Below are 461373 nucleotides of genomic sequence, written 5' to 3'. Positions count from 1 at the left end.
GGTCTGCCTGGCGATACAGAAGCTAAGAATTATAGCATGTGTTACAGAGATTATATTAAAAATGTAGCCTCCAGCAGGATATACGCAACCTGGCCAAAGGAAGCAATTTATGCTAATATTTTGGTTATTCTATCTTTTACGTTAAATCGGTTTTATACGGGCTGGTATAAAAATCAGGGCTATGATTTTACCATTACATCATCAACCGCTTATGATCAGCTCTGGATTCATGGAAGAAATATTGATACCAATATCAGCCTGGCAGTAGATTATATTTTTAATTATTACTTATCCCTGCCGGATATTACACAGCCTGTGCTGACACAAGCCTGTGCCGGAGATAGCTCTGACTGCCCGGGTATGCTTTCCCTTTGGGGTTCGAAAGACCTGGGTGACTTGTCCTATGAGGCTCTTGATATTCTTCGTTATTATTACGGTGAGCTTATCTATATCAATTATACATATAACGTAGAAAACTCTGTCACCTGGCCTGGTATCAATTTAACGGAGGGTAGTATCTCAGATGATGTAAAGAATATTCAAAATCAACTAAATATCCTTTCCAAGGCCTATTCTGAAATCCCAGTAAGCATTCCAGATGGTATATACACTCCGTCAACTGCTGATGCCGTCCGCGCGTTTCAGCGAATATTTGACCTTCCCGTAACAGGCATTGTGGATGTAGTCACCTGGTACAAAATTTCTTGTGCCTATGCCAGACTGACCAATGCCAGCGGTCTGTGCGGACCGGATGGCAGTATTTGATACAGATTATGACGTATCTCTTAATTGCTGATATAAAGAAGATTATAACCTAAAAAATGATTTGCATTTCCAATTAATCTGGAAATGCAAATCATGACAAGGTTGACTTTACAACAAGTGGAATCTGTTTCCTGCGTTTATGAAAGCTTTGCCCATGGGCAGCTCTTCTAATTCCTCTTTGGTAAAACACTTAAAAATCAGGATAAAGAAAAAGTAAATCACTACGCCGGCCAATATAGCTGCAACTACACCTATCAGATTACTTTTTACCAGCAGATAAACCGCCCGGTAGCTTCCCCCTGCGGCAATACCCATAATAATTGAAGCCAGACAAGGAAAGACAAAACTTTTTCTTACTTCCTGCTTAAAAGACATGGTGTTTGATAAGGCGCGGTAATTCAGCACACAAACCATTAGGGGCAGAGTGATGTTACCAAAGATAAGTGAATAGATTCCAAGGTTTGTCCACAAAAGCAGAATTGTTACCAGTAAACTATGCACACCCAGGGACATGGCTGAGTGGATAAGGACAACCTTCATCTTATTAATTCCCTGTAATATACCTCCGGTAATTGTTGAATAAGCATAAAAAATTACGGCAGAGGAGCCTGATATCAATAACCCGGAAGCCAGTCCCAAATAAGTATGTAAACCGGGAAACAGTAAGGTCATGACAGGTTTAGCCAAGACCGCCAGCCCCACAGCAGAAGGAAAAGCAATTACCATATTAAATTTTATTAAAGTGCCCGACTTTTCCTTAATTTCACGATTCTGTCCTTTGTTAAAAGCAGCAATCATACTTGGTATTGCAGAAGATGCCATTGCTGAGGCAACTGCCACCGGAACATTGATTAAAAGATTATATTGGTTTAGATAAACTCCCAATGCATCCGCAGTGTTTTCAGCAAAGCCTTTGTAAAAGTTAATATTATCATAAATAAAATTATCAAATAAATTGCCGATTTGATAGATCGACTGGCTTACTGCTATAGGTAAAACAGTAAAAACCAAAAGCTTTACTACAGTCCCCTTAGTTATGTCAGCCGCATGCCGGTCTCTTTTAACCTGTCTTCTAAATACCGGACTGTAGATAACAAATAGAAACAGCAGCAAAAGCAGAGCTGCCAAGGACCCCAATACTGTTCCGAGGACTCCTCCCGCTGCTCCGTATGCAGAAATCAGCAGAGAAGCGCTATGGTTATTCATAAATATATAAATAGCTCCAATACTAACAAAGGCATTCACGATTTGCTCTAGTAACTGGGATACCGCCGTAGGCAGCATGGTATTTTTACCTTGAAAAAATCCCCGCAGGACTCCCAATACAGACATAACCACCATAGCCGGAGCAAGGATTTGAAGTGGTTTAGAAAGCCCTGCCCTATGGAACTTAACTTCAAAAAAGTCTGCTCCAAAGTACAGCAAGGAACCTGCTGTAAGACCAATGATGAAAGCACAAATCAATATGGTTTTCAATATTATGTATGTATTTTTATATTCTTTTCTGGCTGAATATTGGGAAATTAGTTTTGATACCGCCAGCGGAAAACTATAGGAAGACAGTGTAAGTACCATATTATAGATAGTAAAAGCACTGGCGTATAAAGCGCTTCCCTCCGCTCCCAGCATATTAGTCATTGGGATTCGGTATGCCAGTCCGATGATTCTTGACATAATGCCGGCTGCTGCTAATATACTGCCCTGTACCAGAATACTATTTTTATTGTTCTTTGTCATTATTGTTCCTCATATCAATTTTTCTTCCCTCGTTTTAAGTCTGATAATCAATTCAGACTCTTATATTTTAGCAGCTCAGACTAATGGAGTTACAAAAAATACTTCCTTAAAAGGTACTTAAAATCTATTATAGTAAACTTATGATAATCTATCAATGACAAAGTTGAAAAATGTAACAACAAGAAAATAACTTGAATAATAGCTTATAAATTCTTTATACAACAGCGTAATGACAGGCTCTTCTACTTAATTAAGAATTCCGTGAGCTTTGAAAACTGGGTACAGACGGTTCTTTTCCGATTACCGCAGACAGGATCAGAAGAATTACTCCTGCCGACTGCATTCTATTTAACGTTAAAGTTCCCGCAAGGAGTACCGGTAGAAGTGAGGTAACTGGCAAAAGATTTAAGTACATGGAGGCGGTACTTATGGATATCGCCTTGCTTCCTTTTAGGTATAACAGATAGGGTAATATAGTCGACAATATCACAACTGCCGCTAATTCAAGGATACAGCTTACAGTAAGGGGTTTCAGTATTTTGTAAGATGGGATAAATAATAAGGTAAGGAGTGCAGCACCTATAAATTCATAAGCAAGAACCGCACTGTCCTCTCCTATGTTCCACTTTATTTTCAGATGCCCATAAAAAAGCCAGCTTATATTAGCTCCAATCACCAGTAACGCAGAGGGAACACTCCAGGCAAAATTCCCTTCTATGGCAAAAAATAGAATGCCTGACATAGATACCCACCCTGCAAATATCTGTAATTTGCCAGGTCTTCTGTTTACAATGAAACGGTCGAACAAAACTGCCAGAACCGGTAGTACTCCACCCATAATGGATACGAAGGTGATCGAAGAAAAAGAAAGGGCATATACCATTAAGATGTAATAGCCAAAGGCTCCTAACCCTCCGGTCAACAGATACCTAAACTGAAAGGCTGGGGCTTTACTACCACTGCTGTCAGGTTTTTTAAAGACCCTCTGTCCTTTTAACAGAATCAGGATAAGCAATCCTGCTGATAAAAAACGTAATAGGATCAGTAAAGCCGGGGTAAATACGAGTAGCAGGTTGTCAATTAAATATTGGGATATTCCCCATAGAAATACGCTAAGTAATACATATACATGGCTTTTCATACTTTCTCCAGCCGGTTTTCACGGTATATTTGGAATTAATTCCTAAAGAAACAGTAGTATCCTGGTTTGTATGTAATTTTATTGTAGGGAACGAACCCTCATGCCACAAAAAACTTTGTGAGCTGCTTCTAACAGAATACTGCTTTTATCTTTAAGAAATTTTTCCTTTGTGGATTGTCGTGACCGGTTATGTTTAGTTGTATTTATGGTTATATTAATATTTGTTATTTATTTTCTTTTTATATCATTATATTCATCTTATATAAATCCTTTTATAAATCCTTATTCAATTCCTTTTATAAATCCTTTTATGGTTCCTTATTCAATTCCTTTTATGATTCCCTTTATGATTTCCTTTATTATTTCTTATCCAATTCCTTTTATGATTCCTTTTATAATTTCATTACTTTGATAATATCATATATATTATCTACAGCAGGTTTATTTCGTTTTACGAATTCTCCGTAATCATTATATTCTGTTTTAATTCCAATAAACTGTGTCCTGGCATTATCTGCAAATTCCATATCTGTTACACTATCCCCCACTATTAACACTTCTTCTGATTTAAGCTTACATATCTGGCAAAATTGAATTGCCATGTCCGGAGAGGGTTTCGGGTTCGCATCTTCTTCATTACAGCCAATATAGTCAAAATAGTCAATTATCCCTGATTTTCTAAGACCATTGTGGGTAGATTCTTTGGTATCGGCTGTAGCTACTCCAAGAGTATAACCTTTTTCCTTTAGATAGTTAAGCAGTTCTTTTACGCCCTTAAGCGCCGTTATTACAAGATTTTCTTCCCCTGCTTTTTCCTCAAATAACTCCATTAATTCTTTATATGTAATTAGATTAGAATCTCTATTAATAACTTCGCACCATAAATCGGCTATCTGAGTGGTAGACAGATACTGAATCATACTTTCTTTATCAAACTTGTCTTTTTGAAAACCGGATATCCGTTTTAATTCGTCTAACGTTTCCTTTGATAAATAGTAATGTACTTTAAGCGCTTTTAGCACATTTCCGATAATACCGTGCCAAAGCTTTAGAAATTCCAGTAAGGTACCATCTTTATCAAATAATATTCCTTTTATCATATGACTCTCCAAACTCATCCCGTAATTGTTTAAACTTCTCATTCCCTGACTGTACCAGTTGATTATAGACTGGATTTACATATGCAATTACCTGTCCCTCGGGATCTATAATTCCAAATCGTAACCACCAGGGTTCACCGGTATTTTTCATTGTGTATTCTGCATTCTCCCCTTTTTTTGTTAATCGGAGTTCTTTCACAATTTCTCCGTTTCGTATGAAGCAGCCTTTCAGGGGTTTCTTAATATTGTTAATCTGTATCTTCCAGGTTATCTCCTCCACCTCAGGCGGTATTTGATCTCCGGGCAGATACTTTCCTTCATTGATTACGATATCAAGAGTTACATAGCGGGCGGTATAACAATGACCTTTTTGCACGCCTTCCAGCACGTTTTGAACCGATAAGCCCTTACAGTATACATAGGTTGCCGGGTCTCCATATATGGATGGCTCTAATGCTCCTTCATTAAACTCATCTATTTTAAGATGACTGTCACTTCCTCCGATACCATAGATACAGTACCCTTTGTTCCATAAAAAGTCAAGAAAAGAAACTGCTTTATCATTGGCAGCCGGAGCTGTTTTGTAAGTAGGGTCACAGATAACCTCTAAGGTATTTAATTTGGATAAATCAAAATCCTCATAGGTAAAATGCCACGGCTCCATAAACATATGGTTCAGGGAAAGATTACAATCTGGTGTAAAGTAAGACAGCGCAAGTTCTAAGAACTCTTCGTAATTTTGGGCTTTCGGCAGAAGTTCATAAAGGGCAGCTATCTTTTTTACACCATGAATATTAATATGCCCCACCGGCAGTGTTAATTCAAAGGAGGGAACAGCGAGGCAGGGCAGGGAGGGCAGACCAAATGCCATACAGTTATGCTCCGTCATAGCCATAAAATCCATTCCCTGTTTTATTAAGATCTCAGAGGCTTCCGATATGGAATTGTGCCCATCTGAGAAAATCGTATGACCATGAAAATCTCCTTTGTAATACCGGTGGGTGACTTCTTTCACTGCTGTAAATGAATATTCACTCTGGGTAAGCGCAGACTGGCAGCACCAGTCTTCATAGGTTTTGTCGGTATTTATTTCGATTTCAATTTGTATGGTGTCCTCTTCTTTTTCTGGATCATAAAAGGGGACGATAAGGACTCTATAGATCCCTGATTGCAATTTATGATAAAGTCCATTTAAGGTACATACTTTTTCTGATATGTATATGTCGTTAAAAAAATCATGAAACCCCGAATTAATAATTCCGCATAACTGTTGTGCCGGATTATAAAAAAGAAACATAGCTCCAAGGTTTTTCTGCGTCTTAGCCTGTATCCAGATACTGTGCAGCGGTGCTGCAATCTCAAAACTTGTCATTTCGATTCTATTTTTGATTACTATTTCTTGTATCATCATGATTACCCCCTTATTCATTCCTATTGATCCACCGTATCATAAGCGAATCCAAGCTGCTGCAAAAGATAGTCATAACAAATATGCTCTGTTAGTCTAATTACTTTCTGCAACAGCCCTGATTCAATTCTATTGTAAGTAAGATCCTTTCTACTACAATGATAAACTTGTTAATTGCAATGTAATACTTGCTAAATTGCTTGTGATACTGCTAATTGCTTGTGATACTGCTAATTGCCTGTGATACTGCTAATTGCCTGTGATACTGCTAATTGCCTGTAATAGTGCTATTGCCTGTAATACTGCTATTGCCTGTAATACTGCTATTGCCTGTAATACTGCTATTGCATGATAATATACTTATACAATACCTGGGCAATCCACTTCTTAATCACTTCGTGCTGACTGCCGTACTAATTTATTTATTCACTTTATCAAGTTCCGCTTGTGCTTTTTTTGCAGCCGCATCCAAAGCTTCTTTTGCCGGAACATTTTCAATCTGTATCTTATCTACCGCTTCCGTTAAGGCTTTTAAGATTGCTCCGCCGGTGGGATCTACGAATTCCGGTACGGCATATTGATCAATCTGTTTTAGTGCAACATCTGCATCGGGATTGGATTTTAAATAATCCTGATATTCCGGTAAATCAAGAACTGATTTACGTACCGCTACATATCCGGTACCCATAGAGAATTTAGCTGTGTTGGCAGTATTTGTCGCATAGGTAACGAAATCAGCTGCACCTTTCTTCTGATCTTCACTCAGATTTTTTCCCTTCGGGATAAAATACATTAAGCTGCTAAAATAAGGCGCTGGCGCGTTATCTTTCCAACCGGGCTGTATTGCTACAGCAAAATCGTTCTTGTAACCTTCTCCCACGGCTTTTTTAACCGCCTCCAAAGCAATTGCATAGTCTCCCGGTGAACCGGTATATCCCAGCGCTTTACCATATACCCAGTCGTCCATGGTTTTGTACCAGTATTCCCAGCCTTGACCGCCGGAATAGATTTTCATGGATTTGTCCTCATGAATCCAGCTTCTAAACTGATCCAGTACTTCAACCCAGGCTGGATCGTTGATTAACACGGTTTTACCATCCTCGGAAATAAACTTGCCTCCTGCACTGGATACGGCATCCATCATATTACCGGAACCCCACATAGGTTCCCATACGTATTGTATACTGTCTTTACCAGTGCTAATGCCTACAATTTTATCTTTCATGGTCTGTAAGGACTGCCAGGAGCTTAAGTTCTCTTTTTGATAACCAGCTTCTTTTAAAACTGCGGCGTTATAATATAAAACCTGAGAAGTGCCGTAAGCCGGGGCAAATACCATTTTACCGTCTCTGGTGGCGGCATTCATAAATCCGCCGACAATATCTGATTTGTCATAACCAGCCGGCATAAAATCTTCAAAATTCTCTACTAAACCTTTTTTGTAAAAAGTATCGGCTGAACCACCTGCTACAAGTGCCGGTGTAGAACCGGCGGCATAAGCCGCCTGGAGCTTCTGGTCTATTTCCGAATAACTGCCAACGGTAACTGGCTTGATTACATATTTATTCTGTGATGCGTTGTAATCATTAATAATACTGATTAATGTATCTCCAAGGGTTCCTCCAAGGGCATGCCAGAATTCGATTTCAACAGGTGCCCCAGTACTATCTGTAAGAGTGCTGTCGGCTGTGGCACTGTCAGTAGCCGACGTTTCTGCTGATGTCTCTTTAGTGGTTTGGCTTTCTGTTTGGGTTTGAGTTGCAGTACTGCCTCCATTACTTTCTGTCGCCGAATCCTTCTTCCCGCCACAGCCAGTAAGAGCCGTCATAATGAGTACAGCGGCAATGAATAGGCTGATTCCTCTTTTCTTCATTTCATTTCCTCCTTTTTTTCACACATTTCTACTGGTATAGTTGCCCTTTTTCTGTGCGATAAATATTATCAATAACAATAAGTAACTTGCTTGACCATTTGTTATGGCCGTTCTGCGTCGATCCCGGCGCACTGGATTTACGGCTAAAACTTCACTCCGCTGTCCTGGGAAATGGCAGCCATAAGCCATTTTTGTGCTACAATCAGGAGTATGACCACCGGTAGTATCGTAATGGTACTTGCAAGCATGATCTGTGACCAGTTCATTCCATAAGCTCCATCTTGTATGAAAAATTGTCTTAAGCCTTGAGATATAAGGTATTTCTCCTGGCTTTTCAGCATAATACTTGGCCACATATAACTGTTATACAGCTGTATGAAGGTAATCAACCCGACTGACCAGAATGCTGATTTATTCAAAGGCAGTATTACATGGCGTAATATTAACCTGTGATTCGCACCGTCGATTTTGGCAGCTTCTACAAAATCCATACTGGTTTTCATAAAGGACTGTCTGAAATAAAATACTGCAAATACATTGGCCAGATAAGAAAATATAAGACCGGATAATTTGTCCAGCAGCTGCAGCTTAGCCAGGATTACATAGGCAGGAACATAGGTTACCGCCCCTGGCAGCATATAGGTTATTAATACAATTGCAAAAATCCGGTCCATGTTTTTGCTCTTTAGAAATACAACTGCATAGGCAAACATTCCGCTTACCAGTAATATTAAGACGGTACCGACTGCACCTACAAAAAAACTGTTTCCAAGGTATCCGTACAGATTAACCGCTTTTAAATTGGCTGCCAGCTCAGTCAAATTAATATGTTTCGGAAATAACTGATAAGGCGTCTGCCAAATCTCATTATTTGACTTAAAGGCACCAAAAAGCATCCATAGAAACGGAAATACAAATAAAAAGGAAATCATGCATAAAAATATATACTTTATCCCAAGGGATATCTTCTTTTTCATATCTGAGCTATCACACCTCTCTTCCTATATTGATTGCCTGTTACGTAATTTATTGCTTACTATGTCTTATAATTGCTTAGACTATTTTTTTGCAGTAATGTTTTTTATTGTTTGTACTGTTTTACATGAAGCGGTGCTTACTGTTTTATTTGTTGTAATACTTACATTGTTTGTACTACTTTACTTGAAGCAATGCTTTTTTTGTTTGTACTGTTTTACTTGAAGCAATGGTTGTTATTGTTTGTACTGTTTTACTAGAGCTATACTTTTTATTCATTGAGATTACTTTATTCATAATGCACCCATTTGCTGCTGATTTTATTACTAGCTAACGACAATACAATTATCAGGATAAGAATTATCATTGCAACCGCATTCGCCGGACCCATCTGGAAATTCTCAAAGGATTTTTTATAATACAAATATAAAAGGGTTGTCGTACTGCCTCCCGGCCCACCCTGGGTCATAATCTGAATCTGGTCATATACCTGAATTGCCTGAATCAGGTTGACGACAAATAAGAAGAAGGTTGTAGGTGATATAAAGGGCAGGGTAATATAATGTAACTTTTTAAAATAGCCTGCACCGTCAATTTCTGCTGCTTCATAAATACTTTTTGGAACCTGGGATAAGGCACCGATATAAAAGAGAAAGGTCCACCCCACCGATTTCCATATGGTAAATATAATAACGGATAACATGGCTGTATCACTGCTTTGCAGCCACTGCAGAGAATCAATCCCCATTAGATTAAGGAAATGATTCGCAAATCCCCGTTCCGGCTCATAGATCCAGGACCATACCATTGAAACTGCTACTGCTGGGGTTATCCAGGGACTGAATATGATACTTCGTAAAAACTTACTTCCAAGGAACTCTTTTTCAAAGAAAAGAGACAATATAAACCCAAAGGCTATGGTTGGGACAATGGTGCCAAAGGCAAAAGCAAAAGTATTCATCAGTGCTTTTGTGAAATCTAAATCACCAAAGGTATTCTGATAATTATCAAGACCCACAAAATTCATACTGGGAGATATGTAATCCCAATCGGTAAAACTAATAGCAAACGCTATGATTAAAGGTAAAATCCAAAAAAGCACCAGAGGTATCAGAAATGGCAGACTGAATCCAATTCTGGCAGCTGTATTTTTTTTCATAATCCTGCTCCTTTCTTCCATGTGCTCTTATCTTAGCACATAAAACAAAAAAATAGCATAAAAACAATGTAAAGAATTAGTTAATTCTTCTTTAAATTTGTTTTTATGCTTATTTTTTTGGTTTTATATTACATAAACCAATTTTTATGTAATTGCATCCGATAGATAAGAACTGATTTAAAAGCCAATATAATCACCTTAACATGAGAGTTAATAAGTAGTTTATAAATGGCTTTCATATATAGATTCTTTGATATTTCCCTTTGGTTTTTCCTTCCTTGTTCTTTAATTAGTAACTATACCGTATAATACGGTATATGCTTCTGTTTAAACAGATTCATCCAATTTTCTTTTAACGGAAGATTGGTTATGAAGCAGTCAATATCTTCCAATCCGATAACCTTATAGGTAGCCCGTAAATCAAATTTGCTGCTATCCGCTAATAAAATCTTATTACGGGTATTCTTTAGAACCGATTTAATGGTGGCATAAGCCTGATAATCCACATTACTTCCGCCCTGAACGGAATCCAGGGCATCCACTGAAAATATCAGATGATCATAAGTAAGCTCCGGAACGGTCTGTTCTAAAAAAGTTCCGTAAGTCATCATAATATTGGCCTCCACCTCGCCACCTATGAATATAAACCGGTGTCCCTGCTCTTTAAAACTGGTTTCATGGCCGTCTAAAATGTAACAGATTAAAAATCCTATAGAGTTCGTAACTATGGTAAGCCCACGCTTCTGGTTTAAGTAATTAAGCAGATAAATTACCGTAGAGCCGGAATCAATATAGATACAATCACCATCAGAGATAAAATCCATGGCTCTGTAACATAACTTCTTCTTTTCCTCCATATGAATTACCTGACGTTCATGGAAGAAGTAATGTTTGTTATACTTTTTATTATCTTGTTTTGAAAGACCTCCATGAGTCCTTATAAGACCCTGTTCTTTGGCCAAAAAGTCAAAATCGCCCCGGATTGTTTCCATGGTAACTCCAAACCGTTTAGCCATATCGATAACAGACACTTCATCTTCGCTTTGTATCAATTTTAAAATTTCAAGTCTTCGTTTATCAACTTTTGTGCTCATATATTTTCCTCAATTATCTGCAATAGTCATTGTTAATGGTTTCCCTGCCTTTACCTTCTCATATCATATCCACTTTGTCAATATTACTTTAACTTATGGTTTTACTTTACTTTAACTTATGGTCTTACTTTAAACATTACTAGGATTCACAGTTTTATAGGTATAGGATACTCAAATCAACACGGGGTATTACCCCTATTGATTACTGTTTGTTATTTATCCATAATCAGTTTAATATTAGTGGTAAAAGCTTTCACATTATGATATAGTATCAGTAAATATCTCTTAGAAGTAATTTAGTTTAAGTATATCAGAAATTATTTTATTCAAATATAAATTTTTCTAAGATTTTGCAAGGGTTTTGCAAGAATATTGTAAAAGCTTTTACTGTGATAAGGTAAACTATAGCACGAAGGGAATATATATAGAATAAATTCTATGAATTTATTAATTCAGATTAAAATATAAAGAAAAGAGGATAAGATGAACGTTCAAGGAATATTTATCGGTATCGTTACCTTTTTAATTATAGGTGCCTTCCATCCGGTGGTAATTAAATGTGAATACTACTTCGGTAAAAAGGTATGGCCTGCCTTTCTTTTTGCTGGTATTGGAGGCATTATATTATCACTCCTTATTAATTCTCTGATTCTTTCTTGTATTGCTGGTGTTTTTGGTTTTTCATCTTTGTGGGCAATACATGAAATTATTGAGCAGGAGGAACGGGTGAAAAAAGGATGGTTTCCCAAGAATCCCAAAAAGGAAAAAGAAGATAATATTACCAATAAGGCAGAAGTTTCGTAATACACCTCTGCCTTATTTTTTATTTTTCTGTCACTTTAGTATTTGATGCATATCTGTTTTTTAACTACTCTTTCACACCACCAATGGTAAGTCCAGTAACAAAATAACGCTGTAAGAACGGATATAATGCTACAATTGGCAGGCAGGTTAAGATCGTAGCCGCCGAACGCACAGATTTGGTGGTAACCTGAGCACTGTTAACCGAACTGGTAATAGCGGAGGTATTGGCATCTCCGCTTAACTGGCTTACGGAGGATAATAATTTCATCAATTCATATTGCAGCGTAGTCAGATTATCTGCCATACGGTTGTAAAGCATTGTGTCAAACCAGGAATTCCATTGTCCCACTGCAATAAATAGAGCTACTGTAGCAAACACCGGCTTACAAAGTGGAACGATTATCTTGGTAAAAACCTTAAAGTAACCGGCTCCATCCATCATTGCCGATTCCTCCAGACTGTCAGGCAAGCCGTTCATGTAGGTACGTATGACAAGCATATTAAAAGCGCTTACCATACCTGGAACGATATATACCCAGAAACTGTTCATAAAACCTAAGGTCCGAAGCAGTAAAAAGCTTGGAATCAAGCCTCCGTTCACGTACATAGTAAGTACGAACAGCATCGAGATCGGTTTCGAGAACACAAAATTCTTACGGCTTAAAACAAAGGATATCAAAGCGGTGACAGATAGCTGCAGGACCGTACCCACTATGGTTCTAAGAACTGAAATATAGAGTCCGGTGGTGATACTATTCTTATGAATTACGGTACTGTAATTGTTTAAGGACCACTTCCGCGGCCATATATAAATTCCCCCCCGCATGGCATCCAGAGCATCATTAAAGGATACGGCAAGCGTATTTAAAATCGGATATATTGTAATGATTACAAATACCGTAAGTATCAAGCCTATGATGCCTGAGTATAGGATGCTGCTGAATTTCAACTTTTTTTTATGTTTATTCCTATAGATTGTATTCGATTTCCCCATTCTGTTGTCCCCCTTAGAAAAGTCGTTCTTCACCGGCTGCCTTTGCCGCTGAATTCGCGATGAATATCAGGACGATACTAACAAGGCTCCTGAATATACCGGCAGCAGTACCAAGTGAATAGTCAGCCTGGCTTATACCGAATTTAAGTACATAAATATCGATAGTCTGGGAGACACTCTGCACCAGTCCGTTGGTAAGTAAATATTGTATTTCAAAACCTGCATTCAATACATTTCCAATGTTAATTAGCAGCAGGATAAAAATCGTGGGTTTGATACCTGGCATAGTAATATGCCACATTTTCCGCAGCCTGCCTGCGCCGTCTATGGACGCAGCTTCATATAAATCAGGATTAATTGCTGTGATTGCCGCCAGATAAATAATGCTGTTCCATCCCGTTTCCTTCCATACATTACCCAGTCCTACAATCCACCAGAACAAACTCTTATAGGTAAAGAAGTTAATGGGTGCTTTCAGGATATGTAAGTTAACTAACAGGTCATTCACAATACCATGATCAATGGAAAGAGCATCCTGTAAGATACCGCATACAATAATCCATGATAAAAAGTGAGGCAGATAGGATATGGTCTGGACAAATTTCTTAGGTCCTTTATGTACTACTTCATTCAATATAAGTGCAAATCCGATTGCAAATACAAAACTTAACACTAGGTTGATTACACCCATTGCCAGGGTGTTGCGGATGACTCTGATAAAATCCGGATTGTCTACAAATAAAAACTTAAATTTATCTAATCCTACAAATTTCGAACCAAAAAAGCCTAACTTCGGCTTGTATTGCTGAAATGCCATAACCCAACCGATTAGGGGTACATAGGAAAATAAAAGAACATATACTACGAATGGAACCGATAAAAGAATCAGTTCTCTTTGTTTTATAATCTGCTTCCAGGTTATTTTGACCTTAACATCCTTTACCCTTTCCGCTTTAATATGTTTTACTCCAGCCATTGATATTACCATACTTTCTTTTTGTAGTAAAACAGGCGACCACAGATTCCTGCAGCCGCCTGTCTGCAATTTATGTTTTTTGTATAAATAATAAATGTGTCTTATTTAGCCGGTCTTACATCTTTTCCCTGTACCAACTCAATTCTATGATATACTGCTTCCTGTACTTCTGTAAGGAAGTCTTCCGGCTTACAGCCTTTATAAGCTTTCATGTAATCAGCCCACGCAGTATCAAAATTATCGGCAATTACGACCTGGGGAAGATATTGTTTCTTTGTTTCCTCCATCTTAGTCCACGCAAGTCCTCCCGGTGTTTCCGTAGTCATTTCTCCTACAAAGGAATAAATCGGATACCAGGGTTCCTCCATACCATCTATTACATTATTATCTAACATGTCTACATAAGTCTTTGCGCCATAAGCTTTTAAGCATTCCTGAACCTCAGGTTTTAAGCTGTCAAAGAATTCAGATGGCTGGGTATCTGGTGTCATGGCATTCTTTCCATCCGGATTCATACCCGAATAGTTCGGGAAGTAACCATAACTGCATATATGTGAGGCTTTGTATTCGGATTTAACTGCATTATCTCTCATTTCCTGAGTTCTATAGAATAAACCGTCATCTCCTACTAAGTAATCCTTTCCTTCCACACCCCAGGAACGAAGGGTAATGATTTCGGGACTTAATAAGTCGTTTACAAACTGTAAAGCACCTTCTACATCCTTGCAGCTTTTTGTAATACTCAAGCCACCGGAAAGTACCGTAGCTTCATTGGAGACATAGTACTTTTCTTTCATACCAGGTTCAATGGTAATTCCAAGAGGAACATAAGTACAGCCTTCTAAGTTCTGGGCTTTGATGGAGTCTTCCGCTGTTTGGAAATCCCATCTTTGCTCTACCATACTAAGTACACGTCCGGAAGAGATTTTTTCTAAGAACTGATCATGGTTCATAGTCATGAACTCAGGATCTACTATGCCTTTTTTATATTCTTCATTTAACTTCTTAAAGTATCTTTGTGCGGTAGGCGTTACATTGTAATCGGAAACCAAAAAGGTAGTAGGATCTACGATACAACGTCCGTTATTTGGCCATCCGTCTAAGAACTGCGGAGGATTCTCAAGGCAGAAATAAAACCAGTCATAAGCTAAGATTTCAAAAGGAATGACAGGGTTTCCATCTGCCATGGTAGGATTAGCAGCATAATAATCCTCTAACAATTTAAATAACTGATCTAACGATTCAATCTTTGGATAATTAGCCCATTTCAACACTCTGGTCTGTACCCAGAAAGCTTCTCCGCCCTGATAGGTATCCATCGGTTTTTCATTAATATTACCAAACTGAGGTATAGAATAGATATGTCCGTCTTCCTGCTTTAAGGAGTTCCATTGTATATCACTCCAGAAGTTTTTAATATTCGGATATTTATCCAGATACTCATCAATAGGTACCAGTGCATCTGCATCCTGTAACTGTGGTGTCCAGTCAATAAAATCCGGATATTCATCACTTGCAATCAACATGCCGACTGCTTCTTCTGCAGTCTGTCCGGTTAACCAGGTTTCTTTGCATTTTGCACCGATTTTATCGGCAATTATCTGTTTTACTTCGTTATCATCGTTTAGTTCAATACCTTGTCTGTCAAAGAATGCTGTAAATTCTTTAATTTCCTTCGATGATGAATTACTGCCTGAGTTCGTATCCCCATTTGTTGTTCCATTTGATTTTGCTACATTCGATGAAGTGTCCTTTGATGGATTTTTACCGCAGCCTGTAAATAATATTGACACCATGGCAATACACATAAGTGCGGCAATTACTCTCTTTTTCATTAAATTCCTCCCAAAAGTTTTTTCGTCTGCTTCATAGACAGTCAGTTGAAAAATTTATATACAACTGCACTTAACCAGGAAGCCCATACCTTATTTGACGATACTTTATTTTATCACATTTACACAATATACTCTTCATACAAATTATATAAAAAACCATTACAAAGTATATATGCATAATTTGTAATGGTTTTTTTTGTTTTTTTTATTCATATTTTAATTGGATGGATTTATTATTCTACCGTGCATCGCCTTTTTTACTATAAATCAATTCTTTATAAATGTTCACTTATATTATATTCAAGAGGTATTTTAATTGTAATGCAGGTGCCTGCCTCTTGTTCACTCTCTATTATGATTCTTGTCATACTGCCGCAATATTTTTTTAATCTGATGCAGGCATTTAACATTCCAAGAGAGGAGGACTTTTGCAGATCGTCAATATTAGCTTCATTTAAAGTTTTTTCAAGGTCTATAACCTTATCTTCCTCCATCCCCACACCGGTATCCTCTATCTCAATCATTAAGAAATCCTCTTCCTTTTTAACCGTCAGAAAGATGGTTCCGGAATGACCTTCTCTGTTAAGTCCGTGGACACAGGAATTCTCGGCAAAGGTGACCAGGACCAGACTTGGTATCTTTAGGTTACCGCAGCCTTCTCCGATACGGATTTTATAGTTAAAATTATCTCCGTAACGATATTTCTGTAAATCCAGATAGTCCTGTACAAATCCGATTTCCTGCTGAATAGTAATTAAATCCGCACCCCATTCGGCGCTTTTTCTCATTAATTTTGCCAGACTTTCTATCATTTGAGAAGTTTCCTGTTCTCCTTTTATCACACTGCGCATACGTATGCTTTCCAGCACATTAAACATAAAATGAGGATTAATCTGGCTATATAAGGCCAGCAATTCCGCCTGCTGCCTGGCAAGACGGAGTTCCTGCTGTTCCAGTTTACTTTTATACTCATATTCAATGAGATGTTTCATTCTCGTGACCATCAAATTATAATTATCCAGTAATTCTCTGACTTCATCCTTACCTTCACTCTCTGTGATCAATTCAAATTCTTCCCCTTTTACCTTCTTCATATATCTTCCAAGCAATAGGATTCTCTTTGAAATGGAATCACTGAATAAAGAAAGCATAATCGCCGGTATGAAGGCATCAGCCAGAAACAAAACTGCTATCAGCAGCAGATTTTTCTTAATCATAGACAAATAATTGGATTTATATCCACTTACATATACATCAAAATCAAATCCATAGGCAGTAAAATTTTTATGAATCTGAATATCCTTCCCTGGAATCTCTGATTTACCTAGGAAATCATTTTTTGTGATTTTGTCCTTGTCCGAGTTGGTAAATATAATATTATCCCCATTGCAGACATATACCACCGTATTAAAAGCTGAATCTTTAATGGCTTCTTTCATCATATTGTAATTTAAATCAAGCTTTACGATTTTCTCATTTTTACTCATTTCTATGTAATTTAGTTTTCGTACCACGGATATGGTACGGTTTCTTTGGTTAATATCTACGGATTCCTTATAGTAAGGATATATGAATAAGTCTTTGTTTGACTGTACAAACTTGTTATACCATTCATTTTCCTTTATTGTATCAAGTCTGTAATATCTTCCACCGTTTAGCATGGTAGGGTTATCTGAATATAATGTTATATCACTGATTAGACGTCTGGAATTTGCATAAAACACATAATTATCAAATACCTTATTATATTCCTGCAGGAATTTGCCATTGGTGGTGTAACGGGTATCCAAAAATTTATATATAGAATTACTGGCATAGATGTCCACTGTCAAAAACACCGCATTCTCAAAGAAGGAGGACATATCACTGGCTATGGAGTCAGCAATATTATTGATCGTTTCTACGCTTTCGTCATGGGAAGCCTTAAGCGCATTGCCTACGATAAAGGTATTTGTAACCAATACGGGAACCAAAACACAGAATACATATAAAAAAATGGTTTTTACCCTTATATTCCGGTTATTGATATGCCTTAAAATCTTATCGTATAAAGCCCGGATATACTTTTTTATGTTCTTTGGAATCGGATAGTCTGACTTTTTGCCATTCATGATATACTCTCCTCTTTTCCACCTTTTACCCTCATTTTAATCTGTTGCTGCAATGGAATTACCTTTATTATAACATATAAAACGTTAAAAATCACAACGGGTAAAACCAGTTACTGAATAAAAAACAGTATTAAAATTAGGGGGAATAATGATCCCCGAAAAGGAAAGTATATTTTTGAGGTAAGCGATGAATAGGCTCTTTCCAGTGATAGTTGGATTATACCATCCGGTTTTAACGCGCTCTCGTCTGCCGATTAATCCAATCTTTATCAAGATATTTCGGATAAGATTGATCATCGTTTTAACGGTTATAACACAAGAAAATAAAGCCTTATGCATAAAACAGAAGGCTTTATTATTTGGTAATGTCAGCTGGGAAGTTAAATAATTAATAAATTCGGTATCTTCCCGCAAGCATAAGCAACGAGAAAAAGTATAAACAGTTATCGTAATACCTGCGTTCCCCTGTCCGAAGGGGGGTATTATAAAAGTCCGACACCCACTGCATTTGATATTTTCCTTTTGCGGCTAAGGATGCTGCTGCATTGGTAGCAAGAATTGCAACAGGATGTAATGCAGGTTCAGAAAGAGCCGTTCCATCCAGAAGATAATTATGGTAGTTTAATAACTTTGTATTCTCACTAAAAAAAGTCTGTAACCGGTCTGCAATCTCACTCAGGGAATCATCCTCCCCAAACCAGGCGGCATCCAATCCGATATTCATAGCTACACGGTACGCATCGGAATAAAACTGCCCTTTATGATGTAATTGCTTTGGTGTACCGTCATATTCGGCATATTCCGGTGCCATTCCAGTCACTGGATGAGCTGTTCTTATAAGGTAATCCCGGCTGGACTTAGCCGCCCCTTGAAAGAACTCCCTGTCTTCTGAATCTGCCCTTAATGCAAATAGTTCATAAAAATGCGGTAGATGATAGGAGGGGTCAGAAAAATTCGCCTCCGGTACAAATTTTATGTAATGGTTTTCAGGCTCCCACATAGGACAGCCATCTTTCACATACTCTTTCTGATGCAGGGCATGCTTTAATATATCAATTGCCTGTCTGCTGTAATCAAAGGGTTCCACACCGTCTCCCCAACGGGTACTTGCAAAAAATAACGCCAGGGCATAATATTCTTCACCATCCGGTGCCGGTCCCTCGGCATTTTTCTTTCCCTCCGTAGAAACAGACCAGGCAAAATATCCTTGATATTTGCCGGTACTCTGATACATATAGGTTTTGGAAAACAACCATAAACGGTCAAATATATCCTTTTTGTCCATCTGAACCGCCATCATCATTCCATAGCTCATACCTTCCGTTCTTGCATCATTGTTGCCGGTATCTAACATATACCCCATATCCTCCCCTTTTTCAAAATATATCTTTTCTTCCGGGTCATGGAACATGGTGTAAAAAGTCTTTTCTATCCTCTGGTCAATCTCCTCCTTCGTGATTCCGATTTTTTCAAACAAATTTGGATAAACTCCTGTGTAAAATCCACCTTTTTGCATTGTTTTCTCCTTAAGTTGATATTTTATGTCTATCTATTTTTTAATACTCCCATGTGTATGTAATTCATCATTATAACGTGTAACTTACGCTATCTTGCAAGATTTCTTTTTCGGAATCTGGAGGGCGTCATACCATAGATATCTTCAAACTTATTGATGAAGTACTCTATATTTTTATAGCCCACATCTCCGGCAATCTCATATATTTTCTTGTTCGTCCTAAGCATAGTTTCCGCGGCTTTACGCATACGTACATTATTCAGATAATCTTTAAAACAGCAGCCGTAATTCTTTTTAAAGATCTGACCCAGATAGGCACTGTTAATATAATATTTTTCCCCTAAAGACTTAAGGCTCAGATTTTGCGCATAGTTATTCTCAATTTCAGCTTCAATCTGGTTTATAGTCCCTTTTGTATTATTTTGGCGAAGCTGAACCAGATAATCGGTGTAATCTTCTATAAAACGCATAAACTTATATTCATTGCCTTTTATCTTATCAGAGGAAAATACCGCATCTTTCATATAATGTAAGATTTCATCCTGATTTATATTGGCATCCAGCTCATACGCAAGTCCTAAGAGGCGGTACAATAAATATTGGATATTAAGACCAATGGCTTCGGATTCTATATGGGGATCCAGCATCCGGCTGTATATGAGCTTGACAGAAGTACGGATTTTTACCGTATCATTAATTTCTATGGAGTGGATTAAATCCTCTAACTCCTTCCTTAGATAATCCGGTTGCAGATTCTTAACTGTCTTATTGTTACTGGCCATAGGTGCGGCATCATTCTCACTCTTACTGGAGAATCGGAAAAACCGCATCATACTGGCCTCTCTGTAGGAGTCAGAAATGGCTTCGATGCTATCTACTTTACTGCCAGAACATGCCGCTATGGTATACCCAATACGTTCTGTTAATTCCATTACCAGCCAGACAGTCCAGTCTTTACTGGACATGTTTCTATCCTTGGCAAAATAATCACTATATATAATCCCAATGTCATAACATTCCGTACTTTTTGTAACATCAAAAATAATATGATCCGCCCTGTCCTTAAGCAATAAAGCGGCATAATGATACAGTTTTCTCTGCTCTTCCCTTCTTTTTTCATCAGATAAAACCAGAAACCTTTCATCTCTTAAGGAAATCTCTAAGTGGAGGTAGGATACTTTATCCGTAAGCTTGAGTTTTTGTTTCACATAACTTAAATTGACATCATCATATTTTCCCCATATCAGCGCCATTATATTACGGTCAAGATACGCCTTTTCATAAACCTTATTGTCCTTATTCCTTCCAGCTTCTCTTCGGCATTCCTCCATAATCCTGCGCAGGGCTGCTAACAGCTCATCTTTTTGGATTGGTTTTAGGATGTAATCACAGCAGCCATACTGCATCCCGGTTTTCGCATACTGAAAATCATAATATCCACTTAAAAAAACAAATCTTGCATTGCTGATTTTTTTGTTCCTGACATAAGAAAGGAATTCGATTCCATCCATCTCCGGCATCTTAATATCTGAAATAATCAAATCATATTCCTCTTCCACCATCAACTGCAAAGCATTCCTGCCATTAGAGGCTTCTCCTGCAATACGGTATCCCTCTGCCTCCCAGTCAATCAAAGCCGCCAGTCCTTTCCTGATAAAAGGTTCATCATCTACCAACAAAATATTTAATAACGAATCATTAACCAGCATAATGTCTCTCCTTCCCTAAAAGCACATTAAAGTTTATTTCCGTTCTTATATTTTCGATGATATTACATGCTGTACATCATATCTGTTTTAATTTTATTATATAAACTTGTGATATCGGAAACAATGTTATATAATTGTAAATAATTGATATATAATTTTATCCAATAAAAAAGGAGGCATTGCAGATGTATATTCATTATATCGCCCTGGACAGCATACACGACAGTAACTTTGTAATTGAAAGACCCACCGGAAGAATTGATTTTTTATTTCTTTACGTTAAAACCCCTTGTACTTTTGTTTCAAATGACTGTGTTTACAATGTTACCTGTCCCTCAGTAATACTAATAGACAGCAATACTCCTCACAGATATTTTCCAACGGGTGAACAATATACAGATGACTATCTGCATTTTGCACCGGATAATCGTGAAAAATTTTTAAGTGAATTGACCTTTCCTTTAAACATTCCATTCAAGATTTCGAATGATAGTTTTATCCATGATATTTTAAAGTTAATCGATAAAGAATTTAATCCAGAAAACAAAAATTCCAGCAAGGTTTACACCTTATTAATCGAACTTCTGATGATAAAAACCGGCGAAGAATTCGATCTGTATCAGAAACAGACCATCAATATTCCCCATTACGAGGAATTGCTGGCTGTCAGACGACAGATTGTTAATTCTCCTGAAAAAAACTGGAAAATAGAAGACCTTGCACAGCAGGCACACCTATCCCATGCCTATTTTCAGGTAATGTACAAAAGAGCCTTTGGTATTACCTGCATTAACGATGTTATTAATGTAAAAATTGCTCAGGCAAAAATTCTTTTAACTTCTACCGAACTTTCGGTAAAAGAAGTCGCTCTGGAACTCGGTTATAATGAAGTATATCATTTTATCCGGCAATTTAAGAAATCCACCGGAACCACTCCCGGCGCTTTTCGAAGAAAATAAGGTTTAGTTTTGCTATGGGTTAAAAAGGGCTGCGGCAAACGATATCCCATAGAACAAATTTTTGACAGGATAGTTTGCCGCAGCTTAGTCTTACATTTTTCTTACCTTGGTATTATGAAGTACTTTAATTCTTTATTGTGAAAAAGCGGCATTGGCAATTCCCGGTTTCAGAAGCCGGCTTTCAAATTTATAACATCTGCTCCGCCTTCCACATGTCAGCATATTTTCCATTTAAACGTAATAATTTTTCATGTGTCCCCTCTTCCTTTACTTTCCCATTAGCAATAACAACAATTTTATCTGCATTTTTTACAATTGACATAGTATGAGCTATCATAACCACTGTTTTTTTCTTTTTTAAAAGATTTTTTATTGCTAGTTTTACAGCTAACTCATTTTCTACATCTAAATTTGCTGTAGCCTCATCCAACAACAGAATTGGGGCATCTTTTAAAATTGCTCTTGCAATGGAAAGTCTCTGTCTTTCTCCGCCAGATAGCTGATTTCCATTTTCCCCCACATTTGTCTCATATCCCATAGGTAGTTTTTTTATAAATTCCTCGCAATTAGCCTCCTTACACGCAAGCTCAATTTCGATATCGTCAGCCTGTGGTCTGGCATATCGAATATTATTACGAATGGTATCATTAAACAAAAACACCTCCTGTTCTACCGTGGAAATCTGTGACAGAACTTGTTCGGTTCCTTTGTCCATAATTGAATATCCGCCAATCCTGACCTCACCGGCATCTGGTTCGTAATATTTTGCTATCAAGTTCAAGATTGTAGATTTTCCAGAGCCCGATTCTCCTACGATGGCAGTTAATTTTTGATTTTCTATACAAAGATTCAAATTTTTACAAATGCTCTGTCCTGGTTCGTAGGAAAAATCTACATGTTCTAAGACAATATCATGCTTTTTCGGTTGGAAATCTGAATTCATCTGATTTTCTTCAGGCATCTGAATTACTGCATTGATTTTATTCTTCGCAATCATTAAATTTTTGTAACTTGTCATATCTACAAAAATACTTCCCAACAATTTAGTAAAGAATAATGGTAACAGGCAAATCATAACAAAGGAAACTGTGTCTAGTCTTCCCTGGTTCCATTGATTTCCTGCCACAATGATTTCGATTGGCAGTGAACTTCCTATCAGAATACTATACATTACTCCATCCGGTATAATCTTAGATTCATAAATGAAGCTGATATCACTGAATTTCTTCATAGAGCTCATAACGGATTTGTTTTTTCTCCCCCCAATTCCGTATGCTCGAAAGGTTTGTATCCCAGTAATGTATTCAACCATACTGCTAACATTTTCAACGCAGATTTCATTCTTCTTCCTCCCATACTTTTTCACAGCTCGAAAGGACAACGCAATTGCCGGAATGAACATAAGCAAAGCTAAGAGTAAAATCAATCCGGAGGGTACATACAATGTAGACACAAATACAATCAGCATAATCACTAAGGTCAGATTTTTTATAACATCACCTACTTTATGTGTCAAAATCTGTTCATAACTATTTATATTTTCAGTTGCTGCATTAATATACTCACCTGTCTGGGATTTCTGGAATCTTGAAAGGGGAATTCTTTTTAATTTGTCACCAAGGAATAATCGTATCTCCCTGCTAACCTTTGCTCCCCCCAATTGACCTTGAACATATGAAAAACTGTAAATTAAGAGTCTTAGAATAAAAATAGCTCCAATGCCTCCTGTTATTACCATGATTTTTTCCATCTCCATCTGCCTTGTCAAAAGAATCCTAAAGATATAGAACATTACCATAAAATTACTTCCAGATAAGAGTCCTTCTAAAATGACACATAGAATAGATAGATAAAGCTTATTATTCCATTTCACACTAAATCTCCTTCCAGCTGATAAGTCATAGTTCTGGATTTATGATAACTTTCCCAGGCTGCTTTATAATAAGTGCTTTCGTTTAACACTTCTTCATGACTTCCAATACAGCTAACTGTATGATTTTCTATAATTGCAATACGGTCGCATATTTTTAATGCGCTAAGACGGTGTGCCACAATAATAACTGTTTTTCCTTCACAAAGATTCTTAATTGCTTTGTCTATTTCAACCTGATTCTCTGGATCTGCTGCTGAAGTGGCTTCATCCAGGATCAAGATTGGAGCATTTTTTAAGATTGCTCTTGCTATTGCTATTCTCTGCTTTTCTCCTCCTGAAAATCGTGTTCCATAACTTCCGACCTTTGTGTCATAGCCCTCTGGAAGTGTCATAATAAAAGAATCTATCTGGGCTTTTTTTGCGGCTTCCCTTACCTCTGCAAGGGTTGCCTCTGTGCCCATTCGTATGTTATCAAAAACACTGTCTCTGGTTAAGAATGTCTTCTGAAATACGATAGACACCTTCTTTAAAAGTTCTTCATAATTTAATTTCCGTACATCCGTTCCGCCAATTGTAACACTCCCTTTATCTACATCATAAAATCTGGCTATCAGTTGAATGACTGTACTTTTTCCCGCACCGGATTTACCTACCAGTGCCAATTTCTCTCCATGGCGGATGAAAAGATTGCAATTTTTAAGCACTTCCTGTTCTTTATTTGATGAATAGTTAAAACTTACATCTTTTAGACAGATATCATGTTTTACAGGAAAATTGCAGCCTCCTTCATATATAGGAATTTCCAGAATATCTTTTGTTTTTTCCACAGCATGTAAGACCTTTGCAAAGTTTGAACCAAGTTCTTGCAGAGGTCTTAACTCGGTTAAATATAAAGATCCGATAAAAACAAACAAGAGTAAGACATTCAATGATATGGAGTTGTGTAAAATGAAATATCCTCCAATTGGGACCATAAAAAGTAATCCGCACTCAGTAATAACGATATAAGCAGCATAGGATGGTCCCATTTTTCTTGATATTCTATTCCATATGGTATTTTCTTCCTCTATGGCATTTTTATATTTCTGAAAAGAACTGCTTCCCATACGAAAAGCCTTTATGACTTTCATGCCGCTAATATATTCAATGATGACTGAATTTAAGTTCACCAATGATTGGTTTGCAGCCTCAAGCATATTCGACATACCCGAAAACATGGATACCATAACCGCAATAGCTAAAACAAGTGGAATCAAAGAGAGGAGTGCCATCGTAAGATTAACAGAGCATAGATATAAAAAGACTGCAATTGGACCGCACATATAATAAATAAAATCAGGTAGATGATGTGCTAAAAACAACTCCAATTTCTCAATATCTTCATTTAATACTGTTTTAATGCTTCCGGTATGATACTCACTCAAGACCCCAAGCGGAACTTTTGCCATATGCTCCACAATCATGCTTCGAACCTTATAAAGTGTACGATAGGCTCCTTTATGTGAAAGAATACCTGCACATCCAAATAATACAAACCGAAGTAAAATCGCGCTAAAAATCAATATACTGTTATTTATTAAAACTTTATTCGTGCAGGTATTTTCATAAATCGCTGTTATGATATGATACACTCCATAATAGGGAATCATAGTACACAGTCCACTGATCAATGAACAAAATACGGATAAGTACAAATAATATTTATCCCTGCCAGCCCATTGCAGGAGTAGCCCTATGGAGCTTTCTTTTTTCTTCATTTTTACACCCATTGCATATCGCAAGTTTACTTGCGATACTACCACAAATATAACTGGTTGAAAGAATCATAATGTGGCATCCTTTCTACTCTTTTATTTTCTTTCAACCTTTACACCCATTGCATATCGCAAGTTTACTTGCGATACTGCCACAAATATAACTGGTTGAAAGAATCATAATGTGGCATCCTTTCTACTCTTTTATTTTCTTTCAATCTTTTATTCCTTTCTACTTTTTACAAAATTCATTATAAATATTCCATTATTTTCTGCTGCTACTGTTAATTAAAAATAGCCCTTTTGTAATGCTAGGCTGCAAAAAATTTACTAATGTTGTTAAGACTTATGTAATTTTATGAGCCACCTAATTGAAACAACCGATTACAAGTTTGAGAAATCAATTCAGAGTCATGTGTTACTACCAATATAATTTTATCCGCTTTCGCTAAGTCTTTTATTAATTCAGATACAACTCTCATGCTTTCCAGATCCAGACCACTGCTAGGTTCATCAAATACCAGAACCTCTTTATCACAAATCATGCTTACAGCAACTGCTATCCGTTGTTTTTGACCTCCCGATAACGTATTTGGATGTTCGTCCTTTAATTGATACAATCCTAATTCTTTTAAAGTTTTTTCAACCTTATCAAGGTCTGGATTTTTTATTCCAAAATGGGTTTCATGTTCCACACTATCTGCAAATAGTTGATAATTCACATCTTGCATGACCATATATGCCCTTTTGATTAATTTCTTCTCACTTTGGGCTGCCCCATTCCAAATTACCGCTCCTTCCAGCGGCTTTTGTAAACCGCAGATTGTCCTTAAAAAAGTGGATTTTCCGACTCCATTATGGCCAGTTACTGCAATAATATCTCCTTTTGCAGCCGTCAAATTAATGTGGGAATGCACCACTTTTTTTCCATAACCAATTGATAAATCTCTAACTTCCAATACCGTTTTCTTTTTTTCTTTTACTTCTGTACAAATTTGAGGTTCTTTATATAAAAAGGATCTAAGCCCCAGAAGCTCTCGCTCATAATCTGATAATTTTAAAAACTCAGATTGTGTCCATTTATATTTGATTTCTCCGTGTTCCATGTAATAAATCTCATCTGCCAAATTTGTTAAATAGTACAATCTATGCTCTGCAATCACAACGGTCTTACCTTGCTTTTTGATGATTTGAATGTATTCTGCTAAATCGGAAATGGAATTCGTATCCAGGTTCGAAGATGGCTCATCCAAAATATAGATATCAGGATTCGTGGCATAAACAGAAGCAAACGCTATTTTTTGTTTTTCTCCTCCTGATAAGGAAAAGATACTACGATTTAAGAGATTTGTAACCTTTAAATCTTCTGCGGTCTGCTTTACTCTATTTATTATCTTACTACGTTCTATTCCCCGGTTTTCCAGACCAAAAGCAATCTCTCCATCTGTATCTGTATTAAAAAACTGTGTTTTAGGATTTTGAAACACTGAGCCTGTAGTTCGTGCGATTTCATAAAGTTTCTTTGCGAAAAGATCCTCCCCGTCCACAACTATATTTCCCTTTAGTTCCCCTTTAAAAAACTCGGGGATCAAACCATTTATCAATCTGGTAATTGTGGTTTTTCCGCATCCACTCTGTCCGGTTAATACCACGCATTGTCCAGCAGATATGGATAAATTAATATTTTTAACACCCCCATCAACCGTCCCTTCATATGCGAAGCTGATATCACTTAATTGAATTTTCTCCATCTTTTAACCTCTCTGAATGCTTTTATATTTCCTTCTATTCATTATTATTAAATCAGTAATAGAGTTTAATAAAGTTTATTGTAGTCGTGCTATAATTCCGAATATAAAATATGTAGTAAATATAACCATCACGATAAAGTCTTTCACCGTGAATTTGATTTCGATAAGACTAGTCTTTACATTCGTACTTTCAATTCCACGGGTTACCGCAGCTATTGATAATTCATCTGCCGTGTTAGATGCAGCCATCATAAGCGGTACATACAGGCATTCTATTACTACGAATGGACGGGTACATATATTTTTTATAGATGGCGATATTCCCCGCATTCTCATGGCATCCTTTATATACTTCCAATCTTCTTTAACAACAGGAAGGTACCGCATCATGACGGCAAAGGGAATTACAAAGTGATCTGGCATATTTATTTCATAAAGTGCTGCCATAAACTCGCCAGTTTTTGTTGTCTTTATCATAAGACACGCCATTAAGCCACAAGGATATACCTTATTTACTAACCCAAAGAACGCGGCAAATATAGCCTGCCAGGTTCCTGTCATCTGTAAAACAGAAAACAGTGAGATGCCATAAATTAAACCATAGAGCGCGATTCCAAAGAATGCACTTGGCAGTTGACCTAAAAGCAGGGCAAGCCCAGCAATCATACAAACTAAAATAAATTCATAACGAAACGATGGTGTAAACATTGTACAAAGAACACTTGCAAAAAGTACAAACAATTTCGTTCTAGGATCAAATCGAAGCCAACTCATGCTGTAATTCCAGCCTTTTTAAATTGCTTTCTAAGTAGTTTACTTCCAATCCATGCACTGATTCCAGCTACAAGAACCGTGCCAATCAGAATAACTGCAAGCATCCAATTTTTCGCAGCCCCATTCATAGCATCTATGTAGCTTGAAGATGTTCCACCTTTTACCATATAATTACTCCAGCCGTTTTTGTCTAAAAAATAAGAGATATAGCTTCCTGTAGCACCTAAACTAACACAAATAAAAGCTATCATGTTAAGCAGTTTATTTTTATATTTCCCACTTCCTGCTATCAAGTCGCCAATAATTCCACCAATTACATAACCTAAATCCATCGCCCAATGCATTCCGGTTGCAAACCAGATCACGCCGCAAAGAATCCCAGAAATTGTAACAACGCCACGCTTTGGTACCTTTGCTATTAAAAGCATCATAACAGGTCCTCCAAGCAAGGCAGCACCAAGGGGCATATAAAATGTAAGAACCGGATTAGGCGCAAATATGATTCCACCAACAAGCATGGTCACAAATAGAATTGCAGTGAAAACGCCTATAGTTATCAAATCTTTTACTCCTAACTGTTTCTGATTACCTCTCGCCTGACTGATCATAATCTTCCTCCTTTTTTCTTAATTTCTTGACGCAGCAAGAAATTGTGTTATGATATAGGTTAGTTGAACCTAACCACAAGATACAAACTATCATATCTATTTTACTATTTCAATATCGGTCGGTTAGTTATGGCTAATTGAGGTATTATTTCGTCCAATCAAGGTATCTAATAAGGAGGATTTGTATGAGAGAGAATATAGAACATCTTTACGAAAATATTTTAATAGACCGGGGCTTTATGCCCGTAAATCCAAATGGAAATTTTAATTCCTGCGGTCAGACGTATGAACTCTCAAAAGAATTAGGAGAAGGATTTTATTGGATTTATTCCGTATCCAATTTATATGATATAAAAATACATGATTTCTCATTTTACCAGGATTACTTACTTGAATGCCAACTGCCAGAATGTATGAGTATTTCTTATTATCAGTCAATCGCTGGACATGAATTGAATCCCTATCGCAGAATCAATGCAAACTGTATCAAAACGTTTATAGGCGGGGAAAAAACTTATAAAGCTCTAATGCACAAAAGGATACCGATTCGGTCAGTAGGAATAGAAATTCTTCCTGCTTATTACACACATTACTTAAAAGAAAAATATCCTGACGATTATTCAGACCCTTACGATGCCTTTATTTCTATTGATGAAACCTATCATTTTCCTGAAATGTTATTACTGCTTAATCAAGTGGCTGAGTATAGAGGAACTGGAATCAGTGCAAAAATGTTTTATGAAGCCAAAGTAAATGAAGCTGTTTCTTTGGTTATGGAACATTCTTACAAACATAGTAAAGAGTATCGTCATGTTTCTGATACGGATGAAAAACAGATTTATTGTGTTTCCTCCTACATTAAAGATCATGCTGCTTATCCATTAACCTTAGATCAGCTTTCTAAAATTGCATGTATGGGGCAGACAAAATTGAAAAAGATTTTTAAAATCATTTATGGTTGTACTATTACAGAATTTATTCAGCAAACACGAATGGAAAACGCTGAATTTATGCTTTCGCATACAGATTTGCCGATTGCACAAATTGGTGAAACAATAGGATATACGAATCCTAGCAGATTTGCAGAATTGTTTAAAAGAAATGTGGGTGTTCTTCCTGGTGAATATCGTAAGATGATGAAGGTTTGAGGGTAAAACCCATCCAAAGAAACGCCTAAAACAACATAAGCGTTTGTATTCATATATGTATTGCTTTGCTTTTTTTGTATCGTACCCATAATGATAGGACTTCCAGATAAGCCAGAAAAATAGCTTTCCTTGTTCAGTGTTTATTATGTATAAATACAGACAGTCCAAATATTTTCTTCAATCTTCTTTACCTTTTTACAAGGAGAGGTTCGGAAATTCGTGACTTTAATCATGATAGGAGAACCTCATCACATTTTGATCAGCATTAGGGGCTTTTATCATTCCTTCCTTATATGGTATAAACAGTTTAGATTTTTTGTTGCCATAGGATTCTTTAGCTTTTCAGCTATAAGGAAACAATTGATTGCTTCTTCATGCTTCTCCAAAAGCCTAAGGGCAATCCCTTTATTATTCCAAGCCTCTGCATTTTGACTATTGATATCGATCGCTTTGTCATAACAACGGACTGCCTCCGTATAATCACCTGCTTTTTTGAATGCAAGCCCTTTATTCGTCCATGCATCATCATATTGCTCCTGAATCTCAATCGCTTTATCATACCACCGGATTGCATCCTCGTATTCTTCCAGGTCACTTAGTATATTTCCCTTTACATACATCATATTGGCATTTTCCGGCTCTAATCTAAGTGCAGTTTCAATATCTTCCAACGCCTCTTCGTATTCTCCCAGCTCATCACAGAAACTTGCTTTATTCAGCCAGGCAGAGGAATTTTCAGAATTCACTTCTATTGCTTTTGTCGCATAATATATAGCTTCTGAAGTTCTACCCAACTGACTCAAAGAAAAGGCCAGATTGTTCCATGCATAATCAAGTTCAGGAGACAGGGACAGTGCCTTCTTATAAAAAAAAATGGCATTTTCATGCATTCCTAAATCACTTAGCACCAGCCCCTTATAGTATAAGGCAATATCTTTCTCCGGCATAACCTTAAGAATACATTCAAAGCAATCCAATGCCTCTTGGCTTTTTTTTAATTCACATAATGCAACCCCTTTGTAATAAAGTGCCTCCAAGTCGTCCGGATTTTCGTTGAGTCTTTCCAGGGCTTCCTTTAAAATTTCATCCCATGATTTGTCAAGTTCCATCCTCTTCTTCCCCCTATTACTACTTTTAATTAGACGGATTAACAACTTTAATGTTATTAATCCGAAGACCTACTGCCTCTTCGTTCAACCGTTCAAATAATTCTTTAAAGTTATCCAATACATGCGGCACCGTATGGTATGGAAACATAACCTCAGTTGTATTTCTAGTCAGAGTATTTCCCCAATACTGCCTATTCAGATACTCCAAGGGAAAATATACCTCATCATTTATCCCATGATTTATAAGAACCATATCACTCAACTCTACAAGCGGGCAATAGGGATAGTTATTGTGTAAATAAGTCAGAAACGAAGTAATTTCCAAAAAACAATATGGTTCTTTAAGCCTTAGCTGCTGAGATTGGTAGAAGACTCTAAACATGATATCATCACTGCTCTCCATATAGCTGCACTTTGAAACAATTTCTTCTGCTATATCCATCGGTGTTGGCCACCCAAGAGCCTGACACAGTTCCTGCGTATATCTTACATAATCCTCTTCTAAACTGGTTATGGGTTTTATCCGTGTCATGGGCTCCCATACGCAATGAAACCGGTATCCAGGATCAAATTCGGTAATGGAAGGATACTCCTCTCTTAGCATAGATAAATAGGGAATACACGGAGGTGAAATTACGATATCGCAGATAGCCAGAAAGGTTAAAAGAAATTCTGTGCTATTCTTTGCAGGAATATTCTGTGCTGCAAATACCAGGGTGAAATAATAATCATTATTTTTTGCACTAAAAGACAAGCCCCGAAGATAATCCAGTGATAACTCCTCTTTTATAAGGAAAAATTCTGCAGCTTTGCTGTAGCTCTCGAGAATTCCCTTTGTGGTGAACATATTCACGACCTTTATTTTCATACCCTGGGATTCCATATAGAGTATCCGGCTTTTATTTTCCGAAGAACTATCAATTGTCTTATACCTCTTATATGGGAATCCTCCGAAAATTCCTTTTAGATATGCTTGCAACTGCTTATCAATAGCAGCATATTTCTTGCTGATAAACAGCCCAATAAAATCAGGTCTGATTTGATTCATGATTTCACAGTCTGCCAGGTATTTCTCTGGACTATCGTTGACGTAAGAATTCAACAAATAAAGATCAATCCATTCAAACAACCATTTGTTAATCAGATTATCGTTCCGTAACCTGGAATCAGTCTGTATAACATCTATAACTGATCGATCAGCTCCATCAATATTTTTATAATGATAGAGTATATGCTTTACCATGTTGATAACCAGAACTTCTTTATACCGTTCCAGCATTTGAAAATAGAAACCATAGGTGGAATAAGCTCTTTGAAAATAATGAAAGTATTCATGGATAATTACTTTTAAACAATCATCTACTGCTCCTTTTTCCTTGTATTGCTTTAGGGAATTTAAGTAGCTGCTGGAGTCAAAAGAAAATTTTATTTTGCAGGCAAAAATATCAAAATAATTGCTGCCATTCTGATGTTCTTTTTCATGAAATAGCCTGACTGCCTCATATAGATTCATGTCATTCATCGCCGTTTACCCATTATCCTTATCGTGAGGATATCTGCCATCAGACAAACTAATGGGAGTTATTCCGCTGATATTACTACCTCCATTCTCGTTTACCGTTTTAAATTCAAGTTTGATTTTTTGAACATAGCTGCTTTCATCTTTCGATGACATATCTCCTTTTGCAGATAAAATTGATAACAGCTTAATATCAAAGCCTACACCGGCAGTATCATTTTGAACAAAGACACAATTTGCTTCAAGGGTTAATTTGTCTGTAACAAATAGTCTCGGTAAACCGCTTTTCCGTCTTTCTTCTTCACTTTCCATCAGTTCCTTCTGAATGATTTTTATTGCTTCACCTAATGAAATACTATCGTCTAATATTTTATCAAACATCCGACCTCTACCTCCTTAATTATAAATTCAATGATAACACAATATACCATATTATGTAAATTTAATTTTCAAATTGGAACCGGAACAATGGTTCAATCTTTATTAATGGTTAATATAAATAAAATTACAAATATTGACATTTCAATAAGGATAGCCTATTATAATTTACATAATAATCCAATTATGTATAATGGTATAAAAAATTAAAAAGGAGATTGTATAATATGGTAAATATGAGAGTAAGAACTGTAAGAACACTATTAGTAACTATCTTGGTTTTAGTTTGTATGGTTTCATCAGTTTTATCAGTTTCTGCAGCTTTTGTGCCCTCACAGGCTGTACCGTTCGCAAACATGTCAAATGGTGGAAATAAATATATTTATTCGGATAATCCAGAAATGTTATGGGATGGTACTGGTACTCAAGGAAATGGATGGGTTAACAATTTTAATGGAAGGTCAGGAGCATATACAACTGAAGAAACCTTAGCAGTCAATACATTATATGATGCTTATTTTTATCATATTAATAAGACAACAAGCAAAAATATAAAAGTAGGCGTGTATATATATGCTACTACGGCAGGAACTGTTACTACACTTAATAAATCAGTGGCAAATACTGGAACATCATCATTTCCTGATTATGAGATGTGCGCAAATGTTGAGACTGGATACCAAAAGAGTACTAACTATACTACTCAGTCATTAGCTGCTGGTACTGGTACATTTATTGCCAGTGATCAAATAGGACCATTAACCTTAGTTAATGGCCATGTTATGTTTAAAGTTTCATCGAGTATGAAATGCAGAATAGTATTTTATGATGCATCAGTTACGACTATTAATCCTAACACTCTTGGAAAAGCAATTCCTATGTCAACTGGAACAACTGCGACCTTTGTCGGTGATGTTAAATATGCAGATTATAATTATAATTCAGTTTCAACAAATGGCAGTCATGGATTTTATTTAGCTACAGCAGGGTCAGATATGTCATTTAATACGGGAGAATATGAAACTGGTTCTAATGCCATAAACAGTAATAATCAATTAATGGGAAATTATGGTAGAGTTTATAATATGGTATTAAGTAACTGTGCCGGTAAAACTTTAAGAATTACGCCTGATTGGGGTACAATTTGGAATTCTTCAAGTGGGACTTGGCTGGTTCGTGAAGCTTTAGCTTATTGTCCGGGTGGATCAACTAGTTCTTGGACATATAAGAAAATACATAGTATATACAATAAAAGAGAAACTGGGCAAACAACTCCAACTAGTTATACAGGAACAGAGCTCACTTATATTGATGTTGTTGTTCCAGCAGGTAATAATAGTTATAATTTTAAATTTATTCTTCCAGGTTCAAATTTCGGAAATGTTTATTTTAAATTTATTAATTAGTAGATTACCAACCTTAATAAATAGTTAAACTACATATTGGATTATTCTAATTAAAAATCCTCATTGATTATGAACTGTTTTCCGTCAAGTAGACAATTAAAAAAATATAAATCTTTTCTGCCAGTAGGTAATACCTACTGGCAGTTTTTATGCTATTTCAAAGGTACTTCTTAAAGTTCATAAGGCGTAACTTGATAAACATAATAATTATATCAATCCAGGCTTTTATGAATAAGCAATCCTAAATTCTTTTACATATACACAACTATCTGACTCTGCTCCATTTGATGTAGCATAAACACCAATGGTATTACCAACAAAACCGCCGGCAACCTCTGTACTCATTTCATGGATATCCACATCTTCTAATATGGTGGTTTCTCCCTCCGTTCCCAGCAGAAGGAAATCCGCCTTCTGCCCATGGCCTTTAATCATAAATCTAAGTACCAAGGAATCCGGTGTCTTTGTATCCCATAACATATTAGTATTAATATATTGCTCTCCTAATATCTGATCGATTCCTTTTATAACTTTTACAACCTGTAATACCGGCTGCTCTACCGTTTCTCTGACTTCTTTTTTAGCACGGAATAGTATATGATATTCATTACTTTGAAGAATTACCAGACCAGCTTCTTCCCCTTCTTTTAATTCCCCGAGCAAAATGGTAAGTTTAGCTTCGTACTGATAATCTAGCTGTCTGAGTCCTAAATAAGCCGGACAGGCCAGCTCTTTTAAGGTTTGAGGAAGACAGGAAAGTTTTAATTCTCCCTCTTGATAGTGCCAAAATTCCTTTCTGGTATTTCTTAGTTTAACGATATCAAAGGTGTTCTCTCCGGTTAAATCAAGGGTCTGTACCCATTTATCCGTCTTCTCGCTGCCGTCAAAGGGCAGTTCCACCTCCTCCTCTAATTTACCTACTCCTGGATTAACTACTGGCCAACCATCTTCCCAGACAACTTTAGCCAGAAAGGTTTCCCTTCCAAGCCCTACATAACCTTCGCATCTTCTGCTGGCTAGCATTACCATATACCAGTTTCCTGCTGTATCATCCACCAGGTCAGCATGCCCTACATAGATTACAGGATAATCTTTGCCCAGATGCCTGTGGGTTAAGATTGGATTGTTAGGATTATTCTCATAAGGTCCCCATATATTCCTGCTTCTCGCAGTGGTCACCGCATGGTTTGGTCCAGTACCGCCTTCTGCAATCATCAGGTAATAATAGTCGTCCTTCTTGTACAGATGCGGTCCTTCCGGCCAGATAACATCCTTTAAGGCTCCCTTCCATATAGCCTGACTCTTACCGGTAAATTTCATAGAGCTAAGATCCAGCTCCTGCACCCAGATTTCCCAGTCTCCGTTATATCTGACTCCCTCTGGATTGGGTCTTGTCCCTACGTAATAACAGGTGCCGTCGGTATCAAAGAAAAGACTTGGGTCAATCCCCTGTGCTTCTTCTCCAAGATAATAAGGCTCCGACCAGGGACCACTGGGATCTTTTGCAGTAACTATAAAATTACCTCCCGCGGAAACATTGGTGGTAATCATATAGAAAACACCATCCCAGTACCTGATAACCGGCGCAAAGATTCCCTGAGAATGCTGGCACCCCTCCAGGGGAAGCTGTGAATTTCTATCAAGCACATTACCAATCTGCTGCCAGTGCGCCAAATCCTTGCTGTGCCAGACCGGAACTCCCGGAAAATAGGCAAAGGTTGAATTTACAATATAGAAATCTTCTCCCACCCTGCATATAGAAGGGTCCGGGTAAAACCCCGGGAGTATTGGATTTTTTACTTTTATCATTTCTTTATTCCTCTCTTATTAATATTTATTTTGTGGTATAGCGTTGATATTTTATAACCGTTCGTTTTCCTACGTCGGATATTTTCCTGAAATCCCAAATACCTTCAATTTAATTACTATTCTTTAAATACTGAATCCCTTCGACTTAATTACTATAGCGATGTAAGTTTACATTTAACTTAACTGACTACTCCTTACTATCATATACAAAATTCTCAAAATCCGCCCTTCCTCCGATTTCCTTGGTAGCATAATGGAATAATCCCACACGGCAGCCGGTAAAATGGTCCAACCTGAAATATAATCTGTGTTTTATACCAAGGCTGTTCCATTGCCCCTTATCCTGGTAATAAAATTCTGCTGTGTCTGCTCCGTCCGTAAAATCAGCCTGGACTTTTAACGTCACCTTATTATCTAAAAAAGGAATTCGTTCAAATTCTCTTCCTGGTTTTTTATCTCCTCCCTCTTCTCCCCAGATACTCTCCTCTGGATTCCGTTCTTTTGCAATCATGACCAGATAGTACTTACCCTCTTCCCTGGTAAGACCGATAAGCCCATAGCACCCCTGTAAAGCACAGATTCCGGCAAAATCCCCATTCTTTAGTCCGCTGCCGTCAACCGTGACCGACATCTCGCAGGCTGGACCTGTCATACGCTGAGTTAAGGTATTTACGGCAAGTCCCACATTAGGACTTAATTGACCGGTACGAAGGCGCAGGGCGCCAGGTCTTTCTGTTACCGACCAGAGGTCATGGTTTGGGGTATGATTCCATTCCCATACCTTTTTTAAGGATACTTCTCCCTTATCATCTGGTTTGTAAAAAAAATCATCACTCTCTGTAAGGGGTTTATATACATGAGCTGCACGGGTACTTTTTACCTCTATCTGCTTTGGTATCTCTCCATCAATCCCAAAGACGGGAAAATCATTTTCCCAATGCATCGGCACTAATACCGGAATACGACCAATGGCACCATGATCCTGAAATAACATGGCATACCAATCTCCGTCAGGGGTATCCACAATTCCTCCCTGGGCCACTCCGGCATTATGGTATCCCATATCATCATCCAGAATATCCCTTCCGGTAAACTCTCCCTCCAGGGAATCGGATACAAAACAAGCTTCCACTCTCCGACCGGTACCATTCGACAACCAGTGAATAAAGAACAGGTAATATTTCCCATTAATCTTATACAGGTGGCTTCCCTCATAACCCAGTCTAATATCCTCACTGTCCTTTACAACCATTCGGTGCAGACCATTCCTTTTAGGTCCTGTTAAATCTTCATCTAGTTCTGTTAAGTAGATTTCTTTATTGCCATATACAAGGTAAACCCTGTCATCCTCATCAAATAAAAGAGAGCAGTCATGGTAGAAGCCGCTGATATTCTGCTTTCTCCAGGGACCGGTAATATCCTCTGCCTGATAAAGATAGGTTTTTCGGGTATCATTGGCTACAAAGCATACGTAAAAGGTGCCTTTATGATAGCGGAGAGAGGCTGCCCACATTCCTTTGCCATAAATACTTAAGTTATCTTCAAGTTTCTGTCCGGGGGTGTTATCTAATTCCTCAAATACATGGGTAATGATTTCCCAGTGTATTAAGTCAAACGAGCGAAGGATGACTCCTCCTGGCATAAAATGCATGGTTGTACTAATCATATAATAGGTGTCTTTTACTCTGATTACATCCGGATCCGGAAAATCAGAAAAGATTATGGGGTTTTTATTCATATGCATGTAAATCCTTCCTTCTTTTATATTTGTTTTTAATTCTCGATCTTGGCTTACAGCCTCTTTTCTCTTTATACCTTCTTTTATCTATTGATTTTCAATCTTTCTATATCTTATATGGCTTCCTATATCTATAGCTTCCTATATCGGCTTATATCTTTTGATATTTATTCAACTTATGACTGTTCATTCAAGTTAATCATAATTCAGTTATACTAATTATAGTAACTTGTTATTTATGCTTCAATGATACATCCTAGCAAATAGTTGACCTATCGTAGGATTCTAATTATTTTACAAAAATACTGTCTTTGAAATTTTCCCAATCCAGCAAACCAATCGGCTTTAAACTTCTGCTTCCTATGGCGCTTATCCATATCCATGCATTTATATATAATAAAATGCAATAATCCACTCCATAAAAACCAAATGAGGCTGTTGCAAATTAAAGTATGTCAACCTGGGCATAGAATAGGGATTATATTTTACAAATATTTCGTTCCAAATTCCCGCGATTATGCGGCTCCATTCTCTTTCGTGCAGCCATTCGCGCATACTTTCCAAAAAATATTTGTTAAATATAATCCCTATTCTCTCCCAGGCAATTTACTCTTTGATTTGCAACAGCCCCGTATGGTACTAAATAAGCCCCCAGTATAAAATGAGGGCTTATTCAAAAATTTAACTATTAACTAATCATTCTAATTAGCAGGTAAAGGTATCAGACCTATCTATTATTCCAGAGGAGTAGTAACCTCACTTAAATCCACATTGGTATCAGCAGCTGCACTTTTCGGGGCGGCATTAAACTTCCACCAGTTTAAGTTAAAGAGATAGCCGCTTCCGCCTGTAAATTTAAAGTACAGGTCATGGACACCGGTAACTTTGCTTACCGCAGCAGATTTTAAAGTCCAGTTCTGCCAGCCGCCGGTACCAGAAACCGCACAGGTTCCAAGTAGGGTACCGTTTAAACTGTCAAGACGGATTTCTATGTTTCCGCCGCTTGTATCGGAGGCTACTCTTGCATCAAAGGAGCTTGCACCACTTCCAAAGTCAACACCTTTTACTTTAATCCAGTCACCATTTTCAATATAACCTACATTTCGTCCCCCCTCGTTGCAGGCTTCTGTCTGAATACCACTTTCCTGAGCCATGGTTTCAGCTTCATTATTTACATAGGGATTAACATTTTTTAACTGTGTCAAACCTGCTGTAGTTGGTGTAACCTGCTGTATGGTACCATCAGAATTGTAATTCATCTTATCGATACACATGTTTCTCTGATAAACCCTTACGTCGGAAGCAAGACCGTTCGAAGCTGCAAGTGCCCGGTTGTGATAAGCAACATACCAGTTTCCGTTAAAGGAAAATATGGACTGGTGATTATTATTGGAATCATTCTGGGGTGGATTGGGAAGTATTGTGCCTTTATACGTAAATCCAGCGGTAGGGCTGTTACTTACCATATAATCGATTTTTGCAGCTCCCTGGGAAAAATCTGTGGAATAGGAAAAATAGTATTTTCCGTTATATTTGTGCATATAGGATGCTTCAAAGAAGCGAGGCGCCGTCATCTTTATGGCGGAACCATTAATACTTACCATATCGCTGTTTAACTTGATAACTCTAATATTTCCCTCCCCATTACCGCCAAAGTACAGATATGCCTGACCATCATCATCAACAAAGGCACAAGGGTCAAAGCACCAGAAACCGGAAGGCGGATTCACACCAGGCGTACTGCCGTTAACCAGCGGACCGCTTCTGGTATCCTTAAACGGACCGGTAGGGCTATCACTTACTGCTACTCCGATACCGTTTCCACCATTTCCGTAATACATATAAAACTTATTATTCCGGTAAACAACGGAAGGTGCCCAGGACAAAGTGGCCCAGCTTGAATCAGCTTTGGCTGTGAATACTTCGCCGTGGTCAGTCCAGTTTTTCAAATCATCGGAAGAGATACAGGTAATATCATTAATAATATAACCTGCTCCGGATTGATATACATCATGGGAACCATATAAATAAACCCGTCCATTATACACCAGTGCACTTGGATCCGCAGCATAACGCTGATAGAAAATAGGATAATCCGCAAATGCAGTTGTCTGACCAAAGAAAGATGTAAGCAGGACAAGTATTGCCAGTATTGTAAATACCTTCATCTTTTTAAACATATATACTCCTTTTCTATTCGGACCAATTATTATAAACCCCCAATTGGTCCGAATCCCATCATTATATAATTTTTATATCCTGAAACAAAGTGTTAGTTTACTGATTAGTCTCGTCTACGCAGATTAAGCAGTAATAACCTTCCTCTCCTACAGGGACGCAGCAAAAGCAAACCATTTTATGTAATAGGATATCATATCAATTACAGCGTAATACATTCTGTATAACCCCAGGCTGTGAATAACTGCCATAAATTTCTGCCGCTGCGGGCAGCCTGTCCATCTCTTAAGGCCGATTGCAGCAGGATTCTTTAAACTATTTTGACCTTTGCTTTGGCTTTTTCAGTATTTTTATCCTTTAATGAACCGTATACCCAGCATCTGTATATGCCTTAAGAACACTGTTGTAAGAGGCTTTCGGAGTATTCAGGCTGCTGAATAATAAAGGCTTATTAGAAGATCTCCAGGAAACACTGTCATATAAGCCCCACCAGGTGATACCGGTAATATTGCCTCCGGCCTTTTTCACAGAAAAGATAGCGGAAAACAAATCATAAACATAACTTGCCTGTGCGGAATCCGAAGAATTACCAACATCAAGTTCTGTAATCTGAACCTCTAAACCGGTATTAACAAATTTCTGTAAGGCCGCTTTATAAGAGGTCACAGAAGGATAGGAAGTAGACAGGTGGGACTGCATACCGATACCGGTGCAAAGCTTCGTTCCGGAATTAATGAAATTAACCAATGCTATCATGTTATCTGTTACTTCATATTCATTATAATCATTGTAAAATAGGGCTACGGAATCCGTTAAACCAAAGTAGCTAAGCGTATCATGTGCATATTGGAAAGCATTTTTTACATAGGAAGGAGTTGTTCCCAGGTTTGAACCATAGATAGAAGACCAGCCGGAAGGACCTGCATGAAGATATTCATTCACGACATCCCAGGCATAGACTACACTGCCATAATTCCCAGTATATACATGATTCATAAAGCTCTTTATATAGAGTTCCATTCTGGCATTCATCACTGCCTGACTAACATAGGAACCGCTTGAACTGTAACCGGTTCTAAAAAACCAGTCCGGAGTCTGACCATGCCAAACTAAGGTATGGGCACGAAGTTTTAATCCGTTATTATAGCAAATCTGCAGAACAGAATCCACTGTACCAAAATTAAGTGAGGGCACAGTACTTTCGGTGTAACCGGAAGGAATATAGTATCCACTATTCTGAGCCTGGCTAACAGAAATTAACTTTGGTGAAGAACCCAGTATGGAATCTGGTTTCATCTCATTTTCCATGGTGATGCTGTTATATTGGGTCTTCATTGTAGTAAGGGTCTGGGTATCTCTTAACTGGTTTGAATTAACTGCTACACCGGAATGGGATAACTCTACTCCATAAGTGCTTAATAAGGTGCCAGTAACAGGCGTACTGTCAGTCATGGTAAAGGTAACTCTGTTAACCACTGCTGAATAGCTGTTTGTATCCTGGGCCATAATACCAATGCTGTTAACCATAGCAGTGGTGTTTGGCGCAAAACTAACATCAGAAGTACCGGCCTTAAAATTGTAATTAACCGCAGCCTGGCTGCCAGCCGTATCATAGAGTTTAAAGGCTGTCTGTCCGTTAGGACTGGATGCGTTAAAGGTTACGCTTGTGCATTTTGACATGTCCAGGGTCTCCGGCAGATTAAATTTAATCTCTCTGTACTGCCCGGAAAAGTTAATCGTAGCCGATCCATTGCTGATCGAATAAGTTGCTCCCCAAGCCGATTGATAAGTCATTGTGTTAAAATTATAAGTTTTTGTGGTTGCTGCATGAGCCATAGAGGAAGGAATTGCTGCTGTAAGAACCATAAGAAGTGCTAAGGTAAAGCCTAGAAATTTTTTTTGTTTGTCATTCCATTTTTGTAACATAATAACCTCCTTAATAATTTATTAAACAAGCAGACCCCGCATATCTGCCATGTTTCTAAATAATACTTGGAATCGCTCCCTAACTTCATTCCATATTCCTTCGAGCAATTCAGGTGGTCTTATATATTATCTGGATAACGTTCTATTCAATTAGATTCTACATAATAGTAAGTAATGTTAGCTTAATATTGCTATTCTTATTATCAATTAACCTTATTGCAGTTTTATTATTTATTAGCAGCTTTTTTTAAGCTATTATTAGTCTTATTAAATAAAATACAATTATTATTAGTTATTTAGTTAATTCAATCAGTTTTGTATACACATTTAGTTGGTTTACCTCCATTATATAGTTAATAAATAGTTTGGACAATGCAAAATAATTGTAAATTATTGACACATTATATCATTTATTTCTACTATTTCTACAAGTTACCAATGTACTTTATCTATTATTAAACCAGATAAGAATAACATTAAAAAACCTCTTTATAGTTACAAATTCAAAACTTATCTTAAAAATATGCTTAATAAAATGTCTCCACAATGACTGAAGAACAGTTAAATTGACCTATCCTTTGATTATTTACTTATAAAAATCAAAGGATAGTTGTATTCAAGTTTTAACCCTTTACTGCTCCGCTTGTTAATCCGCTGATTAGATACTTTTGCATAAATAGGAATATTAATACTACCGGAATAATAGTAACGACTGCAAAGGCCGTTAAGTAGCTCCATTTTGTTCCATACTGCCCCATAAAATTAAATATACCAGAGGTAATCGGTCTTCTAATCTGGTCTTGTATAAATGTCATACCATAAGCTAAATCACCCCAGGCATATAAAAATGAAAATATGGCACATACGATTATGCCTGGATAGGCTATAGGTACAAGAATACGAAGAAATGCTGTAAACCTGTTACAACCATCTATGTAAGAAGCTTCCTCTATATCCTTTGGTATGGAAGCAAAGTAGTTTTTTAATATCAGTACGGAAAAAGGAATTCCTATGGTTGCGTCAGCGAGTATAGCAGATAACGGTTTATTTATTAAATCCATGTTTCGGAACATGATAAACATCGGTGTTAAAATTACAGAAACCGGAAGCATCTGGGTAATTAAAAAACCCAAAACACATAGCTCCATACCCTTAAACCGGTATCTGGCCAAACCATAGGAGGCTGGTACGGAAAGTATAACCGCAATTATCATACAGCTAAGAGATATAAACATACTGTTTCCAAAGGAGCGGAACATATTAAAATCTCCGCTTTTCAGCTGCGATGCATAAGATAAAAGATTTAATTTCTTTGGAAAAAGTGTCGGAGGAATCTGAAAGATTTCCTGCTCTGTCTTTAAAGAGGTTACTATAATCCAGTAAACCGGAAATAGTAATATCACTAACAGCAATAAAGAAATCACACAAAAGAATATATTTTTTCTGCCATAGATTTTATTCGTATCCTCCATTAGATTTCCTCCTTCCGATTGGTTACTCTTAAATATAACAAGCTAACAAGAAACAACATTACAAACAATATATTGGCCACTGAGGCCCCCTGACTATATTTAAACAAACCAAAGGATAATTTGTAGGAATAGGTAGAAAGTAAATGTGTGGAATTAACCGGTCCGCCATTGGTCATAACATAAACTAAATCAAATACCTTAAAGGTATAGATAAAGCCCAGGATCAGTACGGATTCAATGGTAGGCTTTAATAGAGGCAGTGTTATACGAAATAAAGTCTGCCGTTTATTCGCCCCGTCAATAGACGCGCTTTCTTTTAGTTCTACCGGTATCAACGTTAGACCGGAGGACAGTAAAATCATATTAAAGGGTATTCCAATCCATATATTCGTAAAGATAAGGGAAGCCATGGCGGTCTTAGGTGAAATAAGCCAGTCAATGGGTCTGCTGATTATATGTAATTGCTGTAGTACCTGATTTATGATACCTACGTTGGAACTGAACATAAATTTAAACATAAGTGCAGTTACAGTTATTGGTATCATCCAGGGAATCATTAATAATCCCCTGACTGGTTTGGATAAACTGAACTTTTTCTCAAAAAATAAAGCCAGGGCAAACCCGAACAGGAACTGAAAAATCAGTGATAGAATTGTAAAAAGAAAGGTGTTATATACAGAAGTTCTTAAAACAGTATCCTGCAGCAATAATTTATAATTATCCAGTCCGATAAAGGGCTTCACAGCCTTATTTATCGTCATGACCGTAACATCCTGAAGACTTAATATAATATTACTTATGATTGGATAGCCAACAAAGAATAACATATAGAGCATGGCTGGCAATATATATAAGATTCCGGCATTATCATATCGAAAAAACTTTTTTATTCGTCTCATGCAGACCTCCCAGGTATTAACTTATGCTCCGCTAACAGACAGGCGTCCACGAAAAATCGTGTACTTTCACTTTTTACCAATCTCAACTCCATGGTACTTTGTGTTACTGCCACAAATAAGCAGAATGAAAGAATCTATACTAAAATCTTGATTCGAGTGTCAAAAGTCTCACCGTCTGCATTTTATGAATACCGGTGTAATATTTATGATAGTAACTATTACGCTGGTATTCATTCAAAATGCGAATTCGATCCTTTGACACTCGAATCAATCCTATTGTTTTAAAATCCCATCTATTGTGGTTTGCGCTTTCTCGGCAGCGTCCGCTGGGGTACTGGTTTCGGTTATTACCTCATTAAAAGCCAGGGAAATTGCATCTGATATCTCAGGCCAGCTTGCATGTGGTCCTCTTGCCTTAGCATACTGCATTTCTTTAATGAAATGCTGCATAACGGCATCCCCTTCATACTGGGTCTGGGCCACATCTTTTCTGGAAGCAATATATCCAAATCCATCTATGTAGCTTTTTACTTCATCTTTACTGGTTACATATTTAATAAACTCTAAGGATGCTTCTGCATTTTCATTTTTAATAATTGCAAAGTTCTCACCGCCAAGACCGGACACATCTTCCTTATCTTTTGGTATCATGGCTACATTCCAGTGCAGGTCCGGGGCCTGGCTGCGCATAGTTGGTACTTGCCAGGTTCCATTAATCATCATGGCCAGATTCCCGGAGATGAACTGATTCATGGTATCCCCCTGTGTCCAGTTTATGGCCTCTTTAATCATGGAACCGTTTTTTACCAGGTCACCGATAAAGGTCAGTGCTTTTATCCCTGCTTCGTTATTAATTTCATAGGAGGTTGTTCCGGCTGACCACATCCAGGGAAGGAAATTAAAAGTACCCTCTTCATTCTGCAAGGCACTAAAGGCAAAACCGCTTACCTTATCTGTGGTTGTTTTTTTAGCCACTTCGGCTAATTCCTCCCAGGTGGCAGGAACTTCACAACCGGCAGCCTTTAACATATCTTCATTATAAAATAATGCAAGACAATTACTTCCAAAGGGAACCCCATACAATTTACCATCTACAGTACAGGAACTAATCGGACCGTCATAGTATTGGCTTACATCTATTTTTCCTGTTATATCTTCAAATATTCCCATAGCTGCATATGCCGCATGGTCAGGGTTATCAATAATTACGATATCCGGAAGTTCTGAGGCTGTAGCACCGATGGACAACTGCTTTTTAAAATCTGCAAAGGGTACATATTTTGCCTCAACTGTAACAGTTTCCTGTGTGCCATTGTATTTCTTTAGAATTCCATCCAATAACTGCTGATGGGATTCATTCTCCCAATAGTACCAGATGACAATATTCTTTTTTTCTCCGGCACTTTTAGCAGCTGTTTCACTGTCTTTGTTATCCGTACCGTTCTCTGCGGCTATATTAGCCGTATCCTTTGTATCCTTTGTTCCCTTACAGCCGGCAAGTAAACTCACTGCCAATACGAATAAAAGCAGAACCGATAATAACTTTTTCATAAATTCCTCCTCAATATGTTTTAAAGCCTGCTGCAATAAGTGGTTCATAAGCTTATAACAGCCGCTCTTCTTAATTTGTAAGGTAATTATATAATATGGATATTTAAGCAGAAACAGAAAAAACCTGTAAAAGGATGAATTTCCTAATATCAAAATCAGACAGTAAAATCCCGGTTCAGGTTGTGAAAGGAAAGACTTATCCTCCTAAGCCTTAAGTCAGACATAAAAAGTCCAGGTTATTTGTACATTTTTCTATATTCCGTGGGAAGAAACCCGGTTGCCTCCTTAAAGACCTGACTGAAATATTTAGGGTCTCCATAACCGGATTTATCAGCTACCTCATATAATTTTAAATGAGTACCAATTAACAATTCTTTGGCTTTTTTTATGCGGAAGTTTTTTATGTAGGAACTAAAGTTAATACCCATTTCCTTATGAAACTGTGTTCCAAGATATTCAGGTGTAAGATTTAACTTAGCCGCGATTTCATCCAGGGTAATCCCCTGGTTATAGAATTCATGGACCAGACTTTTTGCTCTTTGGATGGTAAAACTAATTGCATCCTTTGCTGATTCTTTTTCAGTGAATTGGCTTATAAAATGTATCAGGGTTTCTTCCAGTTCATTTAAGGTAATTGCAGCCATAAGCCTTTTCAGATATTCCTGCTGTTCAAAATTCTCGTATTTTCCATAATCTATTTCTTTTGATACATTAATCATGGACCATAAGAAACGGACAAAACATTCCTTAATTTCTTTGGGTGAATATATATTCCCTTTTCTGAAATGATTGCAGAAATCCTTTCTAGATAGTTCTAATTTTTTATTGTCAAGTGTACAAAGTGCAGTCCGCATCCGGTTCTCAATCTCAATGGGATAGGATAAAGGAAGGGTCTGAATCTTATTTACTTTTGGATAAGTTACCATAATATCATCGCCTAACACAATATTCCAATCCATATTTTTTTGCAGTATCTGATAATTACTTCGCAGTTCATTTATACCTTTAAAACGAATCCACCCAAAACAGGCTTCCAGGGTTTTATCCCTTTTTATATGAAGCAATACTCTATTCTGAAACCATCTCTCCAATTCCTGCTCCTCTGTGCAGGAATAGATAATGCACACAACTGCATTGTTTGGAGCTACTTTTAAAAGACTATATTTTAGTGCTTTTTCTTTTAGTATTGTTTGGAATTCTCTTATGATTTTTTTATGGTTTTCTTCATAGTGATTGCCAAGGTAAGCCATGATTAGTATAAAGCTGCTATTTTCATCCAGATTATAACTATCTTTTAAATACTTAACCGTCTTACTATCTGCCGTGATTCCCCCTAATAACAGACTGTAAAAAATTGTGTTCTGCGTTCTGATTTCTTCCGGGTTCCTTGTATCTTTGTCTTCCTGGGTCAGTTGTATTTCTATAGTATTAAGGGCCTGAGTCAGTTCATTGACTGATATTGGCTTTAAAAGATACTCATTTACCCCTAATTTAATAGCCTGCTTTGCATAATCAAAATCAGAGTATGCGCTAAGGACAATTACCTTTACCGGAATGTTTCTTTCTTTTAATTTATGAAGCATCTCAAGTCCGTCCATTTCATTCATTTTGATATCTGTTATTACTAAATCCGGTCTTGTCTGCTCAATCAGTTCCAAACCCCTTAACCCGTTTTCTGCCGCACCTGCAATAATATGTTCCCTGTTATTTTTTTTAATTAAATTAATAATTCCCTCACGGATCCTAATCTCATCTTCAACTATTACCACTCTCATTGTTATTCCCCCCGATTCCTATAACTTTTGGAATGTTTATAATAATACTTGTACCCTCACCTGATTTGCTTATGAATTTGACTAATCCAGCCGCTCCATAATACATTCTTATTCTGCCGATTGCATTGCTGATGCCAATATGACTGTTAACCTCCTCACTGCCATCGGTACCCTTATTAATCTGCTTAACCACTTTTTCCGACATCCCCTTTCCATTATCCGTTATCATAATACGAATGGTATCCGACTCCTCACTTATCATAATTTCCAGTATATGATTTTCTTTCCTTCCATCAAAGCCATGCAAGATAGCATTTTCCACAAAGGGCTGTAATAACAGCTTATGTATAAAAAATTCCTGCACATTAGGCTCTACCTGTAATAAGAACTGAAAAGAATCCTTAAACCTGGTCTGCTGTAAAAACACATACTGTTTTAGCCAATCAACTTCCTTTCTTATTTCAACGACACCATTACTCTTATCAACTCCATACCGTAATATCTTTGCCAGAGAGTTGATTGCATTACTGATTTCATATTGCTCTTTATCAATAGCCAGCCAGTTAATGGTATCCAGGGTATTATAGATAAAATGAGGATTTATCTGGGCTTCTAAGGCAGTAATTTCTGCCTGACGCTGCCCCTTAATGGCTGCCTTTTCTTTTTCTATGGATTCTCCTAATTCTGTAATCATATGGTTAAATTGGTCGGCAATAATTTCTACCTCCACAGGCATATGGTTTCCGGCTTTAACCTGAGTAGTTAACTTTCCATTCTCCACTGCCTTCATTGCTTTTACAATCTGCCCTATGGAACTAGTTAAATGATTTGTTACAAATATTATTATAATAATCAGCAGGAATACCGAAAGAACAATTACCATAATGATAAGCTTTTGCTGGTTGGTCATCTGACCGATTATATTACTTTGATCGGAAATATTGATAATACTCCATTTCCTGGATTCATCATAAATACGGTAAACTTTCATAAACCTTCCTGTTAAAAATCCATTTGTTCTTACAAAGTTCTTATACTCCTGGTTCTGTTGGTCCTCTATCGTGGTATCAATAATTTTATTTCCCACTCTTTTGCTATCTTTAAAGGATACCAAATATCCGTTATTGTCCGTGATCAGGGTTAAATTATTGAGGTCTTCTCCATTATTTATCCCCTGGTTCCGGCTGCAGATCTCGTTTAATAATTGTTCATCTATACTTAAAATAATAATGCCATTTTTCTTATTTATCTTCTTATAATCTACAATACGGTGAGCCATATGAAACAAATAATATGACTGGGAGTTAAATTCTGCCGCGTATTTTGTAGACAGGAAATCCGTCTGATTCATAGCACTGACCGTATCATACAGTTCCATCGAGGTCACTCCATAATTCTCCATCCACTTTATATTCGTGGTGGAAGTAGCCAGTTTATCATAAAATACGATATCACCCCGATCTGTAATAACCGTGATACACTGTATGTAGGGTTTTACATTGGCTATCCCCCTAAGGGTTCTTCTTAACTGATTACGGCTTACCGCAACATCCTCCCTTTTTACAATCTTATCCACCAGCTCCACGATATAATCATCGGTATACATCTGATATAACAAGTCTTCATAAGAAGACAGGACTACATCATAGTAGTTTTTTGTCTGGGACAGATTTGTCACATTCAGTTCATCTACATTATTCTGAACGATGGTTGTTATATTGTAGTAAGAGAATAAATTAATTGCCACAATCGGTATAATTGATATCATGCAAAATGAGACAATTAATTGATATTTAAAGCTTCTTTTTCTTCTGATCTTCCTCATCTTTTCCTTTTGTCTTACGTTACTGTAAGACGCCCCCATCCAGGATTTTTGGCTTTTTATTATCACGATTTACTACGTTTATTTATTTATGCTTTTTTCCTCTTTTATTATTTGTGCTTTCACTTAGCTTTTAAATTACACTATTTACTGTTTTTACTATTTGTGTTTATAGTTAGCCTTCATGATCTAAATTGTATTACTAGTTTAATAAATTTTTCGTTTACTTGTTCTACACAATTTACGTTATTTGTCTGAATCTTATCGCCTTACCTATCTTATCTATCTTATCTTTATCTCTTAGCATATCTCTGAACACCATATATCCTTTACTACTATCATAAAATAATTGGTTATTTTTGTCTATTATTTTAAATTTTTTACATCCGTTGACGAGGTACAAAAACAGGACCTTTCAGATGAATTCCGAAAGGCCCTGAGGTTTAAGTACAGCCTATTATGCTAAGACTGCCAGTAGCTAATTAATTTCAATATAATCAAGTTCTGCATATCCCGTTCCTCCGGAGAAACCTGGACTTCCCTTTGCCAAACGGATAATATTAATGCCTGCTTTTAGATTTACACTTACATTCACACTTCCAAACTGTCCCCATCCCGCCGTTGCCGGATAATTAACTGTGGACCAGGAACCATTATTATAAGCTAATCCCTGGGTTGCAGTAGAGCCTGTCCCGTTGGCATATCTTATTGTCATGGTATAGGTCTTAGTAGTTGGTACATTCACAGTAAAATCTACAAAACTATATCTTGGCATAGTGGTATCATTATAATCGATCTGGGCTACATACCTGCCCTCTGAAGCATTAGAGCCGGAGCTAATATTAGCTTCTGTTATAGCCGCCTTTTCTGCCTCATAGCGTACCTGGGTATTACTGATTCCAGGGGTAATATAGATGCGGTAACCATCGGTTCCATTGCAGCCGGTTACCGGAACTGTTATCTGACCATTAGTAACCGGATAATTGCCTGCCGTCACCGTAAGCGGACCGGCGGATACGGTATCCTTACTCGTCCAGCTTACTTTCTCGACTTTTACGGTGGCGTTAGCACCAATAAAGGAGGGAATATTTCGAAATACTACATTAACTGACCCGTCATTAATTCCGCCAAACAATAAGGAAACATACTTAGCGCTATCATCCACGCAGGCAAACCCGTCTACCTGATCACTGTTGTCATTAGGCGGAGTTACACTGACCATGTTTCCGCTCATATCACCATACCATTTGTAAAACCACCAGCCTGCTCCTTTTTGAGTATTGCTGGCTAAAAGACTTCCCAGTCTGCCCGGTGCCCCTGTCCACCACCAGGTAATACAGGCGGAGTCTACTTTGTATCTTTCAAATTTAGCAATAAACCGGGCTGACGGTCCGGGAGCCCCTTCCTTTGCATGGTCCGTATCGCAGTATTCATTAATACTAATGGGTATAGCAGCAATACCAAGGGAGGTTTCAAGCGCCCTGTAATCTCTTAGATTAGAGGCGGTACTTGTGTTTGAAGACAGTTCATGCCAGCAGATAATATCCGGCAGGCAGTTATTAGCCTTACAATAGGTTAAAAAGCTTGACATTCTGGAATGATTATAATAGGAATAGGATGGTCCTATTATTTTTGCCCCAGGATCAGCCGCTCTTATTGCCGAAAAGGTCTGTGACCACATGTTTTCAAAACTTCCATTTGAAGATTTCCAGGTACCATCCGGTTCATTCCAGATTTCATAACCATAAAAATTACTGTATCCGGAAGCCTTTTTATCCGCAATGACTGACCGAACGGAATTTAACCAGTTTGTCATTCCAGAAAAATTATAAGGCCAGCCCGGAAAGATATCTGCCAGCCGTATCATTACCTTTCCGGTAGTACCACTTAGCCTGCCGGCAACCGGAATGGCTGCTCCGATAGGCTGCTGATACCCAGAACCGGCTCTTGCCGGATTTGTAAATACACCTGGCTTTAAAGGTGCCACCAATGCTGATATGTTAGCCGGTATGGTTTCCGTAATGCCATATAAGGAACCACTGGCACAATGGGTAACCGGTCTTAAGGTTGTCCCAAGGTCTACGCTAAGTGTCGAGGCTGCTGCTGCATTCGTATAGGGGAACATACTGACTAACATAATGATACCTAATAAAAAAACTGCCGCTCGTTTCATATATAACCTCCTCATAATATTATTATATCGTTTCCATTCGTTATTTATTTGAACTGTTTTCATATGCCGGCGTTATAAAAACAGACTCAAATCGATACTTATCAGGATGTCTGTAATACTATTATAGAGGATAATAAAATCTGAAAGGGTTAAAAAAACTAAAAAAGGTCGAATAAACTAACTGGACAAAGAAAATTATATATTTATTTTTAAGCAATTCGTATATATGGTCGGTAGTTGTTCCGGCAGTTTAACGGTTAATATGCCATAATTTTGTGCAAATTCCACCGGACCATGACCTAACAAGTCCACAGAAGTGACTTTTTCCTCGGGCTTTAGTGTTTTAATAACTGCTACACGGTTTTCTGATGCCTCTAAAATAAATGCATATAAAATTCCTTTCTTAGCGGTAAACCGGTAGTCAGAAGAATTCCACTGGGTTTTCTCTTCCTTAAAGCCCTCAATCAAAACTCTGGTATCCCCTTCTCCAAATACCCGGAACGGTCTGGTATCATAAACTGCTTCTCCACAGATTTCAAACCATTTTCCTAACTCCTTAAGAATAAATCTGGCTTCCTCATCAATAGTTCCATCTGGTCGCTGCAGTACATTTAACAGCATTGTGCCGTTCTTTGATATGATGTCAACCAGCATTTCAATAATCTGCTCCGGTCTTTTATAGGTTTGCTTTGCGTCATAGAACCAATTGCCGATACAGGTATCCGTCTGCCACGGTTTCTCCTGGATTTTATCTAACTGGCTTTTCTCAATATCTAAAACGCCTACCCGGTAGATTTCTTCTGCTCTGTTTTTCTGGTTGTATACCGCCTGGTTTTTACCATGAAGGTTCATGGAATCATTATACAGATAAACCACTGCCTCAAGTCCCGGCTGATAACCTTCCTCTTCAAAGGGCAGCCCGCTGTCAGAGTAAAGAAGATCCGGATGGTACAAATCTGTCAGCTCTTTCATGGTATCCAGCCAGTACTTCTGAAACTTTTTATTGCCAGTAAGCCATTGTGCCATCTTACCCTCAGACAGAATATGTTCCTGATTTGCATGATAAAAATCCTCATGTTCTTTCTTATTGCCGTCATAAGGTATACCTTTTTTCGGACCGTAGGTATCTGCTCCTTTGTTGGTATGCCACCAGGAAAAAGATGCTCCCAGATGCTCCGTCAGTCCAAAGGGCATATGATACTTATCAGCTGCCGCTTTCCACATGCCGCAGATATCTTTACCTGGTCCTATATTAACAGAATTATACCGGTTCACTTTAGAGGCATAATTAAAATAATTATCGTGATGCATCGCCTGAGCTACAAAATACCTGGCTCCTGCTTTGTAATACAAGTCCATAAGACCCTCCGGGTCAAACTTCTCGGCTTGAAAGAGCTTACAGATATCCAGATAGCCGAATTCTGAGGGATGTCCGTAGTGTCTTACATGATAGTTATACTGTTCACTTCCTTGTATGTACATATTTCTTGCATACCAGTCACCGCACATAGGTACACTCTGGGGACCCCAATGACTCCAGATACCAAATTTCACATTCCGGAACCAGTCCGGGCATTCATAATTTTTCAGTGATTCAAAAGATGCTTCAAATTTTTCAGGCATAATAACCCTCCTATAGGTAGTTTATGTCTTTATTATATCAGCCTGGATTTCAATATGAATGGAGAAAGTTCATAAATATGTGGACAATATTATGTTGTTATATTACACTATTCTTATAGAGTAATTGTAAAAAAATTGTACTTTGAAGATTTTTGATACTGGAAGACTGCCTTCTTCCTTATTGCTTGAGATGCCACAGAAGTAGTTTGAAAAAAACTTTCAAACTTGTATTTGTTTGCAGCTAAGAAGAAAAGCCTTTTCAAACGGTAAAAAGGAGGATTTTTTGTTTTGCATCTTATTTCCACTAACTCGGCAGAAGGAGGATATATGAATTCAGATTATTCTACCTATTTTCAGCAATTTAACCCAAGTCTTTTAGTTGCCAGCCTGAATGTGGTGGCACCTAACTGGGGAGAAACCGAGTGTCGATATGATTATCACAAGTTCTATTACTTTCAGGCTGGAGAAGCTACCCTTACCATTAATCAAACCATCTTTCATCCTAAAAAAGGTGAACTCTATCTGATTCCGGCAGGTGTGACTCACAGTTATTGCCATAATCCAGACCAACCGGTATATAAATACTGGTGCCATTTTTCCATAAGTCCTTCCGAGGTCTGGCATTTCCGGTATCATCCTGATACCTTGTTCTGCTGTCCTGATCCAGATTGTATGATACCTTTATTCGAAGAACTGATTAAGACTTATCAGAGCAATTCTCGTCTGGCTTCCATGAAGATACTATATCTGCTGACTAAATTATGTTATGAGTTCTTTCGTATGGTAGATTTCACTCTGCTTTTAGGCGAATCCAAAAGCAGTTTTTATTCCATTGTTAATACTTATATCAAGGAACATATTACTGAAAAAATCCTGCTTTGTGAACTGGCTGACCTGACCCATTTGCAGAAGAATTATTTTATATCCAGATTTAAAAAGGAGTTTGGCAGTACTCCCATTGATTATATTAATGCTCTGCGGTTGGAAGGCGTTGCAAGATATCTGGGCACACAGCCTGCCGCTGGAATCAGCGAAGCTGCCCTGCAGTTTGGATTTGAAGATTACCGGTATTTTATCCGTCTATTTAAACAAAGATATGGTATTACCCCCTCCTCCTTCCGAAAGAGTATTGAGGGTCCCAGAAACTGACTCGTCCCAGTATCCCCAGGAGCTATAGCAAATGCAATGAATAACTTATCCGGGAGATATTCAATTTACTATCAATAAAGTAAAAAAGTTCAGGCTGGGCATTTGCCCAGCCTGGTTTGCTATGCTTATAAACACAAAAGATATTCTTGTAAAGTATCCACTGCTTTCCTTTGCAGGTTTATATATTACTGCCGTATTATACGAGTTACTTTACAATTACCTTTAAGCTTACTTCTGTTAACTCTGGATTTAAATCCCTTTCGGCTACCACATCAAACTGCGGAACTCCTGCATGGTTCATGTGTACCCGGTGCATGGCACTGCATCTGGTTCCGAATTTGACAATTTCCTCTTCTCCGTGATACATAATCATAATTGTTCCGTCATAGTCCCTGAAAAAGGAATTGTGTCCGGGACCATATACTCCTCCTGCGGTATAATAAGACAATACCGGGGTACTGGCTTTCTTCCAGGCATTAATGTCCAAATAATCACCGCCCCGGGGGATGCTAAGAAGTCCCAAGGCATAAGTATATCCACAAGCTGCCCCGCCGGAATACGTAATATAAACCGCATCTTCCGTGATAAGGGGATAAGGTCCTTCATTATTAATGGTTCCCTGAACATTTTCCCAGCCAAGTAAAGGTCTGGTAAGTAATACCGGTTCACTAGTCAGTGTGGTAGGATCTGCTTCCTCTACTGTAGCAATATAAAGCATAGAGCCGGTATCTAAGGGAGTTCCAATTCCTTTGCGGTAAGACCAAACTACACAGGAAACACCATCAGCTTTAAAATAGGTCATATCCAGCGTAATACCATCGGTAGTCAGATAAGTCCCGTCGGCTCTTTTTACACGTACAGGCTCATTCCAATCAGCAGCCTTTAAGAGGTTTCCGCCTTTCTTTAACTTCATCATATGGCACTGGGGTCCCCACACACTGCCGCCGACTGCAAAAAGAATATATAATTCCTCACCAATCACATGAAACTCAGGAGCCCAAAAAGTCTGGATAAAGCCTTTCTCTTCATCTAAATCCAAAATAACTGCTTCAGTAAACCCTGGTGCAAACAAATCGCTGACCTTGTCTGCTTCTCTGAGATAGATGCCGATATTATCTTTGTTATCATTGGTAGCAATATAATAATACTTATTATTCCAAGGAAGAATAACCGGATCTGCATATCCCTTTGCCAATGGAAACGGGTAAACCTGCTGAATAACTTTCCCCCCTACCGTATACGTACCTGGTACCGAAAAATCAACCTGGTCAAAATCCCATTGCACTTTTTTATCATGGGTCGAGCCATCCGAATAAACTGCGGTTGCCTTCACCTCCTCAAGCTGTTCTTTTGAAGCTGCCGTCACACGGTCTGGAACACGGATTTCCTTGTGGTATAACGGTGTCCAGTATTCTTTGAACTTGTTCCCTGCCTCCTCGTCAATGGTTAAAATATTGCCTGGAACCATATCTGACATGGGTACCTGGGGCCTGTGAAAGCCATACTCCTTTTCCGGAACAGAAGGTGTTACTCTACCGGATTCTGTCAGGCTATTAAGACTATTTACGTAAGCATCACCCTCCTCAGACAACCAGTGTATATCATATCGTTTTTCTTTCTCATTATACTCACAGACTGCTTCCCTGACAAAAGTATCCTCCTTCAGTTCAATCAACCCCTGGTACTGAAACGTAATTAAATCCTCTGAGGTCCAAAGCAGGATACACCCTTTGCTTTCTTCATCCACTCCGCCCTCTTTGTTTATCCTGACGGCAGCAATACCAAAATCCCCCTCCGCTGTACGGAATAAATACGGATTTTTAAGTCCCTTTTCCTGGATAACATTATCCTTATCCACCGTAGCCTGTGCAAATAAAATACCATAATTGCGGTTTAACGGCAAAAATTCACCATTTTTACTGCTATAGGCAAAATGGATACTGTTACTTAAAGATTCCGTATATTCATCCTGTGGTTTTCTCGTATAAATCAGTATTTTACTTTGAAATTCGTCTCTGTACATTGCATTCCCTCTCCTGGATTATTAATCAATTATATTGTAAAGCTACTAATTATCAATATAACCAAAAACCAGAAAAAAATCTTTATATATATTCTCATAAACTAATACAATCTTGACAAACTCTCAAAGATCGTCTGATTACCCACACCAAATCCATGAGCAAAAATAACACCAAAGACTTAGGCAGTATCCTGGTATGCTTGTAATATTTTTGTATTGGAAAAAATCTGCAGGGCACTTAAACTTGGTGAATTGCGCCAAGGGGGAAAAGAGTAACTGTCTGAGCATTGTGAACCGCTCCCTGTCTACTTGACAGGGAGCGGTTCACATGCGAGTTTTACTCTTTTCCCCCTGTTTTAAGCAATTCACCAAGTTTTAGTGCCCTGCAGATTCTTTCCCTACAAAAATATTACAAGCATACCAGGATACTGCCGAACGTACTTGCGAAACTATAGTCCCCATCTGTTATTCTACTTCCTAAAATCCGTTGGATTCATCCCTTCGATTTTCCGAAAGACAATATAAAAATAATTATAATTAGCAAAACCTACTTTATCACAGATTTCCGTTCCTTTGTAATTAGTTGTAAGATATAACCTTTTCGCCTTTTCCACCCGGAATAAGTTCAAATAAGAGGTAAAGCTGTGATTGGTTTCTTTTTTAAAGATTCTTCCCAGATATGCGGTGTTCACATGCATTTTATCTGCCAGGCTCTGCAGTGACAGACCTGGATTTGTATAATGCTGTTCTATGTTTTGAAACACTTCTAATATCAGTCTGCTGTATTTATTATGTTTTGTTATGGTTCTTTCTTCGATTGCAGTTTTAATAGTATCCAGTATGGTATCCTGCAAATTCACTAAGCTGCTCTCCGTTGCCACTTTATGCAGGGCTTCTTCTTTTATTTTGAGAATTCTGCCTCTGTCTGTCATGGGAATTTCCGAAAAGCTTTGTATGACCAATATGATAATCTCCAATGCACAATTCCGTAATACATAACCATCAGCGAATTTATCTTTATTATAAAAAGGAAGAAACAACGTATTAATATATCTTTCCAATTCCTCATAATTATTTTCATCTAACAGCTCTGTTATTACGTCATGCTCCAGCTCAATTGATTTATTGGTTTCCCCAAAGTAATTCCTGATTTCCTGATAGAACAAAACTGTGTTAATACCGAATACAAATTGATACTCCAAGGTTTTGTATGCATCCTCATAGGATTTATACAAATTCCTGCTTGCCCGGACTGTGCTGCCTACCCCTATGGAAACATCTATCTTCAAAGTTTTATTAATGTAAGCAATAAAATCATCCAGAATTTCTTTTATCTTTTTATCCACCGCTTCCTCAGAAGTTTCTGTAAATATTACGACCACATATCCTGCGGCATCGGTAAATACAATACCTTTTTTCTTAGCCTCCAGCATTTCATTACAAACATTATAGATTGCAAAGGTTTTCCAGGCCAGGGAATTTTCCTCTCCGGTTTCCTCGCTGTGAGTTGGGGAAGCTTTTCCTGGGGGAGCCTTGACCAGCTTAATGATGGCAATAGACAAAGGTCCGTTTGTTAAATCCAAGCCTACAAATTTCATTTTTTCCCTTAATTCTCTTGATGATATGTCATTTCGAATGACCCGGTTTAATATATTGTTCTTTAACAACTGAAGATGCTCACTGTTCTTTAACCTTGAAATAACTTCATCTTCAATGTTATCTATGATTTCAACTACGATATGTTCTATTTCATCTTTACCTGAGGGTTTTAAGATATAATCCACAGCTCCGTAACGCATTGCCTGACGTACCAGTTCATATTCACTGAAACCGCTTAGTACTACAACTTTGCAATCTTTATTGTTCTCTTTTAATGCCTTGATAAAACTGATTCCATCCATGACCGGCATTTTTATATCGGTAAATATTATATTCGGATTCAGCATATCTGCCATTGTTAGAGCATCGGCTCCATTTTCCGCCTCCCCGCATATTTCGATTCCATATTCCTCCCATGGGATTATTTTTTTTAGTCCTTCCCGAATCCCTGCTTCATCATCAACAATCAGCAGTCTATACATTTTTTTCCATCTCCTTTTTAAACATGGCTGGCAGTATCAGCTTTACCGTGGTGCCTTGTCCTTCTCTACTTGAAATGGTTAATCCAAACTCGGCTCCAAACATAAGTCTCAGCCGTTGATGTACATTTTGCATACCTATACTTCCGAAATCCTCCTGGGAAATTACTTTCTTTAATTTCTTATGGATCTTAGTCAAGCGCTCCTCTGTCATGCCCTTTCCATTGTCGTTTATCAAGATTTCCAGCCTGTGGTCTGTGTTTTCCTCCGCCGATATTTTGATAAACCCTGGTTGTTCTCCCAGTCTTAAACCGTGCTTGATGGTATTTTCAATAATGGGCTGCAGAATGAGCTTTGGTACTCCATAATCCAGTAAATCATCGGCTACCAAAATATCCACTTTCAAGTTATTATGAAACCGGAATTGCTGTAATTCCAAATAGGTATTGATATAATCCAGTTCATCCTCCAAGGACACAATTTTATCATCGATTTTACTGCTCCAGCGGAACAAGTTTCCCAGCTGGGATATCATCTGTGCTGTTGTCACATCATTATTTACCAGTGCTTCCGCTTTGATGCTTTCTAAGGTATTGTATAAAAAGTGGGGGTTAATCTGGGTCTGGAGGGCATTCACTTCTGCATTCTTAAGCTTTATTTCCGAGTGATAAACTTTGGCTATATAATCATTCAGCTTTTCACACATATCATTAAAGGCTTCACTAAGAAGTCCGATTTCATCCTGGGATTTTATTGGTATACGATGGCTGAAGTCTCCTTTTTGTACATAACTCATGGACTCCGTAAGTATCCTGACCCTTTTGTTAAACACCTGACAGACGCACCAGCTCCAGATTAAGGTTATGGCAATGGCTACCCCAAGGATAAGATAGGTCTTATGCATATTCTTATAGATTTCGGCATAAAGTGCTTTCTCTTCAAAGATATAGGCAACCTTTAACCCCGAAAGACCTACCTCCCATATTTCAAAAAAATCATTCTTCCCGGAATTACTTCCCCCCTCCTTCTTGTACTCTATTACTTTCCCAAGCTGTTCCTGGTCAGAGGAAAATAAAACCTTATCCGCTTTATTCACCAACAGGATATTTCCCCGGATCGCTTCTTTTTCTCCTATGGCAGTTTCAATCTTGCTGTAAGGGATATTAATGATATAGACACCGACCAGTTTCCTTTTAGGAAATTGATCCGCATCAAATATTTTACCGATAAAGGATACTACCGGCTCTCTGCTTTTTAATGTATATTCTAAGGAAGTATCGATTGTAATTAGCATATCACTATCCGACTTCAGCAGTTCCTTAATATTAGTGTTTTCCATAAAATCATAACTTGGCTTTACTTCTGAAGTACCCTGTACCGTACTTGAATACACCACCTTATTCTTACTGATTAGTATCACATCACTGATGTCACTGTCCGCAGAAAAAATACCCTGGGAAAATACTCTGGTACTCTTAATATAATCGATATGATAGGCTAGAGCATTATCCTCACTGACCTTGGCCATTATATGGGATATCTGACCGCTGTGAATATAGTTGGACAAGTTATAAACCCTGTTATATTTCTCATTGATATAACTGGAGAACTTCTCAAGCTTTGACGTACCAAGAGTAATTTCTTTCTCCTTTAAAGTAGAGATATAATTAATATTGATATAGGAAGCTACCAATACTATGGTAAATACCATAACTACTTCAAACAATGCAGTTACTTTAAAAAAGATACTCATTTTTCTTATACTGATTATAATTTTTCGCCAAAGCCTGACCATCCTACTATGTCTCCCTTAAAAAATTAAATGTATCGCAGCCGCATCATATTCATTGGACATGGTTATGGTTAATTGATTCTTTTCTACTTTTATGCCATGGCTAAAAGCCTCATATACCCGGTGTATTTGACAGCTGCCTTTTAAGTTTAACACAATTTCCGTAGTTTTTTCCAGCCTAAAACTGTGTACGATAACAAAAGCTTCTTTTTTATCACCGGAATAACGCACTACTGCCTGCCATCCTTTTGGAAAACGGTAACTAGTTATCCCGGGACCGTAAATTTCTGTGAAACCATCTTGTATAATACCTGATATACCCCGGTAAAAGGAAATACCTTCGTTAATAATATCCCATTGTTCTCCGTCCAAATCATAAATATCTCCTGACAGACACATAACTCCTAAAAATGTATTTGCCATGGAATATATAAGCCGTTGTTTAGAATCCTTTGACCTTGCTACTGCCCAGATCTGACTTTGCTCCGGCAGGATTGCCCGGTGTAAATTGGCAGCAATAATTGGTATCTCTTTCTCTTCATGGGCATCGGAGAAAGAAGCCAGATCAGCCAGGGCCATCATGGAAGGCTCCAATCTGTGTCCTCCGGAGGAGCAAACCTCTATTGCAATTCCCGGCACCTTATCTTTTATTTCCTGGTAAAACTTCTGGGCAGCCACTATATTCTGCCTTAAGCCTTCCCCAAGACTTTCTGCACCATCACAGCCCACACCGATACTATCGTTATAATCTACTTTCAGATACTCAAAACCATAGTGGTTTAAGAACACTATTACCTTCTTTGTAAGATACCCGGTGGTCCAGGGATCTCTCATATCCCAAAAACGTCTGTCACCTACGGTAATTGTTTTACCGTGACGCTTTAGTAAATGATCCTCCATGAAAAAGGCCTTTGAATCTCTTGCACAGACCTCCAGCTCAAACCAGATGCCAGGCTTTATCCCGGCTTTTTTTATTTCCGAAACCAAAGGCTCTATTCCTTCCGGAAACAATTCCCTGCTGATTATCCAGTCTCCAACATTTTTTTCCCAGCCTTTTTCCACATCTGCATACCAGCCTGCATCGATGACAAAATAATCAATATCACAAGACTTTATGCAATGAAGTATTTTGCTTATATTTTCATGGGAGGGTTTACCCCAGGTGGTACAAAACTCATTAAAAATAACCGGCAGCCTATCCCATTTACGGTTAAGACCCAGGGGCTTTTTCTGCCTTGATACCAGCCTCTGGCAGGTTTCATCCACACTGCCGTTAAAAACAGTCAAATATGCCGAAGGTGTTTCAAATAGTTCCTCCGGTTTTAAGAATTTTCGCCAATGACCGAAATCGTAATCTGCTAAACCTCCGGTCAGGCTAAGCCCGTTATCCCTTCTATAAATCTCCATCTGCCAGGAGGAGGCGCAGCCTAGGGAAGCCGCCCATACTACTTTATTCTCCTTATCTTCTACCGCTGCAAAGGGAAAGTATTTCCGAACCGGCATGGAGCCTACCTGTCCGAATTTTTCGCTGTAGGCGGCGTATCTGGACCAGGAGGGTTCCAGCAGTAATTCCTCCGCTGTTCTGGTTTCCATTCTTCCCTCGGCACTCCATTTGCTTCGCATCCGGTGAATCAGCATAGTTTCCGGTGCTTCTCCTTCCAAAAAGGGTGTTATCCCGCAAAGGGAAAAACTGGAAAGCATTTCTACGGATACCGTTTCAGAGCCTTCATTGCAAAGCTTCACTTTTACTTCAATAACCGGGTAGTCTTTATCATATATAAGAATATGTTCTGCCCGCAGCTTTTTATCATTGGCGATTACCGTAATGATGTTTAGCCCGGTCTCTGTCTTAATTACCCTTTGTTCCTGGTATTTCATCCCATAGGTGGTCTGACTGTTTAATAGTGTATGACCATTAGCGAAACCAAAGGGAAAGTCATCCCCTTCCAGTTTTAACTGTATTAAGGAATCCACCTCATACTCTTTTGTTGTTTTCTGTTGTTCCTTCCTATGAAGGGGCAGTAATACCATTCCTACGGTCTGATTATCCGATTGTATATATTGTAACAGCATATCCTTTATAATAAATTCCGATAGTATATTCTTCAACTTAGGTTCACCAACTTTTTCAGATTCTGAAACAGCATAAACTGTTACTGCTTTCTCTTATTTCTTAAGTACAGGGGGATATTTCTTATCCCTTTAAGGCGCCTGCCGTCAGACCTTCAATGAACTGCTTCTGGGCTAATAGATAGGCAATGATGATTGGCAGCGTTGCAAACATAACATAAGCAAATACAGTGCCCCAATCCGAGGCATAAGGTCCGATTGCCGTGTAGATACCTACGGTTATCGTTTTTATCTGTCCAATTAACATAGGGGTTAAAAAGTCATTCCACATAGACAAGCCGATAAATATGGCTACAGTTGTGGTACAGGGTTTTACCAATGGCATAATGATACTTACAAAAATTTTTCCCTGGCCGGAACCATCAATTATAGCCGCCTCCTCAAGTTCCATAGGAATTGCTTTAATGAATCCTGTAAACATAAATACCGAAAAGGATATACTGCCGGATACAAATATCAGGATCAAACCGGGAAGGTTGCCGATTAGTCCAATTCCTTTAAACATGGATACCAGTGGTACATAAACAATTACATAAGGTACCATTAAGCCGATTAAAAAATATAAATAAAGGGAATTTGATAATTTGGTTTTCATTCTTGCCAGATAATAACCTGCCATAGCGGATACTAAAATACAGATTCCTGCACCAAATATGGTGATGCAAAAAGAATTAAAATACATCTCCAGCAGATTTACATTGGGATTTCCCAGTACACTTTTTATATTATCCAGTATTGGAGGAATAGGAAGTGAAATGGGTGAAGCGGAAATCCGGTCGGTATCTTTCAATATATTAACTACGGTTATATATAGGGGCAGGGCAGTCATGATTAAAAAAATAAATAATATCACCTTACTGCACAGATTTAATATAAGAGAGGTTTTATTCTTACTTTTATTCATAACTACACCTCCAGTTTATTTAATATTTTAATCTGGGTTATGGAGATCAGGGCAATTACTGCAAATAAAAATACTGCAATTGCAGAGGAATATCCAAGCATATTATTACCAAAGGCCTGAGTTACAATGTTGTAAGAAATCGTTTCGGTGGAATATCCCGGACCTCCGTTAGTTAATACCTTTACCACATCATATTGGCGCATTTCCGTCATAATACTCATAATTACACTGATGGTAATTCCAGGTATAATCATAGGCAGGGTCACATATTTGATTTTCTGCCAGCCATTACCCCCATCAATCATACAGGCTTCGTACAATTCCGCCGGAACAGTCTGGATGGAAGCTAAGTATAACACCATATAAAAGCCCAGGGTTCTCCATATTTCAACGACACAAATACTGATTACCGCATTCTTTGCATTTCCAATATAATCATCTATGATACCACCTAAACCGACTGCCTGGAGAATACCATTTAATACACCGGTGTAGGAAAGGATTGAAAGCCAGATAAATGAGATTGCCACCGTACTTAGTACATAGGGCGCAAAAAATATACTGCGGAATAAATTAATTAATTTACTCGCTTTATTTAGCAGGGTTGCCAGGAAGAAACCCATTACATTTACAGTCACACTTACAATTATGGTTATTTTTAAGGTTATGCCAATTGCATTATGCAGTCTTTTATCACCAATCATATTGATATAATTTTTTAAACCTACAATATTATAGTGACTTCCGATTCCATTCCAGTCGGTTATGCTGAAAAAGAATGCTCCTAATATGGGAATAATCATTAGGACGGTATAAATTAAAAAAGCCGGAATAAAAAATAGTTTTGATTTTTTTTGCATACAAGTCATCCTTTTTTGAAGAAAGAGGCGGTCTCAAAATGGGAACTTTGTTTTCCACGAAAAGTTGCGAACCATTTTGGGACAGCCTCCTTTTACTTTGTTGTCAATTACCAGATCAATTTATTCTGCGGTTAAACGTTTGAATTCTGTATCCCAGGTCTTAAGTTCCTCAGAAACCTTAGCACCTGTAAATATATTCTGTAAGGATTTGCAGGTAAAATCCTCAAATCCGGAAGGCATGGAGGTATCACCAGCCACCTTCATAATCTCTCCAACTAATTTATAATCCTTATAATTATCAACAAATGCAGTTTGAAGGGGTCCCATTTCATAAGTTACCGGATCTTTGGTTACGGAGAAAGTACCATCTGCCTGTAAATAGTATTTATAAATATCTTTATTACCGCCTAACACATATTCACAGAATTTAAATGCTGCTTCTTTGTTCTTGCAGGTTTCGGATACTCCCCAATACTGTGGCATAGTACAGTAGGTTTTGCTGTTGCCAGGTGTGGGTGATACAAACACGCCGAAATCCTCAGAATTATATTTATCACTATTATCAAGGGTAGGTGCTGCCCAGGAACCATCCATAAACATTGCGGAACCACCGTTCTGGAATTCAGCCTGGGCCTGGGTATAGCTAAAGGACATACTTCCTTTATGATAGTAGCCGGCTTTAATTAAATCCTGCCATTTTTGTAATCCGTTTTCAACCACCGGATCGGTCCAGGAGAGCTTTCCGCTTTTTATGTCTTTATTAAAATCCGGATATTTTGTCATTATGTCGGAATTCATAACCCCAGTCCAGATTCCAAAACTGGTTGCCCAGATATCGGAAGCACCGGCACCCATAAGAGGTACATATCCTGCTTTTACCAGCTTATCACAGTCAGCAACAAATTCCTCCCAGGTGGTGGGGGTTGATGTAATTCCTGCCGCCGCAAACTGGTCTTTGTGGTAATATACCTGATTTCTTAAGGCTTTATAAGCCGGTACTAAGGTTTTCTTGCCATGAAAGGAAACCACCGAAGTATCCTCATATTTTGCCAGTAATTCTTCCGGAACTTCTGCATAAGTACCGTCAGTCGTAGCTAAGTCCACCGGGTCAATATTAATATCCGGCATATTGCCTGCTGAAAGCATGGTTTTTAAAAATTGCGGTCTTGAGTCCCCAGTCATTAAAATCTTTTTAATTTTAATATTAGGATTATCTGCTTCAAAGGCATCAATGATATGCTGCCAAACCTCTGCTGTATAATTATCTGTTTCAAATACTGCCCAGGTTAGGGTTACTTCCTGACCGGAAGCCGCTGTATCTTTTGTGGAATTGCCGCTGTTTGCAGCTGTATCCTCCGTTTTCGTACTATCCTTTGCACCGCAGCCCGTTAATAAAGCTGCAACCATTGCCATGCAAAGAAATACACTAATTAGTTTTTTACTCATTACCTTTCTCCTCCTGTTTCGAATTAATTTTCTTAACATAAAAATTATATAATGCCAGTACTGGTTTAACAATTTTAATAATTGTACAAAACTGTTATATTTTATATCATTTCTCATAGTTAATTCAACAGTTTTTCTAGTACAGCAATAAATACCTGCAAGAGGATTATAAATTTATACTTAAAAAGCACCATTTCTCTTTCCTTAACTTCTCTATCCTGATGAAACACAAAGGGGCAGCTGCATTCTCTTTCTTGCGATTACCGCAGGACTTGGAATTATTAAGTTTAACGGAAATGGTTCACTCACATTTAATCTTTCTGTAGAAATCATTGTCACGCTTATATTGGCAGGGCTTATCCGCCGTTACGTTATTTTCTTTAATTTGATTCAAAGATAAGGCTAATACCTTGTGAACTTCTTAAAACAGGTGGAAAAGAAAAAAACTGGAAGAGTACGATATAAGGGTTATGTCTTCCCGTTAAGAAAAACATAACCCTTATAAATATTACTGTATTACCAGCTGCCACTGCTGGTTGTAACCGCCGTTATTACTCCACTGTAATACATTGGCACCGTCTGCTGTTGAACTGTTATCCACATCCAGAAGTTTACCACTGTTTACATTGACCAGATTGTAATAACCGTTACCTAAATCTGTTATATTCCACCTTTGGTTGTTCTGACCGTTATCCGTCCACTGTATGACATCACCGCCATCAGCGGTTGAACTATTGTATACGTCCAGTGCTTTCCCACTGTTTACATTAATCAGTTTATAACCATTGTTCATGTTTGTTATAACCCATTTCTGGTTATTTCCATTGTTTGAAGTCCACTGGATTACATCCCCGCCGTTGGCGGTGGAACCACCGGTAACATCCAGGGCTTTGCCGCTGCTTCGGTTAATCAGCTTATAAGTTCCTCCGGATACAATACCAGTGTCTGGACCGCTGCCAGAACCGGGAGTAATGTAGATACGGTATCCGGAATTATTATTACAGCCTGATAAGGATACGGTAATTTGACCATTTACTACAGGATAATTAGAAGTGGAAACAGTCGTTGGTCCATAGGATACGGTATCCTTGCTTACCCAGTCAATTTTCTCTACCTTTACTGCTGCTGTGGAGCCGATAAAGGAGGGAAGGTTTTTAAAGGTTGTATTTATTGTACCGTCATTATGTCCGCCGAATAAGAAGCTGACATATTTAGCACCGGTGTCCACACAGGCAGCACCATCCACCTGGTTACTGGCATCATTAGGCGGTGTAACACTTACCATGTTGCCGGACATATCACCATACCATTTAAACAAATACCAGCCTGCACCTTTTTGGGTATCCGTAGCAAGCAAGCTTCCCAGTCTGCCCGGAGAAGGTACAAACCACCAGGATATACACGCACTTTCTACCTTGTAACGCTCAAATTTTCCTATAAATTGAGCTGCTGATCCGGGCTGGCCTTCCAGGCTGTGGTCTGAATCGCAGTATTCATTAATACTTAGAGGCAATGGACTAATTCCAAGTGAAGTTTCCAATGCCCGATAATTTTTTATATCATTTGCCACCCGGTCAATTCCGCTGAGCTCATGCCAGCTCATTATGTCAGGAAGACAATTATTCGTTTTGCAAAAACTCAAAAAGCTGCTGATATTGCTTTGATTATAATAGCTGTTGCAGGGTCCTATAATTTTTTCACCGGGGTCATTGGCCCGGATAACATTATAGGTCTGCTTCCACATATCATTAAACGTACCATTTGCCGTGTTCCAGGTGCCATCCGGTTCATTCCAGATTTCATAGCCATAATAATTGCTGCGGCCAGAGGCTTTTTTGTCTGCGATAAAGGATGTTACCTGACTTAACCAGCTTGTCATGCCGGGCCATTTATAGGGCCATCCGGGAAGCATGTCCGCCAAATCGATAGAGACTTTAGCACTGGGAACTGAGGCTAGTCTTGCTGAAACAGGAATCGCAGCACCAAAACCATGCTGATTGCCAGAACCCCCTCTGGCAGGATTTCTCATTACAAACGGCTTAAGGGGAGCTACAAGTCCATTCACATCCGCTGGTATGTTTTCCGTGATTCCATATAGGGAACCACTTGCACAATGTGTTACACCCCTGAGCACACTTGCACAGTCTACGGTCATAGAGTTAGCTGCAAAAACCGATACCTCCGGGATAAAAGTCAGTGTCAGCGTGATGCATAATAACAACACTATAATTTTTTTTGCTTTCCTCATTTAATTACCTCCTCAATGATTTTTTACTTTAATTGTTCATCAAGCCCGAAATTATGCTGTACTTTTTTGATTCTGAATTGCTTTTTTGATTCTGAATTGCTTTTTTGAAACCTTATCTTTACCCATTGCATATCGCATGTTCCTTACCAACTGCCACCTCCCTTCCAGCTAATCATAGCATCATCTTCCATATATTGGAATGGCTTTCTGTGACATCTACATGTATAAATGTGTAGACAATTTGTTCCATATTTGCTAACATTAACATAATCCCCCAATCGCTTAAAATAATAAGAAAGGCTGTGAAGAACCATGTCAACCAATGTAAAATATACTGATTCGGCTCGTTATAAATGCTTGGAATATCTTAAAAAAGCATCCATGGATCTGTATTTATGTTATTGCGGATCCCAGATATGCTGCTCTGGACATGCTTATGGTCCCGAGATAAGGACGGAGTATCTGCTTCATATCGTTTTAAGCGGGAAAGGCTATTATACTGTGGGGAGCAAAACCTATGAAATCGGACCAAATACCGCATTCCTTATCCTGCCTGGGGCTACCACCTATTACGAGGCAAGTAAGGAGGATCCCTGGACTTATATCTGGGTGGGGTTCAATGGCATCAAAGCCGAGGCCTCTTTAACCCATGCCCATTTTTCAAAAGACAGGCTTGTTGCACCAATCCATAATGTGGAACCTTTCGTGAATTATGTAAATGGAATGCTGGCTTCCAGCCAATTGACCTATGCTAATGATTTTGCAAGAGAGGGTTATTTATATCAGTTTGTCTCATCGTTAATCCAAGACCAGCAAAACCACGAAAGCACAGAAGAAATCCATGATTATTCCTATCAGGTATATGTGGAACATACCCTGGAATATATAGAACATAATTATTCTAAGAATATTAAAGTACATAGTATTGCAGATTACATCGGAATCAACCGCTCTTACCTGACTAATTGTTTTAAAAGCGTACTGCATATGCCACCTCAGGAATATATTCTTAATTACCGTATGAATCAGGCAAGTTTACTTTTAAAAAATTCCGATTTACCAGTCAGCGAGATTGCAAACAAGGTCGGTTACGATGATGCTTTAAATTTTTCAAAGGCTTTTAAAAAAGTTTTTGGCATTAACCCTACAAAATTCAGGTCTACTGCGGAATGTTTAGATACTTCTGATAAAGATACTGAAAATAAGTTTTAGGCGAATTATACTTCGCTTTTATTTTGGTTGTGGAATACTTAATAAAATCAGCTTTGAGTCTTTGAGGAAAGCATCGATTATGATATCCTTCCTAAGCTTCGTCTTCTTCGTCTGAATTTACTAATGTCTTTTTCATGCGGTAAGGCAAGAGTGAACATGCACAAACTCCTCGCTTTGCTCGTCAGACAGTGTGCATGTTCACTCTGAACCGTATGAAAAAGACATAAGTAAATTTGCAGACGAAGAAGGAGGCGCTTAGGAAGGATATCATAATCATGCTTTCAGCTTAGGGGTGTTTTGCTGATTTTATTAAGTATTTTTTTGTTTATTGGCTGCGAAGTTGGGGGTATAAATACTTGCAGCTGGGTAGTAGCAGCTGCATATTGTTTTAGTTTTTGCTTACCTATTGTTTCATGGAGGTTAGTTGTAATTGCTCCTTATATACTATTCCAGGCACATCGTAAGTTCGTACTGAAAGGACTGGTAATCTCCCCAGGGAGTGGGCAGTACAAAACCTGCGTTCATTAATGCTGCACCGTTATATTCTTGTATGGCTGTCTTATCATTCTGTATGGGTTCCTTATTATTCTGCGCGGTTTCATTATCATTCTGAACGGCTCCCTTATTATTCTGTACGGTTTCATTATCATTCTGTACGGTTCCATTGTTATTCTGTACGGTTCCCGTTACCCGATATATTGAACCTTCCTTAAGCCCCCGTAATAAAAGGGTATGGAAGTCAGGGTTTCCGTGGCTTTGATGGTAAACTACACTGAGCAGGCTCCTTGTTTTATCCGACGAAACGAATTGCCAGGCGGTATAACCGATGGTTTCGTAGGGATTTGTTAACCGGTAATAATCACCGGTATTTATTAAATCATAGTTTCGTTTATAGATTTTAACCTGTTCTTTTATTTCTTCTTTTTCTGCCTCTGTCAACCGGTTAATATCAAGTTCATAACCAAACGTACCAGCCATTGCTACTACTCCTCTGGTTGATAGCGGTGTTGTTCTTCCGGTTTGGTGGTTTGGCACTGCTGATACATGGCTTCCAACTGCACTGATTGGGTATCCAAAGGAGGTTCCATATTGGATTTTAAGCCGGTCTATGGCATCTGTATTATCCGAGCACCAGATCTGGGGCATAAAGGACAGCATACCCGTATCAAACCGTCCGCCTCCGCTGGAACAGCCTTCAAATAAAACCTCGGGAAAATCCGTGGTCAGACGATCCAGAATTTCATAGAGACCAAGAATATAGTCGTGGAATACCTGCCCCTGATGTGTTTTCTCCTTAAGGGCAGACCAGACCTCCGCAATACTTCGGTTAAAGTCCCACTTTATATATTCCACCCTGGCACTGGTAAGTATGGCAGAAATAGAATCATAAATATAGTTTCTTACATCCCCTCTGGTCAAATCCAGTACAAGCTGGTATCTGCATCTGGTCACGGGTCTTCCTGGTATTTGCAGGCACCAGTCGGGGTGTTTTCTGTACAGGTCACTGTCTTCATTCACCATCTCCGGCTCGAACCAGATTCCAAACTTTAAACCGGCTGCATTTACCTGGTCTGTCAGCTCCTTTAAGGTAGTCCCAAGCTTTTTAGTATTTACCACCCAGTCACCAAGACCGGAATAATCATCCTTACGTGTTCCAAACCAGCCGTCATCCATTACTAACATCTCAATTCCAAGCTGTCCTGCTGCTTTTGCAATCTGCACCAGTTTCTCCGTGTTAAAGTCAAAATAGGTAGCTTCCCAGTTATTAATCAGTACCGGTCTTCTGATATCTTTAAATTTCCCACTGCAAACATTGTTCCGGATTAATTTGTGAAAGTTATGGGATAACTTTTGCAAACCTTCAGAGGAATAGCTCATAGCCGCCTCCGGTGTTACAAATTCCTCTCCCGGCTTTACTTCGTATCGGAAAAATGCCGGGTGGATTCCCATTGCAAATCGGGTCTGCCCAATCTGGTCAACCTCCACCTGAGCCTGAAAATTACCGCTGTAAAGAAAGGATACGCCATAGCATTCACCGCTGGTTTCTGTTGCTGCCTGATCGGCCAGAATGACAAAAGGGTTATGCTGGTGGCTGCTTAAGCCGCGCATACTTTCCACCGAGAGCTTGGCATGACCTACGGGTGTTCTCTCAAATTCTCTTTCCATTGCGTGTTTGCCATAAAAATGTATCAGATCGAAATGAGTACTGGGAAACTCCAGGCAGGTGGAAAACGCCTTAATAAGTTCAATTGGTTTCATACCCATATTTCTTATTTTAACCGCTCGGGTAATTACATCATATTCTTCCACCACACCGTAATACAGATCCACCTCCAGGTTTGTTACCGAATCAATACAGGTTATTATCAGCGTCTGAGTGGTAACACTGTCCCCGGCATAAACGGAGGGAAGGTGTTCCAACTGATATTTACTTATTTTTATGTTGTGGGATTTGTATCTTAGGTCAGCAGCACAGCTTCCGTCTTTATTTAATACCTCCAGGCAGGAAATACGATAATCTCCCATCCCAAAGGTCGAATACTCCTGTAATTGTGTATCCATGGAAAACGTCCGATCCGTGCCGGCCTCATTGGGATTGCCGCAATGGCTTCTGTCCATGGTCTGCATTAAATAATCCAGATTACAGTCCACTTTTTTCCCATAATAAAGATGTAACAAGGTTTGAAAGGGACCGATTTTTATCTGATAGGTGGTGTGGTTTGTATGCAGTATGAATAGTTTATCCTCTTCGTTAAATGTAACAGCCACTTATGTTACCTCCTGATTTGATTGTATTTATAGAATGCTACATTTACAGTTTGCCGCCGCTCGTTGCAATGCCTTCAATGAATTGTTTCTGGAAAATAATATAGAGTAACAGCATAGGCCATATTGCAAAGACAGAGGCTGCCATTAATTCCGGGTATTTAACGGAATATGCACTTTGGATTTTTGATAAGGCGGAAGATAAGGTAGCCGCATCGGATTGATTATTAACAATTAACGGCCACATCAGATCTTTAAAGGCAAACAAAGCGGTAAAGATCGCAAGGGCAGTCAGACCTGATTTTGCAAGGGGAAGCATAATTTTCCAGAAGGTCTTCCATATATTACAGCCATCCAGTCTGGCAGACTCCTCCAAATCCTTGGGAAGCCCCATAAAGAACTGTCGTAAAAGAAAAGTTCCAAAAGCGCTTACCAAACCGGGAAATACTAATGCAAAAATCGTATTTCTCATATTCATGGCATCTATCATTAAATATTGGGGTATTACAAAAATCTGTACCGGCACCATCATCTGGAAAAGTACAATCCCAAATAGAAAATTCTTACCTGGGAATTGCAATCTTGCAAATGCATAGGCAGCGGTAGCAGAAAAAAAGACAGCACACAAAATCCGCAGGATCATCATGGCGAAGGTATTAAAATACAGCCGGATAAAATTATTATTCTGCCATACGGTAACATAATTCTGCCACTTAAGGACCTTAGGAAAATATATATACGGATTCATAGACGTAGATTCCGTTACCGTTTTTAAGGAGGTAAGTAACATCCATACAAAGGGAAAAACCATAATGACAGCCCCAAGTATCAATAAAATATGTAAGATTATATGTGAAAAAATCAGCTTATTTTTCAATTCAAAACTCCTCTCTGTGCGCAGGACGCACGTTTTTATTACTACGATTTACTCCAGTTTGTACCCATCAAAGCCTTTTATCACTAAAAGTTACTCCGATTTGTATCCATCAAAGCCCTTTTGTCACTAAAAGTTACTCCGATTTGTATCCATCTGAGCACCTTTTATCACTAAAATTCACTTCAATTTGTATCCATTTGAGCACCTTTTATCATTTGTTGTATTTACATATAATTAACCCATTTCTTCTGAGCTTTCATCTGAAAGACTGTAATCACTAGAATGAATGCCAGAAGCAGGACAACGATTGCTGAACCATACCCTTTATTACTATATTTAAAGGAGTTATTGTAGAATAAGTAAACCAGGGAAACGCTATTGTTATAAGCCGGATTCGCAACATCTACCATCATGTAAATCACATCAAATACCTGCATTGCAGTTATAATACTGGTAACTGCAACAAAAAATAACGTAGGGGATACTAACGGAAGTGTAATATGAAAAAACTGATACAGGGAAGATGCCCCATCAATATTACTTGCTTCATAAAAATCTTTCGGTATTTCCTGTAAGCCTGCCAGTAAAATAACCATACTGTAACCAATGCAGCTCCAAATACCAATAATAATAATGGAGAACAGGGCTATCTTCGGATCCTCTGTCCATTTTACTTTGTCTAGTCCAAGACCTGCTAAAAAGTGATTAATAAAGCCGAAATTGTAGTTATATAACCATCTCCATACCATGGTTACTGCGGCCGGAGCTGCTACCATAGGTATGAAATATATGGTCCGGTAAATACCTTTGCCCTTTATCTGTTTATTTAAAACCACCGCAATGATTAAGGCGATTGCTATGGTAACCGGCACCATCAGACAAGTATAGATCAGTGTATTCCGCACAGCATACCAGATCTGCACATCCATAAACATTTTTTTATAATTGGTTAGTCCGATAAATACATTTTTTTTCCCAAAAGCCCCACTTTTAAAAAAGCTCATATAAATAGTCTGAATAATTGGAATAATATTCAGTATAAAGATTCCTATTATTGTTGGTGCCACCATTATGTATGCCCATTTCCATTCATTTAACCGGTTTTTTGGAATCTTTTTTCTTCCGGCAATATTCTTGCTCTCTGCCATGTTCTAAAGCCTCCTTTGAACTCTTAAGCCTAGGAAAGGGACTGCTGCAAAATTTTATATTTTACAATTTTGCAACAGACCCTATTAAGGTATTATGAGTTACGATACTTATTTCTGCTCTACGGCAATCGCATCATTCATCATACTTGCCACATTCTTACAAGCTGCTTCAACATCTCCGCCATTCGTATATACATCTGTTAAAAGTTCATAAGCCTTATCTTCCCACACACTCGTCTGATTGGTGTAAGGTCTGATCTGTGCGTAAGATACCATATCTAAGTATGACTGGACATTGAACCCGGGATATGCTTTTAGAAACGCATCGGCAGTTCCGTTGTAGGCAGAAATAGCAATACCAAGTTCTGCCTGTTTCATCTGTCCCGCTTGATTACTAAGATATTCAATCCATTTCCAGGACTCCTCCGGATGCTTCGTTGTTGCTGCGATACAGTTGCCCAACCCGTTAAATATAGATGCCTTGCCACCGTTATTGGATTTTGGAAGCACGGTAACATCACAGTTCTTGGCTATATAATCATTTGCAGCAAAGCCTGATAAATTCCAGGAGCCAAAAAGTGCCATGGCTACTAAACCATTCTGAAAGGCTTCTGCTCTTTCAGCATCATTCGTAATGGCAGGGGATAATCCATTTCTGACAAAATCGAAGTAGTATTTCATGGCTTCTATGGTTTTAGGATCATCATATCCGGATTTCCTGTCGTCCGTAACAATAGTTCCGCCGTTTTGGTATACAAAATTATAATAACCTTCCTGACTATGCAGTGCTGCAAGAAAACCGTACTGAGAACCATCTTTCTTGGTTAACTTCTCCGCTGCTGCCTTTAAATCATCCCAGGTCCAGGTATCATTGGGATAGGCTACACCGGCTGCATCAAACATTGTCTTGTTATACCATAAACCAATGGTATCGTAATCTTTTGGAATCGCGTATTGTTTGCCGTTTAAGTTATAAATCTGATCCAGCCCCTCCGGATAATTGGCCAAATCAATATCCTTGCTATTCTTAATATAGTCTGTAAGGTCTAGGAGCTGATCGTTGGAGGCATAATAATAGATATTATTGGAATGCATCCAGAAGGTATCCGGTAAGGAGCCGCCTGTGGCTGCTGCCTCTAAGGAAGTCCAGTAATCCGCCCAGCCATTGATCTGGATTTCGACATGAATGCCGGTTTCCCCTTCAAAAGCATCTGCAATCTGCTGTATTAATTTCGCCTGATTGGTATCCCAAAGCCCATAGGTTATTGTCACGCCCTTACCGGAAGTGTCGGCTTTTGGGGTTTCTGCTGCCTGTGTGTTTTCCGCTGCTGTTGAATCTGTTGTCGAACCTGCCGTTTCTTTCGTGTTATCCTTTTTTGCACAGCCCGCCATAAGTACAATTACCATTACAAGACTTAATAAAACACATATTGTCTTTTTATTTATTGTCTTCTTATTCATTGTTTTTTCCTCCTCTTGTTTTGTTCGTTTTGAACTGTAAATATTTTACCATTATCTACAGCTTTTAGAAATGGAATTTTGTTATATGTATATGTATAAATGTGTTTTACTTTGGGTTCTTTGTTTATATTCACCAATACTGTGGGCTTTAGTGAGACTTTACTTAGGATAGGTAAAGGGCTACTTGGCTAATTTGGGGTATTGATGGGCTGTCGCAAAAATGGCAGGTTATGGAACCTGGGCATAGAATAAGGATTATATTTTATAAAAATTTTGTGGAAAGATCGCGCGAATTAGCGGCTGCATTCTCTTTCTTGCAGCCATTCGCGCATACTTTCCATAAAATTTTTATAAAATATAATCCTTATTCTTCCCAGGTAATTTAGTCTTTGATTTTTGCGACAGCCCTAATTTACTCTATGAATGTTGTTTATCGCATCCTTTTCTGCTGATATAGCTCCCGTAATAATTGCAATTTTCTTTTCCATCCTATTCTCCCCTCAACTATATAGCTATCTGAATTGTGTACACAATGATAATAATTTTCGAGTTTCCCAATTACCTATGAACTTGTATAATCACAAAACATAATATTTACAGATTATGGCTCCTCATAGAGCCCCATATGTTTCAGCTCCCGTTAACATGTTCCCATAACAGGGGTAGCAGCTCTTTCTTCTAAGTTTTAAATAGACTTAGAATATTGCCTACATTCACTCTAAACTTTCTATTTCTTCCAGTATAAAATCGACCATACTTCTTATATAGTCCTTCAAAAAGTCAAGCTTCCCACCTGCGACTTCATATATTTCACTAATAGATCTAGAGAAACCTAGGCTTAATGAATCTTTAAAGGTTATGATTATTTTTTCTCTATTCTGTTTGTAGTTTTTATATACCTCCAGTGCGCCTAGTTGAGCAATAGCATAAGAAATAACATATAGGGGCTGTATTATCATTAACTGCTCTTTGTACCAACCCAAACTCTTCTCCTCATCTAAACCTGTCCAATCTATACTCACATTAAATCTATCTTCTAATAATCTCACATATTTAGATCGTCCCAGTGCTGTATGTTCTGGATTTGTATAAAGCCATTGTTCAAAGGAATCTATCATTATATATTTACGCAAAGAAACCAATATATCGTAAGCCCTAATTTCGGGGTATGTCTAAAAAATATTCCGGATCCTATTGCTAGAATTCCGGAATATTTCCCAGACTAATATTTTAGTATATATTAAGCTTAATTATTATTATCAGAGATTACTATCAAGAACTATATCTAAAAGTTTTTCAAAATGTCACGCAACCCTTATATAGCCTCGATAACTATTTGATAATGATAAAAACCTTTACCAATGCAATATTCTGGATGAATATTTTTTGTCCAGCCGGTATCTCCACCCACACCTGCATGTTTATAATCCACATTCAAATAAACCTTATCATCTTTTACAATTTCATCCGCATAAGTAGCAGCGTCGCAAGCTGAGATTGAATAGTCATGAATATCAAAGTGAAATGGTAGAGCACCAGATACATACAATCCTTGCCCTTTATTATTACCTACGACCAGGTATCTTACATCCTCTTTTCCACCACATTCCACAGGTTTGATATAAGGGGTATATTGTTCAGTGACATTACTGGTATATTTGCCGATCATAGCTGATGTTTTTCGGTCACAATAATTTTCCCAAGGACCTCTTCCATACCAGGTTATTTGATTATGATCGGCAGGAAGAACAAAGGTAAGTCCAATTCTCGGTATTGTATTTGTGGAACAGTTGTTAATTACGGTCTTATTAATCTCGATACCTTCGCTTCCAATCCGATATTGTGTAAATACCTTAAATAATCCGTTCTGATAACTAACTTCCGTAAAAATAAATGTTTGTGTTTCTGTTATGGCTGTTTTAATACTTAAGACGTTGATTTTAAGATCGTTGAGGCTCTCATGTTTCCATTCCCAAGCATAATTTCTACCTGGCTCTTTGGTGCCTTCATCAATTCCTGTTGCAGGCCTGTAGAAATTATCATGTCCACCTGTCAATCTGACCTCCCCTTTCAAAATTACTTTCTGAAAAGAACAAGTTTTTTTATCAAAACAAATTTCAGTATTCTGACCTGTGATAATAATTTCATGATCTAATTCAATCGTTGTTATCTTCTCACCGGTTATACATGTTTCTTTCTTGGTGTGTACGGATTGCTCTAAAGGAAGTTGATATGTATAAATTACATACCCTGCCTTAGCATAAAATGTATCTTCTCTAAGTGATACCTTAATATTAAGATAAGCTTCTCCCTTAATATTATTATGTTTCAATGGCAGATCTAAAAGCTCCGCTTCACCTGCCGGTGTAAAATATTGTCTAAATTCCCCTAGATCAACAATTTCACCATTACATTCTAGATTCCAGTTAATTCTTAAGTGGCTGAGATTGATAAACTGATAGTTATTTTTAATTTTATAACCGCCGCCGAAAAGAGGATGTACATCATAAATGACTTTTACAGGTGTCTGGCAATTCTTTACTTCATATGCAGCCGGCTTCCAGCTAAGATCCGGAAAAATCACTCCATTAAGGCACATATCTAATGCCGGATCCACAACTGTTTCATTAAAGGCTCCGCCATAGACATACTTCCTAGTTCCGTCTTCCTTCAATTGTGTTAAAGCCTTATCTTGAAAATCCCAGATAAATCCACCTTGAAAACGCGGATATTTATCAACAAGCTCCCAGAATTCGATGAAGTTTCCATTACTATTGCTTTTTGCATAAGCATATTCACACATAATGAAAGGTCTTAGATCCGTCATATCTGACATCTTTTCTTCAATCCAGTCTTTTGAAGGGTACATCGGTACGTTAATATCCGTAATATTTGATCCAGGATTATAAGATTCATATTGAACATATCTGGTTTTATCATATTCTTTGATCCATCCATACATAGCAGCATGATTCATACCATACCCTGATTCATTACCAAGGGACCAGAGAATTATGGAAGGATGGTTTTTATCTCTAAGAACCATACGAGTAGCACGTTCCATATAAGCAGCAGTCCATTCAGGAGAGGAACTTAACTGACCACCATAGCCATGAGTCTCAAGATTCGTTTCATCAACAAGATAGATTCCAAGTTCGTTGCACAGGTCATACCATTGGTTCACATGTGGATAATGGCTATTGCGAACGGCGTTAAAATTCAACTGCTTCATACAGATAATCTGTTTGCGCATATATTCATCTGTAATATATCTTCCGGTTTCAGGGCAAAATTCGTGTAGATTAACACCTCGTACAATGAGACGTTTTCCATTAATATAAAGGACCCCATCCTTAAGGATTTCAATTTTACGAAAGCCCACCTTTGAACTTTCTATATCTGTGATATTTCCAGCTCCATCAACGGTCTCCATAACCAAAGTATATAAATACGGATCCTCAGCCGACCATAAATTTGGTTCCATTACTTTAACAGATGTAACTGCTGTAAACTTAGGCATCAAATAGAAACCACATTTTGCATAAGGTTCACTTTGAATTGTAGTAACTAATTCCTTGTTCGCATTATATAAGCTTAATCTAACAAAGCTTTCTCCATAGCCTCTAACTGTATTATTTGGAACAAGCGTAATTTTCAATTCTGACTCTTTAAAGTTTTCATTCTCGAATAAGGTTTCAATCTTATAGTCAAATATACGTTGCTTTGCTTTCGCACAAATCCTAACATCACGATAGATACCGGATAAATGCCAATAATCCTGATCCTCGAGATAAGTACCATCACAGAATTGAAGAACTTTTACTGCCAGAACATTAGTGCCCTTTTTAACCGCTTGAGTAATGTCAAAAGAAGCATCCAACTTGCTGTCCTGTGAATATCCAATTTCAATGCCATTTACATAGAGATAAAAACAGGATTCAACTCCTCCGAATTCAATCAATATGTCTTTACCTTCATAATAATCGGGAATTTCAAAAGTAGTACGATAACACCCCGTCAAATTTTTCTCCGGTACAAAAGGTGCATTTAGTTCTACCTGTCCCTTCGCAATCTCTAATTCAAAATGCGAATCGGCTCCTTCTCTTTCAAAAGGATACAACATATTCGTATACACCGGCTTTCCATATCCATGAAGTTCCCAATTGGACGGTACAGGTACCATATCCCAATCTTTATCTTCATAATTAACATTTTGAAATCCTTCAGGTACCTTTAAAGGACTTTCTGAAAGCTTAAATTTCCACATACCATTCAGGATTTGTACATACTTTGAAACAGACCGATCACAGTCTAATGCCTGTTCCACTGTTTCGTATGCACCATAGGGTGAATGCATCGGGTAACGATTTTTCTGTGTTAAATATTGATTTTCCCAATCTCTGTTCATATTATCCTCTATTCTTGCGCACAGTCTTTGCGCATAACAAGTTTGTGGTGCGCAAGCACAAACTTGCGGTTGAAAAATTTATTTTTCAACCTATCACCCATGCATATCGTAAGCTGGCTTGCGATACTGCCCAAATAAGAAGTGTGAAATGTTTTATTTCACACTATCCTCCTATTTGTCTTATCTGGTATAGCTATATCATTAATTTATTACTTGTATTAATTTAATACCTATTATACAATTAGATAAACCCTTGCAAAATGTTTTGTTTGGTAATTCTTTTATCCAATTTGGTAATGCTAATGACAGGAAGGATACCTATGAAGCTAGAAATGAAAAAAGAAGTAATTTATCGTTGTATCGGAACTGATTTCACGAATGGGATATTAGCCTGTGGTTATATGACAAAAACCACAAAGGATCAATCGCAATATAATTTTCTTATTGATTATTATAGTTGCTTTTTATTATTATCCGGAAACGGATTTTATTATACTGCTGACAATAAGAAGCTTCCCATACAGGCAGGCGATTTTGTACAGCGAATCCCAGGGGTTAGCCATAGTACAGAAGTCGTCCCTGATGGAAACTGGCTTGAATTCTTTATTAGTTTCGGCCGCACAACCTACAATTATCTAAACAGTCTGAATCTTATTCCTACCAACATACCTGTTGGAAAAGGTAATTATAATGATACGACCATTCAGAAGTTGTCAAGACTATTAACCTTATTAAAAGAGGCGGATGATTCTGATTTACCTTTTCTATCACTTCAGGCTCAGGAGTTACTTTTGACAATATTGCTATCATCGAACAAAAATCCTGGTACAGAGTCATTCAAGGAATCTATGAACGAAGCCTGCAGATTACTATCTTCAGAAATCAGCTCTGAGATTCCTTTGGTAGAGATTGCTGCAAAAATCAATATGAGCTATGAGAATTTCAGAAAACAATTTCGTAAATATATTGGTACCTCTCCGTCTCAATATCGTATTGAACAGCGTATCAAGAAGGCTAGACTCATGCTTTTATCCGGCATTTCTATTAAAGAAACTGCTTTACTTACTGGGTACAGTGATACCTATTCCTTCACAAAACAATTTACCCATTCGGTAGGTATATCTCCCGGACGTTATATGAAGGAGAATTAAGCAAATAGTGACTTTAGTTATATTACAATAATTGTTCTTTTCCCCACTCTTAAATAAGTAGCAAGACTGGCGTAAAATGACTTTTGAATGGTAAATTATTACTATTTCAAAAGTCATTAAAAAGAAGCCTATTAAGTTAGTTTAGAAAAGGCTATTTCTCTTGTGAAGTTTTAAAGAAATTTAGTATAAATTTGCATTTTAGTCTAAATTCTTTACCGTACCTAAATCTATTATATTATTTTTTTAAATACAACCAATGCATCACACATTTCAAGATATATAATCTCCGATTTCGAACAATTGCTCAAGTATTCAGTATATAATTGTAAACGCTCACTCATGATACGGCTCACCACTGTTTATCCTATAAGCCAAGCCTTGGCCGTAAAATCACAATCAATAACTCCATATTCTTTTATTAATTCACGGTTTTCCAGAAAATCAAGGCTAATTTCTTTGGAATTCTCAAATCTATGGGCAATTACTAACTGTTTCTTACCGTACTCTCTTATTACAAGCTGTTCTCCCTGGGGATTATTATAGCTTTTTGTACTGTTTTCACATAGTATTGTTTTTCCGTATTTTATGATATCCGCTGCTTCTTTATAAAATTCCATTCCCTCCTCAATGAGGTTCCACTGTTCCTCTGACAAATCATAGATATCGCCGCTTAAGCACATTCTGCCAAAGAAAGTACTGATTATGGAATAATAGATTCTCTGATTGCTGTCACTGCCCCGCATGACTGCCCAAATCTGACTTTGAGAGGGTTGTATTACCCGATGCATATTTGCCGCAATTATCGGTATGGCAGTGGTTTCATGGGCATCGGAAAAGCTTGCCTGGGATACCAGTTCCATCATGGAGGGTTCTAATCTGTGTCCTCCGCTGGAGCAGTTTTCAATTACGATATCCGGTATTTCCGCTTTGATCTTTCTGAAAAATTCCTGGGTAGATAGAATTCTCTGTCTTAATCCTTCTCCCAGACTTTCTGCACCGTCACAGCCAATTCCAATGGTATCATTATAATCAATTTTAATATAACCAAATCCGCATTCTTTCAGGGTCTGTATAACTGATTTGTTCAGATACTCCTTAACCCAGGGGTCGGACATGTCCCAAAAACGTTTATCTCCTACGGTTAATACGACGCCGTCTTTTTTCAATAAATGCTCTGAGTTGTCCCAGTGTTTCGAAAGTCTGCCCACGGATTCAAATTCAAACCAAAGCCCTGGAATCATACCGCATTCCCTGATATAATCCGCTGCTTTTTTTAAGCCCCCGGGGAACTTTTCATAGTTGATATCCCAGTCTCCGATACTGGCCCACCAGCCTTCATTTTTACCATACCAGCCGGAATCGATTACCAGGTACTTAACTGCCTTATCCTTTAACTGATTGCAGATTTTCTTGATGTTTTCAAGGGTTGGATTCCCCCAGGTCGTACAATATTCATTAAACATAATACCCATATCCTGATCCAGTTCAGATATATCAGGTCTTTGTGCCTTCACCAGTTTATCGCACACCTCATAAAGTGAGTTTCCCCTGGCAATGACTGTTTTGGGAGTGGTAAAGGTTTCCCCTGGTGCAATATGTTTAAACCAGTGCCCAAAATCACGATCTGCAATTCCTCCCACAAGTGAAAGGGTTTCATCCTCTTTGCACAAAATTTCAATCTGCCAGGAATAGGGACTGTATAACTGAACCGCTGTAAATTCATGGGTTTCACTGTTTTCCAAGGCAATAAACGGAAAATACTTCCGTACCGGCATCGAACCTAAATTGCCGAATTTTTCGACTCTCATGCCACACCGGTTCCAGGAGGGTTCTAAATGTAGTTCCTCTATAGTTTCTGTCCTGAGTTTTCCCTCTGCGCTCCAAAAGGACTGGAGTCTATGGATTTTATCCGCTTTGATTCCCTGTAAAGCAAAGGAGGAGAGCATCTCTAAAGTTGTACCTTCTGTTCCTTTATTCTCAAATAAAGTACTGACTTCAACAGTATCCTTATTATGTACCATATTAAGGGTTACATAATGATTGGTATTATTTTTATAAACTATTTTGCTATCCTCAACCTGGATTTTCTCAAGCCCTCTTGTGGATTCACCTCCACATAAGGTCAGACCATTGGAAAATCCCCCGTTATGGGCATCTTTTCTAAGTTTCATTTCTACATAATATTCCATGGTATCTTCCTTTCTCATAGTTAATAAGCAGGGACTTAAAGCATGATTTTTTTGTTATCACACAGTTAAGTCCCTTTACCGTCTTTTACAGATGTATAATCTTAATTAAATAATTTGATTCTAAGGATAGCAGCAGCTTCTTCCGGAAATAAGACTCTGAAATACCGAAGTGTTTTTCCGCCCAGACTAATATCCAAAAAAGAATTAACCGCATTGTCCTTACCTACTGCTATTACCTCGAAATCAACTCCATTATCTGAAATGCTGATTTCATAAGGCTTGGTGTTAATCTCTTCAAAAAATAGTTCTCCGCGTTTTACCGGTTTTGCCCCCTCAAGATCCACCATAATCCACTCACCAGATTTCTTTTCTCCGGCACGCCAGGGTTTGGTACTGTCCTGATCCGTTACATTTCTGGCAGCATAGTCCGGTTCTTCGCTACTTGCAAATACCGGTCTGCTGACACCAATGTTGAAACTCTTATCACTTTTTGGATTACCCATAACTGAGGGGGGCGGCAATAATTCCTTACGCTTTTGGTTCTCCCAGTGTTCCTCTCCGGTGGTATTTATAATAAGTTCACCGGTAACCAGCCCTTTTGCTTTGGCCGTTATTCGGTTTTCACCTGCGTAATAGGAACGCAGCTCAATTGCTCCAAGACCTTCATAAAAATTCTTATTCTCCGGTGATAAGACAAAGCGTTTTCCTGTGGGGAAAACTGCCCCGCCCCTTACAACCTCTAACTCGACTTCCATCGAATTGGATATCCGGTTACCACTCTGGTCAATGATTTCTACTGTAATAAAAGCATCCTCTGTGCCATCCGTCGCCATAGAGTTCCGGTCCGATGTAATTCTCACTGCATAAGGAATCCCTTCTTTTACAGGCTCCGGTTGCTTAATTCCCAAAAGCTTCTCCCGGTACCAGTACCAGAGATTTAGGGGCAGTCTGTAATAATCAATCATTCCCAGGTATCCCATATTCCATAAGATGCTTCCATGATGGAAGGCACACCATAATGCCTTGCCGGAACGCCAGGGGTAATCCATATCCATGTCCGCAGGTACAATACTGCCGGGACGGTTACTTTCTTCATAGCTGCCATACTCGGAAACAAAGTTTGGAAAGCCCGGATCATGAAATATGGTTGCTCCGTCACCATTATACCCTGCAATATCCCCCAGGCTATCAAAGCCCCCTCTCTGGGCTCCGCCAACTGCTGCCGGACGGGTGGGGTCTTCTTCATGGCTTACCAGTACCAGCCTCTTTACAAGACTTTTTGCCTTATCCATAACTTCCGCGGTAGAAAAAAATGGTTCATTGCACATACTCCACACAATAATGCTTGGATGATTCCGATTGGTTCGTATCATCTCCTTTAGTGTGACAATACAGCTCTCTTCAAATTCAGGCTGGTCTTCTTCCTTTATGGGATAACCACTGCTGGTCCAATACCCCTCTTCCTTTGGTCCTCCGGTCCCCCAAAAACAATTTTCCGACCAAAATAAGACACCTTGTTTATCACATTCCTCGGCAAATACCGTATGATGGGGATAATGGGAACCTCTGATGAAATTCATACCGCAGTCCTTAACCATTTTAACATCCCTTTGTATTCCAGAATGTGTAACCGCATCGCTCCATCCGGCATGATCCTGATGGACATTAGCTCCATTGATATCGTAGTGTTCTCCGTTAAGGAAAAACCCTTGATCGGGAGTAAAGGAAAACCAGCGGATTCCAAAAACAGTTTCATAACTGTCATATAAATCTTCTCCAACATAAAGATAACTTTTCAGACTATATAACTCTGGTGTATCCGGATGCCATAATTTAGGTTCCTGGATCCTATCACTCTGTCGAAAAACCATCTGGCTCTTAGCCTTAAGTTTACTTGTACCAGAAACCCTCATTACCTCTTTTCCTTGATATTCAATGACCGAAACCAGTCTGCAAGTAAGGCTTGAATCCGTTTCATTTATTACCTCAGTATTGATATCAATAACCGCTTCTTCCCTTGATACAATAGGAGTGGTAACAAAAGTACCATACCAGCTTACATGTACCGGTTCTGTAACCAAAAGACTTACATCCCGGTATATCCCTCCATTAAATACATGTTCTCCGGCCCGCGGCGCAAGCCTTGGATTCCAGTTATTATTCAGCCGGACGAATAATAAGTTATCTCCTGATACGGCAAAAGGCGTAATATCAATTTCAAATGCAGTATATCCGCCTTTATGCATCCCGGCTAATTGACCATTTAAATAAATTTCAGCTTCCTGAAATGCTCCCTGGAATTCAAGAGATAATTTCTTACCAATAAAAGCCTGATCCACAAAGAGTATTTTCCGGTAACATCCATAACCAACATAAAATTCATTTTCCTGAAAGTATGGTATACCAAAGGAATGAGGAATACCGATATCATACCAGTCATTATCCTTGTATTGAAAGCTCTTTGCATCAGGATAATCCCCATGCATAAATTTCCAATTATTATTTTGAAGCAGTTTAAGCCTGCCTGTTCTGTTTATCATTTCGTTTCTTATCTCCTGAGTTGTCCTTTTACTAATTAACTGGAAGTTAACCTATTGCATTAGTTGAATTTCATAAACACCATTTCCGTCACAGAATACTTTCGTTCCATCGTAAGTAATGGTTACCTTTTGCTCTGAAACTACCCTGGTAATTCCTTCTGGCAGTACTAGACAGCACGTTCCGCCTTTTTCGGCAAGAATACTGCCGGTAATAACCTTTCCGTCCTTCCATTCCAAGGAAACCCTAAGAGCGCCTTTCGCCTTTAGTCCGTTTATCTGCCCACAGTCCCAGGTTTTTGGCAAGGCAGGCAGAAAGGTAAGTTCACCGTTAATACATTGTAACAGCATTTCTGCAATTCCTGCCGTTCCTCCAAAATTACCGTCAATCTGAAACGGAGGATGACAGTCAAATAGATTAGGATAGGTGGATTTTGTCAGCAGATCCCTGATATTTTCTCCTGCTTTATCACCGTCCCTGAGTCTGGCCCACATAGTAATAATCCAGGCTCTTGACCAGCCGGTATGCCCGCCTCCGTTTTTAAGACGTCTTTCTAAGGTTACTCTTGCTGCCTCCATTAATTCCGGAGTTTTCTCATAAGTAATCTGCTCTGACGGATATAAGGCATATAGATGGGAAATATGACGGTGACCCGGTTCTAGTTCCTCATAATCCTCCGCCCATTCCATTAACTGACCGTACTTTCCGACGGAAAGCTCCGGTAGACGAGGTAACATTGTTTTTAGCTTCTCTGTTAAAGCATCCTCACAACCGGTAAGTTTTGCCCCCCTGATACAAGCCTGGAATAAATCTCTGGTAATCTCCGTATCCATAGAAGGTCCAATGCAAAGCTGTCCCTCTTGTCCACTTTGATGAAGGTAGGTATTTTCCGGTGATATAGACGGTCCTGTTACCAGTTTTCCCAGATGGTTTTCAAAGAGATAATCTGCCAGGAATAAACTGGCTTCCTTTATGAGATCCATATTTTCTTTTAAAAACTTAAGATCCAGGGTATATTCATAGTGGTTCCAGATATGGGTGCAAAGCCAGGCTGCCCCCATAGGCCAGAGAGTAGATGGCATTACCGTATCCTGGGGAGCGCAGTCTCCGAATAAATCTGTATTATGATGGGCAACAAATCCAGATAGACCGTACATATCCTTTGCAACCTTTTGACCAAAGGGAAGCATTCTGCGGACCAATTCAAACAGGGGCAGATGGCATTCTGACAGATTACAGCTTTCTGCAGGCCAGTAATTCATCTCCGTATTAATATTAATGGTATATTTACTACCCCAGGCCGGATGCTCATTCCGGTTCCAGATACCTTGCAGATTCGCTGGCTGTGATCCGGGTCTGCTGCTTGAGATCAATAAATATCTGCCGAACTGATAATAAGCTGCTATCAGTCCCAAATCCTCTTCTCCCTGTGCCATCGCTTTTAGTCTTTCAGGAATCGTCCTTTCATCCGTAGAAGACTTACCTAAGGAGAATTGAACACGGTCATAATAACTTTTATATTCTTTTATATGTTTTGATTTCACCTCATCATAAGGCAGCTTAAGTACCGCTTCAAGCTTATTCCTGCACCAGAGGACCGGGTCTTCCTGATAGAAATCACTTCGGATGGATAGATAAACCGTAAAGGAATCTGCGTCTTTCACACGGATCTGATCTCTGTGGATCTCCACCGTTCCGCCTTCCTCCTTAATTGCAGCCATAACAAGGTAGCGACAGCCCTCTGCCCCCTCCTTTACGGTCATAGCTATGATATGGTCGGATAGTTTTTCGATTTTTTCTACATTACTGCGGAAAAAGGTTAAGGTCAGACAGCCATTTACCTTTTCTTCTCCTTTGCTCTCCTGGTGGAGAGCGATTACCTGATGGACAGCACTTGCAAAATACTCTCTTTGATACTTCCTGGCTTCAATTTCATATTCCATTGTTACAAGGGCCTGATTCAAGTCCAGATATCTTTTATAATTCTTATACTCCTCTTTTTCCTCATGGAAATCAAAGAAGATTTCACCGGCAGTACTATAATTTCTCTGCTGGTCAGGTACCGGCATCAGCGTATCCTCTGCCAGTTCCTGAGCCTTTGAAACCATTCCGTCTAAAAGTAACTCCCGGATCTTTTGGTAATTGTCCTTGGCTTCTGTGTTTACACGGTTTCTCCCCCCGTTACCATACCAGATGGTATCCTCATTCAATTGTAATTTGTCTCTTTGTACACCACCAAAAACCATAGCTCCCAGATTTCCGTTACCAATTGGTGTTGCTTCATTCCATATTTCTTCACTGTCCGGTCTGAATCTTTGATAAGGCACCGGTCTGTCATATAGTAATCGATTCGTCTCCATAAGGAATCCTCCAGACTAAATTAAAGTAAACGATTGTAAAGCTGCACTGCCTTCTCCACGGTAAGTAATATAAATTGCCTGTACACCGTCGGGAATAGCAATATCTCCCTTATATTCTTTCCATATATTGCTAAACCCAACTGGGATACTTCCAAGTGACTTCCCATCCCAGGAGGTTTTTATCTCAAATTCACCTCTGCAATAGCCTCGTACTTTAATTGCAACTTGTTTCACTCCTTTACAATCAAAATATTTAAAACCGGCAGATGCCATATCACGCATATTCTGGATATAACCTGTTTCTTCATCCCCATCTCTGCCGTCCTGAGTTATTTTAGGGAACCGGCTGTCCATCCACATGCCTCCAAGTGGGGTATAGATTTCTTCGTCTCTGCAAAAGAGGTTGCAGGCTAAATAAGCTGGATATTCCCCCTTACCCAGTAAAGGTCCCCCATTTAGTCCGCAGGAGGTCATCTCCGGCTGTATGATTGATCCGTCTTCTAAAAACTGAATGGGTTCTGCACAGCCTTGACGGCTGAAGTTGGTGCCATCCGTATGCCGGTGGTAAAATATATACCATTGACCTTTAATTTCAACGATACTACCATGGTTATTAGACCCGTAAAACATAGGTTTTCTGGCTGGTTTATAGGAATGGATGTGCATATCACAGTTACTGCTTACTACTCCGCCGTATACAAAATCCTTGGTAGGCGATTTGCTGGTTGCATAACATAATTCATGCATCACAATAGAGGAATAAATAAAATAATAAGTATCACCCCTTTTTCGCATAGACGGCGCTTCAAAAAATTCATGTTCAATAAAGGAACTGCCTTCACTAAAGGGCTCGCTTGGGGCAATAAATACCGGTTCTTCTATAATGGTAAGCATATCCGGTCCTAATACCGTAGCCATGGGACCGCTTCTTGACTTATCCCCTACGCCGCAGAAACCAGTATATAAATAAGTTCTTTCGCCTTCGGTTAAGACTCCCGGATCAAACTGGGGTTCGTCTCCCTTTCTTTCTCCTAAACGGGTTCCATCTGCATAATGTACATATCCATAAAATTCATATCTCCCAGCAGGTTCGTCACATACCGCAACGGACACAATACTTACTTTATCCAATACATAATAAAGATAATACCGTCCGTCCGGTCCAAGGGTTACATCCGGAGCATACAAGCACATGCTGCCGTCCTTATTAAGGGGATCGGATACCTTTGGATAAATTACCCCTTCATATCTCCAGTCCCCCAGGTCATCTACCGGAGCCGACCAGCATACATAATCATTTAAACAATAAGCATTGCCCCTGAAACGGTCATGAGAGCCATATACATAAATACGGTCTCCGAATACGTAAGGTTCCCCGTCAGGTATATATTCCCAGGACGGAAGATATGGATTAAAGGCCTGTTTTTTCATAAATAATTCCTCCATTTTTATGTGATTTTTTTCTGAATATTGATGAATGATTAATTATAGAATACAGGATTTTATGATTCAATGATGAATACTAAGGCTTATATGAACTATATTAATAATTAATTCAAACTTCCCGGTTCCTGCACTGGTATACCTGATAAATCAGCATTGAAAGTACCTTAGAAAACATTGATTATGCTATTTTCATAAGCTAGTATTCTTCGACTGAAAATTTTTATGAATTCAATTCTGAATCTGAATGAAGTACTAATGAAGCATGGCATAAATAATGCATAATATAAAAAGGAACCGCTGCAAAACTATAAGGAAATTCCCCTGTAAAGAATACGGATAATTATGCAAAATATAATCCATACACTACGCTTGGGTTTTGTAACCTTACAATTTTGCAGCAGCACCCACTTTTTAGCAATATTCTTATGACTATTTAGCCTTTATTACTTACCAGCTGCCTTCATATATGCATCATAGCATTTCTGATAACGGGCAATATAGTCCTCTACTCCCATATCCTTTAATTTACTGATATAGTTATTCCAATCTTTGTCAATATCCATGTTGCCGGTAATAAACTGAACAGTAGCCTGGTTTACAAAACCACCGATGGTCAGGGTATATTCAGATATGGCCTGGCTGTCTTCCCCTTCAAAAGCAAGGTTTGGAATTAAAGAGTTAACATCTGGGGAATATTTTTCATATTTTTCAGCTGCTTTTTGGAATACATATTCTACATCGACTTCGGGATTTTCAACCTTTAAGGCAGAACGGAAATCAACGGTACTGGACCTAAACATAGCATCGGAAGTGTAAGCTTTGTTAGCATAATTTTTAGGGAATCCGTTGCCAACCCAGTCAAAATCGTCCGGAATTGTATGTGTCTCATATTTCGGAGTACCATCTCCCAGAGAAGTTCCCTCTGTTGTCCAGTCCCAGCCAAAGCCTTCCGGTCCATAAGCCTGTACATTCGTAGCTTCTTCTGAGGCCAGGAAGTCAAATAATGCAGCTGCTATTACAGGGTATTTGCAGTTTGCTGATATACTTCCTATGGAAGAACCAAAGTAAGTGGTAATACCTCTGGCCGCCAGTCTTACGCCCTCTGGACCTGCAACTGGTTCAAGGCATTGCCAGTTCTGCCAGTCACCAGGTTTTTTAGCCCAGAAATTATCTCCATCAGCAGTAATACCACCGCCGGCATACAAGCCTACCAGGTGACCATTATCACTGCTTAAAACTGAATTAAACTGGGTATTATCCTGAGTAAAGGTCTGATTATCCAGTAAACCTTCTTTATAAAGTTTATTCATATATTTTAGTGCCTCTTTATACTGATCCTTCATTACAGAGTACTCAATCTTACCATCATTAACAACCAGTCCGGCCGCTACGGTTGGATTCGTATTGCTTAATGGATTATTACACTGTACAAAAGAGTTAATCATCCAAACAGTAGGATCTGTTGCCCAGCCGCCGATATAACCGGTCATAGGTACTTCATCTGCAATACCATTTCCATTGGGATCCTGTGTTTTCACTTTTTTCATGTATTCATATAATTCATCGGTAGTCTGAGGAACTTTACCGCCATTAAGTTTTTCTACCCATGGCATATAAATCCACATTCTGTTCTGGAACATACAATGGAAACATTCATTCTCATCACCATATGTATAGATATTCCCGTCAGTCATGGTTATATCTGCTTTTCTGGTAGGACTCTTTTCATTATTGGCATTCCAGTTTGGTGCATCTTTTAAATAATCGTTAAGGGGCAGAATCAGTCCCTGCTGTCCATAAGACTGTACTTCTGATTTTGTCCAGTTGGTAGCTAAAAAGATATCCGGCAGGCTGGAGGCATCTGTCATAACCAGGTTTAATTTGGTTTTTGCATCATCACCATCTAAATCATATACATAATTTAAATGGATATTTGTTTTTTCCTCAATCCAGTCAGTTACATAATTGTCCTGGTAAGTACCGCCACCGGTAGCAGTAGCGTATACAAAGACAGTTAAATCAAGCTTTTGCTTTAGTGGAAAAGTTACATCTTTCACAGATTTGAAATTAAACGGATCTTCTGAAGACGTTGATTTCGCATCATCTGTTTTGGGTTCGGAAGTTTTCGTGTCTGATTTACCACAACCTCCCAATAATGATACTACCATAGCCATTATAACTAATAGTGATATCATGCGTTTGTTAGAAAACCTTCTCTTTTTCATAATATTTCCTCCTATTATTTATATATAAACCTAAAAAGGTTCATACTCAACCTTTAACAGAACCAATCATAACGCCCTTTACAAAGTATTTTTGTACAAATGGGTATACAATCATTAAGGGAAGACTGCTGATTATAATTGTTCCATACTTTAACATTTCGCTTAAATAACGGTTCTTTGCCACCATAATCGGGTCCACATTAGCAGAGGATAAGTCCACCTGGGACATCAGAAGAATTTTTCTGAGTACCAACTGTAATGGGTATTTATCCACGGAATTAATATAAATCATAGGGTTAAAATAAGAATTCCATAAGGAAACCGTTACCCAAAGACTAAGCACTGCTATGATTGGTTTGGACAGTGGTATTACTATTTTGGAAAAGAATTTAAAATCGGTACAGCCATCCATCTTTGAGGCTTCCAGTAATTCTTTTGGAATAGTCTGATTAAAAAATGTTCTTGCTACGATTACATTATAGGCACTGACTGCACCGGGCAGGACGATTGCCCACATGGTATTAATCAACTTCAGATTCTTTATTAATAAGAAGGTAGGTATTAAACCGCCGGAAAACATCATAGTAAATAAGAAAATCCCGGTAAATATTTTTCTTCCCCTAAAATCATCCCTGGATAAAGGATACGCTGCAAACAGGGTCAGGACGATACTGATTAAAGCGCCACAGACCGTATAAACTACTGAATTTTGAAAACCGGTCCAAATTGATTTATATTTAAATACTGTTTTGTAGCTGTCTAAGGTAAATCCTACCGGAAAAAGTTTAACCTTTCCGGACGTCAGCGCATCACCGCTGCTGAAGGAGCAGCTAATAATATAGATAATAGGATATAACACTACAATTAACAGCAGAGTGAGCAATATATAATTGATAAAATAAACAACTTTATCCTGTGTTATTCTTCTACTCTTCATAATTTTCCCCTTTGCATACCGCAAATCCTACTTACGGCACTGCCAATATAACAAGCTGAATGAATTCTTGTATGGCATCCTTTCTGTGTTTCATATTTTCTTTCAACTTTTGATGCAGCCGGAAAATGGCGCATGCTAGTTTTGTTTACATAAAACCATTTCCCGATACTTTATTTGCAATTTTATTAGCAGTAAGTATCAGAATTAATCCAACCAGTGACTGGAATAATCCGATTGCGGTAGAATACGGATAATCCGGAAATGTGGAAACCAATGATACTTTATAGGAATAAGTCGTAATAATCTCAGAGGTAATCAGGTTATTCTGGTTCTGCATAGCAAGAACTTTCTCATAACCTACATTTAAAAGACTTCCCATATTTAAAATCATCATAATAACCACTGTAGGAATAATTGCCGGTATATCTACGTAACGTATTCTCTGTAAAAGAGTAGCACCATCAATAATGGCCGCTTCATGCTGTTCCATGTCAACTCCAGCCAGGGCAGCAATATATATAATAGCGCTAAAACCGATTCCCTGCCAGACACCGCTCCATACATACAGGGATGGAAACAGGCTAGCACTGCCAAGTACATTAATTCCGAAGTGATTATAAAGCACACTGCCGATTACACCGGTTCTGTTGTCCATGAGTATATTAATAATTCCTACGAATACGATGGTAGATATAAAATATGGACAATAGGTAATCAACTGGACAGCTTTTTTAAACACAACATTCTTAGCGTAATTTAAGGAAATTGCTAAGAATATGGAACAAGGTATGCTCACCACCATAGAATAAATGGAAACAACCAGTGTATTTCGAAGACATTCTTTAAAGTTATAGTTTTTAAAGAATCTAATAAAATTATTAAAACCATAATTATCAGCCCATGGGCTATCCCATATTCCAAGACTTACCTTATAATTCTTAAAAGCAAGTATAACACCATACATGGGACCATAAGCAAATAGCAGTAATACAATTAAAGGCAGTGCTATCATAAAATATAATTGCCAGTGAGCCTGAAAATATTTTATAAAGCTTCCTTTTTTCTGAATTGATACATTAGCTTTATTACTGTTAAGCAATTCGTTCACCTCTTCCTTTTCTTTTTTCCATCATTGCACACTACCGGCCAAAAATATATATACAATACTTTTTTTCCACTATTCATATTTTAAGAACCCGCTGTTTTCAAGGCTTTCATGACATTTGGCTGACTTGCTAAAGAGGGTTTTAAATGATATAATTACTGCATCAGGTCCCATCAAAAGCAAAATATAGAACGGAATAAAAATCTGAGACAGTTAAAAAAAGGTGGTTTCGTATGTTTACATTAAAAAAAGAGAAAAAGAAAAAAATGCATATTGATATTTACAGTGACGACTGCGTGATTTATCAGGGGAGATGGGATGATCTTCCTTTATCAGAGAATATTATTATCGAAAAAAGCATTGATTTTTTTAATGACCCGGAACCCTGCTATATCCATAGGGATGCAGTCAGGGTCCGGTTACTGGCAGAATTAGAAGCCGGTCTGAATCGTAATTTTTTATCCGTACCGCCCCAGTGGCTGGATACGTTAACCGCTATGACCGGGTTTTCACTGATAAGCCGGGTAGAATTTTCAGAAAAATAATAAAAGTATAAATAACAGCAGGAATAGAAATCCATATATTAATTTAACTGCAGGCATTCCCTGTAGAGTGAATCTGGATACCGCCAGCAGATTCCTGCTTTTATTTATAATAAAGATAATAATTCCCTGAGGTATGCACATAGCCAGAACATAGATCAAAAGCATCCAGAACACGATAAAGGTCATCTCCTGTTTCTCATTTACCATGTATAATATGGACGCCGCATAGAGCTGTCCCGTACAAAAGAATTCACCTGCCGATATCACCACGCCAAGCATAAACAGCACCGGCAGCAAAAACGTTCTTGGTATATTCCCAAGTTTATTAATAACAGTATGATTAAAGTGCCTTAGCTTTTTAGGTAGCTGTACAATAATTCTGCCGTAATTCTTTTTTCTTGCATTCCAGAAATCAATAAAGTTTAATATACTCAAAACCAGCGCTAACATTGCAAAACACAGGGTCAGGATTTGTTCTATACGGGTAAAATAAACTTCCTTAATTACACTGAAAACAAAAAATGCTCCCATTCCCATAACCAGATAAGCAAGTATCTTTCCAGCCATATAACTGAGACTTCCTTTTATAAAATCTCTTCCGGACATTAAAAGCAGGGATAAAACCATTAATAACATGGAGGCAGCGCAGGGATTTAGTCCATTTAACAACCCGGTAGCCCCAAGCCTTAATAAATCCTTTCCCCCTATTTTATCCTTTCCTCCGGAGGGTTCTAACGCTGTCCTTGAAAAGCCCATGGCACTGCCATTTTCAATTACCTTTACCAGATTATCTTTGATCGCAGCCTCTCCTGACAGGAAACCATTCTGATAAAATACAAGAGGAACCTGCTGTTTGTCTCCTGGAACTTCATATTGCTTCATCAGTGCATTCAGCAATTCCAAATTCCCTGAATCCAATATATTACACTCAATAAGTTTTACTTTTGATACTGTATTACCCTGTTCTTTCTTCATTATATATTCGGTTTTTACATTGTTTTGAATAAAATTTTTTACTTGTGCACAGCTGTCACAGGAATATGTTGTAAAGAGTAAAAGAATACTATCACTAGGATCAGCATTCTCAATCATGCTCCTGACATCCTTATCCTTACTTGTATCTTCATTAGTATCCTTATTTATATCTTCACTTGTATCCTTGTTTATATCTTCACTTATATCCTTGTTTATGTCTTCACTTGTATCCTTGTTTATATCTTCACTTGTATCCTTGCTTATGTCTTCGCTTGCATCCTTGCTTATATCTTCGCTTGCATCCTTGCTTATGTCTTCGCTTGTATCCTTATTTATTTCGTTGTCTTTATCTATATCGTCATCTAACTCCTGACTGATTTGCTCACTTATGACCCTGCCGAGCTGACTGCCAATTTCCTCATAACTACCCCCATAAATTTTCCCCTCCATCAAAGCAAAAGGTACCTTGGCATCCAATTCAGATATGTTCAGGGTTTTGATACGCTTATCCGTATATTCTTTATCTTGTTCTTTAAATACATTATAGGCAATACAGGTTATGTCAACATCCGGGTTTAACTTTAAGATATTTTCTCTGATCGTTTTATCAAATTTTTCATTCTCCTTACAGGATTCACAAGGACCATTATAGAACAGTTCCACTTTAATCTTACCGGAACTGTTCTTGGCTACCTCCTTACCATCAACCTGCGTTTTTAGGAAGTTAAACCGAAACAACAGAACAGACAGACAAAGTACTGCAACAAGGATAACGCTCCATACTAATTTCTTGTTTTTATCCATTCCTAACCCTCTCATTCCTTATTTTTTTCTGTACTCGGAAGCGCTGATTCCTGTTACCCGCTTAAAAGCCCGGCAGAAAGAATTAACAGAACCGTAACCTACATTCTCAGAAATTTCTCCAATAGACAGATTGGTCTTTTCTAAAAATTCCTTTGCCTTATCTATTCTTATTCCTTCCATATAGGTAGAAAAATTAATTCCCAGGGACTGCTTAAATATACTGGATAAATAAGGTTCACTAATACTGAATAGATCTGCTACGCTGGTAAGAGACAGGTTTTTATCACCGTAATTTATATCAATATAAGAAGCGATGGAAGTTGTAATAGCAGAGGTATCCTTAAGTTTTTTCTTATCGCCAACCCCCTTACATACTGTCCGGTAGAGGTTTAAGGTAAGGGTAATCTGATTTAGCAGGGTCGCATTGCTATTTTCCTCTAGTTTATTATAATAGGTACGATATTCCGATTCATCTGCCCCAATCCGGCGGATGATACGAAATAGTGCGGTCTGCAATTCATTTAAAAGCATATGCTGGAGGTAAACCGGCAGATTGTTCTCAATAAAATACTTCTTGATAACATCCTCCAAGGCATCATGAAGTCCCTCATTATCCCCTGCCATTACATAATGCATAAGTTTAAGAGAAAAATCCTGGGGCGGATAGGACGGTATATTTACAAAATTATTAATATACCAGATAACGGTATTATCAATCTGTCCGTTTTCATTCTGGAACATATATACTGCATTGTTGTAGGAGTCCTTCAGTTCGGTTAAGCTCTCCACCTCATTACCACCATATACAAAGAACTGCTCTGAGACATTCGCAGGCATGGTCTCCTTGATATTCTTAATCTTTTGTTCTGCTTCTTCTTTAAAATATCCGCTGTATTTCTTATCAATACTTAAGAGCAGTACTACCTGATTACCGTCAATATTCGTATAAAGGCTGTCCGGTATTATTGTTTTTAATACTTCAATCAGTGAAAGAATACAAGAGTTAATCAGTTTTAGATCAGCTTCTACTATTTTATCTATTTCTGTATTGAAGCGGAATATCAGAATGTCAAAGACTCTGTCTTTGTGGGGCAACCCAATATTATCTGCTATGATGGACGCCTCTTCCTCCGTGGTGAAATTTCCGTATAACAATCGGTTAAAAAAAGCATTTCTCAAAAACGGCTTCTGGCTTTCAATCACCCGTGCCATATCGGTATTGGTATTTACCAGATGATTAAACGTCTCTTTTAAACTTAAAAATACTGCCTGATGGCCTTTAAATTGTTCTGTAGTGTGGGAAACTTCTTTCATAATATCATTAATGGGGGTAGCACTTCTCTTTGACATATAATAGCTCAATATAATTCCCACCGTAATAGCAACAAAAATAAAAACAGCCAGCACGAATATACTATACATGCTCCTGCTGTTAACTGCCACCATTGGCTGCAGCATATAATATTCCAGTCCGGATTTGTCTGAGGCATACCGGATTACCAGATATTTTTCTTTGTCAAGCAGAACTGTCTGATTCTCAGGGTTCTTATTTTGGGTAATGACCGTTTCAACCCTATGGCTTACTTCTTTTCTGTCCACTTGTTTTGGCTCACCCTGGGCTTTATAATACAAAAGCCTTCCATGAAAATCTTTTATAAATTGTATACTATTCTCAGCTCTTGCCGGCATTAAGGTTTCTAATACCGTATCCTTAAACAGGATCTGTATCCTGCTTTTGCCGTTATAATCCCCGTAAATCATTGGTCTCGTATAGGCAATCATATTTATAGAGGTTTTGGTTTTAAACGTATACGCTTCCATTGGACTTAATCCGTAAACCACATTGTCCTCTTTCATATGCCGGTACCAGTCCTCGTAACTTTCATACCTGTCTTCCTTAAGATAAAGGTCATAAAAGTCCTTGTATGTATAGGCAATCTGTCTATTTACTACTGTTTCACTTTTATCAAAAAAGATATAATAATCAAATATCGACTGATTAATAGCATACAGGTCCGGCAGCATGGCATGCAATTCATATACCTTATAAGAATTCGGACCATCAAAAGCTGTGGACATTCTCTTAAAGCTATTGACACCCGTATTGGTGGCAAGACTGTCTCCTAAATAAGAAACTTCATTCAGCATCGTATCTACTAGAACCGCAGCATGTTTTAGCTCTGTTTTCCTGGCCTGAATATCGTCATTGCCAATAACCGAAATCATTCTTACATAATAACCGCTACAGATGAATAAAGGAATAAATAATACAATAAAATACGTCACCATAAATTGATACAAAATGGTATGGGCCTTCGATTTTCTAAATAATTTAAAAGTTCTTTTTCCATTTTGCTTCATAACAGGTCTCCTTATGAGAAATATTATTTTTGAATTATGTAAATAGAAATAAAAAGAGGTGCTGCAAAAAAGTAAAGGAGATAGATTCCATGACTGTTTCCTAACGGCATTTTAATAGTCAGCCACATATCATCTTATTTCCTATTAACTATAATGCAACAACCCCGATTTATTGTTATAAATTAATAGTGTCATAACTTCATGTCACCGCATCGTTTCTTATATCCCCCGAGCTGATTTCCATCCGTTCATCCACTATTATTACATAAAATCATACAAACATGTATATTCAATACTTATTTTATTATATACAATTTTTAAGAACTTTCAATTATTATATAAATTATCTGTTTGATACTACTTTTACTTCGTATATTCTGTTCTTTACCATACCAGGATAACTTCCAGACGGTTCACTTATTTTAAGTTCCTTGCTTTCCTCTGACCAGGTCATCTTTGTTATGGAGTATTCACCTTTTTCATAACGGTAACTGTTGCCTTCATCTTCGTAAAGGAAATACTCTGCATCCCTGCCAGGATAAACACATACGTTAACCGGTGCATCCGGTATTTCATCCACATACTGCATCGGAATGGACATTGGTATAATACTTCCTGCTTTTACATAAACCGGAATAATATCTATGGGTGCGGCAGCAGTAATGATCTGACCGCCTTCATAATACCGTTCTGTCCAGAAATCATACCAGTCTGTTCCCTCCGGAAGATAGACCTGTCTTGTCTTTTCTGCATTTTCAACCGGTATAGAATTCTTATCATAATACATGGGCTGGGTTACGGGACAAATCATCAGACTGTCTCCGAATAAGAACTGGTCGTCAATATCTTTTACCTTTGCATCCTGAGGAAAATCAAAGGCAAGGAGGCGAAACATGGTATAATCTTCTCTCCAAACCTTAGCGGCAAGGGAATAAATATAGGGCATCAGACGGTATCTTAACTGGTTCATCTTTATGAGAGCATCATAAAACATACTGCCTGGTTCTCCAAAGTTCCAAAGTTCCCTTCTAAAATCCGTACCATGACTTCGGAATATGGGCAGGAAACAGCCATACTGAAACCATCTGGTGAATAATTCACGGTATCCAAGATCTTCATAACCCAACTCATAGTCACCATCCCAGAACCACTGTACCCCTTTTTTCACAAAAAAAGCACCAATGTCCAGGGTCCAGTAAGGAATTCCACTGGCACAAAAATTTAGTCCGGCAGCAATCTGGCGTTTCATCGTGGTCCAGTCCGCCGAGATGTCTCCCGACCACAAAACTGCTCCGTATCTTTGCTGTCCTATATAACCGTTCCTGGTAAGGTTTAAAACCCTTTTTTCCTCCGTTTCGCCACGCTGTCCTTCATATATGGCTCTGGCGTGGAATAACCCATAGGAATTCGTAAGTTCCGCCTTCATGTACTGGCTGGCAGTATCATAAAATTCATGGTACATGGTACTTGGTTCGGGTCTACCCATATGGTTCCATTCCGGTGTAAAGGGTTCACTGGAATCACACCACCAGGCGTCAATACCATGACGGAATAAACCTTCCTTAGCCTGTTTCCAATAAAGCTTCCTGCCTTCTTCAAGAAAAGGGTCGTAAATACTGCTGGCTGGTAACAGCAGCTGTTCTTTTTCAAATTCCTTATAATTCTCACAATCCTTACTCATATTGGGCCAGATAGACAGCATCAGATTGGCATGATTCTCATGCAGCTGTTCCATCATGTCCGCCGGATCTGGGAATCTTTCCTGATCAAAGGTCTTTTGTCCCCATAATTCGCCTTCCCAGGAACACCAGTCAAGAACAATACCGTCAAGACCTACTTTTCTGTTTCTGTGTTCTGCTACAATATTCTTTAATTCTTCCGCAGTTTCGTATCTCTCCTGAGACTGGATAAAACCAAAGGCCCACTTTGGCAGCATTACGGCTTTTCCCGTTAACTTACGGTAACCACGTACCACTCCGTCCATATTACCGCCATGGATAAAGTAATAATCCAGCTCCTCATCCGCCTCCGTATAAAGATAGGAACCTGCATTGGTATCATTAAATATCATAGGGCTGTAAGTATCCATTAAAATGCCATAACCTAAACTTGATATCAGAACCGGAATACCGATTTTTTTGTTCGCCTGATGCACATAAACCGTGGTACCACGCAGATTCAGATACCCTTCTTCGTGCTGACCCAAACCATAAAGGGCTTCCTCTTCCTGCCAGTTCAAATACAGTCTGGTTCTGTAAAGCTTCCGGTCAAATACTTTTGATGCTTCTTTCACTACTTCTTTTATTCCATCGGGGGTTACAATTCGTTCCACCTTTGTATTTTCATCAAGCACCATCTGAAAGGAATCAAATTCCTCTAAATTCTTGCTTTCATACTCCCGTTCACCAAGGAGAAGCTTACCCTTGCAGTCATAATACTTAAGGGATGCGGTATTTTTATTTACCACAACCGACAAACTGCCGGTATTTAACTTGATTTCCTGACTGTCCTCTTTATAATCCCAATCAGAGAAGGTTTCCTCATATACTACCCCTGGCTTAGTCTGGCTTAAGAAAGTGTCTCTCTGGGTATATACAATGCGGATAATGTCCGCTGTTTTGGGTTCCAACTTTGTTAACCCTTCCTCTGAATACAGGATAAGGGAATCCTGAATCCGCTTTACCTCTGTAATTTTTTTCTCCGGTCTTTTATTTACTATTAACATTGGTACCTCCAATTAGTCGGTTATTACACCTTTTTGCAGCATTATATTGGCATAGAGAGCCTTTTCGCTGGTAGCGATAATTAAGTAGACTTCTCTTGCCTGATCATAAAAGGTAAAGCGCTCGATATTTCCTACTGCTTTTTCCCCTCTTTCATCATATTTTGAAACAATGTCCTTATAAGTATCCCAGATAGGTGTCTTAACCGGATCTCCAGGCATTACTTCCATCAGATTTACAGGATGTTCCACATAGGAATCCAATGGAAATACCTTTAAGATGGCCTCTAAGATTTCTGGTACTCCATGGCCGTCACAACGGATTACCACCGCCTTCTTTCCCATGGACTCTGCCGGAAAATTGCCGTCTGCAATAATTAACCGGTCACTGTGACCCATTTCACATAATACTTTTAATAATTCCGGTGATAAAATCTGTGGTATTCCTTTTAACATATTTGCCTCCTTCGGATGTAGCATACATCGAATGCAGCATACATTCTGATATTATATTTTTTATTTGTTTCACTTCCAAAATGATTGAATAATAAGAATCAGGAAATTCAACTTATAATGGAATTATAACAGACCCAGATTATATTACTATAGATTTAATTGACATTTTTATAGCTTTTATGTCGCCTTTTCGCATATTTGTATTGACCCTTCTCTCCTTATTTGCTACGCTGAACAAGAGGTGATACATCATGCTTTCATATAATGATCTAAATATAAAATTTTCAATGGAACAGCTGGATTTTTATGCCCTCCATATCGCCTATGAGCGGTTTATGCGTTCCATACCAGGGCACAGCCACAGTGATAACAGCTATGAAATCCATTATATTCCCTATGGACAGGGTACGGTTAAAATAGATGAGGTGACTTATCATATTGTGCCCAATACCTTGTATATCACAGGACCCCATGTGGTCCATGAGCAGATTCCTGATAAAGAAGACCCAATGACGGAATATTGTATTTATCTAAAGCTTGAAAGAAAAAATCTGCACAAAAGAACAGTAAAACAAGGTTCTTATCTGCAGATTTTTGAAAGTACGAAATTCTGGTTCGGTGAGGACAGTCAGAATATCCATCCCCTGATGCAGCAGATTTTCTTTGAACTTGATAAAAAATCTACCGGTTATATAAAACAGACGGAACTTCTTCTTCAACAGTTAGTCATTTACCTGGTACGTAATTATGAAAATCAACACAGCAGTCAAAACCCGATAACCCATCCGGATTTATCCAACCGTAAGTATTTAATTATTGAAGAGTATTTCTTATATGAGTATAACAATCTGTCTTTAGAGGACTTATCCTCTAGACTGGGCTTAAGCAAAAGACAGACGGAACGACTGTTAAAACGTCATTACGGCAAAACTTTTTTAAAGAAGAAGACAGAAGCCAGGATGTCTGCCGCTATCATTCTATTACTGGACCCGGGAAAAAGTATTACCAGGGCTGCACAGGACTTAGGCTATTCCTCTGTTGAGCATTTTTCCAATGCGTTTAAAAGATATTATCATCAATCTCCAAGGGAGTACCGTAATTTAAATAGAAACCCTGCCTTACTTAACCTTTAACCGCTCCGGCCGTCATACCAGAAACAATATGTTTCTGACCTAACAGGTAGATAATAATTACCGGCAGACTTGTCATAACAATATCCGCACACACCAGATTCCAGTCCTTAAAATACATGCCAAAGAAGTTATATACCGACAGGGTCATTGGCCATTTTGCAGAACTGCTTAGGAAATACAAAGGGGAAACAAATTCATTCCAGGTATTTAAAAAGGTAAGAACGAATACCGTTGCTACCGCAGGTTTTAAAAGGGGCAGTATAATTGAAGCAAATAGTCTGAGCGGCTTGCAGCCGTCTATGATTCCTGCTTCATCCAGTTCAACCGGTATTTTCGCAACAAAACTGTAGATTAAAAATACCGAGAACGGAAGCTGCATTGCAGTATATAGTAATATAATCCCAAGCCTGGTGTTATTTAAATTTAAAAACATCATAACTTTGGTTAAGGCAACATAATTAACCGGCATGGTAATTCCAAGAACTATAAACATATAGATAATATTCGTAACTTTAGTGCGGTTCCTGGATAACACATAAGCTGCCAGTGATGCTAGCAGACAGCATAGAAGTACACTTCCAAGGGAATAAATGCAGCTGTTTATAAAGGAACCAAACAATTTACCTTTTTCTATGACCACAGAGAAGTTTTCCCACTGTATGGGGAAGGCAGGAAGTTTTAAGTTCATATCCGATGCACTCTGACTGTCTTTTAAGGAATTGAATAAAATAAGGAGCAGCGGCACCATGGATATGATTGAAATAATCCAGGCGGTCAGATTACCCACGAATACTCTTACAAATTTTTGCTTCATTATTCAACCACCTCATTCTTTGTCATTATTTTAATCATAAAGGTTCCGATTATAACCATAAACACAAACATTACGGAAGAAAGTGCCGTACCGGCGGCATACTGTCCGGTACCAAACCGTTTAAATACCGCGGTATACAACACTTCTGTCGTGGTTTTTCCCGGTCCCCCGTTCGTCAGTGCATAGATCATATCAAATACCTTGAGACCATATATGATATTTAGCACCGTAGTTGTTGCCAAAGTGGGAAGCAGTAACGGAAAAGTTATAAAACGGAATTTCTGAAGACCATTTGCACCGTCTATACTTGCAGCCTCGTAATACGTACCTGAAATCGAGAGGATGCCAGCGATTAATATCGTCATGATATATCCTGTGCCTCTCCAGATATCAACCGCCATAACAGAACCAAAAGCCAGTTCTGAGGTAACCAGCCATTTACCGGCTAAAAAATCCAGGCCGACAGATCTTAAAAAGGTGTTTAACAGTCCGCCGGACGGGTCCAGGATGGACTTAAAAATCATACCAATAATTAAAGTGGATAGAACGGATGGCATAAACATAATGCCTCTATGAAAATTTAAAAACTTAATTGATTTCGTAAGTAATAAAGCTAATATCAGACCTAATATATTTTTTAATATGGTTGTAATAAATGTAAATTTCAGCGTATTGGTTATAATAGCCAGGTAATCCTCATCCGATGAGAAAATCATTTTAAAATTATCTAACCCTACAAATTTTAACTTATCTGAATATGCCGACCAGTCTGTAAAGGAATACCCAATTCCAATAACACTGGGAATAACAAATAGAGCAATATATAAAGCGAGAGCACCATACACAAAGTAGATAGGGTATATCTTATTTTTATTCATTGCTGTTTCCTCCTGTCTGATAAACGGGGCTGCATTTTGCGGCAGCCCCTTAAATCCCTATATCTATTTTGCCCAAGCCGGGTCTTTTGCTGCAATAGCCTGGTCAGACCTGGTTTTGTCAATGAGTTTAAGAACTTCCTCCGGTGTTGCCTCTCCTAAAAGCAAAGCAGAAATGCTGCTGCCGATATCCATCCACTGTGGATTCACGTATTTTACAGCGGTCTGGAATACAGTTCCCTGTGAGGTATATGTGTCATAAAAACTTTTAATGGTATCCGTATATTTTGAAGGTGCATTGCTGTAAGGCAGTTTATTAAACTTTGAAACATTCTCGGTTAAGTAGGCAAGGCTTTCATCCGAAGCCATATAATCAAGATACTGTTTTGCAGCTTCCATATTTTTTGAACCGGAATAGATAAATCTGGAAGGACCGGATGGATTCACATTCAGTGTCTGGTTATCTGCTAAAGGCATTACAAAGTAACCGATATTATCTGCACTAAAGTTTGGGTCTACTTTGTTTACTTCCGTACCAAAGCCCTGATTCGCTATTGTCATTGCATACTCACCGGAAGCAATATTTTTCGCAGCGTCCGCATAAGTATTTGACATATAGTTATCTCCCCAATAGCCTTTATCCACCATATCTTTGATTTGCGTGAGAATTAACTTTAGCGTTTCATCCTGGGCAAAGGTAGTTTCGTTCTTATTCAGTTTATCAACTAGTCCCGGAGTTTTAACTTCTGCCTGAACCGCAGTTTCCGGGAACCATAAAACATGATGCCAGCCATCTGATACACTTTCATAAATTGGTGTTTTCCCTGCTGCTAAAATAGCATCACAGACTTTTGTAAACTCTTCATAATTTGTCGGTATCGTAAGTCCCAGATCACTAAAGATCTGTTTATTGTAAGCTACTGCCCAAACAGAGGATACATCCTGTATCGGCTGTCCGTATAAAGCATTGTTGACTGTTAATTCTGCTGCGGCTAAGGTATCAACATTCTTTGCCCAGCCTTCCCCGCTTAAATCAACTGCATTCTTTTCAACATTGTATTGAGTCTGAATATCAAATTTACCGCTCTGTCCTGCAAATATATCTGTGCATTCCCCGGTATTTAGTTTTGTCATCAGCAAGCTGTTATACTGATCTGAAGGAACAATCTGGTAATCAATTTTAATACCGGTTTTCTCGGTAAATTTCTTACCCAGTTCTAACTCAGCATCCTGAATCCAATCCTGGCTTGCCATAAAAGAAATTGTTATATCCTGTTTCTTATCATCTGATGCTGTCGTTTCCCCCGACGTTTCAGCATTGTTTCCGGTACTTGTATCTCCTTTTGGTTCCTCTGTAGTACCTTTGCTGCATGCTGCCAAGGACACTAACATTGTAGCTGCAAGCCCTAACGCTACTAATTTTTTCCACACTCTCATGATACCCCTGCCTTTCTTTTTCATAAATAATTTAGCCGGTTGTCAAATAATACGAAAAACACGGCATTTAATTATACATTATTGACAACCAAAAGCTATGACTTTATTATAGATTGTAAACTATGCTATTGGAATGTATATTTTATGTCTCATATATGTAATAATTTTACCTTAAGTCTCAAATTCTATTAACGATACATAGCAGGGTGCAAAGATCAATTTTACGCTGATTACGGGCATATATTCTTATATTAAGTTTTAGAGATTATATGCTACGAGAAGCCATATAAAATGAAAGGTGTACAGCCATAATGATAAAAAAGAAAAAGACACGAAGCATTCAATCTATCCTGTTTTACACATACTTTTATTTATTATTTTCAGTTTTAGGCATTTTCATGATTTTTTTCTTAACTTCGGAATCAAAAAAGCTGAGAGCCAATGCAGAAAAACTGATTTCCCAAAATGTTAATACCATCTCTTCATTTCTGGATGAAGAGGCAAAAACACTGGATACAGTTGCTCAGAATATTGCCTATTCTAATTTGATAAAGGAGCGTTTTACAAAATACATCAAATCTGTTGATACGGATAGCTCCGGTGACAGAAATACGGACTATAACAGCCTTCAAAATAACAAGATACTCATTGATATGCTGACTGCCATAATTGGGCCGAACCGTCCTGTTGTCCAGATTTACCTGTATTCCCTTGATAAAGGTGTTTTTGGCGTAGGTCTTGATACCTCTGCCTCTAATGCTTCGGTAAAAGACTATCCCTGGTATGAAACCTTTATATCCTCCGATCATTATAGACTTATGACCAGTGATAAAGATGAACGTCTCAAAAATTTTTACTCTTACCACAATGGGGCTACTTTTATCTCTTTATATGCAATGTATTATAATGCCTATAATATACCCCAGGGCATAATTGAAGTGAAAAACCCCATATCCTTTTTGACTCAAAAAATTAACAACATCGCAAAACCCTACAATGAGAATATATATATTTATGACCAGACAGGCAAATGCATATATCCTGATTTTTCAGATAATTCCTATACCGAATATTTTTCAAAACTGTCTGCCGGCAAGGTCGACAGCACTGATGAGGTCAATACCCACCGTTATAATAAAAATACTTACCTGTTTTATAAACATACGGAATATGCCGGCTTTACCGTTGCGATAGCCGTTAGTAACAATAACCTGTTAAAACCGATCTTTGAGTATATCCGGGCTAATATCATAATACTGATTATTATTGCTTTTGCTATGCTGCTGCTTTCTTATCTCTCAGCACATATCATTACCACACCCATTACAAAGATTTATAAACAGGTCCAATCCTTTAAGCTCGATCTGTCAAATACCGGAAAAAATGTTTTTACTGATATTGATACTCATATTATAGAATTTAATACCCTGTATTCCGCTTTAATTACCATGCAGAAAAAAGCCCAGCAGTCCATGGAACGGGAAATAACCCTGCAAAATCAGGAGATGCAGTCCAGAATGCTAGCACTGCAATCCCAGATGAATCCCCATTTCCTTTACAATTCTCTGGCTACCATACAGTCTATGGCAGATGAACATATGGATTCGGAGATTCACCTGATGTGCCAGAATATATCAAATATCCTTCGGTATATTTCCTCAGACAAGGAACTTATGGTACCCTTAAGGCTTGAAATGCAAAACACCATAGATTACCTAGAGTGCATGAAAATCCGGTATGATAATGATCTTCTTTATGAAATCAATATTCCAGATTCTATGTTGGATATCAGGCTCCCAAAGCTTTGTCTGCAATTAATTGTAGAAAATTCAATTAAATTTACCACCAAGTCCATAAAACCGCCCTGGAAAATCACAATTAACGGTACTCTTACCAATACTTATTGGGAATTAGCCATCTCTGATAACGGCGCAGGTTTTGGGCAGGAGGAAATCGACAGTCTGAATGAGAAAATCGAGGAAATTAACAGAACCGGACTACTGCCGAATTTAGAAATCCGTGGTATGGGACTGATGAATATATATATTCGATTCAAGCTATTGTATAAGGGCAGCCACATATTCCGGATCAGCAATCTTTTGACAGGCGGGGCTTTATTAACAATTGGAGGGAAATACAATGAATAATGATCTTAAAATTTTTACAGTAGTTGTTGTAGAAGACGAAAAGTTACTAGCTAAAAATATTGCAAAAAATATTGAGAAGGTTAATCCTAATTTTAAAGTTATTCGTATTGAATCCAATGGAGAAGATGCCTTAACCTTTATAAAAGAGCAGACCCCCAATGTAATCTTTACCGATATACAAATGCCGGTCATGGATGGAATCGAATTGGTAAGGCATATAGCAGAATATAACAATTATATTAAGTGTGTGATTTTAAGCGGTCATGACGATTTTGCCTATGCCAAATCTGCAATTGAATACGGTGTTTTTGCATATCTTTTAAAACCGGTGAACCTGGATGAATTATCTTCCTTGTTAAAAAGACTGGAGCAGAACTTTCTATCAACCCATGAGATGTTAGCGTCCGTGGGTAAACCACCTGCCTATAATTCTGAGGAAATCGCAGGTCTTATAAAGAAGTATATTGAACAGAATTATCAAAAGCCCATCGATCTGAATTTGATAGCAGACCACTTTTCCTTTTCTCCTTCTTATCTGACCAAAATATTTGTAAAATATGTTCATGTCACACCTTCAAAATATATACAGAATTATCGGATTAATACTGCCAAACAGCTACTGGGGGACTATACCCTAACGATTAATATGGTTGCAAACCTGGTCGGTTATACCGATCCCTTCCACTTTAGTAAATCCTTTAAGCAGGTGACGGGGGTTAGCCCAGCAAACTATAGGGATAACCTTGGTAAAAACCGGGGGGTGGAAGAATAATCTACATGGGAGATAAATTTGAATAATAAGTTAAAAGCACAGCTTTTCTATGCCAAAGTTAATATACACTTCGGATAAGGAATATAGAATAAGAGAACATCTTTAAAAGTTATTGTAACGAAACGGGCATCTTATGGTTATGGTTTTTACTAACAAACAAAGAACTTATGAATATACACTGCGAGCAAAAAATATGACAGTACCCCATATTATGGATTAATCTGAGAGTACCGTCATATTTATTGCAACATTAATGATACAGCTTACCCTTACGGTAAGCTGAAGGGGTAATCCTTATATACCGGATAAATTCCCGGTTATAGTAACTGATATTATTAAATCCGCATAATGCGGCAATCTCTGTAATCTTTTTGGTGGTTCCGGTTAAGTATTTACAGCTTTTGATTATCCGGTACCGGTTCAGATAACTAAAGGGCGTAAATCCGGTCAGCTTCTTAAAGAGTCTGCAAAACTGACCCTCACTCATATTGGATAAGGCGGCAAGTTCACTTAATGAAATCTCATCACCATAAGAATCATGTATATACGTTAAAGTTTCTGAAAGCTGCTCGGACAATTTCTTATAATGGCTGTCCATCTCAAATCTGGATAAGTAATTGTTATAGAGCCACTGCCAAACCGTAAGAAGCATACCATACATCTGAAGTTCCCAGCATTCCGGAACCTTGTGAGACTCCTCATACATTTTTTTCAGGATATCCAGAATATCTTTGTGCCAGGGCACCTCCGGAACCAGATGGAGGGTACAGCGGGTGCCAAAATTGATTACCGGCTGCAGATACCTGCTAAACTGCGGGTTTGCACAGGAATCAACCAGATAAGACAGGGAAAAGACGATGGCATAGAATTCACAGCCGTCTCCATTTATCCCTTTTGCTGAATGAAGCAGATCCGGCGGTATAAATATGGCATCTCCGGCATGGAGATGGAATTCCTCTTCTTCGATCTTAAAAATTGCTTCTCCCTTTTCAAGAAAAAGGAACTCCGCTTCATTGTGCCAATGCAGATAAAGGACCAGGTCTGTTTTCGGATCAGTTACCGTATGATGGAATGATATTGCTCTGAACTGTGTTTTATGGCTGATTCTCTCAAGCAGCAACGAATTTTGTTCCGTTTGCATACTATACCTCCTCGTATCTACATACTAAGCTGCGTTTCATTAAATTACTTCAATTATAGTCAAACTTTCTTCTAATGCAAATCAAAATTGTATCATTACTGCACAAATTAGTTAAAGACATTCCACCCCGGTTTTACTATAGTATAGTCAGAACCGGATACGAAACTAAAACTAAAAAATCAATCAGATAAGGAGCAGACCAATGGGTAAACTTATACTTTCCGCAGATAAGATTATATTTAAAAGAAAAGACGAACTTACCGTTATTGAGCCTTATGGCATGAACTGCCTGCGGTGCCGTTCCACCAGAAACAGTACTATTTCCAGTGAGAATTGGACCTTACTACCGCCTGTTACTAAAAATGACTGCCATACTACTGGAGATGAAAAGCAGGCCACCCTAACAAACGGATGCATCTCTGTTACCATAGTTGCCGGAGGCGGCTGGGAGCCCAGTGTTATTACTTATTATCGTAACGGCAGGGAAATACTTTGTACCAAAGACGAAGGTGATCCTGTTACCCGTTTTACTCATATAAGCGGCGATAATTACCAGGTTAAGGCAATCTTTAAGAGTAATAAAGGGGAACATTTCTACGGGCTTGGTCAGGAACAGGAAGACCAGCTGGACAGAAAAGGCTGCAGCTGCAATCTTGTCCACTATAATACAAAGTCAACACTGCCGGTTCTGTATTCTTCCTTAGGTTACGGATTTTTTTGGAATAATCCTTCACCGGGATACTGTGAAACTACGAATAACCATACTCTCTGGTGCTCCGAGAATGCCTATCAGATTGATTATCTTATCTATACCGGAGAACGCCCCGCCGATGTCTTAAAAACCTATAGCGATTTAACCGGATATGCACCTGAATTCCCAGCCTGGGCTGCCGGTTTCTGGCAAAGCAAGCTTCGCTATGAAAGTCAGGAGGATCTCTTATCAGTTGCAAGAGAATATCACAAAAGAGGAATTCCACTGGCTGCTATCGTAATCGATTATTTCCACTGGACTGAACAGGGGGAATGGAAATTTGATCCCAGGTATTGGCCTGACCCCAAAGCCATGTGCGAAGAACTAAATTCCTTAGGAATCAGACCGGTAGTTTCTGTCTGGCCTACCATCAATCCGAACAGCGAAAACTATTCTACGATGGAAGAGGAAAATATGCTGGTTCGTACTGAAAACGGTCAATACGGTATATTCAGCTTCTATGGACAGCAGACCTTTATCGATCCTACAAATCCGGCAACCGGTTCTTTTGTTTGGAGTAAAATAAAAGAAAACTATTATCAATACGGTATTAAGAACTTTTGGCTTGATGAAGCAGAACCTGAGGTACATCCCCAGCAGTTTAACAACCTTCATTTTTATGCCGGTAATGGGGCTCAAACCGCACTTCTCTATCCCTATTATTACTCCAAGCTTTTTTATGACGGTCTTAAGTCAGAAGGAGAAGAGGAAATCATTTCTCTTACCCGTGCGGCTTATCCCGGAAGCCAGCGCTTTGGTTCCCTTGCCTGGAACGGTGATATTCCATCTACCTTTACTGCCCTAAGACAAAGCGTTACCAGTGGTCTATCCATGGCAATGTGCGGTATTCCCTGGTGGAACAGCGATATCGGCGGTTTTCATTCCGGCAATATCGAAAGTGATTATTTTCGTGAACTTATCATCCGTTGGTTCCAATTTGGTTTATTCTGCCCTGTTATGCGAATTCACGGTGCAAGAAGCCGCATGACCGGTCAGGTGGACCGCTATCCGGAAGTAAAAGAAAAAAGCGGCGGAGATAATGAAATCTGGAGTTTTGGTGAACGGAATTATCCAATTATTAAAAATATAATTGAACTGAGGGAAAGGTTAAAACCCTATATCCTAAAATATATGGATATTGCCGCTGCCACCGGTTCACCTATTATGCGTCCTATGTTTTATGATTTCTATCAGGATGAAAACTGTTATAACCTGGATGACCAGTATATGTTCGGTGAGGATATCCTCTTCGCTCCTATTTTAGAACAGGGCATTACCGAACGTGAGGTATATCTGCCGGAGGGAAACTGGATTAACATCATAGACAAGCAAAATTATGAGGGCACAAAAACAGTGAACGTAAAAGCGGAAATCCATGAATTTATTGCATTTGTTAAAAGCGGCAGTGACGTGCTGCAGATATTTGATTCCATCATGAAATAATATATCCCTCTAAAACGCTGCTGCAAATTTATATAGTTAAGAACCCGGGTCAGTAAAATGAGTTATCTATTACCAAAATTAGATTCGGAACTTACTTATAATTTTGCAGCAGCCTGTTTTATAATACCCTTACTCTGCTATGTTAGTTATACCATATTTTTTTTTACAACGTCAAGCAACCTCATTCTTTATGCAGTTCCTAAAAGCAAAGGAAACCATATTCTGGTCGATTCTGTCTTCTGGCATTCCCTTTAACAGATTGGCATTAGAAAACTACATCAGCTAAGAGTTAAACAAGGGTATCATAAATGCGGTTTCGTTTCCTGCATTCCTCCATGCCAAGTTTTTGTGCACCGGCAATTTCATAGCTTCCAAAGGTATCGTAAAGCCTTGAGGAAGGATCCACCTCCACATAGGTACACCAGGGCAGCCAATGGTACTGGCTCCTTAACATCTGGGTGGTAAAATTGCCACTTTCATGTCCAAGCCCCGGCATACAATATCCGATACTACCGTCCACATCACTTGACTGCCTGGTATTCTTATGAATAAATTCAGCAAAGTCAAGATAATGCTCATCCTTTGTTATCAGATAAAGCCTGTAATAGGTATAGGAACAGGCTGCCATATATACGTCTGCTCCGCCTCCGATGGTAATGATACTCTGTCCGCTGATGGAATATTGATTAAAGGGATGTTTCGGCAGAGGAGTCTCTACCGGGAAGCTCCAGGCATATGTCCAGGTCTCGGTATAATCGGCAGCTCCAACAGCACCTTCCAGCCATATTGGCTCACCCGTCAGGTCATAGAGGGACAGGAATCCAAACAAAGCATAGATTCCGGCTTCCTTATCCTGAATATCCGAATTATCACAAGTACCTCCCCGGTATTCCAGATTCCGGTATGCATTCTCATAAGACCATTCACCGGCTTTCACCGCCGCAGCTTTATACTTCTCCTTCCCCGATAACAGATAGAACTGTACCAGAAAGCGGATTGGACTGGGGGTATTGGATTTTGAATCCATGTGTATGGAACCATCGGTATTATACGCCCGGTAAAAGCTTCCGTCATCATTTTGAATCTTTACCAGCCAGTCTGCGGTTTTTCTGCAGAACTCCAGCCAGGAATGCTGTTCCTCCCCTTTTTTATGCAGATAAAGGTAAGCATCCAGAATACCCTCCACCCCATCGGCAAGCATACGGATATAGTGGGGATAAGGCTCGAAGCCCTTGATATTCGGATTGTAGCACATATGTGGCAGTCCCGATTCGGTCATAGCTGTATTTACCCAAAAATCAATTACGTTCCTGCCTTTAAAACTGGCTTCGGGAATATTCTCCTTATCACCGTAACGCAGAAGCTGATAACCGATTGCCGGCTGCTGCCCTACAAAACCGAATTGGAAAGAAACACTGGATATATCCATATCCGGCAGCTGACAGGCAAAAGGCAGCCCATAGGAATCCCCGTATTTTCCGGTATATTTGGTCAGTATTTTCATACAGTTGTGAAAATGCTGTTCATTATCAACCTGAAACAAATTATCCCTCAGCCGGTTATAAGTGATTCTCCAAGTGTCCCTCATCATAGCCTGGAAATCGGTATAGCATCCAAGATTCAAAGCCACTGCATAATTTTGTTCAAAGCCTTCCTCCACCGGATGGTTAATGCGCTGGAAGGAATAAATCCTGTCGGTAATATCAAGACCGTCATACCGGTTCCTGCCTGGCAGCTGGCCGTCACAGCCAGGGTATACATAATCAAGGGAAAGACCCTTGGATTTTGTGGGACTCTTTGTACGTACCGGGAAACCATAATATAAATAATTCAAGGTTTTATCAGCAGGACGGCTCATTCCAATAGCACCGGACGTACAGTTACGATCTACATTATTTTCCGATCTCATAATATCCTGGGACCGTTTCGTCATATCTGCTGCCCAGCGGGAAAGAGCTGCTGTTTCACCCGAGCAGGTATGCTGCATTGCAAACATCGGCAGGGCGTAAGCGGTTTCCGTGCGTAAGAAATATTCTGCCTCCAGATCCTTACCAAAAGAATAATCCGGCGCAAATTCATTCTGTTTATACCATACACCGGGAGCAAAGCAATTATAATCATATACACTGCCTGATTCCGTCAAATGAAATGATATTTTACTGGAAAACCCAAGCTCCCCAGCTGCTTTTACTACCTTAACTTTACGGCTTACCTTAAAGCCTTCCTTTACAGTTTCATATACATCCAAAAAAGAAAATTCAGAACCGGCAGGTACCTTAAGAATTCCTTTTGCAATGACTTTATCTTCTGATTCCGTAATCTCACTATAAACATTGTCATAAAATACACTAATAGCTGATACCGTTTTAATTGTAACAAAAACCGGGCGCTTATTAAAATATAGCAGACTGTTTCTTTTTCTTACTAAAAGCCCTCCTTCTATAAAGCTGAGGGTATATTCGTTCCATACCAGATTCATGGAATTCTTCCTTCCTTTTCATGTCACATAGTTAAGTATACGGTTATAAGGATTTAAAATATTCTTTCACCAGGAACTGCATTACTTCTCCTGGCTGTTCCCTGATAAATTCAGATTTTTCTCCGAAAACCATGGCAAAAGGTGCTTCTTTCTTATAAGATTCCCAAAGTGGCATATCTTCTCCATTTGCATCTTTTCCATTAGGATTGCCGGAACGTATGAAATTAGCCCAATAGTTGCACATCTGACGGGCAAGATCATAATGCTTACCGACAAAGGGCCGTATGCATTTTGCAAGGGTTTCAAAAAAGAACCACAGATCCACGGAGTGGAAGGTACCAGGGTTATCCCATCCCGGAATTTCCGCATCAAAAACATAGTAATACATGGGAACCTTTTCCTCCAAAGCCTCATTGGCACTGGCAGCAATCCGGTTGGCATATTCCACAATCCGTACCGCGGCACGACTTATCATCTCTTCTAAGTTTCCTGAAGTCTCCTTGCATAATGTCAGAAATTCCTCTGCATCCTCACCGAATAAATCAACGGCCAATTTACGAAATTCCTGGACTGTACTTGCTTTGGGTTCACAATAAAACTCAGAGGAGGTATGACCGAACATTAGCGGAAGCTTCATGGCTTTATTCCGGGCAACAAGTTCAAAAGGGCTTCCTATACAGAACTTCGAATCCACGACAGTCCCCCAGAATCTGTTATATTCCTGGGCTTTCTTATTGATATATTCAGCCTCCAGGGCTCTGGCTTCTTTCAGGGAAGAAACTCCAAGAAAATCAAAGAATTTTATTCCTTCCTGCTCTTCCTCTGTCAGATCTTTTTTTTCTCCGAATACAAAATTATCTGGGTAAAGACCTGTTATCATACCGCTTTCCACAATCGCCTTTTGAAAAAGCCCTTCATTCTGAGGCGAAGCAAGCTGACTCATAACACTAGCTCCACCAGCGGACTGACCGCCGATTGTTATATTATCCGGGTCTCCTCCGAATGCAGCAATATTGCGCTTTACCCATCTGGTACCTGCCTGCTGGTCCAGGTGACCGAAATTTCCAGGCGCTTCCGGGGATTCCGCTGTTATTTCCGGATGACATAAAAATCCGAACACATTCAGCCGGTAATTCACTGTTACCACAACAATACCCCTTCTGGCAAGCCTCTCACCGTCAAACTCCATCTCAGCGGTATTGCCTACCTGAAGTCCTCCTCCAAAATACCATACAAATACCGGAAGTTTTTCGTCTGTAGTTAAAGCAGGTGTCCATACATTCAGATATAGACAATCCTCATCCATGGGAATCTCTGGGTCAACTGCCCATTCCCTGGTATAGATATCCTCTTTGTTAAGCCCCGGTGTTGACTGCAGTGATATCGGTGCAAATTCAAAGGCTTTTCTTATTCCGTCCCAGTTCTTAGCAGGTAAAGGAGCCCGAAAACGGTTCTCTCCTATGGGCGGTGCTGCAAAAGGAATGCCTTTAAAACTAGTAATTCTTGGATCTGCTGCCGGTAACCCCTGTACCACACCATTTTCTGTTTTTACTACGCGTAACATATGCATACCTCCATTCTACAAAATAATAATTTACCTTAACCTATAGTATCTTTTCAATATCATAAGACTCTTGACTCTTATTTGTATTTCCAAAGGATAACCGGCTGAAATTATATGCGCCGTTGTTCCAAACGGCAAAATCATGAACACCATCCTTTATTAAAATCCTGTAATAATTCCTCAGGTTGTCTCCCGCAGCTTCCTGAAGTCCTGTTACAGCTGTTAAATAGCCTGCTCCGTATGCCACTTCATCGGCATCACCACAGGTCATATAAAGCAGATGAAGTTTGTGACCTGCTTTTATACTATCGCCTAGAATTTTACCACTGCTGGAAGTAGGCGCATTAGAAAAAGCTCCTGCATAAGCGAACAAGTCCAGCATCCCCGGTGCGGGCACCGTTACAGTAAGACCGTTTTTCCAGCCACTTTCTCCCCCTGTAAATACAGCAGAGTCACAGCGGTAACCACCCAGTCCCAGATTCAGGGTCTGCATTCCCCCCATGGATAACCCGCCTATGGCTCTGTGTAAACGGTTATACTCTATGGCTATATCAGACCTATCCTGAATTTTGGCATATGTGTGATACCGCTCTTCTATGAACGGAATCAAATCATACCTTAACTCATAATCAAAATAGTAAAATCCCAGCAGATTGGTTCCTTCCGGATTAAAAGAAGTATCCGTCCAGTCATAAGCACTTCTGCCTTCCGGGAACACTACAATAAGCGGTGGTATATCTCCTTTGGCAATCAGATTATCAAATATATTGCATATTGTATAATTCCCGTCGGTTTTTCCGTTACCAGATAACCATTCCTCACGGCTGCCACCTACACCATGGAGCAGATACAGCACATCATATTTTACATTTTGAGCCTTGTTATCATAACCTGCCGGCAGATAAACACTGCATTTCTTTGTAATCGGTGCACCGTTTACGGTTTCTCTGCCTGCTTCTTTCCCGCTTATTTTCTGATTTGTTACGAGCTGTCTAGACTGGTTGATATAATTACCCACACTGTATGAAACATCCTCTAGTGTACCTTGTTGTATATCCTTAGCAGCCCTTTTGTATTCTTCGGGCATTCCTTCTGCTTCATAACTCTTCATAACCCTTTCCTCCTCCATTTTATAATCTGATTTGTATCCGGTCTATCCTAGATCTGCTTATTTAACCTGGTCCTAATTGCTAGGAAAGATGCTGTATATTTTATGATCTGGCTCCCCTGATACGTTCTGGTTTAAACCCTCTATCGGTTTGGGGAGTTATCCGCTGTATCTCAAAACTGTATACTGCATTGGAAGACAACGTAACATCAACTGCCGCAGCATGATCGGTAACGCTTAACTGCTCCAGTTTCACTTGTGGTTTCGCACATTCTAATAACAGTTCTTTCTGTTCTCTTTTCAGGTTTGCAGGGGAACCCATATTAATCCAGGCCTTGAGAGGATTGCAGGTATCTTCATCTACCAGTCTCGTGACCATACTGTATTCCCCGTTCTCCAGTTCTATATTAAACTGTAAGGAAAGTTCCTTATCACTAAATTCATCTACCGGATTCCAGGCGATACCATAGATTCCGCCTTTGTTGTCTTTGGTTATGATATAATGTTCGCTGCGTGCAACCGCCTCCGTACCTAAATTGCGGTAAAACGCAAAGGTCCAGTAGGTCGGTTTTGGAATCATTCCGTTTGTCAACAACCCAAAACCACCGGAAAATGGTGTAAAAGATACCCCTGTCTCTTCAAACACATCCCCAAAGGTCCAATAGGAATAAGAGGCACATACATCCCCTAATACACTTAATAACTGTGCAATATAGGCTGCGTTTAAGTTCGTATCATGGATAGGATTAAGGGGCGTGTAGGAGGTATTGAATTCGGTAAGATGCATCTCCATACCCTCGTATTCTGGAAAGCTGTCTATAATTCTCCTGCTTTCCTTTAACTCCTGGGTAAAGATTTCCGGTTTCCTAAGATTCTGGTAATCATAATGCCCGTCTCGTTCCGGCATGTCTGTTGCATAAGCATGTCTGGTCACCAAATCCAGCGGGACTTTATTCTTTGAACAGAACTCTAAAAAACTACGCAGCCACCGTTCGTCATCTACGCCGCATATTGCCGGTCCTCCCACCCGTATACGGGAGTCACATTCTTTGACCGCCATTGCCGTTACTTCATATAGATGAAAATATTCCTCCATATCGGCATCCTTCCAAAAACCAGGAAGGTTAGGTTCATTCCATACTTCAAAAGGCCAGGTAATTACCTCTTCTCTTCCATAGCGGTCGATCCAGTGGGTTACCGTAGCTTTTACCAGTTCTGCCCACTTATTATAATCAGCCGGAGGGGTTACATTTCCTTTCCAGTAAAATACCGTCTGCCTTCCGGAAGCTAATTTCTCCGGCATAAATCCCAATTCTACAAAGGGCTTAAGTCCTAAGTCCAGATAATCATCAAAAACCATGTCCACATAGGTAAAATTATATTCTGCCATTTCTGTTCCGTCTTCATCATAGCCCTGATAGATCGCCATATCATCGCAGAATAATCCATGTCCACGTATGTGGGAAAAATGGATATCCTCCTGCACCTTTTTTAACTGATTATAATATTCCTTACGCAAAGCCAGATTCATGCGCCCTGTACCGACGCAGAACAATGCATTATTTTGAAAAGCAGTCCTGTCTGACTTTGAAATGTTGCATACTAATTTGTTTTCCATACTAACTCCCATTGCAGCCGTTAAAATAAGTTAAACTCAAGGCAGCACCTTTCTCATATAAATTATTTTTTTAAATATTCAAACATCGCAGTTGTTTTTTATATATACATACTTGATAATATCAGCACCTATGTTAACCTAGAAAGCATTGATTATGCTTTCAATATAGCTTTAGAGCTGATTTTATCAAGTGTTTTTAAGTTTATTTACCACGAAGTTTGAGTAAAATAGCTTTCCTGTAAGTTATATTAGAGTATTACTCAATAATCCAACTTAAAGGAAAGCTATTGTAAAAACCTCCGTTTATAACTTACTGTTTTTAAATACTTATGATAAACAGTTATTTACTGAATAACCCTGCTTTAGCTGTTAATTACTTATGATTGTTTTTCTGGTTCGATATAGTATCTTCATAAATCAAGCTTTTCGATAATTAAGCTTTTCGATAATTAAGCTTTTTAAATCAAGCTTATCACTATTACAGAACATACACTGTTGCAGATACTTTGGCTAACTCTCTGGCTAAATCCTTTTCTTCCGTCAGATCAAGTACCGGATAACCGTCTATATCAAAGTGTACCCTTCTGATACCAGAGCTTCTAGGCTCATTAATTCCAAACCTGGCATGGTAAGCATTCCATACCGTACCATCTTCATCGGTCACATAGGAATTATGTCCGGGACCGTATTCACCCGGCACACATCTAGAAGTCAATATCGGGTAATTTTCTTTAATCCAGCTTTCAGGATTTAACAGATCGGCATCCCTTTCAGCGCTTAACAGACCCACCGTATAGGTTTCATCCACAAGTGCGCTTGCAAAGGTAACAAACAGCTTGGTATCCGTTATTAGGCAAAAAGGTCCTTCATCTACAAAAACATGATTATTGGCCCAGCCATATTCGGGTCTTGAGATAAGTACCGGATCCGTAATCAGCTGCCAGGGCTTTTCAGGGTCAACCTTTGCAATATAGAGCCAGGAACCCTGATCCACTGGCTTAAACTGCCGTTGAGCCCAGATAACATATACATTCTCTTCATACTCAAAGCAGGTCATATCAAGGGTTATTCCCGCTTCATCGTATAAATAACTGCCATCTTTTTTAATTACTCTTACCGGCATACACCAGTCTTCTGCCTTGACCGGGTTTCCGCCATTTTTTAGTTTCATGACATGGGACTGTTCTTTATGGAATTCTCCGGGAGTCCCTGCATGGAAAATATAAAGCTGGTCCTTTATAATATGGAATTCCGGTGCCCAGAGCAAATTACCAAGGTGTTCGTACATAGTGGTATCCAGTATCTTAGTCTCCTTAGCCTGTACTAAATCAGGAATATTATCTGCTTCCCGTATATAAAGGGAATGATTATTATCCGCATCATTGGTAGCTATAAAATAATACTTACCCTGCCATAAACCAATGCAGGGATCCGCACGGTTAATTGCAATTGGATTCACATAGTGATCCTGATGTACTGTTCCTGTTACCTTATAACTTCCCGGCTTTGCCCAGTCAATTCCACTTTGATCCCAGTCAATTCCCTTGGAAGCCGTTGTTCCGTCACTATAAATTGCTTTTGCTCTCACCTGTTCTAAATCACTTTTGGAGGCTGCAACAATTTCGGTAGGAACTTCAATCTTAATATTCACCGGAACCGTCAGCTTACAGATTAATCTGTGGGCAATATCCTTATGAATCTGGATTACATTTCTAGGAAGCATACCTTCAATATCCACAGTCACATTATCCAGGGAAAATGCAGCTGCTTTCTCCGGCTCTGATACCTCCGATAAGTCCATTAAATCTTTTATGACGTTCTGATAGTAGTTACCGTCCGTATCACACCACTTTATAATGTACTTCTTTTGAGCTGAGTCATAAAAGCAAGTAATATCACTAAGGTAAACATCCCCTTTTAAATCGATTAGCCCAGCTTCTTTATAATGTAAAAGATCAGTTGAGGTAAAGAATAGGGCACACCCCTTACTGGAAGCATCCTCGGTACCGTCAGCCTCCGTACGGATGGCAAGCACTCCAAACATATTGTCGGTTAATTGAAACAGGAAGGGCTTCATAAGACTTTTCGCATTCAGGGTTCCGTCCGGATTTTCCGTTGCTTTTGCAAATAAAACTCCGGAATTATGGTTAAGTTCCTGATATTTCTTCCCGTCCTCACAGTATGCAAGATGCATACTGTGAGCAAGTTTTGGAGCATAAATTTTTTCATCCATGGGTAATCTGGTATAACAGAGCAAATAATAAGCATCCTGTTTCATTTCACTTAGAATCATACAATCTCCTTCGATTTTCTTTTAGCAGATCCGTTTTATGTATTAATACATTAAATAAATTATAGATTATCGGTATTTGGCATACAATGATATATCCAATCCATTCATTGACATATTCTAATATCCTATTCAACTCTGAACTTCTTCACTTCCTGTACCAGCGTATCGGCATTTTGATTCAGCAATCCGGCTGCCCCATTTAAGATTTCCACTGATGCAATCTGTTCCATGGAGGTCTGGTTAACGGTATTGGAAGATGCTGCAATTTCTTCCAGCACTGCTGAAATATTTTCAATTGCCTTAAGGGTGCTTACCCTTGATTCTTCGATATTATCCACACTCTCGGTAATATTAGTTAAATATACCATCAACTGTTCCACACTTTGATTGATGTTATGGTAAGAGAAAATCGTATCCTTAACGGCATTGGTTTGAAGCTTTAATGCCTGTTCTGCATTCTTTGCAGTTCCTGCCGCTTTTCTGGTATCTTCTTGTATGCTTTCGATAATACTCCTAATGTCATTTACCGAGCCCTGGGATTGTTCTGCAAGCTTCCTGATCTCACTTGCCACAACTGCAAACCCCCTGCCGTGTTCCCCTGCCCTTGCAGCTTCAATGGAAGCATTTAATGACAGCAGATTTGTCTGGTTAGCCAGCTCATTAATCACTTCAATAATATTACTGATGGATAGGGATTTCTCGTCCAGTTTTTCAATATCTCTGATGATATCCGTAGATATTTCTATGGTTGACTGGGACTGCTTATCAAGGGCTTTTGTGACCTTTGTGCCTTCCGCAATACTAACCTTAGCCTTATCGGCGATCTGGCTGATTTCACTGGTATTACCGCTGACTAAGGAGATTTTCTGGGATAGGTTATCCATTTGGACCAGGCACTCTTGTGCATCCGCTGCCTGCTGTGAAACACCTTGTTCTATTTCACTCATTGCTGAAGATATATCCTTTGAAGACTTTAAGAAATTCTCTGAGGTATTGGTCACATTCTCTGAGGAGACAGCTACTTCATTACTAAGACTATTTACCTGCACGATCAGATTCTTCATATTAGTGAAGGTATTCTGGATTTCCTCAATCAGTATATGGAACTCATCCTTGCGTTTTGAATTAAATCTGACGGTCAGATTACCACCAGCCGCTTCTTTTAGCTGAAAGATAATGCCTTTTAAGGTTTGATCAATACCCTGGGATATTGCAATGGCTATGGCAGCTGCAAGAAGTGAGGCTATGATAACTACTCCGATTGTAAGTTTCTTTATATTGTCTGCCTGACTTGTAATTACTGCTTTGGGCATAAGGGCACACACTAAGGAATTCGTATCCCCTATCTTCGTGTACATAAATAAATAGTTATCCCCTTTATATTTAACATATTGGGAGCCTTCCGTCTCCTCGGATTTTAATGCCTTTTGATAAAATTCTTCTCCGGTAAAAATCCCACTCATGCTTTCTTCTGTCACACCGTTCTCAGTTTTACCCTGGGTCTTTTTATCTGTTTTTGCCATTATCTCCTTGCCTTCGGCTGTGACAACTGCCAGATAACCGGATTTATCAAAGTCAAGGCGGTTAAGGATTCCTGAAACAGCTTTCATACTCACGTCAATAACTAACATTGCAGGTGCCTTGTTAAGACTTCTTACCAGACGCAGCGAATAGTTTTCAGAAGATGTTTTAAGGTTCTCATCCAAATACTCATTTTTACCTGTCCAGGCACTTTTAAGACGGTTCTGCTTTAGATAAGTACCTAGTTCTGTACCGGTAAACCCTTCATATAAACTGCCCTCTGTTATGCTTTGGGTTGCTACGGATTTTACATCACTGGATATAATATATAGATTGCCAATGAATTCGTCTGAGACCTGTTTTGCGGAAAAGGTGCTGTTAATATATTTATATGCCCGGTTATACTCCGTTTTATTGTTTGCATAAAGTTTACTGAAATATTTATTAATCGTATCATCGTTGCTATACTGGATACTGGTGGCTTCCACCGAGTCCAGTCCAAAGCGCAGGTACTCTCCGGTCATACTGATCGCCTGCACGGCAGATTTTTCATAATTTTTTGTTATACCGTCAGAAGCTGCCAAAAAAGATACGACCCCAAGAAAAATGATGAATGCAATTGGAACCATAAAGGATGCAATTAGTTTAAACCGCAGCTTACGGCTGTTTGCCAAAAATCTTCTTATTCTGCTTTTCCCCGTTTTTGCCGTATTTTTTACTTTTGATCCTCTGATACTATTTTTCATATGTATACCCCCATTTTGCCTTACCATAATTATGTAACTCTAACCTTTCAGTTAAAGTGAAAAATTCCATATATGACACTTTCGAATCATATATGGAATCTTTCCCAAGTTTATTAATATAAAGTCATAAGCGTATATTCTCCTGAGCATATTCTCAGGAGAATATTACTCTTCGTGAACCATATATCGATGCATGAACCTGCATTAATCTAATTTACTTTGTTGCTGCTGCTCTGGCATCCAGAACTTTCTGGTAAGTAGCCTTATCAGATGCTACCAGGTCTGCCCATCCAAGACCATCAAGCTGAGTCTTCATATCTGCCCACATGCTCTTGAATTCATCTTCACTGGAGGCAAAAACCATTCTCCATGAAGTATCACAGATTAAAGTAGCACACTGGCTGCGGATTAAAGCCACATCAGTAGAATCACTTGGAAGAATAATGTTAACGTTAGGTACCGGTTTTAACTGACCTGTGCTTTCCAGATATTTAACCTGGTTTTCACCGCCGTATTTTTCAGACCATTCTTTTGTCATAGTTGTCTTGTTCGCTTCAAGATAAGATGCCCAATAGTTGGTATTGTAAGGTTCTCCTGTATTCGGATTGGTGGATACAGCATTTAAAGGCCATTGATTGATTTTGCTGTTACCATCATCAAATCCGCCGCCGCCCCATTCATCCGGTACAGTACGGTTTTCCATTAAGCCATAGAGACCATTTTCAGTAAGGGTATATTTACCGTCATCGCCTTTTGTATAACTCCAATCCGGAATACCATCATGAAGGAATTGAAGACCTTCTGGACTAGTAAGCCAATCTAAGAATTCAATTGCTCTGGCTCTGTCATTGCCTTCCATATGAGCGCCCAGTGCAAAGGCTCTGCCGTCACCGAAGTATGAATCGGAAGGCTGATAGAAGTCCATATCTTCAACAGGTGTATAGATATATGCATTTTTTTCGTTGGCACGGTCAGGAGTATTCCAGAAACCTCTCTGCCAGTTGTACCAAAACATTAATACTTGTTTGTTCTTCATCTTAGTGCAGGCAGTATCCCAGTTCTGAGTACCGGAATCAGGATCTACTAAACCTCTTTGATTTGCATCATAGAAGAATTTTAACATCTTATAATATGCTCCGGTATCATCGGTTACTTCCTTCATATCACCTTTATTACCAAGCATAACAGCTCCTCTTACTTCATAACCATACATTTTAGTAAGCTGGGTAGCAGTTTCCATCGTAATCTGGCTTCCGCCTTTATCCCAATCCGGCCATAAAGAGATTGCATAGTTTGCATCACCTTTATCATTGGTCGGATGTGCTTTCTGGATTTTTTCCAGAGCATTCAATAAGTCATCCAGATTTTTCATCTCAGGAGCACCTATTTCTGTATAGTAATCCCAGGGAAGCATAGGGCTGATATAAACCGTATCTTCTGAGTAAGTAGTTGGTGATGTGTTCGTAATCTGGCAGGGAAGTCCGTAAATCTTTCCGTCACTGTTTCCTTCCAGACCTGCGTTAAAGGTTTTATACTGATCATAATACTGATTTAAATTCTTACTGTTTTGTACATCACTGCTGATATCTGCAATCAGACCAGCTTTGATACAATCCTGAAGGGGTGAATTATCAAGGAGGATAATATCACCTAACTTTCCTGCGGCAGTACGTGTCTGGTAAAGAGCTTCCCCATCACCGGATGCCTGTGGTGCGATAATATTCAATTCCAAATTGAATTTATCTTTAATTACTTTTGCAAACCATCCGCTCTGTGTGCCCTGATAGTTTGCGGCAACATCATAAACCTCAAGGGTAAGTGGATTTGTGTGATCAATACCTGTCTGTGTACTTTCAGCAGTATCTTTAGTACCTTCTGCCGTACTTGTAGTTGCTGTGCCGGAATCTTTTGTGTCAGGCGTGGTATTATCTGTTTTCTTTCCGGAACATCCGGTCAAAACCAAAGACAGCGTACATATTACCGCCAACATCAATGAAACGATTTTCCTCTTCTTCATAAATGAATCCTCCATTCATAATAATATATAAAAAGATGTTATACATCCTCCTATATCTAGCCCTTAACTGCTCCAATCATAATACCCTTAACAAAATACCTTTGGAAAATAGGATAAATCAACAAAATCGGTGCAACTACAATAATTGTTACCGTCATACGTATGGAAGTAGCGGTCTGTACGGTTGCTACGCTTTGTGCAACAGCCGAGCTGCTTGAAGAATTTACAAGCTGTTTTAGCGAGCTGGCCTGATTAATGTACTGGTATAAGATAAACTGTAAGCTGTACAGTTTATTGTTCGTCATAAGAAGCAGAGTATCCTGAAACGCATTCCACTGGCCTACCGCAGCAAATATAGCAACTGTCGCCATAATCGGCTTGATTACCGGCATGATTACACTGAAAAATACTTTCATCGTACCTGCCCCGTCAATTTCTGCTGCCTGCTGTAATTCTTTTGGAATGGATTCCACAAAGGTCTTTGCCAAAATAATATAAAAAGGTGATACAATAGCCGGGAGGATATATCCCCAGAAATTATTGGTCAGGTGAAGATTACGCATGGTTAAAAACCAAGGTATGATACCTGCGTTGAAATACATGGTAACAATTACAAAACGGTACCAGAACTTTCTGTGCCACAATGTTTCTCTTGTAAACATGTAACCAAGAAAAGCAGTTGATATAACGGTAAACAGGGTACCAATCAAGGTTCTGCCAACGGATACTAAAGCGGCATCCATTAATCCGGGTATCTTAATAGCTTTCACATAGTTCTGAAAATGAATGGCTTTTGGCAGAAAAATAATCAGACCTTTTTGGCTTAATTCATTGGAACTGATGGTATTAATGAATATATAATAAAACGGATAAACACAAATGAAAGCAAATGCACCAAAAAATACATATATAACGATATCGATTAGGATATCCGCAAAGCTCTGCTTCTGGCGTTTTCTTTTTTTGACAGTCTCCATAACGTCTCCTTCCTATTATAAAAAGCTTTCGCCTCTTACCAGCTTTGAAATTCCGTTTGCCACCGTAAGAAGTATTAAACTGATCACACTTTTTAAAATACTAAGCGCTGTTGCGACGGAATAACTTCCGCTTCCCATAGCCAGATTAAATACATACAGATCCAGAACCTGAATGTGTTCTTTATTAAATGCGTTCTGGAATACATAATACTGCTCCATACCATTGGAAAGGAAACTTGCGATTGCTAACATCAGTAGTACAAAATATGTGGGTAATATACTGGGAATCGTGATAAATCGTATTCTCTGCATCCTGGTGGCACCATCCACCTTGGCGGCTTCAAACATTTCTTCATCAATACCGGTAATTGCTGCTATATACATAATAGCTGCCCACCCTAAATTCTTCCAGGTAAGCCATAACCACTGGACGATCCAGACATGATCAGAGGCTTGTAAAAACTGGACCGGCTTATCGAGGATACCCATGGATACCAATACATGATTTACCACACCGGTATTATTAAATATATTAAATGCTACAGAATACACTAAAACCCAGCTTATAAAGTTAGGAATGGTGGTAACCGTCTGAACTACTTTACGAAACGGTATGCATTTGATCTCATTTAGGAATACGGCGAAAATCATAGGAAGCCAGGAGGTTCCCACAGTAATTCCGCTCATAACCAGCGTATTAACCAGAACATTAAGTATCTGTTTTGTTTTTACCGGATTGGCTACAAGGGATTTAAACCATTTTAAACCCACAAAATTATCCATGGTCATTGGTTGTGGCGGTCTGTAATCAAAGAAAGCATATACCCATCCATACAGCGGATAATAGGCAAAAACCGCAATCAGCACAATAAACGGAAGAATATAAAGAAATTCTTTATACGATCTTAATTTCTTTTTGTTTTGAAATAGTTTCATGATGTCACTCCTTTTTATAGTTTACGTGGATCTATGGATATTACCTGGTTTTCCGTTAAAAAAGAAAACGGTCCCGGCAGCCGCAGCTCATCCGTAATAGTATTCCCATAAAAATCATTGGCTACGATTGTTTTTGCTTTCACCTTACAAATATCCTCCGTGTTACGGATATATCTGTCTTTTTCTGACTTCCGAGGTGAAAATCTTGGCAGTTCCTTTCGTTTACTTATTTCCATAGTAAATTTTTCAGTATCTATATTAATTTCAAACTGCCCTTCCTGTCCATTCAGATCAAATCCGTAAAATTCCTGCCAGGCCTGCAAATCCAGACACACCGCAGGAGCTGGATAAAGAATTCTTAAATAACCCCCCGGCATATTAAGGAATAGATTTCCTTCTGATTCATTATGTTCGGTAGGCATTTTAATTGCAGCCTCTTCACAGTCATAAAAAATATTATTAAATATCTTCGTATCTCTTGCTGTTCCGCCTCTTTTGTCCCAGGTAATCCGAAAAGCAACTGTTTTGGCGTAATAACCTGCGCTTTTGCATTTACCGATAAAATTATTCACAATATGTATATGGTCTGTTCCTTCCCCATATACCGCATATCCATTGGTCACTCCAGTCTCCTCCAACTTATACCAACCGGATGAACCAGGTTCTTTTGGCACTGCTGCCGGATCAAAACGTCCTTCTACATTCCAGAAAATGTTGTTATCTATGAGATTTATATCATCACGGCTGCATTCTATGAATATAGCTTCTCTCTGATTTATTCCATCCAGGAAAAGATTCTGTGTGATACGGTTGTTTTCATTCCCCATATCCATCCATAGATGATCTGCCCTAATCGTTTTGGTAAATATATTTCTGCGGATTAAACTATCGGTACAATCATGTACTTTAATTCCTCCAGCCTCCCAGGATAACTCCATCTTTTGCCATCCTGTGCCTTGAATCAGGTTATCTTCAATTAATAAATTCTTGGCAAACATTCCTGCTATGCCGCAAACTCCCACATTAAAAATTTTACAGCGTCTGATTATGGTAGATCCTATGATCTGATCTTTTATCAGGGAATGGTGCCAGCATTCATTGCCGATATCAATACCTACCCCGTTGGACCAGTCTATGGTGCAATCTTCTATTATCCAGTGATGTCCCCTGTAACAGGATAGGGAACCTCTTTGGGGTACCGGTGCTCCCGTAGCTGCGTGGGCACAGGTAATACCTTTTACCTTAATATAGGATAAAAAAGGAATCTCTGGTGCAAAACACTGTTCTCTGCAAGTTAACTCAATCTCATGGTTACTGGGGTCATCATCCTGCTCCAATCGAAAATGTATGGTCTGACCATTTGCTTCCACCCAATAAGAACCCGGATGATTACTGAGCTGATTGTAGAGTGACACCTGATAAAGGGGTTTTCCGTCACAAAAGACCATTCCCCGGCGGTTTAAATACGTTGTCATATCTGTTTTGTCATATTCAATAAACAGCCTGTCATGAAGAATATTAACTGCACAAAAAGGATTATAACCACGGAATTCATCAGGATCCAGCTTTACTTCCCATATTCTGCTATGGTTTTCTTCTCTTGTTTGATTGATTGAAAAAGGGATCAGATTCCAGCCCTCGCTGCTTTTGAAATCCTTCGCAGGATAAGATGCTTTAATAATTACTTCTTCCTCACACCAGGCTTCATAACTAATCATTTTATCAATCGAGGTGCCTCCTCTGACCGGATGTACACATTCCCTGTAAGTCCCGCCATGTATTAATACTCTGGTCCCGGGCATTGCAATGGAGGCTGCGGCATTGATTGTCTTTAACGGTGAGTCAAAAGAACCATCATTGTTATCCGATGCGGCAGGATGATTTCCATTCACATGAAGCTCTCTGTCATAGTGCTGCTCTTTTTCCCAAAGATGAAAATTATCCCCGTCAGGTAAACGTAATGTTATATCTTGCTCCATATTTACACCCATTACATATCGCAACTTCACATGCGATACTTGCCACATAATCAAATTTGAATGAATGGTAAAGTGGCAACCTTTCTAATTTTGATTTTCTTACACCTTCCTGGTCTTTTACGTGTTGATGCACATGTTTTATGCAATACTTCTATTTTACTTAAATTTTACAGCAATTTTTAGTCAGTTTTTTAGCAATGATTTTAGAATTATTTCATGACTTATATTTAATATGTTGAATAAACTAATTATAAATTATTAATTATTATGAAACAATGATATATACTCAGCTTAATATGAACTATTTGCAGGCATAACTGACCTATCTTCAAATAAATATGATGTATTGTCATTTTTTATTATTTTGCCTAATAATTATACCATTTTTTTGTGTACTTTTATAGCATTATTTGCATCTCATTTTTTGCTATCGGATAATTTACACAAAATAAAAAGTGCGAAACCCTTTTAGCTTTCACACTTTAAATATAGTTGCTTTACTGTTTTATTTTATCTCTTTTTCTTCCTGTTTATACAGTTGATAGGGGCTTTTTCGGAATTGATTTGGAGTAAACCCGGTAATTTTCTTGAACTGACGGAAAAAATGTTCCATATTTCGGTAACCGCATAATGTCACTATTTCCGAAATTGTATAATGAGTATCATACACGAGATATTTTTTCGCTAAGTTGATCCGGCTGTTTATGACATCATCCATACAGGATACACCGAAAGTCCCTTTATATATGTCTTCCAGATAGCCGACACTGATATTAAGTTTTTCAGCCATCTTTGAAACAGTCCACTCTTTATTGGGGTTGTGGTAGATCTCTAATTTCAATTCATTCAAATTTTTAAATAAAGGCGACACTGCTTTATAATTATAGGACTCCAGCAGTTTGTTAAATAAAATCCTTAATAAATTGTCAATCGTGATATCCTTAAAATTATTACTTAAAATATGTTCCGACACTAGCAATTGGTAAAGTTTGTGGCAATAGGACGGATCGTGTATGATAAACGGGACCCCGCAGCGAATAGGCGCAGTAGTAACATATGTTTCATCCGTATAAAAACGAATCCAGTCATTCGCATATCGATCCGTACTGGCACGGTAATATATCCTCTGTTTCGGTCTGTATAGTATCGCACAATTAGAAGGATATTCCCTGTATTCTCCGTCAACTAAGAATATTGCCGGTGTCTGGGTTAGCAGTAATAACCAGCAGTCATGCCCTTCCGGTATGTCAAAAACAAAGTCTCCCGGATGGGCAGCATCATATTCCACAAAATCTATACGATTCATCATTTTCCTCCGTGTCTTACATTTTAGGTCAGCAATTATTATGTGTTAATTGCTGTATTAATATCTTAGCTTAAAAAGTTTTGCTCCATGAGGTTTTATTTCTGTCTCGATATAATCCAGATCTGTTTTTTGAGTCTCTTTGCTCCACAATTCTTCCAGGGTACTTATGCCAGCTGGTATTATTCCTGTTTCCTCCCATGCAGTCTTAATTATCCGAACATCATCACTGAGATTAAACAGCGCCAGGTAATAAGCGTCTTCCGAAGTATCCTTTGAAACCCACACTGCCTGATGGTTATCCCTTATCACCTGTCTTGCTCCTGCGGAATGGTCTAAAAGTCTTAAAACCTGTTTATTAGTAAGTAAACTTAACGTCCAGGAATCCAGCTTTGTCAATTCAGCACCTAACATAAGGGGTGACCGGAAGATGCACCACAGGGTCATCATGGTAATCTGTTCCTCTTTGGTAAATCTGGTATACCGCTCCTCACCGAAACCTTTCCCAATGTAACCTAAAGGGAGCATATCACAGTCCGGATAGCATCCCCCCGACACATGATTCTGCCAGATTTCACAGCGTTCAAACATATTAAGGAGTAAAGGCCAGCTGTCCCAGAAATCATCGGTAATTCTCCACATATTAGCATATTTTTCATAATGCCAGGCCTTATTAATCAGTGCCGGTCCCGGAGAAAGACTTAATACCATAGGGCGTCCGCTGCGCTGTATCGCCTTATAAAGCATCTGGGTTTCTGCTTCTGCTGATTTCATATCATGCCTGCATATGTCATCACATTTAATAAAATCCACACCCCAGGCAGCATAAAGCTCAAATATGGAATTATAGTATTCCTGAGCCCCTTTTGCATTAACATCGAGTCCATACATATCAGGATTCCAAAAACAAATCGAGGAGGGATCGGCAATTTCTGCTGCTGTTGCATCTGTTCCATAAAGTCCCATATGGTTGTGGGCCGCTATTCTTGGGATTCCCCTCATGATATGAATACCGAATTTAAGTCCCAAACCGTGTATATAATCTGCCAGCGGTTTAAAACCGTTTCCGTCTGCTGAAGACGGGAACCGTTTTTTGCAGGGGAGAAGCCTTGCATATTCATCGATTTCCAGGCTGCCAAAAGGCAGATACTGATATTTATCCCTTTGTGAACCTGCTTCGCAGGAATACCATTCAATGTCTATGACAACATACTCCCAGCCAAAACTTTTCAGATGTCCTGCCATATAATCCGCATTGGCTCTTACTTGCTCCTCATTTACCATAGTATCATAATAATCGTAACTGTTCCAGCCCATAGGCGGTGCGGGTGAAAACTTATTTTTATCCATATGATTACCTCCTTAAGTAAATTATACACTGTTAAGTAAATTTTTGATTATACAAATAACTTGGATTTTTTGTCTATATAGTATATTATATTAGTATAATCTCTAAGCAGCAACGGTAATTATTTGATGAAGGAGGTAATTTTTTGACACTATTTGAATTGGGTAGTTATGGATATTTGAATACCGACAGTATTGCAGAACAAACCTTAAGGGTATATGATCTTGGAGTAGAAACCCGCAGAAACGAGACTTACTGTTATGAGAATAAGGACAGAGATTATGAGGGATATCTGTTTCAATATACTCTAGACGGCTATGGAATGTATGAAAAAGAAGGAGAACGGTATCAATTGTCAAAAGGCAAAGCATTTTTTATACACTTTCCAGAAGACAGCCGTTACTATCTGAATCCTGCCAAGGATCCAAACCAGACCTGGACTTACTTTTACCTGCATTTTAATGGACCTGCTGCGGAGCCCTTTTTCAGACGTATACAGGAACTGTCCGGCCCGATTATAGATTTGGAACCCGACAGTCTGCCTGTAACACACTTTTTTGAACTCTATAACACCCTAAAATCCCAAAAACCCATGGAACATTATTACAGCAGTGAATGGCTCTACCGGTTTTTGGTTTCCATACTCCGCTATGTAGAGTTTCCTAAAGCAGGTACTTCAAGTCCTTATGTAGCTGCGGCCATGGACTTCATGAGTAAACATTACGGCAGACAGGCCGTTCTTTCAGAAATGGGCCGGGAGATGGGAATTACCTATCCCCATTTGGAACGATTGTTCCGCAGGGAACAGGGCATCTCACCGGTTCGTTATCTGACACAGCTCCGCCTGGAAGAAAGCATGAAACTACTGCAGAATACCGACCTTGGACTGGATGAAATAGCGAAACAATGCGGTTTCTCCTGCGCCAATTATTTTGCAAAGGTATATAAAAAAGTAATCCATATCACACCTGCAGAATTCCGCAGGCAGCACAAGCTTGATTCCTCCTGCCCTCTTGGTACACATATCGAAATTACTGTACAAGAATAAAGACGCTAATATTTCATCAGCTTTAATTCAAGTTCTTTCATGAGATCTGTCTTACTGCTGATTCTCATGCGGCGGAAATTACAGTCATGATATAACTCATATTCAAAGAATCTATTTAGTTTCTCATAATTTCCGCCTGTATTTAGAAACTGCTGTATGATTTCCTCCGGCTCCATAGCAATAGACGGAACAAAATAAAATAAATTATAATCTTTAACCAAATTTGTTACATTTATTATCTGCTCTTTTGTAACTGCTAATCCAAGTTTATAACTGTTTACCATTTTTGAATTTTGAAGTTTTATACCAAAGATTCTTTTATCTGCTTCTTTTTCTGTTATTACTTCCTCATAAGCCAACTTACTGGCTGCAAATATTTTTTTCAGCTCTCTGATTCTATTTTCCGCGTCAGCATGGTTTTTTGCATAAAAATTATTAGAATCAATCACAAGAAGACTGGTTTTATCACCGACAAAATCCTCCATGAATTCAAGTAAAAAACCATCCGGTGCTTTGTATTTGTAGTAATCAATAAAATATTGGCTGCTGTTGCCGCCTTTATTCTGTTCCAGCTTTATTTTATTACCTTTTCCTGTTCCCATACCGGCATCCTTTCCTAACTGTCCTTGTTTGACTCTTTGCCAAAACCACCAGATAGCCGGTAAAGACCTGTCAGTTTCAGGTATTTACCGTACTGATCAGATGTGATGGCTGTGAATCAGATTTTAAAACTGTTTACGGCACCTTGTAATTCTTTGGATTCCTCTTTTAGCTTTTTGGCTGCCTGGTTAAGATGCTCAGTGGCTGCCAGCTGACTGTCAGCCGCTGATAAAACCTCTACTGAGGCAGAAGCTGTTTCCTCCAGCACAGATGAAATATTAGTAATTGCATATAAGGTTTCTTTTTTCGTATCTTCAATATCTTTTACACGTGCAGAAATATCCATTATATTTTTTGTGAGACCTTCTACATGGCTGGTAATATTATCAAACATCCGGGAAGTATTAATAAGTGCAGACTCCTGAGAACTAACAATACCCTCTGCTTTTGCCGCAGTCTTTACAGTAGTCCTGGTCCTCTCTTCGATACTTAAGATGATTTTATTAATTTTCTCAGATGCTTGTACCGTTGCTTCAGCGAGTTTTCTGATTTCACCTGCAACCACGGAAAAACCTTTTCCGGTTTCACCAGCCCTGGCAGCCTCAATGGATGCATTCAAAGCCAGCAGATTAGTCTGTTCCGCTATTTCGTTAATAGTGCCTATAATCCCTGAAATGGCTGCAGATTCGCTTCCTAACTGTTCGATATCCTCAATTACATCCTTCGATATCAGAAAAGAAGCTTTTGCTTTGCTGCCTAACTCCTCCATGGTAATCCTGCCATCTTTGACAATTGTTTTTGTATTACTTGCAAATTCCGTAATTTGTTCCACACTAACATTAACATGACCGATCTTTTCATCCAGGTCACCCATGATTTTTAAGCAGTTTTGTGCATCTTCCGCCTGTTGTTCAATTCCTGCTTCCATATTCTCTACTACTTGCGTAATACTTTTCGCAGAAACCACTAACTGAGTGGCTGCTGTTGCTACCGATTCTGCAGAATCCGAAATGGAATAAGTCGCTGCCGCCGTCCGGTTTACCAAGGATTTCATTCCACTTAACATTCCGCTAATATGCTTTGTAAGCAGCAGGAACTCATCTTTACGCTTTGTATTGGCGGTAACTGTTAAGTCTCCTTCTTCTGCCTTTTTAACCACAGTGTTGATGTTTCTTATGGCAGTACCAATCCCGCCTGCAAGAATGATACCTGACAAAATTGCAATTATAATTGCAATTATTACAACAATTAAGGTAACTGTCTTGATACCCTCCGCCTGTTTTAGAATGACAGACTTTGGAATCAGGGTACAAAGCATACTGCCCTCTGTTCCAATTTTAGAATAAATAAAGAACTTGTCCGTACCCTCAATATTGATATAGTTAAATCCTGTATTCTCAGAAGCCTTCACCGCTTCTTTATAAAAATCCTGACCATAAAAGTAAGCTTCGTCATTTTCACCTTCTGCTGTTATTTCCCTGCCATCTGGAGTAATAAATGCACATTGGCTTCCAGCCTGCAGGTCAATGGTTTTAAGCGGAGCCTGTATCGAGGCCATAGCAATATCCATTACAAGAATTCCTATGGTTTCCATCTTATTATTAATAATCTGCCTGGATAAGGAGATACCATAGGAACTTTTTAAACCATGTAAATAACTGTCTATAAAGGTATGATACCCTGTCCATACTCCTTTTGCATTGGAGGTGCTAAGGATTTCTTTGCCCTCCTCTGATTCTATGAATTTAGCGTAAGCCTCCTGGGAAAGCATGCCATTCGTAGCTATATTCCTGCCATATGGTGCCAGGACAGCTATAAAATTTATGCTGGGGTCTGTTGTCTTTTCAGCAAGAATATTACGGTTTATGGTACTGTAACTTTCGGATTCTTTACCAGATTCAGCTTTTAAGTCTCCGTTATAATAACTTCTTGCCGTATTATCACCGGCTATTTTCTGGGATTTTGCATTGATCCCCTGCAGCATAAGATTATAATATTCTGCAGTTTTTAATACTGTATTCTTTGTCGCGCTCTCATAATTTGCTATAATTGCATCCGAGGCTCTGGAATAGGATAGTACCCCTAGTAACACAATTAAAACAACAGGTATCAGATACGCGCCAATCAGCGTGACTCGAATACCTCCAAATCTTTTACTTTTTTCCGATATTCTCTTACTATTCTTTATCATAAGTACACCCTCCTTGCATAATTAAGTGTAACACCTTTGCTCCCTCATCCTTTGTATGAAAAAAGAAAGAGCAGCTTCTAAATAAAAGCAGCTCCTTCCTTTTTTCGTACTTTATTTAAATTTGGAAGCAGAAATTAATCATATAAGTTCTGAGAGATTTCTTCACTTGTGATGTTATCCTTATTGTACCACTGACAACCTGTATCAACATCTGCTACAGTTTCACCGTTAGCAACCTGTACTAATAAGTCTACCATTTTCTGACCGATGGAAACAGGAGCCTGTGTAACTGCACCGTATAAAGTTCCGCTTGTTACTGCAGCTTTTAATACGGAACCGGAGTCAAAACCAACACCGATAATCTGTCCTTCGCCTGTTCCTAAAACATTTAAGTTATCATTCGCGGTAACAACACCTTCTGCTGCTGTCTGATTAGAGCCAAAGATAGCTATTGTATCTTTTTCGTTTAAGATAGTGGAAGCTTCAATTGCTGTTAATTCTGTTGTTGTCTGGGAAGGTACTCTTACTTCGATAATTACATTGGCACTCTTTTCATCTACAACAGTACCTTTTACATTTTGTACATAATAGTCATTACCAACTACGGCAGCGGTTTTACCATCTGCTGAAAGTTTTGTGATCATCTCATCAATAAAGCCTAATCCACGGTTACAGATTGATTCAGAAGTAGCATCCTGATTAACAACACCAATTCTTACAGGACCTGCTGCACTAGCTATTCTGTCTTTAATGCCATCATACATACCGTCTGCTGCTACAGCACCGGCTTTATAGTTATCTGTTGATGCATTGGCAAATACGGCACCTTCCGGAGCAGCGGGAACACCGGAGTCAAATCCGATAATCGGAATATTGGCACTCTGTGCTGCTGTGATTGCATCTAACGCTGCTTTTGTATCTAGGGAAGCTAAACCGATTGCTGCTGGTTTTGCATTTACTGCACTGTTTAACATCTGTACCTGGTCAGCAATATCGGATTCAGAGTTAGGACCAACCATGTTGATGGTAACGCCTAACTTTTCAGCTTCAGCAGATGCTCCTTTATAAACTGCCTGCCAGTAGGTGGATTGGAAACCTTTTGATACAATTTCAAAGTGATAAGCAGATTTTGCTACGATATCACCTGTGGATGAGGAATCTGTGGTTGCAGCTCCTTCTGTTGTTTGAGCTTCCTGTGTCTGTGTTTCCTGAGCCGGAGCTTTCGTTGGAGTTGAATTACTTGTTGTTTCAGCTTTTTTTCCGCAGCCGGTTAACATACTTGCTACCATTGCTGCACTAAGTAAACCTACTAAAAATTTCTTTTTCATATTTACACCCTATGCATATCGCAAGTTCACTTGCGATACTGCCACTATTTAAACAAGTTGAAAGAATCAGTTCGTGGCACCTTTCAATTTTTTATTTTCTTTCAACCTTCACCCTTTTCGTATCTCAAGTTCACTTGCGATACTGTAAACCTCCATTATGTTTTGTTTTATTTATGAACCGCCTACGCGTTTGCATAACTTAGTTGTAACTGTTTCATACTTTCCCAATTATCTATCTTTTCGTTTTAGGACATCAATCATTACCGCACTTATTAAGATAATACCCGTAATAATCTGCTGCCAGTTCGCCTGAAGTCCAATGTAGGGAAGTCCTGTTTTTAACATGGACATTACGAATACGCCGAGTAACGCTCCTACAATAGAACCGGAACCGCCGGTGGTCGATACACCGCCAATAATTGCTCCGCCGATCGCATCTAATTCAAGTCCTGCCCCGGTGCCAGGATTAATACTGGTAAAGGTTGCAGCGTATGCAATTCCTGCTAAGCCTGCAAAGAAACCGGAGATTACATATGCCAGTATCAGATATTTTTTTACATTAACACCGGAAAGCCTTGCTGCTTCCTTGTTACTGCCGATTGCTATAATGTAACGGCCAATTTTGGATTTATTCAGGATAATGGACATAATAATTACCAGAATAATAATCAGTAAAAACCCGATTGGATACTTCATCGTACCTAATTTAATCTTAAATATAGTTCTAAACCATGCTCCGTCTGTGCCTGCCTGAGGCCAGGGTATACCAAAACCACCGGAACAAAGGGAACCTAAACCTCTGGTTAACATCATGGTGCACAAGGTTGCAATGAAGGGGGGTAAATTCATGACTGCCACCAGGATACCATTTAACAGACCAATTAAAACACCAAACAGTACTGCTACCAGCATTCCTAAAAGCACCGGCCAGTGCTTATAAACCACCAGGTAACCTCCTGCTATGGAATAACATACAAGTCCGGTACCGATTGATAGGTCAACACCTCCGGTAATCAATGCAAAGGTTACACCAATTGCCATTAAGGTAATGTAATAGGAATAATCCATTATACTAAGAACAGTGGAATATTGTCTGAAAGCTGGGCTTGCTATGCAAAAGAATGAAAATAATGCTATGATGATAACCAATACGATTGTTTTCTGGGTCCCCATCTTCTTTACAACAGGATTACTCGTTAATATATTTCCTTTTTTGTTAGACATCACTTTTCCTCCTCTTATCTGAGTGTAGCCGCATTCATTATCTTTTCCTGTGTTGCCTCCGATATGTCGATTTCATCGGTTTTCTTTCCTTCACACATGACGATGATTCGGTCACTCATTCTTAATATTTCTGTCATTTCAGAGGAAATCATGATGATCGACTTTCCTTCTGCTACCAGCTCATTCATCAGTTGGTATATCTCATTTTTTGCTCCTACATCGATACCTCTGGTAGGTTCATCAAAGATCAGGATGTCACAGTTTCTTACCAGCCACTTTGCAATTACCACCTTTTGCTGATTTCCACCTGATAAGTTCACTACCAGCTGATCTGTATCCGGAGTTTTTGTCTTTAACTGTTCGATATATTTTCTGGTTATTTCTTTTTCTTTTTTCTTATTAATAAAGATTCCGGAGATAAAATTCTCAAGTGATGCCATTGTGGTATTTTCGGCTACGGTCTTTTGGACTACGATTCCGTACCGTTTCCGGTCTTCCGAAAGATAACCGATTCCATTGGCTACCGCATCCATAGGAGATTTTATATCCACCTTCCTGCCATTGATATAGATAACTCCGCTTTCTTTGGTATCCGCTCCAAACAATGCTCTTGCAGTTTCTGTCCTGCCGGCTCCCATCAGTCCGGAGAAGCCTAAGATTTCACCTTTTTTGAGTTCAAAGCTTACATTCCTTACCAGTTTCCCGGCATTGAGATTTTCTACTTTCAGTACGACCGGCGCATCCTTTTTTACATTACTTTCTGTCTTTGGGTCTTCATAGATGACACGGCCTACCATCATGTTGATGATATCATCCTTGGTACTGTCCTTTGTTATAAGGGTTCCAACATAGCCGCCGTCACGCATTACCGTTACCCGGTCAGTTATGACTTTGATTTCATCCATCCGGTGGGAGATATATACGATTCCCAGGCCCTTATTCCGAAGGTCCCTTATAATCTTAAACAGTTCCTCTATTTCAGACTCTGTAAGAGCAGCGGACGGTTCATCAAAGACAATTACTTTTGCATCATGACTTATGGCTTTTGCTATTTCGCACATCTGCTGTCTTCCAACTGTCAGCTGATTCATTTTTTCCGTCGGGTCTATGTTAATATTGAGTTTATCAAAGAGTTTTTTTGCCTCTTCGTTCATACGGGTATCATTGATTAATTTACCGGTCATGAACTCCCTGCCGATGAATATATTCTGTGCCACTGTAAGGTGACCCATCATATTCAGCTCCTGATGTACAATAACAATTCCTGAATCCTGTGCTTCCTTGGGATTATTAAATTCTACTTCCCGTCCTTCATAGGTTATCTTTCCGGAGTCTTTTTTGTAGATACCGGTCAGCACCTTCATCAGGGTTGATTTTCCAGCTCCATTTTCGCCCATTAGTGCGTGGACCTCTCCTTTTCTCACTTCAAAATCCACCTGATCCAATGCATGCACTCCCGGGAAAGACTTATCTATACCTTTCATTGTTAAAATTACTTCGCCCACGTTTTCACCTTTCTTATCCTTTCCATGTTAATCCAATTTTGGTAATTGCAAAACTCAACTATTTTATCTATATGCCATGCAATTAATACAATTTCAGAGCTGAATCTTGCCCAGAGGGCAACTGAGGCTATGAAATTCGTATTAATTGTAGGGTATATTCAGAAAACTAAATAGTTTCGCAATTACCAATTAATCCAATTGAGAAACTGACTAATTTCTTCTGCGTCTGGACATCGTATCCATGTAAACTGCGATTATAACTATGATACCAGTTATTACCAGCTGATAATCTTTTGTAAAGCCCATAGCCAGGATACCTTCCTGAAGCAAGGCAATAATCATAGTGCCGATAAATGTACCGCCGATGGAGGCAATACCCCCTGCCATTGAAGTTCCGCCCATTACGGCACAGGCAATGGCTTCATTGTTATACTGATCCCCAAGACCAGGCTGTATTGTGGTGTAAGCACCTACGAAAAAGATTGCTGCAATACCAACTAATACTCCGCAGATCATGTACGCTGTCATTTCCCATTTCTTAACATTAACACCGGATAAACGTACTGCTTCCCGGTTACTTCCGATGCATAAGATATTTCGTCCGATTTTTGTCTTATTTATTATGATGGAACAGATAATAGCTGCTAATCCTAAGAAGATAAGTCCTGTCGGCACTTCTACACCGCCTATTTTGGCTTTGACCAGATAACGGTACCAGCCGTTTGCTTCTGAGGCCTGAGGCCAGCTGACTGACTGGGTTTTTGTAAAAACTGATCCAACACCTTTTGAAATCTGCATGATAGCCATGGAGGTAATAAAGGGAGGTATTCTAAAATAAGAAACCAAAAAGCCATTTAAGGCGCCAAACAGCAATCCCACCAGTATACTTACCAGGAGGCAAAGGATTAACGGCCACCCGCTTTTCGTCAATAACTGCCCCGATACTAATGCCGCACAGAACATAACGGGTCCGATGGAGAAGTCTATTCCTCCGGTACCTATAACAAAGGTGACACCCAATGCAAGGAATCCTAAGAAATATGCATAGCTTAATGCACTTAATATTCTGGAGTAACTGATAAAGGTCGGACTTACTACTGCAAATGCAAAATACATGACAATCAATACAAAGCACAGCACCAGTTTGTTAAATCCGATTTTTTTAATCAATGCATTGTTTTTAATTTTTTCCACTTCTACTTTCCTCCTAATTTCTAAGCGTTTCCGCACATTCTTCAGTCTTTTAATATGTGAACATTATATGACTAAACTATGAATATTTTAATAGAATATCTTTTTAGAAATAGTTAATATTCTACTGAATTTATGGATATTGACTATAGGACTGATTTTTTAGGTCCTTTTTTTATCTATATTGGCTTGATTTTTGTAGTGGAGTTCTATTTTTTAGAAATCGGTTTGACTTCACAGTTTATTGGGGGTGTTTACTTGATAAAATCAGCACGGAGAGGTTATTAAGGAAAGCATGGATTATGCTGTGTTTCATAAGCTTAGGATTCTGAGACTGAATTCACTAATGATTTTTTCCTGTGGTAAAGCAAGAGTGAAAATGCACAAACTCCGAGCAAAGCTCGTCAGACAGTGTGCATTTTCACTCTGAACCACAGGAAAAAGTCATAAGTGAATTTGCAGTCTCAAAATGAAACGCTTATGAAACACAGCATAATCCATGCTTTCTTGTTTCGGTTTTGAGCTGATTTTATCAAGTATTTTTAGGTTTTGAACTGCGAAGTTATTTTTTTGTTTTGTTTAATAAAAGATGTATGAAAAAGAGTTTCTTCCTATCTTGTAGAATATACTATTTCAGGTTGATTTCATTGATTTTTTGCTGAAAGATTTAGGTAGATATCCGTTATTTTTGCATAAGACTGATATTAGAATTAATAACTGGTTAGGGTGTCAAAAGTAATGATAGAACGCTGCATATATAGAATAATAAAATATATAAATTATACGAAAGAGCGGGGCGTATCATGGCTTTTAAAACAAATGAATTTCAACAAATGAGTCTTACCGTTTCAAAGCGGGAAAAAACATACTGGCTATGTCCGAAATTTTGTTGAAACAGCAGATGACCCTAACCATAACTTAAACTTCGCAGTTAATAAACCTAAAAACACTTGATAAAATCAGCTCGGAATCTAAATTGAAAGCATGATTATGCTATGTTTCATAAGCGCTTCATTCTGAGTCTGAACATTCACTTATGACTTTTTCAGGTGGTTCAGATTAAAAATGCATACTGTTTGACGAACATAGTGAGGAGTTATGCATTTTTAATCTTGTCTTACCACATGAAAAAATCATTAGTGAATTCAGGCGAAGAATACTAAGCTTATGAAACATAGCATAATCAATGCTTTCTTAATTATCTTCCTTGCTGATTTTATCAAGTATACCAATACAAAAATAACTGTGAAGTTTGAAGCGTTTATAATTTTTCGTTACTACTGATACTGAGTTTGAGTCATTAGAATGAAGCTATTTTAATCTCCCAGAAATGGAAAGAGCAATTTCTGATTTTCTTCTGTGTACATGTTATTTTTCGTGATTAGCTGAGAACCGGAATCTACGTTTTTCTCTATTTTTGTACCTTTTACCAAATTAACGGCCTCTTCAATGCCAAGATAGCCCATATTAAAGGATTTTTGGATTATGATTCCCTGGAATACGCCCTCTTCTAATAGTTCTATTTCTTCGATGGAACTGTCAAAACCGATTACTTTTACTTTACCGGTAAGTCCAAGCCGCTTTATTGCCCGGGCAGCGCCAACGGAGGAGTATTCATTCAGACCTGCGATCATATTAACTTCCGGGTATTTTTTAAGTAATTCTGTAGTTAGATTATAAGCTTTACTAAATTCGGAATCGCAGAATACCACCTCTATGATTCTTTTTTCGTCTTTTCCAAGTCCGGATCTGAGTCCCTTCTCCCGTTCAATTGCTGTGGAGGCTGTTTTTACATGTCCTACAATTGCAATTTTAGTATCCTCTTTGATAAAAGATTTCATATATTCACCCATTTTAACACCTGCCAGGTAATTATCTGTTGCTACCAGGGCATCCTGGACATTCTCATTAACGGTGGAATCGATAAAGACCAGTTTTATTTTATTCTTAACGATTTCCTTTGCCATAGCTGTGGTTTCCGAATAATCTGCTGGAGATAATGCGATTGCATCGGGTTTTTGTTTTATGGCCCATTCAATCAGCTGATTCTGCCTTTTATAATCTTCTTCTGCGTCGGGAGCTACGATATCTAAATCAACACTGAACTCTTTGGCAGCCATTTCGGCACCGCCAATTAAAGCAGACCAGAATTCATTGGTATCATCAATAATTTTGGGTATATAGATGATACGCACCGGTTCTTCTGTTTTCAGGCTGTTTGTTATAATGGTATAAACTAAAGGAACTAAAATACATAGAGATAAAAATATAATTAGGATTATGACTTTATACTTTTTCACCATTTTCCCCCTGTATCTTTTTCTTCGGAATTGTAATTGTGGCTGTGGTTCCTTCTCCCAGGACACTTTCATAGGTAATACCGTAATTCTTTCCGTAATAAAGCCAAAGCCTCATCTGTACGTTAAATACACCAACTCCATTGGATCTTTTGTTATGTTTATGTTCGTCAAAGATATGGGCAAGGGTTTCTTCTGACATGCCTACCCCATTATCAATAATTTTAATTATTATGTCATTGCCCCTAGAATATCCCTGTATTCGAAGCAGACACATGGTTTCCTTAAACTTGATGCCATGATAGATGGCATTTTCTACGATGGGCTGGAGAATAAGCTTAACTATTTCGTTTTGGTAGATATCATCATCGATATCAATCTCATATTCCAGCTTATCTTTATATCTCATCTTCTGTATCGTTAAATAACTTACAATATATGCAATTTCCTGCTCGATGGTCAATACTTCGTTCTCGTTGCTGATGCTTTGGCGCAGTAGTTTCGCTAAGGAGGAGGTCATTAATACGACTTCCTGATTTTTATTGCCTTCCGCCATCCAGATAATGGAATCTAACGTATTATAGAGAAAATGGGGATTAATCTGGGCCTGCAGGGCTTTTAATTCGTTTTTTCTTTTTTGTTTCTGTTCATAGATATTTTCTTCCATTAATTTCTTAATTTCGGCTGTCATAATATTAAAGGACTTACTCAGACTGCCAATCTCATTTTCTGTTATGACTTCGATATTAGCATTGTCAAAATGACCTTTCTCCACCTCTTTCATGGAGTCTTTTAACGTTTTTATCGGTTTGGTAATCCTGGTTGAGATAATAGCTGATATAATGGTAGCCGCAGCCAGTAAAATAAAAGCCACCAGAATATAAATAATCTGTGTCTGGGTTTTATTTTTCATCAGTTCTGATTCATATACGACGCCTACGATGGTCCAGCCTGTTTTTTCAGAGGTTGACATAGTGTAGAGTTTACTTTCGTTATGCTCCCCCGTAACAAAATGATTGGATTTGCTCTCCATGACCTGCTGTACCCGTTCGGTGGTTAGTCCGCTATACAATAACTGCTGCTTCGGATGATAGATAATATTACCATCCCGGTCTAAAATAAATACATAACCCTTCTCACCCAAACTGTTATTTTCACACATATCACTAATAACCTTATAATTCAAATCAATAAAGAAAATACCGGAAGCAGTGCTGTTTTTTGTATTTGTAATACTCTTGCTTAAGGTAATCACCCATTTATAATTATTTTTTACTACATTCTGCACATGGGAGGAGGATAAAGCGGTTTTATCCGGATTGAAATAAGCATACCGATACCAATCCAGTCCAAACAGATAGACATTCTCATTTAACAGATCCGTACCGTCATTAATAATATATCTTCCGTTGTTGGAGATTACCGCTATATTGCAGATATCCTGCCTTGCCTCCATAATTGTATTAAACTGATCCAGGATTGCCTGATAATAAATAGATTTCTTCTCCTGGGATATGGTTTCATCATACAAATAGTTTTTTACATTTTCATTATTGGTTACCAGGGAAGATATATTCTCCATATAGTTGATATAAGAATCAATATCCCCGTTAACCTGCTTGATTAACTGGGTTGTATTATTTATAGAATTCTTAAGTACCGTTTCTTCTGTATAATTTAAGGAAATCAGCAGGAAAATCAGCAGTGAAAAAACAATTAAAGCAGAAAAAGAAAACAATATGGTAAGGCGAATGCTTTTAAAATGATGTAAGATTACATTCTTCTTACTTTCTTTCTTCAAAGTACAACCCTCTTCTCCTTTGCATATTCCGATGGAGTCTTTCCTGTCATTTTCTTAAAAACTATACTGAAATAATGGGGATCACTAAACCCAACTTTTTCAGCGATTTCGTAGTTTTTTAAATCTGTGTTTTCCAGTAATTCCTTTGCCTTTTGCATCCGGATCCGGATGAGTACCTCCATAAAGGTCTCGCCGGTAGTATTCTTAAAAATAGTACTGAATCTGCTGGCACTGATATTAAGATAAGAGCAGATTGTATTTAAGTTCAGTTCCGTATCGGCATAATTTCTTTCTATAAAATCCATAGCCAGTAAGGCCTGCTTTTTGCCGCCTATATTTTTTTGTATCTCAATTTCACCGGCAGCTTTGTAACAGTAATTTTTAAGCACTTCCATTACTTTGCCCAGGGTTTTTGCGGCTGCTACCTCTGCAATAATCTGATTTCTCAGTGTATATAACACTGCTTCCTCTAATTCAGAGGCTTTTAGCGCATTGCAGATTGCAATAATAATTTGCTGGAGGTATAAGTCACTTTCGTTCTTATCCGGCAATGCACCTTTTATCGCGGCTTCAATCTGCTTTAATATGTCCTCAATTCCAACTTTATTATTCAGCTTTATGGCTAAGATTAAGGAATCAATCATTACTTCCAGTATAATGTCTTCCTTCAAATCCTGTTCTTTATTAATGTCCTCGATATCGATTATACTGTTCTCGCCAAAGAGATATTGATATTTTAAGGAATATTCCGCCCCTTCATAGGATTTCGGAATGTCTTGCTGCTTATTCACCTTACCGCCGATACTGATGGTAACCCCAAGCTGCATAAACTGCATGATTTTACTGCTTATTTCTTCACATATTCGTTTCACTTCCATGGAGAAAGCCTTCGGGGTGTTCGTCTTAAACAGAATAAAAACCCTGTTATCATTCCCCAGGCAGGCAAGCCCTGACCGGTTTAACTGCAAAATCTCATCACAGATGTTATAAACCGCAAAGGTCATTAAAGAACTATACTGTTTTCCCTGATCCTCCTTATTCTTATCGGAAGCCAGATCAATTAAAACAATTGCTACTCTATACTCAAAAGCATCCAGGGTAATATTATTCTCCCTGAGTCCTTTCTCATTTTCTTCTTTGGTTTTGCTTCCCTTTAATAAATCATCAATTACTTTGGATTTTATCAAGAGCTTGTTCTTATTATAACTTTCGTATAATTTAACATAACTGGCAGCTTCTTGTTTTTTCTTATCTATTTTTTCTTTCAGGTCCGTTAATACCTTAGATAACTCAGAAGCGGTTACCGGCTTTAAAAGATATTCCTCCACATTATATTTGATTGCTTTTTTTGCATAGTCAAAATCATCATAACCACTGAAAATAATTATGTTTATATTCTTAAAATGGTTGTAAATGAATTCACTTAATTCTATACCATCAACATATGGCATACAGATATCTGTCAAAACAACATCTACCGGATTCTTCTCTAAAAATTCAATTGCTTCTTTCCCATTCTGACAATTCCCCGCAAGTACATACCCCAATTCATTCCATCTGATGTTTTCACTGATTGCTTCTCTTACCAGCACCTCATCATCAACTAACAATACCCGATACATGGCCTTCTCTCCCATAATTTAAGTACAACAAAGCGTCGGTTTACCGACTCTTTCGCGCCTAAGCGGTTGCGCTGCAAGTAACATTCTCTCTCCAAGATTCACATCCTTAACGAGCATTTTCATGTAATAGGATGGAATTTCTTTTTATAAGAAAAAAACTGCTGTAAAACTTAGAATCACTTAATTCGCATAATAAGCAAATTTTTATTTTAAGAATTTTACAGCAGCCTCTTATTTTCAATCAATTATTGCTAAATATAGTAACCGTACCGTTATGGATTATTTGGTAATAGTACCATCCAAATCCCAAAGGTCTTCCCAGCCCTTTGCACCTTCCCATAAGAATACCTGTCCTTTGATCAGACGGTTATTTTTGTCTATGGTTTTTAAGATTGCCATTTCTTCCTCTGTTAAGGGGTCTTCAACGGTACATCTTAAATTACTTACATATTCATTCTCATGAATGGAGAAAGGAATTGGAATCTGTCCTCTTTGTACTGCCCATTTTAAGCAGATAACAGCTGGATGTACGTTATGTGCCTTTGCAATCTCCACCAACTCAGGAACCTGAATATCGGCAATATCTTCAGCTGTCTTATCACGGTCTGGTCTGGTAGGGGAACCAATTGGACAAAAACCAATCGGCTGGATTTCATGAGCGATACAGTAATCGAATAATTCCTGCTGCTGAAAGCACGGATGTAATTCCATTTCAATTGCTACCGGTTTAATCTTACATAAAGGAAGAACCGCCTCTAACTTCGGTATGGTCATATTAGACATGCCGATATGCTTAACAAGTCCCATTTCCACTAATCGTTCGCACTGTCTCCAGGTCTTTATAAATGCCTCCGGATTAAAAGGTTTGGAATCCGGATTACGGGAATCTCCATCACAGCCCGGTGCATGGTAGTTTGCGAAAGGCCAGTGCACGAAGAAAAGATCAATATAATCTAAATGTAAATCCTTTAAGCTCTTTGCGCAGGAAATAAGTACATCTCCCTTTCCATGCATGTCATTCCATACTTTTGTAGTAATGAATAATTCTTCTCTTTTTACGGTACCTTTATCAAAGGCTGCCTGGAATACTTCTCCGATCAGGTCTTCATTTTCATAAACTGCTGCACAGTCAAACAAACGGTAACCTGCTTCAATTGCTCCTGCTACTGCTGCGGACACCTGTTCCGGTGTAAAACGATCGGAACCAAAGGTACCCATTCCGATGCCAGGTATGAAATCACCTGTATATAATTTTCTCTGAGGCACTGATTTTGGATCAATAAATGCTGTCATATTATGTTCTCCTTTTTTTTGAATTCTATAGTAAAATTAATCAATAAATTAATTTTTCCTTATTTATTTGTTATGTTTTACATTTTGGTAGTTTGGTTTTTTACTTAATAGTTTAGTTTTTTACTTAATAGTTTAGTTTTCTACTTAATAGTTAAGCTTTTCCACTTTTATCTGCGGTAATAGTTCTTCCATGTCCTTTATCATGAAAAATCCGGTTTCCATACGCATTGCATTAGCCGCAGAAATGGCACTGGCAAGCTTAATGGTTTCCGTCATGGATAAACCTCTTGAGAAACCTGCTGCAAATCCTGCAATCATGGAGTCTCCGCAGCCTACGGTATTAACTGCTGCGATTTTTGGCACTACTGCCTGATAGACACCTTCTTCACAGGCAATGAAGGACCCATCGGCACCGCAGGATATTACTACTACTTCAATGCCTGATTTTTGAAGCTCCAGGGCTGCTTGTATTAAGTCCTCTCTGCTGTTTAATTCCCTTCCGGTAAGCATCCTGATTTCATCCATATTCGGCTTTATCATGGTAGGTTTAAAAGGGAGGGCTTCCTTAAGCAATTTTCCGCTGGTATCCAGGATGACTTTTTTATGATGTTCTCTGGCAATTTTTATCATCTGCTGGTATAAGGTACTATCCACGCCCTTTGGAACACTTCCGGAGATTGCAACCACCTCAGCAGAATCGATTAGTTCAAGGAATTTCTTTAACATCTCCTCTGCATTTGCATCGGTTACAAATACCCCTGGTTCTAAAAATTCTGTCTGGGTATGATTGATTTCATCATAAATATTAATACAGGATCTGCTTTCACCGCTGATATGGACAAAGTCACTTTTAATTTTTTGTCCGTCCAGGGCTTCCACGATATAATCTCCTGCATGACCACCCACAAACCCGGTTGCCATAACTTCTTCTCCTGCAATTACTGCTACTCTGGAGACATTAAGACCTTTACCTCCTGCGGAATAGGTACATTCTTTAACCCTGCATACATTGCCGGGCTTTAAGTCCTCAACAACATACCGTTTATCTATTGCTGCATTTAAGGTAACTGTTAAAATCATAATTTACACCCATAGCATATCCTAAGTTGACCTGGGATAATGCCATTTCCTTTCCTGTTACTCTTCATTTACCAACAGGATTTTTCCGTTAACCGCACCCGGCACTTTAAATAACTGAAAAGCCTCTTGTGCTTTACTCATCGGAAATTTCTTAAAGATTAAATCCTGATCAAATTTTAACTCTCCGGTAGCATAATAGTGGGCTGTCAATTCCCACTCCTTGCCCGGGAAAGGAGCACTGTAGGACATCCAGGAACCGGTCAGCTTAAATTCCTTACGGTTCATGTTTTCCCACAACTTCTGAGAAAATTCCAAGGTTACATGGGGGGTACCGATAAAGCATACATGTGCTTTATTGGCTGCCAGTTCAAAAGCCATATACATAGTCGGCGCAGCTCCTGCAGTTTCAAAAACATAGTCAAAACCTTTCCCGTCCGTATATTCCATAGCTTTTTCCAGGAAACCCTCTTCGGTAGTATTAATGGTGTCATCTGCACCTAAGCGTTTGGCAAGTGCAAGACGGTCATTATTAATATCAAATACAACTACTTTTTTAGAACCAAAGATTTTAGCCCACTGCATGGTAAAGAGACCAATTGTTCCGCCGCCTAAAATAGCAACAGTTTTTCCTCCCTGATAATCATTCTGCAGCAATCCGTGGAGAGCTACGGTAGAAGGTTCAAACATTGCTCCCTGTTCAAAGGATACACTTTTATCAAATACTACTGCATTTCGCTCCGGAATGACAACGTAATCTGCATTGCTGCCCTGTTCCCTGGAACCAATAAAGCTGTAATGCTTGCAAAGGGAATAATTACCGTTCTGACAGTCCTCACAGGTCATACAGGGAACTAAGGGGGCTCCGGATACTCTGTCTCCGACTTTGACCTTCGTAACGCCTTCCCCGATTTCAACTACTTCGCCGGAAAATTCATGACCTAATACGATAGGGTAAAAATGAACTCCATTATGCAATACTCTTGGGATATCAGAACCACAGATACCGGAAGCTTTCACTTTTACCTTAACCGTGCCGGGAGTAACTGCCGGTTCTTCATAATCCAAATATTGTACATCTTCGTTTGCAACGACTACTGCTGCTTTCATTTTTCTTACCTCTCCTTCATGGTAGTTTTCAAATTTTTGTACAGTTCCAAATAAGTTTTGTAATTCTCCTCATATACTGCGTGATTATCCATATTTGGCTGATGATATCTTCTTACCTTCACCGTCATTTCTACTGCTTCTTCAAAATCCCGGTACATTCCCACACCAACCCCTGCTAAAATAACAGCTCCTAAGGTGGTTGCTGTATCGGAAGAGGGTACTGCAATGGGTTTTCCCGTAATATCTGATTTAATCTGTGTCCATAACTTAGAATTAGCTGCGCCTCCCATGGCTCTTAATTCACCCACAGCGGCTCCGGCTTCTGCTGCCACATCCAGATTGTGCCTTAAGGAAAAGGCTACTCCTTCCAAGGCGGCTCTTATAAAATGTCCTTTGGTCTTGCTAAAATCCAAACCATAAAATACACCTTTGGCTTTCACATCCCATATAGGTGAACGTTCGCCTGCCATATAAGGTAAAAAGACCACACCGTCACTGCCAGGATTTACTTTTCCTGCCGCTTCATCAAGAAGTGCCAGAGAAGATTTGCCGATACGTTTGCCTTCTTCTCTTTCATAATCGGCAAATTCTCTCTCAAGCCATCTCATTACTCCGCCGCCTCCGGTGGTTCCACCCTGGAGCAGCCACAACCCCGGCACTACATGAAAGCTTAAAATCAGACTCTTATCGGCACTGTATTCATCCAGACAGATACTCATACCGCCTGCCTGACCACCCTGCTCCTGGGTTTCACCTGCATGTATGACTCCTGCACCAAGAGTCCCGCAGGCCGCATCCAGACCACCAGCTACTACAGGAGTTCCTTCTGCCAGTCCGCAAAGCTTTGCTGCTTCTTTTGTTACCTGTCCTACTACCTGATGACAGTCATAGATTTCAGGAAGAAAATTTATAGGGATGGAAAGACGGTTACACATCTCTTCATTCCAGGCTCCGGTATGCATATCAAAACAATGCAGACCATAACCCTGGGATTTATCCTGACTTAATACTCCAGTCAGCCGGTAAACGATAAAACTGTTAGACTGAAGTATCTTATAGATTTTTCCATAAACCTCCGGCAGATTCTCTTTATACCACAATATTTTAGCAGTCGTATAAGCGGGTTTTAAGGAATTACCTGCCAGACTAAAAATCGGATCCTCTCCCAGCTCCTTATTCAGCCGATTGCATATGGCATCGGACCTTGTGTCCATCCATATCGGCGTATTAGTTAAGACTTTTCCGCCCTCATCAATTGCTATGGCGGCCCAGCTTTGTCCGTCCACTCCGATACCGGCAATCTCTTCTTTTTCAATTCCTGCTTTTTGGATTACAGCCTTTATGGTTTGGGAAATTGCTTCCCACCATTCATCCGGGTTTTGTTCTACATATCCGGGCTCTTTATAATAAACCGGATACTCTCCATTGCCGCTGGAGATTACCTCACCCTCCCGGTTAAATACAGCAATTTTACATGCGCTGGTTCCAATATCAATTCCTAATAAGTATTTTTTCACCTTTACCCTCCAATCGCAATTTTGCGGTTTTTTGGTATATTGAACGAATTACGGCTGACTTATAAAGATATCCTTGCAAAATATACTTTCAATTCCGTAACGTTTCGACAAGTTACAAAAGAATCTAAACTATTAAAATTATTTTATTTCTATGCATGTATTATGCTGTTATATTTCTAATCTTATCTCTTTGTCTTTCTTTTTTACATTGTCTAACCTTGTTCCATCGTATCTTCGTTCTATTATCTTACTTTTTATTAATCTCTTACTTTATACTACTATTTTCTTTATATTGTTTTCTTTTATTACTGAAGCTAAACTCTTTTTACTGAGTTCCCTTCCATAATATCGGTCTGGAGTTTCAGCATTTTATATTCTATTTCCTGTTCACTCTTATTTTCTTCAATTCTTTTAAGAATCAACTCTGCTACATTTTTACCGATTTCTTCTTTGGGCTGGGTTACTATGGTCAGTCTTGGTTTACAAGCCCTTGCAAATTCTGTACAGTCAAAACCGATGACAGAAAGCTCCTCCGGTATTTTGACTCCCAGTTCATTGATGCCAATCACTACGCCCATGGTCATTTCATGATTAGAGACAAATACTGCCGTCATGTCTTTATTATTCTTAACCAGTTTTTCCAGACACCGGACACCACCATTAATCGTATAGTCACCATGCTCGATCAGCCTTTCCTCCGGAACAATACCTGCTTCCATCAGAGCCAGTTTATAGCCAAGCATTCTTTCCTGAGCTGTAAATACATCCTCAGGTCCGCCAACCATGCCGATTCTGGTATGTCCTTGGTCTATCAGCTTTTGTATGGCATTTTTAGCTGCGGTAAGATTATCGACTAAAACATAATCACAGTCAATTCCATTGATTTTACGGTCAATTAAAACAATTGGTTTACCGGCTTTTCGAAAGCAGCTTAAATGGGAGCCGTCAGAATTCACCGGCATATTAATAATCCCGTCAACTCTTTTCCGAAATAGGAAATCTACTGCATTTTTCTCCAGCTCTTTATCTGTTCTACAGTCACAGACAATGGTGGCGTAACCATGATTTCTTAAAACATCCTCCATAGCCGTTATGATTTCGGTACAAAAATTAATATTCAATTCCGGGATCACAACTCCTATGGTCTTTGTCTGGTTCGTCTTTAATCCCCTTGCTACTTCGTTTACCTCAAAATTCAATTCTTTTATTGCCGCTTCAATCTTTTTCCGGTTTTCTTCCCTGACGTTTCCTCCGTTTAAATAAGAGGAAATCGTTGCGAGTCCAAGTCCCGTGTATTTTGCTATATCTTTAATCGTAGCTACCAATGCTATACTACCTGCCTTTTTAATAAAATAATATCTATTATATAATTTCAACGATTCATAATTTACAGCCATTGCATATCCCAGGTGACCTTGAATAATGCCTCAAATAAGAATGTGTCTATAAATAATTTTAATTATGAATACTTTCAAATATGATTTGAGAGTCAAAAGCTTCAAAAAAATTAATTAATGAATAACCCGGTATATATATTCATTTTGACGTAGACCGGCTGACAAGGCTGTTTATGTCCGACTAGAGACTCAGCAAAAAGCTGAGCAGTGCGATGCTTTTTGCATCTATGAGGCTCTACAAAGGACATGCCGCAGGAAGGTAAGGTAGACAAAATGAATATATATACCGGGTTATTCATTTTACAACCTAAATTAGGCTTTTGACTCTCAAATCAAATATAGATAATATTAATTATTTTATCACCTTATTATCACTTCCGCAAACTAAAATGCGGCCTTTTACCAACTCTTTCACTTTTTCCATACCTGCTTTTCCTAAGGTTTTAGGATCAAAGGTATCAGGCTTTTCTTTAAGTACTTCCTTAATTCCGTCCGTATAGGCAACCCGCAGTTCTGTTGCAAAATTCACTTTACAGATTCCTCTTTTTACACAGTCTTTTACGTCTTCATCACTTAATCCTGAGGCACCATGCAGTACTAAAGGGATAGATACAACTTTTCTGATTTCTGAAAGTCTTTCTTTATCAAGTACCGGTGTACCACTATAGAAACCATGTGCTGTTCCGATCGCAACTGCAAGAGAAGTGATTCCGGTTCTTTCTACAAATTCTTTTGCTTCGAGTGGATCGGTATTGGTATCTGCTTCTGCTTCCAGATCATCTTCTTTACCGCCTACCTTGCCAAGTTCTGCCTCTACCGGGATACCGTTTGGTCTGGCAGCTTCAACTACTTTTTTGCTTACCTCAATATTAGCCTCAAATGATTCATGGGAACCGTCAATCATAATTGATGTATAGCCCTCTTTTATGGCTCTTACCGCAAGATCAAAGCTGCTTCCATGATCCAGATGAAGTGCCACCGGTACAGAGGCTTTCTTTGCTTCTGCGGTTACGATAGCTGCAAAAGTTTCAAGTGAGCCATACTTAACTGTAGAAGGAGTGGTCTGAAGCATTACCGGTGCATGAAGTTCCTCTGCGGCTGCAAGGACTGCCTTTACCATCTCCATATTTTCAACATTAAATGCTCCTACTGCATATCCGCCTTCTCTGGCGTCTAAAAGCATTTTTTCTGATGTAACAAGTGCCATAATCTTATCCTCCTTATAAACCGAAACGTTTCTGTTTTCAAATTTATTATATCACAGATATGGTCAATGTCAACTTGATAATTTTCTACTTTCATAATAGATTTTTCTATTGACTTTTCAAAAACTTGTTTATATGATTAGGTTTAAATGGATTTTTTAATACCTGTTATTGAGAAATTTTGTGTATTATCACAGTTTACAAGTACACCATGTTATATGACCTTATTATGGGAATTGACAGACTAAGGTTCCCAAATACCAGCTTTTACTATGAATGGAGGCAGTTATGCAATATCAATTAAGTAATAACAAGGTAACCGTTAAGTTTGATTCTATGGGTGGCGGAATCGTTTCGATTCAGGATTTAGAAGGAATTGAATATTTATGGCAGGGAGATCCTGCTTACTGGTCAGGTCAGGCACCGGTCATGTTCCCAATCTGCGGAAGCTTAAGAGATAAGAAAGCCCAAATCGGCGAAGGGCTTAGTTGTACCATGGAACGACACGGACTGGTAAGGAAGTCGGAATTTACATATGTAGGTCAGTCTTCGGATTCCATTACTTTTTCCATAAGCTCCAAGGAAGAGTTCAAAGCCAGATTCCCTTATGACTTTGAATTACAAATTACTTACCTGCTTAAGGAAAAGACAATTACAACCTCCTATAAGGTAATTAACAAAAATTCAATCCCAATGCCATATTTTATTGGAGGACATCCAGGTTTTAACTGTCCTCTTCAAAAAGGCGAAACCTTCGAAGATTATGTAATTGAATTTGAACAGCCTGAAACAGCCTTATGTCCGGAATCGATACCTGCAACGGGTCTTGTTAATGTCGATAACCGTCTGAGTGTTCTTAATAATGAAACTACTCTTTTACTGAAACACAGTTATTTCAGCGTTGACGCCTTAATATTTGACCAGTTAAAATCACGTTCTGCTAAACTTACCAATCCGGCTACTAAAAAGGGAATCCGGATAGATTTTGCTGACTTTGATTATTTCATTCTGTGGTCAAGCTCCAATGACGGACCTTTTGTTGCAATGGAACCTTGGACAGGTATCTCTACCTGTAATGATGAATCCGATGTATTTGAGGAAAAAAGAGGGGTTAAGATTCTTCCTCCGAACCAGTCAGAGGAACTTTCCTTTGATCTAACCGTACTTTAATGTCTTTTCACTTCTAAGTAACCCCTAAAAATTCCTGTCCTGAAACTTGTTATAAAAATACAGCTTCAGGACAGGTTCCATATGAATAGTACAAACTATTCACAATGTTATTTTCGTCTTCACAAATGTTATTTTCAGCACTTAATTCTTACGAGAGGACTCTGCAATTATTTCAACGGCGTACTCTTTCATAGTAAGTATCTCAGTCTTTTTATGTTCATTTCCTGTAAGAAGATTTATTCCATCCACCGGAGTTTTTACCTGCACCGGCATGCTATTATGGTTTAATAAGAACCATAATCTGGTACCTTCCTTCTCTCTCACCGTTACTTCAACACCTTCTGAAACGGTATTATCATCGATTTCTATCAAAGGTTTGATGTCTGTTTCCAAGCAGAGATCGAGAATAAAACGTTTATAAAAATCCGCGTCTGACCTGGCAGCTACATAATAAGCCTTACCCATTCCGAATTCATTGCAGGTCAGTACTGGCATGCCCTGATAAAAATCTTCTCCATACTCGGCTAAACTTCTTGCTTTTTCAAGATGCAGTAAATCACACAGCATACCTGCAGGATATTCTTTCCCTTTATATACAAAATGATTAAATTTATTAACTGGTAAGGAATCGATTTCTTCAACCCATATGCCTAAGAGCTTTCTTAATTCACCAGGATATCCGCCTGGGGTCACATAATCATTTTCATTTACATATCCGCTGAAAAAGGTTGAGATTAATGTCCCTCCGGATTGTACAAATTCTTCCAGTGCCTGTGCCACTCCTGGCTTTATCAGATATAAAAGCGGAGCTGCAATAACCTTATACTTTTTAAAATCATCCTTACAGGATATCAAATCCACCGGCACATGATTCTTATGGAAGGCTTCATAATAGTTAAAAAACTCCTCCAGATATTTCAGATTCTGGTTGGGACCTGCCGAATATTCTACTGCCCACCAGTTATCCCAATCAAAAATAATTGCTGCTTCCGCCTGATACCGGCTTCCAGTTACACAGTCCCCAAGCTGTACCAGTTCCTCTCCTAGTTCCCTTACTTCACGGAAAACCCTGGTATTCTCATTTCCTACGTGATCAATGACAGCTCCATGGTATTTTTCACAAGCTCCAAGGCTTCTTCTCATCTGAAAATACATCACCGTATCCGCTCCGTGTGCAACTGCCTGATAACTCCATAACCGTAATACCCCCGGACGTTTCAGACTGTTATTGGGAAGCCAGTTCGATACGCTTGGAGTCTGTTCCATTAATGCAAAGGGTTTACCCTGTTTCAGGCTTCTCATCAGATCATGTTTCATTGCAATATAGGCTGGTGTCTCTTCATTTCCGGGATAATTATCATAAGAAATAAAGTCCATGTATTCCCCCCACTTCTGGTAATCAAGGGGCTTATAGGTACCCATCAGGTTTGTAGTAATTACTGCCTCTGGTATATACTTTTTAATCACTTCGTATTCCGCTTTGTAATTTTCTAATAAGGAGTCGCTGCTAAACCTTGCGTAATCAAGCGATATCCCCTGGAACATAGTCCTGTTTTCGGCAAATTCTTCACTCAGGGCATTGGGAATTACGATCTCATCCCACTCATAGAACGTATGCCCCCAAAACGCTGTATTCCATTCGTGATTCAGGGTTTCCAGGGTTTTATACTTTCTTTGCAGCCATACCCTGAAAGCTTTTTCACAGGTTTCACAGAAACATTTACCGCCGTACTCATTATTTACGTGCCATGCAACTATATTCTTCTGCCCCTTATAACGTTGCGCAAGTTTCTCTGTTAACAGCACCGAATATTTTTGGAAAGTTGGACTGTTTGGACAGGAATTATGTCTGCCGCCAAACTTTCTTTTCATACCATTCCACTCCGTCCGAAGTATATCCGGATATTTTTTTGCCATCCATGCCGGATGCGCAGCGGTTGAGGTACCCATACAGATATTCAGGTCTGCCTTTGTAACTTTCTCGATAATTTGATCAAGCTTTGAAAAGTCATAGGTCTCTTCATCTCTTTGCAGGCTTGCCCAGTTAAACACGTTGAGTGTTACAATATCAATACCCGCCAGTTTCAGTAAACGCATATCTTCATCCCAGACCTCTGGAGCCCACTGCTCCGGATTATAGTCACCACCGTATGGTATCTTTTTCATGCTCATCATATTCATATTTTCATTACCCTTCTTATTTTATAAATTGTTCTTACTAATTGGTTTTAAATTAACGGCTGACATTTGAAAGCCCTGCCCGTTTTTACGTGAGAGGTTTAATGCTTTTACTGTTATACGCTGCAGCCCTGCCGTTTTGATTTGTATCCGGCCCGCCTGAAACGTTCTCTTTTGGTATCCGGCAGTAGGTATTCCGGTATCCTCTATTCTGAATATATTCTCCTGGGAATCAAATTGTAAAACTGCCTGATGCCCAAAGTCCCAGATTCCGTGAAAACCTGTACTTATGGCGACTTCAGCCTCATACTCTCCCGGATGCTCGCACAGGAATTCCCAGTGAAATGAATCTTTTTCTGAAAACCAGTTTCTTACAACTCCTGTAATAGTAACCGCTGCCTCCGGTTTACCGTCAGAAGATTGTATATCTGCAAGACAAACTGGAAGTTCTATACAGCCGGAATCATCCTCTATGATTCTTTTTTCCAACTGCATCCTATCCTCAAACTGTACTTTTATTACTGTGGCATTTAAATCCGGTGCAATACCTGATAAAAGAATTGTTAATCTCTCATATCCAAGTGATCCGCATGGTTTTTGTATCCAGGAGATTTCTCTTTCTGGATCGGCCAGTAAAGTTATTTTTTTTACTTTACTTTTTATACCCGTCAGAGTTATTTCCTTATTCCAATGGTATACATGGAGATAAAGAATATCGTCTTTACTTGTAATTCTTCCCCAGGAGGGCTTAGCCGGAAAAGGGGATGCCTTGGTGGCATAGACCGATTCCTTATTAACTTTCATCCATTCTCCAATTGCCTTTAACCTGATCTGGGCTTCCTCTGGTATTAGCCCTTTGGGATCAGGTCCTACATTCAACAGATAATTTCCTCCCAAACTGACGATATCAATCAGGTTATGTAAGAGTTCCTTTACATCACGGTAATGGTTATCAGGCTTATTATTATAGCCCCAGTCATTACAAATCGTCATGGGTGTTTCAAAATCTATTCCGGTATTAAAATCAGGTACCTCGCAATCACCCAGACTATAATAATCTGTATCTGTATTGTCACCTACCCTGCTATTCACTAAACAATCAGGCTGGAGTTCTTTAATTAATTCAATTAATTCCTGTGCCTGATCAGGCCGGATAAGGGAGGGGGTGTCAAACCAGATTATACCTATAGGACCGTACTGGGTCAGCAATTCCTTAAGCTGCGGCTTATCAAATTCATCAATATAAATCTGTAAATTCTTTTTATTTTCATCCGGATAATCCCAAAAATTCCCGTAATTTCCATATCTGTACGGAGAATGCATCTCCAAGCTCTGTGCATGGGGATGATGCCATTCACGAACGTGTGAATAGTAAATGCATAACCGCACCTCATATTTTTCACATGCCTTTGCAAGTTCAGCTATAATATCTCTGCCAAAGGGCGTGCTGTCTACAATATTGTAAGGACTGACAGATGTTTTAAACATGGAAAAGCCATCGTGATGTTTCGCGGTTACGACTATATATTTCATACCCGTTTCTTTAGCAAGTTTAACATATTCTTCCGCATCAAATAATTCCGGGTTATATTCCTTAGCCAGCTCTTCATATTCCTTTACCGGAATCTGTTCAACATACATGACCCATTCGCCTTTTTCTTTCAGACTATAGATACCTATGTGAATAAACATACCGAATCTGCTTTCCTGCCACCATATTTTCTTATCTTCTTGTTCCATACTAACTCCTTTTTTCAAATGAAATTTTTTATTTAAACTATTTCTGCAACTCTATTTAATTATTAAGTTATAAAACTCAACATACTTCCTGTATCATACCGTCCAAAGTGTCATCAAAGCTGAAAAAAATCAGGAAAATTAGTAGGCGACATATTATTATCAAGCCTTATAATTATCATATTTTAACACTTCTATCGTATATTTTCAGAGGGCGTTCCTCCATAATAGCGCTTCCATGCCCTGCGGAATACCTGAGGAGAATTATATCCGGCCATATCTGCTACATCCGCCACTTTATTATTTTGATCCATTAATTCTTTTGCATATTTCATTCTCATGCCTTCTATATATTTAGAGAAGTTCTCGCCTGTAGCCTTTTTAAACAATTTGGACAGATACACTTCTGTAATACAGAATTCCTCTCCGACTGAAGTTAAAGACATTTGAGGATCTCTGTAATTCTCCTTGATATATTCCTTAACCTTTTCAATCATTACCAAATTCTGCAATGATATATAATCGTCATCCTGGATACTCAGCTCATGGATTTCCATATCCATATATTGCTTCGCTCTGGCGTACCATTGAACTTTACGGATTCCAAAAACATTCTGCGGAATATTTAAAGCCCGTTGGGCATGCATAAAAGCTTTCGGCAGTTTTAATGCATCGTCCACAATATCGCCTCCTACAGAAATACTGTAAAAAATATTTTTTTCAATGACTTCCATGACGTTTTGAACAAGACTCTCTGCTCTCTCTCTGACATACTTTGCCGAGGTATCCTCCGATGCTAAAAATACAACCATCCTCTCAAAATCAATATGATAAATATCTTGTATTTCATTGAAATCCTGCTGTCTGATTATATTATCAAGATATACTTTTTGAGCACTAATATCCTCAAGCTGGGCATCCACATTGATATCGTTGCAGGTCACCAAAAGGATGACATAATGAGCTGCACTCTTTTTGATACCAATTTTATCTAAAACTTCAAGGATTGCCGCTTCATTGCTGCATTTACCTGTCAAGAGTTTATAAATAGCTTCCGTTCGCATGATTGAAATCTGTTGCTGCATTTTTTCCATTAAATCCGTATTATGTTCTACCAGTTTTTTTATTTCTTCTACAAAATCCTCCATATGGACTTTTTTATCCTGATGTCCAAGAATATCACTTGCTTCAATTATCGGCTTTGAGAGTTTCCTTGCCATTAATAAAACAAGCAAAGTTCCAACTATTGCTGCCAGAAGCAAAAGGCAAAGCATAAGTGCCCGAAACCCATTTGTAACTGTAAGTACCCTAGAAGCGGGTATAGCCTCCAGACATAACCAGTTTCTGACCTTGCTGCGGTAATAAGTCACAAACATTTTTCTGCCGTCAATAACTAGATTTGTATACCCGCTGTCTGTATCAAATGCCTTGCTGTCTATCTGATTCAAACAGTAATCACCCGGATTATTACTTAAAAGTACTTGTCCGTTTTCATCCAGCATACAGATAAACCCATCCTTTTGATATTCCAGTGGTGTAAAAAACTGCAGCATTCTATCCTTGCTAATATAAAAAATAATCCTGTTATTACCTTTCCCGATATTTACACCGGCATGATAACGGTCATAAACCAGTACTTCATTCGTCATACCGTTCGTATTCATTTCTTCATAGTGGTAAGTTATATTAGACTTCTGTTTAAGATACTTATTTTTAAACTGCTCATAGTTCAGACCTTCCAGTGAAAAACTGCTTCCATAATAACGGTCAGCATATAATGCATTCGTAAAATAATCAATCAGTGTATCACTCATCTCAGAGTATAATTGAATATTTAATATATCATTGTTCCCAACTTTCATAGCCGCCAGGTCTTTTTGTGCTTTTATCATATCCGTCGTTTTGTTTTTCATAGAAACGCTATCTACATTATAATAATTAATAATATTAATGTTATCATTAAGATAAAAGGATATCTGATCCATATTGTCAAAAAGTAGCTCTATCTTCTGAACGCTGCTTTCCAAAACCCCAAGATTGCGTTCATACGTCTGATCTTTAATTTTTGAATTTAGACCGGAATACATGATTAATAGAATCAGAAATGGAATAATTAATATCAGGAACATATTTCCTAAAAACTTAATAAAAACAGTATGATTTCTTATATTAGTAAAATGGAATTTTAATTTCATTAACGTCACCCCTAACATTATGCCATTTCGAATAATATAATTACTTGAAGTTTACATAAAAAGTGTCAAAGACTATGATCTCTAAGTAGACAGCATGCCGCAATCCATGGCAGTACCATGAATTGCGGCTTGTTATCCATATTTTTACAGTTTTATTACATTTTTCATCATCATCATATAAATATGATATATTTACAAGCTTGATATTATGGCGTTATTTCTTAGCATCATAAGTCTTCTGAATTAATTCAATCATTTTACCATAACCGGCATTGTTGAGATCTGCAATATAACTATCCCAATCTTTATCCAGATTACGCTTTCCTGTTATGAATTCTACGATTGCAATTTTTGCATAGTCTCCGACTGCTGTTTTATATTGCGTAAAGCTTGCACTATCATCACCGGAATATAGCAATGTCGGTATTGTATCAACATCAGCTGCATAAGGTTTTAATTTCATAGTTTCTACATAAAGCCTGGATTCAAAATTGGCAGGATCCATAATATCCCCCTGGGTCTCTACAAGAACCTTCCAATCCGGTTCCATACCCCTATAAGTCCACCACCATGCATCAACTACCTGTGCTGGTGTCTGGTAAGTCAGGAATTTATATTTAGCGGGAGTTACGCCATCCATACCCTTTGTACCTTCATCTGCAGTATCCCACTCCTTGCCTTGAATACCAATCTGCCCTTTTACAGCCCATTCAGCAGAACTAAAAAGATCCGCTATCTGTATTGCAACTTCCGGATATTTGCAGGCATCGGTTATGGTGAAATTAGATCCGCCTACAGAGATAGATTTTGCATAAGGTATTGCCTGATATCCTTCTGGTCCTTGTAACGGAAGCATCATTGCATACTTCTGATAACGCTCTATATTATTAATATCAAAAAGCATCCCAACATGACCAGCCCCTGAAACTCCTAAAATTTCTGTATCAGGATTATTGCCGATAGCACTTAACTGAGAATTGTCCTGGGTGAAGGCAGCCGGATCGATTAAACCGTTGTTGTATAAATCATTCATATACCGTAACCCTTCTCTGACATAGTCCTGATCCAGTATGGAATTAATCTTTCCATCTTTCAGATAATAATAATTTGTGTCAAAATATCCAAAAGCATTTAATAAGAATAAATAAGGTTCTGCATTCCAGGAATTAATACATCCTGTAAGTGGTATTTCATCTGCAATACCATTTCCATTTGGATCATTGTTCTTAAATGCGGTGAGTACCTTTTTAAATTCTTCCGTTGTTGTTGGCATAGGGAGTCCTAAATTATCCAGCCATTCCTGGTTGATCCAATATTTCATCGGGCTGTTAACATGACCTACACCACCAGAATCTACCGAAGGAATTCCATAGATATTACCATCTGAACTGGTCATATCTTTCTTCCAGTTAGGGTTTTCTTCTAATCTTTGCTTAATGTTTGGACAATATTTGTCAATTAAGTCATTTACTGGTGTTAATATGTGTTCTTTAACTCCATATTTCTCCAGATCCTGGGCAGTCAGGGAAGGTCCCATTATTACATCCGGATATTCACCACTGGCTAATAACAGATTTAATTTTTCCGGAGCATCCTGACCCGGAGCCGTAATTAATTCAAATTCAATATTCGTAGCTTTTTGCAATTCCTGAAAAACAACATTATCTTTGATATCACAAACATCACTGTTCTGAGCCATAAATACCGTTAATTTTACAGGCTCCTTTAGTGGAAAACTTACATCTGCTGCTTGTTGTGTTTCTGTTTTTGGATTTGATACTGCCGTATTGCTGTTATCTGAGGTCTTATTGGAATTTCCACATGCGCTAAGTGAAAAAACCATCACTGCTGATATTATTACAGCCACTGCTTTTTTAATTCTCATACCTTCTCCTCCTGAAATTTAAGATTACTATATTTAGACCGGTCTATGTAACAGTATAATACTGCTGTTACCACAATAATTTGTTTATACCATTCCTAATAGGCATAAACCTTTTCGTGAATTATCTTTTCCATAATTCACTTCCCCTAATATTAACCGCCACCCGTTTGTGGCCACCCCAATATTTACTAGCCCTTAACCGACCCTATCATCGTACCCTTAATAAAATATTTCTGAAGAAACGGGTATACGATTAACAATGGCAGACTGGATACAATAATCAGGGAATACTTTAATAATTCTGAAAGATACTGCTGATGAAGCTGGGAATTAATATCCGTGCCTACCATACTTGTCAGATCCACTGTATTTTGAATCAGAATATCCCTAAGTACAATCTGCAGTGGATATTTTGAAGCATCACTTAAATAAATTAAGGCACTATAATAAGAATTCCAAAGACCCAATGCGAAATTTAAAGCCATAACAGCAATAATTGGTTTCGACAACGGAAGCACAACCTTTGTAAAAAACTGCGTATAACTGCCTCCGTCTAAACTGGTTGCCTCGAATAATTCTTCTGGAATAGTAGATTGGATAAAGGTCTTCCCTACTATAACCAACCATATACTCACTGCTCCCGGCAGGACGATTGCCCAGATAGTATTACGCATATGCAGGTCTTTTAGCCAAAGATACATGGGTATGGTACCGCCTCCGATAAACATGGTAATCATAAAAAAGGTAGTAAGGAATTTACGCATCGGAAATTCTTTTCTTGATAAAACATAAGCTGCAATTAATGTTACCGAAGAACCAATCAAGGTCCCTACACCGGTGTAAATAAATGTATTCAGATATCCTCTCCATACTCTGGAATTGTGAAAAACAGCTTCGTAGCCCTGTAACCCCGGATCAACCGGAAAGAAGAATACACGTCCCTGTATCAGAGCTTCCGGACTGGAAAAAGAACAGCTTACCACATAAATCAATGGATAAAGTATACAGACTAAAAATGCAGCCAGGAACAAATACACCAGCCCCAGATATACGCGATCTCCCTTAGATATTTTAATGCGGTTCTTTTTAATTTTTATATTTTTATCCTTCATAAAATGCCCCCTAAAACAGACTTGTTTCACTGACTTTATTTGCTATCATATTCACTATTAACAACATAATACAGTTAACTACGGCATTAAATAAACCTACTGCAGTTGAAAAACTGAACTGTGCCTGTTCGATACCTGTTTTATAAACATAAGTGGCAATAATTTCTGAAACATTATAATTGGCCGGATTTTGTAATAAATATACTTTCTCAAAGCCAATACTTAGAATATTTCCTGCACTCAGAATCAAGGTGATTACAATCGTTGGTGTAATACAAGGTAAATCAACATGGAGTACTTTCTGAAACCGGCTGGCACCGTCAATTGCCGCCGCTTCATACAGTGATAAATCCACACTGGCCAACGCTGCGATATAGAGGATGGAACTGTAACCTGCTCCCTGCCATATACCTGATATAATGTAGGATGGTTTAAAAAAGCCTGAAAGTCCTGTAAAATTAACTGATTCAAATCCTAAGGCATTAACAAATGAATTAATAACACCATACCGGTAAGAAAACATCTGAAAAATAATGCTGACTATTACTACGGTCGAAATAAAATACGGAGCAAATGTAATAGTCTGAAATACTTTTTTCAATTTTGCATTGCGTATTTCATTAAATGCCAAGGCCAGTATGATAGGAAACGGAAAACTAAAAAGCATACTTTCCAGACTTAAGACAATGGTATTTTTTAGTATGGTCGGAAAGATCGGTATACTAAAGAGCTGTCTGAAATATTTAAGTCCTGCCCAAGGGCTTCCCATTATACCTTTTCTTATGCTGTAATCCTTAAATGCCAAAAGAATACCGGACATAGGTATATAATTAAAAATCAACACAAAGAGAAAGGGAATCAGGGCTAAAAGATATAATTGTTTATACCTTTTATTCTTTTGATAACTTCTCTTTAAACCACTGAACTGGTTCATAGTACATCTCCTCCATATCGATTAAAATCTGTTCCTGCACTCTCTTGCTAGTAACAATATAAACAACTTTCAGCTAATAAAAAAGAGGCTATTTCTGCTTTGCCTGCAAAAAAGATTCCATGGAACCATTTTTAACCCAGGTAAAATATAGTTCTCCTGTCCCTGTAATATACAATCACAGGATATCCACTCCTGCTTTAATATACACCAAGAAACGATAAGGTCGGTGCTACCCTTGCATCCAGTATGCGTATGATTATTTCTGAGGTGCTGATGTTTTCCAATGGTATTATTTTTTTATGTCCAACAACCGTTCCTTCATATATCGTGTTATAATTTCCATCTATTAATGACTGTACCTCAAACTTCTCAATCCGTTGGCTCAAACGAATATTCTCTTTAAGTACAAGGTGATTAACCTCAACCTTTTCGCGCCACATAAGGTGAATCATACAATCTGTTACTCCGTCATTGGTTCTAAAATAGGTATCATAATCATCCGTTCTGACATTTTCTATATCAAATCCGGGCATGAAGGAATCCGCTTTCAACTCTGCAAGATCCATTAGATTCTTTCCATAGGCTTGTTTCAGATAAGCTCCAATTTCATGAAGTCTTTTCACATCATTCTCATGAAATAATCCTTCTTTTGTCGGAGGGATATTTAACAGGAAGGTAGCATTTCCTCCTACCGAATTATTATATATATGAATTAATTTTGATAAAGGCTTTACTTTATCATCCTCATATTCATGGTAAAACCAGCCCGGACGAATCGAGGTATTAACCTCTGCCGGATACCAGATCAATTCTTTTTCCTTATCAAGAATTTCACGGCTTCCAAGATCTGCATCATGTGCGGAAATATTACGTTCCCTGAAACAATCATCATCCTGCTGCTGGCTGTTTTCTGCGATTTTTTCGGTATCACGGGTTCTCATGGGAACAACACTCCACTCCGAGGCTCTCGTATCACCTGCTTCATTCCCGCACCAGCGGACATCGGGTCCGCATACTGAGATACAGGCACCCGGCTGTAAACGGCGTATTACTTCATAATAACGGTCCCAGTCATAAATCTGCTTCTTTCCATTTGGACCCTCACCACAGGCACCATCAAACCACACTGTAAAAACCTCACCATAATTAGTTAAGAGCTCTTCCAGCTGATGAATAAAAAAGTCATCATATTCTTTACCCTGTCCATAAGATTTATTATTTCTATCCCAGGGAGACAGATAAACACCAAATGCAATACCGGCATCACTACAAGCCTTGGATACTTCCTTTACAATATCTCCTTTACCCTCTTTATACGGACTAGCTGCGACGGTGTGCTCTGTATAGTTACTTGGCCATAAGCAAAACCCATCATGATGCTTACAGGTCAGAATAAGACCCTTCATACCAGCAGCTTTAATGGAATCCACCCACTGCTTAGCATCTAATTTCTCCGGATTAAAGATGGCGGGTTCTTCTGTTCCGTCACCCCATTCCTTATCTGTAAAAGTATTTAAGGTAAAATGTACAAAGCTGTAGAACTGCAGCTTCTGGTGGTTTAACTGTCTTTCACTTGGAACGATTTGTACCAAACGATTATCAATTTCTTTCATGTCTTCTCCTTCCTGATTCCGATTCCATCGGTAAGCGAAACTTAATCCCGATATTCCGTCTCACATATTAATCTTAACGAATTCAATTCTGTTATGAAAGAGGCTTTCTTCATTCACTTTTATTCACAAAAGTTCCATGGAACTTTTCTTATCTGCGCATTAAAGAAAGTTCCATGTTTACTGCTCTAGTGCGCGGTTAGCTGATTAAATGTGGTACAGCACACTAGTCTTTTCTTATAGATACTTTTTAGTTTGTTCTCACCATATCAGGAGTTCCCTGGTGAAAATAAGAAACTTAAATTAAATTCCTTTTCCTGAAAACGGTATACTTCTGCTAACTGGGGACCACAGCTGGTCGAGCCGATTCCGGACTGTTTATAATCCACACAAAGTATTGAAAAACCGGACTTTTCCAGTTCATAATTATGGGCTTTCAAAGCCAGTTCTTCCTGGGAATATTCCGAGGCGTTAAAAGAAAAATCCGCTTCTGATTCAACTCTTAATGCAGCCTTACCGTTTCCGATCTTTACATATTCACAGCCATAATGGGATCCATTTTCCTGGGGTTTAATATAATCTTCCTGCATTTCGCTTATGTGATCCATAAAGATTCCTTTATAGGAAGCTCTATGTTTATCGACATAGCTTTCCATATTACCATATCCGTAATATTCCACCTTAGAAAAACTGCTGTCCATAAACAGCCGCAGGCCAAAACGTGGTAAATAAGGACGTTTATCGGCCACTTTCACCTGACTTTCAAATTTCACCTGCCCGCTTCCATATACATAAATGTGAAGGAACAATTCAAATGTGTTGTGATAAGCATACCATCCTAATGCTGCATGACCGGTGATTTCTATATAGTTCTCTGTTTTCCTCGCATCCATTGCATACACTTTAGTAATCAGCTCATTGAGATGGAACTTATACCAATCATTCTTAACGGCACAGTCATTATCAGTAGGTGCACGGAACGCATTGAATTCCATTGGCTTTTCAATCAGCTTAATATTGTCATACACCATCTCTCCAAATAATCCCCTGCGCTTATCAAAACAGTAATGAAACCGATTGCCGCTTATTTTTATCCACCTGTCATCTTCGTTTAAATCAAGGGCATTCTCTGACTTATCAGGAATTAATTTTCTCTTGCTTTCGCTAATGGCAATCTGATCAAATCCGGCTTCAAATCCAGCTTTTGACCAGACAGTGTCCTTAATCTGTGTAAAAATAAACCTCACATATAAACTTTCACCGGTTAATCCAGCCAATTCCGGTATTGTAATCAGCTTTTTGGTTTTTGCCGGCACATGTAACTCCAATGTACCAATGAGTATTACCTTCCCTTTTTCTGTCACCTCATACCTGCAGGTTAAGTTCTCGGATAATTCAGTAAAATCATTGGTATTAAAAAATTCATAAACACCTTTTTGAGTAAATATTGGATTCACACGGATTGGACGATACACATTTTTTACTTCCATTAAGCCGGTATGGGGTCTTCTGTCCGGATAAACCAAACCATCTATACAAAAGTTACCATCATGGAGTGGTTCGTTATGGTCTCCTCCGTAAGCATATTTGGTTTTTCCGTTATCTGCCTTCCCCATATCCACACCATGGTCACACCATTCCCAGACAAAGCCGCCGCATAGTCTGTCATGAGCATAAAACAGCTTCCAGTACTCTTCTAAATCTCCCGGACCATTTCCCATGGAATGACAATATTCACAAAGTATAAAAGGTCTTTTTTCACCGGCTTTCGTCAAAAATTCCTTTTCAATCCAATCCGGTGCCGAATACATGGTTGATACCACATCTAATGTTTCTTCGTTATCCGCCGCTTTTTCGGATCCTTCCAATTCATGCATACTTTGATAGTGGACAAGCCTGGTGCTGTCAACTGATTTAATATATCTGGCAGCCTTTTCAAAGGCTTTACTGTAGCCGCTTTCATTTCCCATGGACCAGAAGATAACCGAAGGACGGTTCCAATCTCTGGAAATCATCAGATCGATGCGGTCAAAAATAGGCTTTTCAAACTCTTTTCTGTTGGCAAGCAGCGCAATACCGGAATAGTCACCGTTATTATCCGTTGTATGTGAAGCTTCTACACTGCCATGTGCTTCAATATCGGCTTCATCAATTACATAAAAGCCCAGCTCATCACAAAGTTGAAGAAATACCGGCGCATTCGGATAATGGGAGGTACGGATGGCATTGATATTATGCTGTTTCATCAAAAGTAAATCCTCCAGCATATTTTCTTTGGTAATATAAGCCCCTGTTACCGGATTACTGTCATGACGGTTTACCCCCTTAAACTTAACGGCCGTTCCATTAATAAGTACACAGCCCTGCTCTAATCTGATATCCCTGACACCAATTTTCTCCCCGATTGTTTCCTCCTGGGTCTTTAGCACCAGTTTATACAGGTACGGCTTCTCCGCACTCCAGCATCTCGGAGAAGCTATTTCAAAAACCGCCTTTCCCTCATTAACAGAAGTTTCTGTAAGTTCCCTTCCTTCTCTGTCATATAACACAGCCTTAACCGGAGTATTGGTTTTTACCGTTACTTCCAGGTTCACTCTGTTCTTAACAGTGTCGTAAGCAGTAATTACCTGATAACTGCTTATTCGTTTCCTCGGTCTTGTAATTATATAAACATCACGGATAATTCCTGACATCCTCCATTTATCCTGGCATTCCAAATAAGTACCGTCACACCACTTAAGTACCATAACGGTAATACTATTTTCTCCGTCTGTCAGATATTTTGTAATATTAAATTCACTTGTCATATGGGAAACCTGGCTGTATCCGACGAAGGTGTCATTGATATACAGATAAAAGCAGCTGTCGACTCCTTCAAAATTCAAAAACTGTTCATACCCTTCTGTCAGACTCACAGAAAAAATTCTATTATAAATCCCCACCGGATTTTCATCGGGTACATAAGGAGGGTTATAAGGAATCGGATACCGGATATTTAAATACATCGGGTTATCATAGCCATGTAACTGCCAGTTAGACGGAACCGGAATCATATCCTTATATTCTGTGGTCAGAAACTCCTCTTCTACGTCTAAAAAACTGCTGTAATAACGGAAATTCCAGTTACCGTTTAACAGCAGAAAACGATCCGAGTTTTCTCTGTCTGCAAAAGGATCGAGGGTATTAGAAAATGGTATAAAATAATTTCTGTTTGGTTCTGTGTTTACGTGAAGTTTATCTGTGTCTTCATGAAAAAAATACTTCATATTCAGCTCCTATCTGCGTGCTATTACACGCTTACATATTAAGGAGAGATGAACTCTCCCTTCATCAATTTGCTCAAGTACTTGCATAATTGGTATCTGCTTATCCGGTTTTGCATTAACCTATCATACGAGATAAATATTACGTTTATATTTCTTAAACAACGCAAGGTATAAATATATGAATATACGTTATATATAATAAATATAAATATATGAATATAAACTTATACTTATTATATATAACGTATTGAAGTGAGGTCAATCATATGATATTATCAATTATAAATATATGAAACAAGAGGTGGAGTTTTTATGAGTTATTCCATTTATCCAATAAATCCCCTTACTTTAAATCTTCCTTTCATTGTTTTTAGTATAGGAAGCGAAGATAATCAACCCCATGTTTTTAGGAAAGAAGGATTCCCAGTACCTCAGATATTTATATGTATCAGCGGTGAAGGGACATTAAAGGTTAAGGACCAGGTCTTTCATTTAGAAAGAGGGGCTTTCTTTTTTTTAACGGCGAATACACCCCATGAATATTATGGGACTACCGAGAAATGGGAAGTTATGTGGATCGCTTTTTCAGGAAATCAAATAGATGCTATTTTAACTGAACTGAAATTTGATGATAGTAAAGTCGGTGTTCTTAGTAATATCAATAACACCGAATCCCTTTTTAAAAGAATATTGGGTGCCTTAAAAACCGACGATACTACTGGAAAGCTGATTGCCTCCAGCACGTTATATGAGATACTGGTGGACTTTTACATCATGCTTTATAAGAAACAAGAAGAAGATGCCTTAATCGAAAACGGTATAATTGCCAAATTAAAACTTTATATTGACGACCATTATAATCAGAACCTTACCTTAGAAGAACTGTCCCTGCTTTTTAACATAACCCCCCAATATTTATGCAAGTTATTTAAAAAGCATTTAAATCTGCGGCCTTTTCAATATATCGCCATGAAAAGAATCCAGCATGCAAAAAAAATGTTATCGGAAAATAAGTTATCTGTAAACGATATTGCCCACCTGGTCGGATACAATGATTGCAGTTATTTTTGTGCTGTTTTTAAAAAGTATGAAATGATTTCTCCAACGGAATTCAGAGGATTATAAATTAGCGGAACCATAACCTGCGATGCTCCTTACCATTTATTTGCTGAAAACAAATGAAGTTATCTCAAACAGGTTTCTCCCCTTAAACATATCGGTAAAGTACCCCTCATATCTATCTTGAACAATAAAGTATACTGCATGTCTGCCTGTAACATTCTTTACTGCCCCCATGTATACCCCGCTGTCAGATCCGATATCAACACTGCCGATTTCCAGACCGTTTTCATAATCGTCAATTAAGATTCGCAGTTTTGATTTACAGCCCATACCATTAATACTGATATTAAACTCCATGGTTTTGCTGATGAAATCTTCTCCGAAATCAAAATACTTATAGCCTATGATGCAGCCGGTGGTTATGTTTGTTATTACCCTTGAAAAAATATTTTTCTCAGTAATAAAGCAGCCGCCCTTTAAAACACATGCAAGATCAGCCGGTATTATCTCATAGGGTGAAAGCGACTTTTCAAATCCCAGTGAAGTCATCTCTACCTGTTTTATGGTTCCGTCCGGTTCTATCTCAATACGTTCAACACAATCACGTCTTGACATAACGGTGCCGTTGGTGGTGCGATGATAAAAAATATACCATTGACCGTTTATTTCACATATGGAACCATGGTTATTCCCTCCGGGATAGTCAACCCCATTGTCTATGATTACCCCTCTGTATTCAAATGGTCCCCTGGGTGATGCCGAAGTAGCATATGCCAGTCTGCTCCCTATTTTAGGCGAGTAAATTAAATAATAGGTATTACCAATCTTTCTTAGTGAACAAGCTTCAAAAAAATCATGAGGCGAATCGGTTGGGATAATATCAGGAATAAAACTCCCGCTTATTATTTCATACATATTCGAGGAATCAATCTCTGTCATATATGAACCCTGATAACCGCAGTATATGTATACTCTGCCATCATCATCCACTAACACACCCGGATCTACAAATACAGCCTCTGAAAGTACCTTCGGTGAGTTTTCAGGAACCTTATATTGCGATAACAATTGAAAAGGTCCTTCCGGTCTGTCACTGACGGCAACACAGCCCTTCGCATAAAAGATATATGCATAAAGATAATATTTCCCGTCTTTTTCTACCACGTCCGGTGCATAAAGCTCACCTTCCGTCCAAGGTGTATCACTTTTATTTTCCCCGTCTGTCCTGGTACAAAATGCAACGCCGTGACAAGTCCAGTTATTAAGATTGTCTACCGGGGCAGACCAGACTTTCAGCCTATAATCACAAAACTTATCAGATCCTGCATTATCATGGGATCCGTAAATATAAACACGATTACCAAATACTCTGGGTTCACCGTCAGGAATATACTCCCATCTGGGAAGATATGGATTAGGCATACTAAAACCTCCTTGAAAATATACAGTTTATATGTTATTTTGTTATAAATCACATTATAATTATTGCATGATAAATTAACCATAATTAACCGGACAGAAAATAGCATAATAGGGACAGATAAAAACAGGGGGATTATTTCATGGTAGCTATGTCCTTGGACGCCTTTACAAAAGATACAAGTTTTCCTTTATTCATTCAGTATGGTTTTCACGATACCGATTTATACCGGCATACACATGAGGATTTTTCCGAATTGGTTATCGTACTAAATGGCTCAGCGCAGCATTATGTAGACAAGGATTCCTACCAAATAAAAAAAGGGGATATTTTTGTTATCAGTAATAATACCTCACATGGATATGAAAACACTTCTGACTTTCGAATCTGTAATATAATGTACCGTCCGCAACTATTATCATCCGAAACAGACATCCGTAAATTACCCGGATATCATGCACTCTTTGTAATAGAACCCTATTTATCAATGGAACACTGTTTTCGGAGCCGGCTGACATTACAAATAACAGATTTTGATGAAGTTAACAATATTATTTACACTATGATACAGGAATACAACCAGAAAGCGGATGGCTGGAAAACTATGATGACCTCTTATTTTATGAGGCTGGTGGTATTTTTATCCAGGGCTTACAGCTTTCCATCCTTAACTGTAAAATACGATATTGTTAATATTGCTAAATCTGTCTCTTATATGGAAAGTCACTTCCTTGACCCACTATCAATTGGCGAGCTTGCAAAACAATCCCATCTCTCCCCACGCCATTTTACAAGAATATTCCGGGATTCTTATGAAACTACACCCGGACAATATATTTTCACCCTGAGAATGCAGCATGCCTGTTCCCTATTGAAAAATTCAAAGCTTACTATTTCTGAAATAGCTTTTCAAAGTGGTTTTAATGACAGTAATTATTTTACAAGGCGGTTTCATTCCTTTCATGGTGTTACCCCAAAACAATATCGAGAGCTAAGACAGAACAATTGATATCCATAGATTGCTGCTGGGCAGAGTGCAGTCCGGACAGCCTGAGGTTATGTTCCTCATATGACAAAACAGCCCTGCAATTCTTTCTCTGCAAGGCATGTTTTTCCCATATTGGTGTTATTCAATTTTGTGGTAGAGCTTAGTATACCCCGATAAAAGATAGCGTAGGACTATACCTGAAATTTTTATTCCAGTTTAAATATCTGAATCGACTTTTCTAAGTTCTGTGAATCATTCTCCAGTTCTGTTGCCGCCTGATTTAATTCTTCTACTGCCTTTAACTGTTCTGTGGCGGTTTTCACTGATAAGACTGCATTCAATCAAGCGTAATCATCTGTGATAAACGGATGTCTTCACTGGAGGTTCCGGCCATGATCATAAAATCTCCCGGCTCAACTACCCAGTTAAATTCTCTGTTTAACAGTTTAAAGCTGTCAAAATCAAGCGCTAAGTTAACCTGTTTCTTTTCTCCGGAAAGCAGGGATATACGCTTAAATGCCTTTAAAAGCTTTCTTGGTGTTACAATGGTGCTTTGCAGGTCCTCCACATAAAGCTGGACAACTTCTTCGGCAGCCATAGTACCTAAATTGCTTACTTCTAAGGTCACTTCATACTCATATTTATTTTCTTTCTTGCTGATTACAAGATTTTCATACTTAAACTCACAGTAACTTAAGCCGTGTCCAAAGGAGAACAGCGGTTTTCTGCTTCCCTCCAGATATTCGGTACTTCCTCCTGGCAGCATGCTGTAATAGCAGGGAACCTGACCCACATTCTTTGGAAAGGATATGGGGAGTTTGCCCGAAGGGCTTACCTCTGCAAACAATACATCGGCAATTGCCTCAGCACCTCGTTCTCCGCCAAACCATGCTGCTAAAATGGAATCCAGATGCTCCGATTCGTAGCTTAAATCAACGGGCTTGCCGTTTTCCAGGACTAACACCACTGGTTTTCCAAGGGCACATACCTGCTTTACCAGTTCTCTTTGTTTGCCGTATAAGCGAAGCTCACTGCGGTCCATACCTTCACCGCTGGTAACTTTATCATCACCACAAACTAATACCACTACCTCGGAGTCTTTGGCCGCAGCAACCGCGCCTTCCAGGGACGCATCATGAAAGTCCATGCTCAGAGTAACGTTATTACCGTTTACATCGCATACATATTCCACTAAGAGGGTATGCTCTGCGCCATTGTGGAAGGTAAAGGCACACTGGGGAAGTTTTTGTTTTCCTGCTCCCACACTGTCAATCACACAGTTACCGTCAATATAGACACGGACGCTGTCATCGGTGGTAAATACCAGTTTTCCTTTGATCTCTTCGGACTGGGTAAAATCATGGGTATTTACTTTTATGACACCACTCATGCGGACGGAATAACCGGTAAATTCCAGATCTCTGTGAGGTTTGGCAAGTATCCAGTTAAAATTAATGGCATTCATTTTATCCGAACCAAGAGGGCTTCCGGAGAAGTCAGGGTTATTGTAATACTCCAAGGTTACACCGTCACGGAACCATTCTTTTGGTACCAGGGCGATGTCACGTTCGGACACGGCACAGCCGTCGTGCTGGCGGATAACAGTATCTTTACCTACTTTTTTGCTTATAGCTTCCAGCAGGGACTCAACACGGTATCCATAAGGCTCGGAGGAATAGCTTCCAATCCGCTGTCTTCCTGAGCTTGGTCCGATAAGTGCAATGGACTTAACATCTTTTCTGAGAGGCAGCACATTATTTTTATTCTGAAGCATAACAATGGATTCTTTGGCAGCTTCATAGCTTACCTGCTTATGTTTTTCACATCTGACAACCTCTTTATAGTGTGCTTCATCTACATAGGGATGTTCAAAAATACCCAGTTCAAACTTCACCGTAAGGATACGCATGACTGCTTCATCTATGGTTTCCATCGTAATTTTGCCTTCGTTAACAAGTTCCATCAGGGTTTCTTCCCAGTACTTGTTAGGGAAGTCAAAGCCCTGAACGTCAAGACCTGCATTGACTGCCATACGAATGCTTTCTTTGCTGTCCGTTGTCATATGGTGGGAGGTCTTAAGACGGTTAACCGCTCCAAAATCCGCTCTGACATATCCTTTTAAGCCAAAGCGTTCTTTTAATACCTTACGTAAATAATAGTCGGAGGCTATCACCGCTTCCCCGTCAATACAGTTATAAGAAGCCATTGCATTATAAGCTCCGGCCTTCTTAATACCCGCTTCAAATACGGGCAGATATGCCGTCTCCACTTCTCTGGTTCCGACTCTGGCAGGAGAACAGTTAGTACCCCCTTCCGGAATTCCGTGAACACAGTAATGCTTTGGTTCACATACGATTTTATCCGGGCGGCTGATATCCTCACCCTGCTCACCGGTTATGATGGCATAAGCCATTTCAGAAGATAAATACGTATCTTCCCCAAAGGTTTCTTCAACCCTTCCCCACCTTGGTTCCCTGGCAAGATCTAAGTTCGGAGCAAGGATTTCATGTATCCCTAAGCTTCTGGTTTCTGCCGCGATGGCAGCTCCCACTTCCTTCGTTAATTCCGGATGAAAAGTCGCACCCATGTTAATGGGCATAGGAAATACGGTAGCTCCCGGATAGGATAACCCATGCAGGGCTTCTCCGGTAAAAATACAGGGAATACCTAAACGGGTCTCCTCTACCATATACCTTTGCAATTTGTTCAGTACAGCCGGAACAGAATATACGTCATGTACAAAGCCCATTCCTTTCTTACCGATACTTTTGTCAACTTTTTCCCAGTAAAAATCTGAATTCTCATCTACAGAGCAAAAATGTGCCTCGTGGACTTTCGTTGCCAATTCCACCCCTCGGATCATATCCATCTGGGCTGCCTTTTCTTCCAGGGTCATCCTGCTAAGTAAATCTTCTGCCCTTGTCTTAGGTGACAAGGAAGGATCTTTATATTTCATGATATATGCCTCTCCTTTTGTATTGATTTATTGTTCATGGGACCGTTGCAAAATTGCGCACTAAAGTTCCACGCAATCCGGATTCCACGTACCGGATTGCGCGGCTGTAATATTTTATGTGCAGATACTGCATCTTAAGCTTCCTGGCCAATCGTTACTATTTCATAAGGATTTACTGTTAAGGTAATGGTTCCATTCTCATTAGCGGTTAAATCGTTTAAGTGTTCCTCGATTACATTACTTCTGTAATAACGGCTTACCTTATCTGATTTTTTCAGCGTCAGGGTTCTCACCTGGCTGGTACCATTCATGAAACGTACAATCCGGTCCCTTGAATCCTGTCTGTTTTTCATTCCGGTTAAATAAATTCCCTGACCTTCCCATTCCAAATAACTTTGTTCAAGAGGAAGAGAACCTTTGTGTATAAAGATCTGACAGGCAGTTAAAGGTACCTGGAATTGAAAAGCTTCTGTGATTGGGTCCATTTCTTCTGAGTTAACAGCAAATGGTATGATTTCAAAGGATGCAGAGCATTTCTTTTGTATTTGGGCTTCCGGAGTTAAGAATACGCCCCAGTCCCCAAGTTCGCCAACGGCTCGCAGTAAGGTAATTGCTATGGCATTCTTCTGATCCGGCAGTATTTCATATTCATATAATCCAAAGTTGGCAGCAACGAGTCCTGCCTTCTCCTCCTTCATACCGGTAAAGCACTGCTGATGTTCGCAGCCGCTTGGATTTTTCCATTCCGGATAGTGGTGGTTTGGTCTGTCTGCCACTTCAAATACGGAATCGGTAAAATGTCTGTTGGTATCAAGTCCCGTTGGAAGAATTACCCTGAGTCTGTGATCCTTCATTCTGTTATCGAATTCCACACGCACTTTAACGCCATGTCCGTTCTTTTCCAGGGTGAGGTAGGTTGTAATCTCAAGAGGTAACAGTTTCGTGCTTCGTTTTGCCTTTCTATGCTTAACATCAGTCATACTAATGATTTCTTCATAGAGGGTATCCTCCGCACTTTCAGGAATTTCTATAGTCTGGGTAATTTTATAAACAGCCTGGTAAGATGTATCTTCAACCAGTAAAGAGGCAGCGGTACTGTCTTTTGAAAGAATTGCCTTGTCTCCATCCGGCTGACGGTAAATGTATTCGTTACCGATATCACCAGTATCTTCATAGTAGCAGATCTGTTCATAGCATTTACCGGAAGCCTTATCAAGCAGATTAATGGTTCCGTTGGTATTAATCGTAACCTTTATAAACTGATTCTCCATACCGTCTTTAATAACGAAAGAATCATTTACTTTTACCGGACTTTCTGCTGCAGACAGCGCATATACCCGGTAACCCATGGCAGGTACTTCTTCTGCTTCAAAGGTTACAGTAACGCATCTGGCCATATAAGGCTGTCTGAATTTATCATCCGGCAGGTCATAACCGAATCTGACCTTTGCATCCTGGATTTCACAAGGTATTACCGCTCCGTTGTTATCTTTTAAGACAAACTTCTTAAGTGTTAACTCTTTCATCTTGTGATAGGATACGTTTAAATTCTGTTTATACAGTCTTTCAATATCAAGGGTAACCGTCACAACACCGCTTCTCTTCCAGCCGGTGGTATTAAATACGGTAAAAGGATAATCTACTCCTTCCTTAAAACCTGAGGTATCTATTTGGTTTCCCAAGAAATCCATACTTTCTGTGATCAGACTGGTGCTTACCTGCAAGCTGTTATGAAAACGGGTCTCCATATCCCTGTGGACTTCATCGGTACTGCAGCCGCAGATACTGTCATGAGGGTGATTCTGCATCAGCTTCTTCCAGGCATATTTTAGTGTTTCGTGAGGATAGGCTGCTCCTGCATCCGCTGCAAATACGGCTAACGGTTCTGCAAGATTTGAAAGAGATACTTCATTTTCACGGTTTAACTGCTTTAAATAGATTCTGGAGGAGGTGGTGTTGACCAGGGTAGTCCATCCGTCCGTCATCTGACTGGTAAGTTCTCCGGTAACCGTGGATAGTTTATTGGTCTGGGATTCTTTTACACAGGTTATATAATCCTTAAAATTGGAATGTACAAATTCATAATCCGGATACAGTCGGTTGGCAGTCGCAATAGCCTGGGCTAAATCCTTTTGTACCGGCTGATGGTCACAGCCATTCATAAATAATAAATGGTCGGTGGAAGCAAATCGAAGTACATCTGCGAGTTTCTTATCCCAAAATTCTTTTGCTTCCACTTCCTTAACCGGAATCTCCGCGCCGTTATTGTACCAGTTGGCAAACAATATGCCCAGTAAACCGCTGCCGTCCGGTGAATTCCAAAGCATTTCGGAGTAAAAGGATTCATACTCACCGGTTTTAATAACCTCATTATTAAAGCCTACCGGTTTTACCCCTCTGCCAAAGATAACCGCATCCATTCCCGCCTGCTTTAAAAGCTGGGGCATTTGTCCGGCATTACCAAAGGCATCAGGGAAATATCCGATTTTGCACAATTTACCATATTCATTTGCTTCTTCTATTCCAATAAGAAGATTTCTTACGTTGGATTCTCCGTTTGTTAAAAATTCATCCTGAAGAATATACCAGGGTCCCACATAAAACTTATCTTCTAAAATATTTTTCTTAATCAGTTCTTTCTTCTCGGGTTTAACTTCCAAATAATCGTCCAGTACGATGCACTGTCCGTCGAGATGAAAACTCTTAAATCCGTCTTCATGTTCAAATAATTCCAAACAATCATCTACAAGATTAACTAATTTCAAACGATGTTTCTCAAATGGCATATACCACTCTCTGTCCCAGTGGGAATGAGATACTATATGTATTACTTTTTTACTCATTGATCTACCTCTTAAATCTGAAAACTCCTGAGAGCTTAAAAGAACTTCTATCTTAGTTAGATGGATAATCTGTTTTTAATTCTTTTTAAGCAATCAGGAGTTTTCTCTATTCTGCGTATAATGATTAAATATTTACTTTTTAAGACTAATACTATTTTATATTATTCTGTTACTTCCAGATTATTTCTTTGCTGCCAAGAATGCATCAACCTGTTTCTGGCATTCTGCAAGAATATCGGCTGTACCTGCTCCATTCGAATCGCTGATTAATTTATTAACAGCATCTTCTGCTTTGCCTGCAAGACCAACTTCGATCAGCTTGTTAGCATCGGAATAAATCTGATCTCTCTGAGCTACCTGAGTCTTAACATTAGTTACGTCAAAGTTAAATCCGTTTAACGGACTGTTTACGTTCTGAGGAAGGGATGCTGCATAATCAGCTTCTGCCTGCCAGAAACCTTGACCGTAAGAAGCATCAGGACGCATAAACTGTGGTTTCCAAAGTGCCCAACGGCCGCCCCATTCCATATAGTTGGAATTTTCTGCGTTCATTCCATCCGGGAATACAGCTTCATCACCGTTTAAGTTATAAGTTGTACCTTCGATACCATATTGAACCATATCATATAATTTCTGATCTTTTTCCAACATATTTAAGAACATTAAAGTTCTTTCAGGATTTTCACTGGATGCAGGAATTGCTACTAAGTTAGATAATGGAGATCTGTTTGCATAAAGTCCGTCCGGATATACTTCGGTATAATCCCAACGGGCGCCTTCATCTAACCATGCTCTCTTCTGATTACTGAATTCGTGAGTACCCCATTTGGTTATTAACTTACCTTCGTTAATGTATGTGTTATGGTCAGTCGTATCGGTTAAGATATCTTTCCAGATAATGCCGTCCTGCTGCCATTTTTCAGCATATTTCGCTTTGTCCATATAAGACTGTGTTGTTTCTAATGCTACTACCTTACAGGTAGGATCATTTAAGTTAATTGCAAGACCGTGGCCGATTTCCATTAAACCTTCCTGTGATCCGATGATACCTGCATTTTCAAGGATATATTTATCAGGATATGCCTGCTTTAACTGATGTACAAAGGTATCGACACCAGCCCAGTCCTTAAGGCTTGCTTTATCAACAGTAATACCTGCTTTGTCTGTAAGGTCGCCTCTCCACTGGAAGAATGTACGGTTGTTCATGGACATTGTCCAAGGAAGTGATACGATCTTTCCTTTGGATTTCGCTGCATCTAAAATTCCTTTGTCCTGGTATACTTTATATAAATCAGGAGCATATTTAGGCAGTAAATCATCTAATGCCATATAGGAATCATTTGCAATCATCTGATAGTAACAAGTCCAGTCACTGTCAAAGTTTAAATCCCATTGGTCACCTGCAGCTGCTTTAACCAGTAATTTCTGTGTAAAGTCAGTACCTGCAATAAACTGTACATCAAAAGTTGCATTTAATGTGTCTTTTGTGTAGTCAGCTATCTGTTTCCAAACGTCATCTGATGCGGCTTTTTTGTCTCCGTAAAAAATGAAGTGTAATGTTACAGGTTTTAAATCGGTAGTACCAGTTCCTGTGTCTCCCCCATTACTAGTTGTTGAAGCTGTCTCCCCTGTTCCTGCCCCTTCACCTGTCTCTTTGGTTCCTTTACCGCCACTGCACCCAGCAAGCATGGAAATCACAAGTAACAAGCATAGAAAGTAACGAAGCATCATTCTACTTTGTTTTCTCATAGCTCTTCTCTCCTTTTTTAAATTTATTACAGGATGGCTTTATTGCCTTCCATTGTAATCATTTGATTAGAAAATAAAAATTTTGACAGATTGTATTGCTTTTTCAGGCTTTATACTTAAATTATTATCAGCCTTTTACTGCACCGACCATGATACCCTTTATAAAATACTTTTGCAGGAATGGATATAAAAGAATAATAGGTCCGGTAGTGATAATAACCATCGCCATCTTTACACCGTCGCTGGGAACAGAAGCCAGTAAAGCCTGTGCCTCGGCAGATTTATCACCCATGGTCTGTAAGAACTGGATATTAGCAACTATGGTACGAAGGAGCATCTGCAGCGGCTGTAGGTTTGAATTGTCGATCAGCATCAAACCTAACCACCAATCGTTCCAGAACCCAAGGGCTGCAAATAGAATAATGGTTGCAATAACCGGCTTGGCCAGTGATAAATAAATCTTTCTGAATATGGTAAACTCACTTGCACCGTCCAGTTTAGCAGATTCCCACATTTCGTCCGGTATACCGGTAAAGTAGTTGCGGACCAGGAAGATATACCAGGCGCTGACAAGACTTGGTACAATCAGTGCCCAGATGGTATCTTTTAAGTGGAGGTATCTGGTACAGACAATATACCAGGGAACCATACCGCCATTAAATAACATAGTGATTAATACGTATAAATTAATGACTCCTTTAAACCTCAGATTTCTTCTGGAAAGAACAAATCCCATCATTGCGTTTATAATAACCGATAAAATAGTACCCACAACCGTTACGAATAACGTAACTTTATAACCGTTTAATATGGTAGTCTTATTGGCAAATAACATTTTATATGCTGCTAGGGTTGGATCCTTTGGTATTATGCTGAATCCGTATTTAGCTGCTTCCGAGTCTGTTGTTAACGATCCGCCTATAACCATTAAGAAAGGATAAAGGCAGGCCAGGGAAAATGCGATAACAAATAAAACAACTACTATTTTTCCTATTGATAGTCTATTTTTTCTCATTCTTTTATTCTCCATTATTTTCTATTGTTCTGTTAATCGTCCTCAGAATCCAAACCGATAATTAAACTCTTTCTGTAAATACATTGAATTACAATTGAGGAGGTAATTTTTAGAACAACGCCGCATCCTTTTCATAACGTCTTGCCAGCCAGTTACATACGATAACAAGAACAAAGGATATGGTGGACTGGAAGAAACCTGTTGCAGAAGATATGGCAATATCTCCTGTCTGCCTTAATGCCCTGAATATATATGTATCCAATACGTCCGTGGTGCTGTACAGGGTCGGCATAGCTCCGGTTATATTGTAGAACAAACCGAAATCCGCATTCATAATCTTACCAACTGCCAGTAATGTCATAACAACAACGGTTGGTCTCATAAGAGGAAGACTGATATTCCAGATCTGCTGCCATCTGGTGGCGCCGTCGATCTGTGCTGCTTCATAATAAGATTCATCAATACCGCTTAAAGTTGCAAGATAAATAACCGCACTGTAGCCTGCACCTTTCCAGATATTAACCAAAAGCAGAATTAATGGCCAATAACTTGCATGCTGGTAAAAAGCTACTTTCTCACCGCCAAATGATGTAATGAGTTTATTAAGTGTTCCGTTTTCATATCCTAAAAGCCCGCTTACAAATATACCTACTACTACGGTTGATATAAAATATGGGAGAAACGTAAGTGACTGAGTAATCTTCTTTAAATGCTTATTGGCTAATTCATTTAAGGATAGTGCCAGTAACAATGCAAAAATGGTACCGACTGAGATAAATAAAATATTAAGCAAGAGTGTATTACGTATAGCAGCCATTGCTACATCATTGTGCTTAAATAGTATCTCAAAGTTCTTAAATAAAGGATGCATCCAGTCGCTGCCCCAGATACCCTGTCTGAAATTATATTGTTTAAAAGCAATTACAAGGCCGGCCATCGGCATGTATGCAAAAAGGAAAAGCAATACGATTGCCGGCAAAGCCATTACATATAACTGCCACCCATTCTTAAGATCCACAAGTAACTTGTGCTTTTTATTAACTGTTCCATTTTTCTGTGCCTTCGATTTCATATTCTTCAAGCTGCCTCCTCCATACATTTGATATATCATATTATTACATATCTTTTATGATATGTCAATGAATATTTTAATTATCATTATTTAAATTGTATACTAATTTTACTATTAACATTATTTTCTCGTCATATTTTACTTTTATTACTAATTTTTGCTCAGCTTTTAGTGTTTTTATTGATATATCATACCGTCAATATATTTCTATTAATCTGTAAAATAATTTTTCAAATCATTTTTTTATCTAATGTTTGACAATATATCAACTTTGATATACTATATTTACAGAAATACATAATCCTATAAAAGGAGGTGGTATAATGGATCAAAACATTAATAATGACAATAATCAAACGAATCAGACGGCAAAAAAAAATTTATACGAAATTATTATAGATGACATTTACAATATAATCCAAAGCGGTAATTTTTCTTATGATGAGCCAATTTGTACCGAAAAACAGCTTTCACTCCAATACGGGGTAAGCAGGATAACGGCGAAACGGGCAATTACGGATTTGGAGCATCAGGGTATCCTATACCGTAAAAGAGGTGTGGGAAGTTTTGTAGTCAGAGATTCGGCAGCAAAGAAGCCCAATATATCAATCCCTTCCCAGGCTTCCAACACCTTCGCCTTTTTACTTCCTTTTGATACAGCAAAGGGCGGTTTAATCGATACGGTGACGGAAGTCAGTACCAGCCTTAATAAAGCAGGATATTTTATGGGGATCTATATCACCAGTGAGAACGCTTCCAAGGAAAAATACACGATCCGTCAGTTATTGGAGCAGAACATTGCCGGTATAGTATATTACCCGAAAAGCAACAAAATTTATTTAGATCTTTTAAACAATTTTGTAATCAACGGAAAGCCAGTTGTTATCATCGATAAAACCAATGATTGTTCTTATATTCATAACGTGGTATCGGATAACTTTGAAGGCGGTAAGCTGTTAACGGAACACCTTATTTCACTTGGTCACAAAAAGATTGCCTTTTTATCTAATGCATCCATTGATGAAACGTCTTCTGTCCGCGACCGTTTCGGCGGATTCATCCACACTCTCCGCAAACACAGTATATCGGTGAATATGGACAATGTTGCAAGCGGCCTTGGGTTTTTAACGGAACATACTGCTATCTCCCACACCAGCATCCCTCAGTTAAATTCTGTAATCAGCCGATTATACTCTAACGGTGTTACAGCCATTGAAACAGAAAATGACCAGGTAGCTTATTCCGTAATCTGGGCCTGCAAGGAATTAAACATCAGAGTACCGGAAGATCTTAGCATTTGCGGTTTTGATAATACCGTTTGGGCACAGAAAACTGAAATGGGTATCACCACCGTAAGTCAGGATTTTCCCGAAATCGGCAAACAGATCAGCCAGATTTTATTATCCTCTTTAAAAGACCCTGGCTATCCGGTTCAAAAAAGCGCTGTTCCAGTTAAATTAATTGTGCGTGGTTCCACATTGCCTCCCTCTCAATAGGGGGGTTAATGGCTTATTTAGTAATTTTATGGTAATTTCATTATAATTTTTCCTTAAAATGGACTTGATATACAGAGTTTATACAACTCCCAATATCAAGTCCTATTTAGATTTAATTATCTGTTTTATTGAAACAATCAATAAGCATTAAAGTGTAATTACTTTACACACCGGAGTATGACCGGTCAGATTGATACTTCTCTCATCTGGCTGGTTAAATCCAATATAAATCTTGTATTCGCCATCACAAAGTATGCTTTCGCCAGCTTCATTGAATATACCAAATGCATCTTTGTTTAGTTTTATTTCTACCTGCTTTGACTCACCGGGAAGTAACCTTACCTTTTTCAGTCCTTTTAACTGATATTTCGGTGCGGATACATACGGAGCTTTTATATAAATCTGCAGGGTTTCAGCTCCCTTTAAGGCTCCGCGATTGGTTATTAGCGCTTTTACAATAGCGCCTTCTTTACTCTCCGAGTTAATTACTTCTACCTGCTCCAGAGAAAAGCTAGTATAAGATAATCCATATCCGAAAGGATATAAAGCAGCTTTCTCCATATAACGGTAGGTTCTGTTTTTCATGGAATAATCTGTAAATTCGGGCAGATCCTCTGTTGACCGGTAGAAGGTTACCGGCAATTTGCCTTCCGGAGACTGCTCGCCGAATAAAATTTCTGCGATTGCACGACCACCCTGGGCTCCCGGATACCAGGCTTGCAGGATTGCCGGGATTTTCTCTTCTTCCACTGCCAGGGAGCTTCCGGATAACAATACTAAAACAACCGGTTTACCGCTTTCTGCAATGGTGTTCAGTACCATTTTCTGGATACCCGGTAATTCGAGGCTGGTTTTATCGCCGCTGGCGTATTTATTATTTGGATCACCTTCTTCCCCTTCAATTCCTGCATCCAGACCAAAGCAGGCAATGACGATATCACTTTCTTCGCAGACTGCTTTAACCTCAGAAATACGGTCGTTAACCAGGCCGAAATCGCTGACATGTTCCATGTACAAGTGGCAGCCTTCTGAGTATCTTACATTTACTTCCTCGCCCAGATAGTCCTGAATACCTTCAAGTACTGTTACATATCTTGAGGAGGTGCCTTCATAATTACCTACTAATGCATTGCGGCTATTGGCGTTAGGTCCGATTATACCAATGGTTTTAATCTTTTCTTTTTTAAGAGGAAGCAAATTGTTCTCATTCTTTAAAAGCACTAAGGTTCTCTTGGAAGTTTCCAAATTAAGCTCTCTCATTTTTTGGGAATCAACACTGGTATAATCAATTGATTTATAAGGCATCGCATCTTTTTCTTCAAATAATCCCAATTTCATCCTGGCAACAAAAAGCCTGGTTACTGCTTCATCAAGCTTTTCTTCTGCAAGAAGCCCGTCTTCCACTGCTTTTGTAAGATAGAAAAACATTTTACCGCAGTTAAGATCACAGCCGTTATCCACGGCCATAGCTGCCGACTGCACTGGTCCGTCCGTTACTCTATGGCGTTCATGAAAATCCGCAATAGCACCGCAATCCGAAGTCACATGTCCTTCAAAACCCCATTCGCCTCTTAGTATATCCGTAAGAAGAGTCTTACTGCCGCAGCAGGGTTCCCCGTTTACACGGTTATAAGCACCCATAACTGCTTCTACATGAGCTTCTTTTACGCTGGCTTTAAAAGCCGGAAGATAGGTTTCACGAAGATCCTGTTCTGAAACTTCTGCATTAAATTCATGGCGGATGTTTTCCGGTCCTGAGTGTACGGCAAAATGCTTGGCACAGGCGGCTACCTTCATAAACTCACCGTCTCCTTGCATACCGTTAATGTATTTCACCGCAAGAGTTGATGTAAGATAAGGGTCTTCACCGAAGGTTTCATGTCCTCTTCCCCATCTGGGATCACGGAATATATTAACATTAGGAGCCCAAAATGTTAACCCTTTATATATATCCCTGTCCTCAAATTTTTGCTGCATATTGAATTTTGCACGACCTTCTGTAGAGATGGCATCAGCAACTTCATAAAGCAGATCTTCATCAAAAGAAGCAGCAAGTCCGATCGCCTGTGGAAAAATCGTTGCTACCCCGGCTCTTGCTACGCCGTGCAGAGCTTCATTCCACCAATTGTAGGATTTCACCCCCAGACGTTCAATTGCAGGCGCTGTATGTAACGTCTGAAATACTTTTTCTTCCAGGGTCATTTTGGATACCAGTTCAGCTGCCCTTTCCCTGAATTCTTCTGTTCTGTCGTAATATTTCTTCATTCTTCCTCTATTCTCCTTTTTCACTTCCATTAACCTTTATTTACATATTCTTTTTCACTTATTTTTTCTATTTCTTTTAATTTTTGTTTAGCTTATACCTTTTGTTTCTTTTTTGTTATATCTTTTTTGTTGTATCTTTATTTTATATCTTTTTGCTTTTATCTATATACTTTTATATGTTACCTTTTATCTTGTTCCTGGTAACTATTTTCGAATAGACCCTTTTTTATTCTTCTCTGATACTGCCGTCTTCATATAAAACCAGCTCTCTGCCGTCTATCAAAGTTTTGGCAATCTGGCTGACGGAGGCAGGATAAGCAGGATTCTTCTCCAGTAATATCATAGGTTCCATATTGCCGAATTGTCTGCAGCAATCCTCCAAAAGGTAAGCAAATGCCGGTGACGGCGTCCAAATAGCATCTTCTTCGGCATTCAGATCAAGAGGTGCCGCAAAGTAGATTCCCACTCCTTTGCCGTAAGGGTTGGCAAAGGAACAGAATGCTTCTTTTGTCATAACAGCTCCGTGTTTGCGCTCTTTATTCTTCATTAGAGGAATAACAGAATTGTCCAGTTTGTTCCAGGCAATCATAGAATGCTGTCTTTCCAGGGTTTCCAGTTTTTTCATCCAGGGCAGTGCTTGTACGAAATATTCACTGTGACCCCAAACTTCCTCTGATTCCTCCTTCATGCCGAACACTTTCTCAAATTCCGGAACTGCCTGATCTTCCAGGTCATGGGGATGACAGTTGCTTAAGAGTATGCCGCCTTTACCAACCCATTCTGCAATCTTATTCAACACTTCCGCTCTCGTAACATGGGTATCTAACATAACAAGGACACGGCTGTTCTTTAGTGCACCGTCTAAAATCATCTGCTCATCGGCTGCATTAATCATATAATTTTTCCGTATTGCACAGATGGAAGCACGGATACTGTCCGGTATAGGTGTTCCACCAAGAAGTGCTTCATCTAAAGGCCAGAAAAATGTTATACTCTGGTTTGTTTTTCTTTCCTTTATTAAGTCCTGATGCTCTTTTACGTAATTTCCACCGCCGTTTTCCACTCCCTTCTCCATCAGATTGCCGTAGTAATGGAACACCTGGCGGTTACCATAAGCTGCACTTCCGTACATACGGACTGCAACACCTTTTGGAAGAATAGGGCCAACGGGTTCCAGTCCCATATAGGAGCCGTAAAATTCACAGGCGCTATGCATATGTATGGTCAGATATACATTTTCATAGAAATTATTGCCTTCATTGGTTAAGCGGATACCGCCCTGGTACTTTGCTGTAATTTTCGCCTGATCTGAGAAAGAGGAGCCGTGTTCTGGTTCTTCAATTCCTCCGGTGCAAAGATAAACCGGTGTATCCGGAAAATGCTCTCTGCAGGCTTTCATCCAGAACTGGGCATAATCTGTCATTGATTTGTGATACCATAACAGGAAATCCATGTAAGCTGTACGGCTTGGCATATACACACGAAGGAAAGGCTTAACTTTTTCAAAGGATTCATAATTGGTACGCCAGGCTTTATTTAGCACCTCAATATCTCCGTACCTGTCTGTCATTGCAGCCCTGAAAGAAGCAACGGCATCTTCACCGCCGCACCAGAAACCTCTGTGGGTATGATAATCCCCCGGCCAGTTTCCGACTACAGGAAAGATTGCTTCGCCATAATCTCCGCATATACCGGGTTGAATACTCTCTACTATATCCCAGGGCAGATAATGCTCTGCAAATGCTTTTAATACCCGGTCTATTTCTGTCAGGAAATCAGGATTCCAGACAGACTCAATAGGGTTTGCCTTCTTATGTTCCAAGCAAACCAGATCTTTATGTAAATCACTTTGCAGCCACCAGTCCGGAGCCGCGTATTTCGGTCCCATTAAGATAAAGGGTACAAACTTAAGTCCCGCCTCCTGTAATAACTTTACCTGGCTGTCATAAGGTGCCCACTTAAATTCTCCGCGAACCTCCGGTTCAAAGTCCCTCCAGTAAACATAAATCTGTACTGCGCTAAACCCGTGTTCCTTTACATAATTCAGTGCTTTTACCACTTCATCCCTTTCTTTTTCAAAAGGTATGCCGCATACTACTATTTCACCCATAATTAATCTCCTTTCCATAAACATCCAACTGTCTTGTTCCTTTGGATACTTTCGATAAATAAAAATTATCGTTTTATAAATTGCTATCCAATCTGTAAAAACACGATTCTCAGTTTTTGAGTTTGATATATCATATTCCCGTTTTTATCATATCATATTAGTTATGATATATCAATTATTGTTTTATATCTTTTGGAGTAAACATATAAGCCGAATAACTAAGTAAGCGAAAACCACCTTCCTGATAAGAGTATTCATCTAATACCTCACCAAGAAGGTGGCATTACTTCCATAAAAATATTAATATACTTTTGCGAAATACCATAAGTGGATTATCGCAGTAACTTTGCCAGATTACCCTGATAAATAATATTAAGTTCATGCAAAGCTCTGGTAATTGCAACATATAATAACTTAGCATCCCCATCACTGGCCTGATAGCGTTCTTCATCAGGATTCCACAGAATTACAGAGTCAAATTCCAGACCCTTTGTCATATGGATTGGAAGTACCATAACACCATTGGTAAAGTTCATTTCATCCATATCCTCCTTAAGAGGTGTAACCGTTACATACGGATCCAAAAGTCCATAGACCTCTCTGGTTTCCTCTATTGTCCGGCAGATTACGGCAATGGTGGTATAACCTCCCTTTAAATTGCCTTTAATCGTATCCACTGTCTTTTTTAGCATATCCTCTTCCTTGTCTGCCTTAGTTACCATAACTTCTTTACCGTGCCTGATAATCGGTTCAATATCATACGTTTTAAAGCTGCACTGTCTTAATACTTTACTTGCGTAATCAGATATTTCCACCGTATTACGGTAACTTTTTGCCAGAACATAAAACTTATCTTTTGACAGTGAAAATACCTCCTCCTTTAAGGTTTCCCAGTCATTCATACCAGTATCGTAATGGATATTCTGGGTAATATCTCCCATTATGGTATAAGTACATTCTTTAAACAACTGTTTTAACACATAGAAAACGGAAACGCCAAAATCCTGTGCCTCATCTACAATAATATGGCGTACATATTCAAAATCCCTGGAAAGTTTCAGCCGCTTTTTAATAAAGGTCAGCATACCAAGGTCGTAAATATCCAGAGTTTTATTACTTAAGTTCATTTGAAGCAAATGAATCACTTCTGTTTCCGGTATATCTAATCCCAACTTTATATATTCACTTTTGTTTTCAGCCAGGTCCTTTAAGAACTTAAAATACTCCTCCATGAAATTGATTTTACTTTGTTTTTTCCCAAAATAATCTTTGAATTTTTTGACCTCAACATTGATAAATTCTTTTTCCTGCTGTTCTTTTTCATTAACCAGACGCACTTTACTGATTAAACGTTTATTTAACAAATCTATCTTTTCCTGTAACGGCTTATCCTTAAAAATTGAAAGAAACTCCAGAATTTCTTCCTCCGTATATATGTCCTTCTCATGATAAGTAATGGTTTTAGGCGCAAGGACATTCTGTTCATATTGGTTTAAGTATACTTCCAAAGCCTTAATAAAGTGTATCGAGCCTTTGAATCTCTTTAAAGCTACTGCTGTGTCCGTCAGCTTTTGGCTGCTTAATTTGGTAAAGCTGCTGCTTAAGACATAGTTTCCTTTTTTCAGGTTAAAGTCACCCTCCAGCAACTGAATTAAAAATTCCTCTAAGGTCATTTGATTGATATTATAAACATCCAGATTTGGCAGTACTCCGGTAATGTAATTTAAGAGCATTTTGTTGCTGCCGATAATATAAAACTCATCAGAGCGGAACTTTTCTTTATAATTATAAAGGATATAAGAAATCCGATGCATAGCAACCGTTGTCTTACCGCTGCCAGCTACCCCCTGTACAATTACGCTGTGCCAGGGCGTGTCTCTGATTATTTCATTTTGTTCTTTCTGAATGGTGGCTATGATTTCACCAAGTACCACTTCTTTGTTTTTGCCAAGATATTTAGTTAAAAACTCATCATTTGCAATAACATCCGTGTCGTAAAAATCCACCAGTTTACTGTCCGAAATCTCAAAGGTACGTTTTAGATTAAGACTGACATAAATTGGTTCACCATAGGGCGACAGATAGGAACTTTCTCCCACATCGCTGTCATAATATACACTGGATACCGGTGCTCTCCAGTCAATGATAATCATCTCCGTGGTGCTTTTACTGATACCATTCTTTCCAATATAGAGGGAAAAGTTTTTATCCTCCGGGGTTTCATTACTTAAAACAACGCCTCCACTATGTTCCACATAATCAATTCTTCCAAAAAATGGTTTCTTTTGTGCAGCTAGATTCTTATATAACGTGCGTTCAATCTGGGATTGCATACTAAGTCCGATCACCAAATCGTTATGAAGTTCCGGATTGTCAGAATGATAGTGATCATAAAGTTCTTTTGTTTCTGCCCGGGTTTCCTTTAGTTTAGCCATGCTCTCATCTATATTTTTCTGAATTACTGCTAAACACCGACTCAATTGTTTTTCTTCTTTTTCCCACTCACTTCTTAGCTCTTCATGTTTTGTCCCGCCATCTTGCATCTTTAATTCTTCCATGATACCTCCTTATAGGTCTTTTGCGAACTAATGGTTTAAGTTCGAGATTTGTGTCTGATATCTTTTCTCCTTCCGTCTGTTAAATAATAAAGGTTTTTTTTAAAAAACACTAGACTTTAATTTCAAAATATGTTAAGCTGTATAATGAAGTCTAAGCAAAAATAAGTGATAACTGGCAGAAGGATCTGGCAGTTTTTTTATTGCTTATAATTTGAGTCTTAAGTAGTCCTTTACTTTGTTACATCTGATTCTAAGGAGTATAGAGAGAAAGGTTTTCGATATTTTTACCTGAGAGAAGAAATATTAATCATTATACGGAAAGATTGAGGGAATTAATTTCTGAGAAATGGGAAATAAGGCGGCGTGAGTACTTTACAAGAATTTGGGATTATTTAAATATATGAAGTTGTTATAAAATGGCTAATGGCTGATGAAATTACAGATACAAAAAACATCCTAACAAGATTATTTTATATAAAAATTATGGAAAGTATGTGGAAATGGCTACATTCTGTATCTTCAGCCATTTCCACATACTTTCCATAATTTTTCATTCACACTGAATTGGTAATCAACTGACCTTCCAAAGTCCTTTGATTATTTCTATCTTGATTATATATCATTAAATAGAAACGATTCTCTTCCAGATAATTTATTTCTAAAAAATTGTGACAGCTTTTTCTTACAATTTTGCTGCAGCGATTGATATAAAAGAGTCCGAATTATTTTGTATCGAATTAATCTGTACCGATTTATATCTTACTGTTTCAGATAATCCAAAACAGCCTCTGCCAAGTCACTGCTGTTTTTCCTCTTTGCTGCTTCGCCTTCTAAAAATTCTATTATTTTAATTAAATTATGTACAGAACCGCCTCGTTCGATAATCTGCCCGATTATTTCCTGTAACTGCATCAAGCTTATTTTCTCTGGGATAACCCCCTTAACGACTGCGGGATAGTGTTCCTCCAGATTATCTACCAGGCTTTTTACCATCTGTTTGTTAATAATTCTGCTGTAATTACAGCGGCAGATTTCTTCTAACTGATTCATCAGCCGTGCAAAGGAACGTTCTTCCTCTTCTTTTAAGGTATCATCAAGTAAAACCCAATCATAAGTCAGAATCCTGTATTCATATTTTTTAAGTTCTATAGCATCTCTTAACCGCACCACCGGCAGCAAAACACCGTACTTTAATGCCATTCGCTCACGTAAGTCAGCCACACCCTTAAAACCTTCTTTTTGCTCCTCCAATAATAAATCAATTAAACCCTCCCCTACCTCTAAAATAAGGGGATCTGCAATCAGTTTATTTAATAACTGCTTTCTGGCTGTTTCATCACCGCTCTCTGTCAATTTTACCTCAGCCAATTTTCCATTTAACAGATAATCCATGGAACAATCAAGCATATCACAGATGGAACTTAACATAACAACATCCGGATAACTGGTACTCCTCTCCCATTTTGAAACTGCCTGTGGGGTTACGCCAAGCTTTGCCGCCAGTTCTTCCTGGGTCAAACCTTTATCTCTCCTTGCATTAGCAAGTCTTTCATCAAAACCATATATACTCATATCAGCATCTCCTTTCTATCCAGATAATACCATATCCAGACGGGCAAGTAAAACAACCTTGTGTTTATCTTTTTATAAACTGATTATGGTAAGTCTTATTCCAGTTGCTCTAGTTTTTGTCAGTGGTGGAGCAATCATTATAATGAATATATCCGGTCAGGATATTATTTAAATTTTATACAATTTGACCATTGTGTTAATTTATTAACAATGTTATAATTCATTTTGAAGACAATAACCACAATGAAATGATTAAAAGGAGGATTTTATTATGATGAGATACACATTACCAAGAGATATGTACTATGGAAATGGTGCTTTAGAACAGCTTAAGAACATAAAAGGAAAAAAAGCCATCCTGGTTTTAGGCGGTGGTTCTATGAAAAAGTTTGGTTTTGTAGAAAGGGTAGTTAAATATTTAACAGAGGCAGGGATTGAAACCAAACTCTTTGAAAATGTCGAACCGGATCCTTCTGTAGAAACTGTAATGAAGGGTGCTAAAGCGATGCAGGACTTTGAACCGGACTGGATAATAGCCATGGGCGGTGGTTCTCCTATTGATGCTGCTAAGGCTATGTGGGTGTTCTATGAATATCCGGATACTTCCTTTGAAGAAATCATACAGCCCTTTTCTTTCCCCGAGTTAAGACAGAAGGCTAAATTTATAGCAATTCCTTCTACCTCCGGTACTGCAACAGAAGTAACCGCATTTTCCGTAATTACCGATTATGCTAAGGGAATTAAATATCCGCTGGCTGACTTTAATATAACTCCTGATATTGCTATCGTCGATCCGGCTTTAGCAGAAACTATGCCTCCTACTCTGACCGCTCATACCGGTATGGATGCTTTAACCCATGCGGTAGAAGCTTATGTATCCACCCTTAACAGTCCTTTTACCGATCCCCTTGCGATAAAAGCTATTCAGATGGTGTTTGAATATCTTATGGCTTCGTATCAAGGTGATATGTCAGCCAGGGAACAGATGCATTATGCTCAGTGTATGGCAGGGCAGGCTTTCTCCAATGCACTTTTAGGTATTGTCCACTCTATGGCCCATAAAACCGGAGCTGCTTTTTCTACCGGACATATCCCTCATGGCTGCGCCAATGCCATCTATCTTCCCTATGTAATTAAATTCAATGCGAAAACTGCACAAAAACGTTATGCCGATATTGCAAGAAGTCTTGGAATTACCGGAACGGATGCAGAAATTGTAAAGGGACTTTGTGATAAAATAGATGAATATAATGTTAAGCTTGGTATACCAAAGACTCTAAAGGAATTTGGGATTAACGAAAAGGAATTCTTAGAGAAAGTGGCAGTTATTGCAGAACTGGCTATCGGCGATGCCTGTACCGGTTCCAACCCAAGAACGATTACTGTAAAAGAAATGGAGAAACTCCTTACTTGTACTTATTATGGAACTGAAGTTGATTTTTAGTGTCTGCCGTTTGGATAAGATTACCAAACAGTTAATATACTAATTTGTATTTGCATCGATGCAATAGTACAACTAGTATTTCTTATATGACTAGTGCAGTCTATAAACTTAAAAGCCCATCCTGCCGATGATTTGCAGCATATCACTCTGCTGATTACTCCTATCATCGGCTAAGGCACGGCTTTCCTTATTCTATTTTCTTTCATCTTTACATGTAAAATCTGATTTTCCAACTTATTTCCGTATCCCGAAATAAAATATCAGGCACTATATATTTTCTTGTCTAATCTCAATGCCTATACGCCTTTGGCATTACCTCTGCTGGTTTTATTGTTAGTTCCGGCTATATTGGAGGTACTGGTAACTTGATTCGTTCCGGTTACGTTGTTTCTTCCGGCTGCATTACTACTTCCGGCTACTTGATTGTTTCCGGCTACTTGATTGCTTCCGGCTACTTGATTGTTTCCAACTACTTGATTGCTTCCGGCTACTTGATTGTTTCCAACTACTTGATTGCTTCCGGCTACTTGATTGCTTCCGGCAATATTGCTGGCTCCAGCTGAACTTTCATTTGGTACCGATAATATAGGGGCTATCGGGATGATCGGTGTTGGAGATATCACCGGCAAATCAGGTATAAAGGTATCTAAAATAGATAAATCCGGCAAGACATTTAATTTTGCTTCCAGAATTAGTTCCAGTCTGGTGACACTGTACATAACAGCCAATACAGAATCGTTAACTTCCAGTACTTTATCTATGGTGATGCCAGGGCTTAAAAGTGCCGCCTGTATCTTCTCTCCTTCCGCATTAATGATATGGGCAAGAGCGGTTTTTTGCAGTGCGGTTGATTCTATAATATCTGTAAGTGCCCGTTCTCTTGTTCCGAAACCCGGTATGATAAAAGGCATGCTCATATTAACCCTCTATTCTTGCGCACGCTCTTTGCGAATACCAAGTTTGTGGTGCGCAAGCACAAACTTGCGGTTGAAAAAATTCATTTTTCAACCTTATCCCCCTGTTGTAAGTATCAGTATATAGTTTCTATATATCATATGTGGATTCAACTTATGTGTTCAATTAAAACTGACAAAATAAATGATATTTAGCCAAATATTTACTGAATATTTGTTATTTCCAAAGTTTCCAAGGCGGGAAACTTGCATATAATAACATATCAAACATATTATTACACGAATAAAGGAGGGGATTTAAGATGGATTTATTGGAACCATACCATGTACTTCCATTATCAACAGATGGTTACCTGTTATATAAGGGAATCGCATTTGACGGCTGTTTCTTTTATCTGACCATGCCAAAAACACATCATATCTACCGGTTTAACGAAGACTTTGAGTTATCGGCCACCTTTGAAGTAAATAGACCATACAACTGTATTTGCTATGATAATACGGAACATTGTTTTTGGGCCTCTGTGGATAAAATAAATACTATGATTTATAAACTTGACTGCAATTTGAAAGAAATTGATTTTATCCGATTAAGTATATCCCCTAAGTATTCCTCTGTAAATGGACTATCCTACAACTGTGAAACCAATTCCCTGTTCGCTGCTTTTTCGAATTTTATTGTAAACATACAAAAAGACGGTAACACCATATGTCTGTTAACCTCGGAGAGAGGCTGTTTTAACGGGGTATTGTCCATCTCCCCTTATTATCTGGTTTCCCTTCTTTCGGATAATACACAGTCTATCTCTGTTTATGACCACAGCGGTTGTTTAATTGCCTCTTATTGTTTAACCGGGATATACCGGGTAGAAGATATGCTTTTTTATCCCTGGGATGGCAAGGATATGGAAGTTATTACCCTCTATATTTTAGCAACGAAACACTGCTGCTATCCTCGTCTGCTTAAATGCAAGCTTGATAACAAAGATTTTAAGTTATGCTGCTGCAATTACGATTTCCCACCGGAATGCTTTATGCATAAATCCAGGGAACAGTGTACCAATGATATCATAGAATCCATTGCCCTGGAAGAAGCTGCCCTCTCCCACATCTTAAATGAGCTGGGTTCCAAACTTCAAAAATCTACAGAAATGGCTGACAGTATTTGTGATATGCTAGAAGTCAATAAAGCTGTTAATAAGACAATTATGAATATTACCCAGTTAGAGCATATCCTCTATGCAAAAATGGAAGCACTGAATTCCTTTAAACCGAATTCCTGTGGCAGGGACAAATCTTCTTAAAGCATTAAGAAATTATCCGTACAACCCCTTTATCACCATCCACCACAATTTCCTGTCCATCCTGTAATACCTCGGTTGCATTCCCGCAGCCTAAAACAGCCGGAATATCATATTCTCTTGCTACGATAGCACTATGGGACAATGGTCCTCCGGTATCTGATACGACAGCGGCGGCTAATACAAACAACGGTGTCCAGGATGGATCTGTATATCGGCAGACCAATATGTCCTCCGGCTGCATTTTGTCAAATTCCTGTAAGGATACTATTTTTCTGACCCGTCCCCGGTATTGTCCCCGGTTCCCGGATATGCCTCTCAGCGTATTTTTATTATCAAACTGTCCCCCAAGGGATAGATTAGCCCATAACCTTTCGTTTTGCGGACGGTTTGCTTTCCTTATCTCAATCCGGTCTTTATAATCCTTCTCCCCGGCAGCCAGATCATATACCTCTGATAAGGTAAGATAGAGGATATCCTTTTGCTGATTAAATATATCCGGAAACCGGAGATTAAGTTCAAATGCGATTCTTCGTGACAGCCCATAGCACATCTCTATCAGATAAAGACTTTCTTCCCGATTCACATGATACCCACGTATTTCCTCAATTTTTGTACGGATTTTGGAGGCTTTCTTCTTTGTATAATGCATATCAATCTTAGAAAGAATTGTTTGATACTTACCATTTTCCGTGTCCTTTTTATCGGACTTTAAAAGGACTTTTATCAAAGAAAACAGGGAAGACATATCTTCCTTCCATGATACGGAACCAAAGGCGCAATAGCTGCTGTTAGATTTCCAGCCAAATTCCTCTAAAAACTTCTGCAATAAATCATAGAAATCAGGAAAATGCTCCTTTATGGCAATGCCATCCTTTATGGAATCACTATCCTTTATAGCATTACTATCCTTATTTGTATTACTTTCCTTAATAAGGTTACTATACTTAGTAGCATTACTATCTGTTCTGTTCATGCAAGCTATGGTTTCTTTCAGTTCAGCATGATTCTGAATATAAATAGAAAGTTTTCTTAATGCAGCATTCATCTCCCAGGTCTTGTAAGGCAGATTGCTTAATAAGTCATATTCATTGATGCTTTTATCTATCCGGTGCAAAACCGGATAGAGTAGCTTGGAAACAGCCACGGAAGGAAAAATATTATACCGAAAACGTATATAGGCAATTTCTTCTGAAAGGTCCATCAGTTCTTTAAGCTGTAAAACCAACTCAGAAACTGATAGCTGTGATAAGACCAACTCAGATTTTTCGTTTAACTTATTTTTAATCCTTAAGAAGTTTTGTGAAGTGATGGCGGAATTGGTGCTGTAATTAGTAAATCTCCGAATAAGAAAGGGAACCTTTGCAATCCGGGGAGAAATCCGCTTCTTAGCTGTCGAAAAGAAAAGTACGCCTTTTTCATCCATGGTTAAATCACTGCCAAGAGAAATACCTAATTCCTGAAAAACTTTTGCTTTTGCTTTATCTACTATTGCACACGGCTCTACATCCAAGGGATAAAGAGGGGTAGGGCAATGTTCAATCCAGTTACTTAGAACCGCCGCCAAAGAAGTGCTAATCTCTGTCTGCCTCTCCTTCGTTTTATTTAATGTTGTAATAGGACGGGACTGCAATAAATAGAGTTTACCCTTTGAAATAGCCCATTCGATATCCTGGGGGCTGTCATAGTGCTGTTCTGCTTTTCTGCCCATTTCAAAAACCTCAAGAGCTTGCCGGTCACTTAAACATAAGCGGTCTTTTTGTTCCTGGGGTGTTTTTCTTTCCTCTACACCAGTAGTACCGCAGCAGATAATAATCTCTTTGCCCCCCAGCTTTTTATCAGTGATACCTCTTTGCTTTTTACTATACATATAAATATCGGGGGTCACTTTTCCCGATACAATTGCCTCCCCAAGTCCCCAGGAGGCATTGAGCATCATCAGCTCCTTGTCCTGACTGACTGGGTCAGCCGTAAAGAGAACACCGGAAATTTCACTTTCTACCATTATTTGAATTACAACTGCTAAAGACACTTTGACAGAATCAAAGTCTGCCTGTTTCCGATAAGTGACGGCGCGAATGGAATAAAGGGAGGCAAAACACTTCTTAATTGCTGTCATAAGTTGTTCCTTACCAACAACATTAAGATAGGTCTCCTGCTGCCCGGCAAAGCTGGCTTCCGGCAAATCCTCGGCAGTAGCCGAGGAACGGACTGCAATTCTCATATTATGTCCCAGGGTTTCATAACTTTCTGTTATTTCCTGCTCAAGATCAGACCAAATCTGTCCCACTGCTATGAAAGCTTCAAGCTTACCGCTGGAATTAAAATCCTGATCGTTAAGGCTATTTCGGATCATATACTCATCAAATGCATTAGCAGTTATACAAAATCCCTTTGGAACCGGAAGACCTGCCTGAAACATTTCACCTAAATTTGCCCCTTTTCCTCCGACGATAGATATATCTTTTATAGATACTTCATCAAATCTTTTGATATATTTCATAGCTGAATCCTCCTTTTAAGTAAACCTTACTTAGGTAATTTTAAAAATTCAGATATTGTCATTGTATTTACAATTGCCCATCTACTCTTACATTTAGTTTGTTATTGCTTTATACCGAAATGACAGGGACGCTGCTACCACCCCTGATAAAACCAGCAGCAAAACGCCTCCAATGTAATATTCTTCTGTAAATTTCAGTGAAAACTGAAATAGTATGGTTCCTATGCTGCCGCCAAAATTACGGATTAAATGAGCGGTACTATTTACACCGGCACCATGGCTCTGTGTCCTGGCAGCGATATATCCCAACAATACAGACATTAATACACCGGAACCAAAGCCCAGCAGTCCTACTGCTAAGGGAAATATAAACGGCATAAGGATGCTGCCTGTTAAACCCGCCAACCAGCCAAGTAATATAGCTGATCGTTCTGCAATTTTAATCACTCCTCCCAGAACACTTCCAACACCCATGAGAACAACAAAAACCGCCAGCAGACTTCCTGAGGCATCTGCACCAAAGCCCAGAGAAAACTGCATAAGACTTGGCAGATATGTAAGACATACATTATAAAAGGCTCCCAGCAAAAATACCTGAAGACACAGATTTCTTAATAAAGAATCATTTGCAAATTCCTTTGGCAGCAGTATATTATCTTTTTTCATATCCTTTCTTACCACAAAGAAAAGCAATACTACACCGAGCACCAGATATAGATATTGCTGATAATAGGCTTTTTCAATCCCTAAGGTGGTAAGCAAAATCCCAAGTATCATAAGCAAATGCTTCCTAAGATGAAAGGATACTGTCTGGTTTACCGGAATACTCTCAGGAAGATTGTAAAGCACCAACCAGAAACTAAGTAGTTCAACCGGAAGCAAAATATAAAATATTACCTGCCAGGAAGCAATTATGGGCAGATAACCGCCAGCTAAACTGCCCAGTCCATTGAATATAATCTGTACAACGGCAAAAGCCGCAAAAACCGCTGAGTACTTTTCCTTCTCAAATTGTTCACTTATAATTCCATAAGTTGCCGGCACTACTACTCCTGCTCCTATTCCCATAACAGTTCTTACGATAACAAGGTGGAGCATGGAACTGCAAAACGGGGCTGCTGCCGTACTTATGCCAAATAGTATGGAACCTATGATGAAGTTTTTCTTGTTACCAAATCTTTGACACAACCCACTGGATAAGATAATAACCGAGGATGAAGCCAGTATATAGCTGCCATGTATCCATGAATAAAAAGAAACTGATTTGAAACTCTTACTAATTGATGGTAACGCACTGCTGAAATAGGTTTGCATAATAGTTGAAGCACCCATACAAAGCAAAAGACCAATAAGTATCGCAGTTCTTTTCGGTTTATTCATGCCGCAACACCTCCTTTAGGTACAGTATACTATTAACCTATGAAAATATCAATTATTTTTCATAGGTTGAATAAAAATTATTTAGAGCTGGTCCAGCAGTAATTTTTCAATTACCTGGTAACACGAATCAAAACCAGCTCCTATCTTCTCTTTATTCGTACAAAGTATTGCTAACATAGCTACTGCTGAGGCTAATTCTTCATCGGAGGCAGAGATATCAATTCCCTTATCAGCCCATATTTTTCTAATCTGTCTTATAAAATACAAGTTATCTTCTGCTGTTACAGGATCATCATTCCAGACTAAGGTTTCTAACAAACTGCTGTATTCATTCGTATAAAATTTGTTTGAGGTGGTTTTATCTAAAAGAACCTTGGCAAGATCCATAAAAAAATCGTTTGGTGTTTGGTTTTCTTCCTCTATTATAGTTAGAATTTTTCTACGTATACGATTTTTCTCATCCCGCAGAATTTCTTCGTATAGAGCTTCTTTATCTTTGTAAAAGGTATAGAAGCCGCCAAGAGAAATGCCTGCTTGCTTTGTTAATTGCTGTATTCTAAATTCTTTAAACCCCTGCTGTATAAACATGTCAGCAGCAAGTTCTTTTATCCTGATCTTTAACTCTGCCCGTTCTTCCTCCGTATAAGGACGTCCCAAAGGCTTCACCTCCAGTTATATTTTATATTTAACCCTTTCATAAATCATATATAACGAAAGAGTTTAGCATCCCAGTATCAATTATAAAAGCTGCCGGTATATTTTTGTTTGGGTCCATATAACTATGTAGTAGCTTTACCTATGAATTTCCAAAGACACTTGGAATTAGACCACCTGCTACTCATAATAAATTATATAAGAGACGCAAATCTCTTTTTCCAGTATTTATTATAATCTGTTTCTTTCATGACTTCGCTATCATTCGTATCAAGCTCTGGATTCTGCTCTTTTAGCATAGCTATGAGAGCTTTACCGGCTTCTAAAGAAGTTTCTGCCAAGGTCTGGATTCCTTTATTCGAAATAATTGAAACGGTCAAATATTCAAGGGGCGTTCGTATATTGCTATTACCATTCGTATATACGGTACGTGCCACCAGATAAGCTCCGACAAGATCACTGCGTTTCATAACTATATTTTTAGCATCAGCTAAAAAGATAAAATCTCTTGTCAGTACCCCATTTCGCTGTCCCATTAACACTGCTTTTATTTTACTGGTAAGAGCAAGGATATAACTATCTGATTCCAATGCCTGACGATCAAATTCACGTATTATACTTTCACTATATTCACTAATTTTAGCACTTTTCTTTATTAAACCCTCAGCTCCCAGGCTATTCCGCTTTATCGTTATTATGATAGGGACTAAGGAGAGAACAAGCATGACAATAAAAAATCCAAGGATAACGATACCGGTACTCATCATATCGCTTTCCCCAGCTTCTTTATATTCCAGTAGTCTTCCTATACTCCAAACAATTCCCGCTCCAAACATAAGCACAAAAATACCGCAGAGTATATTGACACCTACTCCATTTTTCTTATTTGATTTATTCACTGCTGCAAATACGGAACGCTTTGGATAATGTTTATTGATATATTCTTCATTCATTTGTGTAAAAAATGTCTGCATTTGTATAACCTCCTATTTATTGACCCCCTGAGCTCTTACCTTTCCTTAACCAGAGTTCAGGTACTGCTTGATTAATAATCTTATCTTATGTAAAATACCAATTAACACTTGTAAGCATCTAAGGTGTATTCTGATACCAAAAGTTTATTTCAAGCAGAAAAAATTTCTTCAGGCACTAAAAATTTTCTTGAAGTGCCAAACGATTTCTTTGTTAATTTTTATTTGATGAAACAACTCCCCTCTTGTGACCCCCGGCAATTTCATTTTATCATAGAATATTTTTCCTGTAAATCCAGGGACAGCGAAAGCTTTATAAGCGAAACACATATAAAATATTTTTGTATAAAAATATACCATACAATTAGTACGGCTTAATTGCTTATATTTACTCGAAAAACTGGCTAAGCAAGAGGTCTGTACGTAATGATATGGTATATTTAAAAAATTATAGATTTCCTTAAGAATCTAGGTATAAAATACTACAAAAATATATATCCAATTAAGCTAATTTTACTTAAATTGATTTACTTAAATTGGTTTCTCTTACCTTATTTCGTAACCCCAGTACAAGGGCAGGTGATACGGATAATTCATCTATCCCCATCCTTAGGAAGGTTTCTGTTAGCGATAAGTCTCCTGCCAATTCACCGCAGATGCCTATCCATTTGCCATATTTATGTGCGTTGTCGGCAGCGATCTGAATCATCTTAAGGATTGCCTTATGGTGAGGATTATAGAATTTGTCAAGTTTAGGATTCTGTCTGTCTATTGCCAGGGTATACTGGGTCAGGTCGTTGGTTCCAATGCTGAAAAAATCCACTTCTTGGGCAAGTTCATCACTAATCATGACAGCTGCCGGGGTTTCGATCATAATTCCAATTTCCAAGTCTTCCTTAAAGCCGATTCCGGTTTGTTTTAGTTCCGCTTTTACTTCTTTTATGATTTCTTTGATTTCTAAAACCTCCTCTAAAGATGTTATCATGGGAAACATAATAGAAAGATTGCCATAGGCGGAGGCTCGGTACAAGGCACGGAGCTGGGTCTTAAAGATTTCTTTATCCGTAAGACAGATACGTATAGCGCGGAAACCTAAGGCCGGGTTTTCTTCCCTTGGAAGATTAAAGTATCCTACCTGCTTGTCGGCACCAATATCCAGAGTACGGATGATTACTTTTTTGCCAGCCATGCTTTCTGCCACATATTTATAGGATGCAAACTGCTCTTCCTCACTTGGGAAAGATTCTTTCTCCAGATAGAGAAATTCACTGCGGAATAGCCCAATTCCACCAGCATCATTTAGCAGAACAGCACCAATGTCTAAGGTACCTCCGACATTGGCATAGATATTAATTTTCTTACCGTCTTTTGTTACATTTTCCTTGCCCTTTAATTCCTGTAACAGGGCTTTTTTCTCTTCCTCTTTTTGTTTTTTGATTTCCATTTCCTTTAATATGGCTTCCTCTGGCTCAATATAGACTGTTCCGGTAAAACCGTCAACCAGGGCGAGTTTACCATCAAATTCCTCTGCCAGGTCTTTACCAATACCGATTACAGCCGGTATATTCATGGTACGTGCCAGTATGGCAGTGTGGGAATTGGTAGAGCCCTCCATGGTAATAAAAGAAAGTACTTTATTTTTATCAAGCTGTATGGTTTCGCTGGGTGCTAAGTCATCGGCTGCTATAATAACCGGTTCCATGAATTGAATCTTATTATCCTCTTCTTTACTTAACACCCTTACAATACGGTTTGAAATGTCCAGCACATCTGCAGCACGTTCTTTCATATATTCATCATCCATAGTAGAGAAGATCTGGGCAAAATTATCCCCGGTAACGCCTACTGCGTATTCTGCATTAACTCCCTGGGTCAGAATAATATTCTTAATAGACTCCAGATAGTCAAGGTCCTCTAACATCATCTGATGAACCTGAATAATCATGGCATTGGCTTCCCCCACTTCTGCCAGTGCTTTCTCGTACAGTTCCTCCAGCTGCTTGAATGAAATCTCTTTTGCAAGATTAAAACGTTCCAGCTCTGCCGTTTTGTCCTCTACCTTATAAAGCTTGATTTTATCTTTCGGCTTCTTATAGAATAAAATTTTACCCACTGCAATTCCGCCGAAGACACTTTTTCCTTTTAATACATACATTATGATGCTCCTCCCTGGATTAAAGGTTGGCGTCAAAAAATTGCTTTATTGCCTCATAAGCAGTTTCTTCATCGTCACCTTCAACGGTAACAGTTATGGTATCTGCATTTCTGACACCTAGCCCCATAAGACCAAATAATCTTTTTACATCCGAGGATTTATCCTCCTTTTGTATGGTAATGGTTGATTTATATTTGGCGGCTTCTTTCACTAATAATCCGGCAGGTCTGGCATGAATTCCAAGTTCGTCTTTTATGGTATAACTAAATTCCTTCATTTTTACACCCATTGCATATCGCAAGTTTACTTGCGATACTGCCACAAATATAACTGGTTGAAAGAATCATAATGTGGCATCCTTTCTACTCTTTTATTTTCTTTCAACCTTAATCTCCTCACTGATTGCTTATTCTTTCACTATTATTTGACAATCTTAAGAAGTTCATCCTTTTCTTTCACATGAACAGCCTTTAATGGTTTTACCATTTTATAATCAGCCGTATTTGTAATAATAACCGGAGTAATAACCGGATACCCTTCCAATTTTATTTTTTCCATATCAAATTCCACCAAAAGGTCTCCAACCTCAACCTGGTCCCCGGTGTGAACATGGGTAGTATAATATTTACCATTCAGCTGCACCGTATCAAGACCGATGTGAATTAATATTTCCGCACCTTCCACGGAGGTAATTCCGATTGCATGCCTGGTTTCAAAAACCGTGGATACGGTTCCCGCTACCGGTGCTACCGCACGTCCAAGGACTGGTTCAATTGCAATACCGTCTCCTAACATACCGCTTGAAAATACACCGTCACCAACCGTCACTAAATCTACTGCATTTCCTTCAATTGGTGAATAAATAACAATTTCTTTGCTTTCCTTCATATCCTTTCCCCCTGTCTTTATTTCCTCATTATTTGGCTTACTTTGTTTTGATTCCTCATCGTTTTTCTTCCTATCTGATTCTGTAGCCCCAGTTTGACTGCCCTGAGTCAGATAATCCTCTAGATTGGATTTTATAACCGTAACACGGGGACCGTAGATTACCTGAACACCATTTCCTCTTTTAATGACTCCGGCAGCACCGCTTTGTTTTAGCTCTTCTTCTTTAATTATATTCGGATCTTGTACGGTAATTCGAAGTCTTGTTGCACAACAATCAATATCGCTTATATTACTGCTTCCTCCAAGACCGCTTACAATCAGGGATGATACCACATCCTCCGGTGAAATCCCTGCTTTTGCTTTATTATCTCTGGCAGCATTGACATCGGCTCTGGTATATAATTTTGTCTCCTGATCCTCCTCTTCCCGCCCAGGTGTCTTAAAATTAAATTTAAGGATTAAGAACTTAAACAGGAAGTAGTAAACCACGAAATATACTATTCCAACAAAAACGATATTAATCCAGTTAGTTTTGGCATTGCCCTGTAAGATACCAAACAGGAACAGATCGATAAATCCCCCTGAGAAGGTCATACCTACGCCAACGTTTAACATATGCATTAACATGTAAGCAACACCGGCAAAGACAGAGTGGATGACATAAAGGATCGGTGCTACAAAAAGGAAGGTAAATTCGATTGGCTCTGTGATACCGGTTAGAATTGAGGTTAAAGCTGCGGAAAGCAATAATCCTCCCACGATCTTTTTCTTATTGTCCTTTGCACAGTGGTACATTGCAAGGGCAGCACCGGGTAAACCAAAAATCATTAAGGGGAATTTACCAGACATGAATCTGGTAGCTTCCACATTAAAATGGAGGATATCTTTAGCGCCAAGCTCTGCAAAGAAAATATTCTGGGCGCCTTCCACTACCTGACCGCCCACTACTGCACTGCCGCCTACCGCTGTCTGCCAGAACGGCAGATAAAATACATGATGCAGACCAAAGGGAATTAATGCTCTTTCCATTATCCCATATAGTAAAGTTCCTGTGTATCCTGAATTGCGTACCAGATTACCCACAGAATAAATTCCGTTTTGAACCACTGGCCATATATAAAACATAATAATCCCCACACCTAAATATACTACTGCCGATATAATCGGCACAAATCTTGTACCACCAAAGAACGATAACACCTGGGGCAGTTCAATTTTATAAAAACGATTGTGCAGTGACGCTACTCCCAGTCCGACAATAATACCACCAAAAACACCCATCTGAAGGGAATTAATACCCAGTACCGAGGCTGTAGAGCCTGCTAACAAGACCTCACTTCCTCCGTTGATATCAATCATGGCACCAATGGAAGCATGCATGATGAAGAAGGCAATCGCACCGGATAAAGCTGCAACTTCTTTTTCCTTTTTTGCCATACCTATGGCAACACCCATTGAAAAAATCAGCGGTAAATTATCAAATACAATGGCTCCTGCTGCCTTAAGTACGGATAACAGCGCATAGGCAAAGGTTCCAGGTCCCATGAATTTTATCAGGTTATAAGTCTCAAGCATGGTCTCATTGGTAAAGGAACCTCCGATACCAAGAAATAAACCTGCTATAGGCAAAATAGCAATCGGCAGCATAAAGGACCTGCCAACACGTTGTAGTACTCCAAAAAGCTTGTCTTTCATTCAAGATTTCCTCCATAGTTTAAAAAAGAATAAAGAGTCTGGCTGGAAGGCTTTTTCTTGCATAGGTAAGTTCGAAGAATTTTCTCATGCAAGAAAAAAAGACCCAATTATCGCTAATTAGGTCTTGCCTGCATAACCAGTCACAATCCATCGTTAATTCATCGTGATTCTTTTTAAGTGTATTGTTAAAAACATCATTTCTTCCCCGGTGAGTTCCCGGTTAAATTTCTCTTTAATATAACTGTTTATGATTTCTGCGCATTGGTAATCCTTACTGTAACTTGTTTTAATCATCTTCTGCAACTGAAAATCATCATCTTTTACCGTTTTATTTTGGAATAATCTTTGACCGAAATATTTCAGATGGGTAATAAATCTTTCAAAATGTAAAGAATCCTCATCGAAATCTATTTTGTAATAATTTCTGGTAAGTTCCAAAATATCCGTTATTAACGCAGTTATATTCATCATGTCACTTATGTTGGTATCCAGTTCCGCATTGACAATATGAAGTGCTATAAAACCGGCTTCATCCTCCATAAGCGTTACACCAAGTTTTTCCTTTATCATATCTAAGGCATGGAGACCCATTTGATATTCAATTTGATAAAATTTCTTTATATCCCATAAGAGAGCATTCTTGTACTCTAACTTTAAGCGCTGTCTCTCGATAGCAAAGCTTAAATGGTCAGTTAAGGTAATATAAATATTTTCATTTAGTTTCTTATTCAACTTAAGTTTAATCTCATCAATGATTTCCGTACAAACCTTAATATGCTCTAAGGGGATATTATCCACCAAACTTTGAAGTTTATTCAGCATGGACTGGGAAAACATACTGTATATTTTCTCGATCTTACTTTCCTCTGCCACATCATTACTCTTCTTACCAAAGCCAATGCCAAGACCCCTTAAAATAACTTCTTCCCCTTTTTCATTCACAGAACATACAAAATTGTTATTAATTATTTTAGTTATCTTATACATCCTACGTCCTCGCATTCCTTATAAAGAAAAAAAGACCTGACCTGTAATATTCTGCTATTACTAAGTCGGTCTTGCCTGTGTGCACAGTCACAATCCTTACTATAAACTTTCATCGGTATTCTAACATCAGATATTTGTATTGTCAACCCCTTTATTTGTAATCTACATCTTTTCTTTATTTGTAATTTACATCTTTATTTGTAATTTACATGTTGGGGTTGACTCCGACATCAAAATGCTTTTCATACAGTCTGCAACTGCCCAGGAAAAGCCCTGCAGAGATTACCACCAGAGATATTAGTTTCATAAACGCTCTGTCAATTAATACAGTTTCAACTGCGGGTACCTCTAATAATTTGGAGGTTTGGGCAGATACGATAACAAACAATAAGATGGTGACAAGTGTTGGATGATTTTTGGTGAATACGATACTTTTAGCTAAAAGATAGAAAAAAAGCACTTCCAAAGGAAGTAATATCCCCAAAATACATATGATAAAATAGTTAAACCCCAATTGCAGATAATGCATATTTTCTGTTGAAAACCTGTTTAAAGCATAGGATAACACCAGATCCATTAAATACAATATATTCAGGTAAATAAAATTATTAATCAATTTAGCCCCAAACACTTCCCAGGTTTTTTTGGCAGCTGTTTTCTCCATGTAAATATTCGGATTCCCAAGATCTTTCGCTGGTCCGATTATTGTATATAAAACAGCATAAAGTAAGACCATGCCCCCATACAACGAACTTATCATTAGTAAGATATCCACTTTATCCGCAGCCCGGACCGGCAATAGCAGATTAAAAACAATAATTGCGAATAATATGAAATAAAATATCCTATATTCTTTTGAGCGTTTTATAAATTCCCATTTCATAACCTTAAGCATTATGTGTTACCTCCAGATAATATTCTTCGACTGAGCTATGATACTTTTCCCTGATATCATCCGCTGTGGCCGTTACTATCCTGTTATCATGAAATATGTAAACTTCATCAAAGATTTCCTCCAGATCCCTTAAAAGGTGGCTTGCTATTAAAACCGTGGCATTCTCAGGAATATTCCCCAGAATAATCTGAATAATACTCCTTTTAATTCCAGGATCCAGTCCTCCTGCCGGTTCGTCAAGCAGATAGAGGGAAACTTCCCTTGAAAGGGCCAGCATAAGCAGCACTCTTTCCTGATTGCCCTTGGACAAATTAGCGATAAAGCCCTTTAAATCTATGTTCAACTCTTTGCACAAAGCAACAGCCTTTTCCTTCTTAAAATTGATGAACATATCCGAATAATAATCAATAGCTTGAAGAACCGTCATCCAGTAATACAGATTGGAACTCTCCAACAGAATGGAGACATCACCGTGAGTAAGGGGCGACACCGGCTTACCATTAATTAAGACCGTACCTTTATCCGCCTTATATAAATCCGCCAGAATTTTTATCAAAGTAGACTTTCCCACTCCGTTTTCACCAAGAAGACCGATTACCCTTCCAGATTCTATGGTAAAGGATAAATCCTGTAGTACACGGTTTTTACCGAAAGATTTAAATAAGTTCTGAACTGTTACTACATTACTCATTTCTTAATGCCTCCTTTACTAACACTAAGATGGTATCATCCGATACCCCCATACTCTTCATCCTGGTTATAAACTCCTTAATCTGGGCACTGACCATCCTAACTTTCAGACTTCCTGCGCTCTCCTCCATAACAAAACAGCCTACACCCTTTTTGGTCCTTATAACTCCGTCTGCCTCTAGTTGCTGCATCGCTCTTTGAACTGTAAGAGAAGTAACTTCATACATCACACTGTACTCCCGGATGGAGGGCAGCTTCTCTGCTTCTTTTAACTGTCCGCTTATTACTTTTTCTTTTATATCATTGGCTATTTGGATATAAATTGGAATATTATCGTAAAACTTCATATAGCTGCCTTTCAAATATTTCTATCCGTATTACTGTTATACTTATGTATTACAATCCGAGTATAATATATGACCCATCAATTGTCAATTCATTTTTCAGCGACTCCATTTTTTTTCTTTTTTAAGCAACTCCATTTTTTTTCTGCGACTCCGTTTTTTTCTGCGACTCCATTTTTTTAGCGGCTCCATTTTTTCAGCGACATATCTATTTTTCCAGCGAGACAGTTATATCCCACTCTAAGGATGATAAAATAAACCGTTTCTTTTTGAAATAAGAAAAACCCAGTCCGTCATATTTTCTGCATAAAAATTGCAGGAGTGAGTCCTTGATAATAACAGTTTAAAAATCTGCTTGGAAGCCCTTCCATTACAGTATAAAAGCTGATTTTATCAAAGTTTTCCTCCTGCAACTAAAAAAAACTCTAATCTTCAAAATTATATCCCATTAACTTATGAATTAAAGCAACTTTTTAAATTCATCCGCCACAAACTGAACCTTAGTCCCAATCACAACTTGTATGCTGGTTTTACTTGGTCTGATGACGCCCGCCACACCGGCAGACTTAATCTTTTTGTCATTTACCTGAGTATAATCTTTAATCTCCAAACGGAGTCTGGTAACACAATTATCCACAGAAACAATATTGTCTTTGCCGCCAAGACCCTCCAGTATAATGGCTGCTATAGAAGTATAATCATCACCGGCTAATGAAACCTTAAGTTCCTCTTCTTCATCGTCTTCCCTGCCAGGTGTTTTTAAGTTAAATAATTTAATAACTATACGGAATACAATATAATACACTACGCTAAAACCAAGACCGATTGGCACCAATAAAAACGGATTCAGTGCAAGGGGCGAGTGAGAACTCAATATAAGATCGATTAAACCGGCACTGAAATTAAAACCTGCCCTTACTGGAAGCAGCGCTACAATGACAGCTGAAATACCAGTTAGAAGGGCATGAATTACATATAAAACAGGAGCTAAAAACATAAAAGAGAATTCCAGGGGTTCCGTTACGCCGGTAAGGAATGAACATAGGGCTGCGGAAAAGAGGAAACCTGCTGCCATTTTCTTGTTTTTAGTCTTGGCGGTATGGTACATAGCCAGTGCGCCTCCCGGCAGACCAAACATCATAATAGGGAAGAAGCCTGACATATACATTCCGGTTTTACCAAGTTCTCCGGTACCTGCCCAGAAATTACCCAAATCGTTAATTCCTGCAACATCAAACCAGAATACGGTATTCAGCGCATGGTGAAGACCGATTGGTATCAGCAGCCGGTTAAAAAATGCATAAATACCTGCTCCCAGGGCACCGATTCCTGTTATGCTAATACCAAAGGAAACCAAGGCATTATATACCACCGGCCATATAAAGAATAAAATTACACTTGCAATTACGGAGAAAAATGCTGTTACAATGGCAACACTTCGTTTACCGCCAAAAAAGGCAAGATAATCCGGCAGTTTTGCATTCTTAAAACGGTTATAACAGGCAGCACCGATTAAGCCTGATAAGATACCGATAAATTGATTCTGAATATGCGCAAAAGCAGGGTCTGCATCTGACCCGGTATACATGGCGACTGCCCCGCTTGAGAGTAGAGTCGTAATGAGCAGCCAGGATACTAACCCTGCAAGACCGGCAGTTCCATCCTTATCGTCTGCCATACCGACTGCAACGCCAATGGCGAATAGCAGTGCCATATTATTGATTAAGGCTCCCCCGCCATTAACCAGAAAAGCAGCTATAACATTATTGGAGCCCCAACCTTTTGAATCAATCCAATAACCAATTCCCATTAAGATTCCCGCCACTGGCAGTGCGGCTACCGGCAGCATTAAGGACCTTCCCAGTCTTTGTAAATATTTCATCATAGTAAACTCCTCCTTTTTAATTCTGCTTTCAAGCAGATTGATTCCAAATTGCATTTACATACCTTTTATCCCTTGTTTCTATGCGTCTTGTTGTTTTATCCCTTTTCTCTCATTCCTGGAAAGCCGTAATATTTGCTCACCTCTCTTTCTTACCGACCAAACTCATTGATAAAAAAAAGACCAAACATCATGAAAGAAACAGTAAACTGTCATAATGTTTGGTCTTGCCTGCTTTACCAGTAACAACCCTACTATATATTTATTCTTAATCCGTAAGTTTAATGCATAAAACAAGTTATTATTTAAAGTGCAGGCTTAGCAATCTGCAAGGTTGAATTAATGCAAGGGGATAATAAGCAAAGACAAAAACAGACGATTACCCGAAAGCAACTCGTCTGTTTAATAGATGTTTTGTCTAGCAAACTCTTATTTTTATTTTTTTATCACTTCAATATTTGGTTCCCATTTAGATATTACTTCAATCAAATAGTTGGTTGTTATTATTATGTAATGCTCTAAACCAAGAACATCATATAAGCCTGTACTTACTTTTCTAATTAATTTTCCAAACTCACCCTCTTTGACTTTATAAATAATATTTGAAAAGTTATCCTCTTTATATTTTGAAACTTCATTTTCGTCAAGTAACCCTTCCGTTACTATTCCCTCGTCAAGCATCCTAAATCCTGATACTGCTCCAAAATTGATATTGACAATAAATTCTTTACTTTCGAGTTGGATTAATAATCCTGCATCCTCACCATTCTTAACTATGGCTTGATATTCTCCAACTGGTATAGTATTTTTGCTTATTTCAACCCACTGCTCCATGTTTTTCTCCCATCTCAATTTAGTATCTAACTTTATATACTTTGCTATTGGATAATTTATATCATTAACTTTCTCACCTAAGTAACGAAATGATACTTTATAACAATATTGATTTGGATTGTTATATATCTCTTAACTCCTAAATATATAAATATAAGATAAGTATATGATTAAATCACTTTTGCATCTTTCTTCGTCCGTATTACCCCGTCCGCCTCCAACCTCTAATCCAAAATTTCGTGAGCTACTTGATAGCAGTCTTCAATTGATTTATCAAAAATATCATCACCTAGCGTTTTATTAAAAATGTCAAAAATTTTATAGGATAATGTATCTAAATTACACTCATTATTATTCTCCAAAAAGGAAATAATTTCTTTAATCTCAGAATCATATTCATCAGGTGGTGCATAAGGTAACAGGTCTAACGGATCGAATTCTTTAATAGCTTTTGTAACCTTTGACAACATAGAAATCACCTTCTCTTTCTTATTATCCAAATAACCCTTTTATTATTTCTTTCATAGCATCATCAAAATAGCTGTTAGACCATGCTGTAATTAATTTACTTATGAGGCATATGCCGCTAAACTAATTATGGCTTTTACTTTTTTATTTCTTCAATTTTAACTCCAAGTAACTCGAAAGGAATTTTAAAATAGTAGTAGTCATCAAGATATGACGTATAGTAATTATTGTTTTTTTTCTCTAAAATTAAGTTTGAGCCATCTCCAATTAAGAGTAAATTGTAATCTGTATTCTTAACAATTTCATTTATAGTCTTAAAAAGTATCACTAAAGCCTGATCTCTAAACTGACTAAACACTTGAATTCGTGCACATGTATCTGCAACAAAGTTAAAATCTTCTTCAAAAACCTCTAGCCCGACCTCTTCTTCTAAATCTACCGAGATAGTCATACAGTCAAGACATAAGTTAATTGAATCTTGGTCTTCAATTGATTTGAAATGAATATTTAATTTTTTTTCTAAAATTTTCATTAAATAATAAGCATAATCTTTTTGATTTTTCTTACTAAATAACAACAATTCAAAATCCATAGTACTTCTCCTTATAGCTATTATTCTAGAACACCACCAAGCTGAGATTTTTTCTCTGTTTGGTGGTGTATACGAATTGGAAATATTTTTTAATGTATTATTATGTTTTTTTTCGAAGCATATTCATTTATTCTTTTTATCAAATTTTCTCTATATACAGCTTCAGCCGCATGGATTTCACGTTCTCCATCTTCATCCTCATATTCAGGAAATATGATAAAGTTTGTCTGATCCATTTTTTTTATTATATATTCGTTTCCCTCAAACTCACCATTTCTAACATGATATGAAGTTATAAAATTCATTATTTCCTCATACAATTCTTGTGTATTAATTTCTGATTGCAAAAATCCTTCCATTACATTCATATATTTTACCTCATGGTCTATTTAACTGGATATGCGCTAAGCATTCCACCATCTTCTGAAATAACTATTTTAATTAACGTTTCACCTTTTGTACCAACTTCTTTTCTTTAAATGCCCGTACTCCATTTACGGTTATTGCCATAAAACTGTTTGGATTGCTATTGCCTCCTGTTCGTCTTAATCACTAATTATTTTTAGAAAAACTTTTATCATTTCTTTTATTTCGCTTTTTCTTTCAACATTTTGCACCCATCTGTTTGGGATTGTATTAAACCCATAATAAATTCCACCAATTCCACCAACAATTGCAGCAATCGTATCTGTATCTCCGCCTAAATTTACTGCTCCAAGGACCATTTCTTCATATGAATTTTTATTGAGAAACAGCCATAAAACTGCTTCTAGTGTATCAACAACATATCCTGTTGATTTTATTTCCTCTCGCCTAAAATTAATAATATTTTTATTTAAAATATTTTTAAAATTTATAAACTCGTTAAAATAAAATTCACTACAGTTCTTGCTTATAAACTCTATAGTCTCTTCATAAGCCTCTAATTTTTCTTTACCCTGAATAAGTTGTGACGCCAATTCTATATAAATAATACATGCAAGCTTTGACCTATTATGTGTGTGAGTTATTGAAGAAACATTTTCCACTAATTTAACAATCTGCTCTTCGTTATATTTATTTTCCAAATATGCAAACGGTAATATTCTCATCAGTGAACCATTTCCATTATCTTCTTCTGAATTTCCCCCGCATTTAACAGGCTCCACTCCCTGAATAATTTTTTCTATTGCATTTCGAGTAGAAATTCCAATATCAAACATCTCGCCATTTGAAGTGAATTTACCGTTTTTATAATAACTGACAAAATTTTCAGCTAGCTTATCCATAGAAAATCCTTTATTAAAAGCATCTATTAAGCCTAACATCAACGAAGTATCATCCGACCATGCACCAAATGGCTGATGATAGGTTCGATAAGCTCTTAACTCCTTTACTTCATCATTGTCTCTCTCATCTCTTGTTGAAAATTCTACTGGCACTCCTAACATGTCACCAATACAAAATCCAAATATTACCGATTGGCAAAAGGCATCTCTGGCATACTATCATATGCAAAAGAAGGCGTCAGGCTTTGGTTCAGGACAAAACGTCCTGCATACCGTCAACTCTGCTTTAAGCTAATCGCTTAGATAGACAAAAAAATATTTCTCTCAAAGTCCGGTTTCAGGCAGGGCTTATTAAAGTGCCTCTAATCCATGAACTGCCACTCTTATACAATCCGAAAAACGGTAGATTGGCACTTTAGTGGAATTTATTTATCTTTAAGTTACAGTTTACGGAAACTCAAGAGAGTCTTATAAAGGCTTTATAAGCGAAAACACATAAGAAATACTTATATATAAAAATTTACCACACCATTAATACGGCTTAAAAGCTTATATTTACAAGAAAATCTGGCTAAGCAGGGACCGGTATTTAATGATATGGTATATATAAAAAACCACATGTTTTCTTAATATCTGGGTACAAAATACTACAAAAATATAAATCTATATAGGTCAATTTGCTTATATTGGTTTTCCTTATCTTATTCTATAACCCAGTACAAGGGCAGGTGATATAGATAATTAATCTTTTATCAACTCCCGTTTCACCTTATGGTTTATTCAATTTCAAGCAATAGTTAGGTATTCATATTCCCTGAATTACTTCATCGAAAAGTCCCATTGTTTTTGGTCCTATGTATTTCTGTGCAATGTCTAAGATATCTCTGTCATCCACTAAAATTTCTAACACTGTTATTGAAAAAATATTAATCAGATGACTATCCCCACAGTTAGATACCTCTTCAAAGTAATTAAAGATATTTTTTATCAGTTTAATGTTCTCCCCCTCTCTCAAAAGTTTGATTATCTCAGGCATAAAAATATCTTCAATTATTACAGTTTCTAATACTTCACCAAAACGACTAACTGATTCTTCATAAGAGTTATACGTTGAGGGGAAAAATTTAAGCATCTCTTGGATAAACTCTTTCGATTCTTTACTCATAATACTTGGCTCCTTTATTCAAATAGTTTTATTGCATTTTCTAGATCAGTTATTAATGCCTCTGCAATGTCTAGGTCATTTAGTCCTAATTTTCCAGAACTAATTAGATCATTTAATTGTTTTACTCTTTCAATTGATTTTTGTAAGTGTGCTGATGAACCCTGATAAAACTCTTCCATCAGTCTAGAGGCCGTCCCTCCATCACCGGTCGTTGCAGCTCGCCGATAAAGTTCCTTTACTATTTCACTTAGCTTTTTATTTTGAATCGCAGATAGTAGTTTTTCTCTAGTAGAACCAATCAATTCAGGCATATCATCTAAAAGTTTAGTAGTTTCATTTACACTAAAAGGCTTACCCGCCCCCTTAACCGCATTAGCACCAGTTTCTTCTATAGCTCCAGAACCGGCCTTTGTACCTTTTGTCGTACTACCCATCCCACTTCCAAGGACAGTATCACCATATACAATTTCTCCGGTCCTTAAGTTTTTAAATGCCTTAACACCATTTACAGTTATCGCCATAAAACCTTCAAGAAAAATACCCGATGAAAAATCACCTGCTATCTTTGCCCATTCTGTATCGATGCCTGAGTTTTCGGCATTTCGCGTCATATACTGCCCGAATAATCCCGGCCATCTATCCCAAAAGTACTTGCCCATATATATGGCAGCTTCTATAGGATTATTTGCTTTTTTAGCATTATATAAGTCCCATTCATAATATGTATAACCCACGCGAAATTTCTTTGGTCTTTGCCTCATTGGATTATTATAATACTGCTTTATTCTCTCCTCGTAATCTACCTTATCATTCTGTTTTGTATTTTTCAAGTATGAAAAATCCTGTCCATCAATTTTCCTGCAAAATAATGTCCAGGCAGTAGTTTCTGTCTTTACCAGATCACTGAATACATTACCCGGCTTTTTATACCAATTCTTAATGGTCTCTTCAAGTGATTCCTGTTTCACCTCCAACTCCCGCAGAGAAGCTGCAATTGTTGATAAAAGTGGAATAAGATTTTCAATTTCTATTAGCAACTCCAGTAATTTAACTTTAAAATTCTGAAGCCTTAGAGACTCATGATGCTCCAGAAGATATTCCCTTTGAGCCGTAATGGCATCTGCTACCTCTTGGTCAATCTGCTCTGCAATTACAAGAAGATTTACTATTTGTTTTGCAAAGTTATAAAAAGTTTCAGATTTTTGTTTCAGCTCATTCATCTTATCACGAACTGAATCACTTGCATCCAATAAATACCTAGAAGACGGTCCGGTAATATTTCCAATTCCGCTCAACATTCTCTTTTCCAGGCTTTCTTTATATTCTTCTGCCCGTTTTCCCAAAGCATTGGAATATTTTGCAATTGATTCAAGGATATCATACTCTAATATAAAATCTGACATAGAAGATATTACCTCATTTCCTCGCTTTTCGTATTTTGTTTTTTCAGATTTATTACTTTTTATTTGAAACATATGTTAAAAAAATGTTTCAATAAAGATAAACTAAATACTACAACTAATATGACAGAATTTATTTAAATTTGATAATGTTCGGCGCAGATTGAATAAAAATATAATAAGTTAACCTTGGAGCCGTGGTTCTACTTTGGCTTCAAGGTTGACATTATCTTCCTCTTACTCTATAATTAATACGTCAAACGGATTAATATTGCCGTTAACTATACTGCCGTGGCACATTTTCCACGGCAATAATTATATATTTAACCAGTATACAAGAAAGGAACAGGTTAATCAGAATGAAAGTAAAATCAAGTGATTATTTGAAACAGGTTAAACCCTTATTAAAAACCTTATTAAACAGTCTTCTTGCGGATTACAGTTATGCTTCTATACTTGCCTCTGATTCAAAAGCTATGGTATACAGCGTGTCAAAGCGCGGAACGGTCATATCAGAGGATGATGTATTAAACGGCAGAGGTTTTGTAGTAAAGGTTTATGACGGTAAAAGTTATGGGGAATATTCCTTTAATGAAATAACAGAAGCCTCCCTGTCTGAGATACCAGACAAAATCAAAAACAGTCTGATGCCGTTAAAAGACTATCTGCCTGAGGGCGTTACAGAAAGCGAATATAAACAGCTTTCGGATGAAGTTAAGATATTAGTAGAAAGTACCGATTATCAACAAAGCCCGGAAGAACTTGGAGATGAAAAAATTATTGCACTGCTTACGAAAATCAGCGAAGCCGGAAGGACCTTTGACGAAAAGATCCTGGATTGTTCCGCCTCTTGCAGATACCAGCAATACCACAAGTTATTCCTGTCAAAGAATAAGGATATGGAACAGAATATTCTATGGACAACAGGGAGTCTTATGGTTATGGCCTCCAGAGGGGAAGAACTTAAGTATAACTTTAAAGGTTACTCATGTCTTGGCGGTACAGAGCTGTTACAGGAAATGGAACAGGGCTTAAGTAGTGTGGCTTCTACCGCGTTAGAGCTTCTTGAGAGTGAAACCATTACACCGGGTGAATATGAATGCATCTGCACTCCGGAGGTAACGGGAATGATTGTCCATGAAGCCTTTGGTCATGGCGTCGAGATGGATATGTTTGTTAAGAACCGTGCCCTGGCCCAAAAGTATATTGGTGAATATGTAGCCTCTCCTCTTATTACCATGCATGACGGAGCTTCCCCTGTACAGGAAACTGCAACCTTTTTGTTTGATGATGAAGGGGTACCGGCACAGGATACCATTATTATAGAAAAAGGCATCTTAAAGCGTGGAATCAGTGACAGCCAGTCTGCCATGCATCTGTCGACGATTCCTACCGGTAACGGCAGGCGTGAAAGTTACGAAAGAAAAGCCTATACCCGTATGACCAATACCTATTTTGAAGCAGGTACGGATAAAGTCGAAGATATGATTGCTTCCATTAAACAGGGCTATCTTTTGGAAAATGCCAGCAGCGGTATGGAAGACCCGAAGAACTGGGGAATTCAATGTATGGTAAATATCGCCAGGGAGATTAAGGACGGAAAACTCACCGGCAAAATTTATTCTCCTATTGTATTAACAGGCTATGTACCTGACTTATTAAAATCTATCTCCATGATTTCTGATACTATGGAACTTGGAGGCGGCGGTTTCTGCGGTAAAGGATATAAAGAATGGGTCAAGGTTTCTGACGGCGGTCCCTATATAAAAGCTAAAATTCGTCTGGGTTAATCCCTTAATAAATTTACGAGGAAAGCTATAAATCACAGAAAGGAATGGTGAATCTTGTTACATAAAATATTAACTGCCCTAAAGCAGAATAACATAACAACTTATTTAATTAATGAGAACAGTAAAGAAACCGTTGAATTGTTTTTTATTAAGAAACGTCTTGATATGAGACGCCAGAAAGACGTTCACAAGTACAGCATAACGGTTTACCAGGATTTTGAAAAGGATGGTACTCCCATGCGGGGTTCCTCCACGGTAAGCATCCACTTGGGAATGACCGAAGAAGAAGTAAATGAAACCTTGAAAAAAGCATTCTTTGCTGCTTCCTTTGTTTGTAATCCCTATTATGAACTGCCCAGTGGCGAAAAGAAGGATATGGTTGTAATGAAAAGTACCTTAAGTCAAAATTCCCTGGCAGATAATGCCAAGAAGATGGCAGAAGCCTTATTTGCAGAAGATACCGCAGAAGATACTTTCTTAAATTCCGCAGAATTATTCGCAGAAAAAACCGTCTGCCATATTGTTAACTCCCAGGGAATTGATGTGAGCTATGAAAAAAATATCGTGAAAGGAGAATTTGTTGTTCAGTGTATCGCTCCTCAGGATGTTGAAACCTATCAAGATTTCTACTATGAAAATCTGGATGCGAAAGCCTTGCAGGCTAAAGTAAAACAGACTCTTGAAATGACCAGGGCCAGAGCACAGGCTGAAACCGCACCTGCCGCCGGAGATTATACGGTACTGCTTTCCGGTCCCTATGTAAAGGATATCTTTGAATACTATTTAGACCGCTCCTCCGCCAGTATGATATACCCAAAATACTCCAACTATCAGGTCGGTAGCCAGGTTCAGGGAGAAGAGGTCACCGGAGAACTTCTTACTATTACCTTAACTGCCAGCGAACCTTTCAGCAGTGAAGGAATCCCAATGACAGACCGTACACTTTTAAAGGATGGCGTTCTAAAGACCATTCACGGAAACAGCCGGTTTTCCTACTACCTTGGTACGGAGCCTACCGGTATTTATGATAGTTTTCGTGTTCCTTGCGGTACGGAAGCTTTTTCTGATATGAAAACAGGCAAGTATCTTCATGTAGTTAATTTTTCAGATTTTCAGATGGATACCTTTTCCGGGCATTTTGCAGGTGAAATACGGCTGGCATTTTTATCCGATGGCAATACTGTCATACCGGTAACCGGTGGTTCCATTAACGGCAATCTCTTAGAAGCACAAAAGAATCTGGTATTTTCAAAAGATATGCAGATTGAAAAAGGCTACGAAGGACCCTTTGCCGTAAAACTTGAAAAGGTAAGTGTAGCCGGAGCATAATGTAATCAGATGAAGTTTAAGTAGACTATTTATTTGGTTATCTGGTAATGGACTATTCCATAAAGATCAGTTCAATGATTCGCCACAGACTTAGCAACATTTGTTTAATCTTATAAATCATTTATAACTAATAAGTCCCATGGAGGAACCGCAGCATGAAAGCAAAAGCAGTTATTCCCCTATGGGACTTAATAATAACTTAAAGACCTGACCTAAAACTTTGTCTATTCAAATGTCACTTCGATATCTCCGCTGCTTAAATCAGCCGTTAAACGTTTGCTGCCTCCATTTTCTCGGATTAAGTGACCGTCATAATTTTTACCGTCAACGTCAACCTTGCCGTAAGAGGTGCTTAAATCAAGCATATAATCCTTCGTATCTCCGGTCAGGGAAAGAATCACATCTCCGTAACTATTGGAAATATCCGCTTTCTCTAGGATGGATTTCGAAATCTTTAAATCTCCGCTGCTTAAATCAGCTTCAAATCCGTTAATTAACAATCCTTTTCCGGTTATATTCCCGTAGGAATTACTAATCTCAAGGTTTTTGCTGTTAACGGTATCAAAGTCAGCATTTCCACTTGACATGGAAATCTTAATTCTGGAATCATCCTGGCTGTTTGTATTTGCTTTATTAATATTCGTAAAATCCCCATTGCCATAGGAATTGGAATAATCCAGGGTTTTCGTGTCTAAATCACTGATGTTACTGCTGCCGGAGGACATATTGATATTCGTTTCTTCTGCTGCTGCCTTTTTTAAGGTAAGATCTCCATAGGCGACGGAAACTTTTAGCTTCTCTGTCTGTAAGTCAGATAAGGATACATCACCGGAAGCAGTTGAAATTGTAATCTGTCCTAAGTCTGCATCTTCTGGCAGGTATATTTTAATTGTATTTTTTATGTCAAAACTGATGCTGTAGGAATTAGGAAAAGCTTTGGAATCATCAAAACTTAAAATTCCGTTTTCCAATTTATAGGTTGGTTTCTCATTAAAATACCGGTAATTGATTTCAACATAGTAATTATCATCTTTTATGATTTCAATATCACCAATCCTTGAGTCAATCGTAATCTGTTTTATAGGATCAGCCAGTGTTTTTTCCATTTTAAATTCTTTGGCATCTTCCATTTTAAGCTGATTGGAATTATTAAAGCTAAAACTATAACTGCAGCCAGATAAAACCATAACTGCAAAGACCATTGAAAGCATGCCTTTCATAAACCGGTCTATCCGGATACCCTTCTTACTCCTCCGCTTTGCTTCAATATTCTTTGATTTGGTAACTTTTACGGTATAGTCTTTTAATTGCTTATCATAAAATTTACTTTCCATTCCCTTTTTATCCCCCTTAAATATACGAATGAAATGATACAATAGTTTGCTTTTGCGATTGCTAGTCTTTTGTCAACTGCACTGCCTCAATTTTTTCTACTTTGCAGACTTTCCTGTCATAGGTCAAAAGCCCGTTGACCTCATCCTCCACATCAGAAAGCTGGGTAAAAACGGCGGAGGACAATCCTTTTTCTATTAAAGCCGGAATTTCTTTTGAATATAAATTCTGAACCGCTTTATTTAGATCCTTTTTATTTACATAAATTTTATACCCATAGATATTATTGGAAAAGGAGTGTTTGGGTATATAGCAGACATATCCGGCAAATTCCGATAATACGGCTGCTCTGTTTTCAGGGATAACGTCCAACTTGCGAAAATAATTATGGATGCTGCTAAAATCCCCTCCCTTTTGATCGAACCAGCCGCTGGCTTGGTCAACCAGCCTGGTTTTATCAAGTCCTTTTATGAGTTCTGTTGCTTTGGCGGCATCAAACTGCCCCCATCCTTCATTAAAAGGAACCCATACTGCGATTGACGGACAATTATAAAGATGTTCGACTGTTTTTTTACATTCCCTGGTCCATTCGTCTCTTCCCTTTTTATTGGTTCTAGAGAATAAAACATAACAATTATCCTTTACCTTTTTCACTAATTTGGGAAAGAATGTTGGGAGATAACCCAGCCAGAGCATATTATATTTTTCTCCGCCATTTACCATATCCTGCCACACAAGAACTCCTAACCGATCACAATGATAATACCAGCGGAGGGGTTCAATTTTAATATGCTTGCGCAGCATATTAAATCCAAGTTCCTTGGTCGTCTGTATATCATATATCATGGCTTCATCACTTGGGGCAGTGTATAATCCATCCGGCCAGTAACCCTGATCAAGTAACCCGTTGTGAAAGTAAGCTTTATTATTAAGAAACATCCTGGGAATTCCCGCTTCGTCTTTTTTTACTTCAAATTTACGCATGGCAAAATAACTCTCCACTACATCTTCTCCGACTCTTATCATCATATCATATAAAAACGGATCTTCTGGGCTCCATAACCGGGGATTATTAACCGGGATAATAAAACTGGTACCGTAGTCATCTACTCTTTGCACCAACTGCTGCTCTGAAAAAATTTCTACGGTGATTTCGTTCTCTTCTACCTTTCCTTCCCAGTGGTTCATGTTAATATCCAACTGAATACAGCCCTCCTCCAGAGAAGGTGTAATTTTTATCGACTTAATATATTGTTCCGGAACCCATTCAAGCCATACGGTCTGCCAGATTCCGCTTTGGGCCGTATAAAACATACCGCCCCGCAGCATTACCTGCTTTCCCCTGCTGTGATAGGAGGTATCCGTTAAATCGATTACCCTTAGGGTCAGCCGGTTATCACCGGTTTTTATATACTTTGTAATATCACAGGAAAAAGGCAGATATCCTCCAATATGTTTCTTCACTTTTATATTATTAATAAACACCTCACAGAACTGGTCAACGGCTCCAAAATGAAGGATACAACGGTTTCCGTCTTGTATCTCATCAATTGTTATATTCCTTTCATACCAAAGATAATCCTCCGGCATTACCTGTCTGTTAACACCGGATAATGCACACTCAGGTGAAAAAGGAACTAAAATTTTACCTTCAAACCGGGAGGGTTTTTCCTTATTTTTTGTAATACAGTAATCCCAATACCCATTTAATATAGTATAATTATCCCTTCTCAGCTGAGGTCTGGGATACTCCTCCAAAACGTGCTCTACATCTAATTCTTCTCCCCATTTTGTATACAGTTGATTATCGGGCTGCTTTTTCTTTGATAGCATAAAGGTTTTAATTACATCTTTTATTTTCATTCTGTCACCTGATTTTTTACAATAATATTATTTAAAATTGCTAATATATGCCAGTATATCATAACCAAAACTTATAATCCACCTTATTTTTTACATATTTTTATAAATCTTATACATGTTCACATAGATTTCACCATTCCGCCAATATACGTTCACAATTTCGTATTATTATAATGGTAATATATTGCATATCTGCGAAAAAAGTTATTCTATTTCAAGTCAGGCACCTGAAAGGCACAGGCATATTCCATGAAATTAAAATTAATACTATTTACCTTATTCCTGTCTCTTCTATTCGTATCCTGCAGTTCAGAAAAAAATCCGATAACAGGTACCATAGTAGCTGAAAATACTGCTTACATAGTGGATAGTCCCTCTACCGATATTCCTGCTGAGAACGGCACCGAATATAGTAAGCCGGCAACTAAAGCAACTAGTAGGACCAAGGCACAAAAGAACCTTACCGGCAATCCTGATGACATAAATGCAGCCATCGAATCCAGTGATATGGTTGAATACAGTACGGAGGATTATTACACAGACTGGGCTGCCAAAGATCCCGTATATATTAATCTGGATAAAGTTTCTGATATTTATTCCGGCACAGGTTACAGGGTAGCTGGTAATTCCATTACCCTTAATACAGCCGGAATATATGTGATTAGCGGTCAACTAAAGAACGGACAGCTCATCGTTGATCTTACTACGGGTGGAATGGTTCAGATCGTATTAAACGGTCTTCAACTGAACAATATCGGCAATGCACCTATCTACATAAAAAAAGCGGACAAAGCTGTTATTTCCCTGGAAGACGGTACTAAAAACACAATTACCCAGGAAAAAGCTTCTACTGATTCTTCTGGTAAGCTAGAACGTTCAGCCATTTACAGCAATGCAGACCTTTCCATAAATGGTGCTGGATCTCTAGATATCCTGGCAGATGGCAGCAACGGTATCCTCTGCCTTGGCACCTTAAAAATAACCGGAGGTAATATTAATATCCATTCGCTGATGAACGGAATAACCGGTTTTGACCTGTTGGCAGCAAACGGTGGAACTATCAACATTAAGACAACTGGAAATGGTATGATATCCACAAATAAAGCAGAAGGTTCAAAGGGCTTTATCGTACTGGATGGCGGCAGCTATACAATTAATGCAGGAGCCGCCGGAATGAAAGCCTCCAATACCCTGTTGATAACCGGAGGAGATTACACCATTAACAGCAGTAACCTGGTCAATAAAAAACTTTCCTGCGGACTTCTGGCAGCTTCTAATGTAACCATTAACGGTGGTACTTTAAGAGTTACCTCTACAGGCGATGCGATCGCCAGCAAGTCATCCATCACGATAAACGACGGAAAACTTCTTCTGGGTTCCCAGGACAGTGCAGTAAATGCCACTAAAACGGTGACCATAGCCGGGGGTATTATTGACATTAGACCCAGTCTTACCGGTATCACCGGGAATATGATTACGATGTTGGACGGCAGTCTCCATATAACCTCCCGTGGAGATGGGATTAAATTAAACAGCTCTCCCTCCCCGAATGCTTATCTGACTGTGAGTGGAGGGTATCTGTATGTGAATGCAGCTGAGAATGGTATCAATCGGAGCGGATCTGTTTTTATGACCGGTGGTACTGTAATACTAGATGGTTCCTCTTACCAGACGAACCACTCCGAAAATGAAATCTTAAACCCTAATGTTATTTTTACTATATGCGGCGGTTTATTTATTGCCACCGGCAGTTCGCCTTCCTTAATACCCTCCAATAATTCCTCCCAATATACCATCATCTACAGATATAGAAAGATACAGCCCGCAAAACAGTTAATACACCTGGAAAGCCTCGAAGGTAATACCTTGCTTACCTATGCACCCGGGCAGCCCTATGACTCTGTTATGATCAGTTCACCAGACCTGGAAAAAGGTAAAGCTTATACTCTAACAGACAGCGGTACCAGTTCCGGCAGTAATACGGATGGTTTATATACCGGCGGGACTTATCAGGGAGGCATTAAAAGATCAAGTTTTACTCTTTCGGACTTAATATTAACATATTTATATTGAATACAGTCTGATTTAATGATAAGATGATTTCAATTTATTTCTATTAAGTTTTAATATCCTTAGGATCGGCAGCCCGTACTGGGAAGTCGTATAATTTGGCAGCCCGAAGCCGGGCAGAAGGAGCGGCTATGAGAAGAAAAGACAGAGAAGTAAGTACTATGGAAGATATTATTGCGATTATGGAGAAATGTGATGTATGCCAGTTAGCCTTTTGGGATCAGGAATATCCTTATATCGTTCCCCTTAATTTTGGATTTTCCTATGACGGTACTGATATGGAATTATATTTCCACGGAGCTAATGCAGGTAAAAAAATGGAACTTATCAGCCAGAATAATAAAGTCGGTTTTGAAATGGACTGCTCCCACACATTAATAACCGCTGATGAAGCCTGCGAATACACCATGGAATATGAAAGTGTCTGCGGTAACGGAACAATTGAATTACTGGAAGGAGAAGATAAGGTAAAGGGCCTGACCTTCCTTATGAAACAATATTCCCCGAATGAAACCTTTCATTTTAATGAAAAACATGTCAATGCCGTAGCAGTATATAAGCTAAAAGTGAACCACATTACTGGAAAACGGTTAAACCGTTCCTAACACATAATAAACAATAGTATACCCCGGTAATCCTGCGATACCGGGGTATACTATTGTTATGCACTTCTAGCTTTGGGCTGATATTGACAGTTGTTGTTAATGAATTATCCTTAATTAATGAAAAGAAAAAGGACTGCAACCAATTAACCCAGATTGGTTCCTTACGTAACCGCCTCCTCATAATAGCCGCGCTGTTAAGTTTGACCAATTTAGATTACCTGTCTGCAATCCTTTTTTATTTAATCAAGTATAAAATTAGCTACTCCTATATTCTTTAAAGATACAATAGGCTTACAATTTCCTGCCAGTTTATAGTTACCTGCAGGACATACCATTAAGGAATAGCAGCCTTCAAAGGGTACTTTGAATTGAAAGCAGCCATAACCGATTATCTTTTGGCAGTATAGTAACGTTTTCGTATCATTGCATACTTTATAGAGTCTTACTTCCCATTCATGGGGTTTACAGCAAAGGCATCCCCAGATACAGCCAATGATGACTCCAGGTTTTATTTTACATTCCGGCTTTAGAGAACACCCTGGTTCTTCTTCTATAGGAACTGGAAATGGTACAGGGTAAACAATAAAGTCAGTGGAAGGTTCCGGACATTCGGGACATGCCGGACATGCCGGGCATGTAGGACATTCCGGACAAGTCGGTGGTGGCGTTGGTCTTGGCGGTGCTGGTGGCGCCGGTGGTGGTGGCGTCGGTCTTGGCGGTGCTGGTGGTGCCGGTGGCGGTGGTGTCGGTCTTGGTGGTGCTGGTGGCGCCGGTGGTGGTGGCGTCGGTCTTGGTGGTGCTGGTGGTGCCGGTGGCGGTGGTGTCGGTCTTGGTGGTGCCGGCGGTGGTGGTGTCGGTCTTGGCGGCGCTGTTGGTGCCGGTGGCGGTGGCGTCGGTCTTGGCGGCGCTGTTGGTGCCGGTGGCGGTGGCGTCGGTCTTGGCGGTGCTGTTGGTGCCGGTGGCGGCGGAGTCGGTGGTGCCGGAGATACTGCCGGTGTTTCTTCACATACCAAACCACCTACAAATGGAAAAAGGTGAAATTCAAAACCACTGTTAGCATTAACCGCAAAGGAACCAAGGGCTGCGTTACCACTTACATGACCACCTGTCTGATGTCCATGGAACATAGCCTGAGGTGCCAGGATACTGCCCCAGATATCAGAGGATTTTTCCATATAAATATTTGTTGCATCCTCAAAAACATAAAGTGTCTGACCGGCTCTTCTCTCTTCACCATAGAGCCCATATTGCAAATGTGCATTATTTCCTGTTCTAAGCCGCACGATAACCAGACTGCCAGCAGGTACTTCAGCTCGTAACCCTTTATTAATCAGGCCATTCGGACGAACATCTACTAAAAAAACATTCTGATGCGGATCATTCCCGCGTAGTATCCATTCGTGTATATTATCTACTATAGTTCCATTAACCGGAAGTGCTTCTATACAGTCCATATATGCATCCATACTCTGTCTTGCATTCTGGAAAAAAGCCGGAAGATCCGCACCAATTCTGGAGGCCGGAATATAACGCAAAACGTCATAACTTGGTATCACATAATGATCTCCTTTGTCACTGATAGTCCAATATCTGCTTCCTCCGCTAGCCTGATATAAGTAATTTAATTCCTGCTCCTGATTCGCAGTATTGTCTTTACCAATTAAATAGGTGCTTCCTTTCGCAGCATGAAAACTTCCGCCAACAACCACATGACCGACAACGACCAGTGGACCTTCCATGGCTACATTACCGCCAACTAAAAATCTTACTAAATCCGGGGAATATCTGACCTGGTTCCTCGAATCTCTCTCAAAACCTACACTTAATCCCCTTGGACTGTAGAAACTGCCTCCGACTGCCATTGGCCCTTCCACATCGATAATGTTATTGGCATCGTTAAGAACTGTTAAATTAAATTGAGAAGCTGCGCCAAATGGCTGACCTTCTACATCGTACCAATTAATATCATCATAAGGTATTCCTACACCTGTTACGGCTGGGCTGCCATAATTGTTATAATCCATATAATCTCCTGTAAAACATACCTTGGATTGCTCAAATCCTTATTCTCATTTCAGTTTATTCGGTTTAGGAAATTATTGTGCAGGTTTTTATGCCCTTTCTGCTTAAAATATTACAATTATTTTTGTTTCCAGCAATGATTCAAGGGACCATTTCCTTTTCCCAGATTCAATCCTGCTTTTAATGCCCCTGTAATATACTCTTTTGCCGACCTGATGCTGCTTTGCATATCCAATCCGGCAGCCAGATTGCAGGCAATAGCAGACGAAAGGGTACAGCCCGTACCGTGGGTATTTAAAGTATCCACTTTACTTTGTTCAAACCAATGAAATTCCCTTTTAGTATACAAAAGATCATCACTGCAATCTTTTAAATGCCCTCCTTTTATTAGGATATCTGCCTGAAACCATTCCGATAATTTTGCCGCACCTTTTAGCATATCCTCTTTATTCTGTATTGAAAACCCACACAAACTTTCAGCTTCGGCAAGATTAGGCGTTATGAGGTTAGCCAGGGGCATCAGCTTAGTTATAAGGGACTGGACCGCCCCCTCCTTAAGAAGCCTGCTGCCGCTGGTCGATATCATAACCGGGTCTACTATGATATTATCTGCTTTATATTCCTTTAATTTATCTGCAAGGGTATTGATGATAGCTTCGCTTGAGACCATTCCGATTTTAACGGCATCCGGATAAATATCAGTAAATACAGCCTCTAGCTGTTGTATCACAAAATCTTTTGGTACCTCAAACACACCATAAACACCAGTGGTATTCTGGGCGGTAAGAGCGGTAATTACACTCATGGCATACATCTTATGGGCGGTTATGGTTTTAATATCTGCCTGGATACCTGCACCGCCGCTGCAGTCCGAGCCGGCAATTGTCAGAATTTTTTTCATATATAGCTCCTGCTGCTGCCTTTAATCATTTGTCTGGAAAGCTCTAACAGCTCTTTTGCCGCTTTCAAGGGTTCCTGCTGTGCAAAGATAGCAGATATAACCGCCACTCCATCCACGCCGCTGCCGGAAAGCTTAAGGATATTCTCCTTTGATATTCCGCCTATAGCAACTACTGGTATACTGACAGCGTCACAGATGCTTTTCAGGGTATCAAAGGCCACAGGGGCTGCATCAGCTTTTGTGGTGGTGGTAAATACTGAACCTACACCAATATAATCTGCTCCCAGTTCTTCTGCCCTGATGGCTTCTTCAACCGTATGTACCGATAAACCGATCACTTTTCCCTTCCCTAACTTCTCTCTTACCGACTTAAAATCCTCATCCCCCTGTCCGATATGAACACCATCCGCACCAGCTTTAAGTGCTACTTCCACATCATCATTAATGATAAATGGTATATGATACCGGTCTGTTACCGCCTTTATTTCTTTCGCTTCTCTAAGGAACTCCATGGACAAAAGATTCTTTTCCCTTAGCTGTATAAAAGTTGCTCCTCCCCTGATACTCTCCTCCACCTGATCTGCCAGACTGTGCTCCCCCAGCCAGGTTCTGTCCGTAACTACATATAAAAGCATGTCCTGTTTATTAACGTTCACCATTCCACCCAAACACTACGATAAATAGCAGATGCATTCTATTTATCGTATCCTTTCTTTTACTTAGCACAAGCAATCTATCCATTTACCTTATATATTATCTTGTTGCCTCAGTTATATTATCTCTGTTATCTCAGTTATCTATATCTGTTTTCTCAGTTATTTTAGCTCTGTTACCTCAGTTATACTAGCTCTGTTAGCTCTGTTATTCTAGCTCTGTTACCTCAGTTATACTAGCTCTGTTAGCCAGGGTATCACCAGTTAGCTCACTCATGGAATCAATCAAATACATCTTAAGGGAAGCAGTGCCCCCTTTTGTTTCCGTTATCTTTAAATAGGCTAGTTCTCCGCAGATGCCCATAGCACATACACTGGCTGCCGCTGCTTTTAGTAACAGATCGGAATTGGCGGCCAGAAAGGCACCCATTATGGCAGTCAGCATACAACCAGTGCCGGTAATTTTACTCATCATCGGATGACCGTTACGGATAATATATGCACGCTCTGCATCTGCAACAATATCTATGGCTCCGGTTATAGCTATAATTGCCCCGGTTTCCTCCGACAAAGCTTTTGCGAACCGAAGGGTTTCCTTAATATTATTCTCTGTGACTCTATCGGCACTGTCTGCATCAACACCCTTTGTACTGCCGCTTCCCTTATAAACTGTCATGATTTCAGATATATTACCTCTAATTGCCGTAAATTTAATCTCTTGTAATAATCGTTTGGTAGTTTCGGTACGCAGTGCAGAAGCCCCGGCTCCGACCGGATCAAGTATTACCGGATGATTTAATTCATTGGCTTTTTTGCCGGCCTTTATCATGGCTTCAACGGTCCGTTCATTTAAAGTACCAATATTTATGACCAATCCATTACAGATTGCGGTTATTTCCTCCACCTCCTTACCATCATCTGCCATAATGGGAGAGGCTCCGCAGGCAAGCAGGATATTGGCACAGTCATTAACCGTCACATAGTTTGTGATATTATGTATAAGGGGTGCACTTTCCCTTACATTTTCCAGTATTTCTTTTAGGTGTTCCATTTTTTTCCCTTTCTTTCTATGATAGGATTTAATAGTTTTATAAGATTTAATAACTTAATAGGATTTAGTGAAATCCTGCAAACATATTCCATATGAAGACCATAACTAATATTTCTGCTATTTGGTACAGAACTCAACTTTTTCACCGTTTAATATTTTGTTGGTAGTTCTCATGGCACACATTTTACCGCACATGGAGCAGCTGTTTTTTTCTGCAGGAGGAGTACTTTCAAAATATTCCCTGGCCTTTTTGGAATCAATCGCATAACTGAACATTTCTTCCCAATCGATCCGTCTTCTGGCATCACTCATTTTATTATCCAGATCTCTGGCACCAGGAATGCCTTTTGCAATGTCCCCGGCATGTGCCGCAATTTTGGAGGCTATAATACCTTCCTTTACATCCTTTAAATCCGGCAGCCTTAAATGCTCCGCAGGTGTTACATAACATAAGAAATCCGCTCCATTTGCAGCCGCTATGGCACCTCCGATGGCAGAAGTAATGTGGTCGTACCCCGGGGCAATATCCGTTACCAGAGGTCCAAGTACATAAAATGGAGCCCCATGGCAAAGTCTCTTTTCAAGTGCCATATTGGCGGCAATTTCATTCAATGCCATATGACCGGGACCCTCCACCAGCACCTGTACATTTTTTTCCCAGGCACGTTTCGTAAGATTGCCCAGCTCGATTAATTCCGCAATCTGTCCGGCATCTGTACTGTCGTTAATACTTCCCGGTCTTAAGGCATCCCCGAGACTGATGGTAACATCATATTCATAAAGAATCCCAAGGACTTCCTCATAATACTCATAAAAAGGATTCTCATTGCCCGTCATCTCCATCCAGGCAAATAAAAGGGAACCGCCTCTGGAAACAATATTGGTAATACGTCTGGTCTTTTTAAAACTATCTACTACCCGGCGGTTGATTCCGGCATGAATGGTCATAAAATCCACTCCCTGTTTCGCATGAGCCTCTACTACTTTTAGAAAATCCCTTGCAGTTATATCCATTAAGTCCTTCTCCAGGTATCCTATTGCATCATACATCGGAACCGTGCCGATCATAGCCTTTGAATACTCAATAAGCTGTTGTCTGAAGGTATTGGTCTTGCCATAATTACTTAAATCCATTATAGATTCCGCTCCAAGCTCAACGGACAGCTTTACTTTTTCAAATTCTTTGGTATAATCGGCACAGTCTCCGGATACTCCAAGATTAACATTGATTTTAGTTTTAAGTCCCTCTCCAATTCCTTCCGGACTTAAGGAGGTGTGTCTGACATTGGCAGGAATTACAATCTGACCTCTGGCAATTCGCTCCCTTAATTTTTCAGGGTCTATCTTCTCTTTTTCTGCCACCACTTGCATTTCCTTTGTAATTATATTGTTTCTGGCTGCTTCCATCTGCGTTTTATACTGCATTTTATTTTTCCTCCATACTGTAATATTGTATTATGCCTGTCTTTTTAAAAACCCTGATAAATAATAAGGATATCGCTGCTCCCACCAGGGTACTTACACCAAACGGAACGACAAGCCCAAATACTGCTGTCTTAGCAGACAACAGTGAGGTTGCCATCCATGCGGCTATAACAGACCCCAGAATGCCGGTTCCTACAACTTCTCCGGCAAAAGCAAATATGGTTTTTTTTGTGAATTGATACAATACACCGCTTAATAATGCCCCCACCATGCTGCCTGGAAAAGCAAGCAGGCTTCCGGTTCCAAGCATAACCCGGATCAGTGAGGTACAAAAGGCCATACTGACGGAATAAAAAGGTCCCAGCAAAACTCCTGCCAAAACATTGATAAAGTGCTGGATTGGAAAACATTTGGCTATTCCCAAAGGTATGTAAAAGGGTGAACACACCACTCCCACCGCAATTAATACTCCAGCTAACGTTAATTTTCTTAGAGGTTTCATTTTTTACCATCCTTTCACTACTATGGGGCTGTGTGTTCCTACTGCTGCGGAACAAAGGTCATCCTGTAAAAATAAAAAATGAGACATACCAACAAAACAGGTATATCCCATAAAATTTACATTCATGTTATTCCCTACGTTGGCATTATCCAAATCAGGTACGGTCGAAACTATTGTTTCCTCTCAGCCTGCACACAAGCTCCCGAAAAATTATTCAATTTTTTACATTATATCTATTTTTTAGAAAGGTGTCAATCTATTATTATAAGACGAAAGTAAACGTCTATTATAATAAGACGAAGAAAACGTTATAGAAAAATCTTAAATGAATTATATATATCCAGTATTCCATAACCCCATTCCTGATTTGGATAAACGTACTCCGGAAATCTATTGGCACCAGTAATCAGCATTCTTTGAATTATTATATTATTCATATCGGATCTATTCCCTTTTATTATTCCCCATTCCAACAATAAAGCAGCTACTCCTGCCGTATATGCTGCTGCTACGCTGGTTCCCGTTGCTTTTATAAAGGTATTACCTGTAAAGGGTGCTGTTATATCTACTCCTGGTGCTGCTATGTCCGGTTTAAATCTATTATCTTTTGTAAATCCCATGCTGGAATAATAAAACAGATTATTATATAGCGGATTATACGCTGTAACTGCAATTACATTTTCCGTATTTGCAGGCATGGAAAGCGTTGTATTGTTATCCGATCTGAAGAAAAAGGTATCGTCCAAAATGTAATTATAAATTGGTAACCAGATATGATATCTGACATTTATGTCACCATATCCTGAAATATTAAACCGCCAGATACCGCTCTGGGGATTCTGAAAGCGAAAAAATATAAACTGATCACCGGTCCTTGTTTCACTTAAAATATTGTCTACCAAAATAGTAGTATCATGGTATGTGGCAGCCAGGCTTTCCCCTGCCACAGTAATTGGAGGAATATGTAATACCAAAGTATTGTCCGGTGAATATATATCGGCTTCTACGATATTAGGTGCATACCCCCATAACTCCATAGCAAATCCTGTTTCATTTTCCGCAATATTTAGTTCAACTATTCCCTGCTCGTCGTAAGGGCTTATTTCATCATAAAAATGATGTCTGCGGTTTCCTTCATTACCGGCTGCTACAACGACAGAATAACCTACTTCACGGCTAATATCATCATAATAATTACAGGAAATACATTGTCCTTCATGCGCTCCCTGACTGGTTCCAAGTCCAAGGCAGATTACCAGAGGACGGCTTAACCGCCTGGCAACCTCCCTAAGGTATTTTACTCCCAGCATGATATCATTTTCCTGATAACCGATGGCCCACTCCGGTATTTTGTAAAATTCCATCAAATAAGGTTTCGCCTGTTTTAATTTAACCACTACCAGTTCGGAACCAGATGCTACTCCTTCAAAATTACTTTCCCAAAGAGAGCTTCCGGCGGCTACCCCTGCCACCATGGTTCCATGACCTATGGTATCGGTACTTGGTACTAATGCAAAAGGATCCGAAGAGTTGAGGGCTTCATTAATCTGATCCCTGGTATATTCTGTTCCATAGTATAAATTCTCGGGATAGTTCTCGCTGTCAATTGTCTGATCCCAGATTGATACAATTCTTGTAGTATGATCAGGATTCCTAAATACCGGGTTGGTATAATCAATTCCCGTATCAACAAATCCTATTAGAACACCCTGACCCGTTAAATCAAGCCCTGGCTCACTTAGTTGATATATGTCGGATGCTTCCTTACTAACGTCAGATAACAGTCCGAATATAGGCGGAATGGCTGCACGGCCGAATTTTAACATACTATCCGGAGTCATTTCCTCCACCGGAATATAGGTAACACCAAATCTGCCTTCTATAGAAATAATGGTAGAGGCGGGATCCTTTAACATATTATTAACCGCATCAAATCCCTGTACTATTAAATCAGCATATTCATTACTGGTAATCTTATATCTTTCCTCTGGATTCATTCATTAAGCCACCACATTAACCTTTACTATGTAAATATGTACTAATCCAATAAAATATACTTACAGAATGCATGAATTAAGTGGAAGACTTTTACCAGGGAAGCAGATACAATAAAAATACGATGAATCTCCGGCAAAGGTTTACAACATGGCCGGTTTTACAAGTATACTGCAGATACCGCCGGTTAAGTCAGTAACCGTATAGGTAAGGTTTCTTTTTTTCATCTCCTGGTCAAACCAGGGCATTACATGATCGCAGAGGATTTCCAGCTGATGAAAGGTGGTGGTGTTTAAGAAGGGTAATATGGTACTTTTAGAAGTATAAGGTAAATCCGAATGTTTTAATAAATTAAAATCAAAAAAATAATTGCCTTTTTCCTTCGTTTCTACCGGAGCAGTGGGAATTTTTGCGGCTTCCTGCTCTGCATAGACAGCCTCTAGTTCTTTTTGGATGTCGGAATATAACTCATCCAGAACCTGTATATTAAATTCCTCAAGCTCTGAGATAATAAAGCCGGCTCCATTAAATACATTATAAACCAGACCCGTTATGGACTTTCCCACAATAATCCTACAGTCCTTCAGTTCCTTAATAATCCTTCCAAGCCCTTCTCTGATGTCTGCAATACTGCCATTTAGGATATCTGGTACCATAACTTCCAGAAGCAAACTCCATTTTTGCTCCGTTTTATGAAATACGGACAACTTCTTCGCTTCCTTCATCTCTGATATATGATTGTTTTCATCCAATATGACTGCTATAATTTTCTGCATATATCCGCCTCTTTCTTATAAGTGCTGGGTTTACAGTTAGATATTAGTTGCAAAGATTATATTCTAAATAGAAAAACTATTCAAGTGGTTTTTATATTTATGCAGAAAATATTATATTTTTAGGCTCCGGCACAAAAATTATTCTAAGACCAAGTAGGATACCCCTGTAATTTTACACCAGCTCCATAAAACTCTCTACGTAAGACAGAACCTCGTAAATTTCCGGATACTCAAAAAACTCCCGGTTATCTATCAGGTTTTTTAGTTTCTCAACCGATACCCATTTGACCTTGGCAACTTCTTGTTCCTGCAACTTAATATCCGATAACAAAACATTCTTTTTAACAATATAGATATCCCATATGAGGCGGTAGGAATCCTCCCTGATTATTCTGCGGATAAAATGGATTTCCTCTTCCTTTACCGATATGCCCAGTTCTTCCTTTATTTCACGTATACAGCCGTCAGCCGGGGTTTCACCTGCCATCATTCTGCCAGTCGTATGGCTCCAGATGCCAGGAAGTATCTCACAGTGTTTACTTCTCTGTTGAATTAAAAGTTCCTTCTTTGAATTAATAATCCAGGCCTCCATGGCTAAATGATATTCCTCTACACTAGTCATGCTGCCTTTTTCCATAATTCTGCCGGTTGGATTTCCGTATTTATCATAAATATCCCATCGTTCCATTTTTGCTCCCATTGCATAACACATCTGCAAGCAGAGGTGTTACTGCCACATATAAAAAGGTTGAAAGAATCATTAAATGGCATCCTCTTTTTCATAATATTTTCTTTCAACCTAGCACCAATTGCATGCTGCATCTGCTCGCAGATGTGGCACTGCCTCAAATCAGGGTGTGAAATGTCTTTTTATTCCACACTAACGCCCATGCATATCGCAAGCTGGCTTGCGATACTGCCCAAATAAGAAGTGTGAAATGGTTTTATTTCACACTAACGCCCATGCATATCGCAAGCTGGCTTGCGATACTGCCCAAATAAGAAGTGTGAAATGGTTTTATTTATCACTAACGCCCATGCCTTCTGGGCATAAACCTTGAAGAATAGCCTCTTTTGCATTTCGCGAGGCAATTCACACTAGCTCCCCACTTATTTTATACATTTCGCCATTTCCTCATAAGATGCCGCAGGGAATCTACTTAACAGATGTTTAATAATTTCATCTTTCGCAGTTTTTCCGTCCATATAATAAGCAGATCTTACGTAATCTTCACCGAATAACTTTTCTGATAAGGTGTAAGCTGCTACCGACCAGCCGTATTCCTCATTTTTCTTGTTCCGTTTTCTACTAAAATCTCTTACAGTAATATAAGTCTGCATCTGAAGCAGGGATATCGCTCCTTCAAACCCCTTATCACCGCCTTTGCCAAAGCCGGCCAGTGCTTTTAATTCATAAGAGGGAAGTATTTCCTGTTCTGTAAGCACATCTATAATATTCTTGCATTTTCTTGAGGCAAGACCATCTTCATACCTGCTGTCAAAATCATAACCGTCACGACGGTAGGCAGCTAACCTGGGATACCATTCCTTTGATACAAAGCCGGCTCTGTTTTGAAATAATTTTCCGTAAGCTATCTTTCCTTCTGAAGCAATAATCTCTCTCCATTCCCAGGGATCTTCATTCCGATTCCCACACCACCAGCTATTAGAAGCCGTACATTCCTCCACGGAAAACCCAGCAATATTATTTTTAAATAAGGGCAAAAAACCAATCCGGTTAATTAAATCTGTCAGTTCCGTATACGTCTTAATTCTACTGTCATCAGTGTTCTCAAGGCCTTGCATTGTCCACTTGCCGTCAAGAGTAATCATTTCTTTTCCTCCGTATCTATCCATTAAAATTTCTTCGTATTTTATTACTATATTTACCATTATAACAGATAAAATTGAGGACGCAATATAAAAAACAGAACAAATGGTTTGTTACAAACACGACTACCCAGGATAGTAAAGTGAAGATTACCTTCATTGATTAAGGCAATATCCTATCATACTGTCAAGCACTTTACTATTTCTTCCTTCCTATGTTTGCCGCAGATACAGATAAATAGTATTGACAGTCTTGACATAGGCAGAATTTACTATATAATTAGTAATGCAATGGCGCTCTCAAGGGGAGTACCATTGCCTTTTTTATTATTATATTTGAGTGTTCTTGAAAATTATTGGTCAGGTTAGGGCTTTATCAGAGTCTTAAGGACAGCTTATGGGAGTTTTCCAGAATGCTCAAGTTACGAAAGGAGCAATGACAGTTTACTGTCATCAATCTGCATATGAGAAAAGATAAAATAATTAACAGCCTATATCAGGAATCACACCTGATCGAGGACAGCCTTCATCAAATGACAAAAGGAATGCTGGATTCACAAATTAATGCCACAGATGATATGCTATTATTAAATCTGGTAAAGGACACGAATACCATCAGCAATCAGTTAAACAGCTACATCAATGAAATTACCCATGTTATATCCCACTTATCCGCCGGGGATATGACGGTAAAGCTAAATAGCAGCGTTTCATTTAAAGGAGATTTCATCCCAATTAAGAATGCCCTGACTAAGATAGGGCATTCACTTAACGACACGTTTTCCTCTATTTCAGAGCTTTCCAAAAGCATTGATAATCTGTGCAGCCAGTTAGATGACTCCTCCAGCACAATTGCACAAAATGCTTCCGAACAGGCTAATCATATTAAGGATCTTTCTGATACCATGAAGGAAATTACGGATGAGACTGCAAAGAACACCTATAATGCAAAATTAGCTTCTGAAAATGCCATGGAAGCTAAGAACGAAGCGGAAACCGGAAAACAGTATATGGATCAGATGCTTCTGTCCATGGAAGTAGTAAAAGCATCCACGGATGATATCAGCCATGTTATTGATTTAATTAACAGTATCTCCAACCAAACCAAACTGCTTGCCTTAAATGCTTCCATCGAAGCCGCCCGTGCCGGTGACGCAGGCAAAGGGTTCGCAGTTGTCGCTGACCAGGTAGGCAGTCTGGCTTCCCAAAGTGCCGAAGCCGTTAAGCAGACCACGGAACTGATTAACAACAGTATCAGTAAAGTAAATGAAAGTACGGCAACTGCCAGTAAAACTGCCGAAAGCTTTGCTTTTATTCAAAAGTCAATCGATAAAGCAGCCTCTTTAAATGCCCAGATTGTAAATTCTTCTGAAACTCAGGAAAAAAGCTTTCTAAACATCACTGCCATTATTAACCATATTTCCGAGGTGGTACAAAATAATGCAGCCTTTGCCAAAACCAGTGCAGATAATACTACAGTCCTTTTAAACCAATCCGACAGGTTGAAAGAATTATTAAGCCATTTCCTGATTCAAGGTGAGGATAACGTATTACAAAAGAACCAGGAGAACGATTTCCAATATGATGGTATGATTATAAAAGAACTGATTGCAAGCCTTGGTTCTCTTACAGCCGTTAAGGCAATGGAGGAAACCTTAAAAAACTTTATAAACAACAAACCGGAAATCGAATGCCTTTATATCCTTGATGATAACGGAATTCAGGTAAGCCATACCATTATGAATCCGGGTATTCTTGCTGATGATACAGATTTTGAACCAAATGAACCTGGAACAGACAGTTCTGCTAAAAAGTATTTCAGGCAGGCAATACAAAAAGCCGGACAGGTATACAGCTCCTTTGATTATATCTCCGGTGCTACCGGAAAACTCTGCCGGACGGTATCCTGCCTGTACCAGACTGATGAGGGAAAAAAATATATTATATGTACGGATATCAGCTGTAAGTTTTAGTGTTTTCTCACTCTGCCATATTATAGTCGTTAACTAATAGGATGGAGCTGTTGTAATATTCCAGAGTATAGACCCCTGGTATACAACAGCTCCCACTTCATTTATACTTGGTATCTATATTCATTTTAAGTAAATTTCAAATCATTTACTGTCATGAATCTTCTAACCATGAATCCTCTGACCATAAACTCTTCTGACCACGAAATCTTCTAGCCATAAAATCCTCTCACCATGAAATCCTCTAGCTACGAAATCCTCTAGCCATGAAATGCTATAGCAAAAATAGAACGCTGTTTATATTACTTCATAACAGCCAATTTTTTAAAATAGTCCCTGCTTTCCTTTATGATAACTCCGCTTAAGGCTATCAATGCAATCAAGTTAGGAAATGCCATCAAACCATTAAAGATATCCGCAATATTCCAAACAGCTCCTATTGTCATATAAGGTCCGATGAATACCGCCAAGATATAAAGCCATCGGTATATTTTTATCGGTTTTTGATTACCTCCTGTAAGATATTCCAAACACCGTTCACTGTAATAATTCCAGCCTATTATGGTTGTAAAAGCAAAAAAGATCAGGCAGACCATTAGCAGGAAAGAGGCAACCCAAGGGCTGAAGGGAAGTCCTGTCTGGAATGCACTGGAAGTAACCGCCACTCCTTCAAGTCCGATATTCCAGGTTCCGGTTACAACAATGCTAAGACCTGTCATAGTACAAATGATTATAGTATCGATAAAGGTACCCGTCATAGATACCAGCCCCTGACGGACCGGTTCCTTGGTCTGAGCTGCCGCTGCGGCAATCGGAGCACTTCCCAATCCGGATTCATTCGAGAAGATTCCTCTGGCAATACCTTTTTGCATGGCTACCATGACGGTTCCAAGGGCACCTCCGGCTACCGCTTTCATGCCAAATGCTCCTTCAAAAATTTCTGCTAAAGCTCCTGGTATTTGCCTGTATTGATTGATTAAAAGAATGATACAGATTAATACATAAGCAATTGCCATAAATGGAACCACGATTTGAGCAAATCCGGATATTCTCTTAAGCCCTCCGATTAAAACTAATCCTACGCATAAGGTTATGACGATTCCCGTTATGATTATAACAACCGAATATTCTTTTCCAAATAGATTGACTGCTGCAATCTTGCTTTTGCTAAAGAAATTATTAACTGCGGAGGAGATTCCATTTACCTGCGTAAAAGTTCCGATACCAAGAAGCCCTGCGCAGGCTCCGAAAAAGGCAAACAATTTGGCCAGCCACTTGAATTTAACCCCCATGCCCATCTCAATATAATAAAAAGGTCCGCCAAGAACGTGTCCGTCCTGATCAATATGCCTGTATTTAATAGCAAGAAGTCCTTCTGCATACTTTGTTGCCATACCAAAAAATGCAGCAATCCACATCCAGAACAAGGCTCCGGGACCGCCTGCTACTATAGCGGTTGCAACACCGACTATGTTACCGGTTCCTATGGTAGCGGATAGTGCCGTACATAAAGCTGCAAAACTGGATACCTCTCCGGTACCGCCCTCTTCATTCTTAACCATGTATTTCAGTGCCTTAGGCAGATGGACTAATTGAAGTACCTTAAGCCTGATTGTCAAATAAATACCTACCGCCATAATTAAAATAATCAATGGTAATCCCCAGACAATCCCATCTATCCATGTAATAAAATTATTTACCTGCGTTATCATATTTTTTCTCTCCTGAACTTTATCCCTTTTTATTTTTTATTCTATAGTTCCGATTACAGCTTTAATTCTGCGCACTCCAGCGGAGGAACTTTCCTCTTTTTGAATCGTAAACTGCTTTAATTCCCCTGTGTTTTCTGCATGAGGTCCTCCGCAGATTTCTTTCGAATACTCTTTTATGGTATATACCTTTACGATATCGGAATATTTATTTTCAAATACCCCTATGGCTCCCTGTTCCTTTGCTTCTTTTACAGTCATTTCCTCACATACCACTTCGATTTTCTTTTCAATGGCTTCATTAACGATACGGCTCACTTCTTTTAATTCTTCTGCTGTGACTTTACGGTCAAAAGAAAAGTCAAAGCGAAGTCTTTTTGCGTTAATATTACTTCCCTTTTGATAAATGCCGTCACCCAGAACTTTTCGCAGGGCACCGTTTAACAGATGGGTTGCCGTATGAAGTCTTGCTGTCTGCTCACTGTTATCAGCCAATCCTCCCTTAAATCTGCTCTCTGCTCCGGTTCTGGATTTTTCCTGATGTTCTAAAAACTTTTCTAAAAAGCCGTTATAATCAACCTTAAATCCCTTTTCCTCTGCTAACTCCTTCGTTAACTCTATTGGAAATCCAAAGGTATCATATAATTTAAAAGCCGATTCACCGCTTAAAACCTCACCTCCTGAAAGTTCACTTAAATACTTCTCTGCTTTTTTCAGACCAACATCCAGGGTTTTATTAAATAAAATGAATTCTCTGGTTAACTGCTCCATAATAAACGTCTTATTTTCAGCTAATTCCGGATATACTTCATCGTTAATATCAATTACGGTTTGTGCTGCCTCTGTTAGTTTATTATCTGTAATGCCAAGCTTTCTAAACATCCTAATGGTTCGTCTTATCAGTCTTCTTAAGATGTAGCCTTGTTCTGAATTAGATGGTACAATTCCCTTATGATCACCAAGTATAAAGGTAACGGCTCTTATATGATCACTGATAATTCGAAATTCTCTTGCGTTTTGCTCCTTATAAGTGCTTCCCGTAATCTCTTCAAGCTTTTCTATAACAGGATGCAATACGTCAGTTTCGTAAACCGAATCTTTATGATTTAAAATAGCCAGAATCCGCTCTAGACCCATTCCGGTATCCACATTCTTTTGGCGAAGCTGGGTATAGGTTCCATCCGCAAGTTTATTGTATTCCATAAAAACGTTATTCCATATTTCTATATATTTGCCGCAGTTACAAGCCGGACCGCAGTGTTCGGAGCATTTTTCTTTCCCGGTATCGTAAAAAATCTCCGTATCCGGTCCACAGGGTCCTGTTTGTCCTGCCGGTCCCCACCAGTTTTCTTTTTTACCGTAATAATAGATCTGATTTTCTGTAAGTCCCTGGCTTTTCCATATCTCATAAGCCTCTATATCCCTTACTGCCTGGTCATCACCTTCAAACACGGTTACAGCAATCCGATCCGCGGGTATATTTAATACCTTGGTCAGAAATTCAAAGCTTTGTGCAATGGATTCCTTTTTAAAGTAATCTCCTAGAGACCAGTTGCCTAACATTTCAAAATAGGTCAGATGGGTACTGTCCCCAACTTCATCAATATCACCGGTACGGATGCACTTCTGGTAATTTACAAGCCTTTTCCCGAAGGGATGGGACTCCCCTAACAGATATGGCACCAATGGGTGCATACCGGCAGTCGTGAATAATACCGTCGGATCGTTTTCCGGTAATAGAGAGGCTGAGTTTATCTTTTTGTGTTCTTTTTTTAGGAAGAAATCTACGAACTTGTTTCTTATGTCATAAGCGGTATACGGATTCCTTGGATTCTCTGAGTCTTTGACCATAATTCTACCTCCTGTTATAGTGAATACTTATCATTTCCGAGTTGATACTGTCCTCGGTCTGAATGAACAAATAAAAGTAAAACATACAAAAAAAGCCCCAAGCTGATATAATATCAACTCAGGGCGAACGTAACGTCCGTGTTACCACCTAATTTCAGAATAATTCTGCACTCAGTCAGTACTAGTTGTCATATTGACAAGTTATACTGCTTTCCTTTTAACGGCGGAAACTCCGATGATGCCTACTTAGTATCTCTGTTCGGGTCATGGCTCCAAGACTGCTTCCATATTATCTTGATGAAGATTTTCACCTGCCATCTTCTCTCTGGGATTCCGGATAATATATACTCTTTCTTTTCATAGCCTTTATATGTTTTAATTTTGTTTATGTTACCATATCTGGTTTACAATGTCAACTGGAAGAAATAAATTTTGGTATATACGGTATAATGTTTGACGGGAGATTTTAGAAAGGGGGGCGGCAGTATCCTGGCAGGCTTGTAATTTTTTTGTAGGGAAAGAACCCTCCTGGCACTAAGTCTTGCTGAACTGCTTAAAGCAGGAGGAAATGAGCAAAACTCACTTCGTTCAGACAGTTGCTCTTTTCCTCCTTGGCGCAGTTCAGCAAGACTTAGTGCCAGGAGGAACCTTCCCAATACAAAAAAATTACAAGCCTGCCAGGATACTGTCTTAGTCTTTGATTTTATCTTTCTGCATTTGTATTTCTTATCTGGCAAATGTAGGTTTTAGCGCCAGTGTTTGTATTAATTAAATACATGTCTTTATTCCCCGCTATCGTTTCAAAATATAGTTCTGTATATTCTTCTGTTTTTTTCTTTTTATTTATTAAATTATTAGGATAGTAGGAATGCAGTGTAATAATGTTATTTTCGTAAGTTATGTCATTTATTTTAGGTTCACCTTCTTTTGAATATTCCGTAATACGGATTTTTGTATTACTGTGATTATTAACTTTAGTAATAAATTCATTGAAGCTTTCGATATTTATTTGATTAGGATAAGTAATAAAATCACCATGATCAGTGGCTTTTTCAATGGAATAAGTATTTGTAAGTTTTAGCGTAACAAATAGGATGATGATAATTAATATCCCGATATAATAATAAATTTTTTTCATTTAAACCTCATCATTTATAAAAATATCATAATTCACTACCCGTATTATGTGAAAAAAGAAATAACATTGTGTTATTGCAATTATTTTGATTATTATGCAGTCTCAATGTATTCTGATAACCTGGTCGTTTGGGTGGTTATGGTATTTTCTATGTTATTTTGCATAAGACTTAGTTTCCTTAGTACGGTTTCTACCTCTTCCTTAACTTTTTGCACGCTGTCCATGGACTCATGGATACGGGACTGGACTACCCAGTCAAAAATCAGTCCATCTAAAAAGAAATCTGCGAATTTGGTAAATCCCTCAATATTAATTTGGATTTCTGAGCTGATTTTAATGTCAGCCAGTTCTGTTCTAAAATTATTCAGTAAAGACTGTATTTCTGAAGCTGCCTCCTTGGCATCATCGATATGGGAATGTTTGACCATATTAGTGATTAAGCCGCCACCGCCGATTATGTCCCAGGTCCCCCAGCCTTTGGCGCTGTCAAGGCTTTTCTGGGCACTGGCTATCTTGTTCATGACCTGATTTCCGGCTGATATGGCTTCTTTTATTTCCTTTAAATCCGCTTTACAGGCCGAAATACTGTCTTCTAGCTCCATGATTTTATGGAATTTTGTATTACCGCTTTCCTTTAACATATCATATTTTTTTCTGTATAACTGGCTATACAGGATTTCACTGTTCTGGTACTGTTTTCGTTCCTCTATGAGTTTTGAAATCTGATATTTTATATCGTCAATCTGCTTTATATTGTCCTCATATTTTAACCTGGCTGCCAGGGCTTCCTGCCGTTCTTTTTCCAGCTGTTTTTCTTTACTGCCTAAGATTGTATGAAAGATTGTCGTAAGGTTCTTTTTATTTAGATTTTCAACGTCAAGTTCCTCTTTGTCAAGCTCTGTCTTAAGAGCCGCACCTTTTGATTCCAATTGTCTTAAAGTACTTCTCAGGCTTTCTAACATGGATTCTGTTTTTTTTAATCGGTTAATCCCCTGCTTTAATTCTTCTAATTCCTTATTCATATCTTCAAACATGTAATTCTCCTCTTCCATTGCTTATATTTCGGAATAAAAATAAACCTTAGTTAATTACAGTATATTCCAAGGCATCTAAGTTATCAAGAAAACAGCAAAATTATAATATAATTTTCATATATCTATTATCAGCTTTTCAGAATAATTTAATGATTAACTTCTAAGTGTTATTGTAACCTGGAATAAAATAGATTACTATTTATCTTATAAGTTAAAATTTAGATTAGGACTATCTGTTTACTTAAAGGCTGTTAAAACTATTGGTTAAAACAGCTTATATTTTCCCAAAGAAAGGTGAATGATTACATGTCTCAGTCAATATCAGCTCAGTCAGATACCACAGTTATTTTAAATGTTACTTATACCATCCGCCCCGGAAAAAGAGAGGAGTTTTACAAAACCGTAACACAGGCGGGAATCCCTAAAAAATCACGCGAGGAAGATGGGAACCTAAAGTATGATTATTATTTCCCCGCAGATAAAAAGGATCAGATTCTTCTAATCGAAGTCTGGAAGGACCAGACTGTACTGAATATACATAAAGAAACGGAACACTTTAAACAGCTCCAGGTTATTAAAGATTCTTATGTTACAGAGGTCGAGTTTGAGCAATTTATGGCTCTTTCTTAAACCCGCGTGAAATAAAGGTATTTTAAAAACAGCTTGCTTAAAGGTCATTGACTTTTGGCACGCTGTTTTTTATTACTATATTATTACTTATTCCATTCTTTCGGCAGATACTTTATCGTATTATGTATCATGTCCTCTACAAGTTTCACTACCTCTGCTTTGGATGCTCTTCCCTTTACCAAAGGGTCATTTAAGAAAGCTTTAACCACCAGCGATTTATCACAGGTCAGGGCTGCTTCTAAAACAGTTTCATGGTTATTTACATGAGGGGTCACCAGTTCCAATACCTTTTCAGGCAAAGTTCCTGCAATAATAGGGCGAATGGAATCTCGTTCAAATACTGCATTTGTCTCAACTATAACATTGACCCCAAGATTCGTAATCTGTTGCCCTTTATTGGGGATATTCACATTGCTGATAACTCTTTCCAGACCGCATAACGCTTTAATTAACAGGATTCCTTCCTCTCCAGATGGCTTTAAATCCACTTCTTCCCCATCAACCAGTCTTTGACTCTTGTCAAGGCGGTTGTGCAAATCCTCTTTTCTCCAGGCTACAGTGGTTAGTGCAAACTTCCAGTCCTTAACCATCTGAGGATTCTTTAAATATTCTTCCCCTGGCATGAATTCTGCCAGATGACGGTCACCTGCTGCTGCAATTAAACCGTATTTTCGGAATAGATCAAATTTAACCCTGTGGCAGCAGTCAAACATGTTATTTGCCCAGTTATTATCATTCTCATGATAGCCTTCTTCAAAATGACGGTCAATATAATCACGGTATACCGGGAATAAGTCGATGCCTTTATAGGATGCATGGTCAAACCAGGTAAAATGGTTGATACCCAATACATTAACGAAGATTTCTTCTCTTTTGATAGTTTCTATTCCCAAAGATTCTTCCGTTATTTGCTTTAACAGTTTCTGAGTGCCAAAAACTTCATGGCAGCAGCCAAAGGCTTTGATTTCAGGAAATACATGATACAAGGTTTTTACACATAGGGACATAGGGTTGGTATAATTAATAACCCAGGCTTTCGGTGCATATTCCCTGATTGCTTCTGCAATGACCTTAAACATAGGTATTGTTCTAAGGGCTCTGATAATTCCTCCGGGACCGGCTGTGTCGCCTACGGGCTGATAGATTCCAAGGCGTTCCGGAAGATGTACATCGCTTTCCATTTCATCAAAGGTTCCTGGTAAAATTGAAATAACAATGAACTCCGCACCCGTCAGAGCTTCCTTTAAGTCGGAAGCTACCGAATACTTAAACTTACCGCAGGTTTCCTCTTTGTCATAGAGACGATTACCAATAATTTGATTGTTAACGGCCGCATTCTTATCCAGATCATAGAGGCAGATAGTACCGCTTAAAGCCGGTTCCAATGCAAGATCTGTCATAAAGGTCCAGGCCCAGCCTCTGGAGCCGCCGCCGATGTAGGCTATTTTTAAATCACTTACTTTATTGTCCTGATATTCCATGAGGTTTTTCTCCTTTACTCCTGTTGGGATTTTACTATTTCCAGATACAGGTTTGCTGTTTTACCAATTAAGCACTTACGCTCTTATAACACTTTATGCTAGACATTATAATATAATATGGCATAATAATCTTATACAATATTGCTTGATTTCGATGTTTTTCAAACTATATTGACCACAACTAATCATTACTAATCAATCAAACTAATCAAAACTAATCAAACTAATCAATCAGCTTAAATGTAAACTAATCAATCAGGTTTAACAATCAGCTTTAACAATCAGCTTAATTAATTGCTAAATCAATTAATCAATTATATAGTATTTGCAAAATTGAGTTTAGCATGGAGTAAGGCTAAGAAATGAAGGTTATAATGGAGGTGTCCTTATGAGACAAATTGCATTTGAAGAAACCATGGAGGGTTTATGCATAGACCGTATTACCCGTGATTATGAATTCAACATGCCTTCCAAGCATGTTCATGATGAATATGAAATCTATTACTTGATAGAAGGGGAACGTTACTATTTCATCGAAAACCAGACTTATCACGTTAAAGCTGGCAGTCTCGTTTTTATTAATAAAGGGCAGATTCATAAAACCAGTGTTGCCGGCGGCAGATCTTATCATGACCGAATTTTGATTGAGTTAAAAACAGAACCTTTTCAAACCTTTCTTAAAGTTTCCTTCGGGATTTCACTTACTCAGTTTTTTTCCTCTAAATACGGGGTTTTACTATTAGACAGCAACGGACAGGATTATATAAAGTCACTTCTACTTGGTATCGCAGAGGAACTGCATCAAAAGCAAACTCATTATACTGCTATGGCAATGATGAAATTAAGCTCTTTATTTGTCTATGCTTTGCGCACTGACTTAATAACCAATTCAGAACAAATCAACAACCTTGCCATGACAGCAAAACATAAAAAAGTCAGTGAGGTTGCCTCCTTTGTCATGACCAACAGTACACAAGCTAAATCCTTAGATGACCTTGCCAAACGTTTTTTTATCAGTAAATGCTATCTTAGCCGCATCTTCAAAGAAGTTACCGGCTTTACAGTAAGTGAGTATATTAACATTAACCGTATTCAAAAAGCCCAACAATTACTTTTGGATTGTGACTTAAACATAACTGAAATCGCTGAAACCTTAGGGTATGAAAGTATTACTTATTTTGAAAAAGTATTCTTCAAATTTACGGGGACCTCACCTCTTAAATACCGTAAACAATATAGAGTCAGGCTCGCCAGACTCTAGCGCTGAGCCTTCCTCATAAAACAAAAAATCACTCTGGACGGTAACAACCTGAGTGATTTTTTAATATAAAATATCTTCAATCCCATCTTCGCTATAATTTCAGTAAAGCACCTTCTATAACATAGAGCAAGCTTATTAATTCCCACATTCAATACTGATTTCATTGAATTTATCCAGAATATTATCAATTTTAAGGCTTTTCTTCTCCTCACCGGCCTTATCTATGACGATTTCACCCCGGTGCATCATAATAAGTCTGCTGCCATATTCCACGGCATACCGCAAATTGTGGGTCACCATTATGGTAGTGAGATGTTTTTCTTTAACAATTTTATCGGTTAATTCCATGATGGTATCGGCAGTTTTAGGGTCAAGTGCCGCCGTATGTTCATCCAGAATCAAGAATTCGATAGGGGGCATAGTGGACATTAATAAGGCCATAGCCTGTCTTTGACCTCCGGAAAGGGAGCCGACCGGAATCTGTAATTTATCCTCAAGTCCCAGATTTAAGACTTTTAAGCTGTCTCTGTAATAATCGATTCTGCTTTTATCCGTTCCTCTTTTTAAATTAAAGTACTTTCCTTTATTATCGGCTAAGGACATATTCTCAAGGATTGTCATAGTAGGACAGGTACCCATAGCTGGATTTTGATAAACCCGCCCAATCCGCTTTAAGCGTTTGTATTCTGGCATTCCGGTAATATCTGTATTCGTAATGGATATGGTTCCGTTATCTACCGGAATACTTCCGCAGATAATGTTTAGCATGGAGGTTTTCCCTGAACCGTTGCTGCCTACTACGGATACAAAATCCTGATCCTGTACGGTTAAATTAAAACGGTCAAACAGGCACATTTCATTAACAGTACCAGGGTTATAGTATTTACTGATTTCTTTTAACTCAAGCATTCGTCTTCACCCTCCTTTTCCGTTCTGAGCCAATAATCAAAATTGCCAGAAATAAAACTGAGGTTATAAGTTTTAAATCAGAGGCAGCAAGACCAAATGAAATAGCAATGGATACGCAGGCTTTATAAAGAACGGAACCAATTACTACTGCCGTGGTTGCCTTAACTGCAGACATTTGCTTAAATAAATTGGTACCGATAATAACGCTGGCAAGACCGATTACAATGGTTCCCGTTCCCATGGATATTTCAAAAAACCCGCTTTTCTGGGTATAGATACAGCCGGCTAACGCTACAAACGCATTGGCAATGGCAAGACCGATAATTTTAACCGCTCCCTTATCTTTTGCCAGGGAAGTGACCAGGGTATCATTATCACCTACTGCCCTTAAAAGGTAGCCGGATTTTGTCTTTAGATAAAGGTCAAGTATTAACTTCATCAGAAGTACGATGATGAATAGTATAATTGTCGTAAGAAAAGGCTTCAGTCCTTCTGGAATAATTTTTTCCAGGTAAGCATTTTCAAATATGGTCTCTTTTGTAAAGATGGGGAGATTTGCTTTACCTGCAATCCGCAAGTTAATGGAATACAGGGCAGTCATTACGATAATACCGGACAGCAGATCTCTTACCTTAAATTTTACATGGATAATACCGGTAATGATTCCGGCTATTCCTCCGATTATAAAGGAAATCAGCAAGGTCAATAAAGGATTTACACCAGCGATAATGAGTACCGCCGTCACAGCTCCTCCAAGGGGAAACGTTCCGTCTACGGACAAATCCGGAAAATCCAGTATTTTATAAGTAATATATACTCCCAGAGCCATAATGGCATATACAAACCCTTCTACAAGTACCCCTAAGAGTATGGTTAAAAGTGATGATAACATAAGTTTACCTTCGTCTTTCTTAATCTATATGTACTGCCAGGACAATCGGTACGGTAAGACAAAATGAATGGAGCCGATTTTCCCAAAGTGGCTGCTTTAAAATCTAAAGAAGTAATGCCTTGAAACAACTTTTTCTCTAAACATAAATTGAATTTAAATAAAAGGTTATACCTTACATTTTGCAGCAGCCCCACTATTACTTAGAATCCCATGACACACGGTTTTATACACACGGCTTTATACACACGGCTTTAGAAATTCTTCTTGAGAGTCATGTTATTTATTCTTTACTGATCCTCGGTAATTTTATCAAACATTTCTTTTGCTGAATTCACTAAATCTTCCGGCAGGGTAATTGAAAGATTTTCCGCAACTGCGGTATTACCATAAAAAGAGGCTTCTTCTATGATCTGAAAGTTCATCTCACTTGCCTTTTTCTCCCCTTTTAAGACCTGAGCTGCCATTTTTCCGGTCTGTACTCCCAAATCATAATAATCCAGTCCTTCTGCGGCAAGGCATCCCATCTTAACCTGCTCTACTTCGCTGCCGAAGACGGGAATTTTTTTAGTTGCAGCTTTATTTAAGATAACCGGCAGGGAATTTACTACAGTATTGTCCGTTAAATTACTGATGCAGTCAACCTTCTGCAATAGATTATCTGTTGCCAAAGGAATATCTGCCGATGTGGATATACCGCTTTCTACTATTTCAAAGCCATATTTATCTGCCATGGCTTTATATTCCTCAATGGCGGAAACCGAATTGATTTCACTGGTGCTGTATAAGATACCAATGGTCTTTGCTTCCGGTAAAATCTTACGGATCATTTCCAGCTGCTGTTCCACCGGGAGTTTATCACTGGTTCCGGTAATATTGCCGTTAGGTGTCTTATCTGCTTTCGCAAGTTCTGCCTTAACCGGGTCAGTAATTGCAGTAAAGATTACCGGTATATTGGTATTCTTTGCCGCACCATAAGCGCTTTGGGCCATAGGGGTTGCAATGGCACAGATTAAATCAACTTTTTTTGCCACGAAATCATTGGCAATCTGACTGGCAGTGCCGCCGTCTGTCTGGGCATTATCAAAAATTACTTTTAGATTCTCATCTTCTTTATAGCCTGCTTCTGCTAGACCTGCTAAAAAGCCTTTCTTACAGTTATCCAGGGAGGGATGTTCTGCAAACTGACCGATTCCGATCGTTACCTGACCATCTTTTTTTCCGCTGCAGCCTCCTAACATACTCATAACAAGAACCGCTACTATTAACACCGCTAATCTTTTCTTCATAACTTCTCCTTCTTTCCGGGTTTTACCTTTATTTTGTAAAGATTCACCCAAACATTCTACAAGGTTTCCCTTTGTAACGAACAGTTACACCTTCTGTTTTTCGGATTAACTCTAATATGCCTGCTGATTATAATTGAGACAATGCACTCGGAAGGTTTTATTATCCTGTATAGGATAATTGGTAAAAATAATAAGTTTTATACCGGCCGTTTCATTTTGCTGTCATGAACTTTATTAAGCGTGCTTTATTACTTTTTATTTTGCAGGATCGTTTCAGAGAACTTTCCGCGTAAAATAAAAAAGGCCCCAAGTATAAATATACTTGAGACGAATATTATCCGCGGTACCACTCAATTTGACAAAGTCCACTTTTTCATATACTAACATATATGCCATACTAGTAACGGTTATGGTACCGTCAACGCCTACTAAAGTTCGGGTTGCCCTCAAAAGCCCATTCAGCCAAAAACTCCATACCGCATCCCACCACCGCGGCTCTCTGTAATGTTGTATTAAAGCTTACTATTCTTTCTCAACGGTTTTGCTTATTAGTATATTAATCTTAATATGAGATTACACTTTTGTCAATATAGAAATTTTATATTTATTCAGTGTAGAAATTTTATATTTATTCAGTGTAAATATTTTTATTCTATTCAGTGTCTGGAATTTTATATTTATTCAGCAGTTGGCAGGAGGCCGGCATGCAGACTCCTGCCAAAGTCTTTGCTTATCTTATGGACACCTTCGTGCAGTACTAATTAATATCTGTTTTTTCAATATTACAATATGAGATAAAGGCTATTAATACTCCAGACAGACATAACAGCACCGGTATAACCGTTATAGTATAAAGGCTTGTTTCCTGACCATTGATAGAACCGTTAATCAGAAAGGATACGATTACTGAGGCAACAATCGTTGTGGTGGTAGATTTCTTCCTCATCCCAAAATACAAAGGAATTAAACTAAGACCGGCGTTAATTAAGGCGCTATAAAGGATAACCGGAATCCGGGCAGTAATATCACTATAAGTAATAGGGATTGGTAAAACAGAACTACTGCTGTCTATAATTTTTAAACCGGCTGCAATCAATAAGTTCTCCAAAATAATAGCTGTAAAGATAAGTGTCCATATGATGATTAATTTAGCTCCAATTATCTTCTTTCTGGATATGGGATAAGTAAACATTATTTTTATTGTAGAATTCTTAAATTCACTAATAATTAATTTAGAAATAAGAACTCCGCTGACAATGGTAAATGTAAGCCTTATAAATATATCCGAAATTGCCATTAACTCCTGAGAGGATGTTACCATAGTATCTTCATCCAGTTCGACGGCACCGATTAACACGGTTAAAGATAGTATTGCCGCAGTAATAATAAGAAAACTTATTCCATATCTCCAGATATTAAATTTTTTAAACTCCAGTTTCAGTAATGAAATCATTGTTCTATTCCTCCATTGATTAAATTCATAAAATAATCCTCAAGATTATCACTTTTACTTGTAATTCCATATACATTAACCCCGGAGAGTATTAACTCTTTACATAAGTCTTTCTGAGAAATATTTTCCTCATAGATCCGGATACTGTTATCTGATACCACCTTAAAATTACTGGTCTGGAATTTAGAATCCAAAACGGTAACGGCTTTCTTTTGATCACCTACAGAAATTTCAATATACTGAAGATTTTCTTTTTGTATGTCCTTCATGGTAACTTCTTTTATTATTTTACCGTTATTAATAACTCCGATCATATCTGCTATTTGCTCAATTTCCGTAATAATATGGCTGGATATTAATATGGTTGTGTTATACTGTTTCTTTATTTTCAGGAATAACTCACGCATTTCTTTTATTCCCATAGGATCAAGCCCATTAATAGGTTCATCTAAAATCAGCAGTTCCGGATTAGTAAGCAAGGCTCGGGCTATCCCAAGCCTTTGCTTCATACCAAGGGAGAATTCTGTTACAGGCTTTGGACCTATCTTGTCCAGATGCACTAACTTAAGTACTTCGTCAATCTCTTTATAATCATAAAACCCCATATAATCACAGTGCAATTTTAAATTTTCCATTACCGTAAGCTTATCATAAAATACCGGATATTCTATAATATTTCCAATCCTTTTTAAATAAGAGCAGGATGACGTGTTCAAAACTTCCCCAAATACTTCTATGATTCCTGAGGTAGGTTTTACCAAATTCAGAATCATCTTCATAATTGTTGTTTTACCGGCACCATTCGGACCTAAAAACCCATATATCTGTCCTCTCTTAATATCCATGCTGACATTCCTTACAACTTCATTCTGGTTATATGTTTTTGTAACTTCCCTTAATTTTATAATTTCCTCCATTGTTAGACTCACTTTCTAAGATTTGTTTTTTTATCTATGTTTATTATAAAGGGTCCCGCCATTTATTTATAACAATTTCCTTACATATAAACCAAATTAATCTTACATTTAAGATATACTTTTCTTACATTAATTTCATAATAGTCTTCCTATAAGTCTGCAAAGCCTTCGGTTGTATGCGTAAATTCCGTTAAACGTATTGTTATGGTAAAACTATCCATATAAGATAAAAATTTAGCACCACTAAGTTATTTGCCACTTAAAATGGTGCTAATCAATTCGTAAGGTTACTATTACTTTTTTAAATAAACCGTAAATGCTGTTTCTACATAAGGAATGCTTTTTAAACTTATACTTCCATTCATGGCTTCAATGAGCCTTTTTGTTATAGTAAGTCCCAAACCACTGCCCTGATATTTTTTATTTCTGGAATCTTCCAGCGTAAAGAGCCGCTCAAAGACTTTGTCTTGTTTATCTTCTACTATCCCTTTTCCCTTGTCAATCACTTCGATATAACATCCGTTTTCGTTTTCCCAGACCTTTAGTTTCAGATATTTCCCATCCCCACCGTAACGGACTGCATTCTGTATCAAGTTCCCTAGAACTCTTTTTAATGCAGTAGAATCTGCTGTAATCAGTACCTGCTTATCCGGTATGTTAAGGTCCACTTGAAACCCTTCTGATTGAAGTACTTCATAATAATTTATAATTTCTTCCCGGCACAGTTCACTTATATCAACCGGTTCAGATTGGAACAGAAAGTCCCCGGATTCCAATTTCATAAGATCAAAAAAGGCATCTATGACTTTTAATACTTCCTTAGCATTTTTTTGGATTTTAAGTACTTTCTCCTCTACCGACTCACTGTTTATCTCAGGAGAACTCTGGAGCAGTTCGGCATATCCCAAGATTACGGTTAAAGGAGTCTTTAGGTCATGGGATATGTTGGCCAGCATCTTTTTATTCATCTCTTCCTGGTCCAATACTTTTAATTCTGCATTTATTTTTTGCTCATATAAATGATTGATCTCCACCAATACCTGCTGCAGGGCTGCATTCTCAGTCGTAAGCATAATTTTATTCGGTGATTTATATTTGATGACATCGGCTATGTTATTTTTAAGTAATAAAAGTTGTCTGGACTGGTTGGAATATCTGTAATTAACAAGAAAGAACAGGAAAGCCAGAACGATACTGATGAGGATTAATAGGAAAATCAGCATGGGAATTCCCCCAGCTTATAGCCGATTCCCCAGATTGTTTTAATATATTCCGGCTCCGAAGGATTCGTTTCTATTTTTTCCCTTAATCTTCTGATTTGAACATTGACTACATTTTCATCATTCAAAAAATTATCATCCCAGATTTCTTTATATAGCTGAACTTTTGTATATACCTTACCCGGATGGGTAATAAAAAGTTTCAAAAGATTAAATTCTTTTGCAGTAAGGTTAATGATTTCTCTGTTCTTTTTCACGATAAAATTATCCAGTTCCATTTCTATTTCACCGACTGTTATCTTTTCCCCGCTCTGAGCTTCCGGCTCTTTTTGGTATTGTGTGGTTCTTCTGATAAACGCCTTAACCCTGGCCTGCAATTCCATAACAGAGAATGGCTTTGTAATGTAATCATCTGCCCCGAATTCAAGTCCGAGTACTTTTTCATATTCACCGCTTTTAGCTGATAAAATCAGTATGGGAACGGTACTGGTCTCTCTTATTTTCTTTAATACGCTAAGACCGTCTAATTCCGGAAGCATCAAATCCAAGAGAATTAAGCATAGGTCATTATGCTTACGGAACATTTCAAGTGCTTCCTTTCCATCCATGGCAGTATAAATTGTATAATCCGGCTGTATCAGAGCTTCTTCAAGCATTTTACATATATCATTGTCGTCTTCCACAATTAAAATTGAATAGTTCATTTTCCCACCTATATTTCATAGTTATTCCGTTTTATCTTTTATCATAAACAAGTCTTACATTCCTGTCAATGTAATAATTCCTTCCGCAGATTTATCCACAGAGTCTCAGATTCATAACTCTCTTTATAAACAACTTTCGGAAAATGCCCAAAATATAAGGAATCCTCTTTCTTTTTGTTGTAAAATTAAATTACCACAAAATAATTCCACTAAACAAAAATGAGGAGGATTCCCTGTGATTAATTTTACTACAAATACTTACACTTTAAAACGTGAAATTTTATCTTTACTTTAGGCTTTTATTTAAATATTTTACGGTTAGTAGCTATAGCTAGAATGGAATTTATTATGGACAGTAAGCAAAAGATCCAGAATAGTTTTATGGATACTGTGTTATTAATAAAGTTCATGGTTGGGTTATAGTTATCCAGTATCAGAAATATTATAAATATTCCGGAGAGGATGATTATGATATGGGGCAGGATGTTTTTTATTATATTCATTTTATCGGACCTCCTTTAATATTATACAGTCGCTAACTTCTCTGCCTCCGCCGGCGGGGCGGTTTACTAAGGCATCATTGAATGTCATTTCTGAGGATTTCCCGCCATCTAAGTTATATGCTGCTTTACAGCCTAGTTTCTCAAATAGTTTGGAGAACTGGGTCAGGGTCAGACCGTAGGAATAGCCGCTTTGGCGTCCGTCTACCACTACAAAGGCATAATGGCCCGGCTCGTAATAGCCGATGGCGGTTCTTGGATTTTCTTCTTTGATATGACTGTTGGTGGTGAAACTCTCCATACTATTGCCGTTATCATCAAGGAGTCTGGGGCCGAAGCTCCAGGCCTGATAGGCGTTGTCTGCAATGGCTTCTTCCGTATTAAAGTCTGCTGCGGTGTAGGTTTTCATGGTACCGTCGTAATAAAGGACGCATACATCTGAATTACCGTTTTCTTTCCGGTATACTTCCCCGTTTCTAATTACTACGCCCTGTGAGCCGTTTCCGTAGTAATCGCCGTTAATTGCCAATATGGCATTCAGGGATTCATCCATGTTGATTAAGTCCTGCGCATACCCTATCCCGAAGGTATTGTCTGCAAATCCGCTCTGGAGGCACTTTATATCCGCCACATAAATATCTGCCACGTAGTAGGTTACGATATTTCCACCGGACCCTTCCGTATATTGATTTACTTCAATTGAGATATCTTTGCTGGTATAGGAATTCTCATTGGATACAACAGTATCCGTAAAGTGAGCGGCAAATTTAGTCCGCAGCTCCTCTGTGGTATCCGTAGTATCAACTGTTACTGTGGATTCTCCGGTATCATTACCGGCAGTGTCTGTTGTACCTGTGGTGCTCTTTGGCGGCAGGTAGGCCTGGTCTTGTGTATTGGTTTTTACCCCGCTGCTTTCCAGCTGTCTTGACGTCAAATAATAGAACCGGTAAAATCCGCCTACATAAGCTGCTATTATTACCAGATCAATGGCAATGAGAAGCCATACCGGCATTAATTTCTTTTTATCCTTCATAAGTTATTGCCTCCTTTTAAGTGACTTCTTCTCTTTAAGCCCTTATTAAATATAATAAATTTCTGTACGGTAAAACTTATGATAAACAGTAAAAGCTCTGTTATTAATTTAGCTATGGCCCGGTTAAGTCCCAGATAATCGTACAGGATATAAAGGATTGCCGTATTTAAGAACAAAATAAATCCAGCAAGCATTGCATAGCTTATCATGGATTTAAAGCGGTTATTCTCTTCTTTAAAGATAAAGGTACTGTTTAAATAATAGTTAAAGGCGCCGCTTATGAGTCTGGCAGCTATATTACCAAGAACAACAGCATCTGATTTTAAGAACCAGGACATAAAGATCTGCACCAGAATGAAAAACAGGATATAATCCAGCAGGAAACTTAAAAAGGAGGTACCGGAAAAGGCCAGAATATTGCCGTATATCCTCACCGAATCCCTGATGGTACGAAAGTGGGAGCAGGTGTTTTTTTCATCATGGTATATGGTTGTAATGGGCACTTGCGCAATCCTGATGTCACTTTTCGCGCAAGATAACAGTACATTCATTTCATACTCGTACCGCTCACCTTTTATGGCTATAAGCTTTGGTACCATTGCTTTTGAAAACGCCCTAAGCCCGGTTTGTGTATCGGATACCCATTTGCCGCTGATCATTCGGAAAACAAATTTTGTAACTGTATTGCCGAATAAGGAACGAAACGGTATATTACCTTTAAACTGCCTGACTCCAAGGACCAGACTGTCCTGGTTCCGTTGAAGTTCTTTTAGAAGACGCAAGGCATCCTCCGTGCGGTGCTGGCCGTCTGCATCCAGTAATACAATACCGTCTATTTCCCCTGGATTCTTTTCTATATAAGCTAAAGCCGTTTTAATAGCGGCACCTTTTCCCCGGTTGATTTCATGATTTAACAGCGTCACGTATTTTTTAAGCTGATCAAAAATATGAATTGTGCCATGTTCACTTCCGTCATTTACAACAATAATCGTCTCAAGCCCGCTTTCCCGAAGATTACGGACTAGTTCCAATAATTTCTCATCCGGGTTATAGGCAGGTATAATTGCTATATCCATAGAATGCTCCTTTCTTAATTAACAATTAGTATGTGTCAATAATAAAGGAACAAGTTAAAATAAACCTAAAATCTTGGAAATATTTTTAAATCCGTTATCCGCACCTTCCTTGTAAAGGATACTGTAATGTGATATAGTTAAATTAAACTGCCAATTGGAAAAGCCTGTTATAGGAACATACTTTTTCTAATATAAATGCAGATAAAAGAATACAATATAGATTGAACGACTTTTAGGCACTCTGGCGGGTCTTAAGATTTGACGGGCCAGGAAATAAGAAAGGGACAGGTGGTAGAAATGAAATTTAATTGGTGTACGATTCAAGTAAATGACATGGAAGAATCTATAAAATTTTATCAGGAAATAGCTGGGCTTGCGATAGACCGGAAATTGCAGGCTGGTCCTGATGTAGAAATTACCTTTTTAGGTGAGGGTGAGACGAAAATTGAACTGATTCATAATAAGAATGCTTCCTCGGTTACAATTGGTCCTGATATTTCTCTTGGATTTGAGGTGACCTCTCTTGAGGAATTTATGGACTTTCTGAAAGAGAAAAATATTCCTGTTCAAGGCGGTCCTTTTCAGCCGAACCCGCATCTTAAGTTTATCTACGTTCAGGATCCGAATGGCTTAAAGGTTCAGTTCGCACAGCATATGTAAAGGATATCTGCGGGTAATCCATTACGACTGATATTGTAAGTTTATTAGTATTACTGGCTTATGACAAAAGATACGTAATTTAAGGGGCTGTTGCAAAATATAGGATACCAACCCTGGGCATAAAATATAATCCTTATTCTCTCCCAGGTAATTTAGTCTTTGATTTGCAACAGCCTCATTGGTTTTTAACGCTCTAAACTATTTAAACAAAATAAAACAGCTTGAAAAACTAAATCAAAGCTGTTTAATCGTAATCAAATATAGACAACTGCTTATATTCATACCCTGCTTTATAAGCCCTGATTATATCCTTCATTCTATATAGAATCTTATGTTTCTCACATTCTTCTGCAAAGATCCGATACAACTCCCTGGAATTTGGACTGGTACATTGATAGTTATCCCCATAACGGTTTATATATCTGTCTTTTATCCCCGGGAACCCTTCCTCTAATCTATCATAAAAATATTCCCTTTGACCGCTTCGCAAGGTAACCCCAAAGAAAGGATATATAAATTTAGCACCATGTTTTCCTGCCAGGCGGACTATATTAACAATGTTCTCCTTATTGTCATTAATAAAAGGAAGAACAGGCATTAATAAAAGACCTGCATAAATTCCCGCCTCTGTCAGTTTCTTAAGGGCTTCAAAACGTGTGGAGGAAGGGTCTGCATTGGGCTCAATTATCTTAGCTATGGTGTCATCAAACGTGGTTATGGTAATTTTACAGATAACCGGAGAATGATCCCTAATCAGCTTTAAGATGTCGATGTCTCTTGTAATTAAGCTGCTTTTTGTAGCAATTGCAGCCCCAAAACCATAGGCATCGATTAATTCCAGGGAATGCCTGGTAAGAGAGAATTCCTGTTCAAAAGGATTATAGGGATCACTCATGGCACCGGTACCAACCACTCCTGTTTTAACCTTTCTGCGTAGTTCGTCCCTGATTATCTCCAGGGCATTTTCCTTGGTCCTTACGGTATCAAACTTCTCCACCCGGTAGCAGTCACTACGGCTGTCACAATAGATACAGCCGTGGCAGCAGCCTTTATAAATATTCATGGTGTAATCCGTTCCAAACCAGGAATCATCCCTGGTTCTGGTAACAATGGTTTTTGCTGGGATATACTGCATTTTATACCTCTTATCCATCTGGTTATGGCTCTTAATCATATAATACAAGAGCCTCTTTAAGCCGTTTTTTTATTATATTCCGTATATAGTCAGGTTCTAGTACCTCCCCAAAGCTTCCAAAGGACAGGATATATCCATAAACCCATTCATCCAACGGGAAAGAAAATGTTACCTTAAAACTGCCGTCTTTCTCCTTTTCAATCTGACTTTCTATAAACTCGTCATATACCCGGTAAGCCTGGGTTTCTGAAATCTTCATTACTATGGTTTCCACATTGGCAAGGGGGTTGTCGACAAAAAAGTCAGTCTGATTAAGGGGCATTTCCCGAACAAAGGTTTCATCGGTCAGAATCAGTTCCTTCATCCGGTTCAGCTTAAAGGTCCGTATACCTGATTTATTCCTGCAGTATGCCTTTACATACCAGGTTTTATCTTTAAACCACAACTGAAGGGGCTCTGTTTCCCGGTTTGTCTTCTCTCCATAGGTACTGTAATAATCAAAGATTAATACTCTCTTTTGTATAATAGCTGTCTTTATCTGAAGGAATTTTTCCTTCTGACTGTTGCTCCAGTCTGTAAAGTCTACTTCAATCCAATTCGCCTGACTGGTGCCAAAGAGGTTGTTCAGTTTTGAAAGCACCTGGTCTAAATCTGGATAATTGGTAGCATTCAGACCCTGAAGAGCCGATATGATTTCTTCCTGCTCTTTTTTAGAGAGTACGGATTTGTTCAACACAAAGTTGTCAAGGAGTCCGATGCCGCCGCCTTTTCCCTTACTGGTATAAATCGGTATACCAGACTGACCAAGAACATCAATATCCCGGTATATGGTACGGACGGATACTTCAAAATGATCTGCAAGTTCTTTTGCAGTAATATAATTCTTATTTAATAAAATATATACAATTTCAAATAATCGATTTACCTGCATCCTATCACCTGCACTTTTTCACCTGATTAATAATAACACATTATATATGACAACATCATGTCATATTATCCGTCTTGCTGCCGTCAGTTAATATACTACATAGAGGAAAGTTCCTCCGGCTGCCAGTTATAACCCTTCGCTCTGCCAAAACTTCATCAGTCGCTTTACAGGAAACCTATACATTGGCTTTTAAACGTTTTTACACTTTTACTTTTTATGACTTTTATACTTTCTTATCATCACCTAACAAACAGTCAGGTTCTTATCCCTTAAATCCTTGCAAATTTTCTGAAGGGCCATTACAACGAAGTTATCTGCCTGTTCCTGATTCAGATAGGTATATTCCCTGTTAAGATCACCTTCGTGAGAACTATAAAAACCGGATATATGCTGAATCTGTTTTTCAATTGCCGTTTGGGAATAATAATCCAGATATATATTAGGAAATTCCTTTACTGCTTCAAAGATACGAAATGCCCGAAAGTCCGGATGATTTAATAAAAATAAATGATCCTGGTCAGACCAATCCTCCTTAACCTTCCATATAAAATCCTTATCTCTCTCAAATTCCTTGATAAACTTCTCCTTCGTCGGCAGGTGTATTTTTTCTACCCACAGGATATCTGTCAGCAGATGGACATAATAACCCAGATAAAAGGATAACGTTTCCTTATCTGTATTATATTCGATATATTCCTTATAAAAGCCCTGGCTGTTAATATCCCGTTTCCTACCGGTTTTGGTCCAATGGGTTATAACGGCAGGAGGGTTAAAGGCACTCCAGTCTTCATTTGGCTCACCGCAGTCGGGTCCAATATTACCCACAATAAACTGTGCTGCATTTACCTCTAAATGTTTTAATAAACCGTCTGCTATACGAAAATGTACCATCCAGGAAGCCATACTATTTCTCCTTTTACTCTACCTTAAGTTAACTTATTATATTATAGCAAAGTTGACCGAAATATCCAAACACAATCCAACTAAAGAGTAAGGAATATGTTATGTATAATGTTATGCATATGTAATGAAGAACGTAAACAGGACTCTTTACAAAAACTGTCTATTGTGATAGACTAACATTGTCTATTCCAGTAGACAATTCGATAACACCATTACAATGTACCATTTACTACAGATGTAGGTAAAAAAAATGTGTTTACAACCGTGATTGCTGCAATATGCAACAGGTATAAATTATAAGATAAATGTTTATCCGCGATCACACCAAATACGGCAGATGGAGGTTAATATGGAGATACCAAAAATTTATGAAAGTGAATACCGGTTTGCCTGTATTGTATGGGAACATGAACCGGTGTCCATAAAGGAATTAATCATGCTGTGCCAGGAACGTCTGGAATGGAAGCGGACAACAACCTATACGGTTCTTAAAAAACTCTGTGACAAAGGAATTTTAAAGACAGAGGATTCGGTGGTCATTTCATTAATTCCAAAGGAAGAGGTACAAAAATATGAAAGCGCGCAATTTATAGACCGTACCTTTGGAGGCTCTTTTCCAATGTTTATTGCAGCTTTTATGCGTAACAAAACACTTACCAAAAAAGAAATCGAAGAGATTGAACGATTAATTGATGATTACAAAGGAGAATAGGCAATGGAACAGATCATAACTATTTTCTTAAAAATACTGAATATGAGCATTACAGCCAGTTACGTAATCGGAATCATAAGTATCCTCCGGTTATTCCTTAAAAGAGTTCCCAAACTATATTCCTATCTGCTTTGGGGTATCGTACTATACAGACTTGTCTGCCCTGTTTCTTTTGTAAGCAAAATCAGCCTGCTGCCAAGCAGTAATACGATAAGACCGGATATTATCTATAATAAAATTCCAGAAATTGATAGTGGCATCACTACTCTTAACCGGATTGTTAATCCGGTACTGGCAAGGAATTTATCAGCAACACCTTTTACAGTCACGAATCCCATACAGTCTCTTGCTTTTACCGGTTCAGTCATATGGATTTTCGGAATAATCCTGCTGCTGTTGTACAGTATTATCAATTATTATAACATCCATAGACAGGTAAAAGCGTCGATTCCTTTGCGGGATAATATATATCAGTGCGATAAGATTAGTAGTCCTTTTGTCTTTGGGTTAATTAATCCCAGAATTTACATACCATTTCATCTAAAAGAACAGGAATTATCCCATGTTCTTGCCCATGAAGCCATGCATATCCGTCATTATGATCAGGTCATGAAATTGTTATTTTTTCTGGCAGCCGTATTACACTGGTTCAACCCCTTTGTCTGGCTCTCCTATTACCTTATGTCAAAGGATATGGAAATGGTCTGTGATGAAGCCGTAATGAAACATATGGGAACAGAGTTTAAAAAAGAATATTCCCGTTCTTTGCTGCTCTTAGCTTCCAATAAACCCTTAAGACCCAATAGCCCCTTGGCCTTTGGAGTAAATAATACCAGGGAAAGAGTAAAAAATATATTACATTATAAGAAGCCGGTAGTCTGGGTTTTGGTAATTGTGATATTAGTTTGCTCCGCCATTGGAATTATGTGTCTGGCAAATCCAGGAAAAGATACTATTAAGGTCACAATAACGAGTTCTCAGGATAAGAGTATTACCAATATATTTAAAGATCTTTCAAAAGAAACTATGAACTCCTATGACAAGTCAAAGGAATCTATTGATATGTCCACTACAGATTCTGAGGCAGTAAATAGTAATTCAAATTCTATCTATAGTAATCCAATATCTTTAGAAACACTTGACGGAGCTAAAAAAGAGGAATTATTAAAAAGACTTTCTCAGGTTACGTTAGGAGATTTAAAAAAAGCGAAAAAAATAATGGATAAAGGCTGGGAAACCAGTATCTGCCTTTTGGCAGAACTTCCCTCAGATCATATTCGCCTGTATGGTTATAATGACCGTGATTTTGGCGGTGTCGGTGTCATCCTGCAAGTGAAAGATAAACTCCTTACCTTTGACTGGCTTTATCTGACTCCCCGTTTAATCCTACCCACTATGAACTACTTCGATTATGATAATGACAAGGTCAAAGAACTGGCAATTTCCTGTTATGTAGCAAGCGGTACTGGTTTTGCCATAGAGCAGCTGTACCTTTTGGAACCGACAGACATGGATAGCTTTATCCCCACCCCTTTTCTTGCAGCTGATTATATATCTCAGTTGGAGAAGCGGATTACCTATCAGTATGACAAAGACACAAAAACCATTACCGTTTATGACGGACAGAATAAATTAAGAGAAACCACCTTTAACGGATTAAAAGAAGATGAAAATGCAAGGGGGCTTTACTTAGGTAATATTGTTCATTTTAATATTAAGGATAAATTAACTATGACGATTCCACCCGGAGTAGTAATCACCGGCTGGGCTACCCCTCTATATGATGATGGGTTGGAGGATTTTGAGGTAGATATAGAATATAAGAATGGAATATTTACCCTTACGAATATACGTTAAATAATAGTGGTATAAAACAGCAACAAGCCAGCAAAGGGTAACTGTCTAAATGAGTTAGTTACTCTTTACCGGCTGTTTTAATCAGTTCACCAAGTTTGTCGAGGTGTGTGGATACTTAAAGCTTCTGACTTTAATAAAAGTTATAATATACATACTCCTCTTTCGGAGCCTTTGCTTTCGTAATAACCGTATCGGTGAGCATAGGTATCTTCGTTCCCTGATAATCATATTCTGCAATGGTTCCTGTTACGGTAACCCATTCATTCTCTATTAATTCACCACTGTTTTTACTTTCCCGCTCCTTCCAGCACCAGTAGATTCTAATATTGTAGAACCAACTCGTAGGGATATATTCGTATGAATTACGTCACCGGTCTTAATATGAACCAGGTTTAGTATTAATCCGACAAGAATTCCCACCAAAATTCATGCTAAGGTTCTTAATACCGCCAACCAGGGTTTATCCGGAAAAGCATATAATAAAGATAAAAATACGAGGGGATTCACTGCCGCCGAGGTAAGCAAAAAGGTCATAGTCTGTGGAAGCGGCGTCTCTTTTCTTAAAGTCCGGACACAATGGGGACCAGCCCGCAGTCGCATATCGGCAGAAAAAAGCCTGCAATCGCCGCAAATAGAAAAGAACTGTAGTTTTGTCCCTAGAATCGTTTCATAAGCCAGCCAGACGGAATTAATATCTGAATCGCAGCTGATACGAAGGCACCCAGGAGAATGAAGGGCAGTGCCTCCATCAGGATGCTTAAAAAATTTGTCGAAGCGGATTGTATCTTATCATAAATACCACTTAACAATGGAAATGGCATCAGACATAATCCGAGCAAAATTAAAGCCAATATTATTATTCTTGAAGTGACTTTATGGCACTAAAGAAAAAAATAACTTAAAGCTCCTTTTTGGGTTAATTGCCTTTCTTAAACTTGTTTCCCTTTATCAAAAAGGTAAAGAGAAGGAAGATAACTCCTGTCAAAACAATCGTTCCGCCTGGTTTCAATCCCTTATAGTAAGAAAGTGTTAGTCCGGTAATGGTAAAAATAACTGCAAAAATAATGGAATAAACCAAGGTCTGTTTATAACTTTTTCCAAACTGCATTCCGCAGGTGACGGGTATTACCATAAGGGAGGATATAATAAGGGCTCCTACAGTTCTGGAAGCCACCGATACGGTCAGGGCCGTTAATATGGTAAAGAGGGTATTAATGCTCCTTACCGGCACTCCGGATAACTGTGCTGCCCCTTCATCAAAGGCCATATACATCAGTTCCTTATACAGCATAAGAAAAACAATAATAACAAGCAGACTGATCCCTACTACCAGCAAAAGTTCAAAATCCGTTATGGCAACAATACTTCCGAATAGAAAGCTGTTAAAATTGGAGGCATTGCTTACAAAACCAGATAATACACCGGCTAAACCTACACCGGCCGACATCACCACCGCTATGGAGATTTCCGAGTATTTGGGGAATCTCTTTCTGATAAACTCAATTCCAAAAGCTGCGATAATGCAGGTAACCGAAGCACCTAATACCGGATTAATCCCAAGGATTAATCCCAGGGCAACACCGGCTAAAGAAGTGTGGCTGAGCGCATCACCGGTCATAGACAGGCGCCTTAATACAACTATCATCCCGATACAGGGTATAATAACCGCAAGTAGAATTCCAACAATAAATGCCTTGCGCATAAAATCATATTGTAACAGCATCCCCATCATAACTTCCTTCCTCTGATTGCTTCTCTGCCTGAATCAGTTTTATCCCTTTATCTTTTATTTCGTATATTTTATTCATGTCTTTCCTGACACCGGAAAGACTGTGCGTAACCATAAGGATGGTCAGTCCGTTATCTTTGTTTAAACGGTATAGTAGTTGGTAAAGATTTTTCTCACTTTCCGAATCGATACCGGCTATGGGTTCATCAAGAATCAGAATATCCGGGTTATTCACAAGGGATTTTGCTATCATGACCCTTTGCTGCTGACCTCCGGATAATTTGCCGATCATCCTGTCCTTATATTCAATCATACCAACGGTTTCAAGTGCTTCCTCAGCCATCTTATAATGCTTTTGTTTCGCTCTTTTGAATAATCCGATACTTCCGTATAAATTAAGCATCACCACTTCCAGGACCGTAGCCGGGAAATCTCCCTTTACCGAAAGCCCTACCTGAGGAACATAACCTACATTGGTTTCTGTCCTGGTTATTGAACCGGTTTTAACAGGCAGCAAGCCCAGTATTAATTTTATCAGCGTACTTTTACCGGATCCATTAGAACCTACTATGCCGATATAATCACCCTTTTCAACCATAAGATTGATATTATCAAGAATCAGGCCGTCTTCATAGCCAAATTTCAGGTTCTTTATTTCAATACTGTTCATTGCCATCCTCCTGCTGCTGTTTTTTTGCTTATACATTAATTTAAGTTAACCATTATGGGCTTAATTACATCACTGGTTTTACAATATTACTGCTTAATAATCTTGGTGGCTTATATACTTTACTATTTTTATAACTTTGTTGCTTTTATTGCTTTGCTGCTTTTACTACATTGCTGGCTTCACTGCATGACCGCTTTTACTGCATTGCTGGCTTTACCGCATTGCTGGCTTTACCGCATTACTGGCTTTACCGCATTGCTGGCTTTACTGCATTGCTGGCTTTACTGCATTGCCGCTTTTACTGCATTACTGGCTTTACCGCATTGCTGGCTTTACTGCATTGCTGCTTTTACTGCAAGGCTTTGACTAACGCATTCAGATTCTCCTCCATAACGGATAGATAATCTTCTCCTGCATTTACCTGCTCCTGCGTAAGTCCTTCGAGAGGATTTAAGACATCCGTTGAGGCTCCGATTTCAGAGGCGATGGCTTGAGCCACTTTAGGACTGACTAGTTCTTCAAAGAATATAGTCTTAATATTTTTATTTCTGGCAAAATCAACGATTTCTGCCATTCGCTTCGCATCGGGTTCAGAATCTGCTCCTAGTCCTTCAATGGCCACCTGATTTAAACCGTAATCCGAACACAAGTAAGCAAATGCCTGATGAGCAACTACGATGTCCTTATCCGGAAGTTCAGATAATTTCTCCTTAAATTTTGCATCCAAGGCATCAAACTCTGCCCCATACTTCATAAAATTTGCTTCATAAAAATCCTTGTTATCAGGATCAGCTTTCACTAAGGCATTCTTTATATTTTCCATTTCTTTTTTTGCATTTGTTATGCTCAGCCATATATGGGGATCATAACTACTTCCCCCTTCCTCATCATTTCCCTGTATAAGGGTAATTCCATCAGAGGCATTTACTAAAAGCAGATCTTTATTTTCAAGAGACGCGGTAACCTGCTCTACCCAATGTTCCAGTCCTGCGCCATTATAGATAAGGATATTCCCTTTCTCAAGGCTTAATATATCCGTAGTAGCAGGCTCCCAGTCATGAGGTTCCGTTCCTGCCGGAACCAGATTCGTTACCTTTATTTTGTCACCGCCGATTTTAACGGCAAAATCATACAGAGGATAAAAGCTAGTATATACTTTTAATTTGCTGCCGGTATTTATCCCGTTATCTTCTATAGCGTTACTGCTTTCTGTGACTGCTTCGGTACTTTTTACAGGGGATTCTTCTTTTTTAGCACTACAGGCGGTAAATACTATACTTACAAGCAGGAAAATTGCAGCTGTTACATATTTTTTCATAATAAAGCACCATATCTTTCTTATTATTACAGATTGTTCTAATCATCCGGTTTCATCTTTCTATTAAACGCGAATGCAAATCATTTGCAATTAATATACTCCATAATTTCTTTTCTGTCAAGGTTCTAACAGAAAATCGCTAATATTTTAGCAGGAATCCGTCTTCATAATTTTTTCCTTCCTGGATTGACATGGCAATATTATTACTTTTTCTTGACAATTCATAAACTCTATTCTATGATTTGTAGAGAGAAATCATTAAATTTTCGTTAAAGGAGTGAATTACTTTGGATAACAAAACATTAAAATCTGCCGATTTAAAACAAACGAAAAAACGTATACTCATCTTATCCATACTGGAATCTGCCCCCACTGCCCTTACCGCAGAAGAAATCGCAGAATTGACTGTTAAAGATATGAAGATGAGCATTTCTACGATTTATCGTGCATTAAATGCCTTGGCGGATAAGAATGTAGTTAACAAATCTGTTCACCAGGACGGAAAAACTTATTATGAAATCAACAACCACACTCACACTCATTCCCTGCTGTGTACATTATGTAACGAAAAGATTCCAATAGAAGCTTGTCCACTAGAAAGTTTAGAATGTCTTCTTACAAAAGAAACCGGATATCTTATAACCGGACATAACCTGGAATTTTACGGAATATGCCCAAAATGTGCCCAGAAAAGAGCAAAAAATTAAGGCTGTTAAGTTATTCGTACCCTGCCAACCTGTAATTATGATTACTGGTTCAGCCGACTCCTCCTTACACAGCCCTTTCTTATTCTCCCCCGTACAGAATCATTTATACCGTCCCTTCTTCCGTAAACAGCAGAAAGGTCCTGTAGATATCTATAATACCAAATCCCCAGTCCTGATTGGGAAAAGGGATATTACTAAATCGTCTGGCACCGCTGACTACCATTCTGCGGATTATTACATTATTCATGACCGGAAGGTTTCCTCTTACAATTCCCCACTCTAAAAGCATGGCAGCCACGCCTGCCGCATGGGCGGCTGCAATTCCGGTTCCAGTGGCCCGGACCATGGTATTGCCAAAGGATGGTGCTTTAATATTTACACCAGGTGCCGCCACATCCGGTTTTAACCCATTATCTTTGGTATACCCTCTGCTGGAATTATAGTATAAGCTTTCATTAACCGGATTATAAGCAGTAACGGTTATGCCATTCACTGTATTACCCAATGAAGTAAGGGTGGTTTGATTGTTAGCATTAAAAAAATAAGTCTCTTCTGTTATAAAGCCATGCATAGGTAGCCATATATGATACCTGGTTGTCAAATCTCCGGTGCCGCTTACTATCAATCTCCATAATCCACTGGATGGATTCTTAAACCGCATGAGGATTAACTGGTCTCCGGTAATGGGTTCACTATTATTATTATCTATATATATTGTAGTGTCCTGAAAGACCACTTCCCTGGTTTCCTGTGGTCGTAAACTCTGAGGAATATGGGCTACAAATTCAAATTGGGGGGAGTAAATATCTACTTCAACTATGTTAGGAACATACCCCCATAATTCCATAGAGAAACCGGACTCATTCTCACCTACATTAAGTGCAATGATTTCCTTCTCTCTGGAAGGATTGATTTCTCCATAATAATGATGCCCTAAGTTTCCTTCATTTCCAGCAGCTGCCACAACAGATATTCCAACGGTATCTCCCACTTCCTGAAGATAACTGTCAAGGATGCTGACTCCGTCATGAGATCCCTGGTTCGTCCCCACTCCCAGACACACTACCATAGGCCGGTTCAGGCTCTTTGCTACCTGCAGCAGATAATCTACTCCCTGCATAATATCATTGGATTGAAAGCTGAGTGCATCCTGAGGTACTAGAAAGAAATTCTTTAAATAAGCCTTAGCTTCCTTTAATTTTACTACCACAAGCTCTGAATTAGGAGCCACTCCGCTAAATCCCGCTTCCTCTAAGTTTGTTCCGGCTGCTACTCCTGCCAGCATGGTTCCATGACCAATCATATCCTTGCTGGGCACTACAGAAAATGGATCTTTGCTTTGAAGGGCTTTGTTTATTTCCTCTCTTTGGTATTCTGTCCCATAATAAAAATTCTTTGGATAATTATCGCTTTCAATGGTCTGATCCCATATGGATACAATTCTTGTTGTCATATCATCATTTCGAAACGCCGTATTGGTATAATCAATGCCGGTATCTACAAATCCAATAAGAACACCATCCCCATATAAGTCATATCCTGCTTCACTACGCACCTGTGTAATACCGGAGGACTCCAGACTCACATAAGATAACAGCCCATATAATTTTGGAATGGTATAATAGCCCATTGTATAAACGCTGTTCATTGTCATATAACTGGCAGGAAGATATGCCACACCATATCTATTTTTAATGACCTGAAGGGAATAAGCTGTATCAGCTGCCACTGTATTAACCGCCTTCGTACCTTCAATAATAAAATCTGCATACTCACCGCTGGTTATTTTATATCTTTCCTCAGGGCTCATTTTTTTTACCGCCAAACTGCTTCTTTTATAAATTAATATGTCTATGTATTTAAAATATACCCTAATTTAGAGTGATGTCACCCTCTATATTTTTAAGAATTGCAACCTGGTCCGGCAGCTCATCCCGCTCTACGCTGATCTTAGTCCATACGCCAACCAGTTTTTTATTCGCATGGTGCAGATGATTATATAGATTTTCTTCATTGACCTTGCTATCTGCATTCACACATACCAGTAATTTATTAACTTTGTTAAAGTTATTGTTCTTACTAAGTATTTGAACCTCCTCTGATATTTTGTTAAGTAAGATAGTATCCTGCATGTCATGTTCCCTCCATTTTGTAATTAAAGTCTCATTCAGGTATCAATACACCAACAACCGGAAGCTGCGCAAGCATAGAAGATAACCCTCTGTGGCAGCTCATAAATTGACCGGTCAGGTCATTTCCCGCAGATAATCCAAAGTGACTGCCCCCTGACCAGGGAGCCTTGCTGCTAAGATCATAAACAACCCCATTCACCGCCACATAAGGTGGCTGTCCCCCGGTTCCGTTAAAGGTATGTAATTGCTCCAGTGTAAAAGTTCTTGTTTCAACCGGTTCTCCTATACCTGGCTGAGTTTCTGTCACCGGAGGTTGTGCCGGTTCTTCGGACTGTGCCGGTTCTGGAAACTGTGCTGGTTCTGGAAACTGTGCCGGTTCTGGAAACTGTGCCGGTTCTGCGGATCGTCCCGGTATGTCCTCTGGAATTGGTTCATTTTGTGAATAATTTCTTTGCGTATAGTGTTCCATCAGGCGGATTAAATCTTCCGTACGTTCTTTAATAAGGTCCTGATGATATTTTTTCTCATAAGGAGTTCCAAGGGCCTCCATTTGGCTGTAGTAGCTTATTTCCTTCTGAAATTGATAGATAATATCCCTTATTTCATATTCTCCCTTCATGTTAGCACCTTTCCTTTTCCTGTAATAAATCCAGATGATCAAAGACCTCTTTTATGATATCCTTTTTCTTTTTCTGCAACTCCTGGGTCAAACCAAACCCGAAGGTAATTTCCTTAATTTCAATGGCTAATATATCCCCCGCTAACTCCGGATAATACAACTTTAAAATATCTAACAGGTGATAGCTATGTTGGGTATGGCTTTTTTTGTCTGAAAAGCAATTGTTAAGCGGTAGCTTTGTTATGTCCCCCGGAGTTTTTCCATAGTTAGCCGCATCTAATATAACCAGCGTGTCCTGCTCCTTCACTTTAGAAATGCAATATCCAAAATCTGTCTCACCGTAGATTACATCGATTCCTTTTGCCTTTAGTGCTTCCTCCATTGCTTTTGCTATAAATATTCCTATACCATCATCCTTCATTAATACATTACCCATTGCAATCAATTTTACATTCATACAAACTCCCATTGCATAAAGTGGTTGTTACCCCTATTCCTTGTTTGGCAGCAATTCTAAGGTTATGCCGACCTGGATAAAGAAATATATTTCTTTCTTTATTTATATTAGTCCAAGGTCTATATTATACTTTTAATGTTGGAATTAAGTATCCACCGGCTTATATTTTGATTCCTTAAGCCGTTCTAATTGTTATCTTTGCAGATTATACCTCCCACCTCCCAGAGCTTTTGGTTTTATGGAGTGCTTTTTATTTTACAGAATGGTTCGGAGAACTTTTTCGTAAATGAACAAAGAGTCTGGCTCGCCAGACTCTAGCGCTGATGCACTGTCACGACAGTGACAATCTTCCTTAAGTGCGTCATGCGCATCCTGCCTGGAAGGCTTTTTATTGCATAGGTAAGTTCGAAGAAGTTTCCTATGCAATAAAAAAAGAGCCGCTGTAAATAGAACCTTTACAGCAGCCCTTCATGTATAAGAACTGTTTATGTGAGAATAGTTATAATCACACACAATTATTTTGTTTAGCTGATTAAAGATAAAATAGCTTTCTTAGGTTTTACCCCAACTGAACTTTCAACTACTTTACCGCCTTTTACGACTACCAAAGTAGGTATACTCATGATTTTAAAGGCTTCTGCCAACTCTCCCTCTTCATCAATATTAATTTTGCCTACTTTTACGGCCTCTTTTGTTTCTTCTGCCACTTCATCAATAATAGGAGCTACCATTTTACAGGGACCGCACCAGGATGCCCAAAAATCCAACAGAACCGTTTTATCTGAGTTTAAAACTTCCTTTTCAAAATTATTTTTTGTGATTTTTAAAACGCTCATATTCTTATCTCCTTTATAATTTATTGATTATAATTCTATTATACACAGAAACAAATTATTATCTGTGATGGAGTCACATAATTACATTATTTCATTCCATTTGATTATTATGGAATTGATTTCATCATGGATTCGATTTTCATTATGAATCTGTTTTCATCATGGATTTGATTTCATCATGGATTTGTTTTCATTATGGATTTGTTTTCATTATGGATCTGTTTTCATCATGGATTTGTTTTCATCATGGATTTGTTTTCATTATGGAATTGATTTCATTATGGATTTGATTTCATCATGGATTTGTTTTCATTATGGAATTGTTTTCATCATGGAATTGTTTTCATCATGGATTCGATTTCATTATGGATTACTATTACATGGATTGACAGTATGGGTATTACTTTTTGATTTTATAAGAGGTTATTGTCTTTCTGACACTGGATTTTGTTGATGTCGAAGTTAGGATGTAATATAAAAAAACATAATGAGATTTTTTATAAATTTATATTCAATTCTGTCACATCAGGGTATTTATTGTCATAGTATAATGTAGAGTTACCGATACCTTAGACTTAAGGATAGGAAGCTTAATATCATCCAAGGAGGATTGTTTATGTCAAGTGGATTTAGTGGAAATCAATTTTTTTTACCTCACATCTCAAGATTTATAGGTCAGACAGTAACAATTTTTACAACCAGCGGCGGCTTATCAGGTGGTGGTTTTACCGGTGTAATTTTAGCCGTTAATTGTGACTTCGTCCGCCTAGTAGTAAGGCAGGGCTCCGCACCGGCTAACCCGCTTACCGACAATTATTATAATGGCTGCGATGATAAACGATATGAACATTGCTGTTATAAAACAGGTGCAGTAGTAGATATTCCGATCGATAGGATCGCATCCTTCGTTCACAACGCTATCTAATAAAGGAGGTATTAATTATGTCATTTAATGATGGTTTCAATAATGGACTTGGTAATGAGAGATTTATTAATCATATTCGCCGCTTTATAGGTGAAACAGTAACTATTTTTACAGCCAGCGGCGGTGAATCCGGATCAGGTTTTACCGGAGTTATTTTAGCAGTTAACTGTGATTTCGTAAGATTAGTAACAGACCAGGGATCAGCCCCTACTTCTCCGATCGAGCCAATCTATGATGAATGCGACAACAATGGTAACTATAATAACAATATGAATTATGACCGCCGTCACTGCTACAATGTTGGTTCCGTAACCGATATTCCTATTGATAAGATAGTAGCATTCGTTCATAATGCAGTATAATTATTAATAGACAGACGCAATTTTAAATAATTATAATCTAGCTGCTAAATAAGATCTCCTAACCTATAAAAGAGATTGTCTTATGCAATTGGTATTACTCCTTACCGATATGCTTTCTGAAAAAAGCTATCCTTCTAAAGAAGTTAATATCACAGCTTAAGGCAATCTCTACAATTTTACTAACCCTTATCTTATATGGTAAAGCCAGCTATTTCCTCCTGAAGCTTAATAGAACTCTCACGGGTTAATGAGACATGATTGGTTATATCACCTGACTGGGTGGTAATACTGGCGACTTTTTCAGCTATTTCTCCAGTTCCCACTGCGCCTTCGCAAGCTGCTAAGGAAACCTCGTTAATTGCATGGATGACATTCCCAATGGAGGCCAATAATTCTTCCGAGGTGGCACTGAAATCTGTAATCAGATTGTCAACATATAGTGCATCCTCATTGTAGGCATCTGCAACTTCCATGAACTTGGCAAAGCTATCTGAAATATCTTTTGACACAAACTCCAGTAATGCATTAGAATTCCCTGAGAGGTTGTCCACTGCCTCTGTTACTTCTCCGGTTATCGCCTGAATCCGTTCTACCATATTCTTTGACTGCTCAGCCAGGTTACGTATCTCTTCCGCAACTACAGAAAATCCTCTGCCGGCTTCGCCTGCTCTGGCTGCCTCTATAGCAGCATTTAATGCCAGCAGATTTGTCTGGGCCGTAATTCCCATTATGGCTTCCGATAATACATTGATCTCTGTTACAACTTTTGACTGTTCCAGTGCTTCTTTTAGTTTACCCTGAATCTCAGTACGAACGTTCTTTACCAGTTCCTGTGATTTTCTAATATCAATTCTGTTATCTTTTGCACGTTTAGTTATTTTAATTACCTGAACAGCCCCTTCCTGGGCTTTTTCCGCAATACTTCTGGTTGCTGCTTCTATCTCAAGGGAGGAGGAATTCATTTCCTGAGCTGAGGCTGCTGTCTCTTCCATACTTGCTGCCAGTTCTTCTGTTGTAGCAGATACGTCTTCAATATTACTATTTAACTCTTTCATATTAGTATTTACCTTGTCTACTACTTGAATAATCTGATCTGCTTCTGTTTTGGTACTATCTACTAAACCAGCTACGGAGTGCTTCATGGATTCTAAATCCTTAACCAGCTCACCAAAATCATCTTTCCGTTTCTTGTAACTTTCCTGTATCTCTACTTTAAAGTTGCCGGTGGCAAGTGTATTCAAATACTTTCTTATGGTCAGGAATGCCTGGTTTAAATTTCTGGTCATATATGCTGTGAATAAAACCGATAGAACGAAACCTATGATAAAAATCGTAATAAAGGTTGCAATGCTTGCATTAATCGCATCTTTTTCTTTCTGCGCCATTGCATTTACCCTATTATCTATATAATCAATATAGTTGCCGGTTCCAACTACCCACCCAAAGGGTTCAAAAGCAACACTGTAACTCCGCTTTGGTAAAGCCTCCGTCTCACCAGCTTTGGGAAACCAGTATTCTGTAAAGCCGCCGCCTTCCTTTCTGCCATTCGCTATAATATTCTCCATATAAGGATACCCATTCTCATCAATGTTTTTCATCCGGTTTGTGCCTTCCGTATCCTTACCCAATAGTACAACATTATCGCCGTCATAGGTATCTGCCCAGAAATATCCTCCGTCACCGTAGCTTAATCCCCTAAGTAAATCGGCACCGATCTTTTTCGCTTCTTCTAAAGTAAATTCACCTGCATTGGATTTATCATAGATACCCTTTAATAATGAAATTGCATTCTCAACCTGGTTTTTAATGTTATTATCATAATTCTGCCTTATACTGCTTTCCAGGGTTTTTACATTGACCTGCAGTACCTTTTCCTGGTTAATAATAGATATAACCCCTATGAGCACCGCTACGGATAATAAAAACGCTGATAAAAATAATACCTTTGTTTTAACCTTTAGATTGCTTAGCTTCATTCATTTTTCCTCCCATTTTACGTTTACAGTAATGGAAATAAATATTTTTTGAACTTAATATTATTCATTACTTATATATAATTATTCTACATTATTCTACACAATATTACAATATATTTTAAAATAATTGGTAATTCGTTTTTATCAGTAATAATGCTAAATCTGGAGGAATTTACAATTAAACATTGTAAATTTTTCATTTTTTGTTCAACTATTGTAGTTTATTTGTGGTATATTTGGTAAATTCAATAGTGAGCTATATTATATTAAGACATTTTCACAAAGCATGCAGAAAAACGCTCAAAAGGTTTATTTTAAACACCTTCTGAGCGTTTTTATTGGAATAGTATAAAAAATCGTTTATTTCTATTATATTTGTATATTTATTCACTCTTGTTTTTACTGGTAATTTTATTACGATATTCATTGGCAGAGGTACCAAGAATTTTTTTAAATACCCTTGAAAAATGTGCCATATCAATAAAACCAACCATTTCTGCTATATCACCGATCCTAAGGGCTGGATCTTTTAACAGTTTCTGAGCTTCTTTGATTCGGATATGATTTAATATTTCTGAGAAATTCTGTCCCATATGACGGTTTAGTAACTTACTTAAGTGCCACTGACTGATATAGGTTTTCTCAGCTACTTCAGAAAGCGTAAGCTTGTGTGCATAATTTTGTTCTATATACCGTATGGCATTGTTAACGATGAAGCTACTGGCCGTATTATCTGTCTTTAATTCTTCCCCTGTAAGTTCCTCTGGAGAATCCGAATCAATATGTTTGGCTGCCAGATTACTTACCATGGCTTTGATTGCTTCAATGATTTCGTCCATATTGGAGGGCTTTAGCAGATATCTGGTTACACCAAGCCGGATGGCCTTCTGAGCATAATCAAAATCCCGGTAGCCCGTCAATATGCTGATTTCTGTATTGGGAAATTCTGATTTTAGTCCGGCTACCATACTAAGACCGTCAAGTCCCGGCATTGCTATATCGGAAAACAGGATATGGGGCTGCTGTTCCCTGATTACTTCTGCACCTTCTATACCGTCATTGGCAGTAGCCACTATTTGACAGCCGAATTTATCCCAGGGTACCATTCTTGAAATCCCTTCAACTATGATTGGTTCGTCATCAATAATCACAACTTTATACATAGTTCCCCCTTTCCCTGTAATGCCACAATAATTTTGACTAAACCTGAAACAGTGATATCATCAAGTGTTTTATATAATTTTACCCTTTGACTGCTCCGGCTGTCAATCCTTTGATGATGTTCTTTTGCAAAAATATGTAAACAATCAACACCGGTACTACAATCAAAGCTACGGAAGCAGCCATAAGTCCATAATCGGTTCCGTATCTGGAACTGATTTCATTTAGCAAGGTACTGATTGGGTACTTTGTTCTCTTTCTGATCATAATCAGCTGGGTAAATAAATCATTATAGGACCATAAAAAGCAAAAAATTGCAACTGTAGCCATGGAGGGTCTTGACAGGGGTACGATAATTCTTGTAAATACTCTGCTGACTCCGGCCCCTTCCATATAAGCCGCTTCTTCCATCTCCAGGGGCAGACCTCGTAAAAATCCCATCATAACAATGGTTGCAAAGCTTAAGTTACCTGCCACTTGGGGTAAAATTACACTTAAGGGCTTATTAAGCAGGTCCAGTCCAGTCATCATCTTAAACACCGGTATAATGGTAGAAAAAGCTGGAAACATCAGGCTTGAGACTATCAAGGCATTAATAAATTTCTTTCCCCTGAAATTATACCGGGTCAGGGCAAAGGCCATCATGGTGGATAAAATCATAACACTCAGGGTTACACTGCCTGATATGATAAAACTGTTTTTATAAGAAACCAATATATTTTGCTTACTAAAAGCATTGGTATAATTATCAAGAGTGAATTCCTTTGGAAGGGAAAAGGTACTATTTACAACTTCTCTGGAGGGTTTAAAGGAATTATTTAACACCCAGACGAAGGGAAATATTGTGGTAAAGGCCCAGAAGATAAGGATTATGTAAATAACCAAATAGGCTGGGGAAAACTTTTTCTTCTTTTTTGCTGTTAAACCGGACAACGTTACACCTCCTTACAGATTTGCATCGGGTTTTAGTATTTTAGATGTGATTTGAGCTACTACCAGACCAAATACTACAATCAATAAAGCAATGGTGGAACCATAGTCGATATTGCTGATGGTAAAGGTCTGCTCATACATGTAGGTGCCAAGAAAATGGGTCAGCCCCTGAGGCGCTCCCTTTGGAACTATGACCCAGGGCAGGTCAAATACCTTTAAGGCACCGGTTACGGCTAACGTCACACAGGTGCAGATCACACCTCTAAGCAGGGGAACCGTGATATAAAATACCTGCTTAAATTTAGAACATCCGTCAATGGAGGCTGCTTCATAAACTTCATCGGATATATCACTTAAGCCCGTCAGCATTATAACAAAATAGAAACCGACATAACTCCATAAGGTCGGTATGGAAACCATAATAAAGGCAATGCTTGGAGCCAGCCAGTTAACCGGCTTCATATCGAATGCTTTTAATAATTGATTCAACATACCCCCGTTATAATTGTAAAATAGTTTAAAAATAAGACCAATTGCAGTTGCAGATATTACGATTGGAAAGAAATACACCGTACGGAAGAACTGCTGCCCCCGCTTTATGTTACTTACCAGAACAGCCAGTACAAATGCAATTCCCACCTGAAATACAATGGTCAGTCCCATCATTTTAAAGGAATTTAGTATGGCAATTTTTACTTTCGGATCCATAAACAGCTTCTTAAAGTTATCTAGTCCAAGGAATCTCCATTCCTGACCCGGCATCCTGACAAAAGAAGTCATATCATAAAAACTGTTAATTATATTTTCTACAAAAGGCTCATAAAGAAATACCAGCATTAATATAAAGCCAGGTAGCAAAAAAGCCAATAGGGGTAATTTCTTTTTATAAAGCATGGATATCCTGCCTTTCTATTTATTCTTACTAAATTCAAACTTCGTAGTTATTTCTATTGGTATACTTGATTAAATCTGCTATCGGGCAATTGAGAAATCATTAAACCGGTTATGTTTCAAAAATTTTCTGATTCAAGGAGAAGCTTTAAAAAACATAACTATGCTTTCGAGCTGGGTTTCGAGCTGATTTAATCAACTATTTCACTGCGATGTTTGACCATAATTTTATCGTTCTATATTATCTGTATGTTTTCCATAATATCTTCTATATGATAAAACAGAGGGGCGGATTAAAAACCCCTCTGCCTTACTATAATTAGTACACCCTTTTATTTGCTTGCATTTACTGATAATACTTCATTTAATAAATCTTCCGGTTTCACATCCCCGGTTGATACACCAACAATACCGGCAATTAAAGTATTATAAGCTTCCTGTGAAAGTCTTGAATCAGTAGGAGCACTGATACTGGTTGCTGCACTGCTGTAGTTAAGACCGGAAACACCAAGAGGTGTCATGTTGGCAATAGGTTCAACTGCGCAGGCTGCCTGGCCGTTGCCATTCCAGTACTTGGTTACAGAGTCTTTATTTGTATGAGCCATGACAAATTTAACAGCTGCATCTCTCTTATCCGGATCATCCCAGGCTTTTTTGGTAATATAGAAACCGGAGGAAATACCTCCTACCATAGCACCGGCAGGAGCTTTACCACCAGGTATTGTAGGGAATGTAACTACGACTGTATTGTCTTGATCTGGAATACCACCTGCATACCAGGAACCATCTAACTGCATTGCTGCCTGTTTATTTTTAAATAATTCCCCTGCTAAATCATTGTCAATGGTATCCGTATCTTCTGGGAATGCGCCTAAATCTCTTAAAGTTTTAAACATGGAAAGTCCTTTTGCCCAGTCCTCAGGAGCCTGAGTCGGAACAGTTGCATAACCCTCTGGACCTGCTGCGGAGAGCATCAGGAATTCTACCCAGTAATGAGGTACATTGTTAAGGGAAACTGCAATCGGAACGATTCCATTTGCTTTAAATGTATCAATAGCCTTTAATAATTTATCCCAGTCTGTAGGGAGTTCAAGGCTGTATTTATCGAATAAATCTTTGTTGCAGAATAAACCTTCCCAGTAACCGGTGGTTGGTACTGCTCTTTCAACACCATCCGGATTAGCGGCTGCTTTTAAAGCTGTTTCTAAGGTGTCTTTTGCATAATCAGGATACTGTGCTTTGATTTCATCAAGGGAGACAAATTTATTTGCTGCTAATACATCACTTGCATTGGCATCGGTAAAGTACTGGATTACATCCGGTTCATTGCCTACTGCAAAGTCAGCTGCTATTTTTGTTTTCCAATCCTGGTCGGAAGACTGTGAGTCATCTTCTAAGGTTATGTAAGAATTATCTTTCATGAATTGATCGTTGATTCCCTGGTAGGTAGCTGCATTGGGATCAGTACCGCCAAACATGGATACGGTGGCAAGGGTAACAGGATTCTTGGCCGCCTCCGTGGGTGCTGCTTCCGTGGGTTCTGCTGTTTCTGCGCTTTCAGCAGACGGGGTTTCCGTAACAGTGCTTTGATCAGTTTCCTGCGCTGTTTCTTTCGCATCCTTCTTATTACCGCATCCGGTCATAAGTGATGCCATTAATACGACTGTTAAAAGAATGGATAAGAATTTTTTAACATTCTTCATAAATTGTTTCCTCCCTAAAGATAATGTTTTTTCTACAACTCCATGAGATACTTAGCTTTAAAGGGTGTGGCTTCCTGTAAAAGTTTTTATACTCTCATTGGTATAACTGTATTATACTAACAATTATTACAAAATACATTTGTTCATCTTGACATTATTTGTTCATTCTTGCTATATTTAACATTGATTTACAAAATCAATCATATTGAGGGGGGGCGAACGGGAAATACAGGCAATTTTTTTGGGGGGTTTAAAGGGTGCGGCAGCTTTCGGGTTGGTTATCCCAGGTTTGCATTGGAAAGAACCCCTATGGCACTAGAGTTCCAGAAATTGCTTAGAACAGACCCCCAAGGGGAAAACTCACTGCGTTCAGACAGTTCCCCTTGGGGGTCTTGGCGCATTTTCTGAAACTCAAGTGCCATATGGGAACCTTTCCAATGCAAACCTGGGATAACCAACCCGAAAGCTGCCTTAGTCTTTGAATACTGCAAATTGGGATTCCTAGTTTTTGAGGATGAACTGGGGTCAAATGATTAGCTTTTTCTAGTATAATTGTTAATTACCGGAACCTAAATTATTATTAGTTGCAAACTTCTTTTCATATTTGTCAAATGCATGATTCAAATATTCTTCCAAGTTGTTCCACTTGCATTTGCGATTATTTTACTTAAAATCAGGGTTATTGAGTATGTTATTTAGTAGTTTTCCTTTTTCGGAATCCAGGGGCATTTCGAAAGGGATTGTTATGGTGGAGACGGTATCGACTTCCTCGTAGGGGAGGATGGTAAGACCGTATTCTTCTCCGTATATTAGTTTGATTCTTTCGTTTACGTTACGGATTCCCAGGGAAATGTGTTTTCCTTTTCCGGTTGTTATGCTGCCGGTTTTTCCGTCCAGTATGTCTTTGACTCGGTCTATGTCGGCTTGGGTCATGATTTTTCCGGAGTTGATAATTTGGAGGATTACGTTATTCTTTTCTTTATAGACTTTTAGTTTTATGGTTCCGCTTTTTACGGCTTCGATTCCGTGGACTACGGCATTTTCAAGGAGGGGCTGGAGAATTAGCTGGGGGACTTGAAGTTGGAGTAACTCCTGGTCTACTTCTTTTTCTACCCGGAGTCTTTGGCCAAAGCGCATGGATATGATGTAGAAGTATGCATCGGCACAACGCAGTTCTTCGGCTAGGTTGATGAGTCTTTTGTTGGAACGGTCCATACTGTAATCAAGTAAGGTGGCAAGGGCCTCTATCATTTTAGAGACAGCGACGTCTCCGGCCATTCTGGCCTGCCAGTTCATCATTTCCAGGGTGTTGTTTAGGAAATGAGGGTTAATCTGGGACTGGAGGGCTATGATTTTGGCTTCTTTTCGGGCCAGTTTTTCGTTATAGGCATAATCAAAAAGATATTTTACCTCGCTGGACATTCGGTTAAAGGAGTCCAAAAGGTATGAAAATTCCGCATTGGGCATAGGATCTCCTTCTATCTGCATACCGATTTTACCCTGTTCTACTTCTTTGGAGGCTTCTATCATTCTTCCCATTGGGGCGGTTATATGTCTGGCTATAAAGTAGAGCATGTAAATGAATACAGGGATAATGATTAAAAAGATAAGTATCATGATGTAACTTAAAGCCGTTAGCTCGGAATATATGGTATTCTTATTGGCTATTAATACTGCTCCAAGGTGGTAATCATCGAATTTCTGCTGATAGATTAAGGCAGTGTAGACGTTATCTTCTACTTTAGATAACTTTCGGTTTTGCTGTTTGGAATAAGTTAACTTTAATTTATTGATGATGGAGGACATGGTATTTTCTTTTTCATCGGTATCATACAGTATCATAGAGGAGGTATCATCGATGAAAAATCCCAGATCATAATCTTTATTCAGGGCAATGCCTTCAAAGAGCTTGTTCGTATTTAATTCCACCACTAAGGTGCCGAACTTGGTATAGTTGGTGGTGGTGTAGAGATTTCTGATGATATAAATTTTACCATTGATGATTTTAACATGGGCATCCGAGGTGTCCTGTAAGGTTATCTTATTGGCTTCTGCTCTGACATAATCATTGAAGGTATTGATATAACTGGTTGGTTTTCTTGAGGTATAATAAAGCCTGTCCGGTGCGTCACAGAGATAAAAGATTGACATAATAAAACGGTTGTCATTATAATATTTGCTTTTTAGATTACCAATGACCTCTTTATAAAACTGGGCATCGGATATCGTCCCGGATTTTAACTTTTTCCAGGCCTTTTCTATTATTAATTCATAGGAAGTTTTTTTAGAGATGGTGATTGCTTCATCGAGTTTCTGGGCATGAAAGGAGGTAAAGTTTTTTAGTCCTTCTTCCATTAAGGTCTCTGTTTTATCCATTACACCTTTTCTGTAATACAAGGTCATAAATAAAAAGATAATCATAATCGGAACAATCCAACAGATTACTACCAGAAAAAGCAGTCTTCTTCTTAAAGAAATGGGTTTTTTCATAAGATTACGTTTCTGTCCCTTTTCTTTTTTACCAATTCTCATCCCAAAATACCTCCGCAGAAATAGTTAAACATCCGTTTTCCAAATATGATTTAATCCTTCCTCTTTTTATTAAAAAGCAAAGAAGAAATGGGCCATCCCAGGAGAACAGCCCATCATTGTGTCTTACCTTATTATAGCATATGTTATGAAAACCGGCTACCAATAACCGGAAATGTCAGTATAAACTTTACAAACTTTCAATTTTGTGTTGGTGGGAAAGGTGCTAAATTGAATTTATATACCCTCGTATTTATTCCAAACACAAAATTGAACTTTTGACTCAAATCATATTTATCATATTTATGTATCATATAAATTCATATCATTTAATTTATATCATTTAAATTTATATCATTTTAATGCATATTCCCTTATATCGTTCCCATTTTGATGCTTCAAACCTAAAAAGGTTTCATAGATTTCACAAAGTGTTACGGCATCAGAAGCCTCCGGCATCTCACAAAAGATACGAAGAAGAGGTTCGGTTCCTGAAAATCTGGTTATGATCCACCCGCCGTTTTTAAAGTAAATCTTACAGCCGTCTAAATAAGAGATTTTATCCACCTCAAAGGGTATGTCAGGGAGGCATTTATCCACCAGAAGCGTTTGAAAGATCTCATCTTTTTTCTCCTGGTTGAATTTATAATCCCTCTCTTCCATATAAATGGTGCCGCATTCCCCTTCTATCTCCCGAATGATCTGGGATAAATTCTTGCCGGTTACAGCAATCATCTCAATTAAGAGAGCTGCCGCATAGATGCCGTCTTTTCCATTAATGTGGCCTCTTACCGTTAAACCACCGGAGGATTCACCGCCGATTATAGCATTGGTTTCCTGCATTTTAGCGGATATATATTTAAACCCTACGGGAACTTCATAGCATTTCTCACCAAAGCTTTCGGCAACTTTATCAAGCATATGGGTAGTTGCAATGTTTCTGACCACGGCACCGTGCCAGCCTTTGTATTTTACCAGATAATAATAAAGTACTACTAACAGGTCATTTGGATGAAGGAAACGCCCCGTATCATCAATAACTCCAATCCGGTCGGCATCTCCATCGGTGGCTATTCCGATGTCCATATTGTGATCTACCACATAGTTTTTCAGGCTTTTTAATGTCTCGGCCGACGGAGACGGAAGTTTTCCTCCAAATAAGGTATCATGCCTGTCATGGATGGTATTGACTTCGCACCTGGCTGTTAAGAGAATCGTCTTTAAGGAGGTCTCGCTGACTCCGTACATGGGGTCTAAAGCAATCCGTAAGCCCCTGTTCTTAATGGCCTGCATATCTATGGCACTGATGATATTATCCAGATATTCATTCAGAGGGTTTATCTCCAGAATCAGACCGGCTTTCAGGGCTTTTTCGTATTCCATGCCCGCTACTTCCTCTTCTTTTACATCCTGAATATAATTCTCGATGTCCTGTGTCTGGATTTCATCCGCGTCCCGGCCGCCAAAGGTAAAAACCTTAATGCCATTATATACAGCCGGGTTATGGCTGGCGGTAATCATCATGCCGTAATGGAATTCATGCTCCATGACGTAATACATGATAAGGGGAGTCGGTGAAGACCGGTTAATCAGATAGGTGGTAATCCCTTCTGCGGCAAATATTTCACCGGCCCACTTCATTGCCTCCTTGGATAGAAAACGCCTGTCATATCCGATGGCAATTCCGTTTTCCGTAACACCTTCATTGATCATTTTCATTGCCAGAGCCTTTGATAACTTTTGTATGTTCGATTTGGTAAAATCTTCTCCTATAATGGCTCTCCAGCCACCTGTACCAAACTTTATCATCTTGCAACCTCCTTTGATTACAAAATTTATCCCATGATGACGATAATTTTATTGATTGATGAATCTTTGCTCTTAGAATGTTCCTCACTATAAAATGCTTTCATATCTTCAGAAGCTTCCATGTTATTCGAAACATCCTCACAGATAAAAGCTTTCTTATTCTCAATACTTACCTCTTTTTTAGAACTTTCATTTGAATTATCTGAATCTTCCTTGTTTATATCAGACTTTTCCTTACCATTCTCCTGTATTCCGCCCGATTCTTCCATACCCTTTAAATCATTAAATTTTATTTCATTTACCGTAATGCCATTTAAGGTAATGGATTTTATACCTTTCATAACACGGTCCGGATTCAAAACAGTGATATCACAGGGTACTCCTCTCCATTCACGGCTGACATGGAACTCCTTCCAGTCGGCAGGGACACAGGGGTCAATAACCAAACTGTCAAACTGAGGCCTGATTCCCAATATGTATCTGGTTACGGCAAAATATGCCCAGCCGCCGGTACCTGTCATAAAAGGATGTCTTGCCCTGCCAAAGCCTGTATGGTCTTTCCCCATAATAAACTGGCAGTAGGAATAGGGTTCTGCTTCCCTGATTTCAATTAAGTCATTCTGATTATAAGGGCATAAGGCATCATAAAACTTCATAGCCCGATCCCCCCGGCCTAACATACATTCCGAGGCCCAGGCCCAGGGATTGGGATGACTGAATATGGCGCCGTTTTCTTTAAGGCCCGGATAAACACGGGTTACAAAACCAATATCTTCATCGGGCACCGTATAGGACGGTCCGTTTAACATAATGCCGTATGGCGTATAGAGATATTTATCGATGGAGTCCATGGCCTTAATACCCTTATCCTTAGGCGCTGCACCGGATAATACGGCCCAGGCATTGGATTCCAAATGGATTTTACCTTCCTTGTCCTCACTGGTTCCGATTTTTTTACCGTTTTTTGTAACACCTCGGATATACCAGTCCTTATCCCACAACTCACGGTCACAGACTTCTTTTACCTTATCCCGCATAGTGGTATACTTTTTCACATCTTCTGTTTTACCTAAGTACTCTGCTGCCTCTAAGAAGTTGCCCAAAGCCCAGTAATGAAGGAAGGTTACCAGTGCGCTCTCTCCTCCTCCAAGGTTCAGGCAGTCATTCCAGTCGGCACGGAGTCCCTTGCAGATGCCGCTTTTCCCTACCTGTTCATAAGAAAAATCAAGTATCTTTGTCATATGTTCATATACAGTGCCCTTGCCCTTATCTGCATAGGTAAGCTCCTGGTTAAGGAATTCGATTTCTCCGGTTTCCTTAACATACTCAACGATGGAACTTACCAGCCACAAGGCATCATCGGAGCAGGCATCTTCAATGCCGTGTATCATATCGTTTTTATTTGGGGTAGGAATTACGGTTGGTGACTTAAAAGGTTTCACGGAATTGTCAGGGTCAAACCATTCCGGCTGAAATAAATGAAGTCCGTAACCGGTGGATACCAGACCCCGCAGAAGCTCCACAAGTCTCTGGCGGCATTTTGCCGGGTTGGAATGGGGAACGGTCATGGCATCCTGTGCGGTATCACGGTATCCAAGGCCGGTTCTTCCGCCTACTTCGATAAAGGAAGCAAATCTGGAAAACATAATATTGATCTCCGCCTGATACAAATTCCAGGTATTGATTAAGGTATTCATTCCTTCATTTGGAGTCTGAATCTGTAATTTACCCAGTTTCTTATCCCAGAACTTTGCTAATTCTTTAAAGGCTTCCTCTACTTTCTCTAAATCAGAATACTTATCCCTCATCAGGTAACCGGCTTCCCGGTTCCCTTCTCCTAACATAAATACAAACCTTACTTCTTCCCCTGGCTGTAAGGTAAGCTTTTTATGCAGGGAGCCGCAGTGGTTATTTCCTTTTTCAAAGGTTCCGCCGCAGATACCTTTTTCTACTGCAATGGGATTGCTTTCTGTACGGTAAAGTCCGATAAATTTATCCCTGAGGCAGTCAAAGCTGTCCGGTTCAAAGTTAGCGGTAAAATACTGGTAGCCAAACTCTTCATAAAATAAATCATGTTCAATGACTCCATTTTCATAGGAAGAACCGGCAGCATAATTACTCATCTGAAAGTTCCGGTTATCCATATCGATATGGTGGTAAGAAAATTCACAGTATGAAAATACACTTAAATCTCTGGGAGTATCCCCGTTATTTCTCACCTTTACATCCCAAAGCTCCACCGGGTCTTCCAGAGGAATAAATAAAGTCTGCTCTGCGGATAGTCCCTTATATTCGCAGGAGTACTTGGAGTAGGACAAGCCATGACGGCATTCATACTTTGCTTCTGTTAAGGGTTTTCCTACCGGCTGCCAGGATATGCTGAAATAATCTCCGTCTTCCTCATCCCTGACATAAACATAGTGTCCCGGTCGGTCCAGGGGGACACTGTTGGCACGAAATCTTGTTATCCGGTGATATTCCGGTGATTTGTAAAACAGATAGCCTCCGGCTGTGTGGTTTACAACCGCGCACATATCCTTAACCCCTAAGTAATTGGTCCAGGATGTGGGCAAATCCAACCGTTCTATTACGTATTCCCTTTTATCATTATCAAAATATCCATATTTCATAGGTAATCATACCCTCCCATATTTGATATATTTATTATAAGGATTTTATAATTTAAAAGGTATTGCTGGTGGTGTGAATATTTGTATATAATTGTCCAGAATGGGAAGGGTTCCTTTTATATGTGGCTTATTTTGAAATGGGTCTATTTTGATATGAGATATTTTGATATGAGATATTTTGATATGTGATATTTTGATATGTGATATTTTGATATGTGATATTTTGATGTGAGATATTTTGATGTGAGATTTATTACAGAACTATCTATATAGAATCAGATCTGCTATATTAGTCATTTACTTGTCGTATATTAAAATAAAAATATCGTATACCTTACTACTCTCTCTAATTGTTCCTGTGGTTAATAACGCAAAAGTAATAACTCCGGAGAATTTTTATTATTTACACAATATTTAACTTAATCCCCCAGAATGGTCAAATCAGTTATCTGGGGGACATGTATATAATATTAATCTGTTCCTCTTTTATCTCTTTACGATGAAACATGAAATAGTTCTCCTTGCCTTTAAAGTCGTATGAGGAGATAAAATTGCACCGTTTATTACTTACTTTTTCTCTGCCCTGACAAAATAATTGAAGCTCTCTGCTTTTGATTCATTGTGATATATAGTCTGGGTATGATTCATCGATATAATATGAAAATCCTCTAAAAGCTTCATCATTAATTTACTATCTGCATAAAAATGGGGTTCACCGTTCTCAGGTCCTTCTATCGTTTTAATTAAGGTATTTTCGTCTATCATTTGATATTTTTTGCTGGTGAATGTACTGCTGTCACTGGAATTAATACTTATAAACATTTCACCGCCAGCCGTTACAACCCTGTGTATCTCTTTTATTGCCTGTTTTACTCCTTTTGTATCTGAATGACTGATTGTAAGAAATGAAAAGACTGCATCAAAGGAATTATCCGCAAATGGTAATTTTCTAAAATCAGCCTTTATGATATTGCCGTTAAACCCTTTTTCCTTTAACAGTTCCGAAGAGCTATTAACTGCACTTTCTGAAATATCAATACCTGAAACATCAAACCCAAATTCTGCAAATAATAGTGCATGTCTGCCCTTACCACAGCCAATATCCAATATCTTTTTAAACCCCTTTGCTTTCCATAGGTAAGCCAAATAGATAGATTCTTCACTTGGTTTCATCCATACATCTTCGTTTGCCTTATCCCATTCCCAGCCTTTGTTTATCATGAGTACCTCCTATTTTATTAGGCAAGATCAATAAATTCGTCATGCCGATTTCTTAGATTAAACTATTCCTATTTACCTGCTTATCCCCACAATGCAATCACCCGCCCGCATTCCGGACATACTGTTACATTCGAATTATCCGTGCTCTTTTCAAAGTATTTATGGCAATACGTACAGTAAAACTTGTCCAGAGCCCCTGTCGGAAGTTTAAAGATATATTTCTCCACTTCCATAGCGAAGTTTTCCGGCATTTTAGGATAAAGCAGTCCCTCCCCGACTTTTCCTGTGTCCTGATGCAGTTTGGTTATCCCGTCTTTAAAGCATTCCAGATAATTGCCGTAATGAGTATAGAATAGTTTATACTTATTACGGATTCCCTTTGGCAGCTGTTCGCTTGGACACTGGTGCAGTGCATTATTAGCAACCAGCCCATCAAAATAGTTAATGGACTTATTATAGTCATTGATATCCAGTAAAAAGAACCTGCGTTTTGTTCTCATAACATATTCTTCGATACCAGAACAGATTGGAAGAGAATAAGGAATACTTGGTCTAACGTCATATACATAATTGTCTATTACACTTTCAAATACCATCTCTACCGTTATCTTATCCCGCTCTCTGTTCTCTAACTTATGGATGCAATTAGTAAGCAATATTCCAAAAACCCTTGGAATACCCTGGGAACCGCAGATTAAATGGCGGAAACTTCCTTGGCTGAATAAGGCTTCAATGATATAGTTTCCTAATAAATCCCGTTCTCTGTCACTGACCGGAGACTCGTACATAAGATAATTATTAACCAGCACATCTTTAAAAAACCGGTATGCATTGTCGTTATCGTTGTTAAACATAATATCCAGGTTTAATTCCCGGTTGGTAAAGATATCCTGACCTAATTCCAGCCCTTCCCGGTTACCGTTTAACTGCCTCATCTGCATCCGGGACAAATTCCATACGGAGGCTATTTTTATGATAAAGGTTTTGGAATTAAAGAATAATTCTTTTAGAAGTTGCGCCACCTTAGGCTGTATGGTGTATTCAAAATCCCTGTCAATCTGGGTAAATTCATCAATACAGATATATACCGAATCATACCCCATAAGATTTACCAGTTCGTTGATCTCACTTTTTATTTCATTGATATCAATACTGTATATGTAATCAATCTCTGTTGTTGTGCCGATTTCATTCAGGGTTACTTTCTTAAATTTGAATTGCAGTTTCAACCATTGGAACAAATTTAGTTGATTGGAAGGAGTTATCCCCAGCTCCTTATCTTTTTCTGCGGAAGTCTTTTTGTGAATGATTCTGGATTCTGAGGTTTTTTCCCTTTTCTTTGAGCCTTCCTTAATAAGATAAGAAAAGGCCAGCAGTTTTTCGGAAATCTGCTCTAATCTGGCATTTTTGAATTTACGTTTTGCCTCGATTTTTTTATAATCCTCAATCAGAAAGTCTACGAATTTGGACAAGAACTTATTTATACTGATAACTACAATATCCTCTGCCCGCTCACTGCTTACTTCAATACTGTGGGGAATACATTCATCAAGCCTTGTGTACCAGCAAGAAATCGTTTTGTCCTCTTCTTTGTAGATATTATTAATATAGTAACTAAAAGCCTTGAATATGGTGGTTTTACCAGTACCCCTCCTTCCGAAAATAACCTGATTCTCATGTTGAAGCAATGCTCTTAATTTTTCTTTATTGGCGCACAAATAATAGCATTGTTCTGTATCCATATTATTGGCATTCAGATGCAGAATACTGTTTAGCTTCTTAATGATACTTTCCTTTTCATATTTATACATACTTCCCCCTTAAAAAATACCCCTCATGTAAATATTTTACATATATTATATAGCTGTTTTTATGAAACTTCAATATAAAAGTGGTAATGGGTAGGATACAAATATAACCATATAATTACAAGGAACATCCTCATTAAAACCCATTCATAATTCTAATATACGAATCTTCTATTCTAGGTTCAACCAAAATGGCTTCCACAGCCGGCAACTCATCAGATATAACACGTAACTTAATCCTATTTTCATTAGTAATTCGCGAAACTATTGTAACCCTTTTTTCAAAATCATTTTGAATATCTTTAAATTGTTCTTCACTCATATCTAGTTCCCATACTTTTCCATCAGTTTTACTTCTAAAACTTTTGGCCGAGCCTGAATATAAAACCTTCCCCTTCTTCATAACTGCAAGATTACTACAGATTTCTTCAATATCACTAATTATATGTGTTGATAAAACTATAGTTCTGTTATCTGCGTATTTTGTCAGAAGGTTTCTAAATTTCATCCGTTCTTCTGGATCCAGTCCAACTGTTGGTTCATCAACGAATAAAAGTTTTGGATTATTAATTAAAGCTACCGCTATTCCCAAGCGTCGCTTCATTCCGCCAGATAAAGTTCTTACTTTCATTTTCTGTACATCCAATAAATTTACAGTATCTAGTAGTTCCCTTAAATTTTCTTTTTTAACTTCTGAAAGTTCACTGAAATAATCCAAAATTTCATATACTGTAAAATTAGGATAAAAACTGAATTCTTGAGGAAGATATCCTATAAACTTTCTAATTTCAGTTACATTCTCAATAGGAATACCATCCATTATTACCTCCCCGCTGGTTTTTTGTAATACAGTTGCTAATATTCTCATAAGTGTTGTTTTTCCTGCGCCATTGGCACCTAATAATCCAAACATACCATCTTCGATTTGTAAATTCACACTATCCAGTGCACATTTCTTTCCATATATTTTCTTTAAATTATTAATTATGATTTTCATAAATACTCCCATCTATTACGTTAAATATAAAATCTGTTTTAGGAATTTACTTCATTATGAATTATGCTATTCCGCGCTTACACTTCATTTTGACTAATACCAAATAAACAATTATCATTACCATACAGCTTAGATACACTCCGTATTTTATATCCATATTGCCATGAACATTGCTAAATACTTGAATTCTTTTTAGTGGATTCATAGTTGATGTTGCAATAAAATAATATCCTAGAGTTATAATATAAGCGACTTTAAAGTCACGAAATATTTCAGCTACCAATAAACCTAATAATCCCAAAAACCAGGCAGATGCAATAAATCCCAAATAACCGTCAAAAAATTTAATACTTTCACTTCTTAAGTACACATATGTTAAGGGTAAAAAGATAAGTATTGCATTCATTAGCATCATTGCAAGAAGTCTACCTAAACAAATTACGGTATAAGATACTTGTTGTATATAAACAAATTCCCATGTGGATTTATTACCTTCTAAGTTTCCAAGGGAAATGAATAAAAAAATTCCAGTTAACGATAAATATAACTCTCCCATTTTTGCCAGACTTATAAAATCCATGTTTGATAATTGAAAGAAAACAGGCGACATGCATACAAGTAAAAATGCAGCAATTACATTATATGAGAAAATTAATTTCAAATTATACTTAATAATCTTGTTCAAGTTAATTACCGCCTTTCCTTTTGTATTGTATTAAATTTACAAACAAATCAGCTAAAACACCTTGCTTTCTTATATTATCATAAATTTTAATTGTTATCAGAACACACACAATAGATATAATACTAATACCAATTCGATTAGCCATAATGTAATCGAAATTTTTTCTATAAAAATCCATATTGCCAATCTCATTATATCGAATAATAGGACGGTACCATTTATATCCACCTATCAGTGGCTGGGCTGACATAAAAAATATAACCAGTTGAATTACAATACTTATAATACCGTTATTAATTATAATAGATGTTAACATGGAAATAGCGGTTGTAAATAATACTGTAGGCATGATCCAAAAAGTTGTATATTTGAAAAAAGCCAAATTATCTATATTTAATCCATAGGATTGACTAAATAAATAAAACAATATTGTAGAAATAATAGCTATTAGATAAAAAAAGATAGCAAATAACAAAATTATAGCAAGAAATTTACTCAAAACATACTTATATGACTTCATAGGTTTGGCATAGATTAATTCATGTAACTTATATTTACGGTCCTCAATTAAAGTAAACGCCCCAAATACTGCAGGCAAAATTCCAGCTAGTAATACCATGTAATCACTATAATATCTTGCATAAGCATTCGTAATTTTCTCTTCATTCTTTATAGAATTAAAATTATTCTCTTCCTCTTCTAAACTGTTACTTAAATTTAAAACATATTGCCTATTTTTATTACCAAATGCCGTGTTTCCACCAAGCATATCATCAATCTCATTAAACCAGTTATCATATATACCATATAGCTCTTCCACATTTTGTTCTAATTTATCTTTACTTATCATTTGATCATAAATATTTTTTAAGTATAATAACTGATTATCAGTTAATTGTATCTTCTTAGTTAACAATTCTGAGTATTTCGTAAAGCTTTTTTCATTCAACGTATACCTTAGGTATTGCTTCATAGCTGATATTGTATCTAAAGTATTCAATGATGTATCTATATGAAATGCGTTGGATATGTATTGATTATAATAAATCGTCCGTATAGTCGTAGCATAATAGCTTTTACCTCCTACTGCCTCATCTAATTCATTCATAATCTTATCAAATTCCTCATTCGTTAAATGGAATGCAATATTTCTGGTATCCGCTTTTTTCGTATAATCAGTATTCATATTTTTAATTGTATTAAGAAGTAGATTTTTACTTTCCTCATTAAAACGTATCTTCCGAGATAAAATCTGATTTTCTGTTTTTAATTCCTCTGTATGTCCTCTAGAATAGTCCTCGAGCATAACAGTATACATAAAATGCATTTCATCCATGGGTCCGGAATACCAATACCACTTTTTAGGAAGGCATTGTGTTATATACATTGCAAGTATTAATCCAAAGGTTAATAATGTAACTAAATTTTTAGGAAAACGTTTCACTTCTATCATTAATAATTTTCTCATCTGATTACCTTACTTGCCTCTCTCTTTCAATTTCCTACGTACAATTGTTAAAAATTAAAATCGCTAAATGCGATGAATAGATTTACACAATCATATTACTCTTTTTTCCATTTATTATCAAGTTTTGTAATTAATTGTGCAAATAACTAGTTCTTTACCTGGTTTAGATGTAATTACAGTTGTTATTACAACATAAACCCTGCAAAAGTACGTCACTATTTCAGCATAGATTAATGGCATTGATACTAACTAATGAAACATATTCGAAAGTCTGTCTTTGGGTAATTCATACAAGTCTGTCCTTGGTTTAATTCATACAAGTCTGTCCTTGGTTTAATTCATACAAGTCTGTCCTTGGTTTAATTCATACATTGACATTTCATATAGCCAGCAATATAATACTTATATTACAAACGTAAGATTTTACGGAGGTTATCCTTATGAAAAAACTACCCCAAATATCCGAAGCAGAATATGAAGTAATGAAGTTGGTATGGAATCACGCACCGATTAGTACCAATGAGGTTACGGATACCTTGGTCAGAACAACGGACTGGAGTCCTAAGACTATCCAGACTCTGTTAAAGCGCCTGGTACAAAAAGGCGCACTTACTTATGAGAAAAACAGCAGGGTCTTTGTCTACACTCCCCTGGTTAGAAAAGATGAATATTTAGATCAGGAAAATAGTTCTTTCTTAAAACGTTACTATGATGGAAACATGGCATCCATGCTTACGAATTATCTGGAAAAGGAAACTTTGTCCGAAGACGAAATAAAAAACCTGCAAACCCTCCTATCCAGCCGAACCAGAAAAGGAGAACAATAAGATGCTTACTTCAATTGGACTGCGGTTTATAATTTCAAATATAACGATATCCTTTTTGGTTATAGGTCTTTTATTGGTGAAAAGAGGGTTTAAAAACCACATAACAATCCGGTTTCAGTATAATCTTTGGTTGCTTTTCCTGCTTCTATTAGCGATTCCCTTTATCCCAGTTAAGCCCTCAGAAACCCTATCGCTTCATTCGGTGCTTTCTTTTTTGGACTCTTTTGGGGCTAATCCAGCTAATACCGCCTTACAGACTGATACAGCCGTAACGGTAACGGACAATGCAAAGTGGTTTCAGGACTTTTATGTCTCAGCAAAACAGAAATCACCTGCCCTGCTTACTATCTGCCTACTAGGTATTTGGCTTGCCGGTACGTTTCTCATGGTGTTTCGCACGCTCCATTCCAATCTTAAAATCAGGCAGTTAGTAAACTCCTCTCTTCCAGTGCAGAGCGAAGGAGTAAAAGCCTTATTAAAGGAGTGTTTGGAGACTTCGGGCATTGATAAGAATATTACTGTTCTAAGCAGTGCATATATAAATTCCCCCATCTCTGTCGGACTGTTTCACCCACGTATTATACTACCGATTCCAGTCATTTCTGACTTTAATGAACAGGAAATCCGCTATATTCTTCTTCATGAGCTGCAGCATTTCAAGCACAAGGATCTACCTGTTAATTATGCCATGTGTTTAGCCGGTATCCTGTACTGGTTTCACCCCTTTGTGTGGCTTGGGCTGAAAGAAATGCGCAATGACCGGGAATTAGCCTGTGATGCTTCTGTTTTAAATCTGCTGGAGGAAGACAATTATTATGATTATGGCAATGCCCTGATTCTTTTTGCCGGTAAACTCTCAAACCCTTCTTTTCCTTTTGCCGCCGGAATCGGAGGTACGACAAAGCAGATTACAAAACGTATTCAAAATATTGCCGCCTTCTCACCTGAAAGCAAGTGGCTGAAACTTAAAAGTAAATTTATTTTTGTAATTACCTTCGTTATGATACTAACCAGTATTCCTTTCCTGTCAGTAAATGCAGCCTCCGATAACCGTTTTCAGTTTAGCAGTTCCAAGGTTGCCTATGAAGATTTAAGTCCCTATTTTGACGGAAATGATGGCAGTTTTGTCTTATATAACCAATCTACCGGCAGTTGGTCCATCTATAATAAAGCAAACAGTGTAAAACGGATCTCGCCTGATTCTACTTATAAAATATACAGCGCGCTGTTTGGTTTGGAAAGGGGCAGTATCACCCCGGAAGCTAATATCCTTCCCTGGAATAAAGAAGAAAATCTCTATGCCTCCTGGAACCGGGACCAGAATCTGGATTCTGCTATGGCAAACTCAGTAAACTGGTACTTTCAGGCTTTGGACCAGAAAACCGGTATGAAGGACTTAAAGAAGTATATGAAACTAACCGGTTATGGCAATGAAGATTTATCCGGAGGACTCTCAAGTTACTGGATGGAATCCAGCCTTAAAATATCACCGGTGGAACAGGTGGAACTGCTGACCAAATTCTATCAGAACGACTTTCAGTTTAAGGACAGCAGTATTAATGCTGTAAAGAATTCTTTGTTAATTACTAAAAATAATGCCGCTTCACTATACGGTAAAACCGGTTCCGGCAGAATTGAAGAAAAAGATGTGAACGGATGGTTTATAGGTTTTGTTGAAAAAGGTGATACCACGTATTTCTTTGCCATGAATATTCAAGGAAAAGACAATGTAAATGGCAGTCTGGCCCGAAATATTGCACTTAATATCCTGAAAGAGAAAAATATTTTTACAACTAATTAGATTCGGATGCCATCTGCGTTTAAATGTATCCGTGAAACCTTTTGATATACGAATCTAATTCAATTAGTAGTAAGTTCGTGTCCGTTGGAGGAACTAAAAAGCGAGAGCAAAAGAAGGCTATCAATTAACTGTCAACACTTATGAATCCTCCGCTGATAACTGTGCATTGAAAATTACTGATATTTTAATGTAAGCCATTCTATTGTTTCATTAAGTCTGCCCTAATCTGTCCTATGGTTTAGGGCCTGCAAAGCTTTCCCCGTTACAATATCCTCTCTCTTCTCCAGCTTAAAGTAATAATTAATAATATCTCTGCCGGTTCCCACCGCATTACCGGAGGCATATCCGTTGGCAATACGCACTGCAACGGATATCTCCGGGTTTTGAGCAGGGGCATATCCAATAAATAGTGCGTGATCCGGTCTGCGGGCGGATTCCTGGGCTGTGCCAGATTTACCGGCAACAGTGATTTTCATGTCTTTTAGTTCTGAGTTATTCTCGGCAAATAACTGCATTCCCTCTTCTACTACTGCCCAGATTCCATCAGGCAAGTCTATTCTGCTTTGTAGCTCACTATCCTTTATGTGACTCTTACCGGTCACCTGGTTTTTCATTTCCTTAATTAGTGACAGTTTATAGCTGGTACCTTTCGTTGCCAGGGTATTCACATATCTGGCTAACTGTACCGTATTATAGCTGTGAGTCCCTTGTCCGATGGCAGACGGGATTGCGTATTTATCTGTAATTTGGGGTTCACTTTCTGCTATCTCAATTCCTGACTTCTTATCAAGATCAAATACTTTGGCATAATTTCTGATATAGCTTAAAGCCTGGGCATCGGAATAAGTACCTCTTCCTTTTAGCCCCAGCCGATAAGAGATATCTCCCAGGTAATCGTTACAGGAGTTCTCTATTGCTTCTGCCGGTCCATTTATTTCTCCATGTCCATAATGTTTCCAGCAGCGCAAAGGAGGTACTACTTTATCAAATATTCCGTCGCAGAAGATTTTAGTATCAGAACCTATTACTCCTTCCTTTAGCCCAGCTATTACAGTAACCGGTTTAAAAGTGGAACCCGGTGCCATTAACTGACCCGTTGCCCGGTTAAATAGAGGAATGGAAAGATCTCTGTACAGTTTATTATAGTACGAAGAATCCATCTGATTGGCTAACCGGTTATTATCATATCCGGGATATGTAACACTTGCTAAAACCTTACCTGTATCAGCTTCCACTACCACTGCGGAACCGGAATAAGGATCAAGGGCCAGGCTGGCAGGCGTAATTTGAAGGTTTTCGATTTTTTTCAGGATAAAGGAATAGGCATTCATGTTATGATTCATAAGGTTACTATAATCCTCATCCTGTTCAGAGAGTACTCCCTGTTCATATAAAAGCCTGCAGGTATCCTCACCGGATACTTCATCACTTTTTAGCAGATATTTAAAGATTCGCTTATCAAAATCCCGATTTTCTTTTAATTGTTCAGCAATTATTTCCGCTAATACCTTGCAGCTCTCTTCCATAGTAAAATAAGCACCTTTTGAACTGATCTTCTTCCTATCAATCCATCCCATACGAAGGGCATATGAAAAAAAGTCATGGATGCTGATATTTTTATCCGACGTCCAGGCTATATATACAAGGTCCTTTTTATCTATGGCAGAGTCTGTCAGGATAGCAAGTTGATCGATGATAAAATTCTCATAGTCCTGTAGTTCTGCTGACTGACTGCTTTTTATTGCTGTACCTTCACTGATTGCACTGATGATTTCATCTAGTACCTCTGCTTTTTTATGTTCTATTTTCTTATAGATTTCCCTCTCAAACTCTGTTGCGGTTTCCGAATTTAACTGTGTAAGGTTTATCACTTCGTTGTTAATTAAAGCAAAATACACATCATAGACTGGGATTTTTATATCAGAGGCATCCCGAACCGCTGTCTTATCAAATTCCTTGGTATTTATAATATTACTGATTAAAATTCCCGCAATATGCTGTTCCAGAATATGATACACGGCAGTCTGCAAGTCCTTGTCAATACTTAAGTATACATCTTCTCCGGGTTCAGGGTTACTGACAAGTTTTTCTTTTGTTAATTCCACTCCAGCCGTATCTACACTGACTTCTGCCTTACCGTCCTTACCCTTTAGCGTACTCTCAAGATATTGTTCCAGACCGGTTTTACCTATACTAGATTGTATCGTATAGTTTGTATTCTTTTCTCCTAGTTTCGACAGCTCCTCCTCTGATATGGGTCCGGTATATCCAAGTATATGGGCAAAGGCTTCCCCACCATCGTAAACACGTACCCAGTCTGTCTCAATCTCTGCTCCTGTCAGTATGTTTTGGTTTTCTTTCACATATATGATTGTCTTTTCCGATACATCTCTTGCTATGGTAACTGGTACATACTTTTGGTAGGTATTCAGAGAAAGCATATACCGTATTCCAAGAATGCCCAAGGTTTCTTCTTTACTGTAAGTTTCTTTCAGCTGATACGCCTTAAGTTCCTCTGCGGTGTATTTATTTTCCCGTTCTGCATATAACCCAAATCGTTTGCTGCTGGCTAAATATTCTATGATATCCTCTGCCCCAGCGTTTGCCTCCTCCTCCGTCATATCCTCTACTCTGGCTTTTCCGAATATATCAGCTTTAAAACGCTGTAACTGAGTACCGTTCACTGTAAATTCATAAGTTCCTTGTTCATTCAGCCTGATTTTTAGTTCATTGTTTATCTTTTCACCATTTTTCATCAAACGACTCACCAGGCTATAGGCTATACGGTTTAAAGTAAGATTACGAATCCGGCTGGTTTTATAATTTCCCATATCTCTTAAGGTTACAGCATAAGCTGCCCTGTTATATGCCAGAGGTTTTCCGTTACGATCATAGATATTGCCCCTGGCACTTTTTAGGGTAATGATTTTCTGGGTCTTTAGTGTAACACTACTTGCATCTTCTGGTTCATTCAAGATTTGCAGTTCATATAATCTTACAATTAAGACCAGAAACATTACTGTCATAATTCCAATTGTGATACAGAACCTGGCAATTCCTATATTGGGTTTTATCTTATTTTTTATAGAAGCTTTCATTTTATTATTCATAGGCAATACATTCACACATTCTTCTGGTTATTTATTGGAATACATTTGACTTGTTACCCGATAATTAATTGCAGCTATTCCAATACCTATAGAGCATTTATTCAGATACTTACAAATCATTTACTTTACGAATCGCGTATTTGGTAATTTAATAACTTATCCACTATATCTTACCTATTATCCGATAAATAATTATCTAATACCCCCTTAACCTTCTTTACCACATACGAGCTTCCGCCCCGATTTTTAACATCTTCCACCATACTCATAATTAAAACCGGTTTTTTGGTCTCTTTATCCGCTGTAAATACTCCGAACCACCCAAGCTCCGTCCCCTTAGTATCCTCTTTTGAAGCTTTGATTTCAGCAGTTCCAGTCTTTCCGGCCAGATTAATATCACTTCTATGGGCGCTGTAACCAGTGCCTGCTTTTGTATTAACTACCTTTATCAGGGCTGTTTTAATCCTCTTCGCATCCTCTGCGGAGAATGCCTGGTTAAGCCATAGGTCTGGTGCTTTGTTCTCTTTCAGCAAAAGATAGGGTTTTACTACATTTCCCTCATTGGCAAAAGCAGTATATAAGGCGGCAAGATGAAGGGGGTTTATTAATATCTGTCCCTGTCCGTAACCGCTGTCTGCCAGCTGGATTTCTGTTTCAATGGTATCGGTATTGGAATACATTGCCTCTGCCATGGAGATTTCAAAGGGGAGCTTCTGATTAAAACCTAACCGGTTTAACTCATGTTCCAGATCAGCCCTTCCGATTTTCAGGGCAGCCTTGGCAAAATAGATATTATCGGAGTAGATCAGGGCATTTTCTAATATAACCGGTTTATAGGTGTGAAGGGTTGTTACAGAATAACCGCCCCAGCTTGCGTCCTTCTTCCAGCTCTTTCCCTCAAAGCCGAAATCCTCCTCTGGGTCAATTGCTCCTGTTGTTAACCCAATTGCGCCAATAATTGGTTTTAGGGACGAACCGGGGCACCACCTTTGGCGAAACCTGTTATAAAGTGGCTTATTCGTATCTTCATTTAACTGATTCCACTGCTTATCTGATAAACCTCTGATAAAATCATTACTGTCAAAAGCCGGAGTACTAACTAAGGCTAAGACTTCCCCGGTGTAAGGATTTAAGGATACTGAGCAGCTTTTATCCTCTTTAAATTCTTCATAGAGGGACTTTTGAAGGCTGCCATCTATGGTAAGTGTAATATCCCTGCCATCCTCTTTGGGCAGGGATGCAAGGATTTCCTTAACCAGCCCGTCAGAGGTGAGGATATCTATTTCATAACCGTCTTTACCTTTTAGTTCTTTTTCATAAAGACCCTCCACACCATTTCTTCCTATGACACTGCTGCTGTTATACCCTTCCCCTTTATGTTTTTCTAAATCTTCCGCCGTGACCTTTTGCACATATCCGGTTAAATGAGCGGCAGCCTTTCCCAGGGGATAGGTCCGAATACTTGTGTCGGTAATCATGACTCCAGGAATATGAATAAGTGAATCCTGTAATTCTTTATTTTTCAGGGTATCAATCCCCGGGTTATCGGTAAGCAAATCGGTTTCATCAAGCTTTTCTATGGTTTTTAGAGGAACAAAAGAGTCGGTTTTAACCCATTTTGCACCCAGGGCTTTTTCAATGGCTTCCTCTTTCATATCAAGGAGTACCGCCAGTTTTTTTATATCTGAAGTACCCTCCTGATTTAGCTTACCTGGCACTACTCCAACAGAAGCTGCGGTTCCTGGACCGGCAAGTACTTCATTGTTACGATCCAGTATTTTTCCTCTTTTTGCCCCATGTCTTGTAACCTTAACCTTATCCGTACTGGTAAGCTTGGGAAATATCATTCTGTCACTCCAGGAAAGTGCATATCTACCTTTATCGTTTTTCGAAAATACCGCCTGATTCTCAAATTCAATGGTTCCAGCTATGCTGTCTAAACTGGTATGATAGGAAATCACCGTATCCGGCACCTGTTCCTTTATCCCTGTTATTTCGGTTTTGATATTCTTCGCTTCAATACCTTCATATATTTTTTGGTTTCTGCTTATGAATTCGTCCTGTGATAGATTAATCTGACTTTGCTCATCCAACAAGGAATACATTGTTTTATAATCAGCTTTTATAAGGCTGGCGAAGTACTTCTTAAGTAAATCCTCCGGCTGGGCTTCTTCTGCCTTATGTCCGGGGACAATATTTCCGAACTGAACGGATCTCGGATTTGTTAACAGTAGAACAATTAGAAATATTAGTCCAAGTAATCCGGTAAACGACACGCTGAGTATAAAATATATATAGTTTTTTCTTCTTTTTTTCTTTTTCCTTGTATTCATGAAAATACCTCCTCTATACTGAAAATCTTACATGTGTAAGATTTATAAGCAAAAAATAATACTCTATCTCTGACTAAAGCGCTGGATTTATATATATAGCTATAAATTTATTAATTAATTGACTAATATGATAATTGGCTTAACTATAACAATATAGCTTTATTATGTGATAATGGTCTTAACTATACCTACATATTTTTGGTATATGATTGGCTTAACTATAACAATATATTTTATTATATGATAATTGTCTTAACCATAACTATATAGTTTTATTATATGATGGTTTTTATATCTTACACCTGTAAGATTTCAAAGTCAAGTTAATTTTTCTTATTACCACCGCTGAACCCCATAAAGACAGACAAATCAAAAGACAAAGCATCACCCGCGAAAAAGCTATTGTAATCAAACCAAACATAGGTATAATTAGAATATACAATCGATTAAGGAGTTTATCATGAAAACAGAACTATATTTAGTAAGACATGGCGAGACAGAATGGAATAAAGAAGGTCGGTTCCAGGGCTGCACCGATATCCATCTTTCAGATGAAGGCATATCACAGGCTCATCGTTTAAAAGATGTTTTTCATAATAATTTTGATTATGTTTATACCAGTCCCCTGACCAGGGCAGTACAGACGGCAGAAATTCTCTGCCAGAATAGCAATATCGTAAAGCCAGTGCTTTTAGAAGGCGTACGCGAAATTAATTTCGGAGCCTGGGAAGGTCTTACCATCACTCAGATCAGAGAACAATATCCGGTTGAATATCATGCCTGGCGCTCAGATGAAGAACTTGGCACACTAGTAGGCGGTGACTTAACTCTGCGTAATGCCAGCAACCGGGCAAAGGACGCGATATTAGGTCTGGCTGAAAAACATCCGGGTAAAAGAACGGTAATTGTTGCCCACGGTGGCATCATAAAAGCTGCATTAATCGGTATTTTTGATTGGAAAATGACTATGTATCACCGTTTCTTCCTTGGTAATACCTCCATCACTAAGATATCCATAGGAAACAGCCAGGTCCCTATCCTGATAACCTTAAATGATACAAGCCATTTACCCGAAGAATATACTCCGGCTTAAATAGAACGGTATAAGATAATCCGTTCTTAATTTTGAAACAACCACGAAAGTTCTGATAAGGACGTAAATAAAAAAAGAAAGGTCATTTTATGTCAATCATAATTGCTTCTGCCCAAATGGAACCCAAAGATGAAGATATTGATGAAAATCTTACCCGGCATTATGAATTAATTAATTTAGCCATAAGCTATGGAGCTAAGTTGATCCTCTTCCCTGAATTGTCGATTACGGGATATGTAAGAGCTTCCGGTAAAAAACTGGCTTTTACAGATGACGACGCCCGCCTGGATGAATTAAGAAAATTAGCAAATACCAATAATATTATTATCATAGCCGGAGCTCCAATAATAATATCTTCTGTTTTGCATATTGGGTCTTTTGTATTATATCCTGATAAAACTGTATCGATTTATACAAAACAGTTTCTTCATACTGGTGAAGATGAATTTTATGCTTCTAATTTTGATTATAATCCCCTTATTCATTATGAAAATGAAGGGATATCCCTTGCCATATGTGCCGACATCAGCAATCCTTTCCATGCCAAGAAGGCTGGCAGGGCCGGCACTACTCTATATCTGGCTGGTATCTTCTACACACCAAAAGCAATGACAGAGGCTTATGAGCAGCTGCAAAGTTATGCGAAAAAGCATTCCATGACTGTGATGATGTCTAATTATTGCGGTGAATCATGGGGACTCTTGGCAGGAGGCAAAAGTGGTTTATGGTCTAAGGATGGGGTCTTAGTAGCCAGTGCTGATGATAAAAGCAGTGGGGTATTAATTGGTGTAAAAGCCAAGGATTCCTGGAGCGGGTATTTTATTAAGGCATAAATAATGATTCTGTGTCCGAAAAGGAATTGTTAATAGTTTCGTTACCTGGAAGTAACGGGCTTAACGCTTCTTACAATTCCTTTACAATAACCTGGTCTAACCTACGTTTTGGAACATGATGGACCTGACTCTCATCTCTCCAATATTTTACATCACCCTCAGCGGTAATATCTTCTAAAACCACTTCTTCCTTGGGATAACCAAGTGCAATTACTAAGGTAATATCATATTCCTCATCAACCTCCAGCAGGTTTTTTAACTGTTCCTTTTTAAAGCTGCCAATAAAGCAGCCGCCAAGTCCCATTTCGGCAGCACCCAGAAATATACTCTGGGCGGCGATTCCTTCATCCATGGTTGTGACTTTATTAATGGAATTATCACGGAGCATAATGATGTAACCGGCAGGGCGTTCCGATGGTATTGGTCCCTCCCAGTCCTTTAAATAACCTGCCCAGGCAACATTCTCAAAAACCTTATCATTCTTTTCTCTGGAATTAACTAATATATATTTTAATGGCTGGCGGTTTGCACCACTAGGAGAGAGTCTGCCATAATCGGCAAGTTCTCTTAACTGCTCCATTGTTATTTCTTTATCTCCGTAAAAACGCCTGTAAGAACGGGCTTGTTTTACTAAATCTTTAAACATACACAATCTCCTCTCGTATAAGCATTCATTCCAATTATTTTACAACTACAAAAGCAAATTTTTAACTCAGGCTTTACTCCAGAATTAATCCACTTTGTTCTGCTAACACCTGATATCTGTTCTTAATTTTTTTATCATTAAAAAATACAGGAAATCTCATATTATAATTACCCCATATGGTGCAGGGATATCTTGTAAAGTAAAAGGTACTGAATAACAGCTCCTCCAAGGTAATTTCCAGTAAAAAATGCAATAATTCAGGATTCAGCTTAAAATAAAGACTCTTTGTCCAGTCATTGCATTTTACATAGTTCTGATTTTCCTTTGACAAGACTTTTAAAAACCCTTCTCTTTGTTGTTCTGTTAAATTCCCGTAATAAAAATCAGCATAGGAATCTTCTTCCCCGTTTAAGGCATATATTTCGTCTAAGAACTTTCTATACCCAGCTTTATCACCCTTTAACACCAGATATTTATACTCCGAAAATCCTTCCTCGATCTGGTTAATGATAATAGCTTGTTTATCTCTTAATTCCTCTTCCCAAACGGAATGTATTCCTGAATTTTTATCAGCCTCTTCTATTACTGACGCTTGTTCCCTGCTGTGTTCCGTAATTTCTCCAATGGTCAAGGAACACTTTGCTATGGCATCCTTTACCTTGTTTTCATTCTTGTTTTCATTCTTGTTTTCATTCTTGTTTTCATTCTTGTTCTCATTCTTGTTTTCATTCTTGTTTTCTTTCTTATTTTTCAAACGAATCCTCAATTCCTGCCCTGTATTTTACCCAAGAATAATGTCCTAGTAATAAGATAATATTATATGCATAATATGCTAAAAATTAATATTTAAAATGATACTCAAATCTAAGAAATACAAATACATATTTTTTATGTACCAATGTATAGTATAAGCCCATCATCTTCTGCTTCCTAAACTTCCTGCTCAAAGCAATCTTTCTTATAATTCCTCCGCATAAGACGGCTGATAAAAGGTTCTCCTGGTTATCATATCTACGAGCATTCCATTATATTCATCTACCTGTAATATAACAACTTCATTCGAGTTCTGATTAGTTATAATCAGCCCCATATCATCTTTGGTCAGGGCTATATGCCTTGGGTAGTTTCCTCCGCTGCTCTTATCCTGTATTTTATTTAATACGCCATCCGGATTTATATCATATACGGCTATGGTATCAGCCCCCCTGTTTGCGGCATACAAAAATCTGCCGTCCTTTGATATATCCAGTGCAGAACCATAACTGGTTCCGGTAAAACCTTCGGGAAGAGTGCTTATTTTCTGTAATAAAGTAACTTTTGGCTCTCCATTTATCTTTTCATATAAAAATACATAGATTTCATTGGAATATTCTGTAATCATATATAGGTAATTCAATAACGGATGGAATTTAAGCTGCCTCGGACCAATGCCTTTATCCAGTTGTAGAAAGGGAAGGTTTTGATTTGGCTTTAAAGCACCCGCTTCTGTATCATATATATAGATTCGGTCCAATGCAATATTCGCTGTAAATACCCTGGTTCCATCAGGTTCCAGTGCACAGCAATGGGCTCTTGTAAGACCTCCGGGTATAATAGGCTCAATCTGAAAGAAATTAAGGACTTTGGTAAAATGGAAATCCTCCACTTTAATTGCTGCAACATGTCCGGTTTCATAAAAAGATGCATACAAAACCTGGCTCTTAGGCTGATAAACGATATGGCACAGTGCACCCCCTGTAAGTTCCAGTTTATCCTTTAATATATATTTGTCCTCCTGCCGTTGAAAGCACAGCACTGCTCCGCTCCCGTCATCTTCTCTAATACCGAAGCATATATCATGATAAGTGCATAAATATGATGGTGCAGGGACCTTATCCTCCCACAGGATTTGATTAAATTCCAGACGGCTTGTCATTTCATATAAAGCAATCGAAGCTTCCTGTGCATTTCCAGGTCCATATCCAGAGATCAATAATTCTCTCATCTTATTCTCTTTCATTTTGATCCTCCATTCAAAGCCGAATAATACTCGTAAGCACTAATATTCCCCAAATTTTTCTGACCGGAGACAAGTAGTTTTAGTTACCCCATCAAAACTTGTCCCGGTCATATAATACTTCCGTTTCTGCTTTATTTTTCTTCCTTTAGCTTCTAATTATATTTAACCCCTGCTATCCCATATGTATTAATTTGTAAATCAACGGGATAAAGTCTCTAACTCTTATTTTAACTCTCAAAGGGAAGATTGGCAATCTTTTACTTACGGAAAATTAAAATTATTTATTCATTTTCACCAATACAGTATCAAGCAAATGAATATTTTTGTTTAATTAAACCAAATAAATACATAATATGACATATTAGGCAATTATTAGACAATAAATGATTTTAGGCAGCTAATCCCATTAAATTTTTTTAAATTTTCATTGAATTCAATAAATACAAATTGTCGCTAAATATGGGATAGCTGTTGTTCATGATTGTCTTTTGATAATATTAATAATCCAAACTTCGCATTTATTTTTGTCTTGTATACTTGATAAAATCAGCAAGGAAGTTGATTAAGAAAGCATTGATTATGCTATGTTTCATAAGCTTAGGATTCTGAGCCTGGAATTCACTAATGACTTTTTCAGGTGGTAAAGCAAGACCCAAAAAGCACAAACTCCTCGCTATACTCGTCAAACAGTGTGCATTTTGAGTCTAAACCACCTGAAAAAGTCATAAGTGAATGATCAGACTCAGAATAAAGCGCTTATGAAACATAGCATAATCATGCTTTCAATTTAGCTTTAGGGCTGATTTTATCAAGTGTTTTTAAGTTTATTAACTGCGAAGTTTGAGTGAATAATATTAAGAACAGAATACAATTCCAGAATAATATCGCTAATATAAATACAAGATGAAGCTAAGGAACAGTCCTTGACTTCATCTTGTATTTATGGCTAATACTATATAATTTATTTTGAAAATATCTATTGTTATCTCTAATGCAGATATCACCTGTAAACATCGTTCTAATCCTTATGATGTTATCTGTAATTATTACTGCAATCTTTTTACAGATATCTTCTGCAATTATTGCTGCAATCTTTTTACAGATATCTTCTACAATTATTGCTGCAATATCTATAGCAGATATCTTCTGTATATATTGCAGCTATACCTATAGCAGATATCTCCTGTAAAATAGTGTAACTATTATCATTGATTATATTCCCAGCAATTCATATACCTCTTCCAATGTACTCATCTCACAGACTTTTTCGGAAAGCTGCACAGCTTCTTCATAAGAGGTATTGCGAATAATATTTTTTACATTCGGTATTTCAGCTGCCGACATGCTGAATTCATCAAGTCCTAACCCCAAGAGAATTTTAACTGCCCGTTCCTCACTGGCAAATTCCCCACACATACCTACTTTAATCTTTTCATGACTATTTTTACCGTCATGACCAGTTTTATCGTCATGACCGGCTTTAATAACCCGTTTAATACTTCTTAATACCGATGGATGAAAGGAATTATACATTGGTGCAATCCGTTTATTTCCCCTGTCCACCGCCAGCATATACTGAGTCAGGTCATTGGTTCCGATACTGAAAAAATCTACTTCTTTTGCGAAATCCTCTGCCATCATAACGGAAGCCGGGGTTTCAATCATCATGCCAACCTGAAGGTTTTCGTCAAAAGCAATATTTTCGCTTCTAAGTTCAGCTTTACATTCCTCCATAATCGCTTTTGCCGTACGTAGTTCTTCAACAGATATAATCATGGGAAACATAACCCGAATCTGCCCGAAGGCACTTGCACGGAGTATGGCCCTTAACTGGGTCTTAAACATAGGTTTAAGTTCCAGGGAAATCCGAATAGCCCGCCATCCTAAGAAGGGATTTTCCTCTTTATCAAATTCATAATAGGATAATGCCTTATCTCCCCCAATATCAAGGGTTCTTATGGTCAGTTCGCTGCCACACAGTTTTGCTGCTTCCTGATATACCAGAAACTGCTCCTCCTCTGTAGGGAAATGAGTATTCTCCATATAAAGGAATTCACTTCGAAATAGCCCAATTCCATCTATATTATAGTTAACTGCATTTTTAATATCTTTCACATTGCCTACATTGGCACATAAATGAACTCTTCTGCCATCTTTTGTCTCCGCCGGAAAATTGTTTAATTCAGCTAATTCAAGCTGCCTTTTCTCATACTCTTTACGAAGGGCTGTATACCTGGCAATTGCTTCTTCCTCCGGGTTGATAATAATATCGCCCCTGCCTGCATCTAAAATAATAAAATCCCCGTTTTCTGTCTCCTTCAATATATCCTTAACGCCTACTAAGGCCGGTATACCAAGCCCTTTCGCCATAATGGATACATGGCTTGTAACTCCGCCGTCCCTCGTTATGAATCCAAGAATATACCGAAGGTCAAGACCAGCTGTATCCGTAGGCGTCAAATCCTCCGCTATTAATACAACCGGTTCTTTAATAGAATCAAAGGGATTTAAGTCTATTCCATTAAGATTGCATAATAACCGGTAACGAATATCTTTGATATCTGCGGCCCTTTCCCGCATGTAGTCATCATCCATAGCTTCGAAGATGCTTATAAATTCTGCGGCTGCCTCTTCTAAGGCTGCCTCCGCATTATATTTATCTTTTATCTTCCTTGTAACACTGTCATAAAGAGCTATGTCCTTAACCATTTCCAAATGGGCACCAAAAATACTATTGGTCTTAGCCAGCTCCATAAGCTCATTTGTTGCTTTCGCAACAGCAGCTTCATACCGGTTTAGTTCCCTGGTAATTTCTTCTTCCTGTATCAATCCGGTATTTATTATAAGCTCCGGTTTTTTCACCAGGAAAGCTTTGCCCATAACAATACCCTTTGAAGCTGTCTTTTCAACTTTTATGGCTTTCATATCCCAGCCCTCACTCTTCTCCTAATCCACCGGCTATGGCATCAATTAACTTCTTTAAGTCCTCTTCTTCCGTTTCACCGCTGCATTCCACCGTAATCTCCGTACCGCAGCGGATTGCAGCTGCCATAAGCATAAGGATGCTTTTGGGATTTACGCTTCTTTCGCCGACGCGGATTACAACCTCCGAAGAGCATTTCGATGCCACCTGCACCAGCTCGCCTGCCGGTCTTGCATGGATTCCTGATTTATTAATAACCGTAATTTTCTGACTAACCATACGTACTCTCCTCTCACTTTAACTATATCTTTTGATAATTGCGAAACTCTACTATTGTATCTATATACTATGCAATTAATACAATTCAGAGTTGAATCTTCCCAGTGGGTAACTGAAGCTATGAAATTCGTATTAATTGTAGGGTATATTCAGAAAACTAAATAGTTCGCAATTACCAATACCTATATTTTAGTTTGTTTCATTTATGCTCCAAAATGTTCAAATAAAATTCTCTCTGCTTCTCCGTTCCACAAGCCCTTATGCGCCTTGCAGGATTCGGACAGTTTTTTAAACAAAGGATCTGTCTTGCCTAATTCTTCAAAATCCTCCAGTGCTGTAAGAGGCATATTAAACTGGGTATAAGTCAGTTTTTTGCCCCCTGGGATTTTAGGAAGGTTCAAGGTAGCTTCTGCAATACTGTCAATACCGCCTACATGGGTTACCATTACTGCGGGTTCAATAAGTCCTTTGGAGGATAAATCAATGGCTTCCACTAAATCGTCTGTATTACCGCCGGTTGTTCCCAGTAAGTGTGTGCTGGTATAATGGGTATTATACAAATTGATTTCTGCTTTAAACTGATTATCGGTAGGACCTGCAAAAAAGTTCATGCAGCCGTCAAAGGCTAAGAGGGTATCACCCATTTCAGCCACCTGTTTAATCGGTACATATACAAATACGTCATCATAACCATGACCGTCTGTTAATTTCATAAGATCTTCAATGGGATTTTCCATTGCAGCCGTATTGGCATAGATCAGTTCAATTCCTTTTTCTGATGCGGCAGTTTCAGAAATTACTTCTCTTGCTCTTTGGATTCTGTCATCACTGATATCCGTAACTACGATGCGTTTCGGCTTGTTCTGCGTATATAAACCATAACTTACCGCACCTAGTCCCATAGGACCGCAGCCTCCCATGATTAAGATATTACCGCCTGCCTTCGTTCCCATAGCATGGTTATAATTCTGCTTATTGGTATGGTAGTTGGCATGATAACCTCCGATAATACAGCTCATGGGTTCACCAAGAGATGCCTGGAAGTAGCTTTCTCCATCATAATTTAAAAGGCAGCCAAGTTCCATAACTTCCTGAGGTATGATGCAGTAGGTACAGGCACCGCCGAAGAATTCATAAGAATATCCGGGGGAAGCTAAGCTTCCTTTGTAGTTAAGGGCTGGCTGGAGTGCAAACTTCTGACCTGGTTTAAACTGACTTTCCCATTTAGAACCTACCTTTACGATATCTCCTGCAAATTCATGTCCGATAATAATGGGGTTGGTATCGATGTTCTGAGGTGCTCTTTTATGATTTTTCCCTTGTTTTACTAATTTATAGGTTGACATACAGATACTGTCACTGATTACTTTAACTAAGATTTCATCATCTTTTATTTCCGGTAATTCAAATTCTTCTAATCTTAAATCATCCATTCCATACATTCTGACTGCTTTTGACTTCATATCATTACCCTCCTTTACCCCAGGTTTTCCTGTGGTATGACCTTATCTTGTGAGGAATTGATTTCTCATAAACCGTTTTAGCGTATACAAACCAAAGGGTGAGAAATCCTTGTAATTTCACACTCACATATATTGATAGTTGCGTTTTCTACTTATTTATCAGCTCTTGTTATTTATTTCACTTTGATTATTTATCGCTGCTCTGATTAGTTATCTCTGTTCTGCAATTAATAATCACACAAATCCTTTACAAATTTATAATCTCAACTTTTTTCATTAGCTCCTCTACCAGTTCCCTTGCAGGCGGCTTCGTTCCTTTGGTGGTTACTGCTCCGGCTGAAGCTGCTAACCCTAGCTTTGCACACTCCTTAAGATCAAGTCCCTTATCAATTCCATAAGATAATGCGGCCACCATGGCATCTCCTGCTCCTACGGTGGAGTGGGCTTCTACTCTGAGACCCGGGCATTTTACGATCTGGTCTTTGGTTAAAAATAGTGCTCCCATTTGTCCCAGGGAGACGGCTGCCATCTCAATCCCTTTTTGAAGCAGCTTCTGTCCCATCTTAACCAGTTCTGCTTCATCCGCCCGGTAATCCATGTGATAATATTCCTCCAGTTCGGCACGGTTGGGTTTTATATAATCCGGACCAGCTTCCAGGGAATGTATGAATAATTCTCCATCGGCATCCAAAAATACTTTTGCGCCTTTCTCCTTTACCTTACCAATCAGCTCCTTATACACCGTTTTGCTGATTCCATTGGGAATGCTTCCTGCCAATACAAATAAAACATCTTTTCCAGCATATCCGATCAACTTCTGAGTTAATTCCTCTAATTCCGCTTCACTTACCTGAGGTCCAGGCTCATTTAATTCTGTCACAAAACCGGCTGCTTCCAGGACTTTTAAGTTGGTTCTGACTTCGTTCTTAATCTCAACAAAATCGGATTTTATTCCCTGTTCCTTTAATACTTTTTCAATCAGGTTCCCGCCGCTGCCCCCTATAAAACCGGTTGCAATGGTTTCACCCCCCAAAGCCTTAATGGTTTTGGAAACATTAATACCTTTTCCGCCCACATCGGTAATCACGCTTTTCAGACGGTTTAAACTTCCCTGTTCCAAATGATCTAACTCAACGGTCTTATCAATGGCAGGGTTCATAGTTACTGTTATAATCATGGAATCACTCCTTACCTGTAAAGGTCTGATATATTTCGTCTACACTGCTTTTAATCAAATCATCAACTGCTTCTGTGGTGGATAATTTTTCAGCAATATTAGCTAACACATCCAGGTGTTCTTCTCCAACACCCGCAATACCGATAACTACATAAACCAGTTCATCCTTCCACATGGTGCCTTCCGGAAATATCATTACAGCTATACCGGATTTTTTAATATCCTTTTTCGCTTCCTCCACCCCATGAGGAAGTGCAATACCATTACCGATATTGGTGGAAAAGGTAAGTTCCCTCTTTAACATTCCATCTATATAACTTTCATCTACATAACCGCTTTGATATAATAACTGACCAACTTCTCTTATTACATCTTCTTTCGGTTTTGCTTTACAGTTTAGTATAATATTATTTTTTTGTAGTAAGTCCACTGTATTCTGTTCCTTTCTATTAAAACTTATCTGTTAACGGCTTCTGTTCATGGTTCTATTATAACCTTACCTGTCTTCCTATTTCAACGAATACAAAAATGAGTTTGACACTATCCGTTAGCGACATTATTAAACTACGAATTACCATAAGTTTCCATGCAGATATTACACTTGATCCAGGTAATGATTAAAGTAATTTTTAAGTTCCCTGGAGATATAGTTTTGAACCCGGTCTTTCTCACCTTGAAAAATAAGACGTAAAAATTCATCATCTTCAATAAGCCTGCTGCTTAAATGCCCCATAATATTCCCATTTTCCTTATAATGGGAATCATCAGGGATCAACATGATAATCACGGCATGAACCTTCATAAAAAATGGATCTTCGAACTCCGATAATTCCTTGGTGACGCAGACCGAGAAACTTGGCTTTACCGCACCTTTCGTACGGGTGTGAAGGAGTGCAAAATCATATTCCGGAATAACCTGGGAGGCAATTTTTTCCCTTCTTTTAATATCCTCCTGAATCAGCAGCCGCCTATCATTATAAGGGGTTAACTTTTCGGTAACCGCCACCAGTAATTCTTCAAAGGTAATGAAATTACTGACTTTGAACATGAGAAAATCATTTATAATAGTTTTTATCTGGGTCGCTGCAAAATTAACCTGCTCAAGCTGTTCAGAAAAATCTTTATCAAACTTACTTCTCTTTGGAGTCTTTGCATACAATCGCACCTTGGTTTCAATCTGCTCCAAATCAGAGTCAATGAGTAAGGGACTTACCCGGATTACCTCTATATTTATGTCCTCAAGTTTAATACTGGAAATTAAAAAGTCCAGTTTCTTAAGCACTTCAGGGGTTAAATCCTCTTTGCCGTAAGTAGTGATTTCCGCTCTTTCTTTTAAATAGCGAGTCAGTTTGGTATGCATTAATCTTGAAATACCAATGCCACTGGCACATACGATACCGATATCCACCCGGCGTTTACTTTCCTTCTGATTTTCGAGGCGGACTCCGGCGGCTCCAAAATGCATGGATAAAAAGCCGATTTCCTCCTCCGGCACCTTATAGCCATACCGCTTTGTAATGAAAGCACCAACTTTTAGGCATTTTTTAAAAATATCCGGATAGGTTCCTTTAATCTCTGTTAATAAAGGATTTGAGATAGTCATATGATTTTTAAGCCGGATAAAAGTCGGCTGTAAATGAGCCAATAAACCAACTACAAATTCCTCATCCTGCTTCAGTTCATAGGCCAGCTCCTCATCATAGACATCAATCATGTCATTAATAAAGTTAAGGAGTTCTTCCCGTTCCTTAAGATCCTCTATTTCAATTTCTTCATTTATATATTGTAATTTTGAACCTTTTATATGCAGCAGCACATAGGCAACTTCTATATCAGGAATTTCAATCTGAAATTCCTCTTCCAGAGAATTGGCAATATGCAGTGCCAAATCATAATCTTCATCTTTACTCAGCTTTTCCAATAAATCATTATTCGGTTCAATGATTTCTTCCTGAAGGATACGGTTAACAGCTATGGTCACATGCAGAATCAGCCCGATATAGGAATTCTCCGTAAGCCGCAATAACCGTTTGTCACGTATACTGTTAAAACAGGTTATGACCTGTCTTAATACCTCATTATTAATCAGGTTGTAAATATTTTTTCCTTCGGTATCCCTGATTACTTCCAGTATGGACCTCTCATTATCTCCTGAAAGGTTCTTCATGATTTTAGTGTCTATATTTTCATCAATAAATTTTCTGACCGCAAGGCGGTAGTTCTTTTCACTGCCTTCTAAGGCTACTCCGTATCCCTGTTTTCTTATAATTTTTAAATCAAACTGGTGGAACCAGTCTTCAATCGCTTCCATATCATTGCTGATGGTCGCTTCACTTACTCCGAAGATATTACCGTAATAGTATAATTTCTTAGGGGTCCTGTCTTTTAGTATTTCTAAAATCAGTCTCTTTCTTCTGTCTTCCTTATCCCCAGAATCGATTACATCCTCCTCCTTTAAGTCCGACAGTAGATTCTTTTTATCCGCTTCTTCTCCGTCCAGCCAGATTCCGATCCCGGTTTTGGTCTGCAGCATGACCTTGTACTTTCTTAAAGAAGCATCAATAAATTCAAGCTCTCTTTGTACCGTCCTTTTACTAACCTTTATTTCATCAGCCAGTTTCTTAACTGATACGATCTGATCTTCCTGTAATAAAATAAGCAATATCTGACGAAGCCGCGGTGAAAAATCCATATCCTTATCCCTCCTTTTCCAAATGAATTATCAATATATTTCCGTATACTTCCCAATATCATTACCAGTTCAAGTACCATTACATAACCGTTGATGACACTATTTTTCCTTGTACTTGATTTAACGCAGAGAAATATGTACGAATAAGGGTATTGCAAAATGCAACTACCCTTTTCGTACAAATCACGCTCTATTTATTCTGCTTTAATTCTTCTACCAACATGTCATATTCCGGTGCTGAAAGGAAGTTTTTAATTAAAACCAGTTTAGCCTTGGGATTACTGTGGGCTGCACGTTCTCCAAGCTCTGCATGGGTCACTACAATCTCTGCATCCTCTGGAATACTAGAAACCGGTGAGTGAACTACATTAATGTGTCCTAATCCTGCTGCGGCAAGCTTTTTACGAAGCACCGTTGCTCCCATAGCGCTGGATCCCATTCCTGCATCACAGGCAAATACGATATTTTTAACATTTGTGGTGTCAATGCTTACTGTATCTTTTTTAATTCCTTTGGAAGCTGTTTTCATATCCTGAACCATTTGTTTTGCTGCTTCCATGTCTTCATCTTTTCCAAAGATTTTTAATAATGGAACTGCTACCACACAAGAAACCGCTGTGGCTACCAGTACACCTAAGATTACAGGAATATATCCGGTCTTAGGAGTCATTGCAAGTACTGCAAATATACTGCCCGGAGATGCTGGTGCTACTAAGCCGCCGCCTAATAAATTAAGTGTAAAGATACCACTTGCTCCACCTGCTATAACTGCTAATAATAAGGTAGGATTCATTAAGATATAAGGGAAATATATTTCATGAATACCGCCTAAAAAGTGGATAATGATTGCACCGGGTGCTGAGCTTTTTGCAGAACCCTTACCGGCAATACAATATGCCAATAAAATACCAAGTCCAGGACCGGGGTTTGCTTCTAATAAGAAGAAAATGGATTTACCGATCTGTTTGGATTGCTCCATACCCATCGGTGATAAAATACCATGATTCACTGCGTTGTTTAAGAATAATACCTTTGCAGGTTCGATAAAGATACTTGCTAAAGGAAGTAAACCGTGATCAACGAAGAAACCAACACCTGCCTGCATAATGTTATTTAACTGTGTAACAACCGGAGCAATGCCTAATAATGCAAGGATTGCAAGGATTGCACCGAGAATACCAAGAGAAAAGTTGTTTACGAGCATTTCAAAACCTGCTTTTACTTTTCCCTCGATTACTTTATCAAACTTTTTAAGGAGCCAGGCACTTAAAGGTCCCATAATCATTGCTCCTAAGAACATAGGAACATCCGCACCAACTATGACACCCATGGTTGCTATTGCACCAATAACTCCGCCCCTGTGACCGGCAACCACTTTACCTCCGGTGTAAGCAATTAATAAGGTTAGTAAGGTTGTTGCCATAGGAGTTACCAACGCTGCGAGCTTTTCATTCGGTAACCATCCGGTAGGAATAAATAGTGCAGTAATAATACCCCATGCTATAAATGCTCCAATATTCGGCATTACCATACCGCTTAAAAATCTTCCAAACACTTGAACTTTTTCTTTCATTTCTTACCCTCTCTTCTGAATATTAATCAATCAGTTAATATCATTTTCTGAAGAAAAGACTGGCCAATCATCTTCTTAAGATAGTTTAATTATAACGGTAATACCTGTATAATTTCAACTTTAACAAACGTCAATTTGTCGCTATTCAATAATGACATGACTAAATACCGATCTTATTTAGGCACAATTCACAGTATTGGTGATTTTTATAGAACAAAGTATCAGTTTACAAAACACTTTCGCGCCAGAGCGGATTATGCGATAATAAACTTTCTCTTTGCCAGATGTGCATCCATTACAGAGGGTTTTTATTTAATAGGATGCAACTTTCTATTACATAAAAAAAGCCCAACAAAGCAAAGTCTGAGTCAGGCTTTCTGATTTTAAACCATAAAACTGATAAGGATAAAAATCAAAGTCAATATTAAATATGCAAGAGTAAGCAGCAATAAAATCCGCATAATTGTAAAGATGACCTTCCACATCCGTTTACTAAGGGTTTCCTCTGCCTCGTAAACAGTATAGTTCACAATATCCTTTTTAGCCTGAGCAGCAGAAAGGGCAAGAATAAGGCTCCAGGCGATATATAAACATACTTCTGCCAATACCGAAAGTCCTGCATAGGGTATTGGCAGCATTTCAAAAATAAACATCCAGGGTACCAAAAGAGCAACCAAATATACTGCAAAATGGATCAAACAAATATCCAGTCTGTATTTAACCTTTTCATTCATCGAAGAAACCTCCCAAATTCCATCCGGCCAATCAAGTACTCCTAAGAGCATAAGACCCCTTAAAATAAGGCAGCACGATATTAGTGTATAAAATAATGCAGAGCCGGATTTACTAAAAAACTGCTGCATAGTTTATAAGACTTCTACTATCGCTTTAAGAATAATAGAGTTTTAGGCTATATCGCAGCAGTCCTTTTATTGCTATTAAGTTTTGCAGAAATCCTTCAATTTATACATGTCGTCCTTATTCCAGTTCTAGTTGCTCCAAAATATGATTTTCCTCCAGATCTTTAAGCGTACGCTTTCCCAAGTGACTGAGTAATTCAGCTTTATCTGCCCAAAGATACTCGGTATGTTCTTCTGATAAAGTAACCTGATCCGTATCGCAACTGCACAGATAATTAATGATGACTACCTGCCTGTAATCGTGGGTTTTAAAAGAGGTGGCAAAGAGCAATTTTTCAACAGTAACCGTAAGACCGGTTTCTTCTTGTATTTCTCTTTTCAGACCGCTGATTAAATCTTCTCCAAATTCTAACTTACCTCCGACGAATTCCCATATTCCCCCGGCTATTTTATTTGTTTCTGTCCGTTTTACGATAAGTGCCTTCCTATTATATAAAATGATAGCTTTCATCGCATTTATTATAATGTTGTCCATAACTTCACCTCTTGTCATTCAAGAATCAGACCAATCTCAGATAACAGGCTTACTGCATCCGTATAAGAGAATTTTGCATCCTTTAATGTATTATCCAGAATATTGATTCGAAGACATATCGCTTCTCTGAAATCTGCCTTTTTTAACATATTCTTCTTAAAGGTGGCACCTTCTAAGTTACATCCCATAAACGATGCCCCTTCCAGATTACACTCTTCAAAATAACATCCTTCTAAATTACAACCGTCAAAATGATAGGCTTTTAATTTCATATTAGTAAAAATATTATATCTCAACAAACAGTTACTAGTCTTAATAAAGGGCATGGAAACACCATGAGTATTCGCAACATCCCTCCAGTTAATCCCGATTAACATACAATTATAAAATTCACAGTTAAACATATCCGAATATTTCAATTCTATATTCATTATGGTGCAGTTATAGAACCGGCAGCTTCGGAATGAACAGTCCTTTACCGTAATCTCATTCACCATACAATTATAAAACTCACAATCCGTAAAACTTTTATCCATTAATTCCGTACATTCTGACTGACGGAACTCATCGCCCTCATAACTCTCCATATTGCTCCTCCAAACGTTGATATGATTTAGCCTAATTTAAATCTATCATATTAAATGAATTCTGAAAACCTTTTTTTATTTTTCTTTCGATAAGGAGGCTCTGGTTGCTTATTTGGGTTGAAGCATACAAATCACTTTTAATATTTTATTATAAGGTGTATAATCTCAAAGTACAGAAAATCCTTTCTATCCATCAGGATTACTGTATACTTTACATATGTTTTGATTTTCGCTGCTGATAAACCTAATAAATTACGGAGGAAGAGGAATGCTTAAAAGAATATATGCAAATTATAAAGACATTGTTCTGCTTGGTTTATTGGGTGTTATGATAGGACTTACTGTAGGCGCTATCGATGCGCTGTTTGGAAGAGTGTTACTGACAATTACTGCGTTCAGAGAACAGAATGTATATAAACTGCTGCCGTTTCTTCCTATTATAGGTGTATTTATTACTTATGTATATACCAGATATGGCAAAGACATTATCAAAGGCATGAACCTGATTTTCAGTGCAGGCTTTAATAAAGAAGAAACTATACCAAAACGTTTGATTCCTTTTATTATGGTCAGCACCTGGCTGACTCATTTATTTGGCGGAAGTGCCGGTAGAGAAGGCGTTGCGGTACAAATCGGCGGAACCTTCGCCCATAACCTCGGGAAACATATGAAACTGGAAGACCACCACAAAATCCTGGTGGTAACCGGTATGGCCGCTGGATTTTCCGGTTTGTTTCAAACTCCGTTAGCAGCTGTTTTCTTTGCAATGGAAGTAATGGTAGCCGGCGCCTTGGAATACAGTGCGCTGTTTCCCTGTGTAATTGCCGCCTTTACGGCAAGTTACACTTCACATTACTTAGGTCTTGAAAAATTCAGTGTTAACTTATCAGACAAAACAGGTCCCCTTGAGGTATCCTTTTCCTTCCTTATCAAAGTAATTATGATCGGCGTCCTTTTTGGAGTTACCGGAGGTCTGTTTGCTCATACCTTAGCAAAGGTAAAAGCATTCTTAAATAAGCTCTTTAAAAATCCTATACTTAAAATATTTATAATCGGATGTTTGTTAAGTATAAGTCTGATGTTTATTCATCATGGAAGGTACAGCGGTCTTGGTACGAACCTGATTGGGGGGGTCTTTGGAGGAGACACCATATATCCTTATGACTGGATATTAAAATTTATTTTTACCATATTGACTTTAGCTGCAGGATTTCAGGGCGGGGAAGTGACCCCTTTGTTTGCCATCGGATCGGGCCTTGGCGCATTTTTAGGCAGTTTATTGGGTCTGCCCACCGCCTTAGCCGCAGCTCTTGGATATACCGCCGTATTTGGAAGTGCCACCAATACTATGCTGGCTCCTATCTTTATTGGAGTTGAAGTATTTGGTTTTTCCTATCTTCCCTACTTTTTTGTGGTTACCGCATTTGCCTATGTATTCAACGGAAACAAAACAATCTATGCTGCCCAGAAATCCATGTACTAGACTAAGGCTTTTTGAGGGTTTGCCTATTAATTATATGGTCGTCAGCTTAATGATAGCTTTTTCTAAAATATCAAATCCTGCTTCCAACTGCTCGTCTGTAACCACCAGCGGGCTTAAGAAACGTATAACATTATCATAAGTTCCAGCACTTTCAATAATTAAGCCGTTCTTTACACATTCTTGTACCAGTCCTGCCACAAGTTCCTTATTGGGTTCTCTGGTCTTTGCATCCTTAATAAATTCGATGCCAAGCATTACGCCAATTCCGCGGATATCTCCGATTACCGGATACTTTTCTTTAAAACCTCCAAATCTTTCTTTGCATTTTTCTGAAATTGCAAGCGCACGGTCACACAGTTTATCCCTTTCAATAATTTCTATTACCTTAAGAGCAGAGGCACAAGCCAGGGCATTACCGCTGTAGGTTCCTCCAATGGTTCCCGGAGTAACCGCATCCATAATCTCGGCTCTTGCCGTAACCGCAGACAAAGGCACGCCGCCTGCTATGGATTTTGCTGTAGTAATTATATCCGGTGCACAGCCTTCCTCCTCCCAGTAGTTTGAGACAAACAACTTACCGGAACGGCCAAAACCACACTGAACTTCATCTGCAATTAAGAGAATCCCCTTTTCATCACAGATTTTACGGACTGCCTTAACCCATTCAATAGGTGCAGGTACGAAACCACCTTCTCCCTGTACCGGTTCTACTACAATAGCAGCCACATAATCTGCTGGAGAACAGTCTTCGAATACACTGTTTAATCTGCCGATATAATACTGAACTGCTTCTTCATCGGTAAATCCCTCTGGTTTTCTGTACAGGTAAGGAAATTCTGCACGGTATATACCGTCTGGGAAGGGTCCCATTCCCCTGGCGTAAGCTTTCTTGGCAGTCATTGTCATGGTAAGGGTGGTTCTGCCATGAAAAGCTCCGGAAAATACGATAATATTAGGCCGTTTGGTATAAGCCTTTGCAATTTTAACTGCATTTTCATCTGCTTCTGCACCACTGTTTACAAACATCGTCTTTTTGGTATCACCCTTAACTGGCACAATATCGTTCATTTTTTCAGCCAAGGATATATAGCCTTCATGGGTAACAATATTCATCATGGCGTGGAAATAATGATCTGCCTGGTCTTTTACTGCTGCTATTAATTCCGGCTGGCTGTAACCAACATTCAAAACACCGACACCACCTACCCAGTCTAAAAATATATTTCCATCCACATCTTCAAACATAGCCCCTTCTCCCCGTTTAATCACACAGGGATAATTACAGCGGATTGCACCGGGAATTGCTGCTGCTCTCCTGTCAATGATTTCTTTCGCTTTCGGACCTGGCAGGGTCTCGGTAATTATTTTTGGTAATGCAGTTTTTAACATATTGAATTCCTCCTAATCGATTCATAGAAAAATTTTTAATATAATGAACGGTATATACCATAAACCGTCTCTTTATCCAGTTCCACATAATTATTAGCCATAAGCCGTCCCTGCTTTTCCATAACAGATGCCGTGAATTCCTCCAGCTGGTCCTCTCTAACCCCATACTGGCTCAATGCTTTCTTAGGAACGATGTGGTTAAATAACTCTTCCAATTCTTCATAAACCCTGTCTGCACTGCAATGTAATATACCTGCTAAAAATGTATTTAACTGCTTTATCCTGCCATCGGGATGAAGTCTTTGATAAGTTTTAAAAACTCCGGTAAATATAGCATAATTGGATTCCCCGTGAGGTACATGATACGCCGCGCCAAAGGGATAACTCATAGCATGGACTGCCGCCGTACCTGCATTGCCAAAAGCAATTCCTCCATAAGTACTGGCGTAAAGAAAATCTGAAATCAGAGGTATTCTGGCTTCCTCACCGTTTTTAGCAATTACCTGATACCCTTTTATCAGTATCTCCATGGCCTTTAAAGAGAAAGTCTCAGTAAAGGGATTCGCTTTGGGAGACAAATAGGATTCAATCGCATGGATAAAGGCATCAATGGAACTGGTGGCAAAGTAAGGAAAGGGCAGTTTCTCAAGTAATTCCGGGATTAACACCGCATAATCTGCAAACAGTTCATCGACCGCAAGACCAAGCTTTGTGTGTCTGGAGACAAGTTCCAGAATCGAGATATTGGTAACTTCACTGCCTGTTCCGCAGGTGGTAGGCACTAATATCAGCTCTTTCTCCTTAAAAAGCTCAAGCTTTCTGTCAAATAAATCTAAAACAGGTGATACCTTCTTTAGTGCAAACAGCTTTGCTACGTCAAGAATAGTACCACCTCCTATGGCAATTACTCTGTTATATGAAATATCTTTGAGATCGGCATATATTGCTTCTACCATTTCATCATTTGGTTCTCCTGCACCGTACTTTCGGAAGAACACCACTTTAGCTTCTAAGGGAATATTATTAAAATAATCCTGAAAAGTATGTTCACTGGTTATAATTAAATCTTCTTTCCCGATGCGAAACGTATCACAAAATTCTCTGCAAGTATCATACTGCTGAATTGTGGTTTTCAATCTGAACTGTTTCATAATCCTCCTGTTTTCTAAAAAGGCATTCAATTGATATGAATGAAAGGGGTAATCTTCCCATAAGAAATCTTTATTCTGGATAAAGACTTCTAAGGTATTTTCTCCTGCTATGCCTTATCTTTATGGGTTTAAGTTATTGATTGGGAAATATCGTAACACAAAAAAATGATACAAACAACGTCCATGAGCATAAAAAACATTGTAATTTTTGTGCTGGACAACCGAGAATTCATATTTTATAATGAATTTGTGTAAATAAAAATACTAGGATATGGATTTTAAATACATAGATAGAAATCCAGAAAGGAGCAGTATGGCTGTTAGTTTAAACGAGATCTATTCCGACACAAAGCAAAAATTTAAACTGGATCTGCTTGCGGGCAGGGAAGGTCTTAAAAATACCGTAAGCTGGGTTCACCTTATCGAAGATGTTACCACAACGGACTTTATCCGCGGCAGTGAACTAATTATCACTACAGGACTGGGGGTTAAGGATGAATACTGGCTGGAACACTTTATTGAGAGCCTGTCCATACAAAAAGCCGTGGGTCTGATTGTCAATGTAGGTGCTTACATCAAGGAAATTCCTCCACACACACTGGAATATTGCGATAAGATTCATTTTCCCCTCTTTGTTATGCCCTGGGAGATTCATCTTGTAGATATCATGCAGGACTTCTGCAACCGTATTATTCAGGCAGAACAACTGGAACTCAATGAATCCACGGCATTTCTCAATTCGTTTATGACTCCTGGTTACAAAGACTCCTATCAGCCTTATCTGGAACAAATCGGTTATAAACTAAAAGGTTCTTACTGTGTGGTAGTAATCCATCCCGATAAAGAAATCCCTCTCCCGGAAAAAGATCTGCTCTTTAAAAAATTCCGGATCCTGGCTACTAATATTCTTAACCGCCTGACTGTTTTATTTGGCATTGTAATTCTTGGTCAGGAAATTTTTATTATCTTTCACGGCAGTTCGGCTGACAAAATCCAAAAATATTCAGAAAAGCTCAGTCAGGGTTTTAAAAAAGAGTTTGCTTTTTACAAAATCCGTATTGGTGTAGGTCCTCTGGTAACAGGCGCGGACAATATATGTAAAAGTTATAAAAGAGGACAGGCTGTGCTTCGTATCGGGAAGAAACAGAACAATGATATCGTGTTCTATGATGATATCGGCATCAACAAGGTCATATTGGCCGTGGAGGACCGGCAGGTATTAACTGACTTGTATCAGGATAACTTAAGTATTTTAGAAAATTATGATAAACAGCACAATACAGATTATCTTGATATCTTACGGTTATACCTGTTACACAACTCAAGTGTACAGGCTGTAGCAGATGAAACCTTTACCCACAGAAACACAATAAATTACCGGATAAAAAAAATTAAGGAGCTTCTATCCTCAGATCTTGATACCATGGAAGACTGTTTCCGGTTTCAATTAGCCTTTTATATCCATGATATACTGGAAGATTCCGAAAACTAAATAAACTAAATTTAGTATCAAAAAAAATCCGAACAACAAGATACATAGTTGTCTTCCTCCCAAGTAAGAATTGATTTTTATAATAAAACAAAATCAATTGCAACTATTTAACTGTAAAAAAATAACTATAAAAAAATAAAAATTTTGATTGACAGCTAAAAAAAAGAATGATAATATATGCAACATCAAGAAGCGATACAATGGTGTATTAAGATTAACTCCTGTCTTAATACCCTTTTTTTATGTTAAAACTCTTTGGTATCACGTACCAAGGTCCCCCGTTTACAAATTTCCAGGGGCGAATTCAATAATTTAATATCGGTAAAAAAACTGTTGTAAAGGGGCACTAAAAAGCTTATAGTGTCTCTTTTTTTATTACTGATTTTGTATTAGCCAAAAGCATTTCAACTCAAAAGGAGGGTTACAGCATGAGTGATAAGGCAAATGAATATATTATCCGGGTTTACCAGTTGTCGAAGAATTTCGGGAAGTTGGAGGTACTAAAAAATATCAGCCTGCATGTAAAACGCGGAGAGGTTGTAACCATAATCGGACCTTCCGGCTCAGGGAAAAGTACCTTTTTACGCTGTATGAATTTACTGGAAGTCCCAAGCGGCGGCAAGATGTATTACAAAGACAAAGATATGTTAGACTTAACTACCGACAGTAGAATTCTTCGAAAAAATGTAGGCATGGTATTTCAGAAATTCAATTTATTTCCCACAAAGACAGTGTTACAAAACATCATTATGGCTCCTATGAGGATCAATAAAAAAAGCAAAACAGAAGCTACCGAAATAGCCATGAATCTTTTAAAAAAAGTAGGACTTGAGGATAAGGCCAATAATTATCCAAAAACCTTATCCGGCGGACAGCAGCAAAGGGTGGCTATCGCAAGAGCTTTGGCCATGCAGCCGGAAATGCTCCTGTTTGATGAACCGACTTCTGCCCTGGATCCGGAATTAGTCGGCGATGTATTGGCGGTTATGAAGGAACTGGCAACGGAAGGAATGACTATGGTAATCGTAACCCATGAAATGGCTTTTGCTAAAGATGTTTCCGACCGTGTTATTTTTATGGATAAAGGATATATCGTGGAAGAAGGACCACCGGGAGAAATCTTTGGTAATCCGCAAAACGAACGGACCAGGGATTTCTTAGCCAGGGTATTATAAGGCTCCGCCAGTAACCGGAGACCCACCGCGATTCCTTAAATAACCGTTTCCTGCTCATCCTTTCAGAGATAGTAAAATAACCAAATTTCCATTGGTTTATTATTTATTATAAAGAGCAACTTAAGAAAGTACTTATGTTACCCAAATGAAGGAGGAACTATATGAAAAAGTATACCAGATTATTTGCAGTTTTAGCAGTACTAGTTATGTTGTTTACAGCCTGTAGCAAAGAAACCAAAGACGTCGGGGCCAAAACGGGGGATGCAAACTCCTCTGTTACATCAGATGCAACAAGTACATCCGCCACAGCAGATTCCGAAAATGTCAGTCCCACCTTAAAGCGCTTACGGGAGCAGGGTTATATAACCATCGGCTCTAGTAATGATGCTCCCCTCTCCTACATCGATGTAAAAACCAATGAGTATACCGGTGTTGATGGAGAAATCTTTAAAGACTTAATGAAGCGGCTTGGAGTTCCTGAAGTCCGCATGAAAACCGTGGCATTTGAAAACCTGTTAATCGAATTAAATAATAAGTCCGTGGATATGGTGGTAGATGCCATGTACATAAAACCGGAACGCCAGGAAATCGCATTATTTACTAATGTATGGTATTCCGAAGGTGACTGTCTTCTTGTTAAATCCGATTCTGACATTAAAAGTCTTACTGACTTAAAGGATAAGACCGTCGGAGCACAAAAGGGCACCGCATTTCTGGAAATTGCACAGTATTGGGAATCACAGGGATTAATTAAAGAGCTGACTATTATGGGTTCCCAGTCCGAATTAATGTTAGCGGTTAATACCGGTAAAGTAGATGCCTGTGTCACCGATTCCATCATTGCCGGCTATACCTTGACCCAGGATTCCAGTCTTGATCTGAAACTGGCAGAGGATTATGTCTCGGATTCCAAGGGTAATATCGGTGCCGCCTTAAGATTTGAAGATAAAGAGTTCTGTGCGGAAGTGAATAAAGTTCTGGATGAGATGAAGGAAGACGGTTCCTTAATGAAATATCTGGAACAATACGGAATGAATGAAAGTGCCTTTGTAGGAGTTGACGAGGGTAAAACCGTCCAATAGTCATATATGTGGTCAGCATACCTGCTCAAATTAAACAAAAAACGTCACTTTAAGGTGATATGCGCATGGAGGTTACTATGGAAATAATTAAGAGGCTGAATTTTAAAGATGCTGCCGAGTATTTAATACCTTCATTAGGAAAAGGCTTGGGTTTGGTAATTCAGGTAACTCTACTCGCATTCCTGCTTGGTGTTATACTGGGTTTGTTTATAGCAATCGGACGTATCAGCAAACACAAGATCTTAAAAACCATATTGGTTATACTGATTGAGTTTATCCGGGGAACCCCTTTACTCGTACAAATCGTATATATGTACTTCGTTATGCCTTTATTGGTTGATATTTTTCTTCAATTAATTGGTTCGGATTTTAAGTTTGAGCTGAGTCCTATTGTTGCAGGTGTACTGGCCTTAGGTATTAACTACAGTTGTTACTTATCAGAAGTAATCCGTGGTGCCATTGAATCCATAGACCCCGGTCAGATGGAAGCAGGACTTGCCTTGGGATTTGGTAAAACCGAGACCTTATTCCGTATCGTACTGCCCCAGGCTATGAGAAATGTAGTACCGGTATTCGGCAACTACCTGATCATGATGATTAAGGACACTTCTTTGCTAGCTTATATCAGTGTATATGAATTGCTGCTAAGAACCCAGACCTATGCTTCCCAGACCTTTTTAACAATTGAATCCTATACGATTTTAGCCGGAGCATATTTAATCATAAGCCTTCCGATGTCACAGTTAGTTAAACTGATTGAAAAGAAATTAAAATGATAGGAATGTGCAGCTTTTTATACCGGTCTATATCTCACCAAAGGAACTTTTCTCATATGTGATAAAAACGGAATGCAAAATAATAAACTCAGGAAAAAGATAAACTATGTTTTTCCTGAGTTTTTATATATTATAATTAATTTACTTACATTATGATAAAAGTAAAGACCAAAACGAAACCCTAAGGTTAGGTATCAAAGAGTTTGGTTTCTAATCTAGTAGAATAGTTATTCACCAAAACAATTATTTAAAAAGGATAATCCTGTTTTAGTTTTAAAGATATTCTCTTTTACCTTCTTAATACCCTCTGCTGATACCTTGTCTTCATTCAGATTCACCAGAAAATCAGCTTCCACTAATATCTGATAATCCAAGCCATCCATATTGCTGTAAGTATGATGATGAGCAATTAAATAACATACCCGGTCTATCAATTCTTTCTCATAACCAAGCGCAGTAAGCATCTTTTCTGCAACCGCAGGACCTTCGATCTGCTGATAATGTCCGGCGCTGCTATGATATTTTTCTTCGCTTACCTTAATACCAATATCATGTACTGCTGCCGTTACTTCCAGTATTTCCTGGGTAGTTTCCTCCAGATTTTCCATCTCGCCTATGGCTTTTGCAAAACCATATACCTTCATAAAATGGTTAATTCTTTTTATATCACCGGAATAATACTCTATCATCGCATTTATAACTGCTCCGACTCTTTTCATTATTGTTACCTCGATTATCTGCTCACAAAATATATTAATAGCCAATTACATTAATTCCTTATCATTTAACCCTTAATCTTTAGCAGATTCAGAACCGGACCGTTCATATTAATTGTATTGGCTGTATAATAATCCTTCTGTTCTTTTCTGTCATCTTCCTTAAAAAAGATATCTATAAATTTTAAATAATCATCATAAGAAAAAAATGAATCCAGGTCCTGGTCTGTGGAATTTTCCTCTAATAGATCGCTTCTATTAATAATATTGTCCTTTATCTCTTGGATATTAATCGGTGAATTCGTTACGGCACCGGAAGCAGAGAAAGAGCCGGTGGTAACTACGGCATTATTGGTATCCACACCCTGATTCATATAGCCAAGTACTTTTTTAACATAGTCCTGGGTTTCTTTAAAGGGTGGTATTCCGCCGTATTTGGCAACATTATTGCTACCTGCATTATATGCAGCCAGAGCTAAACTGGAATTTCCGTCATATTTATCCAGTAACTGTGAGATGTATTTTGCTCCACCCATAATATTCTGCTCAGCATCAAAGGAATCCGTTACTCCAAGAGAAGCAGCCGTTGCAGGCATAAGCTGCATGATTCCCTGGGCACCACATCTTGAAACTGCCTTGGAGTCAAAGCCTGATTCCTGTTTACCGATGGCTTTTAGCAGGTTTACGGGAACCTTGTACTTCTCTGATGCCTCTGAAAATATGGAATCCAGACTTTTTGTTTCTCCTAAATAGGAAGAAAAACTGGCACTGGGGCCGGCAGTTCTTTTATCTGAATTAATGTTATATACGTTCTTATTCTCTACATTCGTAATTCGATTGACTTCTGACATAATTTTCTCCTTAGAAAACATCAACATTCCTGATAGAATGTTTCCTGTTAATAAAGCAGCTTTTGTAATTCTATGTAATATTTTGTTACTTTTAGTCCAATCTTATTATAACTTAACTCTTTGGAGAAAATCAAGATGTATTTATCAACATGGGCTTATTTCCTATATATGTATACAGAACTTAATAAAGATGGTTTCAGCACTGCTTACACTTTAGTATAACCCAAAGAGAAGTACAGGAAAATACTGTGTAGGGTACTCTCCGGTACTTCTTTTACTGTATTATTATTTGTAGTCTTTTGTAGTAGCTCTTTTGTACTATTTCTTTGGCAGCATTTCTTTTGCACTATTACTTTTGCAGTATTTCTTTTGCACTATTTCTTTTGCCGTATTTCTTTTGCAGTAGTTATTTTATAATGCTTCTTTACCACGTTCACCAGTACGGATTCTCACTACATCATCCACATCATAAATAAATATCTTACCATCACCGTAATTACCGGTGTTAATCTGTGCTACTACTTCATTGACAATTAATTCCGCAACTTCAGTAGGTACCACGGTTTCCACTTTTACTTTCGGAAGCAGGTTTACCGTTGTTTCCGTTCCTCTGTATATCGTTGTGTAGCCTTTCTGGTTACCATAGCCCATAATATTTGAAATCATTAAACCATTTGCCTTATTATCATTGAGAATTTTCTTTACATCCTCCAACCTTTCGGGTTTAATAATAATCTCCAATTTCTTCATACAATTACCTCCCTTCGGCATATAGCCGTAATGTTTAATAATCGTGAAAAGGATACGTATCCTCGTCATTTATAACCTCATTATAAGCTCGAAGAAGCCTGTTGTCAAATTATTCTAATTCTCGTTAGGCCTTCTTAAATCTTGCTAACTGCTTGATTTCTGCATTATCAGCAGAGTCAAAATCCAGTTCTGATTTTACTAACTGAAGGTCAGGATATGCGGCTACGCCCATTTCGGGTATATCAAGTCCTGCAAGTTCGGCTTCGGGTGAAACCCTTAAACCCCAAACTTTATCCAGCGCTTTAAAGAATACGTAAGATACCCCAAATCCCCATACAAAAAGAACTATTACTGCAATAAACTGGGCTATAAACTGGGAAGCATCCCCGTAGAATAAACCTGTAACTCCACCTGCAACACCATTGACTCCGTCCCCATAGGACCCGTCGGCAAATAAACCTAAAGAAAGAACTCCCCAAAGACCATTTACACAATGAACTGAAATGGCACCTACCGGGTCATCTAACTTTAATTTGTTCTCTACAAAGGATACTGCCAAGCAAACCAAGATACCTGCTATTAACCCTATTATAAAAGCTGAGGCGGCATTCACAAATGCACAAGGGGCTGTGATAGCAACCAAACCTGCCAGTGCACCATTTGCTGTCATGGAAGGATCCGGTTTACCATATCTGATCCACATATAAAACATTGCTGCCAAGCCTCCGATTGCACCGGCTATCATAGTATTCGTAGCAACAACAGAAAGTCTGAAATCCGAAGAGTTCAATGTGGAACCGGCATTAAAAGAAAACCAGCAGAAAAATAAGATAATTGTACCTATAATGGCCATAGGGATATCATGCCCCGGAAATGCTCTTGTGGTCCCGTCTTTTTTAAATTTACCAATTCTTGGTCCAATAACAATAGCACCTGCCAGCGCCAGCATACCACCCATAGAGTGAACAACTGCTGAACCTGCAAAATCTACTACACCATGACCCAAACCAAAGTTTTTACCAAGGGTTGACAACCAGCCGCCGCCCCATACCCAGTTTCCGAACAGAGGATAGAGGAACATGGAAATAAAAAATGAGGTTATAACAACGGTGGAATATTTAACTCTTTCTGCAACAGCACCAGTGGGAATCGTAACGGTAGTGTCCATGAATACCATCTGAAAGAAAAATAAGGCATAGATACCGGGATCATAAACCCCGTCACCAGATAATAAAAAGCCTTTATAACCTAATATACCACCAAATCCGGGTATGGACAGCATGGAGTTAAGTGCTCCGCCTCCCGTACCAAGTCCTACCGCACCACCGGAGCCGCCAAACTGAAGTGCAAAACCTACAAGGAAATATCCTACTGCGCCAACTAAGAATACCATAAAGTTCATCGTCATCGTATGGGCTGCATTTTTACCGCGGCAGAATCCTGTTTCTACCATAGCAAAACCGCACTGGAAAAAGAATACCATAAAGCCGGTTATCATAATCCAGGTAAAATTAGCACCATAATAAGCTTTGTTGGCTGTTGTGGCTACATCTGTAATTGTTTCCGACCCGGTAGGGGTTACATAGGACGCACCTGTCGGATCAGCGCTGCCAGGTGAGGAAAATGCCAAAGCCAAGGCAATTGCCGCTATTCCTAATACTACCAGTAAGCCAATGATTGTTCCTGTTTTTTTCATAATAATTACCTCCTTTATTTTTAGCAGATATTTTATCTGGCTAATACAAGTTACTTTTTCTTCTGCTTCTTAAGATTACTGAAAGAAAAGCCTGAAGCATTTTTATAAATTTCCACTTTTAATCTGTCTACAGACAGGTAATACCGGATACCCAGATACATAACCAATAAGCCGAATATCACTCCCGGTATTTGTGCATTTAAAACTTTGAAACTGATGTTATTCATAAAGCTGAACGCGCAAAAAAACATACCCAGAAAAATAATGAATAAGGCTGAACCAAAAAGTACGGTTAAGGATAATGCTTTTTGCTTTAAAATTGTAGATTGGTTTTGATTTTTCATAATTCCTCCTTTAAATTTAATGAGTAAAAGAAAAAAAGTGTCTGGCTCGCCAGACTCTAGCGCTGACGCACTGTCACGACAGTGACAATCTTCCTTAAGTGCGTCATGCGCATCCTGCCTGGAAGGCTTTTTTATTGCATAGGTAAGTTCGAAGAAGTTTCCTATGCAATAAAAAAAGAGTCTAAGCAAAAAAGCTTAAACTCCATTGTTAATAAGTCAAAATTTTAACTATTCAATGAAAAAGCAATATTAAATCCACGATGGGTAAAAATAAAAAAGAAGTCAAAACGTACCTGTCTTGACTTCTTTGCCCATCAAAATAATAATGTAACTTGAATATAGCACACTGCTTTTTAAAATGCAACAGCAATTTGGGGATTTTTATAATATTTTTCCATAAATCATCATACCTTTTTATCTATAATATGACCTTTTCCGACATGTCTAATTAGTATAACCAATTATAGTTTAGAATATTGCCGTAGCAATTGAAGCTTTCGCTACCGTAAAGTCCACGGTTTTCCCTTCTAGGCGAATGGAAACGGGTAAATCCTGCTCCGTACGGTTAAGTGCTACTAACACCAGGGAACCCTCTGGATTTTTAAGGGCCGTCAGTTCTAATTTATCCGTATATTTTGTAAATGCAATACGCTTTGCATCCTTCTTAATATATCTGCTGAAATGTCCAATATAATCAAAGGAAAGTTTCTGTTCAAAGGTATCCTTCTTCGTATCAATCATGATGGGGGCATCGCAATAATTATTCACATGGTTTGGTCCGCCTTTTTCGTCCAACAGGATATTCCAGTCAATAAAGCCTGTCATTCCGGCATTCATATTTCCAATAATATCATGTGCGTACATCTGGGCATTGGACAACTGGCTTGCATCAAACCTGCTGTATTCTACACAGCCTTCCGTAAAGATCAGCTCTTTACCCGGAAATGCATCCTTTGTAATACCAATCGCCTCAAAATGATCCCCGGTATACCAGTGGAACGCAATCCCGTCAATCATTTTATCCGTATCGGCATCAATCTCAGCTTTGGCACGGTCATACAACCTCTCTTTATTATGGTCCCAGATATTAACCTTAATCCTTTCTAAATCATTCTTAACCAGTGCGGGATATAAGTAGTCCCTTAAAAATACTTTTTCTTCTTCTCCTGAAAAGATACAGGAATCCCAGGACTGGACTGCTTCCGGTTCATTCTGTACGGTAATACGGTTTACCGGAAAGCCTTTTGCTTCATATTCTTTAATATAGCGGCAGATATATTCAGCCCAGAAGCCCATAAACTCCTTCTTTAACTTTCCGCCGTGATTCCGGTCTCCATTGGTCTTCATAAATGCCGGTGGTGACCAGGGAGTAAGCATTAAATCAAAGGGTTCTTTTCTTTTGGCCAGACCAGCTCTTAATAAGGGCAGAATATACTTCTCATCCCGGTCAAGAGTAAAGGATTCCATCGAAACATCATCAGGGTCTGACATCGCCTCATAATTATCCAGTGAAAAATCACAACTGTCAATATGGGTACGGATTAAGTTATATTGGTTACCTTCTGTACCAAAGTATTGGTCTGCAACTTTTTCCTGATTCTCTTTTGACAATTTAGAGAAGGCATAACCTGCAGCTTCTGTTACCGCTCCCCCAAAACCATGGAAGGTCTGGTATTCAATGTCCGGATAAAGATTTACCACATTCATGGCTGCTCCATTATCCACCTGCATTTCATATTCCTTAGTAAAGGTTTCTTTTTTATTATCTACATAACTGGTGGTTACTAATTTCATATAAACTCCTATCTGTACCTCCGGTACTCTTTATAATCAGGACGTGATAATGCTTTTTATTTTCAACTTAATCCCTTTAGCGTTCCACGTTGAAAAATGCTTTTGCTTCAACTTTACTCCATACCGGAATGCCTGATTATGCTTTCAATTTAGTTTTAGGGCTGATTTCATCAAGTGTATTTAAGTTTATTAACAACGAAGTTTGAGTTATTAAATTAAAACTTTTTGTTATCAAGTTCCATAATCATTTGTTAAACATCAATATAGATTGCTTAATCCCAAATACTGGTATATTATTCCATATACGCCATAACAGCTTTAATATCACCATCTCTGACTCTCTTTGCTGTCTCCCCGGATAAGAAATCTTCTTCAAATTCTTCTCCGGTAGAAGGAATTACGATTCTCCTTATCTTCGCAGCCTTATCTCCAAAGGTATCTTTATGGGATTTATTAATGTAAGTAACCATACAGCTGGATAACAAATTAAAAGTTACTTCTCCCTTATCATCAAAAAACCAGCCAGGAAGTTTAGGGCTGAAATTAAGCCTTAACTCACCGTTATCGTAAGTAAAGATACGTTCTCCAATAAACATGAATATCCACATAGATAAGACTTCCGTAGTGGAGCCGCTTAACCTGGCCACATACCCTCTGCCATGGACCTGGCTGTCGGGATTCTCACTGGAGGCAATAAAGGAAGAATTCTCAAGTATACTTCTGCCATAACGTTCCGGAGGCAGGAAAGCAACCAGCGTATTTTTGATTTCTTCGAAAAAGTTTTCATATAAGCCGGATTTTAACATGGCAAGAAGGTACTTATATTCCATATGTAAAAATATACTTTCCCTCTCAAGCCAGCCTGGTGTAAAGGCTCTTATCCTGCCGTTTTCCATAGAGATATTCTCAATGGGCACGGAAGTCTTATACATCTTTAGCTTATCGTCATAGAGGCTGCTTGTCTTAACATTCTGAAACAGTATCCTGGCAGACTCTTTATCTGTAAGGGTACCAAGCATTCTGGCAGGTCCCTCTAGGAAAGCCGGCAAAGGTACTACTTCAAAAGCCTTAACCACTGCCTTTGGCAAGCCATAATGGCTCATAACAAATGAACCATCTTCATGGGTTACCGGAGTAAATGAAACCGCATGATAAGTAAAATAAGTAGGTACAATGCCTTCTCCGTAACCGATGGCTTTTCGTATTCCGGCTTCCAGCTTAACCATAAATTTCTCAAAAACCTCTAGTAGTTCTTTCGTATCGGCTTTTCTTAACCTTCCGGATAAATGGAATCTGGTAGTCTCCCTGTAAATCTCCCGGAATGTGCTTACCTTATCCCAATAGGTAAAATCACTCCACTTTTCAGTTTCAGCCTGAGTTAGGACTGTGTATACCTTTATTAGAAATTCATAAATTTCTTCCGGAATCAGAAGCCCTGGTTTTATAGTAACCGTATCACAGATAAATTGAAGCACACGTTTTAGCTCAAAAGTCTCTGGCATACCGCTTCCTATCAGTCCTGGCAGACCGTTCATGGCATCGTTCCATCCGGGTTTGCCACCTTCCATTTCAACTCCCATACCATAGGGGTCTAAAGAAGAAAATTTATTTAGAGCCAGGGAAATAAGTTTTACCATTAAAGTCGTTTCTGCATACGAGGCTGTGCCATAATTAAATTCTGTGTCAGTACCGGGATTTATCTTAAGCCAGTTGGTGCCTTTCTTATTAAAGTCCTTCCTGCTGCATTTAACTTCATCTTCCACCAAAGCGCCGTATTGCCTTACCTCATTCTTATGGATCACATACTTTTCACTTCGGTTTACCACCCGGGCTGCACTGTCATAAAAACGGTAACTGCTATCCTCAAATAACAGTTTCTCCCTTTTATCAGGATAAATCCGGATATAGTTCTCAATTAAATCCAGATTATAATCCCAGTGGTCACTCCAATATCCTTCTCCGAAGCCAGCTTCTGTATTTTGAATGGAAAGCTTAAGGAGTTTTTCCAGGAAACTATCCTCACCGCCTTTTATATCTAAGTGATAACGAGCGATACAGTTTGCCACCTGTCCCGGGGTAAAAGCTTTTGATATTACAGCCTCTACCTTATCCCTATTATCAGAAATGCTGTCATTTATAAGAATTTTCGCTTCTTCCTGATTCTTATCCGGTATACAAAACGTGGAGGGACGAACTTCTAATGGATTATATCCATCTATCTGTATTAAATCGTAAAAGGTTTTAATGTTAAAATTTCCAATATCTTTATTAAAGAATACATCATTTCTTCTGTTCTGGCTGACATCACGGAAATTTCCGTTACCCTGGGAATAATATTCTCCCGCTATGGAAAAGAAATTATAATCTCTTTCCGGGTCTCCATGCTTGCGGCTGAAGAGATGAACCACTGCTTTACTGCTGTCTTTATTAAATACAAAAGGATATCCACCTCTTAAAAAGTTATCCAGATAACACTGTTCCACATACTGATCAAATACTGGCAGGGCACTCATTGTCTTAACATCCCGAGTCAACAGATTGGCAGCTTCCTCAGCTTCTATTTCCTTTTGAGGAAAGAATCCCTCCTTTAAGAAATCTTTTTGTTTTTCGTTAATCTGGTCGGCAATACCGGCATAACCAATAATCGTATTAAATTCATAAATCTCCCGGGTTTTCAGCTCAAACTCTGCCGGCGTAAAGCCACAGGGTACTTTATTGGCAAATTCTTGAGAGGCATCTACTACCGACGTTAGCTCACCTTCTAAAAATTCTACAGGTGTAACAAGGGAAGTATCATATCCGAAAATAACCTGGGCATCATAAATAACCGGCAGTACCTGACCTTTATGGACGGATACATAATAGTATCCCCCCTCAATGCCTGTGACTTCTGCCGAATCGTCACTAGAAGCACGAAGGGTATAAAAAGGTATCTGGTTTTCCAGATTTTTAATTTCTGTCCAGCTCTTTAGCAGATTGGACATTTCTTTATATTCATTGTTTTTAATTCCGTAGGGTATAATCTTAGGCATACCATCGAGGACACTTAGTTTTTTCGTACCATTGCCTGTATTCTCAATGCAGACCTTCCTGACTAAACCTCCGATGCTGTCATTGGGAAGCACATAGTATTTTACAGATATCTTTAAATCGTAAGCCTCATTAATTTCTTCTATTGTAATACTATTTTTTCTTATATAGAGATTGCGTATGGCCTCTTTATCATAGTTAAAAAATGGCTCATAGTATTTCCCATCACACTTTATAAAGGTTCTGAACCCCTTAATAGAAGTATTCTCATATGCCGTATTAGCTGGATTGAATTCCATGATGGCATTGCTTTTATTATGTATACCAAAACTATTGATTCCTTGTCCCCTGTTGGTATAATAAACCCACAGTGGGATTCCTTTGACTCCGGCTAACCCCGGAAGAAAACTAGAAAAAGCAGGAAGCCTGTCATAATTCTTAATTACATAGGTATTGCCTTCTAAATAATATTGTCCCATACGAACCTCATTTCATAAAATTAAAATCAGTTAATAATTTCCATTTGTTTTATTATTTATTATTTTATTATTTATTATTTTATTTTTTATTCCTTTATTTTTTATTCCTTTTTTTTTATTACTTTATTTTTTATTACTTTATTTTTTATTATTTTATTTTGTAAATTTATTTATCCTACCTGCGAATTCAGACTCTGAACTCACAGGAATCTCGAATAACCAAACTAGGTGATAACTTTTGAATGGTACCCTTCTCTGGTTCAAGGAGCTGCATTAACCGTATTAATTCAATCGCACTTGAATTGCCAAGTTCTGTTACCGGGCTATGGATAGTGGTAATGGAAGGAGAATAATAAGGTGCCAGAGTATTATCATCAAATCCCATAATACTAACCTGTTCCGGAACCTTGATTCCGGCTTCAGTCAAGGCTCTAATACAGCCCCAGGCCATTTCGTCATTGGCACAAAAGAAAGCATCCGGCAGTTGGATTCCTTTTAATATAAGAACACGCATTTCGCTGTAAGCAACCACTTCTTCAAAATATCCCCGAAGTATCACCGAAGCATCAATAGGCAAAGAATATTTTCCCATTACACTTAAGTAAGCTTTAAATCTCGCTTCATCATCATAATTCTCAATGCCATGAATATAACCAATTCTCCTATGTCCCTGCTTGATCAGATATTCCATGGCCAGTGCCGCTCCCTGGGCATTATCAATGATTACACTAGACATTTGATTACCTGTATATTCACGGTCTACGAAAACAATGGGCATCTTTCTCTGGTTAATTCTATCAATATATTGATCGGTTAACCGTTCATTCAGCACAATTGCCCCTTCCACTCCGGAACTAATAATCATACTGTATACTTCCTCGCTGGTATTCTCATTGCTCACATATATATTTAATAAATATCCTCTTAATCGGCACTGCAAGTGGATTGCCTGCATCAGCATCTTATAAAAGTCACCCTGAATGCTTGGTATAAACAATCCTATTGTATTTTTTTTAAAGGATTTTAAATACTTGGCATTCATATTTGGAACATAGTTTAACTTTTCTACCGCATCCAATACCTTTTTTCGTGTCTCTTCACTTACCACCTCCACGTTGTTCAATACATTTGAAACTGTTGATATAGCTACACCCGATTCATTTGCCACGTCTTTGATTGTTACCATGCTCGTTCTCCATTTCATATCATATACGCTCGTCTTTACAGTTATAGTTGGATTATATAACTAAACTGTTAGGATTACAATATATAAAAACATTTTTATACGTTTTTTATATGTATTATTTTAAGTTTAATTATACATTTTGTATAAATTGTATTTTCAAATATATTTGTATTTATGTAATATTACCATTTCATTTAATAGTAAATATTTACCTTATATTCATCTTCATTTTCGGAAATACCAAAATGCGCATAGATTCAGACAAAACAAATAAAATCGTTTTTATTTATAGTGAAGATTACAATAATTCATTAAAATATTGCCTTTAAAATGTCAATTATATTAAATACTAATTATGACTCAACTACTGGAGAAATGAGTTATTATGTACTGGCATTGTTTGACTGTGACGGTTATCCAACCGCCTCGACTATATCTGCCTCAAAAGCAGACGGCATTAATTGGATTACCTTTTGTACCGGTCTTAATAACAACAAAACCAACCGGATTGATAAGTGTAACCATGCAAGCGTATGTTTTAACGTTGCTGATTACAATATCACTCTGGTTGGCACAATAGAAGTATTGACTGAAGCTAACGGCTGCCTTATCTAAAAATAGGCGGAGGTACTCTCCTTTTGGCATGCTGTTCAAATGCATAGGCTAACTTTATCAGAACCGGTTCTTTAAAAGCACCTGCTGCAAAGGTTACTCCAAGACCCTTTCCATCTTTTTGGATTCCTGCCGGAACCGTAACCATAGGATATCCTGCTTTATTTACCAATACGGCCCCTTTATCCCCAGGAAAAACCAGGGCATCCAATCTTTTTTCAGATATGGTATCATCAATGGTATTTCTGCTTAGGGTCATGTGTCTAATTCTGCTTTTCAGATACTCTTCCTCTGCCAGGGATCCTGAAGTTTTCTCTGCATACTCCAGAAATGATTGTCCGTACTTTAACATGACCTTAGAATGTTCCTTGTTATAGTGGATTAACTCTGTTAAAGAATGAACAGGAATATGACTGTCTAATTTTGATAAATAATAATTCAGATCCGATTTGAATTCATATAGATTCACTCTTTTGGATTTCAGTTCTTTGGCATACGGAATCTTTAAGTTATCGATAATTTCTGCACCGTTTTCCTTCATGACAGCAAGGGCATTATCCATAATTTCAGATTCTTCAGCCGGCAAATCCGAATAAAAATATTCCCTGGGTACTCCTATTCTTGCTCCCTTTAATCCATCCTTTTCTAAGAACCGTGTATAATCGGTATATCCATGGCTCTGGCTTTGGATCGTAATTGGATCTTCACTGTCATATCCTGCAAGAATACCAAGTAATATGGCAGCATCCTCTACGGTCCTTGTCATTGGACCTGCCGTATCCTGCATATTGGTTGCTGGTATGATTCCGCTCCGGCTTACCAGCCCTACTGTTGGCTTTATCCCTATTATTCCCATATAACCAGATGGATTAACGATGGAGCTGGAAGTTTCTGTGCCTATGGCTGCTAAACAGAAATTGCAGGTAACTGCTGCTGCCGAACCAGAACTGGATCCTCCCGGGCTTAAACGGTTTAACCCATATGGATTTAAAACCTGTCCGCCTCTGGAACTGTAGCCGGCAGGCATATTCTCAGACATATAACTAGCCCACTCGGTCATATTGGTTTTTCCAAGTATAATGGCTCCGGCCTTTCTCAGCTTTTCTATGATATAAGCATCTTTCTTGGAATAGACATCCTTTAAGGCCATAGAACCGCCGCTTGTATGCAACTTATCCGCAGTTTCTATATTATCTTTCACTAAAATAGGGATTCCGTGAAGTTTACTCCGGTAACCGCTTGTAAGTCTCTCATAATCAAGAGCCCTGGCTTGACTAATAGCATCCGGATTAATTTCCAATACTGAATTAATTTTCGGTCCCTTTTTATCATACCTGGCGATCCGTTCCAGATATCCAAGAACCAGTTCTTCCGCACTCAGGATATTATTCTTAAATGCCGTCTGAATACTTTCTATGGCGGCCTCCTCTAATACAAAGTCATTCCCCATATTAATCGACCTTTCAAACATATTATTAAGTAATGCCAAACAATAGTATCCCTAAAATAATTGATTCTATTAGTTCAACTTGTAATCCGATAAAAAATGCTCTGCAAACGCAGGAAAACTCCCTGTAGGAATAAATCACCAACAATTATTCCTGCAAAGAGTTTTTTAAACTGCATTTTTTCTTTAAGTGCTCTTTTATTTACCGTATATTATTAACTGTTATTAACTGTTGAATACCGACTTTACTTCTTCAACCAGTTTTCTTACCTGTTCTCCCACATGTTCCAGGTCTTCCTGTCTTGGGTTACCTACGAATTCCACTGGTTCGATAAACTCCCAGCCCATAGCTAGTCTTGTCATGATTTCTTCCAAATCTCTCTGGGCACCTCCGGACCAGCCATAGGAACCAAATCGGAATGCTTTACGGTTATTGACTTTTTTCTTTCCTAATTCTTCTAACATGGCAGCCATTGGCGGAAACATCTTGAATTCATATGTCGGCATTGCTAAAATAATACCGGTAGAGGTCCAGGCTGAGGTCAGAACCGTTCCCCAGGAAGTCTCCGGTACCTGATGTACATGAACAATAATATCTTCATCTTTTAGTATATTGATTGCATACTCAACCGCTGTCTGTGTCATTCCATACATGGAACCCCAAATAAGTGTTAATTCCCTTCTTGCAGGTCCTTTTTGATAATCTGCATAATCAGAATACGCATTCATAATTTCAGATGGATTCCGGTATATCAATCCATGTCCCGGCGCTATCATTATAATTGGAAGTGCCTGGCACTTAGTTACCGCTCGCTTTACCTGGGGTGAGAAATAAGCCAGTACGTTAGAATAGTAACGAACCGTGTCATTCTCATATACAATAAGTTCCTCTGGAGTTAATTCATCTGCATATATGGTAGATCCGATTTTTCCAAAAGAACCAAAGCAGTCACAGGAAAATAATGTTCCTGTTAAGGTATCAAAGGTTGCTATGGTATCCGGCCAGTGTACATTAGGAATCTCTACGAAATTCAAAACGTGTCCGCCACCTAAATCCAGTGTGTCATTGTCCCCTACTACCGTAATGTTTTCAGTCATGCCATAAAAAGCTTCTAACAGGTCTCTGGCTTTTTTGCTGCATATAATTTTGCAATCCGGATTGATTTCTTTAAAAGCACCAATCCAGCCGGAATGATCCGGTTCCATATGGTTAACAATCAAATATTCTATGGTTTCAGGATTGATATTCAGCTGTTCGATAAGGGCAAGCAGTGTATCCGGAACTCCGTCCCAACCGCATACTCCATCGATAATGGCAGTTTTTTCACCTTGAATTATATATGAATTTAAGGATACTCCGTTGGGTATTTCCCAAAAACCTTCAAATAATATATTTTCTACATTAATAGAAAGATGATATGTTCCATCGGCAATATTACTAATGTTCATATTAGACCTCCTTGTTATTTTCTTAACCCCATTTTATCTTTTATTAAATACTTAGTCAACCAGTTTGTGAAAATCTAATCATATTAACCTCTATTCTTGCGCACACTCTTTGCGCATACCAAGTTTGTGGTGCACAAGCGCAAACTTGTGGTTGAAAAATTTATTTTTCAACCTACCCCCCATTGCATAACACATCTGTAAACAGATGTGTTACTGCCACATATAAAAAGGTTGAAAGAACCCAGAAGTGGCATCCTTACAGTCACAATATTTTCTTTCAACCTACCCCCATTGCACTGCCACCTCTTATTTCTTTTTGTATTTGCTTTGATCCTCTGTCCATAATATATTTACATAATAAACAAAGAATGTTATAGTAATAAAAAGGTTATAATAACACTATCTGCCATAAGTTCCTTTGGGTTATGTGGTTTAACCTTTGGCTGTACTGATCTGTAAAAAATACAGCAGTGCATTTTGCTTAGAATAGTGCTTGCCGCCTACGCGGTTGATGGAGGTGATTATGAAGTCGATTACCATGTTTGAAACAAGCTGGTGTCCCCATTGTAAGCAGGCTCATAAATATATGGATGATTTAATGCGCGAAAATCCTAACTATAAAGAGTTAGATATCCGGATTATAGATGAAGATGAAGAACCGGAGCTTGCAAATCAATATGACTATTATTATGTTCCTACTTATTATTTAGAGTCTGATAAAGTTCATGAGGGTGTTCCGAGCAAAGAAATAATACATTCCCTGTTTGAACAAGCCCTTACTTAAGTGACTTAATCACAGATATATTTCAAACAACTGATTATAATACAAGTATGAAATTACAAAGGAGATGAAATTATGAGTATATTAACAATTACAAAAGATAATTTTGATTCAGAAGTTATAAATTCCGATAAACCCGTATTGCTTGATTTCTGGGCTTCCTGGTGCGGCCCGTGTAAAATGGTTTCTCCCGTGGTTGACGAAATTGCCAATGAAAATTCAGATATAAAGGTGGGCAAAATCAATGTGGATGAAGAAGGGGAACTCGCTCAAAACTTTAAGGTAATGTCTATCCCAACCCTGATGGTAATAAAGGACGGCAAGGTGTATAATTCCACTGTTGGAGTACAGTCCAAGCAGACTATACTTGGGTTATTGAAATAATCGTGCTAAAAATTCATATGTTATTTTATGAATTAGTACTCTATTAAACTTTAATATTATAGCCGTTTCACTCAGGCAAATTAAATCATATAATAAGAAATAGAATGAAAAATGCGGATAAACTGTTTTAATTTTATCCGCATTTTTTATATTTATTTATCTTGTCTGTTAAAGCCTGACTGTCCGACTAACTATTATAAAATTAGCTCTTTCAGTCTTTTTTTATCTACTACCCTGACACCCCGCCTTGAAAGTTCCACAATGCCTTCCTGGGCAAAATATTTCAGCATTCTGGATACTACTTCTCTTGCACTGCCGATGTATTTGGCGATTTGTTCATGGGTCAGCTCAATGTTATCTGATTGGTTCCTGGTAATTTCATCGGACAAAAAGATAGCCAGCCGTTTATCAAAGCTCATAAACAAAATCTGTTCCATTGCCCACATAACATCGGAAAAGGAGTCGATCACCAGTTTATCCGTAAAATTTTCAGCGTAGATATTCTGTCTGCACAATTGCTGATATAAAGAAGAATCGATTAACAGCACCTCACTGTCAACTTCCGCATCTACATGGACATCAAAGGTTATATTATCAAGAATACAGGAGGCAGAAAGGATGCAGATTTCTCCGTCTCTTAATCGATACAGGGTTATTTCTTTTCCTTCATCTGATAGTATGTAGATTCGTAATTCCCCTTTTTTTATCAAAATTACACCGATACAGTCATTCTCTCCGCTATGGATTCTGGCTCCCTTATCATAGTGAACCGGCGAAATATTATTAAGTACCAGGTTTTTCTGCGCTTCATTTAATTTATCCCAAAAGGTTAAAACCTTCGGTATATACTTCAAATCATAATCCGTTAGCATTTTAAATCCTCCTAACTTTGCTGCTCTCCTTATTATAACATGATGAATCTGAAAATCAATAATAAGGCACCAACATATCACTGCTGCTTTTGGAACACAAAACGGCACCAAACCTGCAATTTGTTGAGAAGCTTTGGGATAAAAAAGAGTCTGCCTTATATTATTACTATATGCCTTTTTACCTGAAACTATTAAAAGACATTCTAGTAAGTATGACAGACTCTTCTAACTCTATATCTAGATTACTGTTTTCCACAAGCCATGGAGGTTGCATAATTCATAGGCCGCAACCGGTTTTTCATCCTTTAAAACAAATACTGCTTTAGGGGCTTCACCCGGAGTTAAGTATTTTACCTGGAACCCTTTATCTGTTTCTAAGTAAATCCACTGAATAAAGTGTTCCGGTAACATAGGATGTTCCACACTGCCGACTAAAACTGTAACCTCATCACCATTAACGGTTACTACCGGCAGGTGCTTTTCAGTTGCTGCTTCCGTGGTGTTGGGAATTACTTCTGTCATTTGGTCGCCGCAGCAGGTAAGCGGTGCTCCGGATTCATGCAATAAAGTTACAAAATTACCGCAATGTTTACATACAAAAAATTTAGGTTCTTTTTTCATATTAATTCCTTTCCGTGAGCTTTAGCCCACACAAAAAATTAGAGTGTGAAAAATTCTGTATTCACACAATCTCCGCACATATCGTAAGCTTGCGTCCGATATACATAGCTTTTTTAGTCTAATATCCTACGTAAAATAGTAATTAATAATTCTTTGCCAATACTCTGAAATAAGCCTGAGGATGATCGCAGACCGGACATTTCTCAGGGGCTTTATTACCTATATGTATGTGACCGCAATTACTGCACTGCCATATGGTGTCACCATCTTTAGAAAATACCAGTCCTCCTTCAATATTGGCTAAGAGTTTACGGTATCTTTCTTCATGTTCTTTTTCAATTTTAGCTACTGCTTCAAACAGCCAGGCAATCCTGTCAAACCCTTCTGCTTTTGCATCTTTTGCAAAGCCTTCATACATATCGGTCCATTCATAATGTTCACCGGCAGCGGCATCTAACAGATTAGTCTGTGTATCCGGTATACCGTCGTGAAGGAGTTTAAACCAAATCTTTGCATGCTCTTTTTCATTATTGGCAGTTTCTAAAAATAATTCGGAAATTTGTTCATATCCTTCTTTTTTCGCTTTGGATGCATAGTATGTATATTTATTTCTTGCCTCAGATTCACCGGCAAAAGCAGCTTTTAAATTAGCCTCTGTCTTAGTACCTTTTAATTCTTTCATAAATTTATCCTTTCACCTTATAAATTGTATTATTTGCACGATATAAAAATGCAACTTTAGAGTTTACAAAAAAGAGCTTGTACTAATTAAGAGTACTTGCTCTTTTATGCATTACAATTTTATAATTCTGTAAATGCGTCTTTATCAAGACCGCAAACAGGGCATGTCCAATCATCAGGCAGATCTTCCCATGCAGTGCCTGGTTCAATTCCGTTATCGGGATCCCCTACTTCCGGATCATATACATAACCACAAGGACATTCATATTTCTTCATAATAAAATACCTCCGTAATTTGTAATTTTCTTTATCTCTTCTATTCCTATAAAGATAGTAAAATTATAGCATAAAATACCCTGATTGGCAACTACTGCTAGATTAATTCTATCAGATTTTATAATTGTTTAATATTTGATTTGAAGGCTGTTTATGTCCGACTAGAGACTCAGCAAAAAGCTGAGCAGTGCGATGCTTTTTGCATCTATGAGGCTCTACAAAGGACATGCCGCAGGAAGGTAAGGTAGACAAAATGAATATATATACCGGGTTATTCATTTTACAACCTAAATTAGGCTTTTGACTCTCAAATCATAATTTTATTATTTAGAAGCATCTGCTGGTTTTATCTTTTTGGCAATGATTATATTTTATACACTGATAGCAGATTTCATTCTCAAGGGGTTTGTCATCAAAAAAATCTTTTATATTCATAAGAGTAATTTCTGCTATATTATTCAGAGCTTCTTTAGTCAAAAATGCCTGATGGGACGTTACGATTACATTCGGCATAGAAATCAGTCCCGATAAAATATCATCCTGAATGATGGAATAGGATTTATCTTCATAAAAGAATTCCGTCTCCTCCTCATATACATCAAGACCTGCCCCGCCTACCTTTTCTTCCTTAATTGCAATTAATAAATCCTCACTGTTAATTAAGGCACCTCTTGAAGTATTAATAATAACGACACCTTTTTTCATTAGGCCGAATTCATCTTTATCAATTAAGTGCCTGGTCTCTTTCGTTAAGGGACAATGGAGGGAGATGATATCGGATTCCTCACATAACCTGTCAAAGGATACATATTTTATATCAGATCCTTGAAGGGGATAGGGATCATATGCAATTACATTCAACCCAAAACCTTTGCAGATATCGACAAAAATACTTCCGATTTTACCGGTACCCACCACTCCTATGGTTTTACCATGCAGATCAAAGCCGATTAGTCCGTTTAAACTAAAATTATGTTCTTTGGTGCGGTTATAAGCCCGGTGAATCTTTCTGTTTAAGGTAAGAAGCAGCGCCATTGCATGTTCTGCTACTGCATAAGGTGAATAGGCCGGCACCCTTACTACATGTATTTTATTAAAAGCAGCTTTAAAATCAATATTATTATATCCGGCACAGCGCATGCCAATAATCCGCACACCGTTGTCATAGAGGATATCTATGGTTTTCTCATCAATGGTATCATTGACAAATGCTACAACAGCTTCATAGCCTTTTGCCATGACCGCCGTATTAAAATTTAGTTTTGATTCAAAATAATCAATTTCGAAGCCGAATTTTTCTTTATAAAAATCGAAAAAGACCTTATCATAAGGCTTCGTATCATAAAAGCAGATTTTTTTCATAATAACACCATACCTTTCATTGAAACTCCCTTATAAAGAACCGGTCAGAACAAAAAGTTGATACTATTATAGCTTATCAGAAATGTTTTATGATTATTCAGGCTGAGAAAATTTTTCAATTCTGGCAAACATGTTTTTATTAAAGTTCTCAACTTTCCTGTCATATTCCTCTTCCATATATTTGGAAGCAAGTAAAAAGTCAGCCGTAGCCTCATTGTTGGCAATTGGTATATCATAAACCACTGCAATTCTTAACAAAGCCTTAATATCAGGGTCATGTGGCTGTGATTCAAGGGGATCCCAGAAAAATACTACAAAATCAATATTACCTTCTACAATCCTAGATCCAATCTGCTGGTCACCTCCTAAGGGACCGCTGTTATATCCTTTTACCGGAAGACCAGTCTGTTCAGAGATAAGACGGGCGGTAGTTCCGGTACCGCATAGAAAATGATTTTTTAATATGTCTTTATTCTTATCCGCCCATTTCACCAATTCCTGTTTCTTGCCGTCATGAGCTATTAATGCAATACTTTTTTTCTTTCCTATTTTAAAATAAATAAAATCGTCTAATAACATATGGCCTCCTTTTAAGTACAAGACTTTCTTATACAATTTTCTTGCTGTATTCTTTTGCTTACTGTATATGTAAAACTTATTACCTAAGAATAACCTTTCTTAGATAGTTCTATCATAATGGTTTTCCGCTTAAATTGCAATCCTAAACTGTGATTTGCCTAACGTCAAGGATGTTACTTTTACTTTTTATTCCTTAAAAAACCTGACATCAATAGGTGTCACATTTGTACAAGAAATTATCCTAGTACTAATTTTTCATCCAATTCACTTTTGCCGGCACCAACAAGGACCTAACGTAACATTCAGATCAGAATAATAAGAGGCCCATGAAACCGTTCCACCGAACTATGTTTCATGGGCCTTGACTTTGATATACTATATTAAATACCTACCGCCGCCATTTTGGTCAGTACCTTTTTCCCTCTCGCCTCCATGTCACTGCCGCCAGACTTTTTCAACTGTAATTCGGAAACAATCTTTCCGTCCTTCGTAAACAATACACGGTCAGCCCTGGCTGCGACTTTGGCATCATGGGTCACAAGCAATATGGCTGTACCCTCTTTGTTGATGTTCACCAGCAGTTCCATGATTTCCTCTGCCGATTTCGAGTCCAGTGCACCGGTGGGTTCATCAGCAAATAGAATCTCCGGTGCATTCATTAAGGCACGACAGATACCAGCTCTTTGGAGCTGACCACCGGAGACCTCTTTTGTATCCCTGTTTTCAAGACCAGCAATTCCTGTCTTTCTCATCAGCGCTTTCGCCATTTGGGTAAGTTTTGGCTTATCCTTTTTCTCACCCAGGGCGGGAAGGAGGATATTATCCAGGAGATTTAAATTCTTCAGCATAGTGGGCTGTTGAAAGACAAATCCCATTTTGGTCCGGCGAAGATCTGCAAGGTCCTTATCACAAAGTTTAGTTAGTTCCGTGCCGTTTACTATCACCGAACCACTTGTAATCTCGTCCATACCGCTAAGAGCAAATAAAAGTGTGGATTTTCCTGAACCGGAGGGTCCCATTACGGCAACAAACTCACCTTTTTCTATTTCCACATTAACTCCGCTTAACACCTTGGTCTGCTCTTTCCCGCTGCCAAAGATTTTCATAATATTTTTACCTGTAATAATGCTATTCATAAGGTCAAACCTCCTTAATATGTTCAGAAATTTTTAGTGACTGGATACCGGTAATACCAAGCAGAGTGGCAGCAACAACACACCCTGTTAATAACAGCGGAGATAATAGGTAGACAGACCAGGGATTTATCTTAAACTGGAAGGTCGATGCACCAAAGGAAGAAATAATAGCCACACCGACAAGCTCTCCTAGTGTATTAGCCAGAATCGTGCCCAGGATTACTCCCAGTACCAGCACGGCGATTGAGCGGGTTAGATACTGTTTTCTTATATCTCCTCCGGTAAAACCCATTGATTTTAGTATTGCAATGGGGTAATGGTCTTTTGCTACCAGCATTTTCATAAACAGAACTGTCACTAGTAATGTGAGCAAGATAGCTGCCAGGGCAGCAATCACGGATGCTAATTGAATGGCATTCCTTACAGGTCCAAGCATCTGCCCGATACTTTCATCAATACCGGTAACCTTTGCAAAAGGAAACAACTTCCTATACTGTGATATTGCTGCCTCTACGTTCTGGCGGTTACGAAAGGTGACCGCAATGCCAACTGATAAAACATCTCCGGTATTTATATTAAAAGTGGCTTGGGCGGTTTTGCCGCCATTGGTGACATCCGAGTAAATCCCACATACCTTCAGGTGTTTTGGGACACCATCAACAACTAAAATTATCTCATCGCCAACAGATTTTTTTAGGTCTTCGGCATTGAGAACAGAGAGGGCAAGTTCTGATTCTGTTTGAGGACCTCGGCCTTTTGCGTATGTGATAGGAAAGGCAGAATAATCACCAAAAGTTACCCGTAGTTTCTCAAGTGCTCCATCATCTGCTTTCCGCTCCAACATCCTGCTGGTGAACATGCCATACTTATCCACATTCTTATCCGCTGCCAGTGCATCAGCGATTTCACCGGCCTTCCCTGCAACATCCTCCACTTGTGTCCGCATTACGCCGATATTAACATCGCAAATTCCCATGCCCATGTAAGTGATAAAGCTTTCGGCAGAAATGGTACTGCTGATATTCTGCGGCACAATCATAATGAAAAAGGAAATAATCAGTACCAGAAGCATGGTTATATATAACTTTTTCCTGGAAAGAACATCTTTAATACCAAGAAAGGTATTACGGGAAAAGAGTCTGTTATTGCTTAATCGAAAGGTTTTGACCGATTTTGTTTTTTCCTGTGGTGCGCCAAACCGCACTGCCTGGGCTGCGGAAATTTTACGGAAGCGCCGTAGCACGCTGTTTACATACAATATAACTCCCCCGCAGATTACCGCCGCTCCCAAAAGTCCGCAGAAGATGCCAGGTAATGGGCTGCCGCTTTCACCCATGTACAAACGGATATTTTTAAGGAAAGGTCTTTGCAGGGGCAGGGAGACGATAAAGCCCAGTAAACCTGCTGCTGCAGCGATAACAGCGTACTTTGCAAGGTAGAATTTTTTTATTTCGGATACCCGCATCCCAACAGCCTTTAGTACACCGATTTCCTTATAATCCTCTTCGATTTTAGCCAGCAGTGTAAAGCGGATGCATAAAAATGCCACAATTATCACAAGGACTCCGATTAAGACTAGTACGGCAATCATGATACCGTCGGTTATGCCGTTTATCATCTTCACTTGATTAAAGGTTATCGCTGGCGGTCCATTTGCCGGAAGACCAGCGTTTAGGTAGGCTGCCTCAAAAGCCGGATAAGATATGTCTTCTGTCAGCCGGAACTCAATAAGGTTCTCTAACTGCCCAAACTCACGGACTTTTTCAAAGTCTGCCTTACTCACAAGAAACCTCTTAGAGCTTACTAAGGAAGCATTCATGATGGAATCTCTTAAAAAACCGGCGACTCTAAAGGAAATACCGTGAATCATCACCTTGTCTCCAAGCGCTGCTTTCCCCTCCTGCATATAATAAATCGGAACATAGATTTCGCCGTCGGAGGGATGGATGACTTCACCCTCTAAGTTAAGCAGAAAATCAAATTTCTGCCCCTGAACACTAAGACCATTGTCTTGTATGCTTTTCTCCAAAGAATTGTCCCCGATGACAATATCTCCACCCTCGAGGTTAAGGAACTCAAGTACCTGATAATCCTCTACCTCTTCATTCTCACTTGCGAAACGTTGCAGTTGTTTCATATCCACATCGCCTGTGTGCATCTGCAAGAATTGAACCGCTTTCGCTGAAAGAAGCATGTTATCAATGGCGCCAAACAGGTTTATCATCAGTGCCAGGGCCAAAGCTGTCAGCATAGCGGCAACTGCTATAAATGCAGTAATTGTCGCCGTAATCAGCTTACTTTTACGTATATCATTTAGAATTATTTTTTTATACATGTTTACTCCCATCTGCGTACTATAACACACATGCAAATCAGGCCGCTGAAATCAATACCTATTGCAAGTTTACGTTCAATACTATCACAAAATAAATGTGAAAGTTTCATTTTGTGGCTGCTTTTGATTATTTTCTTTTTAATACACTGCGTCTTTTTGTTATAAAACTTTGGGAAACCGCAGTACAAACATCTTAGTATAAGGCGTAGGGGCGTCCAAGACGACAACATCACCAAAATGATGTTCCATCACCTTTTTCACAATAGCTAATCCAAGTCCCGTTCCACTGTTGCTGCTTCTAGAGGTACTGCCAGAGACAAAAGGTTCAAATAACCTCTTTATCCTGTCCTCCGGAATCGTCTCTCCATTATCCGCAACTTGTATTTTGGTACATCCGGATTCCTCTGTAATACCAACGAACAACCGGCTGCCTGCCGGATTATGACGGATGGCATTCGTTAGTAAATTCCCAATAGCACGGTTAGTTTCCAAAGAATCGACTCTACAAAATATTGGTTTATCCGGTAAGTCTAGCTCCAGTATCATCTGCCTGCTTTCAATTTCACCAAATAAAGCAGCACAAGATATGCGAAGCAGTTCTGCAAGGTCCACCTGAACGAAATTCATCTGGTATTCCTGCATACCCAGCTTGGAATAGGAAAGCAGCTGTTCAATCAATTGATTCATCTGACTGGATTTCGCTTTTATAGCAAGATGATATTCCCTCTGTTTATCCGGTTCCTCCACTATGCCATTTGCCAGTGCCCCTGCGTATCCCGAGATCGTCGTCATGGGGGTCTTCAAGTCATGGGCAATGTGAGAGAAAAGCTCCATTCGTTCCTTTTCCATTATCATTCGCTTTTCTTCGGACTCTTTTAGCTTGCGCACCATAAAATTGAAAGCATCCCGCATTTCCCCAAATTCTGTTTCAGTTTCAAAGTCCAGTGAAGTGTTCAAATGACCGGCCGTAACCGCTCTGAAACCTTCTTCCATTTTCTTTACAGGCTCCATAATTTTCCTGCTGATTCTACGCCCGAATAGGATAATCCCAATCAAGTATACTGCAGCAGTAATAAGATTCCAGCAAACAGAAAGTGTGATTTGTAACCCCCTTGTACCCTCAGTAAGAGGGGAAGATGCCAGTTCCGAGAAATTCATCCCGTTATCTAATGTAAACAGACCAAATAAAAGCTCCAATACCAAAAGTGTCACTGCAATACCAATGGTATAACCTATAAAACTATGCATGATGACTCTTTTGAAACTACGCTTTTTCTTCATGGCGAACCTCCAGACGATACCCTAACCCCCGAACGGTTCCTATGGCTACCCTGCTGTCTTGGGGTAATTTACTTCTTAACTTGCTGATGGCAACCATCACTGTATTGTCATCCACGATGGTGGTTTCCTGCCATACCGCTTCATAGATCTGCTGTTTGGTGTATACACGCCCGGGACTTTGCATAAACAACTTCATCAGGTTAAATTCTGTAGCGGTGAGAGGAATCAACCTGCTGCCAAAGTAAAGGGTGCAAGCACAGATGTCCATACACAGTTCCCCTGCCTTTAATAAATCTGTTTCAGTATCTGCTCCATATCCGCTATAGCGGCGTAATTGAGCTTTGATTCGGGCAAGAACCTCTAAAGGGTCAAAAGGCTTTGTTATATAATCATCCGCGCCAAGATCAAGCCCCAGTATTTTCTCGTGATTTTCTGTTTTCGCACTCACGATAAGAATGGGAAGATTGCTGCGTTGTCTTAACCCTTTGATAAGCTCATAGCCGTCAAGTTCCGGCATCATAATATCGATAACTGCCAGGTCAATCCGCGTGGCTGCTGCCGCTTTCATAGCCTCCAAGCCATTTTCAGCTTGTATCACACGGTAGCCGTCCTTTTCTATGTATAGCCGCAGAAGTTCACGAATTTCCTTCTCGTCATCTACAATCAGGATATTCTTGCTCATGATTATATTCATTCCCTATCGCAAATTTCTTACGATACTGCCACTTAAATAAAATGTTCTTCGGTTGAGGACTATTAATGTGGCATCCTTTCTATTCTAATATTTTCTTTCATCCAATCAGTCATGATACCGAACTTACAGTTCTTTTTGTATTCTCAAACCGTAAATTCATTATAATTTCTCTCCCTTTCAGCGAAACATGACTAACCTTAAAATTACCTTAAGATTTCTCCCATAATATGTAATTTATTTTTACCCGCCAGGTCATTTATCTTCCCGCTAATAAAGAAGCACATTCTGAAAAATATAAATGTTGTGGGTATCAGTATAATAGCATCGTTCCAAAAAAATGTCCACTATCTCCCACTAAGTAATTTAACACTGTCTCTATACCTATATACTCCTGATCACACCTCATCAAAAAACAGTGGAATATAAGGTTACATATAATACCAAATGAATAATTATTTATTTCCATAAATTGTATGTCTTTCATTTTTTCTTGTTATTATCCATTTATTATGCTACAATATACTCGTATACAGTAAATCCAAAAATACAACTAAAACTTCTTTACCATATTCGTTTCATGCAGAAAATTAGTATGTAAATTAATTCAATTTTTCTACATGTTTATTTATTTGTTTTTAGATGCCGGAAAGTTGTATTTTGCCTTTTAATAAACAGGAGGTTATTATGAACAACGACACTTTTTCAGCCATTACACCCGAAATTCTAGCTTTGACAAATCTGTGTGCAAAGAATAGCTCAATCGACCCTTCCCTTTACACCAAATATGATGTGAAACGGGGACTCAGGGATGTAAGTGGTAGAGGCGTATTAACCGGTCTGACTGAGATTGCTGAAGTACGTTCCCATATTATTGTAGATTCCGAATATGTTCCCTGCGAAGGTAAATTATATTACCGCGGCATCGATGTGGAACAGATTGTTGACGGTTTCATCCATGAAAACAGATATGGTTTTGAAGAAACTACTTATCTTCTCTTATTCGGTGAACTGCCGGATGAAGAAGAATTGAAGAAATTCAAGATGTTACTGGGGGAATACCGTTCTCTCCCTACTTCTTTTGTCCGTGACATTATTATGAAAGCTCCCAGCCGAGATATGATGAATACCCTGGCAAGAAGTGTACTTACCCTATATTCTTATGATGACCTGGCTGATGATATCTCTCTTCCCAATGTTATGAGACAGTCCCTCCAGATGATTTCCTTGTTCCCTCTGCTGTCCGTTTATGGTTATCAGGCTTACCGTCACTATCATGACGGTCAGAGTTTATATATCCATACACCGGATCCCTCTCTGTCAACGGCTGAATTGATTCTTCATCTGTTAAGACCGGACAGTAAATATACTCCCTTAGAAGCTAAAATCCTGGATGTTGCCCTTGTCCTCCATGCAGAACACGGCGGTGGTAACAATTCCACCTTTACTACCCATGTAGTAACTTCAACCGGCACGGATACCTATTCTTCCGTAGCTGCTTCCTTAGGTTCCTTAAAGGGTCCAAAACACGGAGGTGCTAATATAAAAGTTGTTCAGATGTTTGAGGATATGAAGAATACTTTAAAGAGCTGGGAAGATGAAGAGGAAGTCCGCAACTACCTGGCTGCACTCCTTCATAAGGAAGCTTTTGATAAGGCAGGTCTTATCTATGGTATGGGGCATGCCGTATATTCCATATCAGACCCCAGAGCGAATATCTTTAAAGGTTTTGTTAAGAAGCTTTCCGAGGAAAAGGGCAGAATTGAAGAATTTAAGTTATACAATCTGGTTGAGAATCTTGCTCCCGAGGTTATTGCCAAGGAACGCCAGATTTATAAAGGGGTAAGCGCTAATGTTGATTTTTATAGTGGATTTGTTTACAGTATGTTAGATCTGCCTCTGGAGCTTTATACTCCGATTTTTGCTATTGCAAGAATCTCCGGGTGGAGTGCCCATCGGATTGAAGAGCTTATTAACGCGGGCAAAATTATCCGTCCGGCTTATAAAAATGTTGCGAAGCAGAAGGCTTATGTGCCTATTGAAAGTCGATAGGATTATATTGGATATAATTAGTTCTTGGCTACTTGATAAAATCAGCTTGGACGTTGTGAGGAAAGCATTGATTATGATATCGTTCATAAGCTTAGGATTCTGAGATTGAATTCACTAATGATTTTTTCATGTGGTAAAGCAAGATTGAAATAGCACAAACTCCTCGCTATTGCTCGTCAAACAGTGTGCTTTTTCAATCTAAACCACATGAAAAATTCATAAGTGAATTTGCAATCTCAGAATGAAGCGCTTATGAACGATATCATAATCATGCTTTCTCAATTTAGGTTTTGGGCTGATTTTATCAAGTTTTTTTAAGTATTCGTATTTGTATTTGTATTGGTATTGGTAATTCTATCGATGATTATATCTTTATGTTGAAGTTTATGTGGTGCTTATTTTGGTATTTATGTCTGTGTCAATGTTTATGTTTATGTCTGTGTTTATATTGTCCTTATATCGGTGTCGATGTCTGTGTTTATATCGTCCTTATATCGGTGTCGATGTCTGTGTTTATATCGGTCCTTATATTGGTGTCGATGTCTGTGTTTATATCGGTCCTTATATCGGTGTCGATGTCTGTGTTTATACCGGTCCTTATGTCGGTTGATTTGTTGTTATCTGCGTTTCTCTATACTCTTTCTTAAAAATGTTCATTCTGCTGTACAGCAAAGCAAATGGTATGCATGGGGTTTTAGTTTATGTAATAATTTATGTAAAGATGTTTAGATTCCAGCTTAGCATTTTTTCTAATGGTACCGAGGATAGCTTTCTTACAACGAAATCAAAGGGTTTTAGTGATAGTATAAAGGTTATGAATATTGCCAGTAATAGTATCATTAGCATTTCTGCAGTGGTATCTATTGTATCGTACAGATTGGTCTGGTATTGCAGTATTTTATAGATTAATCCATGGAGTAAGTATATGCTCATGGTTCGTTGTCCCATATAGGTGAACCAGTATTTTTTTCTTGGCATGATAGCTGCAATTACATAGATGAAGACGGTTGAAAAGATATATATGGCAGTACGGTAAAGCCAGCCAAACTTAACTATATCGGATTTTTGGTAAGAGTATTTCATGATTAATATATCAAAATTAATGTTTTCACAACTAAGATACATAATTACCAGTATGGCGAGAAGAACTGCCAGTGCTCCCGCTCTTACAAGCTTTTTGTCTGCAAATTGAATGAATTTTTCTTTATCAAAGGTATAGCCTAAGAGGAAAAACGGCAGATAGGTAATGGTTCTTTCAATTGCTCCAAATGCTCCTATTACTGTAACATAACCGGCCAGTATTGCTACAAGATAGGATATGTACAGGATTCCTTTTATCTTTATTAGTTTACCGATTACTAATCTCCAGCAGAACAGGGAAAGCATAAACCATAGGGTAAAATACGGCTGCAGCAGTTCAAAGGTATTATCCCTGCCGGTTGTATAAAGAAAAATAAAATATATAGTCTGAAATATGAAGTAAGGTATCAATAAGGTTTTTATTAGTTTTAGTAACGCATTTCTTTTGGAAAAATATGCCGATACGAAGGCAAAGGCAGGCATATGAACTGTATATATTGTCATAACCATAAAATTCATGAAATGATTCTTATAAATAAATGCCCCAACAAAATGACCGATTACTACCAGTAGGATTAAAAAGCTTTTAAAATTATCAAAATAACTGTCTCTTTGCATAGATTCTCCGCATGTTAGTTTTAATTAGATAACCTTGTTATACTACCAAAGCTATGTTAATCAAGAATAAATTTTGTATTAAATTATGATAAAGGATAAATAGCACAGAGAGTATTTTATTAGATGCTTATTACAAAGTCAAGCTTATTTACAGTTCCTGCCCAAGGAAATTATTGGTTTGGCCTAAGGCAGGAATATGGGTTTTATATCAGATGCTTATCCGTTTGAACAGAAGCATTTGAACACTATTTTTTGAATAACTTTATTATCCATGTATAAACTCCTTTTTTATCCAGATACCCCGATTCATTCTTGCGTTTACTATATAATTGGAGGCTGTCTGTCACTAACCATATAGATACTGTTTTTCCGATCCAGTAATCCTTCCGCTACCATATACTTTCTTAAGGTACAGAAATCATCATGATAATCAGCAATTATCAGATTTACTTCTTTTTCCGTATATTCTTTCCCTTGCTCAAATGCTTCGGCTATCACTGCTAAGACTACTTTCCGTTTTTCATTCTGTACCGGTATGTTTTTTAATTTGCCCATATCAAAGAAACTCTTTATTATTTTATCCCGGTACTTCTTTTCTCTTTCTGCCTGGGCTTTGTGTTCCGGGGATTCCGTATGAATAAGCTCTAACAGGTTGTGATTTAGAATCTCCGAATTGATACTGTATATAACATAGTACTGATCCTTATATGACTTCACCAGTCCGGTATCCATCAATTTCTTAAGGTGAAAGGATATGGTAGAAGGGGTTAGCGTCAGCCGCTCCGCAAGTAATTCCACATACATGGGTTCTCTGGCAAGATTTTTTATGATCTGCAGCCGGGACTTATCTGATAAACACTTAAATAATTGTATAACCTGTTCTTCAGTCATATCATGCCCTTGCCCTTTCTGAAGCTTTCATAAATATGTCCTTAATTATATCTGCAGTCTCCAGTTTTAGTTCTTCCACTACTTTTTCAGTTATCAGTCCGTTCTTATCCGCATAGTCAAGCCTCATCCTCCATGCTTTGGGCACAGTATCAAACCGGTTCAGATAATTACTGCAAAATAATGTGTACTTATCCTGGTCTTTAAGCTCTGCTTCTGTGTTAAATTTTTTTACTTCTCCCTGAAATAAGGTTATAAAGATATCATAGATATTTGCTTTGATTTTTTCAAAATTTGCTTCATCTGATTTATCATCCTTTTGTAATTCCTTCATTTTCATAAGGCAGGATTCTTTTAATAGATCCATTTCCTTTAAGTAGGTTTCCTTTAGTTCTTTTAATTGACTCATAATAATCCTCCTCATATTCCTATTAAGTACATATCTGTTCGCCAGAGTTTACGAATCAACGGACAGGATAAATGTTTTTCGTTTTATCTTCCTGGACGTATCGTAAACCAACCTACAGCAGTTGCTTTTTCAACATACTTTTTGTGTTCTGGTTTATTTGCTATATTCTGTTAATATTATATTCATAGAATCGTTATATGTCAATATGTTTTTATATATATCAAATTAAATATTTGTTTTAATTAGATAATAATGATATCAGTGTAATAAACCCAAGTATATAAGTCTCTTTTTACACAGGGTCAGCTATAGCTCTCCTGCCATAGCCTTAGCTATAGAACTCGATTGATTCCCCATCCTCTGGTATATATACTCTATTATCAATATGGTGCTTTCGTGTAAATTCTCTTAGTTCCTTTCTTGTCAGCCGGCAATGATTCCAGGCTTCCATATGAACAGCGACTACTTTACTGTTTCGTGCTTGACGGCATATGGATAGGACATCCTGGGCATTTAAGGTTATCGGTCTTCCATAGGAAAATTTAGCTTCTCCGCAATAGCCGATAACAATTTGTGGTCGATATTTTAGTAAGGCATTTTTAACATACGTACACCAAACAGTATCTCCGGTCAGATAAACTACCGGTTCGTTGTGGCTGGATATGATAAATCCCGATACTGGAGCCATTTTAGCAGCAATATCCCCATAACCGTGTCTTCCTCTCGTCCGGGTCAGGGTAATTCCCTCCCACTCCAGTGAGTCTGTAACCGGAATCACAGTTTGAAATCCTGATTCCTTTATTTTCTCTTCATCTTCCGGCTGGCAGAAAAGAGGTATCCTATCAGGCAGCTGATCAGGGGTTAAACCGCTGAAATGATCTCTGTGGGTATGGGTTATGAGAATCCCGTCACAATCTAAAATAGTCTCAGCCTTAAAAGGTAAATCGACCAGCGGATTTTTATCCGTAATGGGTACATGTTCAATTGCCTCCAGGGTATGCTTTGGATTTAGCATAGGATCGATGAGTATCTTTTTTTCTTTCATTGTCAGTACAAGGGTAGCATGGCGTATTAACTGAATTTTCATTTTGATTCCTCCGACTATTGATAATATTTATTATAAGCGGTAAGATACTTGCATAGAGTAAGAATAACGAAACCTTTACTTGATTTATGAAAGGATATGAAACCATATGATTGACCAGACAGATATCCAGATTCTACAATTATTAAGGACTAATTCAAGGATGCAATGGCAGGAAATCGGTGATATTGTCCATCTTACGGGACAGGCGGTAAAAAACAGAATAACCAAGCTTAATGAGCTTGGAATTCTGGAAGGCTATACCGTTAAAATAAACAACGAAAAACTTGGTTTATCCGTAACTGCCTTTATTACGGTATTCATGAAAACGACCGACCATATCGGGTTTTGTAAATTTATTAAGCTAAATGATCTGGTTTATGAAGCTCATCGTATCAGTGGCGAGGGGTGCTATTTGCTAACCGTTTTTACTCATGATCAAAAAGAGCTGTTGGATTTTCTGGATGAGATATTAATCTATGGAAATTACAAAGTTAATCTGTCTATGAACAAAATCAAGTAGTCTATGAATCTCTTTTACATTATACTTCTTATATCTTTTATATTTTGTTTATCATATTTTTATAATCCAATGATAAAAACCGTAGAAACTTATGTAAAATCGTGGTAAGATAATTAAATGCGGGACATGCTTCCGTGTCCCATCGATCAGATTGAAAAAAAATAATGAATGAGCTACAAAAACAAGGAGATAAAAAGTAATATGAAGAAAAAATCAATTATCAGGCTGCTTGGTATGGCAGTTTTCCTGATGGCTGTCTTACCCTTTACAAAAGTACAGGCCAAAGAAACCCAATTCCCGGATTTATATGTTAATCTGACTACGCCGGAGGATACGGTTATAATAACGAATGATACACCAAATACAGATGAATCCTGGACTATAGCAGGAATTACCGACCCAAAAAGTGAAAAGAAATCCTTTGGTGAAATGGGGGTCAAAGCCCTACTATATGATCCAAGTACCAAAGTGACTGTAAGACTGATGCAGAAACAATCCAGTAAATCAAAGGACATTTTCAATTTGTCCCTGCTTTCGGAAGGTGAGCTGAAGGAATTTTTAGACGGTTTTGTATCTAATGAAGACAAGAATGTTAAAGCCTCTATCGAAAAATATTCTCAGACTGAGATGCCCTTTTATCATTACACAATTGAGATGGAGCAAGAAGGTGTCCCCTTTAAAGAAACAATATACGGAACCATTGTAAACGGCTATGCGGTGAACTTTGATACTTATAAGAAAACCAACACCGAGTCTTTGGATGAAACATTTATAAAGGAATTGGTTGATGGAACCCATTTTACAGAATTCTTGGATAAAGCTGAAGTTCAAAAACAAATAAAGCAAACTTACTTCGTATTAGCAGCGTTTTTCCTGATTATTGTTGCTCTTATCGTGTTTGCTGTCATAATGAACCGGAACAGAGCTAAAAAGCAAAAAGGGCTGAAGACAGCCAAAACCGATGCTCTGACTAAGTTTTATCTGGAGCAGAAACAAAAAGAAGAACAAAATATTAAAGAAACCATACTACATGTAAATCACACACAATATACCGATGAAGTCATAAAAGATTTTTGCTATTATAATGAAATAATAAAGAATATGAAGCTCTGGGTAATCATGGGCATACTGTTTCTTGTTATTTTAGCTATGCTGTCCCAGACCGGCTCTGCTTTTATCAGCTGTACCATCGCAATTATACTTTTATTTGTTTTTGTGTATTATCAGGGAATCCGGATTGAAAAACTTGTAGCCCGGACCAAGAAGCTTTATGATAAGGATAAAGGCAAAGAGGCAGTATTTACATTTTATGAGGATTATTTCACCTTATCCGGTATTCAGTTCATCTCCAAATATCCTTATCTGCAGGTTACTGATATCAAAGAATATAAGAATTATATTTATCTGTATCAGGGGGATAAAGCTTTTTATCTTAAAAAAGACGGTTTTGAAACCAGTGGGGACGAATTTGTGAAATTTATTAAACTAAAGCTTGGTAAATAAATGCTAAAAACTATGACGGTATAAAAGTTACTCTATAAGTGAAAAAGACAGAAAAACCATAATGTCATATCATCTTCTGATAAATTGTCTTATCAAAAGTTTTGATATTTCATTATGGTTTTTCATTCATGAGTACAACGAAAAAGAGTACTATCTATTACAGTATTAATTACAGCTTTAAATTACAGTTTCATTTACGGCTTTAAATACAGCTTCATTTACGGCTTTTATTACGGCTTCATTTATGCTTTTATTACAGCTTCATTTATGGCTTTTATTGCAGCTTCATTTATGGCTTTTATTATGGCTTTTATTACAGCTTCATTTACGTTTTTGTTTACTGTTTTACTTACAGCAGTTCCAGTTCAAGAACGGTATCTCTCTCATCATATAACCCTGCAATATCCAGTTCAACATAGGCATCCTCCGGATATTCAGCTCCATTCCAGGGGCGGACCAGTTTTAATTCTGCGCCATCTTCCAATATACGTGCTTTTTTCAGTTTTCCTTCCAGACCTTCTAGTCTGAACGCACCTACACGCCTGTCGTAGATATGAGCATATAGCATTTTACCCTTTTGGGTATATCTGCCCCATTCCGGTTTATTTATGTCGCTTATACCACATCCGTAGATACTTTCCCCGTTTATCCGCATCCATTCCCCAATTTCTTTAAGGATTCTAAGGCTGTCTTTCGGAAATTCCCCTTTGGCATTTGGACCAACGTTAATGAGCATATTACCGTTTTTACTGACGCATTCTACAAGCATATGAAGGACATTTTCCGTAGTTTTATAATCCCAGGGCTTATTCTTGGCATAACCCCAGTTTTCATTGAGGGTAAGACATAATTCCCAGGGCACGGGGCGTCCAAGCACATCCAATTCTCCCGTTGAAGGCATCATGCATTCCGGTGAAACGAAATCTCCAGAATGGAGATCCGGGTCTTCTTTTCTGGCATCTCCGCCCAATCGGTTATCAATGATAATATCCGGCTGAAGCTTTCTCATCATTGTGACCAGCTCAGTGGCTCTCCAGGTTTGACCTGACATATGTTCAAACTCTGTACCGGCAAGTTTTTCATTGTCATAGGAGAAGTCAAACCATATTAAATCAATCTTGCCATAGTTCGTTAGAAGTTCTCTTACCTGATTGTGAAAGTATGTGATATAGTTCTCCCAGTTATGTTTTACTCCTTTAAACTCTTCATTATCCCTCATCGGATGCTGTCTGTCTCCATAATGTGGATAATCCGGATGGTGCCAGTCCAGAAGGGAATAATAAAAGCCGATTTTTATTCCTTCCTCTCTGAATGCCTCCACATACTCACTTACCAGATCCCGCCTGCACTTGGTATTGGTGCTTTTATAATCGGTATAAGCGGAATCAAACAGGCAAAAACCGTCGTGGTGTTTTGTTGTTAATACTGCATATTTCATTCCTGCTTCTTTTGCACATTTCGCCCACTCCCTGGGATTATACCGAACCGGGTCAAATTCTTCAAAATACTTATTATACTCCTTAGTTGTTATCTTTTCCGTACTTTTTACCCACTCACCCCTCGCAGGAATTGCATAAAGCCCCCAGTGGAGGAACATTCCAAAACGTGCCTCTTTAAACCATTCGGTTCTTCTCTCTCTTTCTTCGTATAATGTCATCGTATCCTTCTCCTTTTCTTCATAAACTTTTCATTATCGCCTATTGCATCACTTGTGGTTTTGTTACTTTATGGTTTTGTTATTCAATGGCTTTATTACTCTATGGTTTTGTTACTCTAAGGTTTTGTTACTCTAAAGTTTTGATTTGAGAGTCAAAAGCCTCAAAAAACTTAATTAATGAATAACCCGGTATATATATTCATTTTGTCGTAGACCGGCTGACAAGGTTGTTTATGTCCGACTAGAGACTCAGCAAAAAGCTGAGCAGTGCGATGCTTTTTGCATCTATGAGGCTCTACAAAGGACATGCCGCAGGAAGGTAAGGTAGACAAAATGAATATATATACCGGGTTATTCATTTTACAACCTAAATTAGGCTTTTGACTCTCAAATCAAGTTTTGTTACTCTAAAGTTTTGTTTAATCACTCTTTATGTCTAATCTCTCTTACTGTCATAACCATCATTGACAAGGATAGTTTATCATCGTTATAATGATTTTGTAATAAGAAATACAAACATAAACTTGAAAATAATTAACCATATTTTCATAAAGGAGGCAGCTTTGGATACGAATTATTCTAAGTATTTTTCCAATCTCTATATTGATTACTATTACGGCAGTCTTACCCACTGCGGAAGTAACTGGAGGGAAAATAATATCCTGTGTCCTTTCTGTAAGATATATTTTATCACGGATGGAGAGTGTGAGCTCATAATAGAGGGAAAGGCTTATCACGGTCATAAAGGAAGGATGTTTTTCATTCCTTCCCAGACCAGGCATTCCTTTTACCACATTAACGATAACTTTGTAACGAAATACTGGATACACTTTGAAGTGAAAGCCTGGGATAATCAATTGACCCAGAACTTAAATCTTCCTTACTATATCGATATTAAAGATGACAGGGAAGTTGTGAAACATTTTTTAGATATTTTTGACCAGGCAAGAGAAAATACTCTGGCTTCTGCTTTTCGGCTAAAAGCAGGCATATTATCTCTGTTATCTGATTACATCTCACTTTCAGACTGTAATCAAGTAACGCTGTATGAAGAAAATCATCCTGAGTTTTATTCGTTAATTTCCTATATTAACGATAATCTCCACATCCGCCTGACCCTGGACGATTTATCCGGCAGAATGCATATGCATCCGAATTATTTTATTAGACTGTTTAAATCCAGGATGGGTACAACACCTCTTAATTATATCAATAAACTCAGAATGGAACGAGCCAAAGCCCTTCTTGAAAATACCAGCCTTCCGGTTTCTGAACTTATGCTTTTAGTCGGTTTTGAGGATTTAAGTTCCTTTTCAAACTTTTTTAAACATTATTCCGGTTATAATCCCAAGGTATTCCGCAAAACTTTCGGAATGTAAACCCCAGACTAAACAGTCACAATGATTACTTCTCCTCTTGGTACAGCCCTTTTAGATGCTTGTTATAAACGCTTACTAACAAAAGATACTAAATAAAATAGCGGGAAATATAAAATAACAATCAAGATATTCTTTTCTTTTGGCAATCAATTATAAAGATACTACTGACTGCTTTGAAGTATAAGATTATGAATTGTATTTTACATATCCCGCTATTTATAACTATTCCTATTAACTATTTATGACTAAAACAATTAATTACTTATTACTACAACTATTAACTACTTTTTACCATAACTATTAACTACTTATTACTATTAACTATTAATTACTACAACAATTAACTACTTATCACTATTAACTAATAATTACTTTTAACTTTTATCCAGACTTTATCATTAGGATTACATATTACGGAATCTTTCGTAACGCGCGTCTACAATTTCATCCTTGGTTTTTGCTCTGTAACGATTAATAAAATCAACGATATCGGTCCTGATCTGACAAGCCACGGATTCCATGGTATCTACACACAATGCCTCACATTCGGGTATTATGCGCTCTACAATCTTTAAATCCTGTAAGTCAGCGGCTGTTATTTTCATTACTTCGGCAGCCTCATTGGCTCTCTTACTGTCTTTCCAAAGTATAGAGGCAAATCCTTCCGGCGATAAGATGGAATAGGTTGCATTCTCTAGCATCCATACTTCGTTTGCTACACCTAAGGCAAGAGCACCTCCGCTTCCTCCTTCTCCGATAACAATGGAAAGGATGGGTACTTTAATACCTGACATCTCATAGAGATTTCTGGCAATGGCTTCTCCCTGACCCCTTTCTTCTGCTTCAATACCGCAGAATGCACCGGGTGTATCAATAAAACAGACAATAGGGCGTCCGAATTTTTCGGCCTGTTTCATTAACCGAAGAGCTTTGCGGTAGCCATCCGGATTAGGCATACCATAGTTTCTCTTTATATTCTGTTTGATGTTTCGACCCTTTTGCTGACCGATAACAGTAACCGTAATATCATCAATCGATGCAAGACCGGCAACGATCGCACCATCATCATGGGATACACGGTCACCGTGGAGTTCCATGAATTTATTAAAGATTGCACTGATAAAGTCCAGACTGGTTGGTCTGGTGGTGCTTCTTGCAATCTGAACCCGATCCCACGCAGTTAAATCTGACATAGCTCTACCCTTGAGTACCGCAACTGTAATCCGCGGTACTGCCACAAATAATCTTAAGTGAAAGAAGAAGTGGCTTCCTTTCCTATCTATATTTTCCTTCACCTGGTAAGAAACCGAAAACAGTACCTTAAAAATCAGTATATTAAAATTATGCCAAAGATTTATTGTGTCTATGATATTTCATATTCCGCAGTTTCAAATAAGAAATATTACACAAACCATTGACTACTATTATCCGGTATTAACCTGTAATTAACTCTTTACCAACATGGACAAGGTCTGCTTTAATTTATTACGTTTTACTATTTTATCAATAAATCCATGTTCCAATAAAAATTCTGCTCTCTGGAATCCTTCCGGCAGACGCTGCCCAATGGTCTGTTCAATTACTCTGGGACCGGCAAACCCAATCAAGGCGCCGGGCTCAGCAAGAATGACATCCCCAAGCATTGCAAAACTGGCCATAACACCGCCGGTAGTAGGATCCGTTAATACAGATACATATAACAGCCCGGCTTCATCATGTTTTTTCAGTGCCTGGGACGTTTTAGCCATCTGCATTAAGGATATGATTCCTTCCTGCATTCTAGCACCTCCCGAGCAGCAGAAAATGATTACTGGAAGTTTTTGCGTAGTCGCCTTTTCAATCATTCTGGTAATCTTTTCGCCGACTACTTGCCCCATACTGCCCATTAAGAAGTTAGAGGCCATAACGCCAATGGCTACTTTGGTATCATCAATTTTACCTTCTCCGGTAATAACGGCTTCATCCAGGTTCGTTACCAGTTTCATTAATTCCAGTTTGGATTTATATCCCGGAAAGTTAAGGGGATCACTGATTTCAAGTTCCGTATCCCACTCGGTAAAGCTGCCCTTATCCAGTATCATGCTGATTCTGGTTCTGGGACTGATTCGGAAGTAATTACCGCAATTTGGACAGATATAGTAATTGGCTACTACATCCTCCGTATATATGATTTCATTGCATTTTTCGCATTTTTCAAATAAACCGTCAGGAATCTGGGCTTCATCTAAGGAGTCTTTTATCTTTTCTCCCAGATGGGCCTGCTTTAGTCCGGACATACTGGGATTCTTTTTAAAATTAAGCATTCAGGTTCAGGCCTCCTTTTCGGATAATATCCGTTCCACAAATCCGGTATCCGTTTTTCCTTTTATATAATCCTCGTGATTGATGATCTGATACTGAAAATCAATATTAGTGTCAATACCTTCAATGACCAATTCCCCCAGCACACCCCGCATCTTCTTAATGGCTAAATCACGGGTGGCATCATGGACCATTAGTTTAACAATCAGGGAGTCATAGGCTGCCGGTACCTTATAACCTGCATAAAGTGCCGAATCAATACGGACTCCATTACCGCCAGGCATATGAAGGCTGGTTACAAGTCCAGGTGAAGGCATAAAGTTTTTGCTGGGATTCTCAGCATTAATACGGCATTCGATGGAGTGACCCGTAATGGTTACTTCTTCCTGGGTTAAGGATAGTTTGTCACCACTGGCAATTTTAATTTGTTCCCGTATTAAATCGATACCGGTGACCATTTCGGTTACGCCATGTTCTACCTGTATTCTGGTATTCATTTCGATAAAATAAAAGTTATTATCCTGATCTAAAATGAATTCTATGGTTCCGGCATTGCAATATCTTGCGGCTTTCGCAGCTTTCACTGCCGTGTCGCCCATAAGCTTTCTTAATTTATCATCTATAACAAGGGAGGGGGCCTCTTCTATCATCTTCTGATGTCTTCTTTGAATTGAACAGTCTCTTTCTCCCAAATGAATCACATTACCGTAATTGTCTGCCAATATCTGAAATTCAATATGTCTTGCTCCTTTAATATATTTTTCAATATACATGGTGTCATCACCAAAGGAGTTCTTTGCTTCCTGGCTGGCAGTTTCAAAAAGATGGATAAATTCCTCTTCGGTATTAACGATTCGCATTCCTTTACCGCCGCCACCGGCAGAAGCCTTTATCATAACCGGATATCCCATCCCATCGGCTATTCTTTTCCCTTCTTCCGGTGTAAAGACCGGCTCCTTCGTTCCAGGGACAACGGGCACACCAGCTTCCATCATAGTTTTTCTGGCTTCTGACTTATTTCCCATACGGTCAATGACTTCGGCAGAAGGTCCAATGAAGGTAATATTGCATTTGCGGCATAAGTCGGCAAATTTACTGTTTTCAGATAAAAATCCAAATCCGGGGTGAATCGCATCTGCGCCGGTTGCAAGGGTTGCGCTTAGAATCCGGTCCATTCTTAAATAACTGTCTTTCGAAGACATGGGACCAATACATACCGTTTCATCAGCAAGCTGCGCATGCAGGGCTTCTTTATCTATATCAGAGCAAATAGCAACCGTGCTGATACCCATTTCCCTACAGGCACGGATGATACGGACAGCAATCTCTCCACGATTGGCTATTAAAACTTTTTTAATCATAGTTGGTGCTCCCATCTTTACATTACTAATATATTAACCTATAGCAAAAGTCAATTCCGCTTCAGCAAAAATCTTATCTCCGTCATATGCTTTGGCATTGGCCACGCCAATATTACCTTTTTTCTTTACTAACTCAACTTCCAGGGTGAGTACATCACCAGGTACGATTTTATTACGGAATCTGGCCTTATTGATTCCGCCAAAATAGGAATTTTTTCCCTTGTTTTCTTCAAGAGATAAACAAACTACGGCGCCTACCTGAGCTAATGCTTCGATCACCAGCACTCCCGGCATAACAGGTTCATCCGGAAAATGTCCCAGAAAAAACGGTTCGTTATAGGATACACATTTGCGTCCAACGGCACGTTTGCCTGGTTCTAATTCATCGATACGGTCAATTAATAAAAAAGGACTTCTTTGAGGGATTATTTCTTTTATTTCGTTTATATTTAACATTTTCCTGCTCCTAACATACTGAAAATCTGCTGTGTTTTCTTCGGGTAATTTGTCCGTAGATTTTTTTATAACGGTCTGATTCTTACTAAAGCCTGACCATATTCAATCATATCTTTATTTTTTACAAGTATTGCTTCGACTACACCGTCGTAAGCAGATTCAATTTCATTCATTAATTTCATAGCTTCTACAATACCGATAATCTGCCCCTTCTTAATTACATCACCGACTGTGATATAAGGGTCGCTGCCTTCCGATTTTGCTGCATAGAAAGTTCCCACCATAGGTGACGTAACCGTTAATTTACCGGCATCTGAGTTTTCCTCTTCTTTCTTTCCGCTGGTTACTACGGTGTTTACCTGGATTTCAGGCGTTTGTGGGTATACCGGGTTACGGTTGATTTCTAAGGACAGGCTGCTGTCCCCTTCGGTATACTTAAAAGATGTTAATGAAGACTCAGATACTGTTTGAATAAGCTTAATAATGTTTTCCATTTCCATAGCAAATTATCTCCTAACCTAAGAATTTCTTAACTAACAAACTTCCGTTGTGTCCGCCAAAGCCCATGGAATTGCTGATCGCATAGTTCACAGGTTTACCGGTTACTGCTTCTTTTGTATAATCTAAATCCAGCTCTTCATCCGGGATTTCATAGCCGGCTGTTGCATGGATATAATCATGCATGATTGATTTTACACAAGTTATGAATTCTACTGCTCCTGCTGCTCCAAGCATATGACCGGTCATGGATTTCGTGGAACTTACATTTAACTTATAAGCATGATCTCCAAAAGCCATCTTAATGGAGCGGGTTTCAAATAAATCATTGTGATGGGTACTGGTTCCATGGGCATTGACATAATCCACTTCTTCGGGTTTGATTCCGGCTTCCTTAACTGCCAGCAGCATTGCTCTTGCAGCACCTTCTCCGTCTTCACTGGGAGACGTGATATGGAAGGCATCACAGGTCGCACCATAACCACCGATTTCTGCTAAGATAGTAGCTCCTCTGTTTAATGCGTGTTCCAAAGATTCCAAAACTACAACACCGGCGCCTTCACCCATTACAAATCCATTTCTTTCTTTATCAAAGGGAATGGAGGCTCTGGCTGGATCCGTTGAGGTAGTCATAGCTGTTAAAGCTGAAAATCCTGCAACACCGATAGGGGTTATGGCTGCCTCTGTTCCGCCTGCTATCATAACGTCTGCTTCGTTACACTGAATGTAGCGGCAGGCATCTCCGATAGAGTGGGTTCCGGTTGCACAGGCAGTTACAATATTGGTACATTTTCCTTTTAATCCAAAGGTAATTGCTACATTGCCTGCTGCCATATTGGATATCATTAAGGGTACTAATAACGGAGCAATCCTTTTTGGTCCCTTATCCAACAGCTTCTGGTGTTCCCTTTCAATCGCCTGAAGACTTCCGATACCAGATCCAACTGATACACCGATTCTTGTCAGATCTTCTGTGTTCAGATCCAGTCCTGCATTTTCAATTGCCTGTGCTGAAGCTGCTACTGCAAACTGGCAGAAGGTTTCCATTCTTTTGGCTGCCTTTGGATCCATATACTTCTCAGGAGCAAAATCTTCTACCTGAGCTGCAAGTTTAACCTTATAGTCCGTAGTGTCAAAATAAGTGATAGGCTTAAATACATTCTTTGTTTCTTTGATGCTATTCCAAAAGGTGTCAATATCATTTCCAATGGGGGAAATGATACCCATACCAGTAACTACTACTCTCTTCATATTTGTAATCCTCCTATAATGAAGTTACTTACTCCTGTATTTTATATTAATGTTGTGTTGTGTTTTCATTATGATCCGGTAATTCAGATACCAAGACCGCCGTCTACCTGAATGGTCTGACCGGTTATATAGGATGCTTTATCAGAAGCTAAAAAGGCAGCAGTTTCGGCAATATCTTCTACTTCACCTAATCGCTTAAGAGGTATTAATTCTGTTACCTTCTCCTTTAAATCGTCCTTTAAAACAGCTGTCATATCCGTATTAATGTAACCTGGCGCTATGGCATTGACAGTAATTCCTCTAGAGCCTAATTCTTTTGCAAGGGATTTTGTCATTCCGATTACACCTGCTTTTGCAGCACTGTAATTTACCTGACCGGCATTGCCGATTACTCCGGATATGGAAGAAATATTGATAATTCTACCGCTTTTTTGCTTTAACATAAGGCGGGAGGCTTGTTTTAAACAGTTGAATACACCTTTTAAATTCGTATCGATAACCGTATCAAATTCCTCTTCCGTCATCTTAAGGATTAAATTATCTCTTGTAATTCCTGCATTATTTACTAAGATGTCAACTCTGCCAAATTCCTTTACTACATCGGCGAACATCTGCTGTACCGCTAAAAAATCAGAAATATCGGCCTGATAGGCAGCTCCGCTGCCGCCATCCTTTTTGATCAGCTCTACAACTTCTTCTGCTTTCTCTTTTGAGCCGCAGTAATTCACTACCACTTTAGCGCCATAGCGTGCAAGGGTAAGGGCGATAGCTCTGCCGATTCCCCGGCTGGCACCGGTTACGATTGCAACCTTATTCTCTAGCATGCTGTAACCTCCTGTAACTTATCCAAATCTTCTACTTTTTCAATATTAATTACTTTTAAGGATCTGTCAATTTTCTTAATAAAACCAGATAAGGTTTTACCAGGACCGATTTCAATAAAGGTATCCACTCCGTTTGCTATCATATGTTCCACACTTTGCTGCCATTTTACGGAGGAATATACTTGTTTCGCCAAAAGTGTTTGTATTTCTTCTTTATTGTTTATTATTTCTGCATTCACATTGGCTGTATATGGTGTTACCGGGTCATTAATCTGAACACTGTTTAACACTTCATAGAGTTTATCTCCGGCTTCCTTTAACATAGGTGAATGGAAAGGACCGCTCACGTTAAGTGGAATTACTCTTTTGGCACCATTATTAAGTAACGCTTCACTTGCTGCCGCCACCGCATGTTTTTCACCGGAGATTACAAGCTGACCTGGGCAGTTATAATTGGCAACTGTTACAATTCCTTCTGTTTCTTCACAGATTTTTTCTATTAATGCATTCTCCATGCCTAAAACCGCAGACATTGCGCCTGCTCCTGGGGCTACTGCCTCCTGCATTAAGATTCCTCTCTGTCTGACGACTTTGATGCCTTCTGAAAAACTTAACACACCGCTTGCCATTAAGGCTGGATATTCACCAAGGCTTAAGCCAGCCTGGAGCTCCGGTTTAATACCGGATTTTTCAACCTGTGCAAGGATTGCCATACAAGTAGTAACCATAGCAATCTGGGTGTACTCTGTGATATTTATCTTGTCATTTTCTTCAAACACAAGGGCTGCCATATCAATTCCAAGTATCTGGGAGGCTTCCTCAAAGACTTGTTTGGAATCTTCATATCTTTCATAGAAATCCTTACCCATACCGATATATTGCGCGCCTTGTCCGGGGAATATAAATGCTGTTTTACCCATTATCTTTTCTATCCTCTTCTTTCAGAAATATGGCTTAAAAACGGAAGTTTTTCATTAATCCTTCCGCTTCTTGTACAACTTCTTCAATGATTTCTTTACAGGACTGTTCTTTTGAAATCAGACCGGCGATCTGTCCTGCCATAACGGAGCCTTCAATAATATCACCTTCTACTACGGCTTTTCTTAAGGAACCAAGTGTAAGAAGTTCTAATTCCTCAAAGCTTTTGCCTTCCTGCTCCAGTTTCAGATAGTTCCTGGTCATGTTATTCCTTATGGAACGCACCGGATGTCCGGTGGAACGTCCGGTAACTGCTGAATCAATGTCTTTGGAGGAAATGATTCTCTTTTTATAATTAGCATGAACAATTGATTCATGGGATACTACAAATCTGGTTCCAATCTGTCCGGCTTCTGCTCCTAACATAAATACTGCCGCAAGTCCTCTGCCATCACCAATTCCGCCGGCTGCGATGACAGGAATCGTTACCGCATCCACAATCTGGGGTATCAGTGCCATAGTCGTTAATTCTCCTATGTGTCCGCCTGCTTCACAGCCTTCTGCTACTACCGCATCGGCACCGTATTTTTCCATTCTCTTAGCCAGAGCAACCGAAGCAACAACCGGTATTATTATGATTCCGGCCTCTTTCCACATAGGTATGTAGCTTTCCGGATTTCCTGCGCCTGTGGTCACTACAGCGACTTTTTCCTCAACTACAACTTTGGCCACCTCTGAGGCATGAGGGCTTAGTAACATAATGTTGACACCAAAGGGTTTATCCGTTAAAGCCTTTGCTTTTCTGATTTCCTCCCTCACATGATCAGCAGGTGCATTACCGGCAGCTATAATTCCAAGACCCCCTGCATTAGACACTGCTGCCGCAAGATGGTGTTCCGCTACCCAGGCCATACCGCCCTGAACGATTGGGTACTCTATTTTTAATAAATCACATATTCTCGTCTTCATGAATACATCCTCGATTTCTAATTATTCAACACCTTTGTCTTTTAAATACTCCATAACTGCTTCTACGGTTCCCAGGCTGTTTAGGTCCTCAGAAGGGATTTCGATATCATATTTTTCTTCCAAAGCCATAACAAGTTCAAATAAATCTAAGGAATCTGCTCCTAAGTCCTCTTTAAATGATGTGCTTTCCGTAATTTCGCTTTTATCTACATTTAATTGTTCTGCAATAACTTCCTTTAAGTTTTCTAACATGATTGTTATCTCCTTATGATTTTCGAATTTGTTTTTGTTTTATTTAGTAATTATCTTTGTATTTATTTTGGTATTTATTTTGTATTCATTTTTGTATTTATTAATGTATTTATTTTTGAATTTACTTAAGGATAATCTAAAAATTTTTACATATTGTTTTATATTTTCATATTTTCTTTTGAATTAATTTTTGCCATTATTCCAATGTAATAGGCATAATGTAAACTTTATTTATATGAAGCGAAGTTTAATATATTATTTGAATCTTTTTTGAATGGAGTTTCATTCCACTCTTATGACGTCTTAGCAGTATTACGATAATACTGATTACAACTATGATAGTTGCTGCTATTCCAGAAACAATTTTAAATAGATTATGGACTTTCTTTTTAAATATGCTGATGCTAAATCCCCATTCCTTCTCTATTTCCTCTGTTTCAGCAGTGTCTTTCATCAGGTCAGAGGTATTGATATCTTCTGCAATTACCATATCGTTATAAGAAGTGCCGGAATCTTCCAGAAGAGGGCTTTTAACTGGGAACTCAGATGACTGTTTCGGAGTCCTCCTAAAGTTAAATAACAATTTATAGAAGGGTACTTTTCCCTGCTTCATATCTTTTTCAATATAATCATCTTCAAGCAATGCCGGATCCAGCTCACTCATCATATCAATTAATAATAGTTCGTTCATAACTTGCTCCCTTCCGTGTTTAAAGGTATTTCCTTCTCATAATCCTGTTTCATTTTATTCCTAAGCCTTGATAATCTGCTGTCAACGGCTGTAACGGTCATCTTCATTGCTGCTGCGATGTCTTTTGAGGATTGCAAATAAAAATATCTTCGTATCACTAATTCATGGTCTTTTTTATTTAACCGTCTGATTATTTCATTTAATGCCTGTATATTTTCTTTTAAAAACACCTGCCCTTCCACACTTTGCTTATGGTCAATATAATATCCTGCTAGTTCAGATATATCTTCAGGAAGCTCACGTTCTTCTCTTTTACTTAAATCTCTGAGTTTATTGATTGCGGTATTTCTAACGATAACTTTAAGATAAGTTTTTAGAGAAGCCTTTTCCATATCATACCGTTCGATATGATTCCACAGTTTTAAGTATGTATCATTGATACACTCCTCTATATCCCGTGAACGGCTGCCCAAGATGCCGGCAGCTATATGGTATAAAAGCTTTTCATACTTCTCAGCTAATTTCAATAAACCTGATTCATTGTGCTCATAAATCAGATTTATTATTGCCTCATCTTTCAAGTTATAAGCCTCCTTCCTATATGCTCGATTACTTATACCCAGTTTTTTTTATAATCTTGCAGATTTTTTATTTTTTTTATTTTATTTCTATTATTACCCTATTTTAAGGGCAAGTCAAATTAAGTTTTTATAACCTAAAAAAGTGATAGAAGGGGAGCTTGATAAATCAGCCTCAGGGTTATGACAAAGATGGAGTAGGATAACTTGGCTTTCATAAGCTTCGTATTCCCCGTCTGTAATTCTCTAATGACTTTTTTATGTGGTAAAGCAAGAGTAAAAAGTCACAAACACCTCGTTTTGCTCGTCAGACAGTGTGATTTTACTCTAAACCACATGAAAAAGTCATAAGTGAATTTAGAGACGGCAAATAACGCGCTATTGAAAGCCAAGTTATCCTACTCCATTCTTTTAATTCAGGTTTTTGGGCTGATTTAATCAAGTTTTTAGGTTTCGTATTTTTAAGTTTTTGGGTTTTAAGCTTTCGGTATCCTAGACCAGCCTGGGATATGCAATGGCTGTAAAGTATGAAATAGAGGTTGTGTTTTATTACTTCAAAAATTTTATTCTTTCTCTAACCCTTCTTTGGTATAGTTATTATTGCCGTTCCATAAGATCCATTCGTCATAACCGGCATCGTACACGGCTTTGATTTGGTCGCGGATTTCTTTTGGTCCGTAGGATTTATGGTTGTCGAGCCAGGTGGCGGTGAAATCCTGAAGCCAGGAACGGACTATGGCCTGGTTGGTGTTATCTGATTCTTTTAACTCGGTTTGAGATTTATCCAAGGCACTTAAGATTAAATCATAAGGATTTAAATCTGGATGCTTGATACCGTATGAGCCATCCTGATAATGGGAGGGGTAAATCATGGGGCAGATATAATCCAGGTATTTTGCCATTTCTTTATAATCCTGTCCTACTATCTTGGCATCTACTTTACTGTCAATTATGGTTCCATAAACATCGGCGGATACATATACCCCCAAAGGTTTTAAGTTCTCACAGGCATATTTCGTAAATTCCGTGATGGTCTCCATTTTGCTTTTTCCTTTGGCTTCCTTGCCAAAGTTTACTTCCTTCATGCCGGAATCGGTAGAGAAACGGATATAGTCAAATTGTATTTCATCAAATCCAAGTAAAGCGGCTTCTTTTGCTACCGATACCAGATACTCCCATACTTCTTTTTTATAGGGATTGACCCAGGATAGACCGCTTTTATCATAAAATATACTGCCGTCTTTTTTCTTAAGGCTTAAGTCCGGTCTGTTTTTCGCTAAGATTGGGTCTTTAAAGGCAACGATTCTGGCAATCAGATAGATATCTTTGGCTTTTAAATCGGCTATCAACTGCTCGATATTACTGATGTAATTAACATCCGCACCCATATCCTTGACTTGCGGCAGATCCATTTTATAAGTGATCTCACCGTTGTCATTCTTAATATCGATAACCATGGCATTTAATTCTGTGGTATCCACAAGTTCTATCAGGTCTTTCATATAACTTTCTTTGCCTGCTCTTGGACCGGTGACATATATCCCTTTTACTTTCCTTGGTAACCGTGTCCGGGCAGTTCCGTTCTGGAAGACTTCCTGCATATCAGTTGTATTCCCATCTGCTCCGGTGGAACTTGGGATATTATTTTGATTATTATTGTTATCGTATGGAAGAACTCCGTTCTGGGTGTTTCCGTCTTGAGTATTTTTGTCTTGCGTGTTTCCGTCTTGAGAATTTCCGCCTTGAGAATTTCCATCCTGAGTGTTTCTGCTATTGGTAGTTTTGCTTTGAAGATTATTCTCTGTTTGTCCTTCTTTGGAGGCTATCTTGCTGACGTTATTTTGAGAATTTGCTGACTGATCGTTCTTTTCCTCGGTAGATAAAGTATTGTTCCCGTTAAAATTTGCATTGTTATGATTCTGACTATTTTCCTGCCTTGTTTTACGGGCTTCCTCCTGAATCAAAAATCTTCCCTTGGTAAAATAAAAGGTACTTAAAGCCAATACAACAATCAGAACCATGGCAGTAACTGCTACGAACATACCTTTTCGTTTGCCCTTTCCGTTGTGGTTATAAAAGCCTTTATAACTGGATTTGTTCCTGTTAATATACATGTCCCTTTTTCTCATTATATACTCCCATTCCGCTGATATCGCTTTAATCTATTGTGTCCGACCCATTTTTTTCTTCGAAGCATTTCTTACTATATATTTTGTCAAGTTCTATAGAACCGCATTCATTTTCACAGGATTATTTGTTCATATAGTACAATTTATTTCTAATAAATGGTTATAAAATATACTTTTTTGTTGACACTATCTTCCAAGCTGTTATATAATTATTTTATAATTTCTCATTGGTATGTATAGATAACTATAGGAGGATTATTCATGGATTTTAGCAATCGGTTAAAGCACTTAAGACAAAAATACAAATTAACCCAAGGCGAATTGGCCGCCGTTATTGGATTAAAGTCTACCGCTATTTCTAACTATGAATCCAAACGTAATGAGCCATCTTTTGATAAGTTAATTTCATTATCTGATTATTTTAATGTTTCGAGTGATTATATGTTAGGAGTTACAGATAATACGTTACGTATAGGAAGCGAAGATTTGGATAATGACACCGCTGATTTTTTTATTTTATATAAAAGATTAAATAAGGTAAACACCAATGAAATTAAAAATTATGCCAGATACTTGTTGTACAAGCAGGAAAAGTTAGCTGAAAGTTTGAAAGACCTACGTACATAGTTTTTACAGGATACAAGATACTGCCGTGTTCTGATGCGTGGAATAGAACTGCCTTCATGTTTCTAATCTTAAGTCTAATGTAATAACATGAGGCAGCCCGATTCTGCTCGACTTAGCTTACGCAGTCGCTCCACAGCACTTTTTATATTTTTTTCCACTTCCGCAAGGACATGGATCATTTCTTCCAATCTTCTTTTCTTTTACTATGGTATTTGATTTCTTTTGTTCCCAGTATAATTCTTTTCTTTTTTCTTCTGATAAAAGACTGTCCCAAACAGGTAATTCGTATAGCCAATCAGCCTTTGCTTCCACCATATTATAATATAACTTTTCTTTATCAAATCCAAGGTTTACTACAGTAGACGCCTCCATCTCTTCAATGGGGTTTTGTTTCTTTAAACTGTCATTAATACCATCAAGAAAACCTACCATAATGGATAAGCTTGTCCCATATCTGGAAGCCAGCTCTTCTACAGTACCTTCTACAACTGTCTCCGGGTCTGCTAGTAATCTTTCATAGATTCCTTGTTCAATATTAAAATAGTTAGCCCAGAAAAGCTGTCCTTCTTTTTGATTTGTATCAAGAGAGTATGCATAATCTCTCCATTCTTCTAATAAACTCATTGTTTTCATCCTTTCTTTCGTTTAGTATTTGCAAAATAAACCTAAACTTACGCAAAAAAAATTATTAATTTATGTATAATACTGCAATTTCTGTATCATACTATAGTTAATCTAATTTCAAACAATTGCCGCCTGCAAAGCCAGACGACTAAGTTAACAATTGAATATTCCTTTGGGACATCCATTTGTAATAATTAGATTGCACAGTAAGCGTCATCTTATACGGATGTTGGATCCCCCCTCCAACTTTAGGATACGCCAGACACCAAAGAAAAGTTAAATACTTATCCTCCCCTTTTTAAATGCAACCCCTGTGGCAAAGGCGTCATGGGGGTTGTGTTTTTTTCTAAACCCTTATGAATCAAGGCTTTTGGCGTATAAAACCTTTTATGGCACAGAGAGTATTTTATCATAAAAATAGTTTATACGCAACTTATACTCAACTTTTTCTTTTATAGTATTATCTTTAACCAGATTTATAAGATTCCTTTCCGTTTAAAATATTTTTAGCAATCGTTTTTTCTATTTCTATGACTAATGCCTTATCTATTGTTTCTGTTTATTGATATTTATCTATTATCTGCTTCGTAAGCAGACTCCAGAATGCCATTCTCTCTTAGAAATGTCCAGATCAGAGATTTAATGCAACATTTTTAAAATTATCTTTTTATACATAATATAATACGATTCAAAAAAGCCTGAAAGAAATTCATACTCCTCTTCTGACAGACTGCAAGTTATTAAAAATATTGTTTTTTGGTAAAAAGGTGCTTTCATTACCTGCACCAACAATACTTCAAAAATATAATGGTAAAAACTAACGGAAAACTAACATTTGTTGTGATATTATTAATTAATAAACTACAAGGATGGTGTCCATATGAAAATTTTGCTTGTTGAAGATGAAGAAATGCTTTCTGCTATCATAGCCAGGGGACTGCGTAAAGCAGGTTATGCAGTTGATACTGTTTATGATGGTGAAGAAGCTCTGGAATATTATGAAATCAATGGGTATGATATTATCATTCTAGACTTGAATATTCCAAAACTAGATGGGCTGGACGTACTGCGGGCAATTCGTAAGAACGATACCAATACAAAGATTTTAATTCTTTCTGCCAGAACGAAAGTGGATGAAAGAATCCTTGGATTGGATGAGGGCGCTAACGATTATCTTATTAAACCTTTTGATTTCGGTGAATTAGAAGCCCGAATCAGAAATTTACTGCGCCGAAACTTTTCCGAGCTTCCAGCATCAATTATATTTGGTATTTTTACAATTGATACAAATGCTAAAAAAGTGATTTGCGATGGTGAAACATTGAACTTAACCCGTAAGGAATACTGCATTTTAGAGTACCTTGTGCTGAATAAAAACAAGGTGATCAGCGCAGAGGAATTTGTCGAACACATTTGGGACAGCGACTTTGATCCTTTTTCTAATACTATCCGTTATCATATTCATTCATTAAAAAAGAAGCTTTCTGATTATGGCAGACAAGAAATAATAAAAACCATTCGAGGGCAAGGATACATGATTGAGGAGGACTGTTTATGAAGATGTCTTTACAGTGGAGAGTTACGTTGTTAACCGCTGTTGTACTGGTTATTTCCTCTATTGCATTATCAGTCCTGGCCATGATGAACGCGCGAAAAACTCTTATCTCACCTTTTTATGATCTAATTGATATAACGGAAACAAATAATGGTATTTTAATACAAATGAAAAACGATCCAAACAAAACCGATACTTCGGAAGACGATTTTATTCAATCGGGACCCACAGCCTCACAAGAACTTCAAAAGGCTAAGCAAAATTTTGATACAACGACCATTTTGTTTTGCTTTTTATTGACCGTTGTTGGAACAGGCGCTGTCTTCTTTACTACGGGAAGAGCCTTAAAACCAGTAAGAACACTAAGTCAGCAAATCTCCAAAATTGATGAGCATAATTTGACACAACGATTGCCGGAACGGAGTTCCAATGATGAAGTAAGCCAATTAACCGTATGTTTTAATCATGCACTTGACCGTTTGGAGGATGCATTTGAAAGACAAAGGCGGTTTTCAGCAAGTGCTGCACATGAACTGAAAACACCTCTTGCAACGATTAAAGCAGGAATACAAGTACTTTCTATGGATGAAAATGGTACCCTTTTGGAATACCAGGATAATGCCCGTATGACAGAAGCAAGCGTCGACAGACTGACGAAAGTCGTTAACGATCTGTTAATTCTGGCAGCTTCAAGCGAAACGACTGAAACACAAAAAGAAACTATATATTTGGATGTCATGTTTGAAACCATATTCGAAGATTTATCAATAATATATGAAAATCGTGAAATTACTTATCATATTGACTGTGATGCCATAACGATATACGGAAATGCTGCCCTTCTTTACAGAGCCTTTTATAACTTTATCGAAAATTCTTATAAATACAACACGGAAAAAGGAACTATTTCAATTCGTTGCAGTGAAACAGAAGATGATATAAAAATCGACATTGAAGATACCGGTTTGGGAATCCCTTCCGAACATCTACCCTTTATATTTGACGCTTTCTATCGGGTGGACGGCTCACGTTCACGCAAAACCGCAGGCTCAGGTTTGGGACTGTCCATTGCTAAGTCAATCATAGAAAGGCATGAGGGCACTATAAACGTTTCAAGCGAGTATAAAAAAGGTACAAAATTTACGATTCAATTTCCCATATAAAAATTAGTTATTTAGAGGCTGTTGTAAAATATAGTTATCATCCTGGTCTAATAGGGATTATATTTTGGAAATTTTTTTCTAAGTTCGCGTCAATAACGGCTGTATTCTCTTTCTTGCAGCCATTCGCGCCTACTTTCCACAAAATTTTTCCCAAAATATAATCCCTTAATTTTATCTTTTTTGCAGCAGCCCTTTTTTCATTTTACACTAATTTTTATTAATAATATTTTTTTTACTCAAACTTCACAGTTAATAAACTTAAAAACACTTGATAAAATCAGCCCTAAAGCTAAATTGAAAGCATGATTATGCTATGTTTCATAAGCGCTTTATTCTGAGTCTGATCATTCACTTATGACTTTTTCAGGTGGTTCAGACTCAAAATGCACACTGTTTGACGAGCATAGCGAGGAGTTTGTGAAAAAATCATTAGTGAATTCCAGGCTCAGAGTCCGAAGCTTATGAAACATAGCATAATCAATGCTTTCATAATCCCCTTCCTTGCTGATTTTATCAAGTATACCAAAACAAAAATAACTGCGAAGTTTAATTTATTACTTAAAAACCTAACGAAGATTTAACATACCATTTGCTATACTGAATTATGTCGACAAACAAATACTATTTAAAGGAGCAAATAAATTATGTACATTATAGCAAATGCAATTAAAAATATTGGCAGAAACAAAGGAAGAAATAGTATAATGGCAATTATTATTTTTACAATAATTCTTACAACTGCCGTATCCATTATCATTAACACGACAACTTCCGCTATCATTACAGATTATAAGGCGAGGTTTGGATCGGAAGTTTCAATTAGTGCCGATTCTGAAAAACTTCAAAACAGAAAAACGGCAGAGAATTATAGACAACTTACCCCGGAAGAACAAATATCATATGGAGATTCCCCTTTGCTGCAAAGCTCAAATTTTTCAGCAACCATTGATATATCACCTAGAAAACTTGTATCTCTGAGTGAAAGCGAGAGAGATAATATGATGTCGGAATTTCTCAGCGGTGCGAAAAGAGCAGATGGAACAATAATGCCAGAGGTAGTTCCCATGAAGGCAAAAATTGTTGCATCGGATAACCCAGCAGCAAACAGCGATTTCAAAACAGGAACCCGCAAAATTACCAGCGGCAGGATGTATGAAACTCTCAATGAATGCATTGTCAGTGAACAGTATGCCAGCCTAAACAAGATAGCTATCGGGGATACCATTGAGGTTGACAGTTATTATAAAGACGATCTTATGGCTCACAACTTAACAGTTGCAGGTATTTATATGGATAACACCATGCTTGGAACGGATGCTGACGAAATAACATCAATAACTAACAGAAACAATGAAATTCTGACAAGCTTTGAAACTGCAAAAGGAATGGAACTGTTTCATGTGTTTGGAACTGTTACCGCTCAATATTTTTTGAAAGATCCCGCACAGCTTTCTGCATATGAAAAAGAACTCAGAGAAAAGGGCTTAGCTGATTATTACAAGGTTACTACCGATGACGCTGGTTATAAAAAAGTAGTGGGACCTGTGGAAGGACTAGCCAAGGTAACAAATTCATTCTTAATTGTAGTTTTGGTCCTCGGTTCCATGATACTTATCCTTTTATCTACACTTGCAATTCGTGAACGCAAATACGAAATTGGGGTTCTTCGAGCAATGGGTATGAAAAAGATTAAGGTCGCTTTGGGGCTGCTTACAGAAATGCTTGTTCTAACGGTAATATGCCTGATTCTTGGGTTAGGTCTTGGAATGGCAGCATCAAAACCCGTCGCTGATAGCTTGCTTGCAAATCAAATTGAACTTGCCAAAGATAACAGTAATGGGAATGGCGACATGCAAACAGGTGGCAGTACAGGACTTGGGACACCTTCATTTTCATCAGACGTTAAACCACTTTCGGAGCTTCAAATCAACTTAAATATGGATGCAATAACAAAAATTATTTTAATTTCTCTTACTCTTGCAGGTATATCAAGTATCGCAGGTATTATGTATATCACAAAATATGAACCAATAAAAATACTATCAGAAAGGAATTAAGGTGAATATAATGAGTCTTTTAACAATCGATAAGGTATCCTATCAATATAGCGGAACAACAAAAGTGGTGTTGAATAAAATTTCGGCAGTGTTTAACGGGGGTAAGCTCTATACCATTATGGGCAAGTCAGGTTCAGGTAAAACTACCCTCTTATCCCTTATTTCAGGTCTTGATACTTGTACGGACGGTTCCATAAATTATAACGGTAATCCACTTTCCCAAATTGATCGTGATAACTATAGAGCTGAAAGCATTGGTGTTATTTTCCAGGGATATAATCTTTTGACAAATGCTACAGCGGTTGAGAATATTGTGTTATCTATGAATATAAGTAAAGCAAAAGATGTCAATAAAAAGAAAGTTGCCTATGAACTTCTTGAAAAAGTTGGTATTGACAAAGAAACCGCCGACCGCAAAATTTTAAAACTCTCCGGCGGAGAACAGCAGCGGGTTGGTATTGCACGGGCTTTATCTCATAATCCTAAGATTATCATTGCCGATGAACCTACTGGCAACCTTGATAGCGACACGGAAAAAAACATTATGAGTATCCTTACGTCCCTTGCACATGATGATCATAAATGTGTAATTGTCGTAACACATTCAAAAAAAGTATCGACATACGCTGATGTCCTTCTAGGGCTTAATAGAGGGAGCTTGGATAGTATAAACTAATTTTGCACACCTGCCTTGATTACTCCTAAATGTAGCCTTTGTTAACACGGTTCGCAGCTCCGGCGGCAATAACCCTTTGAGACATTTGATGATTCCGACTTACGCCGCTTCCTCTTCTACCTCTGCCTGGGATAACTTTACCATACCGTCAGATGATAAAATCATTGTCTCTGTTCACGCTTATACTCCATATGATTTTACCTTAAATATTAACGGAACTTCACAATGGAGCCCTAATAACAGCGCAGATACGGGTGCCATCAACTATCTGATGGACAGTCTGAACCAGTACTTCATCTCCAAGGGTCATCCTGTTATACTTGGTGAATTCGGTGCTTTGAACAAGAATAATCTAAGCCAACGAACCGATTGGGCATATTACTATGTTAAAGCTGCCAAGGCTAAGGGAATACCTTGTATCTGGTGGGATAATGGTGCAGTAAGCGGAAGCGGCGAATTGTTTGGGCTCTTTGACAGATTGCGCTCCTTCGCTCTATATCTCTGGCAAAAAAAGCTGATAAAACAAATTATCATAATATGTTTTATCAGCTTTTTACTTACAATTAAAAGCAGGAATTATCCGCTAATGCCGAAAACATAAAGTTTTCAACGATTTTTAACTTTAGCAGAATTTAGAATTAATCAATCCAGCCATTGGTCAGCATGATGACCTCCATTCATATACCAGCGGGGATTATCAAGCTGCCAAACCTTATCCCCTATATAACCCGCGGCAGACAGCACGTCATTAAAATTTCCCGCCTTAATTAGGTCGTCCCGCAGGGTTTTCATTTTCCCGTTTACATGCTTTTGTTCGGTAAAATGATATCCCTCATCATTCTCTACATATGACAAATTATTCGCAACCACGAACTTTCCGTCAATATACTGATAGATCTCCCACTCACGATAGGTGGTTAAGTAACTTCCGCATGAGTAAATGCATTTTTTCTCCGGGTCAAGAGCTGGATTGCAAATATCAGAAAAGGATTCCGATTTGACAAAGGATGATGTCTTCTGGTTCCAAAGCCAGCAATCATAATATGTATTTGAATGGTTTCCGATAAAACTAGACAGGATAATCACATCTTTATAACCATCAAAATTTACATCTGTAACATGGAGACCCATGGTGTCCATCATATTATTAAAAACAGGATTTATACTTCCCTCATCAATCTCACTATAGGGGTTGTCCTTGCTAAGAAGTGGATGGTCTTTTTCATCATAGACCTTTAAACCCATAACAAAGCCCATTCCCCATTCCTCATTGTTCTGGGTCTTTCCGGTGGCAACAAAACGGTATTTTGGCATATCTTTACTTAATTGACGGGTAATTTCATAGGTTACTACTTTGGTTAAATCTTTTATAACCTTTTTATCTCCGCCGTCTGTATCCATGGAATAAATCTTTGCACCATTCTTGACACCACTCATGGTATAATAAATCCGGTTATCAAATACGCAAATCCATTCCACACAATCCTCAGACAGAAGTTTCCGATTGCTGCCGTCCTTATTCACGCGGTAGGGTTTCCCCTCATTCCCGTTTATATAATAAACCTGGTCACCAGCCACATTTATACTTCGGGCATAGTCATCCATCAGTTTATGTCTGTCGCTGCCGTCGGTTCTTATGGCATAAAGGGCATAAAGTTCGTTGGAATCCTTATCAATATTATAATAAATCCAGCCGTCTGCCACTGTCATACCATATGGAATGTCATCGGTTAACTTTATTTTGTCGGTTCCATTGGTATTAGTACTGTAAATTCCGTCTAAACCACTTATTTGACGAAAATAGTATATTCGGTTATCGACCACATTCATGTAAACTGGATTATCATTGCTTAATTTTTTCCGGTCACTGCCGTCGGTGTCCATACTGTAAAGAGCATAGTCATCATCCCAATTGCAGTAATATATACGGTCCCCAAAAACATTAATATTTTCGGAACTATCCTCGTTCAGCTTTTTATTACCGCTGCCATCGGTATTCATAACATAGATGTTCCCGCCCTTCTCATTTTTGTAATAAATCCGGTCACCAGACACATAGAACCACGGCGTCCTATCATCATTAAGTTTACGGTTATCACTGCCATCGATATTCATACTATAGAGTGTACCATCATCAGAGTGGTTAGCATAATAAATCCTTCCATCTTGAACCGCACAATTACCCTCACTATTTACCGTCTTAGATGTCCTTGATGCTGCATTTTCCGGTTCTGTTTTTAAAGAACCTTCTGTTTTTAAAGAACCTTCTGTTTTTGTTTTTTCAGTATCTTCTGTTTTTTCAGAACCTTCGAAAGTCACAGAAACTTCAGACGTTGATGAATTAATGGTTTCAGGTTCTGTTGTATTAACTGCTGCTGGCGTAAGCTTCACATGCCATGTCCCGCAGCTGCTAAAGCAAAGCATTGAGATGAGAACAGTAAAAATGATAATAACTTTTTTCATATATACTCCTTTAATTATATAAACTGGCAGTACACTGCCATTCTCCTAAACAGTGAATATAATGGATATTAGATATTATTCCAGCCATTGGTCAGCATGATGACCTCCAAACATATACCAACGAGGATTATCAAGCTGCCAAACCTTATCCCCTATATAACCCGCGGCAGACAGCGCGTCGTTAAAATTTCCCGCCTTAATTAGGTCGTCCCGCAGGGTTTTCATTTTCCCGTTTACAAGGTTTTGTTCGGTAAAATGATATCCCTCATTATTCTCTACATAGGACAAATTATTCGTAACCACGAACTTTCCGTCAATATACTGATAGATTTCCCAAACCTGATGACTGGCGCCGGAACCTCCGCTTGAGTAAATGCATTTTTTCTCTGGATTAAGGGCAGGATTGCAAATATCAGAAAAGGATTCCGATTTAACAAAGGACGATGTCTTTTGGTTCCAAAGCCAGCAATCATACAATGTATTTGAATGGGCTCCGCTAAAACTATTCAGGATAATCACATCTTTATAACCGTCAAAATTTACATCTGTAACATGGAGACCCATGGTGTCCATCATATTATTGTAAACATAGTTTCCAATTACCTCATCAAGATCAGAATAGGAATAGTCCTCTTTGAGAAGTGGACGGTCTTTTTCATCATAGACCTCTAACCCCATAACATAACCCATCCCCCATTCTTCCAGGGTCAGAGTGTTCCGGGTCTTCCCAGTAGCAACAAAACGGAATTCAGGCATATCTTCACTTAATCGGCTGGTGATTTCATAGGTTACCTCCTTATAAGCTCCATCGCTTAAATCTTTTATAACCCGTATATCACCGCCATCTGTATCCATGGAATAAATCTTTGCACCACTCATGGTATAATAAATCCGGTTATTAAAGACGCAAATCCAGTCCGCACTATCCTCAGAAAGAAGTTTCCGATTGCTGCCGTCCTTATTTACGCGGTAGAATTTCCACTCATCCCCTTTTATATAATAAATCTGGTCACCCGCCACATTTATGCTTAAGGCATAGTCATCAATCAGTTTATGTCTGTCGCTGCCGTCGGTTCTGATGGCATAAAGTTTATTAGAATCCTTTTCATTATTATAATAAATCCAGCCGTCTGCCACTGTTATACGATATGGAATATCATCGGTTAACTTAATTTTGTCGCTTCCATCGGTATTAGCGCTGTAAATTCCTTTTAAACCTTCTTTTTCGCAAAAATAGTATATTCGGTTATCGACCACATTCATGTATAATAGCTCGTCGCTGCTTAATTTTTTCCGGTCACTGCCGTCGGTGTTCATGCTGTAAAGAGCAGAGTTATCATCCCAATTGAGGTAATATATACGATTCCCAAAGATATTAATATTTACGGAATTATCCTCATTCAGCTTTTTATTACCGCTGCCATCGGCATTCATGACATAAATGTTCCCACCCTTCCCGTTTTCGTAATAAATCCGGTCACCAGACACATAGAACCACGGCGTCAAATCATCATTAAGTTTACGGTTATCACTGCCGTCGATATTCATACTATAGAGTGTACCATCATCAAAATGATTAGCATAATAAATCCTTCCGTCTTGAACCGCACAATCACCCTCAATATTTACTGACTTTGATGTCCTTGAAACTGCATTTTCCGGTTTTGTTTTTAAAGAATCTTCCGTTTTTTCAGAACCTTCGAAAGTCACAGAAACTCCAGAAGTTGATGAATTACTGGTTTCAAGTTCCGTTGTATTAACTACTGCTGGTGTAACCTTCTCATGCTGTGTCCCGCAACTGCTAAAGCAAAGCATTGAGATGAGAACAGTAAAAATGATAATAAATTTTTTCATATTTGCTCCTTTAATTATATATACTGGCAGTACACTGCCATCCTCCTCAACTACCTGAATATGTAAATTATGTTACTCCATAAATATTAATACTTCTATACTTTTATTTTAAGTTTTTCTAAATACTCAAAAATCCCAGTTTATAAACTAAAAATAACTTGATAAAATCAGTATTCGTGTTAATCAATTCCTAAATTGTAAGAATTGATTAACACGAATACTGATTTTATCAAGTATACCAATACAAATACTATAAAATTTGAGCAAATATCTTAGATGGGACCTCGTAACATGTAACTTCATACACAGCTTTCCCGTATTGAAGAGACTGTTGCAAGTTGTAGAATATCAGTCTGGACACAGATAATGAGTTATATGGTAATTAGTTTTTCATCATTTTTCAGGATATCTGTCAATCCTTCACCCCAGTACATGACTTCTACATCCAGGTCTATAAGTTTATCTGCAACCCCTAATTGCTCTGCACAGGCTTTGCATGCCGAAAACTGAACACCTGCCTGTTGGGCAATTTTAATTTTTGTTTGAATCAAATCATTCTCTGCTGCCAGTTTCGCAGTAGCTCCCCAGATAATTACAGTTACCTCCTGCCACCATTGATGTATTTTACTATTTGTGGCATACATCATAACCATTTTGTCCGAGGTAAGAATATCTGCGTTTGTCCAAAGAATATAAAGCCGATTCGGTTTTTCCATACTAGAACTCCTTCCTATTGACTCTTACTGTTATTTATTCTTGTTTCATTGAAACTTCTGCATTGACTAACTCCTCTTATAGCTTTTCATTAAGCTCAATTCGAATACTAAGTCCACCAACCGTATTGTTATAAGCCCTGATGCTTCCGCCATGACGGTCTACAAGGCTTTTACATATCGATAAGCCTAGACCGGCTACCCGCCTGCTCTGATCTGAGGTGTAAAAAGGTTCAAATATTTTCATAATATCTTCTTCCTCTACTCCGCTTCCGTTATCTGCTATGAGAAATACAATTTTTTCATACTCTTTGAATATATCGATGGTGATTTTTAACTGCTCTTTTTGTTTATACTTAAGGCTATTACTTATTATATTCCCAAATACTCTATATAATTTTGTTAAGTCAACCATAATCTTACTGTCAGGGCAACTACATATAACCTGAAAATCTACCTCCAGGAAACTAAGTTCTTCATAATATTCCTGTTCCAAAAGATCTCGGAATTGTAACACTTTCATTTCCTGCATTTTGAAACCGGATTGTAATTCTACCCCCACATAATCATCAAACTCATCCACTAATTCTTTTATCATTTTAGATTTTGAATATATTGTTTGAATATATTTGGTAAAACGCTCCGCACTTACGGTTCCTTTTTGCAGTCTTTCTGCATACCCCATTACAGAAGTTAAGGGAGTTTTAATGTCATGGGAAATAGAAGCAATAATTCGGTATTGAAGCTGCTTATCTGCTTCCAAAAGGTCGATTAGTTCCGAATAAACCTGTTGCAGTATACCAATCTCATCGTACCGATTCTCTATAATAGGTTTTTTACCCTTTTTGTATTGCAGCATGATTTTCTGTAACTCAACAATCGGACTTACAATCCTTCGATGCATCGCATACATCAATATAAGAAGCGAAACGGATATGATGACTATTTCTCCCCAAAACAAATCATCTATAATACGAAAGGCTGGGTTTACTCTTAAGGGAATCGGCCAAATCACTTTAAGTAAATAGATGTTACCATTTTGCACAAACACATCCTGTGTACTAAGATTCATATTTGCATGAAAAGTTTTTCCCGTTGAATATAAAACATTACCCGCTCTGTCTTTCATTTGCAGAACAAGCCCTTTCTCTTTCGCACTTTTCGCTAAATATTCTTTATAATCATACTGGGTTTTTGCAGCTTGAGTTAGTTCTCTCGCCGTTTTTTCTAAGTATGCAATATTTTTATCATGATTTATTGATATGTTTTTAGACAATGAAAATCGGTAATAGGCTCCAATAAATAATATATTAAATAGAAAGATGCCAAGCACCATTAACGGTATTTTATATTTTATACTCATGCTTTTCTCCATGATGCCGCGCCTAGGGCATCTTACAATAAGTGTGTATTATGCTTTTTCTTCATGACTGGCGACATGGCTGCCTCAAAATCCTGAGAAATATTTCCAAAGAAACTGTGAAGCAGTTTTTCTACACTTTCCCAAGCCCTTCTACCAATTTATAGCCGACTCCCCAGACAGTTCTAATATATTGATGGTCCTTATCCAGTTTATCACGTATATTTTTTATGTTAATTGCCACTGCACCGATATCTCCGTATTCATCCCCCCAAACCGCCATAAATATCTGCTCCTTCGATAATACTTTACCTACATTTTCACATAAATATAATAAAACCTGAAATTCTCTGGTTGATAAAGGGATTGGTGTCTTATTTAACAAAACTTCATAATTCTCTTTATAAATTTCTATATCACCAATACGTATTACAACTTTTTGATCCTGAAACTGTTTGATTCTATTTTCTCTGCGAAGGTGAGCTTTTACTCTTGCAATTAGCTCCTCTACTACAAAGGGCTTTGTAATATAGTCATCTCCGCCCATTTCCAGCCCTAAAAGTTTATCAAGAATTTGATTTTTTGCTGACAAAAATATAATAGGGCATACAACATTATCTCTAATTCTACGGCATACACTCAGTCCATCTGCCTTTGGCATCATGATGTCTAATACGATTAATGTGAAATCAGCATTTTTTTCTATGATTTCAATTGCCTCTTCCCCGTCATAGGCTAATACCGTAGTAAATCCTTCATCCGCTAGAGCATCTGATATTAAATCCGCGATTTCTTTATCATCATCAACGATTAGAATCTTTTGCATACCTATCCTTTCTGCCGGAAACAACCTTCTATTTTATGATTTACACCCATTGCATATCCCAGGCTGGCCTGGGATACTGCTACAAATACGAATGTGTGAAAGCTGCTCAGTATGGCAATCTTTCTCATTATAAATTTCTGATTCACACTTATTCCTCTTCTTTATATAGACCAAATAAATTTAATAATTTCTGCCAGAAGGTTAATGGAGCCTTCTCTTCTTCCACGGTAGCTGCTGCCTCCGGAATTTTTAATGCATCTGTCCTGATTGCAAATTGTACGGCACCAATATTTTTATTATCAGGTGAAACAAAGGATACCGGCTTAAAATCTTTATGGGAGAAATCAGATACCATGGAATCTATCTTATCTTGAATCTTGGTATCCATACCGGAAGTGTTATCAGAAAGCTCCTTTGTGCCCTCTGAGAGTTTACTGATACCGCTGTTTAGTTCCTTATATCCATTATTCAGTGAATTAATCCCACCTGCTAATTGTCCAACTCCGGCATCAAACTGCGTGTATTGACCGGATAAGCTTGTTAATCCAGCTGAAATTTGTTCCAAGGCTTTTGCTTGAGAAAGATACCCTTTTGCCAATGCCTGAGTTTGAGGATCTGTTGATTTAAGCATAGCTGTTGCTAACTCATTTAATTGGGCCGTACTTTTAAGTAATTCCGCTAAGCCTTTTGAGGTATCAGAAATTGCACTTCCTATCGCAGTAGAAGAACTCGTTATCTTGCCAGTATTACCGGCTAACGAATTAAGTCCTTTATAATAATTTTCTGAACCGTCTTTTAACTTTTCTGCCCCATCATTTAGCTTACTAATACCGTCGCTTAATTTAACTACATCCTCCGTCATGGTATCCGTTCCTTCAAGACTAATATCCATGGCTAATAACACCCCATTAAATTGAATCGGATTTAATTCAAAGTTTTCAACGTCTGCCTTTATCATAAAGGTTTTTTCATCTCCAGGCAAGAGTGAAAAATTAATACTTTTATTATTACCTGCATTTGCTATGGTCGCACCTTCTGCCATGATATCAGAAAACTTTTTTCCATCTAAACTAGTGGAAATCTGCAGGGTATAATTATTAAAAAATACATCTTTCACTTTTTCATTTTTTGTTACATCTATGCTTATTTCAACCTTACCGCTTTTTCCAATTAAATCTTCCGGTTTTATTTCCTTATTATCTAATTTATAGCCAATTTCAATATTCCAGGGCAGCTCTTTAGACACGAAATCCCCCTGGTAATAAAATCTGCCTTTTGGCACTGTACTTGTTATTTTACCGTCCTGAACCTGCAATTCATTCGTATTACTTAGGTTTCGCAAGGAGTTATAATCACCATAATCAGTAAATGAGGCTTCGGTGTCGGATTCGAAGGAGTTCACCACATAAATATTATTTACCTCACCATTATGACCTAGAATTGCATATACATTTTCGTCTTTTGGAATTTGAGCAACAGCCGCATTCGCTGTAAGGGGCAAACTAAACAGGAAGGACAAACTTAAGGTTGCAGCAATTAATTTGTTTATTTTTCTCTTTAACATATCGATTTACATCCTTTCTTTTCTTTTATCTTAACATCATGATTCGATTCTTATATTAATCTGCTTCTTGTTGTTTTTTTGTTATAAAGCCTGCTCCAACTGTTGATTTTCTTATCAAAAAATCTCCAAAGTATAAAAGTCCTGGCAGGAAAAACAATACCATAACCGCCGAAAGTGCAGCACCTCTTCCAATCAGCATTCCTAATTCTCCTATCACACCATTGGAGGAGATTGTCCCAAGTATAATGCCAGAAACCGATAAAATACTGGCAGAGGTTAATATTGACGCGGTTGTATTAGATATGGTTGCTGAGATCGCGTCTCTTTTACCGAGTACTCTGCGGTTTTCCATATAGCGGTTGGCAAATAGTATTGCATAGTCTACTGTTGCCCCTAATTGTACGGAATTTATGATCATAAATCCAATGTAAGCCAGACCGCTTCCAGCAAAATATGGAACTGATAGATTTATCCAAATAGAGGATTCGATGGCTAAGATTAAAATAATAGGAATGGATAGTGAACGGAACGTTAACATAATAATTAGACCAATACCCAAAATACTAATTACAGTAACAACTTTATTATCTGCTGTAACAGTCTCCTTCATATCATATACATTGACACTGCCGCCGGCTAAATAATACTGATCTCCATAATGTTCCTTAGATATCTCTCTTATTTTAGTTACTACCTCAAATGCATGATCACTTTCCTGATCCGTATTCGTATCTATAATCAGCCTGCTGTAACCATTAGTTACCAGTTTATTTAACACATCCGTTGGTATATACTCCATAGGGATCGCGCTTCCAACGGTTTCTGTGTAACCGGTAATGGAGGTTACCTCCGGTAATTTTTTCAAATCACTCGTCAGTTCTATTTGGGACCCTATATCATCTGACGGTATAAGTAATACGAGTTGATTCGATTTTCCATATAACGTATCAATTTCGTTTGTATCCTTCCATACATCACTAGTCTCATCACCAGTCATAACGGCATTTCCATATAGGAATGTATTATGTTGCTGTGCCAAAAAGGAGGGAACGATTAGAAGGGTAACTAAAATAATAACCGGCAGGAATAATTTTGGTACTAATTTACCCAGACCCGTAAAGGAAGGAACAAACGAGCGATGATGGGTTTTATCTATTATTTTGTATGTAAATACTGTCATAACCGGCAATAAGAACATAACAGATAATAGACTGAATACGATACCCTTTCCTAATACAACACCCATATCAGGTCCTAAACCAAATTTCATAAAAATTAGGGCCGCAAATCCTAAAATAGTTGTCATTCCACTGGCCAGAATAGAGGAAAAGGATTTTGCCATAGCCTTTGCCATAGCATCCTTAACATTCTCACCTTCTGCCCGATATTCGGCAAATCTATGAAGTAAGAAAATAGAATAATCCATGGATACCGCCAGTTGCAGAATGGAGGAGGAGGTCTGGGTAATAAAAGATACATCATCAAATATTATATTGGTTCCATTATTTATAAGTATTGCTACACCAATGGCAGTAAGAAATAATATCGGTTCAAACCATGAACTTGTAGTGATTAACAAAATAAATAGAATAAGGGGAACAATAAATAACATCATGGTATTAACTTCTGAACCGGATGCTTCTTGAGCGGCGGAGGTGCTTACCGCATCTCCGGACATGGCCCCATTTTCTCCGATGATACTTTTTATTTCGGATAGAGATGCTTTTAAATTTTCTGAATCCAGATAGGCACTAAATAAGGCATTGTTGTCCTTATACCAGGTATCAAGGGTCTTTTTATCCATTATTTCAATGGGTTCGTCTAAGTTGGCGGAATCATCCAGCCAGTTTATTTCTTTTACACCTGGAACCTTTGAAATTTTATCTTTATAATCAAGGGCCTCGGGTATGGTAACGTCTTTAATTAGAATTCTTAAATTAGGGGGCGCGGTGTCAAATGCCTTATCCATTATTTCAAGAGCAGTGGTAGAAGGAGCATTACTTGGAAGATATTTCATTAAATCATAATTCACTACTACGCCCTTTGCTAATACTACGGATAAAATGGTTGCAATTACAAATGCTATTAGCACTGCAATTTTGTGTTTTATTATTTTATTAGACAGCCAGTGCATTTTATTTCTCCTTTCAGTTATTGCGTACTCCTGGGTACTTATGCATAATTCAAAATTTAATATAACAACTATATTCTTATAATTCCAGTGTAAATTTATTAAGAATTATTATTTCCATATTTGTGAAAATACACTTTCTTTTGATAATATGCCACAATTAGTTGCCGCTTAACTACCCTGGTCAACAACACTTAACTGATTCCTTTATGAAGTGTTTATCAGTAATTGGACTCCCTTTCCTCATATTGCAATGAACCAAGATACGATAGGCACGATTTCTACCCCAAAGAAAAATAGGATGCAAAATATTCATACAAATATTTTACATCCTAACTCCCATGTATATCGCAAACTAGCTTGCGTTACTGCCCAATTAAGAAGTGTGAACTGTTTTATCTCACACTAACCACCCATTGCATGCCGCATCTGCTAGCAGATGTGGCACTGCCTCAAATCAGGGTGTGAAATGTCCTTTTATCTCACACTTCTTTCCTGCTTTTCTATCGATTATAATTTAATTCATCACTTTTCAAAATACACTTTTGTATCAAGCCATTTACCATCCGAATATACCAATTGAAGCTCCATATAAGTATAAGAATCTTCTCCTTCGATTGAAAATTCATACTGTACCTTAGCCGTTTCATCAGAAATGCTATTCCACTGTCCATGATAGTTATTATGTATTGCGATACCTATTATTGTTAGTAATTATTGCTGGAAAAAATCATTAGTGAATTCCAGGCTCAGAATCCTAAGCTTAAAAGACATACATAATCAATGCTTTCTTAATCACCTTCCTAGCTGGTTTTATCAAGTATACCAAGATAAAAATAACTGCGAAGCTTGAATAATTAATAAAAATAATAATTGATAATATACTCACGACTTATCATATCCTTGCAAGCCATATTTGCAGTGGTTTTATCTGTGAAATCAATATATACCCTGTAGTATTTACCTTCCTTAAGCACTTTTACATTGCCGGTCTTGTATTCCTGTTCAAAGATCTTAGCTACTGACTCAGCGTAGGTTTGACTTCCAATAACTCCAAGCTTCACATGGGTTTTATATATAAGCTCAGGTGCTTTTTTAGTATCCTTATTATTTTCTGTTTCTTTATGCTCCTTTACCGCAGGAATCTTAATAGAAGTTTTAACAGTTTTACCGGTGATGTTACCGGTTTTAGCAATAGGGGTTACTTCTACTAATATATATTTTCCATTGTCTTGTTTGGTTATCTTGTAGGTTAACTTAGAGCCTTTTGCAATTAATTTCTTATTCTTACCACTCTTATTGTCCGCTCTGTACCACTTAATTAAACTGTTACCCTCTTTATCCTTATTGGTATCAGTATAAGTATAAGATAACGTTAACACCTTGCCTGTAACGGTTTTTTGGGATAACTTAAGTTTAGAAGCAACTGGTGCTTTATTACTGATATTTACAATCGTAAAGGTACTGAATTTGCTGATTTCAACTTCTATTCCAACTGGATTGCCTTTTTTGTCATATACAATCGTTCCACGATTTAGCTCCTGCTCTCCGTCACTGTGGTTAATGTATACACCTAAGTTACTTAAGAAGGCGGCACGCTGTGCCTTATCCGTTGGTATTGCAATACCTTTTAACGAGAAGGTTATCTTAGTTGCAAAGTTCTGATAATTTGTTTCAATGGTCATTGGAGTACCAAGGGCTGTTACTTCGCTATTTCCGGCTGCTGTTTGTACTACCTTGGACGTTACCGCGTTTTGTAGCGTTTCTGCCTTCTTTTCAGTATCTCTGATTGGTACGATTCTAAAGTATAAATCGTCATCTTTTTCAGATAATTCTTGTATGGATTCTGCAGGGAGTTTAACTGTTACTTCCGCGGTCTTTATTTCAAGGGTGATATTATTCTTAGATAGTTCTTTCACCGAATCCGTATTAACAGTAACTGCTACTTCATCTGCCGGAGCTTTTGGAATATCATCTATAACAATCTGAACAATATTCTGATTTTGTTTCAAGATCTTTTGGATTACATCGACTGTTTTTGAACGATCCAGTTCAACGGTATCAATGCTTTTTTCGTCCTTAACTTCCCGTACAATATCAACTTTTGCTACGGCACTTGAAGTAGTACTGTTCGCTCCATTTACGTCTACCTGCCTGGTAACTGTCGTTGCTTTAGTAGTATCCGTTGTGGCCGGATTATTGGTATTGGTTGGAGGCTGGGTAGGTATCTGGTTAGCGGTAAAGGTTATGGTTTTGCTGCTGCCTGCCGGGTTGATTCCCACAGCCTTTACTCTTACCTGTACCAGTTGGTTTCCTGTAAATGTCGGCTCGTTGGTCGTGTTATAGCTTAACCAGCTGATTCCTCCATCCACCGAGTATTCCATTGTATTATCTGCTCCTACGAGACGATTCGTCGTGTCGTTTGCTGTAACACCTGGAATTGATGGTATTACCGCTACATTAATTCGATAATATTCGGCTGATGAATCCCGCGCCGTTACCCTAACGATAAAGAAATCACCGCCTGTAATTGCTTCATTTCCATATGGAGCTGCAGTCGCAAAATCTGCCGCCGAAGCACCAGCAGCATATTTGACAACTTTAACGCTGGCATTGCTGTCATTCTTATCGAACAGGGTGATAAAACTGCCGGTATTACTTGTATCAGCTGCTTTTGCCGCTGTAATTGTTACCAACCCTGCTGTTTCACTACCTATTGTACTACTTGGAGTGCCAAGACTGGTTATTATCTCTCCTTTAACAGTAGAGGTGGCCTTTAGGGAGGCATCACCGCTTAGAACCGATAGTGTCACTGCATTTTCCGTATCATTGGAAATTACGGAAATCGGTTCATTACCGTAACCACTAGCTGAAATAACCTGTTCACCGCCAGGAAGCCATAACAAGGCAGTTCCATCCGCACTGGTCTTAGCCCGGTAGGTATAAGTACCGCCTGATATACCATTTACTACACATTGAATGTCCGTCTCTTTTGCTGGATTTAGGGTTACTCGTACAAGATAAAGCTCATCACCACTGTACTTATTCCTGATATTACGAACACTGGCACCTGCTTCCTTGACTACAGGACCAATATTTCCAGTACCAATGTACATATCTTTACCCATTATCGATGCCCGTTCTTCTGTTACTCCCTGACCGCCGCGGATAAAAATATCTCCTGCGTCATTTGAAATAGTAACTGTATTACCATAAAGAGTCGTACCGTTATTCCCGGTAGCCCGAAGACCGACACCACCTCCTGAAGTTTTTCCTTTTCCTCCAACAGCTCTAAGGTCAGAGCCATTATTCACAGTAACGGTTCCAAGGTTTACATAGATAGCATGAGCCCCATATACCCCGCCCTCTCCGCCTGCTGCGGTTACGTCTGTGCCAGAAATACCTAAATTGCCTGTTCCAGAGACAGCGATTCCTATACCGCCATTGGAATTTGCACTCTTACCACCTGCTGCTGTAACCGTACCGCCCGAAAATAGAATGTCTCCGTAAAAATCATAAATTCCTGCGCCGCCATAGCTATTACTGTCTCCACCGGTGGCATTTAGACTTCCTCCGCTGACTTCAATATTTTTCTCATTGCAGACAACTCCGGTACCTCCCGAAGCATCCTTACTATTGCCGCCTGTTGCAGTAACACTGCCGCCTTCAATCGTCAGCTTTTTAAAGATATACATACCGTAACCACCAGCTAAATGCTCCGCATATCCACCCTTAGCATCTACCGTTCCTCCCAAAATAGTTAGATTTCCGCCTCTGCTATGATCGCTGGCCAGAAAGGAAGCTCCAATACCATAGGAGGAATTATAATTTGTTCCTTTTGATTCCCCACTGGTGGCATTGACGGTACCACTTTTTATCAGGATATCACCAAAGGCTGCCATAATTCCGTCACCACCCGAATGTGTCAGCGAACTGCCGCCTACCGCATTAATGGTGATATCTCCTTCAATGGTTAAGTCAGTACCCGTATAAAAAGCAATCAGGTAAATACCAGTGCCACCATCGCTGCCACTCACTTCGCTGCCGCCGGTGGCATTAAGGATACCATCTCCTTTTATTACAAGAGTTTGGTCATGCTCAGAACGAATTCCACACCCAACTCCGGTTCCAGTTAAGGAGCAGATACCAGAGACATTAACGGTCATAATACCTCCATCGCCATCCGAGTTCAATACTAAGCCAGACCAATTTGACGGTGCCGTAACATCCACATTATTCAGGTTTAGTGTAATTTCGTTTAATACAACTATGTAAGTATTATTACAGGCGACGGAATTTCCATCGATTGTAACGGTAGAACCCTCCGCAGACTGTACATTAATTTTGATGCTGGCGGTAGGAGCTTTTAATATGGTTAAGGTATCATCCGTTCCCGACAAAACGATTGTTTCATTGCTTCCTGTCCAATTATAGCCTGAACCGTTGATTTCATACGCCGGATCTGTAATTGGTGTACCTGAGCCGGTTACCGTACAAGTCACATTGACAGTATTACTTAACGATGGAATGCTAAGCGTTGCTGTAGAGGTATTGGCTGTATCGTTCCAGGCATAGGTATAACTTCCCGCACCTGTGCCGGAGGCTGTAATGTCTACAGGTGTTCCCTTTAAAACTATGGCTCCGCTTGTAACTACCTTCGCACCGGCTGTCGCATTAATATTACTTCCGGTAGCCGTACCAACATAGGTTGCAGTGAAGTTTACCGTATAGTAATCTAAGATAACATAGTTGTTTGCACCACTTATTGTTATGGGTCTTCCAATATCTTTGCCATTGACATAGATAAAGTAGTCCCCGTTTTCCACATTGGCTTCATAAACTCCGGTACTGCTTTTTAAAACTTCCACACTGGCAGCTCCCTTACGAAGTTCAATGCCTCCAGCCAGGTCACTGGGATCATTATCTATATAAGTACGGATTTGTACCGTATAGGTGGCTCCAGCCGGGCTCACACTAAAGCTTACATCAAAACTCTGAGCATTTACATTGCTGCCGGAAATCGTTACCGTCGCAGTGTAAGACCCCGCCGCCAAACCGGTAGCCGGATATACTAAAATACTATCACTTTTACCTGCCAAAATATTTGAAATACTATTATTTGATAAGGTGAAAGCAGTTGGATTACTTCCACTCAATGCAACCGTTAATTCGCCAGTATCCTCTGTGCTATCATTTTTCACTAGCACAGAATAAGGAGCTTGTGCTCCATAGCCTTCCGTTGCCGCATTAAAATTAAAATGGCTGACAGTAACCAGCGAAATGCTGGGTGCCGCACTGGCTGTCAGGGTTACACCAAATAAGGGACTTACCACCAGTACACATATCATCAGAAATGATAAAAATTTTTTCCATTTTGTCTTTAACATTCTCAGACCTCCTCAACTACACATGGTAATAACTAATTTACTACCTGCTCTATTCATCTTTAACAATTCGCCGGATAGTATGACACCATTCATTTCTACCAGCAGCGATTTCCAATGACCTTGAGCCTCCTTCACGTTATGATACCTTTATTGTATCAACCTTATTTCACATTTTTTTCATCAAAATTATATATTTTTTTCCTTTTTTCCCTGAATTATATGCTTTTATTTTTGATATCGACATGGAAATACAATTGACGCGTCTGGTGATATACAATATAATAAAATCATTGAAAAGGCTCAGGAGGATTTATCATGAAGATAACTAACATCAAATACATCTTTCTGTTTACCCTGCTGGCTTTATTATATGTTTTTGTAAATTCTCTGTCTGTTTCCCGTCAAACCGCTCGGGTACAAGATGGAGTGGCTGATTTAAGCAGCAAGGACTTTACTAATCACTCTGTTTTTACCTTAAAAGGCAACTGGGATTTTTACTGGAATCAGTTCATATATTATCCCGAGATACAAACCGCAGTTCCTGATCTTTCTGTAAGGGTACCAAATATGTGGACCAAATATGAGCTTAACGGTAAGCCTCTTCCTGGAAGGGGCTATGCAACCTACCGGCTTCATGTCATTACTGGCTTAAAACCCGGCACTAAACTTGGTCTTAATATGAACGCTATCTTAAGCGCTTCCAGAATTTATATCAATGACTCTCTTGTTTCTGTTTCAGGGGCAGCTGCTGTGGATGGTTTACATGAAACCGGAAGATATAAACCGCAAACTGCTTATTTTCCGATTCCCTCCAAAGAGTTTGACATAATTATTCAGATCTCAAATTTTGAATATGCGCGAGGTGGTTTCCATAATAACTTATACCTTGGAACTGAGAATAACATAGGGGCATTTCATGCATATTCCATAGGAAAGGAATTATTTCTCCTTGGAGTGCTTGTCATTATCTCCTTGTTTTATCTGACTGTTTTTTTAATGAGAACAGAGCTATTGTCCTATCTTTATTATTCCTGTCTGGCAATCCTTACCGCAATCATGGTAGATATTGTGGGTGAAAATACCATAGTTGGGATGATGGAATATTTGTCTATAAAAAACATCATGTTTTTTTGGTATCTATCTACTAACTGGGTTCCCTATTTTTATCTTCTATTTACCCATGAACTCGTAAAAACCCGTTTCTCTAGTATCGTTATAAAAATATATCTAGGGATAACTGTTATACTTCAGGTCCTTTTTCTTCTCATTCCTGTTACCGAATACTCAGCACTAACCACCTTAAGCAACCTTCATGACCTCTTTGGTTATCTCCTTGCCTTTGTTATCGTTATAGAAGGAGTAAGAAAAGGTTATCCAGATGGCTGGCTTCATCTTTTAAGTATGTTTATCGCCCTCATATGCTACCTGCATGACCTTTTGTATATGATTAATGTTATTAATGATAATCTTGGCGAAACCTTATATGCGGGAATGTTCCAGTTTATCTTTTTGCAAATGATTGTTCAGATTAATTATGTGAAGCGTTTTTATGACCGGAACACGACTTTAGAGATTGCCTTTTTGCAGGCGCAGATTAAGCCCCATTTTCTATACAATACAATTAATAGCTTTATTGCTGTATCCTATGACAGTCCCGAAAAAGCCAGACATCTTATGATGGATTTTGCGTATTATTTAAGAAGAAACTTTAATTTTAAGGATATAAACCAGTTTGTTCGTTTATCTGATGAAATAGAGCTGGTCAAACATTATATTAACATTGAGAAAGTACGATTTGAAGAACGGTTAGAAGTGACTTATGATATCTGTGAAGATAAAGATATGGAAATTCCTTTTTTGATGCTTCAACCAATTATTGAAAATGCAATTATACACGGTATCCTTCCCAAAGAACAGGGCGGGAGGGTTGAAATCCGTATTGGGAAAAGCAACGGAATCCTTGAATTTAATGTACGTGATAATGGCATTGGTATGACACCTGATACCTTAAAAGCTATACTAAAAAATAACACAGAGGGTATTGGTTTGTACAATATCAATAACCGTCTGCAAAAGCTATATGGAAAGGGACTGCATATCATAAGCAATCCAGGAAATGGTACGGAGGTTTCCTTTCATATCCCTTTGTTCAAAAAATCTGGTCTGTTCCAAATAGTAAAACAAGCAGTAAGGCAAAAAAATAAGCAAAAGCGGCTTTACTAAGTTCAAAGCCGCTTAAGCTTATTATAATATTCTTTTATAATCTTACTAGGATGCTCATTCAGTTCCTCACGCAAAGCGATCTGATAGGACTGATAGATACGGATTCCCTTTGTTTTATTCTGTAGCTTTAAATAGAGCTTAAGCAAAGCCTCCACAATAGTTTCATTGATATAGTCTTCATGAAAGGCTTTTAGCAAAAGCCTTTCTGCTTGTTCATATTGATTGTCTGTTGTATATAAAGATATAAGTTTTAGAAGATTTTTTTGATATAGCAAAAGGTATTCTTCTCTTTTAAGCTGAAGCCAGACATAATCCAATTTTCCAAAATACAAGCCCTGGAATAACTTTATTTTATCTTCCAGGTCTTCCTCGCTGCACTGATTCAGGTCTTTTATCTGTAAAAGATCCAAATCTACATTCTTTAGTATCAACTGATAATCACCAGCAATCATCATTTGATTATCTCTGATTCCGTATTCATATAGAGCTCTGCGAATGTAATAAATTCCATTATAAAGCTGCTTTATAGCTTTTTCCGGGTTTTCCTCCGGCCAAAGACTATCTAACATCTCATCCTTATCGACCTTCTGGTTATAATGATCTACGAGATAAGCAAAAATCTCACGGGTCTTTTCTGTCCGGAATTTAATGGGCTCCTGATCCTCCCACTTAATGCAAAAATCACCAAAGCAGCGAATGAGCAATTTTTTCTCCGGTATGTATTTCACAATACTAATTTTGTTTATCAGGTATGAAACTAATTTATCGAGACGCTTTTCCTCCACCGGTTTTAGAAGATAATCCATCGGATGAAATTCATAGGCTTTCAGGGCATATTCTTCATATGCTGTAACAAAAACTATCTGAGTACCGGGGCTTTCCTCAAGAATACGCTCGGCAGCTTCCATTCCATTCATACAGGGCATATCAATATCTAATATCACGAAATTCGGCTTTAGCAGTTTTATATCCTCAATAGCCTGGATCGGATTGGTGTATTGGCCTATTATCTTAATCTGTGGATATTTCTGCAGCATGATATCCATAATCTTAAGTGCCAGCCGTTCATCATCAACTAATATTGCAGTAATATCCATGTATGCCTCCGATTACAATGAGTTTAGTTACCAGATAATTATATTTAATGAGTCAATCTCTGTCAATCGGGTTTTGTTTATAACCTTACATAACCTCTAGTGTTTCTCTCTTTACTCACTAATCTTTATCCACTAATCTTTACCGCCAGCTCCATCGCTAATAAAGCAATCCGGTCTTTCTCCAAAACATTAGCTGTATTGGATAGACTACGTGGGTCCCATTCTTCCTTATCCAGATTGTCGGCCGCATAAAAGAAATGGAATACTTCCTTTTCTCTAAACTCCGCCAGAGCAGCAACTGCCGAACATTCCATATCCACGCAGATACAACCGTTTTCTTTCCTGCGGTTTACTTTTTCACGGGTCTCACGGTATGCAGCGTCCGTGGTCCAGACTTTTCCTACTGTATAGGTACATTTATGGTCATTCAAGATTTCAATAAATTCCTCTTTATACTTCTTATTAACTTTTATTTCATCAGAAGCAGGCGCATAATGAAAGCTGGTTCCCTCATCTCTTACAGCAATTTCCGGTATAATAATCCCGCAGTCTTTTATGTTTGCATCAAGTACCCCGCAGGTGCCAAAAAGCACGATCTTCTCTGCCCCCATAGCAAATATATCTTCTAAGATAGCAATACAGGCCGCCGCTCCTACAAAGGACATGAATAAAGCGATTTCCGTTCCATTATAAACTGCTTTATATACTGGAATATCCAGATTGGCCATTCCGGTGGAGGTTATCAAGACCCCGTTCAGTTCTTTTCGCAATCGTTCAAAGGTTACCTGTGAAAAACAGGATACCGCAATTCGCGGAAAGCCTTCTATTGGTTTAATCATATCAAATGCATTAATGACTGCGGTTTTATTGGGGTCAAATTCTTCAAGTATCATATTTGCTGTCCTCCCTTACTTTTATAGTTCTTGTTAATTTAGGCTATACAATTAATGGTAAATTATTTTTTGTAAATATAGTTCACATTTCTTAGGATAATTTTTCTTATCTATCTCCCCAAGTAATTTACCGTTGTCATGTTCAGTAAATTCACTCTTTGGTACTGCATCTTCATCGTTATATATCGCGGACATAATCTTTTGTACTTGTTCTTTCATATAAAACGGGGCATGAGCTGCCAGAGTAATCATATTATGCTGATCCGTAAGCCCTAAGTATAAATCTATTACTATAAATTTTTGCTTTGCAGTATCAAAAAAAACATGAACATCACCTTGCCCTCTATCAAGGAGACAGTATTCTTCTGCTAAGGTATTTGGATTAATGTCAATTTCTAATAAGTTCAGCAGGTCACTTATTTCATCAGTAAACACTGCATCCTTTGCCTCCCAGCTATCCCGAAAGCTACCTTGAAACAGGATTTCAAAGGGAATTACATATTCTGCTTCATACCACATAGTTATCACCTCTTTTTCCTGTGCCTTTACCAATTTACCCTGTGTTCACTCATTTCTTCTGCTCTTAAACTCACTTTCATGTGCTTTAAAAAACTCAAAATAGGTCCGTACATTTTCTAAATTAGTCCAGCGTTCTACTGATACCGGATTTTCATCCAGATTGTATATTTTAGCTCCTTTCATGGCAAGTAAAAAAGGTGAATGGGTTGATATAATAAACTGGCAGCCAAAAAATCTGGCAGACTCTTCTAAGAACTTCATTAGTTCCTGTTGACGCTTTGGGGACAGGCTGTTCTCCGGCTCGTCTAAGAGATAAAGTCCGTCTTCTCCGATTTTTTCTGTAAAGTAAATAAAAGCACTTTCCCCATTGGAATACTCTCTTACATTATCGATTAATTCCCCCCGTACAAAGCGGGACTGGGTTTTCCGTCTGGAGTTATTTACTTTTTTTAGCTGATCATAGTCCTCTAAGGATTTCAATTGGAATTTAGAATATTTGGCTTCCAGGTATTCATCAAATAAAGTTTCCCGCTTTCCATCAATTCCTTCATTTAGATTGCGGATATTTAACATATAATCAAAAACATCATCACTGGTAATAATTCTGCTGTTCTCTGGAATTTCTTCCTCCACATTCATTCCGCATAATTTCACATAATCTGGGAAAAAATTCGATTTATTATAAATAGAATCCCTGCGGATGCCTGTTTTCTCTGCAATCACATTAAGTGCTGTTGATTTTCCCGAGCCATTACCCCCATACAATATGGTAACCGATTCGAAATCAAGTCTGTCAAGGTCATGACCGGATAGTATCTTAAAGGGGTAGTAGGAATCATAACAGGTTCTTTTAATATCCAGGATAAAACTAAATTCCCTGTCGGCATTTGGGAAGGTAAAACTTTTTAGGTAAATCATTCTTAACTCCAATCTTAACTTTCAATCAGCTTGTGCTTTTTTTATGCTTTGTTTTTTTCATCTATCCATTGCTTTATAAAACAATTCATATCTTTTCGGCTCTTAATAACGAAAAAATTTTTCAGGATATTTTTTATGCAAATATATAATTTATTTTTTGTTTGACTTATACTTTACTTATAATACTGATAATAATTCCAGTTATATACATCCCGAAGGATGCTTAATTTATCAAAATTTAAGATAGTATCATACTTCCCAACTACACCATGCTTGTCATATTTTTTTATTTCTTTCGTAACCATATCAAGAATCTGTGCTTTAATTTCATCTGTTACTCCCCTGTCACAGGTAAAAACAGTATAACCGCCATAGCCGCTGTTAACAACTTTTTCAACGCCATTATCTTTATATTTTTTTTCAAGTACCGGACATATGGTTTCTCCGACCTCTGTAATGATTTCCCCTCTCCATATACGAGGAAAATAAAAGCCATTGATTCCAGGCTCCGGTTTCGCAAAATTATCTATGTTTTTTATCGGAATACCCTCTTCGGTACATATCTTACAATACATTTTTAAACTGTCGCGATAGATATAGTTCCATTTATTTTTACGAAAAAAGCCCTCATGCAAATCTGTAAGACTTTCCAAGGTCTCCGTTTTCTCACAATAATCTTTCTCCAGATATAAGTTATAAAGTGTTACACCTTGCTGTCCATACCATTCCTGCATCCGCTTCAACACGATATCCGGCTGTTTTCTACCCTCTAAAATGGCAATGGTTTCATCATAGACCTCTTGGCTAATAAGATTTGGCATAATAATAGTCCTCCACCTAATCATCTTCCTACTGTTTGTTCTTAAAATCAATAATAACTAAATGAACCTTAATAATTTAAATTTCTTATATAACGAAAGCCTGCTTGGATATGGATTACGAGCTTGGATATGAATTACGAGCCCGTAGATTTATACCTGCTCAGACCAAATCGAAAAACCCCATAACAGGGAATCAAAAACAGTAAGGCTGCCACCGGCAGGAGCATATAAAGCTTACTCCTTTCTCTATCCAGTAAATACAGTAAAGGGTAATACTGAATCAATGCTAAGGGAATGACAAAGGTAAGAAATTTCAATACACCATTGCCATACACCGAAAAGGGGTATCGCCCGAACTGACGGCCACCATAAGTAAATATATTTAAAAAGTCCATACCCTCTGTGGTAAAGAACGTAACTGCTGCATTGATTAGGAATAGTCCAAAAAACAAAGCACTTCCGCAAAGTATCATCAGTGTCAGTGTCAGGATTTTATCCCAAGTCCATAGAATCCTGCTCATAGGAACTGCATAACATAACACCAGCACTGCCTGGATTAGTAAACCAAGTCTTGAAAAATCCATATTGGGCAGGATGATTTGTAAAATGACATTTCGCGGTCTTAAAAGTGCCCGGTCAAACTCACCATTACCAAGCATCCGTGGGAAAACCGCCAGACCTCCCCCAATCATCTCTCCAATTGAAAATGACATCATTATTACAGCAAAACACAGGAATACCTGCTGATTTGTGAAAGTATCGATGGCATTAACTCTGGAAAATATAAAATACAAACCGAAGAAGGCCGTAAATGCTGTGATAAATTGTCCAAATGTAGTTAAAAAGAAGGACATCTTATACTGCATCTGGCTTTTCAGATTCATTGCTATAAAATTGATATAAAGCTTCATATTAACTCCCATTGCATAACACCTCTGCAAGCAGATATGTTACTGCCCTATATAAAGGTTGAAGGAATCCCTAGGTGGCATCCTCTCATTCATGATATTTTCTTTCAACCTAACTCCCGTCTGTGGCTTGCAGCGCACAGACGAATCTGACTGAAACCTGACTCTCCTTGATGCGCTCTGATACACTTACTGTTGCTGATGCAGCTTGACTCTTATCCATTGTTCCGGTAACTATACTACTCTTGATACCGCTTAACCTCCCTGGACAACAACTCTTTTTAAGGCTATGTTCATGCAAAGCTGTCCGATGAAAAACAGAGCGGCAAGCCAGAATATCTGAAAGACAATACCCTTTATGGTCTCTAAACCGGCTATATTCCCGCTATATATGAGAAGCGGCATATTCTGCATTGCTGCAAAGGGAAGCAATTTTACAACTGCCAGTACTGGCGCCGGGAAAAATGGCAAAGGTATCACACCACCTGATAAAAATGTGGTTAATGCAGTTACCATGATTCTTACTCCTCTTTGAGACAAGGTATAAAACAGCGAAATATACATCAGCATAGCAAACGCCACTACTACGCACAAGGCAAGAACTAACGATATCAAAAACAGAAAAAGCTGTCCCGGATCAGTCGGCAGGGACATTCTGTAGGGCTTTGGCATAATAAGTGCCACCAACAGCGCCGGCAGGCAGTTTATCATAGTAAATGCAACCCTATTTGCTGCCGACTGGCAAAACCAGCGGCCGTAAAGGTCCATTGGCCGAACAAGCTCATAGGCTATGGAACCATCTCCAATTGAGGTGTAGATTTCTCCGTCTGCAAACACCACAGAGAACAATACAATCAAAATCTGCTGCATCCATATGTAGGAAACCGTCTGGGAAAACTCCATGGGAAAAGCGGTACTGGCTGTACGGTATAGCATAGTGTACGCCAATATCTCCATAACCCCCCACATAAACCTTGTAATTATGGCACCAAAGGTGACTACACGGTATTGCAGGCTATTGATGAAACGGATGCGAAATACGGATAAATACATCTTCATGTGTGGCACTCCTTATATTTTTCCAGTAAACCTTGATAAGTTCGTTCAAAATACTCAATTTGTCAAAAACATACTACACATCCACTGAAAGAATCTTTCTTTTTCCTCAATTTGCGGGTAATGTGCAGAGTCCTCAAATATTACCGGTTCATGTAACAACTGTCCTCTTAAATCATTCAAATATTTTTCTGGAGCTTCTAGGGAAGTCATGCAATCATATTTACCCATTACAAAGTAAACAGGTATCTTAATCTCTCAACCATAGTTGCTCCCTTTTTATATACTATTTATGTAAATAATTCAAACTTCGCAGTTATTTTTGTCTTGGTGTACTTGATATATCGTCTATAGCTAGTTGCCATTCATTTGTTTCATCATTCTTTTGCAGCATCAAATCATATCCCCGATCCCCTCTGTAAAAATAAATTTTCCTGCAGGAGGGATTCAATTTAATCTGAAATTTATTATTAGCACCAATGGTGCTGTTAAGTCCATAGGTTTGGTAAAAAGTAATATACTTACTATCCCCTACTTGTTTTTCTTTTCGTGTTCTCACGTATCCCATGCTGCTCGCTACTGCAACCTTGATTGTAAAACTATCCCCATTTTCAGATACAGAATAGTCCGTCAGCATAATATCCGTTCTTTTTCCTCCTGTGCTGATGAAAAGAAGTCCAAACGCTACTACTACAAATAATGAGATAATTGTTAATTTCTTTTTCACAGGGAATCCTCCATGTCAGTATCTGTACAATCACTTAAGTTTTTCAATAAGTTCCAATCGGTTTGACCTTGACGGACGGGGTATCATATTGTTTAACCTCCATAGTTAAACTATTCCACTCTATTGTTTCAACTTTTTATTCTATTCATCCTCACCGCTTGTCAGTAGTTACTTGCAGTATAAAAATTAGTAGACGACTAGAAAGCATCAGATTTTACGCTCCATACATATGGAATCCGGCATGTCCGCATACTGCCCGTAATTTGGTATAACTTTGTATCCCGCCTTTTTATACATATGGCAGGCTGCTTCTAAGGGCTTACCGGTTTCTAGAATGCACCATTTATATCCCTTGATTTTTGCTTTTGCTTCTAATCTGCGAACCAATTCTGCTCCCAGACCCAGTTTCCGATGGGATGCCTCTACATAGATTCGTTTTAATTCTGCATGGTCTTCATCGTACATCTTAAAGGCACCTGATGCAATGGGTTCCCCCTTAAGATATGCTATAATTACGTCATGAATACTATCTCTTTGATTATACTGTACATATTGGCTTCTATCCAATTTGTCACCAACGATTTCGTCAATCGAATTGTCCAGTCTGTTACAAAGCATAGCAAAGTCTGTATCTTCCCCATCTGTATCCTTAAACTCTACTTCGGACAGATTAACTAGCTCTGTTCTTGCTTTTCTGCTGAATTTTTGAATAACCGCATCGTATGCCTCATCAATCATTTGGTATAACAGATCTGTATCGTTGAAGTCGTCCAGATTAATGGTGTTCCAATAAGGCTGCTGTATGGGCGGGCAGTGATATCCTCGGACAATTACATCTTTATAGAACTGTCTATAAAGATTTGCTTTTTCCGGTTCGCATTTTAACGTCAGCTTATAAAACGTTTCTTCTGTATTAAATTGCGCAAATAGTTTACCCATGACCTTATAACAGATTGGATATTCACCGAATGGTCTTGCTTCATATGCACCTGGGTGCTTTAAGCAGTATTCCTTGATGGACTGAATTATTTCTTTCTTATTTTCCATGGATTACCTCCTGTGTCTGTTCCCAATAAAGTTCGCAATACTATGTATCGTATCGTTCTAAAAGGCTTTCATTACTCAGCTTTCATTTCATTTATGTTGCAGATTGTATCTCACTCTTAAGAATGGTAAAGAACTCGTCTTTCGCGTAATATTCTTTCCAAGGATCATGTCCGCATTTATCAATTACAAACATCTTAAAATCTGTTAGTCGCTTTTCTAATGGCTCTTTTACTCCTCTCCAGGGATGAGGATCGTTTTTGCCATGAATAGCGACAACCGGACATTTTATATCTTTTGAATAATGAAGCAGTTCTCCGCTGGCCCGCAATGAGATTGCTTCATCCATTAAAGCTTTAAACTGTTCCTCATGAAAAGCAATCATGTCTGTCTTTATATTAGGCAGTAGACAATAATGGTCAGGGTCATATTCCATATCCTGTGAGTATAAATTTGCCGCTATAAGATCTTCTTTTTGTTCTTCCGGCATTATCTTTACACTTCTTGCTTCAACTAGTTGTGGGAAATAGCTTACATCAAATGGACCACACCCTGCCAGTATCAATTTACTGACATAACCAGGATACTTTGCTGCAAAGATAAAAGATAACCAGGCTCCCCAGGAATGTCCAATCAGTATTACTTTATCAAGTTTATAGCGCTTTATAATAAAAAGCAATTCTTCTATAAGCTCCTCTGTTGAATTCTTTGTTTGTAAATGCTCTAAAATTCCAAAGTCACTGGCCAACCCACGGCATATACCAGCGCAACAGCCCGGTGCTCCTGGTCCACCATGAACAACTATTCCACGAAACGGTAACTTTCCATACTCTCTGCAATTAGTCAATAGATACACCTCCTGTATTTTGATAACGCCATATATTTAATGGCTTAGTAATTAAATGTCATAATCTTCTTATTAGTAATTATTTACTATTTACTTTTCTAATAATGCAGTTACATTACAAATATCCCTCATGATTTGTCGGAAATTACCGTTCCTATATTCTTTTCTAATCTCCACTGCGGAGCTTTACCATCATCACCCCAATACTCGTTCATAGCAATTATCTTATCATCCTCTATTTCCATAAAGGATACCACATGAAAAGACAACTCTTTATCAGTAGTAAAAACCTTTACTGCTGTTATTAATAAATTCCCTATTTCCTCTGTTCTTTCTATCGTACCATCCCATTCCCCAGGATACTCACAGTTTGCCCTTATGTATTCCTCTACCGTAAAATGCTCATTGGTACAATGCCAGTTTACATATGCAGTATCCTTGAAAAATGTTCTTAACTTCTCCGGTTCCTGTTTTAGTACTGCATTCCAAAAATCTGTTATATCCATTTATCTTAAACCTCCAAATACTAACAGTCTATCCCTGCCTTTTTTGCCTGACTGCAAAGCTGTTGTACACCAATTTTATACTCTTTTCCATCCTTAATAAAATAAGTACCACATTGTCTGAACTGAAAATGGGTATTCCTATTTACGCACTGGGACTTAAGAGACAGTACCCAATCGTAGTTTAATGGTCTGGCTCGGTAATCTGATTCACCCCCGGCTACTACCAGTTCAACATCATTCAGATATTTTTCTATATTGACCTGCTCTATAAGAGGCTGGCAAATAACATTTTTATGTTTGATGGGCAGTATACTAAAAATGGATAGTCTTAAATCAGCCATTTCCTGGTTTTCTATAGTACAGCCAACTGTTACGTTATCATATCCATCTCCCCAATCCTCAGGAAGGCAGTCAAGAAAGCGCTCAATGCGTTTCGTTAAGAATATAAAATGCAGGTCTTGGCGTTCTTTTATCATCTGCCAGCAATCAGCTCTCCAGACATCCGCATCCGGCAGTAAAAAATCCGACGAAAAACATAAGTATACTACTTGTCCAGATTTTATTTTATACTCCCCTTTTTTATTTTTATCGATAGGAGCGGTAAATTTATCTGTCTTTACAATAGTATTCGTATCAATGTTGCGTTTATAATCCCCCTTGTGAATATAACAAAACTTACAGCCCTCACTATACTTATGGCAGCCCCGCCATGGATTCCACATCGCCATAGGCTAAAACCTTGATTTTTCATAGTTGTACTCTATACTGGTTCCAACCACCACATCTTCAATTTTCTCTATGATCAGCCAGTCATCCATATTTCCCTGATGCTCAAATGCCAGGGGTGGGTCAATGGCTTTTATATCGCAAAATTCTACCAGACACAAGCACTTTTTATGCCAGCGTTCTAGTTGTTTATCCGTTAAGTTCAGTTTACTTTGATGATCCAAAAGGATTTTTACTATCTCATCATCTGTAAGTTTTACATAGTTTTGAACAGCCTTTACTTGTGCCTGTGCAGAGATTTGGGCAGTTCCCTTTTCCATAAAATATAAAATTTCACCTTCCACTACTCTGCTATGAGGAATTTTTCGGCCGGCAGCTCCTCGCACCACCATTGTCTTTGTTCCGCTCATGATTTTATTCAACTCACGTTCCCCAGATTTACCAGTATTATCGCAATAAACTAAATGTACCATTTTATGATGCCCCTTTCAGATTGTATATTTTGCCTTCTTTCATTTCTTCTGTTTCTGTTACTTCTGTTCCAGTTTTTTCTTATTCAGTTTTTTTCTATTTCAGTTTTTTCTGTTTCAGTTTTTTCTGTTTCAATATAACTAATGCTTACTTATATGTACTTTCCTATATGTGTATTCCACTTTCTCATCATTAACTTATAAGGGAATACCCTGGCAAACAGGTACTATTTATTCTTAACACAGGCTCTATAAAAAGAACTGTTTATTCCTTTTTACAGATTTAACTTATGCCCCCTCTGGCTCATTATAAGCATACCAATCCGATTCCGGTAATCCAAGCTCCCGCAATATTCCATTTAAGTAACCAAGGTTGTACATAATATGTCTTATTTGCCCCGTAATTACATCCGCGTAGGTAAATTGGGGATTGTCACCAAAAACAGAAGTACCCAGCTTTTCGTCATTCAGAGCATCAAATAAGCATGTAGTTTTCGCCTGAATAGCGTCAAGATATGCAAGCATCTTTTCTTGTGAAATAAATAAACCTTCATAACTTTTGGCATACAAATCGGTAGTATAGGCATCCTCAAAAATCATGGTACGCCATTCCCTGTCATCAAATTTCTCACGCATCCAAAAATCAATATAATAAACATAGTGAAAAACCTGCTGCCAAAAGGGCACTTCGTTATAAGTCCCTGCCCAGACTTTTTCCGGACAAACTTTTACTAGTATACGGGCCATATGAAAGGTGGAGTCAAACTGGTTTCGGAACGCTTCTGTAATTACTCGATTCATCATATCCTCCTGATCTATTATACAAAATATATGTTTATTCAACAATTTTCTGTCTGGATACAGTATTTCATGGTTTTCAAAGAAATAAGAACTTTTTATCAACTGACTTCTAAATATTTCCTAAGGCTTATTATAATACATATTTATCCATAAATCTATGTTTCAGAATTTAAAATTTCATATTAATATTACAATATTGGCTTTATTGTAATTCAACAATAATAACCTAGGTCAAAGGATATAACGACTAAAGTCTGCTTATTATAAAATTATCATTTCACGTCGATAAAATTACATTTCACACCATTCTGATCACAAAAGTCAAGTAACATGTTATATATAATTCAAATTCTGTTTGGGAGGTGATACCTATGCTGCTTCTTATCCTAATAACAATTCTTTCCGTTTGCGCTTTTTTGGGGCTCTGGTTCCATATAACCTTTAGACAGCTCTCTAAGCTTAAAGATGGGATAAGTTATGCCAGACGGCAGATCGAATTGCATAGCAATTCCTTGTCAGGAGCAGCCACTGTTCTATACCAAACCCATTCACAATTCGCCTTAAGTAAAAAGCTATATAATGAGGCAGTACGGCATTATAATACAGCCTTACATAAACCATATTATTTTATTACCGGAAGTTTAATGGGATTTACAAATGAAAAATTAATAAAAGAAAATACTTGATTTTTTACCTGTATCTTTGTGGTGATAAATCTCTTAAGAGGTGTAAAACTTATGAAATATATGTTAAATCCTTGTATTGCCCTTCGTTCCTGGAAGCTGGTCCCCTATGCATATTATATTAAATACAATCGAAATGCACAGGGTCTGACAAAGGAAGAATTCGAACTTTTAACACTTTGTGACGGCAGTCATGAGCTAAAAGAAAGTGAGTTACTGCGCTTGCTTATAGAAAAAGGGCTTTGCCATCCATCTACTGAGGGCGAACAGCTCAGTGACTGGCAGAAACCCCTTGCCTGTGAAAACCGGTATTTTCCCGCAATAAATTGGGCAATTACCAGTAAATGCAATTATAATTGTCTCCATTGCTTTAATGCCTCTGACCAAAAGCAGCTAGTCACTGAATTCTCCAAAGCGGAATGGGAACAGCTGCTTTTGGAAGCCCAGGTCTGCGGGATTCATGCCTTTACCCTTACCGGTGGTGAGCCTATGCTCCATCCTGATTTTCTTGATATCCTTAAGGGTATCCACAGCCGCGGAATGTATCTGGATGAGTTAAATACCAACGGAAGCTTAATCACAGAAGAAATCCTTGACGAAATGAAACAACTCGGTTACAAACCCCTCATTAAAATTTCCTTCGATGGTTTAGACCACCACGACTGGCTAAGAAACCAAAAGGGGGCACAAGAAACTGCACTCTCTGCCATCACTCTCTGCATACAAAAAGGATTTCCGGTAAAGGTCCAAACCAATGTACACCGCTTAAACTGGCAGGTAATGCTTGCCACCGCAGAACTTATGGACTCCTTAGGTGTTTTGGAGATGCGTATTATCCGAACCACCGAAGCCCCAAGGTGGGTTAAAAACAGTCATGATCTGTGTGAGGGAGGCGCCTGCTTAAGCTTTGAGGAATATTATGATTTCGGCATGGAATTTACAAGAGAATACATTGCAAAGCCTCATCGTATGAAAATTGACATCTGGCAGTTTCTCCAATATGACCAGACGAAACTCACGTATCATAAACGTCCAATCGACAGTGGTTCTGCTTATCGGGACAGCCTCCCTGTCTGCCGGGGCAATCGTGGTATGGCAGCCATTCATGCAAACGGTAATGTAGTACCCTGTATGCAGATGTCAGGATATTATGAGAAACATAAGAAGATTCTTGGTAATGTAAAAACAGATGGTTTGAAAAAGCTGTTAACCGACGGAGATTATCTGGAGGAAATCTGTACCACCGTAGGAACCCTGGCGGAAAATAATAAGAAATGCGGCAGCTGCCAATACTTTAGGGCTTGTATGGGCGGATGCCGCGCAATCGGTTTGGCTCTTACCGATGATATGTTCGGTTCTGATCCTTCAAAATGTATATACTTTTTCAACGGGTACCGCGAAAAGACAGATGCGATATTTAAAAACAGCGGATCTATGTGGGCGGAGCAGCAGAACTAATGCTGTGCCCTACCCCTGATTCTCTATTGGCAGCTTCTCTTCAAGATTTTCACATATCTTAACCAGCATTCCCTTAAAAAATTCCATATCCTTCTCAGGGATATCTTTCTTTAGGATATCCTCAAACTCCTGGAACATCCTTCTGATATTCAAAGCCTTTTCCTGACCCTGTTCCGTCAGGCAGATGATTACCGACCGTCTGCTTTCCGGGTTCATTTCCCGCTTTAGCAGCCCCATCTTTTCAAGGTTATCAATATTTCGTGACATAGTGGTGGTATCCATATGACAGCGGCTGGAAAGCTCTTTCTGGTTTAAGCGGTCTTCTGCTAGAAGAGTATTTAAGATTCCTGCCTGTCCCTGTCCCGGTGTCAGGCCGTTGGCTGACAGCACTGGTGAAAGCAGCTGTTTTCTTGCTCTTTCTGCACGGATAAAAAGTTCTCTTAGACTACTACTCATCTTATTTTACTCCTTTTACCATTTAATCCAGTTCAAATTGACCTGTGTAAAGTTTATAGTAAACGCCTTTTTGTGTCAACAGTTCTTCGTGGTCACCACGTTCTATGACGTTTCCTTTTTCCAGTACCAGGATTGCCTTTGAATTACGGACCGTTGAAAGCCTGTGGGCAATTACGAATACCGTACGGTTCTCCATTAACGTATCCATACCTTTTTCAATTAATTTCTCTGTTCTGGTATCAATTGAACTAGTGGCTTCATCCATAACAAGCACAGGAGGCTGGGAGATGGCGGCTCTTGCTATGGCTAATAGCTGTCTTTGTCCCTGGGATAAGTTAGCTCCGTCACTTTCCAACAGAGTATCATACCCATTTGGCAGCCTTTTAATAAAGGAGTGGGCATTGGCCAGTTTGGCGGCGTTTACTACATCTTCTTCGCTTGCCTGTAACCTTCCGTAACGGATGTTATCTGCTATGGTTCCGGTAAACAGATGGGTATCCTGAATGATAAGGGATATGGAACGCCTTAAATCCGCTTTTTTAATATCTCTGATATCAATTCCGTCATAGGTAATCTGACCTTTCGTTATTTCATAGAAACGGTTAATCAGATTGATTATGGTAGTTTTTCCAGCGCCGGTGGAGCCTACGAATGCTATCTTCTGACCGGGTTTCGCATACAGGTTTATTCCGTTTAAGATAGTGTGTTCCTTCGTATAACCAAATACAACGTCATGAAAACGTACGTCTCCCTTTAAGGGTACATAGGTAACTCCCTCCCCTAAATTTGGAACCTTCCAGGCAAAATCCCCAGTATAGGTATCGCTTTCAGACAAGGTACCGTCCGCTTCTTTTTTTACCCTGCTTAAGGTAATCCTTCCGGCATCAATTTCATGCTCCTCTTCCATCATGGCAAATATCTTCTCTGCACTGGCCAGTGCCACCATTAGAAAATTAATCTGTATGGTAAACTGATTCATAGGCATGGCACTTTGTCTTACATAAACCAGATAAGAAGCCAGGGTCCCGATATCCGTAAGTCCTGCCAGGGCAAACAACCCTCCCACACAAGCTGAAAGCGCGTAATTAATATAGGATAAGGCTACAATGGTGGGAACCGTCTTTGCAGTATAGGTAAATGCCTTTGTGGAGGCTGTTCTTAAGCTTTCATTCAATTCATTGAACTTTTCTAAATCTTTTGCTTCATGATTAAAGATTTTTGAAACTTTCTGTCCTGCCACCATTTCCTCAACAAATCCATTAATTGCTCCCAGATTCTTTTGCTGTTCTCTGAAATATTTTTTACTCATTTTCCCGTTATGCTGTATATATAAAAGCATAAGAGCCAGGAAAACAATTACGATTATAGATAACTGCCAGCTTAAAACCAACAGCATAATTATAGTTCCCACAGCGGTTATAAAACTTTGGATTACCATAGTAAAACTGTTATTGAGGGCTTCTGTGATGGTGTCCACATCATTGGTGAAATGGCTCATCAGCTCACCATGGGTATGTGCATCAAAGTAATTAAGCGGCAATTTCTGAGTATGGTCAAACAAATCGCTTCGGATCTCGGATACGACCTGCTGTGACGTATGAACCATGATTTTATTATAGAAAAAGCATGCTATCACTCCTGCGACATATATAATTCCCATAATAATAATCATTTTTATCAGACCTGGTATATCCCCAGGAATAATGTAATCATTTACTACCGCTTTTAACAGATAGGTTCCAATAATACCGGAAGCGGCACTGATACAGACGAATACAGCGATAAAGAATAAGGATATTTTATGCCGCCCTAAATAGCTGAGTAATTGGAGCAAGGTCTTTTTTGCATCTTTTGGCTTTGCAGGGGATGTTGTTCTTGGCATTATAAGTTACCTCCTTGCTGTCCTGAATAATAGATATCCTGGTAAATTTCATTTTCTTTTAACAAGGTCTTATGGGTACCTATGCCATTAATTTTACCGTCCTCCAGAATCAATATCTGGTCCGCATCCATAACTGAGGTAATCCTCTGGGCAACAATGATTTTTGTCATGCCTGGCAGTTCCTTTGCAAGCCCTTCTTTGATCTTTGCTTCTGTTGCCGTATCTACGGCACTGGTGGAATCATCAAGAATCAATACTCTGGGTGCCTTTAGTATCGCTCTTGCAATACACAAGCGCTGCTTCTGTCCGCCGGATACATTAACTCCTCCCTGTCCCAGCTCTGTTTCATATCCGTTATCCAGCCTCCCTATGAATTCATCGACACAGGCAATATGACAGGCACGGTCGATTTCTTCCAGGGTGGCATCTTCCTCGCCCCATAAAAGATTTTCCCTAACCGTACCGGAAAATAGTGTATTCTTTTGGAGTACCATTGCTATGGAATCTCTTAAATGCTTTTGGGTATATTCATAAACCGGATGTCCGTCAATGATGATGGTTCCCTCCGCCACTTCATAAAGCCTTGGAATCAACTGAACCAAAGTACTTTTGGCAGAACCGGTGGGTCCTAGGATGCCAATGGTCTGCCCGGATTTTATCTCAAAAGAAACATCGGATAATACATACTCTTTGGCAGTTTCCTTGTATTTAAAGAATACATGGTCAAAGGTGATGCTGCCGCTTTTTATCTCCAGTTCTTTTTCCCGGCTAATATTCCCGTCATCAGTAACAGCACGGTCGTCAGTAATAGTCGGCTCTTCATTAAGAACTTCCGTAATCCGCTTCCAGGAGGTCAAGGAACGAGTGAATAACAGGAATACGTTGGAAAACATCATAAGAGAATTTAACACCTGGAGAACATAACTTAAGAAACTGGTAAGGCTGCCTACTTTCATATCTCCAATTGCCACAAGGTTCCCTCCAAACCAGAGTATACTTAAAATCGTACCGTACATAACAAACTGAAAGGCCGGCATATTCAGTACTGCCAGGGAAAATGCTCTTTCTGAGGTATTTTTAAGATTTTGGTTTACTTCTTCAAATTTGGCGATTTCGTAGTCTTCTCTGACATAAGCCTTTACTACCCGGATTGCTGCCAGGTTCTCCTGTATAATGCGGTTTACATAGTCAACCGCACTCTGCATGCCGGAATATAAGGGACGGACATTTTTTACAATGAAAAATAGAAGAATACCAAGAATCGGTGCTGCAATCAGAAAAACCACCGCAAGAGCCCCATTGATTTTAAAGGATAGAAAAATAGCAATAAACATCATTACCGGTGCACGAAATCCCGGTCTCATACCATTCGTTATGGAATTTTGAATCGTAGTGACATCGTTTGTAAGCCTTGTTACAAGGGAAGGGGTACTGAATTTATCGGTGTTAGAAAAAGAATAGGTCTGCATCTTCTGAAACTCTGCAGCCCGGATAGCCGCTCCGATTCCGTTGCCGCAGGCTGCGGTAAATCTGGCATATAAATTGCCCAGAAATAATGAAATAACCGCACAGACTACCATCTGAAGACCCTTTATCAGGATATAGGATTTATCCCGATTTGCAATGCCCACATCAATGATATCAGCCATGATTAAAGGGATTATCAGTTCAAATACTGTCTCTGCTTCAATACAGATAACAGCCAGAATCAATTCTTTTTTATAGTTTCTGGCATAGGATAAAAATTGCTTCATATTGAGTTCTCCTAATAGTTGCTTTTACAATTGTTGCATATGCATTAATTGTAACTGCAACCATTATAATCCTATCAATAGGGCAAGTCAAGAAAAGAACGAGAGAAATCTTATTTTTATCTATTGAGCTTACACTATTACTCTTCGTGTATGCTTATTCTCTAATTCTTTTCCTCCTATTGGTTTACCAGAAGCCGGTACGGCACGTTCTCTTCCCCATTCTCTAATACTTTCAATTTTTTCAGGACTCGTTTGAGATAATGGGATAACATTTTTTAGTGAATCAATAATCATATCTTCTGTTAATGTAATATTCTCATTTGCAATCAACCGATAAGATATTTCTCTTATGGATGCCTCTAAATCTGCTCCTGTAAAACCATCAGTAGTACTAACCATCTGCTGAATTGTATTCTCTGACAATTGAACTTGTAAATATCGCTTAATATACATTTCAATAATTTCTTTTCTCTCTTCTTCTGTGGGTAAATCAATAAAAAATAGTTCGTCAAACCGTCCCCTGCGTAATAATTCTGAAGGTAACATACTTACATCATTAGCAGTTGCGACTACAAACACCATTTTTTTGCACTCCTGTATCCAGAATAGAAATTGACCGACCATACGGGTCGTGACACCCGAAGAATCATTTCCAGTTCCCCCTAGCCCTTTTTCTATCTCATCAATCCACAAGATACAGGGAGACAAGTGTTCTGCTGATTGGAATGCTTCTTTTAATTGCTGCTCACTTTGCCCTACATATTGCCCTTGAACGGTAGCAAAATCCAACCTGTATAAGGGCAGATTCCAGCTGGCTGCTACAGCTTTGGCCGACAGCGATTTACCGCATCCGGGAACTCCAACCAAAAGGACCCCTCTTGGAGGTTGTAATCCCCTTTTTCGTAATTCATCCCTTTTCTCAGGCGTTTGCAATCTTTTTTTTTCATCCAGCCAGCTTTTAAGACCGCTTAATCCTCCGATTTCCAAAATCTTGTCTGCAATTTCTATACGCTCCAAACCTTCAATATTAGAAAACAGTTTATCCTTCACAAATTTCAATTCTGTCAAATCCGTTTTTTTAATGATACGGTTAGCAATCAGTGAGGCTATAACATTTTGTGCTTCTACTCTTGTAACACCTGTCAGGATTGTTGCTGCCTCCCGGTAATCGTTATTATCCCATTCAATTGTTATATCCCTTTTATAAGGCTCTGTATTTTCATAAATAATCTGTAACATTTCTTCTTCTGTAGGTAAATCTAATGTAACAGTCATTCCAAGTCGCTGCAATTGGCCCCAGACACTTCCATTTGTAATGGTAATTATTACTCCGCCATTCTCTTCTGCAAGCGATACAATGTCCAGTAAATAGCGAGATGTCATGGAATCATTCTCAATATCTGAAACCTCAGTTAATACGAACGTCAGATTCTGCTTTAATCTGATTTGCTCTGCCATAAAATCCAATGCACCTATTATCGTTTTATCATCATTTACGATTTTGCCAGTAGAAATATCGTATATTCCTTTCGATAATGTATGTACATAAAAAGGCAGATTTAACTCATATGAAACTGTTTTCAGAACTTCTATGCCCCTGGCTTTTTCCATTGTATGAAAAGATATAAACGGAATTCTTGCTAGTGAGTATCTTTTTAATGTCGTAATACTTGTTTTAACATCCATATTATTTTTCCTTCTTATTTATCTTTCAAATTTATCTATATTGTTTTTTTTGATTGTACTTGCTAACATTCCCGTTCTATCTAGGCTCTTTGCTGTATTTTCCAAGCTTTTTTGCATAGATAATGCCTGCTCCTTAATGGCGTTTACCAGAATATCAGCTTCTTCTGAGGTCAGAATCGGTAATCGTACAAAGCTTATAAGGAAATTTATCTCTCTCCGTAAAGCTAATAAAGAGGCACTTAAAAGATTTACATCGCCGCTATTCATTTTCATGGCACGGTCAAATTTTTCTGATGCTTTTTTTATTCGATATTGAATTACGGCATTTAACTGGGAAGCAAATCTTTCTGCCACTCCAGCCGATAAGTTCAGGGTTCCTTTTCTTGTACATTCCATTACATCCGCATCATTTTTTCCTTCCCTTAGTAAATCAAAGCTTTCCATCCATTCTGAATATGTATTAGGTCTTTTCATAGGCTCCTTCTCACTCTTTTAATTACCTGTAAAGGCGGTACCAGATTCCAGTCTGGAAACGCAACAGCAAATTCGTCGGTGATTGGCTGACTACCCCTATTATATTTCTCTGTTACAGGCTTCTCTTCTATCTTATTTTTCATCTCTTCCATTTTATCCGTTTCAATACCATTATTAGAATTATCCTCTAAAATGATTCTACTCATGCTATACCCTCCCTATATTACTTGTCTGAATTTATGAACATCACCAACAGATATGTACTGTTCCGGCTGTAACTCCCGGAAAAAATCTTCAACCTTGGTATATTCAGAATCTTTCTCCGTATAAAGTCTGCGATAATCTACAATTTCAGCTATCGTAGCATTCAAAGCTGTCATTGTATTTTCCCTATACTCTTCCATCTGCTTTTTTGTGGCTTTAACATTCTTATTATATTTTGACTTTTCCATAAATATATATACAGCCACAGCAACTACTGCCAAGATCGGAACAATAATGGTATTTAAGCCTAGGAATCCCACAATAATTCCAATAATTATACTTAGAATTATATTTCCCCTAAACCATTTTATGGATGCAATTGCTTTATCCCTCGTATCATCTACAAACTCGTTGAGAGATTGCTGCAATTCAGTTTCATTAGAACCGTCTCTAGTGGTACCGGACCAGTTAGAGATAGCAATCTCTATATCCAAAGGTACCTCTGCCCTGCTTTTTACCGTGATATCCTCATAAGCATTAAAAATCCATTCTTTTGACAAAGCAATCGCCAATTTCTGCGTAGCAACTAATGTACCCGAGGATTCAGGAGCAAGAGCGATGCTTGTAAGATGCTGTGAGAAATCTTCATATTGCTCGTAAGCTGCAACTTCGGAATCAAAACGTGAATTTGCTCTATTCATATTGCCGTTTTCTTCAATAACTAATTTATTTTTACGAAGTTGCTTCCTTAAAGGCAATTCTTCATTATCATAATTGGTTACCAGGCTATCTAACAGATCATCAATCTTTGCTGTTATTGAAGCCACATTATCAACAGGCGCATTAAAGATTGTACTAAAATATTGATAAATATCATTATGTGTTTTAGCCCACTCCAATACATCCTTTAACTTTTCCCATGTAGGACTATATTGTTTAAGATAAGGGAATTCATCCTGCCCCAATGAAGCCTTTTTTCCAATTATCGCTTTCTCCCACTGTGTTTTCTGCTCCTCTACAAAACCAACTCTTGCGGACAATTCAGAAAGCCATGCTTTAATTTTTTCAGAGCACACCCCTTTGCTGTCAGCTCCAAATAAGCCGCTGGCAAATGCGTCTAACACAACAATAATTCTGCGTTCCATCTTAGTCGGGTCCTGCATGGCAAAATATCTTTCCAGCCATACCAGAGAACCGTCTAATCTTCCTGCTCGTCTGCTAATTAAACAAAACATTAACGATGTCTTCTCGTCGTCTCTGCGCATTGCCTCTTTTAAAGCCTTTTCTGCTAATTCCCTATTATCGCTTAACCAGGCAGATAACGCAATCAAAGCAGGCGCTAACCAATATCTAGGAGCAGCAATCATCATTTCCTCTGTTATATTTGCTATCGTTTCTTTCCTTACAATATTAACATCCGCTGCCTGTAAGATACCAACGGTATGTCTTCTGATATTGTCATAATAACCATAATCCTTTTCAATCTGCTGTTCCAGCATAACAACATTCTGCTTAGCATCTGAAAGTAATGCTACCCTCTTTGACTCATCAACAAACACCTTAAATTCTGCTGTAAGATCATTTAAGGAAGAGGATATTGAATTTACTTTTGAATCCACCAAATTTACCATCCCGCTGATATTATCTACATTATCAGCCACCCGTTCCAACTGCCTTGCCAGAGTTCCAATGTTATTCTCAATAACATTTAAATTAGCACTGCTTATTGCATAATCAGCCATTCTGTTCTACTCCTTCTCCACCAAATTTATTTTGCCACCGTAACGGAACCATCAGCCTTAATTGCACGCAGACAATCTGTGTATACTTCTATAAAATGATAGTCTCCGTGCATAGCAAGACTCCTTGCTCTATTTAAAAGCCCCGGCATATTTTCACCCGCTTTATAATGAACCACTATATCCCCGGTCAAGTCAAGTGTATGTACCTCGTAAGGCTTTCCCAAGTAACATTTTGCTACAATTCCTAGCAATTGGTCTTGATAATCTATATCTGCAAATTCAGAGTGAAATGTATCTAAAAATTCCTGAAATTTCGATTGGTCCATTTGAGTGCCTGATATATCGAGCTGTTTCATCATTTCCATATACTTACTGGAACGTTTTTCCCTCAATCTTCTTTCCAGTAATACCGGATCCAGTCGGCACTTTGTCATAGTATCCTGATGCAGGTCTATTTGCTGTATTTCTTTTTGTTTCGTGTTAAATATTGGTTTTGGCATTATCTAATCCTCCTCTTCATTGCGCATAACTAATATAATTATATTACATAAAAAATGGTAATCAAGTATTATTTTGTAATATTTACTAAATTTAAACGGAAAAATATAATGCATTGTCTTTTAATGTAATTTATATTGTATATTTAATAATCTTTTTATAAAGACTTGTAAAAAAATTATTTTTTTGTCAAGAATTTATAACAACTATTTATTAAATTATAGAATTACCCACATTTATTGTTGTATTAAAAAATGTGCAATAAAAAATGATTATCCTACTGTAAAAGCATCGGATAATCATTTCTTATTCTTATTGGTGCAAGCATAAACTTTAAACCCATACTACTTTTATTAAATCACGCTGCTCTAATCCTATGGCTTCTTTTATCAATTAAGCTTTTCCTATTATTTTATAATCATTTTCTTCGATTCGTAAGCTTACATTTCCCTCTTTAATCCCATTCCATTTTGTACTCCGTTCATATTTATCCAGGAATAAATTAATCAAGTTCATCTTCATTATCCTCCCCTGCCATAAGAAGTTCGGAAAAATCAGTTTTTTCAAATTCCTGTATCGATATGCGGTTCTTGTTCGGATTGGCATATACGAAGGTTTTGTCTACATTGTCCACATAGTTTTGTATCTTATCATTCGTGGCACTGATGATTGCCTGGAAGCCTAACTTACGGATTAGTCCGATACAGCTTCCTACTTTTTCCGCATCCATTTTGGAAAAGGCTTCGTCCAGAACAACCAGTCTTGGTGTCGGACGTCTTCGTATATTGGGTTTTAAGCTGATTCGGTAAACCTGCGCAAAGCTTGCCAGTAAGGCAACATATAAGGGGTTTTGTCCCTCCCCGCCGGAGTTCTTAGACAGCATCCGGCTTAAACGCATGGGCGGCATTCCTTCTACCAGCTGCTCCATATCAAAAGATAAGTAGGTGCGGTAATCCGAATAATATTCCATATGCATCTTAGCCTGCTCGAGTACTTTCGGATCACTGCTTTCAGGCGGCATAAATAATTCAATCAGTTCATTAATCAGCTCTCCATAACTTTCATTATGCTGCATTGCAAAGATATTCAGCTGGTTATCTACCTGCTTATTCAAATGATAGGGATTAATATCCAGATTTTCATCCATGAACATGTCATAGAATTTACCGGCCTCACCTTTGTTCCTGGTAATAACGAATTTGTATTTGTCCTTACCAAAATCAAGCTGGGCTAAAATCCGGTTTAAATCCTCCTTTTGCTGCATTACTTCTTTTATGGCATCCCGTATTTTATACACAAAGTCAGTTTTAAAATGATGGATGGCTGTTTTTGCCTGATCATTGGCTTTCTCCGTAAACTCACTTAATCTGTCACTGGCTAAGTTATCCAGTAACTGGTCATACTCCTCATTTTCTTTATGGGTTAGGGAAAATCCCCGATAGGAATATTGTTTTTGATAACGCTCCCTGATACTTACCAGACCGTCAAAATCTTTCTCTGCATTTTTATCACGTTCAAGCTTTCGATCAAGGAGATCATTTTTAATTAAGTCCAGTCTGCCTTTTCCTTTTGCCTCCATAAAGATATGAAATGCAGTCTCCCTTTCTTCCTCTTCCTTAAAGTTTCTCTGCCTAAGGAGCAGTTCTTCATTCAGATTAATAAGCTCTTTGTCATACCCATTTAAGGCACTTTTCTTTCTGGCAAGTTCTATAGCGGAGGCTTCCTTAAGGTCTGACTTTGCTTTAATGGTCTGATCTAATTCTTTTTGCTTTTCTCTCCATTTATCAATATCTTTTTCTTTTAGTTCTTTTATTTTGTCGGTATATTCCTGTTTTTTAAGTTCCTGGGCCGGTATGTCCTTTATATCCATAAGATATTTTTCGTAGACATATAAATCTCCGGAAAAGGCTTCATACCCAAGGACCTCCGTTAATTGTTTTAACAGGTCGTCCTGAGGCTTTTTCTCAGACTGCAGTTCGGAAAGGTTATCATTTAACTGTTTTAACCTGCGTTCTATGGCATTTCGACCGATATAAGCATTCTCTTTGTATTCTCTTGGATTAATATGCTGGATTTTATAACCTTGGTAGAGTACGCAGTTTGCTGTGATACCGTTATTGTTTTCCCTGAGTTCATCAATCGATCCACATTTTATGACTCTTCCCAGTAAATAATCCACATATGCCCTTGCATAATCCACCGTTGTTTCTACTTCTTCAGCCAGAGCCAGTTTATTAATCGGTTTTCTGTCCATACTCACCTTTTCGGTATCTACAACTGCCACTTTATAATACTTATCCGAATTCATGCCTTGATAGATTTCCATGGCTTTTTTAGCATAGTTTGGAGGAACCATTAAGGTCAGCTTATTTCCGCCCATATAACCTTCTACTGCATTTCTCCACTCTTCATTCTTCACTTCCAGAAGATCTGCCAGGATATCTACTTGTACGGGGGTTTCATAGAACCGTTCCAATTCTTCGGTTATATATTGTTTTGCTTCCAGCAAATTAGCAGGATACGCCTTCTGACCGCTCTTTAAGGTAATGATCTGCCCTGTGATATCGGCTATCTTCGTTTTCAGTTCTCTAATGGTTACCATAAGGTCATCTTTATCCTTCTGGATATTCTCCCTTGTGGTTTGAATTGCTGCTTTCATATTCTCCATATCAGAAGCAGTTGCTTTATATTCTAAGAAGTTCCTGATATAACCCTTATCTTCAATTGATAATAAGTCTCCAATAAGCCAGGAGTTTAAAAGGTTCCCTGTCTTATCATAGGCGGCTTTGCTTAAGTATTGGTATTCTAAGAGTTGATTTAAGGACCGGAGCTCTTTTTCTAAATGCTCATATCCGCTGTTTTGGATAAAGATTAAGATTTCATCTCTCTTAGCCTGTAGATCTTTTAACTGTGATTCTAATACTCCTACTGTCTCATTTAACTGGTTGACATCCTTTTCATAAGCCTGCTGATAACTGCTGATATGCTCCATTCTTTCTTTCGTGGATAATATATCGATTTTATCCATGTTATATTGGAATTGGATTGCTTCCTTACGGCAGGAATCGTATTTATTATATTGGCTTTTAATCTCTTCCAGGAGAGTAATTTCGTTTTTGGTATCTTCCAGCTTTCTTTTTAAACGGGTATATTGTGCTACACTGTCCTGCATATCTTCTATATGTATGTCATTTTCCACACAAATATAATTCTTTACGAAGTCTTCTAACTTCATATCCATCTTAAAAGGGATTGCTTTCTTAAACAAGGCTGGAAAGTGCTTTTCATGCAGTCCCCCAAAATAATTACCGTAGAGTTCGGAACGGAATTTTTCATTGGTTCTGCTGATAAAATACTCTTCCTTGTTATAATTTTCTTTAAAATATTCTTTTAATTCATTAACCGAGAATACTTTTTCCCCTTCCCGGTATGCGTTTGGGGCAAGTGTTCCTTTATGCCAGAAAAACATACGGTTAATATCATTAACGGATACGTCCACATCAAAAACCACACCGATACTTTGGTATTTCATGCTTTCCACATCCTGAAATTCTAATACAATTGTAGTGGAAAAGTTCTTATTCCGCAGATATCCAGCTTCGTCATTTTCCTGTACTACCTTCATTCCCCTTAAATATTCAATTAAGGACCGGTCAGAGTCCTCCTTGGCAGCTTTATTAAAAAATCCACGGCCATTGCTGTCTGCATATAATATAATCTGCAGGGCGTCAAGTACTGTAGACTTACCGCTTCCGGAATGCCCGGTAAAGAAATTTATGTCTTTATGAAAGGATAATACTTTCTCATTTATATAATGCCAGTTGTTCAGGCACATCTTCGTCAGTGCTTGGTAGCTGCTCATCCGAATCCTCCTCTTCATTTTCCTGATACTGCTCTACGAGTCCCTGGATGGACTGTCCGTTTAAGATTAGGCTTACAGTGGGATATATAATAAGCCTTGTCGTCCCGTCCAATTCCCAATTGTCCTCCATCACTTCAATTACCTGATATTTCTTTAAGACTGTAATGGTCTTTCTTAATTCCGTCGGAGAGATGGTTTTATTGGCCCAAAGCCTGAACAGCAGAAGTTTATCATAGATCTCATCCAGGGTAGTATATACCTGGATGGAATTCGATACCGTGTTCATTTGTTCATCAAAGATAAGCTTGAGTAATAAAAGGAACATCGTAGTCAAACGGCTTAGTTTATCCCCTTGCTGGGTCTGGGTCCTTAAGGCCATGATACCGTACTGCCTGTTTTCAATCAAATCAATATCAGCTATTTTAAAGTATTCCCGTAGAAATTCATAATGTCTTTCACAGATACGGTACAGCTTATTTAACTGGTAACGCTCAGACTTTTTATCAAATTTTCTCTCCAGGATAAAGGTCTGGCTGTACAAATTCTTAATTAATTCCGTCAGTTCTTCCTTCTCTTCATCCAACAGATTATCATAGTACTCAAACATATATTCTCCTATCTCTTTCTCTTAACACAGACGAAACGATTGCCGAAAGTCCGGATATGTGTATGGAATAAATACAAATATAGGTCTATTCATAGAACATACTTTAGTGGACTTTCAAAACCTGGTTAAAATATTCATTTATTTTTTAACTTAAATATCATATCCGGATAACTATATTTACCGCCTGCGATTTTATCCTTTGCTCCGGGAACTACGTAGAATGGGCTGCTCTTACGAACACTGTAATCATATGCTAAAATCAGCAGTTCAAACTCTTCGTCACTGTGAATGGGATGCTCCCTGGTATAATAGAATCCCTCGTTCATCTGGTTTAGGATATACTGTTCAATCTGTTCTTTGCTGTAACGGCTCTTATTACGGTTAATTCGCAGAATATCTTCTTTTGACAATTCTTCTTCTATCATTTCCTGGGCTTCTACGGTTTCTTCAAAAACCCTGCGCCTGCCCCTCTTTTTATAGAGGGATTCCGGTGTAATCACGGTAAAATCATTGATTTGCATCGTATCCGCAGTTTTGCTTATGAGTTCTTCCTTTTGTTCGCCGCCCATCAGATTTAACAGCTGTATGATATTCCCTTTTAAGCTGTCATCGTTATTAAGAAGGTATTCAAGTCTGCTTACGGTAGCGCGGACATATTTACTATGTTCCGTATCAATATGGGCAATCCTTTTCTCCATATTAATAATTCCGTGTTCAATCCCATAGATTAATTCAGTAATTTGATTTTCAACTTCTTCCTTATCTCTTCCTTCTGCTGTCATTTTCTGCAGGAGTGAGGTCAGACGGCTTTCATCTTCCTGAATGAGACGGAGAAGTTTTTTAATGTCATTTTTATAGATATAAAAGTTATCGTTGGTCTTTAACAGACTGTACTTTTTGTTGATAATAGTATCCACATATACGGTAAGGTGCTCTTTCAGCAGGTCTTCATAATTCTCTTTTTCTAAGAGGGTTGCAAAGAACCGGTCCATGTTGTGAAGCATGTCCTGTAAAGAGCGGTTTAGCCTGGTAGTATTAATCAGGGCTGATTTTAGCAGTTCTAATCCCGCCTTACCATCGTGGTAAAAGGAATATATATTGGTGTATACGTTCTGTATGTATAAATCCGTTTCATTGGAATCCGGGTTCAGTAACCGTTTAAATATCTCAATGAACATGGAGGAGTAATCCGGAATCACAATATTAGTTTTAAAAGAACTGTAATCTTCTACTTTCTTTAACCAGGTAAACCGGATGAGACGGTTTAAAATCTTTGTCGCCATGGGTTCAAAACGGTCTGCCTCTTCCTCTTCATCCTCTGCGGTAATATCTACTATTCGGTTTGAGAAATGCTCCGCTATAAGCTGGATACAAGATTCCCTGGATAAAAAGTAATCGTTATATAAATATTCGTCATATATCAACATAAGAGTTTCCATATAAATATAGCGGTTCTGGGATTTAAACAAGCTCCAGAATTGCTGTGGTATCTTATAGATTTCTTTCATCTCTTCGCGGCACCTTTCTACTTTCAATCTTTCTTTCACCTTTACACTCACCCGCATATCACAGGTTCTGCCTTTGAAACTGCCAATTATAAAATCAAGTGAAAAATCTCTGGGTCATCTGCCAATATACTGTCTATTCTAACATAAAACTGCATAAAATGGGATAATTAAAATATAACAGCAAAAAATAACTGCCCCATTCATGTCCTTCGGGCAGTTATCTTTAATAATTTCTGGTATGAATCTTATTTATATCATTTTATCTTATAGCTATATTTCTATCACCCACTAAGTCAATACCATCTTGCAAATAACATAAGCGGATCTGTCTCTGCTGCCACCTTATTCTCCGGTACAGCCTCCGCCTCCACTTTAGCAAAGTCCTCCCAGGTAAACCAACCGCCGAATTTAAAACCTTCTCTGACTGGCTTGGGTAATTTACCATATTTTTTGCCGCAGGTAACTTCCAGTTCATAGGAGTCCCCATTATAGGCGATTAACGTAATGGTAAGTTTTTTAGGTGTCCAATGGGCATAAAGTTTCTTCCTGGCAGTTTCGTCAAACACAGTACTGGCTTTCACTTTCACTCCTGCCTTTGCAGTTGTGTACCAGCCATCAAATACATAATTTTCTCTGGAAGGTGTCGGAAGCTGGTTTAAGTATTTTGTACCATAATAAACGGTAACGGTCTCCTTACTTACCTTTCCTCCGTTGGCATCCAGAGTTAAAGTATAGGGGTTACCTGTCCACTGGGCATACAAGGTATGATTTCTTGGTATTTTAACCTTATTGCCTTGGGTTATCTTAGCTCCGCCGCTAGGGAAAGTATACCAGCCTTTAAACGTATAATACTCTTTTGTCGGTACCGGCAGCTCTCCGTAACTATCGGTCACATTGGCTGTAGTGTCATCAAAGGTTCCGCCCATTGCCTTGAATGTTATCGTATAGGTTGTGCTGTTATTCTGCTCTGCTGCCTCTGTTTTAACCGAAACAGATACGATATATAAAAGTATACTAAATATAATAAAGAATGCTTTTTCCTTATTTTTAATCATAGAAACAGGCTCCCGTCTAAATTATAATATACTTATCATATCGGTCGTTTCTTTATAATCCTTAAATGAATATACTAGTTTCCCTGTTCTTTTATTTCCGGAAATAATTTCTCTTTATAATAACTATCAGCCTGATAAATCGCACCTAAAGGATTATGAGCCAAAACCCGGTCTTTTACCGCCAGAACCGTAACCGGCGCTTTTGAGTATTTAAAAAACAGGGAATCTTTAAAGAGCTTCTATTCTTACCGAATATCAAATACACTTCTTAATTTAATACCCACTGGTGTTCCGCTAAGGATTTTTACCTTTTTCTCACCTGCATCCATATCAAAATAGTTGTCAGAGAGGATGATATCTTCCTCTTCATTCAGTATTTCAACACTCTTGGCATAAGCCCCTGCGGATACAATAATATAATCTCCTTCCAGGCGGTAAGTAAGTTTTGGATCTTCAAATTTAAAATATTTAGGGTAGGAGAATAATACACTGCCTCCGGATATCACTTCACCATCCATCCTCAATTCATAACTTACATATTCCTTATAAATATCGGTATCAGGCAATTCTACTTTATCAAGCCATACACTGGTAAGGGCAGGAACCTTTATACTCTGTTCTTCTTTCCTTAGAATCTGGGCCTTTGCATTTCGAAGAGTCCATATAATCGTTACGTTCTTCTCCATAAGGGTTTCATTGGCAGCACTTAATCTTATGGACTTTTCAAAGTCAAAATGCTCATGGTTAATACCCTTGCCGGAGGTCATCAAGCCCTCTTCTTCACAGGAGAGCATCACCGGTGCAAAGAAACGCTTTGCAGCATAATGAAGTGCTTTTAACCTGCCGGTATAATCCACGGAGGACCAGGAAGCAACCGGCCAGCAGTCATTTAACTGCCAATAGATTGCGCCCATACAGCGTCCTCTGTTTCTTCTAAAATGCTCTACCCCGTAGCGGATGGCATCTGCCTGTAACAGCTGGGAGGCATATAAAACTGTCTTAAAATCCGTCGGATAACGATAAATCTGCTGCAAATAATTCATGATTTTACCGTTGGCACTGCCGTTACGCTGATGCTTTTCCATCACATAGGAAAAGATATTAAAGTCTTCTGTGTTATCGGTAAAGGTTTCAACGGTCTTAAAGGTCGGAAAGCTCTGGAAACCAAACTCGGAAGCATAGCGGAAGAAAAACTTACGGTATTCGGAAAATGGTTTATTTCCATGCCACACATCCCAGTAATGTACATCTCCCCGGTCTGGACTGTTCGGCTCGTCAAAGCTTCCGCCGGAGGAGGGACTGGCCGGCCAGTAGAAGGTCTGGGGATCATATTTTAACAAGATTTCAGGCAGGATACGTTCATACATGAATAGATAATCCCTGACTTCTCTTTTGGTTTTAATAAAAACACCAACTGCGGCAAACATCTCCATCTCATTGTTTCCGCACCAAAGTCCCAGAGAGGCATGATGGCGGAGTCTCTTTATATTATCAATGAATTCCTGTCGGATATTCGCTTCAAACTCTGGTGTTAAATCATATGCACCGCAGGCAAACATAAAATCCTGCCAAACCACAAGACCAAGTTCATCACAGATATCATAAAACCAATCCTCCGGGTAATATCCGCCTCCCCAGACACGGATTGCATTGAAGTTTGCAAACTTTGCTTTTTCCAAAAGGCTTCTGGAGGTTTCCGGTGTTACCCTTCCAAGGAGGTTATCTTCTGGGATGTAATCTGCACCCATGGCAAAGATTGATACCCCATTCACCTCATGAGCAAAGCTCTCCCCCCATTCATCCTTTTGTAGGTGCATGGTCATAGTACGAAGACCGATTCTCTTTTCCTGTTCGTCCAGTACTTCCGCGCCTGACTTAAGTATTACCTTTACCCGGTAAAGGTCCTGTGGGCCATAACCATTGGGCCACCAGAGCTTTGGATTGTTAATTTCGATTTTCTCTGGTGAACCTTCATACACTGCAGTTTCCCCTAACGGTGATGTAATCTCTACGGTATACCCGGTGTCTTGTCCCATTTCAGAAACAGCTTCTGTCGTAACCTGAAACTTAAGAGTCACTTTATTCTTCTCATGTTCCTGTGTAATGTATAAATCCTCAATTCTTGCCTTATTGATACCAAGAAGTGATACTGGTCTGAATATACCGGCATCCGGAAGGCGGATACCCCAGTCCCAGCCAAACATACAGTGGGCTTTCCTTATATGGACAAAGCCTTCCATAGCATCTTCTGCCCCAATGGTGGGTCTCTTCGCATATTCATCTCTAATGTATCTGGTCGGTGAATGGAATACTATCTTTAAGGAATTGTTCACTTCCATAAGCAATTCTTTTACCTCAAATTCCCAAATGCGGTGCATGTTATCTGTGCTGCCAAGAACCGTTCCATTTAAGCTGATATCAGTTAAGGTATCAAGACCATCAAAATGAAGTACCACCCTGTCACTTTCTAGGAATTCCTTTTCACAGGAAAATTCCGTCACATACTCATAATCGTCTTCCATGAATTCCAGGGCTTTGTCTTCATTGTCTTTCCAAAAGGGATCTTCCATAACCTGATTTCTTAGTAAATCCGTATACACCGTCCCCGGAACTACTGCTTCATAGTAATCCTTGTCACCAAGCTTTCGCATGTTCCAATTGTCATTTAATTTCTTTTGCCACATACACTACACTTCTCCTGTTCTTATTATTCGATTTCCTTCTGTTCTTATTATTCATTTTCTTTCAGTTCTTCCTGACTTATTATCTTGTTGGTCGATTCCCGGTAGATGACCTTTGTCCTCATTCTTACAGATACCAAAGGGTGTCTTGGATTATTAATACGGATAAAAAGTTCTTCCACCGCCCGCTCACCCAGTTCGATTTTATGGCAGTCAACTGTGGTTAACTGTAACAGATCAGACTCAAAGGTGTTGTCAAAGCCGCTAACCGCTATATCCTCCGGCACCTTTTTGCCAAGCTTTTGCAAAGCCTGGATGACATTTAATGCGGTAAAATCATTGGCACATACAAAGGCGGTCGGAAGTTTTGTAAGACCAGTTACTGCTTCTTGAATCTGTACAGAGGTCATGGGAGCGGATTGCATGATAAGGCAGCAAAGGCTTTCATCTATTGGCAAATTGCATTTTTCCATACCCCTCTTAAATCCAAGCCACCGTTCTCTAAAGCTCCTGCAACTTGCGATTTCTCCCACATAACCAATCTGCCTGTGACCGTTTTTAATAAGCTCCGCGGTTATTTCTGTCAGCGGCTCCTCATTACACATCATGATTGTATCCGTAATCAGGTTATAGTCATTGGCCTCCTTTATGGTATCGATAGATACCAATGGCAGTCCAAACGTAAGCATTTTTTTAATGTGGTTTTTATTAAAATTCCCCATGGTAATAATGCCTTGTGAACGCTTTGGATTAAAGTTTGTCGGTATGAAAAAGGAGGTTTCATCATAACTTTTGACCAGGCAAAGATTTAAATCCATGCCATGCCTTACCAGTCCGCCCGCAACTCCTTTAATGACCTGCCCCCAAAAGGTACCGGCATGACCGCCCTCAAAGGTAAATAAGCTGACAGCCTGATCCCCTTGATTGGTTTCACTATCCTCATATACCGCGGCAGCTTCTTTCAGGTCAAGACCTTTCTTACTGTACCCCAGCTCGAAAGCTTTTCGCAGTACAAACTGTCTCATATCCTCATTGATACTGTCTGAGCCATTCAGGGCTTTTGATACGGTAAGCCTTGAAATGCCGAGGCGGTCCGCTATTTCCTGTTGTGTAATTTTTTTCATGAACTGTTTGCTCCTTATGAAAATGTAAGCATCTTTGTAAGTATTTTTGTAAGCTCAAATGTAAGCATTACGCAAATACAAGTTACATTACCTTACATTTTACATGACAAAAGGTGTAAAGTAAAGTCTAAAATCAGAATTTAGTGATGTAATCATTCATCTAAAAGGCAATGTGTTTTTAATATTCGAGTCCAGTAAATTCGTATAGGTCTTTATTGAGTAATGTAAACTGCTCATAGGTATAACTTCCTCTCCGGGAGGTGCGCATCCAGAACGAAGCCTCTTCCGCTTAAGCCTCAAGTGTCTCCTTCAGGTCGTGTTTTTGTTTTTACAAGATAGTTTCTGATACTTTCCTAAAAATCAATAAGTCTCCTGCTTACATTTTGTAAACAAGAGACTTATTATTCCTAACTGCTGCAAATCAACTGTAACAGTTCTTACAGTCTCATTGATTTTTCAATATATTCCGTCAATTCACCGATGTCTATGGTAATCTGCTGCATAGAATCCCGCTCACGCAGGGTAACGGTTCCATGTTCTAACGTATTGTCATCAATGGTAACCGCAAAAGGAGTACCAATCACGTCACCTCTGCGGTAGCGTTTACCGATATTGCCGGCATCATCATAGGTAACCATAAAGTGCTTTCTCAGATTCTTGTATAATTCCAGGGCTTTTTCACTGTGGCGCTTCTTGATTAACGGAAGTACGCTTACTTTCACCGGGGCTAACATAGGGTGTATCTTTAGGACCTGCCTGGTTTCACCGCCTTCTAATTCTTCCTCCTCAAGGGCTTCAAACATAACAGCTAAAAAGATGCGGTCCAGCCCATAAGTGGATTCCACAATATAGGGAATATATTTTTCCTTGGTCTGTTCTTCATAATATTCCAGGCTCTTTCCGGAATATTCCTGATGCCTCTTAAGGTCAAAATCTGTTCTGTTATGGGTTCCGTTAATTTCTCCCCAGCCAAAAGGAAATAAATATTCGATATCACAGGCTGCTTTAGCATAATGCGCTAATTTCTCATGGTCATGATATCTTAAATGTTCTTTTGCAAGACCTAAAAACTGAAAGAAAGAGATACCATATTCTTTAAAATAATCATACAATTCCTCATCCGTACCCTGTTTACAAAAGGTCTGGAATTCCATCTGTTCGAATTCTATGGTCCGAAAGGTAAAATTTCCGGGGGTTATTTCATTTCGAAAGGCTTTTCCAATCTGACCGATACTAAAGGGCAGCTTTGTCCGCATGGTACGAAGGACGTTTAAAAAGTTTACATATTCCCCCTGGGCATTTTCCGGTCTTAAATAAATCATATTGGTACTGCCCTGCGTTACTCCTCTCTGGGTAGCAAACATCAGGTTAAACTGGCGGATATCCGTAAAGTTGGATTTTCCGCATTTGGGACAGGGTATCTGATGCTCTTTTATATAGGTTAACATTTCCTCCTGTGACATAGCGTCCGCATTGGCAGAAGCATCATACTCCTGAATCAGGTTATCGGCCCGGTGTCTGGTTTTACATTCCTTACAATCCAGCAGCGGATCCGTGAAACTGGATAAATGCCCGCTGGCCTCCCAGACCGTAGGATTCATCAGGATATCTGAATCAATTTCATAACTGTTTTCTCTTTGCTGAATAAAATAATACCTCCAGGCGTCTTTTAGGTTGTTTTTGAGCCTGGTACCAAGGGGACCATAATCCCAGGTATTTGCTAGTCCTCCGTATATTTCGCTGCCCTGGAATATAAATCCGTATTGATTGCAATATGCTGCAAATTCTTCCATTGATAACTTTTTCATCTTGTAACCTCCATTTTTTATTTTTATTATGAACAGAATGCCTGTTATGGCACTCCTGTAAGACCAGAACGTACCTGCAAAACAAAAAAAGTCCGCCCTAAGCCAATTGCTTAGGGCGAACTTATAAGTAACGATTCCCTTAACGGGACATCTGTTTAAAGTCCGTGGTACCACCTAAATTCAGGATAACCTGCACTCAATTACAGCACTCAAATCTTTATGCTGCTTCCTCTGATAACGGTGGAATCTTCCGTTGGTATCTACTGGGAATTGCTCCGTTCAACCCACAGCTCTAAGGTGCCTTCTATGTTAATTTCGTAAAGATTCTCACCTGCCATCTTCTCTCTGAAATCCAATTAACATATACTATTCCTTGTCACAGCCTTTAAATTTTGATTTATTCTATCATTTTAAGGGTTGTACTGTCAAGGTTAAACTTATGAATTTACACTATTTTAGCCGGTCATCTGACGCAGCTTACTCTTACGGGGGTATCTGCATATAATGTAACCTTTTGTTTCTCATTCTTAATACGCACTTCTACCGTCTGTTCTTTTACTGAAGTAAGCACTGCATAATCCAGCTCCTGATTTTTAAACCAGATATCTGCCGTAACATTGCCCCGGCATTTTAAACCCTTTATATATCCGTCTGAAAACGCTGCCGGTAGAGCCGGTAGCAGATGAAGGCTGCCCTCCTCACTCTGCACAAACATTTCTGCCATTCCTGCTGCAGCGCCAAAATTTCCGTCAATCTGAAAAGGTGGATGAGCATCAAACATATTTTTATAGATGCCGGAACCATCCGAAAAGTTATAATCATCAGAACCTGCGGGACGCATAATCATTTTTAACATTTCCAGACATTTATCCCCTTCTTGCAGTCTTGCCCATAAGCAGATTTTCCAGGCCTGTCCCCAGCCCGTACCAACGGAGCCTCTGTTAATCAAAGCTACTCTGCAGGCTCCTGCCAGTTCCGGGGTCTTATCTATTGTAACTTCCTGGGAGGGATATAGGCAGTAAAGATGAGAGGAATGGCGGTGGTGCACTTCCACTTCTTCGTACTCTTCGCTATATTCTAATAATTGACCTTTTAAACCAATGCGGTAATAAGGCAATTTATGATACGCTGTTTTTATCTTGCTCTCCAAAGCATCGGTTAAGCCAGTCTTCTCAAGTGCCATTAAGGTTGTAGAAAAGAGTTCTCTTATGATAGCGATATCCATGGCAGGCATTTTATCCAGATGATAGATTTGTCCATCCTTTTTATAACAATTCTCCGGGGAAATGGAGATTCCGGTTACCAAATGCCCGTCTGTATCTTCCTTTAAAAAGTCCAGATAAAAACTGGATGCTTTTAGCATAATGGGAAGAGCTGTTTCTTTTAAGAAATCCAAATCTCCGGTAAACAGGTAATGTTCAAAAAGGTGGCGGCACAGCCAGCCAGAAGACATAGGCCAGTAAGCATAACCGGTACAGTCCGCTTCCTCTGCCGTTCGTGGACCTACCGGAGCCGTATGGGCCCAAATATCCGAATTATGATGAGAAACCCAGCCCTTACTGTTATGATGCAGTCTTGCAGTCTTCTCTCCAGTATGGGAAAGATTTTTTATCAGTTCGATTAATGGCTCACCACATTCTGTCAGGTTACAGGTTTCAGAAAGCCAGTAATTCATCTGGGTATTAATATTAATGGTATAGTTACTGCTCCAGGGTGCCCGCAGTTCCTGATTCCAGATTCCCTGAAGATTAGCAGCCTGGGTGTTCGGACGGGAACTAGCTATTAACAGATACCTGTTAAACTGGAAGAATAATTCATACAGCCCTGGATCTTCTGCTCCTTCACTGAATTTTCTAATCCGCTGGTCCGTTGGAAGTTCAATATTGCTTTCACCTAAATGCAGTTCCATCCGGTTAAATAAAGACTGGTGGTCTTTTACATGCTCCTCCAGTAAATCCTTATAAGATTTATCTGAAAGACCTTTCAGATACCTGGTGTTTCTTTCTCCAGGGTCGGCCGTCGGCAGCTGATGATAGGACACAAAACTGGTTGCCAGGGATACCAGTATAACTGCCTTTTCCGCACCTTTTATGGATATGGTCTGATTCTTAAAACTGACTTCACCATCGGTACTGTGCAGTTGAATACGTCCTTCAAAGGTTTCCGTGCAATGCTTTTCATCATAAAGGATTGGATCTTCGACCTCATAATAGCTTGGCATGCATTCATACGGTGCCTTACCGGAGAGGATCAGATTATTTTCATTATTACGTACTTCATGTTTTAACAGACTGTCAGCCGAAATAGTCATATTAATTGCAGGTTCAGAGGCAGTAAGGGAAATTACCAGGACCTGTGCCGGTCTGCTGACAAATACTTCCCGCCGGTATGTAACCTCACCACAACGAAATACCGTTGACGCCACCGCGGTCTCTAAATCCAGTTCTCTGCGGTATTCTTCTGCCTCTCCGGGCAAAGCAAAATCCAGATACAGATTTCCAAAAGGCAGATAGCTTTCCGTCCAGTGTCCCAGCATATGAAGGTCCGTTATCTTTTGAGCTGTTTTAATATCCCCTTCCATAACTGCTTTTCTTGCTTCTTCCAGGTATTGACCGGCCTCTTTGTTATTTTTATCCTTAGGGCACCCAGACCAAAGGGTATCCTCATTCAACTTAATGATTTCACGGGTTGTTCCACCATAAACCATTCCACCTATCCTGCCATTACCCACAGCTAGTGCATCTTCCCAGATTTTCGAGGGTTCGTCGTACCATAACTTCAATTGTCCAGACATAAATATATCTCCTTTTGCTTATTATTTCGTTTCTATCTGCCATATTCTTTCATTTCGTTATCATAAATTTTTGCATTCTTGCAGCAGGACAAAGAAATAATCTCTGACTGGTCATCTATAATTTCTCCGATACATATGATTTTATTATGATAAAACTGAAGATTCTCAACATTCTCTCCCACCAGTACTTTATCCTTATGAATATAAAATACATTATCATGAATCCGGATATTTTTATGAACCGGATAATCTTCACCCGGAAGTTTTCCCCCTTTTACGATGGGTTCGATACAGATAGCTGTATTTCCTGCCGTATAACCATAGGGATTTAATAGATAGAAATTGTTATTCCTGATTTCCATATCTCTGACCGGGCCGGATTCATACCAGTCATTACTGTCATTGGATATAAATACAGAAGCCATACCCATACCTGTGAATTCATTTTCTTCTAGCACTACTTTCTTTCTGGTGGTACACAAAATACCTCTGGTAGGAATGGTCTCAAACCGGCATTTTCTTATCAGCACCGAAGGCGTATAAGTCTCATTCTCCGCTACATAAAGGCCTTCCATACCTATTTTTTCAGAAAGGCAGGCCGGCAGTTCTTCTGCAAAGGTAACTCTCATGCTTTTTCCGTCTTCCGACATAACTGCGCCGGCAGAATCCACTGTATACCGGGCTTCCCCATTTACTCCCTGTAAGGTATCCCTGGCATAGAATATAACGTTATCTCCTGAATAGAAGCCAGGAAAACCTCCCTGCTGGTTATGGACATATTCCAGAATCAGGGTGTGGGGATCTAGCATTTCCCTGACTCTGGTAAAAGTGCCGTGTATATTAATCGAATCGTCATGGGCATTACTAAATTCACTTTCTTCAATCCGTATTTCCCCGGAGGCTCCGGATACATGGATTAAGTCCGCAAAGCCGGCAGCCCTTCTCCCTGTATCCTCACGAGGCATAAACCGGCAGTTTTTAAAGGCTACATTATGGCACATTTGGACCAGCCAGCCGAAACTGTTAAGAAAATGAACACCCACATTCTTCACTCCTACTCTCTCACTTTCCCATAGAAAGGCTCCGGCCGTTTCCCTGTAGGCATTTCGGCAGATTTCAAAGCACATACCGGGCTGCAGCTCTTTTGATACCTTATCCTTGTAAGTAATTTTTAGCCGGTGTCCCTTAAGCTCCTGTATTTCTTTTACATTGGAAAAAGGCCACATTTCCTCCTGGCACCGGATGGCGGTCTTATCCCTGGGGTTATAGACAACAATGGCATCCACATATTCCTGATTTTTAAAGTTCCAATAGGTTTCCCCGGTCAGCGGACTTTTTTCAAACCAGTACACATCATTTTGATGGATTTCATAGGTCTGGGCCGGCGGCACCGTATAGATGACCTGATTCTTCGTAACCTGCACAACTTCCATTTCAGAAACCGTTGCACAAGGAAAATCCCAGGAAAAATTGCTCAGTTCGATTTGTTTGCTTTGTACCACTGCAAGGGCCATCATATTGCCGTGAAAAAGAAAAAGGGAGCCGTCTCCGTCAATACATAAGTCCTCCTGCTCCTCTAGTAAAATTCCGATATGTTTGACCGGATAATCGTGGCTGTTTGTATTAGAGGTATGATAAATCCTCCTCTGCGCATTCTCTTTATAAAAGTGATACTCTCCTCTGGGAAATAAGAGGGTTGCAGCTTCATTACTGTTCTTAATAGCTTCCAGTGCGTTCTGAACTGGTACGGTACAGTCCTTACCGTCAGCTTTTGCACCATAATCCAAAATATTTATTATTTTTCGTTCCATATGATTCACTTGTAGCAATCCTCTCACACTTATGTTTCTTGTTTTTATTCCTTTACTGCTCCGATCATAACGCCCTTAACAAAATACTTCTGGACAAAGGGATACACTACAAGAATGGGTACTGTTGCCACTACAATAGTAGCATAACAGATTACCTGTTTTAAAAGATATGCATCAGCCTCTGTCTTTAAATTATTCTGGAAAGATGTTTCCATTACATCCTCTTGTACCAGTATTTCTCTTAGAAACATCTGCAGAGGGTATAAATTACGCTTTGCCTGAAGATATACCAGGGCATTATACCATTCTCCCCATTTACTAACTGCATAGAATAAGACTATGGTAGCCAGAGCCGCTTTCGACAAGGGCAGAACGATTTTTAATAATATCCGTAACTGACCGGCGCCGTCTAATTTAGCAGACTCCATTAAACTGACGGGAACGGTTTCAAAGGAGGTCCTTAGTACAATCAGATTCCAGACACTTAAAGCTCCCGGGATAATCATTGCAAAGGGAGTATTGGTAATTCCCATTTTCTGAACGATTAAAAATGTTGGTATCATACCACCGTTAAAAAACATAGTAAAGATGATAAAAAGCAAAATTGGTTTTTTTAACATATATCCCTTTAAGGACAGTGCATAAGCACCTAAAACAGTAATGACCATGCTGAATAACGTTCCAATTATAACATAAAAAAAGGTATTGCGAAAGCCAATCCATATATTAGCTGTTTGAAATACCTGCTTATAGCCTCTTAAGGAAAAGCCCGCCGATCGAAGGAGTACTCCTGTAACTTTGCCAAGCTCCACCGGATCACTGAAAGAACCAAATACCACATATAAAAATGGATAGATGGTTATAATCATTAAAACCATCATAAAAATATAATTAAATACCTGAAACGTCTTTTCTCCGGCACTCATTTTGATTTTATTATTTTTTTTACTCATAAATTCCTCTCACTCCTGGACAGTATTTTCAAGTCTTTTGCGTGATAGCAAAACTTCACCAGCTTACCACTTAAAAACTTTTCCTTACCACAAACTGGTCTCATTAACTTTGCGGCTCAGTCGGTTCGCACCTGTAAGCAGTACTAGATTGATTGCAGAGTTAAATAAACCTACAGCCGATGAATAACTGTAATTCATATCTATAAATCCCTTCCGGTAAACATAAGTGGAGATGATATCGGAAGTATCGTAGGTCAACGGGGTCTGCAATAAGAAGGCTTTTTCCCATCCCACGCTCATAAGACCTCCCACTGCCAGAATAAACATAATAACAACCGTCGGCATGATTCCTGGTATCGTTACATGCCTGATCTGTCTGAATCTGCCGGCACCGTCTATCCTTGCAGCTTCATATAATTCCTCCTGAATTCCAGATATTGCAGCAATATAGATAATCGAGCCCCAGCCAAAGCCCTGCCAGATATCTGATATTACGTAAATTGATCGAAAATAGTTCGAATCGCTGATCAGACTTCCGGAATGATGTGTTATGGTATTGATAAAAGATGTAATGAAGCCATCACCATTGGTAAATTTCAGGATAATTCCTGAGATAACGACCGTTGTAATAAAGTGGGGCAGATATGTCACGGTCTGGATTAGTTTCTTATACCGAAGTACTCGGATTTCATTTAAAAGCAGTGCAAAAATAACCGGTGTCACAAACCCAAACAGGAGATTGAGCCCACTAATCCATAAGGTATTGGAAAGTACCCTTCCAAAATAAATGGAACTGAAAAATTGTTCAAAATATTTAAAACCAACCCAGGGACTCTCTAAAATTCCAAGCCTTGGCTTAAAGTTTTTAAAGGATATTAATATTCCATACATTGGCATATAGTTAAAAATAAAAAGGTATATCATGACCGGCAATAGCATCAGATAAATTGCTTTATTCTTACGCAGATCCTTCCATAATTGTTTCATATTGGATTCCTTTCTTATGAAAAGCGACTTATCTGCTTTATTAGAAGACAGATAAGCCGCTATGCATTACTGCCATATCAGGATGGCATTTATTATCTTGACTGGTATCGATTGGTAGCGCTCTGATATACATTGATCATATCCTGTATGTGGAGGCTTTCCAGTTTACTGCGGTAGTCTTCAAAATTATCAAGAGATTCGCTTCCTGTTATGAATTTTAGAGCCATTTCATTTACATAAGTATTGATATCCTCATTAAAATAGCTGATTGTTTCCGCTTCCTGCTCATTAAATAATAGGAAATTTGATATCATATTCTGGGTACCCATCTGTTTCCAGAGCCTTAAAGCCTCCGGCTGTGAGCCCAGATTGTATTTTTTAGATAATATGTAATTTAAATCTGTATCTTCTTTGGTGTGCCACTGCTGAGGAGTCTGTCCGAGTAACTGTTCCTTGGTCGCATTCTCCGGAATGGTAAGCAATACCGGAACACCCTCCTGCATTTCATAACCAACTCCTTCTTCGCCATTGGCTAACATTAAATCAATATCATCCAGATACAGTGCATCCAGTAATGCAATACAAGCTTCCGGGTCTTTTGCATCTGCCGTAATGTATTTGTTATCACCCAAGGATCTTGAGCTGCCTCGTAAGCCGCCTAATGGCTCGCCTTTTTTTAATATAGGATATTGTGCGGGTTTTAAGGCTTTAGTCGAATCTTTGGATTCTGTGGTTACATAGTATTTATTACCGTAATTCCAGAGGTGGGTTACGATTGAACCAACTTTATCTCCTGCTAACATAGACATAATATCGTCATTGGTTACTGTCGGAAAATCCGGATTAATATAACCTGCTTCATACCAGTTATGTAACACTGTCAGATAATCCTTATATGCCTCTTCATATGGTCCAAATGCAACTTTTCCGTCATTTTTTACGAAGTATCCATCGTCATCAATACCAAATGCAGAAGAAAAATAATTAGAACCTTTATAGGAATCCTGATCAAAAGCAAGGGGATAATCCACTCCGCTGTCTTTTAATGCTTTTAACATATTTGTCCAGTCATCTATTGTTTCTGGCATAGCAAGTCCGGTTTTAGCCAGCAAATCCGAACGGATCAATGGTCCTGAGAAAGTAAGATCTGCCTCCTGACTGCCGCAAATTTTTGAACCAAGCCTTACTACCCTGCCTTGATCATCAACTGCTGCTTTCTTTAAAAACTCATCACTCATAACCAAACGGTTGAAGTTTGGTGTATAGGTATTGTTAATGTAATCCGTGTAATCAAAAAGAATTTTATCAGCATAGGCCATTTCAATACCACCCGGATAATAAGAATCGATACCGCCGCAGAAAATCAGATCCGGCAGTTTATCCGAAGCCATTAAAACGGAAAAATTATCACTTTCCTGACCGATAGGAGGTGATACAAATTCAAACTTACAGTTTAATTTCTTTTCTAAATCTTTAATCGCCGCATAATCTTCCATATTGGAAGTAGCTTTGGCATTATTACCGGTCATTGAAAACCAGATGGTAAAAGTCGTGCCCTGCAAATCCGGATGTCCTTCTTCATCGTAAGTAAAGCGACTGCCTGATCCTTCTTTCGTGCCTGCCGTTTCATTAACCGTCTGTGTGTCACCTCCGGTAGCCCCATTTCCCCCGGCAGTCTGTGTATCATTCTTCTTGCAGGCAGACAGACTGAACATCATAGCAGTAATTACAAGCAAGATTACCGCCAGTCTTAAAAATTTCTTCATAAAAATACCTCCTGTTTATTTAGTTTCCCCAAGTCACCCCAATTGGTTTTTTGTACGGTTCTTGGACAATTCCACTATACATCCCGAAATACTGCTTCGTAAATTATCACATTCTGCCATACACAGGAATATCATTTTTTGTTTATACTATAAATTTTATATATACTAAAATTGACCCTCTATATTCTGTTTTTGCCCTTCTAAATATTCCTTATACTGCCCAGGTGTAAGCCCCTCGTTCTTTTTAAATACGCGGATAAATACTACATCTGAATAAAATCCTGTCATTTCGGCTATTTTCTTTATTTTTATATTCTTATTCTTCATCATAAGCTCTTTCGCAAGGGTAATTCGGTATTGATGAATATATTCCAATATTCCCATACCAGTCTGCTTCTTAAAATATCTCGATAGATAGGAGGGTGATACCTCTAGTGTCTCAGCTATATCAGAAACAGAAAAGTTACTGTCTTCTACTCTGTTTTTTATTACGGAAAGTATTTTATCCACAGAACATTTCTCTGATTCCCTTTTCTCATCTTCATCTTCTGACTTCTGCTGCAGTTTTCCAACGGTCTGATACGCTTCATTCAGATTTTGCATTTCTTTGAACGTATTGCTTAAATACACGTTACCAACAAGACTATCTTCTTTTTTTAACAATCCTCTTATGTATTGCGTACCGTTTTGCAGTTCCTTATGATATGTAAATGCATTCTCTGCTGTTCCAGTTATCAAACAATAATACTGATCTTCCATCTTTATAACCGCTGCATCTTCAAAGACAGGACTAAACTTTAATATCCTGTCTTTCAGAAAATCTTTGATGGATTGGAAAGGACCCAGCAGCACCTCGTCAAATTTACTCCTCTCATCATTTTCCAGGGTAACCAACATAAGTCCATGCCATTTCTCCTCCAAATCTATTCCATACAAACGACACCCCTCTTTTATTCCCTGGTCAGAGGCAACATGCCCCCGCATTACCTTTTCTAAATACGCTTCTTTTAATTCATCCGAATAATGTTTCACAGTAAGAATCAGCTGATCATTCTGATTCTTTACCTGATGGAAAGAAAAATCCATCCGCTTGCTGAATAGAAAACTTAAAAATACGGTAATCCCAATACAAAAGATCAGAGCTACTACAGCATACATCTTGGCAAATTGTATGGAATTGTGAAATACAGAATTAGGCGTGAGATAAATGAATGACAGTCCATACTGGGGGGATTGTAAGGTCTGGATTCTATATTTCATGTGATTTATAATATACTCACCTTTATTTATAGTATTTTCTTTAATCTGATTTAAATACTCCGTACCAGTATCACTACTCCAGGTACTGCAGATACAGTTGTCTTTAAAAAACACCAGAATCTGGTCAGAGATTTTAAGCCGGAGTCTATTCAGTATTTCAGAGAAAAATTTCTTCTTAAGCTGAACTACCACTACCGCCTGGGGAGAACCTGTCCGGATATTTAAGACCTTAGATATAATACTGCAGCTTTCACCGTCTGTCAGGCTATCCATAGAATCCACACTTATATTCAGCTTTATATTAAGCTTCGTAATCCAGTCGTTATAATCCCCTGCATAATTTAAGGAATGGAAGTATTTGATATCAGCCGTATTATTATTGGAAATAATCTTATTGAACTGCGGATAGTACACATAGACCTGTTCCACCTGTTCATATCCGCTGATCAAATCCTTAAGTCCTTTTAATATCTCAAATTCACTGTAATAATTCCGCTGTTTTTCTTTCGCATAATCCACAATCAGGGAATCCTTGCGAATACGGTTTGTCAGATTTAATGCCATTTTAAAGTTCTGGTCAATTTCATCCCTGATTTCCTCAAATACTACCTCTCCGGAATTCTTAATTTCCCTCTGGACAAGATTTAAGGAATTCAAACCGATAAACACCGCCACACAAACCGGTATTAAGATTAACAACAGCATAGTTTTAAAGATTGATTGAAAGGTAGACAATGTAACACCCCTGTACATTGAAAATGATAACTTTTTCATAAACTTCTTCTCCTTTTTTATTGCTTAACTGACCGCCCCAGATCTTTTGTTTATCAATATTTGCTATATAAAATTCCATATTTTTTATCTATTTCGCATAAACCTTTTTTGCATCTACAAGCCTGTTATTGTATTTTAGCACATCAACCCTTGTACTTTAATATACAGTTTTTGTATATCATAGATAATTTTTGATATTTCGAATGGGAATGATGCTGTAATAATTTATAATATACAGAATTTAGAATGAAAGGCTCTGGGCCTATGGATGAAAAGATATTAATGCTTTAGAAGTTTCAGAGATTTTACAATCACTCAAACTTCACAGTTATTTTTCCTTGGATTCAAGATATAATCAGCTAGGAAGGAATTTAAGAGAGTATTGTTTGCATTTGAATTAAATTCTGGGCTGATTTTATCAAGTATTATTAAGCTTATTAACTGAGAAGTTTGAGTCTTTATAGTGAAAGAAATTTATGGAGGGACTCCTTTTGTTCCTTTTATCATCACGATTCAATCAATTATATTGCTATAACTGTTTCTATCCGATATAATTAATCTATGATACTTAGTAATTGCGAAATCAGGTGGATTTTATTTTACCACTATTAGTGTTCCACAATTACCTATAAATTGATTTTTTAGAAAGGAGTAAACATGAAATCTATCAAGCGTATTTTCGCTCTTATAGCTGTAATTTTTTTATTATCCCTGATTGGTCTTACTGTATATGCGGCACTTACTTCTTCCCCTAACTCACACGCTTTATTTCAGGCCTGCTTATACTCTATTGTTGTAATTCCCATTATGATATATGCTTATATGCTGGTATATCGTCTGGTTAAGAAAAATGATCCGGATACTAATATAAATGATAATCAGGAAACGAAAAAGGATAACAAATAGGATTGATTACCTTATTCCTCCGCTTCTCTTTTCAGCCGCTGCAAATGTTCTTTTAAATCTTTTTCATATCCTTGATCTGATAGGGTATAAAAAACCCTGTCCTTTAATTCATCCGGCAGATATTGCTGTTTGACATAATGATTTTTATACACATGGGCATATTTATATCCCAGTCCATGACCTAATTTTGCAGCGCCTTTATAGTGTGAATCCATGAGATATGAGGGAATCGTAGCGGTTTTCTCATTCTTTACTGCCTCCATGGCCGCTCCGATGGCCTCAACGGAAGAATTGCTTTTCGGAGCGCAGGCCACATAAGCCGCAGCCTGGGCAAGTATAATCTGGGATTCTGGCATGCCGATCCTTTCAACAGCCTGGGCCGCAGCCGTAGCAACTACAATGGCATTCGGATCTGCATTGGACACATCCTCTGAGGCGCAGATCATGATCCTTCTGGCTATAAAGGTTACACTTTCCCCCGCATAGAGCATTCTTGCCAGATAATAAACCGCAGCATCCGGATCAGACCCTCTCATACTTTTAATAAAAGCCGAAATGGTATCATAATGATTGTCCCCGGACTTATCATACCGTACCACTCTTTTCTGGATACATTCACCGGCAACCGGTAAGGTAATGTGAATCTTCCCGTCATCTGAGCGTTCCGTCGTTAAGACTCCAAGTTCAATGGCATTTAAAGCAGCTCTTGCATCCCCGTTGGCAATATCTGATAGAAACTCTAAGGCATCCTCATCAATTTCCGCATGATAGCTGCCCATTCCCCTCTCTTCATCATAAACTGCCCTTAAAAGCAACTCCTTTATATCTTCTTTCTCCAGGGATTTCAGTTCGAATATAATGGAACGGGACAATAAAGCGCTGTTTACTTCAAAATATGGATTTTCCGTCGTAGCCCCAATCAAAATAATGGTTCCATCCTCTACAAAAGGCAGAAGGTAATCCTGCTGACTCTTATTAAACCGGTGAATCTCATCGATAAACAATATAGTTTTCTTACCATACATACCAGAGTTATCCTTAGCCTGAGCAATAACCTCCTCCATATCTTTCTTTCCGGCAGAGGTGGCGTTAATCTGGGTAAAAACAGCACTGGTGGTTCCAGCAATAACCTTTGCTATCGTAGTTTTACCGGTTCCCGGTGGTCCGTAAAAGATTATGGAACTGATTTTATCCGCTTTAATAGCACGGTACAGCAATTTATCCTTCCCAATAATATGACTTTGACCTACCACCTCGTCCAGCGTTCTTGGCCGAAGCCTCGAAGCCAGTGGTGATTCTTTCTCCTGATTATTACTTCTCATATATTCAAATAAATCCAAACAAAACACCTCCTAAATTCCAATAAATAAACCAATACATCAGCCCTTCGCTAAATGCTGACGTCACTATTTATATTGTATAGAAAATGACAATAAGAGTCAACCAGTAACAGCATTGTACAAGGTAAACATCGGAAGGTCATACTGCAAAATAGTTTTTGAAATCGACAATACAGATATTTGAAATGGGAAAACGCAGTTTAGGACTATAATTAAGTCATTTAAACTTGGAGCACTGCGCCAAGGGGGAAATGAGTAATTGTCTGAGACTGCCTCCCATCCTGGAATAATCACTTGATTTCTCCCAATTCTATGATAAAATAGAGAAATCACAAAGAGAAAACTTACATTCAAAAATCGATAACCGCTAATAAATCAAATGGGAGTTAAGTTGAAAAAACAAGAGCACTTTTTTCAACATCTTGATTTGCATGTGTGCTAAAAGCACACAGATGGGAGTTAAGTTGAAAAAACAAGAGCACTTTTTTCAACATCCTGATTTGCATGTGTGCTAAAGCACACAGATGGGAGTTAAGTTGAAAAACAAGAGCACTTTTTCAACATCCTGATTTGCATGTGTGCTAAAGCACACAGATGGGAGTTAAAATGGCAATTCCAAAGGATCCTGTAATATTACTCAGCTATGTGAATACTCAGTTAAGAGATAATTATCCCAATCTGACCGAATTATGTGAAAGTTTAGATATTAATGAAAGCGAATTAGTAGAATGCCTGGGAGCGATACAATACCAATATGATCCGGGGCAGAATCAATTCAAATAGGAGATGACTATGTCAAAATCTTATCGTACCATCCATCACGGCGGTACAGGTGAAATAGTTGAGAAAAAGTCAAGATTTATAGCAAATACCGCTTATGTATCCTCAGAAGAAGAAGCCCTGGAATTCATAGCGCAGCAAAGGAAGAATCACTGGGATGCAAGGCACAATTGTTATGCATATGTAATTGGTTATAATGATGAGATACAGCGGTGCAGTGATGACGGTGAACCTTCCAAAACCGCCGGAAGACCTATTCTTGATATACTGCTTTTAGAGAATCTACACAATGCAGTGGTAGTGGTTACCAGATATTTCGGAGGGACGCTTCTTGGAACCGGTGGATTAGTACGGGCTTACCAAAGTGCTGCAAAGGAAGGTATTCATGCAAGTACGATAATTGAACGGTATTATGGTTTTATAGTTCAGGTCATTGCCGATTATACTGGGATTGGAAAACTCCAGTATATAGCAGCCCAATACCACCTTACAGTCCTTCAAAGTGATTATACCGACCTTGTCACCATGACCCTTTTAGTACCAGAAGATCTTTATACCGAGTATATAAATAAAGCCACAGAGGCAGTTAATGGAAAAATAACTGTCACCATAGAAGATAAGGTATACTATGCTGATGTCGACGGTACTATTAAATTATTTGACAAATAATTAACCATTTTGTTTGAACAAAGTGTAAAATAATAAAACAGGAAGTCCCTTAAAGTAACCTTAAGAGACTTCCTGTGTCAAGACCACTAACTTTTTGCACACAACTTAATGCAGAATAATACTTTTAAACATATTTTCCTACTTACCTACTATGTAATTAAAATGCTTTTTTATAGTCAACAGTAATCACTAACCAGGTCATCCACGATTTCAAGCATTGTGACCAGTGTTACACCGTTATCCCATAGTTTAAATACCATGTCTTTTACGATATCCCTCGAATAAGATATAGGATCTGTGTACTCCGTCTCCATATAATCTTCCAAATGCTTTACTATTTTTATTCCATATAAACTTATATCTTGTCCACGATCTTTAAAGTCTTCCACCAGATAATAATCCAGCTGAACTTCTTTATTATCTTCCATAACCATTGTTTTCGTACCTTCTAAATAAAGTTTTCTCATTGCCCCTCCCTATAAATCCATCCAGTAATTATTTTTAAAGCATCTTCTCTTACAGTAGGTTTAAATCTAATTATATTATATATTTGTTATAATATGAAGAAAAGCATAATGACTCGCATAAATCGCCTCTTTTCGACAACTCGCTCTTTTTTCTCACGATATGTAAAAATTAACAGAAATTATCCCATTATAATCTTCGTAAATGTGAATTTTATGACAATTACCTACATTTTTATGGAGCAACAGTTTGTTGCCTTGGCATAACAGGACGTTTCATTCCCTGTGATTTACAGGAGGGTTAAAAAAATCTTTATTTTGTAGTAACAATTTGGTATAATAACAGGATAAAGGAGGTTTATTATGGACTTTAGCAAAAAGGGAACTGCAAAAAAACAACGGCAGATAAAATCTACTTCCAGAAAAGTTGCCTCGAAAGCGGGAGTGTCTCTTTTCAGAGTGTTTTTAATAGGGATTGTTTTTTTGGCTATTATCGGTTCATTTGCAGGCTTCGGTGTTTTAAACGGCCTTGCTGACAGTGCGCCAAGCATTGATCAGATCAATGTTATTCCGACCGGATTTACCACCACGATATATGACAGAGACGGTAATGTGATAGAAACCCTGGCCGGTGCAGAAGCTAACCGCGTATATGTTACGATAGATGAGATACCAAAAGTACTTCAAAACTGCGTTATCAGTATAGAAGATGAGCGTTTTTACCAACACAATGGTATTGATATAAAAGGTATCTTCCGTGCTTTCTTTTCCGGTATCAGCAAAGGCGACTTTGATGAAGGTGCCAGTACCATAACCCAGCAGCTGATCAAGAACCAGGTATTTAACGGCGGTGCCGAAGATAACTTTACGGACCGTATGATAAGAAAGGTACAGGAATGGTATCTGGCTGTCCAGTTAGAAGACCGTCTGGACAAAAAATCCATTCTGGAATATTATCTGAACAACATAAATCTCGGTGCCGGTACTTACGGCGTACAGACTGCGTCAAAGCGATACTTTAATAAGGATGTGGGCGATTTGACCTTGTCGGAAGCAGCCGTTATTGCTGCGATTGCACAGTCACCGACTAATATGAACCCCATCTCCCATCCGGAAAAAAATTCACAGCGTCGTGCCCAGGTCCTTGCTAATATGAAAACCCAGGGGTTGTGTACGGATAAAGAATACCAGGAAGCTGTGAATGATGATGTGTACTCCAGAATCCAATCGGTGAATGAAGAGCAAAGTACCACTTCTTATTACAGCTATTTCGTAGATGAGGTAATTGAGCAGGTAATTGAGGATTTACAGGCGAAAAAAGGCTATACCTATACTCAGGCCAGTAACGCCTTATACAGCGGCGGTCTAAGTATTTACACCACCTTGGATTCCAAGATTCAGGGCATCGTAGATGAGGTTTATTCCAATGAAGATTATTTTCCTGAAATCGGTAAAGACTCTTTCTGGGAATTAACCTATGCTCTCTCCCTCGAAAAGAAAGACGGGACTACCATACACTATCATACCAATGATTTGGTGGAATATTTTAAATCAAAATCCTCCTTCTCCACTTATTTTTCCAGTAAAGATGATGCCCTTCAAAAGGTTTCGGAATTTAAGGATGCCATGATCGAGGATGGAGATACGGTTCTTGGTGAGAATACAAGCCTTATCATCCAACCCCAGTCCTCCATGGTCATTATGGACCAGACCACCGGACAAGTCGTTGCACTAGAAGGCGGCAGAGGTGAAAAGACCGGTAACAGGACATTAAACCGGGCCACCAATACCACCAGACAGCCGGGTTCTACTTTTAAAGTATTATCCACTTATCTTCCGGCACTGGATTCGGCTGGTATGACCTTAGCCTCGGTTATAGATGATGCGCCGTATAAATACCCGGATTCCGATAAGTATGTAAGTAACTGGAACGGGGAAAAATACGAAGGGTTTACTACCTTAAGGCAGGCTATTACCAATTCCATGAATATTGTAACCGTTAAAACTTTAGCCCAGGTAACACCTCAGGTCGGATTTGATTATCTGTCAAAATTAGGCTTTTCTACCATAGTAGACAACAGAACCTCCGATTCCGGAAAGGTCTATTCAGATATTAATCTATCTATGGCGCTTGGCGGTATTACAGACGGTGTCTCAAATCTTGAATTAACCGCAGCCTATGCTGCGATTGCCAATCATGGGGTATATACCAAGCCAACCTTTTACACGAAAATTCTAGATCATGATAATAAAGTTTTAATTAAGAACAAGTCCACAGAACGTCAGGTAATGAAGGAATCCACCGCATATCTTTTGACCAGTGCCATGGAGGATGTTGTAAAAAAAGGAACCGGTACTTCCGTTCGATTTAATGAAATTAATATGCCGATTGCCGGTAAAACCGGTACTACTTCCGATGATAATGACCTTTGGTTTGCAGGTTTTACCCCCTATTATACTGCTTCAATCTGGTCAGGCTTTGATACGAACCGCAGCCAGACTAATAAAAGCTATCAAAAGATCATCTGGCGTGATATTATGCAAAAAATTCATGAAGAAAAAGATTTAGAATCGGTGCCCTTTACAAAACCGGATTCTATCATATCAAGACAGATTTGTACCAAGAGCGGTAAACTGGCTGTAGATGGTTTATGTGATAAATATATCGGTGGGTCCACTGTTAGGACAGAATACTTTGCCAAAGGTACCGAACCCCGTGAAAAATGTGATGTCCATGTAAAAGTGACCATATGCAAGGATTCGAAAAAAATTGCCAATGAATTTTGTCCGGAAGCTTCGAAAGAAGAGGTGGTATACCTAATTAAGGATGAAAAGAGCCCAACCGACGATACACCATTTATAAGACCAACCCAGACTTGTAATCTTCACAATGCCAAAACCGCAGCTACACCTCCGCCGGCAGGAAATTATCCTCCAGGGGGCGGGGGACCAAACATTACACCTCCTGCAGGCACTAATCCTGGTACAGGTAATAATCCCGGTAACAATACCGGAGGAGAAACCAGCGGGAATACCACAGAGAGTTCAGGAGAAGAAGGTACTAACGATGCGAATGATGTAGAATTCTACTATGATTTCGGTCAGTAAATAACACATTCATAACAAAAAGGAAGAGCCGAGTCAAAACTATAAATGTTTTGATCGGCTCTTTTAACGTATTACATCTATATTAAAAGCCATTCTATACCTCGTATTTTAATTGAGTCAGTATTTCTTTATTTTCATCATCCAGATTAATACTCGTTAAATATTAAACTATAAATTAAATATATCAAAACATAACAGATTAATTAAGGTATACAAATGGCTTGAAATATACTGCTCTAGTCCTTTAACTTCGGATTAAAAAACCAGGAGGCAATATAACTAAAGATTAATGCGGCCGATATTCCGACTGCCGAAGAAGTAAAACCTCCTTTGAATAAACCGATGAACCCTTCCTCCGTCAGAGATTTTTTAATTCCTTTAAAAAGGGTATTCCCAAAACCGCTAAGGGGTACGCTAGCTCCTGCACCCGCCCATTTTGCAAAGGGTTCATAAATACCAAGAGCTCCTAATAAAGCTCCAGAGCAGACCAGTATTACCATGATCCTGCCTGGCATAAGTTTTGTGTTATCCATTAAAATCTGAACTGCTGCGCAGATTGCTCCTCCTACTAAAAATGCTTTCAAATAATCCATATGCTTCTCCTATCCGACTTTATTACACAAAATGTAAATAAGCTTTTAACTGCTCTCTAAGATAACTCCATGGGCAATTCCCGGTACTGTATTCCCTTCATTATAGCTTACCTGGGAAAGCAAAGCCCCTGTTGGTACAAATAAGACGCGGGTCCATTCATGCCGTAATAATTTAGGGAAAATATAGCCTGTCAGTGTTATGGCGCTGCACCCGCAGCCGCTGCCGCCTGCATGGGTATCCTGAACTTCTTTATCAAAGATTTGAATGCCACAGTCCATGTGATTGCCGCTTATATCAAATCCGTCCTGTTTTAACAAATCGATTAGTATATCTTTACCCACATATCCCAAGTCTCCGGTAACGATTTTATCATAATAATCCGGAAGGACATTTAAATCCTTTAAATTCTGGGATATGGTGTTATAGGCTGCCGGAGCCATACAAGCACCCATATTCATGGAATCTTTTAAGCCATAATCCACGATTTTACCGATGGTTACGCCTTTTACCCTGATCGTTCCGTTTTCGGGATTACTTTGTTTCGTTTTTACGGAAGACTTTTCTTTGCTTAGAACTACTCCACCGCTGCCGGTAACAGTCCAGGAAGCAGATAAGGGTCTTTGATTTCCATAACCTAAAGGAAAACGGAACTGTTTTTCTGCTCCTGCAAAATGGCTCGATGTTATAGATAGGACTTTATCTGCAAATCCGCCGTCTACCAGCATAGAACCGACTGCAATGGCTTCTCCCATGGTAGAACATGCACCATAGATACCAAGCATTGGAATATTTAAATCAGAAATTCCAAAAGAAGTAGCTATTAACTGACCCAGTAAGTCTCCTCCCACTAAAAACCGGATATCCTCACTTTTTAATCCCGCTTTTTCGATTGCCAGTTCTGCGGCACGTTTCATCAGTCGGCTTTCTGCGTCTTCCCAGCTTTTTCCTCCAAACATGGGATCTTCTTCGATCTGATCAAAGAAACTGCCCAGAGGACCTTCTCCTTCCTTCTTACCTGCAACAGAGGAACCGGATAGTATATAGGGAGGATCTTCAAATAGAATACTTTGTTTTCCTATTGCTTTATTTGTTTTCATTATGTCATCCTTTCTAAACCTATATTTTCCTTCACCCATCCCGTCATGCTGATGCTTTAACAGGCATCACTAATAGGGGAATTCTTTCTTTTAACTTTCACTGCAGTTATTTAACCACACCTAGTTCCATCAGGATATAATAGATAACCCCCAGGAGCCAGGAGAAAAAGATACCGTAGAGAATAACAGGTCCTGCTATGGTAAAGATTTTACAACCAATACCAAATACCTGACCCTCTTTCTTATATTCTACTGCCGGCGCGGCTACCGAATTGGCAAAACCGGTTATAGGCACCACACTTCCGGCTCCTGCAAATTTTGCAAGTTTGGGGTATATATTAAGACCGGTTAATAAAACTGCTAAGAAAATCAGCGTCAAAGAAGTATAACCTGCGGCTAATTCTTCCCCAGCTCCCCAGTATTTGTATAGATTTAACAGCCCCTGTCCAAGAGTGCAGATTAATCCCCCCACAAAGAAGGCTTTGCATAAATTGGCAAAGGCACTGTGTTTCGGGGTCATATCCTTTACATATTGATTGTAAATCTGCTCTTTTTTATTTTTATCCTTTTCTATTACCACATCCTGGGCTGTTACTTTATTTTTATCTGGCATTGTAATCAACTCCTTACATTTTAGTATAATATTTTAGGCGTCTGCAAACCCACAACCCTGCAAATACTTTGCCTAATTTCAATCATTTTCTGATTTTTATTATTTTCTAATTTCTATCTTTTTTTGATTTCTATCTTTTTTTGATTTCTATCTTTTTGTGATTTCTATCTTTTTGCGATTTCTATCTTTTTGCGATTTCTATCTTTTTGTGATTTCTATCTTTTTGTGATTTCTATCTTTTTGTGATTTCTATCTTTAGATTACTGTCCACTAATAAATAACTGATAAAAGGCACCAATCCCTTTCCCCAATGCCAGGCATAACACAATTACCGGTATTCCAAACTTTAAGCGGATCCGGTAAGTTAATACCGGAAAAACCTTAAGCACTTCTTCTAGTGCTACTGCCAGACACCCGATAAATCCTCCGGAGAACAGGCCAAACATAACAAGACCTACCGTGCCAAGAGGAATATTCACTTCAAAGATTAATACGATATTTCCAATAGTAGCCCCAAGTACTACCAAATCTTCATATAAATGAAGTTTATTTGCCGTATTCGTCCTGACTGCCAGCCTTGTGAGGACGCCTATTAAGGTAATAAAGGTAAATAGTCCCGCAGCTACTACAAGTCCAGCGGTAATTCCTATTAAAATTAAAAGACCATATTTATAAAATATCAATGGTTTTCCCCTCTCTGCTGGCATTCTCAATCAAAGTTTTGTCCATATCTTCTTCATATAAACGCATCTGAACTTGCATGGGGGTAGGGTCGTTACCGAGTTTTATCTTAGAAAAGTGGTTAAAGAAGATAATAATCCCAATCGGTATGCCGATGGAATAGGAAATCTCCAGAATAGAGGCACCATCCTTTTCATTTCCCATTATCAGTTTATATATAATATAAAATACTTCCTTCACATTAGCATCTTCATTAAAGGTCATTATCGTAAATGCAGCTCCGAAAAATACCATCAACGATACCATAATCACTTTTATATATTCAAAAATCTTAAGTTTCTTAGAAGGCGGATCGTAGTGAATAATAAAATCCGTTTCCCCCAGATTAATGATTTGCACTTTAGGGTATGCATTATTGATGTTTTCAATGAGCTTTAAAATGGAAAAGATATAATTCCCTTTTTTACTGGTTGGGACATCAAAAATAATCTGACTCTTTAAATCATTTACCATAATTGTGTCAACGCTGTATAATTTTGCAATATCATTTAAAAAAACCGTCTTATTTTTGACCATATTATTTTTATCGATTTTTATATACAGAATTGTCTTATCCATCAGATAACCGCCTCGTTGCAGTACTCCCTTACAAGGGTACCTTTAAATTCCTTAGGACCATCCTTTTGAACAAGGAATGCGATTGCCACCGTTACAAAAAATACTGCCAGTACGATTGCTACAATATATAGTTTTCGCTTTAAAATCATCATTCATCACCTCTTATCCCGCTAATCAAAATCTATTTCTGGTGAAATTACAGAAACAACGTGTCATAAAACATTAAAAAGCATCAGTAAATACTACTGATGCTTTAGATAATTTTGTTTATTCATTTTATTTCAGTTACTATACTTTACTAAGTGTTATTAATTTGTTAATTATTATTTGTTACTATTACATTAATATACTGGGAATATTTACATCATCCTTTCCCGCATTTTTAATAAAATTTTCTTTTCAAGGCGGGAAACCTGTACCTGTGATATCCCTAATTCTTTAGCGATATCTGTCTGGGTTCTATTCATAAAGTATCGAAGCCTGATTAATTCCTGGTCCTTTTCATCTAAGGATGCAATGGTTTCCTTTAATGCAAGCTTGTCAATCATATTTTCATTTTCATCATTGGTTTGTTCTAACTTATCAATTAAATAAATGGCGTTGCCGTCCCCTTGATATATTGTTTTATATAAAGATTCTACTTCCGCTCCGGATTCCAGAGCCATTACTACTTCTTCCTTGGCAAGATTAAGTTCTGTGCTGATTTCTTCTAAGGTGGGTTCTCTGCCGTATAAACTGCTTAGTTTTTCTCTGGTAATCCTTATCTTACCGGCGGTTTCCTTCATGGAACGGCTTACTTTAATCACCCCGTCATCCCGAAGGAACCGCTTTATTTCTCCCATAATCATGGGAACTGCATACGTGGAGAATTTAACATCATAGGACATATCAAATTTATCGATGGCTTTTATTAAGCCAATACTTCCAATCTGAAACAGATCTTCCGGCTCATGACCCCTGCACATAAATCTCCTTACAATACTCCATACCAACCCAATATTTTCAGTTATAACCCTATCTCTTGCCTCTTTATCTCCCTGCTGTGACAGACGAATCAGTTCTAATGTATCCACTGTTTCACTCCCTTCTTATTTGTACTAAACTTTACGATTCCGTGACCAAAGTATACCTGCCAGACAGGCTGCACTTAATCACTAATCCCAAGGAGCATTATCTGTTGCTTTATCAATGGATTAGTTTTTTCATCTTAACTGTTGTTCCTTCACCCAGTTTTGATTCTACTTCCAAATCATCCATAAAGGCTTCCATAAAGGAAAACCCCATACCGGAACGCTCCAATTCCGGTCTCGTGGTATATAAGGGCTCCATTGCTTTTTCTATATCCTCTATCCCTTTTCCGGTATCGGCCACTTCAATAAATACTTCGTGATTGCAGATACGACAACTTATTTTTACCTTTCCTGCACCATTGTTATATCCATGAATAATGGAATTGGTTACAGCCTCTGAAACTGCTGTTTTAATGTCAGCAATCTCTTCAATGGTGGGATCTAGCTGGGCTACAAACCCGGCCACTACCATTCTTGCAAAACTTTCATTCCTTGACTGGCTTTCAATTTCGAGTAACATTTCGTTAGTATAATCCATACTTATCCTCCTGCTTAAGAACGCCCTCCCATGGGCTGCTTATCAGCCTCTACTGCGTCCAACTTATTTTAATTAAGGTTAAATTTCTTCACCGCTTCTTCTATGGTTTCGAATTTATGAATAATTTTATATAATCCGGATAATCGAAAAATCCTGTCAACGCTTTGATTCACACCAGTTACTGCTACCTTTCCCCCTGTAAATATGATCTTTTTGTAACGACCCATAATTACTCCAATCCCAGAACTGTCCATGAATTCCGAACCGGTAAAATCAAATATGATATCCTTTATATTCTTCCCGGTAATCAGCTTGTCCGACTGTTCCCGAATGGAAATAGCATTGTGGTGATCGAGTTCTTCTAATAATTTTATAATAAGGCATTTATCAACAACCTCAAAGTCTGCTTTCACCCCCTCCCGCAGCTGTAGTATTGTAGTATTTCTTGGTTTCTTTTCCTGCTTGTCCATATTTACACCCCGCATATCGCAAGCTTCTTGCGATACTGCCACTATTTAAATAGGTTGAAAGAATCGCTCCGTGGCATCCTTTTGGTTTCTTATATTTTCTTTCAACCTTTACACCCATTGCATATCGCAAGTTCCTTGCGATACTGCCACTATTTAAATAGGTTGAAAGAATCGCTCCGTGGCATCCTTTTGGTTTCTTATATTTTCTTTCAACCTTTACACCCATTGCATATCGCAAGTTCCTTTACAAAAAGTACCTTTCAAATCTTGGTTTATCTTACATATAATTACATATTTTATCATATATTTACTGCTGTCTTTATAAAAAAAGACATCTCCAGTGATAGCTGTCACTGGAATTGCCTTTCTTTTCATTGTCATTTTATCTGCTGTATCGTATTAATTCAAACTGGACAATCGTTCCTGTGCTTCACCGGCCCGTTTGGAATCCGGGAATTTATCCAATATGATATTATAATATTTTTTCGCATTCTCATAATCACTTGATTGGTGATAGGACCTGGCGATAAAGTAGATCGCATCTACGTTCTCCGGGTCATATTCATAGGCTTTATTTAAAGTTTGGAGTGCTTCCTCATATTTTCTATCCGCATATAATACATCATGACCCTCATCATAAAGTTTTTCTGATGCTTTTATATAGGTGGCATCCTTAATCTGATTGTAAAGGTCTTTTGCCTCCTGTTTGTCTAGCTTATCAAACTCTACTTTGGACAGCTCATTCGCTACTTTGACGTAATCGATATTCGCGGCATTACCAGACATTAATTCCTGTACATAAAGTTGAGCCGCTTTAAACAATTCATT

Annotated in this window: 355 protein-coding genes, 1 riboswitch and 3 other annotated features (2 of these 359 running past the window's edge); of the genes, 63 read left to right on the top strand and 292 right to left on the bottom strand. The window is 38.4% G+C overall.

Annotation, left to right across the window (positions count from 1 at the left end; all coding sequences use genetic code 11):
- A protein-coding gene (locus tag QA584_RS06275) for a peptidoglycan-binding domain-containing protein (RefSeq protein ID WP_278273656.1) crosses the window boundary here: on the top strand, positions 1-765 show its 3' portion. 513 nt of this gene lie to the left of the window's left edge; the window shows 765 of its 1278 coding nt (coding positions 514-1278); its start codon lies off the left edge, out of view; its stop codon occupies positions 763-765.
- A gap of 108 nt (positions 766-873) precedes the next feature.
- On the opposite strand, the gene QA584_RS06270 is transcribed toward QA584_RS06275, so the two are convergent.
- From QA584_RS06270 to QA584_RS06235, 8 genes are all read right to left on the bottom strand, one after another.
- The gene (locus QA584_RS06270; protein ID WP_278273655.1) at positions 874-2502 is read right to left on the bottom strand and encodes a putative polysaccharide biosynthesis protein; all 1629 of its coding nucleotides are present in this window, start codon (positions 2500-2502) and stop codon (positions 874-876) included.
- Positions 2503-2752: 250 nt separating this feature from the next.
- On the bottom strand, positions 2753-3643 hold the full coding sequence (locus tag QA584_RS06265; protein WP_278273654.1) for a DMT family transporter: 891 nt from the start codon (positions 3641-3643) through the stop codon (positions 2753-2755).
- A gap of 392 nt (positions 3644-4035) precedes the next feature.
- Complete coding sequence (locus QA584_RS06260) at positions 4036-4743, bottom strand: HAD family hydrolase (protein ID WP_278273653.1); 708 nt, start codon at positions 4741-4743, stop codon at positions 4036-4038.
- Complete coding sequence (locus QA584_RS06255; protein ID WP_278273652.1) at positions 4721-6154, bottom strand: CehA/McbA family metallohydrolase; 1434 nt, start codon at positions 6152-6154, stop codon at positions 4721-4723. Before QA584_RS06255 ends, QA584_RS06260 begins: the two co-directional genes overlap by 23 nt.
- 415 nt (positions 6155-6569) lie before the next feature.
- Positions 6570-8024: an extracellular solute-binding protein gene (locus QA584_RS06250; RefSeq protein WP_278273651.1), complete on the bottom strand. Its 1455-nt coding sequence runs from the start codon at positions 8022-8024 to the stop codon at positions 6570-6572.
- Positions 8025-8167: 143 nt separating this feature from the next.
- A complete protein-coding gene (locus tag QA584_RS06245; RefSeq protein ID WP_278273650.1) occupies positions 8168-9001 on the bottom strand; it encodes a carbohydrate ABC transporter permease in 834 nt (277 codons plus the stop codon).
- Positions 9002-9288: 287 nt separating this feature from the next.
- Positions 9289-10158 carry a carbohydrate ABC transporter permease gene (locus tag QA584_RS06240; protein ID WP_278273649.1) on the bottom strand — a complete coding sequence of 290 codons (870 nt, stop codon included), beginning with the start codon at positions 10156-10158 and terminating at the stop codon, positions 9289-9291.
- Between the two features lie 296 nt (positions 10159-10454).
- On the bottom strand, positions 10455-11252 hold the full coding sequence (locus tag QA584_RS06235) for a DeoR/GlpR family DNA-binding transcription regulator (RefSeq protein ID WP_278273648.1): 798 nt from the start codon (positions 11250-11252) through the stop codon (positions 10455-10457).
- 483 nt (positions 11253-11735) lie between these two features.
- Between QA584_RS06235 and QA584_RS06230 the strand changes: the two genes are divergently transcribed.
- Positions 11736-12056 carry a DUF4491 family protein gene (locus QA584_RS06230; protein WP_278273647.1) on the top strand — a complete coding sequence of 107 codons (321 nt, stop codon included), beginning with the start codon at positions 11736-11738 and terminating at the stop codon, positions 12054-12056.
- A 64-nt stretch (positions 12057-12120) separates the two neighbouring features.
- Here the strand turns inward: QA584_RS06230 and QA584_RS06225 are convergent, their stop codons facing one another.
- The 6 genes from QA584_RS06225 to QA584_RS06200 all read right to left on the bottom strand — a co-directional run bounded on the left by QA584_RS06225 (position 12121) and on the right by QA584_RS06200 (position 21197).
- Positions 12121-13050 carry a carbohydrate ABC transporter permease gene (locus QA584_RS06225; protein WP_278273646.1) on the bottom strand — a complete coding sequence of 310 codons (930 nt, stop codon included), beginning with the start codon at positions 13048-13050 and terminating at the stop codon, positions 12121-12123.
- Between the two features lie 13 nt (positions 13051-13063).
- On the bottom strand, positions 13064-14026 hold the full coding sequence (locus tag QA584_RS06220) for an ABC transporter permease (RefSeq protein WP_278273645.1): 963 nt from the start codon (positions 14024-14026) through the stop codon (positions 13064-13066).
- A gap of 101 nt (positions 14027-14127) precedes the next feature.
- Positions 14128-15861, bottom strand: a complete 1734-nt coding sequence (locus tag QA584_RS06215; RefSeq protein WP_278273644.1) for an extracellular solute-binding protein — start codon at positions 15859-15861, stop codon at positions 14128-14130.
- 275 nt (positions 15862-16136) lie between these two features.
- Positions 16137-17972, bottom strand: a complete 1836-nt coding sequence (locus QA584_RS06210; protein WP_278273643.1) for a sensor histidine kinase — start codon at positions 17970-17972, stop codon at positions 16137-16139.
- 388 nt (positions 17973-18360) lie between these two features.
- Positions 18361-19488 (bottom strand): glycosyl hydrolase family 8, encoded by a 1128-nt coding sequence (locus tag QA584_RS06205; RefSeq protein WP_278273642.1) that lies wholly within the window; start codon positions 19486-19488, stop codon positions 18361-18363.
- An 89-nt stretch (positions 19489-19577) separates the two neighbouring features.
- Positions 19578-21197 carry a response regulator transcription factor gene (locus QA584_RS06200; protein ID WP_278273641.1) on the bottom strand — a complete coding sequence of 540 codons (1620 nt, stop codon included), beginning with the start codon at positions 21195-21197 and terminating at the stop codon, positions 19578-19580.
- 185 nt (positions 21198-21382) lie between these two features.
- Between QA584_RS06200 and QA584_RS06195 the strand changes: the two genes are divergently transcribed.
- Entirely contained in the window at positions 21383-22156 is a 774-nt protein-coding gene (locus tag QA584_RS06195) for a helix-turn-helix transcriptional regulator (protein WP_278273640.1), read from the top strand.
- A 187-nt stretch (positions 22157-22343) separates the two neighbouring features.
- Here the strand turns inward: QA584_RS06195 and QA584_RS06190 are convergent, their stop codons facing one another.
- The 5 genes from QA584_RS06190 to QA584_RS06170 form a co-directional block, all read right to left on the bottom strand.
- Complete coding sequence (locus tag QA584_RS06190) at positions 22344-24029, bottom strand: ABC transporter ATP-binding protein (RefSeq protein ID WP_278273639.1); 1686 nt, start codon at positions 24027-24029, stop codon at positions 22344-22346.
- A complete protein-coding gene (locus tag QA584_RS06185) occupies positions 24026-25786 on the bottom strand; it encodes an ABC transporter ATP-binding protein (protein ID WP_278273638.1) in 1761 nt (586 codons plus the stop codon). The genes QA584_RS06190 and QA584_RS06185 overlap by 4 nt, the downstream gene beginning before the upstream one ends.
- A 353-nt stretch (positions 25787-26139) precedes the next feature.
- Positions 26140-27534: an ABC transporter ATP-binding protein gene (locus QA584_RS06180; RefSeq protein WP_278273637.1), complete on the bottom strand. Its 1395-nt coding sequence runs from the start codon at positions 27532-27534 to the stop codon at positions 26140-26142.
- Positions 27535-27609: 75 nt separating this feature from the next.
- Positions 27610-28308: an energy-coupling factor transporter transmembrane component T gene (locus QA584_RS06175; protein WP_278273636.1), complete on the bottom strand. Its 699-nt coding sequence runs from the start codon at positions 28306-28308 to the stop codon at positions 27610-27612.
- A complete protein-coding gene (locus QA584_RS06170) occupies positions 28305-28916 on the bottom strand; it encodes an MptD family putative ECF transporter S component (protein WP_278273635.1) in 612 nt (203 codons plus the stop codon). Before QA584_RS06170 ends, QA584_RS06175 begins: the two co-directional genes overlap by 4 nt.
- Before the next feature lie 185 nt (positions 28917-29101).
- On the opposite strand from QA584_RS06170, the gene QA584_RS06165 reads away from it, so the two are divergent.
- A complete protein-coding gene (locus tag QA584_RS06165; protein ID WP_278273634.1) occupies positions 29102-30064 on the top strand; it encodes a helix-turn-helix transcriptional regulator in 963 nt (320 codons plus the stop codon).
- A 278-nt stretch (positions 30065-30342) separates the two neighbouring features.
- Here QA584_RS06165 and QA584_RS06160 read toward each other — a convergent pair whose 3' ends face one another.
- The 3 genes from QA584_RS06160 to QA584_RS06150 are packed head-to-tail and all read right to left on the bottom strand — an operon-like array spanning position 30343 to position 33073.
- A complete protein-coding gene (locus QA584_RS06160; RefSeq protein WP_278273633.1) occupies positions 30343-31173 on the bottom strand; it encodes a tetratricopeptide repeat protein in 831 nt (276 codons plus the stop codon).
- 25 nt (positions 31174-31198) lie between these two features.
- Positions 31199-32695, bottom strand: a complete 1497-nt coding sequence (locus QA584_RS06155) for a hypothetical protein (protein WP_278273632.1) — start codon at positions 32693-32695, stop codon at positions 31199-31201.
- 6 nt (positions 32696-32701) lie between these two features.
- On the bottom strand, positions 32702-33073 hold the full coding sequence (locus tag QA584_RS06150; RefSeq protein WP_278273631.1) for a trypco2 family protein: 372 nt from the start codon (positions 33071-33073) through the stop codon (positions 32702-32704).
- Between the two features lie 224 nt (positions 33074-33297).
- Here QA584_RS06150 and QA584_RS06145 point away from each other — a divergent pair, with 224 nt between their 5' ends.
- A complete protein-coding gene (locus tag QA584_RS06145) occupies positions 33298-34476 on the top strand; it encodes a hypothetical protein (RefSeq protein ID WP_278273630.1) in 1179 nt (392 codons plus the stop codon).
- A 225-nt stretch (positions 34477-34701) separates the two neighbouring features.
- Here the strand turns inward: QA584_RS06145 and QA584_RS06140 are convergent, their stop codons facing one another.
- The 11 genes from QA584_RS06140 to QA584_RS06090 all read right to left on the bottom strand — a co-directional run bounded on the left by QA584_RS06140 (position 34702) and on the right by QA584_RS06090 (position 53442).
- On the bottom strand, positions 34702-36285 hold the full coding sequence (locus QA584_RS06140; RefSeq protein WP_278273629.1) for a glycoside hydrolase family 43 protein: 1584 nt from the start codon (positions 36283-36285) through the stop codon (positions 34702-34704).
- A 187-nt stretch (positions 36286-36472) separates the two neighbouring features.
- Positions 36473-38029, bottom strand: a complete 1557-nt coding sequence (locus QA584_RS06135; RefSeq protein ID WP_331487850.1) for a glycoside hydrolase family 43 protein — start codon at positions 38027-38029, stop codon at positions 36473-36475.
- A gap of 728 nt (positions 38030-38757) precedes the next feature.
- Complete coding sequence (locus tag QA584_RS06130) at positions 38758-40203, bottom strand: glycoside hydrolase family 43 protein (RefSeq protein WP_278273628.1); 1446 nt, start codon at positions 40201-40203, stop codon at positions 38758-38760.
- A gap of 355 nt (positions 40204-40558) precedes the next feature.
- Positions 40559-42127: an endo-1,4-beta-xylanase gene (locus tag QA584_RS06125; protein ID WP_278273627.1), complete on the bottom strand. Its 1569-nt coding sequence runs from the start codon at positions 42125-42127 to the stop codon at positions 40559-40561.
- A 623-nt stretch (positions 42128-42750) separates the two neighbouring features.
- Positions 42751-43599 (bottom strand): carbohydrate ABC transporter permease, encoded by an 849-nt coding sequence (locus QA584_RS06120; protein WP_278273626.1) that lies wholly within the window; start codon positions 43597-43599, stop codon positions 42751-42753.
- Positions 43599-44498, bottom strand: coding sequence for a carbohydrate ABC transporter permease (locus QA584_RS06115; protein WP_278273625.1), 900 nt, complete (start codon positions 44496-44498; stop codon positions 43599-43601). The genes QA584_RS06120 and QA584_RS06115 overlap by 1 nt, the downstream gene beginning before the upstream one ends.
- A gap of 273 nt (positions 44499-44771) precedes the next feature.
- A complete protein-coding gene (locus QA584_RS06110) occupies positions 44772-46049 on the bottom strand; it encodes an ABC transporter substrate-binding protein (RefSeq protein WP_278273624.1) in 1278 nt (425 codons plus the stop codon).
- 236 nt (positions 46050-46285) lie between these two features.
- Entirely contained in the window at positions 46286-47824 is a 1539-nt protein-coding gene (locus QA584_RS06105; protein ID WP_278273623.1) for a response regulator transcription factor, read from the bottom strand.
- Positions 47805-49649, bottom strand: coding sequence for a sensor histidine kinase (locus QA584_RS06100; RefSeq protein ID WP_278273622.1), 1845 nt, complete (start codon positions 49647-49649; stop codon positions 47805-47807). The genes QA584_RS06105 and QA584_RS06100 overlap by 20 nt, the downstream gene beginning before the upstream one ends.
- A 475-nt stretch (positions 49650-50124) precedes the next feature.
- Complete coding sequence (locus tag QA584_RS06095) at positions 50125-51819, bottom strand: GH39 family glycosyl hydrolase (protein WP_278273621.1); 1695 nt, start codon at positions 51817-51819, stop codon at positions 50125-50127.
- A 195-nt stretch (positions 51820-52014) separates the two neighbouring features.
- Positions 52015-53442 carry an alpha-L-fucosidase gene (locus tag QA584_RS06090; RefSeq protein ID WP_278273620.1) on the bottom strand — a complete coding sequence of 476 codons (1428 nt, stop codon included), beginning with the start codon at positions 53440-53442 and terminating at the stop codon, positions 52015-52017.
- Positions 53443-53769: 327 nt separating this feature from the next.
- On the opposite strand from QA584_RS06090, the gene QA584_RS06085 reads away from it, so the two are divergent.
- Positions 53770-54591: a helix-turn-helix domain-containing protein gene (locus QA584_RS06085; RefSeq protein ID WP_278273619.1), complete on the top strand. Its 822-nt coding sequence runs from the start codon at positions 53770-53772 to the stop codon at positions 54589-54591.
- 205 nt (positions 54592-54796) lie between these two features.
- Here the strand turns inward: QA584_RS06085 and QA584_RS06080 are convergent, their stop codons facing one another.
- The 8 genes from QA584_RS06080 to QA584_RS06045 all read right to left on the bottom strand — a co-directional run bounded on the left by QA584_RS06080 (position 54797) and on the right by QA584_RS06045 (position 68072).
- Positions 54797-56614: a family 43 glycosylhydrolase gene (locus QA584_RS06080; protein ID WP_278273618.1), complete on the bottom strand. Its 1818-nt coding sequence runs from the start codon at positions 56612-56614 to the stop codon at positions 54797-54799.
- Between the two features lie 470 nt (positions 56615-57084).
- Positions 57085-58695, bottom strand: coding sequence for a response regulator (locus tag QA584_RS06075; protein WP_278273617.1), 1611 nt, complete (start codon positions 58693-58695; stop codon positions 57085-57087).
- Positions 58688-60487, bottom strand: coding sequence for a sensor histidine kinase (locus QA584_RS06070; protein ID WP_278273616.1), 1800 nt, complete (start codon positions 60485-60487; stop codon positions 58688-58690). The genes QA584_RS06075 and QA584_RS06070 overlap by 8 nt, the downstream gene beginning before the upstream one ends.
- Positions 60488-60502: 15 nt before the next feature.
- On the bottom strand, positions 60503-62593 hold the full coding sequence (locus tag QA584_RS06065; protein WP_278273615.1) for an alpha-galactosidase: 2091 nt from the start codon (positions 62591-62593) through the stop codon (positions 60503-60505).
- Positions 62594-62678: 85 nt separating this feature from the next.
- Positions 62679-63518 (bottom strand): carbohydrate ABC transporter permease, encoded by an 840-nt coding sequence (locus QA584_RS06060; protein ID WP_278273614.1) that lies wholly within the window; start codon positions 63516-63518, stop codon positions 62679-62681.
- 2 nt (positions 63519-63520) lie between these two features.
- The gene (locus tag QA584_RS06055; protein ID WP_278273613.1) at positions 63521-64378 is read right to left on the bottom strand and encodes a carbohydrate ABC transporter permease; all 858 of its coding nucleotides are present in this window, start codon (positions 64376-64378) and stop codon (positions 63521-63523) included.
- 120 nt (positions 64379-64498) lie between these two features.
- Positions 64499-65824 carry an ABC transporter substrate-binding protein gene (locus tag QA584_RS06050; protein ID WP_278273612.1) on the bottom strand — a complete coding sequence of 442 codons (1326 nt, stop codon included), beginning with the start codon at positions 65822-65824 and terminating at the stop codon, positions 64499-64501.
- Between the two features lie 508 nt (positions 65825-66332).
- A complete protein-coding gene (locus QA584_RS06045; RefSeq protein WP_278273611.1) occupies positions 66333-68072 on the bottom strand; it encodes an RICIN domain-containing protein in 1740 nt (579 codons plus the stop codon).
- Between the two features lie 312 nt (positions 68073-68384).
- On the opposite strand from QA584_RS06045, the gene QA584_RS06040 reads away from it, so the two are divergent.
- Complete coding sequence (locus tag QA584_RS06040; RefSeq protein WP_278273610.1) at positions 68385-69284, top strand: AraC family transcriptional regulator; 900 nt, start codon at positions 68385-68387, stop codon at positions 69282-69284.
- 444 nt (positions 69285-69728) lie between these two features.
- On the opposite strand, the gene QA584_RS06035 is transcribed toward QA584_RS06040, so the two are convergent.
- From QA584_RS06035 to QA584_RS06010, 6 genes are all read right to left on the bottom strand, one after another.
- Positions 69729-72053 carry an alpha-galactosidase gene (locus QA584_RS06035; protein ID WP_278273609.1) on the bottom strand — a complete coding sequence of 775 codons (2325 nt, stop codon included), beginning with the start codon at positions 72051-72053 and terminating at the stop codon, positions 69729-69731.
- Between the two features lie 43 nt (positions 72054-72096).
- Positions 72097-72927: a carbohydrate ABC transporter permease gene (locus QA584_RS06030; protein ID WP_278273608.1), complete on the bottom strand. Its 831-nt coding sequence runs from the start codon at positions 72925-72927 to the stop codon at positions 72097-72099.
- 224 nt (positions 72928-73151) lie between these two features.
- Entirely contained in the window at positions 73152-74075 is a 924-nt protein-coding gene (locus QA584_RS06025; RefSeq protein WP_278273607.1) for a carbohydrate ABC transporter permease, read from the bottom strand.
- A 108-nt stretch (positions 74076-74183) separates the two neighbouring features.
- Entirely contained in the window at positions 74184-75536 is a 1353-nt protein-coding gene (locus QA584_RS06020; RefSeq protein WP_278273606.1) for an ABC transporter substrate-binding protein, read from the bottom strand.
- A 713-nt stretch (positions 75537-76249) separates the two neighbouring features.
- A complete protein-coding gene (locus QA584_RS06015) occupies positions 76250-76585 on the bottom strand; it encodes a hypothetical protein (protein ID WP_278273605.1) in 336 nt (111 codons plus the stop codon).
- Between the two features lie 266 nt (positions 76586-76851).
- Complete coding sequence (locus QA584_RS06010; protein ID WP_278273604.1) at positions 76852-79944, bottom strand: glycoside hydrolase family 2 TIM barrel-domain containing protein; 3093 nt, start codon at positions 79942-79944, stop codon at positions 76852-76854.
- Positions 79945-80264: 320 nt separating this feature from the next.
- Here QA584_RS06010 and QA584_RS06005 point away from each other — a divergent pair, with 320 nt between their 5' ends.
- Positions 80265-81095, top strand: a complete 831-nt coding sequence (locus QA584_RS06005; RefSeq protein ID WP_278273603.1) for a helix-turn-helix domain-containing protein — start codon at positions 80265-80267, stop codon at positions 81093-81095.
- 359 nt (positions 81096-81454) lie between these two features.
- Here QA584_RS06005 and QA584_RS06000 read toward each other — a convergent pair whose 3' ends face one another.
- From QA584_RS06000 to QA584_RS05970, 7 genes are all read right to left on the bottom strand, one after another.
- Positions 81455-83284, bottom strand: coding sequence for a glycoside hydrolase family 36 protein (locus QA584_RS06000; protein WP_278273602.1), 1830 nt, complete (start codon positions 83282-83284; stop codon positions 81455-81457).
- A 101-nt stretch (positions 83285-83385) separates the two neighbouring features.
- Positions 83386-85824 (bottom strand): glycoside hydrolase family 2 protein, encoded by a 2439-nt coding sequence (locus QA584_RS05995; RefSeq protein WP_278273601.1) that lies wholly within the window; start codon positions 85822-85824, stop codon positions 83386-83388.
- A 51-nt stretch (positions 85825-85875) separates the two neighbouring features.
- A complete protein-coding gene (locus QA584_RS05990) occupies positions 85876-88182 on the bottom strand; it encodes a glycoside hydrolase family 95 protein (RefSeq protein ID WP_278273600.1) in 2307 nt (768 codons plus the stop codon).
- A gap of 15 nt (positions 88183-88197) precedes the next feature.
- Positions 88198-89613, bottom strand: a complete 1416-nt coding sequence (locus tag QA584_RS05985) for a family 43 glycosylhydrolase (RefSeq protein ID WP_278273599.1) — start codon at positions 89611-89613, stop codon at positions 88198-88200.
- Between the two features lie 458 nt (positions 89614-90071).
- On the bottom strand, positions 90072-91853 hold the full coding sequence (locus QA584_RS05980; protein ID WP_278273598.1) for a DUF3502 domain-containing protein: 1782 nt from the start codon (positions 91851-91853) through the stop codon (positions 90072-90074).
- Positions 91854-91899: 46 nt separating this feature from the next.
- Positions 91900-92790, bottom strand: coding sequence for a carbohydrate ABC transporter permease (locus QA584_RS05975; protein ID WP_278273597.1), 891 nt, complete (start codon positions 92788-92790; stop codon positions 91900-91902).
- A gap of 145 nt (positions 92791-92935) precedes the next feature.
- The gene (locus QA584_RS05970) at positions 92936-93889 is read right to left on the bottom strand and encodes an ABC transporter permease (RefSeq protein WP_278273596.1); all 954 of its coding nucleotides are present in this window, start codon (positions 93887-93889) and stop codon (positions 92936-92938) included.
- 239 nt (positions 93890-94128) lie between these two features.
- Here QA584_RS05970 and QA584_RS05965 point away from each other — a divergent pair, with 239 nt between their 5' ends.
- Positions 94129-94440: a hypothetical protein gene (locus tag QA584_RS05965; protein ID WP_278273595.1), complete on the top strand. Its 312-nt coding sequence runs from the start codon at positions 94129-94131 to the stop codon at positions 94438-94440.
- On the opposite strand, the gene QA584_RS05960 is transcribed toward QA584_RS05965, so the two are convergent.
- From QA584_RS05960 to QA584_RS05945, 4 genes are all read right to left on the bottom strand, one after another.
- Positions 94429-96219: a hypothetical protein gene (locus tag QA584_RS05960; RefSeq protein ID WP_278273594.1), complete on the bottom strand. Its 1791-nt coding sequence runs from the start codon at positions 96217-96219 to the stop codon at positions 94429-94431. The two genes, QA584_RS05965 and QA584_RS05960, sit on opposite strands and share 12 nt — an antisense overlap.
- 18 nt (positions 96220-96237) lie before the next feature.
- Positions 96238-98580, bottom strand: a complete 2343-nt coding sequence (locus QA584_RS05955) for a helix-turn-helix transcriptional regulator (RefSeq protein WP_278273593.1) — start codon at positions 98578-98580, stop codon at positions 96238-96240.
- A 343-nt stretch (positions 98581-98923) separates the two neighbouring features.
- Positions 98924-101305 (bottom strand): glycoside hydrolase family 31 protein, encoded by a 2382-nt coding sequence (locus QA584_RS05950; RefSeq protein ID WP_278273592.1) that lies wholly within the window; start codon positions 101303-101305, stop codon positions 98924-98926.
- 12 nt (positions 101306-101317) lie between these two features.
- Entirely contained in the window at positions 101318-101758 is a 441-nt protein-coding gene (locus QA584_RS05945) for an RbsD/FucU family protein (RefSeq protein ID WP_278273591.1), read from the bottom strand.
- 251 nt (positions 101759-102009) lie between these two features.
- Between QA584_RS05945 and QA584_RS05940 the strand changes: the two genes are divergently transcribed.
- Positions 102010-102891: an AraC family transcriptional regulator gene (locus tag QA584_RS05940; protein ID WP_278273590.1), complete on the top strand. Its 882-nt coding sequence runs from the start codon at positions 102010-102012 to the stop codon at positions 102889-102891.
- On the opposite strand, the gene QA584_RS05935 is transcribed toward QA584_RS05940, so the two are convergent.
- The 3 genes from QA584_RS05935 to QA584_RS05925 form a co-directional block, all read right to left on the bottom strand.
- On the bottom strand, positions 102881-103705 hold the full coding sequence (locus QA584_RS05935; protein ID WP_278273589.1) for a carbohydrate ABC transporter permease: 825 nt from the start codon (positions 103703-103705) through the stop codon (positions 102881-102883). The genes QA584_RS05940 and QA584_RS05935 overlap by 11 nt on opposite strands.
- Positions 103705-104583, bottom strand: a complete 879-nt coding sequence (locus QA584_RS05930; RefSeq protein ID WP_278273588.1) for a carbohydrate ABC transporter permease — start codon at positions 104581-104583, stop codon at positions 103705-103707. The genes QA584_RS05935 and QA584_RS05930 overlap by 1 nt, the downstream gene beginning before the upstream one ends.
- 63 nt (positions 104584-104646) lie before the next feature.
- Complete coding sequence (locus QA584_RS05925; RefSeq protein WP_278273587.1) at positions 104647-106017, bottom strand: ABC transporter substrate-binding protein; 1371 nt, start codon at positions 106015-106017, stop codon at positions 104647-104649.
- A gap of 311 nt (positions 106018-106328) precedes the next feature.
- On the opposite strand from QA584_RS05925, the gene QA584_RS05920 reads away from it, so the two are divergent.
- Both QA584_RS05920 and QA584_RS05915 read left to right on the top strand, forming a co-directional pair.
- Positions 106329-108164, top strand: a complete 1836-nt coding sequence (locus tag QA584_RS05920) for a sensor histidine kinase (RefSeq protein WP_278273586.1) — start codon at positions 106329-106331, stop codon at positions 108162-108164.
- A complete protein-coding gene (locus tag QA584_RS05915) occupies positions 108157-108936 on the top strand; it encodes a response regulator transcription factor (RefSeq protein ID WP_278273585.1) in 780 nt (259 codons plus the stop codon). Before QA584_RS05920 ends, QA584_RS05915 begins: the two co-directional genes overlap by 8 nt.
- A 250-nt stretch (positions 108937-109186) precedes the next feature.
- Here the strand turns inward: QA584_RS05915 and QA584_RS05910 are convergent, their stop codons facing one another.
- Complete coding sequence (locus QA584_RS05910; protein WP_278273584.1) at positions 109187-110077, bottom strand: AraC family transcriptional regulator; 891 nt, start codon at positions 110075-110077, stop codon at positions 109187-109189.
- 202 nt (positions 110078-110279) lie between these two features.
- Between QA584_RS05910 and QA584_RS05905 the strand changes: the two genes are divergently transcribed.
- Positions 110280-112271 carry a glycoside hydrolase family 31 protein gene (locus QA584_RS05905; RefSeq protein ID WP_278273583.1) on the top strand — a complete coding sequence of 664 codons (1992 nt, stop codon included), beginning with the start codon at positions 110280-110282 and terminating at the stop codon, positions 112269-112271.
- Between the two features lie 289 nt (positions 112272-112560).
- Here the strand turns inward: QA584_RS05905 and QA584_RS05900 are convergent, their stop codons facing one another.
- From QA584_RS05900 to QA584_RS05845, 12 genes are all read right to left on the bottom strand, one after another.
- Positions 112561-114750 carry a hypothetical protein gene (locus QA584_RS05900; protein WP_278273582.1) on the bottom strand — a complete coding sequence of 730 codons (2190 nt, stop codon included), beginning with the start codon at positions 114748-114750 and terminating at the stop codon, positions 112561-112563.
- Positions 114751-114793: 43 nt separating this feature from the next.
- Complete coding sequence (locus QA584_RS05895; protein WP_278273581.1) at positions 114794-116314, bottom strand: carboxylesterase/lipase family protein; 1521 nt, start codon at positions 116312-116314, stop codon at positions 114794-114796.
- Positions 116315-116354: 40 nt separating this feature from the next.
- Entirely contained in the window at positions 116355-117425 is a 1071-nt protein-coding gene (locus QA584_RS05890; protein ID WP_278273580.1) for an alpha/beta hydrolase, read from the bottom strand.
- A gap of 100 nt (positions 117426-117525) precedes the next feature.
- Entirely contained in the window at positions 117526-119040 is a 1515-nt protein-coding gene (locus QA584_RS05885; RefSeq protein ID WP_278273579.1) for a GH39 family glycosyl hydrolase, read from the bottom strand.
- A 478-nt stretch (positions 119041-119518) separates the two neighbouring features.
- Positions 119519-121333 (bottom strand): family 43 glycosylhydrolase, encoded by a 1815-nt coding sequence (locus tag QA584_RS05880; RefSeq protein ID WP_278273578.1) that lies wholly within the window; start codon positions 121331-121333, stop codon positions 119519-119521.
- 125 nt (positions 121334-121458) lie between these two features.
- Positions 121459-123600 (bottom strand): methyl-accepting chemotaxis protein, encoded by a 2142-nt coding sequence (locus QA584_RS05875; protein ID WP_278273577.1) that lies wholly within the window; start codon positions 123598-123600, stop codon positions 121459-121461.
- 214 nt (positions 123601-123814) lie between these two features.
- Complete coding sequence (locus QA584_RS05870; RefSeq protein WP_278273576.1) at positions 123815-125617, bottom strand: sugar ABC transporter substrate-binding protein; 1803 nt, start codon at positions 125615-125617, stop codon at positions 123815-123817.
- 56 nt (positions 125618-125673) lie between these two features.
- Complete coding sequence (locus QA584_RS05865; RefSeq protein WP_278273575.1) at positions 125674-126594, bottom strand: carbohydrate ABC transporter permease; 921 nt, start codon at positions 126592-126594, stop codon at positions 125674-125676.
- Between the two features lie 15 nt (positions 126595-126609).
- Complete coding sequence (locus QA584_RS05860) at positions 126610-127530, bottom strand: ABC transporter permease subunit (RefSeq protein WP_278273574.1); 921 nt, start codon at positions 127528-127530, stop codon at positions 126610-126612.
- Between the two features lie 14 nt (positions 127531-127544).
- Complete coding sequence (locus tag QA584_RS05855) at positions 127545-129509, bottom strand: right-handed parallel beta-helix repeat-containing protein (RefSeq protein ID WP_278273573.1); 1965 nt, start codon at positions 129507-129509, stop codon at positions 127545-127547.
- Between the two features lie 505 nt (positions 129510-130014).
- The gene (locus QA584_RS05850) at positions 130015-130815 is read right to left on the bottom strand and encodes a helix-turn-helix domain-containing protein (RefSeq protein WP_278273572.1); all 801 of its coding nucleotides are present in this window, start codon (positions 130813-130815) and stop codon (positions 130015-130017) included.
- Positions 130816-130872: 57 nt separating this feature from the next.
- Entirely contained in the window at positions 130873-132162 is a 1290-nt protein-coding gene (locus tag QA584_RS05845) for a glycoside hydrolase family 27 protein (RefSeq protein WP_278273571.1), read from the bottom strand.
- A gap of 143 nt (positions 132163-132305) precedes the next feature.
- On the opposite strand from QA584_RS05845, the gene QA584_RS05840 reads away from it, so the two are divergent.
- Complete coding sequence (locus tag QA584_RS05840) at positions 132306-133208, top strand: helix-turn-helix domain-containing protein (RefSeq protein WP_278273570.1); 903 nt, start codon at positions 132306-132308, stop codon at positions 133206-133208.
- A 5-nt stretch (positions 133209-133213) separates the two neighbouring features.
- Here QA584_RS05840 and QA584_RS05835 read toward each other — a convergent pair whose 3' ends face one another.
- From QA584_RS05835 to QA584_RS05765, 15 genes are all read right to left on the bottom strand, one after another.
- A complete protein-coding gene (locus QA584_RS05835; protein WP_278273569.1) occupies positions 133214-133810 on the bottom strand; it encodes a hypothetical protein in 597 nt (198 codons plus the stop codon).
- 116 nt (positions 133811-133926) lie between these two features.
- Positions 133927-135999, bottom strand: a complete 2073-nt coding sequence (locus QA584_RS05830) for a methyl-accepting chemotaxis protein (protein WP_278273568.1) — start codon at positions 135997-135999, stop codon at positions 133927-133929.
- Positions 136000-136133: 134 nt separating this feature from the next.
- A complete protein-coding gene (locus tag QA584_RS05825; RefSeq protein WP_278273567.1) occupies positions 136134-137327 on the bottom strand; it encodes a substrate-binding domain-containing protein in 1194 nt (397 codons plus the stop codon).
- Between the two features lie 228 nt (positions 137328-137555).
- The gene (locus QA584_RS05820) at positions 137556-138551 is read right to left on the bottom strand and encodes an ABC transporter permease (RefSeq protein ID WP_278273566.1); all 996 of its coding nucleotides are present in this window, start codon (positions 138549-138551) and stop codon (positions 137556-137558) included.
- 14 nt (positions 138552-138565) lie between these two features.
- The gene (locus tag QA584_RS05815) at positions 138566-140056 is read right to left on the bottom strand and encodes a sugar ABC transporter ATP-binding protein (protein ID WP_278273565.1); all 1491 of its coding nucleotides are present in this window, start codon (positions 140054-140056) and stop codon (positions 138566-138568) included.
- A gap of 210 nt (positions 140057-140266) precedes the next feature.
- Entirely contained in the window at positions 140267-141250 is a 984-nt protein-coding gene (locus tag QA584_RS05810; RefSeq protein WP_278273564.1) for an ABC transporter permease, read from the bottom strand.
- Between the two features lie 1313 nt (positions 141251-142563).
- On the bottom strand, positions 142564-143547 hold the full coding sequence (locus QA584_RS05805; RefSeq protein ID WP_331487849.1) for a substrate-binding domain-containing protein: 984 nt from the start codon (positions 143545-143547) through the stop codon (positions 142564-142566).
- The gene (locus QA584_RS05800; RefSeq protein WP_278273562.1) at positions 143534-145345 is read right to left on the bottom strand and encodes a sensor histidine kinase; all 1812 of its coding nucleotides are present in this window, start codon (positions 145343-145345) and stop codon (positions 143534-143536) included. Before QA584_RS05800 ends, QA584_RS05805 begins: the two co-directional genes overlap by 14 nt.
- On the bottom strand, positions 145342-146967 hold the full coding sequence (locus QA584_RS05795; RefSeq protein WP_278273561.1) for a response regulator transcription factor: 1626 nt from the start codon (positions 146965-146967) through the stop codon (positions 145342-145344). Before QA584_RS05795 ends, QA584_RS05800 begins: the two co-directional genes overlap by 4 nt.
- 279 nt (positions 146968-147246) lie before the next feature.
- Positions 147247-148260 carry an aldo/keto reductase gene (locus tag QA584_RS05790; protein WP_278273560.1) on the bottom strand — a complete coding sequence of 338 codons (1014 nt, stop codon included), beginning with the start codon at positions 148258-148260 and terminating at the stop codon, positions 147247-147249.
- A gap of 144 nt (positions 148261-148404) precedes the next feature.
- Positions 148405-149340 carry a 1-phosphofructokinase gene (pfkB, locus tag QA584_RS05785; RefSeq protein ID WP_278273559.1) on the bottom strand — a complete coding sequence of 312 codons (936 nt, stop codon included), beginning with the start codon at positions 149338-149340 and terminating at the stop codon, positions 148405-148407.
- 57 nt (positions 149341-149397) lie between these two features.
- Complete coding sequence (locus tag QA584_RS05780) at positions 149398-150447, bottom strand: galactitol-1-phosphate 5-dehydrogenase (RefSeq protein WP_278273558.1); 1050 nt, start codon at positions 150445-150447, stop codon at positions 149398-149400.
- Between the two features lie 5 nt (positions 150448-150452).
- Entirely contained in the window at positions 150453-151964 is a 1512-nt protein-coding gene (gene xylB / locus QA584_RS05775) for a xylulokinase (RefSeq protein WP_278273557.1), read from the bottom strand.
- Between the two features lie 314 nt (positions 151965-152278).
- Complete coding sequence (locus QA584_RS05770) at positions 152279-153361, bottom strand: LacI family DNA-binding transcriptional regulator (RefSeq protein ID WP_331487848.1); 1083 nt, start codon at positions 153359-153361, stop codon at positions 152279-152281.
- 352 nt (positions 153362-153713) lie between these two features.
- A complete protein-coding gene (locus tag QA584_RS05765) occupies positions 153714-154568 on the bottom strand; it encodes a class II fructose-bisphosphate aldolase (RefSeq protein ID WP_278273556.1) in 855 nt (284 codons plus the stop codon).
- 286 nt (positions 154569-154854) lie between these two features.
- On the opposite strand from QA584_RS05765, the gene QA584_RS05760 reads away from it, so the two are divergent.
- Entirely contained in the window at positions 154855-155736 is an 882-nt protein-coding gene (locus tag QA584_RS05760) for an aldose 1-epimerase family protein (protein WP_278273555.1), read from the top strand.
- 141 nt (positions 155737-155877) lie between these two features.
- Here QA584_RS05760 and QA584_RS05755 read toward each other — a convergent pair whose 3' ends face one another.
- The 8 genes from QA584_RS05755 to QA584_RS05720 form a co-directional block, all read right to left on the bottom strand.
- Positions 155878-157911: a beta-galactosidase gene (locus QA584_RS05755; RefSeq protein WP_278275115.1), complete on the bottom strand. Its 2034-nt coding sequence runs from the start codon at positions 157909-157911 to the stop codon at positions 155878-155880.
- A 27-nt stretch (positions 157912-157938) separates the two neighbouring features.
- Positions 157939-159654, bottom strand: coding sequence for an alpha-L-fucosidase (locus QA584_RS05750; protein ID WP_278273554.1), 1716 nt, complete (start codon positions 159652-159654; stop codon positions 157939-157941).
- Between the two features lie 191 nt (positions 159655-159845).
- Positions 159846-161846 carry an AraC family transcriptional regulator gene (locus tag QA584_RS05745; protein ID WP_278273553.1) on the bottom strand — a complete coding sequence of 667 codons (2001 nt, stop codon included), beginning with the start codon at positions 161844-161846 and terminating at the stop codon, positions 159846-159848.
- A 214-nt stretch (positions 161847-162060) separates the two neighbouring features.
- Positions 162061-163731, bottom strand: a complete 1671-nt coding sequence (locus QA584_RS05740) for an extracellular solute-binding protein (RefSeq protein WP_278273552.1) — start codon at positions 163729-163731, stop codon at positions 162061-162063.
- Between the two features lie 188 nt (positions 163732-163919).
- Positions 163920-164843 carry a carbohydrate ABC transporter permease gene (locus tag QA584_RS05735; protein ID WP_278273551.1) on the bottom strand — a complete coding sequence of 308 codons (924 nt, stop codon included), beginning with the start codon at positions 164841-164843 and terminating at the stop codon, positions 163920-163922.
- Positions 164844-164853: 10 nt separating this feature from the next.
- Complete coding sequence (locus tag QA584_RS05730) at positions 164854-165777, bottom strand: ABC transporter permease (protein WP_278273550.1); 924 nt, start codon at positions 165775-165777, stop codon at positions 164854-164856.
- 197 nt (positions 165778-165974) lie between these two features.
- Positions 165975-167390, bottom strand: coding sequence for an alpha-L-fucosidase (locus QA584_RS05725; RefSeq protein ID WP_278273549.1), 1416 nt, complete (start codon positions 167388-167390; stop codon positions 165975-165977).
- Positions 167391-167656: 266 nt separating this feature from the next.
- Positions 167657-170653, bottom strand: coding sequence for a glycoside hydrolase family 2 TIM barrel-domain containing protein (locus QA584_RS05720; protein ID WP_278273548.1), 2997 nt, complete (start codon positions 170651-170653; stop codon positions 167657-167659).
- A 312-nt stretch (positions 170654-170965) separates the two neighbouring features.
- Here QA584_RS05720 and QA584_RS05715 point away from each other — a divergent pair, with 312 nt between their 5' ends.
- On the top strand, positions 170966-171778 hold the full coding sequence (locus QA584_RS05715) for an AraC family transcriptional regulator (RefSeq protein ID WP_278273547.1): 813 nt from the start codon (positions 170966-170968) through the stop codon (positions 171776-171778).
- A gap of 36 nt (positions 171779-171814) precedes the next feature.
- On the opposite strand, the gene QA584_RS05710 is transcribed toward QA584_RS05715, so the two are convergent.
- Positions 171815-173137, bottom strand: coding sequence for a family 43 glycosylhydrolase (locus tag QA584_RS05710; RefSeq protein WP_278273546.1), 1323 nt, complete (start codon positions 173135-173137; stop codon positions 171815-171817).
- A gap of 140 nt (positions 173138-173277) precedes the next feature.
- On the opposite strand from QA584_RS05710, the gene QA584_RS05705 reads away from it, so the two are divergent.
- Entirely contained in the window at positions 173278-174144 is an 867-nt protein-coding gene (locus QA584_RS05705; RefSeq protein ID WP_278273545.1) for an AraC family transcriptional regulator, read from the top strand.
- Between the two features lie 316 nt (positions 174145-174460).
- On the opposite strand, the gene QA584_RS05700 is transcribed toward QA584_RS05705, so the two are convergent.
- The 5 genes from QA584_RS05700 to QA584_RS05680 form a co-directional block, all read right to left on the bottom strand.
- On the bottom strand, positions 174461-177079 hold the full coding sequence (locus tag QA584_RS05700; RefSeq protein WP_278273544.1) for a glycoside hydrolase family 3 C-terminal domain-containing protein: 2619 nt from the start codon (positions 177077-177079) through the stop codon (positions 174461-174463).
- Positions 177080-177213: 134 nt separating this feature from the next.
- Positions 177214-179922 (bottom strand): alpha-mannosidase, encoded by a 2709-nt coding sequence (locus QA584_RS05695; protein WP_278273543.1) that lies wholly within the window; start codon positions 179920-179922, stop codon positions 177214-177216.
- Positions 179923-180102: 180 nt separating this feature from the next.
- The gene (locus tag QA584_RS05690; protein WP_278273542.1) at positions 180103-181671 is read right to left on the bottom strand and encodes a DUF3502 domain-containing protein; all 1569 of its coding nucleotides are present in this window, start codon (positions 181669-181671) and stop codon (positions 180103-180105) included.
- A gap of 127 nt (positions 181672-181798) precedes the next feature.
- Positions 181799-182686, bottom strand: coding sequence for a carbohydrate ABC transporter permease (locus QA584_RS05685; RefSeq protein ID WP_278273541.1), 888 nt, complete (start codon positions 182684-182686; stop codon positions 181799-181801).
- Between the two features lie 109 nt (positions 182687-182795).
- Positions 182796-183758 carry an ABC transporter permease gene (locus QA584_RS05680; RefSeq protein WP_278275114.1) on the bottom strand — a complete coding sequence of 321 codons (963 nt, stop codon included), beginning with the start codon at positions 183756-183758 and terminating at the stop codon, positions 182796-182798.
- Positions 183759-184081: 323 nt separating this feature from the next.
- Here QA584_RS05680 and QA584_RS05675 point away from each other — a divergent pair, with 323 nt between their 5' ends.
- Positions 184082-185254 carry a GntR family transcriptional regulator gene (locus QA584_RS05675; protein ID WP_278273540.1) on the top strand — a complete coding sequence of 391 codons (1173 nt, stop codon included), beginning with the start codon at positions 184082-184084 and terminating at the stop codon, positions 185252-185254.
- Between the two features lie 147 nt (positions 185255-185401).
- Here the strand turns inward: QA584_RS05675 and QA584_RS05670 are convergent, their stop codons facing one another.
- The 4 genes from QA584_RS05670 to QA584_RS05655 form a co-directional block, all read right to left on the bottom strand.
- A complete protein-coding gene (locus QA584_RS05670) occupies positions 185402-187519 on the bottom strand; it encodes a glycoside hydrolase family 3 C-terminal domain-containing protein (protein WP_278273539.1) in 2118 nt (705 codons plus the stop codon).
- 226 nt (positions 187520-187745) lie between these two features.
- The gene (locus QA584_RS05665) at positions 187746-189629 is read right to left on the bottom strand and encodes a family 14 glycosylhydrolase (RefSeq protein ID WP_278273538.1); all 1884 of its coding nucleotides are present in this window, start codon (positions 189627-189629) and stop codon (positions 187746-187748) included.
- Positions 189630-189961: 332 nt separating this feature from the next.
- The gene (locus QA584_RS05660) at positions 189962-192187 is read right to left on the bottom strand and encodes a HelD family protein (RefSeq protein ID WP_278273537.1); all 2226 of its coding nucleotides are present in this window, start codon (positions 192185-192187) and stop codon (positions 189962-189964) included.
- A 759-nt stretch (positions 192188-192946) separates the two neighbouring features.
- Positions 192947-193759: an FHIPEP family type III secretion protein gene (locus tag QA584_RS05655; RefSeq protein WP_278273536.1), complete on the bottom strand. Its 813-nt coding sequence runs from the start codon at positions 193757-193759 to the stop codon at positions 192947-192949.
- A 271-nt stretch (positions 193760-194030) separates the two neighbouring features.
- Here QA584_RS05655 and QA584_RS05650 point away from each other — a divergent pair, with 271 nt between their 5' ends.
- Positions 194031-195203, top strand: a complete 1173-nt coding sequence (locus QA584_RS05650) for an iron-containing alcohol dehydrogenase (protein ID WP_278273535.1) — start codon at positions 194031-194033, stop codon at positions 195201-195203.
- Between the two features lie 296 nt (positions 195204-195499).
- Here QA584_RS05650 and QA584_RS05645 read toward each other — a convergent pair whose 3' ends face one another.
- On the bottom strand, positions 195500-196120 hold the full coding sequence (locus tag QA584_RS05645; RefSeq protein WP_278273534.1) for a hypothetical protein: 621 nt from the start codon (positions 196118-196120) through the stop codon (positions 195500-195502).
- A gap of 299 nt (positions 196121-196419) precedes the next feature.
- On the opposite strand from QA584_RS05645, the gene QA584_RS05640 reads away from it, so the two are divergent.
- Positions 196420-197421: a hypothetical protein gene (locus tag QA584_RS05640; RefSeq protein WP_278273532.1), complete on the top strand. Its 1002-nt coding sequence runs from the start codon at positions 196420-196422 to the stop codon at positions 197419-197421.
- A gap of 4 nt (positions 197422-197425) precedes the next feature.
- Here the strand turns inward: QA584_RS05640 and QA584_RS05635 are convergent, their stop codons facing one another.
- From QA584_RS05635 to QA584_RS05545, 19 genes are all read right to left on the bottom strand, one after another.
- Positions 197426-199921: a PEP/pyruvate-binding domain-containing protein gene (locus QA584_RS05635; protein WP_278273531.1), complete on the bottom strand. Its 2496-nt coding sequence runs from the start codon at positions 199919-199921 to the stop codon at positions 197426-197428.
- A 93-nt stretch (positions 199922-200014) separates the two neighbouring features.
- On the bottom strand, positions 200015-201301 hold the full coding sequence (locus tag QA584_RS05630) for an MFS transporter (protein WP_278273530.1): 1287 nt from the start codon (positions 201299-201301) through the stop codon (positions 200015-200017).
- An 81-nt stretch (positions 201302-201382) separates the two neighbouring features.
- Positions 201383-201958 carry a TetR/AcrR family transcriptional regulator gene (locus tag QA584_RS05625; RefSeq protein ID WP_278273529.1) on the bottom strand — a complete coding sequence of 192 codons (576 nt, stop codon included), beginning with the start codon at positions 201956-201958 and terminating at the stop codon, positions 201383-201385.
- Positions 201959-202149: 191 nt separating this feature from the next.
- A complete protein-coding gene (locus tag QA584_RS05620) occupies positions 202150-202929 on the bottom strand; it encodes a hypothetical protein (protein WP_278273528.1) in 780 nt (259 codons plus the stop codon).
- A gap of 514 nt (positions 202930-203443) precedes the next feature.
- Complete coding sequence (ptsP, locus tag QA584_RS05615; protein ID WP_278273527.1) at positions 203444-205081, bottom strand: phosphoenolpyruvate--protein phosphotransferase; 1638 nt, start codon at positions 205079-205081, stop codon at positions 203444-203446.
- Positions 205082-205100: 19 nt separating this feature from the next.
- Entirely contained in the window at positions 205101-205358 is a 258-nt protein-coding gene (locus QA584_RS05610; protein WP_278273526.1) for an HPr family phosphocarrier protein, read from the bottom strand.
- A gap of 143 nt (positions 205359-205501) precedes the next feature.
- Positions 205502-207664: a PTS transporter subunit IIABC gene (locus QA584_RS05605; protein WP_278273525.1), complete on the bottom strand. Its 2163-nt coding sequence runs from the start codon at positions 207662-207664 to the stop codon at positions 205502-205504.
- A gap of 153 nt (positions 207665-207817) precedes the next feature.
- Positions 207818-208651 (bottom strand): BglG family transcription antiterminator LicT, encoded by an 834-nt coding sequence (gene licT / locus QA584_RS05600; protein WP_278273524.1) that lies wholly within the window; start codon positions 208649-208651, stop codon positions 207818-207820.
- A 205-nt stretch (positions 208652-208856) separates the two neighbouring features.
- A complete protein-coding gene (locus QA584_RS05595; protein WP_278273523.1) occupies positions 208857-209546 on the bottom strand; it encodes a hypothetical protein in 690 nt (229 codons plus the stop codon).
- A complete protein-coding gene (locus tag QA584_RS05590) occupies positions 209539-210237 on the bottom strand; it encodes an ABC transporter ATP-binding protein (protein ID WP_278273522.1) in 699 nt (232 codons plus the stop codon). Before QA584_RS05590 ends, QA584_RS05595 begins: the two co-directional genes overlap by 8 nt.
- On the bottom strand, positions 210230-210583 hold the full coding sequence (locus QA584_RS05585; protein ID WP_278273521.1) for a GntR family transcriptional regulator: 354 nt from the start codon (positions 210581-210583) through the stop codon (positions 210230-210232). The genes QA584_RS05590 and QA584_RS05585 overlap by 8 nt, the downstream gene beginning before the upstream one ends.
- A 457-nt stretch (positions 210584-211040) precedes the next feature.
- A complete protein-coding gene (gene nagE / locus QA584_RS05580; RefSeq protein ID WP_278273520.1) occupies positions 211041-212465 on the bottom strand; it encodes an N-acetylglucosamine-specific PTS transporter subunit IIBC in 1425 nt (474 codons plus the stop codon).
- 432 nt (positions 212466-212897) lie between these two features.
- Complete coding sequence (locus tag QA584_RS05575; protein ID WP_278273519.1) at positions 212898-213296, bottom strand: hypothetical protein; 399 nt, start codon at positions 213294-213296, stop codon at positions 212898-212900.
- Between the two features lie 224 nt (positions 213297-213520).
- Positions 213521-213796, bottom strand: a complete 276-nt coding sequence (locus QA584_RS05570; protein ID WP_278273518.1) for a DUF1871 family protein — start codon at positions 213794-213796, stop codon at positions 213521-213523.
- Positions 213797-213900: 104 nt separating this feature from the next.
- Positions 213901-214356: a hypothetical protein gene (locus tag QA584_RS05565; protein ID WP_278273517.1), complete on the bottom strand. Its 456-nt coding sequence runs from the start codon at positions 214354-214356 to the stop codon at positions 213901-213903.
- Positions 214357-214445: 89 nt separating this feature from the next.
- Positions 214446-214724 (bottom strand): hypothetical protein, encoded by a 279-nt coding sequence (locus tag QA584_RS05560; protein WP_097005193.1) that lies wholly within the window; start codon positions 214722-214724, stop codon positions 214446-214448.
- A 177-nt stretch (positions 214725-214901) separates the two neighbouring features.
- Positions 214902-215777, bottom strand: a complete 876-nt coding sequence (locus tag QA584_RS05555; RefSeq protein ID WP_278273516.1) for an ADP-ribosylglycohydrolase family protein — start codon at positions 215775-215777, stop codon at positions 214902-214904.
- Between the two features lie 652 nt (positions 215778-216429).
- On the bottom strand, positions 216430-216789 hold the full coding sequence (locus tag QA584_RS05550) for a DUF7674 family protein (RefSeq protein WP_278273515.1): 360 nt from the start codon (positions 216787-216789) through the stop codon (positions 216430-216432).
- 14 nt (positions 216790-216803) lie between these two features.
- Complete coding sequence (locus QA584_RS05545; protein ID WP_278273514.1) at positions 216804-218192, bottom strand: hypothetical protein; 1389 nt, start codon at positions 218190-218192, stop codon at positions 216804-216806.
- Positions 218193-218548: 356 nt separating this feature from the next.
- Between QA584_RS05545 and QA584_RS05540 the strand changes: the two genes are divergently transcribed.
- Together QA584_RS05540 and QA584_RS05535 are read left to right on the top strand one after the other, a co-directional pair.
- A complete protein-coding gene (locus QA584_RS05540) occupies positions 218549-219979 on the top strand; it encodes a TldD/PmbA family protein (protein WP_278273512.1) in 1431 nt (476 codons plus the stop codon).
- Positions 219980-220033: 54 nt separating this feature from the next.
- Entirely contained in the window at positions 220034-221308 is a 1275-nt protein-coding gene (locus QA584_RS05535) for a metallopeptidase TldD-related protein (protein WP_278273511.1), read from the top strand.
- 224 nt (positions 221309-221532) lie between these two features.
- Here the strand turns inward: QA584_RS05535 and QA584_RS05530 are convergent, their stop codons facing one another.
- Positions 221533-222642: a DUF4097 family beta strand repeat-containing protein gene (locus QA584_RS05530; protein ID WP_278273510.1), complete on the bottom strand. Its 1110-nt coding sequence runs from the start codon at positions 222640-222642 to the stop codon at positions 221533-221535.
- A 61-nt stretch (positions 222643-222703) separates the two neighbouring features.
- Complete coding sequence (locus QA584_RS05525) at positions 222704-224503, bottom strand: glycoside hydrolase family 2 protein (RefSeq protein WP_278273509.1); 1800 nt, start codon at positions 224501-224503, stop codon at positions 222704-222706.
- A gap of 249 nt (positions 224504-224752) precedes the next feature.
- Here QA584_RS05525 and QA584_RS05520 point away from each other — a divergent pair, with 249 nt between their 5' ends.
- Together QA584_RS05520 and QA584_RS05515 are read left to right on the top strand one after the other, a co-directional pair.
- Entirely contained in the window at positions 224753-226576 is a 1824-nt protein-coding gene (locus QA584_RS05520; protein WP_278273508.1) for a carbohydrate-binding domain-containing protein, read from the top strand.
- Positions 226577-226671: 95 nt separating this feature from the next.
- Positions 226672-227178 (top strand): pyridoxamine 5'-phosphate oxidase family protein, encoded by a 507-nt coding sequence (locus QA584_RS05515; protein ID WP_278273507.1) that lies wholly within the window; start codon positions 226672-226674, stop codon positions 227176-227178.
- Between the two features lie 239 nt (positions 227179-227417).
- Here QA584_RS05515 and QA584_RS05510 read toward each other — a convergent pair whose 3' ends face one another.
- The 10 genes from QA584_RS05510 to QA584_RS05465 all read right to left on the bottom strand — a co-directional run bounded on the left by QA584_RS05510 (position 227418) and on the right by QA584_RS05465 (position 238360).
- A complete protein-coding gene (locus tag QA584_RS05510; protein WP_278273506.1) occupies positions 227418-229202 on the bottom strand; it encodes a collagen-binding domain-containing protein in 1785 nt (594 codons plus the stop codon).
- A gap of 116 nt (positions 229203-229318) precedes the next feature.
- A complete protein-coding gene (gene thiD / locus QA584_RS05505) occupies positions 229319-230101 on the bottom strand; it encodes a bifunctional hydroxymethylpyrimidine kinase/phosphomethylpyrimidine kinase (protein WP_278273505.1) in 783 nt (260 codons plus the stop codon).
- Positions 230098-230760 (bottom strand): thiamine phosphate synthase, encoded by a 663-nt coding sequence (gene thiE, locus QA584_RS05500; protein WP_334306017.1) that lies wholly within the window; start codon positions 230758-230760, stop codon positions 230098-230100. The genes thiD and thiE overlap by 4 nt, the downstream gene beginning before the upstream one ends.
- 202 nt (positions 230761-230962) lie before the next feature.
- Positions 230963-231805, bottom strand: a complete 843-nt coding sequence (gene thiM / locus QA584_RS05495; RefSeq protein ID WP_278273503.1) for a hydroxyethylthiazole kinase — start codon at positions 231803-231805, stop codon at positions 230963-230965.
- A 117-nt stretch (positions 231806-231922) separates the two neighbouring features.
- On the bottom strand, positions 231923-233230 hold the full coding sequence (thiC, locus tag QA584_RS05490; RefSeq protein WP_278273502.1) for a phosphomethylpyrimidine synthase ThiC: 1308 nt from the start codon (positions 233228-233230) through the stop codon (positions 231923-231925).
- Position 233231: 1 nt separating this feature from the next.
- Positions 233232-233732: an energy coupling factor transporter S component ThiW gene (gene thiW / locus QA584_RS05485; RefSeq protein ID WP_278273501.1), complete on the bottom strand. Its 501-nt coding sequence runs from the start codon at positions 233730-233732 to the stop codon at positions 233232-233234.
- A 114-nt stretch (positions 233733-233846) separates the two neighbouring features.
- A riboswitch (TPP riboswitch) is annotated at positions 233847-233948 on the bottom strand.
- Positions 233949-234040: 92 nt separating this feature from the next.
- Positions 234041-235729, bottom strand: coding sequence for a S8 family peptidase (locus tag QA584_RS05480; RefSeq protein ID WP_278273500.1), 1689 nt, complete (start codon positions 235727-235729; stop codon positions 234041-234043).
- Between the two features lie 141 nt (positions 235730-235870).
- Positions 235871-236503, bottom strand: coding sequence for a Fe-only nitrogenase accessory AnfO family protein (locus tag QA584_RS05475; RefSeq protein WP_278273499.1), 633 nt, complete (start codon positions 236501-236503; stop codon positions 235871-235873).
- 172 nt (positions 236504-236675) lie between these two features.
- Entirely contained in the window at positions 236676-237191 is a 516-nt protein-coding gene (locus QA584_RS05470) for an NUDIX hydrolase (RefSeq protein WP_278273498.1), read from the bottom strand.
- A 422-nt stretch (positions 237192-237613) separates the two neighbouring features.
- On the bottom strand, positions 237614-238360 hold the full coding sequence (locus QA584_RS05465; RefSeq protein ID WP_278273497.1) for an AlkZ-related protein: 747 nt from the start codon (positions 238358-238360) through the stop codon (positions 237614-237616).
- A 506-nt stretch (positions 238361-238866) separates the two neighbouring features.
- On the opposite strand from QA584_RS05465, the gene QA584_RS05460 reads away from it, so the two are divergent.
- Positions 238867-240306, top strand: a complete 1440-nt coding sequence (locus tag QA584_RS05460; protein WP_278273496.1) for a methyl-accepting chemotaxis protein — start codon at positions 238867-238869, stop codon at positions 240304-240306.
- 299 nt (positions 240307-240605) lie between these two features.
- On the opposite strand, the gene QA584_RS05455 is transcribed toward QA584_RS05460, so the two are convergent.
- The 4 genes from QA584_RS05455 to QA584_RS05440 form a co-directional block, all read right to left on the bottom strand.
- Entirely contained in the window at positions 240606-242015 is a 1410-nt protein-coding gene (locus QA584_RS05455; protein WP_278273495.1) for an alanine/glycine:cation symporter family protein, read from the bottom strand.
- A gap of 36 nt (positions 242016-242051) precedes the next feature.
- Positions 242052-243863 carry an alanine--tRNA ligase gene (locus QA584_RS05450; protein WP_278273494.1) on the bottom strand — a complete coding sequence of 604 codons (1812 nt, stop codon included), beginning with the start codon at positions 243861-243863 and terminating at the stop codon, positions 242052-242054.
- A 116-nt stretch (positions 243864-243979) separates the two neighbouring features.
- Positions 243980-244233: a binding site (T-box leader), on the bottom strand.
- Positions 244234-244566: 333 nt separating this feature from the next.
- Positions 244567-245001, bottom strand: coding sequence for a DUF4362 domain-containing protein (locus tag QA584_RS05445; RefSeq protein WP_278273493.1), 435 nt, complete (start codon positions 244999-245001; stop codon positions 244567-244569).
- 92 nt (positions 245002-245093) lie between these two features.
- On the bottom strand, positions 245094-246035 hold the full coding sequence (locus QA584_RS05440; RefSeq protein WP_278273492.1) for a hypothetical protein: 942 nt from the start codon (positions 246033-246035) through the stop codon (positions 245094-245096).
- A 306-nt stretch (positions 246036-246341) separates the two neighbouring features.
- On the opposite strand from QA584_RS05440, the gene QA584_RS05435 reads away from it, so the two are divergent.
- Entirely contained in the window at positions 246342-246665 is a 324-nt protein-coding gene (locus QA584_RS05435; RefSeq protein ID WP_278273491.1) for a putative quinol monooxygenase, read from the top strand.
- Positions 246666-246748: 83 nt separating this feature from the next.
- Here QA584_RS05435 and QA584_RS05430 read toward each other — a convergent pair whose 3' ends face one another.
- Positions 246749-248146 (bottom strand): family 4 glycosyl hydrolase, encoded by a 1398-nt coding sequence (locus QA584_RS05430; RefSeq protein WP_278273490.1) that lies wholly within the window; start codon positions 248144-248146, stop codon positions 246749-246751.
- Between the two features lie 388 nt (positions 248147-248534).
- Between QA584_RS05430 and QA584_RS05425 the strand changes: the two genes are divergently transcribed.
- Positions 248535-249407 (top strand): AraC family transcriptional regulator, encoded by an 873-nt coding sequence (locus tag QA584_RS05425; protein ID WP_278273489.1) that lies wholly within the window; start codon positions 248535-248537, stop codon positions 249405-249407.
- Positions 249408-249542: 135 nt separating this feature from the next.
- Here the strand turns inward: QA584_RS05425 and QA584_RS05420 are convergent, their stop codons facing one another.
- The 10 genes from QA584_RS05420 to QA584_RS05375 all read right to left on the bottom strand — a co-directional run bounded on the left by QA584_RS05420 (position 249543) and on the right by QA584_RS05375 (position 259397).
- Positions 249543-250316: an ABC transporter ATP-binding protein gene (locus QA584_RS05420; protein ID WP_278273488.1), complete on the bottom strand. Its 774-nt coding sequence runs from the start codon at positions 250314-250316 to the stop codon at positions 249543-249545.
- Entirely contained in the window at positions 250309-251208 is a 900-nt protein-coding gene (locus tag QA584_RS05415; protein ID WP_278273487.1) for an ABC transporter permease, read from the bottom strand. Before QA584_RS05415 ends, QA584_RS05420 begins: the two co-directional genes overlap by 8 nt.
- A gap of 287 nt (positions 251209-251495) precedes the next feature.
- Positions 251496-252494 (bottom strand): ABC transporter substrate-binding protein, encoded by a 999-nt coding sequence (locus tag QA584_RS05410; protein ID WP_278273486.1) that lies wholly within the window; start codon positions 252492-252494, stop codon positions 251496-251498.
- 320 nt (positions 252495-252814) lie between these two features.
- Positions 252815-253039, bottom strand: a binding site (T-box leader).
- A gap of 212 nt (positions 253040-253251) precedes the next feature.
- Complete coding sequence (locus QA584_RS05405) at positions 253252-253947, bottom strand: ABC transporter permease (RefSeq protein WP_278273485.1); 696 nt, start codon at positions 253945-253947, stop codon at positions 253252-253254.
- Positions 253944-254864 (bottom strand): ABC transporter ATP-binding protein, encoded by a 921-nt coding sequence (locus QA584_RS05400; RefSeq protein WP_278273484.1) that lies wholly within the window; start codon positions 254862-254864, stop codon positions 253944-253946. Before QA584_RS05400 ends, QA584_RS05405 begins: the two co-directional genes overlap by 4 nt.
- Positions 254865-255157: 293 nt before the next feature.
- A complete protein-coding gene (locus QA584_RS05395) occupies positions 255158-256087 on the bottom strand; it encodes a sensor histidine kinase (protein WP_278273483.1) in 930 nt (309 codons plus the stop codon).
- Complete coding sequence (locus tag QA584_RS05390) at positions 256081-256788, bottom strand: response regulator transcription factor (protein WP_278273482.1); 708 nt, start codon at positions 256786-256788, stop codon at positions 256081-256083. The genes QA584_RS05395 and QA584_RS05390 overlap by 7 nt, the downstream gene beginning before the upstream one ends.
- A 299-nt stretch (positions 256789-257087) precedes the next feature.
- On the bottom strand, positions 257088-257291 hold the full coding sequence (locus QA584_RS05385; protein ID WP_278273481.1) for a hypothetical protein: 204 nt from the start codon (positions 257289-257291) through the stop codon (positions 257088-257090).
- Position 257292: 1 nt separating this feature from the next.
- Complete coding sequence (locus QA584_RS05380; RefSeq protein WP_278273480.1) at positions 257293-258321, bottom strand: phosphodiester glycosidase family protein; 1029 nt, start codon at positions 258319-258321, stop codon at positions 257293-257295.
- A complete protein-coding gene (locus QA584_RS05375; RefSeq protein ID WP_278273479.1) occupies positions 258318-259397 on the bottom strand; it encodes a bifunctional glycosyltransferase family 2/GtrA family protein in 1080 nt (359 codons plus the stop codon). Before QA584_RS05375 ends, QA584_RS05380 begins: the two co-directional genes overlap by 4 nt.
- A gap of 297 nt (positions 259398-259694) precedes the next feature.
- On the opposite strand from QA584_RS05375, the gene QA584_RS05370 reads away from it, so the two are divergent.
- On the top strand, positions 259695-260057 hold the full coding sequence (locus QA584_RS05370; protein ID WP_278273478.1) for a VOC family protein: 363 nt from the start codon (positions 259695-259697) through the stop codon (positions 260055-260057).
- A 244-nt stretch (positions 260058-260301) separates the two neighbouring features.
- On the opposite strand, the gene QA584_RS05365 is transcribed toward QA584_RS05370, so the two are convergent.
- The 3 genes from QA584_RS05365 to QA584_RS05355 form a co-directional block, all read right to left on the bottom strand.
- Complete coding sequence (locus tag QA584_RS05365) at positions 260302-261192, bottom strand: SPL family radical SAM protein (RefSeq protein WP_278273477.1); 891 nt, start codon at positions 261190-261192, stop codon at positions 260302-260304.
- Positions 261193-261223: 31 nt separating this feature from the next.
- Positions 261224-262123: a helix-turn-helix transcriptional regulator gene (locus QA584_RS05360; protein WP_278273476.1), complete on the bottom strand. Its 900-nt coding sequence runs from the start codon at positions 262121-262123 to the stop codon at positions 261224-261226.
- A 243-nt stretch (positions 262124-262366) separates the two neighbouring features.
- Positions 262367-263026: a zinc dependent phospholipase C family protein gene (locus QA584_RS05355; RefSeq protein ID WP_278273475.1), complete on the bottom strand. Its 660-nt coding sequence runs from the start codon at positions 263024-263026 to the stop codon at positions 262367-262369.
- A 349-nt stretch (positions 263027-263375) separates the two neighbouring features.
- On the opposite strand from QA584_RS05355, the gene QA584_RS05350 reads away from it, so the two are divergent.
- Both QA584_RS05350 and QA584_RS05345 read left to right on the top strand, forming a co-directional pair.
- Positions 263376-263738 (top strand): BlaI/MecI/CopY family transcriptional regulator, encoded by a 363-nt coding sequence (locus QA584_RS05350; protein ID WP_278273474.1) that lies wholly within the window; start codon positions 263376-263378, stop codon positions 263736-263738.
- A 3-nt stretch (positions 263739-263741) separates the two neighbouring features.
- A complete protein-coding gene (locus QA584_RS05345; protein ID WP_278273473.1) occupies positions 263742-265595 on the top strand; it encodes a M56 family metallopeptidase in 1854 nt (617 codons plus the stop codon).
- A 130-nt stretch (positions 265596-265725) separates the two neighbouring features.
- Here QA584_RS05345 and QA584_RS28810 read toward each other — a convergent pair whose 3' ends face one another.
- The 4 genes from QA584_RS28810 to QA584_RS05330 form a co-directional block, all read right to left on the bottom strand.
- Positions 265726-265833: a hypothetical protein gene (locus QA584_RS28810; protein ID WP_442870352.1), complete on the bottom strand. Its 108-nt coding sequence runs from the start codon at positions 265831-265833 to the stop codon at positions 265726-265728.
- A gap of 678 nt (positions 265834-266511) precedes the next feature.
- Complete coding sequence (locus QA584_RS05340; RefSeq protein WP_331487843.1) at positions 266512-267327, bottom strand: metal ABC transporter permease; 816 nt, start codon at positions 267325-267327, stop codon at positions 266512-266514.
- Positions 267302-267994, bottom strand: coding sequence for a metal ABC transporter ATP-binding protein (locus QA584_RS05335; protein WP_278273472.1), 693 nt, complete (start codon positions 267992-267994; stop codon positions 267302-267304). Before QA584_RS05335 ends, QA584_RS05340 begins: the two co-directional genes overlap by 26 nt.
- A gap of 349 nt (positions 267995-268343) precedes the next feature.
- Complete coding sequence (locus QA584_RS05330; RefSeq protein WP_278273471.1) at positions 268344-269312, bottom strand: metal ABC transporter substrate-binding protein; 969 nt, start codon at positions 269310-269312, stop codon at positions 268344-268346.
- 287 nt (positions 269313-269599) lie between these two features.
- Between QA584_RS05330 and QA584_RS05325 the strand changes: the two genes are divergently transcribed.
- Entirely contained in the window at positions 269600-270019 is a 420-nt protein-coding gene (locus QA584_RS05325; protein WP_278273470.1) for a Fur family transcriptional regulator, read from the top strand.
- A 103-nt stretch (positions 270020-270122) separates the two neighbouring features.
- On the opposite strand, the gene QA584_RS05320 is transcribed toward QA584_RS05325, so the two are convergent.
- The 5 genes from QA584_RS05320 to trxA (QA584_RS05300) all read right to left on the bottom strand — a co-directional run bounded on the left by QA584_RS05320 (position 270123) and on the right by trxA (QA584_RS05300) (position 274063).
- Complete coding sequence (locus QA584_RS05320) at positions 270123-271829, bottom strand: S8 family peptidase (RefSeq protein ID WP_278273469.1); 1707 nt, start codon at positions 271827-271829, stop codon at positions 270123-270125.
- Between the two features lie 61 nt (positions 271830-271890).
- Positions 271891-272151: a hypothetical protein gene (locus QA584_RS05315; RefSeq protein ID WP_278273468.1), complete on the bottom strand. Its 261-nt coding sequence runs from the start codon at positions 272149-272151 to the stop codon at positions 271891-271893.
- Positions 272152-272182: 31 nt separating this feature from the next.
- Entirely contained in the window at positions 272183-272770 is a 588-nt protein-coding gene (locus tag QA584_RS05310) for a cytochrome b5 domain-containing protein (protein ID WP_278273467.1), read from the bottom strand.
- 1 nt (position 272771) lies between these two features.
- Positions 272772-273227: a hydrogenase maturation protease gene (locus tag QA584_RS05305; protein WP_278273466.1), complete on the bottom strand. Its 456-nt coding sequence runs from the start codon at positions 273225-273227 to the stop codon at positions 272772-272774.
- Positions 273228-273751: 524 nt separating this feature from the next.
- Positions 273752-274063 (bottom strand): thioredoxin, encoded by a 312-nt coding sequence (trxA, locus tag QA584_RS05300; protein ID WP_278273465.1) that lies wholly within the window; start codon positions 274061-274063, stop codon positions 273752-273754.
- 616 nt (positions 274064-274679) lie between these two features.
- Between trxA (QA584_RS05300) and QA584_RS05295 the strand changes: the two genes are divergently transcribed.
- Both QA584_RS05295 and QA584_RS05290 read left to right on the top strand, forming a co-directional pair.
- A complete protein-coding gene (locus QA584_RS05295; RefSeq protein ID WP_278273464.1) occupies positions 274680-274988 on the top strand; it encodes a hypothetical protein in 309 nt (102 codons plus the stop codon).
- Between the two features lie 17 nt (positions 274989-275005).
- The gene (locus tag QA584_RS05290) at positions 275006-275350 is read left to right on the top strand and encodes a hypothetical protein (RefSeq protein ID WP_278273463.1); all 345 of its coding nucleotides are present in this window, start codon (positions 275006-275008) and stop codon (positions 275348-275350) included.
- A 191-nt stretch (positions 275351-275541) separates the two neighbouring features.
- Here the strand turns inward: QA584_RS05290 and QA584_RS05285 are convergent, their stop codons facing one another.
- From QA584_RS05285 to QA584_RS05225, 13 genes are all read right to left on the bottom strand, one after another.
- Positions 275542-277326 (bottom strand): methyl-accepting chemotaxis protein, encoded by a 1785-nt coding sequence (locus QA584_RS05285; protein WP_278273461.1) that lies wholly within the window; start codon positions 277324-277326, stop codon positions 275542-275544.
- Between the two features lie 383 nt (positions 277327-277709).
- Positions 277710-278489, bottom strand: coding sequence for a response regulator transcription factor (locus QA584_RS05280; protein ID WP_278273460.1), 780 nt, complete (start codon positions 278487-278489; stop codon positions 277710-277712).
- 79 nt (positions 278490-278568) lie between these two features.
- Positions 278569-279420, bottom strand: a complete 852-nt coding sequence (locus QA584_RS05275) for a carbohydrate ABC transporter permease (protein WP_278273459.1) — start codon at positions 279418-279420, stop codon at positions 278569-278571.
- A gap of 12 nt (positions 279421-279432) precedes the next feature.
- The gene (locus QA584_RS05270; protein ID WP_278273458.1) at positions 279433-280314 is read right to left on the bottom strand and encodes a carbohydrate ABC transporter permease; all 882 of its coding nucleotides are present in this window, start codon (positions 280312-280314) and stop codon (positions 279433-279435) included.
- Between the two features lie 329 nt (positions 280315-280643).
- Positions 280644-282014: an ABC transporter substrate-binding protein gene (locus QA584_RS05265; protein WP_278273457.1), complete on the bottom strand. Its 1371-nt coding sequence runs from the start codon at positions 282012-282014 to the stop codon at positions 280644-280646.
- 663 nt (positions 282015-282677) lie between these two features.
- On the bottom strand, positions 282678-284546 hold the full coding sequence (locus tag QA584_RS05260) for a sensor histidine kinase (protein ID WP_278273456.1): 1869 nt from the start codon (positions 284544-284546) through the stop codon (positions 282678-282680).
- A gap of 351 nt (positions 284547-284897) precedes the next feature.
- Positions 284898-286352, bottom strand: a complete 1455-nt coding sequence (locus QA584_RS05255) for a phosphoglucomutase/phosphomannomutase family protein (RefSeq protein WP_278273455.1) — start codon at positions 286350-286352, stop codon at positions 284898-284900.
- A gap of 26 nt (positions 286353-286378) precedes the next feature.
- Positions 286379-288982, bottom strand: a complete 2604-nt coding sequence (locus QA584_RS05250; RefSeq protein ID WP_278273454.1) for a GH36-type glycosyl hydrolase domain-containing protein — start codon at positions 288980-288982, stop codon at positions 286379-286381.
- Between the two features lie 567 nt (positions 288983-289549).
- Positions 289550-290203, bottom strand: coding sequence for a class I SAM-dependent methyltransferase (locus QA584_RS05245; RefSeq protein WP_278273453.1), 654 nt, complete (start codon positions 290201-290203; stop codon positions 289550-289552).
- An 80-nt stretch (positions 290204-290283) separates the two neighbouring features.
- Complete coding sequence (locus QA584_RS05240) at positions 290284-292014, bottom strand: hypothetical protein (RefSeq protein WP_278273452.1); 1731 nt, start codon at positions 292012-292014, stop codon at positions 290284-290286.
- 133 nt (positions 292015-292147) lie between these two features.
- On the bottom strand, positions 292148-293008 hold the full coding sequence (locus QA584_RS05235) for an ABC transporter ATP-binding protein (RefSeq protein ID WP_278273451.1): 861 nt from the start codon (positions 293006-293008) through the stop codon (positions 292148-292150).
- Between the two features lie 61 nt (positions 293009-293069).
- Positions 293070-293693, bottom strand: coding sequence for a hypothetical protein (locus tag QA584_RS05230; protein ID WP_278273450.1), 624 nt, complete (start codon positions 293691-293693; stop codon positions 293070-293072).
- Between the two features lies 1 nt (position 293694).
- A complete protein-coding gene (locus QA584_RS05225; protein ID WP_278273449.1) occupies positions 293695-295161 on the bottom strand; it encodes an ABC transporter permease subunit in 1467 nt (488 codons plus the stop codon).
- Positions 295162-295601: 440 nt separating this feature from the next.
- On the opposite strand from QA584_RS05225, the gene QA584_RS05220 reads away from it, so the two are divergent.
- Both QA584_RS05220 and QA584_RS05215 read left to right on the top strand, forming a co-directional pair.
- The gene (locus QA584_RS05220) at positions 295602-295988 is read left to right on the top strand and encodes a BlaI/MecI/CopY family transcriptional regulator (RefSeq protein ID WP_278273448.1); all 387 of its coding nucleotides are present in this window, start codon (positions 295602-295604) and stop codon (positions 295986-295988) included.
- A gap of 1 nt (position 295989) precedes the next feature.
- A complete protein-coding gene (locus QA584_RS05215; protein WP_278273447.1) occupies positions 295990-297789 on the top strand; it encodes a BlaR1 family beta-lactam sensor/signal transducer in 1800 nt (599 codons plus the stop codon).
- A gap of 221 nt (positions 297790-298010) precedes the next feature.
- On the opposite strand, the gene QA584_RS05210 is transcribed toward QA584_RS05215, so the two are convergent.
- Together QA584_RS05210 and QA584_RS05205 are read right to left on the bottom strand one after the other, a co-directional pair.
- Positions 298011-300899: a penicillin-binding transpeptidase domain-containing protein gene (locus QA584_RS05210; RefSeq protein ID WP_278273446.1), complete on the bottom strand. Its 2889-nt coding sequence runs from the start codon at positions 300897-300899 to the stop codon at positions 298011-298013.
- Between the two features lie 170 nt (positions 300900-301069).
- Positions 301070-303232 carry a penicillin-binding transpeptidase domain-containing protein gene (locus tag QA584_RS05205; RefSeq protein ID WP_278273445.1) on the bottom strand — a complete coding sequence of 721 codons (2163 nt, stop codon included), beginning with the start codon at positions 303230-303232 and terminating at the stop codon, positions 301070-301072.
- A gap of 460 nt (positions 303233-303692) precedes the next feature.
- Between QA584_RS05205 and QA584_RS05200 the strand changes: the two genes are divergently transcribed.
- Both QA584_RS05200 and QA584_RS05195 read left to right on the top strand, forming a co-directional pair.
- The gene (locus tag QA584_RS05200; protein ID WP_278273444.1) at positions 303693-304325 is read left to right on the top strand and encodes a histidine phosphatase family protein; all 633 of its coding nucleotides are present in this window, start codon (positions 303693-303695) and stop codon (positions 304323-304325) included.
- A gap of 89 nt (positions 304326-304414) precedes the next feature.
- Positions 304415-305158, top strand: a complete 744-nt coding sequence (locus QA584_RS05195; protein ID WP_278273443.1) for a carbon-nitrogen hydrolase family protein — start codon at positions 304415-304417, stop codon at positions 305156-305158.
- 70 nt (positions 305159-305228) lie between these two features.
- On the opposite strand, the gene QA584_RS05190 is transcribed toward QA584_RS05195, so the two are convergent.
- The 13 genes from QA584_RS05190 to QA584_RS05130 all read right to left on the bottom strand — a co-directional run bounded on the left by QA584_RS05190 (position 305229) and on the right by QA584_RS05130 (position 319892).
- Positions 305229-305804, bottom strand: a complete 576-nt coding sequence (locus tag QA584_RS05190) for a nitroreductase family protein (protein WP_278273442.1) — start codon at positions 305802-305804, stop codon at positions 305229-305231.
- Between the two features lie 73 nt (positions 305805-305877).
- Positions 305878-306558: a hypothetical protein gene (locus tag QA584_RS05185; RefSeq protein ID WP_278273441.1), complete on the bottom strand. Its 681-nt coding sequence runs from the start codon at positions 306556-306558 to the stop codon at positions 305878-305880.
- 204 nt (positions 306559-306762) lie between these two features.
- Positions 306763-307803 carry a lactonase family protein gene (locus tag QA584_RS05180; RefSeq protein ID WP_278273440.1) on the bottom strand — a complete coding sequence of 347 codons (1041 nt, stop codon included), beginning with the start codon at positions 307801-307803 and terminating at the stop codon, positions 306763-306765.
- Between the two features lie 1212 nt (positions 307804-309015).
- Positions 309016-310728, bottom strand: coding sequence for a phosphoenolpyruvate--protein phosphotransferase (gene ptsP / locus QA584_RS05175; protein ID WP_278273439.1), 1713 nt, complete (start codon positions 310726-310728; stop codon positions 309016-309018).
- Between the two features lie 10 nt (positions 310729-310738).
- Positions 310739-311005, bottom strand: a complete 267-nt coding sequence (locus tag QA584_RS05170; RefSeq protein WP_278273438.1) for an HPr family phosphocarrier protein — start codon at positions 311003-311005, stop codon at positions 310739-310741.
- A gap of 203 nt (positions 311006-311208) precedes the next feature.
- Positions 311209-312468: a zinc-binding dehydrogenase gene (locus QA584_RS05165; RefSeq protein WP_278273437.1), complete on the bottom strand. Its 1260-nt coding sequence runs from the start codon at positions 312466-312468 to the stop codon at positions 311209-311211.
- 247 nt (positions 312469-312715) lie between these two features.
- Positions 312716-313645 carry a 1-phosphofructokinase gene (gene pfkB, locus QA584_RS05160; RefSeq protein ID WP_278273436.1) on the bottom strand — a complete coding sequence of 310 codons (930 nt, stop codon included), beginning with the start codon at positions 313643-313645 and terminating at the stop codon, positions 312716-312718.
- 4 nt (positions 313646-313649) lie between these two features.
- Positions 313650-314075, bottom strand: a complete 426-nt coding sequence (locus QA584_RS05155) for a PTS sugar transporter subunit IIA (RefSeq protein ID WP_278273435.1) — start codon at positions 314073-314075, stop codon at positions 313650-313652.
- Positions 314076-314240: 165 nt separating this feature from the next.
- Complete coding sequence (locus QA584_RS05150) at positions 314241-316337, bottom strand: BglG family transcription antiterminator (RefSeq protein ID WP_278273434.1); 2097 nt, start codon at positions 316335-316337, stop codon at positions 314241-314243.
- Between the two features lie 190 nt (positions 316338-316527).
- Positions 316528-317910, bottom strand: coding sequence for a PTS mannitol transporter subunit IICB (locus tag QA584_RS05145; RefSeq protein ID WP_278273433.1), 1383 nt, complete (start codon positions 317908-317910; stop codon positions 316528-316530).
- 383 nt (positions 317911-318293) lie between these two features.
- Positions 318294-318644: a hypothetical protein gene (locus QA584_RS05140; RefSeq protein ID WP_278273432.1), complete on the bottom strand. Its 351-nt coding sequence runs from the start codon at positions 318642-318644 to the stop codon at positions 318294-318296.
- Between the two features lie 244 nt (positions 318645-318888).
- Positions 318889-319305, bottom strand: coding sequence for an NUDIX hydrolase (locus tag QA584_RS05135; RefSeq protein ID WP_278273431.1), 417 nt, complete (start codon positions 319303-319305; stop codon positions 318889-318891).
- Between the two features lie 14 nt (positions 319306-319319).
- Positions 319320-319892 carry a pentapeptide repeat-containing protein gene (locus QA584_RS05130; RefSeq protein ID WP_278273430.1) on the bottom strand — a complete coding sequence of 191 codons (573 nt, stop codon included), beginning with the start codon at positions 319890-319892 and terminating at the stop codon, positions 319320-319322.
- Positions 319893-320160: 268 nt separating this feature from the next.
- Between QA584_RS05130 and QA584_RS05125 the strand changes: the two genes are divergently transcribed.
- A complete protein-coding gene (locus QA584_RS05125) occupies positions 320161-321375 on the top strand; it encodes a chloride channel protein (protein WP_278273429.1) in 1215 nt (404 codons plus the stop codon).
- A gap of 30 nt (positions 321376-321405) precedes the next feature.
- On the opposite strand, the gene QA584_RS05120 is transcribed toward QA584_RS05125, so the two are convergent.
- The gene (locus QA584_RS05120) at positions 321406-322764 is read right to left on the bottom strand and encodes an aspartate aminotransferase family protein (protein WP_278273428.1); all 1359 of its coding nucleotides are present in this window, start codon (positions 322762-322764) and stop codon (positions 321406-321408) included.
- Positions 322765-322799: 35 nt separating this feature from the next.
- Positions 322800-323915 carry a 4-hydroxybutyrate dehydrogenase gene (locus QA584_RS05115; protein WP_278273427.1) on the bottom strand — a complete coding sequence of 372 codons (1116 nt, stop codon included), beginning with the start codon at positions 323913-323915 and terminating at the stop codon, positions 322800-322802.
- Between the two features lie 313 nt (positions 323916-324228).
- On the opposite strand from QA584_RS05115, the gene QA584_RS05110 reads away from it, so the two are divergent.
- From QA584_RS05110 to QA584_RS05095, 4 genes are all read left to right on the top strand, one after another.
- Complete coding sequence (locus QA584_RS05110; protein WP_278273426.1) at positions 324229-325407, top strand: PucR family transcriptional regulator; 1179 nt, start codon at positions 324229-324231, stop codon at positions 325405-325407.
- A gap of 428 nt (positions 325408-325835) precedes the next feature.
- Positions 325836-326582 carry an amino acid ABC transporter ATP-binding protein gene (locus tag QA584_RS05105; RefSeq protein ID WP_331487842.1) on the top strand — a complete coding sequence of 249 codons (747 nt, stop codon included), beginning with the start codon at positions 325836-325838 and terminating at the stop codon, positions 326580-326582.
- A 161-nt stretch (positions 326583-326743) separates the two neighbouring features.
- Positions 326744-327664, top strand: a complete 921-nt coding sequence (locus QA584_RS05100; protein WP_278273425.1) for a substrate-binding periplasmic protein — start codon at positions 326744-326746, stop codon at positions 327662-327664.
- A gap of 77 nt (positions 327665-327741) precedes the next feature.
- The gene (locus tag QA584_RS05095; protein ID WP_278273424.1) at positions 327742-328440 is read left to right on the top strand and encodes an amino acid ABC transporter permease; all 699 of its coding nucleotides are present in this window, start codon (positions 327742-327744) and stop codon (positions 328438-328440) included.
- Positions 328441-328667: 227 nt separating this feature from the next.
- On the opposite strand, the gene QA584_RS05090 is transcribed toward QA584_RS05095, so the two are convergent.
- The 8 genes from QA584_RS05090 to QA584_RS05055 all read right to left on the bottom strand — a co-directional run bounded on the left by QA584_RS05090 (position 328668) and on the right by QA584_RS05055 (position 339286).
- Complete coding sequence (locus QA584_RS05090; RefSeq protein ID WP_278275111.1) at positions 328668-329159, bottom strand: HD domain-containing protein; 492 nt, start codon at positions 329157-329159, stop codon at positions 328668-328670.
- Positions 329160-329224: 65 nt separating this feature from the next.
- Positions 329225-330007: a lytic transglycosylase domain-containing protein gene (locus QA584_RS05085; protein ID WP_278273423.1), complete on the bottom strand. Its 783-nt coding sequence runs from the start codon at positions 330005-330007 to the stop codon at positions 329225-329227.
- A gap of 411 nt (positions 330008-330418) precedes the next feature.
- Positions 330419-330757 carry a P-II family nitrogen regulator gene (locus tag QA584_RS05080; protein WP_278273422.1) on the bottom strand — a complete coding sequence of 113 codons (339 nt, stop codon included), beginning with the start codon at positions 330755-330757 and terminating at the stop codon, positions 330419-330421.
- 124 nt (positions 330758-330881) lie between these two features.
- Positions 330882-332453, bottom strand: a complete 1572-nt coding sequence (locus QA584_RS05075; protein ID WP_278273421.1) for an ammonium transporter — start codon at positions 332451-332453, stop codon at positions 330882-330884.
- Between the two features lie 50 nt (positions 332454-332503).
- Positions 332504-332797 (bottom strand): hypothetical protein, encoded by a 294-nt coding sequence (locus tag QA584_RS05070; RefSeq protein ID WP_278273420.1) that lies wholly within the window; start codon positions 332795-332797, stop codon positions 332504-332506.
- 468 nt (positions 332798-333265) lie between these two features.
- On the bottom strand, positions 333266-334591 hold the full coding sequence (locus tag QA584_RS05065) for a glycoside hydrolase family 30 protein (RefSeq protein ID WP_278273419.1): 1326 nt from the start codon (positions 334589-334591) through the stop codon (positions 333266-333268).
- 293 nt (positions 334592-334884) lie between these two features.
- Positions 334885-338100, bottom strand: coding sequence for a cellobiose phosphorylase (locus QA584_RS05060; RefSeq protein WP_278273418.1), 3216 nt, complete (start codon positions 338098-338100; stop codon positions 334885-334887).
- 187 nt (positions 338101-338287) lie between these two features.
- The gene (locus QA584_RS05055) at positions 338288-339286 is read right to left on the bottom strand and encodes a LacI family DNA-binding transcriptional regulator (protein WP_278273417.1); all 999 of its coding nucleotides are present in this window, start codon (positions 339284-339286) and stop codon (positions 338288-338290) included.
- A 375-nt stretch (positions 339287-339661) separates the two neighbouring features.
- Between QA584_RS05055 and QA584_RS05050 the strand changes: the two genes are divergently transcribed.
- Positions 339662-339901, top strand: a complete 240-nt coding sequence (locus QA584_RS05050; RefSeq protein WP_278273416.1) for a pyridoxamine 5'-phosphate oxidase family protein — start codon at positions 339662-339664, stop codon at positions 339899-339901.
- On the opposite strand, the gene QA584_RS05045 is transcribed toward QA584_RS05050, so the two are convergent.
- Together QA584_RS05045 and QA584_RS05040 are read right to left on the bottom strand one after the other, a co-directional pair.
- A complete protein-coding gene (locus tag QA584_RS05045) occupies positions 339894-341387 on the bottom strand; it encodes an amidase family protein (RefSeq protein ID WP_278273415.1) in 1494 nt (497 codons plus the stop codon). The two genes, QA584_RS05050 and QA584_RS05045, sit on opposite strands and share 8 nt — an antisense overlap.
- Positions 341388-341570: 183 nt before the next feature.
- Positions 341571-342794 (bottom strand): FprA family A-type flavoprotein, encoded by a 1224-nt coding sequence (locus QA584_RS05040; RefSeq protein ID WP_278273414.1) that lies wholly within the window; start codon positions 342792-342794, stop codon positions 341571-341573.
- Positions 342795-343317: 523 nt separating this feature from the next.
- On the opposite strand from QA584_RS05040, the gene QA584_RS05035 reads away from it, so the two are divergent.
- Both QA584_RS05035 and trxA (QA584_RS05030) read left to right on the top strand, forming a co-directional pair.
- Positions 343318-343578 (top strand): glutaredoxin family protein, encoded by a 261-nt coding sequence (locus tag QA584_RS05035; RefSeq protein WP_278273413.1) that lies wholly within the window; start codon positions 343318-343320, stop codon positions 343576-343578.
- Positions 343579-343650: 72 nt separating this feature from the next.
- Positions 343651-343959: a thioredoxin gene (trxA, locus tag QA584_RS05030; RefSeq protein ID WP_278273412.1), complete on the top strand. Its 309-nt coding sequence runs from the start codon at positions 343651-343653 to the stop codon at positions 343957-343959.
- 194 nt (positions 343960-344153) lie between these two features.
- Here the strand turns inward: trxA (QA584_RS05030) and QA584_RS05025 are convergent, their stop codons facing one another.
- The 10 genes from QA584_RS05025 to QA584_RS04980 all read right to left on the bottom strand — a co-directional run bounded on the left by QA584_RS05025 (position 344154) and on the right by QA584_RS04980 (position 353784).
- The gene (locus QA584_RS05025; RefSeq protein WP_278273411.1) at positions 344154-344831 is read right to left on the bottom strand and encodes a Crp/Fnr family transcriptional regulator; all 678 of its coding nucleotides are present in this window, start codon (positions 344829-344831) and stop codon (positions 344154-344156) included.
- A gap of 237 nt (positions 344832-345068) precedes the next feature.
- Positions 345069-345452, bottom strand: a complete 384-nt coding sequence (locus QA584_RS05020) for a desulfoferrodoxin family protein (protein WP_278273410.1) — start codon at positions 345450-345452, stop codon at positions 345069-345071.
- 142 nt (positions 345453-345594) lie between these two features.
- A complete protein-coding gene (gene rbr / locus QA584_RS05015) occupies positions 345595-346134 on the bottom strand; it encodes a rubrerythrin (RefSeq protein ID WP_278273409.1) in 540 nt (179 codons plus the stop codon).
- Positions 346135-346253: 119 nt separating this feature from the next.
- Complete coding sequence (gene rd / locus QA584_RS05010; protein ID WP_278273408.1) at positions 346254-346409, bottom strand: rubredoxin; 156 nt, start codon at positions 346407-346409, stop codon at positions 346254-346256.
- A gap of 327 nt (positions 346410-346736) precedes the next feature.
- A complete protein-coding gene (locus QA584_RS05005) occupies positions 346737-347771 on the bottom strand; it encodes a 2-hydroxyacid dehydrogenase (RefSeq protein ID WP_278273407.1) in 1035 nt (344 codons plus the stop codon).
- A gap of 93 nt (positions 347772-347864) precedes the next feature.
- Complete coding sequence (locus tag QA584_RS05000; protein ID WP_278273406.1) at positions 347865-348350, bottom strand: methylglyoxal synthase; 486 nt, start codon at positions 348348-348350, stop codon at positions 347865-347867.
- Positions 348351-348730: 380 nt separating this feature from the next.
- Positions 348731-349486, bottom strand: coding sequence for an ABC transporter ATP-binding protein (locus tag QA584_RS04995; RefSeq protein ID WP_278273405.1), 756 nt, complete (start codon positions 349484-349486; stop codon positions 348731-348733).
- A 4-nt stretch (positions 349487-349490) separates the two neighbouring features.
- Positions 349491-351821, bottom strand: coding sequence for an FtsX-like permease family protein (locus QA584_RS04990; RefSeq protein ID WP_278273404.1), 2331 nt, complete (start codon positions 351819-351821; stop codon positions 349491-349493).
- 159 nt (positions 351822-351980) lie between these two features.
- On the bottom strand, positions 351981-353102 hold the full coding sequence (locus tag QA584_RS04985; protein ID WP_278273403.1) for a HAMP domain-containing sensor histidine kinase: 1122 nt from the start codon (positions 353100-353102) through the stop codon (positions 351981-351983).
- Positions 353086-353784, bottom strand: coding sequence for a response regulator transcription factor (locus tag QA584_RS04980; RefSeq protein ID WP_278273402.1), 699 nt, complete (start codon positions 353782-353784; stop codon positions 353086-353088). Before QA584_RS04980 ends, QA584_RS04985 begins: the two co-directional genes overlap by 17 nt.
- A gap of 696 nt (positions 353785-354480) precedes the next feature.
- On the opposite strand from QA584_RS04980, the gene QA584_RS04975 reads away from it, so the two are divergent.
- Positions 354481-355845 (top strand): citrate/2-methylcitrate synthase, encoded by a 1365-nt coding sequence (locus tag QA584_RS04975; protein WP_278273401.1) that lies wholly within the window; start codon positions 354481-354483, stop codon positions 355843-355845.
- 409 nt (positions 355846-356254) lie between these two features.
- Positions 356255-356455, top strand: a complete 201-nt coding sequence (locus QA584_RS04970) for a hypothetical protein (protein WP_278273400.1) — start codon at positions 356255-356257, stop codon at positions 356453-356455.
- A 101-nt stretch (positions 356456-356556) separates the two neighbouring features.
- Here QA584_RS04970 and QA584_RS04965 read toward each other — a convergent pair whose 3' ends face one another.
- The 4 genes from QA584_RS04965 to QA584_RS04950 all read right to left on the bottom strand — a co-directional run bounded on the left by QA584_RS04965 (position 356557) and on the right by QA584_RS04950 (position 359927).
- The gene (locus QA584_RS04965) at positions 356557-357543 is read right to left on the bottom strand and encodes an acyltransferase family protein (RefSeq protein ID WP_278273399.1); all 987 of its coding nucleotides are present in this window, start codon (positions 357541-357543) and stop codon (positions 356557-356559) included.
- Between the two features lie 321 nt (positions 357544-357864).
- Complete coding sequence (locus QA584_RS04960; RefSeq protein ID WP_278273398.1) at positions 357865-358434, bottom strand: DUF2087 domain-containing protein; 570 nt, start codon at positions 358432-358434, stop codon at positions 357865-357867.
- Position 358435: 1 nt separating this feature from the next.
- A complete protein-coding gene (locus QA584_RS04955) occupies positions 358436-358840 on the bottom strand; it encodes a hypothetical protein (protein WP_278273397.1) in 405 nt (134 codons plus the stop codon).
- A 328-nt stretch (positions 358841-359168) separates the two neighbouring features.
- Positions 359169-359927, bottom strand: coding sequence for an MBL fold metallo-hydrolase (locus QA584_RS04950; protein WP_278273396.1), 759 nt, complete (start codon positions 359925-359927; stop codon positions 359169-359171).
- A 106-nt stretch (positions 359928-360033) separates the two neighbouring features.
- Between QA584_RS04950 and QA584_RS04945 the strand changes: the two genes are divergently transcribed.
- Positions 360034-360447, top strand: a complete 414-nt coding sequence (locus QA584_RS04945; RefSeq protein ID WP_278273395.1) for an Lrp/AsnC family transcriptional regulator — start codon at positions 360034-360036, stop codon at positions 360445-360447.
- 201 nt (positions 360448-360648) lie between these two features.
- On the top strand, positions 360649-361950 hold the full coding sequence (locus tag QA584_RS04940) for a YcxB family protein (protein WP_278273394.1): 1302 nt from the start codon (positions 360649-360651) through the stop codon (positions 361948-361950).
- A 349-nt stretch (positions 361951-362299) separates the two neighbouring features.
- Here the strand turns inward: QA584_RS04940 and QA584_RS04935 are convergent, their stop codons facing one another.
- Positions 362300-363607, bottom strand: coding sequence for an alpha-L-fucosidase (locus tag QA584_RS04935; protein ID WP_278273393.1), 1308 nt, complete (start codon positions 363605-363607; stop codon positions 362300-362302).
- Between the two features lie 563 nt (positions 363608-364170).
- On the opposite strand from QA584_RS04935, the gene QA584_RS04930 reads away from it, so the two are divergent.
- Positions 364171-364986, top strand: coding sequence for an AraC family transcriptional regulator (locus tag QA584_RS04930; RefSeq protein ID WP_278273392.1), 816 nt, complete (start codon positions 364171-364173; stop codon positions 364984-364986).
- Positions 364987-365390: 404 nt separating this feature from the next.
- Here QA584_RS04930 and QA584_RS04925 read toward each other — a convergent pair whose 3' ends face one another.
- The 13 genes from QA584_RS04925 to QA584_RS04865 all read right to left on the bottom strand — a co-directional run bounded on the left by QA584_RS04925 (position 365391) and on the right by QA584_RS04865 (position 377214).
- Complete coding sequence (locus tag QA584_RS04925; protein WP_442870346.1) at positions 365391-366179, bottom strand: acetyl-CoA carboxylase carboxyltransferase subunit alpha; 789 nt, start codon at positions 366177-366179, stop codon at positions 365391-365393.
- Positions 366180-366431: 252 nt separating this feature from the next.
- A complete protein-coding gene (gene accD, locus QA584_RS04920; protein WP_278273391.1) occupies positions 366432-367289 on the bottom strand; it encodes an acetyl-CoA carboxylase, carboxyltransferase subunit beta in 858 nt (285 codons plus the stop codon).
- Between the two features lie 6 nt (positions 367290-367295).
- Positions 367296-368648, bottom strand: coding sequence for an acetyl-CoA carboxylase biotin carboxylase subunit (locus QA584_RS04915; protein WP_278273390.1), 1353 nt, complete (start codon positions 368646-368648; stop codon positions 367296-367298).
- 33 nt (positions 368649-368681) lie between these two features.
- Positions 368682-369104: a 3-hydroxyacyl-ACP dehydratase FabZ gene (fabZ, locus tag QA584_RS04910; RefSeq protein WP_278273389.1), complete on the bottom strand. Its 423-nt coding sequence runs from the start codon at positions 369102-369104 to the stop codon at positions 368682-368684.
- Positions 369105-369169: 65 nt separating this feature from the next.
- Positions 369170-369604 (bottom strand): acetyl-CoA carboxylase biotin carboxyl carrier protein, encoded by a 435-nt coding sequence (gene accB / locus QA584_RS04905; RefSeq protein ID WP_278273388.1) that lies wholly within the window; start codon positions 369602-369604, stop codon positions 369170-369172.
- A gap of 13 nt (positions 369605-369617) precedes the next feature.
- The gene (gene fabF, locus QA584_RS04900; RefSeq protein WP_278273387.1) at positions 369618-370853 is read right to left on the bottom strand and encodes a beta-ketoacyl-ACP synthase II; all 1236 of its coding nucleotides are present in this window, start codon (positions 370851-370853) and stop codon (positions 369618-369620) included.
- 83 nt (positions 370854-370936) lie between these two features.
- Positions 370937-371677, bottom strand: coding sequence for a 3-oxoacyl-[acyl-carrier-protein] reductase (gene fabG, locus QA584_RS04895; protein WP_278273386.1), 741 nt, complete (start codon positions 371675-371677; stop codon positions 370937-370939).
- Positions 371671-372597 carry an ACP S-malonyltransferase gene (gene fabD, locus QA584_RS04890; RefSeq protein WP_278273385.1) on the bottom strand — a complete coding sequence of 309 codons (927 nt, stop codon included), beginning with the start codon at positions 372595-372597 and terminating at the stop codon, positions 371671-371673. Before fabD ends, fabG begins: the two co-directional genes overlap by 7 nt.
- 34 nt (positions 372598-372631) lie before the next feature.
- A complete protein-coding gene (fabK, locus tag QA584_RS04885; protein ID WP_278273384.1) occupies positions 372632-373564 on the bottom strand; it encodes an enoyl-[acyl-carrier-protein] reductase FabK in 933 nt (310 codons plus the stop codon).
- Between the two features lie 21 nt (positions 373565-373585).
- Positions 373586-373816 carry an acyl carrier protein gene (gene acpP / locus QA584_RS04880; protein ID WP_278273383.1) on the bottom strand — a complete coding sequence of 77 codons (231 nt, stop codon included), beginning with the start codon at positions 373814-373816 and terminating at the stop codon, positions 373586-373588.
- A 247-nt stretch (positions 373817-374063) separates the two neighbouring features.
- The gene (locus tag QA584_RS04875; RefSeq protein WP_278273382.1) at positions 374064-374507 is read right to left on the bottom strand and encodes a hypothetical protein; all 444 of its coding nucleotides are present in this window, start codon (positions 374505-374507) and stop codon (positions 374064-374066) included.
- Positions 374504-375088, bottom strand: coding sequence for an RNA polymerase sigma factor (locus QA584_RS04870; protein WP_278273381.1), 585 nt, complete (start codon positions 375086-375088; stop codon positions 374504-374506). Before QA584_RS04870 ends, QA584_RS04875 begins: the two co-directional genes overlap by 4 nt.
- Positions 375089-375648: 560 nt before the next feature.
- Positions 375649-377214, bottom strand: coding sequence for a putative glycoside hydrolase (locus QA584_RS04865; protein WP_278273380.1), 1566 nt, complete (start codon positions 377212-377214; stop codon positions 375649-375651).
- 261 nt (positions 377215-377475) lie between these two features.
- Here QA584_RS04865 and QA584_RS04860 point away from each other — a divergent pair, with 261 nt between their 5' ends.
- Positions 377476-377841 (top strand): helix-turn-helix domain-containing protein, encoded by a 366-nt coding sequence (locus QA584_RS04860; RefSeq protein ID WP_278273379.1) that lies wholly within the window; start codon positions 377476-377478, stop codon positions 377839-377841.
- Positions 377842-377958: 117 nt separating this feature from the next.
- Here the strand turns inward: QA584_RS04860 and QA584_RS04855 are convergent, their stop codons facing one another.
- Positions 377959-378465, bottom strand: a complete 507-nt coding sequence (locus QA584_RS04855) for an SEC-C metal-binding domain-containing protein (protein ID WP_278273378.1) — start codon at positions 378463-378465, stop codon at positions 377959-377961.
- Positions 378466-379345: 880 nt separating this feature from the next.
- On the opposite strand from QA584_RS04855, the gene QA584_RS04850 reads away from it, so the two are divergent.
- From QA584_RS04850 to QA584_RS04830, 5 genes are all read left to right on the top strand, one after another.
- Entirely contained in the window at positions 379346-380023 is a 678-nt protein-coding gene (locus tag QA584_RS04850; RefSeq protein WP_278273377.1) for a response regulator transcription factor, read from the top strand.
- A complete protein-coding gene (locus QA584_RS04845; protein WP_278273376.1) occupies positions 380020-381183 on the top strand; it encodes a sensor histidine kinase in 1164 nt (387 codons plus the stop codon). Before QA584_RS04850 ends, QA584_RS04845 begins: the two co-directional genes overlap by 4 nt.
- Positions 381184-381827: 644 nt before the next feature.
- Positions 381828-383240, top strand: coding sequence for an ABC transporter permease (locus QA584_RS04840; protein WP_278273375.1), 1413 nt, complete (start codon positions 381828-381830; stop codon positions 383238-383240).
- A 10-nt stretch (positions 383241-383250) separates the two neighbouring features.
- Positions 383251-383916, top strand: coding sequence for an ABC transporter ATP-binding protein (locus tag QA584_RS04835; protein WP_278273374.1), 666 nt, complete (start codon positions 383251-383253; stop codon positions 383914-383916).
- Between the two features lie 88 nt (positions 383917-384004).
- Positions 384005-384517, top strand: a complete 513-nt coding sequence (locus tag QA584_RS04830) for a glycoside hydrolase family 5 protein (protein ID WP_278273373.1) — start codon at positions 384005-384007, stop codon at positions 384515-384517.
- Between the two features lie 41 nt (positions 384518-384558).
- On the opposite strand, the gene QA584_RS04825 is transcribed toward QA584_RS04830, so the two are convergent.
- The 9 genes from QA584_RS04825 to QA584_RS04785 all read right to left on the bottom strand — a co-directional run bounded on the left by QA584_RS04825 (position 384559) and on the right by QA584_RS04785 (position 400214).
- On the bottom strand, positions 384559-386379 hold the full coding sequence (locus tag QA584_RS04825) for a DUF5050 domain-containing protein (RefSeq protein WP_278273372.1): 1821 nt from the start codon (positions 386377-386379) through the stop codon (positions 384559-384561).
- Between the two features lie 75 nt (positions 386380-386454).
- Positions 386455-388233, bottom strand: coding sequence for a DUF5050 domain-containing protein (locus QA584_RS04820; RefSeq protein WP_278273371.1), 1779 nt, complete (start codon positions 388231-388233; stop codon positions 386455-386457).
- Between the two features lie 371 nt (positions 388234-388604).
- Positions 388605-388949 carry a DsrE family protein gene (locus QA584_RS04815; protein ID WP_278273370.1) on the bottom strand — a complete coding sequence of 115 codons (345 nt, stop codon included), beginning with the start codon at positions 388947-388949 and terminating at the stop codon, positions 388605-388607.
- Between the two features lie 76 nt (positions 388950-389025).
- Complete coding sequence (locus tag QA584_RS04810) at positions 389026-390309, bottom strand: sensor histidine kinase (protein ID WP_278273369.1); 1284 nt, start codon at positions 390307-390309, stop codon at positions 389026-389028.
- A gap of 130 nt (positions 390310-390439) precedes the next feature.
- Positions 390440-391132 carry a response regulator transcription factor gene (locus tag QA584_RS04805; RefSeq protein ID WP_278273368.1) on the bottom strand — a complete coding sequence of 231 codons (693 nt, stop codon included), beginning with the start codon at positions 391130-391132 and terminating at the stop codon, positions 390440-390442.
- Between the two features lie 2 nt (positions 391133-391134).
- Positions 391135-391278 carry a hypothetical protein gene (locus QA584_RS04800; RefSeq protein WP_278273367.1) on the bottom strand — a complete coding sequence of 48 codons (144 nt, stop codon included), beginning with the start codon at positions 391276-391278 and terminating at the stop codon, positions 391135-391137.
- A 2-nt stretch (positions 391279-391280) separates the two neighbouring features.
- A complete protein-coding gene (locus tag QA584_RS04795; RefSeq protein ID WP_278273366.1) occupies positions 391281-392696 on the bottom strand; it encodes a hypothetical protein in 1416 nt (471 codons plus the stop codon).
- Between the two features lie 55 nt (positions 392697-392751).
- On the bottom strand, positions 392752-394830 hold the full coding sequence (locus QA584_RS04790; protein WP_278273365.1) for an efflux RND transporter permease subunit: 2079 nt from the start codon (positions 394828-394830) through the stop codon (positions 392752-392754).
- 854 nt (positions 394831-395684) lie between these two features.
- Positions 395685-400214 (bottom strand): DUF4073 domain-containing protein, encoded by a 4530-nt coding sequence (locus tag QA584_RS04785; RefSeq protein ID WP_278273364.1) that lies wholly within the window; start codon positions 400212-400214, stop codon positions 395685-395687.
- Positions 400215-400529: 315 nt separating this feature from the next.
- On the opposite strand from QA584_RS04785, the gene QA584_RS04780 reads away from it, so the two are divergent.
- Positions 400530-402437 (top strand): sensor histidine kinase, encoded by a 1908-nt coding sequence (locus tag QA584_RS04780; RefSeq protein ID WP_278273363.1) that lies wholly within the window; start codon positions 400530-400532, stop codon positions 402435-402437.
- Positions 402438-402439: 2 nt separating this feature from the next.
- Here QA584_RS04780 and QA584_RS04775 read toward each other — a convergent pair whose 3' ends face one another.
- The 14 genes from QA584_RS04775 to QA584_RS04710 form a co-directional block, all read right to left on the bottom strand.
- The gene (locus QA584_RS04775; RefSeq protein WP_278273361.1) at positions 402440-403534 is read right to left on the bottom strand and encodes a response regulator; all 1095 of its coding nucleotides are present in this window, start codon (positions 403532-403534) and stop codon (positions 402440-402442) included.
- Positions 403535-403659: 125 nt separating this feature from the next.
- The gene (locus QA584_RS04770; protein WP_278273360.1) at positions 403660-404427 is read right to left on the bottom strand and encodes a nucleoside phosphorylase; all 768 of its coding nucleotides are present in this window, start codon (positions 404425-404427) and stop codon (positions 403660-403662) included.
- Between the two features lie 51 nt (positions 404428-404478).
- Positions 404479-404946, bottom strand: coding sequence for a hypothetical protein (locus QA584_RS04765; protein WP_278273359.1), 468 nt, complete (start codon positions 404944-404946; stop codon positions 404479-404481).
- A gap of 45 nt (positions 404947-404991) precedes the next feature.
- The gene (locus tag QA584_RS04760; protein ID WP_278273358.1) at positions 404992-405864 is read right to left on the bottom strand and encodes an AAA family ATPase; all 873 of its coding nucleotides are present in this window, start codon (positions 405862-405864) and stop codon (positions 404992-404994) included.
- A 173-nt stretch (positions 405865-406037) separates the two neighbouring features.
- Positions 406038-406685, bottom strand: a complete 648-nt coding sequence (locus QA584_RS04755) for a hypothetical protein (protein WP_278273357.1) — start codon at positions 406683-406685, stop codon at positions 406038-406040.
- Between the two features lie 134 nt (positions 406686-406819).
- On the bottom strand, positions 406820-407608 hold the full coding sequence (locus QA584_RS04750) for an ABC transporter permease (protein ID WP_331487840.1): 789 nt from the start codon (positions 407606-407608) through the stop codon (positions 406820-406822).
- Positions 407609-407848: 240 nt separating this feature from the next.
- Entirely contained in the window at positions 407849-408652 is an 804-nt protein-coding gene (locus QA584_RS04745; protein ID WP_278273356.1) for an ABC transporter permease, read from the bottom strand.
- Positions 408653-408965: 313 nt separating this feature from the next.
- On the bottom strand, positions 408966-409376 hold the full coding sequence (locus tag QA584_RS04740; protein WP_278273355.1) for a hypothetical protein: 411 nt from the start codon (positions 409374-409376) through the stop codon (positions 408966-408968).
- A 207-nt stretch (positions 409377-409583) separates the two neighbouring features.
- A complete protein-coding gene (locus tag QA584_RS04735) occupies positions 409584-410423 on the bottom strand; it encodes a GNAT family N-acetyltransferase (protein WP_278273354.1) in 840 nt (279 codons plus the stop codon).
- Positions 410424-410514: 91 nt separating this feature from the next.
- Positions 410515-411267: an alpha/beta fold hydrolase gene (locus tag QA584_RS04730; RefSeq protein WP_278273353.1), complete on the bottom strand. Its 753-nt coding sequence runs from the start codon at positions 411265-411267 to the stop codon at positions 410515-410517.
- A 128-nt stretch (positions 411268-411395) separates the two neighbouring features.
- Entirely contained in the window at positions 411396-411773 is a 378-nt protein-coding gene (locus QA584_RS04725) for a nuclear transport factor 2 family protein (RefSeq protein WP_278273352.1), read from the bottom strand.
- 20 nt (positions 411774-411793) lie between these two features.
- Positions 411794-412501, bottom strand: a complete 708-nt coding sequence (locus QA584_RS04720) for a DUF5131 family protein (RefSeq protein ID WP_278273351.1) — start codon at positions 412499-412501, stop codon at positions 411794-411796.
- Between the two features lie 3 nt (positions 412502-412504).
- Positions 412505-412972, bottom strand: coding sequence for a hypothetical protein (locus tag QA584_RS04715; protein WP_278273350.1), 468 nt, complete (start codon positions 412970-412972; stop codon positions 412505-412507).
- A 285-nt stretch (positions 412973-413257) separates the two neighbouring features.
- On the bottom strand, positions 413258-413770 hold the full coding sequence (locus QA584_RS04710; protein WP_278273349.1) for a DinB family protein: 513 nt from the start codon (positions 413768-413770) through the stop codon (positions 413258-413260).
- A gap of 371 nt (positions 413771-414141) precedes the next feature.
- Here QA584_RS04710 and QA584_RS04705 point away from each other — a divergent pair, with 371 nt between their 5' ends.
- Together QA584_RS04705 and QA584_RS04700 are read left to right on the top strand one after the other, a co-directional pair.
- Complete coding sequence (locus tag QA584_RS04705) at positions 414142-414456, top strand: hypothetical protein (RefSeq protein ID WP_278273348.1); 315 nt, start codon at positions 414142-414144, stop codon at positions 414454-414456.
- A 51-nt stretch (positions 414457-414507) separates the two neighbouring features.
- Positions 414508-415911: a radical SAM/SPASM domain-containing protein gene (locus QA584_RS04700; protein ID WP_278273347.1), complete on the top strand. Its 1404-nt coding sequence runs from the start codon at positions 414508-414510 to the stop codon at positions 415909-415911.
- 9 nt (positions 415912-415920) lie between these two features.
- Here the strand turns inward: QA584_RS04700 and QA584_RS04695 are convergent, their stop codons facing one another.
- From QA584_RS04695 to QA584_RS04585, 22 genes are all read right to left on the bottom strand, one after another.
- The gene (locus QA584_RS04695; RefSeq protein ID WP_278273346.1) at positions 415921-416367 is read right to left on the bottom strand and encodes a MarR family winged helix-turn-helix transcriptional regulator; all 447 of its coding nucleotides are present in this window, start codon (positions 416365-416367) and stop codon (positions 415921-415923) included.
- Between the two features lie 22 nt (positions 416368-416389).
- Positions 416390-418249 (bottom strand): ABC transporter ATP-binding protein, encoded by a 1860-nt coding sequence (locus QA584_RS04690; RefSeq protein WP_278273345.1) that lies wholly within the window; start codon positions 418247-418249, stop codon positions 416390-416392.
- Positions 418249-420003: an ABC transporter ATP-binding protein gene (locus QA584_RS04685; RefSeq protein ID WP_278273344.1), complete on the bottom strand. Its 1755-nt coding sequence runs from the start codon at positions 420001-420003 to the stop codon at positions 418249-418251. The genes QA584_RS04690 and QA584_RS04685 overlap by 1 nt, the downstream gene beginning before the upstream one ends.
- 129 nt (positions 420004-420132) lie before the next feature.
- Positions 420133-421689 carry an AAA family ATPase gene (locus tag QA584_RS04680; protein ID WP_278273343.1) on the bottom strand — a complete coding sequence of 519 codons (1557 nt, stop codon included), beginning with the start codon at positions 421687-421689 and terminating at the stop codon, positions 420133-420135.
- An 18-nt stretch (positions 421690-421707) separates the two neighbouring features.
- Positions 421708-422163, bottom strand: a complete 456-nt coding sequence (locus tag QA584_RS04675; RefSeq protein WP_278273342.1) for a hypothetical protein — start codon at positions 422161-422163, stop codon at positions 421708-421710.
- Entirely contained in the window at positions 422160-422369 is a 210-nt protein-coding gene (locus QA584_RS04670) for a hypothetical protein (RefSeq protein ID WP_278273341.1), read from the bottom strand. Before QA584_RS04670 ends, QA584_RS04675 begins: the two co-directional genes overlap by 4 nt.
- Before the next feature lie 12 nt (positions 422370-422381).
- Positions 422382-424109, bottom strand: a complete 1728-nt coding sequence (locus QA584_RS04665; protein WP_278273340.1) for a hypothetical protein — start codon at positions 424107-424109, stop codon at positions 422382-422384.
- A gap of 26 nt (positions 424110-424135) precedes the next feature.
- Entirely contained in the window at positions 424136-424609 is a 474-nt protein-coding gene (locus QA584_RS04660) for a hypothetical protein (protein ID WP_278273339.1), read from the bottom strand.
- 391 nt (positions 424610-425000) lie between these two features.
- A complete protein-coding gene (locus QA584_RS04655) occupies positions 425001-425123 on the bottom strand; it encodes a hypothetical protein (protein WP_278273338.1) in 123 nt (40 codons plus the stop codon).
- Entirely contained in the window at positions 425110-428469 is a 3360-nt protein-coding gene (locus tag QA584_RS04650) for an ATP-binding protein (RefSeq protein WP_278273337.1), read from the bottom strand. The genes QA584_RS04655 and QA584_RS04650 overlap by 14 nt, the downstream gene beginning before the upstream one ends.
- On the bottom strand, positions 428411-429076 hold the full coding sequence (locus tag QA584_RS04645; protein ID WP_278273336.1) for a DUF4194 domain-containing protein: 666 nt from the start codon (positions 429074-429076) through the stop codon (positions 428411-428413). Before QA584_RS04645 ends, QA584_RS04650 begins: the two co-directional genes overlap by 59 nt.
- Before the next feature lie 134 nt (positions 429077-429210).
- Positions 429211-430623: a Wadjet anti-phage system protein JetA family protein gene (locus QA584_RS04640; RefSeq protein WP_278273335.1), complete on the bottom strand. Its 1413-nt coding sequence runs from the start codon at positions 430621-430623 to the stop codon at positions 429211-429213.
- 254 nt (positions 430624-430877) lie between these two features.
- Positions 430878-431639, bottom strand: coding sequence for an InlB B-repeat-containing protein (locus QA584_RS04635; protein WP_278273334.1), 762 nt, complete (start codon positions 431637-431639; stop codon positions 430878-430880).
- A gap of 245 nt (positions 431640-431884) precedes the next feature.
- Positions 431885-434323, bottom strand: a complete 2439-nt coding sequence (locus QA584_RS04625; RefSeq protein WP_278273333.1) for a beta-mannosidase — start codon at positions 434321-434323, stop codon at positions 431885-431887.
- 47 nt (positions 434324-434370) lie between these two features.
- Positions 434371-435444 (bottom strand): LacI family DNA-binding transcriptional regulator, encoded by a 1074-nt coding sequence (locus QA584_RS04620; RefSeq protein WP_278273332.1) that lies wholly within the window; start codon positions 435442-435444, stop codon positions 434371-434373.
- Positions 435445-435881: 437 nt separating this feature from the next.
- Positions 435882-437252 (bottom strand): glycine--tRNA ligase, encoded by a 1371-nt coding sequence (locus tag QA584_RS04615; protein ID WP_278273331.1) that lies wholly within the window; start codon positions 437250-437252, stop codon positions 435882-435884.
- Between the two features lie 140 nt (positions 437253-437392).
- Positions 437393-437641, bottom strand: a binding site (T-box leader).
- A 74-nt stretch (positions 437642-437715) separates the two neighbouring features.
- Positions 437716-440046: a glycoside hydrolase family 95 protein gene (locus QA584_RS04610; protein ID WP_278273330.1), complete on the bottom strand. Its 2331-nt coding sequence runs from the start codon at positions 440044-440046 to the stop codon at positions 437716-437718.
- A 32-nt stretch (positions 440047-440078) separates the two neighbouring features.
- Positions 440079-441857 (bottom strand): hypothetical protein, encoded by a 1779-nt coding sequence (locus QA584_RS04605; protein WP_278273329.1) that lies wholly within the window; start codon positions 441855-441857, stop codon positions 440079-440081.
- A gap of 44 nt (positions 441858-441901) precedes the next feature.
- The gene (locus tag QA584_RS04600) at positions 441902-442810 is read right to left on the bottom strand and encodes a carbohydrate ABC transporter permease (RefSeq protein ID WP_278273328.1); all 909 of its coding nucleotides are present in this window, start codon (positions 442808-442810) and stop codon (positions 441902-441904) included.
- A gap of 84 nt (positions 442811-442894) precedes the next feature.
- On the bottom strand, positions 442895-443797 hold the full coding sequence (locus QA584_RS04595; RefSeq protein WP_278273327.1) for an ABC transporter permease: 903 nt from the start codon (positions 443795-443797) through the stop codon (positions 442895-442897).
- 92 nt (positions 443798-443889) lie between these two features.
- Positions 443890-445563 (bottom strand): extracellular solute-binding protein, encoded by a 1674-nt coding sequence (locus QA584_RS04590; RefSeq protein ID WP_278273326.1) that lies wholly within the window; start codon positions 445561-445563, stop codon positions 443890-443892.
- Between the two features lie 165 nt (positions 445564-445728).
- Positions 445729-447597 carry an AraC family transcriptional regulator gene (locus QA584_RS04585; RefSeq protein WP_278273325.1) on the bottom strand — a complete coding sequence of 623 codons (1869 nt, stop codon included), beginning with the start codon at positions 447595-447597 and terminating at the stop codon, positions 445729-445731.
- Between the two features lie 657 nt (positions 447598-448254).
- Here QA584_RS04585 and QA584_RS04580 point away from each other — a divergent pair.
- Positions 448255-448503: a hypothetical protein gene (locus QA584_RS04580; protein ID WP_278273324.1), complete on the top strand. Its 249-nt coding sequence runs from the start codon at positions 448255-448257 to the stop codon at positions 448501-448503.
- Positions 448504-448514: 11 nt separating this feature from the next.
- Here the strand turns inward: QA584_RS04580 and QA584_RS04575 are convergent, their stop codons facing one another.
- Positions 448515-449843 carry a replication-associated recombination protein A gene (locus tag QA584_RS04575; protein ID WP_278273323.1) on the bottom strand — a complete coding sequence of 443 codons (1329 nt, stop codon included), beginning with the start codon at positions 449841-449843 and terminating at the stop codon, positions 448515-448517.
- Between the two features lie 606 nt (positions 449844-450449).
- Between QA584_RS04575 and QA584_RS04570 the strand changes: the two genes are divergently transcribed.
- Positions 450450-450626, top strand: coding sequence for a DUF4250 domain-containing protein (locus QA584_RS04570; protein ID WP_278273322.1), 177 nt, complete (start codon positions 450450-450452; stop codon positions 450624-450626).
- Positions 450627-450635: 9 nt separating this feature from the next.
- Positions 450636-451292 carry a YigZ family protein gene (locus QA584_RS04565; protein ID WP_278273321.1) on the top strand — a complete coding sequence of 219 codons (657 nt, stop codon included), beginning with the start codon at positions 450636-450638 and terminating at the stop codon, positions 451290-451292.
- A gap of 176 nt (positions 451293-451468) precedes the next feature.
- On the opposite strand, the gene QA584_RS04560 is transcribed toward QA584_RS04565, so the two are convergent.
- Positions 451469-451759 (bottom strand): DUF6514 family protein, encoded by a 291-nt coding sequence (locus tag QA584_RS04560; protein WP_278273320.1) that lies wholly within the window; start codon positions 451757-451759, stop codon positions 451469-451471.
- A gap of 360 nt (positions 451760-452119) precedes the next feature.
- Here QA584_RS04560 and QA584_RS04555 point away from each other — a divergent pair, with 360 nt between their 5' ends.
- Complete coding sequence (locus tag QA584_RS04555) at positions 452120-454864, top strand: transglycosylase domain-containing protein (RefSeq protein WP_278273319.1); 2745 nt, start codon at positions 452120-452122, stop codon at positions 454862-454864.
- A gap of 236 nt (positions 454865-455100) precedes the next feature.
- Here the strand turns inward: QA584_RS04555 and QA584_RS04550 are convergent, their stop codons facing one another.
- The 10 genes from QA584_RS04550 to QA584_RS04505 all read right to left on the bottom strand — a co-directional run.
- The gene (locus QA584_RS04550) at positions 455101-455457 is read right to left on the bottom strand and encodes a SpoVA/SpoVAEb family sporulation membrane protein (RefSeq protein WP_278273318.1); all 357 of its coding nucleotides are present in this window, start codon (positions 455455-455457) and stop codon (positions 455101-455103) included.
- 45 nt (positions 455458-455502) lie between these two features.
- Complete coding sequence (locus QA584_RS04545) at positions 455503-456555, bottom strand: stage V sporulation protein AD (protein WP_278273317.1); 1053 nt, start codon at positions 456553-456555, stop codon at positions 455503-455505.
- A gap of 106 nt (positions 456556-456661) precedes the next feature.
- Positions 456662-457168: a stage V sporulation protein AC gene (gene spoVAC / locus QA584_RS04540; RefSeq protein WP_278273316.1), complete on the bottom strand. Its 507-nt coding sequence runs from the start codon at positions 457166-457168 to the stop codon at positions 456662-456664.
- A 260-nt stretch (positions 457169-457428) separates the two neighbouring features.
- Positions 457429-457851, bottom strand: coding sequence for a stage V sporulation protein AB (locus QA584_RS04535; RefSeq protein ID WP_278273315.1), 423 nt, complete (start codon positions 457849-457851; stop codon positions 457429-457431).
- On the bottom strand, positions 457838-458467 hold the full coding sequence (locus QA584_RS04530) for a stage V sporulation protein AA (RefSeq protein ID WP_278273314.1): 630 nt from the start codon (positions 458465-458467) through the stop codon (positions 457838-457840). The genes QA584_RS04535 and QA584_RS04530 overlap by 14 nt, the downstream gene beginning before the upstream one ends.
- Entirely contained in the window at positions 458467-458619 is a 153-nt protein-coding gene (locus QA584_RS04525; RefSeq protein ID WP_278273313.1) for a hypothetical protein, read from the bottom strand. The genes QA584_RS04530 and QA584_RS04525 overlap by 1 nt, the downstream gene beginning before the upstream one ends.
- A 207-nt stretch (positions 458620-458826) precedes the next feature.
- A complete protein-coding gene (gene sigF, locus QA584_RS04520) occupies positions 458827-459540 on the bottom strand; it encodes an RNA polymerase sporulation sigma factor SigF (protein WP_278273312.1) in 714 nt (237 codons plus the stop codon).
- A gap of 112 nt (positions 459541-459652) precedes the next feature.
- Positions 459653-460075: an anti-sigma F factor gene (gene spoIIAB / locus QA584_RS04515; RefSeq protein WP_278273311.1), complete on the bottom strand. Its 423-nt coding sequence runs from the start codon at positions 460073-460075 to the stop codon at positions 459653-459655.
- A 68-nt stretch (positions 460076-460143) separates the two neighbouring features.
- Positions 460144-460545 (bottom strand): anti-sigma F factor antagonist, encoded by a 402-nt coding sequence (gene spoIIAA, locus QA584_RS04510; protein ID WP_278273310.1) that lies wholly within the window; start codon positions 460543-460545, stop codon positions 460144-460146.
- A gap of 399 nt (positions 460546-460944) precedes the next feature.
- Positions 460945-461373, bottom strand: partial view of a tetratricopeptide repeat protein gene (locus QA584_RS04505; RefSeq protein WP_278273309.1) — the end only. 978 nt of this gene lie beyond the right edge of the window; the window shows 429 of its 1407 coding nt (coding positions 979-1407); the start codon falls outside the window, past its right edge; its stop codon occupies positions 460945-460947.

This window comes from Anaerocolumna sp. AGMB13025 (genome assembly GCF_029689925.1).
Lineage (GTDB): Bacteria > Bacillota > Clostridia > Lachnospirales > Lachnospiraceae > Anaerocolumna.
The sequence above is the reverse complement of the archived record's forward strand: the minus strand, read 5'-3'. Positions and strand labels throughout refer to the sequence as shown.

What these genes read in the sequence shown, in the direction of transcription:
- QA584_RS05730 (WP_278273550.1), bottom strand. Translation starts at nt 165,777, where the DNA reads ATGAACCAGTTCAGTGGTTTAAAGAGAAGTTATCAAAAGAATAAAAGG.
- QA584_RS04925 (WP_442870346.1), bottom strand. Translation starts at nt 366,179, where the DNA reads ATGTCAGATTTAACTGCGTGGGATCGGGTTCAGATTGCAAGAAGCACC.
- pfkB (WP_278273559.1), bottom strand. Translation starts at nt 149,340, where the DNA reads ATGATTTTAACAGTTACCTTAAATGCAGCAATAGATAAACGGTATGTT.
- QA584_RS06215 (WP_278273644.1), bottom strand. Translation starts at nt 15,861, where the DNA reads ATGAAAAAGAGAGTAATTGCCGCACTTATGTGTATTGCCATGGTGTCA.
- rbr (WP_278273409.1), bottom strand. Translation starts at nt 346,134, where the DNA reads ATGAAAGAATTAAAAGGTACTAAGACAGAGGCTAATTTAAAAGCTGCT.
- QA584_RS05765 (WP_278273556.1), bottom strand. Translation starts at nt 154,568, where the DNA reads ATGGCACTTGTTACATCAGAAAAAATGCTTTTAGACGCCAGAGAAGGC.
- QA584_RS05900 (WP_278273582.1), bottom strand. Translation starts at nt 114,750, where the DNA reads ATGAATCTGGTATGGAACGAATATACCCTCAGCTTTATAGAAGGAGGG.
- QA584_RS05735 (WP_278273551.1), bottom strand. Translation starts at nt 164,843, where the DNA reads ATGAAGGATAAAAATATAAAAATTAAAAAGAACCGCATTAAAATATCT.
- QA584_RS05540 (WP_278273512.1), top strand. Translation starts at nt 218,549, where the DNA reads ATGAAAGTAAAATCAAGTGATTATTTGAAACAGGTTAAACCCTTATTA.
- QA584_RS05290 (WP_278273463.1), top strand. Translation starts at nt 275,006, where the DNA reads ATGTCATTTAATGATGGTTTCAATAATGGACTTGGTAATGAGAGATTT.
- QA584_RS05880 (WP_278273578.1), bottom strand. Translation starts at nt 121,333, where the DNA reads ATGATTCTAAGTGAAATGAAACAGGATGCTTATTATTTGCTCTGTTAT.
- QA584_RS04560 (WP_278273320.1), bottom strand. Translation starts at nt 451,759, where the DNA reads ATGAGAAAACTTTATTTAGAAGGTACGAAAACAATGGTTATGGAAGAT.
- QA584_RS06160 (WP_278273633.1), bottom strand. Translation starts at nt 31,173, where the DNA reads ATGGAACTTGACAAATCATGGGATGAAATTTTAAAGGAAGCCCTGGAA.
- QA584_RS05700 (WP_278273544.1), bottom strand. Translation starts at nt 177,079, where the DNA reads ATGAAATATAAAGATCCTTCCTTGTCACCTAAGACAAGGGCAGAAGAT.
- QA584_RS06105 (WP_278273623.1), bottom strand. Translation starts at nt 47,824, where the DNA reads ATGAGAGTGGTAATAGTTGAAGATGAGATTAGGATCCGTGAGGGAATT.
- QA584_RS05335 (WP_278273472.1), bottom strand. Translation starts at nt 267,994, where the DNA reads ATGAACAGTATTGAAATAAAGAACCTGAAATTTGGCTATGAAGACGGC.
- QA584_RS06075 (WP_278273617.1), bottom strand. Translation starts at nt 58,695, where the DNA reads ATGTATAGACTGCTGATTGTTGATGATGAAGCAGGGATTCGGGAAGGA.
- QA584_RS04600 (WP_278273328.1), bottom strand. Translation starts at nt 442,810, where the DNA reads ATGAGTAAAAAAAATAATAAAATCAAAATGAGTGCCGGAGAAAAGACG.
- QA584_RS05770 (WP_331487848.1), bottom strand. Translation starts at nt 153,361, where the DNA reads ATGGCTGTAAATTATGAATCGTTGAAATTATATAATAGATATTATTTT.
- QA584_RS05630 (WP_278273530.1), bottom strand. Translation starts at nt 201,301, where the DNA reads ATGAATAAACCGAAAAGAACTGCGATACTTATTGGTCTTTTGCTTTGT.
- QA584_RS05000 (WP_278273406.1), bottom strand. Translation starts at nt 348,350, where the DNA reads ATGTTATTAGACGATTTTATTTATTTTAAAATAGGAAAGAAAAAAAGT.
- QA584_RS06250 (WP_278273651.1), bottom strand. Translation starts at nt 8,024, where the DNA reads ATGAAGAAAAGAGGAATCAGCCTATTCATTGCCGCTGTACTCATTATG.
- QA584_RS05655 (WP_278273536.1), bottom strand. Translation starts at nt 193,759, where the DNA reads ATGAGTATATATGGTTTTGATGAAAGACTTGCTAATGCAAGGAGAGAT.
- QA584_RS05075 (WP_278273421.1), bottom strand. Translation starts at nt 332,453, where the DNA reads ATGAAAAAAACAGGAACAATCATTGGCTTACTGGTAGTATTAGGAATA.
- QA584_RS05980 (WP_278273598.1), bottom strand. Translation starts at nt 91,853, where the DNA reads ATGAAAAAGAGAAGGTTTTCTAACAAACGCATGATATCACTATTAGTT.
- QA584_RS05210 (WP_278273446.1), bottom strand. Translation starts at nt 300,899, where the DNA reads ATGAATAATAAAATGAAAGCTTCTATAAAAAATAAGATAAAACCCAAT.
- QA584_RS04795 (WP_278273366.1), bottom strand. Translation starts at nt 392,696, where the DNA reads ATGTTAAAGAGAAAAATAAACAAATTAATTGCTGCAACCTTAAGTTTG.
- QA584_RS04855 (WP_278273378.1), bottom strand. Translation starts at nt 378,465, where the DNA reads ATGAGTTTATTAGAAGAATGGAGAGATTATGCATACTCTCTTGATACA.
- QA584_RS05050 (WP_278273416.1), top strand. Translation starts at nt 339,662, where the DNA reads ATGAGTTATTATGTACTGGCATTGTTTGACTGTGACGGTTATCCAACC.
- QA584_RS04725 (WP_278273352.1), bottom strand. Translation starts at nt 411,773, where the DNA reads ATGGATATAACAGATTTTTGGAATGCAGTACTAAAACAGGAACCGGAG.
- QA584_RS04690 (WP_278273345.1), bottom strand. Translation starts at nt 418,249, where the DNA reads ATGCCAAGAACAACATCCCCTGCAAAGCCAAAAGATGCAAAAAAGACC.
- QA584_RS04810 (WP_278273369.1), bottom strand. Translation starts at nt 390,309, where the DNA reads ATGAGTATAAAATATAAAATACCGTTAATGGTGCTTGGCATCTTTCTA.
- QA584_RS06260 (WP_278273653.1), bottom strand. Translation starts at nt 4,743, where the DNA reads ATGATAAAAGGAATATTATTTGATAAAGATGGTACCTTACTGGAATTT.
- fabK (WP_278273384.1), bottom strand. Translation starts at nt 373,564, where the DNA reads ATGAAGACGAGAATATGTGATTTATTAAAAATAGAGTACCCAATCGTT.
- QA584_RS04710 (WP_278273349.1), bottom strand. Translation starts at nt 413,770, where the DNA reads ATGAATCGAGTAATTACAGAAGCGTTCCGAAACCAGTTTGACTCCACC.
- QA584_RS05510 (WP_278273506.1), bottom strand. Translation starts at nt 229,202, where the DNA reads ATGGATTATAACAATTATGGCAGCCCAGCCGTAACAGGTGTAGGAATA.
- QA584_RS05575 (WP_278273519.1), bottom strand. Translation starts at nt 213,296, where the DNA reads ATGGAGCAGTGGGTTGAAATAAGCAAAAATACTATACCAGTTGGAGAA.
- QA584_RS06050 (WP_278273612.1), bottom strand. Translation starts at nt 65,824, where the DNA reads ATGAGTAAAAAACTAATTAGTGTATTTCTTTGCATGGCAATGGTTGCA.
- QA584_RS06220 (WP_278273645.1), bottom strand. Translation starts at nt 14,026, where the DNA reads ATGGCTGGAGTAAAACATATTAAAGCGGAAAGGGTAAAGGATGTTAAG.
- QA584_RS05945 (WP_278273591.1), bottom strand. Translation starts at nt 101,758, where the DNA reads ATGTTAAAAGGAATACCACAGATTTTATCACCGGAATTATTAAAAGTA.
- QA584_RS05525 (WP_278273509.1), bottom strand. Translation starts at nt 224,503, where the DNA reads ATGAAAATAAAAGATGTAATTAAAACCTTTATGCTATCAAAGAAAAAG.
- QA584_RS06110 (WP_278273624.1), bottom strand. Translation starts at nt 46,049, where the DNA reads ATGAAAAAGTTATTATCGGTTCTGCTTTTATTCGTATTGGCAGTGAGT.
- QA584_RS05060 (WP_278273418.1), bottom strand. Translation starts at nt 338,100, where the DNA reads ATGGGACAATATTATTTAGAAGGCAATACCTATGTAATTAAGAATTAT.
- thiD (WP_278273505.1), bottom strand. Translation starts at nt 230,101, where the DNA reads ATGAAAAAAATTCTGACAATTGCCGGCTCGGACTGCAGCGGCGGTGCA.
- QA584_RS05910 (WP_278273584.1), bottom strand. Translation starts at nt 110,077, where the DNA reads ATGCAAACGGAACAAAATTCGTTGCTGCTTGAGAGAATCAGCCATAAA.
- QA584_RS06155 (WP_278273632.1), bottom strand. Translation starts at nt 32,695, where the DNA reads ATGAATGACATGAATCTATATGAGGCAGTCAGGCTATTTCATGAAAAA.
- QA584_RS04815 (WP_278273370.1), bottom strand. Translation starts at nt 388,949, where the DNA reads ATGGAAAAACCGAATCGGCTTTATATTCTTTGGACAAACGCAGATATT.
- QA584_RS06070 (WP_278273616.1), bottom strand. Translation starts at nt 60,487, where the DNA reads ATGGTCAGGCTTTGGCGAAAAATTATAATCAGTATAAGAAAAATGAGT.
- QA584_RS05960 (WP_278273594.1), bottom strand. Translation starts at nt 96,219, where the DNA reads ATGGATAAAAACAAGAAATTAGTATGGAGCGTTATCCTTGTTGCAGTA.
- QA584_RS05220 (WP_278273448.1), top strand. Translation starts at nt 295,602, where the DNA reads ATGAAAAAACTACCCCAAATATCCGAAGCAGAATATGAAGTAATGAAG.
- QA584_RS06205 (WP_278273642.1), bottom strand. Translation starts at nt 19,488, where the DNA reads ATGCAAAAAGGTGGATTTTACACAGGAGTTTATCCAAATTTGTTTGAA.
- QA584_RS05470 (WP_278273498.1), bottom strand. Translation starts at nt 237,191, where the DNA reads ATGGAACGATGGGATATTTATGATAAATACGGAAATCCAACCGGCAGA.
- QA584_RS05940 (WP_278273590.1), top strand. Translation starts at nt 102,010, where the DNA reads ATGCTTTCATATAATGATCTAAATATAAAATTTTCAATGGAACAGCTG.
- QA584_RS05380 (WP_278273480.1), bottom strand. Translation starts at nt 258,321, where the DNA reads ATGAAGGATAAAAAGAAATTAATGCCGGTATGGCTTCTCATTGCCATT.
- QA584_RS05665 (WP_278273538.1), bottom strand. Translation starts at nt 189,629, where the DNA reads ATGGGTGAAATAGTAGTATGCGGCATACCTTTTGAAAAAGAAAGGGAT.
- QA584_RS06175 (WP_278273636.1), bottom strand. Translation starts at nt 28,308, where the DNA reads ATGAGTTGGCTTCGATTTGATCCTAGAACGAAATTGTTTGTACTTTTT.
- QA584_RS05850 (WP_278273572.1), bottom strand. Translation starts at nt 130,815, where the DNA reads ATGAATCGTATAGATTTTGTGGAATATGATGCTGCCCATCCGGGAGAC.
- QA584_RS06255 (WP_278273652.1), bottom strand. Translation starts at nt 6,154, where the DNA reads ATGATGATACAAGAAATAGTAATCAAAAATAGAATCGAAATGACAAGT.
- QA584_RS05680 (WP_278275114.1), bottom strand. Translation starts at nt 183,758, where the DNA reads ATGAAATCGAAGGCACAGAAAAATGGAACAGTTAATAAAAAGCACAAG.
- QA584_RS05435 (WP_278273491.1), top strand. Translation starts at nt 246,342, where the DNA reads ATGTCTCAGTCAATATCAGCTCAGTCAGATACCACAGTTATTTTAAAT.
- QA584_RS06135 (WP_331487850.1), bottom strand. Translation starts at nt 38,029, where the DNA reads ATGCATATGAATAAAAACCCCATAATCTTTTCTGATTTTCCGGATCCG.
- QA584_RS05725 (WP_278273549.1), bottom strand. Translation starts at nt 167,390, where the DNA reads ATGAAAGAAATTGATAATCGTTTGGTACAAATCGTTCCAAGTGAAAGA.
- QA584_RS05100 (WP_278273425.1), top strand. Translation starts at nt 326,744, where the DNA reads ATGAAAAAGTATACCAGATTATTTGCAGTTTTAGCAGTACTAGTTATG.
- QA584_RS06180 (WP_278273637.1), bottom strand. Translation starts at nt 27,534, where the DNA reads ATGGAGAAAATTCAATTAAGTGATATCAGCTTCGCATATGAAGGGACG.
- QA584_RS05695 (WP_278273543.1), bottom strand. Translation starts at nt 179,922, where the DNA reads ATGAGTAAAAAAGTAATACATATAGTATCTCATTCCCACTGGGACAGA.
- QA584_RS04950 (WP_278273396.1), bottom strand. Translation starts at nt 359,927, where the DNA reads ATGAAAATTCAGTTAATACGCCATGCTACCCTTGTACTGACAATGAAA.
- QA584_RS05605 (WP_278273525.1), bottom strand. Translation starts at nt 207,664, where the DNA reads ATGAAAGACAAGCTTTTTGGAGTACTACAACGTGTTGGCAGGTCCTTT.
- QA584_RS05320 (WP_278273469.1), bottom strand. Translation starts at nt 271,829, where the DNA reads ATGAGCCCTGAGGAAAGATATAAAATAACCAGCGGTGAGTATGCAGAT.
- QA584_RS05845 (WP_278273571.1), bottom strand. Translation starts at nt 132,162, where the DNA reads ATGGATAAAAATAAGTTTTCACCCGCACCGCCTATGGGCTGGAACAGT.
- QA584_RS05110 (WP_278273426.1), top strand. Translation starts at nt 324,229, where the DNA reads ATGGCTGTTAGTTTAAACGAGATCTATTCCGACACAAAGCAAAAATTT.
- QA584_RS05365 (WP_278273477.1), bottom strand. Translation starts at nt 261,192, where the DNA reads ATGCAGTATATCCCAGCAAAAACCATTGTTACCAGAACCAGGGATGAT.
- QA584_RS06210 (WP_278273643.1), bottom strand. Translation starts at nt 17,972, where the DNA reads ATGAATGGCAAAAAGTCAGACTATCCGATTCCAAAGAACATAAAAAAG.
- acpP (WP_278273383.1), bottom strand. Translation starts at nt 373,816, where the DNA reads ATGTTAGAAAACTTAAAGGAAGTTATTGCAGAACAATTAAATGTAGAT.
- QA584_RS05705 (WP_278273545.1), top strand. Translation starts at nt 173,278, where the DNA reads ATGGTAGCTATGTCCTTGGACGCCTTTACAAAAGATACAAGTTTTCCT.
- QA584_RS06140 (WP_278273629.1), bottom strand. Translation starts at nt 36,285, where the DNA reads ATGATAAAAGTAAAAAATCCAATACTCCCGGGGTTTTACCCGGACCCT.
- QA584_RS04980 (WP_278273402.1), bottom strand. Translation starts at nt 353,784, where the DNA reads ATGAGCAAGAATATCCTGATTGTAGATGACGAGAAGGAAATTCGTGAA.
- QA584_RS05640 (WP_278273532.1), top strand. Translation starts at nt 196,420, where the DNA reads ATGGATTTATTGGAACCATACCATGTACTTCCATTATCAACAGATGGT.
- QA584_RS04620 (WP_278273332.1), bottom strand. Translation starts at nt 435,444, where the DNA reads ATGAAAAAAATTACACAACAGGAAATAGCGGACCGCCTCGGCATTTCA.
- QA584_RS05565 (WP_278273517.1), bottom strand. Translation starts at nt 214,356, where the DNA reads ATGGATTTTGAATTGTTGTTATTTAGTAAGAAAAATCAAAAAGATTAT.
- QA584_RS05130 (WP_278273430.1), bottom strand. Translation starts at nt 319,892, where the DNA reads ATGGAGAGTTATGAGGGCGATGAGTTCCGTCAGTCAGAATGTACGGAA.
- QA584_RS05310 (WP_278273467.1), bottom strand. Translation starts at nt 272,770, where the DNA reads ATGAAGGGAGAATATGAAATAAGGGATATTATCTATCAATTTCAGAAG.
- QA584_RS04685 (WP_278273344.1), bottom strand. Translation starts at nt 420,003, where the DNA reads ATGAAGCAATTTTTATCCTATGCCAGAAACTATAAAAAAGAATTGATT.
- QA584_RS05610 (WP_278273526.1), bottom strand. Translation starts at nt 205,358, where the DNA reads ATGAAGGAATTTAGTTATACCATAAAAGACGAACTTGGAATTCATGCC.
- thiW (WP_278273501.1), bottom strand. Translation starts at nt 233,732, where the DNA reads ATGAAACCTCTAAGAAAATTAACGTTAGCTGGAGTATTAATTGCGGTG.
- QA584_RS05295 (WP_278273464.1), top strand. Translation starts at nt 274,680, where the DNA reads ATGTCAAGTGGATTTAGTGGAAATCAATTTTTTTTACCTCACATCTCA.
- QA584_RS04675 (WP_278273342.1), bottom strand. Translation starts at nt 422,163, where the DNA reads ATGAAAAGACCTAATACATATTCAGAATGGATGGAAAGCTTTGATTTA.
- QA584_RS04805 (WP_278273368.1), bottom strand. Translation starts at nt 391,132, where the DNA reads ATGCAAAAGATTCTAATCGTTGATGATGATAAAGAAATCGCGGATTTA.
- QA584_RS05265 (WP_278273457.1), bottom strand. Translation starts at nt 282,014, where the DNA reads ATGAAGAATGTTAAAAAATTCTTATCCATTCTTTTAACAGTCGTATTA.
- QA584_RS04875 (WP_278273382.1), bottom strand. Translation starts at nt 374,507, where the DNA reads ATGAACGAACTATTATTAATTGATATGATGAGTGAGCTGGATCCGGCA.
- QA584_RS05350 (WP_278273474.1), top strand. Translation starts at nt 263,376, where the DNA reads ATGGAGATACCAAAAATTTATGAAAGTGAATACCGGTTTGCCTGTATT.
- QA584_RS05145 (WP_278273433.1), bottom strand. Translation starts at nt 317,910, where the DNA reads ATGAAAGAAAAAGTTCAAGTGTTTGGAAGATTTTTAAGCGGTATGGTA.
- QA584_RS04975 (WP_278273401.1), top strand. Translation starts at nt 354,481, where the DNA reads ATGAACAACGACACTTTTTCAGCCATTACACCCGAAATTCTAGCTTTG.
- QA584_RS05070 (WP_278273420.1), bottom strand. Translation starts at nt 332,797, where the DNA reads ATGAAAAATCAAAACCAATCTACAATTTTAAAGCAAAAAGCATTATCC.
- QA584_RS06130 (WP_278273628.1), bottom strand. Translation starts at nt 40,203, where the DNA reads ATGTTTAAAAAGATGAAGGTATTTACAATACTGGCAATACTTGTCCTG.
- QA584_RS05090 (WP_278275111.1), bottom strand. Translation starts at nt 329,159, where the DNA reads ATGAAAAGAGTCGGAGCAGTTATAAATGCGATGATAGAGTATTATTCC.
- QA584_RS05450 (WP_278273494.1), bottom strand. Translation starts at nt 243,863, where the DNA reads ATGGTCAAAGACTCAGAGAATCCAAGGAATCCGTATACCGCTTATGAC.
- QA584_RS04720 (WP_278273351.1), bottom strand. Translation starts at nt 412,501, where the DNA reads ATGGCGATGTGGAATCCATGGCGGGGCTGCCATAAGTATAGTGAGGGC.
- QA584_RS06115 (WP_278273625.1), bottom strand. Translation starts at nt 44,498, where the DNA reads ATGAGACGAATAAAAAAGTTTTTTCGATATGATAATGCCGGAATCTTA.
- QA584_RS06150 (WP_278273631.1), bottom strand. Translation starts at nt 33,073, where the DNA reads ATGTTTGATAAAATATTAGACGATAGTATTTCATTAGGTGAAGCAATA.
- QA584_RS06040 (WP_278273610.1), top strand. Translation starts at nt 68,385, where the DNA reads ATGTCAACCAATGTAAAATATACTGATTCGGCTCGTTATAAATGCTTG.
- QA584_RS05095 (WP_278273424.1), top strand. Translation starts at nt 327,742, where the DNA reads ATGGAAATAATTAAGAGGCTGAATTTTAAAGATGCTGCCGAGTATTTA.
- QA584_RS05225 (WP_278273449.1), bottom strand. Translation starts at nt 295,161, where the DNA reads ATGAGAAAATTATTAATGATAGAAGTGAAACGTTTTCCTAAAAATTTA.
- QA584_RS05420 (WP_278273488.1), bottom strand. Translation starts at nt 250,316, where the DNA reads ATGCTTGAGTTAAAAGAAATCAGTAAATACTATAACCCTGGTACTGTT.
- QA584_RS05315 (WP_278273468.1), bottom strand. Translation starts at nt 272,151, where the DNA reads ATGCAGGATACTATCTTACTTAACAAAATATCAGAGGAGGTTCAAATA.
- QA584_RS04530 (WP_278273314.1), bottom strand. Translation starts at nt 458,467, where the DNA reads ATGGATAAGACAATTCTGTATATAAAAATCGATAAAAATAATATGGTC.
- QA584_RS05190 (WP_278273442.1), bottom strand. Translation starts at nt 305,804, where the DNA reads ATGTTTAAAGATTTAGTAAAACAAGCCCGTTCTTACAGGCGTTTTTAC.
- QA584_RS04780 (WP_278273363.1), top strand. Translation starts at nt 400,530, where the DNA reads ATGAAGATAACTAACATCAAATACATCTTTCTGTTTACCCTGCTGGCT.
- QA584_RS05545 (WP_278273514.1), bottom strand. Translation starts at nt 218,192, where the DNA reads ATGTCAGATTTTATATTAGAGTATGATATCCTTGAATCAATTGCAAAA.
- QA584_RS05270 (WP_278273458.1), bottom strand. Translation starts at nt 280,314, where the DNA reads ATGCTTTATAAAAAGAAATTACCCCTATTGGCTTTTTTGCTACCTGGC.
- QA584_RS04645 (WP_278273336.1), bottom strand. Translation starts at nt 429,076, where the DNA reads ATGTTTGAGTACTATGATAATCTGTTGGATGAAGAGAAGGAAGAACTG.
- QA584_RS05035 (WP_278273413.1), top strand. Translation starts at nt 343,318, where the DNA reads ATGAAGTCGATTACCATGTTTGAAACAAGCTGGTGTCCCCATTGTAAG.
- QA584_RS05025 (WP_278273411.1), bottom strand. Translation starts at nt 344,831, where the DNA reads ATGCTAACGGATTATGATTTGAAGTATATACCGAAGGTTTTAACCTTT.
- QA584_RS05520 (WP_278273508.1), top strand. Translation starts at nt 224,753, where the DNA reads ATGAAATTAAAATTAATACTATTTACCTTATTCCTGTCTCTTCTATTC.
- QA584_RS04555 (WP_278273319.1), top strand. Translation starts at nt 452,120, where the DNA reads ATGGACTTTAGCAAAAAGGGAACTGCAAAAAAACAACGGCAGATAAAA.
- QA584_RS05375 (WP_278273479.1), bottom strand. Translation starts at nt 259,397, where the DNA reads ATGGATATAGCAATTATACCTGCCTATAACCCGGATGAGAAATTATTG.
- QA584_RS04585 (WP_278273325.1), bottom strand. Translation starts at nt 447,597, where the DNA reads ATGAAAAAGTTATCATTTTCAATGTACAGGGGTGTTACATTGTCTACC.
- QA584_RS05040 (WP_278273414.1), bottom strand. Translation starts at nt 342,794, where the DNA reads ATGAACATTAGTAATATTGCCGATGGAACATATCATCTTTCTATTAAT.
- QA584_RS06090 (WP_278273620.1), bottom strand. Translation starts at nt 53,442, where the DNA reads ATGCCTGAAAAATTTGAAGCATCTTTTGAATCACTGAAAAATTATGAA.
- thiC (WP_278273502.1), bottom strand. Translation starts at nt 233,230, where the DNA reads ATGCAGTATAAAACGCAGATGGAAGCAGCCAGAAACAATATAATTACA.
- QA584_RS04670 (WP_278273341.1), bottom strand. Translation starts at nt 422,369, where the DNA reads ATGAGTAGAATCATTTTAGAGGATAATTCTAATAATGGTATTGAAACG.
- QA584_RS05430 (WP_278273490.1), bottom strand. Translation starts at nt 248,146, where the DNA reads ATGGAATATCAGGACAATAAAGTAAGTGATTTAAAAATAGCCTACATC.
- QA584_RS04595 (WP_278273327.1), bottom strand. Translation starts at nt 443,797, where the DNA reads ATGAAACAATTATGGAAGGATCTGCGTAAGAATAAAGCAATTTATCTG.
- QA584_RS05935 (WP_278273589.1), bottom strand. Translation starts at nt 103,705, where the DNA reads ATGAAGCAAAAATTTGTAAGAGTATTCGTGGGTAATCTGACCGCCTGG.
- QA584_RS05305 (WP_278273466.1), bottom strand. Translation starts at nt 273,227, where the DNA reads ATGAATGTAAAATTGATTGCAATGGGTAATGTATTAATGAAGGATGAT.
- rd (WP_278273408.1), bottom strand. Translation starts at nt 346,409, where the DNA reads ATGAAGAAATATGAATGTCCTTGTGGTTATGTATATGATCCGGAAGTA.
- QA584_RS06245 (WP_278273650.1), bottom strand. Translation starts at nt 9,001, where the DNA reads ATGAAAAAGAAGATATCCCTTGGGATAAAGTATATATTTTTATGCATG.
- QA584_RS05215 (WP_278273447.1), top strand. Translation starts at nt 295,990, where the DNA reads ATGCTTACTTCAATTGGACTGCGGTTTATAATTTCAAATATAACGATA.
- QA584_RS06025 (WP_278273607.1), bottom strand. Translation starts at nt 74,075, where the DNA reads ATGGCAGAGAGCAAGAATATTGCCGGAAGAAAAAAGATTCCAAAAAAC.
- QA584_RS05685 (WP_278273541.1), bottom strand. Translation starts at nt 182,686, where the DNA reads ATGAGAAAAAATAGACTATCAATAGGAAAAATAGTAGTTGTTTTATTT.
- QA584_RS05080 (WP_278273422.1), bottom strand. Translation starts at nt 330,757, where the DNA reads ATGAAGAAATTGGAGATTATTATTAAACCCGAAAGGTTGGAGGATGTA.
- QA584_RS05285 (WP_278273461.1), bottom strand. Translation starts at nt 277,326, where the DNA reads ATGAAGCTAAGCAATCTAAAGGTTAAAACAAAGGTATTATTTTTATCA.
- QA584_RS04715 (WP_278273350.1), bottom strand. Translation starts at nt 412,972, where the DNA reads ATGGTACATTTAGTTTATTGCGATAATACTGGTAAATCTGGGGAACGT.
- QA584_RS05165 (WP_278273437.1), bottom strand. Translation starts at nt 312,468, where the DNA reads ATGAAGTCAAAAGCAGTCAGAATGTATGGAATGGATGATTTAAGATTA.
- QA584_RS04550 (WP_278273318.1), bottom strand. Translation starts at nt 455,457, where the DNA reads ATGGATTATTTGAAAGCATTTTTAGTAGGAGGAGCAATCTGCGCAGCA.
- QA584_RS04845 (WP_278273376.1), top strand. Translation starts at nt 380,020, where the DNA reads ATGAAGATGTCTTTACAGTGGAGAGTTACGTTGTTAACCGCTGTTGTA.
- QA584_RS05715 (WP_278273547.1), top strand. Translation starts at nt 170,966, where the DNA reads ATGAGTTATTCCATTTATCCAATAAATCCCCTTACTTTAAATCTTCCT.
- QA584_RS04960 (WP_278273398.1), bottom strand. Translation starts at nt 358,434, where the DNA reads ATGACTGAAGAACAGGTTATACAATTATTTAAGTGTTTATCAGATAAG.
- QA584_RS05835 (WP_278273569.1), bottom strand. Translation starts at nt 133,810, where the DNA reads ATGGGAACAGGAAAAGGTAATAAAATAAAGCTGGAACAGAATAAAGGC.
- QA584_RS05235 (WP_278273451.1), bottom strand. Translation starts at nt 293,008, where the DNA reads ATGAAAATCATAATTAATAATTTAAAGAAAATATATGGAAAGAAATGT.
- QA584_RS05530 (WP_278273510.1), bottom strand. Translation starts at nt 222,642, where the DNA reads ATGGAAAGTAAATTTTATGATAAGCAATTAAAAGACTATACCGTAAAA.
- QA584_RS05650 (WP_278273535.1), top strand. Translation starts at nt 194,031, where the DNA reads ATGATGAGATACACATTACCAAGAGATATGTACTATGGAAATGGTGCT.
- QA584_RS05560 (WP_097005193.1), bottom strand. Translation starts at nt 214,724, where the DNA reads ATGAATGTAATGGAAGGATTTTTGCAATCAGAAATTAATACACAAGAA.
- QA584_RS05720 (WP_278273548.1), bottom strand. Translation starts at nt 170,653, where the DNA reads ATGAAGTATTTTTTTCATGAAGACACAGATAAACTTCACGTAAACACA.
- QA584_RS04915 (WP_278273390.1), bottom strand. Translation starts at nt 368,648, where the DNA reads ATGATTAAAAAAGTTTTAATAGCCAATCGTGGAGAGATTGCTGTCCGT.
- spoIIAB (WP_278273311.1), bottom strand. Translation starts at nt 460,075, where the DNA reads ATGGATTATACTAACGAAATGTTACTCGAAATTGAAAGCCAGTCAAGG.
- QA584_RS05120 (WP_278273428.1), bottom strand. Translation starts at nt 322,764, where the DNA reads ATGTTAAAAACTGCATTACCAAAAATAATTACCGAGACCCTGCCAGGT.
- QA584_RS05360 (WP_278273476.1), bottom strand. Translation starts at nt 262,123, where the DNA reads ATGCAGGTAAATCGATTATTTGAAATTGTATATATTTTATTAAATAAG.
- QA584_RS04755 (WP_278273357.1), bottom strand. Translation starts at nt 406,685, where the DNA reads ATGCCAAATCTTATTAGCCAAGAGGTCTATGATGAAACCATTGCCATT.
- QA584_RS06240 (WP_278273649.1), bottom strand. Translation starts at nt 10,158, where the DNA reads ATGAAAAAAAATACAGCTGCCAGAATTGGATTCAGTCTGCCATTTCTG.
- ptsP (WP_278273439.1), bottom strand. Translation starts at nt 310,728, where the DNA reads ATGAAAGCCATAAAAGTTGAAAAGACAGCTTCAAAGGGTATTGTTATG.
- nagE (WP_278273520.1), bottom strand. Translation starts at nt 212,465, where the DNA reads ATGATGAAATATTTACAAAGACTGGGAAGGTCCTTAATGCTGCCGGTA.
- QA584_RS05055 (WP_278273417.1), bottom strand. Translation starts at nt 339,286, where the DNA reads ATGGTAACAATCAAAGACGTGGCAAATGAATCGGGTGTAGCTATATCA.
- fabD (WP_278273385.1), bottom strand. Translation starts at nt 372,597, where the DNA reads ATGGGTAAAACAGCATTTATATTCCCCGGACAAGGCGCGCAATATATC.
- QA584_RS05675 (WP_278273540.1), top strand. Translation starts at nt 184,082, where the DNA reads ATGGATCAAAACATTAATAATGACAATAATCAAACGAATCAGACGGCA.
- QA584_RS04570 (WP_278273322.1), top strand. Translation starts at nt 450,450, where the DNA reads ATGGCAATTCCAAAGGATCCTGTAATATTACTCAGCTATGTGAATACT.
- fabZ (WP_278273389.1), bottom strand. Translation starts at nt 369,104, where the DNA reads ATGTTAAATATAAACGAAATAAAAGAAATAATCCCTCAAAGAAGTCCT.
- QA584_RS05445 (WP_278273493.1), bottom strand. Translation starts at nt 245,001, where the DNA reads ATGAAAAAAATTTATTATTATATCGGGATATTAATTATCATCATCCTA.
- thiM (WP_278273503.1), bottom strand. Translation starts at nt 231,805, where the DNA reads ATGGAACACCTAAAAGAAATACTGGAAAATGTAAGGGAAAGTGCACCC.
- QA584_RS05955 (WP_278273593.1), bottom strand. Translation starts at nt 98,580, where the DNA reads ATGAAGCAAAATGGAAAAAGAACTTTTAAATTATTTAGAAAATCGAAG.
- QA584_RS05620 (WP_278273528.1), bottom strand. Translation starts at nt 202,929, where the DNA reads ATGCAGACATTTTTTACACAAATGAATGAAGAATATATCAATAAACAT.
- QA584_RS06055 (WP_278273613.1), bottom strand. Translation starts at nt 64,378, where the DNA reads ATGCAAAAAAAATCAAAACTATTTTTTATTCCGGCTTTTTTAATTTAT.
- QA584_RS05355 (WP_278273475.1), bottom strand. Translation starts at nt 263,026, where the DNA reads ATGGCTTCCTGGATGGTACATTTTCGTATAGCAGACGGTTTATTAAAA.
- licT (WP_278273524.1), bottom strand. Translation starts at nt 208,651, where the DNA reads ATGTATAAGATAACTAAAATAATTAATAACAATTTTGTATGTTCTGTG.
- QA584_RS04825 (WP_278273372.1), bottom strand. Translation starts at nt 386,379, where the DNA reads ATGAAAAAAGTTATTATCATTTTTACTGTTCTCATCTCAATGCTTTGC.
- QA584_RS05405 (WP_278273485.1), bottom strand. Translation starts at nt 253,947, where the DNA reads ATGATTTCATTACTGAAACTGGAGTTTAAAAAATTTAATATCTGGAGA.
- fabG (WP_278273386.1), bottom strand. Translation starts at nt 371,677, where the DNA reads ATGCTAGAGAATAAGGTTGCAATCGTAACCGGTGCCAGCCGGGGAATC.
- QA584_RS05795 (WP_278273561.1), bottom strand. Translation starts at nt 146,967, where the DNA reads ATGTATCGGGTATTGTTAGTTGATGATGAGGTGCTGGTAAGAGAAGCA.
- QA584_RS05395 (WP_278273483.1), bottom strand. Translation starts at nt 256,087, where the DNA reads ATGCTGATTTTCCTATTAATCCTCATCAGTATCGTTCTGGCTTTCCTG.
- QA584_RS04830 (WP_278273373.1), top strand. Translation starts at nt 384,005, where the DNA reads ATGATTCCGACTTACGCCGCTTCCTCTTCTACCTCTGCCTGGGATAAC.
- QA584_RS06265 (WP_278273654.1), bottom strand. Translation starts at nt 3,643, where the DNA reads ATGAAAAGCCATGTATATGTATTACTTAGCGTATTTCTATGGGGAATA.
- QA584_RS04615 (WP_278273331.1), bottom strand. Translation starts at nt 437,252, where the DNA reads ATGAAAAAGTTATCAATGGAAGAATTTGCAGCATATTGCAATCAATAC.
- QA584_RS05885 (WP_278273579.1), bottom strand. Translation starts at nt 119,040, where the DNA reads ATGGAAAACAAATTAGTATGCAACATTTCAAAGTCAGACAGGACTGCT.
- QA584_RS04985 (WP_278273403.1), bottom strand. Translation starts at nt 353,102, where the DNA reads ATGAAGAAAAAGCGTAGTTTCAAAAGAGTCATCATGCATAGTTTTATA.
- QA584_RS05180 (WP_278273440.1), bottom strand. Translation starts at nt 307,803, where the DNA reads ATGAAAGAGAATAAGATGAGAGAATTATTGATCTCTGGATATGGACCT.
- QA584_RS05690 (WP_278273542.1), bottom strand. Translation starts at nt 181,671, where the DNA reads ATGAGAAAACAAAGTAGAATGATGCTTCGTTACTTTCTATGCTTGTTA.
- QA584_RS06060 (WP_278273614.1), bottom strand. Translation starts at nt 63,518, where the DNA reads ATGAATAAAAGTAAGAATAAAACCTCTCTTATATTAAATCTGTGCAGT.
- QA584_RS05905 (WP_278273583.1), top strand. Translation starts at nt 110,280, where the DNA reads ATGGGTAAACTTATACTTTCCGCAGATAAGATTATATTTAAAAGAAAA.
- QA584_RS05895 (WP_278273581.1), bottom strand. Translation starts at nt 116,314, where the DNA reads ATGTTACGCGTAGTAAAAACAGAAAATGGTGTGGTACAGGGGTTACCG.
- QA584_RS04625 (WP_278273333.1), bottom strand. Translation starts at nt 434,323, where the DNA reads ATGTGGCAAAAGAAATTAAATGACAATTGGAACATGCGAAAGCTTGGT.
- QA584_RS05250 (WP_278273454.1), bottom strand. Translation starts at nt 288,982, where the DNA reads ATGAAATATGGATATTTTGATAATGATAAAAGGGAATACGTAATAGAA.
- QA584_RS04525 (WP_278273313.1), bottom strand. Translation starts at nt 458,619, where the DNA reads ATGATGATTTTAAAGCGAAAACTATATATTGTAGCAATCGTACTGGCA.
- QA584_RS05595 (WP_278273523.1), bottom strand. Translation starts at nt 209,546, where the DNA reads ATGCTTAAGGTTATGAAATGGGAATTTATAAAACGCTCAAAAGAATAT.
- QA584_RS04565 (WP_278273321.1), top strand. Translation starts at nt 450,636, where the DNA reads ATGTCAAAATCTTATCGTACCATCCATCACGGCGGTACAGGTGAAATA.
- QA584_RS06010 (WP_278273604.1), bottom strand. Translation starts at nt 79,944, where the DNA reads ATGAACAGAGATTGGGAAAATCAATATTTAACACAGAAAAATCGTTAC.
- QA584_RS05085 (WP_278273423.1), bottom strand. Translation starts at nt 330,007, where the DNA reads ATGTCAGAAGTCAATCGAATTACGAATGTAGAGAATAAGAACGTATAT.
- QA584_RS04680 (WP_278273343.1), bottom strand. Translation starts at nt 421,689, where the DNA reads ATGGATGTTAAAACAAGTATTACGACATTAAAAAGATACTCACTAGCA.
- QA584_RS06200 (WP_278273641.1), bottom strand. Translation starts at nt 21,197, where the DNA reads ATGCTGGTTAATGATTCGTTATTAAATATTTTGTTGGTAGATGATGAA.
- QA584_RS04580 (WP_278273324.1), top strand. Translation starts at nt 448,255, where the DNA reads ATGAAATCTATCAAGCGTATTTTCGCTCTTATAGCTGTAATTTTTTTA.
- QA584_RS05965 (WP_278273595.1), top strand. Translation starts at nt 94,129, where the DNA reads ATGTTTACATTAAAAAAAGAGAAAAAGAAAAAAATGCATATTGATATT.
- QA584_RS06000 (WP_278273602.1), bottom strand. Translation starts at nt 83,284, where the DNA reads ATGGAATATTATGTAGAAATGAAACTTAGAAAAGATGCCCATAACGGG.
- QA584_RS05125 (WP_278273429.1), top strand. Translation starts at nt 320,161, where the DNA reads ATGCTTAAAAGAATATATGCAAATTATAAAGACATTGTTCTGCTTGGT.
- QA584_RS05780 (WP_278273558.1), bottom strand. Translation starts at nt 150,447, where the DNA reads ATGAAAGCAGCAGTAGTCGTTGCAAACGAAGATGTACAATATTTGGAT.
- QA584_RS05425 (WP_278273489.1), top strand. Translation starts at nt 248,535, where the DNA reads ATGAGACAAATTGCATTTGAAGAAACCATGGAGGGTTTATGCATAGAC.
- QA584_RS06230 (WP_278273647.1), top strand. Translation starts at nt 11,736, where the DNA reads ATGAACGTTCAAGGAATATTTATCGGTATCGTTACCTTTTTAATTATA.
- QA584_RS04695 (WP_278273346.1), bottom strand. Translation starts at nt 416,367, where the DNA reads ATGAGTAGTAGTCTAAGAGAACTTTTTATCCGTGCAGAAAGAGCAAGA.
- QA584_RS05745 (WP_278273553.1), bottom strand. Translation starts at nt 161,846, where the DNA reads ATGAAATTAAAATTCCATTTTACTAATATAAGAAATCATACTGTTTTT.
- QA584_RS05660 (WP_278273537.1), bottom strand. Translation starts at nt 192,187, where the DNA reads ATGGAAGAATTAAAGATGCAAGATGGCGGGACAAAACATGAAGAGCTA.
- QA584_RS04705 (WP_278273348.1), top strand. Translation starts at nt 414,142, where the DNA reads ATGCTGCTTCTTATCCTAATAACAATTCTTTCCGTTTGCGCTTTTTTG.
- QA584_RS05140 (WP_278273432.1), bottom strand. Translation starts at nt 318,644, where the DNA reads ATGAATGAAAAGGTTAAATACAGACTGGATATTTGTTTGATCCATTTT.
- QA584_RS06270 (WP_278273655.1), bottom strand. Translation starts at nt 2,502, where the DNA reads ATGACAAAGAACAATAAAAATAGTATTCTGGTACAGGGCAGTATATTA.
- QA584_RS04840 (WP_278273375.1), top strand. Translation starts at nt 381,828, where the DNA reads ATGTACATTATAGCAAATGCAATTAAAAATATTGGCAGAAACAAAGGA.
- accD (WP_278273391.1), bottom strand. Translation starts at nt 367,289, where the DNA reads ATGCTTAATTTTAAAAAGAATCCCAGTATGTCCGGACTAAAGCAGGCC.
- QA584_RS05200 (WP_278273444.1), top strand. Translation starts at nt 303,693, where the DNA reads ATGAAAACAGAACTATATTTAGTAAGACATGGCGAGACAGAATGGAAT.
- QA584_RS05820 (WP_278273566.1), bottom strand. Translation starts at nt 138,551, where the DNA reads ATGTCTAACAAAAAAGGAAATATATTAACGAGTAATCCTGTTGTAAAG.
- QA584_RS06235 (WP_278273648.1), bottom strand. Translation starts at nt 11,252, where the DNA reads ATGAGCACAAAAGTTGATAAACGAAGACTTGAAATTTTAAAATTGATA.
- trxA (WP_278273465.1), bottom strand. Translation starts at nt 274,063, where the DNA reads ATGAGCGTTTTAAAAATCACAAAAAATAATTTTGAAAAGGAAGTTTTA.
- QA584_RS05990 (WP_278273600.1), bottom strand. Translation starts at nt 88,182, where the DNA reads ATGGAGACGAATCGATTACTATATGACAGACCGGTGCCTTATCAAAGA.
- QA584_RS04610 (WP_278273330.1), bottom strand. Translation starts at nt 440,046, where the DNA reads ATGTCTGGACAATTGAAGTTATGGTACGACGAACCCTCGAAAATCTGG.
- QA584_RS04635 (WP_278273334.1), bottom strand. Translation starts at nt 431,639, where the DNA reads ATGATTAAAAATAAGGAAAAAGCATTCTTTATTATATTTAGTATACTT.
- QA584_RS05915 (WP_278273585.1), top strand. Translation starts at nt 108,157, where the DNA reads ATGAATAATGATCTTAAAATTTTTACAGTAGTTGTTGTAGAAGACGAA.
- pfkB (WP_278273436.1), bottom strand. Translation starts at nt 313,645, where the DNA reads ATGATTATAACAGTAACTATGAACCCTGCCATTGATAAGACCGTTGAG.
- QA584_RS04765 (WP_278273359.1), bottom strand. Translation starts at nt 404,946, where the DNA reads ATGTGGTATGAAGCAGAATATGTAATTCCCTTTGAAATCCTGTTTCAA.
- QA584_RS06100 (WP_278273622.1), bottom strand. Translation starts at nt 49,649, where the DNA reads ATGAGGAAGATCAGAAGAAAAAGAAGCTTTAAATATCAATTAATTGTC.
- QA584_RS06080 (WP_278273618.1), bottom strand. Translation starts at nt 56,614, where the DNA reads ATGTACAGAGACGAATTTCAAAGTAAAATACTGATTTATACGAGAAAA.
- QA584_RS06125 (WP_278273627.1), bottom strand. Translation starts at nt 42,127, where the DNA reads ATGTTACAAAAATGGAATGACAAACAAAAAAAATTTCTAGGCTTTACC.
- QA584_RS04820 (WP_278273371.1), bottom strand. Translation starts at nt 388,233, where the DNA reads ATGAAAAAATTTATTATCATTTTTACTGTTCTCATCTCAATGCTTTGC.
- QA584_RS05370 (WP_278273478.1), top strand. Translation starts at nt 259,695, where the DNA reads ATGAAATTTAATTGGTGTACGATTCAAGTAAATGACATGGAAGAATCT.
- QA584_RS04850 (WP_278273377.1), top strand. Translation starts at nt 379,346, where the DNA reads ATGAAAATTTTGCTTGTTGAAGATGAAGAAATGCTTTCTGCTATCATA.
- QA584_RS05410 (WP_278273486.1), bottom strand. Translation starts at nt 252,494, where the DNA reads ATGAAGAAAAGATTAGCGGTGTTAATAGTAGCGGTTCTTGTTATGAGT.
- QA584_RS05865 (WP_278273575.1), bottom strand. Translation starts at nt 126,594, where the DNA reads ATGGAGACTGTCAAAAAAAGAAAACGCCAGAAGCAGAGCTTTGCGGAT.
- QA584_RS04865 (WP_278273380.1), bottom strand. Translation starts at nt 377,214, where the DNA reads ATGAGAAAAAGGGACATGTATATTAACAGGAACAAATCCAGTTATAAA.
- QA584_RS05985 (WP_278273599.1), bottom strand. Translation starts at nt 89,613, where the DNA reads ATGAAAAAACAGGCCTTTAATCCATATCTTCCGTCCTGGGAATATATA.
- QA584_RS06045 (WP_278273611.1), bottom strand. Translation starts at nt 68,072, where the DNA reads ATGAGGAAAGCAAAAAAAATTATAGTGTTGTTATTATGCATCACGCTG.
- QA584_RS05860 (WP_278273574.1), bottom strand. Translation starts at nt 127,530, where the DNA reads ATGAAACTATTTCAAAACAAAAAGAAATTAAGATCGTATAAAGAATTT.
- QA584_RS05260 (WP_278273456.1), bottom strand. Translation starts at nt 284,546, where the DNA reads ATGAGAATTGGTAAAAAAGAAAAGGGACAGAAACGTAATCTTATGAAA.
- QA584_RS04955 (WP_278273397.1), bottom strand. Translation starts at nt 358,840, where the DNA reads ATGAGTCAATTAAAAGAACTAAAGGAAACCTACTTAAAGGAAATGGAT.
- QA584_RS04775 (WP_278273361.1), bottom strand. Translation starts at nt 403,534, where the DNA reads ATGGATATTACTGCAATATTAGTTGATGATGAACGGCTGGCACTTAAG.
- QA584_RS04785 (WP_278273364.1), bottom strand. Translation starts at nt 400,214, where the DNA reads ATGTTAAAGACAAAATGGAAAAAATTTTTATCATTTCTGATGATATGT.
- QA584_RS04860 (WP_278273379.1), top strand. Translation starts at nt 377,476, where the DNA reads ATGGATTTTAGCAATCGGTTAAAGCACTTAAGACAAAAATACAAATTA.
- QA584_RS05415 (WP_278273487.1), bottom strand. Translation starts at nt 251,208, where the DNA reads ATGTTATCATCACTTTTAACCATACTCTTAGGGGTACTTGTAGAAGGG.
- QA584_RS05825 (WP_278273567.1), bottom strand. Translation starts at nt 137,327, where the DNA reads ATGAAAAAGAAATTTTTAGTAGGTTTACTTAGTGCAGCAATGGTAGCA.
- QA584_RS05245 (WP_278273453.1), bottom strand. Translation starts at nt 290,203, where the DNA reads ATGATAAACAAAGGCTGGGAATGGGATAAGGCAAACGAAGATGTATGG.
- QA584_RS05205 (WP_278273445.1), bottom strand. Translation starts at nt 303,232, where the DNA reads ATGAATACAAGGAAAAAGAAAAAAAGAAGAAAAAACTATATATATTTT.
- QA584_RS04835 (WP_278273374.1), top strand. Translation starts at nt 383,251, where the DNA reads ATGAGTCTTTTAACAATCGATAAGGTATCCTATCAATATAGCGGAACA.
- QA584_RS04995 (WP_278273405.1), bottom strand. Translation starts at nt 349,486, where the DNA reads ATGAATAGCATTATTACAGGTAAAAATATTATGAAAATCTTTGGCAGC.
- QA584_RS05710 (WP_278273546.1), bottom strand. Translation starts at nt 173,137, where the DNA reads ATGCCTAATCCATATCTTCCCAGATGGGAGTATATTCCTGACGGTGAA.
- QA584_RS05400 (WP_278273484.1), bottom strand. Translation starts at nt 254,864, where the DNA reads ATGGAGGAAATTATAAAATTAAGGGAAGTTACAAAAACATATAACCAG.
- QA584_RS04940 (WP_278273394.1), top strand. Translation starts at nt 360,649, where the DNA reads ATGAAGAAAAAATCAATTATCAGGCTGCTTGGTATGGCAGTTTTCCTG.
- QA584_RS05065 (WP_278273419.1), bottom strand. Translation starts at nt 334,591, where the DNA reads ATGAAATTAGTAACCACCAGTTATGTAGATAATAAAAAAGAAACCTTT.
- QA584_RS05760 (WP_278273555.1), top strand. Translation starts at nt 154,855, where the DNA reads ATGCAATATCAATTAAGTAATAACAAGGTAACCGTTAAGTTTGATTCT.
- QA584_RS04665 (WP_278273340.1), bottom strand. Translation starts at nt 424,109, where the DNA reads ATGGCTGATTATGCAATAAGCAGTGCTAATTTAAATGTTATTGAGAAT.
- QA584_RS05635 (WP_278273531.1), bottom strand. Translation starts at nt 199,921, where the DNA reads ATGAAATATATCAAAAGATTTGATGAAGTATCTATAAAAGATATATCT.
- QA584_RS04590 (WP_278273326.1), bottom strand. Translation starts at nt 445,563, where the DNA reads ATGAAGAAATTTTTAAGACTGGCGGTAATCTTGCTTGTAATTACTGCT.
- QA584_RS05585 (WP_278273521.1), bottom strand. Translation starts at nt 210,583, where the DNA reads ATGAAGTTTTACGATAATATTCCAATTTATATCCAAATAGCCAATGAT.
- QA584_RS04945 (WP_278273395.1), top strand. Translation starts at nt 360,034, where the DNA reads ATGATTGACCAGACAGATATCCAGATTCTACAATTATTAAGGACTAAT.
- QA584_RS05330 (WP_278273471.1), bottom strand. Translation starts at nt 269,312, where the DNA reads ATGAAAAAATATGTAACAGCTGCAATTTTCCTGCTTGTAAGTATAGTA.
- QA584_RS05460 (WP_278273496.1), top strand. Translation starts at nt 238,867, where the DNA reads ATGACAAAAGGAATGCTGGATTCACAAATTAATGCCACAGATGATATG.
- QA584_RS05195 (WP_278273443.1), top strand. Translation starts at nt 304,415, where the DNA reads ATGTCAATCATAATTGCTTCTGCCCAAATGGAACCCAAAGATGAAGAT.
- QA584_RS06145 (WP_278273630.1), top strand. Translation starts at nt 33,298, where the DNA reads ATGGTAAATATGAGAGTAAGAACTGTAAGAACACTATTAGTAACTATC.
- QA584_RS05925 (WP_278273587.1), bottom strand. Translation starts at nt 106,017, where the DNA reads ATGAGAGTGTGGAAAAAATTAGTAGCGTTAGGGCTTGCAGCTACAATG.
- QA584_RS04750 (WP_331487840.1), bottom strand. Translation starts at nt 407,608, where the DNA reads ATGGGAGTTAATATGAAGCTTTATATCAATTTTATAGCAATGAATCTG.
- QA584_RS05740 (WP_278273552.1), bottom strand. Translation starts at nt 163,731, where the DNA reads ATGAGAATTAAAAAAGCAGTGGCTGTAATAATATCAGCAGTGATGGTT.
- QA584_RS05340 (WP_331487843.1), bottom strand. Translation starts at nt 267,327, where the DNA reads ATGATGGGGATGCTGTTACAATATGATTTTATGCGCAAGGCATTTATT.
- spoIIAA (WP_278273310.1), bottom strand. Translation starts at nt 460,545, where the DNA reads ATGGACAAGCAGGAAAAGAAACCAAGAAATACTACAATACTACAGCTG.
- QA584_RS05830 (WP_278273568.1), bottom strand. Translation starts at nt 135,999, where the DNA reads ATGATAAAGAATAGTAAGAGAATATCGGAAAAAAGTAAAAGATTTGGA.
- QA584_RS05890 (WP_278273580.1), bottom strand. Translation starts at nt 117,425, where the DNA reads ATGAAGAGTTATGAAGCAGAAGGAATGCCCGAAGAATACAAAAGGGCT.
- QA584_RS05975 (WP_278273597.1), bottom strand. Translation starts at nt 92,790, where the DNA reads ATGAAGAGTAGAAGAATAACACAGGATAAAGTTGTTTATTTTATCAAT.
- QA584_RS05870 (WP_278273576.1), bottom strand. Translation starts at nt 125,617, where the DNA reads ATGAAGAAGAGGAAAATCGTTTCATTGATGTTGGCGGTAATATGTACG.
- QA584_RS05645 (WP_278273534.1), bottom strand. Translation starts at nt 196,120, where the DNA reads ATGAGCATGCCTTTTATCATACCGGGTTTCGGAACAAGAGAACGGGCA.
- QA584_RS05020 (WP_278273410.1), bottom strand. Translation starts at nt 345,452, where the DNA reads ATGAAAAAAGAACCTAAATTTTTTGTATGTAAACATTGCGGTAATTTT.
- trxA (WP_278273412.1), top strand. Translation starts at nt 343,651, where the DNA reads ATGAGTATATTAACAATTACAAAAGATAATTTTGATTCAGAAGTTATA.
- QA584_RS06165 (WP_278273634.1), top strand. Translation starts at nt 29,102, where the DNA reads ATGAGAGAGAATATAGAACATCTTTACGAAAATATTTTAATAGACCGG.
- accB (WP_278273388.1), bottom strand. Translation starts at nt 369,604, where the DNA reads ATGGAAATGGAAAACATTATTAAGCTTATTCAAACAGTATCTGAGTCT.
- QA584_RS04990 (WP_278273404.1), bottom strand. Translation starts at nt 351,821, where the DNA reads ATGTATAAAAAAATAATTCTAAATGATATACGTAAAAGTAAGCTGATT.
- QA584_RS04735 (WP_278273354.1), bottom strand. Translation starts at nt 410,423, where the DNA reads ATGGAAAATAAGAAAGAAATAATTCAGTCCATCAAGGAATACTGCTTA.
- QA584_RS04655 (WP_278273338.1), bottom strand. Translation starts at nt 425,123, where the DNA reads ATGAACTTGATTAATTTATTCCTGGATAAATATGAACGGAGTACAAAA.
- QA584_RS06185 (WP_278273638.1), bottom strand. Translation starts at nt 25,786, where the DNA reads ATGAAGAAAAAAGAAAGCTCCATAGGGCTACTCCTGCAATGGGCTGGC.
- QA584_RS05750 (WP_278273554.1), bottom strand. Translation starts at nt 159,654, where the DNA reads ATGGAACAAGAAGATAAGAAAATATGGTGGCAGGAAAGCAGATTCGGT.
- QA584_RS05115 (WP_278273427.1), bottom strand. Translation starts at nt 323,915, where the DNA reads ATGAAACAGTTCAGATTGAAAACCACAATTCAGCAGTATGATACTTGC.
- QA584_RS05475 (WP_278273499.1), bottom strand. Translation starts at nt 236,503, where the DNA reads ATGCAGAAAATTATAGCAGTCATATTGGATGAAAACAATCATATATCA.
- thiE (WP_334306017.1), bottom strand. Translation starts at nt 230,760, where the DNA reads ATGGTGAACGTTAATAAACAGGACATGCTTTTATATGTAGTTACGGAC.
- QA584_RS05995 (WP_278273601.1), bottom strand. Translation starts at nt 85,824, where the DNA reads ATGATAAACAGAACAGGCAGGCTTAAACTGCTTCAAAATAATAATTGG.
- QA584_RS05005 (WP_278273407.1), bottom strand. Translation starts at nt 347,771, where the DNA reads ATGAAAAAAATCTGCTTTTATGATACGAAGCCTTATGATAAGGTCTTT.
- QA584_RS05755 (WP_278275115.1), bottom strand. Translation starts at nt 157,911, where the DNA reads ATGATGAGCATGAAAAAGATACCATACGGTGGTGACTATAATCCGGAG.
- QA584_RS04650 (WP_278273337.1), bottom strand. Translation starts at nt 428,469, where the DNA reads ATGAGCAGCTACCAAGCACTGACGAAGATGTGCCTGAACAACTGGCAT.
- QA584_RS06020 (WP_278273606.1), bottom strand. Translation starts at nt 75,536, where the DNA reads ATGAATAAGAAGACAATAAATAAAAAGACAATATGTGTTTTATTAAGT.
- QA584_RS06225 (WP_278273646.1), bottom strand. Translation starts at nt 13,050, where the DNA reads ATGGGGAAATCGAATACAATCTATAGGAATAAACATAAAAAAAAGTTG.
- QA584_RS05480 (WP_278273500.1), bottom strand. Translation starts at nt 235,729, where the DNA reads ATGAATCCAGAGGAAAGATATAAGATTACCAGTAATGAATATGCTGAT.
- QA584_RS05590 (WP_278273522.1), bottom strand. Translation starts at nt 210,237, where the DNA reads ATGAGTAATGTAGTAACAGTTCAGAACTTATTTAAATCTTTCGGTAAA.
- spoVAC (WP_278273316.1), bottom strand. Translation starts at nt 457,168, where the DNA reads ATGCCAGATAAAAATAAAGTAACAGCCCAGGATGTGGTAATAGAAAAG.
- QA584_RS04970 (WP_278273400.1), top strand. Translation starts at nt 356,255, where the DNA reads ATGTCTGTGTCAATGTTTATGTTTATGTCTGTGTTTATATTGTCCTTA.
- QA584_RS05950 (WP_278273592.1), bottom strand. Translation starts at nt 101,305, where the DNA reads ATGTTAATAGTAAATAAAAGACCGGAGAAAAAAATTACAGAGGTAAAG.
- QA584_RS06095 (WP_278273621.1), bottom strand. Translation starts at nt 51,819, where the DNA reads ATGAAACGAGCGGCAGTTTTTTTATTAGGTATCATTATGTTAGTCAGT.
- QA584_RS04700 (WP_278273347.1), top strand. Translation starts at nt 414,508, where the DNA reads ATGAAATATATGTTAAATCCTTGTATTGCCCTTCGTTCCTGGAAGCTG.
- QA584_RS05550 (WP_278273515.1), bottom strand. Translation starts at nt 216,789, where the DNA reads ATGAGTAAAGAATCGAAAGAGTTTATCCAAGAGATGCTTAAATTTTTC.
- QA584_RS05345 (WP_278273473.1), top strand. Translation starts at nt 263,742, where the DNA reads ATGGAACAGATCATAACTATTTTCTTAAAAATACTGAATATGAGCATT.
- QA584_RS06085 (WP_278273619.1), top strand. Translation starts at nt 53,770, where the DNA reads ATGAATTCAGATTATTCTACCTATTTTCAGCAATTTAACCCAAGTCTT.
- QA584_RS06120 (WP_278273626.1), bottom strand. Translation starts at nt 43,599, where the DNA reads ATGGAGGATACGAATAAAATCTATGGCAGAAAAAATATATTCTTTTGT.
- QA584_RS05150 (WP_278273434.1), bottom strand. Translation starts at nt 316,337, where the DNA reads ATGGATTTTTCACCGCGGCTTCGTCAGATATTGCTTATTTTATTACAG.
- QA584_RS05385 (WP_278273481.1), bottom strand. Translation starts at nt 257,291, where the DNA reads ATGAATATAATAAAAAACATCCTGCCCCATATCATAATCATCCTCTCC.
- QA584_RS06195 (WP_278273640.1), top strand. Translation starts at nt 21,383, where the DNA reads ATGTATATTCATTATATCGCCCTGGACAGCATACACGACAGTAACTTT.
- QA584_RS05465 (WP_278273497.1), bottom strand. Translation starts at nt 238,360, where the DNA reads ATGGATAGATACGGAGGAAAAGAAATGATTACTCTTGACGGCAAGTGG.
- fabF (WP_278273387.1), bottom strand. Translation starts at nt 370,853, where the DNA reads ATGAAGAGAGTAGTAGTTACTGGTATGGGTATCATTTCCCCCATTGGA.
- QA584_RS05105 (WP_331487842.1), top strand. Translation starts at nt 325,836, where the DNA reads ATGAGTGATAAGGCAAATGAATATATTATCCGGGTTTACCAGTTGTCG.
- QA584_RS05875 (WP_278273577.1), bottom strand. Translation starts at nt 123,600, where the DNA reads ATGAAAAATAGTATCAGAGGATCAAAAGTAAAAAATACGGCAAAAACG.
- QA584_RS05255 (WP_278273455.1), bottom strand. Translation starts at nt 286,352, where the DNA reads ATGATAAAGTTTGGTACAGGTGGCTGGAGAGCCATTATAGGAGAAGAT.
- QA584_RS04965 (WP_278273399.1), bottom strand. Translation starts at nt 357,543, where the DNA reads ATGCAAAGAGACAGTTATTTTGATAATTTTAAAAGCTTTTTAATCCTA.
- QA584_RS05670 (WP_278273539.1), bottom strand. Translation starts at nt 187,519, where the DNA reads ATGAAGAAATATTACGACAGAACAGAAGAATTCAGGGAAAGGGCAGCT.
- QA584_RS04770 (WP_278273360.1), bottom strand. Translation starts at nt 404,427, where the DNA reads ATGATACTTGAAGAATTTGACCCCAATAAAACCGCAGTCATTAATGCA.
- QA584_RS05280 (WP_278273460.1), bottom strand. Translation starts at nt 278,489, where the DNA reads ATGTATAAAGTTGTGATTATTGATGACGAACCAATCATAGTTGAAGGG.
- QA584_RS05790 (WP_278273560.1), bottom strand. Translation starts at nt 148,260, where the DNA reads ATGACAGCATTTATTGATCCAAAATCAGTGCCTCAGAGAAAATTATAT.
- QA584_RS04745 (WP_278273356.1), bottom strand. Translation starts at nt 408,652, where the DNA reads ATGAAGATGTATTTATCCGTATTTCGCATCCGTTTCATCAATAGCCTG.
- QA584_RS04605 (WP_278273329.1), bottom strand. Translation starts at nt 441,857, where the DNA reads ATGGAACGAAAAATAATAAATATTTTGGATTATGGTGCAAAAGCTGAC.
- QA584_RS06005 (WP_278273603.1), top strand. Translation starts at nt 80,265, where the DNA reads ATGAAGCTAGAAATGAAAAAAGAAGTAATTTATCGTTGTATCGGAACT.
- QA584_RS05455 (WP_278273495.1), bottom strand. Translation starts at nt 242,015, where the DNA reads ATGATAACGCAGGTAAATAATTTTATTACATGGATAGATGGGATTGTC.
- ptsP (WP_278273527.1), bottom strand. Translation starts at nt 205,081, where the DNA reads ATGTATGTATTAAAAGGAAAAAGTGTCTTCGGCGGAATTGCAGTGGGT.
- QA584_RS04545 (WP_278273317.1), bottom strand. Translation starts at nt 456,555, where the DNA reads ATGAAAACAAATAAAGCAATAGGAAAACAAAGTATTCTATTTGAAGAT.
- QA584_RS05920 (WP_278273586.1), top strand. Translation starts at nt 106,329, where the DNA reads ATGATAAAAAAGAAAAAGACACGAAGCATTCAATCTATCCTGTTTTAC.
- QA584_RS05930 (WP_278273588.1), bottom strand. Translation starts at nt 104,583, where the DNA reads ATGAATAAAAATAAGATATACCCTATCTACTTTGTGTATGGTGCTCTC.
- QA584_RS06170 (WP_278273635.1), bottom strand. Translation starts at nt 28,916, where the DNA reads ATGATCAGTCAGGCGAGAGGTAATCAGAAACAGTTAGGAGTAAAAGAT.
- QA584_RS05440 (WP_278273492.1), bottom strand. Translation starts at nt 246,035, where the DNA reads ATGTTTGAAGATATGAATAAGGAATTAGAAGAATTAAAGCAGGGGATT.
- QA584_RS04760 (WP_278273358.1), bottom strand. Translation starts at nt 405,864, where the DNA reads ATGATTTACCTAAAAAGTTTTACCTTCCCAAATGCCGACAGGGAATTT.
- QA584_RS05240 (WP_278273452.1), bottom strand. Translation starts at nt 292,014, where the DNA reads ATGTATAAATATGAAAAGGAAAGTATCATTAAGAAGCTAAACAGTATT.
- QA584_RS04660 (WP_278273339.1), bottom strand. Translation starts at nt 424,609, where the DNA reads ATGCCAAAACCAATATTTAACACGAAACAAAAAGAAATACAGCAAATA.
- QA584_RS04935 (WP_278273393.1), bottom strand. Translation starts at nt 363,607, where the DNA reads ATGACATTATACGAAGAAAGAGAGAGAAGAACCGAATGGTTTAAAGAG.
- QA584_RS05855 (WP_278273573.1), bottom strand. Translation starts at nt 129,509, where the DNA reads ATGGAGCAAGATATAACATTACGTTTACCTGACGGGGATAATTTTCAT.
- QA584_RS04790 (WP_278273365.1), bottom strand. Translation starts at nt 394,830, where the DNA reads ATGCACTGGCTGTCTAATAAAATAATAAAACACAAAATTGCAGTGCTA.
- QA584_RS05135 (WP_278273431.1), bottom strand. Translation starts at nt 319,305, where the DNA reads ATGGACAACATTATAATAAATGCGATGAAAGCTATCATTTTATATAAT.
- QA584_RS05170 (WP_278273438.1), bottom strand. Translation starts at nt 311,005, where the DNA reads ATGGTTAGTCAGAAAATTACGGTTATTAATAAATCAGGAATCCATGCA.
- QA584_RS05390 (WP_278273482.1), bottom strand. Translation starts at nt 256,788, where the DNA reads ATGAACTATTCAATTTTAATTGTGGAAGACGACAATGATATATGTAAA.